At 52.9% G+C, this 461,373-nt stretch carries 430 protein-coding genes, 7 tRNA genes, 6 rRNA genes, 2 other RNA genes, 7 pseudogenes and 1 riboswitch (1 of these 453 running past the window's edge); of the genes and pseudogenes, 255 read left to right on the plus strand and 197 right to left on the minus strand.

Translation table 11 applies throughout. The features are described from left to right. Nucleotides 1-314, minus strand: a pseudogene (gene aroQ / locus REH51_RS08590) (type II 3-dehydroquinate dehydratase) (it extends 124 nt beyond the left edge of the window). 265 nt (nt 315-579) lie between these two features. Here aroQ and REH51_RS08595 point away from each other — a divergent pair. Together REH51_RS08595 and REH51_RS08600 are read left to right on the plus strand one after the other, a co-directional pair. Then, nucleotides 580-1,434 (plus strand): DUF72 domain-containing protein, encoded by an 855-nt coding sequence (locus REH51_RS08595; protein WP_498937590.1) that lies wholly within the window; start codon nt 580-582, stop codon nt 1,432-1,434. 153 nt (nt 1,435-1,587) lie between these two features. Continuing rightward, a complete protein-coding gene (locus tag REH51_RS08600; RefSeq protein ID WP_498937592.1) occupies nt 1,588-2,931 on the plus strand; it encodes a sodium-dependent transporter in 1,344 nt (447 codons plus the stop codon). Between the two features lie 115 nt (nt 2,932-3,046). Here the strand turns inward: REH51_RS08600 and REH51_RS08605 are convergent, their stop codons facing one another. Further along, nucleotides 3,047-3,265, minus strand: coding sequence for a PA3496 family putative envelope integrity protein (locus REH51_RS08605; protein WP_009723259.1), 219 nt, complete (start codon nt 3,263-3,265; stop codon nt 3,047-3,049). A gap of 279 nt (nt 3,266-3,544) precedes the next feature. Between REH51_RS08605 and hexR the strand changes: the two genes are divergently transcribed. The 3 genes from hexR to REH51_RS08620 all read left to right on the plus strand — a co-directional run bounded on the left by hexR (nt 3,545) and on the right by REH51_RS08620 (nt 7,901). Then, nucleotides 3,545-4,399, plus strand: a complete 855-nt coding sequence (gene hexR, locus REH51_RS08610) for a transcriptional regulator HexR (RefSeq protein WP_009723260.1) — start codon at nt 3,545-3,547, stop codon at nt 4,397-4,399. 80 nt (nt 4,400-4,479) lie between these two features. After that, entirely contained in the window at nt 4,480-6,678 is a 2,199-nt protein-coding gene (gene uvrD / locus REH51_RS08615; RefSeq protein ID WP_009723261.1) for a DNA helicase II, read from the plus strand. Nucleotides 6,679-6,812: 134 nt separating this feature from the next. Next, complete coding sequence (locus tag REH51_RS08620) at nt 6,813-7,901, plus strand: TRAP transporter substrate-binding protein (protein WP_498937594.1); 1,089 nt, start codon at nt 6,813-6,815, stop codon at nt 7,899-7,901. Between the two features lie 79 nt (nt 7,902-7,980). Here REH51_RS08620 and REH51_RS08625 read toward each other — a convergent pair whose 3' ends face one another. After that, nucleotides 7,981-8,394, minus strand: a complete 414-nt coding sequence (locus REH51_RS08625; RefSeq protein ID WP_009723263.1) for an acyl-CoA thioesterase — start codon at nt 8,392-8,394, stop codon at nt 7,981-7,983. Between the two features lie 84 nt (nt 8,395-8,478). On the opposite strand from REH51_RS08625, the gene REH51_RS08630 reads away from it, so the two are divergent. The 7 genes from REH51_RS08630 (at nt 8,479) to REH51_RS08660 (ending at nt 15,045) form a co-directional block, all read left to right on the plus strand. Beyond that, a complete protein-coding gene (locus REH51_RS08630) occupies nt 8,479-9,432 on the plus strand; it encodes a PstS family phosphate ABC transporter substrate-binding protein (protein ID WP_498937596.1) in 954 nt (317 codons plus the stop codon). Between the two features lie 96 nt (nt 9,433-9,528). Further along, on the plus strand, nt 9,529-10,647 hold the full coding sequence (locus REH51_RS08635) for an ABC transporter permease subunit (protein WP_498937598.1): 1,119 nt from the start codon (nt 9,529-9,531) through the stop codon (nt 10,645-10,647). Continuing rightward, nucleotides 10,647-12,071 carry a phosphate ABC transporter permease PstA gene (gene pstA / locus REH51_RS08640; protein WP_498937600.1) on the plus strand — a complete coding sequence of 475 codons (1,425 nt, stop codon included), beginning with the start codon at nt 10,647-10,649 and terminating at the stop codon, nt 12,069-12,071. The genes REH51_RS08635 and pstA overlap by 1 nt, the downstream gene beginning before the upstream one ends. After that, entirely contained in the window at nt 12,065-12,880 is an 816-nt protein-coding gene (pstB, locus tag REH51_RS08645; RefSeq protein WP_498937602.1) for a phosphate ABC transporter ATP-binding protein PstB, read from the plus strand. Before pstA ends, pstB begins: the two co-directional genes overlap by 7 nt. 30 nt (nt 12,881-12,910) lie before the next feature. Beyond that, nucleotides 12,911-13,636 (plus strand): phosphate signaling complex protein PhoU, encoded by a 726-nt coding sequence (phoU, locus tag REH51_RS08650; RefSeq protein WP_498937604.1) that lies wholly within the window; start codon nt 12,911-12,913, stop codon nt 13,634-13,636. 68 nt (nt 13,637-13,704) lie between these two features. After that, nucleotides 13,705-14,439, plus strand: coding sequence for a sulfate transporter CysZ (cysZ, locus tag REH51_RS08655; protein ID WP_009723269.1), 735 nt, complete (start codon nt 13,705-13,707; stop codon nt 14,437-14,439). 126 nt (nt 14,440-14,565) lie between these two features. Then, nucleotides 14,566-15,045: a copper chaperone PCu(A)C gene (locus tag REH51_RS08660; RefSeq protein ID WP_009723270.1), complete on the plus strand. Its 480-nt coding sequence runs from the start codon at nt 14,566-14,568 to the stop codon at nt 15,043-15,045. A 102-nt stretch (nt 15,046-15,147) separates the two neighbouring features. Here the strand turns inward: REH51_RS08660 and REH51_RS08665 are convergent, their stop codons facing one another. The 6 genes from REH51_RS08665 to REH51_RS08690 all read right to left on the minus strand — a co-directional run bounded on the left by REH51_RS08665 (nt 15,148) and on the right by REH51_RS08690 (nt 20,201). Next, complete coding sequence (locus REH51_RS08665; protein ID WP_498937606.1) at nt 15,148-15,468, minus strand: hypothetical protein; 321 nt, start codon at nt 15,466-15,468, stop codon at nt 15,148-15,150. Between the two features lie 528 nt (nt 15,469-15,996). After that, nucleotides 15,997-16,299, minus strand: a complete 303-nt coding sequence (locus REH51_RS08670; RefSeq protein WP_498937608.1) for a hypothetical protein — start codon at nt 16,297-16,299, stop codon at nt 15,997-15,999. Between the two features lie 299 nt (nt 16,300-16,598). Beyond that, nucleotides 16,599-17,906 carry a phosphate regulon sensor histidine kinase PhoR gene (phoR, locus tag REH51_RS08675; RefSeq protein WP_498937610.1) on the minus strand — a complete coding sequence of 436 codons (1,308 nt, stop codon included), beginning with the start codon at nt 17,904-17,906 and terminating at the stop codon, nt 16,599-16,601. Nucleotides 17,907-17,908: 2 nt separating this feature from the next. Then, nucleotides 17,909-18,598, minus strand: coding sequence for a phosphate regulon transcriptional regulator PhoB (gene phoB / locus REH51_RS08680; protein WP_009723274.1), 690 nt, complete (start codon nt 18,596-18,598; stop codon nt 17,909-17,911). 96 nt (nt 18,599-18,694) lie between these two features. After that, nucleotides 18,695-19,585: a 4-hydroxybenzoate octaprenyltransferase gene (gene ubiA, locus REH51_RS08685; RefSeq protein ID WP_498937612.1), complete on the minus strand. Its 891-nt coding sequence runs from the start codon at nt 19,583-19,585 to the stop codon at nt 18,695-18,697. A 34-nt stretch (nt 19,586-19,619) separates the two neighbouring features. Next, nucleotides 19,620-20,201, minus strand: coding sequence for a chorismate--pyruvate lyase family protein (locus REH51_RS08690; RefSeq protein WP_498937614.1), 582 nt, complete (start codon nt 20,199-20,201; stop codon nt 19,620-19,622). An 87-nt stretch (nt 20,202-20,288) separates the two neighbouring features. On the opposite strand from REH51_RS08690, the gene REH51_RS08695 reads away from it, so the two are divergent. From REH51_RS08695 to yccS, 4 genes are all read left to right on the plus strand, one after another. Next, nucleotides 20,289-21,482 (plus strand): NAD(P)/FAD-dependent oxidoreductase, encoded by a 1,194-nt coding sequence (locus tag REH51_RS08695; RefSeq protein WP_498937616.1) that lies wholly within the window; start codon nt 20,289-20,291, stop codon nt 21,480-21,482. 92 nt (nt 21,483-21,574) lie between these two features. After that, nucleotides 21,575-21,847: an HU family DNA-binding protein gene (locus tag REH51_RS08700; protein WP_498937618.1), complete on the plus strand. Its 273-nt coding sequence runs from the start codon at nt 21,575-21,577 to the stop codon at nt 21,845-21,847. Continuing rightward, on the plus strand, nt 21,847-22,203 hold the full coding sequence (locus tag REH51_RS08705) for a hypothetical protein (RefSeq protein ID WP_009723280.1): 357 nt from the start codon (nt 21,847-21,849) through the stop codon (nt 22,201-22,203). The genes REH51_RS08700 and REH51_RS08705 overlap by 1 nt, the downstream gene beginning before the upstream one ends. A 243-nt stretch (nt 22,204-22,446) precedes the next feature. Then, nucleotides 22,447-24,678 carry a YccS family putative transporter gene (gene yccS, locus REH51_RS08710; RefSeq protein ID WP_498937620.1) on the plus strand — a complete coding sequence of 744 codons (2,232 nt, stop codon included), beginning with the start codon at nt 22,447-22,449 and terminating at the stop codon, nt 24,676-24,678. A 15-nt stretch (nt 24,679-24,693) separates the two neighbouring features. On the opposite strand, the gene recG is transcribed toward yccS, so the two are convergent. Further along, on the minus strand, nt 24,694-26,772 hold the full coding sequence (gene recG, locus REH51_RS08715; protein WP_498937622.1) for an ATP-dependent DNA helicase RecG: 2,079 nt from the start codon (nt 26,770-26,772) through the stop codon (nt 24,694-24,696). Then, nucleotides 26,769-27,698, minus strand: a complete 930-nt coding sequence (locus REH51_RS08720) for a hydrogen peroxide-inducible genes activator (protein WP_498937624.1) — start codon at nt 27,696-27,698, stop codon at nt 26,769-26,771. The genes recG and REH51_RS08720 overlap by 4 nt, the downstream gene beginning before the upstream one ends. Nucleotides 27,699-27,847: 149 nt before the next feature. On the opposite strand from REH51_RS08720, the gene REH51_RS08725 reads away from it, so the two are divergent. After that, complete coding sequence (locus REH51_RS08725; protein ID WP_498937626.1) at nt 27,848-28,729, plus strand: SDR family oxidoreductase; 882 nt, start codon at nt 27,848-27,850, stop codon at nt 28,727-28,729. 171 nt (nt 28,730-28,900) lie between these two features. Here the strand turns inward: REH51_RS08725 and REH51_RS08730 are convergent, their stop codons facing one another. From REH51_RS08730 to gmk, 4 genes and pseudogenes are all read right to left on the minus strand, one after another. After that, nucleotides 28,901-29,290 carry a RidA family protein gene (locus REH51_RS08730; protein WP_498937628.1) on the minus strand — a complete coding sequence of 130 codons (390 nt, stop codon included), beginning with the start codon at nt 29,288-29,290 and terminating at the stop codon, nt 28,901-28,903. Between the two features lie 135 nt (nt 29,291-29,425). Then, nucleotides 29,426-31,558 (minus strand): annotated as a pseudogene (locus REH51_RS08735) (RelA/SpoT family protein). A gap of 42 nt (nt 31,559-31,600) precedes the next feature. Further along, the gene (gene rpoZ / locus REH51_RS08740; RefSeq protein ID WP_498937630.1) at nt 31,601-31,861 is read right to left on the minus strand and encodes a DNA-directed RNA polymerase subunit omega; all 261 of its coding nucleotides are present in this window, start codon (nt 31,859-31,861) and stop codon (nt 31,601-31,603) included. 89 nt (nt 31,862-31,950) lie between these two features. Next, nucleotides 31,951-32,583 carry a guanylate kinase gene (gmk, locus tag REH51_RS08745; RefSeq protein ID WP_009723288.1) on the minus strand — a complete coding sequence of 211 codons (633 nt, stop codon included), beginning with the start codon at nt 32,581-32,583 and terminating at the stop codon, nt 31,951-31,953. Nucleotides 32,584-32,757: 174 nt separating this feature from the next. Between gmk and REH51_RS08750 the strand changes: the two genes are divergently transcribed. Next, nucleotides 32,758-33,453, plus strand: coding sequence for an extensin-like domain-containing protein (locus REH51_RS08750; protein ID WP_009723289.1), 696 nt, complete (start codon nt 32,758-32,760; stop codon nt 33,451-33,453). 7 nt (nt 33,454-33,460) lie between these two features. Here the strand turns inward: REH51_RS08750 and REH51_RS08755 are convergent, their stop codons facing one another. Then, nucleotides 33,461-34,660 (minus strand): MFS transporter, encoded by a 1,200-nt coding sequence (locus REH51_RS08755; protein WP_009723290.1) that lies wholly within the window; start codon nt 34,658-34,660, stop codon nt 33,461-33,463. A gap of 199 nt (nt 34,661-34,859) precedes the next feature. On the opposite strand from REH51_RS08755, the gene REH51_RS08760 reads away from it, so the two are divergent. Continuing rightward, a complete protein-coding gene (locus REH51_RS08760; RefSeq protein ID WP_009723291.1) occupies nt 34,860-35,471 on the plus strand; it encodes a DNA-3-methyladenine glycosylase family protein in 612 nt (203 codons plus the stop codon). On the opposite strand, the gene aqpZ is transcribed toward REH51_RS08760, so the two are convergent. The 3 genes and pseudogenes from aqpZ to REH51_RS08775 form a co-directional block, all read right to left on the minus strand. Then, nucleotides 35,468-36,217 (minus strand): aquaporin Z, encoded by a 750-nt coding sequence (aqpZ, locus tag REH51_RS08765; protein WP_009723292.1) that lies wholly within the window; start codon nt 36,215-36,217, stop codon nt 35,468-35,470. The two genes, REH51_RS08760 and aqpZ, sit on opposite strands and share 4 nt — an antisense overlap. A gap of 456 nt (nt 36,218-36,673) precedes the next feature. After that, a complete protein-coding gene (locus tag REH51_RS08770) occupies nt 36,674-37,120 on the minus strand; it encodes a histidine phosphatase family protein (RefSeq protein ID WP_009723293.1) in 447 nt (148 codons plus the stop codon). A gap of 277 nt (nt 37,121-37,397) precedes the next feature. Further along, a pseudogene (locus REH51_RS08775) lies at nt 37,398-37,655 on the minus strand (alcohol dehydrogenase); the annotation flags it as partial. 5 nt (nt 37,656-37,660) lie between these two features. Between REH51_RS08775 and REH51_RS08780 the strand changes: the two are divergent. After that, complete coding sequence (locus tag REH51_RS08780; protein WP_498937739.1) at nt 37,661-37,972, plus strand: DUF1016 N-terminal domain-containing protein; 312 nt, start codon at nt 37,661-37,663, stop codon at nt 37,970-37,972. Between the two features lie 169 nt (nt 37,973-38,141). Here the strand turns inward: REH51_RS08780 and REH51_RS08785 are convergent, their stop codons facing one another. Next, nucleotides 38,142-39,020 (minus strand): YicC/YloC family endoribonuclease, encoded by an 879-nt coding sequence (locus REH51_RS08785; RefSeq protein ID WP_009723296.1) that lies wholly within the window; start codon nt 39,018-39,020, stop codon nt 38,142-38,144. Between the two features lie 143 nt (nt 39,021-39,163). Between REH51_RS08785 and rph the strand changes: the two genes are divergently transcribed. Then, nucleotides 39,164-39,901 (plus strand): ribonuclease PH, encoded by a 738-nt coding sequence (gene rph / locus REH51_RS08790; RefSeq protein WP_498937632.1) that lies wholly within the window; start codon nt 39,164-39,166, stop codon nt 39,899-39,901. A 99-nt stretch (nt 39,902-40,000) separates the two neighbouring features. On the opposite strand, the gene REH51_RS08795 is transcribed toward rph, so the two are convergent. Next, nucleotides 40,001-40,768, minus strand: a complete 768-nt coding sequence (locus tag REH51_RS08795) for an exodeoxyribonuclease III (RefSeq protein ID WP_009723298.1) — start codon at nt 40,766-40,768, stop codon at nt 40,001-40,003. Between the two features lie 137 nt (nt 40,769-40,905). Here REH51_RS08795 and pyrE point away from each other — a divergent pair, with 137 nt between their 5' ends. Next, nucleotides 40,906-41,571, plus strand: coding sequence for an orotate phosphoribosyltransferase (gene pyrE / locus REH51_RS08800; protein ID WP_009723299.1), 666 nt, complete (start codon nt 40,906-40,908; stop codon nt 41,569-41,571). Nucleotides 41,572-41,583: 12 nt separating this feature from the next. Here the strand turns inward: pyrE and REH51_RS08805 are convergent, their stop codons facing one another. Next, complete coding sequence (locus REH51_RS08805) at nt 41,584-42,057, minus strand: tRNA (cytidine(34)-2'-O)-methyltransferase (RefSeq protein ID WP_009723300.1); 474 nt, start codon at nt 42,055-42,057, stop codon at nt 41,584-41,586. Nucleotides 42,058-42,153: 96 nt separating this feature from the next. On the opposite strand from REH51_RS08805, the gene rep reads away from it, so the two are divergent. After that, nucleotides 42,154-44,223, plus strand: coding sequence for a DNA helicase Rep (gene rep, locus REH51_RS08810; protein ID WP_498937634.1), 2,070 nt, complete (start codon nt 42,154-42,156; stop codon nt 44,221-44,223). A gap of 96 nt (nt 44,224-44,319) precedes the next feature. On the opposite strand, the gene REH51_RS08815 is transcribed toward rep, so the two are convergent. Then, nucleotides 44,320-45,168 carry a c-type cytochrome gene (locus REH51_RS08815; protein ID WP_498937636.1) on the minus strand — a complete coding sequence of 283 codons (849 nt, stop codon included), beginning with the start codon at nt 45,166-45,168 and terminating at the stop codon, nt 44,320-44,322. A gap of 223 nt (nt 45,169-45,391) precedes the next feature. Beyond that, nucleotides 45,392-46,306 (minus strand): GNAT family N-acetyltransferase, encoded by a 915-nt coding sequence (locus REH51_RS08820; RefSeq protein ID WP_009723303.1) that lies wholly within the window; start codon nt 46,304-46,306, stop codon nt 45,392-45,394. A 49-nt stretch (nt 46,307-46,355) separates the two neighbouring features. Between REH51_RS08820 and REH51_RS08825 the strand changes: the two genes are divergently transcribed. The 3 genes from REH51_RS08825 to REH51_RS08835 all read left to right on the plus strand — a co-directional run bounded on the left by REH51_RS08825 (nt 46,356) and on the right by REH51_RS08835 (nt 49,173). Continuing rightward, on the plus strand, nt 46,356-47,015 hold the full coding sequence (locus tag REH51_RS08825; RefSeq protein WP_009723304.1) for a response regulator transcription factor: 660 nt from the start codon (nt 46,356-46,358) through the stop codon (nt 47,013-47,015). A gap of 25 nt (nt 47,016-47,040) precedes the next feature. Beyond that, entirely contained in the window at nt 47,041-48,453 is a 1,413-nt protein-coding gene (locus REH51_RS08830) for an ATP-binding protein (RefSeq protein ID WP_498937638.1), read from the plus strand. Between the two features lie 102 nt (nt 48,454-48,555). After that, entirely contained in the window at nt 48,556-49,173 is a 618-nt protein-coding gene (locus REH51_RS08835; RefSeq protein WP_009723306.1) for a CBS domain-containing protein, read from the plus strand. A gap of 103 nt (nt 49,174-49,276) precedes the next feature. Here the strand turns inward: REH51_RS08835 and nhaD (REH51_RS08840) are convergent, their stop codons facing one another. The 4 genes from nhaD (REH51_RS08840) to REH51_RS08855 form a co-directional block, all read right to left on the minus strand. After that, nucleotides 49,277-50,743, minus strand: a complete 1,467-nt coding sequence (gene nhaD / locus REH51_RS08840) for a sodium:proton antiporter NhaD (protein ID WP_498937640.1) — start codon at nt 50,741-50,743, stop codon at nt 49,277-49,279. A 283-nt stretch (nt 50,744-51,026) separates the two neighbouring features. Beyond that, on the minus strand, nt 51,027-52,394 hold the full coding sequence (gene glmU, locus REH51_RS08845; RefSeq protein WP_009723308.1) for a bifunctional UDP-N-acetylglucosamine diphosphorylase/glucosamine-1-phosphate N-acetyltransferase GlmU: 1,368 nt from the start codon (nt 52,392-52,394) through the stop codon (nt 51,027-51,029). Between the two features lie 19 nt (nt 52,395-52,413). Then, a complete protein-coding gene (locus REH51_RS08850) occupies nt 52,414-53,514 on the minus strand; it encodes an FAD:protein FMN transferase (protein WP_498937642.1) in 1,101 nt (366 codons plus the stop codon). A gap of 73 nt (nt 53,515-53,587) precedes the next feature. Further along, the gene (locus REH51_RS08855) at nt 53,588-54,388 is read right to left on the minus strand and encodes an undecaprenyl-diphosphate phosphatase (protein WP_498937644.1); all 801 of its coding nucleotides are present in this window, start codon (nt 54,386-54,388) and stop codon (nt 53,588-53,590) included. Nucleotides 54,389-54,591: 203 nt separating this feature from the next. Here REH51_RS08855 and REH51_RS08860 point away from each other — a divergent pair, with 203 nt between their 5' ends. Then, nucleotides 54,592-55,785: a cation diffusion facilitator family transporter gene (locus tag REH51_RS08860; protein WP_498937646.1), complete on the plus strand. Its 1,194-nt coding sequence runs from the start codon at nt 54,592-54,594 to the stop codon at nt 55,783-55,785. Between the two features lie 5 nt (nt 55,786-55,790). Here the strand turns inward: REH51_RS08860 and mgtE are convergent, their stop codons facing one another. The 19 genes from mgtE to argC all read right to left on the minus strand — a co-directional run bounded on the left by mgtE (nt 55,791) and on the right by argC (nt 73,406). Next, the gene (gene mgtE / locus REH51_RS08865) at nt 55,791-57,173 is read right to left on the minus strand and encodes a magnesium transporter (RefSeq protein ID WP_498937648.1); all 1,383 of its coding nucleotides are present in this window, start codon (nt 57,171-57,173) and stop codon (nt 55,791-55,793) included. A gap of 156 nt (nt 57,174-57,329) precedes the next feature. Further along, complete coding sequence (locus REH51_RS08870; RefSeq protein ID WP_009723313.1) at nt 57,330-57,758, minus strand: F0F1 ATP synthase subunit epsilon; 429 nt, start codon at nt 57,756-57,758, stop codon at nt 57,330-57,332. Between the two features lie 24 nt (nt 57,759-57,782). Next, nucleotides 57,783-59,162: a F0F1 ATP synthase subunit beta gene (gene atpD / locus REH51_RS08875; protein WP_009723314.1), complete on the minus strand. Its 1,380-nt coding sequence runs from the start codon at nt 59,160-59,162 to the stop codon at nt 57,783-57,785. A 76-nt stretch (nt 59,163-59,238) separates the two neighbouring features. Then, complete coding sequence (atpG, locus tag REH51_RS08880; RefSeq protein ID WP_498937650.1) at nt 59,239-60,126, minus strand: F0F1 ATP synthase subunit gamma; 888 nt, start codon at nt 60,124-60,126, stop codon at nt 59,239-59,241. Between the two features lie 65 nt (nt 60,127-60,191). Beyond that, on the minus strand, nt 60,192-61,736 hold the full coding sequence (gene atpA / locus REH51_RS08885; protein WP_498937652.1) for a F0F1 ATP synthase subunit alpha: 1,545 nt from the start codon (nt 61,734-61,736) through the stop codon (nt 60,192-60,194). A 16-nt stretch (nt 61,737-61,752) separates the two neighbouring features. Further along, nucleotides 61,753-62,286, minus strand: a complete 534-nt coding sequence (locus REH51_RS08890; protein ID WP_009723317.1) for a F0F1 ATP synthase subunit delta — start codon at nt 62,284-62,286, stop codon at nt 61,753-61,755. An 11-nt stretch (nt 62,287-62,297) separates the two neighbouring features. Further along, on the minus strand, nt 62,298-62,768 hold the full coding sequence (locus REH51_RS08895; protein ID WP_009723318.1) for a F0F1 ATP synthase subunit B: 471 nt from the start codon (nt 62,766-62,768) through the stop codon (nt 62,298-62,300). Nucleotides 62,769-62,846: 78 nt separating this feature from the next. Beyond that, on the minus strand, nt 62,847-63,074 hold the full coding sequence (atpE, locus tag REH51_RS08900; RefSeq protein ID WP_007112217.1) for a F0F1 ATP synthase subunit C: 228 nt from the start codon (nt 63,072-63,074) through the stop codon (nt 62,847-62,849). A gap of 65 nt (nt 63,075-63,139) precedes the next feature. Next, nucleotides 63,140-63,967, minus strand: coding sequence for a F0F1 ATP synthase subunit A (atpB, locus tag REH51_RS08905; protein ID WP_009723319.1), 828 nt, complete (start codon nt 63,965-63,967; stop codon nt 63,140-63,142). Nucleotides 63,968-63,974: 7 nt separating this feature from the next. Further along, nucleotides 63,975-64,376: an ATP synthase subunit I gene (locus tag REH51_RS08910; RefSeq protein WP_009723320.1), complete on the minus strand. Its 402-nt coding sequence runs from the start codon at nt 64,374-64,376 to the stop codon at nt 63,975-63,977. Nucleotides 64,377-64,599: 223 nt separating this feature from the next. Next, nucleotides 64,600-65,532, minus strand: coding sequence for a ParB/RepB/Spo0J family partition protein (locus REH51_RS08915; protein WP_009723321.1), 933 nt, complete (start codon nt 65,530-65,532; stop codon nt 64,600-64,602). A 24-nt stretch (nt 65,533-65,556) separates the two neighbouring features. Continuing rightward, on the minus strand, nt 65,557-66,324 hold the full coding sequence (locus REH51_RS08920; protein ID WP_498937654.1) for a ParA family protein: 768 nt from the start codon (nt 66,322-66,324) through the stop codon (nt 65,557-65,559). Then, nucleotides 66,324-66,989, minus strand: coding sequence for a 16S rRNA (guanine(527)-N(7))-methyltransferase RsmG (gene rsmG, locus REH51_RS08925; RefSeq protein WP_009723323.1), 666 nt, complete (start codon nt 66,987-66,989; stop codon nt 66,324-66,326). Before rsmG ends, REH51_RS08920 begins: the two co-directional genes overlap by 1 nt. Beyond that, nucleotides 66,986-68,890, minus strand: coding sequence for a tRNA uridine-5-carboxymethylaminomethyl(34) synthesis enzyme MnmG (gene mnmG / locus REH51_RS08930; RefSeq protein WP_009723324.1), 1,905 nt, complete (start codon nt 68,888-68,890; stop codon nt 66,986-66,988). The genes rsmG and mnmG overlap by 4 nt, the downstream gene beginning before the upstream one ends. A 565-nt stretch (nt 68,891-69,455) precedes the next feature. Then, nucleotides 69,456-70,214: an amino acid ABC transporter ATP-binding protein gene (locus tag REH51_RS08935; RefSeq protein WP_498937656.1), complete on the minus strand. Its 759-nt coding sequence runs from the start codon at nt 70,212-70,214 to the stop codon at nt 69,456-69,458. Between the two features lie 11 nt (nt 70,215-70,225). Next, nucleotides 70,226-70,897 (minus strand): amino acid ABC transporter permease, encoded by a 672-nt coding sequence (locus REH51_RS08940; protein WP_009723326.1) that lies wholly within the window; start codon nt 70,895-70,897, stop codon nt 70,226-70,228. A gap of 98 nt (nt 70,898-70,995) precedes the next feature. Then, on the minus strand, nt 70,996-71,766 hold the full coding sequence (locus REH51_RS08945; protein ID WP_009723327.1) for a transporter substrate-binding domain-containing protein: 771 nt from the start codon (nt 71,764-71,766) through the stop codon (nt 70,996-70,998). Nucleotides 71,767-71,915: 149 nt separating this feature from the next. Then, nucleotides 71,916-72,269 (minus strand): iron-sulfur cluster insertion protein ErpA, encoded by a 354-nt coding sequence (erpA, locus tag REH51_RS08950; RefSeq protein WP_498937658.1) that lies wholly within the window; start codon nt 72,267-72,269, stop codon nt 71,916-71,918. A 102-nt stretch (nt 72,270-72,371) separates the two neighbouring features. Further along, a complete protein-coding gene (gene argC, locus REH51_RS08955; RefSeq protein WP_009723329.1) occupies nt 72,372-73,406 on the minus strand; it encodes an N-acetyl-gamma-glutamyl-phosphate reductase in 1,035 nt (344 codons plus the stop codon). A gap of 198 nt (nt 73,407-73,604) precedes the next feature. On the opposite strand from argC, the pseudogene REH51_RS08960 reads away from it, so the two are divergent. The 5 genes and pseudogenes from REH51_RS08960 to REH51_RS08980 all read left to right on the plus strand — a co-directional run bounded on the left by REH51_RS08960 (nt 73,605) and on the right by REH51_RS08980 (nt 78,422). Beyond that, nucleotides 73,605-75,389 (plus strand): annotated as a pseudogene (locus REH51_RS08960) (chloride channel protein). Between the two features lie 9 nt (nt 75,390-75,398). Continuing rightward, a complete protein-coding gene (gene hemJ, locus REH51_RS08965) occupies nt 75,399-75,830 on the plus strand; it encodes a protoporphyrinogen oxidase HemJ (RefSeq protein ID WP_009723331.1) in 432 nt (143 codons plus the stop codon). Then, on the plus strand, nt 75,830-76,639 hold the full coding sequence (gene thiD / locus REH51_RS08970) for a bifunctional hydroxymethylpyrimidine kinase/phosphomethylpyrimidine kinase (RefSeq protein ID WP_498937660.1): 810 nt from the start codon (nt 75,830-75,832) through the stop codon (nt 76,637-76,639). Before hemJ ends, thiD begins: the two co-directional genes overlap by 1 nt. 36 nt (nt 76,640-76,675) lie before the next feature. Then, complete coding sequence (gene hemL / locus REH51_RS08975; RefSeq protein WP_498937662.1) at nt 76,676-77,956, plus strand: glutamate-1-semialdehyde 2,1-aminomutase; 1,281 nt, start codon at nt 76,676-76,678, stop codon at nt 77,954-77,956. Nucleotides 77,957-78,044: 88 nt separating this feature from the next. Next, entirely contained in the window at nt 78,045-78,422 is a 378-nt protein-coding gene (locus REH51_RS08980) for a hypothetical protein (RefSeq protein ID WP_498937664.1), read from the plus strand. 54 nt (nt 78,423-78,476) lie between these two features. On the opposite strand, the gene REH51_RS08985 is transcribed toward REH51_RS08980, so the two are convergent. The 6 genes from REH51_RS08985 to REH51_RS09010 form a co-directional block, all read right to left on the minus strand. Next, a complete protein-coding gene (locus tag REH51_RS08985; protein WP_009723335.1) occupies nt 78,477-79,760 on the minus strand; it encodes a hypothetical protein in 1,284 nt (427 codons plus the stop codon). A 60-nt stretch (nt 79,761-79,820) separates the two neighbouring features. Beyond that, nucleotides 79,821-80,369 carry a hypothetical protein gene (locus REH51_RS08990; RefSeq protein ID WP_009723336.1) on the minus strand — a complete coding sequence of 183 codons (549 nt, stop codon included), beginning with the start codon at nt 80,367-80,369 and terminating at the stop codon, nt 79,821-79,823. Between the two features lie 257 nt (nt 80,370-80,626). Then, the gene (locus REH51_RS08995) at nt 80,627-81,457 is read right to left on the minus strand and encodes a CsgG/HfaB family protein (protein ID WP_498937666.1); all 831 of its coding nucleotides are present in this window, start codon (nt 81,455-81,457) and stop codon (nt 80,627-80,629) included. 72 nt (nt 81,458-81,529) lie between these two features. Continuing rightward, complete coding sequence (locus REH51_RS09000; RefSeq protein ID WP_009723338.1) at nt 81,530-81,946, minus strand: curli assembly protein CsgF; 417 nt, start codon at nt 81,944-81,946, stop codon at nt 81,530-81,532. After that, nucleotides 81,946-82,425: a CsgE family curli-type amyloid fiber assembly protein gene (locus REH51_RS09005; protein WP_009723339.1), complete on the minus strand. Its 480-nt coding sequence runs from the start codon at nt 82,423-82,425 to the stop codon at nt 81,946-81,948. Before REH51_RS09005 ends, REH51_RS09000 begins: the two co-directional genes overlap by 1 nt. 23 nt (nt 82,426-82,448) lie before the next feature. Further along, a complete protein-coding gene (locus REH51_RS09010) occupies nt 82,449-83,141 on the minus strand; it encodes a response regulator transcription factor (protein WP_009723340.1) in 693 nt (230 codons plus the stop codon). 284 nt (nt 83,142-83,425) lie between these two features. Between REH51_RS09010 and rdgB the strand changes: the two genes are divergently transcribed. The 4 genes and pseudogenes from rdgB to REH51_RS09030 all read left to right on the plus strand — a co-directional run bounded on the left by rdgB (nt 83,426) and on the right by REH51_RS09030 (nt 86,860). Further along, nucleotides 83,426-84,034: an RdgB/HAM1 family non-canonical purine NTP pyrophosphatase gene (gene rdgB, locus REH51_RS09015; RefSeq protein ID WP_009723341.1), complete on the plus strand. Its 609-nt coding sequence runs from the start codon at nt 83,426-83,428 to the stop codon at nt 84,032-84,034. After that, nucleotides 84,027-85,196: a radical SAM family heme chaperone HemW gene (gene hemW, locus REH51_RS09020; RefSeq protein WP_498937668.1), complete on the plus strand. Its 1,170-nt coding sequence runs from the start codon at nt 84,027-84,029 to the stop codon at nt 85,194-85,196. The genes rdgB and hemW overlap by 8 nt, the downstream gene beginning before the upstream one ends. A 48-nt stretch (nt 85,197-85,244) precedes the next feature. Next, the gene (locus tag REH51_RS09025) at nt 85,245-85,919 is read left to right on the plus strand and encodes a YiaD family glycine zipper/OmpA-like lipoprotein (RefSeq protein WP_498937670.1); all 675 of its coding nucleotides are present in this window, start codon (nt 85,245-85,247) and stop codon (nt 85,917-85,919) included. A gap of 95 nt (nt 85,920-86,014) precedes the next feature. Further along, nucleotides 86,015-86,860, plus strand: a pseudogene (locus tag REH51_RS09030) (23S rRNA (adenine(2030)-N(6))-methyltransferase RlmJ). A gap of 37 nt (nt 86,861-86,897) precedes the next feature. Here REH51_RS09030 and mnmE read toward each other — a convergent pair. The 4 genes from mnmE to rpmH all read right to left on the minus strand — a co-directional run bounded on the left by mnmE (nt 86,898) and on the right by rpmH (nt 90,734). Next, nucleotides 86,898-88,268 carry a tRNA uridine-5-carboxymethylaminomethyl(34) synthesis GTPase MnmE gene (gene mnmE / locus REH51_RS09035; RefSeq protein WP_498937672.1) on the minus strand — a complete coding sequence of 457 codons (1,371 nt, stop codon included), beginning with the start codon at nt 88,266-88,268 and terminating at the stop codon, nt 86,898-86,900. Between the two features lie 101 nt (nt 88,269-88,369). Next, the gene (gene yidC / locus REH51_RS09040) at nt 88,370-90,055 is read right to left on the minus strand and encodes a membrane protein insertase YidC (RefSeq protein WP_498937674.1); all 1,686 of its coding nucleotides are present in this window, start codon (nt 90,053-90,055) and stop codon (nt 88,370-88,372) included. Nucleotides 90,056-90,184: 129 nt separating this feature from the next. After that, on the minus strand, nt 90,185-90,586 hold the full coding sequence (gene rnpA, locus REH51_RS09045; protein ID WP_498937676.1) for a ribonuclease P protein component: 402 nt from the start codon (nt 90,584-90,586) through the stop codon (nt 90,185-90,187). A gap of 13 nt (nt 90,587-90,599) precedes the next feature. Further along, nucleotides 90,600-90,734 carry a 50S ribosomal protein L34 gene (rpmH, locus tag REH51_RS09050; RefSeq protein ID WP_009723348.1) on the minus strand — a complete coding sequence of 45 codons (135 nt, stop codon included), beginning with the start codon at nt 90,732-90,734 and terminating at the stop codon, nt 90,600-90,602. Nucleotides 90,735-91,268: 534 nt separating this feature from the next. Between rpmH and dnaA the strand changes: the two genes are divergently transcribed. The 4 genes from dnaA (at nt 91,269) to gyrB (ending at nt 97,564) form a co-directional block, all read left to right on the plus strand. Beyond that, complete coding sequence (gene dnaA, locus REH51_RS09055; RefSeq protein WP_009723349.1) at nt 91,269-92,735, plus strand: chromosomal replication initiator protein DnaA; 1,467 nt, start codon at nt 91,269-91,271, stop codon at nt 92,733-92,735. 55 nt (nt 92,736-92,790) lie between these two features. After that, the gene (gene dnaN / locus REH51_RS09060; RefSeq protein WP_498937677.1) at nt 92,791-93,894 is read left to right on the plus strand and encodes a DNA polymerase III subunit beta; all 1,104 of its coding nucleotides are present in this window, start codon (nt 92,791-92,793) and stop codon (nt 93,892-93,894) included. Nucleotides 93,895-94,000: 106 nt separating this feature from the next. Further along, nucleotides 94,001-95,104: a DNA replication/repair protein RecF gene (recF, locus tag REH51_RS09065; RefSeq protein ID WP_039868943.1), complete on the plus strand. Its 1,104-nt coding sequence runs from the start codon at nt 94,001-94,003 to the stop codon at nt 95,102-95,104. 39 nt (nt 95,105-95,143) lie between these two features. Continuing rightward, nucleotides 95,144-97,564 carry a DNA topoisomerase (ATP-hydrolyzing) subunit B gene (gene gyrB / locus REH51_RS09070; RefSeq protein WP_498937679.1) on the plus strand — a complete coding sequence of 807 codons (2,421 nt, stop codon included), beginning with the start codon at nt 95,144-95,146 and terminating at the stop codon, nt 97,562-97,564. Between the two features lie 162 nt (nt 97,565-97,726). On the opposite strand, the gene gmhB is transcribed toward gyrB, so the two are convergent. From gmhB to glyQ, 4 genes are all read right to left on the minus strand, one after another. Continuing rightward, nucleotides 97,727-98,305: a D-glycero-beta-D-manno-heptose 1,7-bisphosphate 7-phosphatase gene (gene gmhB / locus REH51_RS09075; RefSeq protein WP_009723353.1), complete on the minus strand. Its 579-nt coding sequence runs from the start codon at nt 98,303-98,305 to the stop codon at nt 97,727-97,729. 9 nt (nt 98,306-98,314) lie between these two features. Continuing rightward, entirely contained in the window at nt 98,315-99,112 is a 798-nt protein-coding gene (locus REH51_RS09080; protein WP_498937681.1) for a BUD32 family EKC/KEOPS complex subunit, read from the minus strand. 239 nt (nt 99,113-99,351) lie between these two features. Beyond that, complete coding sequence (gene glyS, locus REH51_RS09085; RefSeq protein WP_498937683.1) at nt 99,352-101,418, minus strand: glycine--tRNA ligase subunit beta; 2,067 nt, start codon at nt 101,416-101,418, stop codon at nt 99,352-99,354. Continuing rightward, complete coding sequence (gene glyQ, locus REH51_RS09090) at nt 101,418-102,377, minus strand: glycine--tRNA ligase subunit alpha (protein ID WP_009723356.1); 960 nt, start codon at nt 102,375-102,377, stop codon at nt 101,418-101,420. Before glyQ ends, glyS begins: the two co-directional genes overlap by 1 nt. 110 nt (nt 102,378-102,487) lie before the next feature. Here glyQ and rfaD point away from each other — a divergent pair, with 110 nt between their 5' ends. Next, on the plus strand, nt 102,488-103,444 hold the full coding sequence (gene rfaD, locus REH51_RS09095; RefSeq protein ID WP_498937685.1) for an ADP-glyceromanno-heptose 6-epimerase: 957 nt from the start codon (nt 102,488-102,490) through the stop codon (nt 103,442-103,444). Further along, complete coding sequence (gene waaF, locus REH51_RS09100; RefSeq protein ID WP_009723358.1) at nt 103,437-104,483, plus strand: lipopolysaccharide heptosyltransferase II; 1,047 nt, start codon at nt 103,437-103,439, stop codon at nt 104,481-104,483. The genes rfaD and waaF overlap by 8 nt, the downstream gene beginning before the upstream one ends. Here waaF and REH51_RS09105 read toward each other — a convergent pair. Genes REH51_RS09105 through REH51_RS09120 form a run of 4 tightly spaced genes read right to left on the minus strand, consistent with a single transcriptional unit; the run spans nt 104,473 to nt 108,794 of the window. Next, nucleotides 104,473-106,113 carry a sulfatase-like hydrolase/transferase gene (locus REH51_RS09105; RefSeq protein WP_498937687.1) on the minus strand — a complete coding sequence of 547 codons (1,641 nt, stop codon included), beginning with the start codon at nt 106,111-106,113 and terminating at the stop codon, nt 104,473-104,475. The genes waaF and REH51_RS09105 overlap by 11 nt on opposite strands. A gap of 53 nt (nt 106,114-106,166) precedes the next feature. Beyond that, nucleotides 106,167-106,871, minus strand: coding sequence for a YrbL family protein (locus REH51_RS09110; protein WP_083817058.1), 705 nt, complete (start codon nt 106,869-106,871; stop codon nt 106,167-106,169). Nucleotides 106,872-106,891: 20 nt separating this feature from the next. Further along, entirely contained in the window at nt 106,892-108,010 is a 1,119-nt protein-coding gene (locus REH51_RS09115; protein ID WP_009723361.1) for a glycosyltransferase, read from the minus strand. 25 nt (nt 108,011-108,035) lie between these two features. Further along, nucleotides 108,036-108,794: a glycosyltransferase family 2 protein gene (locus tag REH51_RS09120; RefSeq protein ID WP_498937689.1), complete on the minus strand. Its 759-nt coding sequence runs from the start codon at nt 108,792-108,794 to the stop codon at nt 108,036-108,038. Nucleotides 108,795-108,868: 74 nt separating this feature from the next. On the opposite strand from REH51_RS09120, the gene REH51_RS09125 reads away from it, so the two are divergent. Then, nucleotides 108,869-109,897 carry a glycosyltransferase family 4 protein gene (locus REH51_RS09125; protein WP_498937691.1) on the plus strand — a complete coding sequence of 343 codons (1,029 nt, stop codon included), beginning with the start codon at nt 108,869-108,871 and terminating at the stop codon, nt 109,895-109,897. A gap of 42 nt (nt 109,898-109,939) precedes the next feature. Here the strand turns inward: REH51_RS09125 and REH51_RS09130 are convergent, their stop codons facing one another. Further along, nucleotides 109,940-110,683 carry a 3-deoxy-D-manno-octulosonic acid kinase gene (locus REH51_RS09130; protein WP_009723364.1) on the minus strand — a complete coding sequence of 248 codons (744 nt, stop codon included), beginning with the start codon at nt 110,681-110,683 and terminating at the stop codon, nt 109,940-109,942. Between REH51_RS09130 and REH51_RS09135 the strand changes: the two genes are divergently transcribed. From REH51_RS09135 to waaA, 3 genes are read left to right on the plus strand one after another with little or no spacing between them, the layout of a single operon-like run. Continuing rightward, nucleotides 110,682-111,779: a glycosyltransferase family 9 protein gene (locus REH51_RS09135; protein ID WP_009723365.1), complete on the plus strand. Its 1,098-nt coding sequence runs from the start codon at nt 110,682-110,684 to the stop codon at nt 111,777-111,779. The two genes, REH51_RS09130 and REH51_RS09135, sit on opposite strands and share 2 nt — an antisense overlap. Beyond that, entirely contained in the window at nt 111,769-113,199 is a 1,431-nt protein-coding gene (hldE, locus tag REH51_RS09140; RefSeq protein WP_498935474.1) for a bifunctional D-glycero-beta-D-manno-heptose-7-phosphate kinase/D-glycero-beta-D-manno-heptose 1-phosphate adenylyltransferase HldE, read from the plus strand. The genes REH51_RS09135 and hldE overlap by 11 nt, the downstream gene beginning before the upstream one ends. Beyond that, nucleotides 113,199-114,488: a lipid IV(A) 3-deoxy-D-manno-octulosonic acid transferase gene (waaA, locus tag REH51_RS09145; RefSeq protein WP_498935476.1), complete on the plus strand. Its 1,290-nt coding sequence runs from the start codon at nt 113,199-113,201 to the stop codon at nt 114,486-114,488. Before hldE ends, waaA begins: the two co-directional genes overlap by 1 nt. Here waaA and rpiA read toward each other — a convergent pair. Beyond that, entirely contained in the window at nt 114,480-115,154 is a 675-nt protein-coding gene (rpiA, locus tag REH51_RS09150; protein ID WP_498935478.1) for a ribose-5-phosphate isomerase RpiA, read from the minus strand. The two genes, waaA and rpiA, sit on opposite strands and share 9 nt — an antisense overlap. A gap of 160 nt (nt 115,155-115,314) precedes the next feature. On the opposite strand from rpiA, the gene ilvA reads away from it, so the two are divergent. Continuing rightward, the gene (gene ilvA / locus REH51_RS09155) at nt 115,315-116,829 is read left to right on the plus strand and encodes a threonine ammonia-lyase, biosynthetic (RefSeq protein WP_009723369.1); all 1,515 of its coding nucleotides are present in this window, start codon (nt 115,315-115,317) and stop codon (nt 116,827-116,829) included. A 406-nt stretch (nt 116,830-117,235) separates the two neighbouring features. On the opposite strand, the gene REH51_RS09160 is transcribed toward ilvA, so the two are convergent. From REH51_RS09160 to REH51_RS09170, 3 genes are all read right to left on the minus strand, one after another. Further along, complete coding sequence (locus tag REH51_RS09160) at nt 117,236-117,868, minus strand: 5-formyltetrahydrofolate cyclo-ligase (RefSeq protein ID WP_009723370.1); 633 nt, start codon at nt 117,866-117,868, stop codon at nt 117,236-117,238. A gap of 34 nt (nt 117,869-117,902) precedes the next feature. Further along, nucleotides 117,903-118,085: non-coding RNA, 6S RNA (gene ssrS, locus REH51_RS09165), on the minus strand. 51 nt (nt 118,086-118,136) lie between these two features. Then, nucleotides 118,137-118,445, minus strand: a complete 309-nt coding sequence (locus REH51_RS09170; protein ID WP_009723371.1) for a cell division protein ZapA — start codon at nt 118,443-118,445, stop codon at nt 118,137-118,139. Nucleotides 118,446-118,651: 206 nt separating this feature from the next. On the opposite strand from REH51_RS09170, the gene REH51_RS09175 reads away from it, so the two are divergent. The 4 genes from REH51_RS09175 to REH51_RS09190 all read left to right on the plus strand — a co-directional run bounded on the left by REH51_RS09175 (nt 118,652) and on the right by REH51_RS09190 (nt 123,234). Then, a complete protein-coding gene (locus REH51_RS09175) occupies nt 118,652-119,230 on the plus strand; it encodes a UPF0149 family protein (protein WP_009723372.1) in 579 nt (192 codons plus the stop codon). A 14-nt stretch (nt 119,231-119,244) separates the two neighbouring features. Beyond that, entirely contained in the window at nt 119,245-120,585 is a 1,341-nt protein-coding gene (gene pepP / locus REH51_RS09180) for a Xaa-Pro aminopeptidase (RefSeq protein ID WP_498935480.1), read from the plus strand. 86 nt (nt 120,586-120,671) lie between these two features. Then, nucleotides 120,672-121,913, plus strand: coding sequence for a 2-octaprenyl-6-methoxyphenyl hydroxylase (gene ubiH / locus REH51_RS09185; RefSeq protein WP_498935482.1), 1,242 nt, complete (start codon nt 120,672-120,674; stop codon nt 121,911-121,913). 64 nt (nt 121,914-121,977) lie between these two features. Further along, entirely contained in the window at nt 121,978-123,234 is a 1,257-nt protein-coding gene (locus tag REH51_RS09190; protein ID WP_009723375.1) for a UbiH/UbiF/VisC/COQ6 family ubiquinone biosynthesis hydroxylase, read from the plus strand. Here REH51_RS09190 and REH51_RS09195 read toward each other — a convergent pair. The 3 genes from REH51_RS09195 to gpmI form a co-directional block, all read right to left on the minus strand. After that, complete coding sequence (locus tag REH51_RS09195; RefSeq protein ID WP_498935484.1) at nt 123,231-124,532, minus strand: S41 family peptidase; 1,302 nt, start codon at nt 124,530-124,532, stop codon at nt 123,231-123,233. The two genes, REH51_RS09190 and REH51_RS09195, sit on opposite strands and share 4 nt — an antisense overlap. 87 nt (nt 124,533-124,619) lie before the next feature. After that, nucleotides 124,620-125,756, minus strand: a complete 1,137-nt coding sequence (locus tag REH51_RS09200; RefSeq protein ID WP_039869076.1) for a murein hydrolase activator EnvC family protein — start codon at nt 125,754-125,756, stop codon at nt 124,620-124,622. A 5-nt stretch (nt 125,757-125,761) separates the two neighbouring features. After that, nucleotides 125,762-127,324 carry a 2,3-bisphosphoglycerate-independent phosphoglycerate mutase gene (gene gpmI / locus REH51_RS09205; protein ID WP_009723378.1) on the minus strand — a complete coding sequence of 521 codons (1,563 nt, stop codon included), beginning with the start codon at nt 127,322-127,324 and terminating at the stop codon, nt 125,762-125,764. A gap of 252 nt (nt 127,325-127,576) precedes the next feature. Between gpmI and REH51_RS09210 the strand changes: the two genes are divergently transcribed. From REH51_RS09210 to ruvX, 7 genes are all read left to right on the plus strand, one after another. Further along, nucleotides 127,577-127,999, plus strand: coding sequence for a rhodanese-like domain-containing protein (locus REH51_RS09210; RefSeq protein ID WP_498935486.1), 423 nt, complete (start codon nt 127,577-127,579; stop codon nt 127,997-127,999). Between the two features lie 73 nt (nt 128,000-128,072). Continuing rightward, nucleotides 128,073-128,582, plus strand: coding sequence for a protein-export chaperone SecB (gene secB, locus REH51_RS09215; protein ID WP_498935488.1), 510 nt, complete (start codon nt 128,073-128,075; stop codon nt 128,580-128,582). A gap of 2 nt (nt 128,583-128,584) precedes the next feature. Next, nucleotides 128,585-129,340: a 16S rRNA (uracil(1498)-N(3))-methyltransferase gene (locus tag REH51_RS09220; protein WP_498935489.1), complete on the plus strand. Its 756-nt coding sequence runs from the start codon at nt 128,585-128,587 to the stop codon at nt 129,338-129,340. A 298-nt stretch (nt 129,341-129,638) separates the two neighbouring features. Next, nucleotides 129,639-130,343, plus strand: coding sequence for a CvfB family protein (locus REH51_RS09225; protein WP_498935491.1), 705 nt, complete (start codon nt 129,639-129,641; stop codon nt 130,341-130,343). Nucleotides 130,344-130,419: 76 nt separating this feature from the next. Next, nucleotides 130,420-131,376, plus strand: a complete 957-nt coding sequence (gshB, locus tag REH51_RS09230; protein ID WP_498935493.1) for a glutathione synthase — start codon at nt 130,420-130,422, stop codon at nt 131,374-131,376. Between the two features lie 73 nt (nt 131,377-131,449). Further along, entirely contained in the window at nt 131,450-132,007 is a 558-nt protein-coding gene (locus REH51_RS09235) for a YqgE/AlgH family protein (RefSeq protein ID WP_009723384.1), read from the plus strand. Nucleotides 132,008-132,019: 12 nt separating this feature from the next. Further along, a complete protein-coding gene (gene ruvX / locus REH51_RS09240) occupies nt 132,020-132,475 on the plus strand; it encodes a Holliday junction resolvase RuvX (protein ID WP_009723385.1) in 456 nt (151 codons plus the stop codon). A 15-nt stretch (nt 132,476-132,490) separates the two neighbouring features. Here ruvX and pyrB read toward each other — a convergent pair whose 3' ends face one another. After that, entirely contained in the window at nt 132,491-133,516 is a 1,026-nt protein-coding gene (pyrB, locus tag REH51_RS09245; RefSeq protein ID WP_498935495.1) for an aspartate carbamoyltransferase, read from the minus strand. A gap of 629 nt (nt 133,517-134,145) precedes the next feature. Here pyrB and REH51_RS09250 point away from each other — a divergent pair. The 5 genes from REH51_RS09250 (at nt 134,146) to REH51_RS09270 (ending at nt 142,569) form a co-directional block, all read left to right on the plus strand. Next, nucleotides 134,146-135,678: ribosomal RNA gene (locus tag REH51_RS09250) — 16S ribosomal RNA — on the plus strand. Between the two features lie 320 nt (nt 135,679-135,998). After that, nucleotides 135,999-138,891 (plus strand): 23S ribosomal RNA (locus REH51_RS09255). 144 nt (nt 138,892-139,035) lie between these two features. Beyond that, a 5S ribosomal RNA gene (gene rrf / locus REH51_RS09260) occupies nt 139,036-139,151 on the plus strand. Together the 16S, 23S and 5S rRNA genes form the textbook arrangement of a ribosomal RNA operon. A 410-nt stretch (nt 139,152-139,561) precedes the next feature. After that, entirely contained in the window at nt 139,562-141,097 is a 1,536-nt protein-coding gene (locus REH51_RS09265) for a methyltransferase regulatory domain-containing protein (RefSeq protein WP_498935497.1), read from the plus strand. 128 nt (nt 141,098-141,225) lie between these two features. Next, complete coding sequence (locus REH51_RS09270) at nt 141,226-142,569, plus strand: deoxyguanosinetriphosphate triphosphohydrolase (protein WP_009725021.1); 1,344 nt, start codon at nt 141,226-141,228, stop codon at nt 142,567-142,569. 4 nt (nt 142,570-142,573) lie between these two features. On the opposite strand, the gene REH51_RS09275 is transcribed toward REH51_RS09270, so the two are convergent. From REH51_RS09275 to REH51_RS09285, 3 genes are read right to left on the minus strand one after another with little or no spacing between them, the layout of a single operon-like run. Next, complete coding sequence (locus REH51_RS09275) at nt 142,574-143,482, minus strand: nuclease-related domain-containing protein (protein ID WP_009725020.1); 909 nt, start codon at nt 143,480-143,482, stop codon at nt 142,574-142,576. 58 nt (nt 143,483-143,540) lie between these two features. Next, nucleotides 143,541-143,915, minus strand: coding sequence for a translation initiation factor Sui1 (locus REH51_RS09280; protein WP_009725019.1), 375 nt, complete (start codon nt 143,913-143,915; stop codon nt 143,541-143,543). 2 nt (nt 143,916-143,917) lie between these two features. Then, nucleotides 143,918-144,616 carry an HAD family hydrolase gene (locus REH51_RS09285; RefSeq protein ID WP_009725018.1) on the minus strand — a complete coding sequence of 233 codons (699 nt, stop codon included), beginning with the start codon at nt 144,614-144,616 and terminating at the stop codon, nt 143,918-143,920. A gap of 249 nt (nt 144,617-144,865) precedes the next feature. Between REH51_RS09285 and REH51_RS09290 the strand changes: the two genes are divergently transcribed. Further along, the gene (locus REH51_RS09290) at nt 144,866-145,189 is read left to right on the plus strand and encodes a hypothetical protein (RefSeq protein WP_009725017.1); all 324 of its coding nucleotides are present in this window, start codon (nt 144,866-144,868) and stop codon (nt 145,187-145,189) included. A 5-nt stretch (nt 145,190-145,194) separates the two neighbouring features. Here the strand turns inward: REH51_RS09290 and REH51_RS09295 are convergent, their stop codons facing one another. The 7 genes from REH51_RS09295 to tkt all read right to left on the minus strand — a co-directional run bounded on the left by REH51_RS09295 (nt 145,195) and on the right by tkt (nt 152,192). Continuing rightward, on the minus strand, nt 145,195-145,533 hold the full coding sequence (locus tag REH51_RS09295) for a hypothetical protein (protein ID WP_498935499.1): 339 nt from the start codon (nt 145,531-145,533) through the stop codon (nt 145,195-145,197). A 118-nt stretch (nt 145,534-145,651) separates the two neighbouring features. Continuing rightward, nucleotides 145,652-146,716, minus strand: a complete 1,065-nt coding sequence (gene fba, locus REH51_RS09300; RefSeq protein ID WP_498935500.1) for a class II fructose-bisphosphate aldolase — start codon at nt 146,714-146,716, stop codon at nt 145,652-145,654. A 65-nt stretch (nt 146,717-146,781) separates the two neighbouring features. Continuing rightward, nucleotides 146,782-147,951, minus strand: a complete 1,170-nt coding sequence (locus REH51_RS09305) for a phosphoglycerate kinase (protein ID WP_009725014.1) — start codon at nt 147,949-147,951, stop codon at nt 146,782-146,784. 48 nt (nt 147,952-147,999) lie between these two features. After that, nucleotides 148,000-149,043, minus strand: coding sequence for a type I glyceraldehyde-3-phosphate dehydrogenase (locus REH51_RS09310; RefSeq protein ID WP_498935502.1), 1,044 nt, complete (start codon nt 149,041-149,043; stop codon nt 148,000-148,002). 61 nt (nt 149,044-149,104) lie between these two features. Continuing rightward, complete coding sequence (locus tag REH51_RS09315) at nt 149,105-149,824, minus strand: LrgB family protein (protein WP_498935504.1); 720 nt, start codon at nt 149,822-149,824, stop codon at nt 149,105-149,107. Next, a complete protein-coding gene (locus tag REH51_RS09320; protein WP_009725011.1) occupies nt 149,814-150,167 on the minus strand; it encodes a CidA/LrgA family protein in 354 nt (117 codons plus the stop codon). The genes REH51_RS09315 and REH51_RS09320 overlap by 11 nt, the downstream gene beginning before the upstream one ends. Before the next feature lie 33 nt (nt 150,168-150,200). Further along, entirely contained in the window at nt 150,201-152,192 is a 1,992-nt protein-coding gene (gene tkt, locus REH51_RS09325) for a transketolase (RefSeq protein ID WP_498935506.1), read from the minus strand. Nucleotides 152,193-152,439: 247 nt separating this feature from the next. On the opposite strand from tkt, the gene metK reads away from it, so the two are divergent. Beyond that, on the plus strand, nt 152,440-153,660 hold the full coding sequence (gene metK / locus REH51_RS09330) for a methionine adenosyltransferase (RefSeq protein ID WP_498935507.1): 1,221 nt from the start codon (nt 152,440-152,442) through the stop codon (nt 153,658-153,660). Nucleotides 153,661-153,844: 184 nt separating this feature from the next. Next, nucleotides 153,845-155,590, plus strand: a complete 1,746-nt coding sequence (ligB, locus tag REH51_RS09335; protein WP_009725008.1) for an NAD-dependent DNA ligase LigB — start codon at nt 153,845-153,847, stop codon at nt 155,588-155,590. On the opposite strand, the gene REH51_RS09340 is transcribed toward ligB, so the two are convergent. Then, nucleotides 155,587-156,522 carry an AEC family transporter gene (locus REH51_RS09340; protein ID WP_009725007.1) on the minus strand — a complete coding sequence of 312 codons (936 nt, stop codon included), beginning with the start codon at nt 156,520-156,522 and terminating at the stop codon, nt 155,587-155,589. The two genes, ligB and REH51_RS09340, sit on opposite strands and share 4 nt — an antisense overlap. Nucleotides 156,523-156,719: 197 nt before the next feature. Between REH51_RS09340 and metF the strand changes: the two genes are divergently transcribed. Next, nucleotides 156,720-157,562: a methylenetetrahydrofolate reductase [NAD(P)H] gene (metF, locus tag REH51_RS09345; RefSeq protein WP_009725006.1), complete on the plus strand. Its 843-nt coding sequence runs from the start codon at nt 156,720-156,722 to the stop codon at nt 157,560-157,562. Between the two features lie 118 nt (nt 157,563-157,680). Here metF and REH51_RS09350 read toward each other — a convergent pair whose 3' ends face one another. The 4 genes from REH51_RS09350 to prlC all read right to left on the minus strand — a co-directional run bounded on the left by REH51_RS09350 (nt 157,681) and on the right by prlC (nt 163,692). Then, a complete protein-coding gene (locus REH51_RS09350; protein ID WP_009725005.1) occupies nt 157,681-159,879 on the minus strand; it encodes a TRAP transporter permease in 2,199 nt (732 codons plus the stop codon). Nucleotides 159,880-159,976: 97 nt separating this feature from the next. Next, nucleotides 159,977-160,957 carry a TAXI family TRAP transporter solute-binding subunit gene (locus tag REH51_RS09355; RefSeq protein WP_009725004.1) on the minus strand — a complete coding sequence of 327 codons (981 nt, stop codon included), beginning with the start codon at nt 160,955-160,957 and terminating at the stop codon, nt 159,977-159,979. 372 nt (nt 160,958-161,329) lie between these two features. After that, complete coding sequence (locus REH51_RS09360; RefSeq protein WP_009725002.1) at nt 161,330-161,581, minus strand: YheV family putative zinc ribbon protein; 252 nt, start codon at nt 161,579-161,581, stop codon at nt 161,330-161,332. 62 nt (nt 161,582-161,643) lie between these two features. Continuing rightward, nucleotides 161,644-163,692, minus strand: a complete 2,049-nt coding sequence (prlC, locus tag REH51_RS09365; RefSeq protein WP_009725001.1) for an oligopeptidase A — start codon at nt 163,690-163,692, stop codon at nt 161,644-161,646. A 224-nt stretch (nt 163,693-163,916) separates the two neighbouring features. Here prlC and REH51_RS09370 point away from each other — a divergent pair, with 224 nt between their 5' ends. The 3 genes from REH51_RS09370 to REH51_RS09380 all read left to right on the plus strand — a co-directional run bounded on the left by REH51_RS09370 (nt 163,917) and on the right by REH51_RS09380 (nt 166,621). Then, a complete protein-coding gene (locus REH51_RS09370; RefSeq protein WP_498935510.1) occupies nt 163,917-165,257 on the plus strand; it encodes a sodium-dependent transporter in 1,341 nt (446 codons plus the stop codon). Between the two features lie 43 nt (nt 165,258-165,300). Beyond that, nucleotides 165,301-165,837, plus strand: a complete 537-nt coding sequence (locus REH51_RS09375; protein ID WP_009724999.1) for a gamma carbonic anhydrase family protein — start codon at nt 165,301-165,303, stop codon at nt 165,835-165,837. A gap of 112 nt (nt 165,838-165,949) precedes the next feature. Then, entirely contained in the window at nt 165,950-166,621 is a 672-nt protein-coding gene (locus REH51_RS09380; protein ID WP_009724998.1) for a metal-dependent hydrolase, read from the plus strand. On the opposite strand, the gene REH51_RS09385 is transcribed toward REH51_RS09380, so the two are convergent. From REH51_RS09385 to REH51_RS09395, 3 genes are read right to left on the minus strand one after another with little or no spacing between them, the layout of a single operon-like run. Continuing rightward, entirely contained in the window at nt 166,597-167,979 is a 1,383-nt protein-coding gene (locus REH51_RS09385) for a sigma-54-dependent transcriptional regulator (protein WP_009724997.1), read from the minus strand. The two genes, REH51_RS09380 and REH51_RS09385, sit on opposite strands and share 25 nt — an antisense overlap. Beyond that, nucleotides 167,972-169,891, minus strand: coding sequence for a sensor histidine kinase (locus REH51_RS09390; RefSeq protein WP_498935511.1), 1,920 nt, complete (start codon nt 169,889-169,891; stop codon nt 167,972-167,974). The genes REH51_RS09385 and REH51_RS09390 overlap by 8 nt, the downstream gene beginning before the upstream one ends. Further along, the gene (locus REH51_RS09395) at nt 169,888-170,661 is read right to left on the minus strand and encodes a GntR family transcriptional regulator (RefSeq protein WP_498935513.1); all 774 of its coding nucleotides are present in this window, start codon (nt 170,659-170,661) and stop codon (nt 169,888-169,890) included. Before REH51_RS09395 ends, REH51_RS09390 begins: the two co-directional genes overlap by 4 nt. Before the next feature lie 309 nt (nt 170,662-170,970). Between REH51_RS09395 and lldD the strand changes: the two genes are divergently transcribed. The 4 genes from lldD (at nt 170,971) to rrf (REH51_RS09415) (ending at nt 177,695) form a co-directional block, all read left to right on the plus strand. Continuing rightward, on the plus strand, nt 170,971-172,125 hold the full coding sequence (lldD, locus tag REH51_RS09400; protein WP_498935515.1) for an FMN-dependent L-lactate dehydrogenase LldD: 1,155 nt from the start codon (nt 170,971-170,973) through the stop codon (nt 172,123-172,125). 564 nt (nt 172,126-172,689) lie between these two features. Next, nucleotides 172,690-174,222 (plus strand): 16S ribosomal RNA (locus REH51_RS09405). Nucleotides 174,223-174,542: 320 nt separating this feature from the next. Then, nucleotides 174,543-177,435, plus strand: a 23S ribosomal RNA gene (locus REH51_RS09410). 144 nt (nt 177,436-177,579) lie between these two features. Further along, nucleotides 177,580-177,695 (plus strand): 5S ribosomal RNA (gene rrf / locus REH51_RS09415). A gap of 123 nt (nt 177,696-177,818) precedes the next feature. On the opposite strand, the gene REH51_RS09420 is transcribed toward rrf (REH51_RS09415), so the two are convergent. From REH51_RS09420 to flgA, 4 genes are all read right to left on the minus strand, one after another. Next, complete coding sequence (locus tag REH51_RS09420; protein WP_498935517.1) at nt 177,819-178,574, minus strand: SDR family NAD(P)-dependent oxidoreductase; 756 nt, start codon at nt 178,572-178,574, stop codon at nt 177,819-177,821. A gap of 78 nt (nt 178,575-178,652) precedes the next feature. Further along, nucleotides 178,653-179,102: a flagella synthesis protein FlgN gene (locus REH51_RS09425; RefSeq protein WP_498935519.1), complete on the minus strand. Its 450-nt coding sequence runs from the start codon at nt 179,100-179,102 to the stop codon at nt 178,653-178,655. A 10-nt stretch (nt 179,103-179,112) separates the two neighbouring features. Beyond that, complete coding sequence (gene flgM, locus REH51_RS09430; RefSeq protein WP_009724006.1) at nt 179,113-179,379, minus strand: flagellar biosynthesis anti-sigma factor FlgM; 267 nt, start codon at nt 179,377-179,379, stop codon at nt 179,113-179,115. 86 nt (nt 179,380-179,465) lie between these two features. Next, a complete protein-coding gene (gene flgA, locus REH51_RS09435) occupies nt 179,466-180,182 on the minus strand; it encodes a flagellar basal body P-ring formation chaperone FlgA (protein ID WP_009724005.1) in 717 nt (238 codons plus the stop codon). 194 nt (nt 180,183-180,376) lie between these two features. Between flgA and flgB the strand changes: the two genes are divergently transcribed. The 11 genes from flgB (at nt 180,377) to flgL (ending at nt 190,860) form a co-directional block, all read left to right on the plus strand. Then, nucleotides 180,377-180,808: a flagellar basal body rod protein FlgB gene (gene flgB, locus REH51_RS09440; protein WP_498935523.1), complete on the plus strand. Its 432-nt coding sequence runs from the start codon at nt 180,377-180,379 to the stop codon at nt 180,806-180,808. 24 nt (nt 180,809-180,832) lie between these two features. Next, on the plus strand, nt 180,833-181,243 hold the full coding sequence (gene flgC / locus REH51_RS09445) for a flagellar basal body rod protein FlgC (protein ID WP_009724003.1): 411 nt from the start codon (nt 180,833-180,835) through the stop codon (nt 181,241-181,243). Between the two features lie 2 nt (nt 181,244-181,245). After that, nucleotides 181,246-181,941 carry a flagellar hook assembly protein FlgD gene (gene flgD / locus REH51_RS09450; RefSeq protein ID WP_009724002.1) on the plus strand — a complete coding sequence of 232 codons (696 nt, stop codon included), beginning with the start codon at nt 181,246-181,248 and terminating at the stop codon, nt 181,939-181,941. 75 nt (nt 181,942-182,016) lie between these two features. Further along, entirely contained in the window at nt 182,017-183,288 is a 1,272-nt protein-coding gene (gene flgE / locus REH51_RS09455; protein ID WP_498935525.1) for a flagellar hook protein FlgE, read from the plus strand. 42 nt (nt 183,289-183,330) lie between these two features. Continuing rightward, on the plus strand, nt 183,331-184,089 hold the full coding sequence (locus tag REH51_RS09460; RefSeq protein ID WP_498935527.1) for a flagellar basal body rod protein FlgF: 759 nt from the start codon (nt 183,331-183,333) through the stop codon (nt 184,087-184,089). Nucleotides 184,090-184,119: 30 nt separating this feature from the next. Continuing rightward, nucleotides 184,120-184,902, plus strand: coding sequence for a flagellar basal-body rod protein FlgG (gene flgG / locus REH51_RS09465; protein ID WP_498935529.1), 783 nt, complete (start codon nt 184,120-184,122; stop codon nt 184,900-184,902). A gap of 37 nt (nt 184,903-184,939) precedes the next feature. Further along, entirely contained in the window at nt 184,940-185,629 is a 690-nt protein-coding gene (locus REH51_RS09470) for a flagellar basal body L-ring protein FlgH (protein WP_009723998.1), read from the plus strand. A 30-nt stretch (nt 185,630-185,659) separates the two neighbouring features. Beyond that, nucleotides 185,660-186,808 (plus strand): flagellar basal body P-ring protein FlgI, encoded by a 1,149-nt coding sequence (locus REH51_RS09475; RefSeq protein WP_498935531.1) that lies wholly within the window; start codon nt 185,660-185,662, stop codon nt 186,806-186,808. Then, nucleotides 186,809-187,870, plus strand: a complete 1,062-nt coding sequence (gene flgJ / locus REH51_RS09480) for a flagellar assembly peptidoglycan hydrolase FlgJ (RefSeq protein ID WP_498935533.1) — start codon at nt 186,809-186,811, stop codon at nt 187,868-187,870. 62 nt (nt 187,871-187,932) lie between these two features. After that, a complete protein-coding gene (flgK, locus tag REH51_RS09485) occupies nt 187,933-189,591 on the plus strand; it encodes a flagellar hook-associated protein FlgK (protein ID WP_009723995.1) in 1,659 nt (552 codons plus the stop codon). A 15-nt stretch (nt 189,592-189,606) separates the two neighbouring features. Further along, nucleotides 189,607-190,860, plus strand: a complete 1,254-nt coding sequence (flgL, locus tag REH51_RS09490; RefSeq protein WP_498935534.1) for a flagellar hook-associated protein FlgL — start codon at nt 189,607-189,609, stop codon at nt 190,858-190,860. 164 nt (nt 190,861-191,024) lie between these two features. Here flgL and fliR read toward each other — a convergent pair whose 3' ends face one another. From fliR to fliF, 13 genes are all read right to left on the minus strand, one after another. Next, entirely contained in the window at nt 191,025-191,816 is a 792-nt protein-coding gene (gene fliR / locus REH51_RS09495; RefSeq protein ID WP_009723993.1) for a flagellar biosynthetic protein FliR, read from the minus strand. Nucleotides 191,817-191,820: 4 nt separating this feature from the next. Next, nucleotides 191,821-192,090 carry a flagellar biosynthesis protein FliQ gene (gene fliQ / locus REH51_RS09500; RefSeq protein ID WP_009723992.1) on the minus strand — a complete coding sequence of 90 codons (270 nt, stop codon included), beginning with the start codon at nt 192,088-192,090 and terminating at the stop codon, nt 191,821-191,823. 28 nt (nt 192,091-192,118) lie between these two features. Continuing rightward, entirely contained in the window at nt 192,119-192,886 is a 768-nt protein-coding gene (gene fliP / locus REH51_RS09505) for a flagellar type III secretion system pore protein FliP (protein ID WP_498935536.1), read from the minus strand. An 8-nt stretch (nt 192,887-192,894) separates the two neighbouring features. Beyond that, nucleotides 192,895-193,347, minus strand: coding sequence for a flagellar biosynthetic protein FliO (gene fliO / locus REH51_RS09510; RefSeq protein ID WP_498935538.1), 453 nt, complete (start codon nt 193,345-193,347; stop codon nt 192,895-192,897). Then, nucleotides 193,344-193,862, minus strand: a complete 519-nt coding sequence (gene fliN, locus REH51_RS09515) for a flagellar motor switch protein FliN (RefSeq protein WP_009723989.1) — start codon at nt 193,860-193,862, stop codon at nt 193,344-193,346. The genes fliO and fliN overlap by 4 nt, the downstream gene beginning before the upstream one ends. Beyond that, entirely contained in the window at nt 193,859-194,914 is a 1,056-nt protein-coding gene (fliM, locus tag REH51_RS09520) for a flagellar motor switch protein FliM (RefSeq protein ID WP_009723988.1), read from the minus strand. Before fliM ends, fliN begins: the two co-directional genes overlap by 4 nt. A gap of 21 nt (nt 194,915-194,935) precedes the next feature. Then, a complete protein-coding gene (gene fliL / locus REH51_RS09525) occupies nt 194,936-195,412 on the minus strand; it encodes a flagellar basal body-associated protein FliL (RefSeq protein WP_498935539.1) in 477 nt (158 codons plus the stop codon). A gap of 161 nt (nt 195,413-195,573) precedes the next feature. Then, nucleotides 195,574-198,798: a flagellar hook-length control protein FliK gene (locus REH51_RS09530; protein WP_498935541.1), complete on the minus strand. Its 3,225-nt coding sequence runs from the start codon at nt 198,796-198,798 to the stop codon at nt 195,574-195,576. A 23-nt stretch (nt 198,799-198,821) separates the two neighbouring features. Further along, the gene (gene fliJ, locus REH51_RS09535) at nt 198,822-199,274 is read right to left on the minus strand and encodes a flagellar export protein FliJ (protein WP_009723985.1); all 453 of its coding nucleotides are present in this window, start codon (nt 199,272-199,274) and stop codon (nt 198,822-198,824) included. 2 nt (nt 199,275-199,276) lie between these two features. Beyond that, the gene (gene fliI, locus REH51_RS09540; protein WP_498935543.1) at nt 199,277-200,665 is read right to left on the minus strand and encodes a flagellar protein export ATPase FliI; all 1,389 of its coding nucleotides are present in this window, start codon (nt 200,663-200,665) and stop codon (nt 199,277-199,279) included. A 40-nt stretch (nt 200,666-200,705) separates the two neighbouring features. Beyond that, nucleotides 200,706-201,473 carry a flagellar assembly protein FliH gene (locus REH51_RS09545; RefSeq protein WP_498935545.1) on the minus strand — a complete coding sequence of 256 codons (768 nt, stop codon included), beginning with the start codon at nt 201,471-201,473 and terminating at the stop codon, nt 200,706-200,708. Next, a complete protein-coding gene (gene fliG, locus REH51_RS09550) occupies nt 201,466-202,473 on the minus strand; it encodes a flagellar motor switch protein FliG (RefSeq protein WP_498935546.1) in 1,008 nt (335 codons plus the stop codon). The genes REH51_RS09545 and fliG overlap by 8 nt, the downstream gene beginning before the upstream one ends. Next, on the minus strand, nt 202,466-204,223 hold the full coding sequence (fliF, locus tag REH51_RS09555) for a flagellar basal-body MS-ring/collar protein FliF (protein ID WP_009723981.1): 1,758 nt from the start codon (nt 204,221-204,223) through the stop codon (nt 202,466-202,468). Before fliF ends, fliG begins: the two co-directional genes overlap by 8 nt. Before the next feature lie 257 nt (nt 204,224-204,480). Here fliF and fliE point away from each other — a divergent pair, with 257 nt between their 5' ends. Then, complete coding sequence (fliE, locus tag REH51_RS09560) at nt 204,481-204,807, plus strand: flagellar hook-basal body complex protein FliE (protein ID WP_009723980.1); 327 nt, start codon at nt 204,481-204,483, stop codon at nt 204,805-204,807. Between the two features lie 132 nt (nt 204,808-204,939). Here the strand turns inward: fliE and REH51_RS09565 are convergent, their stop codons facing one another. Next, the gene (locus REH51_RS09565) at nt 204,940-205,311 is read right to left on the minus strand and encodes a flagellar protein FlaG (protein ID WP_009723979.1); all 372 of its coding nucleotides are present in this window, start codon (nt 205,309-205,311) and stop codon (nt 204,940-204,942) included. Next, nucleotides 205,292-205,540, minus strand: coding sequence for a hypothetical protein (locus REH51_RS09570; RefSeq protein ID WP_009723978.1), 249 nt, complete (start codon nt 205,538-205,540; stop codon nt 205,292-205,294). The genes REH51_RS09565 and REH51_RS09570 overlap by 20 nt, the downstream gene beginning before the upstream one ends. A gap of 94 nt (nt 205,541-205,634) precedes the next feature. Here REH51_RS09570 and REH51_RS09575 point away from each other — a divergent pair, with 94 nt between their 5' ends. From REH51_RS09575 to REH51_RS09705, 27 genes are all read left to right on the plus strand, one after another. Beyond that, nucleotides 205,635-207,326: an HD domain-containing phosphohydrolase gene (locus REH51_RS09575; RefSeq protein ID WP_498935548.1), complete on the plus strand. Its 1,692-nt coding sequence runs from the start codon at nt 205,635-205,637 to the stop codon at nt 207,324-207,326. 196 nt (nt 207,327-207,522) lie between these two features. After that, the gene (gene fliS, locus REH51_RS09580; RefSeq protein ID WP_009723976.1) at nt 207,523-207,939 is read left to right on the plus strand and encodes a flagellar export chaperone FliS; all 417 of its coding nucleotides are present in this window, start codon (nt 207,523-207,525) and stop codon (nt 207,937-207,939) included. Nucleotides 207,940-207,947: 8 nt separating this feature from the next. Further along, nucleotides 207,948-208,355 (plus strand): flagellar protein FliT, encoded by a 408-nt coding sequence (gene fliT / locus REH51_RS09585; RefSeq protein WP_009723975.1) that lies wholly within the window; start codon nt 207,948-207,950, stop codon nt 208,353-208,355. After that, a complete protein-coding gene (gene fliK, locus REH51_RS09590; protein WP_009723974.1) occupies nt 208,352-209,581 on the plus strand; it encodes a flagellar hook-length control protein FliK in 1,230 nt (409 codons plus the stop codon). The genes fliT and fliK overlap by 4 nt, the downstream gene beginning before the upstream one ends. Beyond that, nucleotides 209,565-209,858: an EscU/YscU/HrcU family type III secretion system export apparatus switch protein gene (locus REH51_RS09595; protein ID WP_009723973.1), complete on the plus strand. Its 294-nt coding sequence runs from the start codon at nt 209,565-209,567 to the stop codon at nt 209,856-209,858. Before fliK ends, REH51_RS09595 begins: the two co-directional genes overlap by 17 nt. Before the next feature lie 104 nt (nt 209,859-209,962). After that, nucleotides 209,963-210,295, plus strand: a complete 333-nt coding sequence (gene flhD, locus REH51_RS09600; RefSeq protein WP_009723972.1) for a flagellar transcriptional regulator FlhD — start codon at nt 209,963-209,965, stop codon at nt 210,293-210,295. After that, a complete protein-coding gene (gene flhC, locus REH51_RS09605; protein ID WP_009723971.1) occupies nt 210,292-210,816 on the plus strand; it encodes a flagellar transcriptional regulator FlhC in 525 nt (174 codons plus the stop codon). The genes flhD and flhC overlap by 4 nt, the downstream gene beginning before the upstream one ends. Before the next feature lie 228 nt (nt 210,817-211,044). Beyond that, nucleotides 211,045-211,914, plus strand: coding sequence for a flagellar motor stator protein MotA (motA, locus tag REH51_RS09610; protein ID WP_498935550.1), 870 nt, complete (start codon nt 211,045-211,047; stop codon nt 211,912-211,914). Next, entirely contained in the window at nt 211,911-212,831 is a 921-nt protein-coding gene (motB, locus tag REH51_RS09615; RefSeq protein ID WP_009723969.1) for a flagellar motor protein MotB, read from the plus strand. The genes motA and motB overlap by 4 nt, the downstream gene beginning before the upstream one ends. A 43-nt stretch (nt 212,832-212,874) precedes the next feature. Continuing rightward, nucleotides 212,875-214,968: a chemotaxis protein CheA gene (gene cheA / locus REH51_RS09620; RefSeq protein ID WP_009723968.1), complete on the plus strand. Its 2,094-nt coding sequence runs from the start codon at nt 212,875-212,877 to the stop codon at nt 214,966-214,968. Beyond that, nucleotides 214,965-215,465, plus strand: a complete 501-nt coding sequence (cheW, locus tag REH51_RS09625; protein WP_009723967.1) for a chemotaxis protein CheW — start codon at nt 214,965-214,967, stop codon at nt 215,463-215,465. The genes cheA and cheW overlap by 4 nt, the downstream gene beginning before the upstream one ends. A 102-nt stretch (nt 215,466-215,567) precedes the next feature. Then, nucleotides 215,568-216,893, plus strand: a complete 1,326-nt coding sequence (locus REH51_RS09630) for a methyl-accepting chemotaxis protein (protein WP_009723966.1) — start codon at nt 215,568-215,570, stop codon at nt 216,891-216,893. 58 nt (nt 216,894-216,951) lie between these two features. Next, complete coding sequence (locus tag REH51_RS09635; protein ID WP_498935552.1) at nt 216,952-219,114, plus strand: methyl-accepting chemotaxis protein; 2,163 nt, start codon at nt 216,952-216,954, stop codon at nt 219,112-219,114. Further along, nucleotides 219,111-219,983 carry a CheR family methyltransferase gene (locus tag REH51_RS09640; RefSeq protein WP_498935554.1) on the plus strand — a complete coding sequence of 291 codons (873 nt, stop codon included), beginning with the start codon at nt 219,111-219,113 and terminating at the stop codon, nt 219,981-219,983. The genes REH51_RS09635 and REH51_RS09640 overlap by 4 nt, the downstream gene beginning before the upstream one ends. 88 nt (nt 219,984-220,071) lie before the next feature. Further along, a complete protein-coding gene (locus tag REH51_RS09645; protein WP_498935556.1) occupies nt 220,072-221,133 on the plus strand; it encodes a protein-glutamate methylesterase/protein-glutamine glutaminase in 1,062 nt (353 codons plus the stop codon). Between the two features lie 37 nt (nt 221,134-221,170). Further along, nucleotides 221,171-222,880 (plus strand): methyl-accepting chemotaxis protein, encoded by a 1,710-nt coding sequence (locus REH51_RS09650; protein ID WP_498935557.1) that lies wholly within the window; start codon nt 221,171-221,173, stop codon nt 222,878-222,880. A gap of 48 nt (nt 222,881-222,928) precedes the next feature. Next, on the plus strand, nt 222,929-223,318 hold the full coding sequence (gene cheY, locus REH51_RS09655; RefSeq protein WP_009097747.1) for a chemotaxis response regulator CheY: 390 nt from the start codon (nt 222,929-222,931) through the stop codon (nt 223,316-223,318). Between the two features lie 42 nt (nt 223,319-223,360). Beyond that, on the plus strand, nt 223,361-224,056 hold the full coding sequence (gene cheZ / locus REH51_RS09660) for a protein phosphatase CheZ (protein WP_009723960.1): 696 nt from the start codon (nt 223,361-223,363) through the stop codon (nt 224,054-224,056). Between the two features lie 117 nt (nt 224,057-224,173). Beyond that, on the plus strand, nt 224,174-225,340 hold the full coding sequence (gene flhB, locus REH51_RS09665; protein WP_009723959.1) for a flagellar biosynthesis protein FlhB: 1,167 nt from the start codon (nt 224,174-224,176) through the stop codon (nt 225,338-225,340). Continuing rightward, complete coding sequence (flhA, locus tag REH51_RS09670; protein WP_009723958.1) at nt 225,337-227,421, plus strand: flagellar biosynthesis protein FlhA; 2,085 nt, start codon at nt 225,337-225,339, stop codon at nt 227,419-227,421. Before flhB ends, flhA begins: the two co-directional genes overlap by 4 nt. A gap of 52 nt (nt 227,422-227,473) precedes the next feature. After that, nucleotides 227,474-229,693, plus strand: coding sequence for a flagellar biosynthesis GTPase FlhF (gene flhF / locus REH51_RS09675; protein ID WP_498935559.1), 2,220 nt, complete (start codon nt 227,474-227,476; stop codon nt 229,691-229,693). Beyond that, entirely contained in the window at nt 229,690-230,268 is a 579-nt protein-coding gene (locus REH51_RS09680) for a hypothetical protein (protein WP_009723956.1), read from the plus strand. Before flhF ends, REH51_RS09680 begins: the two co-directional genes overlap by 4 nt. Nucleotides 230,269-230,402: 134 nt before the next feature. Next, entirely contained in the window at nt 230,403-230,816 is a 414-nt protein-coding gene (locus REH51_RS09685; RefSeq protein WP_143759763.1) for a flagellar protein FlhE, read from the plus strand. A gap of 26 nt (nt 230,817-230,842) precedes the next feature. Then, nucleotides 230,843-231,544: an RNA polymerase sigma factor FliA gene (locus tag REH51_RS09690; RefSeq protein ID WP_009723954.1), complete on the plus strand. Its 702-nt coding sequence runs from the start codon at nt 230,843-230,845 to the stop codon at nt 231,542-231,544. Nucleotides 231,545-231,583: 39 nt separating this feature from the next. Then, nucleotides 231,584-232,399 (plus strand): motility protein A, encoded by an 816-nt coding sequence (locus REH51_RS09695; RefSeq protein WP_009723953.1) that lies wholly within the window; start codon nt 231,584-231,586, stop codon nt 232,397-232,399. A 4-nt stretch (nt 232,400-232,403) separates the two neighbouring features. Further along, nucleotides 232,404-233,075 (plus strand): OmpA/MotB family protein, encoded by a 672-nt coding sequence (locus tag REH51_RS09700; RefSeq protein ID WP_498935561.1) that lies wholly within the window; start codon nt 232,404-232,406, stop codon nt 233,073-233,075. Nucleotides 233,076-233,098: 23 nt separating this feature from the next. Beyond that, complete coding sequence (locus REH51_RS09705) at nt 233,099-235,138, plus strand: sensor domain-containing diguanylate cyclase (protein ID WP_498935563.1); 2,040 nt, start codon at nt 233,099-233,101, stop codon at nt 235,136-235,138. A gap of 12 nt (nt 235,139-235,150) precedes the next feature. On the opposite strand, the gene REH51_RS09710 is transcribed toward REH51_RS09705, so the two are convergent. Further along, the gene (locus tag REH51_RS09710) at nt 235,151-235,705 is read right to left on the minus strand and encodes a hypothetical protein (RefSeq protein ID WP_009723950.1); all 555 of its coding nucleotides are present in this window, start codon (nt 235,703-235,705) and stop codon (nt 235,151-235,153) included. Between the two features lie 208 nt (nt 235,706-235,913). On the opposite strand from REH51_RS09710, the gene REH51_RS09715 reads away from it, so the two are divergent. Continuing rightward, nucleotides 235,914-238,025, plus strand: a complete 2,112-nt coding sequence (locus REH51_RS09715) for an adenosylcobalamin-dependent ribonucleoside-diphosphate reductase (protein WP_498935565.1) — start codon at nt 235,914-235,916, stop codon at nt 238,023-238,025. 59 nt (nt 238,026-238,084) lie between these two features. Beyond that, the gene (locus REH51_RS09720) at nt 238,085-238,879 is read left to right on the plus strand and encodes a hypothetical protein (RefSeq protein WP_009723948.1); all 795 of its coding nucleotides are present in this window, start codon (nt 238,085-238,087) and stop codon (nt 238,877-238,879) included. 106 nt (nt 238,880-238,985) lie between these two features. On the opposite strand, the gene REH51_RS09725 is transcribed toward REH51_RS09720, so the two are convergent. Next, nucleotides 238,986-239,726 (minus strand): Crp/Fnr family transcriptional regulator, encoded by a 741-nt coding sequence (locus tag REH51_RS09725; protein WP_009723947.1) that lies wholly within the window; start codon nt 239,724-239,726, stop codon nt 238,986-238,988. 179 nt (nt 239,727-239,905) lie between these two features. Further along, nucleotides 239,906-242,755 (minus strand): excinuclease ABC subunit UvrA, encoded by a 2,850-nt coding sequence (uvrA, locus tag REH51_RS09730; protein ID WP_009723946.1) that lies wholly within the window; start codon nt 242,753-242,755, stop codon nt 239,906-239,908. A 172-nt stretch (nt 242,756-242,927) separates the two neighbouring features. Between uvrA and REH51_RS09735 the strand changes: the two genes are divergently transcribed. Together REH51_RS09735 and REH51_RS09740 are read left to right on the plus strand one after the other, a co-directional pair. Further along, the gene (locus REH51_RS09735; RefSeq protein ID WP_498937741.1) at nt 242,928-244,307 is read left to right on the plus strand and encodes an MFS transporter; all 1,380 of its coding nucleotides are present in this window, start codon (nt 242,928-242,930) and stop codon (nt 244,305-244,307) included. Between the two features lie 177 nt (nt 244,308-244,484). Then, entirely contained in the window at nt 244,485-245,129 is a 645-nt protein-coding gene (locus REH51_RS09740; RefSeq protein WP_009723944.1) for a single-stranded DNA-binding protein, read from the plus strand. 126 nt (nt 245,130-245,255) lie between these two features. On the opposite strand, the gene REH51_RS09745 is transcribed toward REH51_RS09740, so the two are convergent. Next, a complete protein-coding gene (locus REH51_RS09745) occupies nt 245,256-245,639 on the minus strand; it encodes a DUF4168 domain-containing protein (protein WP_009723943.1) in 384 nt (127 codons plus the stop codon). A 271-nt stretch (nt 245,640-245,910) separates the two neighbouring features. On the opposite strand from REH51_RS09745, the gene REH51_RS09750 reads away from it, so the two are divergent. After that, the gene (locus REH51_RS09750; protein WP_009723942.1) at nt 245,911-246,801 is read left to right on the plus strand and encodes a sugar nucleotide-binding protein; all 891 of its coding nucleotides are present in this window, start codon (nt 245,911-245,913) and stop codon (nt 246,799-246,801) included. Beyond that, on the plus strand, nt 246,798-247,538 hold the full coding sequence (locus tag REH51_RS09755) for a lysophospholipid acyltransferase family protein (protein WP_009723941.1): 741 nt from the start codon (nt 246,798-246,800) through the stop codon (nt 247,536-247,538). Before REH51_RS09750 ends, REH51_RS09755 begins: the two co-directional genes overlap by 4 nt. Nucleotides 247,539-247,599: 61 nt before the next feature. Here the strand turns inward: REH51_RS09755 and fabB are convergent, their stop codons facing one another. Continuing rightward, entirely contained in the window at nt 247,600-248,817 is a 1,218-nt protein-coding gene (gene fabB, locus REH51_RS09760; protein WP_498935567.1) for a beta-ketoacyl-ACP synthase I, read from the minus strand. A gap of 12 nt (nt 248,818-248,829) precedes the next feature. After that, nucleotides 248,830-249,345 (minus strand): 3-hydroxyacyl-[acyl-carrier-protein] dehydratase FabA, encoded by a 516-nt coding sequence (gene fabA / locus REH51_RS09765; protein WP_009723939.1) that lies wholly within the window; start codon nt 249,343-249,345, stop codon nt 248,830-248,832. 274 nt (nt 249,346-249,619) lie between these two features. Between fabA and REH51_RS09770 the strand changes: the two genes are divergently transcribed. Beyond that, nucleotides 249,620-251,458 (plus strand): putative bifunctional diguanylate cyclase/phosphodiesterase, encoded by a 1,839-nt coding sequence (locus REH51_RS09770; protein WP_009723938.1) that lies wholly within the window; start codon nt 249,620-249,622, stop codon nt 251,456-251,458. Here the strand turns inward: REH51_RS09770 and REH51_RS09775 are convergent. The 9 genes from REH51_RS09775 to REH51_RS09815 form a co-directional block, all read right to left on the minus strand. Then, nucleotides 251,455-251,973, minus strand: a complete 519-nt coding sequence (locus REH51_RS09775; protein WP_009723937.1) for a DUF2878 family protein — start codon at nt 251,971-251,973, stop codon at nt 251,455-251,457. The genes REH51_RS09770 and REH51_RS09775 overlap by 4 nt on opposite strands. Beyond that, complete coding sequence (locus tag REH51_RS09780) at nt 251,974-253,242, minus strand: class I SAM-dependent methyltransferase (protein ID WP_498935569.1); 1,269 nt, start codon at nt 253,240-253,242, stop codon at nt 251,974-251,976. It lies immediately after the preceding gene. Then, nucleotides 253,239-254,003 carry a DUF1365 domain-containing protein gene (locus REH51_RS09785; protein ID WP_498935571.1) on the minus strand — a complete coding sequence of 255 codons (765 nt, stop codon included), beginning with the start codon at nt 254,001-254,003 and terminating at the stop codon, nt 253,239-253,241. The genes REH51_RS09780 and REH51_RS09785 overlap by 4 nt, the downstream gene beginning before the upstream one ends. Continuing rightward, nucleotides 254,000-255,355: an NAD(P)/FAD-dependent oxidoreductase gene (locus REH51_RS09790; protein WP_009723934.1), complete on the minus strand. Its 1,356-nt coding sequence runs from the start codon at nt 255,353-255,355 to the stop codon at nt 254,000-254,002. Before REH51_RS09790 ends, REH51_RS09785 begins: the two co-directional genes overlap by 4 nt. Further along, the gene (locus tag REH51_RS09795; RefSeq protein ID WP_009723933.1) at nt 255,352-256,137 is read right to left on the minus strand and encodes an SDR family NAD(P)-dependent oxidoreductase; all 786 of its coding nucleotides are present in this window, start codon (nt 256,135-256,137) and stop codon (nt 255,352-255,354) included. The genes REH51_RS09790 and REH51_RS09795 overlap by 4 nt, the downstream gene beginning before the upstream one ends. A 60-nt stretch (nt 256,138-256,197) precedes the next feature. Next, nucleotides 256,198-256,629: a nuclear transport factor 2 family protein gene (locus tag REH51_RS09800; RefSeq protein WP_009723932.1), complete on the minus strand. Its 432-nt coding sequence runs from the start codon at nt 256,627-256,629 to the stop codon at nt 256,198-256,200. A gap of 107 nt (nt 256,630-256,736) precedes the next feature. Next, entirely contained in the window at nt 256,737-258,149 is a 1,413-nt protein-coding gene (phrB, locus tag REH51_RS09805) for a deoxyribodipyrimidine photo-lyase (protein WP_009723931.1), read from the minus strand. Between the two features lie 43 nt (nt 258,150-258,192). Then, complete coding sequence (locus tag REH51_RS09810) at nt 258,193-259,113, minus strand: MerR family transcriptional regulator (RefSeq protein WP_186004654.1); 921 nt, start codon at nt 259,111-259,113, stop codon at nt 258,193-258,195. A gap of 219 nt (nt 259,114-259,332) precedes the next feature. Next, nucleotides 259,333-260,397 carry an NAD(P)/FAD-dependent oxidoreductase gene (locus REH51_RS09815; RefSeq protein WP_009723929.1) on the minus strand — a complete coding sequence of 355 codons (1,065 nt, stop codon included), beginning with the start codon at nt 260,395-260,397 and terminating at the stop codon, nt 259,333-259,335. A gap of 176 nt (nt 260,398-260,573) precedes the next feature. On the opposite strand from REH51_RS09815, the gene REH51_RS09820 reads away from it, so the two are divergent. Beyond that, nucleotides 260,574-261,476 (plus strand): TIGR01777 family oxidoreductase, encoded by a 903-nt coding sequence (locus tag REH51_RS09820; RefSeq protein WP_498935573.1) that lies wholly within the window; start codon nt 260,574-260,576, stop codon nt 261,474-261,476. A 10-nt stretch (nt 261,477-261,486) separates the two neighbouring features. On the opposite strand, the gene rapA is transcribed toward REH51_RS09820, so the two are convergent. Further along, a complete protein-coding gene (gene rapA, locus REH51_RS09825) occupies nt 261,487-264,432 on the minus strand; it encodes an RNA polymerase-associated protein RapA (protein ID WP_498935575.1) in 2,946 nt (981 codons plus the stop codon). A 114-nt stretch (nt 264,433-264,546) separates the two neighbouring features. Further along, complete coding sequence (locus tag REH51_RS09830; protein ID WP_009723926.1) at nt 264,547-265,350, minus strand: TlpA family protein disulfide reductase; 804 nt, start codon at nt 265,348-265,350, stop codon at nt 264,547-264,549. 66 nt (nt 265,351-265,416) lie between these two features. Here REH51_RS09830 and REH51_RS09835 point away from each other — a divergent pair, with 66 nt between their 5' ends. The 3 genes from REH51_RS09835 (at nt 265,417) to REH51_RS09845 (ending at nt 268,538) form a co-directional block, all read left to right on the plus strand. Next, the gene (locus REH51_RS09835) at nt 265,417-265,650 is read left to right on the plus strand and encodes a hypothetical protein (protein ID WP_009723925.1); all 234 of its coding nucleotides are present in this window, start codon (nt 265,417-265,419) and stop codon (nt 265,648-265,650) included. Between the two features lie 41 nt (nt 265,651-265,691). Then, the gene (locus REH51_RS09840; RefSeq protein WP_009723924.1) at nt 265,692-267,167 is read left to right on the plus strand and encodes an SLC13 family permease; all 1,476 of its coding nucleotides are present in this window, start codon (nt 265,692-265,694) and stop codon (nt 267,165-267,167) included. 162 nt (nt 267,168-267,329) lie between these two features. Beyond that, nucleotides 267,330-268,538 carry an ABC transporter substrate-binding protein gene (locus REH51_RS09845; protein WP_498935577.1) on the plus strand — a complete coding sequence of 403 codons (1,209 nt, stop codon included), beginning with the start codon at nt 267,330-267,332 and terminating at the stop codon, nt 268,536-268,538. Nucleotides 268,539-268,618: 80 nt separating this feature from the next. Here REH51_RS09845 and REH51_RS09850 read toward each other — a convergent pair whose 3' ends face one another. The 6 genes from REH51_RS09850 to typA all read right to left on the minus strand — a co-directional run bounded on the left by REH51_RS09850 (nt 268,619) and on the right by typA (nt 276,176). Beyond that, nucleotides 268,619-269,944, minus strand: a complete 1,326-nt coding sequence (locus tag REH51_RS09850; RefSeq protein WP_009723922.1) for a branched-chain amino acid ABC transporter permease — start codon at nt 269,942-269,944, stop codon at nt 268,619-268,621. Further along, on the minus strand, nt 269,944-270,948 hold the full coding sequence (locus REH51_RS09855; protein WP_009723921.1) for a branched-chain amino acid ABC transporter permease: 1,005 nt from the start codon (nt 270,946-270,948) through the stop codon (nt 269,944-269,946). Before REH51_RS09855 ends, REH51_RS09850 begins: the two co-directional genes overlap by 1 nt. 16 nt (nt 270,949-270,964) lie before the next feature. Next, nucleotides 270,965-271,693 carry an ABC transporter ATP-binding protein gene (locus REH51_RS09860; RefSeq protein ID WP_498935579.1) on the minus strand — a complete coding sequence of 243 codons (729 nt, stop codon included), beginning with the start codon at nt 271,691-271,693 and terminating at the stop codon, nt 270,965-270,967. A gap of 85 nt (nt 271,694-271,778) precedes the next feature. After that, complete coding sequence (locus REH51_RS09865; protein ID WP_498935581.1) at nt 271,779-272,549, minus strand: ABC transporter ATP-binding protein; 771 nt, start codon at nt 272,547-272,549, stop codon at nt 271,779-271,781. A gap of 53 nt (nt 272,550-272,602) precedes the next feature. After that, complete coding sequence (locus REH51_RS09870) at nt 272,603-274,039, minus strand: sodium-dependent transporter (RefSeq protein ID WP_009723917.1); 1,437 nt, start codon at nt 274,037-274,039, stop codon at nt 272,603-272,605. Nucleotides 274,040-274,349: 310 nt separating this feature from the next. Next, a complete protein-coding gene (gene typA / locus REH51_RS09875; RefSeq protein WP_498935583.1) occupies nt 274,350-276,176 on the minus strand; it encodes a translational GTPase TypA in 1,827 nt (608 codons plus the stop codon). Between the two features lie 163 nt (nt 276,177-276,339). Here typA and REH51_RS09880 point away from each other — a divergent pair, with 163 nt between their 5' ends. The 49 genes from REH51_RS09880 (at nt 276,340) to trhP (ending at nt 313,811) form a co-directional block, all read left to right on the plus strand. Then, nucleotides 276,340-277,323, plus strand: coding sequence for a biotin--[acetyl-CoA-carboxylase] ligase (locus REH51_RS09880; RefSeq protein WP_009723915.1), 984 nt, complete (start codon nt 276,340-276,342; stop codon nt 277,321-277,323). Continuing rightward, on the plus strand, nt 277,320-278,159 hold the full coding sequence (locus tag REH51_RS09885) for a type III pantothenate kinase (protein WP_498935585.1): 840 nt from the start codon (nt 277,320-277,322) through the stop codon (nt 278,157-278,159). Before REH51_RS09880 ends, REH51_RS09885 begins: the two co-directional genes overlap by 4 nt. Before the next feature lie 138 nt (nt 278,160-278,297). Further along, nucleotides 278,298-278,381: transfer RNA gene (locus REH51_RS09890), tRNA-Tyr, on the plus strand. A gap of 105 nt (nt 278,382-278,486) precedes the next feature. After that, nucleotides 278,487-278,560 (plus strand) — tRNA-Gly (locus REH51_RS09895). A 15-nt stretch (nt 278,561-278,575) separates the two neighbouring features. Next, nucleotides 278,576-278,650, plus strand: a tRNA-Thr gene (locus REH51_RS09900). Nucleotides 278,651-278,793: 143 nt separating this feature from the next. Then, nucleotides 278,794-278,869 (plus strand) — tRNA-Trp (locus tag REH51_RS09905). 73 nt (nt 278,870-278,942) lie between these two features. Beyond that, nucleotides 278,943-279,326, plus strand: coding sequence for a preprotein translocase subunit SecE (gene secE / locus REH51_RS09910; protein ID WP_009723913.1), 384 nt, complete (start codon nt 278,943-278,945; stop codon nt 279,324-279,326). Nucleotides 279,327-279,334: 8 nt separating this feature from the next. Next, nucleotides 279,335-279,868, plus strand: a complete 534-nt coding sequence (gene nusG, locus REH51_RS09915) for a transcription termination/antitermination protein NusG (protein WP_009723912.1) — start codon at nt 279,335-279,337, stop codon at nt 279,866-279,868. A 123-nt stretch (nt 279,869-279,991) separates the two neighbouring features. After that, nucleotides 279,992-280,423, plus strand: a complete 432-nt coding sequence (gene rplK, locus REH51_RS09920) for a 50S ribosomal protein L11 (RefSeq protein WP_009098963.1) — start codon at nt 279,992-279,994, stop codon at nt 280,421-280,423. A gap of 2 nt (nt 280,424-280,425) precedes the next feature. After that, complete coding sequence (gene rplA / locus REH51_RS09925) at nt 280,426-281,118, plus strand: 50S ribosomal protein L1 (RefSeq protein ID WP_009723911.1); 693 nt, start codon at nt 280,426-280,428, stop codon at nt 281,116-281,118. Nucleotides 281,119-281,416: 298 nt separating this feature from the next. Continuing rightward, nucleotides 281,417-281,920, plus strand: coding sequence for a 50S ribosomal protein L10 (gene rplJ / locus REH51_RS09930; RefSeq protein WP_009723910.1), 504 nt, complete (start codon nt 281,417-281,419; stop codon nt 281,918-281,920). 112 nt (nt 281,921-282,032) lie between these two features. Further along, nucleotides 282,033-282,404 (plus strand): 50S ribosomal protein L7/L12, encoded by a 372-nt coding sequence (gene rplL, locus REH51_RS09935; RefSeq protein WP_009723909.1) that lies wholly within the window; start codon nt 282,033-282,035, stop codon nt 282,402-282,404. Between the two features lie 351 nt (nt 282,405-282,755). Next, complete coding sequence (gene rpoB / locus REH51_RS09940) at nt 282,756-286,832, plus strand: DNA-directed RNA polymerase subunit beta (protein ID WP_498935587.1); 4,077 nt, start codon at nt 282,756-282,758, stop codon at nt 286,830-286,832. A 10-nt stretch (nt 286,833-286,842) separates the two neighbouring features. After that, nucleotides 286,843-291,057, plus strand: coding sequence for a DNA-directed RNA polymerase subunit beta' (gene rpoC / locus REH51_RS09945; protein WP_498935589.1), 4,215 nt, complete (start codon nt 286,843-286,845; stop codon nt 291,055-291,057). A gap of 199 nt (nt 291,058-291,256) precedes the next feature. Next, nucleotides 291,257-291,631, plus strand: coding sequence for a 30S ribosomal protein S12 (gene rpsL, locus REH51_RS09950; RefSeq protein ID WP_009098973.1), 375 nt, complete (start codon nt 291,257-291,259; stop codon nt 291,629-291,631). A 141-nt stretch (nt 291,632-291,772) separates the two neighbouring features. After that, a complete protein-coding gene (gene rpsG / locus REH51_RS09955) occupies nt 291,773-292,243 on the plus strand; it encodes a 30S ribosomal protein S7 (RefSeq protein ID WP_498935591.1) in 471 nt (156 codons plus the stop codon). A 167-nt stretch (nt 292,244-292,410) separates the two neighbouring features. Beyond that, complete coding sequence (fusA, locus tag REH51_RS09960; RefSeq protein ID WP_498935593.1) at nt 292,411-294,534, plus strand: elongation factor G; 2,124 nt, start codon at nt 292,411-292,413, stop codon at nt 294,532-294,534. A 29-nt stretch (nt 294,535-294,563) separates the two neighbouring features. Next, nucleotides 294,564-295,757, plus strand: coding sequence for an elongation factor Tu (gene tuf, locus REH51_RS09965; protein ID WP_498935595.1), 1,194 nt, complete (start codon nt 294,564-294,566; stop codon nt 295,755-295,757). A gap of 160 nt (nt 295,758-295,917) precedes the next feature. Next, nucleotides 295,918-296,229: a 30S ribosomal protein S10 gene (gene rpsJ, locus REH51_RS09970; RefSeq protein WP_009098983.1), complete on the plus strand. Its 312-nt coding sequence runs from the start codon at nt 295,918-295,920 to the stop codon at nt 296,227-296,229. 152 nt (nt 296,230-296,381) lie between these two features. Further along, nucleotides 296,382-297,020 (plus strand): 50S ribosomal protein L3, encoded by a 639-nt coding sequence (gene rplC, locus REH51_RS09975; protein ID WP_009723904.1) that lies wholly within the window; start codon nt 296,382-296,384, stop codon nt 297,018-297,020. Nucleotides 297,021-297,035: 15 nt separating this feature from the next. Further along, the gene (gene rplD / locus REH51_RS09980; RefSeq protein WP_009723903.1) at nt 297,036-297,641 is read left to right on the plus strand and encodes a 50S ribosomal protein L4; all 606 of its coding nucleotides are present in this window, start codon (nt 297,036-297,038) and stop codon (nt 297,639-297,641) included. Further along, on the plus strand, nt 297,638-297,934 hold the full coding sequence (rplW, locus tag REH51_RS09985; RefSeq protein WP_009723902.1) for a 50S ribosomal protein L23: 297 nt from the start codon (nt 297,638-297,640) through the stop codon (nt 297,932-297,934). Before rplD ends, rplW begins: the two co-directional genes overlap by 4 nt. 17 nt (nt 297,935-297,951) lie before the next feature. Then, the gene (rplB, locus tag REH51_RS09990; protein ID WP_498935597.1) at nt 297,952-298,782 is read left to right on the plus strand and encodes a 50S ribosomal protein L2; all 831 of its coding nucleotides are present in this window, start codon (nt 297,952-297,954) and stop codon (nt 298,780-298,782) included. A gap of 33 nt (nt 298,783-298,815) precedes the next feature. Beyond that, complete coding sequence (rpsS, locus tag REH51_RS09995) at nt 298,816-299,091, plus strand: 30S ribosomal protein S19 (protein WP_009098993.1); 276 nt, start codon at nt 298,816-298,818, stop codon at nt 299,089-299,091. Nucleotides 299,092-299,109: 18 nt separating this feature from the next. Continuing rightward, nucleotides 299,110-299,442: a 50S ribosomal protein L22 gene (rplV, locus tag REH51_RS10000; protein ID WP_009723900.1), complete on the plus strand. Its 333-nt coding sequence runs from the start codon at nt 299,110-299,112 to the stop codon at nt 299,440-299,442. Nucleotides 299,443-299,453: 11 nt separating this feature from the next. Further along, nucleotides 299,454-300,155: a 30S ribosomal protein S3 gene (rpsC, locus tag REH51_RS10005; protein ID WP_009723899.1), complete on the plus strand. Its 702-nt coding sequence runs from the start codon at nt 299,454-299,456 to the stop codon at nt 300,153-300,155. Nucleotides 300,156-300,170: 15 nt separating this feature from the next. Beyond that, nucleotides 300,171-300,584: a 50S ribosomal protein L16 gene (gene rplP, locus REH51_RS10010; RefSeq protein WP_007112000.1), complete on the plus strand. Its 414-nt coding sequence runs from the start codon at nt 300,171-300,173 to the stop codon at nt 300,582-300,584. After that, nucleotides 300,584-300,775, plus strand: coding sequence for a 50S ribosomal protein L29 (gene rpmC / locus REH51_RS10015; RefSeq protein ID WP_009723898.1), 192 nt, complete (start codon nt 300,584-300,586; stop codon nt 300,773-300,775). Before rplP ends, rpmC begins: the two co-directional genes overlap by 1 nt. A gap of 1 nt (nt 300,776) precedes the next feature. Next, entirely contained in the window at nt 300,777-301,037 is a 261-nt protein-coding gene (rpsQ, locus tag REH51_RS10020; RefSeq protein ID WP_009723897.1) for a 30S ribosomal protein S17, read from the plus strand. Nucleotides 301,038-301,087: 50 nt separating this feature from the next. Then, on the plus strand, nt 301,088-301,459 hold the full coding sequence (gene rplN / locus REH51_RS10025) for a 50S ribosomal protein L14 (protein ID WP_009723896.1): 372 nt from the start codon (nt 301,088-301,090) through the stop codon (nt 301,457-301,459). Between the two features lie 14 nt (nt 301,460-301,473). Further along, nucleotides 301,474-301,788, plus strand: coding sequence for a 50S ribosomal protein L24 (gene rplX / locus REH51_RS10030; RefSeq protein WP_009723895.1), 315 nt, complete (start codon nt 301,474-301,476; stop codon nt 301,786-301,788). A gap of 18 nt (nt 301,789-301,806) precedes the next feature. Next, complete coding sequence (rplE, locus tag REH51_RS10035; protein WP_009723894.1) at nt 301,807-302,346, plus strand: 50S ribosomal protein L5; 540 nt, start codon at nt 301,807-301,809, stop codon at nt 302,344-302,346. A 10-nt stretch (nt 302,347-302,356) separates the two neighbouring features. Continuing rightward, nucleotides 302,357-302,662: a 30S ribosomal protein S14 gene (rpsN, locus tag REH51_RS10040; RefSeq protein ID WP_009723893.1), complete on the plus strand. Its 306-nt coding sequence runs from the start codon at nt 302,357-302,359 to the stop codon at nt 302,660-302,662. A 32-nt stretch (nt 302,663-302,694) separates the two neighbouring features. Continuing rightward, nucleotides 302,695-303,087: a 30S ribosomal protein S8 gene (rpsH, locus tag REH51_RS10045; RefSeq protein ID WP_498935599.1), complete on the plus strand. Its 393-nt coding sequence runs from the start codon at nt 302,695-302,697 to the stop codon at nt 303,085-303,087. Nucleotides 303,088-303,096: 9 nt separating this feature from the next. After that, nucleotides 303,097-303,627, plus strand: a complete 531-nt coding sequence (rplF, locus tag REH51_RS10050) for a 50S ribosomal protein L6 (protein WP_009723891.1) — start codon at nt 303,097-303,099, stop codon at nt 303,625-303,627. 9 nt (nt 303,628-303,636) lie between these two features. Beyond that, a complete protein-coding gene (gene rplR / locus REH51_RS10055) occupies nt 303,637-303,987 on the plus strand; it encodes a 50S ribosomal protein L18 (protein WP_009723890.1) in 351 nt (116 codons plus the stop codon). 11 nt (nt 303,988-303,998) lie between these two features. Continuing rightward, the gene (gene rpsE, locus REH51_RS10060) at nt 303,999-304,499 is read left to right on the plus strand and encodes a 30S ribosomal protein S5 (protein ID WP_009723889.1); all 501 of its coding nucleotides are present in this window, start codon (nt 303,999-304,001) and stop codon (nt 304,497-304,499) included. 6 nt (nt 304,500-304,505) lie between these two features. Continuing rightward, a complete protein-coding gene (rpmD, locus tag REH51_RS10065; RefSeq protein WP_498935601.1) occupies nt 304,506-304,688 on the plus strand; it encodes a 50S ribosomal protein L30 in 183 nt (60 codons plus the stop codon). Between the two features lie 3 nt (nt 304,689-304,691). Then, nucleotides 304,692-305,126 (plus strand): 50S ribosomal protein L15, encoded by a 435-nt coding sequence (rplO, locus tag REH51_RS10070; RefSeq protein ID WP_009723887.1) that lies wholly within the window; start codon nt 304,692-304,694, stop codon nt 305,124-305,126. Beyond that, entirely contained in the window at nt 305,127-306,458 is a 1,332-nt protein-coding gene (gene secY / locus REH51_RS10075; RefSeq protein WP_009723886.1) for a preprotein translocase subunit SecY, read from the plus strand. Nucleotides 306,459-306,486: 28 nt separating this feature from the next. Beyond that, nucleotides 306,487-306,600, plus strand: coding sequence for a 50S ribosomal protein L36 (gene rpmJ, locus REH51_RS10080; RefSeq protein ID WP_009099023.1), 114 nt, complete (start codon nt 306,487-306,489; stop codon nt 306,598-306,600). Nucleotides 306,601-306,723: 123 nt separating this feature from the next. Next, on the plus strand, nt 306,724-307,080 hold the full coding sequence (rpsM, locus tag REH51_RS10085) for a 30S ribosomal protein S13 (protein ID WP_009723884.1): 357 nt from the start codon (nt 306,724-306,726) through the stop codon (nt 307,078-307,080). A gap of 39 nt (nt 307,081-307,119) precedes the next feature. Further along, nucleotides 307,120-307,506, plus strand: a complete 387-nt coding sequence (rpsK, locus tag REH51_RS10090) for a 30S ribosomal protein S11 (protein ID WP_498935603.1) — start codon at nt 307,120-307,122, stop codon at nt 307,504-307,506. A 12-nt stretch (nt 307,507-307,518) separates the two neighbouring features. Then, the gene (gene rpsD, locus REH51_RS10095) at nt 307,519-308,139 is read left to right on the plus strand and encodes a 30S ribosomal protein S4 (RefSeq protein WP_009723882.1); all 621 of its coding nucleotides are present in this window, start codon (nt 307,519-307,521) and stop codon (nt 308,137-308,139) included. A gap of 125 nt (nt 308,140-308,264) precedes the next feature. Beyond that, nucleotides 308,265-309,260, plus strand: coding sequence for a DNA-directed RNA polymerase subunit alpha (locus REH51_RS10100; protein WP_009723881.1), 996 nt, complete (start codon nt 308,265-308,267; stop codon nt 309,258-309,260). A 39-nt stretch (nt 309,261-309,299) separates the two neighbouring features. Continuing rightward, nucleotides 309,300-309,686 carry a 50S ribosomal protein L17 gene (gene rplQ / locus REH51_RS10105; protein WP_009723880.1) on the plus strand — a complete coding sequence of 129 codons (387 nt, stop codon included), beginning with the start codon at nt 309,300-309,302 and terminating at the stop codon, nt 309,684-309,686. 203 nt (nt 309,687-309,889) lie between these two features. Next, nucleotides 309,890-311,290, plus strand: coding sequence for a D-alanyl-D-alanine carboxypeptidase (locus REH51_RS10110; RefSeq protein WP_498935604.1), 1,401 nt, complete (start codon nt 309,890-309,892; stop codon nt 311,288-311,290). Between the two features lie 103 nt (nt 311,291-311,393). Then, nucleotides 311,394-312,269 (plus strand): DMT family transporter, encoded by an 876-nt coding sequence (locus REH51_RS10115; protein WP_039869309.1) that lies wholly within the window; start codon nt 311,394-311,396, stop codon nt 312,267-312,269. A gap of 171 nt (nt 312,270-312,440) precedes the next feature. Continuing rightward, entirely contained in the window at nt 312,441-313,811 is a 1,371-nt protein-coding gene (gene trhP, locus REH51_RS10120; RefSeq protein WP_009723877.1) for a prephenate-dependent tRNA uridine(34) hydroxylase TrhP, read from the plus strand. On the opposite strand, the gene REH51_RS10125 is transcribed toward trhP, so the two are convergent. The 7 genes from REH51_RS10125 to REH51_RS10155 form a co-directional block, all read right to left on the minus strand. Beyond that, nucleotides 313,804-314,541, minus strand: a complete 738-nt coding sequence (locus REH51_RS10125) for a DODA-type extradiol aromatic ring-opening family dioxygenase (protein ID WP_009723876.1) — start codon at nt 314,539-314,541, stop codon at nt 313,804-313,806. The genes trhP and REH51_RS10125 overlap by 8 nt on opposite strands. Before the next feature lie 71 nt (nt 314,542-314,612). After that, a complete protein-coding gene (locus REH51_RS10130) occupies nt 314,613-315,020 on the minus strand; it encodes a DoxX family protein (protein ID WP_009723875.1) in 408 nt (135 codons plus the stop codon). 91 nt (nt 315,021-315,111) lie between these two features. Further along, nucleotides 315,112-316,032 (minus strand): LysR family transcriptional regulator, encoded by a 921-nt coding sequence (locus tag REH51_RS10135; RefSeq protein WP_009723874.1) that lies wholly within the window; start codon nt 316,030-316,032, stop codon nt 315,112-315,114. Further along, on the minus strand, nt 316,029-316,643 hold the full coding sequence (thiE, locus tag REH51_RS10140) for a thiamine phosphate synthase (protein WP_009723873.1): 615 nt from the start codon (nt 316,641-316,643) through the stop codon (nt 316,029-316,031). Before thiE ends, REH51_RS10135 begins: the two co-directional genes overlap by 4 nt. Continuing rightward, nucleotides 316,633-317,442, minus strand: coding sequence for a hydroxyethylthiazole kinase (thiM, locus tag REH51_RS10145; RefSeq protein ID WP_498935606.1), 810 nt, complete (start codon nt 317,440-317,442; stop codon nt 316,633-316,635). Before thiM ends, thiE begins: the two co-directional genes overlap by 11 nt. A 24-nt stretch (nt 317,443-317,466) precedes the next feature. Beyond that, nucleotides 317,467-317,562: riboswitch (TPP riboswitch) on the minus strand. A 55-nt stretch (nt 317,563-317,617) separates the two neighbouring features. Beyond that, nucleotides 317,618-317,962, minus strand: coding sequence for a hypothetical protein (locus REH51_RS10150; protein ID WP_009723871.1), 345 nt, complete (start codon nt 317,960-317,962; stop codon nt 317,618-317,620). Between the two features lie 157 nt (nt 317,963-318,119). Next, nucleotides 318,120-318,494, minus strand: a complete 375-nt coding sequence (locus REH51_RS10155) for a DUF2237 family protein (RefSeq protein ID WP_009723870.1) — start codon at nt 318,492-318,494, stop codon at nt 318,120-318,122. A gap of 241 nt (nt 318,495-318,735) precedes the next feature. Between REH51_RS10155 and gloA the strand changes: the two genes are divergently transcribed. Next, the gene (gloA, locus tag REH51_RS10160; RefSeq protein ID WP_498935608.1) at nt 318,736-319,269 is read left to right on the plus strand and encodes a lactoylglutathione lyase; all 534 of its coding nucleotides are present in this window, start codon (nt 318,736-318,738) and stop codon (nt 319,267-319,269) included. A 2-nt stretch (nt 319,270-319,271) separates the two neighbouring features. After that, nucleotides 319,272-319,637 carry a DUF6164 family protein gene (locus tag REH51_RS10165; protein ID WP_009723868.1) on the plus strand — a complete coding sequence of 122 codons (366 nt, stop codon included), beginning with the start codon at nt 319,272-319,274 and terminating at the stop codon, nt 319,635-319,637. A gap of 21 nt (nt 319,638-319,658) precedes the next feature. Here the strand turns inward: REH51_RS10165 and REH51_RS10170 are convergent, their stop codons facing one another. From REH51_RS10170 to REH51_RS10190, 5 genes are all read right to left on the minus strand, one after another. Beyond that, on the minus strand, nt 319,659-320,351 hold the full coding sequence (locus tag REH51_RS10170) for a cupin domain-containing protein (protein ID WP_009723867.1): 693 nt from the start codon (nt 320,349-320,351) through the stop codon (nt 319,659-319,661). Between the two features lie 120 nt (nt 320,352-320,471). After that, entirely contained in the window at nt 320,472-321,530 is a 1,059-nt protein-coding gene (locus tag REH51_RS10175; protein WP_498935610.1) for a metal ABC transporter solute-binding protein, Zn/Mn family, read from the minus strand. Nucleotides 321,531-321,558: 28 nt separating this feature from the next. Next, a complete protein-coding gene (locus tag REH51_RS10180; protein ID WP_498935612.1) occupies nt 321,559-322,449 on the minus strand; it encodes a metal ABC transporter permease in 891 nt (296 codons plus the stop codon). Further along, nucleotides 322,433-323,167, minus strand: coding sequence for a metal ABC transporter ATP-binding protein (locus REH51_RS10185; RefSeq protein ID WP_039869388.1), 735 nt, complete (start codon nt 323,165-323,167; stop codon nt 322,433-322,435). Before REH51_RS10185 ends, REH51_RS10180 begins: the two co-directional genes overlap by 17 nt. A gap of 340 nt (nt 323,168-323,507) precedes the next feature. Continuing rightward, complete coding sequence (locus REH51_RS10190) at nt 323,508-324,188, minus strand: hypothetical protein (protein WP_009723863.1); 681 nt, start codon at nt 324,186-324,188, stop codon at nt 323,508-323,510. Between the two features lie 160 nt (nt 324,189-324,348). Here REH51_RS10190 and REH51_RS10195 point away from each other — a divergent pair, with 160 nt between their 5' ends. Then, a complete protein-coding gene (locus tag REH51_RS10195; RefSeq protein WP_083817076.1) occupies nt 324,349-324,546 on the plus strand; it encodes an HD domain-containing protein in 198 nt (65 codons plus the stop codon). A gap of 235 nt (nt 324,547-324,781) precedes the next feature. On the opposite strand, the gene REH51_RS10200 is transcribed toward REH51_RS10195, so the two are convergent. Together REH51_RS10200 and REH51_RS10205 are read right to left on the minus strand one after the other, a co-directional pair. After that, nucleotides 324,782-325,096: a hypothetical protein gene (locus REH51_RS10200; RefSeq protein ID WP_009723861.1), complete on the minus strand. Its 315-nt coding sequence runs from the start codon at nt 325,094-325,096 to the stop codon at nt 324,782-324,784. Between the two features lie 307 nt (nt 325,097-325,403). Then, nucleotides 325,404-326,339, minus strand: coding sequence for an alpha/beta hydrolase (locus tag REH51_RS10205; RefSeq protein ID WP_498935614.1), 936 nt, complete (start codon nt 326,337-326,339; stop codon nt 325,404-325,406). 117 nt (nt 326,340-326,456) lie between these two features. Between REH51_RS10205 and REH51_RS10210 the strand changes: the two genes are divergently transcribed. Further along, nucleotides 326,457-327,482, plus strand: coding sequence for an acyltransferase family protein (locus tag REH51_RS10210; protein ID WP_498935616.1), 1,026 nt, complete (start codon nt 326,457-326,459; stop codon nt 327,480-327,482). A gap of 30 nt (nt 327,483-327,512) precedes the next feature. Here the strand turns inward: REH51_RS10210 and REH51_RS10215 are convergent, their stop codons facing one another. After that, a complete protein-coding gene (locus tag REH51_RS10215) occupies nt 327,513-328,136 on the minus strand; it encodes a hypothetical protein (protein WP_498935618.1) in 624 nt (207 codons plus the stop codon). 473 nt (nt 328,137-328,609) lie between these two features. On the opposite strand from REH51_RS10215, the gene glnA reads away from it, so the two are divergent. From glnA to glnG, 4 genes are all read left to right on the plus strand, one after another. Then, nucleotides 328,610-330,016 (plus strand): glutamate--ammonia ligase, encoded by a 1,407-nt coding sequence (gene glnA / locus REH51_RS10220; RefSeq protein ID WP_009723856.1) that lies wholly within the window; start codon nt 328,610-328,612, stop codon nt 330,014-330,016. A gap of 111 nt (nt 330,017-330,127) precedes the next feature. After that, complete coding sequence (locus tag REH51_RS10225; RefSeq protein WP_009723855.1) at nt 330,128-330,655, plus strand: DUF4124 domain-containing protein; 528 nt, start codon at nt 330,128-330,130, stop codon at nt 330,653-330,655. 192 nt (nt 330,656-330,847) lie between these two features. After that, nucleotides 330,848-331,906, plus strand: a complete 1,059-nt coding sequence (gene glnL / locus REH51_RS10230) for a nitrogen regulation protein NR(II) (protein ID WP_498935619.1) — start codon at nt 330,848-330,850, stop codon at nt 331,904-331,906. Beyond that, nucleotides 331,903-333,333: a nitrogen regulation protein NR(I) gene (gene glnG, locus REH51_RS10235; RefSeq protein ID WP_498935621.1), complete on the plus strand. Its 1,431-nt coding sequence runs from the start codon at nt 331,903-331,905 to the stop codon at nt 333,331-333,333. Before glnL ends, glnG begins: the two co-directional genes overlap by 4 nt. A gap of 49 nt (nt 333,334-333,382) precedes the next feature. Here the strand turns inward: glnG and REH51_RS10240 are convergent, their stop codons facing one another. The 4 genes from REH51_RS10240 to REH51_RS10255 all read right to left on the minus strand — a co-directional run bounded on the left by REH51_RS10240 (nt 333,383) and on the right by REH51_RS10255 (nt 335,234). Further along, a complete protein-coding gene (locus REH51_RS10240) occupies nt 333,383-334,228 on the minus strand; it encodes a ChaN family lipoprotein (protein WP_498935623.1) in 846 nt (281 codons plus the stop codon). A gap of 12 nt (nt 334,229-334,240) precedes the next feature. Then, complete coding sequence (locus REH51_RS10245; RefSeq protein WP_009723851.1) at nt 334,241-334,417, minus strand: DUF6435 family protein; 177 nt, start codon at nt 334,415-334,417, stop codon at nt 334,241-334,243. Nucleotides 334,418-334,584: 167 nt separating this feature from the next. After that, complete coding sequence (locus REH51_RS10250) at nt 334,585-335,094, minus strand: YqiA/YcfP family alpha/beta fold hydrolase (protein ID WP_039869380.1); 510 nt, start codon at nt 335,092-335,094, stop codon at nt 334,585-334,587. A 5-nt stretch (nt 335,095-335,099) separates the two neighbouring features. After that, nucleotides 335,100-335,234, minus strand: coding sequence for an entericidin A/B family lipoprotein (locus tag REH51_RS10255; protein ID WP_009723849.1), 135 nt, complete (start codon nt 335,232-335,234; stop codon nt 335,100-335,102). 1,044 nt (nt 335,235-336,278) lie between these two features. On the opposite strand from REH51_RS10255, the gene REH51_RS10260 reads away from it, so the two are divergent. Next, entirely contained in the window at nt 336,279-338,549 is a 2,271-nt protein-coding gene (locus tag REH51_RS10260; RefSeq protein WP_498935625.1) for an acetate--CoA ligase family protein, read from the plus strand. Here the strand turns inward: REH51_RS10260 and REH51_RS10265 are convergent. Beyond that, complete coding sequence (locus REH51_RS10265; RefSeq protein WP_498935627.1) at nt 338,534-339,073, minus strand: phosphatase PAP2 family protein; 540 nt, start codon at nt 339,071-339,073, stop codon at nt 338,534-338,536. The two genes, REH51_RS10260 and REH51_RS10265, sit on opposite strands and share 16 nt — an antisense overlap. After that, nucleotides 339,036-340,241, minus strand: a complete 1,206-nt coding sequence (locus tag REH51_RS10270; protein WP_498935629.1) for a glycosyltransferase family 4 protein — start codon at nt 340,239-340,241, stop codon at nt 339,036-339,038. Before REH51_RS10270 ends, REH51_RS10265 begins: the two co-directional genes overlap by 38 nt. A gap of 449 nt (nt 340,242-340,690) precedes the next feature. Between REH51_RS10270 and REH51_RS10275 the strand changes: the two genes are divergently transcribed. After that, the gene (locus REH51_RS10275) at nt 340,691-341,692 is read left to right on the plus strand and encodes a porin (RefSeq protein ID WP_009723844.1); all 1,002 of its coding nucleotides are present in this window, start codon (nt 340,691-340,693) and stop codon (nt 341,690-341,692) included. 152 nt (nt 341,693-341,844) lie between these two features. Here REH51_RS10275 and REH51_RS10280 read toward each other — a convergent pair whose 3' ends face one another. After that, complete coding sequence (locus REH51_RS10280) at nt 341,845-341,985, minus strand: hypothetical protein (RefSeq protein ID WP_009723843.1); 141 nt, start codon at nt 341,983-341,985, stop codon at nt 341,845-341,847. Between the two features lie 76 nt (nt 341,986-342,061). On the opposite strand from REH51_RS10280, the gene REH51_RS10285 reads away from it, so the two are divergent. After that, entirely contained in the window at nt 342,062-343,684 is a 1,623-nt protein-coding gene (locus REH51_RS10285) for a bifunctional metallophosphatase/5'-nucleotidase (protein ID WP_234667949.1), read from the plus strand. An 81-nt stretch (nt 343,685-343,765) separates the two neighbouring features. Here the strand turns inward: REH51_RS10285 and REH51_RS10290 are convergent, their stop codons facing one another. From REH51_RS10290 to ugpB, 8 genes and pseudogenes are all read right to left on the minus strand, one after another. Further along, on the minus strand, nt 343,766-344,134 hold the full coding sequence (locus REH51_RS10290) for a DUF1428 domain-containing protein (protein WP_009723840.1): 369 nt from the start codon (nt 344,132-344,134) through the stop codon (nt 343,766-343,768). Continuing rightward, complete coding sequence (locus REH51_RS10295; RefSeq protein WP_009723839.1) at nt 344,131-344,508, minus strand: YciI family protein; 378 nt, start codon at nt 344,506-344,508, stop codon at nt 344,131-344,133. Before REH51_RS10295 ends, REH51_RS10290 begins: the two co-directional genes overlap by 4 nt. Beyond that, nucleotides 344,505-345,350, minus strand: a complete 846-nt coding sequence (locus tag REH51_RS10300) for a VOC family protein (protein WP_009723838.1) — start codon at nt 345,348-345,350, stop codon at nt 344,505-344,507. Before REH51_RS10300 ends, REH51_RS10295 begins: the two co-directional genes overlap by 4 nt. 82 nt (nt 345,351-345,432) lie before the next feature. Continuing rightward, nucleotides 345,433-346,662, minus strand: a pseudogene (locus REH51_RS10305) (RNA polymerase sigma factor). Nucleotides 346,663-346,790: 128 nt separating this feature from the next. Beyond that, complete coding sequence (locus REH51_RS10310; RefSeq protein WP_498935631.1) at nt 346,791-347,843, minus strand: sn-glycerol-3-phosphate import ATP-binding protein UgpC; 1,053 nt, start codon at nt 347,841-347,843, stop codon at nt 346,791-346,793. A 2-nt stretch (nt 347,844-347,845) separates the two neighbouring features. Continuing rightward, nucleotides 347,846-348,688, minus strand: a complete 843-nt coding sequence (ugpE, locus tag REH51_RS10315; RefSeq protein WP_498935633.1) for a sn-glycerol-3-phosphate ABC transporter permease UgpE — start codon at nt 348,686-348,688, stop codon at nt 347,846-347,848. A gap of 43 nt (nt 348,689-348,731) precedes the next feature. Further along, on the minus strand, nt 348,732-349,616 hold the full coding sequence (gene ugpA / locus REH51_RS10320) for a sn-glycerol-3-phosphate ABC transporter permease UgpA (protein ID WP_009723834.1): 885 nt from the start codon (nt 349,614-349,616) through the stop codon (nt 348,732-348,734). 98 nt (nt 349,617-349,714) lie between these two features. Next, the gene (ugpB, locus tag REH51_RS10325; RefSeq protein ID WP_009723833.1) at nt 349,715-351,040 is read right to left on the minus strand and encodes a sn-glycerol-3-phosphate ABC transporter substrate-binding protein UgpB; all 1,326 of its coding nucleotides are present in this window, start codon (nt 351,038-351,040) and stop codon (nt 349,715-349,717) included. A 246-nt stretch (nt 351,041-351,286) separates the two neighbouring features. Between ugpB and argE the strand changes: the two genes are divergently transcribed. Beyond that, nucleotides 351,287-352,456 (plus strand): acetylornithine deacetylase, encoded by a 1,170-nt coding sequence (argE, locus tag REH51_RS10330; protein WP_009723832.1) that lies wholly within the window; start codon nt 351,287-351,289, stop codon nt 352,454-352,456. Nucleotides 352,457-352,562: 106 nt separating this feature from the next. On the opposite strand, the gene REH51_RS10335 is transcribed toward argE, so the two are convergent. Beyond that, a complete protein-coding gene (locus tag REH51_RS10335; protein ID WP_009723831.1) occupies nt 352,563-352,874 on the minus strand; it encodes a hypothetical protein in 312 nt (103 codons plus the stop codon). A gap of 154 nt (nt 352,875-353,028) precedes the next feature. Between REH51_RS10335 and REH51_RS10340 the strand changes: the two genes are divergently transcribed. The 3 genes from REH51_RS10340 to REH51_RS10350 all read left to right on the plus strand — a co-directional run bounded on the left by REH51_RS10340 (nt 353,029) and on the right by REH51_RS10350 (nt 354,339). After that, the gene (locus REH51_RS10340; protein ID WP_498935635.1) at nt 353,029-353,502 is read left to right on the plus strand and encodes a YchJ family protein; all 474 of its coding nucleotides are present in this window, start codon (nt 353,029-353,031) and stop codon (nt 353,500-353,502) included. Continuing rightward, on the plus strand, nt 353,495-353,785 hold the full coding sequence (locus REH51_RS10345; RefSeq protein WP_009723829.1) for a GIY-YIG nuclease family protein: 291 nt from the start codon (nt 353,495-353,497) through the stop codon (nt 353,783-353,785). Before REH51_RS10340 ends, REH51_RS10345 begins: the two co-directional genes overlap by 8 nt. Nucleotides 353,786-353,949: 164 nt before the next feature. Then, nucleotides 353,950-354,339 carry a VanZ family protein gene (locus REH51_RS10350; RefSeq protein ID WP_498935636.1) on the plus strand — a complete coding sequence of 130 codons (390 nt, stop codon included), beginning with the start codon at nt 353,950-353,952 and terminating at the stop codon, nt 354,337-354,339. A gap of 143 nt (nt 354,340-354,482) precedes the next feature. On the opposite strand, the gene REH51_RS10355 is transcribed toward REH51_RS10350, so the two are convergent. From REH51_RS10355 to REH51_RS10410, 12 genes are all read right to left on the minus strand, one after another. Next, complete coding sequence (locus tag REH51_RS10355) at nt 354,483-354,980, minus strand: hypothetical protein (protein ID WP_498935638.1); 498 nt, start codon at nt 354,978-354,980, stop codon at nt 354,483-354,485. Further along, on the minus strand, nt 354,973-355,569 hold the full coding sequence (locus REH51_RS10360) for a hypothetical protein (protein ID WP_009723826.1): 597 nt from the start codon (nt 355,567-355,569) through the stop codon (nt 354,973-354,975). The genes REH51_RS10355 and REH51_RS10360 overlap by 8 nt, the downstream gene beginning before the upstream one ends. 67 nt (nt 355,570-355,636) lie before the next feature. Further along, a complete protein-coding gene (locus REH51_RS10365) occupies nt 355,637-356,218 on the minus strand; it encodes a hypothetical protein (RefSeq protein ID WP_009723825.1) in 582 nt (193 codons plus the stop codon). Then, entirely contained in the window at nt 356,218-357,069 is an 852-nt protein-coding gene (locus REH51_RS10370; protein WP_009723824.1) for a polymorphic toxin type 44 domain-containing protein, read from the minus strand. Before REH51_RS10370 ends, REH51_RS10365 begins: the two co-directional genes overlap by 1 nt. A gap of 1 nt (nt 357,070) precedes the next feature. Continuing rightward, a complete protein-coding gene (locus REH51_RS10375) occupies nt 357,071-357,556 on the minus strand; it encodes a PAAR domain-containing protein (protein WP_498935640.1) in 486 nt (161 codons plus the stop codon). Between the two features lie 301 nt (nt 357,557-357,857). Next, nucleotides 357,858-358,262 carry a universal stress protein gene (locus REH51_RS10380; RefSeq protein ID WP_009723821.1) on the minus strand — a complete coding sequence of 135 codons (405 nt, stop codon included), beginning with the start codon at nt 358,260-358,262 and terminating at the stop codon, nt 357,858-357,860. An 85-nt stretch (nt 358,263-358,347) separates the two neighbouring features. Next, complete coding sequence (nhaC, locus tag REH51_RS10385; RefSeq protein WP_498935642.1) at nt 358,348-359,826, minus strand: Na+/H+ antiporter NhaC; 1,479 nt, start codon at nt 359,824-359,826, stop codon at nt 358,348-358,350. A 62-nt stretch (nt 359,827-359,888) separates the two neighbouring features. Next, nucleotides 359,889-361,076: an acetyl-CoA C-acyltransferase gene (locus tag REH51_RS10390; RefSeq protein WP_498935644.1), complete on the minus strand. Its 1,188-nt coding sequence runs from the start codon at nt 361,074-361,076 to the stop codon at nt 359,889-359,891. Beyond that, nucleotides 361,073-362,356, minus strand: a complete 1,284-nt coding sequence (locus tag REH51_RS10395; RefSeq protein ID WP_009723818.1) for an ArgE/DapE family deacylase — start codon at nt 362,354-362,356, stop codon at nt 361,073-361,075. The genes REH51_RS10390 and REH51_RS10395 overlap by 4 nt, the downstream gene beginning before the upstream one ends. Continuing rightward, a complete protein-coding gene (locus REH51_RS10400) occupies nt 362,356-363,009 on the minus strand; it encodes a 3-oxoacid CoA-transferase subunit B (protein ID WP_009723817.1) in 654 nt (217 codons plus the stop codon). The genes REH51_RS10395 and REH51_RS10400 overlap by 1 nt, the downstream gene beginning before the upstream one ends. After that, the gene (locus REH51_RS10405; RefSeq protein WP_498935645.1) at nt 362,999-363,700 is read right to left on the minus strand and encodes a CoA transferase subunit A; all 702 of its coding nucleotides are present in this window, start codon (nt 363,698-363,700) and stop codon (nt 362,999-363,001) included. The genes REH51_RS10400 and REH51_RS10405 overlap by 11 nt, the downstream gene beginning before the upstream one ends. 5 nt (nt 363,701-363,705) lie before the next feature. Beyond that, the gene (locus REH51_RS10410) at nt 363,706-365,070 is read right to left on the minus strand and encodes an aminotransferase family protein (RefSeq protein WP_009723815.1); all 1,365 of its coding nucleotides are present in this window, start codon (nt 365,068-365,070) and stop codon (nt 363,706-363,708) included. 110 nt (nt 365,071-365,180) lie between these two features. Here REH51_RS10410 and REH51_RS10415 point away from each other — a divergent pair, with 110 nt between their 5' ends. From REH51_RS10415 to REH51_RS10480, 14 genes and pseudogenes are all read left to right on the plus strand, one after another. Next, nucleotides 365,181-366,086 carry a LysR family transcriptional regulator gene (locus REH51_RS10415; RefSeq protein WP_009723814.1) on the plus strand — a complete coding sequence of 302 codons (906 nt, stop codon included), beginning with the start codon at nt 365,181-365,183 and terminating at the stop codon, nt 366,084-366,086. Between the two features lie 196 nt (nt 366,087-366,282). Further along, complete coding sequence (locus REH51_RS10420; RefSeq protein WP_009723813.1) at nt 366,283-366,630, plus strand: hypothetical protein; 348 nt, start codon at nt 366,283-366,285, stop codon at nt 366,628-366,630. 32 nt (nt 366,631-366,662) lie between these two features. After that, nucleotides 366,663-368,405, plus strand: coding sequence for a VRR-NUC domain-containing protein (locus REH51_RS10425; protein ID WP_498935647.1), 1,743 nt, complete (start codon nt 366,663-366,665; stop codon nt 368,403-368,405). Further along, on the plus strand, nt 368,402-370,720 hold the full coding sequence (locus REH51_RS10430) for an ATP-dependent DNA helicase (protein ID WP_498935648.1): 2,319 nt from the start codon (nt 368,402-368,404) through the stop codon (nt 370,718-370,720). Before REH51_RS10425 ends, REH51_RS10430 begins: the two co-directional genes overlap by 4 nt. A gap of 16 nt (nt 370,721-370,736) precedes the next feature. After that, nucleotides 370,737-371,519: pseudogene (locus REH51_RS10435) on the plus strand (TSUP family transporter). 277 nt (nt 371,520-371,796) lie between these two features. Next, complete coding sequence (locus REH51_RS10440; RefSeq protein WP_498935650.1) at nt 371,797-373,134, plus strand: site-specific integrase; 1,338 nt, start codon at nt 371,797-371,799, stop codon at nt 373,132-373,134. A gap of 359 nt (nt 373,135-373,493) precedes the next feature. Further along, nucleotides 373,494-374,495, plus strand: a complete 1,002-nt coding sequence (locus tag REH51_RS10445) for a restriction endonuclease (RefSeq protein WP_009723809.1) — start codon at nt 373,494-373,496, stop codon at nt 374,493-374,495. 46 nt (nt 374,496-374,541) lie between these two features. Beyond that, nucleotides 374,542-375,462 carry an HNH endonuclease gene (locus REH51_RS10450; protein WP_498935652.1) on the plus strand — a complete coding sequence of 307 codons (921 nt, stop codon included), beginning with the start codon at nt 374,542-374,544 and terminating at the stop codon, nt 375,460-375,462. A 94-nt stretch (nt 375,463-375,556) separates the two neighbouring features. Continuing rightward, nucleotides 375,557-376,576 carry a helix-hairpin-helix domain-containing protein gene (locus REH51_RS10455; RefSeq protein WP_498937743.1) on the plus strand — a complete coding sequence of 340 codons (1,020 nt, stop codon included), beginning with the start codon at nt 375,557-375,559 and terminating at the stop codon, nt 376,574-376,576. A gap of 17 nt (nt 376,577-376,593) precedes the next feature. Next, nucleotides 376,594-377,280: a hypothetical protein gene (locus tag REH51_RS10460; protein WP_009723806.1), complete on the plus strand. Its 687-nt coding sequence runs from the start codon at nt 376,594-376,596 to the stop codon at nt 377,278-377,280. 73 nt (nt 377,281-377,353) lie between these two features. Then, nucleotides 377,354-377,800, plus strand: coding sequence for a LexA family protein (locus REH51_RS10465; protein ID WP_498935654.1), 447 nt, complete (start codon nt 377,354-377,356; stop codon nt 377,798-377,800). Further along, nucleotides 377,797-378,408: a Y-family DNA polymerase gene (locus tag REH51_RS10470; protein WP_498935656.1), complete on the plus strand. Its 612-nt coding sequence runs from the start codon at nt 377,797-377,799 to the stop codon at nt 378,406-378,408. The genes REH51_RS10465 and REH51_RS10470 overlap by 4 nt, the downstream gene beginning before the upstream one ends. A 40-nt stretch (nt 378,409-378,448) precedes the next feature. Then, nucleotides 378,449-379,602 (plus strand): IS3 family transposase gene (locus REH51_RS10475; protein WP_143759676.1). Its coding sequence is split into 2 segments (ribosomal slippage): nt 378,449-378,692 and nt 378,692-379,602, totalling 1,155 coding nucleotides; the frame shifts between segments, so codons are not numbered across the junction. 92 nt (nt 379,603-379,694) lie between these two features. Then, nucleotides 379,695-380,597: an FRG domain-containing protein gene (locus tag REH51_RS10480; protein WP_009723803.1), complete on the plus strand. Its 903-nt coding sequence runs from the start codon at nt 379,695-379,697 to the stop codon at nt 380,595-380,597. Nucleotides 380,598-380,893: 296 nt separating this feature from the next. On the opposite strand, the gene REH51_RS10485 is transcribed toward REH51_RS10480, so the two are convergent. Beyond that, a tRNA-Pro gene (locus REH51_RS10485) sits at nt 380,894-380,970 on the minus strand. Between the two features lie 126 nt (nt 380,971-381,096). Continuing rightward, nucleotides 381,097-382,101: an octaprenyl diphosphate synthase gene (ispB, locus tag REH51_RS10490; RefSeq protein WP_498935658.1), complete on the minus strand. Its 1,005-nt coding sequence runs from the start codon at nt 382,099-382,101 to the stop codon at nt 381,097-381,099. A 285-nt stretch (nt 382,102-382,386) separates the two neighbouring features. Here ispB and rplU point away from each other — a divergent pair, with 285 nt between their 5' ends. The 4 genes from rplU to proB all read left to right on the plus strand — a co-directional run bounded on the left by rplU (nt 382,387) and on the right by proB (nt 385,543). Further along, the gene (gene rplU, locus REH51_RS10495) at nt 382,387-382,698 is read left to right on the plus strand and encodes a 50S ribosomal protein L21 (protein ID WP_009723801.1); all 312 of its coding nucleotides are present in this window, start codon (nt 382,387-382,389) and stop codon (nt 382,696-382,698) included. Between the two features lie 30 nt (nt 382,699-382,728). Further along, a complete protein-coding gene (rpmA, locus tag REH51_RS10500) occupies nt 382,729-382,986 on the plus strand; it encodes a 50S ribosomal protein L27 (protein WP_009097313.1) in 258 nt (85 codons plus the stop codon). A gap of 141 nt (nt 382,987-383,127) precedes the next feature. Next, nucleotides 383,128-384,321, plus strand: coding sequence for an Obg family GTPase CgtA (gene cgtA / locus REH51_RS10505; RefSeq protein ID WP_009723800.1), 1,194 nt, complete (start codon nt 383,128-383,130; stop codon nt 384,319-384,321). A gap of 61 nt (nt 384,322-384,382) precedes the next feature. Continuing rightward, nucleotides 384,383-385,543 carry a glutamate 5-kinase gene (gene proB / locus REH51_RS10510; protein ID WP_232318764.1) on the plus strand — a complete coding sequence of 387 codons (1,161 nt, stop codon included), beginning with the start codon at nt 384,383-384,385 and terminating at the stop codon, nt 385,541-385,543. Here proB and REH51_RS10515 read toward each other — a convergent pair. After that, nucleotides 385,540-386,538 (minus strand): DUF1853 family protein, encoded by a 999-nt coding sequence (locus tag REH51_RS10515; protein ID WP_498935660.1) that lies wholly within the window; start codon nt 386,536-386,538, stop codon nt 385,540-385,542. The two genes, proB and REH51_RS10515, sit on opposite strands and share 4 nt — an antisense overlap. A gap of 208 nt (nt 386,539-386,746) precedes the next feature. Then, nucleotides 386,747-387,223, minus strand: a complete 477-nt coding sequence (locus tag REH51_RS10520; protein WP_009723797.1) for a PepSY domain-containing protein — start codon at nt 387,221-387,223, stop codon at nt 386,747-386,749. 186 nt (nt 387,224-387,409) lie between these two features. Here REH51_RS10520 and REH51_RS10525 point away from each other — a divergent pair, with 186 nt between their 5' ends. The 11 genes from REH51_RS10525 to REH51_RS10575 all read left to right on the plus strand — a co-directional run bounded on the left by REH51_RS10525 (nt 387,410) and on the right by REH51_RS10575 (nt 398,740). Next, complete coding sequence (locus tag REH51_RS10525) at nt 387,410-387,784, plus strand: PepSY domain-containing protein (protein WP_009723796.1); 375 nt, start codon at nt 387,410-387,412, stop codon at nt 387,782-387,784. Between the two features lie 11 nt (nt 387,785-387,795). Beyond that, nucleotides 387,796-388,470 (plus strand): winged helix-turn-helix domain-containing protein, encoded by a 675-nt coding sequence (locus tag REH51_RS10530; RefSeq protein WP_498935662.1) that lies wholly within the window; start codon nt 387,796-387,798, stop codon nt 388,468-388,470. Continuing rightward, nucleotides 388,467-389,831 carry a sensor histidine kinase gene (locus REH51_RS10535; RefSeq protein WP_498935663.1) on the plus strand — a complete coding sequence of 455 codons (1,365 nt, stop codon included), beginning with the start codon at nt 388,467-388,469 and terminating at the stop codon, nt 389,829-389,831. Before REH51_RS10530 ends, REH51_RS10535 begins: the two co-directional genes overlap by 4 nt. A gap of 33 nt (nt 389,832-389,864) precedes the next feature. Next, complete coding sequence (locus tag REH51_RS10540; RefSeq protein WP_009723793.1) at nt 389,865-391,784, plus strand: metallophosphoesterase family protein; 1,920 nt, start codon at nt 389,865-389,867, stop codon at nt 391,782-391,784. A 143-nt stretch (nt 391,785-391,927) separates the two neighbouring features. Next, nucleotides 391,928-393,694: a bifunctional diguanylate cyclase/phosphodiesterase gene (locus REH51_RS10545; RefSeq protein WP_498935665.1), complete on the plus strand. Its 1,767-nt coding sequence runs from the start codon at nt 391,928-391,930 to the stop codon at nt 393,692-393,694. Between the two features lie 158 nt (nt 393,695-393,852). Next, a complete protein-coding gene (gene phnD, locus REH51_RS10550) occupies nt 393,853-394,818 on the plus strand; it encodes a phosphate/phosphite/phosphonate ABC transporter substrate-binding protein (protein ID WP_009723791.1) in 966 nt (321 codons plus the stop codon). Nucleotides 394,819-394,909: 91 nt separating this feature from the next. Then, entirely contained in the window at nt 394,910-395,791 is an 882-nt protein-coding gene (phnC, locus tag REH51_RS10555; protein ID WP_009723790.1) for a phosphonate ABC transporter ATP-binding protein, read from the plus strand. Then, nucleotides 395,788-396,615 carry a phosphonate ABC transporter, permease protein PhnE gene (phnE, locus tag REH51_RS10560; protein ID WP_498935668.1) on the plus strand — a complete coding sequence of 276 codons (828 nt, stop codon included), beginning with the start codon at nt 395,788-395,790 and terminating at the stop codon, nt 396,613-396,615. The genes phnC and phnE (REH51_RS10560) overlap by 4 nt, the downstream gene beginning before the upstream one ends. A 31-nt stretch (nt 396,616-396,646) precedes the next feature. Further along, on the plus strand, nt 396,647-397,462 hold the full coding sequence (gene phnE, locus REH51_RS10565) for a phosphonate ABC transporter, permease protein PhnE (protein ID WP_498935670.1): 816 nt from the start codon (nt 396,647-396,649) through the stop codon (nt 397,460-397,462). Nucleotides 397,463-397,486: 24 nt separating this feature from the next. Next, nucleotides 397,487-398,122, plus strand: a complete 636-nt coding sequence (locus tag REH51_RS10570; protein WP_498935672.1) for a histidine phosphatase family protein — start codon at nt 397,487-397,489, stop codon at nt 398,120-398,122. 138 nt (nt 398,123-398,260) lie between these two features. Then, nucleotides 398,261-398,740, plus strand: a complete 480-nt coding sequence (locus REH51_RS10575) for a C40 family peptidase (protein ID WP_498935673.1) — start codon at nt 398,261-398,263, stop codon at nt 398,738-398,740. 36 nt (nt 398,741-398,776) lie between these two features. Here REH51_RS10575 and REH51_RS10580 read toward each other — a convergent pair whose 3' ends face one another. Then, nucleotides 398,777-399,397, minus strand: a complete 621-nt coding sequence (locus tag REH51_RS10580; RefSeq protein WP_498935675.1) for a putative metalloprotease CJM1_0395 family protein — start codon at nt 399,395-399,397, stop codon at nt 398,777-398,779. A 116-nt stretch (nt 399,398-399,513) separates the two neighbouring features. On the opposite strand from REH51_RS10580, the gene REH51_RS10585 reads away from it, so the two are divergent. The 5 genes from REH51_RS10585 (at nt 399,514) to REH51_RS10605 (ending at nt 404,370) form a co-directional block, all read left to right on the plus strand. Next, nucleotides 399,514-399,741 carry a DUF2835 family protein gene (locus REH51_RS10585; RefSeq protein WP_009723784.1) on the plus strand — a complete coding sequence of 76 codons (228 nt, stop codon included), beginning with the start codon at nt 399,514-399,516 and terminating at the stop codon, nt 399,739-399,741. A gap of 8 nt (nt 399,742-399,749) precedes the next feature. Further along, complete coding sequence (locus REH51_RS10590) at nt 399,750-400,133, plus strand: hypothetical protein (protein ID WP_009723783.1); 384 nt, start codon at nt 399,750-399,752, stop codon at nt 400,131-400,133. 141 nt (nt 400,134-400,274) lie between these two features. Next, complete coding sequence (locus REH51_RS10595) at nt 400,275-400,853, plus strand: putative antibiotic biosynthesis monooxygenase (protein WP_009723782.1); 579 nt, start codon at nt 400,275-400,277, stop codon at nt 400,851-400,853. A 233-nt stretch (nt 400,854-401,086) separates the two neighbouring features. Further along, a complete protein-coding gene (locus tag REH51_RS10600; RefSeq protein WP_498935677.1) occupies nt 401,087-401,758 on the plus strand; it encodes a glutathione S-transferase in 672 nt (223 codons plus the stop codon). 86 nt (nt 401,759-401,844) lie between these two features. Further along, entirely contained in the window at nt 401,845-404,370 is a 2,526-nt protein-coding gene (locus REH51_RS10605) for an EAL domain-containing protein (RefSeq protein ID WP_498935679.1), read from the plus strand. A gap of 58 nt (nt 404,371-404,428) precedes the next feature. On the opposite strand, the gene nhaD (REH51_RS10610) is transcribed toward REH51_RS10605, so the two are convergent. Further along, nucleotides 404,429-405,907 carry a sodium:proton antiporter NhaD gene (gene nhaD, locus REH51_RS10610; protein ID WP_498935681.1) on the minus strand — a complete coding sequence of 493 codons (1,479 nt, stop codon included), beginning with the start codon at nt 405,905-405,907 and terminating at the stop codon, nt 404,429-404,431. Nucleotides 405,908-406,220: 313 nt separating this feature from the next. On the opposite strand from nhaD (REH51_RS10610), the gene REH51_RS10615 reads away from it, so the two are divergent. Both REH51_RS10615 and REH51_RS10620 read left to right on the plus strand, forming a co-directional pair. Further along, the gene (locus tag REH51_RS10615; RefSeq protein WP_234667941.1) at nt 406,221-407,198 is read left to right on the plus strand and encodes a TAXI family TRAP transporter solute-binding subunit; all 978 of its coding nucleotides are present in this window, start codon (nt 406,221-406,223) and stop codon (nt 407,196-407,198) included. A gap of 87 nt (nt 407,199-407,285) precedes the next feature. After that, complete coding sequence (locus tag REH51_RS10620) at nt 407,286-409,088, plus strand: TRAP transporter permease (protein WP_498935683.1); 1,803 nt, start codon at nt 407,286-407,288, stop codon at nt 409,086-409,088. Here the strand turns inward: REH51_RS10620 and REH51_RS10625 are convergent. From REH51_RS10625 to REH51_RS10635, 3 genes are all read right to left on the minus strand, one after another. Continuing rightward, the gene (locus tag REH51_RS10625) at nt 409,050-409,643 is read right to left on the minus strand and encodes a hypothetical protein (protein ID WP_009723775.1); all 594 of its coding nucleotides are present in this window, start codon (nt 409,641-409,643) and stop codon (nt 409,050-409,052) included. The two genes, REH51_RS10620 and REH51_RS10625, sit on opposite strands and share 39 nt — an antisense overlap. Nucleotides 409,644-409,653: 10 nt before the next feature. Continuing rightward, entirely contained in the window at nt 409,654-410,610 is a 957-nt protein-coding gene (locus tag REH51_RS10630) for a calcium/sodium antiporter (RefSeq protein WP_234667940.1), read from the minus strand. Between the two features lie 100 nt (nt 410,611-410,710). Then, nucleotides 410,711-411,679: a LysR family transcriptional regulator gene (locus REH51_RS10635; protein WP_498935685.1), complete on the minus strand. Its 969-nt coding sequence runs from the start codon at nt 411,677-411,679 to the stop codon at nt 410,711-410,713. A gap of 272 nt (nt 411,680-411,951) precedes the next feature. On the opposite strand from REH51_RS10635, the gene ggt reads away from it, so the two are divergent. The 4 genes from ggt (at nt 411,952) to REH51_RS10655 (ending at nt 418,381) form a co-directional block, all read left to right on the plus strand. Further along, complete coding sequence (gene ggt, locus REH51_RS10640) at nt 411,952-413,691, plus strand: gamma-glutamyltransferase (RefSeq protein ID WP_498935686.1); 1,740 nt, start codon at nt 411,952-411,954, stop codon at nt 413,689-413,691. Nucleotides 413,692-413,920: 229 nt separating this feature from the next. Beyond that, nucleotides 413,921-414,862: a sodium-dependent bicarbonate transport family permease gene (locus tag REH51_RS10645; protein WP_009723770.1), complete on the plus strand. Its 942-nt coding sequence runs from the start codon at nt 413,921-413,923 to the stop codon at nt 414,860-414,862. Between the two features lie 551 nt (nt 414,863-415,413). Next, nucleotides 415,414-416,946, plus strand: a complete 1,533-nt coding sequence (gene nhaC / locus REH51_RS10650) for a Na+/H+ antiporter NhaC (RefSeq protein WP_498935687.1) — start codon at nt 415,414-415,416, stop codon at nt 416,944-416,946. Nucleotides 416,947-417,118: 172 nt separating this feature from the next. Next, a complete protein-coding gene (locus REH51_RS10655; RefSeq protein ID WP_009723768.1) occupies nt 417,119-418,381 on the plus strand; it encodes an NAD(P)/FAD-dependent oxidoreductase in 1,263 nt (420 codons plus the stop codon). A 78-nt stretch (nt 418,382-418,459) separates the two neighbouring features. On the opposite strand, the gene REH51_RS10660 is transcribed toward REH51_RS10655, so the two are convergent. From REH51_RS10660 to smpB, 3 genes are all read right to left on the minus strand, one after another. Beyond that, entirely contained in the window at nt 418,460-419,776 is a 1,317-nt protein-coding gene (locus REH51_RS10660) for an outer membrane beta-barrel protein (protein WP_498935689.1), read from the minus strand. Between the two features lie 192 nt (nt 419,777-419,968). Further along, nucleotides 419,969-420,347: a transfer-messenger RNA gene (ssrA, locus tag REH51_RS10665) on the minus strand. 45 nt (nt 420,348-420,392) lie between these two features. Next, complete coding sequence (gene smpB, locus REH51_RS10670) at nt 420,393-420,884, minus strand: SsrA-binding protein SmpB (RefSeq protein ID WP_009723766.1); 492 nt, start codon at nt 420,882-420,884, stop codon at nt 420,393-420,395. A gap of 126 nt (nt 420,885-421,010) precedes the next feature. Here smpB and REH51_RS10675 point away from each other — a divergent pair, with 126 nt between their 5' ends. Together REH51_RS10675 and REH51_RS10680 are read left to right on the plus strand one after the other, a co-directional pair. Continuing rightward, on the plus strand, nt 421,011-421,445 hold the full coding sequence (locus REH51_RS10675) for a type II toxin-antitoxin system RatA family toxin (protein ID WP_498935691.1): 435 nt from the start codon (nt 421,011-421,013) through the stop codon (nt 421,443-421,445). Next, complete coding sequence (locus tag REH51_RS10680; RefSeq protein ID WP_009723764.1) at nt 421,435-421,746, plus strand: RnfH family protein; 312 nt, start codon at nt 421,435-421,437, stop codon at nt 421,744-421,746. Before REH51_RS10675 ends, REH51_RS10680 begins: the two co-directional genes overlap by 11 nt. Before the next feature lies 1 nt (nt 421,747). Here the strand turns inward: REH51_RS10680 and REH51_RS10685 are convergent, their stop codons facing one another. Beyond that, the gene (locus tag REH51_RS10685; protein ID WP_009723763.1) at nt 421,748-422,218 is read right to left on the minus strand and encodes an outer membrane protein assembly factor BamE; all 471 of its coding nucleotides are present in this window, start codon (nt 422,216-422,218) and stop codon (nt 421,748-421,750) included. 72 nt (nt 422,219-422,290) lie between these two features. On the opposite strand from REH51_RS10685, the gene fur reads away from it, so the two are divergent. Further along, nucleotides 422,291-422,743 carry a ferric iron uptake transcriptional regulator gene (gene fur, locus REH51_RS10690; RefSeq protein ID WP_009723762.1) on the plus strand — a complete coding sequence of 151 codons (453 nt, stop codon included), beginning with the start codon at nt 422,291-422,293 and terminating at the stop codon, nt 422,741-422,743. Nucleotides 422,744-422,850: 107 nt separating this feature from the next. Here the strand turns inward: fur and recN are convergent, their stop codons facing one another. Then, a complete protein-coding gene (gene recN / locus REH51_RS10695; protein WP_498935692.1) occupies nt 422,851-424,524 on the minus strand; it encodes a DNA repair protein RecN in 1,674 nt (557 codons plus the stop codon). A 202-nt stretch (nt 424,525-424,726) separates the two neighbouring features. Between recN and grpE the strand changes: the two genes are divergently transcribed. The 6 genes from grpE to dapB all read left to right on the plus strand — a co-directional run bounded on the left by grpE (nt 424,727) and on the right by dapB (nt 431,162). Continuing rightward, nucleotides 424,727-425,356, plus strand: a complete 630-nt coding sequence (gene grpE, locus REH51_RS10700; RefSeq protein WP_039869357.1) for a nucleotide exchange factor GrpE — start codon at nt 424,727-424,729, stop codon at nt 425,354-425,356. Between the two features lie 171 nt (nt 425,357-425,527). After that, nucleotides 425,528-427,462: a molecular chaperone DnaK gene (gene dnaK, locus REH51_RS10705; protein ID WP_498935693.1), complete on the plus strand. Its 1,935-nt coding sequence runs from the start codon at nt 425,528-425,530 to the stop codon at nt 427,460-427,462. Between the two features lie 110 nt (nt 427,463-427,572). Continuing rightward, nucleotides 427,573-428,727 carry a molecular chaperone DnaJ gene (gene dnaJ, locus REH51_RS10710; protein WP_498935695.1) on the plus strand — a complete coding sequence of 385 codons (1,155 nt, stop codon included), beginning with the start codon at nt 427,573-427,575 and terminating at the stop codon, nt 428,725-428,727. 187 nt (nt 428,728-428,914) lie between these two features. Beyond that, on the plus strand, nt 428,915-429,817 hold the full coding sequence (locus REH51_RS10715) for a DMT family transporter (RefSeq protein WP_009723757.1): 903 nt from the start codon (nt 428,915-428,917) through the stop codon (nt 429,815-429,817). 117 nt (nt 429,818-429,934) lie between these two features. Beyond that, the gene (locus REH51_RS10720) at nt 429,935-430,216 is read left to right on the plus strand and encodes a DUF2218 domain-containing protein (RefSeq protein ID WP_009723756.1); all 282 of its coding nucleotides are present in this window, start codon (nt 429,935-429,937) and stop codon (nt 430,214-430,216) included. Nucleotides 430,217-430,355: 139 nt separating this feature from the next. Next, the gene (gene dapB, locus REH51_RS10725; protein WP_498935697.1) at nt 430,356-431,162 is read left to right on the plus strand and encodes a 4-hydroxy-tetrahydrodipicolinate reductase; all 807 of its coding nucleotides are present in this window, start codon (nt 430,356-430,358) and stop codon (nt 431,160-431,162) included. 136 nt (nt 431,163-431,298) lie between these two features. Here the strand turns inward: dapB and guaD are convergent, their stop codons facing one another. The 4 genes from guaD to REH51_RS10745 form a co-directional block, all read right to left on the minus strand. Beyond that, nucleotides 431,299-432,648, minus strand: a complete 1,350-nt coding sequence (guaD, locus tag REH51_RS10730) for a guanine deaminase (RefSeq protein ID WP_498935698.1) — start codon at nt 432,646-432,648, stop codon at nt 431,299-431,301. Between the two features lie 35 nt (nt 432,649-432,683). Next, nucleotides 432,684-435,095, minus strand: a complete 2,412-nt coding sequence (xdhB, locus tag REH51_RS10735) for a xanthine dehydrogenase molybdopterin binding subunit (RefSeq protein WP_234667935.1) — start codon at nt 435,093-435,095, stop codon at nt 432,684-432,686. Then, nucleotides 435,079-436,563: a xanthine dehydrogenase small subunit gene (gene xdhA / locus REH51_RS10740; protein ID WP_498935700.1), complete on the minus strand. Its 1,485-nt coding sequence runs from the start codon at nt 436,561-436,563 to the stop codon at nt 435,079-435,081. The genes xdhB and xdhA overlap by 17 nt, the downstream gene beginning before the upstream one ends. Nucleotides 436,564-436,673: 110 nt before the next feature. Beyond that, complete coding sequence (locus tag REH51_RS10745; protein WP_009723751.1) at nt 436,674-438,032, minus strand: NCS2 family permease; 1,359 nt, start codon at nt 438,030-438,032, stop codon at nt 436,674-436,676. A 596-nt stretch (nt 438,033-438,628) separates the two neighbouring features. Between REH51_RS10745 and carA the strand changes: the two genes are divergently transcribed. From carA to greA, 3 genes are all read left to right on the plus strand, one after another. Further along, nucleotides 438,629-439,774, plus strand: a complete 1,146-nt coding sequence (carA, locus tag REH51_RS10750; protein ID WP_009723750.1) for a glutamine-hydrolyzing carbamoyl-phosphate synthase small subunit — start codon at nt 438,629-438,631, stop codon at nt 439,772-439,774. A 71-nt stretch (nt 439,775-439,845) separates the two neighbouring features. Then, entirely contained in the window at nt 439,846-443,076 is a 3,231-nt protein-coding gene (carB, locus tag REH51_RS10755; protein WP_498935701.1) for a carbamoyl-phosphate synthase large subunit, read from the plus strand. Continuing rightward, the gene (greA, locus tag REH51_RS10760) at nt 443,073-443,549 is read left to right on the plus strand and encodes a transcription elongation factor GreA (RefSeq protein WP_009723748.1); all 477 of its coding nucleotides are present in this window, start codon (nt 443,073-443,075) and stop codon (nt 443,547-443,549) included. The genes carB and greA overlap by 4 nt, the downstream gene beginning before the upstream one ends. A 129-nt stretch (nt 443,550-443,678) precedes the next feature. Here greA and yhbY read toward each other — a convergent pair whose 3' ends face one another. After that, entirely contained in the window at nt 443,679-444,005 is a 327-nt protein-coding gene (yhbY, locus tag REH51_RS10765; RefSeq protein WP_009723747.1) for a ribosome assembly RNA-binding protein YhbY, read from the minus strand. A 114-nt stretch (nt 444,006-444,119) separates the two neighbouring features. Between yhbY and rlmE the strand changes: the two genes are divergently transcribed. The 15 genes from rlmE (at nt 444,120) to REH51_RS10840 (ending at nt 459,951) form a co-directional block, all read left to right on the plus strand. Continuing rightward, complete coding sequence (gene rlmE / locus REH51_RS10770) at nt 444,120-444,767, plus strand: 23S rRNA (uridine(2552)-2'-O)-methyltransferase RlmE (RefSeq protein ID WP_498937745.1); 648 nt, start codon at nt 444,120-444,122, stop codon at nt 444,765-444,767. Nucleotides 444,768-444,998: 231 nt separating this feature from the next. Then, entirely contained in the window at nt 444,999-447,014 is a 2,016-nt protein-coding gene (gene ftsH / locus REH51_RS10775; protein WP_498935703.1) for an ATP-dependent zinc metalloprotease FtsH, read from the plus strand. 106 nt (nt 447,015-447,120) lie between these two features. Beyond that, a complete protein-coding gene (folP, locus tag REH51_RS10780) occupies nt 447,121-448,038 on the plus strand; it encodes a dihydropteroate synthase (RefSeq protein WP_009723744.1) in 918 nt (305 codons plus the stop codon). Between the two features lie 218 nt (nt 448,039-448,256). After that, a complete protein-coding gene (gene tpiA, locus REH51_RS10785) occupies nt 448,257-449,006 on the plus strand; it encodes a triose-phosphate isomerase (RefSeq protein WP_009723742.1) in 750 nt (249 codons plus the stop codon). 4 nt (nt 449,007-449,010) lie between these two features. Next, complete coding sequence (gene secG / locus REH51_RS10790; protein ID WP_009723741.1) at nt 449,011-449,370, plus strand: preprotein translocase subunit SecG; 360 nt, start codon at nt 449,011-449,013, stop codon at nt 449,368-449,370. 34 nt (nt 449,371-449,404) lie between these two features. Then, nucleotides 449,405-449,491 (plus strand) — tRNA-Leu (locus REH51_RS10795). A 166-nt stretch (nt 449,492-449,657) separates the two neighbouring features. Then, nucleotides 449,658-449,734: transfer RNA gene (locus REH51_RS10800), tRNA-Met, on the plus strand. Nucleotides 449,735-450,031: 297 nt separating this feature from the next. Then, on the plus strand, nt 450,032-450,493 hold the full coding sequence (gene rimP / locus REH51_RS10805) for a ribosome maturation factor RimP (RefSeq protein ID WP_498935705.1): 462 nt from the start codon (nt 450,032-450,034) through the stop codon (nt 450,491-450,493). A 70-nt stretch (nt 450,494-450,563) separates the two neighbouring features. Next, the gene (gene nusA, locus REH51_RS10810) at nt 450,564-452,078 is read left to right on the plus strand and encodes a transcription termination factor NusA (protein ID WP_009723738.1); all 1,515 of its coding nucleotides are present in this window, start codon (nt 450,564-450,566) and stop codon (nt 452,076-452,078) included. Between the two features lie 26 nt (nt 452,079-452,104). Next, a complete protein-coding gene (gene infB / locus REH51_RS10815) occupies nt 452,105-454,648 on the plus strand; it encodes a translation initiation factor IF-2 (RefSeq protein ID WP_009723737.1) in 2,544 nt (847 codons plus the stop codon). Between the two features lie 17 nt (nt 454,649-454,665). Continuing rightward, nucleotides 454,666-455,082, plus strand: coding sequence for a 30S ribosome-binding factor RbfA (rbfA, locus tag REH51_RS10820; protein WP_009723736.1), 417 nt, complete (start codon nt 454,666-454,668; stop codon nt 455,080-455,082). Further along, nucleotides 455,082-456,002: a tRNA pseudouridine(55) synthase TruB gene (gene truB, locus REH51_RS10825; RefSeq protein ID WP_009723735.1), complete on the plus strand. Its 921-nt coding sequence runs from the start codon at nt 455,082-455,084 to the stop codon at nt 456,000-456,002. The genes rbfA and truB overlap by 1 nt, the downstream gene beginning before the upstream one ends. A gap of 120 nt (nt 456,003-456,122) precedes the next feature. Further along, the gene (gene rpsO / locus REH51_RS10830; protein ID WP_009723734.1) at nt 456,123-456,392 is read left to right on the plus strand and encodes a 30S ribosomal protein S15; all 270 of its coding nucleotides are present in this window, start codon (nt 456,123-456,125) and stop codon (nt 456,390-456,392) included. A 138-nt stretch (nt 456,393-456,530) separates the two neighbouring features. Beyond that, nucleotides 456,531-458,693, plus strand: a complete 2,163-nt coding sequence (gene pnp / locus REH51_RS10835) for a polyribonucleotide nucleotidyltransferase (RefSeq protein WP_498935707.1) — start codon at nt 456,531-456,533, stop codon at nt 458,691-458,693. Nucleotides 458,694-458,781: 88 nt separating this feature from the next. Beyond that, on the plus strand, nt 458,782-459,951 hold the full coding sequence (locus REH51_RS10840) for an MFS transporter (RefSeq protein ID WP_009723732.1): 1,170 nt from the start codon (nt 458,782-458,784) through the stop codon (nt 459,949-459,951). Between the two features lie 83 nt (nt 459,952-460,034). Here REH51_RS10840 and REH51_RS10845 read toward each other — a convergent pair whose 3' ends face one another. Continuing rightward, nucleotides 460,035-461,213: an acetyl-CoA C-acetyltransferase gene (locus REH51_RS10845; RefSeq protein WP_498935708.1), complete on the minus strand. Its 1,179-nt coding sequence runs from the start codon at nt 461,211-461,213 to the stop codon at nt 460,035-460,037. Nucleotides 461,214-461,373: the final 160 nt, after the last annotated feature.

The following is a 461,373-nucleotide window of genomic DNA, read 5'->3' on the forward strand; positions in this document are numbered from 1 at the left end:
GATAGATGCACTTCAATCACTTTGCCATCAAACGCATTCAACGCATCAAGTATCGCAATGGATGTGTGGGTATAGGCCGCCGGATTAATAATAATCGCTTGGGTACCATCAAGACGTGCTGCGTGAATAGCGTCGATCAGCTCACCTTCGTGATTACTTTGCTGACAGGTAATATCCCCCCCTGCCATCACCGCTTTCTCCCGTAGAAGGTTATTCACATCTTCTAAGGTGTCTTAGCCGTATATCTCGGGCTGGCGGCTACCCAGCAGGTTGAGATTAGGGCCATGTAAAACCAAGACTTTTCCCTGACTCATAACGTTCTCCTGAACGGTTAGGCCTAACTTAAACCGCTAAAATAGCGGCATGGCCCCGTTCTATCACCTTCCTCCCAACACTGCCAGCGCCTGAGCAGTGTGGGTAACTGACACCAATGCTAATCGATACTTAAAAGAGTGTACTGGTATCGTGCAAAGCTTCATTTCTTGTCTGTTTAATCGCCATAACTATGTCCTAGAAAAGCACCTAAACACTCCCGTGAAGCGATTACACTAATATAAAATCACCACCAAAGGCCTCGACATGACGCTCCCTCTTTATTTGGGCCTACCTATGTGGGCTAACCAGGATTGGCTTGGTACTCTCTACCCACGGCATGCCAAGACAGACCTGTTAAGCGATTATGCAGCGGTCTTTTCAAGCGTTGAGGGCAACACGACGTTTTATAGCGGCGCACCAAAGCCGGAAACGGTGGCCGCGTGGGCGCGCCAAACACCGCCCCATTTTCGTTTCTGCTTTAAACTGCCCGCCACGGTTACCCATGACCAGCGTTTAACCCAGCCAGAAAATGCCTGGGCATTTCTAGATGCACTCTCGCCCCTGCATGATCGTCTTGGTCCCACCATGGTTCAGTTACCACGCGATTTTGGCCCTTCAGAGCTGCCCCAGCTAGAAACACTCCTTGCGCAATGGCCTGCTCACTTGCCTTGCACAGTGGAGGTACGTCACCCCGCTTTTTTCCTCAAAGGAGACGCAGAACAAGCCCTTAACCGCTTGTTAATAACTTATTCAGCTAACCGCGTGATGCTCGATGTTCGTCCGCTGTTTTCACCCCCTGCCACTGACTATCCTGGCTTAGCGCATGCTCAGCAAGAAAAGCCGAAACTCCCACTACACGTGCTTTCCACAGCGAATTATCCGGTCATTCGCTTCATTGGCCATATTGACAAAACAATTAATACAGGCTATTTCACGCCCTGGATTGACCGCCTCAGCCTGTGGATAAGTCAGGGGAAAACCCCTTTCTTATTTGTGCATACTGCCGATAATCGAGCGTCACCAGAAATGGCGCGCTACTTGTACCATGAAGTTCAACGCCGCATCAGTTTGCCAGCACTTTCGTCGTTCGCCGGTGAGAAGCAGAGCCAACTGTTTTGACCGATCTTTTTAGGCTAACTGACTGGCAACCCCTACCATGATCGGATAAATTGCGCGTACTTTCGGGAAATAACGCTGGAACCTCTCTATTTTCCGAAAATCGGCACATTAGGCTAATAACGCCTTATTACAATTAACGAAACAGGTGATTTCATGGCAAAACTTGCACATGCACAGTGGTCATCGCGCATGGGATTTGTGCTGGCGGCCGCTGGTTCAGCCGTTGGCCTTGGCAACATTTGGCGCTTTTCTTACATGGTGGGCGACAGCGGTGGTGCCGCTTTCGTACTCGTCTACCTTGCTTGCGTAGCGTTGGTGGGCCTGCCCATTTTGGTGGCTGAATGGATGATTGGTCGTCGTGGCCAGAAAAATCCAATTAACACCATGGCGGACCTAGCAGCCGATCATGGTAAATCCAAGGCGTGGGCATTAATCGGGGTGAGCGGCGTATTAGCGGCGTTCCTGATTCTGTCTTTTTACAGCGTCATTGGGGGCTGGTCGCTGAACTACACCCTCAGTTCAGTCATTGGTACGTTTAACGGCCAAGATGCTGATGCGATTAGTGGCCTTTTTGGCGGCATGCTGGCTAGCCCGATTACCCTGCTGCTTTGGCATACTGCCTTTATGGTCCTCGTCATTGGTATCGTCGCACGTGGCGTAACCAAGGGCCTTGAGAGCGCAGCACGGTTGCTGATGCCTGCTCTGGTTGTATTAATGCTAATACTGGTGGGCTACGGCGTGGCCAGCGGCTATTTTGGCGAAGCACTAGCGTTTATGTTCCGCCCTGATTGGAGTGCCCTGAACGGTGGCGTCGTTCTAGCTGCCATGGGCCAAGCCTTCTTCACCTTATCACTGGGTATGGGCATCATGATGGCTTACGGCTCTTACCTAGGCGAAGACGTTAACCTCATCAGCACGGCACGCACGGTGATCATTCTTGATACGGTGATTGCACTGCTGGCGGGACTGGCGATCTTCCCCATTGTGTTTGCTAATGGTCTCAGTGCTGGAGAAGGTCCAGGCTTGATCTTTGTCACGTTGCCATTGGCTTTCGGTAATATGGCAGGCGGTACTATTCTGGGCTTGATGTTTTTCTTGCTGCTGACCTTTGCTGCCTTAACGTCAGCGATTTCACTGTTGGAACCGACGGTAGAAATGCTTGAAGAGCGCACTGCAATGTCTCGCGTTACCGCCACGTTAGCAAGCGGGATTGGCGTATGGTTGCTTGGCGTTGCCGCATTGTTGTCGTTTAACGTGTGGTCTGAGGTGCTCTTCTTCGGCCTTAATATTTTCGATCTACTCGATACGTTTACCAGCAAGATCTTCCTGCCATTAACAGGCCTAGGGGCAATTGTATTTGTCGCGTGGTGCTTGAAGCGTGACAGTGTAGAGGCCGAGCTGGGGCTTTCGTCCACTGGCGTTAGCGTATGGAACGTCATCGCGCGCTTTGTAGCGCCCGCGGGCGTTATCGCTGTGTTCGTCACAGGGCTACTTTAAGTTTAAGCCCTCGCTGGCAACCAGCACTGTTGGCTAAGATGCCGCCCTGTGAATGAACGGGGCGGACTTACTCAACCGCCCTACTATCTTAAAGTGCACTCTTTAGTGCACTTTTTTAATGCAATTCACTCTCTTGCTGCTCGTCATCGTCTGGCAAGGGGGCGATATCCCGTGATAATTTCTGAAACTCCCGATGCAGCTCAATTCCCCGACGCGCCCTTAGGCTGCGCTGGGCGGCACTGCGTCGACGCTGAACATGCTCATCCACTTCCATACTCATAAAAATGTCGAGCAGTTCGCTTTTTACCGAGGTGATTCGTTCGATGTTTCTCATAATCGACGTTCCTCCAGGTGAATATGCCTACGTCCACCTGCATCCGTGACGACTGTTTTTTAAATGATGCAGTGCGGCACTTCACTTCTTACTATAACCTACTTGACAAAATGATGACGAATCCTGGTGAAATGTCTTAACGACATTTAAACGCATGCGTAAATCGCATTTATACTGTTTTTGCATCGCGCGCTCTGCAATGTACGCTGCAGAGCGCGCTCAGGCATACTGTAGTGAGCATGTCTGCATAAGCACTAAAGAGAATTTAAGGAGCTGAACGTGAGCCGCGCCCTGTTCGATGAAATGAGACGCCGCATGGAGCATTTTCGTCGCTCCGAGCAAAAGGTTGCGCGGTTCGTACTGCGCAATCCCGACGAGGTCATCCATATGCGGATTGTCGACCTCGCAACAGAGGCTAAGGTCAGCGAGCCAACCGTTGTGCGTTTCTGTCGCGCACTCGGCTGCAACGGGTTCCAAGACTTTAAACTCCAGCTTGCCCAGATGCTGGCCAGTGGTAGTCAGTTTGCCCAGTTCTCTATGAACGATAGCGACTCGGTTGCCGAATTTTCCCACAGCATTTTCGATTCCACCGTGGGCACGCTTTTATCGGTTCGCGACCGGCTTGATAATGATGCCCTCGGGCGTGCGGTCAACGCTCTCGCCATGGCCAACCGAGTTGAGTTCTATGGCTTTGGGGCCTCCGGTGCCGTGGCTTTCGATGCCCAACATAAGTTCTTCCGCCTACAGATATCGACCTCCGCTTATGCCGACCCTCATATGCAAAATATGTCGGCGGTCACGCTAAAAGAAGGCGATGTGGTGGTGGCTATCTCACAAACAGGCCGTACCAAAGCTCTGGTCGCTAGCGTTCGCTTAGCGCGCGAGGCAGGCGCTACCGTTATAGGCCTTTGCCCGAGTGACTCACCACTGGCCAGCGAAGTGAGCCTGCCGTTATATATCGATGTGCATGAAGATACCGAGATCTACACACCGCTTAGCTCACGTATCGCCCATCTGGTGCTCATCGATGTTCTCGCCGTTGGCGTTGCCAAAACTCGCGGTCCGAAGCTTGCTGAGCAGCTAAAAGCAGTCAAGAAGAGCCTGAATACCCTGCGTTACCCAGAAGAGTCGTAGCTGCCTATCGACTGTATACACAGCCAGTTCACTGGCTGTGCTAAACTAGCTGCCTATTTTTCGAACCGGCAGCGGCTTATATGGACGACGTCACGGCGATACTTGATCAGCTTAACCCTGCCCAGCGCGAGGCAGTGAGCGCACCCCAGGGTAACTTATTGGTACTGGCGGGTGCCGGCTCCGGTAAAACCCGCGTGCTGGTTCATCGCATTGCTTGGCTAATGCAGGCCGAAGGGCTTTCTCCCTATGCCCTGCTGGCCGTTACGTTTACCAATAAGGCTGCGCGGGAAATGCGTACCCGCCTGGAAGCGCTGCTGAGCATCTCCATGCGACATGTGTGGGTCGGCACGTTTCACTCTATCGCTCATCGCCTGCTGCGCACCCACTGGCAGGATGCTCGGCTACCTCAGCACTTCCAAATCATTGACTCCGATGACCAGTTGCGGCTGGTAAAGCGAATGCTCAAAGATTACTCCATCGATGATGAGCGCTTCCCGCCCCGCCAAGTACAAGGCTTTATCTCTGGCTGCAAAGAGGAAGGACTTCGCCCCCACCAAGTGAACGTGGACGGCGATGGTTATCTTGGCCAGATGGTAGAGCTTTATGAGCGCTACCAATTTATCTGCGAACGCGGCGGCCTAGTGGACTTCGGTGAACTGCTACTGCGCAGCCTAGAACTGTTACGTGACAACCCGCCTTTGCTAAATCATTACCGCGAGCGCTTTGGTCATGTATTAGTCGATGAGTTTCAGGACACCAATACGCTGCAATACGCGTGGTTAAAACTACTCACGGGTCTGCAAACACCCATGACCGCCGTCGGTGACGATGACCAGTCAATTTACGGTTGGCGTGGCGCCAAAGTGGAGAATATTCGCCGCTTTGAGGAGGAGTTTCCTAACACTCATACCGTACGCCTAGAGCAGAACTACCGCTCCACAAGCGCGATTCTGGAGGCCGCTAATACGCTGATCAGTCATAACAGCGAGCGGCTGGGGAAAAATCTGTGGACTGACGGTGTCGAAGGCGACCCTATTTCTGTCTACGCCGGGTTTAACGATTTAGAAGAAGCCCGCTATATCGTCGATACCATCAAAGAAAAGGTCGATGAAGGGTTTAATCGCCGCGATGTTGCCATTCTTTACCGCTCAAATGCTCAATCGCGTTTGCTGGAAGAGACGCTGATCCGCCAAGGCATGCCCTACCGTATTTACGGGGGGCATCGCTTCTATGAGCGCTTAGAAATCAAAAATGCCCTAGCCTACCTGCGCCTACTGCTAAATCGTGATGACGATGCTTCCCTGGAGCGCGTGATTAACGTACCCACCCGTGGCATTGGCACCCGCACAGTAGAAATTGTGCGCCATCGCGCTCGGGAACAAAGCATTTCACTATGGCAGGCGCTGCACGATGCCATTCAAGACGGCACGCTAAAAGGCCGTGCGGCCAACGCCGTGCAGACATTTGCCAATCTCATTGAGCAATTAGACAACGATGCGTCTGGCCTGCCGCTGCATGAAATTATCGACCACATCACCACTCATACCGGCCTTATCGAACATCACAAGAGCGAGCGCGGCGAAAAAGGTCAAGCACGTGTGGAAAACCTGGAAGAACTGGTGACCGCTGCTCGCGCCTTTACGCATGGCGATGTTTTTGAAACCCCAGAGGCAGGTGAAGGCATGGCGGCTTTGGAAGCGTTTCTTTCCGAGGCGGCGCTTAATGCAGGCGACCATGAAGCCGATGAGTTTGAAGACAGTGTGCAACTGATGACCCTGCACTCTGCCAAAGGCTTGGAGTTTCCCGTGGTGTTTATTGCCGGCGTTGAAGAGGGCCTGTTTCCTCATAAAATGTCGATCGAAGAGCCAGGGCGGCTCGAAGAGGAAAGGCGGCTTTGCTATGTCGGCGTTACCCGAGCGATGCAGAAACTCTACCTGACGCATGCTGAAACCCGCCGCCTGCACGGCAAAGAAGTGTTTCCCAGACCATCGCGCTTTCTACGTGAACTTCCGCCCCACCTATTGGAAGAAGTCCGCCTACGTGGCCATATTTCCCGCCCCGTTACCGCCTCGCGCTCTAGCTTTGCGCAACAGCGTATTGAAAGCGACGGCGACTTACCGGCACTGCATGTAGGCCAGCGGGTAATGCATCCAGTGTTTGGCGAAGGCATCATTCTTAATGCGGAAGGCGAAGGTGCCCGCGCCCGAGTACAGGTCAGCTTTGAAGGTGAAGGGGTGAAATGGCTCGTACTAGGGTTTGCCAAACTAGCACCACTTTGAGCGGTGTTAACGTAAGCGTAAAGCAGTAGGCGAGTACTTGCCCATTAAAACCTGCTTGGCGCATACTGGCTAATGGACACAGCGCTCACTGCGCGCTGATAACAACATCTTATAATTTCGGAGTTATGCCCGCCATGCAACGCCGCCAATTTCTGAAAACCGCCGGCTTCGGTGCCGCCGGTGTCGCTGCTGCGCCTTTTGTTTCTACTGCTAGCGCCAACGAAACCTACACCTGGGATATGGTGACCTCCTGGCCGAAAAACTTCCCGGCCCTGGGCACAGGTGCCAATGACTTCGCACGCCGGGTCGAGCAACTCTCCAATGGCCGCATGCGCATACGCGTACATGGCGCTGGTGAGCTTGTTCCAGCGCTTGAAGTGTTCGATGCGGTCGCTGCGGGTACCGCAGAGATGGGCCATTCCGCGTCCTACTACTGGCGTGGCAAAGTCGCGGCCTCACAGTTTTTCACCGCTGTACCGTTCGGTATGAACACAACTGAAATGAACGCGTGGCTATATCACGGCGGCGGCCAGGAACTGTGGGATGAAATCTACGCCAACCACAACCTGAAGCCTTTCGCTGTCGGCAACACCGGCACGCAAATGGGCGGCTGGTTCAAAAAAGAGATCAATTCCCTAGATGACATGCAGGGCCTGAAACTTCGCCTGCCAGGACTTGCCGGCGAAGCGATGAACGGCATTGGCGTTAGTACCGTCAATATGGCGGGCTCAGAAATTTTCACCTCGCTGCAAACCGGTGCGCTCGATGCAGCAGACTGGGTCGGGCCTTACAATGACATGGCGTTTGGCCTTCACCAAGTGGCGGATTACTACTACCCCTCCGCGTGGAACGAGCCGACAGCCGTGCTGGAAGGCACTGTTAATTTAGACGCCTGGAATGCCCTGCCAGAAGATCTTCAAGATGTCATTCGCGAAGCCGCACGGGCATCCAATCTCGCTATGATCAGCGAATTTGCCTACCGTAATGCTCAGGCGCTTGAAACACTGGTCGATGAACACGGTGTTCAACTACGCACCTTCCCGGAAGATGTGATGGCAGCGCTGTATGAATCCTCAAAAGAGGCTATCCAGCGCCAAGTAGACAATGACGAAGAGTCTCGCCGGGTTTATGAATCTTACTCGGCCTTCCAGAAATTGGTGCGTCCGTTCAGCGATGTCGGCGAATACGCCTATCTAAAAAACCGCGACAACGTCGGTGCCTAGGCATTCCGCCAACTTCTAGTCGCGACACACAAAAGGGCGCCAAGGCGCCCTTTTTCGATGCTGATGATCAGCAGATTTCTCAGCTGTGTACCGCGCGGATACGCCCATTATCATCCAACGCCACCATCACAAAGCGCGCTTCGGTCACTTTCTGTCGCTCTTCCAAATGGCGGCCTTGAGGTGGACGTACCCATACTTCGACATCAATCTTAATCGAGCTATGGCCTATTTCCCGCACGCTAGTATAGACACTCACCATAGAACCCACGCGCACCGGACTTAAAAAATCCATCGCCTCAATAGCCACGGTCGCTGTGCGTCCGCCTGCTTCTCGGCCCGCAGCCAGTTCGGCGGCTTGGTCCATCTGGTTAACTAGCCAGCCACCCGGAATATCACCATAGAGATTGGTATCTTGCCGAGAAGCCAGTAACTTTAAGGTGAGCTGCCCCTGCGGAGCAGGCACATCGTCCAAATCGGTATCCAGCGGTGTCATAAGGTGGTCGCTTCAAAAGGTTATTGTTGTGATGTTGCTGCATCGCAATAGGCTGGTAATAGTTAATCACAAGAGGGGTGTCGTTTGAAGCGTTACAATTTACGACGTGTGAGGAAACATCGACTGCTACTGCTTCTGACTGGCTGGCTTCTGATGGCAGGCAATCTTGCCTGGGGTCAGACAGCTTCGGTGAGCGGCACGTTAGGTGCCGTCGGCTCTGACACCATGGCGGGCCTGGTACTGCGCTGGGGGGAAGCCTTAAACGCCCGCTATCCAGAGATCAATCTGCAGTTTCAGGCCGGAGGCTCAGCTAGCGCACCGACCGCCTTAGTGGCTGGCACCACCCGCCTAGGGCCAATGTCGCGCCCCATGACCAATGGAGAACGCCTGCAGTTTATTGACCGTTATGGTTATCCACCGCTTGAACTTCGTGTTGCTCGGGACGCATTAGTAGTCGTGGTGCATCGCCATAACCCATTGGATACCCTGACACTCCAACAAGTCGATGCGATTTTTTCAACTAGTCTCGCTTGCGGTGCTCCCCATCCCATCCGGCGCTGGAGCACGCTTATTCCGACAACGGATTGGCCCTATGGCCAAATAGCTCTGCATGGCCGTAATCTGGCGTCAGGTACTCATGGCCTCTTTCAGGCAAGAGCCCTTTGCGATGGCGAGTTTCGCCTTGATATTAGCGAGCACCCCGGTTCATCGGCGGTCATTGCTGCAGTGGGAGAGTCTTTCAATGCGATGGGCTATGCAGGCTATAACCATTTAAATCCGATGGTGCGTGCTCTGCGCCTCGTGAATGAACACGGGCCTGCCGTTGCGCCCAATGAACGCTCGATTCAGCAGGGAAATTATCCATTATCACGCGATCTCTATCTTTACGTTAACCTGCCGCCCAGCGAGTCATTACCCCCCGTGGAACAAGCATTTCTGGCACTTATCTTTTCCGACGAGGGTCAGCAAATTGTCAAAGCAGCGGGCTTTGTGCCGCTTCCTGATCACTTACGCGATGCCCAACGCCAAGACCCGTAAGCTGTCATTTAATTGTCATAAATAAACGATAGGGTAAGGAGACTCGACCATGCATGCTTATTTTTGTGATGGCTATCGCTTTTCTATGATGTCGACATGACTCTTCCTCGGCTACCTTTTTCGCGTCAGCCGCTGCGCCCCGTACAAGACCGTATTGCCACCGGACTGATTACCGCCGGTGGTATCGGTGTTTTGTTGGCCATTTTAGCAATTGGCGTCTTCCTCGTTTGGGAAACGCTACCGCTGCTCGCGTTTAGCGACACGCTCCCCCTTGCCAAACTCTCGCCCCTTGCCTGGGGCACGTTAAAAGCTGCACTGGCTGCAATGCTATTCGCAACGCCCATTGCCCTGGGTGCGGCAATGTACTCTGCGCTATTTATGTCCGCGCGACTCCGTAGCCGTTTGAAGCCAACGCTTGAGTTGATGGAGGCCGTGCCTGGCGTTGTCGTCGGTTTTATTGCCGGTTTACTACTCGCCCCCTGGGTGGAACGAAACCTGGCCAGTACCTTGATGATTATTATTTGGTTACCACTTAGCGCAGCCCTAGCGGGATATCTGTGGTATCGAACGGCCACCTGGGTTCGCCGACGACTACCGCTTTCTTGGGCGGGCTTATGGCTTATTCCCTGGCTGGCAGGCATGGCCTTACTGGCAATGTGGCTTGCCCCCATCATTGAGCAGCACTGGTTTGGTGGCGACCTGCGTCGCTTGCTGGATCAACGTTACGGCCTTGATTACGCCACGCGAAATGCATTGATTGTGGGTATTGCCATGGGGTTTGCGGTGATTCCCAGTATTTATTCACTCGCAGAAGATGCGCTTGCCGATGTGCCTTCCACATTAATGGAAGGCGCCCCAGCATTGGGTGCTAGTCGCTGGCAAGCACTTTGGAAAGTTGCTTTACCCACAGCTGCTCCCGGGGGTTTTTCAGCGGTGATGATTGGCGCTGGCCGTGCTGTTGGCGAAACCATGATTGTCTTAATGGCCAGCGGCAACACAGCGCTCTTCAGCGCCAGTCCGTTTGAAGGGCTGCGTTCACTATCAGCCTCTATCGCCATTGAGCTTCCCGAGGCCTCACCGGGCGGACTAACCTATCACTTACTGATACTGGCAGCCCTGGCCTTGTTCATTTTTACCTTTGTGGTAAACACGCTAGCTGAAATTGTCAGGCAGCGCCTGCGCCGACGCTATCAACGCTTAGGGAGCACACTCTAATGCATTGGCAGCGTGCTGGTTTTTCAAAAGTTGGTTTTTTAAAAATGAGCGGCAGCGGACTCTGGCCGTGGCTGTGCGCTGCCTGCGTGGCGCTTTCGTTATTAATGTTGGCATCATTATTAACGCTACTGGCGATTCGCGGGTTAGGCCATTTTTGGCCAGCGTCATTAGAGGAAATTACCCTGAAGTCAGGTGACATCGTTATTGGACAGTCGGTTCGTGAAACGACGCTGCCCAAAGGGGCAGGGACAGAACGGCTCTATTTCACCGGAAATCAGGAGGTTACGGGAAGCAACTGGCAGTGGATTTCCATTGATGAGATTAACCAGCAGGCTGAGCCAGCAGACCTTATCCGCATAACGCGCGCCCCATGGGGTGATTTTATTGGCCGCTTAATCGCTGTGGAGAATGGCGATCAACGGCTAACAGAACAAGCTGCCTGGGCCTTCATCCGTGATGCGCTTGCCTTTCCCGTCAACCAGCGCCCCCCCGGAGAGTTACTGTTAGCCACCGCTGACGGCCAACCCCTTCGCCAGCCGCTGGCGAGTGTTAGCCATTTTCAGACACCGAATGCTATGTCATGGGGGCAAAAAACCATCGCCTGGGGACAGCGCATCTGGCAATTTCTAAGCGAGGGGCCGCGCGCCGCGAATACTGGCGGAGGTGTGTGGCCAGCCATTTTTGGCACCGTGTTAATGGTTATTTTGATGTCAGTAATCGTTACCCCGTTTGGGGTTCTCGCCGCTATTTATCTTAACGAAATCGCCCACCAAAACCGCTTAACACGTTTAGTACGCATTGGCGTACGCAACCTTGCGGGCGTGCCCTCGATTGTTTATGGCGTGTTTGGCCTTGGGGTATTTGTATATGGAATAGGCGGCTCTATCGACAGCTGGTTTTTTAGTGATGAACTGCCCTCTCCCACCTTTGGAACCGGTGGCCTTCTGTGGGCATCGCTAACGCTCGCCTTACTCACCTTACCCGTGGTGATTGTCGCTACCGAAGAAGGGCTAGCACGCATACCCGATGCCCAACGGGAAGGCGCCGTTGCGCTGGGCGCCACACGTTTAGAAATGCTGACGCGGGTGGTATTGCCCATGGCAATGCCCGCCATGCTAACGGGGGTGATTTTAGCCATTGCCAGAGCCGCTGGTGAAGTAGCGCCGCTAATGCTGGTCGGCGTCGCCAAACTAGCGCCGCAAATGCCAGTGGATGGGGAGTTTCCCTACCTTCACCTAGAGCGCAAGTTTATGCACCTCGGCTATCATTTATTTGATACGGCCTTTCATGGTGAAGATGTGCAGGCCGCGATTCCATTAGTTTTTGCCACCGCGCTACTGCTGGTATTAATTGTACTCGTGCTTAATCTACCTGCCATATTTCTGCGTCATTATCTGAGGCGTCAGCGAGGAAACGAATGTTAGCGTCATTATCGTCCGACAATGCGGCTCTAGCACCCGTGACGCGTTTTTCTGCCGAACAGCGTTGTTTGAGCATTGCACAGTTTCACCTCGCTTATGCGGGGAAAATGGCGTTGCGAGACCTAACGTTAGACCTACCGCGCCACCGTGTAACGGCCTTTATTGGCCCTTCAGGCTGTGGCAAGTCGACGCTGCTACGCGCAATTAATCGACTGCACGACCTTAATGAATCGGTAACACACAGTGGCCATATTCAGCTTGAAGGCCAGGATATTCATGCTCCGGACATGAATGTTACCGAATTACGACGGCGCGTTGGGATGGTGTTTCAAACACCCAACCCTTTCCCTATGTCGATTTATGAAAACGTGGCCTTTGGCCTGCGTTTACAGCAACGCTTACCCAAGCGAAAACGAGACGACATTATCGAATGGGCGCTTACATCGGCAGCGCTGTGGGATGAGGGTAAAGACCGGCTGCATCGCTCGGCGTGGCAGCTATCTGGCGGCCAGCAGCAGCGCTTAGTCATTGCTCGTACACTTGCCGTACAGCCGGATGTACTGCTACTCGATGAACCAGCGTCAGCGTTAGACCCTATCTCAACGCTAAAAATTGAAGAGCTGATTCGTAACCTTAAATCACAGCTAACGCTAGTGCTGGTTACCCACAATATGCAGCAAGCCGCGCGGGTTTCTGACTACACGGCTTTTTTGCAGCACGGTGAACTCGTTGAGTACGGGCCAACGGATCAAGTGTTCACCAACCCGCGTTTACAACGCACCGAAAACTACATCACCGGCCGCATGACCTAGGCCCCAAAGACATCACGTCAGGAGAGCTCAATGGATATTACGAGCGATACCCACAGCCAGCATATCTCTCGCCAGTTCAATCAAGAGCTGGAAGAGCTAAAAACCCACCTGATGGCCATGGGCGGTCTGGTGGAAAAACAAGTGCAAGATGCTGTTTTTGCGCTACTTGAAGGCGACAGCCGCCTTGCCGAGAAAGTGCGCGACAACGACCGCCAAGTAAACGACCTGCAACTGCAAATTGACGACGAATGTACGCGAGTACTGGCGCGTCGTCAGCCGGCTGCTTCCGATTTGCGCTTGGTGTTGGCGGTTATTCGTGCAACGTCTGACCTTGAGCGTATTGGCGATGAAGCCAGCAAAATTGCTCGAAATGCGCTGCTGTTAAGCGAAAATAGTGGCAACATTCGTGGCTTAGTGGAAGTACGCCATATCAGCGAGCATGTACGTAAAATGCTTCGCGACGCGCTGACCGCCTTTGCGCGTTTTGATACCGACCTTGCAATGCAAGTTGTGCGCGAAGATGAGTTCGTTGACGACGAGTATGGTAGCGCCATGCGCTCGCTGATGACCTTTATGATGGAAGATTCACGTTCGATTAGCTCCGTACTTAGCATTATGTGGGTGCTACGTGCCTTAGAACGCGTGGGTGATCATGCCAACAACTTGGCGGAGTACGTCGTCTACTTGGTAAAAGGGTTAGATACCCGCCATAGCGATCCCGACACTATCGACCCCCAGGTACTTAAAAAATCTTGACCTAGCACGTGATTCCTCCTGCAATACGCCCAGATATCCCATCTGGGCGTTTTTTATAAGGAGCAAGCATGTTGAATGCGATGACAGCACTGAGTCGAGGCACTCGCTTGGTGTACCAGAAAGGTCTGCGGCGCTATATTTTCCTACCCATTCTGGTCAATATCATCGTTTATGCCAGCATGCTTAGCGTCGTGGTCAATCGCTTTTCTGGCTGGCTGGACAGTGCCATGGCGATGGTGCCAAGCTGGCTAGAGTGGCTCTCATGGCTAATCTGGCCACTGTTCTTTATCAGCCTGCTGCTGGTGATCTTTTTTACCTTCACCCTGGTCACCCATTTAATCGCCGCGCCTTTCTATGGTTTTTTAGCGGCAAAGGTAGAGCGTCAAGCGACAGGGCGTGAACCCCTCGATGACCGCGGGCTAGCCAAAACTGCCGTCGATGCCTTAGGCCGCGAGCTAGTTAAACTCGGCTATATTCTGCCACGCATGGTGATACTGTTTATCATTAGCTGGATACCCGGCCTAAACCTGATAGCTCCTATCTTGTGGATTCTCTTTTCCGCCTGGATCATGGCAATAACTTATTTAGATTATCCCATGGATAACAATAAGATAACGTTTCGCGATATGCGGACACGACTATCGCAACGGTGGTGGCCAAGTCTCACCTACGGCGGGTTGATTATGCTAGTGACCTGGATCCCTCTCGCCAACTTGTTCTTGATTCCCGGCGCAGTGGCAGGGGCTGTATTGATGTGGGACGACCATTACCGCGGAACACGCGACATTTCGCCTCATCGCTAATGGCTGAGTCGCTATAACGCTGACACAACCTATTTGTTACCTTAAGGTTGTTTGGCTTTCCCTATTATTCTCAAGATCAAGAATACGCCTTGTTAAGAAAATAAGGCTCCTACAAGGAATACGATCATGCTAACCCGTGCGCTCTGGTTGACGGCTCTCCTCACTGGCTCAATCTCTTTTGCGTCGGCTCACGACGTTCAAACTGACCAGTTAAGAGTCGCTCATCCTTTTGCTACGCCAACGCCTCCCAGCGTGACAAATGGCGCTGCTTACCTGGATATTACGGCGCATACAGAGTCCGTCACACTGGTTAGTGCGCAGACACCTGTGAGTGAAAGTGTTGAACTACATGATATGCAGATGGAAGGCGATATGATGAAAATGCGCCACGTCAGTGCCATCGAAATCGCTAAGGATGAAACGCTGACAATGCGCCCGGGTGGAGGCTATCACTTAATGCTAATGGGCCTACACCAACCACTGGTAGAGGGTGACCGCTTTCCAATTACGCTCGAATTTGCCCAGCAAGACGATATTGAAATAGAGGTTTGGGTACAAAGTGCCCAAGAAGGCAGTACAGCGGCTGATCGCCATCACCAGCATTAACTGAATCAACCGAAAATAGCCCTTAATCGCAAAAGCCCTGCCGAAGCAGGGCTTTTTTACTAAACAAGCTGTTTCATCATACACATTTAGCCATAGCGCCACTTACCAGCGTGTACTGCTACCCTCTTCACGGTTTAGTTCTTCAGCGCGATAACCTGCTCTATCTTTTGAGCTGTCATCAGTTTTACTGGCTCCGCTTGAAGGAGTGTATATCAGAGTATTCTCGTTATCGTTGATCAAATCCTTAGCGGAATAGGTCGCAGGTCCCGATGTGTTACGAGATTCAGGCTGAATAATCTCTTGGTTATCAGCACGTTCTTGATTCAGCTCAATAGAAGAGTGCGCAAACGCCATTGGGCTTGCGATAAGCCCCAGCGACATGCCCACAACGGCAGTGTTTTTAACAAATGATTTCAACAACATAAATAAAAACTCCTTATGCATGGAGCAACCGACAGTGTAATGATACAAGGTACCTTCTTTTGTCAGTCGCTAAACGTTTCATCAGAATAATTACATTTTTAACACCGAGAAAACCACAAAATAATAAAATCCAACTATTCCAAATAGATATGAAAAAATATGCACAAAACAAAGCACTGCTTCATAAATTTTACATGTGTTTTTTCTTGGCGATATTTGATTCAGCTACCGAACGATCAGTCGTCACAGCCCCGTCTAGTGACACTGATAATACTATACACAAAAAAGTAGGCCCCACCGAAGTGGGGCCTTGAGCACTCTTAGTATCGCGATGCGTAACACTAGCTTCCCATCCATTTGAGGGGCTCCAACCTTGGAATTAACCCTGACTAGCGTGTTGATCGTCGAAAGATTCAATCCTTGAATCTATGAGCATCCCTGCAATTTGACATCCGTGCCTCTGAATAGCTCATCCGTGAGCGTAAGAGTTTTAATACCTTTTGAAAAGATATGTAACTAAAGTTAATGTTACATGCCGCTGTTTTCTTCAGGCAACTCATCTGTGCTGTCAAAGCCTGCCTCTGAATCGCCATGATTCGTTGAGGCTGGATCCATGTCGCTGACATTATCGCCTTCGTCATGGGTCAAATCTTGGCTGGCGTAGTTACCTGCACCGGTTGTGCTTTCGGTTTGGGACTCGACGGGCTGCTCATCTGGGGAAATATTGTTCGCTGGGTCTGCTGGCTCTTGAGCGAATGCCGCGGGGCTAGCAACTAGACCAAACGCTACACTTAAAATACCAGCTTTCTTGAGTAGTTCCTTGGACATCATATTCCGTCTCCTCGATCGCTGTTCAATACTGCCTAAATGGTAAGAAAGATTGCCTTTCGGCTTACCAATTCCTGTGGTTTTTCTCTCTTACCCATACTCTTGCAGACACTATGCCAAAAGGCATAGATAAAATAAAAATTATTAAAAAACATGAATTTAATGAAAAAAATAAATAGGAAAAGCGATTTAAGCCTTTCAAATTAAGAGGGTAAAGTGGTTAAAAATGGCACATGAGCATTATTTGACCATTCTTATATGACAACATGGCACACTTGTACAATATATGTATTCAAACAGTATTAAGCGAGGTGGGGTTCGCTTTCGACAACGCGGGATGACGGAAAAACACAGCGAAAGAGGGCCCCTTCGCCAGGGAGAGATTCAATTTGTAGCAGCGCATCATGTCTCAGCAACACGTGTTTCACAATCGCTAGGCCAAGGCCCGTACCACCAGTTGCCGTGCTACGTCCTTTATCAACACGATAAAAGCGTTCGGTTAAGCGTGGGATATGAACAGGATCTACCCCCTCGCCGTCATCATCGACTTCAATGCAAGCACCGCCATTCGGTAGGGTTTTCCAGCGAAGCGTTATCTGACTACCCTCCGGGGTATATCGCACGGCATTAAAGACAAGGTTAGAAATAGCGCTATGCAGCTCCTGCTCACTACCAACTAATCGCGCATCGTTCTCAAGCACGACTTGAACATTGTGCTGTCGATTAGACAGCGCTAGCGCATCGCGGCGGATACTCTCGAGCATTGGCCCCAGCGCCAGCGCGTGATGATCTTCTCCACCTTGGTCAATTTCTAACCGAGAGAGCAATAGCAAATCGTTGACTAAGTTTTGCATCCGCTTCGTCTGCTCTTCCATTTGAGCAATACCTCGGCCCAAACGTGGTGGAAGTTGCTCTTTCAAGTCGCCGTAGGTTTCCAAATACCCCGTTAGTACCGTTAGTGGAGTGCGCAGTTCATGGGAAACGTTGGCGACAAAATCACGACGCATCTGCTCTAAACGATGCAAGCGGGTAATATCCCGCGCCATGACCAAGCGTTCATCATCACCATAGAGGGTAATTTGATATTGAAGGATACGCCGTTCATCGATGGGCGACGTTAAGGTCAGCGGCTCACCGTATTTACGCGCATTAAAGTAGCTGATAAATCGCGGGTCACGAAGTAGGTTGGTAATGTGCTGGCCACGGTCATGGGCTGTTTGCAGGCCCAGCATTTCTGTCGCGGCGCTGTTCCACCACTCAAGGTCTCCGTGCCGATCAAGCATGACGACACTATCACGCATTGCTTCGGATGATTCCTGAATACGTGCAAGGGTGGCACGTAAACGGTTCTGAGTAATTCGCTGGCTCTTTTGGTAGCGATACAAGCGATCGAACAGCTCGCCCCACATACCGCTCGCAGCAGGTGGCTCATCATGGGGATGAAGCGTTAACCACTTAAAGAGCGCACGCAGTTGACGCAGTTGATAAACCAAGCAAACGGCTAAGCCCGCAGCAAATCCTAGACCAGGCAGCCCCAGCAGCCACCCCAGGCACGCGCCTAGGGCAGCCAACCACGCAACCCGCCATAACTCTCGGCTCCACAGGCGCACCGTTACACCCGCGCGGAAAAACGGTACCCAGTGCCTCTCACCGTTTGAATGAGACTCTGGTGAGCTTCCCCTAAGGCCTTACGTAGACGTCGGATGTGAACATCTACCGTCCGTTCTTCAACATATACGTTACCGCCCCACACCTGGTCGAGCAGTTGGCTACGGGTATAAGCACGCTCTTGGTGGGTCATGAAAAACTGCAGCAATCGGTATTCCGTAGGCCCCATTTCCAAGGCCTTACCGTAAGCACTCACACGGTGGCTCACCGGGTCTAATAGCAAGCCGTTAATTTCGATAGGATCTTCGACACCACGGGGGGTGGTACGTCGCAATACCGCTTTCAAGCGCGCCACCAGTTCGCGGGGAGAGAAAGGCTTGGTGATATAATCGTCTGCCCCGGCCTCTAGACCTTGAATCTTGTTATCTTCTTCGCCTTTAGCAGTCAGCATAATGATAGGCACTTCGGCAGTGGCTTCTTCACGCTTTAAACGCCTTGCAAGCTCAATACCGCTGGTGCCCGGCATCATCCAGTCCAGCAAAAGTAGATCTGGCTGGTGGTCAACCATCATTGCGTGGGCATCCTGGGCGTTATCCGCTTCAAGCACGCGATAGTCAGCCATTTCCAGCGCCACAGCGATCATCTCGCGGATAGGCGCCTCATCATCGACAATCAAAACGGTCTTGGCGGTCATTCCAGGGCCTCACGGTGTTCAATGAAAGGTAACTCAAAGACATGTCAGTGACGATAACACCATGACTTGATGACAATTCTATGACATAGAGGATATTTAGCCAGTTATTGGCCACCAACTTAGTGCAATACCTGCAAAAATTAACAATCCAGACCAATGATTATTAAGGAATGCCTGGAAGCAGCGATCACGCTCACGGTCAGCAATTAACCGCTGTTGGTGGGCAAACGTAGCGGCCATACCTGCTAGCCCAAGCCAGAAAAAACCACCTAAACCAACACGCCATCCTACCCAGGCAAGTAATCCCAGTGTCATCACTTGCAGCACACCAATTATCAAACGGTCAGCGCTACCAAACAGCACCGCGGTAGATTTAATGCCAATTTTAAGGTCATCGTCGCGGTCGACCATGGCATATTGGGTATCGTAGGCAACGGTCCACAACACATTCGCGCTAAACAATAGCCATGCTTCAAACGGTACATGGCCCAATACCGCACCAAATGCCATGGGTATCGCCCAAGAGAACGCAGCCCCCAAGACCACCTGGGGAAAGTGGGTATAGCGTTTCATAAACGGGTAGATAAACGCTAAGACAACACCGCCTATCGAAAGCAGCACCGTAAACCAGTTGGTCAATAGCACTAAAACGAAAGCAGTGGCTACCAGCGCGATAAACAGCAGCTGAGCCTCGGTTTCACTGATACGGCCAGTGGCTAGCGGACGATGCTTAGTGCGCTTTACATGACCATCGAAATGGCGGTCAGCGTAATCATTGACCACGCAACCCGCGGCGCGCATAACGTACACGCCGGCAATAAAGATCAGCAGCACATTTCGCCCAGGCACGCCCTCTGCCGCTAGCCACAGTGCCCATAAGGTGGGCCACATCAATAGCCAAGTACCAATCGGGCGGTCCAACCGCATTAAATGTAAGAAACCTGCCACTCGGGCCCATCCCGTTGGCCGCAACAGAGAACGATCCATGCTTACCTCTCAAAAAGAAAACGCTGGCGATAGCCTAGCGCGAAGGCAGGCCAAGATCATCAGCCATGGTCGATAAAAAGTACTCCTGCACCAAGAGTGACAACCCACTATGCTGAAACACTGAGCGTCGCCCCCATACGCTGTCTAAAAGTGAAGCTGACTGTTCGGCGACAAAGCGTGGCTGATGGCAGGGGGCATAGAGCGGCCCACGCACCAAATCAGGCTGTTGAAATAACCAACTGCCTAATGAGCGCTCGCCAAGTCCTTCTAATCCCTTCCCTTGCAATTGGCTGAGTGGTGCTACTGAGCGCGCGACTACCCACGGCATATCATCCAAACACAGCGCCACTTCTCTCAGCCATGCATAGCGGCGTGGTTCAATTCCCAGTGCTAGCGCTTCATCCCGCAAGGGTAAACCAATCGTTTGACGAAGCAATTGCACCCGAAACGCTTTTGTACCGCCTGCAACGGTTAGCCGCGATGTTAAGGAATCCGTCGATGCTACCCACTGCCACCACGAAGCGCTCATCGCAGGACGAGCCGCAGCAACGGGGAGCCAGTGAGGAAATAGCAGGTGAGGAAATAGAGAGGCTTGCCGAACAGTAGGGGCGATCACCAGGGTCTCCAAGGCGGTCAATACAGAGAAAGCTAGTGTAACATGGTGACCTCACTGGCTTTTGTTCCACCGACTTTTGGTGACTGCATGCCCGCACACGAGACACCGTTATCTCCCCGTTCGCGTTCAGCGCTGATTATTATTGGCACCGGTATGGCGGGGGTTGGCCTTGCCCGCGCCCTACGACGACATGGCGATACACGTACCATTACCCTTATCAGTGCTGATAGTGGCGATGATTATAGTAAACCATTGCTCTCCACTGGCTTTGCGAAACGCTTAACGCCAGACCAACTCGCCCAACGTGACGCCCGCGACGTCGCAAAGGAACTCAATGCCGAGTTGATTACCCACACCCAGGTCGTGCAACTGCATGTGGATAACCAACGCGTAGAACTCAGTAATGGCCACCAGCTCCACTATGACGATCTAGTGCTAGCCACTGGTGCGGCGCCCCGTACGCCTTTCAGCGTGCCCGAAAGTGTCGCCAAACGATGTTTCACGGTGAACGACTTAGACGAGTACCGCCGCTTTTATGCCGCGTTAGGACCAGCACCGGCACGTGTAGCAATTGTCGGTGCCGGTCTGGTGGGCTGCGAGTTTGCCAATGATCTTTATGCAGGTGGCCATCAAGTCACCCTCATTGCGCCAGAAAGCACGCCGCTGCAACGTCTGCTCCCCGAACCGCTAGGCCGGGCGCTGGCTAATGCATTCCAAGAAGCAGGCATCCAACTTGCGTTAGGGCATAACCTGCAAACACTGGCGCTTGAAACAGATAACACCCTCTCACTTCGCCTTGAGAATGGCGACCGTTATGCTGCCGACATCGCGCTACTCGCCACCGGCTTAGCCCCGCGCACTCAGCTTGCTGAAGCAGCCGGACTGGCGGTTACTCACCGAGGTATCGTCGTTGATCGCCAATTACGCACCTCTCAACCGAACATATTTGCGTTGGGCGATGTGGCTAGCGTTGAGGGAATTAACGCTATGTATGTGCAGCCTTTGCAAGCGAGCGTAAAAGCGCTGGCGTCAACACTCGTTGGAAACCCAACCAGCGTCAGCTTCGGTGCGTGGCCAGTCATTGTAAAAACAGCATTGCTACCCGTGGTTGCCTACCCACCGGCAACCACGCCGGCACAGTGGCGAATCGAGGGAAAAGAGGGTGAAATGACAGCGATTGCTGAAAATAAAGACGGACGTTTGATTGGATTTGCGTTGACAGGCGGCTGCGTGAGAAGGAAAGTGGAGCTTTCCAGAGTAGCACCTGCGCTGCTAGGCTAATTCTCGCCGCATTCACGGCTAGGCTAAGCTAGGCAGTGCTTCTAACAACACTGATGAGCTTACGCTTGATTTTCACATAGGGAGATACCTTTATGCGCAAACCTGACCTCGCCGCCGCAATTGCTGAAAGCGCAGATCTATCCAAAGACAAAGCAGGCCAAGTCCTGAACGTTATTTTGGACGAAATCACTAACAGCGTTGCCAAAGGCGAAGATGTCGCTCTCATTGGTTTTGGAACGTTTACCGTGCGCCAGCGTGCCGCACGTACCGGCAAAAACCCACAAACTGGCGCGCCCCTGCAGATCCCCGCCAGCAAAAACGTTGCGTTCAAGCCAGGCAAAGCGCTTAAGGACGCCGTTTCCTAATGAAACTCAAGCTGACGCTGTGGCTACTGAGCTTACTGCTTAAAAGAGCCCTGCGACGCAAGCCGCGCTTTCGTGAACAACTTGAGCGTATGCGCGGCCTGGACTGGGGTGTTGCCACGGAAGACCTTAGTATTGCTCGGTATTATCGAATGACCTCGAAAGGCATTGATACCGGCAAAGGACTACCCGTTGACCTAGACCTTGAGCTTCGTTTTCGCGATCAGGATGCCGCGTTGAAAATCCTTAAAAAGCCGACGCAACAGGCATTTCTGGACGGCATGGTAGCTGGCGAAGTCCGCCTAGTGGGCGACTCCGCCGATATGAACAAGCTTCAAAAGCTACTGAAAAATATGTAATAACTAACCCGCCACCTCAAGGTGGTGGGTTCCTTCCTAAGATTTCTCTTATTGCCCCTGCTATCTTTCAGACTAGGCTCTCACTGACCAGCCCCTCGCTGCCAAGCATCACGCTTGCTCGGTTACGTTTTGTATAGCCATTGAGCACGGCCGTTGAAAACAGCGGGTAAAGACAAGCACACACTCTTCCCTCTATACTAAGCATTAAACTAAAGTCTAAAAAAGCGACCCATTAGAGACTCTATGCCTATTTCATTGCCCCTGCGGCGTCTATGGACCCTAGACAAGTTCGCCTACAGCCTGCGCGTGTTTATCGCGTTCAGCGGGGCGCTGCTGTTTAGCGGTTTGGCAGGAGACATCGCGCTGGGGATTCCGCTGTTCTTAGGCATTATTGCGAGCGCTCTTTCTGAAACTGATGACAGCTGGCAGGGACGCCTGCAGGCGCTAGTAGTCACGCTTGCCTGCTTTGCATCGGCGTCGTTTGTCGTGCAGTGGCTTTTCCCCTGGCCGTGGCTGTTTGCAGTTGGGCTGGCAGTTTCTACCTTCACCTTAATTATGCTGGGCGCTATTGGTCAGCGGTACGCGACCATTGCGTCGGGCACGTTAATCCTATCGATCTATTCAATGATCAACATTGAGCAGCACGGTGGCGTGGATGAAGACGTAGCTTCTCGGCAGTTGCTGTTGCTTGCAGGCGCAGCGTGGTACGGGGTTATCTCGATCCTTTGGTGCGCCCTTTTTTCGCGGCAGCCAGTTAAACAAAGCATGGCGCGGGTATATAAAGCGCTAGGTGAGTTTTTAATATTGAAGTCTGCGCTGTTTGAGCCTGTCCGTGGGGTAGATCTAGAGGCGCGTCGCGTGGCGCTAGCCAGGCAAAACGGCAAGGTAGTCGATGCCCTCAACCAAGCAAAAGAAATGATTTTCCGCCGATTAGAAGGGCAACGTGCCAGCCGTAAGCTAAATCGCTATTTACAGATTTACTTTATCGCCCAGGATATTCATGAGCGGGCAAGCTCTACCCACTACCCCTATAGCGCGCTCACTGAAGCGTTTTTTCACCATGACGTCCTCTTTCGTTGCCAGCGACTCTTAGACCAGCAAGGCCGCGCCTGCCGCCAGCTGGCCAAATCGCTATTGCTTAATCGCCCCTTCGGGCATGAACAGAGCGAGCAGGCACTGGCCGACCTACGCGCCTCTATCGACAACCTAAGCGAACGCGGTAAGCCAGAATGGCGTCCGCTCATGCACCCGCTCAATGCACTTGCCGATAACCTGTCTATCTTGGAAGCTCAGATTGCCAGTGCCCACAATCCAGATACCGACGATGACCGTCGTGATAGTTCACTTTACGACCGCTCCCCCTCTAGCGTGCTAGAAGCGTGGAAACGCGTTCAGCTAAATTTGACGCTGGGTTCACCCACATTTCGTCATGCGGTGCGCTTATCTACCGCGCTTTTAGTGGGCTATGGGCTGCTTCAGTGGCTCGACCCTGAACAGGGCTTTTGGATTTTGCTGACCACACTGTTTGTCTGCCGCCCCAATTTTGCCACTACGCGGCGTTTTCTCTCACAGCGCATTTTAGGCACTGTACTCGGCCTAATTGCCGGCTGGGCATCCATCAGTTTGTTTCCCCAGGCCAGCATTCAAAGCATGATTGCGGTGGCCGCGGGCGTTTGCTTTTTTGCCAACCGCGAGCGTCATTATGTTATCGCCACCGCCTCAATCACACTGCTGGTACTGTGCAGCTTTAACCAGGTCGGCGACGGCTTTAATCTGATCTTACCCAGGCTATTGGATACCTTGGTGGGTTCACTGATTGCAGGGCTAGCAGTATTTTTTATTCTGCCTGACTGGCAGGGGCGCCGACTATATCGGGAAGCCGCGAAAGTTCTCAACAACCACCGCCGTTATTTAGATGAAATCGTTCACCAGTACGAAGAAGGAAAGCAGGACGATTTAGCTTACCGTTTAGCCCGCCGCAATGCCCACAATGCAGATGCAGCGTTCTCAACACTGCTCACCAATATGCTCCACGAGCCGGGGCACTATCGCAAACAGGACGCAGACAGCGGCCTACGCTTTCTAGTGCTTTCTAATACGCTGCTAAGCCATTTATCTGCCCTAGGCGCTCATCGCCATCAGTTGGCTGAAGATGAGGATGACGCTGCCTTGGTACCCCTGGCCAAGCGCATCAGCGAGCTGCTGGAGCAGTTGGCAGAGCAGCTCAACAAGCGCCAGCCCGTCACGCCCTTGGCTGATCAGGTTGACGATTTATTAGCGCAGCTGGAGCAGAATGCCTCAGATTCTCTCGAAAAGAAGGGCTCAGATGAAGACGAAAAAGCCATTACCCTTTACCGTCCCATTCAAAGCCAGCTACGCCTGATTGCCACACAACTAGGGCCCCTTGGTGAAGCCGCCAACCGTTTAACTGACGTTCCGGTAGAGAGCCACCAAGAAGAGAGCACCACTGCTTAAATGCTCCATCACGCCCTAACCCTGCCCGTAGCGCCCGGCGGCTTCGCCTAGCCAGCGCCGCACTAATACGGCGGTGACCTCAGTGTTGCCTTGAAGCGCCTGGGCCAGGGCGGTGACGCGCTCTATCTGGTCGGCGTCACGCTCAAGATCAGCAATTTTCATCTGGGCCAGACCGGTTTGGCGAGTGCCGAGCACTTCGCCGGGGCCACGAATTTCCAAGTCCTTTTCAGCAATACGGAATCCGTCGGTGGTTTCGCGCATTACGCCCAGGCGCTCACGAGAGCTTTTCGATAACGGCGGATGGGAAAGCAACACACAGAAGCTTTCCGTGCTGCCGCGCCCTCCCCTGCCGCGCAGCTGATGCAGCTGAGAAAGCCCCAGACGCTCGGGGTTTTCGATAATCATCAGACTGGCATTCGGTACATCCACGCCAACCTCAATCACCGTGGTGGCCACGAGAAGGTCGAGCTCGCCGGTCTTGAAGGCCTCCATGACCTCGACTTTTTCGCTGGCCTTCATACGCCCGTGAATCAGACCAATGGCAAGCTCAGGCAGCGCCTGGGTCAGCTCATCTCGGGTGACTTCGGCGGCCTGACACTGCAGTACCTCTGACTCTTCAATCAACGTACACACCCAATAGGCTTGGCGCCCATCACTGCAGGCGTTGCGAATGCGTTCGACCACTTCAGGCCGCCGCTCATCAGACACCACCACGGTTTTAACCGGTGTACGCCCTGGCGGCAGCTCATCAATCACCGATACATCCAAATCAGCGTAAGCACTCATAGCCAGCGTGCGGGGAATCGGCGTCGCGGTCATGATCAGTTGATGCGGTGTTAGCCCACCCGCCTCGCCTTTCTCGCGCAGCGCCAAGCGTTGATGAACGCCAAAGCGGTGCTGCTCATCAATAATCGCCAGTCCTAGACACTGGAAGTGTACGTCGCTCTGAAATAGCGCGTGGGTACCCACCACCATACGGGCACGGCCATCGGCAATCGCGGCTTTGGCATCTAACCGCGCTTTACCTTTTAGCTTGCCTGCCAACAAAGCCACTTCGATGCCAAGCGGTTCAAACCAGGCTTTAAACGCCCGATAGTGTTGCTCAGCAAGGATTTCCGTTGGGGCCATCATCGCCGCTTGGCAGTTGCCCGCCAGCGCCGAGAGTGCCGCCATCGCGGCAACAACGGTTTTCCCCGAGCCGACGTCGCCCTGCACTAACCGTAGCATCGGGGCGGGCCGCGCAAGGTCTAGGGTAATCTCTTCCAGCACGCGACGTTGGGCTCCCGTAAGAGCAAACGGCAGTTGGGCTAAAAAGCGGGTTTGCAGGCTGCGACCCGACGGCAGCGACGGCGCACCATCGGCCTGAATACGTAACCGTACTTCACGCAGACTGAGTTGGTGAGCCAGTAGCTCTTCCAGTGCCAGCCTACGTGTAGCGGGGTGATGGCCATGGGCAAGCTGCTCTATATCCACATCCGGTGGCGGCTGATGCAGCAATTGTAGGCTAGCGTGTAACGCAGGTAGATTGAAGCGCTGGCGTAGGGCATCGGGAATCACCTCCGGCAGCGTCTCAGGGGAGCCCTGCAATAGCGCTAGCGCTTGTTGGGTAAGTGCGCGCAGTCGTGTTTGGTGCAGGCCTTCCGTAGTGGGGTAAATCGGCGTGTAATACTCCTCTACCGGCGTTTCGCTTCCGCCGCTTAGCCGATACTCCGGATGATAAATTTCCAGGCCTGTTGCCCCTGCGCGCGCCTCACCAAATGCGCGCACTGTCACGCCAGGGCGCATCTGTTGCTGCTGGGCGGGTGAAAAATGAAAAAAACGCAGACTTAAAATACCGCTGCCATCTCGCACTCTGACTAACAAACTACGCCTGCGCCCCTTCACAACGTCGCAAGCGGTGACTTCCCCTTCTATCACCGCCTCACTTCCTGCGCGCAGCAAACCAATAGGCGTTAGCCGTGTACGATCCTGGTAGCGCAACGGCAGATGAAATAGCAGATCGCTCACGCAGTCTATTCCCAATCGCGCCAACTTTAGCGCGAGCGCCTCACCAACCCCTTTCAGCGACGAAACCGGTGCAGAAAGGTCACTCATGAGGACGGGCTTGCATGGTGTACAGGTTGCTGGCATTGGCTAATCGCCTTGGCTAGGGCATCAATTGCTTTTGGCCGAGGAAAGCTTGCCCGCCACGCAATGGCAACGGTGCGCGAAGGCGCGGGCTCAACAAAGGGTCGGCTCACCAGCATGGCATTTTCATACTGATCAGTGCCCAGCGCCGACTGTGGCAGTACCGTAATTCCTAATTTAGATGCCACCATATGGCGAATGGTTTCCAATGATCCCCCCTCTGCAATCAGCGTATTATTGGGGCTATTAAGCTTTTGGGTAATCGCCGGACAGGCTTCTAAAATCTGGTCGCGGAAGCAGTGTCCTTCGCCAAGCAACAGCAGTCGCTCTTCCAACAAATCTTCTTTGTGGATCGCGTTGCGGCTTACCCAGCGATGGCTAGCGGGCATCAATACTTCAAAATGTTCATCGTAAATCGGCTTAGTGACCACGTCGGTTTCTGTGAAAGGAAGGGCCACGATAATCACGTCCAGCTCGCCACTGCGCAGTTTCGCCCGCAAAGAACCAGTCATGCCTTCTTCAATATATAGCGGCATTTGCGGTGCGGCACTCGCCAGTGCTGGCACTAAATGGGGAAATAAGTAGGGACCTATCGTATAGATAGCGCCTATGCGCAGCGGGTTAGCCAACTGGTCTTTTCCAGCATTCGCCATTTCGTAGATAAGTCGGCTCTGTTCCAACACGCGCTGAGCCTGAGCAACGATCTTCTCCCCCCACGGGGTGACTTGCACAGTTGATTTGGAACGTTCAAACAACGGCGTATCAAGCTCGTCCTCAAGCTTTTTCACCGCCACCGAGAGCGTTGGCTGTGAAACATGGCAGCGTTCAGCGGCGCGCCCGAAGTGGCGCTCTTGGGCAAGGGTTACGATGTAGCGTAGTTCTGTTAAAGTCATAGTGGTGCCAGTGGCATCCTCTCGTTGCAGCTCGTTACAGTTCATCGTGATAGCGAGATGGAAAAGGACAAACAAACCCTATTGAAGATGGCACATCTCATAGGGACTTTGTATCTGATAGGGAATATTAATCAAGAGGAGTGACCAAGGTGAAGCTAACGGTACTGATTATTGGCTGCGGAGATATCGGCATAACACTCGGACGCGAGCTCCTCAGTGAAGGACATCACGTTATCGGCGTACGCCGTCAGGTCGAGGTATTAAAAGACACCGGCATTGAGCCATTAGCGCTTGATCTTAACGATCTTGAAGGTGCCGGTGCTAACGCACTGCCTCGCGCTGACTACGTTATTTATACCGTCAGCGCTGATCGTTTCGAGGAAAGTGCTTACCAAAGCGCCTATCCGGATGGCCTCAATCGTGTGCTTGGCGTGCTGGAACAACATAAGCCCCCGCCGAAACGCATCTTTTTTGTGTCGTCGACCAGCGTCTATGGCCAGCAGGAAGGCGAGGTCGTTAGCGAAGACAGCCCAACCGGATCAACAAGCTTTTCTGGCAAGCTGATGTGTGATGCCGAACAAGCGCTGATTAACCATACGATTCCCGGCACGGTGGTGCGCTTTTCCGGGATTTATGGCCCTGGCCGTGATCGTTTGATTCATCAGGTCGCGGAAGGCCGCATCGCTGCAGTCACGCCGGTCAGCTATTCCAACCGTATTCACCGTGATGACTGCACCGGTATTTTGGCGCACTTAATTCGCTGTCAGGAAAAAGGCGCTCCACTAGCTGACCTTTACCTAGGCAGCGACTGCGAGCCCGTCACCCTGCATAACGTGATGGCGTGGTTAGCCAAACAGCTCAAGGTTGAATCTACCGAGACCATGCAGTCGCCGCTGCGCCGTCGAACCAGTAAACGCTGCGATAATAGCCGTATCCGTGAAACGGGCTATGAATTTCGCTATCCGACCTACAAAGAAGGCTACGCGCAGGTGCTAAAAGAAGGCGGCTTCTTAGCACCACAGAAAGCCTAATCTGTTCGGCATTAATTTTGCTTCGCACTGATTTTTTGTGCTTATTTATCAGTACTTATCTATTAGTACTTGTTTGCTAGTACTTGTTTGCTAGTACTACCCTCAAAAAAAGAGCGAGCACTTGATAATAGAGTGCTCGCTCGTTTTGCTGGAAACAGTGGACCCAGTGGCTTAGTCGCCAATGACCATCACGGCTTTTGCTTCCACTTGGCTGCCTTTAGGCAGCGCTTTGACACCGACCGCTGCACGGGCAGGGAAAGGCGACGAGAAGAACTCTTCCATCACCTTGTTCACGATTGCAAAGTTATCCAGATCAACAAGGTATAAGTTGAGCTTAACGATATCACCAAGCGTGCCGGCCGCTTCTTCACAGACCGCCTGCAGGTTGGTAAATACCTGACGTGCTTGCGCCTCAAAGTCGTCAGAGACAATTTCCATCGTCGCCGGGTTCAGTGGGATCTGACCCGAAAGATACACCGTGTTGCCAGCCTTAATTGCTTGAGAATAAGGGCCGATTGCAGCGGGGGCTTTATCAGTGTTAATAACCGCTTTGTTGCTCATGAGATAGCATGCTCCTGTCGTGATAGATGTCGTTATAAATATGATATCGTTATAGATATAGTGGTAGATATTAATTCTTATGGCCCGCCATAGCGGTCGCTGCCAGCCCACAGCTAGCAGCACACTAACGGGTAATTAATTGGTCATTCTGGTTATTTTGCCGACATTAGAAAGGTTGCGAATACGCTTAATAATGCGCGCAAGATGCACCCGGCCTTTTACGGATAAGGTTAAATTAACGATTGAAAGCCGTGCATCACGCTCTTCAATGCCGATACGCTCGATATTGGCGTCAGCATCGGTTACTACGCCAGCCAGCTCAGCCACCAGCCCACGACGGCTCTCAATTTCAATGCGCAGAGCAACCGGGAAGTCTTCATCTATGCTGTCCGACCACTCAAGTGCAAACAGCTTCTCTGGGTCGTTTTTACGATCACCTAGGTTTTTGCATTCACTGCGATGTACCACCAACCCTTTGCCAACTGACAAGTGGCCAACAACGGGGTCGCCCGGCAACGGATGGCAGCAGCGAGCAAAATTAATCACCATACCTTCGCTACCGCTGATAACGACAGCTTTTTCACTATCCGCACTGAGAACGTAGTCAGCATTCCCGCCATTGGAGACATCAACCAAGCGACGCGCCACTACATGGGCCATACGATTGCCCAAGCCAAGCGACTCTAACAAAGCATCTAGAGAAACGACGTCCAGCTCTTTAAATGCTTTCGCAAAAACACCTTCATCCAGTTCTTCAAGGCTGGTTTCAAACGGCGCCAGTGCTTTATTCAACAGCCGTCGCCCTAAGATAATCGCTTCTGCCTGCTGCTGGTGCTTCAATGCATGGCGTATCGCGGAACGCGCTTTTGCCGTCGTGACGAAGTTGAGCCATGCCAAGTTAGGCCGTGCCCCTGGGGCAGTAATGATTTCCAGCGTTTGGCCACTTTCAAGACGCGTTGAGAGCGGTGCTAAATGGCGATCAATACGGCAAGCAATGCAGTTATTGCCAATATCGGTGTGTACGCTATAAGCAAAGTCGATCACCGTCGCGCCCTGGGGCAGCTCCATTATGTCGCCTTTGGGGGTAAATACGTAGATATCGTCTGGGAACAAGTCGTTTTTGACGTGCTCAATAAACTCCAGCGAGTCACCCGCATGGCGCTGCATTTCTAGCAGCCCTTTTACCCAAGCACGGGCACGGGCATGGCTGCCTTCAGCAATAGGATGGGTTGTTTGCCCGGCTTTATAGAGCCAGTGGGCCGCGATGCCGTTATTAGCCATCGCCTCCATCTCACGGGTGCGGATCTGCACTTCAATTGGCATCCCGCCCTGACCAAACAGCGTGGTGTGAAGACTTTGTTAGCCGTTGGCTTTTGGGATAGCGATATAATCTTTAAATCGCCCTGGTACGGGCTTATAGAGATTATGCACCACGCCTAAGATGCGATAGCAGCTAGCGACATCTTCAGTAATGATGCGAAATCCGAAGACATCCATAATTTCTGCGAACGGCTTACGCTGGTCGCGCATTTTCTTATAAATCGACAGTAGATGTTTCTGCCTGCCGATCACGGTGCCTTTAAGTCCTTCATCGTCCAGACTCTGCTGTAGCGATGACTGAATTTCCCGCATTGCGCTACGGCGGTTCCCCCGCGCGCTGGCCACCGCGCGCTTGATGCGTTCTGCACGCATGGGGTGAATCGCCTGGAAAGAGAGGTCTTCAAGCTCAACGCGAATCGTATTGATACCTAAACGCCCCGCGATACGGGCATAGATTTCCAGCGTTTCTCGGGCAATACGGCGCTTCTTATCCGGCCGCAGTGCTCCCAGCGTGCGCATGTTATGCAGACGGTCAGCCAATTTTACGATAATGACGCGGATATCCCGCGACATCGCTAACACCATCTTCTGGAAATTTTCCGCTTGGGCGACGGCTTTGTCTTCAAAGGTGATCTGGGTCAGCTTGGAAACACCATCCACCAATTCGGCGACAGGCTTACCAAATTGAACGGACAGCGCCTTTTTCGAGACACCGGTATCTTCGATGACATCATGCAGCATGGCAGCCATCAAACTTTGATGGTCCATGTGCATATTAGCCAATATATTAGCAACCGCTAAAGGGTGGGTCACATAGGGTTCACCAGACCGACGGCGTTGGCCGTCGTGGGCTTGCTCGGCATAATAGAAGGCGCGTTTGACCTGCTGTATTTCGTCTGGAGGTAAATAGCCGCCAAGTCGATCGGCCAGGTCATCAATGGTGAACATTTACCGCGCCCCTAGTCGCTTCTTAGCCCAGTCTTTCAAACACTAGTCGTCGATATGTGTGGTAGGTGCCATCGCTGGACGTGCACGAACCGGGGCTTCAACCGGCTCATCTAGCACGGTGTGGTTTACAAGGCCGGCGGCAATTTCACGCAGCGCCATAACGGTAGGGTTATCGTTCTCCCAGGGCAGTTGCGCTTCACGAGAGCCACGGGCAAGCTGGCGCGCGCGCTGGGTAGAAATCATTACCAGCTTGAAGCGGTTCTCAACATTTTCCAGACAATCTTCAACGGTTACGCGAGCCATGGGGGCCTTCCTGTAATGACAACGCTGGGCCAGCGTTGTGGTTAAACGCCGCTGGCCCAGCAAAAAAAGTGGTAATGGAACCTGCTAGATTACTCGACGCTAGGCGCCTGTGACAAGAGCGCATCGAGCAGTGGCGCATGACGCACCTGCATCGCCTCACGTGTTAAGCGGCGACTGATCACTAGCGACTGTAACTCTTGCAGCGCTGTGGTGAAATCATCGTTGATCACTAAGTAGTCGTATTCATCAAAATGGGACATTTCGCTAACGGCATCACGCATGCGCCGAGCAATCACTGCGTGTTCATCGGTACCGCGGCTAGAAAGACGACGCTCCAGCTCGCTACGCGAGGGCGGCAAGATAAAAATCGATACTGCCGAAGGCATTTGTTCACGTACCTGCTGGGCGCCTTGCCAGTCGATCTCTAAAATAACATCTTGCCCCGCGTCCAGCACGGTTTGCGCCGCACAGCGAGACGTACCGTAGTAATTATCAAAGACCTTGGCATACTCAAAGAATTCACCGCGCCCAATCATCGCTTCAAAGTCGGCTACGTGAGTAAAGTGGTAGTTCACGCCATCCACTTCTCCCTCGCGCTTAGCTCGCGTGGTATGAGATACCGATACCTGAATACCATCCAAGCTCTCGATCAGCTCGCGGACCAAGCTGGTTTTACCAGCACCCGACGGGGCAGAAATAATAAAAAGCGTACCCTGGGACATGAAGCGCTTCCCTAATTAGCAAAAGATAGATAGCGAAATGATAGTCAGCGAAAGATCGTTGGCGAAGATAAACAAGACAACGGCTATGCGTTGTACTGTGTATAAAGTAGCGCGCAGTATCGCACACCTGTGCCATGGACTGTAGCGTTTCAGCGCAGTCACAGGGAGGTCATTATGCGCAGTACGATCTTTATTTTATGTTTAATTACCCTGGGAGTAGCGTTCCAAAAAGGGCTGATTGAGATCCCCCGCCACTGGGCACCTTGGGCGCCGCTCTATATCGATGACCCAATAACGCCCATCACTCAGCTAAAGCTCAAACGTCTAAACGATGATCGGGGAGCCTGTTTAGCCGCACTGGACACCGTGCCAGAAAGCGATCTTCGATACACACCATTAGCCGATTATTCCCCAACCGAAAGCTGTCCACTGACTAATATCGTGCGTATGCAGTCCAGTAGCGTTCGTTTTAATCAAAGCTTTGTCGCTACCTGCCCGATGGCGCTGGCCTGGGTAATGTACGAACGCCATGCCCTGCAACCCGCCGCCCAGGAAATCATGGGCAGCCGAGTGGCCCAGATCAACCACGTTGGCAGCTTTGCCTGCCGTAACGTCTATGGCCGAGAAACAGGCAGGCGCAGCGAACATGCTACCGCTGAAGCATTGGATGTGGTGGGGTTTCAGTTTGAAAATGGTCAGCGCATTACGCTAATCAATCACTGGGATGACGAAGGCGAAACAGGGGAATTTTTAAGAGCAGCGAGAGATGGCGCCTGCGACACTTTTGGTAACGTGTTGGGGCCAGACTATAACGCCGCACATGCTGATCACTTTCACCTAGGCATGCGCGGCTTTCGGTTATGTCGTTAGTAAACACTCATTGATAACGTTCAGCCGTAGCGAAAGTGCGTTTCTCAAGCCAGCGCCCCCAAGCAAAAATCACTAGCCCGCAAAGCGCTAAACCGGTACCGACTAACCCCGTGCTTGACCAACTGAAGCCTGCGCTAATCACCAATCCCGCTAACCACGCACCTAATGCATTCGCCCCATTAAAAGCGGCATGGTTAAGCGAAGCCGCCATCGTTTGAGCATCTTCTGCTACATCCATTAAACGGGTTTGCAACGCAGGTGCTAACGCCATGCTAGTGCCTACTAATCCTACAAATAACAGCCCCGTCCAAACGTTGTTAGCGGCAAAATAGAACAACCCCTGAATCACCGCGCACCACACCAAGGTAGCGGGAATCGCGCGCATCAGGTTCTTGTCCGCTGCACGGCCGCCAATTAAATTCCCAGCAATAGAACCAAGGCCAAAAATCACCAGCACAAGTGGCCCCAGCGCTTCACTCATACCCGCCTGCTGAGTAAGCGTGGGCATCACATAACTAAAAATAGCAAACATACCGCCACAGCCAATACAGGCAATGGCCACCGTCACCAGCACACGCTGCTTTATCAATGCCGACAGTTCACGCAGCGGGCTTGCTAAAGCATCGAACGGCTGCACAGGTACCCACAGACGAATCAATAGCGCGGTCAACAGCGCAATAATGCCCACCGCTGCAAAGGCGATTTGCCAGCCAAACAGATTGCCTGTCCACGTGCCTAACGGCGCGCCAATCAGAATCGCCAACGTTAAGCCCATCATTACCCGTGAAATAGCCCGTGCTCGCTGATCAACGGGCACTGCGCCCGCGGCCACCAGGGCGGCTACACCAAAGTAAGCACCATGCGGTAATCCGGCGATAAAGCGCAGCCCTACAAATGACCAAAACCCCGGCGCCATGGCACTGGCGATATTGCCGACGGCAAACACCAGCATCAGTACAATGAGCAACGCCCGCTTTGGCGCCCGCGCGGCAAAGGCAGAAATCAGTGGCGCACCGACCACCACGCCAAGGGCATAGCTGCTGATGGCGTAGCCCACCTGGGGCACCGTCACGGCAAGATCCTCCGCGACACGGTTCATTAACCCCATAATGACGAATTCGCTGGTGCCAATACCAAACCCACCTAACGCCAACACGACTTCTGCCAACCGCGGGTTACGTGCCAATCCCGATGACGACGCCTGCATACTTTTCTCCCCAAGCGCATTCAACGCCTGATCAACAAAACGGTCTTTTATAGCGGCAAATGATCGCAGGATTAGACAAAAGTAGAAATATGCGACGCCAAAAAAGTTAGCGGGCGAATAAGATAATTCCAAAGGGGTTACAACGCTAATGGCCTATTTTGTTAGTGTGTTTTTAAATTTATAAGCAGGTGGAATATTCATGACACTTGAGACTATCGAACGCGCCATGGCCGCACTCGCTAAGGTCGACCCAGATATCGCCCGTGCCTATCCACTCGTTGGCGCACCCGAGCCGCGCCAACGCGACCAAGGCTTCGCAACGTTTTTTAGCACGATTGTTAGCCAGCAGATTTCGACGGAAGCAGCTCGCGCCATTATGAGCCGTGTGAAGGCACTGCTGCCCGAATTGAGCGCAAAGGCGGTGATGGACGTTGAAGACCAAGCGCTGAGAGATGCAGGGCTTTCCTGGCGCAAAGTGGCGTATGCCAAAGGGCTGGCGGAGGCAGAGCTTGCAGGCACGTTCAGCGCCGATGGGCTGGCATTGCTGAGCGATGACGAGGCGATTGCCGCCATCACTCAACTGCGTGGCTTTGGACGCTGGAGCGCCGAAATTTACCTGATGTTTTCGCTCCAGCGCATGGATATATTTCCCGCCGACGACCTTGCTTTACGTGTAGCGCTTGGCCGTCTAAAAAAACGGGAAGGCAAACCCACGCCTAAACAGGCTCGCCAGTTAGTCGAACACTGGGGGCCCTGGCGTAGCGTGGGGTCGCTATTTTTATGGCACTACTATCGTGGAGAACCGCTTTAAGGAACGATCTTACCCGTCAGATCATCATCGTGATCAGAAGGCGATGGCGGGGCTATGAGTGCCTCAGGCTGAGCAATAAAGCGATACGCTAATGCCCCTAACGCCGCACCGATCATTGGCGCTACCCAGAACAACCACAGCTGAGCCGTCGCCCAATCACCCACATACAGCGCAACGCCCGTACTGCGCGCTGGATTCACCGAGGTATTGGTCACCGGAATGCTGATCAGGTGAATAAGCGTTAAGCCCAAGCCAATCGCCAAAGGCGCAAAGCCTGCCGGTGCACGACCATCGGTTGCCCCCATAATGATGAAGATAAACATCATGGTCATCACGACTTCAATGAGTAGTGCTGCCATCATGCTGTAACCGCCGGGTGAATGCTCTCCATACCCATTGGATGCAAATCCAGCCGACACATCAAAACCCGCCTGACCACTCGCAATAAGATACAGCACACCGCCGGCAACAATAGCACCCAGCACTTGCGCGCCAATATAGTAAGGCAACTCTTTTGCAGGGAAGCGCCCGCCCACCCAAAGCCCTATCGATACCGCAGGGTTTAAATGGCAGCCCGAAATATGCCCAATCGCATACGCCATCGTGACAACCGTTAAACCAAAGGCCAGCGATACCCCTAATAGGCCAATACCTACGTCTGGGAAAGCCGCCGCTAGCACCGCGCTGCCACAACCACCCAACACTAACCAAAACGTACCGATTAACTCCGCTGCGTACTTTTTCATATCCCTACTCCTCTAATGTCCAAGCACCATTGGGAACACCGCGCCAGCTAATTAAGCACCGACAAGGCACTTATTCATGTGTACGCAGTAATGCGCGCACTCAGTGCACGACTCTTGTTTAATTAATCAAAAGTAAGAAACTAGTTCTTAAAAACTAACCACATTGTTAAATTCTGTCATAGCGACTCAGTGTAAAAACTCATTCAACTAATCGCCTACAACAAAGACAAGCTTTTATATACCAGCCTTTAAAACCGGGCAACTAAATATCACCCAAGGCTTTAAATTAAACAATAAGAAACAATTATCGCATTAATAATTAACGCTAAAAATCATGAATTAATTAAACTGCTAAAAAGTGTTTCTTTAACACTTTGATTTTTAATTGACTAATAAAAACCATTAAGGAAGCACTAATGCTACTTAAAACGCCCGCTAGCGATTAGCGGTCATCGCCTACTCATCGTTCAACCGGCCCACCATCTGAAACGAATCGCCCGTTGGGCGCACGACGATCATTTCGCCTGAGCTCACTCCACCGCCTGTGAGCGCCGTAATATTGACCTGATGGGTCACCAGCAGCAAATTACCTGGGCCATGCCAAGCAGCTATGTGCTCACGCGCCGTTTGCGTGCGTGCACCTCGCTCACTGCGCTGACGAAAAAACGAATCTAACCATGGGGTTGGCTCCACGCGGCTCAACGCCATTAGCTCAGCAGTTTCCAGCGCCCGGCACCAGCGAGACGAATACACCGAGGCAATAGGCACATCCCGCTCACGAAATGAACGACCAATCGCCTCAGCCTGAGCGCGCCCCTGGGCTGAAAGGTTACGCTGTGTATCGCACTGAGAAAGCTCAAACCCAGCCGGATCACCAATGCCTGGAGCCAGTGCGTGACGCATCAGAATCACCAAGCCGCCTTCCTGCAGCGCCTGCCAAGTTGATTCGTTTGCGTAAGCGTTGATGGGCAGTATGCCGAGAATAACGACCAGAAGCGTGAAAGTGACAGTGCGCAAGGTGAGCATGAGGGTGTCCAATCAGGTTGGAAGCAATTAGTGAGCCTACCGCACACCACACATCGTGAGTAGATGCTAATTCAACGCCCTCGATGCTATTAGCGTCAGTCTTACCTAAGCCTTTCAATTTAGAACGGGCAGTGATGCTGAAGCCCGTTATCTCAAAACTCGGTCCCACCGTTACGCCCGCCCCTTCGAACTTATCCATGCTCATCAGCGCATCAATCGACTGCTCCAGAGTGATCCGCTTGCCGATAAGCTTTTCAGGTGCCAGCTTGCCAGACTGTATCATCGCCAGCATGGCGTCATAACGGTGGGCCTGCATGCCATGACTGCCCAGAATTTCAAGTTCGTGGGCAATAACTTTACTCATGGGAATGGCAGGCGTGCTGTTCTCAGCCAACATCAGCCCAACCTGAACTGCGGATAGAACAAGCACGCGGTCAAGTGCGCCAAGCCGTGAATACGGCCATGGTACAAAGCTACTGGGAAATAGGTCGTTTAATTGTCGAGCACGAACAGCAGGACAATAATCGTGCTGAGTATGGTAAGCACCCGCTACAGCAGCTCTCACAACAGCTTACCGAGCAGCTGGGCAAAGGCTTTGATGTCCGCAACCTACGCAATATGCGCCAGTTTTATCAAAGCTTTCCAAAACGGAACGCAGTGCGTACCGAATTGAGCTGGACTCACTATCGAACCCTGCTGCGAGTGGAAAACGCCCAAGCTCGCGATTAGTATTTGCACGAAGCGATCACCCAAAGCTGGAACGCTAGGGCACTGGAGCTCGAAATTAGCACTCCCTACTACGAGCGCCCGCTTAGCTCCGCCACCAGCATCTGTCGGTAGGTGAGGACAGTCGCCTCTACCTCGATTGCGCTCCAGGGTGTCGCTTGGCTCATAATTTTCACTCAATATTCTGAATCTGTTCCCGCATCTGCTCAATTAGCACCTTTAACTCCACTGCGCAGCGGGTTGTCTCAGCCACAACCGATTTTGACGATAGCGTGTTAGCTTCGCGGTTGAGTTCCTGCATTAGGAAATCCAGGCGGCGGCCTTTGGGGCCTTTTTGGGCCAGCTGGCGGCTGACTTCTTGCACATGCGCTGTTAGGCGGTCCAGTTCTTCGTCTACGTCGGCTTTCTGTGCCACCAGTACCAGCTCGGCTTCCAAACGTTGAGGGTCGAGTTCGGTTTTGGCGACTTCCAGGCGCTCTAGCAGTTGGGCGCGCTGGCGCTCTAAAATTTGCGGCAGCAAGCTGCGCACGGTGGCGACTTGTTCACTCACAGCCGATAGGCGAGTGGTGATCATCTCAGCGAGTTTTTCGCCTTCTCGGGCGCGGGCGTCGATCAACTCGTCTAGCGCTTGGTCAAACAGGTTTTTGGCGGCGGCTTTAATGACGTCTTGATCGAGGTGCTGGGTTTCCATAACGCCGGGTTGGTTAAGCAACGCCAGCGTGGTGGGCGGCACGGCACTGGGCACCTGTTGCTGAATGGCGGCCAGGGCATCGGCTATTTCTTTTAAGCGCTGGGCGTTAACTGCAGGGGCTTGGTTGGCTTCAGCGGCTTCAAAACGCAGACTGCACTCTACTTTCCCCCGCGCTAGGCGTGTGCGTAAGGCGTCGCGCAGCACCGGTTCTAGCTCGCGTAGAGCGTCGGGCAGGCGAAAGTGCGGTTCCAGATAACGCTGATTCACCGAGCGGATTTCTACCTGCAGGGTGCCAAACGGGGCGGCCTGCTCGGTGCGGGCAAAGGCGGTCATGCTGTGTACGTGGCGTAGGTTGGCCATTAAAGTTTCCTGTTCATCGCGCATTTAGGTCAGTCTAACCGATCTTGTGCTGGTAGATACGTCTGCCTTGAATAGGCCCATCAGCGGTGGCGTTGACGTGTACAATAGAGGGCTTTCCCACTGTTAAATTGATGTGAGGTGCTATGCGTCCTGATGTTGTTCGCCCTAGCGGTCGTGAAGCCGACCAGCTCCGTGAAATTCGCATACCCCGCGATTACACCCGCCATGCAGAAGGTTCGGTACTGGTGGAGTTTGGCGATACCAAGGTGCTGTGTAATGCGAGCGTAGAAGCGGGCGTACCACGCTGGCTGCGTGGCAAAAATCAGGGTTGGATTACCGCTGAGTACGGCATGTTGCCCCGTGCCACTCACACCCGCAGTGGCCGTGAAGCGACGCGTGGCAAACAAGGTGGCCGGACGCTGGAAATTCAGCGTTTGATAGGCCGTAGCCTGCGCGCAGCGATTAACTTGAAGAAGTTGGGCGAATTCACCATTACCGTGGATTGCGATGTGATCCAGGCCGACGGCGGCACCCGTACCGCGTCGATTACTGGCGGCTGTGTGGCGCTGGTAGATGCCATTCGTTATCTGCAGCGTGAGAAGAAGATCAAAGGTGATCCCTTTAAACAGCTGGTTAGCGCAATTTCGGTGGGTATTTATAAAGGCGTGCCGGTACTGGACTTGGATTATCCGGAAGATAGCAAAGCTGACACCGATCTGAACGTAGTGATGACTGAAAGTGGCGAGCTGATTGAAGTGCAGGGCACCGCGGAAGCAGGCGCGTTTAACCGTACCGAGCTGAATGCGATGCTTGATCTCGCTGAGAAAGCGGGCTCCGAGCTGCGCGAAAAACAGCGCGAAGCACTGGGTATTCGCGGCTAAGCCATTATTTAGCAAGTACTCAACGCACTTACGCAAACAGGCCAGCTTTTAAGCTGGCCTGTTGCTGAGACGGGTAATGCGACGCGGGAAAGTGAGCGCTTACAGCGCTAAGTCATACTCAACGATCAGCGGTGCGAACTCAGAGAAGGTCGCATCGTAATCAATCCACGCGTCGACCACATGGCGACGGAAGTTGGGCCCGACCAGCTGGTAGTCGATCCGCCAGCCTTCTTGGCGCTCACGGGGCACGTCTTGGTCGAGCTTTGGCCACCAGGTATATTCGCCAGCATCGCGATTAATTTCGCGGAAAGTGTCGATAAAGCCGGTTGGGCCAAGCACCTGATCCATCCAGGCACGCTCTTCCGGGCGAAAACCAGAGGTAAGCTGATTATCCGACCAGTTGGCCAAATCGATGGTTTTATGGGCAACGTGCCAGGTACCACAGATGATGTATTCGCGACGTTTGCGCGACATCTTCGTTAGGTACTCTTGGTACTGCTCCATAAACGCCTGTTTGGCTTTTTGATCACTTCCATCAGGCATCAAGAAGGTGGCGATGCTGAAGCGGTCATAATCCGCCTGCAGAAAGCGCCCTTCGTGATCACACTGAGGGAACCCAAGGCCGTACATAATCGCCTTGGGAATTTTGCGGCAATAGAGTGCCACACCGGAGAAACCATCTTCTTCTGCATCCAGGAAATAGCCTTCGTAGCCTTCCGGATAGAGAATATGGTCGTCCAGTTCAAAACTTTTTGCCTTGATGTTCTGCACGCAGATCACGTCGGCATCCTGCTGAGCCAGCCAGTCCAGGAAGCCACGATCGACGGCATCACGTATACCATTGACATTGATGCTGGCAATTTTCATAAATCGTCCCTTTTGCGTCGCTGCTGTATGATACCCGACGTTTAGACGTTTGGGTAAATAGACAAACCAAATCTTGCTATTTAACCCCGTTTTATTGTTGCGTTTACTTACATTCCTATCGACAAGAGAAGCCCGCCGTGGCCACCACTCTACAACCCTATCAGCGCGATTTCATTGCCTTCGCTATTGAGCAGGGCGTGCTCAAGTTTGGCGAGTTCACGCTTAAGTCGGGGCGAGTAAGCCCTTACTTTTTCAATGCAGGCCTGTTTCAAACCGGTCGTGCCTTGGCCAAGCTGGGCCGGTTTTATGCCCAAGCGATTGTCGATAGTGGCCTGCAGGCAGATGTGTTGTTTGGCCCAGCCTATAAAGGCATTCCCTTGGCGGCGGTCACCGCTGCGGCCTTAGCTGACCACCATGACCGCGATATGCCCTACGCGTTTAACCGTAAAGAGGCCAAAACCCATGGCGAAGGTGGCAATATTGTTGGCGCACCACTGACCGGCGATATTTTGATCATTGATGACGTGATTACTGCCGGGACTGCTATCCGTGAAGTGATGAGCCTAATTGAGCAAAGCGGTGCCCGCGCGGGTGGCGTGATTATTGCGCTAGATCGCCAAGAGCGCGGCCAGGGCGAACAAAGTGCTATCCAGGAAGTTCAGGCTCAGTACGGCATGCCGGTTGTCAGTATTGTCACCTTAGAGCAAGTGCTTACTTACCTTGAAGAGCATGCTGGCGGCGAAATGCTTGCTTACGCTGAGGCCGTACGCGCTTATCGCGACCGCTACGGCATCACCGGCTAGTCGCTCCATCTATCACTCACTGCCTAATGCGCCAGCATAATCTTGCTGGCGCCACGCCTCATAGCTGACGATGGCAACGGCGTTGGAAAGGTTCAAGCTGCGGTTATTGGGCTGCATGGGGATGCGCAGCTTCTGTTCTGCGGGTAGCGCAGCATGGACCTGGGGCGACAGCCCTGCGGTTTCCGAACCGAACAGCAGTACATCGCCCGGCACGAAAGCCGCGTCGCTGTGAGCGCGGGTGCCTTTGGTGGTAATCGCCCATATCGTGCGCTCCTGCATCGCCGCTTGAAACGCCGTAAAATCAGCATGGCGGGTAACATTGGCTAGGTCGCGGTAATCTAACCCGGCGCGGCGCAGCTTTTTCTCTTCGAGATCAAAGCCCAGCGGTTCAATTAAATGTAATCGGCAGCCATTGTTAGCCACCAGGCGCATAATGTTACCCGTGTTGGGTGCCATACGCGGTTCAAATAGCGCTACTTCAAACATTACCACCTGCCTATTATTAACTCATTGTGCGTTCGCCCAGCGCCGCTGATTGTAATGGAATTTGCCAAGAAACACTTGTAGAGGTCACCCTTCACCATGACGCCCCAACCGCCAAAGAGCATTCTTAGCCGCATTAAAGGGCTAAACCCGCGCCAGCAAGAAGCGGTGCGCTATATTGACGGCCCCTGCTTGGTCCTGGCGGGTGCGGGTTCAGGTAAAACCAGTGTTATTACCACTAAAATCGCCTATCTGGTGCAAGAGTGCGGCATGAGCGCGCGCAAAATAGCGGCGGTTACCTTTACCAATAAAGCCGCCAGAGAGATGAAAGAGCGCGTTGGGCAAATGCTGAAGGGTAAAGAGGGCCACGGGCTAACGGTGTCGACGTTTCACAATTTAGGCCTAAATATTATTCGCGGCGAGCTAAAAACCCTGGGCTACAAGCCGGGCTTTTCATTGTTTGACCCAGAAGATGCCAAAGCACTGCTGCGCGATTTGATGAACAAAGACGCTCAGGTAGACGCCGAGCAGATCAACGCAGTGCAGAGCAAAATATCCACGTGGAAGAACGACTTAGTGCTACCCAGTGACGCGCTTTCTTTTGCCGCGGATGATGACGAGCACTTTGCCGCACGGGTTTATGAAGCTTACGTGCGCCACTTAAAAGCCTATAACGCGGTGGATTTTGACGACCTGATTCTACTGCCGGTGGTTCTGCTACAACGTGACCCAGAGGCACTGGCCCGCTGGCGGAACAAAATCCACTACATGCTAGTGGATGAGTATCAGGACACTAATGTTTCCCAGTACCTGTTGGTGAAACTGCTGATGGCGGAGCGGGCTACCTTTACCGTGGTTGGCGACGACGATCAGTCGATCTACGCGTGGCGCGGGGCAAGGCCTGAAAACTTGGTGACCCTTGGCGAAGACTTCCCACGCCTGAACGTTATCAAGCTGGAGCAGAACTACCGCTCGACCGGCACCATTTTGCGCGCGGCCAACACGTTAATTGCCAACAACCCCCACGTTTACGATAAAACGCTATGGTCAGATATGGGCGACGGCGCGCCTATCCGAGTCATCGTCAACCGCCATGAAGAGGCGGAGTCAGAGCGGGTAGCCAGCGAAATGCTAACCCGGCGCATCAAAGAGAAAGCAGAATGGCGAGATTTTGCGGTGCTCTATCGGGGTAATTTTCAGGCACGTTTATTAGAGCTCAAGCTGCAGCACTACCAAATTCCCTACAAGCTTTCCGGCGGTACGTCGTTTTTCTCTCGCAACGAGATCAAGGACACCATGGCCTATCTGCGGTTGTTAATTAATCCCGCCGATGACAATGCCTTTTTACGCATTGTGAACGTCCCCCGCCGTGAAATAGGCCCCGGCACGCTGGAAAAGCTGGCCAACTATGCAACTGAACGCTCTATTTCGCTGTTTGCTGCCTGCCACGAGCTGGGGTTAGAGCAAACGCTGCCGACTCGGGCCGTGGAGCGGCTTTCACGCTTTACGCACTTTATTGATGGCGTGCGCAAACGCATGGATCAAGACGATGCCATCGCAGCCATTCGCGACATGCTGCGCGATATGGATTACGAGGCGTGGTTATACCAAAACGCCAGCGCCCCAACCGTCGCTGAGCGGCGCATGGCCAACGTATGGATTTTGATTGATCAGCTAGAAAAGTCGCTCAACCGTGACCCGGAAGATGCTGATGATTCCACTGCGACGGAAACCGATGGCGTAGAGGCTGGTATTTCCCGCCTTGTGCTGCGGGATATTCTTGAGCAGCAGGCTGAAGAAGACGACTCCGACCGTGTGCAGCTACTTACCATGCACGCCTCGAAAGGGCTGGAGTTTCCCCATGTGTATTTGATGGGTTTAGAAGAAGATTTGTTGCCCCACCGCAACGCCATTGAGATGGGCACTGTGGAAGAGGAGCGCCGCTTGGCTTACGTTGGCATTACACGGGCAAGGCGCACGCTAACGCTGACGCTAGCCCGCCAGCGTAAAGCGTATGGTGAACTGATGGACTGCCAGCCCAGCCGTTTTTTAGACGAACTGCCCGCTGATGATTTGGAGTGGGAGGGCCGTGCCGATAAAGAAGACCCCGAGAAAAAGCAGGCACGCGGGCAAGACGCGATTGCCGGGCTGCGTTCTTTGTTGGGTTAACGACAAGTAAGAATAAAATAAAACACAAAAAAATATCCACAGGGAGTTTCAAAACCCACCTGTGGATAGATTACACATCGATTATCGCAAAACTGCTTATTGCACTTCTGACACCATGTAGTCTACACCGGCCATAATCTCTTCGTCAGAAGCACTGCTACCACCACGCGGTGGCATCACGCCTTTACCGTTAAACACGCTTTGGTAAAGTGCATCGACACCCTGCTCAAGGCGTGGCGCCCAAGCGTCAGCATCGCCAATCAAAGGGGCACCGGCAACGCCTGCTGCGTGGCAAGCCACACAACCAGCACTGGCATAAAGCGCTTCGCCATCTAACCCGTTGCCACCGCTGGAAGCTTCTTCTTCACTGGCGACCGCTTCTTCTTCGCTGGCCGCAGCATCTGCGGTGGCTTCGTCAGCACTGGCATCATCTGCCGCGGCCATATCGTCGCTAGCGCTCTCTTCAGTTGCCTCCGCAGCCGCTTCTTCGCCACCGCCCAGTTCTGGCACTTCCATCACTGGTTCTACTAAATACGCTGTCGCCGCTTCCATCTCTTCATCTGACAGGTTGGGGTTGCCGCCACGAGCAGGCATCGCACCAATACCGTTAATCGAGTGGTCTAGCAATGTCGCGAAGCCTTGCTCGGTACGCTCAGACCAAGCGGCTTCGTCGCCACGAACCGGAGCGCCAGCAGCGCCGGTTTCGTGGCACGCCATACAGATATTGTTATAGATACCCGCGCCATCAATCTCACCGCCGCCGCCGCTACTAGCGGCGGCCGGTGCTGCTGCGGTACCACAGTCTTGGCCTTGCAAACAGAGTTGACCTACCGGCGCTAGGCGCTCAGCGATTGCGTCACGTGCTGCGTCTTGGGCATAAGCACCGGATGTGCCTGCCATGACGCCTAGGGCCGCCAGCCCGCTCATGATCAGCTTAGATTTCACTCTCACCACCTCTTGAGTTTTGTCATAAAACGTTTTGTGCTTAACCCCTGCGCGCGGCAGCGACATCATCAACCTTCGGCAACCGAGACGCCAAGACGTGCATATCGCATTAGTATACCGAGAACGCCAAGCGTAAGAAAATGCTACTAAGCGCGGCAATTCAACCTATGCCGTACTCTGTGCTTTATTCAGCGGTTTAAAAACGGTGCCAACGATCGCCTGATTAACACCAAGCCAGTAAACGCTGCTGAGCATAACGCGTAAACCCTGCCTGAGCATATACACGCTTTGCGGGGATATTTTGCGTATCGACGGTGAGCGTGATGTCACGGGCTCCCGCCTTGCTAACCAACGACTGCGCTTGTTGAATAATATCCTTGCCCCTTCCCTCGCCGCGCCACTCAGGCAACAGCCCCATCAACTGCAATGACCAGCGCTGAGTAACATGGTTAGGAGCAAGCAATAGTACACCGACTACTTCCCCCTGATGCTGTAGCTGATACCAATGGTCTGGCGCATTCGGTGCTTGGTCATAAAAACCGGCCAGCAACGCGTCAATGGTGAGCACTTCGCGAAGCCCAGGGCAATCTAACGAGCCTTCGCTTACCTTCGCCACCAGCGTCCGCTGCTGGGTGGGAGCCAGCTCAGCGAAGGAACGTAGCGTTAGCGGGTTAGCGTGCGATTGTCCGACTTGGCACTGCCACACAAGGTGCTCCAGGGAGGCAAGTGCTCGCATGCCGTGGGCCACTAACGTCGTTTCCCAGTTGCCTGCATCGTCGTGTAGCGCCACATGGCATAGCGCAATCGGCTGCTTACTTACCCAGCCCTGTAAGGCTTTCAACAGCGCATCGGCTGCTGAATTATGTTGCCTGGGTAGCCAAAGCTGTGCCATTTGATTAGCCAATGGCTGTACCCAGGCGGCAGCTTCGATATGGCCCGCTTGGGTTGCTATCCAAAGGCCCTGCCAAACAGTGTCAGGGCCAGCTTTTACCGTTGACAAAGCATGCTGCAATGCAGGTTGTTGCGCAGGGTCATGCACGGCAGCCAAATGGAGTAATGCTTCACGCCGTTGTTCAGGTGGGCACTGCATTACTGTGTAGGCTAAGGAGCGGTGGCCGAAAGAAGAATGACGTGTCATGTTACGTTCCTGAGTAGCCCGCCGTGAATGAAAGGAGTCATCCGTCGATATGCGCATTTTACTGGTTGAAGACGACCCAAGCTTGGCATCGGGGATTCGTATGGCGCTGAAACCAGAGCACTATACGGTAGATCATTTAGCCGATGGTGATAACGCTCTTCATGCGCTTAAAAATGAACCTTTTGATGCGGTCATCCTGGATCTTGGCTTGCCAACGATCGATGGAATGGAAGTACTTCGCGCTATTCGTCGGCATGGCAGCCAACTGCCTATTTTGGTTCTGACCGCCCGCGATGCGGTGGATAACCGTATTGAAGGATTGGATGCGGGTGCCGACGACTACCTAACCAAACCCTTCGAAGTAGCAGAATTAAAAGCGCGTCTGCGTGCTTTATTGCGCCGCAGCCAAGGGCAAACCAGCGGCTTGCTCACCTGCCGGGGGATTAGCCTGGACCCTCAGACATTACAGGTGAGTTATCAACATCAAGTGATCACGCTTTCGCGCCGTGAGCTAACGTTACTGCAGGAATTTATGAGCCACCCAGGCCGTGTGTTCACCCGCGATACCTTAACGCGATTAGTGTACGGCTGGGAGGAAGATGTCGAAAGTAACGCTATCGAAGTGCACATCCATCATTTGCGGCGAAAGCTATTTCCTGAGGTTATCCGAACCGTGAGAGGGATTGGCTATGTAATGGATAAATCGTAATGATTAAGTTGCACAAGGCAAACCTATGAGTTCTATTCGCCAGCGCACCCTGGGGCTTGCGTTGCTTGTGTTTGGTGCGAGCATGCTAGTGATTGGCTTTATTAGCTATCGCTATGCCGCCCATGAAATTGAAGAGCTTCATGACGCTAGCCTGGCACAAAATGCCCGTTTGCTAGAAGGTCTACTACAGGCACCACTGCCTGATAGCGACCGTGCACTTTTATTAAATAGCGTGGAAGGTGCTCTGCTACGTGCCGAGCAATCCGATAACCGCTTGGCAGGCCATCGCTATGAAAGCAAGCTGGCATTTCAGCTTTGGGAAGGCGATCGCCTTCTGCTGCGCTCCGCCAGCGCCCCCGAAACGCCGCTGAACCAGCAACCACCGGGTTATTCAACGCTTACGGTGAATCAACATGACTGGCGCGTTTACGTCCTGGAAATAACAAGCACAGACAAACGCGTAGTGGTGGGCGAACGAGAGGACGTTCGTGGTGAACTGATCAGCGCAGTGGCACTGCGCACCTTATTACCTGATCTTATTGGCCTACCGTTACTGACACTATTACTGTGGTGGTCGATTGGCTGGGGGGTCGCCCCCTTATCGCGGATGGCAGAGCAAATCCGTGCCCGCGACCCCCATCACCTAAAGCCTCTGACACTTCATCCGCTTCCCCAGGAACTGGAGACCATTTCTGGCGCCATAAACCGGTTGCTGGAACGGCTCCGCCAACTGCGTATTCGCGAAAAGCGTTTCATTGCCGATGCGGCCCACGAGCTACGCACCCCTTTGGCGGTACTTGATTTGCATGCGCAAAATGCACTTACTGCTGATAACACCGATGACCGAGAGGAAGCACTGCACCACTTACGCAGCGGAGTGGCCCGATCAACGCGTCTAGTCTCTCAGCTATTAACGCTGGCACGCCTAGACCCCGAAGAAGAACCGTTACCAGAGTATCGGCGCTCCAATCTATTGCATGAAACCCGCGAAACCTTGGCAAAACTTGCGCCACTTGCCGCAGAACAACGCCAGCAGTTGTTATTAGAGGCAGACGACTCGGCTAATTGGCAAATAGAAGAGGAACCCGGTGCGATTGAGGCACTAGTGCAAAATCTAGTGGGTAACGCCATTCAACACTCACCTGCGCAAGGCACCATCACGGTCACGCTTGAGACCTCGGCGAAAGGCGTCATCGTCACTGTTGATGATCAAGGGCCAGGTATTCCCGCGGCGCAACGCAGTCGGGTGATGGAACGCTTCCAGCGTGCAGGGCCGGGTGCTGGCGCGGGGTTGGGGCTATCCATCGTCGAACGCTTGGTTAAACGCCATCAAGGCGCCTTACAACTTGATGATGCCCCCAGCGGTGGGCTTCGCGTGCGAGCAACGTTTACCAGGAACGCCCTATCACAACCCCAGCCACAAAATAATCGGTCATAAGGAGTCTGTTAAGATTCCCATAAGAATTCCGTGCAAGTGTGAAGGTACAAGACAGGCAAAGCCGTTAACGACCTGTCTATTCACATAACGGAGATTCCCTGAATGAATATGCTCGTCCACTCCCCCAAACCACTTATCCAGTTTGGTGAAACACCACTGCTCATTACGCCAACAGCAAAACAGTTAACACCTGAAAGCTCCGCGTTATCGGTGCTGACGGATTTTACCCAGGTCATGCCTCAGTCGGTAGCCGCTGATACGCCCATCGACGATGCCCATTTAAAAATGCGCCACAGTGGCATTCGCCTATTGTTTGTTCTCGACAAGGCAAACCACTGCATTGGCGTACTCACCGCCAAAGAAGTTATCGGAACACGGCGCATCAACTTGGCGATGCAGCAGCGAAGCCTTGGCCGAACAGAAATCACAGCCGACATGATTATGACGCCCTGGCAAAAACTCAGTGCGATGCCATTTGAGCAACTTAATTCATTAACGATTGAAGACCTTGTACTTTCCATGGAGCGTTTTACAGAACAGCACTTGTTAATTACTGAACATAAACAAAATCAACCATTAAGCGTACGCGGTATTATTTCTGCCACCGATATACAACATGCCATGGGCAATAAAACCACGATGAAAGTCGCCTCGTCAGCCGTGCCTACCGCCAGTAGCTTTGCAGATATTTGCAAAGTCATTACCGGGCACGATTTATAATCTTGAAGAAAAACTAGCCAACTCTACCGTTAGCATTTACCAAAACGCCCCTTATCAATTGATAAGGGGCGTTTTGTTTTGCCTATCTGAATTGGCAGCTCATTTAAAACAGCGCTGCGTTAATCCACAGATGAGCCATAATGCTGGCGGCATAGCCCAGTAAAATAGCAGGTGCCCAGCGTAAGTGGCCCGCAAAGGTATAAATTCCCCGTGCTTGACCCATTAAGGCACCCCCCGCCGCAGACCCCATCGAAAGCAAGCTACCACCGACACCAGCGGTCAATGTAATCAGCAGCCAATTGCCTTGCGACATATCTGGCGCCATGGAAAGCACCGCAAACATGACCGGAATGTTATCGACCACCGCCGAAATCAGCCCCAAGACGACATTGGCCCACACAGGGTTCCAGCTACCATAAAGGGTTTCTGACAATAGACTTAAATAGCCCATGAAACCCAGGCCGCCAACACACATCACGACCCCGTAGAAGAATAACAGCGTATCCCACTCTGAGCGGGCAATACGGCTGAAGATATCAAAAGGCACGACGCTTCCCAGTTGTTCAAGCTTCTTCCAGTCGCCACGACGAGAGTAACGCTCACGCTTGCGCTCCAACGAGCGCGGTAGACTGCGGCGCAGGTAATAGCCAAAGAACTGCAGCAGGCCAAGGCCAAACATCATCCCCATCGCAGGCGGTAGATAAAGCACAGAGTGGCACAATACTGAAATAGCGACAGTCACCAAAAACAGCGCGATAATGCGGCGCGAACCACGCTTTAACCAGACGTTTTCGGTAAGCGCTGCAGGCTGTCTATTGACGATGAAGAAATTCATAATCACCGACGGCACGATAAAATTGACAATGGCAGGTACCAATAGCGCAAAGAAGCCGCCAAACGGCACCTGACCTGCCTGCCACACCATCAACGTGGTGATATCGCCAAACGGGCTGAACGCGCCGCCTGCGTTTGATGCTACCACCACGTTGACACAGCACAGACTAATAAACTTTTTATCGCCTTCGGCCACTTTCAACACAACTGCGCACATTAGCATCGCCGTAGTCATGTTGTTGGCAATGGCAGAAATACCGAAGGCGAGACAGCCAGTGATCCAAAACAGGCTGCGATAACTAAAGCCTTTACGCACAAGCCATGCCCGCAGGGCATCAAAGATGCGGCGCTCTTCCATAGCGTTGATGTAGGTCATTGCCACCAGTAAGAACAGTAACAACTCGGTGTACTCAAGCAGCGTTTCTTTAAACGCCGCTTCCGCTTCTTGCGGCATGCCCGCCTGTACATAGACCCACGCCACTAGCGCCCAGATAAGCCCAGCAGCCACCAGTACAGGTTTGGATTTGCGCATGTGAATCAGCTCTTCGCTCATTACCAAGGCATAGGCAAGAACGAAGATGACAACAGAAGCGATACCAGCAAACGAAGCGGTAAGATCTAAAGGGCCAGAAGCGGCATAGGAGAGAGAGGGAAAAGCAAACAGACAAAGCGCGATCAACAACCAAGCAAACCGGCAAGTAGACTGCCGCATTGCAAGGACGTTAGGTGGTTTCATAGTGAAGTGATCCTGGCAGGGTTGGGAAAGACCGCCACGATGATAAGCACACTAATTAAGTGCTGCAACGCAGTGATCGCGCTAAAGATGCGGCCATTTGCCGCATCTTGTAAAGCCGTTTTATAGCGCCAGGAAAATTTATTTCAGTCGAAGGATTTCTCAGCCATAACGCGCTTAGCCAAGAGACGAGGCAGATCTACATCAGTGCCGTTTTAGACCCCACATAACAATTTCTCATTAGGGTTTAAATCGCTGTTAGAACCTAACAACAATGAATCTCAACTTACTTAGCTTTTTTAACGGGGCGCGGCCAACCTAACTTTTCTAGCTGACTGCTGCGAGTAACCGCCAACGCGTGTTCTGCCACGTCTTTCGCAATGGTAGAACCTGCACCAATCGTGGCACCTTTACCTATCGTCACTGGTGCTACTAGCGCACTATTCGAACCAATAAACGCATTGTCACCAATTTCTGTACGGTGTTTATTCGCGCCATCATAGTTACAGGTAATTGTACCCGCACCAACATTCACATCACGACCTAAGCGCGCATCGCCTACATAGCTTAAGTGGTTGATTTTACTTCCTTCACCGACATCAGCATTTTTGGTTTCAACAAAATTACCTACCTTAGCTTTAACTGCCAGACGTGTGCCGGGGCGAAGTCGTGCAAAGGGGCCAACTTGGTTCAATCCAGCAGCAACGGTTGTGTCGATCACACTGTGGCTGTCGATAACGCTCTCAGCGCCAATCGTACTATTTTTAATCACGCAGTAAGGGCCGACTCGTACCCCTTCACCCAGCTCTACATCGCCTTCAAATACACAGCCCACGTCGATAAACACATCATGGCCACAGGTGAGCTTACCGCGTATATCAATTCTTGCCGGGTCGGCCAATGCAACGCCTTGAGCCATTAAAGCCTCAGCTTGCTGCAGTTGATAAGCGCGTTCTAAACGGGCCATTTGTGAACGGTTATTCACTCCTTCGACTTCTACCGCGCTGGCTGGTTGGGCAGTACACACTTTGATGCCTTCGTTTGCCGCCATCGCAATCACATCAGTTAAATAATACTCGCCCTGGGCATTTTCAGCAGAAAGCTGCGGCAGCCAACGTTTAAGCTGAGCGCTGGTCATCGCCATAATGCCGGTATTGCACTCAGTAATGGCAAGCTGGTCGGCGCTGGCGTCTTTTTGTTCAATAATAGCCACTGCCTCACCTTCATCATTGCGAACAATACGCCCGTAACCAGAAGGGTCCTCCAACGTAACGGTTAGCAGGCCCATGTGCTGCTCATCAACCTGGCTGAGTAGTGCTGTCAGTGACTCCCGGCGAATCATAGGAACATCGCCGTACAGCACCAATACGTTACCGTTACCTAACTGAGGCTGCGCTTGAGCAACCGCATGACCAGTACCCTTCTGCTCTTCCTGAACAGCAAACGATACCGCGCTCTCTGCCAGCGCTTCACGCAGTTGATCTGCACCATGGCCAATCACAACATGCATACGAGTAGGAGTAAGCCCACTAGCAGTATCTAACACATGCTGCACCATGGATTTTCCTGCCAGCGTATGCAGCACTTTTGGTGTTTGTGAGCGCATACGGGTGCCTTTTCCAGCGGCAAGGATAACGACATCAAGGTCTTGCATATTATTCACCTGTAACGGTTTAGCGGTTGGCGGCGGGAGCTTCCCAGGCTTCAATACCCAGCTCATCAATGAGCGCTTCATCGAAGTATTCCATGAAGGCGGGACTGGCTAAGCTTCGCCAATGATCATTCTCTTTAACTAACATCAACACATTGAGGTTATTTTCAATTGCCATCAGCATCCCTTCTTCGCTACCCGCTACCGAAATAGCCGTAGACCAAGCGTCTGCCCATGCATTAGAGGGGTGAAAAACTGATACGGACGCTAACTGATGCTTAACCGGTCGACCAGTGCGAGGATCGATAGTATGAGAGAAGCGCTCGCCATCTACTTCAAAATAGTTGCGATAATCCCCTGACGTCGCGACCGACATATTTTCAAGAGGAATAACGTGCTGCGCCTCTGGCACACCGTTATGTGGCACCTCAATCCCAACACGCCACAGGGTTTGCTCTTCCAGCTCACGGTATCCACGGGCAATTAATTCACCACCAATATTGACGAGGTAGTTTTCAATCCCCTGCTGATCAAGATATGCCCCAACACGGTCAGTGCCGTCCCCCTTAGCCACACCCGACAAATCAGCAAACACATCGCGAGAGCGCCGCGCTTGCATAAGCTGAGTATCAATATCAACTGCATCATAGCCAATCGTAGCCATGCGTTCGCTTAGTTCAGCGTCTGAAGGCACTTCTTCAGGGCGCGCTTCGGGGCCAAAACTCCATAAATTAACCACATCGCCAACGGTAATATCAAACGCGCCGTTACTTGCTTCTGATACCGAATGGCTAATCGCAAGCACTTCAATTAGCGCATTAGAAAGCGGTTGCCATTCATTAAGAGGGGCATCATTAAAGGCCACAAGCTCAGCATCATCGCGGTACGTCGACATTGCTTGATCAACGTCGTTTAGCTCCGCTAGAAAACCTTCTTCCAGCGCATTTGCCTCACCTTGAGTTAGCGGGTCCGCAATGGTGACTTGATAAAATGTCCCAAAAATACCGCCCTCAAAGCGAACAGGGGAATCCAACGGCCGATCATTTTCTGAACACCCTAGTAAAGCCCCAGCAGCAATGAGCAATAATCCCGAACATTTTAACAACCGAGAATTAACCTTCATTTTATTTTTCCTTGAATAAAACGCGCTGGGTTAAAAATGGAAAACCCCTAAAAATAAAATAACCTAGAAAAATCTAGTAGTAAAAAACCCAAAGCAACCAAGCCCCAAACAGCACCCGATATACCACAAATGGCTGCATGCCTAGCTTTTTAATCACAACCAGGAAGTAGTGGATACACACATAGGCGCTAATGCCTGAGAGTAGGGGACCTACTAGCATGGCCGGTATATCGATAAGCTGAGGGTCTTTCAGTAAGTTTATTGCCTCAAGGCCACCCGCCAAAACAATGACGGGAATTGACAGTAGAAATGAAAACCGTGCTGCGCCTTCTCTACTCATACCCACCATTAATGCCGCCGTAATGGTGATACCTGAGCGCGATGTGCCAGGAATGAGTGCCAATACTTGAGCGCCACCGATGATGAGCACATCTTTTAACGTCATCTGGTATTCGCTACGAGCGCCACGTTTTTTCCAGTCTGCGTAACCAAGTAGCAGACCAAAAACAATCAAACTGATACCAATGATCAGCGTAGAACGCATATAACCTGAGATCACATCGTGAAGCAAAAAACCGACGATACACACTGGCAACGTGGCAATAACGACCCAAAACGCCAACATGGCATCATCGTTAACCTCTTGGCCCCGAAGTGCGGTCAAGCTGCTAGCGATCATTCTGCCTATTTCGTAACGAAAATAGATCACAACAGCGCTTAAACTGCCAAGATGCAGAGCCACGTCAAAGGCAAGGCCCTGATCTTCCCAGGCGGTCAAAACAGGTACCAATATAAGGTGGGCCGAGCTCGATATAGGTAAAAATTCTGTAAGCCCTTGACCTACCGCTAACACAACTACCTGTAACCAATCCATGGGTTATCCTGTGTTTAACTATTATTAACGACATTCATGTGCTTGGTGACATTCATGCGCCTGCAATGGCGCTAAGGATACACATCCCTTAATTCATTGTCCGCACCCAGCATACGAGCAAATTCACAAGAAGGTATAGAGCTAGGGTCACTGTGCGCTACAATAGCCATCTATTGGAAGTGTGTGCCCCAGTAAGGTCCCTCATGACTCAGACCGTAGAATCGCCAGTGGTTCCCAAGCATGAGCTAGATAGCCGAGAGGCCAAGCGCGTTACTTACGTTGGCGCCTGGCTAGATGGCTTGTTGAGCACTGTTAAAGTCGTGGTTGGCTTTTGGGTGGGCTCTGCGGCGCTGATTGCCGATGGTATCCATTCACTTTCAGATCTTGTGACTGATGGTTTTGTGTTAGCCGCTATTCACTACGGCCGCCAGGAACCAGACGATGATCATCATTATGGTCATGGCCGAATCGAAACCTTAACCACGTTACTGCTAGGTAGTGTCCTGATCTTTGTGGCGGGTGGTATCGCCTGGTCTAGCCTAGATCGATTGTTTAGTGGTGCTGAAGTCAACGCTCCTGGCATGGTCGCTATTGTTATTACAATCATCGCCCTATTCAGTAAAGAGTGGATTTTTCGCTATACCATGCGCGTTGCTAAACGCGTTAAATCTAAGCTATTAGAAGCAAACGCTTGGCATTCCCGCAGCGATGCACTTTCCACCGCGGTGGTACTGGTCGCATTAATTGGCGCGCAGTTTGGTTTTGGCTGGCTAGACGCTGTTGCCGCTATCATCGTTGGTTTATTGGTTGGCAAAGTAGGTTGGGATTTACTTTGGGAGTCAGCGAGGGAACTCGTCGATACCGCGCTACCTGAAAGCGTTCAACAGCAAATGTACGATGTTGCTCGAAGCGTTCCAGGGGTAGACAGTGTCCATGACTTACGTACTCGCCAGTCTGCAGGCTGGGTCATGGTCGATTTACATGTGGTGGTTGGGCCAAAAATCACCGTGTCAGAAGCTCATGAAATCGGTAACGAAGTGAGCCGGCGTTTGCGACATGAGTTTCCGTTGCTCACTGATGTTATTTTTCACGTTGATCCTGAAGATGATGCTGGAGAAGGCGCCCCTAGCCGCCTCCCCGGCCTTCCACTGCGACCCGAAGTAGAAGCCACGCTAAATGAACGCTGGTATATGCATCCGGTTTGGCGCACGTTAACCGAGCTGCAACTGCACTATCTAGACGATAAAGTATCGGTATCGCTTATTATTGGCGATTCAGTACACCAGCCACCTCAGTGCTTAGCCAGCCAATTAAAAGCGCTGGCCAGTGATATTGAGTGGCTGGGCCACGTGGAAGTGATGTTTATTACCCGCGCAGCCAGCAGTGCGATGCGTTAACCGCGTTACACGCTGCCGAGTACAACAGTCGCAATGCTGAAATAAATTAATACCCCTGTCGCATCAATTAACGTTGTTACCAACGGGGCAGAGGCAGTGGCAGGGGCAACCTTAAAGCGCTCTAGTACAAACGGTAGGCACATACCGATCATGCTACCAAACAGAACAATAGTCACCATGCTTAACGCCACGATGATGGCGACTGCTTCTCCGCCACGAAAAATCCCTATAGGTGCTACTGCAATTGCCATAGTGATGCCAAGCGAGCCCGCTACCAGAAGTTCACGGCCTAGCATCTTACTCCAGTCTTTCACACCAATATCGCCAGTCGCCATACCGCGTACCATCAACGTAGCTGCCTGAGCTCCCGCATTACCTCCACTACCGATTAACAATGGCAGGAAAAACACAAGCGCGACTTGGGCGGCAATCGTGTCCTCAAAGTAGGCAATTCCAGCGCCTGAAAAAAGATTGGCAAATACCAACAGCACTAGCCAGGTAACACGCTTGCGGTAGAGGCTCCACAGCGGCACTCGGCTAACGCCATCTTCCAACTGACCGATAGACATCCCCTTGTGGATATCCTCGGTAGCTTCCGACTCGGCAACGTCCATAGCGTCATCGTGGGTGACGATCCCTACCATACGGCCATCAGCGTCCAGTACAGGCAATGCCAGCAAGTCGTAGCGGGCCACAATTCGCGCCACCTCTTCCTGCTCTTTATCGACCGGTGTGCTGATAACATCTTTAATCATGATGTCATCAACTAACGCCCCAGGGCGGGCCACCATCAGTTGGCGCAGCGACATAGTCCCTATTAACTGGCCATCACTGTCTAACACATAAAGCTGATACACCGTTTCCGCATCTGGGGCCGTTTGGCGAACCCGCATCATGGCTTTAGACACCGTCATGCCACTGGCTATGGCGACATAGTCAGAGGTCATGATGGCGCCTGCTGTACCTTCTTCGTAGCTTGCTAGGCGTTTAAGATCTTCACGCTCTTGGTGAGCCATACGACGCAACAACGCTTCACGGCGGTCCTCACCAAGCAGATTAAACAAATCCGCACGTTCATCAGACCCCATCTCTTCTAGGAGCTTAAGCACCTGGGTATCAGACAGGTCTCCGACGACTTCAAGCTGACTCTCTCTTGGCAAATAGCCCAGAACGTTGGCGGCGCGCTCAGTCGAAAGAATATCGAGTATCGCAAGCGCTGCCGGAAGCTCTTCGTGGTCTTCGATTAGCTCTTCAATTACCTCACCAATATCTGCCGAGCGAATTTCGGCTAAACGCTCTGCCAATAGGGTTTTGTTCGGTTCCTCTTTGTTCAGCTCGCCAAGCAGCTCAGACTTTAGTTCCTGCAAGGTTTCATCGTTCAATGACATCGCTATCTCCCTTTGTGCAGACGCATATTGTGCAGGTGAGGTGTTACAGAAGAGCGTCCAGGCGCTGAATACGTTTTCTCATAGTACCAGACAAAAAAAACGCTCCTTAAACCCTGTCGGGTTCAAGGAGCGTTTTATTCACGCTAGCGCGTGTTTTTAGCCTTTACCCGCCTTTTTGCGCAGCTGCTGAATCGTTCGTAGCTGTGCAACGGCTTCGGCAAGTTCAGCGGCAGCACGGGTATAATCCAGCTCCGCTGACTTCTCATTAAAGGCTTTCAACGCCTGCTGACGCGCTTCTTCAGCAGCGGCCTCATCGAGGTCGCTAGCACGCGCAGCGGCGTCAGCCAGGATTGTCACGACATCTGGCTGAACTTCCATGAAGCCACCAGAGACAAAGAAGTTCTCTTCCTGGCCACCATCGTGGATCACGCGGATCGGGCCCGGCTGAAGCTCAGTCAGCAACGGGGCGTGACCCGGCAAAATGCCGAGGTCACCCATAATCCCGGAAGCCACTACCTGCTCAACACTGCCTGAGAAGATAGATGCTTCAGCGCTGACGATATTGCAAGTGAAGCTATTCGCCATAGCGAATCCCCCTAATGGACGGGATTACTTCTTCATCTGGTTGGCTTTTTCGACAGCTTCGTCGATGGAGCCGACCATGTAGAAGGCCTGTTCCGGCAACTCGTCATACTCCCCCGCGAGGATGCCCTGGAAGCCACTAATCGTATCTTTCAAAGAAACATACTTACCGGGCGAACCAGTGAACACCTCTGCAACGAAGAACGGCTGCGACAAGAAGCGTTGGATTTTACGCGCACGAGATACAGCCAGCTTATCTTCATCAGATAGCTCGTCCATACCCAAAATCGCGATGATATCCTTCAGTTCTTTATAACGCTGCAGAACGTTCTGTACGCCACGGGCTACATCGTAGTGCTCTTCACCCACGACCAGCGGATCTAGCTGGCGTGAGGTAGAGTCCAGCGGATCAATCGCAGGATAAATACCAAGCTCCGCGATAGAACGTGCCAGTACAACGGTGGCGTCCAAGTGCGAGAAGGTCGTTGCTGGAGATGGGTCAGTCAAGTCATCCGCAGGTACGTAAACGGCCTGTACAGACGTGATAGAGCCCGTTTTAGTAGAGGTGATACGTTCCTGCAGAACGCCCATCTCTTCAGCCAACGTTGGCTGATAACCTACCGCAGACGGCATACGACCCAGCAGTGCAGATACTTCCGTACCGGCCAGGGTGTAGCGATAGATGTTATCGACGAACAGCAGAACGTCGCGGCCTTCATCACGGAATTTCTCAGCGATGGTTAGACCGGTCAGCGCAACACGTAAACGGTTGCCGGGCGGCTCATTCATCTGACCATAAACCAGCGATACCTTGTCGATAACGTTGGATTCAGTCATTTCGTGATAGAAGTCGTTACCCTCACGCGTACGCTCACCTACACCGGCGAATACAGAGTAGCCGCTGTGTTCGGTGGCGATGTTGCGGATAAGCTCCATCATGTTAACGGTTTTACCAACACCCGCACCGCCGAATAGACCAACTTTACCGCCCTTAGCGAACGGGCAAACGAGGTCGATAACCTTGATACCGGTTTCCAACAGCTCATTTGAAGCTGCTTGGTCAGCGTAGCTTGGTGCTTTACGGTGGATTGGCATGCGTTCTTGCTCGCCAATCGGGCCAGCTTCATCAATCGGCTCACCGAGCACGTTCATGATGCGACCTAGCGTTTCCTTACCGACGGGTACGGAAATCGCGGTACCTGTGTTGGTCACGTCCAAGCCACGTTTCAAGCCCTCAGTAGAGCCCATGGCAATGGTGCGCACCACGCCGTCGCCCAGCTGTTGCTGGACTTCGAGGATGGTCTCAGCATTAGAGACCTTCAGCGCGTCGTAGACCTTGGGCACAGAGTCCCGCGGAAACTCTACGTCAATCACCGCGCCGATGATTTGTACGATACGTCCGCTCATCTTGGTTCCTCTCAAAAACCTGCAAATGAAACCTGTCTGCCGGGAGCTATCTTTGCGATAGCTAGCTCCCTAGGCGTTATACGGCAGAAGCGCCGCCGACGATCTCGGAAATTTCCTGGGTGATGGCGGCCTGACGGGCCTTGTTGTACACCATCTCCAGATCGTCGATCAGGTTGCCCGCGTTATCAGTGGCACTCTTCATAGCGATCATTCGGGCGGCCTGTTCGCACGCACCGTTTTCGACTACCGCCTGATACACCTGTGATTCGATGAATCGAACCAACAGGCTGTCTAGCAACGCCTTGGCATCCGGTTCATACAGGTAGTCCCAGCTTCCGGGACGGGCGTTTTCTTCGTCATGCTTCGCGTCTGCGCCCATATCGGACGATAGCGGAAGAAGCTGACGTACAACTGGCCGTTGCGTCATGGTGTTAACAAATTCGTTATACACCACAAATAAACGGTCAAGGCGTCCTTCGTCGTACGCTTCTAACATGACCTTGACACTACCGATCAGTCCCTCAACAGACGGCGATTCTCCCAATCCGCTCTTGGCAGCAACCAGGTTGCCTCCATAGTTGCGGAAAAAGGCGCCGGCTTTAGAGCCGAGGGCACAGAAGTCTAGCTCGGCGTCTTGCTGTTTCCAGACAATGGCATCTTTCACCACTGCCTTAAACAGGTTGACGTTTAAGCCGCCACACAGACCGCGGTCAGTAGATACCACAATATAACCAACGCGCTTCACCTCGTTACGCTCGACCATGTAGTCGTGCTTGTATTCGGGGTTTGCGTCAGCAATGTGACCTACCACGTTACGAATCTGCTTGGCATACGGCTGGCCAGCCTTCATCAGATCTTGTGCTTTACGCATTTTAGATGCAGCCACCATTTCCATGGCGCTGGTAATCTTCTGCGTATTTTTAATGCTCCCGATCTGGGTGCGTATCTCTTTTGCACCTGCCATAGCGATCTACCCTTCGTTCGTGGCTCTCAGAAAGCATGCAAGCCCGCCCGCAGGCGGGCCGAACATTACCAGCTCTGAGTCGCCTTGAACTTCTCGAGACCTGACTTCAAGCCGTCCTGAATCTCGCCGTTGTAGTCGCCGGTCTGGTTGATCTTATCGAGCAGATCGTTGTGCTCAGACTTCATGTAATCGTGCAGAGCACGTTCGAAGTCCAGCACTTTATCGACGCTCACATCATCCAGGTGACCTTCGTTAGCGGCGTACAGAGACAGCGCCATTTCCGCCACTGACATCGGCGAGTACTGCTTTTGCTTCATCAGTTCGGTAACGCGTTGGCCATGTTCAAGCTGCTTACGGGTAGCTTCATCAAGGTCAGAAGCAAACTGCGAGAACGCCGCCAGCTCACGGTACTGAGCCAAGGCCAAACGAACACCGCCACCCAGCTTCTTGATGATCTTGGTCTGCGCTGCACCACCAACACGAGAAACCGATAGACCTGCGTTAATCGCCGGACGAATACCGGAGTTAAACAGGTTGGTTTCCAAGAAAATCTGACCATCGGTGATCGAGATTACGTTAGTCGGAACGAACGCAGAAACGTCACCACCTTGGGTTTCAATAATCGGCAGTGCGGTCAAAGAACCGGTTTTGCCTTTTACTTCACCGTCAGTAAACTTCTCAACGTAATCAGCATTAACGCGCGCAGCGCGCTCTAGCAGACGTGAGTGGAGATAGAAAACGTCACCAGGATACGCTTCACGACCAGGCGGACGACGCAGCAGTAGCGATCCCTGACGGTAAGCCACAGCCTGCTTGGAAAGATCGTCATAAACGATCAGTGCGTCTTCACCACGGTCACGGAAGTACTCACCCATGGTGCAGCCAGAATAAGCGGCCAAGAACTGCATCGGTGCCGGATCGGCAGCGCCAGCAGCCACAACGATGGTGTGTTCCATCGCGCCATGCTCTTCTAACTTGCGTACCACGTTAGCAATGGTCGACTGCTTCTGACCAATTGCTACGTAAACACAGGTAACGCCTTTGCCTTTCTGGTTGATGATCGCATCGATAGCAATGGCAGACTTACCAATCTGACGGTCACCGATGATCAGCTCACGCTGACCACGACCGATTGGCACCATGGCGTCGATAGACTTCAAACCTGTTTGGATCGGCTCGTCAACGGACTGACGGGTAATAACGCCAGGCGCTACTTTTTCTACCGCATCGGTCATTTTGGCGTTGATATCGCCTTTGCCGTCGATGGCATTACCTAATGCATCGACCACACGACCTACCAGCTCAGGGCCTACCGGCACTTCTAAGATACGACCCGTACACTGAGCGGTCATACCTTCTTGAAGTTGCAGATAGTCACCCAGGACAACGGCACCAACGGAGTCACGCTCCAGGTTCAGTACCATGCCAAAGATGCTGTTAGGGAATTCGATCATTTCACCGAACATCGCGTCTTCGAGGCCGTGAATTTTCACGATACCGTCGGAAACGCTGACGATGGTGCCCTGATTACGGGCTTCGGATGCGACGTCAAGCTTCTCAATTCGCTGCTTGATGATGTCGCTGATCTCGGAAGGATTCAGTTGCTGCATGCCATGTCCCTCAGACTCAAGCGGTCAGCGCTTCGGAAAGGCGATTCAATCGACCACGCACCGAACCGTCAATGACGGTATCGCCGGCACGCAGGATGACACCGCCAATAAGCGTCTTGTCCACCTGAGTAGTAATGGAGATTTCGCGATTCAGACGTTTCTTGAGTGCGTTCGCTAGCTTGGTCTGCTGTGCGGCAGTCAGCTTGTAAGCTGACGTTACTGTCACTTCAACGCGCTGTTCATGTTCGGCACGCAAGTACTCGAACTGTTCAGCAATGAAGGGCAGTGCCAACAAGCGTCCTTGGTCAGCTAAGGTATCCAAAAACCGCGACAGGCCTTCTTGCTTTTCCGACAACATATCGGAAAGCAACGCTACCTTTTTGTCGTTCTCAAGTTTTGGACTACCCAGCAGACGGCGAACGTCGCTGTTAGCAACCGCAGCGCTTAAAAAACCAAGCGCTTGGGACCAGCTATCAAACGCCTCATGATCACGCGCGTATTCAAACGCCGCCTTAGCGTAAGGACGAGCGACGGTAAGTAATTCCGCCATGGGTCACCTCCTTACAGTTCAGCAGCAAGCTCATCAAGTAACTTGCGATGTGCTTTCTCGTCGACCGAAGCTTCTAGTACACGCTCAGCACCAATGATGGCGAGGTGAGAAACCTGGGCACGAAGCTCGTCTTTTGCTCGATTCACTTCTTGCTCAATTTCTGAACGTGCACTTGCCATTAGGCGTTCGCCTTCAGCGCGGGCCTGTTCACGTGCTTCTTCGATCATCTGAGCAGAGCGCTTGTTGGCTTGCTCGAGAATTTGAGAAGCCTGCTCCTTGCTTTCACGCAGCGTTTGTTCTGCACGCTCTTGAGCTAGCTCAAGATCGCGAGTAGCACGGCTGGCTGCGTCTAAGCCATCAGCAATTTTCTTCTGACGCTCGTGAAGAGCGTTGCTGATCGGAGGCCACACATACTTTATGCAAAACCAGACAAAGATCGCGAAGGCGATCGTCTGCCCGATAAGCGTCATGTTGATATTCACAGGGATGTACCTCTGACAAGTTCGTGGCGACCGGAGTGAAACAAAACCGAGCGGGTTATCCGCTCGGCTAAGCTGTCATTAACCGGCGACAACGAAGATCAGGTACATCGCGATACCAACACCGATCATCGGAACGGCGTCAAGCAGACCGGCCATGATGAAGGTTTTGGTTTGCAGCTGGTCGCCCAGTTCAGGTTGACGCGCAGTAGATTCAAGCAACTTGCCGCCTAACAAGGCAAAGCCAATGCCAGTAGCCAGTGCGCCCAGACCGATGATGATGGCAGCTGAGAGATAAACCATTTCCATGATGTTGCTCCTGAGTTTAAGTTTTGGTTAAGGGTTGAGGGTTAATGAAAGCGTTGTTGCTTGGTTTAGTGGTGTTCGTGCGCCGCGCTCAAGTATACGACCGAGAGCGTGGTGAAAATAAAGGCCTGCAGCGTTACCACAAGAATGTGGAAGATGGCCCATGGCACGTCCAACAGCCAGATAGCCCAGAACGGCAGTAGGGCGATCAGGATAAAGATAACCTCACCGGCAAACATGTTGCCGAACAGACGCAGGCCAAGGCCTAGCGGCTTCACGAGCAAACCAATCACTTCAAGCACTAAATTGAAAGGAATGAGTGCCCAGTGATTGAATGGCGTCAGTGAAAGCTCTTTAGCGAAGCCACCTGCCCCTTTCACTTTGATGCTGTAATAAATAATTAAACAGAACACACCTAACGCCATACCTAGGGTGGCGTTGGGATCAGTCGTCGGTACAATTTTCATGTACTCAACGCCTAACTTATTGAACAGCACAGGGAAGTAATCAACTGGGATAATCTTCAGCGTATTCATGAGGAGAATCCACACGAACAGCGTCAACGCCAAAGGTGCAATAATGGGGTTACGTCCGTGGAAAGTGGCGCGGGTCAGGTTCTCAATGAACTCAACCACCATCTCTACGGCGTTTTGTAAGCCACCGGGCACGCCGGTAGTGGCTAGTTTACCTGCCTTACGGAAGAGCCAAATGAACAGCAAGCCCATGGCGATTGACCAACCCATGGTATCCAGGTGGATAGCCCAAAAGCCCATTTCACGCGCTTCTTCGGCGGAATGAGCCAGCGACCAACCATTCTCTGGGTGATTACCAAAGGTTAGGTTCTGCAAGTGGTGCTGGATATAGTAAGTCGATGAGACTTCGTTTCCTGCGGCCATAGACATGTCACCTCAATAAGTTGTGCGATTTCCTGGGCATTAACCAAGGTGCTAGCCAATGCGTCAAAATAACCGCGACATAAGCACTAAAAAAGAAAGCGGGGTTTGAAGGGGGCGCTACAACAAACACCAGTGAAAAAAGTGCCACCGTCAAACCAAACTTACCTGCTTCGGCGCGAAATAAATCCATCGCGCCAGATAAACGACGCTTTGCGCGAAAAATACCCATTCGCTGTATAAAAAAAGCGTGTGGTAGTAGCGCTACCAGCGCTCCTTTCAACACCGATAACACGCCTGCCAAATGAGCTATCGAAAACGCGAGCAATATACCCAAGAGCGTAACGACAAGTTGCGCCAACATTAGTCGAACAAAATATGTTTTTTGTCGCTGGGTTTCCAAACGTCGCATAATTCCCCAGCACGTTAGGTTGGATAGTTTTTACAACCATCGTTTTTACAACCGTCGTTTTTAAAATCTGTTGCTCATCGTCATAACAGACGACCTGCACAAATCTTGCGCGATTATAGGGAAGCGCTATCACACCTTCAACCGAAGTTGCACGGATTTCGCGCGTTTCGGCACCTACTTGCGACCAAAGGGCTAAAAAAACGCCGTAACTTTCATAAGCCTGCTATTTAATATGCGCTAAAATCCCGTCGAGCTCTTCAAGGCTGGTATAGCGAATAGTTACTTTTCCCTTCCCTTTTTGCCCGTGATCAATAGAGACGGGAGCACCTAGCAATTCCCCTAGGTGTGTTTCAAGCCGTGCGACATCCGGTGTTTTGGCGGTACGCGGCGGAGTCTGGGCAGGTGCCTGGTTAGCTTGTACTTTTTTAACCAGTGCTTCGGTGTCACGAACGGTTAAATCATTATTGACCACTTCATGGGCAATTTGGCGCTGCTGGGTACTGTTAAGCGAGAGCAGGGCTCGCGCATGCCCCATGTCTAAATCACCGCGTTCCAGCAGCGTTTGTACTTCAGGGTCTAACGCTAACAAGCGCAATAAGTTGGCGACTTGTGTGCGTGATTTGCCGACCGCATCGGCAATTTGCTGCTGGGTGAGTTCAAACTCTTCCCCTAAACGTTTTAGAGCAAGCGCTTCTTCGATGGCATTTAAATTTTCGCGCTGAATATTTTCAATCAACGCCAGTGCAAGTGCTACCTCATCACTGACATCGCGAATAACGGCAGGGATAACATCTAATTCGGCTAACTGTGCAGCACGCCAGCGACGTTCACCCGCGATAATTTCATAGCGGTTCTCACCCACTGGGCGAACCACAATAGGCTGCATCACCCCTTGTGCACGAATAGAATCAGCAAGCTCTTCCAATGCTTCTGGCTGAATATCCCGACGTGGCTGATATTTACCACGGGTAAGCTGGCCAAGAGGTAAGCGTTCTAGCCGTTCAGCCGCCGCTTCTTCCATTGGTGCTGCAGGCAACTGTGACGTGTCTGCACTATCCAGCGTCACGCCACCGGTAAGATCTAAACTGTCACGACGACGGGCGCCCGCACCAATCAGGGCATCCAGGCCACGTCCTAGCGCGCGTTTACGCGTCATTCGCTTCCCCTCGTACTTTTTATGTTACAGCGATAGCCGCCGAATCATCTCTTTAGCAAGCACACGATAAGCTTGGCTACCCCGCGAAAAGCGCGCGTATTGAGTAACGGGCAAGCCATGGCTTTGTGCTTCAGCAACCTTCACATTGCGCGGAATGGTTGTTTTTAACAGCGCATCGCCAAAAAAGTCTCTCAGTTGTTTGTCGACTTCGCGAGTCAAACTGGTGCGCTTATCGTACATAGTACGCAGAATGCCAGAAACGGCTAAATCAGGATTGATGCTCTGTTTAATCTGCTCAACAGTATCCAGCAGCGCTGATAATCCTTCCAATGCGTAGAATTCACACTGTAATGGAATAAGTACGCCATTAGCAGCGGTCAACGCATTCACGGTAAGCATATTCAGCGACGGTGGGCAGTCAATGAGCACGACATCATAGTCATCTGCCACGGTCTGCAGTGCTAACGACAAACGACTTTGCCGCTGGTCACTATCGAGCAGCTCTACTTCAGCGGCAGTTAAGTCGCCATTGCCAGGTAGGACATCGTATTTTACTGGAAGACCGCGAACAATCGCATCGCTTGCGGATGTTTCTCCCAGCAGTACGTCAAGTACGCTTTTTTCTAGCGCGTACTTATCAATGCCGCTGCCCATGCTGGCGTGCCCCTGTGGGTCTAAGTCTACCAGCAGGATCCGACGATCAAGTGCTGCCAAACTGGCGGCGAGATTAACGGCTGAAGTGGACTTGCCCACACCGCCTTTTTGGTTGGTCAGGGCAATGATCTGGCTCACTACTCAACTCCTTTTGGGGTCAGAATCAACAGCTGCCGCTCGGCCGTCTCGAAGGGTACACTCAGTAGGTGACGCGCCTGGAGCTCAACATAGGCGGGCAACTTACGCAGTTCATCATCAGCGCCAGGGCCTTTCATAGCAAGCCACTGCCCGTGAGCTGCCGGTAGCGCTCGGGTTAGCGAAATAAAGTCTACCAAGCTGGCAAAGGCTCGGGAAATAACCTGATCAAACGCCTGACCATTGAATTGCTCGACACGAGCTTGGGTTGGCGTGACGTTAGTCAACGCTAATTCCATCACTGCTTGGCGCTGAAAGCGAACTTTCTTGCCATTGCTATCGAGCAGCGTTACCTGTAATTCAGGCTTCATAATAGCAAGCACAAGGCCTGGTAAGCCGGGGCCAGCACCTACATCAAGTACCTGAGGCCCATGAACATAAGGCGCAACAGCAGCACTATCCAGCACGTGTCGTGAAACCATTTCTTCAACATCGCGCACAGCGGTGAGGTTATAAGCCTGATTCCACTTGTGCAATAGAGCGAGCAAACCGAGTAGTTGTTCGCGCTGTTTGGCAGTCACAGTGGCACCTAGCTCAGCTAATCCTTCATCTAACCGGGGTGCAACCGTTTTAGGCAAACTGTTGATCAATGGCGTTAATTGACTCATCCGTTAACTACCTCGGTATTGCTGACTAACCGACGTTTTTTCAAATGTATTAGCAAAATAGACACCGCTGCAGGGGTCACGCCTGAGATTCTAGCCGCTTGAGCCAGGGTTTCAGGACGCGTTTCGCTAAGCTTTTGACGGATCTCATTAGACAGACCTTCGACCCGCTGATAATCCAACTCGGCAGGTAGCGGTGTTGCTTCATGGCGTTTGAGTTTATCGATCTCATCCTGCTGACGGTCAATATACCCCTGATATTTCGCTTGAATTTGTACCTGTTCGGCAACTGTTTCATCGTCAACATCGCCGCTTTCGATACCTGGCAGCGATGTAATATCTGCATAGGTAAGCTCGGGGCGCTTTAACAAATCGCTCAAGCAGTATTCGCGAGGAAGCGGTCTACCGGTTTTTTCAGCAATTTTAGCGGCGGCAGGTGTATTGGGCTGCACCCAAACGGTTGCCAAACGAGCTGTTTCACGTTCGATGGCTTCGCGTTTTTGGCTAAACGCCGCCCAACGCTTGTCATCGACTAAACCGAGCTCGCGACCTTTCTCAGTTAAACGCAGATCAGCATTGTCTTCGCGTAGCAGGAGACGATATTCCGCACGTGAGGTAAACATGCGGTAGGGCTCTTTGGTACCCATGGTAATCAGATCATCCACCAACACACCGAGATAAGCTTCATCACGGCGGGGATGCCACGCCTCTAATTGTTTGGCGCGACGAGCGGCATTCAAGCCTGCCAGCAACCCTTGAGCACCCGCCTCTTCGTAGCCGGTAGTACCGTTTATTTGTCCAGCAAAAAACAGGTTGTGGATAAATTTAGTTTCCAGCGAGTGTTTTAAATCTCGCGGGTCAAAAAAGTCGTACTCAATGGCGTAGCCAGGCCGTGTGATATGAGCGTTTTCTAAACCTTTAATCGAGCGAACCACCTGTAACTGAACATCGAAAGGCAACGACGTTGAGATTCCGTTGGGATAGAGCTCATGTGTGTCCAAGCCTTCAGGTTCAATAAATACCTGATGGCTTGATTTGTCGGCAAAACGGTGAACTTTGTCTTCAATCGACGGGCAGTATCGCGGACCAATGCCTTCGATGACACCAGAATACATGGGTGAGCGGTCTAGGTTCGCCATGATGATTTCATGGGTGCGCTCATTGGTGTGCGCAATGTGGCAGCTCACCTGCTGAGGATGCATTTCCCGTGAACCAAGGTATGACATGACCGGCGTTGGCGTATCACCTGGCTGCTCTTCCAATGATGTGAAGTCGACGGTTTTGGCATCAATACGTGGAGGCGTCCCGGTTTTTAATCGATCAACGCGAAACGGTAATGCTCGTAAGCGTTCAGCCAAAGCATTGGACGGCGGATCCCCGGCGCGACCCCCGCGGCTTTGATCCAACCCAATGTGGATAACTCCCCCTAAAAACGTCCCCGTTGATAGAACGACGGACTCCGCGTGGAAGCGGATGCCTGTTTCGGTTACGACACCTCGAACGGTGTGGTTATCCACAATCAGATCGCCAGCGGCTTGCTGAAAAATCGTTAAATTCGGCTGGTTTTCCAGCATTCCGCGAATAGCGGCTTTGTAGCGAATTCGGTCTGCTTGAGCACGTGTCGCTCGAACGGCTGGGCCTTTACGAGCGTTCAATACCCGAAACTGGATGCCGCCTAAGTCCGTGGCTAGCCCCATTGCACCACCGAGTGCATCAATTTCTTTTACTAGGTGGCTTTTGCCAATCCCACCAATCGCTGGGTTGCACGACATTTGGCCGAGCGTTTCGAAATTGTGAGTTAGCAATAGGGTTTGACAACCCATACGAGCAGAGGCCAATGCGGCTTCAGTTCCCGCATGGCCACCGCCGATGACAATCACGTCAAAGCGGTCGGGATAGTTCAAGAGGCACCTCGTCTTGCGCCGTTTGGCACGGATGATGTGAGTCAGTGTGTGTTCACTGATTGAGTAAGCCCGCCAGTATAAACCTCCTGTGGGTAACCGTCAGGTTTTTCCACACCCAAAACTAAGTATCCATCTATTATTAATAACAAAATAAAAATATATAAGAGAAGTTCTATTGATGTTGTAACTACTGGTGTGGACAAAATCTGTTGATAACCGAAATTAAACAATTAATTTCAACGACTTAAATTGTTAGCTTTTACATGATTAAACGGCGGAGTACCTGAGTAGAAGCGGTGCTACTCCTGTGGATGAAAGTGCGACTTACACACAAGCATGACAAACAACGGGTTATCCACCGGCTCATACCGAGTTTGTTACCGCACCTGTGAACAAGTGAGATTGGTGTCTTATAAAGTGCTTATTTGCGCTCATGGTAGGTGTCGTAGCGCGATATAACAAAGCGTGTAAAAAATAGTATCCACAGGCAAAAAAAATGGCCTGTCGTGGTGACAGGCCATTTAACGGGGTAAAAATTGGCAAAAAAGTCAGATTAATTCCGACATTAGTGCTTCAAAACGCGTGCAAGGAAGGATTGTGTTCGCTCATGTTGTGGCGTATCGAACAGTTGCTCGGGGGGGGCTTGTTCGGCAATTTCGCCTTTATGGATGAAAATAACGCGGTCTGCCACCTCACGGGCAAAGCCCATTTCATGGGTAACAATCACCATGGTCATGCCTTCTTTGGCAAGCTCTCGCATGGCGTCCAGCACTTCACCAATCATTTCAGGGTCAAGCGCTGACGTAGGCTCGTCAAACAGCATAAGGCGGGGGTCCATGGCTAATGCTCGGGCTAACGCCACACGTTGCTGTTGCCCGCCCGATAGCTGGCTTGGGTACTTATCTGCTTGGTCTGCAATACCAACGCGCTCTAGCAGTCTTTCAGCAGTATCTTCGGCATCTTGTCGGCTCCACCCCCGCACTTTCATGGGCGCAAGGGTGACGTTGTCGCGCACGCTTAAGTGGGGAAAAAGGTTGAACTGCTGAAACACCATGCCGACTTCAGTACGGATAGTTTGCAGCGCTTTACTGCTTTTACCATTGGGCAGTAATTGGTTGCCATCAACATCAAGAGAGCCGGATTGAAACTCTTCTAAGCCGTTGATACAGCGGATGAGTGTTGATTTACCAGAGCCACTGGCACCGATGATAACGACGACTTCACCAGGGATAATTTCAAGATCAATATTATTGAGTACGTGCAGGCTGCCAAAATGCTTATTGAGCTGCTGCATACGCACAATTGGCGATTGGGTAGAGGTCATTGCACGTTCCTTTATTGTCCTGCGAGGCCTCTGCGCTCAATTTGGCGCAGAATCAAAGAGAGAGTCCAGGTGATGGCAAGGTACATCAGCGCCACCATGAAATAGACCTCAAGTGCGGTAAAGGTAGTCGCAATATAAATTTGCCCTTGGCGAACCAATTCACCGACCCCAATCACTGAAAATAGCGAGGTATCTTTGATACTGATGATGCCCTGGTTGCCCAGCGGAGGAATCATGCGCCGTAGGGCTTGGGGCCAAATCACGTAACGAAAAGCTTGGGTTCGAGACAAGCCTAATGAGAGAGAGGCTTCTCGCTGACCACGCTCGATAGACTGCACGCCGCCCCGCACTATTTCAGAGATATAAGCCCCTGAATTAATGGCGATAGCGGCGATACCGGCGACTAATGCGTTGATTGGGCTGCCCAGTAGTTGGGGTAAGCCATAAAAGATAAACAGAACCTGCACTAAAATGGGCGTGCCGCGAAAAACTTCGACGTAAAAAATCGCTGGCCAGCGTAGCCAACGCACTGGACTAATGCGCAATAAACCAAAGAAAATGCCAATAAAGAAGCCGATAGCTAAGCCGCCAAACGATATAAGCAGTGTCCAAGGAATACCTGGTAACAGATAAGGGATCGACCCAAATGCGGCCGACCAATCAAACTGAAAGTTAACGTCCACGCGTTATCTCCAGAAAAATTAACAACGACACAGGGCCGGGGGAATAGCCGCCCGGCCCTGAGATGAAAAGCACTTGTTAGTGATAGCGAACAGCGGCGTTACTCAGCGCTGGGGGCTTCACCAAACCACTTCGTGTAGATTTCATCGTAGGTGCCGTCTTCACGCATAGCGGCAAGCGCTTCGTTGGTAGGCTCTACCCACTCGCTGCCTTTATGGAAAACAATGCCGTACTGCTGGCCTTCATATAGTGGGCCAACCACCTTGGTACGGCCTTCACCACGGGTTTGTGAGAAGTAGGCGACGTTAGGGGCGTCGTACAGCACTGCGTCGACGTTGCGCCCTAAGAGCGCCATGTACATATCAGCCGTGCCAGGATAGGGAGTAATGTCGGCATCTTCGCCGAGTTCCTGCTGAAGGAAGTCGTAGCTAGTAGAGCCGATTTTGGTGGCAATGGTGAGACCTGCTAGGTCTTCAATCGAAGAGACATCTTCGTTGTCAGCGCGCACGATGATTTGCAGACCTGAGTCATAGTAGGGGTCGGAGAAATCGACGACCTGGGCACGCTCTTCAGTAATGGTGGTGCCCGCGATGGCGATTTCCTGGCTGCCAGTTTGGACGGCGGGAATGATGCCAGAGAATTCCATCGTGGTGAGGTTAACTTCAAAGCCAGCGCGCTCGGCGACGGCGTTGATGATATCCATATCAAAACCGATCATTTCACCGGTTTCAGGATCCATCATTTCGAACGGTACAAAGCTTGGGTCAGTGGCCACATTCACAGAAGGCGTTTGTGCAAACGCGATAGTGGTACTGCCTAAACCCAGAGCAAGAGCGGTAGCAATGACAGATTTTTTTAGTAGGTAATTCATTAGTTTCCCCGTGTATTATTTGGTTAGTGACGTCATTTAAAGAAGATTTTCTCTTATAAATTACGTCTGCAACCGTTATTGACCTTTTAACCTTGGCGAGAAACCACCAAGGCGTCAAGTCACGGGGAGGGGGTTGTTACCAACGTTGGTTAGACCATGAAGGAAGCACCACAGCCGCAGGTGGCCGTAGCGTTGGGGGTTTGAACACGAAAGCGGGCACCTGCTAACCCTTCTTCATAGTCGATGGTTGAACCCACCAAGTATTGGTAGGAGAGAGGATCGACCACGAGGATGGCATCGCCAAATTCAATCAACGTGTCGTCTTCGGCCACGTTTTCAGCAAAATCAAACCCATACTGGACCCCCGAGCAGCCACCACCGGTGACATAAACGCGTAGTTTCAGCGCAGGGTTGGCCTCTTCTGCCATGAGTGCTTGGATGCGTTTCCGAGCACTGTCAGACAATAGTAGAGGCGTTGGAATAAAAGCTTCTGCACCGCTCATGGGTACCTCCCGCGAGCTTTAAGAACGAATAATCGACATTGGAGTGTGATTATGGGTAATTCCCAGCAAAATGGTCAACTATTGCTGGGAATTAGTCGTGCCTTAAGGCATCAACGCTGGGGCGTTGAGGCCCATATTTTCGTCAAAGCCAAACATGAGATTCAGGTTTTGAATCGCTTGGCCTGATGCGCCTTTAACAAGGTTATCAATTATCGAAAGTACGACCACGGTATTGCCATTGCCAGGACGGTGAACAGCGATACGGCAGGTATTGTTGCCTTTGACGCTGCGAGTTTCCGGGTGGCTGCCTGCAGGCATGACGTCAACAAACGGCTCGTGGGCGTAACGCTGCTCAAAGAGTGCCTGTAAATCGCCTGGCTCTTCAGTCAGCGTACTATAGAGCGTGGCATGAATGCCGCGGATCATAGGCGTTAAGTGAGGCACAAAGGTAAGCCCCACGGCGTTTGGCTGCATATCGCTTAAGCCTTGACGAATTTCAGGCAAATGGCGATGTCCGGACGCACCGTAGGCTTTCATCGATTCGCTGGCTTCGGCTAGCAGCGAGGCAACTTTGGCACCACGGCCTGCGCCGGTAACGCCAGATTTACAGTCTGCGATTAACTGGCCTGGGTCGATTAAACCAGCTTCTAAAAGCGGCAGGTAGCCGAGTTGAACAGCCGTTGGGTAACATCCTGGCACGGCAATTAAGCGAGCCTTTTTGATCTGTTCACGATGCATTTCTGGCAGGCCATACACGGCTTCTTTTAGCAGTTCTGGGGCGCCATGGGGCTGGTCGTACCACTGGCTCCATTCGTCGGCATCGCGTAGCCGAAAGTCAGCAGATAAGTCGATTACCCGAGTGCCATTGTCGAGCAGTTCGCCTGCTAGCGCGTGGGCGACCCCGTGGGGTGTCGCAAAAAACACCGCGTCCATTGCACCCAGCGCCTTGGCGTCTGGCTCGCTAAACGTAAGCGCGTCATAGTGGCCGCGCAGGTTGGGATACATGTCGCATACCTTCACGCCGGCTTCCGAGCGCGAGGTAATGGCTTCTACGTTTACCTGTGGATGCAGGGCAAGCAACCGCAACAGCTCAACGCCGGTATAGCCGGTACCACCTATAATGCCAACCTTAATCACAAACCACTCCTTGCGCATTACGCACAGTCAGACCCAACAATAATTAGCAGCCTAATGAGATACCACAGGCTGTTGAACTGTAGCTAGCTATGATACACAAGAGAGTAGGCGCATAAGAGCGCTATGGGGAAACAGGCATGTGTTCATTAAAGCGAACATGATGCGTAGAAACGAACAATAAGCGCAAGGACGGACGTTGTGGCACGTTTTTCCCGGTCGGATTTCACCTTAGAAAGTTTTCGTCGCCAGTTGGCGAACGTTGATGCCCTGCCTCAGCTGTGTGTGCTGGGGCTAGTATCTGGGGTGATCACAGGCGCGGTGATGGTGGCTTTTCGCTTATTGCTAGAGGTAGGCGCTGCACTTTATATGCCTGAAGGCAATCCTGAGGCCTTTGAAGGGCTAGCGCCATGGCTACGTGCACTGCTGCCGATTATTGCCGTAACGCTGATTGGCACGCTGCTTTATCGCCAAAAGGCGGCCGCCCGTAAGTTAGGGGTTGGCCATGTTATAGAGCGTCTCACCTATCATCAGGGACGTTTCCCTATGCGCAACTGGCTTAATCAGTGGTGGGTAGGCGTTGTGTCTGTACTGGGTGGCCTCTCAGCGGGACGTGAAGGCCCTGCCATTCATCTGGGCGCAGCGGCATCTAGTGGTTTAGGTCTCAAGCTTCGCTTGCCCAATAACAGTTTACGGGTGTTGGTTGCTTGCGGTACGGCGGCAGGGATATCAGCATCATTTAATACGCCAATCGCAGGGGTGATTTTCGCCATGGAAGTGGTGATGATGGAGTACACCCTAATGAGCTTTATGCCGGTAATACTTGCCTCTACCATGGGGGCACTGGTCGCTCAGTTAGTGTATGGCAACGAACCGGCGTTTCGCATTCCTGAAGTTGCCCTAGGTTCGTTAATGAATGTGCCTTGGGTGGTTATTATTGGTTTGGTGATTGGCCTATTAGCGGGCGGATTTATTCATATTTCGCGTAGTCAGCACTTACATCAGTTGCCGCTATGGCTTAGGTTAGGCGCCGTCGGGGGGATAACGGGCGCTGTTGCGTGGTGGTTTCCTGAAGTACAAGGTATTGGTTACGACAGCGTTGCGGCTATGTTGAATAATCAGCTGACCATTACTGTGTTGCTGGCACTGATGATCGCTAAGCTCTTGATTACTGCCATCACCGTGGCAGGTGGTGTGCCTATCGGCATTATTGGCCCTGTCTTGGTGGTAGGTGCTGCCACGGGTGCCCTAGGGGGGATGCTGGGCGGCTGGGTATGGCCAGATAAAGCGGCAGACCCCGGCATTTATGCCATGCTGGGCATGGCGGCGATGATGGGCGCTGTATTGCAAGCCCCGCTTGCCGCATTGATGGCGTTGCTTGAACTAACCCATTCGCCTCATATCATGCTGCCTGGCATGCTTGTCGTCGTGGTTGCCTGCCTGACATCTCGTCAGCTTACTGGTTGTGAAGGCTTTTTTATTAGCTCGGTACGCTATGGGTTGCATCCGTTACAGCAGCCTTTAATGCAGGCGCTTTCGCGGGTGTCGGTGCCGGCGGGAATGGAGCGCCATTTAGTACGCACAGATCGCATGATCACGCCTGACCAAGCTCGTCGTTTGTTGGAAACGAATCCTGTGTGGCTAGTCATTGAGCGCTCTAGCGCAGAAAAACCCGTGCTGGCGCTTAAGGCCGCTGAGCTTGCGCGTTGGCTGCTGGAACATGATGAAGCGCTGCACGGCGAAGCTCCTCCCGATGACGAACGAATTGACTTACTTGAGATCCCCGGTCAGCGGCTTTAAATGGCACCTATCGGATTACAAGCAACGCTATCAGAAGCGTTTCTAAAACTTCAGGACAATGCGCTAGGCGCGCTCTATGTCGTGCACGGTTATCGACCAAAGCAGCAGCGAATTTCAGGTATCATTACGCGTGGCGCTATCGAACGTTATTATCACTACACTGACCCCCGCGAGCCCAACGCCTAAGGAGAGACCATGTATTTATGGGTAAAGGCCATTCATTTGATGGCTGTTGTTACCTGGTTTGCCGCACTGTTTTATTTACCGCGGCTGTATGTGTACCACGCCATGGCGCGGGACACAGGCGATGAGCAAGCAATCACTTACTTTAAAACCATGGAGCGTAAGCTTTACCGTGGGATTATGACGCCGTCGATGATTATTGTACTGATCTTTGGTGGCTGGATGCTTTATCTCGTGCCTGGCTGGTTTAGCCAAGGCTGGATGCACGCTAAGTTAGCGCTTGTCGCACTACTAATCGCTTACCATCATGTTTGCTTAATTTATTTGAAGCAATTTGATCAAGCCCGCTGCACCAAAAGCCATGTGTTTTTCCGCTGGTTTAACGAAGCGCCTGTGATTGCGTTAATCGCGATTATTATCCTGGCGGTGGTGAAGCCCTTTTGATGCGCCAACCTCTTCCTCCCGTTGTTTTAGTGTTAGCTGGCCACGACCCCACCGGGGGAGCTGGGTTAGTGGCTGATAGCAAAGCGATAGCCGCCTGTGGTGGCTGGGCAGTCACCATTCCAACCGCGCTGACCGTTCAAAATTGCCATAACGTGATACGTATTCTGCCTGCAGATCCTGCTGCAATGAGGCAAATGGCAGAAGCGTTAGGTGATATGCAAATTGCGGCTATTAAGCTGGGGCTGTTGGCTGATGAGGCGACACTGCGGGCAGCGGAACAAATTATCCGCCGTTTCCCTGGAATTCCCGTCGTCGCAGACCCGGTATTAAAAGCAGGTGGAGGAGCTAAGTTATCCACACCCGCCTTGCAGCAACTTTATATTGATCGTTTGCTACCGCTTGTGGATATAGTAACGCCCAATCGGTTTGAGCTTGCTGCACTGACGCCTGAGATAACCGACCCTCTCGATGACACGGCCCGCGCCGTTGAACTACTGTCGCAGGGTTGCCAAGGTGTACTTGTGACCGCGACTGACGATCCACTGCCGGGTAATACGCAACAGGTTGTGCATACGCTGCACTCTCCTGACACCACGCGCCAATGGCAGTGGCCACGTTTGCCTGAAGTATTTCACGGATCAGGCTGTACATTAGCCTCAGCACTTGCGGCTCGTTTAGCTGTTGGTGAGCGCTTACCAACCGCCTGTGAGCAAGCCCAGCACTTTACCTGGGAGAGTTTGTCTCATGGTTATCAGCCCCCTAGCGGCCAGTGTTTACCGAAACGCTTGCCACGCCCCGTACGCTTTTGATCTCATTGGCAGTAAGCCATTAATGTTGAGGATGCCATGACCACATCTGCAGAACTGTTTGACCTCGCCAGTCGCCACATTCGGGGGGGGGTTAACTCCCCTGTTCGTGCTTTTAAAGGCCTCCATCGTCCACCTGTTTTTATGGAGCGTGCTCAGGGTGCCTACTTATTCGATGTGGAAGGTAACCGCTACGTAGACTATATCGGTTCATGGGGCCCGATGATCACCGGGCACGCCGATCAGGATGTACTCGCTGCCGTGCGTGCACGGTTAGATAACGGCCTCTCTTTCGGCACGCCGACCGCTGTTGAAACCACCATGGCCGATCTAATCTGTGAAATGATTCCTTCCATGGAAATGGTGCGCATGACCAGCTCTGGCACCGAAGCAACGATGTCGGCCATTCGCCTTGCGCGCGGGACAACGGGGCGCGACAAAATCGTCAAGTTTGAAGGTAACTACCACGGCCATTCGGATTCATTGCTCGTCAAAGCGGGTTCAGGCGCGTTAACCCACGGTGAACCTAGCTCTCCAGGCGTACCCGCATCACTTGCTGAGCACACCATTACGCTTTCCTATAACGATCCTGAAGGGGTGGAAGCGTGCTTCGCAGAGATCGGAGAGCAGATTGCCTGCATTATCGTGGAGCCGGTTGCGGGTAATATGAACTGCATTCCTCCCCAGCCGGGTTTCTTAGAAACGTTGCGCCGGGTATGCAATGAATCTGGCAGTATTTTGATTTTTGATGAAGTTATGACCGGTTTCCGCGTCGCTTTAGGCGGTGCTCAGGCACATTACGGTGTAACGCCCGACCTTACTTGCTTAGGTAAAATTGTTGGCGGCGGCATGCCCGTCGGGGCGTTCGGCGGTAAACGAGAGATCATGCAAAATATCTCGCCTTTGGGGCCGGTTTATCAAGCGGGTACACTTTCCGGTAATCCGCTAGCCATGGCCGCTGGGGTTGCCCTGCTAACCAAACTGCAGGTGCCTGGTTTCCATGACGCGCTGACCCAGCGGGTGCAAACCCTGTGTACCGGCTTGCAAGAGCGTGCTAACGCTGCCCGCGTACCGATGATGACCCAGTCTGCAGGCGGCATGTTTGGCGTTTTCTTTACGTCGCAATCCCGTGTGGATAACTTTGCCCAAGCCACCGCTTGCAACCCCGATGCTTTCCGTCGTTTCTTTGGTGCCATGCTCGATCACGGTGTTTATCTCGCACCTTCCGCCTATGAAGCAGGCTTTATGTCTAGCGCCCACACGCCGGAAGATATTCAGCTAACGTTGGATGCGGCAGAAAAAGCCTTTGCCGTTATGTAACGCTAGGTAACAAGCCTGTCAGCTGACTGCTACACTGCAAGAGCCGCTCCTATTGAGCGGCTCTTGTGGTTAGTGAGGTAACCAAATCATGAAACGGCAACCGGCTTGGCACTCTTCACGTTTTAACGGCATATTGTTAACCGCTGTTCTCCCCCTTGGCCTACCGTTAACGGGGATGGCCGCACAGGAGCAGGATATGACTCAGATCCACATCACCATGGGCGGCACACCCGGCGCGGAATTTTCAGCCCAGTGGCGTATCACTCATAACGATGAAACTATCGAACACCCCGAAACACGTGGCACCGTACCCGCTGAATTTACCTTTGAAGGCACCACCTTAGAAGGCACAGTAAAACTGCTAAGCGAGGATGAGCGGTTAGACGTGAATATCTTGAAAGGTAATAACCGCTCGCGCTCCTCTACCCAAGGTAAAGGTGGCACGCTATCGGTAGTGGTGCGTTAAGCATAAAAAAACCGCCCCAAAAGGGGCGGTTTGAGAGCATTGGTCAACCAAGAATTAGTACTGAATGGTAGAGGCGCGGTTGCCACTGCCCACTTGAGTTACGCTGGCATTGGCGTTTACCGTACTACTTATCTGAGTGATGGTGGAGATGTTGTTCCAGCCATTTGCTGGGTTATGAGTTTGGCTTACAGTTGCAGTATGCATGCCGGCGCCAGTTTGCAGGATGAAAGACTCGTTGAATTCAGCTCCTGCAATACCAACACCATCCTGGAGAACGGTAGCTGTTTTACCATTACCATTTTGGATAATGAAAGAAACGTCACCTTCACCGAACTGGCCTACTAATGCAGTATTGCCGCTACCATTTTGGAAGATATCAGACTCACCATCTGTACCTAACTGGGCCACTCCAGCAAAGTTGTTGTCTCCATTTAACTGAGAGACATAAGAATCATTGTCCATTCCGCTCTGACCAACTAAGGCGGTATTGGTATCTCCCGTACCTGCTGCGCCCTGCAGAATGTAAGAGCTGTTGAACGAGCCATCATCGGCTAAAACGGCTAAGTTACTGCTGCCTGCTTGTTTGATATGACTAATACCGTCATTTCCCACTTGAACCGCTAAGGCTTGGTTGGTATCCCATTGCTGACGAATATAGCTTTGGTTAGCTGAGCCAAACTGAATGGCAACGGCGTCGTTATTATCCGCACCACCGCCGACGACTCCTTGATTCACAATGGATTTGTGACCAACACCCACTTGGGTGACACTAGCGCCGTTGGCATCGCCACCGAACTGATCAACGCGAGATTGGTTTTCGTTGCCGGCCTGAATAACGTTGGCAACCCCGCCAGTACTCAGATCCTGAGTAATATCGGAACGGTTAAGCGTACCGTTTTGTATTACATCAGCTTTCAAAGCATCGCCTGTACCGCTTTGGTTTTGTGTGATGTTGGATTCGTTTTGATCTCCACCACCCTGTAGCACACTGGCCGAGTTGCCTGTGGTGCCAGTCGCAGTTTGGGTGATAGTACTGTCGTTGTCCCCTACTGCTGCCGTACTGCCGGGCATATTATCAAGGCCATTTGGGCCAGTCTGGTAGTTGTTGAAAGCGGAATCTGGTTGGAAGTTAGTTGGGAAGCCTACACCACCACCTACAGTTGGCCCCCACGCTGTGTCGTCAATAGGCGTATTGTCGTTATCTACGCCATAGCCACCGCCTTGTCCGCCACCAGCGCTGGTATAAGTTAGGTTATTGGTAGAAACAATCGTTGTTGCCATGGCCATGCTGCTGGAAAGTGCTAGTGCGGCAGCAATTGCGGTTAGTTGCAGTTTCATGGTGTTTCCCCTTTTTTCGATCAACTTGCTTTGGTTGTTTACTGAGAAGCAGGTGGCAACTCAGTAGGTATCGATAGTGACCGGTCGTGCGCTGCCCGAGTAGTTTTGTTGCTGGACACTTACACCGCGTTGGCCACTGCCCGATTGTGAAATTGATACATCTCCACTAAAACCTAACTGGTAAATATCAGCCCTAAAAGAAAGGCTATTACCTTGTTGGGAAATATTAGCGTTATGGTTATTACCCACTTGCCAAATTACACCGATATTATTTCCATTGTTTTGGGTAATGTTTGCATGGTTATTATTACCACGCTGGTATATATGAGAGAAGTTGGCAGATTGGTAACTTGTAGAGCGCGACTGAAAAGTACTGGCTTGGTTTTGGTTTCCTCTCTGCTCTATAATGCTCACATTTTCTTGCATTAATGTAATGTCTATTTGATGAGCGTATTGAGCAACTCTAGTACTTTCTTCTATTGAAAAGTTATCACTATTAGCTTTTGCTGAAACAATATTGTTTATCAGCAAGCCAGCCACTATCAGCGAAGCGTAATAGCGCTTAACGCTTACTTTGCTTGTTGCTGAGTGAAGGCTTGATGATTTCATTGTTATTACCTTTTGAAACTTTGTGTGTCTTTTTGTTTCATGCATTGAGTGTGGACCATTTAAAAAATGGCACCATAAGAATATTTGTTAATGTTTCGATTATTTTTTTAATACTTTTTTATATTTATGGATTAAAATAGTAATAACGCATTGATTACATTATCGCCTTTTGAGATTTAATGTACTTAGATATTAAAAAAGCCACTCAAAGAGTGGCTTTTAATTTTTTTTTGTAATGATGTTCCCTTGTAAGAAAGCTACAGCATGGGGATTGGAGCATTTAAGTAGTCATTTAAAATGGATTCTTGAAGGCTAACCCCTGGCGCAAGATTCCATAGTCGATTTTCAATGCCTCTGGCAATAAGATGAATAACGGCAGACTCTATTGCTGACATTACTGCGAGCTGGACAGGTTCATTAGCCGTAATGCCAGCCTCAGCTTCTAGTAAGCGGCTAAAATCAATAAAGCGATACACGCCTGCTCGTAGTTCTTTTGAATAAATGGTCTTGGTCGTGGTGACGTTGGCTAATATTTCACCGGTTGATATTTCTACCGCGCGTAAATTAACCGTCACCTGATCGACCTGATACTGGCCTGATGCCCCAATGCCAAAATATTCAGCACCTGCTCCCCCAGTTCGTATGTTCGATTCATAAGCAATAATGCCGCCTTCTAGCATGACTGACGCTGCTCTTAACGATGGCAGCGTATCGGGCTGTCCAAAGCGTTCGAACTCTGCGCGAATAATGCGGCGTTCAGTTAACAAGTTTTGAAGCCCGACGCGCTCAAGTGGAATAAACCAGCCCGAGTCAGATAGCGAACCGGTAAGCATCGCTGCTGCCCCCTGTGTTACCGCCGTTGAGAATGTGCTGGCAGGGGCTGGCCGGGATTGTCCTGTTTGATCGCGGAAATCATAAACAGAGACAAAAATCTTTCCTGATGGTGGCGGGAGCGATACAAGATCCTGATACGTAGCCCCTCTAGGTGTGAGTGTTGCTTCAGCACCTTCTAAATTTTCAGACGTTGCCACCATTCCTGCACAGCCACTCAGCAGGCTAGCGATGACAATTGAGGCGATAATTTTCATAATGATCCCCTGACAAAGCAGATAGCGTTAGTCGGTATTACTTGTTTTTAGCGGTTGGCATTGTTTTTAGTGTTAAGGATTAAATAAACCGCCAACGCTAATTTCTGTAACGTCTCCAGTGACTTTATCAACCACCCTAACAACTAACTGACCACTGTTATCGCTTACAACAACGCCAAATTCATCGCTATCAAAGCTCCCCTCACTGACTTCGCCTCGGCTTACATCGGAAATTAGCTGCGATATTAATCGGCTTTCTAAGCTTTGTAATAAGCGTTGAGTAGAAGAAAGTGTTTGACCACTTCGCACATTTGGGTCGGTGTTGGTATCTTGTGCTTGTGCTTTACCCAGTAGGTAACTGCCTACAAATGGATCGCCGCCAAAAGAAGGGTTAATAGGTTGATAAATTAACTCTCCCGAATGTGCGTTCATTCCTATTCCGATTGTTGCTATAAAGGTCGCACAGCTAATTTTTATACGGTTTTTCATTAGAATAACTCCTCTTTTCCCAAGTCTTTATCTGAGGTAAGGGCAGATGCCAGCTGCTGCTGGAGGAGTGCCTCCTCAACGATTTCTACAGCGTCTCCTGCTACGCGGTCTGCTTCGCTAATCCTTGGAGAAAGCTGTGCTCTGAAGTACATCCGGTTGCCTTCCACGATGGCAATTTGGCTACCCCAGCGGGCATCGGGACGCTCTTGAATGGTAATCGTGGCATTACCGATGATGAGGTTATCCATTGCCCGCTGGCTGAAAGCGCGATAGAAGGTCTTGCCAGCCATGGTGACGGTACGGTCGACCATGACGCCGGTTAATTCGCTACTTCTATTTTGGCGTTCTTGTATTTCTGGGCCGTCTGGGCTTGATAGTTGGTTTATTGCTTCGACTTCTTCCTGTTCGTTTGCTAATCCACTCGTTGTTAACGTAAAACTGCTAATAAAAACAATCAGTAAATAGCGAAGTTTACTCATGGCTATATTACCTTTGAAGGAGGCTATCGATGGCGCTGTAAACTACGCGCAGTTTCAATATTCGGCAGAATCGGCCCGAGATTTTGATGAATCCAGTTAAGCGCTTGAATTCGGTTATGCACGTTTATTTTGCGGAAGATATTATAAAGGTGAGACTTAACAGTATGTTCGCTAACACATAGTTTGTCGGCAATTTGATGATTAGAAGAACCTATGCTTAATAAAGAAATGATTTCCATTTCTCGGCTGGTTAAACCACAGGTGGGGCGAAATGCGTTGCTTTGGTATTTACGGTAAAAAAGAACTAGTTTTGCCATTAAGTCCCGAGACATCCACAGCTCATCATTGAGTAACGCGTGGATACCTTTGCAAAATACCTCTAAGCTCTCATTACGATAAAATATTCCTTTTAACTGAGTACAAGCGAGAGCTTCCAGTGCATGATCCATATCGCGAATATTGAAGGCGGCGAGAGGGGTTTTTGCCAGCGTTTCTGGCAGCTTCTCTTGCCAGTCTGGCAATGCTTCTACACTAATATGATCACTGTCGATTAAGATGAGCAGCTGTTCGACAGGTGAAGACGGTATGGTGCTGTCTGGCGAGTAAATGCTAATTGAGCAATGAGTATGATCGAGCAAATAGTCTGCAAACAGCTGTGACTGCGGACTTTGTTCGGTAATGAGATACACCAAACCTATGGTCTTTTCCTGTGACATCGGGAAGTCCTCGTGGAAAGAAAGAGTGAGCAGGTGTTCTTTGAAGTGTTGCTTATAAGATACATTCCGTAAAGTTTTGTTATTAGAAAACTGGTAAATCCAATTTGAATATATATATAGTTTTTTGGAATAAATCATATAAGACCATGTTTAAAAAGTACTTATTATTAATATAAGTGGTATATAAATTAGTTTTTGATAATTACATTTGGTAACAAATAGTCTGCTTTAGAAGCAATTTTGTTCTATGTAAACTCATTACTCTTCCTTTTGGAGATATCTCTATGGCCTCGTCCAGTACCTTAGTTTTAGCCAGTGGAAATGCAGGAAAACTAAAAGAATTCAACCAATTACTAGCACCTCTTGGGTTCGATGTTTGTCCGCAATCCGAGTTCGGTGTACGAGATGTGGAAGAAACGGGGCTTACATTTGTAGAAAACGCACTATTGAAAGCTCGTGAAGCAAGTAAAATCAGTGGGTTACCTGCATTAGCAGATGATTCTGGCCTTGAAGTGGATGCACTTCACGGTGCGCCAGGTATCTATTCAGCACGTTATGCCGGTGAGCCTAAAAGTGATGAGCGAAATAATGAAAAGTTATTAACTTCGCTCAGTAACTATGCTGAAGGCCAGCGTAGTGGGCGTTATTGGTGTGTATTGGTGTATTTGCGCCATGCAGAAGATCCTGTGCCAGTTATTGTGCAACGTAGCTGGGAAGGCGAAATTCTGGCCCACCCTCGCGGTAACAGTGGTTTTGGCTATGACCCTCTTTTCTGGCTACCGGATCAAGGAATGAGTGTTGCCGAGCTATCTAGCGAAACCAAAAACCGTCTCAGTCATCGTGGCCGGGCATTACAGGGCTTAGTTGAGCTTTTGAAGGTGGCGCATGGCTGAGCCATTGCCACCTTTATCCCTCTATATCCATACACCATGGTGTGTACGTAAGTGCCCGTACTGTGACTTTAATTCTCACGAGCCAAGCTCTCGTGAGCTGCCTGAAGCCGCTTATCTGAATGCCCTGTTGAATGATTTGGACGGTGATTTACACCTGGCCAGCGGGCGAGAAATTCAAACGATATTTATTGGCGGTGGCACGCCAAGCCTGTTATCGCCAAACTTTTATGATCAATTATTCAAAGAGATACGCCTCCGATTGCCGTTCTCTTCTGCTATTGAAATTACTCTAGAAGCGAATCCTGGCACGACCGAGCAGCAGCGTTTTGTTGGTTATCGAGAAGCTGGGATCAATCGGTTGTCTTTGGGAGTTCAGAGCTTTCGTCCTGAACAGCTTAGCGCCTTGGGGCGTATTCATAGCGGCCAAGAAGCAGTCAATGCTGTTCGCCAGGCGCGCGAGGCGGGGTTTGATAATCTCAATATTGATCTAATGCATGGATTACCCAAGCAAACCCCAGCTCAAGCGATGGAGGATATTGATCAAGCATTAGCCTTGGAACCAGAGCATCTCTCCTGGTACCAGTTAACGCTTGAACCCAATACGGCATTTTTCTCTCCCCCGCCGGTGTTACCAGAAGAAGAGGCACTCTGGGATATTCAGGAAGCGGGGCATCAACGTCTCGAACAAGCCGGTTTGCGGCGCTATGAAATCTCCGCCTACGCGCAGCCAGGACAGCAAAGCCGCCACAACATCAACTATTGGCAGTTTGGCGATTATTTGGGTATCGGGGCGGGTGCCCATGGAAAGCTGACGACGGTCGATAGTCAGGGGAAGCGGCATATTGAAAGGCGTTGGAAAACACGTCAGCCAGAGGCGTATTTACGCCGTTCAAATGATCCGCGTGGCTTTGTGGCCGGCAAGCAGCCGATAGCAACGCAAGAACTGCCCCTTGAATTCGCGATGAACGCGTTACGTTTAACGGATGGAGTGACAATGGAGGTCTGGGCCGCCCACACAGGTCTTCCCCACTCCGTGTTACTTGCTCGGTTACAAAGCGCGTACGAAAAAGGACTTTTAATGGAAATGCCCGAAAAGCTGCGTGCATCGCCTCAAGGTCTATTATTCTTGAACGAATTGCTGACATTAATAAGCGATGAGTGATCAGCGATATATAAAGCAATTACCCTGTAGATTATCAAGGAGTGAGTGATGCGTATTTCTCGACTACTGCCCCCACTGGCAGCAGCCATTTTATTAGCTGGCTGTGCTACCTCGGACCCTTATGGCGGTCAGACGCAGCGCTCTAGCACTGCGATGGGATCGGGCATTGGCGCGGCCATTGGTGCAGCTGCCGGGGCGCTATCTGGCGATGGCAGCACTAGCCGTCGTGACCGCGCATTGATTGGTGCAGCGGTAGGTGCTGCAGCGGGTGCCGGTGTAGGTGTTTACATGGATCGTCAGGAGCAACAGCTGCGCCAAAATCTCCAGGGCTCACGTATTGAGATTGATCGTCGTGGTGACGATATTGTGCTTAATATGCCCAGTGGCGTTACTTTTGGTTTCGACTCTGCCGACCTTACCAGTGAGGCACGCAACTCCCTTAACCAAGTTGCCAATGTACTGACTCAGTACCAGGATACCCGCGTCAACATTGCTGGCCACACTGATAGCACCGGAGATGCAAACTATAACCAGCGTCTGTCTGAGCGCCGTGCTCAGTCCGTGGGTAATTACCTTAGCCAAAACGGCGTATCCTCTGCTCGATTAAACACGATGGGATATGGGGCAAATCAGCCGGTTGCTAGCAATAATTCTGAACAAGGCCGTGCGCAAACCCGCCGTGTTGAGATCACCTTAACCCCCACGGGAAATGGCCAGGGTTAACGCTAACGATTTATGAGCTAACCTCAGCATTGCCGATGAATGCCCGCTATGATCACATAGCGGGCATTTTTTCGATTCATTGTTAGCGAGCGACTATGCTGTCCTACCAACACGCTTACCATGCCGGTAACTTTGCCGATGTGCAGAAACATTTAACGCTTTACGCGGTGGTTGATTATTTATTACGTAAAAAATCAGCCATTACATATATAGATACTCATGCGGGGCGAGGTCTCTATCCCCTTGGTACTAAAGAGACTCAGCGGCTTTAAGAGTACCGTGAGGGCATCTGGCCTCTATGGCAAGCAAGTGGACAGCTAACGGATCCTTTACTAAACGGTTGGCTAGCCACGCTAGGGTCTGCCCAGCCCCATGCTTCCGAGCTTACCCATTATCCTGGCTCGCCTTGGTGGCTCTCTCAGCCGCTTCGTGAGCAAGACCGCCTTACGCTATTTGAGCTTCATCCTGGTGAGCATGAGCACTTAAGCACCCAATCGCTTCCCCCGCAGGCGCAGAGAATTTATGGAGATGGCCTAGCAGGCTTAAGCGAGCTGGTGCCTGTTACAACGCCTCGTTTGTGTGTGTTGATTGACCCTAGCTACGAACGTAAAGCGGAATATCAGGAGGTGGTCGACGCGGTGACATATAGCCTTGCAAAAGTACGTCATGCGGTGCTACTGGTATGGTATCCACTGCTACCGGCAGGCAACCATCACACTCTGTTAAACGGCTTGAGAGAGAGTGGCATACGTAAAATTTGGCGCAGTGAACTTCATCGTCATACGCCCAACGAACAAAGCCATGGCATGTACGGTAGTGGAATGCTGGTGATTAACCCGCCCTGGGGCTTAGATGAGCGTCTAGCGGCGGCGATGGCAAACATAACGCCGCTGCTAGGCTCGGAAAGTGACTATCGTTCAGAGTGGCTGGTAGGCGAATAGCTGGTTGGCCACCACCGTTATCTATCAAAGCAAATGATTATTTACCAATACAGAAGCTGCCGAAAATTTCGCCGAGCAAATCGTCAGCGCTAAATTCACCGGTAATTTCGCCTAATGCCTGCTGGGCGTCGCGCAAGTCTTCGGCCAGCAGTTCTCCGGCACCGTAGCCATCTAGTTGGGCGCGACCGGTTTCTAGTGCAGCCATGGCGCGATCTAAGGCGTCTAAATGGCGACGACGGGCTGAGAATCGTCCTTCGGTAGTCGCAGAAAACCCCATGATGTCTTTTAAATGAGCTTTTAAGTTATCCACACCCACACCAGTTTTCGCGGATAGTCTTATCGTTGGTGTGGTTGTGGATAAATCAATACCAGCTTGTTCGGCGCTGGTATCAATTTTATTTCGCACCAGTGTTAGACGCGTTTGATCGGGGAGTCTGGCGACAAATTCCGGCCAAATAGTCATAGGATCGGTCGCATCAGTGGTGGAAGCATCTACCAATAGCAGCACGCGGTCGGCTTTTTCGATCTCTTCCCAAGCGCGGGCAACGCCGATTTTCTCTACGGCGTCGGGGGTGTCGCGCAGCCCAGCGGTGTCGATAATATGCAGTGGCATGCCATCAATGTGGATATATTCCCGCAGCACGTCACGGGTGGTGCCGGCAATGTCCGTGACAATGGCGGGATCTTGTTCGGTCAGTGCGTTGAGCAAGCTAGACTTACCGGCATTAGGTCGTCCAGCAATCACCACGCTCATTCCTTCGCGTAACAGTGCCCCTTGGCCTGCGGCTTTGCGACCCGCCGTCAGCGCTTGCTGAACGTTCTCTAAACGGTTGGCGACGTGACCATCGGCTAAAAAATCGATTTCCTCCTCTGGGAAATCAATCGCCGCTTCGACGTATACCCGCAGCTCGATGAGTCGCTCCACTAACGCCGAGATGCGCTGAGAAAACTCCCCCTGCAACGAGCGTACGGCATTTTCTGCAGCAGAACGGGAGGTAGCGTCTATTAGGTCGGCAATGGCTTCGGCCTGAGCTAGATCTAATTTGTCGTTTAGAAAGGCACGCTCTGAAAACTCACCTGGGCGGGCTAGTCGTGCGCCAAGCTGTAGGCAGCGTTCAAGCAGCATATCCATAATAATTGGCCCGCCATGTCCTTGCAGTTCAAGCACGTCCTCACCGGTAAATGAGTAGGGCCCGTTGAACAGCAGGGCAATGCCTTCATCAATAACGCTTTCAGCGGCATAAAACGGGCCGTAGTGAGCGTAACGAGGGGAAGGGCAGTGGCCCAGTACAGCGGCAGCGATATCGCGGCAGGCAGGCCCTGACACGCGAATAATGCCAACACCGCCGCGGCCAGGAGGGGTTGCCAGGGCGGTAATGGTGTCTTGGGTGTAAAGTCGATCGGCCATGGCGCTTCTCGTTGGTGTATGGCGAAGATTGTCGCGTTGTTCATCCTAAAACGCCAGACCCCCGCTAGGGCGGGGGTCTGGTGGTAGGAGAAGGGAGCGTATTACTTGGTTCGCAACCCTTTGCCGACGTTTGGATCATTCTCAATATTACGCGTAATTAAATACTGCTGCGCCACCGAGATGATGTTGTTGACGACCCAGTAGATAACCAGACCCGCTGGGAACCACAGGAAGAAGAAGGTGAAGATAATCGGCAGCATCTTCATAATCTTCGCCTGCATGGGATCGGGCGGTGTCGGGGTCAGCATTTGCTGAACGAACATCGAGATCCCCATCAGAATTGGCAAGATAAAGTACGGATCTTTCACCGACAAATCTTGAATCCAGAATATGAACGGCGCATGGCGAAGCTCAACAGACTCAAGCAGCATCCAATACAGCGCTATAAAGACCGGCATTTGCACCAGAATTGGTAAACAGCCGCCCAGAGGATTGATCTTTTCCTTCTGGTAGAACTTCATCATCTCTTGAGACATTTTCTGGCGGTCATCGCCATACATCTCTTTGAGACGCTGCATTTCCGGGCCAAGCTTACGCATACGCGCCATTGACTTGTAGGCTTTGGCGGATAGCGGGAACAGCACCAATTTCACTAGTACGGTCAGCAGTACAATTGACCAACCCCAGTTGCCAACGATGTCGTGGATCTTATCTAGTAACCAGAACAGTGGGTTGGCGATAAACCACAGCCAACCATAATCTACAGTTAGGCGTAGGTTGGGAGCGACTTGCTCAAGATAGTCTTGAACCTTGGGCCCCATATACAGCGTTGCGCTTAGAGTTGCTTCGCCGTCAGCGGCCACACTGCTAGTGGGGCCAGCAAACGCTACGACATTACGATCACGTGAATCGGTAGTGACATAGTAGAGATTCTGCTGATTTTGCGCCGGTGCCCAGGCTGAGACGAAGTAGTGCTGAATAATCGCAACCCAGCCGCCCTGCGCTTCACGATTTTCAAAGTTATGGCTCTGAATGTCGTCAAAGTCGATTTTTTCGTAGCGCGTGTCTGGCGTTGAGTAAGCCGCTCCCAGGTAGGAGTTCATACCCATCGCAACACCGCTTGAAGGGTCAGGGCTATTATCGCGAGCTAGCTGACCGATAAAGCGTGCGCTAATCGGTGATTCGGTGTTGTTGGCTAAGTAGTAACTAACGTTGACAGCGTAATTGCCACGCTCAAACGTCAATCGCTTAATAACTTCAACGCCGTTAACTTCCGCTGTTAAATCAACACTTAGCTGCTCTTCATTATTGCCTAAGCGGTACTCGGTACGCTCGGGCGTGAAGGCAATGCGGCTAGCCTGGCCGTCGAGTTGCAGACCTGAACGAGCGACGTAGCTACGCGTTGAGTTATCAGAAAGCAACACGTAGTTACGATCTGAATCCAGCGTTAGCTTATGCTGCGGTAGGGCTGCGTACACAATATCGCCACCATGTGGGTCAATGCGTACGTCGAGAACGTCGGTAGTAACAGCAATAAAGTCTCGGCTTGACGAGTCACTTTCCGCTTCCCCGGGCATGCCTTCACTGATGGCATTTTGGGGAGCTGACGAACTAGGAACCGATAAATCATCACTGCCAACATTATTGGCGGATGGGCCGTTGCTGCTTTGGGTAATTTCAGGCGTCGATTCGACGCTTGTTTGCCCATAATCCTGATTCCACTGTACAACCAATAAGTAGGCAAGTACTGCCAGTGGAATCAGTAATAAAAGTCGTTTTACGTCCATGAGGGTTCTGCCCGATGGGTGGTGAACATGCTAATGGCGCAGTGTCATTTACTCGACCTCATTTACTCGACCCATGACACACGAAAGCCTGCCAGGCGGCAGGCCGAGGTCGAGCGGCGAGGTGTGTCGTCAAGCGTCACGTGTTACGCCATTAGGCGGGGGAGATACAGACACCGCCTGTGCGTCGCGCTGAAGTCGTTTCCACATGCCATTTAGCTGGCGAGTAAGCGTTTCGTTATCAATATCTTGTACACCACGCTTTGCCAATATCACGATGTCCACAGAGGGCAGGTGATCCTGGCGGAGGCGAACAGACTCTCTAACGAGTCGCTTGAAGCGGTTGCGATCAACAGCGAGCTTCACATTTTTTTTGCTGACCACCAGTCCAACGCGGGGATGTCCCCCGGTACTCAAACGCGCTAGCGCCATCATACCTTTGCCATGAACCTTCAGGTCTGCTTGTTCAAACACGTGACTAAAATCCCCAGCGTTTAGCAAACGTAAGCACCGGGGAAAGCCTTGATGCGGCACACGCAATCCGAGATCAGGCGCTCAGACGCTTGCGGCCTTTGGCGCGGCGGCGTGCGATAACGGCACGGCCGTTTTTGGTTGCCATACGAGCACGGAAGCCATGCGCGCGCTTGCGCTTGAGAACGCTTGGTTGAAAAGTGCGTTTCATAACTCGTTATTCCCACGTGGTTTAGGACGGAAAGTGAATTCCAAAAGACCCGGTCCAGTGAGGAACCAGCCGGGGAGTTTCAATTCAAGACCGGAAATTGTAGAGACTTCCCGCGTCAGGTGCAATTTTTCCTTGCATAAAAAGCATGAAAAAGGCAATGGGAGCCTTTTGTGCATCGCTATCGTGGCTCTTTGTCGTGACACTACTATTACTAATGAAGTTATTTAAAGATTACTGTTATTAATAGTGGGGATACTTATTGTGGATAAGCCATTTTAGCTGATTTTTATCAACATCTTAAAATCATAAAAAATCTGTGCATAACCTTCGGATAAGCTTTAAATAAGCTGTTAATTTGATGTGTTCAACAGGTTATAAAACACCTCAGATCAGTTTTGTCCTTGATCCATTACCAGTTTTTCCTTATCTCTTATGAATAGTTGTCCACAGGTCAAAAAGAGGCTTGAGTGCGTGTGGATAACCGCTTCGTTGGGCGCTACAATGGTCGGCCGTTTTCAACCGATGGTGAGATGAGTGTCACTCGCGCTTTGGCAACAGTGCCTGGACTACCTGCAGGACGAACTGAATTCACAGCAGTTCAATACCTGGATACGTCCGCTGCAGGCAGAAGAAGGAGAGACCAATGAGCTACGCTTGTTGGCGCCGAATCGCTTTGTGCGCGACTGGGTGAGTGATAAGTATTCAAAGCGTATCAGCGAGCTGATGCGCGAGCTTGCACCATCCAAGCCTCCCAAAGTCAGTTTGACGGTAGGTAGCCGCCGTGTGGCAGCACCTGCTCCACAGCCGAGAGATTTAGGTAACCCGGTCTCAGCGTCTCCCTCAAGGCAAACATCGCCCGCGGTTCATACACCGCCAAGGGGAGACCTTGCTGATGAACGTGAAATTGATCAACTGCGGGAGGAGTCATCGGGTCGGCGCGTTAATGAGCGACAGGTGCAGGTTGAAGGCAGCCTTAAACATGGTAGTGGTCTTAATCCTAATTTTACCTTTGATACATTTGTTGAGGGTAAATCGAACCAGCTTGCCCGTGCTGCATCCCGTCAGGTATCTGAAAATCCTGGCGGCGCCTATAACCCGCTATTTTTATATGGTGGCGTTGGTTTAGGTAAAACACACTTGATGCATGCGGTTGGTAACGCTTTGGCTGGCCGCCGTGAGAATGCCCGAGTGGTATACCTACACTCTGAGCGCTTTGTCGCAGATATGGTGAAAGCACTTCAGTTAAATGCGATCAACGACTTCAAACGCTTTTATCGCAGTGTTGATGCGCTACTTATTGATGATATTCAATTTTTTGCTGGTAAAGAGCGTTCCCAGGAAGAGTTTTTCCACACCTTTAATGCGTTATTAGAGGGTGGCCAGCAAATGATTCTTACGTCTGACCGCTACCCAAAAGAAATTAGCGGTGTGGAAGAGCGTCTGAAATCACGCTTTGGCTGGGGCCTGACAGTGGCTATTGAGCCACCAGAGCTTGAAACCCGCGTAGCAATTTTGATGAAAAAAGCAGATCAGGCGAAAGTTGATCTCCCACACGACGCTGCCTTCTTTATTGCCCAAAAGATTCGCTCAAACGTTCGCGAGCTTGAAGGCGCACTGAAAAAAGTTATTGCAGACTCGCATTTCATGGGTAAAACCATTACCCAGGACTTTATTCGCGAATCGCTTAAAGACCTATTGGCGTTACAAGATAAGCAGGTAGGGGTTGATAATATTCAGCGAACGGTTGCTGAATATTACAAAATTAAAGTCGCTGACCTGCTTTCTAAACGCCGCTCTCGTTCCGTTGCGCGGCCAAGGCAAGTTGCTATGGCGCTAGCAAAAGAGCTGACGAATCATAGCTTGCCGGAAATAGGCGATGCCTTTGGCGGCCGTGATCACACGACCGTGTTGCACGCTTGTCGTAAGGTAAAAGCGCTGCAAGAAGAAAATGCGGATATTCGTGAAGATTATAAGAATCTCCTTCGCCTGCTAACTAGTTAACCGTTATCGTTTGGGCCTGCACTGCGGGCCTTTCAGGATAGAAACCGGAGTACCGATGAAATTTACTATTTCCCGAGAGGCACTGCTTCGCCCGCTGACTCTGGTGGCGGGCGTAGTCGAACGGCGCCAAACGCTACCAGTGCTTTCTAACGTACTGATCCAAGTAGAAGGGGATCAGGTAGCATTAACCGGTACCGACCTAGAAGTAGAGCTAGTAGGTCGTACTGTGGCTAACCAAGTCGATCAAGAGGGCGCTGCCACGGTTCCTGCTCGTAAGCTGATGGACATCTGTAAATCGTTGCCTGATCAATCAGAGATCCAGTTGGCGGTAGAAGAGGGGCGTGCCGTGCTGCGTAGTGGCCGTTCGCGCTTTACGTTATCGACGCTGCCCGTGGCAGAGTTTCCGAATATTGAAGATGCTGATGGCAGTCAGGAACTTAGTGTGCCTCGTGGTACATTGAAGCACTTGATTGAGTCAACGTCTTTTGCAATGGCTCAGCAGGACGTACGTTATTATCTAAACGGCATGCTGCTTGAAATTCAAAGTAACTTATTGCGCACCGTTGCGACTGACGGGCACCGCTTAGCCATGTGCTCACGGCCTATCGATATTGTTGTTGACCAAGCGCAAAAGCTTATTGTGCCGCGTAAAGGCATCCTAGAGCTTTCCCGCTTGTTGGATGACAGCGATGAGCCGGTAAGTCTTACCTTGGGTTCAACCCACGTTCGCGCTCATACCGGCGACTTTACGTTTACCTCTAAGCTGATTGATGGCAAGTTCCCTGACTATGAGCGTGTGGTGCCTCGTAATGGTGACAAAGTACTGATTGCTGAGCGTGCTGAACTGCGTCAAGTGCTTTCTCGTACCGCTATTCTTTCTAATGAGAAATATCGTGGTGTGCGGCTATATCTTGAGGAAAACAACCTTAAGGTAATGGCCAACACCCCTGAACAGGAAGAAGCCGAAGAGAATGTGGCCGTTGAGTATAATGGCGGTGCCATGGAAGTTGGCTTTAACGTTGGCTACTTGGTAGATGTACTGTCGGTTCTGGACGAGGATCGAGTGCAGATGACGCTGGCGGATCCCAATAGTAGTGCGCTGTTAGAAGAGCCCGGTGGCGGTGATGCGCTTTACGTTGTTATGCCGATGCGGTTATAACCGTAATAGGTGGCTAACTGAGGGCGGCGCTTCTGATGGCAGAAGCGCCGTTTTCGCGTTTTACAAGGATGGTAGATTTTATGGTCTTATTCACCGGCAATCGTTAATGAGTGTGACTCGGTTAAATCTTCAGGGATTGCGTAATTTAGCGCCAGTTGAGATGTGTCCTTCATCCCGTATTAATTTGATATACGGCGTTAATGGCAGTGGTAAAACCAGCCTATTGGAAGGGATTCACATCTTGGGAATGGGGCGCTCTTTCCGCACCCGTCAGCTGAAACATGCAATACAGGCGGAAGCGCCCTATATGACGCTCTACGGCCGTTTGGCGGGAGACCCTGAGGTTACGCTTGGCGTAAGGAGAATGCGTGCACAGCGCGAGCTGGAGCTGCGTCTGCGGGGAGAGAAAGGTGTTCGCTTAGCAGAATTGGTTGAGGCTATGCCATTGCAGCTAATAAATCCAGATGCCTTTCGTCTCCTTGAAGGGTCGCCCGCAGGGCGAAGAGAGTTTTTAGATTGGGGAGTGTTTCACGTGAAACACTCCTTTCTCGACGCATGGAAGCGAACGCGTCGCGCGGTGAAACATCGGAATGCGCTCCTTAGGCGTGGTAGAATAGTGCCTAGCGAAATAGCGGTATGGGAGCAGGAGTTGGCGATCTGGGGTGAACAGATGGATACGCTCAGGCAGACATGGTTCAGTGAGTTCTTGCCGGTATTCGATGAAACCCTGAAAGAGCTGATCTCTTTACCTGGTTTAACGCTACGTTATGCAAGAGGTTGGGATAAGCAACGCGCTCTTGTAGATGTGTTACAGGATAGTCGCCAAGCGGATCAGCAAATGGGCTTTACCCAGCAGGGCCCGCAGCGTGCGGACTTACGAATCAGATTAAACAAGCAGCCCGCTGTTGAAGTCCTTTCCAGAGGCCAGCAAAAGCTGGTGGTTAGTGCGTTAAAGCTTGCCCAGGGGCGGCTTCTGGAAAGTACCACACAACGACACTGCATTTACTTGATCGACGATTTGCCAGCGGAGCTAGATAGCACGCACCAAGGTCGGTTTTGCAATTTACTTGAAAAGATGCAGTGTCAGGCATTTATTACTAGCGTCGAACCCTCCGCGCTTCGTGGTATATGGGAACCCTCAACAGATGTCGGGATGTTTCACGTGAAACAGTCCGACCAAGGGTTAAGCCAATTACTGCCGGACGGGTAGGCGACACGGAACGAGACAGACTTCACGACGGAGTGGTCAATGAGCGAGCAGGCTTACGATTCATCAAGCATCAAGGTGCTCAAAGGGCTAGACGCAGTGCGCAAGCGCCCAGGCATGTATATCGGCGATACCGACGACGGCACCGGGCTGCACCATATGGTTTTCGAGCTGGTGGATAACTCCATCGATGAAGCTCTGGCAGGTTACTGCAGTGAAATTCGCGTGGTTATCCACCCGGATGAGTCGGTGACTGTAAGCGATGATGGCCGTGGGGTTCCTACCGAGTTACATGAGGGTGAGGGCATCTCAGCAGCAGAAGTTATCATGACAGTGCTGCATGCTGGCGGTAAGTTCGATGATAATTCATATAAAGTATCAGGCGGCCTACACGGTGTAGGTGTGTCAGTTGTTAACGCACTTTCAGAAGAGCTGCGATTAACAATTTGGCGCCAGGGTGAAGTGTTTGAGCAGGTCTATCGTCACGGTGTGCCTCAAGCGCCGTTGGGTGTTGTAGGTAAAACCGAAAAAAGCGGCACCCGCGTGCACTTTCGCCCATCACCTGACACTTTCGCGAATATTGAATTTCACTTTGATATTCTTGCTAAACGCCTACGCGAACTCTCATTCCTGAATTCCGGCGTTGCCATTCGCTTGTTGGACGAACGCAATGGAAAAGAGGAGTTGTTCCATTATGAAGGTGGTTTGAAAGCATTTGTTGACCACTTGAATAAGAACAAAACAGCGCTTAATCCAGTCTTTCACTTCAATGCTGTGCGTGAAGATGGCGTTGAGGTGGAAGTGGCTATGCAGTGGTGCGACTCTTTCACGGAAAGCATTTTCTGCTATACCAATAACATTCCTCAGCGGGATGGTGGAACCCACTTAGCTGGCTTCCGCGCAGCACTAACGCGAACGTTGAATCATTACATCGAAACGCAGGGGCTGCTGAAAAAATCTAAGGTTAATACGTCGGGTGATGATGCTCGTGAAGGCTTGCCCGCCATTATCTCTGTTAAAGTCCCTGATCCGAAATTCTCGTCTCAAACCAAAGATAAGCTGGTTTCCAGTGAAGTGAAAACGGCGGGTGAACAGGAAATGGGTCGGCTATTTGCCGACTATTTGATCGAGAAGCCTAACGAAGCTAAATCGATTGTTAATAAGATGCTAGATGCTGCACGTGCACGAGAAGCCGCACGTAAAGCGCGGGATATGACTCGCCGTAAGGGGGCGCTTGATATCGCTGGGCTACCTGGCAAGCTTGCCGACTGCCAAGAGAAAGATCCAAGCCAATCTGAACTGTATCTGGTGGAGGGTGACTCGGCTGGGGGTAGTGCTAAGCAGGGGCGTGATCGTCGTACCCAGGCGATTCTGCCGCTGAAAGGTAAAATACTAAACGTTGAGAAAGCACGCTTCGATAAGATGCTGTCATCTGCAGAAGTCGGCACTCTGATAACTGCGCTAGGCTGTGGTATCGGCCGCGAGGAGTTTAACCCCGATAAGCTACGTTATCATTCGGTCATTATCATGACTGACGCCGACGTTGACGGTTCGCACATCCGCACATTGTTGCTAACGTTCTTTTTCCGTCAGATGCCTGAATTGATTGAACGCGGTCACATCTTTATTGCTCAGCCTCCGCTTTATAAAATTAAGCGGGGTAAGCAAGAGCTCTATCTGAAAGATGAGCAAGCAATGACCGACTACCTGACCACCACGGCTCTGGATGGGGCAGGGTTATATGTAAATGCTGATGCGCCAGGGATTGCCGGTTCACAACTAGAAGCGTTGGTTACTCAGTACCGAAATGTGATGAAACGGATTGATCGCCTTGCTCGGGTCTACCCCATTGCGGTACTCAAGGAGGCTGTACATGTAACTGCGCTTCAAGGTGAAGTAAGTCTTAAAGACCGCATCACCATGGAAAATTGGATTGCTGAGCTACAGAAAGCAATGGATGACATGGTGGCGTATGAAGGTGGTCCGCGTTACCAGTTCTTCCTGCAGGAAGATAGCGAGCGTGGTTTGCATTTACCAGCAGTGTCATTAATTGCCCACGGCGTGACTACTGAGTATGTGTGGGGCCTGGACTTCTTTGAAAGCACTGACTACCGCGCCATTACGGGCCTTGGCGAGACGTTAAACGGGTTGCTTGAAGAAGGTGCTTACATCGCCCGTGGCGAGCGTCAGAAGCCGGTTTCGCACTTCTCCGAAGTGCTGGCTTGGTTAATGCAAGAGGGGCAGCGTGGCCTCTCTTTCCAGCGCTACAAGGGGCTTGGGGGAATGAACCCTGATCAGCTATGGGAAACCACCATGGATCCCGACAGCCGTCGTATGCTGCGAGTAACCATTGAAGATGCGGTAGCAGCCGATATGATGTTTAACACGTTGATGGGTGATGAAGTTGAGCCTCGTCGTGAATTTATCGAAACCAATGCGCTAGTTGCTAATCTTGATATCTGATGCGTTCGTCACCACGTGTTTCACGTGAAACAGTGCGATAAGCACTAACAAACGCAGTCAGATGAAAAACAAAACGCCGCTTCTAATTAAATGGAAGCGGCGTTTTTTCTTGCGTGCCAAGCTAGTAGAGAGAGGCGGGTAAGTCGGAAGGAAGAAACCCCGTTACTGCTGTTGGCATAGCCAATCTGAAAACGCGGCTAGATCTGAATAAACCAGCGTGTTCTCAAGGTCAGTATGATTAGCTAATGTCTTTTCTCCTTTGCCTGTTCTGACCAGCACTGAGCGGCACCCTACTGCTTCGCCAGCCTGCAGATCTCGCAGACTGTCACCGACCATCCAACTGCCCGTAAGGCTCTCCATCCCCAATTGATGCTGAATTTGCAAAAGTAACCCTGGTAGGGGTTTTCGACAACAGCATTGATCATCGGGGCCGTGAGGGCAGTAAGCAATATGGGCAATACGCCCACCTTTCGCTTCAACCATCGCCGTTAGGCGACTGTGCATCGAGTGAAGCGTTGCCTCGTCGTAATAGCCTCGTGCAATACCCGACTGATTGGTAGCCACCGCGACGGTGTACCCTGCCTGAGTCAGTTGGGCAATAGCATCAATCGCTGAAGGGTAGGGGACCCACTCCTCAAGTGACTTTATATAAGCATCAGAATCGTGATTGATGACACCGTCACGATCAAGAATGACAAGACATGTTGATGAGAGCCCTGATGAGTCTAATGTAGTGGACATCGCGTCCTTCTATTGGCTGCGTAGCTGTTGGGCTAGGAGGGACAGCGCGTGGAGAGTGACTGAAATTTTCTTTCCATCGCTACCCAAAAGGTGAAAAGGAAATCGCCCTAAACGCTTAAATCGTGAAAGTGTGCTAAGAAAGCGTTCCCGCACTTCAGGTTGCGTTTGCCTCAACCCGTTAAGTAGTGCTGGCGTTAAACACTCAATATGAGGGTTACGGGTACTTAGTTTGCCATAAAGAGAGAAAATAAAGCAGTGCCAGTCGCGGACCATACAGTCTGTCAACTTATGATATTTACCTGGATCGGTCTCAAAATCGATAAATACAATACCTTCTTTATTAACCAATATGTTTCGGGCAAAGGCCTCACTTAAGTAACACTGTTTTGCGTGAACATCATTCAGCGCCTGAGTGCTCATCTGAAGATAATGATTAATTTCATTGACACTTTCGGCAGCCAGTAGTTTATCCAGAAGCGTTAGAGAAGGCTCTTCCGAGCCTCCTGCGTCAGCAAGAAGTAGTGCTTGAGGAGATTCGGCTAATATAGTCGGTACCGCTACTCCCGCCTTAGTAAGGGACTTAATTCGGGCTGCTTCTAGGGCAACGCTCTGTTTTCCCCCTAAGTTAGGGACTGGTTTAAGTGCTTCAATACTCAGCCATTTAGCTAATAGTGTTAGCGGCAGGGAAGCAAGTCGTGAATTTCGCTTCGTTGCCTTTTTCAGCCATACACGTTGTCTATTTAGGGTGTAAGACGCAATGTTAGCCTGTTGCTGAGGAAGGGTATCAAGTAAGAATAAGTCGTACATAAGCCGTTTCCATGGCGATTAGAGCAGTTATTACCATTTACCTTCTACGAGGAAATGGCACTGTGGTTACGCTTCTAATTTTACCTTGGTGTTTCACGTGAAACAATTAGCTGGCAGTACTACTGAGTCTAGTCTGGAGAAAAGAGACAATACAGTTGTGACATGCAAAAAAAGCCCGGCTTGCGAGAGCCGGGCTTGCTATTGCCATTAGCGTGAACTGAAAAAAACGGCGCGGTGTCTTATTGTGGCAGCTGGGAAATATCCGCTACTTCAAGGAACAGCGCTTGCAGACTGGCAAGCAGCGCTAGACGATTATGACGAACGGCACTGTCATCGGCCATCACCATTACCTGATCGAAGAAAGCATCGACAGGCTCACGTAGTGTTGCCAGTGCGTCTAGTGCTTGCTGGTAATCGCCCGCTGAAAATAACGGAGTTACTTGCTGTTGGCTGGCCGTTACTGCATTGAATAGCGTCTTCTCGGCTTCTTCCTGCAGCAGGCTCTGATCTACCTGAATACTACCGTTGTGTTCCTGCTTGCTCAGGATATTAGAAACCCGCTTGTTCGCGGCAGCCAAAGCAGCGGCTTCTTCCCGCTGTGCAAAGGCCTTAACGGCACGTAAGCGACGAGCAAAATCCAGCGGTTTGGTTACTGGACGAGCGCGTACCGCTAAGTACATTTCAGCACTAATACCTTCTTCTTGCCCCCAGGCGCGGAAGCGGTCCAGCATGTAGGTCAATACATCTTCCACCAAGCCTTCTGCTTTGGGAAGGCCTTGGTGCTGTTCTGCGGCTAAGCTGAGTAGCTCGCGAAGATCTAAATTAAGCTGACCTTTGACCAGGATGTTTAACACACCAATAGAGGCTCGGCGTAGGGCAAAGGGATCCTTTGCGCCGGTTGGGCGCTGGCCAATACCAAAGATGCCAACAAGAGTATCTAGACGGTCAGCCAATGCTAGCGCTTGGCCTGCAAGGCTTTGAGGAATGTCGTCACTGGCAAAGCGGGGCAGGTACTGCTCTTCTAATGCCTGAGCAACCTCAGCAGGTTCGCCATCTTGTTCGGCATAATAGCGGCCCATAATGCCCTGAAGCTCTGGGAATTCGAGCACCATCTCGGTGACCAAGTCGCACTTGGCTAGCGCTACTGCGCGCTGGGCGTGGTTCACATCTGCGTGAATGTGCTCGGCAATATACGTTGCTATCGCTGTGCTGCGGCGTGCTTTGTCAGCCAGCGTGCCCAGCTGTTGCTGGAATACCACGCTTTCCAGCTGGGGGATGCGAGAGGCCAGAGTTTGCTTGCGATCCATATCGTAGAAGAATGCAGCATCCGCTAAGCGCGGTCGTATCACTTTCTCGTTGCCGGAAATCACTTGCTGAGGGTCGGCGCTGTCGATGTTTGAAATGGTAATAAACAGCGGTTTCAGCTTGCCTTGGTCATCCAGCAAGTGGAAGTATTTTTGGTTGGCCTTCATGGAGGAGATTAAGCACTCCGCAGGCACCTCCAGAAATCGCTCATCGAAGCTGCCGGTTAATGCGACCGGCCATTCGACTAACCCGCTTACTTCTACTAATAACTCTTCATCGATAACGGCATTGGCTTCTTGAACTTCGGCTTCGGCCAATACCTGCTCACGGATGCGTTCGCGGCGCCGCTGGCGGTCTGCTAACACGTAGGCATTTTCGAGTGCGGCTAGGTAGTCATCAGCGTGTTCAAGCTGTATAGCATCTGGCGCATGGAAGCGGTGACCGTAGGTAGTACGGCTAGCTTCCAGGCCAAGCGCTTCCGCGGCAATGACGTTGCTGCCATACAGGGCAACTAGCCAGTGAACCGGGCGGGAGAACTCAACGCGAGACGAACCCCAGCGCATATTCTTAGGCACCGGTAGCGACTGTAGCGTTTTGCGAACCATCTCTGGCAGCAGCGTTTGTACACTTTCGCCCTGCTGCTGTTCGCGGTAGCCAAGCCAAGTGCCTTTATCGGTTTCTAGGTGAATTAGCTCATCCACGCTGACGCCGCAAGAACGCGCAAAACCTTCCGCTGCTTTGGTAGGTGAGCCGTCCTTGAAGGCGGCTGCTAGGGCAGGGCCACGGCGTTCCACTTCACGGTCAGGCTGCTTGTCTGCAAGCCCGGTAACCTGCACAGCTAAACGGCGCGGGGTGGCGTAAGCGGCGACGCTTTGGAAGGGAATCTCTGCTTCTTGCAGGCCTTTTTCAATGCCGGCTGCAAACGCATCAGAAAGCGTATCCAGCGCTGTCGGTGGAAGTTCTTCAGCGCCTAGTTCTAATAAAAGCGTATCACCAGCCATTATGCGTCTCCCTGGTCAGCTAGTAGTTCGCGGCGCAGGGCCTCGGGCGCCATGGGGAATCCTTCTGCTTTACGAGACTCGAAGTAGGCGGTGGCTACATCACGTGCCATGGTACGCACGCGGAGAATAAAGCGCTGGCGTTCGGTCACGGAAATCGCATGGCGAGCATCCAGCAGGTTGAACGTGTGGGATGCTTTGAGTACCTGCTCGTAGGCAGGCAGCGGCAGGTTAGCCACTAAGAGCTTGCTGCACTCTTTTTCCTGGTGGTCAAAGGCGGCGAATAGCTGATCAACGTCAGCATGCTCAAAGTTATACGCTGACTGCTCACGTTCATTTTGAAGATAGACATCGCCGTAGCTGACTTTGCTGCCATCAGGCGCGATGGCCCATACCAGGTCATATACGCTATCGACGTTTTGTAGGTACATGGCAATACGCTCAAGCCCGTAGGTGAGCTCACCAGTAACGGGATAGCACTCAATGCCGCCCGCCTGCTGGAAATAGGTAAACTGAGTGACTTCCATGCCGTTGAGCCACACTTCCCAACCAAGACCCCAGGCACCCAGGGTGGGGGATTCCCAGTTATCTTCAACGAAGCGCACGTCATGGATAAGCGGGTCGAGACCCAGGCGCTTTAATGAGCCTAGGTACAGGTCTTGCAGATTACTGGGTGATGGCTTCATTACCACCTGGAACTGGTAATAGTGCTGCAGGCGGTTGGGGTTTTCGCCGTAGCGGCCGTCTGTTGGACGGCGGGAGGGCTGCACGTAGGCAGCGTTCCAGGTTTCTGGACCAATTGCCCGTAGGAAGGTGGCAGGGTGGAAGGTGCCCGCGCCGACTTCCATATCGAGAGGTTGGAGAATGACACAGCCTTGTTCTGCCCAGTACTGCTGCAAAGCAAGGATCAAGCCTTGAAAGGTCGACACATCGGGTGTCGATTGGTTTGTCGAGACACTCATCGCGGAAAGCACCGTTGGCCATGAATTCATAAGCCGTCAAGTATACAATCACAGAGAGATGGGTTATAGGCACGTTAGCCAACAGAGCTGCTTTTGGTAAGGAGAACGAGATGATCGTTGTAACAGGCGGGGCTGGGTTTATCGGTGCCAATATTGTCAAAGCGCTGAACGCTCGTGGCCGTGATGATGTGATGGTGGTTGATGATTTGCGGGATGGCACTAAGTTCGTCAACTTAGCCGACTGCACGCTGGCAGATTATCTGGATAAAGATGATTTTCTAGCGCGGATCAAAGCCGCGCTACGAGGTGAGTCGGTGGATTTACCAACTATCGATGCTATTTTTCATGAAGGTGCGTGCTCCGATACGACGGAGTGGGATGGGCACTACATGATGGAGAATAACTTCGAGTACTCAAAAGTACTGCTTAACTACTGTGAGGCGTTAGGCATTCCATTTCTATACGCATCATCGGCGGGTACCTACGGCGGTAGTGAGGTGTTTAAAGAAGCGCCTGAGCACGAAAAGCCGCTCAACGTCTATGGCTACTCGAAACTGCTGTTTGACCAGCACGTGCGTTCGCGCTGGGATGAGTTGACGACACAAGTAGTGGGGTTTCGCTACTTCAATGTCTATGGCCCCCGTGAGCAGCATAAGGGCAAGATGGCGAGTGTGGCCTACCATAACCATTTACAAATCCGGAATGGGGAAACGTTAAAGCTGTTCGGAGCTTACGGCGGGTATGAGGCAGGAATGCAGAGTCGCGACTTTGTTTTCGTTGGCGATGTGGTCGACGTCAACCTGTGGTTTTTAGATAACCCTCATGCGTCCGGTATTTTTAATTTGGGCACCGGACGGGCAGAGCCATTCAAGGCCATTGGCGAGGCTGTAATCGGCTTTTATGGTCAGGGTGAAATTGACTACATTCCATTTCCTGAAGAACTAAAAGGCCGCTATCAAAGTTACACTCGTGCAGATATCAGCAATCTGCGCTCTTCGGGGTGTGATGTTGAGTTCAAAACCGTTGCCCAAGGCGTAAAAGCCTACTTGGAGTGGCTAAATGGCTAATTCTGCCAAGCGCATATTGGTGGTCGGCCCTTCCTGGGTCGGCGATATGGTGATGGCGCAAAGCCTATTTATCACCCTAAAAGCTCGCAATCCAGGGGCAACCCTGGGGGTGGTGGCTCCCGCCTGGTCGAAACCTATCCTTGAGCGTATGCCTGAGGTAGACGACGTGCTTCCATTGGCAGTAGGGCATGGTGAATTTGGCCTTGCCAGCCGCCGTGAGCTGGCTGCTCGTCTACGAGGACGCTTTGACCGTGCCATTGTTCTGCCGCGTTCGTGGAAAGCAGCGCTGGTTCCATTTATGGCGCGTATTCCCGAGCGTATCGGTTTTTTGGGCGAACACCGTTACGGTTTATTGAAAGAGCGTCGCAAGTTAGATAAGCAGGTGTTGGATCAAACGGTTAAGCGGTTTGTTTCTCTGGGGCTGCCCTTGGAAGAAGTAATGCAGGGGGAATTTGAGATCCCGACTCCGCGCTTAACGATTGATCGAAATAACTTGGTCAACTTACGCCTGACTCACGCGCTGTCGTCGCGTCCAGCTATTGGTATGATGCCCGGGGCGGAGTACGGGCCTGCTAAGCAGTGGCCGCTAGGGTATTTTCATGCATTAGCAGCGCGGCTGATTAAGGATGGATTTGAGGTGCGTGTGTTTGGCGGGCCGAAAGATCATGCAGCAGGTGAAAGCATTGTAAACGGGTTGCCCCATGCCCATAACTTATGCGGCAAAACCCAATTGGCGGATGCGGTAGACCTGTTGGCAGACTGTCGCCAGGTGGTTACCAATGATTCAGGCTTAATGCACGTTGCCGCCGCAGTAGGCGTGCGCATTCACGCTCTATACGGTTCATCATCTCCTGCTTACACACCACCCCTTACCGATAATGCTGTTATTCACTATCTAGCGCTTTCCTGCTCACCTTGCTTTAAGCGTACCTGCCCGCTGGGGCATACCAACTGTCTGAATGACTTAGGGGTGGAACAAGTGTACCAAGCGATGAGTGTCGACAGTCAGCGCGCTAACGGCGTTAACGTTAGCGCATAATCTCGACTTCATCGGCCTGATCAGCAGGGGGTTCTATGACTTGTTGGTCGGCGCTTTCTTGCGACCCGCGTCGTTGAGGGGCCAGCCCTTCCCAAAGGCGCTGCTGCAATGCGGTCTCTTCCCTGAGACGCTCGTTAAGTACCTCAAGCCCATGAGTTTCAACCAGCGTTGGTTGGCTGCTAAGTAAAGACGCCCCAAGCCCGGCACGGTTATCATCAAGCGGTAGACCCATGGCGTCTAGAATAGTGGGGAACACGTCTAGCATTGTCGCCCCTCGGCGCACCGTCAGTGGGGTGATGCCTTCGCCCAGCATGATCAGCGTATTGTCACGATCAAGTGTTGTTAGTTGATCCCAAACGGACACCCGCATGGTGAGATGGTCGCTGAGTATGACAACCAAGGTGTTTTCGAGGAGGCCTTCTTGTTCAAGACGCTCAACAAGATCGCGCGCCTGACTAGCCGAGCATTTCACTGAATATAAGATATCTTGGCCATCGAACTCACCCTGGCGGTCTTGGCACGTTTGGGAGGGAAAACCGCTAGGGGCGTGTCCGGCAATGCTTAGATTAACCACTGCCCAGGGGCCGTTATCCTCTTTACTCAAACGACGAATCTCATTCACAGTAAAATCGTAAAGCGTGTCGTCATAGAGCCCCCAGCTATTTACGTACTCTGGGTCATCAAGCTCCGTTGAAAGCTCCTCCTTACCCTTTACCGTATTAAACTGATGGCCACGATAGAAAAGTCCTTTACCGGCAAACTGAGTACTGGCTCCTCCCAAATAGCTAAGCCGATAGCCTTGAGCTGCCAACACATCGCCTAGGCAGTCGACGCCGGGAACTACTTTGGAAAGCGGGTCGAACTGGCTGTCGTGCAAAAGTCCTGCAGGCATCAGCGGCACGCCACACTGGCTAGCAATCATGCCTGCCATGGTCCAGCCGGTGTTTTCCATTTGCTGGATACCTTCAAAGACCAGCCCGCGTTCGCCTAGCGCGGTTAAATCAGCATAAGCATCACCAAATAGCTCATTACTATACGTACGCTCAATGCTTTCCAGGTACATGACCAGAAGGTTCGGCGCATTGGCTTGATCTTCCGTGAGCGGTGGCACGTAACGGCGATCTAGCCAGGCACCATCGTCTGTTACAATGGCCGCGCTGCGCTGTCCTAAACCGTATAGCATCGGGTTTGCCGCTAACAAGGTAAGCGCAACAAAGCGTTCAGTTATCCGCCATCGCTGATCATGCCGAGTGAGCCAGGTAACCGATGCCAGCAATGCGAGCATACTCGTCGTGTAAATAACGGCAGTGATCATTTTTCCTGCCCCGCCATGTTCGGCCATGCCTGCTTGAAGGTGGAAAAACACCGCGCCCAAATCGACATTACCAAAGCTATCAGCTAGATAGATATAAATGCCTAGCAAGCTGAGTGGTATCAGTGACCAAGGCCACACAGGGCGGTAGCGAGCGTTTGGCGGTGCACCCCAGCGTAGCTTGATGCCAAAGCCGATCCACACGGCGGCTGTGAAAAATAGTGTCCACCAAGGTAGTCGAGTAAGCACGGTGATGGCATAGCCAATGCATAAACCGATGACAGTCACTGCTATTTTTCGGATAACACTAGGATCCATATATAACCTATGCTTTCAGTCGTGCCGCGTCTGGCTAGCGGACAAGAAGTACGTTAGCCACACGAATTATCAGAAGACGCTTTCGAAGTCGCATGCAAAGGTGGCGCCGCTGCGTAGCAATAATTACCCGCATAAACCTCTTGAGCACATTTAGTAAATTGCGATTTTGCCTGTTGCCATTTTCGATGAGTATAAAAGCCTGACAACCGTCTGCTTTTTAATAGGAGGTATGTCTTGAAATCTAGTTTCTTAGGTGAAAAACCATCTACCATAATAAGTTTATAATCATGGTGGTTACCATCTAAGATAAAATTATCAATATTAAAGTCAGACGCTGGAATGCCAAGAGGAGAAAAGCTTTTAATAACGTCCTCGATTAATATCAAAGCGCTACCAACTGTAAGTTCTTTTTTGAACAAGAGCTTTCTTAGTGTCAACGATTTACCATTGTCATCAAAAATTTTGTCCACTACTAAGCCTGGCCCCCTATTAGTGGTAACCCAGGTGTGGCAAAGACTTATATGGCTGTCTTTACCTGTTTTTTTTATTTTTTTTGACACATACCACTCAGACAAACTTTGTCTGTGACCTCTTTTCCAGTGTGTTGAATCCCGTGAAATTTTGATTATCTTTGAAGGGTGTTCTTTATAGAGATAACAAATACGATTACTACCATAGGATAAGATTTCATCGTCATGTAATATGACTTTATCACTATTCTTAATTTCTTTGGCTATTTTTTGATATGAAAAACACATGGATCATCCTTGATCTTTATTTAAAGGAATTGCGAGAGTAGCGTTTTGAGTGCCTTATACTGGTACTCATAAGTGAACTGACTGGCTCTGTTAGCAATCTGTTCGGAAAGTAACGTATTGTTTTTAATTAATATTTCTTCGGCTGCCTGCGCCCATTGGCGAGAATCATAGCCGGGTACAATGAGCTTTCTATGATCTCCCTCCAATAATTCTCCAGCACCGACACGCTCCGATATTAGAGGCAGTATAGAACAGGCCATCGCTTCTAGCACTACACATCCAAATTCCTCGATATGTGCGGGTAACATAAATAGGTCTAAAGCAGCATAATACTGTTCCACGTTAGGCACCGTTTTTTTCCAAATAAACTGGCGCTCGATGTTAAGTTTTTCAGTTTTTTCTTTATAGGCGTCTGTATTCCCCTGACCAATTATCAGGAATCGATAATTTAAAGTCGATTTTTTAATGAGTTGGTCAGCAATGTCAATAAATAAAGATACATTTCTCTTTTTGAAATCTCCAGAGGTAACTAATCCAATCAGTTTCTCTTGCTTTTTAACGCCGAGTTCATCTCGACGAGCCTCTCTATACTTCATTTTAACGGAGGCGTTAAATTGCTTAGAATTATATCCAGGATAGGAGACTTCAATTTTATCTTCGGGTAGGTTGTATCGGCTTATCAAGTCGTTTGCCATTAGTTGAGAGTTGGCAACCACTTTTTTAAAGACTCCTTGCAACAAAATCTTGCGATGCATTTTTGAGACATCGCTTTGGAGATGGGCGGCGTCCGGATAGATAAGTTTTTGGGCAAGATCGACGCAGTTGTGCATAAAAACAATATCGGCATTGTCTGAGTCGCCATGGCTGATAACGAGGTCAGGCTTATGGCGTAAGCACCATGCATTGGCGCGGGCACTAAACCAGCGTCGCCGCACTAATCCTTTAAAAGGAAATTTTGAGATCTTATGTAATGTGCCACCGTAGGAGTGGATATTGGCAACATCCGCTTTTTCACATAAGACGGTGACCTTGTAGCCCATCGCACTTAAAATCGAGATTTGTTGCAATGCAATTCTTGCAGCCCCCGTCATTTTGTTAAGTTTACGTATAGCAACAACAGCGGTAGGCGTTTTCTGCATTGTCAAACCTATAGAATTCTGAAGTTTAGCGATTAGTTTTTAAATAGTTTTTCATATACTTCCAAAAGACGCCGTTAGCATTAGATACTGCAATGACGAGACCTCTCCAGCCATCTAAACATCCGCGCTGTAATAGGTAAGTGCGAATGAAGGCAAATAACGCTTTTATAAAAATAACGGGCACAGGGTATGACTTGAGCTTGCCGGAGTCGGCACGAATACTCGAGTAACGATTAATTTTTTCTAAAAACTGAGATAAATCAGTGCCCGCCGTATGCGCAATGGTGCCTGTCAAACGTTGCACACGACTATGTTGGCCAAGCGCAATCGATTCATGAACCATGGCATCGTTGAAATTATGGCATTGGCGGTTAAATAAGCGAATCAGCCAGTCATTACCCCATCCAGAGTGGCGAACGGGGCGGCCCATCATCCAGTTTTCGCGCAACATCTGACCAAGGTCGTTTGGCGAGGCGTTGTCCACCCAGGCAAGAATAGCGTCAACCAGTGCCGGGGACAGCGCTTCATCAGCATCTAACGACACAATCCAGTCATGTTTTGCTAGCGAAACAGCATGACGTTTGGTCGGGCCAAAACCTAGGAAATCACCTTCATATAGCGATACGTTGGAGTAGTCTGCTGCAATTCTTAGCGTATCGTCGCTTGAGCCGTTATCGTAAATAACGACATCATCAAAGCCCAGTACAGAGTCCAGGGTTTGCCGCAGTGTGGCGGCAGCATTTCGAGTGATGATAACAACGCTTACGCTAGCGGGTATGGGCATGACTGTCCTGTTAGGATGAGCGACGGATGCTATTATATCTGCTTTTATATCCAAAATATTCAAGTGAGGCGCTTTTGCAAATTATTCACGTTAATCTGGCTAAGGGTTTTCGAGGAGGAGAGCGTCAAACGGTACTACTAATACAAGCCCTCGCTAAACGTAAAGCTGTAAAACAGCAAACCCTGGTTTGCCAGCCCTTGTCGCCTTTACGCGACGAGTTATCTGATACGCCTAACGTGCGGTTTGTTAATGCGACCTCTCAGTTGGCAGGGCACTGGCGTGCCGGAAAAGCAGATATTGTTCATGCTCATGAGGCAAAGGCTGTTCATTGGGCATGGCTGCATAAAAAACTATTTCGAACGCCTTATATTCTTCCCCGCCGCGTCGACACGCCCATCAAACGGAAGTGGAGCAACGTGGTTTTTTATCGTAATGCCCACCGTTGTGTCGCTATTTCCAGTGCAATAGCCAATGAAATTGGCTCCCTGAGTCCTCAACCCATACCTTTAATCCCAAGTGCCTTTTCTCCCTCGACGCCCAATCTAACGGTTGCAAAAACGTTGCAAGATACTTACAGCGGGCGCTTTATTGTGGGCCATGTGGGCGCGTTGGTAGACCGTCACAAAGGGCAGCGTGTGCTATTGGAGGCAGCTCGGCAGTTAGCGCATACGCATCCAGAAATACTGTTTCTCTTTTTTGGTCGAGGGGAGGATGCTTCATTACTTCATAAAGAGAGCGCTGAACTAGGTAACGTTGTTTGGATGGGTTTTAAACCTGATGTTAACGATTATTTACCAGCGTTTGATCTATTTGCATTCCCTTCCCGTAACGAAGGCTTGGGGTCAGTACTGCTGGATGTGATGAATACAAATGTGCCGGTCATTGCCAGTGATGTGGGCGGTATCCCAGATATCGTCAAGCATCTCGAAACCGGCTTTTTGGTTCCACCCAACAATGCTGAGAGATTAGCCGAAGGCATTGTGGCACTTAGGCAGGATGATTCGTTAAGAAATAGATTAGTGACGACAGCGCTTTCTACGCTTAGCAACTACTCGTCTGAGGCGATGGCGAGTGCTTATTTATCACTTTATCGCGTTTTGTAGTGCCCCAGCGTCTCTAGTCATTTGTGTCTTAAGCGCGCTTTTTTATGCGTCGTACCCTCGGCGTATGGCAGGTAGGTTCGCGTGTTGAGTGAATTTATTAATCGAGCGCTCAAGGCGGGCAAGGTTCCCTTCCTGCCAAGTGCCAGGTGGCCGCAAGCGGCAGCGATCTAAATCAATCAGCCAGGGCTCGCCATGCGGGTCGACCAATATATTGCGCGCATTAAGGTCAACATGGTCAAGGCCTGCTTGATGGAAGCGCTTTATCATTGTGCCCACGCGCTGAAGCAAAGCGTCATTAGCTTCCCCTGCCGCCAATAAGTCAGCAAGTGCTCGAGCGCCTGGGATCCTGACGGTTATGAGCGCTGCTTCATACGTAGGGCCATAACGGTGAACACAGCAGGCAATGGGGCGCGGAACTGGCAGCCCCAGGTTGTACAACGCGGCGGTTAAGCGCAGCTCGCGAAACGCACGGGTGCGCTCTTCACCCAGCCACAGGTAGCGTTTCTTACTCAGCTTGGCAATGAGTCCACCGCGGCGATAAGGCCGCAATACCCACTGTTCTGAATCACTGGCCTTTAAGAAGAAACTGCTACCCCTTCCTGGTGCTTCCCCAACGATTAAATTACGCTCACGCCAATAGGCCTGATGGAATAGATCGGGTTGAAGTGGGTGTAACCGTATTCGTATCAGTGGTTGCGACAGTTGGTGTGACGTGGCAGCGTCACTTAAACTGTCTGCATCATGTAAAATCAGCCAATTTCTTTGCCGGAGTGCCGCTAAGCGCATGAAGCCCTCTCTGCCTGCTCAACCTAACCATATTGCCATTTTGCGCCTCTCCGCATTGGGAGATGTGTGCAATCTCGTGCCCACGGTGCGCGCGTTACAGCGCCAATGGCCGCACGCTCGCATTACCTGGATAATCGGCAAGGGGGAGCACAGTTTACTGGCGGGGCTTTCTGGGGTCGAGTTTGTTGTCTATGACAAGTCCACCGGTCTTGCGGGCATGCGCGCCCTGTGGAAAGCGCTTTCCGACACTCGCTTTGATGTGCTGCTGCACATGCAGCAGGCGATACGCGCCAGTGTGCTTTCGCTTGGTCTCAAGGCTAATGTACGGGTGGGCTATGATAAGCCCCGCGCCAAAGATGCTCAGCACTGGTTTACCCAGCATCAACTTGCGCCGCATTCCAACGCCCATGTGTTGGAATCGTTTATGGACTTCGCTCGCTTGCTAGGCGTAGAAGATGATCGCCTGGAATGGAATTTGGCCGTACCTCCGGCGGCCTATGAGGAAGCCCATGGGGTCAGCAGAGATGCTCCGTATCTCGTCATTAATCCTTGTAGCAACGCGCGGTTGCGCAACTTTCGCAATTGGTCAGTGGAAGGCTATGCCAGCGTGATTGAACATGCCTGGGTACAGCATGGTCTGAAGAGCGTGTTGACCGGTGGCGGTAGCTCATTAGAGCGAGAAATCGGTGACCAAATTGAGGCGCTGTGTCAGCCGGGTAGCGTGATTAATGCTATCGGCGGGACGTCGCTCAAAGGAGTACTGGCGCTAATCGATAACGCCCGCGCGGTTATCGCGCCTGATACGGGGCCAGCGCATATGGGTAATGCCATGGGTACACCCACGCTTGGCCTCTACGCGACCACTAATCCCCAACGCGCAGCGCCTTATTGTTGGCGAGATTTTGCGGTAAACGCCTACCCAGAAGCAGTTCGCACGTATCTGAATAAATCGGTAGATGACGTTAGTTGGGGGCAGCGAGTACGCCACGCGGATGCCATGGATTTAATCAAGGCCGACGACGTGATTGCTAAGTTAGACGCGCTGCTGGCATATACCGCAGCGCAGCCAACAACAGGACCTTCGGATGAAAGTTGATTTAACCGCCCTGGAACACGCTCGCGTACTGGTGGTAGGGGATGTGATGCTCGACCGCTATTGGCATGGTGGAACGTCGCGTATTTCGCCCGAAGCGCCTGTACCAGTGGTGCGTGTAGAGGATGCCGATGACCGCCCAGGTGGCGCGGCGAACGTGGCGCTGAATGTGGCCTCTCTCGGTGGCCATGCTGCCCTGGCTGGGGTCGTGGGTGAGGACGAAAATGCTGAGTTGCTAACGTCGCGTTTGGCGGCTTCAAATGTAAGTACTTACTTTCAGCGAAGCCCGCAGATACCAACGATTACGAAGCTGCGAGTGATGAGTCGTAACCAACAGTTACTGCGGTTGGATTTTGAGCAACGCCTCGATGGCGTCGATACCACAGCACTGCTGGAACAGGTCGAAAAAGCGTTGCCTGATTGCGATGTGATGATTCTTTCCGACTACGGTAAAGGAACGCTTAACCAGGTCGAGACACTGGTTCAGATGGCTCGTGCTTTCGGCAAGCGAGTGCTGGTCGACCCGAAAGGACAAGATTTTAGTAAGTATCGTGGGGCGAGTTTGATTACGCCTAATTTAACCGAATTTGAGGCGGTGGTTGGTCACTGCGTCAATGATGATGTCCTTGCCCAGCGCGGAGAAGCGCTCCGCGCTGAGCTTGAGTTAGAAGCGCTGTTAATCACCCGCAGCGAAAAAGGCATGACCTTGATCCGAGAAGGCCATGCGCCGCTACATTTACCCACCCGAGCCCAGGAAGTGTTCGACGTAACCGGTGCCGGTGATACCGTGATTGGCCTGATGGGGCTAGCGCTGGCATCAGGCCATGCATTGCCGGAAGCGATGATGTTGGCCAACCTGGGGGCAGGCTTGGTGGTCGCTAAGCCGGGAACGGCGACGCTCTCGATAGCCGAACTCTACACCGCGCTACATGGCGACAAACTAGCTGAGTTCGGGGTGATTGACCAAGTTCCGCTGGTCGATGCCGTGCGTGCTGCCCAGCTGCGCGGCGAGCGCGTGGTGATGACTAATGGCTGGTTTGATATTCTCCATGCAGGACACGTGGCCTACTTAGAACAAGCCAAACGCCTGGGTGACCGTCTCATCGTTGCGGTGAATGACGATGCCTCTATTGGGCGTTTGAAAGGTCCCAAACGGCCAATAAATCCGCTTAACCGTCGTATGCAAGTGTTGGCAGGGTTAGGCGCTGTCGATTGGGTCGTACCCTTTAGTGATGATACTCCCCAGGCGCTGATTGAAGCCGTTTTGCCGGATATCTTGGTGAAAGGTGGTGATTACCGCCCTGAAGATATTGCCGGTGGTGAAGCCGTTATCGCCAACGGTGGTGACGTTAAAGTATTGGGCTTTGAAGATGGTGTATCGACTACCGCAATGATCAGCTCGATTTTGGATCGTGAGGGTTAATGGCGTCGCCAGTTTGGCCGCGTCTGGTCTATTCAGCGGCGCTCTATGTCTTGTCTCCGCTTATTTTATGGCGTATTTGGCGGGAGCAAGTACTTACTTACTCCCGCTTGCAGCGTTTTGGTATGCGCCTGGGTGCGCTTCCTCAAGCGCCACGAATTTGGTTGCACTGCGCCTCGGTGGGGGAAGTGCGCGCTGCGCGTCCGCTGATAGAAGGTTTGCTGGCGCGCTACCCTCATCACAGCCTGCTGCTTACCACCATGACCGCGACTGGAGCTCAGCAAGCTCAGGCGCTAATTGATGAACAAGCTGCACCTGACCAAGTAAGGCTCGCGCACTGCTTTCTACCCTTGGATTTCCCAGGTGCAGCCAAGCGCTTTATTGCCCGCGTGCAGCCCACCCTTGCCATTTTGTTTGAAACCGAGCTATGGCCCAATTTGCTGCACGCTTGCCACCAACAAGCGGTACCTGTTGCGGTTGTGAACGGGCGGCTATCGCCGCGAGCCTTTGCACGTTATCAGCGCCTGCGCTCGTTGATGGCGGGTGCATTAGTTAATGTCACATGGCTGGCTGCTAAATCTGTGCAAGATGCCGAGCGCTTTCAAGCCTTAGGATGTCGTGCAGAAGTAACCCGTGTCGTGGGCTCGTTAAAATTTGAAGTACCTTCTCAGGAAAAGGCTTTAAAAGAGAGTGAATGCTTACTTCAAGCGTGGGGCGTGCGCCCAGTGTGGGTGGCAGGCTCTACCCGTGAAGGAGAGGAAGCACTGCTCTTGGAGGCTCACCGCCAACTATTAAAGCGCTTTCCAACAGCGTTATTGGTACTGGTGCCACGGCACCCTCAGCGTTTTGACGAGGTGGCTAGCCTGTGTGCCCAGGGCGGCTGGACACTCAGCCGTCGCAGCCAGCAGCAGGCCGTCACGCCACAAATGCAGATATACCTGGGTGACACGCTAGGGGAGCTAGCAACGCTTTATGCAGCAGGCCATGTGGCTTATGTCGGTGGTAGTTTGGTGCCGTTGGGCGGCCACAACGTGCTGGAGCCTGCGGCGTTGGGTAAGCCGGTGCTCTGCGGCCCTTCGCTTGAGAACTTTAGCGATGTGGCTGAGCCGCTATTGTCGTCAGGCGCATTAAGCGTGGTGGATCCCCCCGACGCCTTGGCCGACGCACTGGCCGAGCTACTGGTAAGTCCACCTTTCGCCCAGCACATTGGGCATGCTGGGCGAAAGGTGGTTGAAGACAACCGAGGAGCGCTAGCGCGCACTCTCGATGGGCTTAGCCAGTGGCTAACGTAACGCGGGTCGTTCCACGCCGTTCTCTGTACCCAGCAGCAGCACATCAGCACCGCGTTGAGCGAATAACCCGTTTGTTACCACGCCCACAATGGCATTAATCCGTGCCTCCATGGACGCTGGGTCGTCGATCATAAAATCAAAGCAGTCGATAATCTGGTTGCCATTATCGGTGACGACACCTTGTCGATAGACAGGGTCTGCGCCTAGCTTGACCAATTCCCGAGCGACGTAGGAGCGCGCCATGGGAATTACTTCTACCGGCAGTGGGAAGTTGCCTAATTGAGCAACGTATTTCGAACCATCGGCAATGCAAATAAATCGCTTGGCGCAGGCGGCGACGATTTTTTCCCGGGTCAGTGCTGCGCCTCCCCCCTTAATCATTTGTAAGTTAGCGTTTACTTCGTCTGCACCATCGATGTAAAAAGGTACATCGCCAACATTGTTGAGCTCGAATATCTCGATACCTAGCGCCTGTAGGCGTTTAGCACTGGCTTCTGAGCTGGCAACAGCGCCTTTGAAACGATCTCTTAGCGGGCCTAAACGGTCAATAAACAGGTTCGCTGTTGAGCCTGTGCCAATACCTAGCACGGTGTCTTTTTCGAGATGAGGCTCAATCTCTTTAATCGCAGCGTCCGCTACGGCCGCTTTCAATTCATCTTGGGTCATCACATTTTCCTGCGTCAGGGTTAGGCAGTGCTCCCTAGTATAACGGCCTTAGCGCCCACTGCCGATGGAAACGCCGCTAGACGACGCTAGGCGTAATCTGCTACCAATAAAGGCTTTGCTCGCACCCGTCAGGGTCACGTTATTTTTCTGGGATTCCCGCATGCTCGAAGCAACCGTCAAAAAGATTCTCCAAGCCCGCGTTTATGAAGCCGCTTGTGAGACCCCTATTTCCCCCGCTCCCTTTTTGTCGCGTCGTTTCAATAACCAAATTTTGATCAAGCGCGAAGATCTGCAGCCCGTGTTTTCATTCAAGATTCGTGGTGCCTACAACAAAATGGCCCAGCTATCTGAAGAGCAGAAGGCCAAGGGAGTGATCGCAGCATCGGCGGGGAACCACGCTCAGGGGCTGGCCATGGCAGCTAAGCTAATGGGCGTGAAAGCGGTTATTGTGATGCCGCGGATTACGCCCGATATCAAGGTTCAGGCAGTGCGCGCCCGCGGTGCGAAAGTTATTTTAAAAGGTGACGCATTTGCCGCTGCTGCTGAACATGCTCAAGAATTGATTAAAGAGCACGGCTATACCTATATCCCGCCGTTTGACGATATCGATGTAGTCGCAGGTCAGGGCACTATCGGTGTAGAAATTCTTCGTCAGCACAGCGGCCGTTTAGACGCTATTTTTATTCCTGTTGGTGGCGGCGGCTTAATTGCGGGGGTGGCGGCATATGTGAAATATCTGCGCCCAGATATCAAAATCATCGCCGTAGAAGCCGAAGATAGCGCCTGTTTAAAAGCAGCACTGGAAGCTGGGGAGCGTGTTGTACTGGATCAGGTTGGCGTGTTTGCGGAAGGCGTAGCCGTCGCGCAAATCGGCGAGGTGCCCTTTTCATTAGTGCGCGATTTAATCGACGATGTCATCACGGTGAATACCGATGAAATGTGCGCTGCCGTGAAGGATATATTTGAGGATACCCGCGCCGTCGCAGAAACATCAGGCGCGCTTTCGTTGGCCGGCCTGAAGAAATATGTGCAGCAAACCGGCGCTGAAGGCGAGACGCTGCTGTGTATCAACTCTGGCGCGAACACTAATTTTGATCGTTTGCAGCATATTGCAGAGCGCACCGAGCTGGGTGAGCAGCGCGAAGCGATCTTGGCAGTAACCATTGCGGAAAAACCAGGCAGTTTTAAAAAGTTCTGCCGTACACTGGGTAAGCGGATGGTGACCGAGTTCAGCTATCGCTATGCGGATAATAGCGAGGCTCATATCTTTGTTGGTGTTCAAGTTAAACCGGGTGGGGAAGATCGTCAGGCGGTGATTGATAAGCTTCGTGAAGGTGGCTATCAAGTTGAAGATTTAACCGATAATGAGCTGGCGAAGTTGCATATTCGTCATCTTAGCGGTGGTCGGCCTAGTGAACGCTTTGAAGAAGAGCTTTATCGTTTTGAGTTTCCTGAGCGGCCTGGTGCGTTGATGAACTTTTTAACCCAGCTGCCCCATGACTGGAATATTTCACTGTTCCATTATCGAAATCATGGGGCTGCCTATGGTCGTGTGCTAGTCGGTATGCAAGTGCCGAGTAGTGATCAAACACATGTCGCAGAGTACTTAGATGCGATTGGCTACCGTTATTGGCGGGAGAGTGATAATCCAGCGTATCGGCTTTTTATGGCGTAAACAATTGTAAGTGCTCACTAACCCCAGGATACAGAGCTGCTAAGAAATATGAACTTTTAGAAACGTTTAATGGCGCGTTAAAAATAGCGCTGAAAGCAGTTGTCAGTCTTCCTCTATGGCCCTATAGTCGTGGGCGAAATTAATGAGGTGTGTCATCTTTTGATAAGCATTGCCTAGATGACGCACTAAGGGCATTTGGCAACTGTGAAAGACGTTGGAGATGAGGCATGCGGCGGAGAAAGCCTGATATGGTGATGGCGCTAACGGTGGTGTTTTTACTTGGGGTACTCGCCACTGGATATGCGCAAGCGCTGTCGGGGAGTTAACTTACTAGGTTAATCACAGCGCTTTCAGCGTAAACGCTGCACCTAGCTAGTGGATGTTTAAAACGGGGTGATCTTTAAGATCAGCCCGTTTTTGTTGGTCGAATAACCATCGTGTCGCTGGCTACCACGTCCAGCGGTATGTCCCAAGGCTCGATGGGTAGCGCATCCACCTGTTGGCAGGCGTGAGCAACGCCTATTAGTGTTGGCGCTGGCCCTTGGTGGCGCATAAAAGCAAGACTTCGATCATAGAAACCGCCTCCCATGCCCATGCGGTTTGCTTGCTTATCAAACCCAACCAGCGGAACAATAAGTGTATCTAGCGCCCAGGCAGGCAGGCGATTACGTCGCTCGGCAGCAAACCGTGTGCAGGGTTCCGCGATGCCAAAGCGATTTTTAACCATAGGGGTGGTTTCGCGGTAAGCAACAAACCAAAGGCGATTAGCCGAAAATGGGCGCAATACAGGTAAGTAAATGCTTACTTTCCGCTGGCGAAGCCAAGGGAGCAGTTGTGTCGGGTCTATCTCGCCATTAACCGGTAAATAAAGACTAATGCGTCTCGCGCGACGAATTTCAGGCAGCCGTTTAAGGCGCTGGCAAAGAGAGGCAGCGGCTTGTTTTTGCTGATTCGGGGAAAGGGTGCGACGTCTACGTCTAAGCTCACGGCGAAGCGCAGTTTTATCGCCGAGTGTACTGCGGTCAGCAGTGTCGTTCATAACGAGCTACTCGTGACGAGCTAACTAAGACTAAGTGTTCCCCAGAATGCCGCTGTCGTTCTGGCCCTGAACCTACTGGTTCAGGTGGGTGGCCGCAGCCAAACCGTCAGGCTTTCCGACGCACGGACATGCACACGGGTTTGGCTAGCATTTGGCCCCCTGGGTACTTCGCATAGGCTCGAGGGACTATAACGACTGGCGTACACCCCAGAGAACACCACTATCCTAACAGAGCCAGTGATAATGCCAAAGAGTCAACAGCAGGTTCTTATGGTTCTTTTTGTTGGCGTGTGTCAGCCAGTGCCCGTTCAAGGCGGTCGTTTAGGCGGCTAAGGTTTGCTTCGCTCGCGCGGTGCTCATCCATAATCTCAAGTAACTCATGGGTGATATTCAGGGCTGCCATCACCGCAACCCGCTCACTGCCAAGGGCGTTGCTTTGGGCATGAATGCCATTCATCGCGCGATCTAAATAGCGAGCAGCGCGTTCCAGCTTGGCTTCTTCGCCGGTGTCGCAAGCAATCATGTAGCTGCGACCCAGTAGGGTGATTTCTTTGGTTGGCCGCTTCGCGTTACTCATCAAAAACTCCAGCACCGGTCATTTTATTGACCAATGCGTTAACATCGCTGCATAGGAAGGATAGTTGGCGTTCACTATAAGAGAGCGGCTTATGTGGGGTCAACGCACAGGCGCGCGCGTCGTGAGATTCCTTCCGCGGTTAAACACCCTTTTAGACACGTTGTTACGACGACTTCATTCCCTATTTTGTACAGCGAGCAATACCTATGTCCCTAATCAATGAGCGCCAGGATTTTTCTGACGTCGCCGATGTTTTTCTACTTCATGGAAGTATGCAGTCGCCCGCATTTTTAGATGGCCGCCTTAGTGGTCTACTAGCGCTACGCGACGTGACAGCTGAAGCATGGCTAGAAGAGGTATGCCTAAGCTTAGGTGTCGAACAGCCGCGAGACGCGGCTAGCGCTGAACGTTTACTGGGCTGGCGGCGTCAAACGCTGGAAGCATTGAGCGCCAGCGATTTGAATTACACGCCGCTGCTGCCCGATGAGCTTTTTTCACTCGCCGAGCAAGCCCAGGGCCTGAAAGAGTGGACGTTGGGTTTTATGGAAGTCGTCGAGGACGTGGCTGATGAGGCGCTACGCGAACGCTGGTCTAAGACGCTACAAGAGGCCATCGATGATCTTGCAGGACTGGTACAGATCGAAACAGACATCGATGATAGCCCTGAGAACGAAAATGATTTATTTGCGCTGACGGAACATGCGCGTATGGCGGCCATGCTGCTCTACACCGAGCAGCACCCAGGGATGCCCCAGGTGGAGCAGACCGACGCCCCCGTTCATTAATACAGGAGTTATCTATGTTGCTTGAGTCACTGCCTCGGCCCGCCGCTATTACGCCTGAAGAATACCGCCAGCGCCGAGAAACGCTCATCGCCCAACTCCCTGCCAATGCTGCGCTGGTGGTGCCAAGTGCTTCCTTGGTAACGCGCTCTCACGATAGCGAATACACGTTCCGTCAGCAGAGTGATTTTTACTACCTAACCGGCATTCAAGAGCCCGACGCATTGCTGGTGTTGTTGCCTGGCCGAGAGGCAGGCCAAAGCGTGGGGTTTTGCCAAGACCGCGATGCGACCATGGAAGCCTGGACGGGTAGGCGTCTTGGTGCCCAGGGCATTGAGGCTCAACACGGTATTGATCAAGCGATTGAAAATGTCCAGCGGGAAGAGCAGTTGCCAGGTCTATTAGCAGGCCGCGCAATGCTCTATCTGCCGTTAGATAACCCCGAGGCGTTAAGTATTGCAGAAGAGGCGTTGGCCTTCGCTCAGGCTGGTCTGCGCCGGGGCAAGCCAGCATTGAAAGGGTGGTTGGATAGCCGGCCACTTATTCATGAGATGCGCCTTATTAAAAGCCCTGCTGAAACTGCCCTACTGCGCCATGCGGCAGCTATTTCAGCCAGGGCGCATACGCGTGCGATGCGTACCTGCCGTCCAGGGTTAAGCGAGTATCAGTTGCAGGCAGAGTTAGAGCACGAATTCGTTTGGCAGGGGGCTAGCGGGCCAGCGTATAGCACCATTGTTGGTGGTGGCGTTAACGCTTGCGTGCTGCACTATATTGAGAACAGCGATACGTTGCAGGCCGATACACTTGTGCTGATTGACGCAGGGGCCGAGTTCGACCTCTACGCGGGGGATATTACCCGTACGTTCCCGGTTAACGGTCGGTTCAACGACGCTCAGCGGGCGCTTTATCAAGTGGTGCTAGATGCACAAGAGCGTGCTGTGCACGCCGTCAAGCCGGGAGCCACGCTGGCGGGGATTCACCAAGGGGTCGTGAGTGATTTAACCGCTGGGCTGATCGATCTCGGATTGTTAGAGGGCGATGTGCAGGCGCGCATTGACGATGAGAGTTATCGGCGCTTCTACCTGCACTCTACATCACATTGGCTGGGGTTAGACGTGCATGACGTAGGCGCTTATCGGCTGGATGAAGAGACACCGCGACTTCTAGCCGAAGGAATGGTCGTCACAATTGAGCCTGGTTTATACATTCCCTGCGATGACGACATTCCTGCGGCTTACCGCGGTATTGGAATTCGTATTGAAGACGATGTCGTGGTGACCCGGGATGGGCAAGAGGTGCTTACGTCAGCAGTGCCAAAAAAAATTGCTGATATAGAGCAATTAATGGCTAATAAATAAGCAGTAAAATTTTACTGTTATTTGATTATGTAATTTACATTACGAAATTACGTTTGCTGGGTTTGGTTTATCCGTAGGAGATGTCAATGCATGGGACTAAGCAGGTAAGACAACACCAGCAGGAAGCAACGCTCACCCACGATATTGTTATTGTGGGGGGCGGGCTGGTCGGTGCCAGCTTAGGCTGTGCGTTAGCGCCATTAATTGAACGTTATGGCTGGCGCGTGGCAATTATTGAAGCGGCGGCCCTGCCTGATAACGTTGATAATTCAGCGTGGCAGCCGAGCTTTGATGCTAGGGCCAGCGCTATCGCTGAAGGCTCCGCTCAGCGCTTTCGCCAACTGGGCGTTTGGGAGGCGATGCGTAGTGAAGCAACCCCGATCAAGCGTATACATATCAGCGAGCGAGGTCGCTTAGGTGCCGCGAGGCTTAGTGCCAAGGAGTTAGGTGTGTCGGCATTGGGGCATGTTATTCCTAATGCTTGGATGGGGCGTGTGTTGCATCACCAGCTTCAGCAACTGTCGATTGAGTGGCACTGCCCTGCAACGGTGGCGCAACTGACGCCACAAGCTAACGGTCACCGCCTTATACTTTCCGACGGTAGTGAGCTAACGGCGGCGCTGACTATTCTCGCTGATGGCGGCCGATCTGGGCTGAAAGAGCAACTGGGTATTAGTAGTCGTCATCGCTCTTATGAGCAGACCGCCGTCATTGCCCACGTGGGCATTAGCCAACCTCATCAAGGGGTGGCTTACGAGCGCTTTACGGCAGAGGGGCCGATTGCGTTACTGCCATTACCAGGCCAGGCCATGGAGCTGGTCTGGACGCATGCCAGCGGCACTGAGCAGGCGCGGTTAGCGCTTTCTGATTCGGCGTTTTTGCGCCAGCTACAAGCTGTCTTTGGTGATCGAGTAGGGCGTTTTACTCGGGTGGGGCAGCGTTTCAGCTACCCGCTTTCACTGATTACTGCTGAAGAGCCGGTTCGACCCGGGTTGGCAGTGCTGGGAAATGCTGCCCATGCGCTGCATCCGGTGGCGGGTCAGGGGGTCAACTTGGCGCTACGCTCAGTGATGGATCTGGTCGAGGAGTTGGCGCAGGGTGCCCAAAATCAGCGTGCCCTGAGCGATATGGAAACGCTACTGGCGTTTGAGCGACGTCGTGCTCATGACCGCTCTAATGTGATTCGGTTTAGCGATGGATTAGTACGTCTATTTGGCTATTCGCTGCCTCTACTGCCGCACGCCCGAGCAGCCGGGCTGGTGGGGCTTAATTTAGTGGGCCCGCTTCGCCGCAGCTTGGCACGCCGAGCAATGGGCCTAGAGCGCTGACGCAAAAAGTAGCTGCTGACTCAGCAACGTCACTATGATCCAGCAAAGCAACTAAAGGAACGTTATGAAAACGCAAACAGCGGCAATAGATGTGCCGGTTGAACGTTTTGACGCGGTGATCGTAGGAGCCGGGATGGTCGGCACGGCGCTAACAGGGCTGCTGGCTAGCGCTGGGATGCAAGTGGCGTTGGTAGAAACCAAAGCAGAGCCGCTTCGCTTAGATGCTTTTGGCGACCACTCGCCTGCCCCCAGGGTGAGTGCACTAACGCCGGTTTCTCAACGCTTGCTCTCGCACTTGAAGGCGTGGCCCGCGATGGCCGCTACGCGCATAACGCCTTATCGCTATATGCAGGTGTGGGATGCGGAGGGGAGCGGTAGCATCCATTTTTCCGCCGATGAAGCAGGTGCACCCGTACTTGGTCATATTGTTGAAAACGATGTGACATTGGCCGCTTTGAATGAGCAGATACGAATGTTGCCTACGGTTAGCACTTTCTTTGGGGTTGGCGTGGAGGCTTTGCAAACCTCAGATAACGGGCGCTGGCTAGTATTGGATGATGGCCGCCAACTGAACACACCGTTATTAATTGCTGCCGACGGTGCACGTTCCACCATGCGTGAACTGGCAGGAATCTCGGTGGCCGAAGAGTCTATGCAGCAAGAGGCCGTCGTTACCACCGTAAGGTGTGAGAAATCCCATGGAGGCACGGCTCGCCAGGCTTTTATCGCCGGGCGCCCGCTGGCCTTTTTGCCGTTAACGGTAAACGGTGATGATCGCTACTGCTCAATTGTCTGGTCGACCACGCCTGAGCATGCACATCAACTTACTGAACTCTCTAGTGATGCGTTGGGACAGGCGCTAAGTGATGCCTTTGACTACCGTTTAGGTCAGGTGAGCGCCGTCGATGCGGCCTATCGCTTTCCGCTTATCCAGCGCCACGCCGCTCACTACGTACAGCCTAATTTTGCACTGGTGGGCGATGCTGCCCATAGCATTCACCCGCTAGCGGGGCAGGGCGTTAACCTAGGATTTATGGATGCAGCAGTGCTGGCTGAGGAAGTGGTTAATGCATGGCAGCGAGGAGCACCCTGGGGGGCGCTGACCACGCTCAGTCGCTATGAGCGGCGTAGGCGCTTAGACAACAGCGCCATGCTAGGGCTGATGAAAGGATTTAAAGTGCTTTTCGGTAGCCAGCTGCCCGCACTGACGCTGGCGCGTAATATGGGGATGAGTGGTATGAATCAGTTGGTGCCGTTAAAACGACTGGTGATGCGGCAGGCTATCGGAGAACGAGGACGCCTGCCGCAATCGTGTCGTTAACGGCGCCGGCGATCCACCACGTTTAGCGCTTTGAGTAGGTTCAGCGCTTCACTTAGCTGATAATCCTCGCGCAGGCGCTGAGACATTTCTGCACGTTCCCGGGGCATGGCGTCTTGGCCGCTTAGGTGACCATCAAGATCGGCTTCGCGGATTTGGCGTTGTCCCTCAGCCACTTCTAGGCGGCCGCGCACCACTTCCACATCAGGCTCGATACCTTGCGCTTGGATTGAGCGCCCATGGGGGGTGTAGTAAAGAGCAGTTGTCAGCTTAAGTCCTTCACCATTGCCAAGCGGCATGATCTGCTGCACCGAGCCTTTGCCAAAGCTTTCGGTGCCCATAATCACCCCGCGACGTTGGTCTTGAAGCGCCCCTGCGACAATTTCAGCTGCTGAGGCGCTACCGCTGTTTATCAGCACCACCAGCGGCACGTCACCGGCGGGTGTCTCCTGCGATGCTGAAAACGACATTTCGGTGTCGGAAAGCCGCCCTTCGGTGTACACAATTAGCCCTTCATCCAGAAATAGGTCGGCAACGCCGACGGCGGCTTGCAAAACCCCACCTGGGTTATTGCGTAAGTCGAGAATGAGACCCTCAAGCGGCTGCTCTCGAGCCATGCGTTCTAACGATCTACGTGCCTGCTCTGGGGTGCGCGACTGAAACTGGCTAATTCGCAAGTAGCCATAGCCTGTCTCCAACACCTCATGTTTAACGCTTTCGCTGCGAATTACTTCGCGCGTCAGTGTGAACTCTCTCGGTGACTCTTCACCCGCTCGCAAAACGGAAATACGCAGCTGGCTACCTGGTTCACCGCGCATCTGGTTTACCGCCTCTTGAAGCGAGAGGCTGTCGGTTGGCGTTCCATCGATGGCCACAATTACATCGCGAGACAACAGTCCCGCTCGTGAAGCCGGTGTGTCATCGATGGGAGTGATGACCATTAGCTGCCCGTTTTCAGTTCCTACTTCAATGCCAATACCGCCAAACTCACCCTGGGTGGATTCGCGCAGGCTTTGGTACTCTTCTTCGTCTAAATAGGCTGAATGAGGATCTAGTTCGCTGAGCATGCCGCGCATGGCATTGCGCAATAGCGTGCGGTCGTCAACCTCTTCGACGTAGCCACGTTTAATACGCTCAAACACTTCAGCAAAGGTTTGAATCTCTTCAAGCGGCAGGTCATCAGCAACGCTATTAGCCGGCTGGGCCACTAAGGGGAGCGGAACCGACAGCAGCACAAGCGGAAGTAGGTTAGCCAAAAAGCGCTTGGCAGGGGCCGATACCTTGGTAACAGATAGCGTCATGCGAGCTCCGCTAGGCGAAAGGCAGCGCCAGAAGGCGCTGCATAAGTTAAGACGTGATGGTTAATTCATATGAGCCAGCTTATCCCGTCAGCGGCGCGCAATCCAACGTTGTGGATTAATTGGCTCACCGCTACGCCGTACTTCGAAGTAAAGCGCGGGGTGGGTCTGCCCGCCGCTGTTGCCAACACGTCCAATTTCAGTGCCACGGCTTACCTGTTGGCCGGGCCGCGCACTAAATTGTTGCAGGTGGGCATAGAGCGTCATAATTTGATCTCCGTGATCAATAATCAGCAGATTACCAAAGCCACGCATCCAGTCGGCGAATACCACGCGGCCCGTATGAACGGCTGCTACGGTACTGCCCGAATCTGCTCGGATCACAATACCGTTATAGTGCACGCCGTCTCTGCGCTGGAAGGTTGCCGTAATGGATCCTTGAACAGGCCAGGGTAAATCGCCCTGAGTGCGGGTGATATGGGTGGTTGGTGTTGGCTCAGCTAAACGGGCCAGCTCCGCTTGTATCGCTCTCAGCTGCTGTTCGGCTTGTTCACGGCTTTGGTTGAGGTCGGCTAAGCGGTCTTCTTCGCTGCCATAGCGATCATCAAGGGTTGCTACGACGCCACGCCGCTCTTCGGTTCGCTGAGCAAGTAAAGCGCTTTGCTCCTCTAGCTCGTCAGCTAACGCATCAAGGCGCGTTTGACGCTCACTGAGCGCTTGCTCGGTATCTGCCAGTGCGTGGTCGAGGCGGCTTATATCCGTAAGGCGTTGCTGGCGCGCCTGAGTCAGGCGATTTAGATACGCCTGCATTCGATCCAGCTCGGCTGGATCGCTTTGGTTAAGGAGCAGTTTTAACTGGGGCGTTGGCCCCAGTCGATAAAGGGCTGCCAGCTGTTGGCTCAGCGCAGCGTATTGTGCTTCACGCTCACCTTCCAAGCGCTCTCGGTGCTGGCGAAGTTGGGTCGTTTCGTCGGCCAGCTGACGCCGCTCGGCCTGAAGTTGATCCAGGCGCTGATGAGTCTCGGCAAGCTCCGTTTCCACATGGCGCAGCTCGCGCTCGGCGCTATCCCGTGCTTGCTCGGTGGCACTGAGGCGCTGGGCAGCAGCTTCAATCTCCTGGCCAATCGCATCCAACTGCTGGCGTGCTGCATTTTCATTTGGCTGGGCTAAACTTGCTGGCGCATAACCTAACGCCAGCATGAGCGCGACAGCTAACGTCCATCGCATCAGCATCAATCAAAATGAATCAGTGGTTTGCCTGTCATTGCTTCGGGCTGTGACTGGTTCATCATGGACAATAGCGTCGGTGCTAAATCGCACAGCCGGCCATCTTCCAGCTTGCCATCCCGCTCGCCCACGTAAATCAACGGCACCATAAAGGTGGTGTGGGCCGTTTGCGGTGCGCCGGTCTCTGGATGCACCATCTGCTCGGCATTGCCATGGTCAGCTGTAATCAGGCAAGCGCCCCCGTTACGTTCAATGGCTTCCACTACCCGGCCGACGCAGGTGTCGACGGTTTCAATAGCCTTTACTGCGGCGTTAAAGTCACCGGTGTGGCCAACCATATCGCCGTTGGCATAATTGCACACCATTAAGTCAAAGCGACCACTGTCGATGGCCTCTACCAGCTTATCGGTGATTTCAACGGCGCTCATCTCAGGTTTTTCGTCGTAGGTTTTAACGTCACGGGGTGAGGGCACCAAGATACGCTCTTCGCCTTCGTATTCGGCTTCATTACCGCCGGAGAAGAAAAACGTGACGTGGGGATACTTCTCTGTTTCAGCAATGCGCAGTTGAGTCAGGCCTCGCTTAGCAACCACTTCACCCAGGGTGTCGGTGAGATCCGAAGGGGGGAAGGCCGCTGGTGCCGGAATGTTAGCGGCGTACTGGGTCATCATAACTAAGCCGTCGCCGGCCAGTGTCGGGCGTACTCGACGCTCAAAACCGTCAAAATCAGGTTCAGTGAGTGCGCGAGTTAATTCGCGGGCGCGGTCGGAGCGAAAATTGAGGAAGATCGCCGCATCGCCGTCTTGTAGCGTAATGGCGGTATTATTTAGCGGAATACTGCTAGAAGCGACAAATTCGTCGGTTTCGCCGCGCTGGTAAGCGTCGCGCAGGGCGGTTTCAGCGCTGGAAGCAATAAAGTCAGCGTGGCCGTCGGTCAGCAGGCGGTAGGCTTGCTCAACGCGCTCCCAGCGGTTGTCACGATCCATTGCATAAAAACGGCCAATGATTGAGGCAACAAAGCCGTTGTCAGCACCCACCAGCTCCGACAAACGCGCATTAGCACGCTCGATCGAGCGGAGTGCACTTTGCGGCGGCATATCGCGCCCGTCTAAAAACGCATGAACAAAAATACGCTGTGCGCCGCGTCGGGCGGCGAGCTCCGCCATGGCAATAAAGTGATCTTCGTGGCTGTGCACGCCGCCGGGAGAAAGCAGCCCAAGCAAGTGGACAGCCCGGCCATTGGCAACGGCTTCGTCGATGGGCTTGGTCAGCACCTCATTGGTATCTAGGTCGCCGTCTTCAATTGCTTTGGTGATGCGGGTGAAGTCCTGGTACACAATGCGCCCGGCACCTATGTTCATATGGCCTACTTCGGAATTACCCATCTGCCCGTCAGGGAGACCCACATGGCGACCATCGGTGTGTACAAAGGCATGAGGGCGGTTGGCCCATAGTTTGTCCATGTTGGGCGTATTGGCAGCGGCCACTGCGTTGTGGGCGCTATCGGGGTTGTGGCCGTAGCCATCTAAAATGATTAGCGCCACGGGGCGCGGTGCAGTTGTAGCCATGAAAAACCTCGTTATGTTGGTCAGCCAAGCGACGTGAGGTGCTGTTTGAAACGTTGGTGAAGGTTGCTCAAACAGTTTTCAGACAACACCTTATAATCAGGGTCGCGACAGGCGCGCGCTTGGGGCATCATAACGCAGGCAGCCGTTGGGCGTCATGGCCTGCGCGGAATGCCGTGTGACGTGTATACTTGTTGCGTTTCTGGAGGCGGCTAGGCCGCTTTTTTCTGCATAGACCAAGAGATTGTGTTCGCGATGATCGATCAGCTGTTCGAATTCGTAATGAACCACCCCCTACTTGTCGGGGCGTTTTTGCTGGTATTAATAGCATGGGTGGCGTACGAAGCGCGCAGCCCCGCCACTAATGCTGTGTCCTCCACCCAAGCTACTCAGCTTATTAACCGTGAAGACGCGGTGGTGTTGGATATCCGTGAAAGTAAAGACTTTAAAGCGGGGCATATTGCAGGTGCACGCAATATTCCCCAAAGCAGTCTCGACAGCCGCATGAGTGAACTGGAGAAAGTGAAAACCCAGCCGATCATCGTGGTATGTAAGCATGGCCAGAGCTCTGGTGCTGCCCAGGCAAAACTTGCTAAAGCAGGTTTTGAACGTGCTAACAAGCTAAAAGGCGGCATGGTGCAGTGGCAGGCCGATGGTCTCCCGGTGGTGAAAAAGTAATTAAGTAGAAAGTAATTAAACCGTATGCGCTGTCGCGCATCTTTTTATCAGATGAGTAATTAGGAGTATCCCAATGGCGGAAGATAACAATACCCCGCAGGCAGGCGCCACAGAAGGCGAAAAGCCCCAATTGAAGTTCTCTTTACAGCGTATCTATGTAAAAGATATTTCGTTTGAAGCGCCGAATTCTCCTTCCGTATTCAAGCAGGCGTTTAAGCCCAAGGTGAATCTGGACCTGAACACTACTAGTCAGAAAATAGCCGATGACCAGTACGAAGTGGTTGTGAAGGTGACTGCCCAGGTTAATGATAGCGAAACGGGCACTACGTCGTTCCTTGCCGAAGTAGAGCAAGCAGGCCTGTTCCGTATTTCCGGTATCGAAGGCGCGCAGCTGGAGCAAACCCTGGGCGCGTTCTGCCCCAACCTGCTGTTCCCTTATGCCCGTGAATGCGTTGACAACCTCGTCAATCGTGGTGGTTCCCCGCCGCTGATGCTGGCGCCGGTGAACTTTGAAGCCATGTACGCCCAGCGCAAGCAGCGTGAAGCGCAAGAGGCTCAGCAAGCAGCCGAGAACACTCACTAAGTATGCATGCTGCTGACTGGGTTGCCTCACATGGCAAAATGCCCCGGCTTTATGTGCCCGCTGAGTTTGCAGTGGGCGCAACGTTAACGCTGCCTGACGGCCCTGCGCGACACGTGACGCGAGTGCTAAGGATGGGCGTGGGTGCGCCGCTGGTGCTGTTTGATGGCAACGGCCAGGAAGCTGGCGTGCGCTTAGCCGATGTTGGTCGCAAGCAAACGACAGTGACCATCGAGGCTGTCTGGCCGGGTAGTGGCGAATCGCCATTGGCGGTACATCTTGGCCAGGCCATCTCGAAAGGCGATCGAATGGATTATGCCATTCAAAAAGCCGTAGAACTGGGCGTTGCAGCGATTACCCCGCTCTACACCGAGCGGGGCGATGTACGTCTCAAGGGCGATCGCGAAGAGAAAAAACTGGCTCATTGGCAGGCGGGTGCGGCTAGCGCTTGTGAGCAGAGTGGGCGTGCGGTGGTGCCGCCCATCTATCTACCAAAAGCGCTGGATGAGTGGCTGGCCGAGCGGCAAGAGCCGCTGCGCTTGATGCTTCACCTAGCGACGGGCAATGTATTTTCGCAACAGCCATGCCCCTCCTCAGTTGCGCTCTTAATCGGCCCAGAGGGCGGCTTAAGTGATGCAGATATTAACGCAGCCACTGTCGCTGGCTTTACACCGCTGACACTCGGGCCAAGAGTATTACGCACTGAAACGGCGCCAGTTGTTGCGCTAACGCTGCTGCAGCACCATTTCGGTGATGTGTAAGCACTCACTTTTTTGTGCCCGCTTTCCAGTACTCGCTTTTAAAAGCTCACTTTAAGAGCTTATTCATAAGAACTTATTCATAAGAACCTATTCTTAAAAACCTATTTGTAGGGGCTGATTTTTAAAGTGTGGTTTTTCAGGGGGCTTTTGTAAGTAAGTGCTTACTGACTTTCTGCTGCCATTTTAAGCGGTAGTAGCCGCTATTTATGCGCTGCCAAATTGACTGATACCGGCTGCGCTTTGCCTTGCGTTCGCAAGGCACCATAATGAAGATCTACTTTCTGTAAGGACGGTACCCATGGTCCGTGAGTCACACTCTTCTCCCCGCTCCGCTAGCGATGCCGCTGCCCAACTGGGTGACGTAGCCTATTTAACCGTGACGGCGGTTAATAGCACGGGGGCGTTTCTGCAATGGGGGCAGCCCAAAGATGTACTGCTGCCTTATAGCGAGCAGCGCTTTCGCCCCGATCCCGGTAAGCGGGTGCTGGTAATGCTGTATAGCGATGACCAGGGGCGGCCTGTGGCTACCATGCGTCTGGATCGTTTTTTGACAGACGACGCCTGGGCGCTGGAAAAAGGTGATGAAGTGGCCGTGGTGGTGGCCGACCGCACCGACCTTGGAATGAAAGTCGTGGTTAATCACCGCTATGGGGGGTTGATCTATCAAGATGATATTACCCAACCGCTGCGCCGCGGACAGTCACTGAAAGGCTATGTAAAGCAGCGCCGTGAAGATGGTCGGGTCGATATCTGTCTGCTGCCCCCAGGCGTGGCTCGCTTGGATGTGGTGGGCGATAAAGTGTTGCAGGCGCTGCGTGAGAGCGGGGGATATCTAGCGTTGGGTGATAAAAGCTCCGCGCATGATATTAAAACGCGACTAGGTGTTAGCAAGAGTGCTTACAAGCAAGCCATAGGGCGACTTTATAAGCAGCAGTTAATAACGCTAGAGCCTGGCGCTATCCGACTTGTGCCTGGTGCGTTAACGGATGGACAAGGCGAGTAGCCACTAGCAGCGGTTGGAGCTGTGCAGGCAGTACGGCATACTGCTTTCCTATTGTTTATGTATGGATGTTACCCCGATGAGCCAATCAACGTTGCATCTCGGTGTGGTGATGGATCCCATCAGCGACATCGCTTACAAGAAAGATACCACCATGGCGATGCTGTGGGCGGCGCAGGAGCGCGGCTACACGCTGCACTACATGGAGCAAGAAGATCTTTTCTTGAACGCCGGGCAGGCGTATGCGCGCATGCGCCCGTTAACGGTGCATCGCGATCCTAACCATTGGTACGACCTGGGTGAAGCAGCTCAACGCCCACTGGTGGAACTGGATATTGTGCTAATGCGCAAAGCCCCGCCTGTAGATGCCGACTTTACCAATGCGGTTCATCTGCTGGGGTTTGCTGAGCGGGAAGGCGTTTTGGTGGTTAATCCAACCGCTGCGTTATTGCAATGTAATGAAAAATTGTTTGCCCAGCAGTTCCCCCAGTGCTGTGCCCCCACCATTGTCGCCAGCCGTGATGACATCCTGCGTGCTTTTCACGCGGAGCACGGTGATGTGATCTTCAAACCCCTTGATGGCATGGGCGGCACTGGCATTTTTCATATCGGCCCCGATGGCCGCAACATTGGTGCAGTTATTGAGCAATTAACCCTGCGCGGCCAGCGGCAAATTATGGCGCAACGCTACCTAGCCGAAATTAAAGATGGCGACACGCGCATCTTGTTAGTTGATGGTGAACCCGTGCCCTATGGGCTGGCGCGGATTCCCTCGGCGGGTGAAACTCGGGGTAACCTCGCCGCTGGTGGACGTGGTGTTAGCCGTGAGCTGACCGAGCGTGACCACTGGTTGATTCAACAGGTGCAGCCCATGATTCGTGAAAAAGGGCTAATGTTTGTTGGCTTAGATGTGATTGGTGACTACATAACTGAAATTAACGTCACCAGTCCCACCTGTGTACGTGAAATTGATGATCAGCGCGGCACGAACATTGCCGGAATGCTGCTGGATGCCATTGAACGTCGCCTTAACTAACCGATGCCGTTAAACGTTCTATTCGCCTAATAACGCGAGGCTCGCTGAGTGTTCAGGGAGCCGTAGGAGACGCATGCAAAGCTTTAAGCATCATTTTTTGATGGCTATGCCTCACTTGGAAGACCCTAATTTCGCCGGTAGCCTGATCTACCTTTGCGACCATGATCACAATGGCTGCATGGGTGTCATCGCCAATCGGCCGCTTGAAATCACCCTTGATGCCCTCTTTGAACAGCTATCGCTGGGGGGCGATGACAGTCCACACCGTAACGCCCCCGTCTATTACGGCGGCCCTATGCATAAGGATCGTGGCTTCATTTTGCATATCGGTGATAGCCAAGAGTGGGACTCCAGTGTTCAGGTAGAGGACGGTATTGCGTTAACCACCTCGATGGATATTCTTCAGGCGCTTGCCGACGATACCGGCCCCGAGGATTTTCTGGTGTGCCTAGGTTGCGCTGGCTGGGACGTTGGGCAATTAGAAGACGAGCTAAAAGAGAATGCGTGGTTGACCGTCGAAGGCCAAGGCAGCGTACTGTTTAACACTCCTCCTGCCGAGCGTCTAACCGCTGCCGCTGGCATACTTGGCGTTGATCTAAACTTGATGACCCGCAACGCGGGGCATGCATGATGGTTGAGTTTCATGGCTGATAATGGGCAACGGCTAATACTCGCATTTGATTTTGGTACTCGGCGTATTGGCGTCGCGGTAGGTAACGAGTTGCTGAATAGTGCACGCGAGCTAACGCCGCTAACCGCTCGCGACGGCATTCCTGACTGGAACGTTGTTACACGGTTAGTAGAGGAGTGGCAGCCTGACTTGTTTGTGGTTGGCCTGCCGCTGAATATGGATGGTACTGAATCGGCGATGAGCGCGAGGTCACGCAAGTTCGGTAATCGCCTGCACGGGCGCTATGGCAAGCCCTGTGAAATGGTTGACGAGCGTGGCTCTACTCGCGAAGCGAAGCAGATCGCTCATGCTGCAGGCCATCGTGGTAACTATCGAGAAGAAAGTGTCGATGGCATAGCTGCTGTGCTTATCCTAGAAGGTTGGTTTGCCCACCAAGAAGGACTTCCTGGTGGGCGGATCGCCCATTAAACCCGATGTAATGACTTAACGGTCTAGAGTGCCGGTTTGAGATGGCACAAACCAGCGCACTGGTCTCAGGTCTTTCTCAATCAGTTCATCTACCTTTAATAGCGTGGCAAAAATGGCCATACGCATCGGTATCCCGTTATCAGTTTGGCGGAAAATCGCCAAACGTGGGTCACCGTTAAGATTCACGTTTAGGTCATTAGCGCCTGGGCGGCTATCACGGGGCAGTGGGTGCATGACAATTGTGCTCTGGCTGCAGCGCTGATCCAGAAAGTCACGATTAACCATAAAGTCATCAGAAAGCCCCTGAAAGCTCTCGTTCATTTCATCGGTAAAGCGCTCTTTCTGGATACGTGTGGTGTAAACCACGTCTAGATCTGAGAAGTCGCTGGCCAGTGAGTCGCGTTGTTCGACGCGGTGGCCGCGAGACGTTACTAGGTCAACTAGTGTGGTTGGCATTTCCAGCCCCGGTGGTGATACTAGGGTGATGCGCAGCGGATCATAGAGAGACAGTAACTTGATCAGTGAATGCACGGTGCGGCCATATTTCAAATCACCGGTCAGCAGAATATGCGCGCCGCGGAGCGATTTACCTAATCGCTGAAACTCTTTATCAATCGTATAGAGATCAAGCAGTGCTTGGCTTGGATGTTCACCAGGACCATCCCCGCCGTTAATTACCGGCACGTTAGTGGCGGGTGCGAACTCGGCTACTGATCCTTGATCCGGATGGCGCATGACAATCGCATCGCAATAACCACTCATCACTCGGCTGGTATCGTACAGCGACTCACCCTTGGCCATAGAAGAGAAGGTAAAGCCGGTGGTGTCACACACGCTTCCTCCTAAGCGGCAAAACGCGGCATTGAAGCTCACGCGTGTGCGTGTACTTGCTTCAAAGAATAAATTACCAAGCACAGCACCTTCCAGCACCCGAGTAACTTGGCGGCGACTGGCGATGGGTTCCATACGCGCCGCAACGCGTAGAAGGTGGTCAACGCTTTCGCGCTGTAATGAATCGACAGTTAATAGGTGCTGGCTCATCACGGACCTCAAAATGAAGTGGGCGTTGGGTGCTATAAAGCTTGAGTAAGTGTAACCGTCAATGGAGTGCCGTCGAAGCGCTTTCAAACACAAATCGGTTTGCCTTAAAACTTTTTTGCATTTATCTATAAATAGCCCTTGCCAAGACGGCAGCGAATCCGTAAAGTACGCATCCGCTGCCGGGGACGCACAGCGTTACCAGCGGTGATTGAAGGTGAAAACCTTCGGTTTGTCAGAGAGTTAGAAGAACTCAGCAGCAACATGCTTCGATGTCTTCCACCCCTTTTTGAAACGAGCCACGCCAGAAAGCATCGTTATCTCGCTTTCTTCGCTCACTCGCTTCACTCACTCAAAACAGTGATTGACAAACACCAGGAAATGCGTAGAATACGCCTTCCTCGCTGAGGCAAACCAGTTCAACGGTTAGCCAGTTTTATCCAGCGAAAACAGCTCTTTAACAATTTGATCAGGTAATTCATGTGGGCGCTTGCCGATGAGGGTGATAAATCACCAAATATCAAGGCAAGCGGTCATGACAATGTAAATTGAAATGAATTCGTTTGAACCTTGAGCCAAGTTTGATGCACTTATGTGACTTTCGAGTGACATGTAAGCATCACAATGATTTTAAACTGAAGAGTTTGATCATGGCTCAGATTGAACGCTGGCGGCAGGCCTAACACATGCAAGTCGAGCGGTAACAGGGGTAGCTTGCTACCCGCTGACGAGCGGCGGACGGGTGAGTAATGCATAGGAATCTGCCCGGTAGTGGGGGATAACCTGGGGAAACCCAGGCTAATACCGCATACGTCCTACGGGAGAAAGGGGGCTCCGGCTCCCGCTATTGGATGAGCCTATGTCGGATTAGCTAGTTGGTGAGGTAATGGCTCACCAAGGCAACGATCCGTAGCTGGTCTGAGAGGATGATCAGCCACATCGGGACTGAGACACGGCCCGAACTCCTACGGGAGGCAGCAGTGGGGAATATTGGACAATGGGGGCAACCCTGATCCAGCCATGCCGCGTGTGTGAAGAAGGCCTTCGGGTTGTAAAGCACTTTCAGCGAGGAAGAACGCCTAGTGGTTAATACCCATTAGGAAAGACATCACTCGCAGAAGAAGCACCGGCTAACTCCGTGCCAGCAGCCGCGGTAATACGGAGGGTGCAAGCGTTAATCGGAATTACTGGGCGTAAAGCGCGCGTAGGTGGCTTGATAAGCCGGTTGTGAAAGCCCCGGGCTCAACCTGGGAACGGCATCCGGAACTGTCAAGCTAGAGTGCAGGAGAGGAAGGTAGAATTCCCGGTGTAGCGGTGAAATGCGTAGAGATCGGGAGGAATACCAGTGGCGAAGGCGGCCTTCTGGACTGACACTGACACTGAGGTGCGAAAGCGTGGGTAGCAAACAGGATTAGATACCCTGGTAGTCCACGCCGTAAACGATGTCGACCAGCCGTTGGGTGCCTAGCGCACTTTGTGGCGAAGTTAACGCGATAAGTCGACCGCCTGGGGAGTACGGCCGCAAGGTTAAAACTCAAATGAATTGACGGGGGCCCGCACAAGCGGTGGAGCATGTGGTTTAATTCGATGCAACGCGAAGAACCTTACCTACTCTTGACATCCTGCGAACTTGTGAGAGATCACTTGGTGCCTTCGGGAACGCAGAGACAGGTGCTGCATGGCTGTCGTCAGCTCGTGTTGTGAAATGTTGGGTTAAGTCCCGTAACGAGCGCAACCCTTGTCCTTATTTGCCAGCGGGTAATGCCGGGAACTCTAAGGAGACTGCCGGTGACAAACCGGAGGAAGGTGGGGACGACGTCAAGTCATCATGGCCCTTACGAGTAGGGCTACACACGTGCTACAATGGCCGGTACAAAGGGTTGCGAGCTCGCGAGAGTCAGCTAATCCCGAAAAGCCGGTCTCAGTCCGGATCGGAGTCTGCAACTCGACTCCGTGAAGTCGGAATCGCTAGTAATCGTGAATCAGAATGTCACGGTGAATACGTTCCCGGGCCTTGTACACACCGCCCGTCACACCATGGGAGTGGACTGCACCAGAAGTGGTTAGCCTAACGCAAGAGGGCGATCACCACGGTGTGGTTCATGACTGGGGTGAAGTCGTAACAAGGTAGCCGTAGGGGAACCTGCGGCTGGATCACCTCCTTAAACGATGCATCATCCTCGCGGTAAGCGCTCACAATGAATTACCTGATCAGAATGCTGTTGATACGCAGTGATAAGCGTTTTCTTCATAGTGAAAAAGAGAAAAGAGCTTTTTTAAGATCTTCTTTAAAGACCTTTCTTTTCCTTTTAATGTGAAAAAAGCAACCGCTTATCACTGCGCATAGCAGTCGCTCTTTAACAATGTATATCATGCTGACATAAACGCTTCTTTGAAGTGTTTATACGTAATTGTTTTGTGATACGTCTCAAGCGTATCCGGCAATCGTTATCATTGCGAGACACCAGACTCCTTCGGGTTATAGGGTCAAGCAATGAAGCGCACACGGTGGATGCCTAGGCAGCCAGAGGCGATGAAAGACGTGGAAGCCTGCGATAAGGCTCGGCGAGGTGGCAAACAACCTGTGACCCGGGCATTTCTGAATGGGGAAACCCACTCATCATAAGATGAGTATCTTGCGCTGAATATATAGGCGTAAGAGGCGAACCAGGGGAACTGAAACATCTAAGTACCCTGAGGAAAAGAAATCAACCGAGATTCCCCTAGTAGCGGCGAGCGAACGGGGACCAGCCCTTAAGCATGTGACTGATTAGGCGAATGAGCTGGGAAGCTCAGCCGTAGCGGGTGATAGCCCCGTAGTCGAAAATCTGATCATGTGAAATCGAGTAGGTCGGGGCACGAGAAACCTTGACTGAAGACGGGGGGACCATCCTCCAAGGCTAAATACTCCTGGCTGACCGATAGTGAACCAGTACCGTGAGGGAAAGGCGAAAAGAACCCCGGAGAGGGGAGTGAAATAGATCCTGAAACCGTGTGCGTACAAGCAGTAGGAGCAGACTTGTTCTGTGACTGCGTACCTTTTGTATAATGGGTCAGCGACTTATATTCAGTGGCGAGGTTAACCGTTTAGGGGAGCCGTAGGGAAACCGAGTCTTAACTGGGCGACACAGTCGCTGGATATAGACCCGAAACCGAGCGATCTATCCATGAGCAGGGTGAAGGTTGAGTAACATCAACTGGAGGCCCGAACCAGGATCTGTTGAAAAAGATTTGGATGACTTGTGGATCGGAGTGAAAGGCTAATCAAGCTCGGAGATAGCTGGTTCTCCTCGAAAGCTATTTAGGTAGCGCCTCACGTATCACCGCCGGGGGTAGAGCACTGTTTCGGCTAGGGGGTCATCCCGACTTACCAACCCGAGGCAAACTCCGAATACCGGTGAGTGCGAGCGTGGGAGACACACGGCGGGTGCTAACGTCCGTCGTGAAAAGGGAAACAACCCAGACCGTCAGCTAAGGTCCCGAAATCCTGGTTAAGTGGGAAACGATGTGGGAAGGCTCAGACAGCTAGGAGGTTGGCTTAGAAGCAGCCATCCTTTAAAGAAAGCGTAATAGCTCACTAGTCGAGTCGGCCTGCGCGGAAGATGTAACGGGGCTAAACCAGGTACCGAAGCTACGGGTTCACACTTAGGTGTGAGCGGTAGAGGAGCGTCGTGTAAGCCGATGAAGGTGAATTGAGAAGTTCGCTGGAGGTATCACGAGTGCGAATGCTGACATGAGTAACGATAAAGGGAGTGAAAAACTCCCTCGCCGGAAGACCAAGGGTTTCTGTTCGACGCTAATCGGAGCAGAGTGAGTCGGCCCCTAAGGCGAGGCCGAAAGGCGTAGTCGATGGGAAACAGGTCAATATTCCTGTACCGGACATGATTGCGATGGGGGACGGAGAAGGCTAGGTGAGCCAGGCGTTGGTTGTCCTGGTGAAAGTGAGTAGGCTTGCATCTTAGGTAAATCCGGGATGCTCTAAGGCCGAGACACGAAACGAACTGACCACGGTCAGGAAGTCATTGATGCCACGCTTCCAGGAAAAGCCTCTAAGCTTCAGATCATGTGCGACCGTACCCCAAACCGACACAGGTGGTCAGGGTGAGAATCCCAAGGCGCTTGAGAGAACTCGGGTGAAGGAACTAGGCAAAATGGTGCCGTAACTTCGGGAGAAGGCACGCCGGCGTAGGGTGACGAGACTTGCTCTCAGAGCCCGAACCGGTCGAAGATACCAGGTGGCTGCAACTGTTTAGTAAAAACACAGCACTCTGCTAACGCGCAAGCGGACGTATAGGGTGTGACGCCTGCCCGGTGCCGGAAGGTTAAATGATGGTGTTAGCCGCAAGGCGAAGCTCTTGATTGAAGCCCCGGTAAACGGCGGCCGTAACTATAACGGTCCTAAGGTAGCGAAATTCCTTGTCGGGTAAGTTCCGACCTGCACGAATGGCGTAATGATGGCCACGCTGTCTCCACCCGAGACTCAGTGAAATTGAAATCGCCGTGAAGATGCGGTGTACCCGCGGCTAGACGGAAAGACCCCGTGAACCTTTACTATAGCTTCACACTGGACGCTGATGTTGCCTGTGTAGGATAGCTGGGAGGCTTTGAATCTCGGACGCTAGTTCGAGGGGAGCCAACCTTGAAATACCAGCCTGGCATCATTGGCGTTCTCACTCAGGTCCGTTATCCGGATCGAGGACAGTGTGTGGTGGGTAGTTTGACTGGGGCGGTCTCCTCCCAAAGAGTAACGGAGGAGCACGAAGGTACCCTCAGCACGGTCGGACATCGTGCAGTGAGTGCAAGAGCATAAGGGTGCTTGACTGCGAGACAGACACGTCGAGCAGGTGCGAAAGCAGGTTCTAGTGATCCGGTGGTTCTGTATGGAAGGGCCATCGCTCAACGGATAAAAGGTACTCCGGGGATAACAGGCTGATACCGCCCAAGAGTTCACATCGACGGCGGTGTTTGGCACCTCGATGTCGGCTCATCACATCCTGGGGCTGAAGTCGGTCCCAAGGGTATGGCTGTTCGCCATTTAAAGTGGTACGCGAGCTGGGTTTAGAACGTCGTGAGACAGTTCGGTCCCTATCTGCCGTGGGCGTTGGATGTTTGAGAAGGGCTGCTCCTAGTACGAGAGGACCGGAGTGGACGCACCTCTGGTGTTCCGGTTGTCACGCCAGTGGCATTGCCGGGTAGCTATGTGCGGACGGGATAACCGCTGAAAGCATCTAAGCGGGAAGCCCCCTTCAAGATGAGACATCCCTGAGGCCTAGAGCCTCCTGAAGGGCCCAGCGAGACCAGCTGGTTGATAGGCACGGTGTGGAAGCGCTGCAAGGCGTTGAGCTAACGTGTACTAATGGCCCGTGAGGCTTGACCCTATAACACCCAAGGGGTCTGGTCGCAGTGATAACGAAAACCGGATACGCGACTCAAGCCCAACGTGACACACGGAGGGCGTGAGACGAAAGAGACGCCACAAAACATCAGTGACATGTTCAGCATGATATGCATTAAAAGTTACGCCTGACGACCATAGCACGCGTGAACCACCTGATCCCTTGCCGAACTCAGAAGTGAAACCGCTTAGCGCCGATGGTAGTGTGGGGTCTCCCCATGCGAGAGTAGGTCATCGTCAGGCACTTATTAAGAAAACCCCCAGCTTCCAATGAAGCTGGGGTTTTTTGTTGTTGAGCTATTGGTTATGAACTGTTTGCAAAATCCCCCAGGGCTTGCGCCTTTGGGGATTTTTTTATGCGTGGAAGAAAGTCACTTAACAGGTAGCAAAACGTTTACGAACTTATTCAATGATATAGATAGTGATTGCGTAACAATCCTTCAAACTTCCCGCTATCTCTTCAGTAGACCCAATGGAACAAATACTTCACTATCAAGATTCTAACAACAGCGCTTGTCTCAGGGTTTATGTCACTGAGTATAGGTCAGAGATAGAAGGGCGATACTCGTATTTTCTATCTGTTTCTCAGGCTCTGGTGGTAGGTGACTTCGCTTAAAAATTGAATAATACGCCATCGCTTAGGAGCAGGTGTTATGTCGGATTGGACGTCTGGATACGTAGCGGATATTAGTTATACTTATGGATATTACGCTGAGCTTAATCCTTTGCGAATTGCGCTAGGGTTTATTAATGCCGGTATTCGGCCGCCAAACGTTATTAATGCCTGTGAGCTGGGGTTTGGTCAGGGCATCAGCACTAACATTCATGCGGCTGCCTCACAAATAAACTGGTACGGGACTGATTTTAACCCCCATCAAGCGGCATTCGCTCAGGAGTTAACATCTATAAGCGGTGCTAATGCAAAGCTATATGACGATGCGTTTGATGAATTTTGCCAGCGTGATGATCTACCTGAGTTCGACTATATCGGCCTTCACGGGATTTGGAGTTGGATTTCGGATGAAAACCGTGCAGTAATCGTTGATTTCATCCGGAGAAAATTGAAAGTGGGAGGTGTGTTATATATCAGCTATAACACTCAGCCGGGTTGGGCAGCGATGGTGCCAATGCGCGACTTGCTAGCAGAGTATGCTGATAGCATGAGCGCGCAAGGTGCAGGCACTATTTCACGTATCGATGATGCCATTGCTTTTGCTGAAGAGTTGGTTGCGGTGAATCCAGAGTACTGCAACGCTAATCCTCAGATTAAGAATCGCTTAGCGAAAATTAAACAAGATAATAAAAATTACGTGGCCCATGAATACTTTACCCGCGACTGGGAGCCGATGGCATTTGCTAAAATGGCCCGCTGGTTAGAGCCTGCAAAGATGGACTGGGCTTGCAGTGCGCGATACGCAGATGCCATTGAAAGTATTCAGCTAACTAATGAGCAACAGACCCTAATTAATAATATTCCCAACCCTCTATTTCGCCAATCGGTGCGTGATTTTTGTGAGAATCGCCAATTTCGCACCGACTACTGGGTGAAAGGGGCGCGACGCCTGAGTAGGCTTGATCAAGATGAAATGTTAGATGGCCTCCGTGTGATTATGGGAGTGCCACATAAAGATGTGCAGCTGAAAATTGCAGGGCGACTGGGTAACTTTGACTTGCCTAGTAAAATTTATACGCCGCTGCTTGATGTGCTTTCATCCTACCAACCTGTCTTTGTATCAGAGCTTTGGAAAGTTGCAAAAGAGAGTGGGGTGGAGCGCTCTGCAATGAACAGTGCGATCGCTATACTTGCAGCCAAGGGCATTATTTTGCCTGCCCAATCCGACGATGATATTTCCAAAGCAGCGCCCAAGACTGATCGACTCAATCGCTTTTTAATGAGTCAGTCAAGAAGTACGACTGAGTTGAGTTATCTCGCAAGCCCCGTAACGGGAGGTGGCATGGCCGTCTCGCTCTTCCATCAGTTTTTCCTTCTTGCCACCTTAGAGGGAGAAAATGATGCTAAAGCGTTAGCCGCTTTCGCGTGGCGTATTTTGGCGTCTCAAAACAAATGCTTACTGAAAGATGGTAAGCCGATTTCAGACGAAAATGAAAACCTAGCTGAGCTTGAACGCCAGGCTAGCGTCTTTACAGACGAGCGGTTGCCACTCTACCGAGCGTTAAAAATTATCTAATCAGTGGAACGTATCACTGTTATTTAACATGTGTGCAGCGAAGGTGGCCGCTGCACACATGTCTTCTGGTTGAAGACGGTTATCTTGCTTAGATTTATGTCAAAATGTTGCTCTCACGGAGGAACGCTATGACACAGATGCAATGGGACCAGTTATTATCCCCTCAACGTCTTCACGATAAACGCCCTGGCAGTGTGCGTGAAGCAACTCATGAAATAGGGCGAAGCCCTTTTCATAAAGATCATGATCGTATCGTTTTTTCGGGCTCCTTCCGGCGCTTGGGTCGGAAAACGCAGGTTCATCCGCTGACTGAAAATGATCATATCCATACACGTTTGACCCATTCACTGGAAGTCGGCTGCGTTGGTCGCTCGTTAGGTATGATTGTGGGCGAGTTACTAAAAGATCGCCTGCCTAGTTGGATCACACCCGCTGATTTAGGGGTGATTGTCCAGACGGCATGCTTAGGACATGATATTGGCAACCCCCCCTTTGGCCATGCCGGTGAATATGCGATTCGCGATTGGTTTCGGCGTGCTCAAAAAAGTGGTTTGCTAGATGGCTTGTCTGATGCAGAACGTGATGACTTACTAACGTACGAAGGTAATGCCCAAGGCTTTCGTGTTATTACACAAATTGAGTATAACCAGTTTAATGGTGGCATGCGGTTATCTGCCGCTACGTTAGGCACCTTGCTTAAATACCCCTGGACAGTACGATACAGCGGGCGCGCTGGTAAGTTTGGTTGCTACCAGTCTGAACAGGCGCTGTTGCAAGAAGTAGCTGATGCTGTTGGGCTACTTCCCCAAGGAGAGCAGCGCTGGTGCCGTCACCCACTTGCTTGGCTTGTCGAAGCGGCTGACGATATCTGCTATGCCCTGCTCGATTTAGAAGATGGCTTGGAGATGGGCATTCTTCGCTATGAGGAGGTAGTTGAGATACTGCGTCAGATAGCGGGTGAATTCCCTCCAGAGTACGCTGAGATGGAGAGGCGGAAAGTGTCTCAGCGACGCCGAATTGCGTTACTGCGCGGTGCCGCTATGGAACGCGCGGTTAATGATGTGGGGGCTGTCTTTGTGCAGCATGAGCAAGCGTTGCTCAGCGGCACGTTAGGCCAGGACTTGTTAGAGTTGTGTCATCCTGACCTGGGATGGGGTGTTCAAGCGGCAAAGCAGTTAGCCCGTGAGCGCATTTTCCAAAATGAGCGCAAAGCCAAACTGGAAATTGGTGCCTATACAACGCTGGGGATTTTATTAGAAGCATTTATTGGTGCTGCCAACGAATTGCACCACACAGGACATAGCTCATTTAAGCACCAGCGCGTACTAGCGTTGATCGGTGAAAATACGCCATTGCAGTCCTGGACGCTCTACGATAGTTATCGGCGTATGCTGGATTTTATTGGTGGAATGACCGATCACTACGCTGTCGATCTTGCGCAAGAAATGGGCGGGCGCTTGCGAGGTAATTAGCCTTTTATACGGAGGGCTGACGGAGGTGCTTAAGTTCCATAAGTCGTGCACGCTCAATGAGTATATGGATCACTTTATCGTGAATAGCATCGCTCATCTGGCCGGGGGTGAGCTCGGTTAACTGACGTGCGAGTTGTTCACCGCTAACGACTAATATATCGGGAGCCGCTTCGCTAGTATCAACTTTCCACCCCGGTAAAACCAATACGCCTCGCACAGGTACAGGGATGCCGCAGCGACGCTCAAGCCATTGAGTCAACCAACTGACACCCTGACGTGTTTTATGAAGAGGGCGGCGCTCCTGCCAGTGAGGAAAACGCAGCCGCTCACGTTCAACGGCTACGTTATTAAGCTCTTTCCCATCGCTTCCAATCGCTAATGCTCGTGCACGCGTTTCCACCACAAAGACACCGTGTGGTGTGACGACCACATGGTCAATCGTAAAGCTATCGGTGGGAACGTCGTGAAACACATAATAGGGGTGGGCTTCTGGCCTCACCATGCGTTCCAGTTCTTGACCTACGGCTAGCTCGCAAGCTAAACCAAGTTTAAGTCGGCGGATACGCTGATAATCGCGGACAAGTAGCAGTGAAAAAGCAAGCACTAACAGCGTGCTGAGTAGGCCATATAGTGCCCACTCCACCCAGTCTTGCTTTTCCACAAACAACATACGCCCCATGCCGTACACGAGTGGGGCAAGGCTAATAATGGGGCCGAGCGCACCGTTTAAAAACAGGCTAGAAAACGCTTGGTCGAGACGATGACGCAGGGCTTGACCTGGTTCACGTAAAGGAGCGTTAAAGGGAGACTGAACGCGCGCATCGTGGAGGCTACGCAGTGCCAAGACAATGCCACCCATGGCCGCCATGGGAAACAGGAAAATGAGTGGTAGCAGGTATTCTAACCAATTCATTGCAATGCCTTGCCCTTTAGCGCTTTGCCTCCAGGCAGAGCGCTATCACAGAGGTGTGTCAGCCACCTGCTAATTTAACTTGGTAGCCTAACGATGTTAATGCTTGCTGCAGCGTTTCCCGGTGATCTCCCTGAATCTCGATAATGCCATCCTTTACTGCACCACCGGTGCCACAGCGTTTCTTCAATGATTTAGCAAGCGTTTTCAACTCCGCATTGGGAATCGGTATACCGCTAATGGTGGTAACTCCTTTCCCCTTGCGGCCACTTGTTTCACGCCGGATCCGTACAATTCCGTCTAAATCAGCGATACGTGCTTGCTCGCTGGTATCTTCGCAGCGGCAGTGGTCGATAGACTCGCGGCAGCTTGGGCAAGTCTTGCCTTGTTCTGTTGAATACACTAGGCCGCCGAGCTGGTCACGTAATGAAGCCATACTTATTTCTCTATTGAATGTTGAGGCACTGGCATCTGCCACTTTTCATGGGTAAGGCGCTCAACGACTGGGGGCAGCTGGTACATGTTGCTGATCATAATAGCGCCTTCAGGCGTAGTTTCAGCATCTGGATAGCGGTTCAAGTGAATGACGGTCATACCTGCTTGCAGAGCTGCTCTAACGCCAACGAGTGCGTCATCGATGGCAATACAGTCACTTGCTGCAAACCCCATGATACTAGCTGCATGAAGATGAAGACAGGGCTCTGGTTTCCAGCAGTTAGCGGTATAGCCGCTGAACAAACGCTTACCAAAGTAAGCGGCTAGGCCAGTCGCTTGTAAAGCTGTATGAATTTTACTTTCTGGGCCATTGGATACAACCGCGCTTGGATAATTCTGCAGTACTTCAAGAGATTCATGCGCACCAGGAATCGCCTTCAGCTCGCTTGTTAACCGATTTGCTAGGCTGGTTCGCATCGTGTGTTCCATGCTAGCTAATTGATCTTCATCAACATTACCATAGCGCTGCTGTAATTCTGCCACAATTCGTCGAAAGCGGGCGCCCCGAAACTCTCCGAGATAATCAGTGGATTTAAAAGGTAAGCCCACCGAATTTAGACCGACAGCCATTTCTTCAGCCAGAAGTGGCTCGCTATCGACGAGGGTGCCATCACAGTCAAACAGCAAAAGTGGAAGCGGCATTGTCATTCCTTGCAGCGTCTTACACGCTGCCCGTGTTAGTTTAAGCCGACCATACTGCTATTGAACGAGATTTTTTGCTCTTTGTGAACACTGTTTGATAATTTTTTATGGGTTTCTATCAAGTTGCCCTGATGAATGACTGAGTGATGATCCCATTGTTGAGGGTAGGAATGGCTTTTTAAAGCAACAGCACTGATGCCGGGACGTGTTTAGACTAAGCTGTGATAATCACAAAAAAGGAGAGCCTCGATGCGATTTATACCCTGGGTGTTTTCAATTGCTTTTTGTACATCCCTGCTGATGGCAGGACAAACGCTAGCCGAAACGTCCGATTCAGATGATACGCAACATGACGCATTAGACGATGCGGCACTAGAAGAGAAATACGGTATCAAGGCTGGAGCACTTCAGCGGGATGAGTCTGCTTCCAACGGCGCGGAGGAAACCAGCGACGCTGAAAGTAACAATAGTGATAATGAAAAAGACACTGAGGGAGGCACGGGGGGGACCGGTAGTGCCGAAGATGCAGTCGAAAGCGGTGAGGATGAGCAGAGCAACGACGATAACGAGTAGTGCTTTTAGCGTGATAAGCGTCGCGAATTAGCGCTACTACGACGATGATAGGGTTTCATGGTCTTTTGGCTGGTGATCCACCAGGGAGCATAGTGACCGTTCATCGCGTTCAATAACGTTTTCTGCATAACAAGGCCAGCCTCAATGCTGGCCTCCATTTTTTCGGTCACCATACGCTGGTTTTCGCGCATCATGGAGGGACTGAAAAACGGCTGTGTTTGCCACATCTGTTGGCGCATAGCGATGGTGGACAGCGATGAGCTCCACAGTTCGAGCGCCATAACCCCCGCTTTCCACATATCAAACATGGCCAACGGCGCTGCCGATGTAGAAGAGTACTTCATAGGGGCTACCTGTTGAGAGAATAATGAATGCACCCGTTAGTATTAGCATATATATGCTGCGTTGCAATAAAATAAGGCGACCATTAGGTCGCCTTACGGGAACGCTGCTGTAAGAAGATTACTTCACTTTCGGTGCCAGCTCGCCGCGCTCGTAGCGCTGGAACATTACTTCTAGGTTGACGGGTTTGATTTTGCTCGCATTACCAGCAGTGCCGAAGGCTTCATAGCGTGCGATACACAGATCACGCATGGCGGGTACGGTTTCTTTAAGGAATTTACGCGGGTCGAACTCGGAAGGGTTCTGGGCCATAAAGCGGCGGACTGCACCAGTAGAAGCGAGGCGTAAATCGGTGTCGATGTTCACTTTACGGACACCGTGTTTGATGCCTTCGATGATCTCTTCGACTGGCACTCCGTAAGTTTCCGGGATTTGACCGCCATACTGGTTAATCACTTCCAGCCACTCCTGTGGCACGGATGATGAACCGTGCATCACCAAATGAGTGTCGGGAATGCGTGCGTGGATCTCTTTAATGCGTTGGATCGATAGTGTGTCGCCAGTGGGTGGCTTCGTAAATTTATAAGCCCCGTGGCTGGTACCAATGGCGATAGCCAGCGCATCTACATGGGTCGCTTTGACAAATTCAGCGGCTTCTTCAGGGTCGGTGAGCATCTGTTCCATATCCAGCTTGCCCTCGGCACCGATGCCGTCTTCTTCGCCAGCCATTCCCGTCTCTAAGCTGCCCAGACAGCCGAGTTCGCCTTCCACGGAAACACCGCAGGCATGAGCCATTTCTACTGCACGACGAGTGACATTGACGTTGTAGTCATAGTCCATCGGTGTTTTGCCGTCTTCACCCAAAGAGCCGTCCATCATTACCGAGGAGAAGCCGAGTTGGATGGAGCGTTGGCAAACGGCAGGGCTAGTGCCGTGATCCTGATGCATCACGACTGGAATATGTGGGAATTCTTCCACTGCGGCCAAGATCAGGTGGCGCAGGAAGGGGGCACCGGCGTATTTACGCGCGCCAGCAGAGGCTTGCACGATAACCGGAGAGTCGGTGGCGTCAGCAGCTTCCATGATGGCGCGCATCTGCTCAAGGTTATTAACGTTGAATGCCGGGATACCGTAGCCATATTCGGCCGCGTGGTCGAGCATTTGGCGCATGCTGATCAAAGCCATGGGGTCACCTTATTTGGGTTGTCTGTGTGTACGGATGCAGTAAGCGTGCCGTTTCGATTTAAGATTTAACCGCGCTGTGCGGCAGCTTCGAGTGCGGCGACGGCAGGCAGCTGCTTGCCCTCAACGTACTCAAGAAATGCGCCACCGCCGGTGGAAATATAGGAAACGCGGTCAGCAATGGCGTATTTATCAATCGCTGCTAACGTATCACCACCCCCAGCAATTGAGAAAGCGCTGCTGTCGGCAATAGCTTGGGAAAGTACTTCAGTTCCTTTGCCAAACTGATCAATTTCAAATACGCCAACAGGGCCGTTCCACAAAATAGTGCCCGCACTTTTCAGCAAGCTGGCTAAGTGGCTAGCCGTGTCTGGGCCGATATCCAAAATCATTTCGTTATCAGCGACTTGATCAACCGGCTTGACGACAGCTTCAGCGGATTCAGAAAACTCAGTGGCGACGACGACGTCAGTTGGTAGCGGAATGGCAACTTTCTCCATGAGTGCTTTTGCTTGGCCGATTAAATCTGCTTCGTAAAGCGATTTGCCAACATTATAGCCTGCCGCCGCGATAAACGTGTTGGCGATGCCTCCACCAACAATCAGTTGGTCGCACCTGTCGGAAAGGGCAGTGAGTACGTCTAACTTGGTGGATACTTTAGAACCGCCTACAATCGCCGTCATAGGCCGCGCCGGGTTTGCCAACGCTTTTTCAAGCGCATCAAGCTCTTGAGCAAGCAGCGGACCCGCACACGCCTGCGCTGCAAAGCGCGCTACACCGTGAGTAGAGGCTTGTGCGCGGTGAGCGGTGCCAAAGGCATCCATTACAAACACGTCGCATAGGGCTGCATATTGCTTGGAAAGCTGTTCGTCGTCTTTTTTCTCGCCGATGTTAAAGCGCACGTTTTCTAACAGTACAACATCGCCGTTAGCCAACGTTGGCGCTGTATCGAGATAGTTGCTGACAAGTGTGACAGGGCGGTCAAGCAACTCGCCTAAGCGTTCTGCGACGGGCGCGAGTGAAAATTCTTCAGCAGGTTCACCCTCAGTAGGACGACCTAAGTGGCTCATTAGCATCACTTTCGCACCTGCTTGAGCTGCTGCCTGAATGGTTGGCAGCGCCGCGCGAAGACGAGCGTCACTGGAAACACGGCCATGTTTGATCGGTACGTTAAGATCTTCACGAATCAGCACGCGCTGCCCTTCCAGGGGCAGGTCGGTCATTTTTTGCACGTTCATGTGAGCGGTTTCCTCGTGTTCAAGCAGATGAAAAGACATGGTGCAGGCCTAGCGAGCGTTGCTTGTAGAAAGCGATGCCAGCCGTTGAGTGATATCCAGCATACGATTGGCAAAGCCCCATTCATTGTCAAACCAACACAGCAGCTTAATTAAGCGTGTCCCTGCGACCCGTGTTTGCGTGGCGTCTAGGATGCCAGAGCGTGGATCATGATTAAAATCTATCGATGCCATGGGAGCTTCGGTATAGCCTAATACGCTGGCTAAGCGCTGCTGGCTGGCACCTCGTAGTAATTCGTTAACCTGCTCGGCGCTGGTATCACGGCGCACAGTCAATGCGGCATCCATTGCAGAGACATTAATGGTTGGTACGCGCACGTGCAGGCATTCAAAACGACCGGCTAGGCTAGGCATCAAGCGGCTGATTCCGACGGCCAGCCCCGTATCTACGGGGACAATTGACTGCATGGCAGAGCGTGTCAGACGTAGATCTGTTTGATGATAGGCATCAATGACTGGCTGGGCGTTCATTGCCGAGTGGATGGTGGTGGTAACGCCGTGCTCAAGCCCCAGTGCTTCGTCCAGTACGGTGAGTAATGGGACGAGGCAGTTGGTGGTGCATGAGGCTGCTGAGAGAATGCGGTGGGAGAGGGTGAGCTCATGCTCGTTGATGCCCCACACAATGGTCTTATCCACATCGCTTTCAGCGGGCTGAGAAAACAGTAGCCGCTTAGCGCCAGCGGTTAAATGCTGCTCAGCCGTCACACGGTCCTTGAAACTACCAGAGCACTCCAGAACTAAATCAATGTCCAGTGCCGCCCAGGGCAGGGCCTGCGGGTCAGGCTCGCAAAGAACCTGAATACGCTGACCATTGATAAGGAGACGTTCACCGTCATTGTCTACCTCGCCAGGAAAACGGCCATGGGTCGTATCGTAGCGAGTAAGGTAGGTAATCGTCGCAAGATCAGACAGCTCATTGATGGCGACCACTTCAATTTCTGGGTGGTTGCGTTCAACTAGCGCTCTTAACACGCATTGGCCAATGCGCCCGTAACCATTAATGGCAATTCGATATGTCGAGTTTGCGTTAGCCATGTCGCGAAGCGGCTCTCAAAAAAGTTGCTCGATGATAGCGTATTTCAGCTGAGAATGTTTTTCAGTTGCCCATGCCGGTTAGTCGCCAAGCGAGAGGCAGCAGCAGCGCGGTAAAAATACCGGTTAAGCTCATGCCCAGCGAGGCAAACGCGCCAGCCGTTGGGCTCAGTTCAAATGCTCGCACAGTGCCGATGGCATGGCCATTTAGACCCAGTGCAAAACCGACAATGCGCTCATCGTTAATCTTCAGTAGTCGAGCAGCGACACTCACGAAGGGAATGGCAACCACACCTGTTACTAGCAGTGCCCCCATCAGTAACGCAACGTTGCCGCCGAGCTGTTCGGTAATACCGATGGCGATAGGCGCGGTAACCGACTTGGCGGCAAGCGACGCTAAAATAGTAGGGCTAGTGCCCATCAACCAGGCGATGCCCAGTGCGTAACAGGCAGCCAGTGTGGCGGCGATCGGCAGACAAAGTGTCAGCGGCTGCCACAGCTCACGAATGCGCGGCAGCTGTTGATAGAGTGGCATGCCTAAGGCAACAGTAGCCGGACCTAACAAAATGGTGAGCCACGAAGCCCCTTGGTGGTAGGTCGCATAAGGTAACCCTATCGCGACGAGCGTCGCTGCTAATAGCAATGCAGCGATTAAAATAGCGGGTAGCCAAGACGGGTTGCTCAAGCGCTTAAAGAGCAAGCTGCCAAGCAAATAGGCCGCAAGCGTCAGTCCTACGGCAAACAGCGGTGTGGCTGGTAGGGTGGATAATACGTCAGTGGGCATCTGAGCGCCCAATTAGCCGTTGTAATAACCATAACGTGGTAATCACGCTTAATAACGTCCCTAGCAATAGCGCAGTGAGTATAGCGAACCACTGACCCGCAAGCTCATCCAGAATAAAAAACACACCGACGACGCCTGGCATAATGAGCATGGCCAGAAGCGCGATCAACGGCTGGGCTGCGGCCGCTAAACTTGCAGGCACGCGCCCTAGAACAGCAAGGGTGGCACATAGCAACAGCATGCCAACCACCCCCGAAGAAAAAGGCAGGCCGGAGAAGTGGATCACCACTTCTCCGATTAACCAATAGCTAATTAGCCATAGCAGGCCATTTAGCGCGGGCATGGAATATCCCGGGCTAGATCAGCCTGCGTGGCGTTAGCCCAGTAGCTCATTAGCCTGTTTAACAATATTTTCAACCGTAAAGCCGAAATGTTTGAACAGTTCGCCAGCCGGTGCAGATTCGCCATACGTGGTCATGCCAATAACGCGACCATCTAGGCCAACGTACTTGTACCAGTAGTCGGCATGACCCGCTTCGATCGCAATCCGTTTAGTGACTGCCTTAGGCAGTACGCTTTCACGATATTCCGCGTCCTGGCCATTAAAACGGTAGGTCGATGGCATGGAGACCACGCGCACCGCTTTACCCTGCTGTTCCAATTCTGCTGCTGCGTCCATGGCAAGCGACACTTCAGAGCCGGTAGCAATCAAGATCAGCTCCGGCGTGCCGTCGCTGTCTTTCAAAATGTAACCACCGCACTGAATGGCAGCTAATTGTGCCTTGGTGCGTTGCTGGTGAGGTAGGTTCTGGCGCGAGAGTACTAGCGCTGTGGGGCCGGAGTGGCGTTTCACAGCGGCATCCCAGGAAGCTGCTGTTTCAACTGCATCACAAGGGCGCCATGTGTTCAGGTTAGGCGTTGTGCGTAGGCTGGTAAGTTGCTCAATCGGCTGGTGAGTGGGGCCATCTTCGCCCAGACCGATAGAGTCATGGGTAAACACGTAAATGGCTTGCTGTCCCATCAGCGCTGCCATACGCACGGCGTTACGCATATATTCCATGAAAATCAGGAAGGTTGCCCCATAAGGAACAAAGCCGCCGTGTAAGGCAATACCATTCATCACCGCGCCCATGCCGAACTCACGTACCCCATAGTGCAGGTAGTTGCCGCTAGCATCTTCTGGTGTGATCGCTTTGGCGCCCTTCCAGAAGGTCAAGTTGGATGGCGCGAGATCAGCGCTACCGCCGAGCAGCTCGGGCATTTGCGGACCGATAACATTCAACGCTTCAAAAGAGGCCTTGCGAGAGGCAATGCTTTCACCTTTCTCTTGGGCCTGCTCAATGAGAGCGGCAGTTGAAAGTTCTGCCGGTAGCTGGGCCTTCATGCGGCGCTCAAACTCTTTGGCTTCGGCTGGGAATGCTTCGGCATAACGGGCGAAGCGGGCATTCCACTCCTGCTGGCGGGTTTTGCCAGCGTTACGAGCATCCCAAGCAGAATAAACGGGCTCGGGGATATGGAACGGTGCGTGCTCCCAGCCGAGCTGCTTACGGGCGAGGGCCACTTCGTCGTCACCTAATGGTGCGCCGTGAGCCTCTTCTTTGCCCTGTTTGTTAGGTGCGCCAAAGCCAATGATCGTTTTGCAGATAATCAGACTAGGCTTATCGTCGTGGCTCTTGGCTAATTCAATGGCTGCTTTGATCTCTTCCGGCTTATGGCCGTCGACGTTCGGCACCACGTGCCAGCCGTACGCTTCAAAGCGCTTGGCGGTGTCGTCGGTAAACCATCCTTCAACCTCACCATCAATAGAGATGCCGTTGTCGTCATACAGGGCAATCAGCTTGCCTAGTTGCTGAGTACCCGCCAGCGACGCGGCTTCATGGGAGATGCCTTCCATTAAGCAGCCGTCACCCAGGAAACACCACGTATGGTGATCAACAATGGTGTGGCCAGGGCGATTAAACTGCGCTGCCAGCGTTTTTTCAGCAATTGCAAAGCCAACAGCGTTGGCGAAACCTTGGCCTAACGGGCCAGTGGTGGTTTCGATGCCCGGGGCGTAGCCAAATTCCGGGTGGCCAGCCGTGGGTGAATGCAGCTGGCGGAAGTTCTGCAGCTGTTCCAGGCTTAATTCATAGCCGCTAAGGTGCAGCAGTGAATAGAGCAGCATTGAGCCGTGGCCATTAGACAACACGAACCGATCTCGATCGGCCCACTTGGGGTCTTCGGGGTTGTGCTTGAGGTAGTCATTCCACAGCACCTCGGCAATATCAGCCATGCCCATGGGGGCGCCAGGGTGACCAGATTTGGCCTTCTGAACAGCATCCATGGAAAGGGCGCGAATGGCATTGGCCAGCTCAAAACGGGACGGCATGGGGGTGCTCCTCGCCTGAAAACAGAAATAATAAAGGCGCTATTGTCGCTGACTTCCCCGGCGGCGGCAAATTCTAGAGCCACGTTCTGGGAAGAACCCCCAACAGCGTGTAGACTCTGCCTCCCGAAGTGGTAGCGAAAATAGTCGTGCCGCTTCTATATATGGGCAGGGAACTGAACTCCCTGCCATGATTTCCTGCTGATGCTGCGGTCACTCTGCAGCCGTCATACAGAGGGTCGAGAGCGCGATGAGCGAATATTCCCTGTTTACCTCCGAGTCTGTCTCAGAAGGGCATCCTGATAAGATTGCCGACCAGATTTCCGACGCGGTACTAGATGCCATTATCGCCCGAGATAAACAGGCCCGCGTTGCCTGTGAAACCATGGTGAAAACAGGCGTTGCCATTATTGCCGGTGAGATCACCACGTCTGCGTGGGTTGATCTGGAAGCACTGGTGCGTGATGTGATTACCGATATTGGTTACACCTCATCTCGTGTGGGTTTTGATGGCGCAACCTGTGGGGTAATCAACCTGATCGGCAAGCAGAGCGTTGATATCGCTCAGGGCGTCGACCGCACTAAACCTGAAGACCAGGGTGCTGGCGATCAGGGTTTGATGTTTGGCTACGCGACTAACGAAACCGATTCGTTTATGCCGGCGCCGATCCATTACTCGCACCGTTTGGTTGAACGTCAGGCGGAGCTGCGCAAAAACGGCCTGTTGCCGTGGCTGCGCCCAGATGCCAAAAGCCAGGTAACCTTCCGTTATAACGCTGAAGGCAAGCCTTGTGGTGTCGACGCAGTGGTCTTGTCTACTCAGCACGACCCGGAAATCGGCCAAGATGACCTGCGTAAAATGGTGAAGCGCGAAATCGTCGAGCAGGTGATTCCCGCTGAGTGGTTGGATGAGAATACCCAGTACCACATCAACCCAACCGGTCAGTTTGTCATTGGTGGCCCGGTGGGCGACTGCGGCTTAACAGGGCGTAAAATCATCGTCGATACCTACGGCGGCATGGCGCGGCATGGCGGGGGAGCCTTCTCTGGTAAGGATCCGTCTAAAGTTGACCGCAGCGCTGCTTATGCGGGCCGTTACGTGGCTAAAAACGTGGTTGCCGCTGGTCTTGCTGATAAGTGCGAAATTCAGGTTTCCTACGCTATGGGCGTTGCCGAGCCGACGTCGGTTTCCATCGATACCTTCGGCACCGGTAAAATCGACGATGTTAAAATTGTCGAGCTAGTGCGTGAGCACTTTGATCTGCGCCCTTACGCGATTACCAAAATGCTTGCCCTGCTACATCCGATGTACCGCCTAACGTCTGCTTATGGTCACTTTGGGCGTGAGCCGTTTGAGCACAGCTATAGCTGGGTGGACGACAAAGGCCAAGTACATACAGAAACCTTTACCGCCTTCCCATGGGAAAAAACCGATAAAGCCGACACTCTGCGTCAGGCTGCCGGTTTGTAACAAGACGTGTGACGGCAATATAAGCAGGTCTATAGCGTGCCCCTTGGCTGATGCCAAGGGGCTTTTTTATTGCGTTGAATGTTTGTTTTTCGCCATGCGCTAAGGTCACTCTTCTCATCTGGCGTTTTATTAGACGCTGCTAGTAAAAAGGGAAGCGCCGCGACAGGGTGCCGAGAGAGAGCGTATGGATACCAACAGAAAAGCATGCAAGCGATGGCTGCTGATCACCGCTTTATTGAGACCACTATTGGGGAGAGCAAAGCTATTAAGCACAGTGTTGTTAAGTGCGTGCTTACCGAGTGTCACCTTATCCGCACAGGCCAACGTGTGCCCTGATTGGCCCCGTGAACGGCTGGCGCAAGAGAGCCAAACACTGGCAGAGCATGTTGCCCGCTGGGACAGTGCCTACCATGATCAGGGCGAATCACTGATTAACGATGAACTTTACGATCAAGCAGTCGCTCGGCTAGCAAACTGGCAAGCCTGCTTGGGTGAAGTGGCTCGGCACCGCCCGCTGACTAGGGTGACCCGTAGCGATGGCACCTTAGATCACCCTGTGGCGCAAACGGGTTTGAATAAAGCCGACGATAATGGTGTGCGACGCTTTATGAGTCGCCGAGATGACCTCTGGATTCAGCCTAAGGTCGATGGTGTCGCGATAACGCTGCGCTACGAGGAGGGCGTGTTGGTCGAAGCGGTTAGCCGTGGCGACGGCGAACGCGGGCAGAACTGGACGGCTCGTGTGCAGCAATTACCTGCTGTGCCAAACACGCTACCAACGCCGCTATCCGCCGTACTCCAAGGCGAACTCTACTGGACATTGGATGGCCATATTCAGTCGCAGCGCCGAGCATCTAGCGCACGAGGCGCTGTTGCCGGGGCCATGGCCCAGGAATCGCCTACGCGCCAAACCCGTGAGCGGATCGGACTGTTTATCTGGGACTGGCCAGATGGTCCTGCTGCGATGAATGAAAGGCTCGGTCAACTGACCGCATTAGGGTTTGATACCGCCGATTACACCCATCCTATCAATACCCGGCATGACGCTGCCGCTTGGCGGGATACGTGGTTTAACGGCCCTCTGCCGTTTGCCACCGATGGGGTGGTACTGAAACAGGCCGAGCGCCCTGGGGTTCAGCGCTGGTCATCGTCGCCACCGGAGTGGGCGGTTGCATGGAAATATCCCGCTCAGCAGGCGTTAGTACAGGTGCGCGGTGTCGAGTTTCGCGTTGGCCGAACAGGACGTGTGACCCCGTTACTGTGGCTCTACCCAGTGACGCTAGAAGGACGGCGCATCAGTCGTGTTTCGCTGGGGTCTCTGGAACGCTGGGAAGCATGGGACGTGCGCCCAGGCGATCATATCGCCATAACATTGGCAGGCCTCACTATTCCCCAGGTAACGGAAGTCGTTTGGCAAGCCGACGAGCGAGTGGCTCTTGGCGTGCCCTCCCCTGAGCGTTATCACCTATTAAGTTGCTTTACGCTCACCACGGGCTGCGATGCGCAGTTGCTGGCGAGGCTTACCTTTTTAAGCGACCAGTTACACATGCAGGGTGTTGGGGAAGGTACCTGGCAAGCGCTCATGGAGGCAGGGGTTGTGACTGAACTGCTGGGCTGGCTGGCAGCAACGCCGGAACAGCTTCAGCGAGCACACGGCGTGGGCGACGTTCGTTCAGCAGCCCTGGTCGCTCAGTTCCAGGCCGCACAAGCGGCCTCCTATTCTCAGTGGTTAATGGCGTTAGGGATGCCACCAGGTGGCAGCGCCCAGCTAGGGGATTGGGATACCTTGGCAGGCTACACACACACAGATTGGCAGGCAGAGCCCGGGGTTGGCCCGGTACGTGCTGACGCGCTGATAGCATTTTTCAGCCATCCAGACGTGCAGCGTATGGCCGCTCAGCTAAAGCTGGCGGGGGTTGAAGGCTTTTAACTTAGCCCGGTAATACGCAGCATGAGGTGCAGATAGAGAGGAATCAGTAATGGCGCTAATAGCGTGGTGGTAAGCACCGCCAATGCTCCTTTTTGCGGTTGAATCCCTAGCTCCATGGCGACGACGACTACGTTAGAGGCCATGGGCACGACGCCTAGCAACAGCAATGCCATACCGAGCTCTGGCGCAAGTGGGCCCAGAGCTTGAAGTAATAAAACAACGATTAGCATCACCAGCGGCCAAAGCAGATAACGTAAGCCCACGCAGGTGGCAACAAAGCGGGAGTCCCAAGCATCAAGCGTAACCTGGCTAAGGGTCATGCCAATAATCATCATGCCTAGCAAGGTGTAGGTGGCGGGGAAAACGTCAAGCGAGTTCATCAGTGCGCTGGGAAGCGTCACGTTGAGGGCGCTCAGTAGCAGCGCAGACAAAAACGCATAAATCAGCGGCAGTCGAACAATTTTGATCAGACTTTGGCGCATTGAAAAGTGGCCGCGGGCACTTAAGTAAAATCCCACCGTAAACTCATATAGATTAATCCCTAGCATGCAGAAGAGATAAAGCGTGACACCTTCTGGCGGCAGTAAAATTAGCGCCACGGGCAGACCAAAGTAACCGGTATTGCCAGTGCCAGAAGAGAACGCTAAAAGCGCCCCCTCCTGAGGCCCGAAGCGGTGTTGGGTAAACCAGCGTACGGTCAGTGCCATGATGCTCACCAGGATGAATAGCGCCAGCGTTAATAGCAGATACTCCGCTGTTGGGCCGCCGTTCATTAATGCGCGGAAAATGGTGAGTGGTGCAATCAGGTATACCAGTAGTGTGGCGATGGGGCGTGGGTCGATTTTTAAGCGCTGTGCAGCAATCCACCCCAATCCTACAAACCCCAATAACATCAACAGTGGCCCCATTAGGGCACTTGGCGCTAAATCCATTTCTGCATCCTAGTCGTTAGATGACAACGCTGTTGTTTAAATAGCTCAGTAGTTGCCTATGTAACTCAGTAGTTGTGTAAATAGCTAACATGAGCCGAATTAAAGGCCGACTGTGGAATCTTTCATTAGCTCCAGCGCGGCGGAAAGAGGAGAATAACCTAAATTATCACGATGTTAACGCTTTGCGAGGAAGTCCCATGAGCAGTCAAGAGCACCCGTTAGGTATTAGCTTTGAATTCTTTCCGCCCAATACCGATGCGGGAAGAGAGAAGTTAATGCACGTGCGCGATGAACTGGCCGCTCGGCATCCACGCTTTTTCTCAGTCACTTATGGTGCCGGTGGGTCTACCCAGGCACGTACACGCGATATTGTGCGCACAGTTAGCCAAAGCGGTATTACGACCGCGCCACACCTTTCCTGCATTGGCAGCGAAAAAGCGCAACTGCGCGACTTGTTAGCGCAGTATCGCGAAGAGGGTGTCGACAGCTTAGTGGCGCTACGCGGTGACATGCCATCGGGCATGGGAAGCATTGGTGAGCTGCGCTACGCCAACGAACTGGTCGAGTTTATCCGTGCAGAAACCGGTGACCATTTTGAGATTGCGGTGGCTGCCTATCCTGAATCTCATCCACAGGCACCCAATCTCGACAAAGATGTGGAAAACTTTGCCCGTAAAATGAAGGCTGGCGCCAACATGGCCATCACCCAGTACTTTTTTACCGCGGATGCCTACTTCCATTTTGTTGAAAAAGCTCGGGCATTAGGCGTCGAGCAGCCGATTATTCCTGGCATTATGCCGATCACTAACTACACCAAATTGGCGCGTTTTTCAGACGCCTGTGGCGCAGAAATTCCCCGCTGGATTCGCAAGCAGTTGGAAGCTTATGGTGATGATAGTGACGCTATTGCCGCTTTTGGCACCGATGTTGTTAGCCGTTTGTGTGAGCGCTTACTCGATGGCGGTGCGCCTGGTCTACACTTCTACACACTTAATCAGGCAGCTCCCGTACTGAAAATTGTTGATAACCTGAGAGGCTAGTGAGTTCTTAAAGAACCTAGCTTAGTGATCAATAAGAACGCCCGCTCGATAGCATTCGAGCGGGCGTTTTCGTTGGGCGGTTAACTGCTAATGATTAAGTGAATAGCAGATTGCACCGTCACGTGGTGCTGGGTGTTGCCTTATTGCCATGCTGCTTACGCTGCATAATGAACAGCGCTGCGCCAATGGCTAGGCCAGCAATATCGCTGTAAATGCCGCCGTAAATCATAAACATCGCACCGACCAGCATGACAACACGCTGTAAGGTGTTTACCGGCCCAAAGAACCATGCTTGCACCATGCCTGAAAGCAAGATGATACCCAGTGTTGCGGTCACACCGACACGAAGTATCTGCATCGCAGAGCCTTCCATCAGCATGGCTGGGCTGTAGAAGAACATAAACGGCACGATAAACGCAGCAAGCCCAATTTTGAACGAAGCGACCGATGTGCCCATGGGGTTATCCCCAGAAATACCGGCGGCGGCGTAAGATGCTAACGCCACTGGCGGCGTAATGGCCGACACGACCGCAAAGTAGAACACGAAAAAGTGTGCGACGAGCGGCTCGATACCAATATTGATCAGGCCGGGGGCCACCACCGATGCCGCTACCGCGTAGGCTGCTGTCGTAGGCATGCCCATGCCGAGCAGGATACTGATCAGCATCGCAAAGACCAACGCTAATAGCTGGCTAACTCCGGCAAGGCCTAACAGTAGTGATGAGAAGCGTGCGCCGACGCCCGTCAGTGATATAACGCCAACAATAAGACCTGCACAAGCACACACCGCGATGATCTGAATCGACATGGTGCCCGCTAGTTGGAGGGCTCTCAAAATAGCCCGAATACCCATTTTATTGGGAGAGATCCAACTAACAACTGCCGCTGATGCTGTTGCTAGGGTACCGGCACGAATGACGGAGTAGCCCATAAAGAGAGCGACAATAAGAATGATAATGGGCGCGAATAGATAGACTTGTTTAACCAGCTTGGAGAATAGCGGGATTTCATCTTTACGCATGCCACGCATGCCTTTACGCGCCGCTTCAAAATCCACCATAAAGTAGATAGAGGCGAAGTAAAGAATGGCTGGAATGACCGCCGCAATCGCAATTTCTGTATAAGGAATGCCGGTGACTTCCGCCATGATAAAGGCGCCCGCCCCCATGATGGGCGGCATAATCTGACCACCCGTAGAGGCCGCTGCTTCAATGGCACCAGCACTGCGCGCCGGATAGCCGACTTTTTTCATCAGTGGGATGGTAAGCGAGCCAGTCGATACCACGTTGCCCGCTGATGTGCCGTTGATCATGCCCATTAAACCGGAAGCAAAAATAGATACTTTCGCCGGGCCGCCACGGGCACGGCCAGCGGCTGCAAACGCGAAATTGACGAAGTAATCACCTACTTTCGAGGCCTGTAAAAACGCCGCGAAAATAATAAACAATATGATGTAAGTCGATGACACCGCCGTCGTTGGGCCAAGAATGCCCGCATCGGTATAGACCTGACTGAAGAAGCGCTGCACGGACAAGCCTGGGTAGCCTAGGAAACCGGGTAGATACTGGCCAGCAAAGACATAGACCAGGAAAACCGCTGAAATCACCACCAATGCTAAACCAGCCACCCGACGAGTAAGCTCTAGAATCAACAATGAGCCTGCAATGGCCGCCCAGGAGATGCCGGGAGGTGCAAACGAGGTGCCTGTCGACATGCGCATATTGGTATTAAAGGCCATCAACAAGTAAGCAGCGCTGGCGATGGCACACACCATTAAAACGAGGTCGGCGGGATTAAAGCGGTGGCGTGCCTGCCGATAGAACCAAGACAGGGCAATGGCTGCTGCCGTGGTGGCTATGAGTGGATAGCCGTAATGCAGTGTCTCAATGCTTGGATCAATGCGCATCGCACCGCCATTGAGTGTTTGCTGCATCAAAAAGACTTGTATAAGTGAATAGATCGCAGGCGCTAGCAGTGCATAGCTGGCCCATTTGAGCCAAGCGGGGGAGGCCTGCTGATCATCTTCTGCAAAGCGCGCACCGGCAAACAGCCCGTACCCTAAAACCAGTGCACCGGCAATATGTACAATGCGAAACGACCAGGTTTCCATTGGATACACATTGAGCGAAAACAGGTGGAAGCTTGAATAGCCAATGGCCAGTGCCGCAAATAAAAAGAATTGCCAACCAACAAACACGCGACGGTTGGACTCGACAACCTCCTCATCGACACCCTCGGCGATTGACTCGGGTATCGATGAAGCAGTTTGGGCATCATCCTTGAGGCCGTTGGGGTCTTGATCGGTATTGTGACTCATCAGAGGTCACCCTCACAGCAAAAGCAGAAAAAGAGGCGGTAGCGAACGCTGCCTCGTCCGGCCAGCGGAAAACGAGGCAGCGTGAGGAGGTTCTGGCTTAGTTGATCATGTCATCAGCGATGTCGTAGCCATTCTCTTCGTACCAGCGCGCAGCGCCCGGATGGAAAGGTAGCACGGTGTTATGGACGATGTTTTCCGGAATAGTGGTTTCTGCGCTGCGGTGTACTGAGCGCATGCGGTCATTATTTTCCATCGTGGCTTTGGTAACTTCGTAGACAAAGTCTTCCGGCAAATCACAGCCAGCAATCGCGAAGTTCCACATAGACACAGCGCGAGCGTCTTCTTCCAGTGTGGTGTAAGTACTAGCGGGGATAGTGAACTCAGCAACCGGGAAGTTTTCTAGCACGGTGACTAGCTCATCTTCATTGAATTCAATGATGTTCACATCGGTCTGTACTTCAAGCTGGCTAACGGCAGGAATCGGGATACCCGCTGCAAATGCGATCACATCCAACAGGCCATCCTGAAGCTGACCACCTAAATCAGACCACCCGCCGTTACGGCGATCAAACTCTACGCCCAGCGTTTCGAGAATAGCGGGGAAATAAGTGTCTGACGTGGACGCTGCCGGACCGAAACCGATGCGTGCGCCATCAGGAATATCAGAGATAGACTCAATGCCTGAGCTTGAAAGTGCAGCAATAGAGAATGGTGTTTCATACATCGGGAACAGCGCACAAACATTGTCCATTGCCAGGCCAGGCGCTAGCGGGCTTTCACCTTTAACAGCGTCCGACGCTGGGCCCATCGTGGTCAGGCCAAAGGCCATATCACCGCTGTGCACCAGTGCTAAGTTCTGAGTTGGGCCACCAGTGACTTCGCCGCCGCCAGACACACCCAGTTCGTCTGAAATAAAGTTGGCCCAACCGGAGCCGTAAACAAAGTAGGTGCCGCCTTGGCTTGCAGTACCGACGGTGAAGTTATCGGGCCATTCTGAGCGGTCTGCGTGGGCTGTGCCTGCTGCTAGCAAGGCGCTACCGGCAAGAAGGGCGACGGTTTTAGGCATCATATTGCGCATGGCGAGGTTTCCTAAACTGTTATTGGGATTATCGTCTGGCGTGTGTTGGCACTGCCAGTGGCTTTATCTTAAGCAATTTACATAGAGCGATAGTCATGCCAATAGACAGCCTGATTATTAAAATCAGTGACTTAATGATTTCTTATTCAACTTTGGTTGAAATGAAAAAACCGCTAAGTGTCTGGGGTTTCGCACACCATGTGCTATTTAGTGTGTGGTTTTTCGCACACTTCCATGAGTGAGGAGTGAGGAGTGAGGAGTGAGGAGTGAGGAGTGAGGAGTGAGGAGTGAGGAGTGAGGAGTGAGGAGTGAGGAGTGCCTGGAATGGCCCCAGCGCCGTAAGGGCTTAAATTAAAAAGCGCGGGGGGGCAGTTAACGTTTGGGTTTGCCGGGGTCGAGAATACGTACGGGCTGTACATCTTGCGTTTTTTGCTCTTCGCGTACCTGGTTAACGCGGGTAGTCAGCTCTGGCGCAGCCTCATCTTCAATCGGCAGCTGCTCGAAAAAATCGCAGTTAACGCATTCCCGGTAGCGAATGTTGTTTTGCTCCCAGGCGCGAATTCGGTCCATGGCCGCGCAGCGCGGGCAGGTTACCCCAGCAATAAAGCGTTTCACACTCGACATAACAGGCTCCAAGGGTGCGGTAACAAGGCAGGTACCGCACCCAGTAATAGTGAAAGTAAACGTCAGGCTGCGCGGATACCGCTATGGCGTAGTAATGGCTCTACACTTGGCTCGCGGCCTCGGAAGGCGTGAAATAGCTCGGCTGCATCTCTCACGCCGCCTGGTTCCAGAATTTCCTGGCGGAAGCGTTGGCCTGTGGTAGGGTCAAAAATACCCGCCTCCTCGAACGCGCTCCAAGCGTCGGCAGAGAGCACTTCCGCCCATTTGTAGCTGTAATAGCCAGCCGCATAGCCGCCTGAAAAAATATGGCTAAAGCTATTCTGGAAGCGGTTAAAGTCGACGGTAGGCACGACAGAGGTGTGGCTACGTACGTCGTCCAATAGCGTTTGAACGTCGCTGGCGCTTGGCGCTTCCAACTCGTGGTGCAGGCGCAAGTCGAACAGTGAAAACTCTATTTGGCGCACCATCCCCATTGCTGACTGGAAGTTCTTGGCTGCCTGTAAACGCCCTAACAGTTCAGCGGGCAGTGGCTCTCCAGTATCGACATGCTTGGCGAGTAGGTCTAATCCTTCGCGTTCCCAGCAGTAGTTCTCCATAAATTGGCTGGGCAGTTCAACCGCATCCCAAGCAACGCCGTTAATGCCAGAGATATCGGCGATATCCTGTTTTGTCAGCATGTGATGCAAGCCATGGCCGAACTCATGAAACAGCGTGGTGACTTCATCATGAGTGAGCAGAGCGGGTTTGTCGCCCACTGGGGCGGTGAAGTTACAGGTCAGAAATGCCACTGGCAGCTGTAGGCCGTTTTCAGTTTGGCGGCGTACTCGGCAATCGGCCATCCATGCTCCGCCGCGCTTGCTTTCGCGAGCGTACAAATCCAAATAGAAACCGGCGATCGGCTTTCCTTGTTCCGTAATGCGGAAGTACTGAACATCGCTGTGATAACTCGGCGCATCAGGGGCTGCTTCCACGCGAACGCCGTAAAGACGTTCTACTACTTGGAACAGTCCATCCACCACCCTGGGCGCAGGGAAGTAAGGACGAAGCTGCTCTTGTGAGATGGAGTGACGAGCCTCGCGCAGTTTTTCGCTGGCATAGGGCACATCCCACGGCTCAAGCGTCTCAATCCCTAATGCTTCACGGGCATAGTCGCTGAGCTCGGCGACTTCTTCCTTGGCCTGGGGAACGGCGCGGCGAGCTAGGTCATTCAAAAATTCCAGCACCTGCTCGGGAGAATCGGCCATCTTAGTGGTGAGTGAGTAATCGGCGTAGGTGTTAAAGCCAAGCAGGTGAGCAAGCTCTTGGCGAAGTGCCAAAATCTCTTCAAGAACGGGGGCGTTATCGAACTTGCCTGTGTCTGGGCCTTGATCGGAAGCGCGAGTGACAAATGCGGTATATACCTCGCGCCGCAATTCGCGGTTGTCAGCGTAACTGATAATGGGGAAAAAGCTGGGGAAATCAAGGGTAATGCGGTAACCATCGACGCCTTTTGCCTGGGCGGTTGCTTTCAACGTATCAAGCGCGCTTTCGGGAACGCCAGCAAGTTCATCAAGGTGGCTAATATCCTTATGCCACGCTTGGGTGGCGTCCAGCACGTTGTTAGAAAACTGGTTGGATAAGGTGGAGAGGCGCGCTTGAATCTCGCCATAGCGGGCTTTTTTATCAGCGGGTAAATCAACACCTGCCAAGCGGAAGTCGCGTAAAGCGTTTTCCACCGTGCGCTGCTGAGCAGGCGTTAACTGTGCCCATACGTCACCCTGCTTAAGCGCTTGCCAGCCCTTAAAGAGTCCTTCGTGTTGCCCCATCCAGGTGCTAAACGCTGACAGCTGTTCCAAGCATGCCTGATAAGCTTCCCGCAGCTCGGGTGTGTTCATTGTGCCGTTGAGATGTGAGATGGGCGACCACGCTTGGGTAAGCCGGTCATTGACGGCCTCTAGCGGTGCAGCAAAGCTATCCCAACTCGGTGGCGCTGTAGCGGCCTGCTGAGCGAGTCGATCAATGGCTTCACGGCTCTCATTGAGCAGCGTTTCCACCGCGGGCACGACGTGTTCGGCGCGAATGTCAGCGAAAGGGGGAAGCTCATGCGGCTCTAGCAACGGATTGCGGGACATAGGCACCTCGTAGGCATTAATTTTTTAACTCGTTACGTTTTAAAACACGTTTGGGGCGCATAAAAAACGCGATAATAATGACACAGTGCGGGCGGTCGGGGTGTGTTTCAATGTCTGGAGTTAATACTGAGGCTTACGCCAGGGTTTGGCCTGGGCGTAAGCGCCTGCTAGTCTTGCCGCCTTTTAGTGTTGCCAACTAGTGCCACCAATGGCAGGAGCAAGTGATGAGTGAAACGCTGGAGCGCTGGGGGTCAAAGCGGGCCTTTATCTTAGCGGTAACGGGAGCTGCGGTTGGATTGGGGAATATTTGGCGCTTCCCGTACGTTGCAGGCGAGAACGGTGGCGCGGCATTTTTACTGATCTATGTGGCGTTTGTACTGCTGTTAGGTATTCCTGTGATGATGGCCGAGATTTTAATTGGTCGGGCAGGGCGTCGTGGGCCTATGCAAGCGCTTAGTAGGCTGGCCGCTGAAGCCGGTGCTTCTCGACACTGGCGCTGGTTAGGGGTGTTTGGTGCATTCACCGTTTTCTGTATTTTGTCGTTTTACTCGGTGGTGTCAGGATGGTCGATTGAGTTTTTAGTCGCTTCGATAAACGGGAATTTCGATGGCGCAAGTGCCGCAGAAATAGGCGCGGGTTTCGAGGCGTTTCTGGCAAACCCAGGCCTGCTGATTTTTAACCACTCACTGTTTCTATTTATGACCATGACGGTGGTGGCAGCAGGCGTTGCCAAAGGCCTAGAAAGGCTGAACAATCTATTGATGCCGCTGCTGTACGGGTTATTGCTGCTACTAGCCGGTTATGCCACGACTACAGACGGGTTTGGTACGGCGCTTTCTTGGCTGGTTTTACCGTCGTTTGGCGACGTAACGACCTCTGTGGTGTTGCACGCCATGGGGCATGCATTTTTTACCCTTGCGGTAGGGGCCTGCGCGCTAATGGCTTATGGGGCTTATATGCCTGATGAGCAGAGCCTTCCGAAGGCAGCGTTTGCGGTTGCAATGCTGGATATCAGCGTGGCTTTGTTAGCCGGGATTGCAATCTTTTCGGTGGTATTTGCCCAAGGTATGGACCCCGCTGATGGCCCTGGGCTGATGTTTGTGACGTTGCCTATCGCTTTTTCTGAGCTGCCCTGGGGAGCATTTTGGTTAAGTGTGTTCTTTTTGCTGCTCTTATTGGCTAACTGGACCTCGGCGATTAACCTCGCTGAGCCAATGGTGGCGACGTTGCAAGGGCTTGGCTGGCGGCGCAGTGTGTCAACGGCCGTCGTGGCGCTGAGTGTATGGCTGTTAGGGCTGCTTTCGGCGTTTTCGTTTTCCACCCTTGCCGACTTCAGACCGTTGTTTGGACGCAATGTGTTTGAGCTAGTCAGCAGTATTCCACCTGATATTTTCTTGCCTATGGGTGGGTTATTAATTGCTATCTTTGCGGCATGGGTGATGCCCCGAACGCAGGTTGTGCAGGCATTGGGTGTTGGGGAGAGTGGCTATGTGCTCTGGCGTAATATTGTACGCTGGGTGTCGATTCCGCTGACGTTTATTGTATTGCTCGGCGGGTTGCTATAGTCCTTGAATATTTAAATCCAATAGCGTTAAGCAGGAGAGTGCAATGAGCAATGCCCTACGGCCCTTTCAAGGTGTTTTGCCCCGCCTGGGTGAGCGGGTTTATATCGACCCCGCCAGCGTAGTGATTGGTGATGTAGAGCTGGGCGATGACTGCTCGGTCTGGCCGATGACCGTGATCCGGGGTGATATGCATCAGATCCGCATTGGTGCTCGCACTAGCGTGCAGGATGGCAGCGTGCTGCATATTACCCATGCCAGCGATTTCAATCCTGATGGCTTTCCACTGACGATTGGTGATGATGTCACCATTGGCCATAAAGCGATTTTGCATGGCTGTACGCTGGGTAGCCGCATTCTGGTGGGTATGGGGGCGATTGTAATGGATGGGGCGGTTGTCGAGGATGAGGTGATTATTGCTGCTGGCGCGGTAGTAACGCCAGGCAAGCGTTTGGAAAGTGGCCATGTATATGCCGGCAATCCGGCTAAAGCGTTGCGTCCACTTAAAGATAAAGAGCGCGCTTTCTTTCCTTACACGGCAGGTAACTACGTTAAGTTAAAAGATCAGTTCCTCGCTCAGTAAATTTCTTCATGCAGGCGCTAAGCAGTTGGCCTAACACTCTTTTTTCTTAAATAGACATGTTGCGGCAGGCAAAAGTCTGGTAATTTATCCAGTTTTCCAGGATGCCGCGCTAATGGCGAATTTTCGCACGCACATTACGGTAGCAGCAGCAGGCGGCGTACTCATGGCTTATGCTGGCTGGCAGGCTGAGTGGTGGCCAGCGACTCAGGCGCTATTAATTATTGCCCTGGTAGCCTTTGGCGGTATTTTGCCTGACATAGATGCTGATCGATCACGATCTATCCGTTTGATTTTTAATCTTTTATCGGTACCTTCGCTGGTGCTTGGTGTGCTGTTGCTGCAGCCCTGGTTAACACCAGGTTTGTTGCTAGTGGCGTGTGGCGGGATTTACGTTAGCGTGCGTTATTTTGCGGCGGTGGTGTTCTCGCGGCTAACGGTTCATCGAGGTATTTGGCACTCGCTGATGGCGGCTGTGCTGTGCGCGTTGGTGACCGCAGCGTTCAGTTTTCACTTGCTAGCACAGCCAGCTTGGTTGGCGTGGTGCCATAGTGCAGCGGTACTGCTAGGATTTATCATTCATTTGAGCCTCGATGAGCTCTTCAGCGTGGACCTAGAAGGTGCGCGGTTAAAACGTTCTTTCGGAACCGCACTAAAGCTGGGCGATGGCCGCCGCCCGCTATCGAACGTCTTTATGCTGATTGCGCTGTTTACCTTGGTGCCCTGGGTACCACCGTGGGACGTGTTGATTGAGTTGTTTCATCAAGGTTCGCTGCTATGGCGATAATCGTCAGCGCTTAAACTGTGTTTTTTGAGTTTGTCGTAGAAGGTTTTGCGGGGTATTCCCAGATGACGGCATACGTCGGTTACACGCCCATGGTGACGGGCAAGTGATTGGCTAATCAGGCTCTTTTCAAATAGCTCTACTTGGCGCGGCAACGTTGGCTCTTCGGTGTCGGCGTTGGCCCCTTCCAGTAGCGCATCCAGACGGTAGTCAAAGGCTGCTCCCAATAGCACATAACGCTCTGCAAGGTTACGCAGCTCGCGAACATTACCAGGCCAGTCGTGAGCCAGCAGGGCGGCAATCGAGTGGCTATCCAGGGTAGGGGCTTCTAAGCCACTGCGGTTGGCAGCGACCACGGCGAAATGCTGGAACAGCAGCGGAATGTCCTCACGCCGTTCGCGCAGCGCGGGCAGCGGTAGGGTAACCACGTTGAGCCGATAGTAAAGATCTTCACGGAAGCTACCCTCTTCAGCAGCGACCTTGAGATCCACTTTGGTGGCAGCAATCACCCGGATGTTGAGCGGTACCGTTTCGTTTGCCCCAAGGCGCTCGACACTACGCTCTTGCAATACGCGCAATAGCTTAACCTGGAGTGCCAACGGCATTGATTCGATTTCATCCAGGAACACAGTGCCACCATTGGCATGCTCAAACTTACCAATTCGCCGTTCTACAGCGCCGGTAAAGGCACCTTTCTCATGGCCAAACAGCTCTGATTCAATGGTGTTTTCTGGCACTGCGCCGCAGTTGATGGCCATAAACGGGCTGTTGCGACGGGCGCTGCGCTCATGAATGGCGCGAGCGACAAGATCTTTTCCGGTGCCGGTTTCACCAAATAGCAGCACATCGGCCTCTACTTGGCTGATACGCTGAATCATTGCCGCCAAACGAGAAATTACCGCTGTACGACCCACAAGGCGTGGTCCAAGGGCAGCCTGCTGAACCTCCAGCTCGGCTTTTAAGCGCAAATTTTCCAGGCTCAGCTGGCGTTTTTCGATGCCTCGCCTCACAACATCGAGTAGCTGATCGCCAGCGAAAGGCTTTTCTAAAAAGTCCCAAGCGCCTGCTCGCATCGCTTCCACCGCGGTCGAGATGTCGCCATGACCAGTGATTAAGATAATCGGCAGTGTAGCATCGCGGCTATGTAGCTCATGCAATAGCGCCATACCGTCCATTCCAGGCATGCGAATGTCACTCACGATAACGCCGGGAAAGTTTGCTGGTAGTGCTTCAAGCGCTTGTTCTGCTGACTCAAAGCAGTGAGGCGTATAGCCAGCAAGTTCGAGTGTTTGGCTGGCGGTGATGCGCAGGTGCGGTTCGTCGTCGATCACCATGACCGGCAGCGTCGACGGCTCATGCATGGTTGTTACTCTCCTTGACTGAAGGTGGCGGCAGTACGTTAGGCGTTGCTGAACAGGGGAGCGTAATGGTGAATCGTGCCCCGCCAGTGGGCTGATTCGTTACCTGCAGCTTGCCGCCCAGATCCTCCATAATACGTGAGGAAATCGAAAGTCCTAGCCCTAATCCGCTGCCGGGTGCTTTCGTGGTGAAGAAAGGTTCGAAGATCTGGCCCAAGTGTTGTTCTGGGATGCCTGGGCCATTATCGGCAACGCTGATCATCACTTGCTGTTGTGCTATTTCTACGCTTAGCGTCAGCATGGGTGACGCTACCTCTTTCATTGCCTGTAACGCGTTACTGATCAAGTTCACCAGTACTTGCTCTAGGCGGACTAAATCACCCTCAACCCAAAGCGTCTCCTCTGGCCATTGTTGGACCACCCTGATGCCATCATCACGTAAGCGGCTGTGGAATAAACGCAGGGCGTACTCAATACAGGCTTGTACGGAAATTGTCTCCTGACGCTCGCTGCTCTTACGAGAAAACTGGCGCAGCTGGGCGCTAATATCGGCCATGCGCTGGGTAAGCTCGACAATTTGCGCTAGGTTGGCATCTGCTTTGTCCACCCGCGACAGTTCAATAAACCGTCGACCATTTTCAGCGTAGGCACGAATAGCCGCTAATGGTTGATTTAACTCGTGATTAATACCGGCAGCCAATTGACCTAATACCGCAAGCTTTGCCGCTTGGATCAACTCATCTTGGGTTTGGCGTAGATTAGCTTCTGCTCGCCGCCGCTCTTCTATTTCACCAGAAAGCCGCTGATTACTGGCGACTAAATCACGTGTTCTTCGCTCAACGCTGACTTCTAGTTCATCGCGTACTCTCGCTAAGGTTTGTCGTTCGCGTTCCGCAAACGCTTCTCTCTCTCGGCGTAAACGCAAGCGTTGCCAACCAATGCCTCCGCCCAAGGCCACCACGCCATATAAGCCTCCCGCCATCAGCGCCGCGATCCACTGGGCGTTCACCACAGGAGTCAGTGGTTTTAAAATATGCATTTGCCAGCCAAACTCTGGGATGGGGCGCGTAAGGCTTAAATAGTGCCCACCACTTAGTGGCCCGCTAGCAAAGCTAACAAGATAGCTATCGGACCCGTAAGGGGCTTCAAGCTCAATGCCGGAAGGCGTTAAAGGCTCCATTGCATAGCGACGAGTTGCCCGTAGGCTGTCGCGTTGGCCGTCGGTAAGAGGGGGGAGGGCATTCATGCGCAGCTCAGGGTGGCTGGCCATAAAAATAATATTGTCGCTATCGGTGACAAACAGTTCAGCGTCCTGCTCAGCCCAGCTCTCTTCAACATCATCGAGCAGTACTTTGACGACGATAACACCGTCGGGTTTTGCATCGGGCGAGGTGTCATCAAGCCACACTGGCGCTGAGAAATAGTAACCACGCTCAAGCGACTGTACACCTAAGCCATAAAAACGCCCCTGTCCTCCAGTAATGGCATCGGTGTAATAGCTGCGAAACGCGTAGTTTTGACCAATGAATGTATTAGGGCGGTGCCAGTTGCTGGCGGCGATGGTATCGGCGTCACGGTTAAGCAAATAAACATCGGAGACCCCAGAGGTAAAGCGAAAACGGTCAAGCAGTAAGTTGAGCGGCATGGGGTCTTGGCTGTCTGGGGAATCTAAAAAACGTTGTACGCCTTCCCTGGTTGCCAGCATTTGTGGCAAATAATCATAGCGCAGCAGATAACCATTTAAGTTGGCGGCCGACAGCCGCAGCTCGTTTTCAGCGTCGTCTTGTAAGTTTGATAGCGCCTGCTCGCGGGCCAGTTGAGCGGCCTGCCACATGCATAGCATCAGTCCTAGCGGAATCGCGATTAGCCAGAGTAGCCGCCAGCGATGGTCTGAAAGGAGAGGTAAGCGACTCATGCTGGTGTGCTGCTGGTACCTTGGGCACGACGCAGTGCTCGCTGGGCGCGGGTTTCCGCTCTGGCCATCTCGAGAAGTCCTTCCTCAACGTACACTAAGTGCTCGTGCGCGCGGCTGCGGGCATCTTCAGCACGCCCTTCTAAAATCGCATCTAGTAGGGCTCTGTGTTGCTTCATTAGCTGCGAACGCGAGTCGGGCTTTGCAAAAAGATGGGCGAGGTTATCAACGATGCTCTGCTCTAATAAATGGAAAATGCCTCGAATAGTGTGAAGTAACAGTACGTTATGAGCGGCTTCTGCAATGGCGAGGGGGAAGGCGGCATCCAACTTTGCTTCTTGGGCGGGGTTGGCGCCCACAAATCCACCGTCAAGTTCTTCAAAGCGCTGGATTAATACGGCTTTGTCCGCTGGCGTTGAACGTAACGCGGCGTAATAAGCCGAAATGCCTTCCATCGCATCGCGAAATTCAAGCAAATCCAAATGAAATTCGTTGTGTCGGGAAAGCATCTCCAACAAAGGGTCGGTGTAGCCGCTGTTTAGCGTTTCATTCACGAAGGTACCACCGCCTTGGCGGCTGGGAAGCAAGCCTCGTGCGGCAAGCTTTTGAATGGCTTCACGCAGAGAGGGGCGTGACACGCCAAAACGTTCAGCAAGCTCTCTTTCTGGGGGCAGGCGCTGGCCAGGCTTGAGGCTACCTTCAAGAATCATTGCTTCAAGGCGCTCGGTAATCACATCAGCCAAGCGCTGCTGGCGGAGCGGAGGATAAGTCATTAGTGCAGGTCCTCATAATTGGTAAGACCAATAATAAGGGCTTTAATGATTTGTCTCAACAGTAAAAGGCTAGCAAATTGATAGCTATTGGCACCGTTTATTTGACTTATAACTAAAGTATATGACCGAAACATGCCATGGTGGGCGATGCGTGTTTGACACGACTGCAGCGCCTCATTACTGTTGATGCTAATTGTTTGTAAATTGGTAAAACCAATTTTTATCTGAGGCGCCTAATACTGACGCTTCGATGACCGTTTATAGATAGTACTTATAGATAGTGCATCTATTTATTGCATAGGGCCTGCCATGATCATTTCATCACCTACGGACTACCGCCAAGCTGCCAAGCGTCGTATCCCTCCGTTTCTGTTTCACTATGCTGATGGCGGGTCATACGCAGAGCATACGTTGCGGAGCAATGTTGAAGACCTAGCGGGTGTCGCGTTGCGGCAGCGGGGGTTGAAGGATATGTCGTCGCTATCGCTGGAAACCGAACTGTTTGGTGAAAAGATGGCAATGCCTCTTGCCTTGGCGCCGGTGGGGCTAACAGGCATGTACGCTAGGCGTGGTGAAGTCCAGGCAGCACGGGCAGCGACCAAGAAGGGCATACCGTTTACGTTATCGACGGTCTCCGTATGCCCAATTGCAGAAGTGGCAGCGGCAGTGGAGCGGCCCATATGGTTTCAGCTTTATGTATTGAAGGATCGCGGCTTTATGAAGCACGTGCTTGAGCGTGCTAAGGCGGCAGGGGTTAAAACATTAGTCTTCACCGTTGATATGCCTGTGCCAGGGGCGCGTTATCGCGATGCTCATTCAGGCATGAGCGGCAAAAGCGGGCCTATGAAACGTATGCTTCAAGCTGCGTTGCATCCTCTTTGGGCTTGGGATGTCGGTGTGCATGGTCGCCCGCATGATCTAGGCAACGTGTCTGATTATCGTGGTCAGCCGACGGAGCTTGAAGATTATATTGCCTGGCTTGGCGATAACTTTGATCCCTCTATTTCCTGGAAAGATCTGGATTGGATTCGTGAGCAGTGGGATGGCCCAATGGTTATTAAGGGCATACTGGATGCTGATGATGCCCGTGATGCAGTCCGCTTTGGGGCGGATGGTATTGTAGTTTCAAATCACGGTGGCCGTCAGTTGGATGGCGTGCCTTCTACCGCGCGTGCCCTGCCTGCTATTGCAGATGCAGTTAAGGGTGATCTGGCCATCCTGGCTGATTCTGGTGTGCGTAATGGGTTAGATGTAGTGAGAATGATTGCCATGGGTGCAGATACAGTATTGATAGGTCGCGCCTTTATCTATGCGCTTGCAGCAGCAGGTGAGTCGGGGGTTGCTAACCTGCTTGAGCTTTTCGAAAAAGAGATGAAGGTGGCGATGACGCTCACCGGTGCGCGAACAATTGCTGATCTCAGCACCGAATCATTAGTTCCTGACGCGATTCCTGCACTTAAATAACGCTCAAATAGAGGGGGTGATGCTGCCGACATTAGAGTAACAGATGAATGTTGGAGTTTTTTTACAAAAGCCCTTGCCAAGTCGGCAGCGAATCCGTAAAGTACGCATCCGCTGCCGGGGACGCACAGCGTTACCAGCGGTGATTGAAGTTGAAAAACTTCGGTTTGTCAGAAGGTTAGCGAAAATATTGCAGAGAAAGTTTGCGGTGTCTTCAGTCGCCTTGTGAGACGAGTTAAAAGGAAAGCAGCGTAATCTCGCTTTCTTCGCTCACTCGCTTCACTCACTCAAAACAGTGATTGACAAACACCAGGAAATGCGTAGAATACGCCTTCCTCGCTGAGGCAAACCAGTTCAACGGTTAGCCAGTTTTATCCAGCGAAAACAGCTCTTTAACAATTTGATCAGGTAATTCATGTGGGCGCTTGCCGATGAGGGTGATAAATCACCAAATATCAAGGCAAGCGGTCATGACAATGTAAATTGAAATGAATTCGTTTGAACCTTGAGCCAAGTTTGATGCACTTATGTGACTTTCGAGTGACATGTAAGCATCACAATGATTTTAAACTGAAGAGTTTGATCATGGCTCAGATTGAACGCTGGCGGCAGGCCTAACACATGCAAGTCGAGCGGTAACAGGGGTAGCTTGCTACCCGCTGACGAGCGGCGGACGGGTGAGTAATGCATAGGAATCTGCCCGGTAGTGGGGGATAACCTGGGGAAACCCAGGCTAATACCGCATACGTCCTACGGGAGAAAGGGGGCTCCGGCTCCCGCTATTGGATGAGCCTATGTCGGATTAGCTAGTTGGTGAGGTAATGGCTCACCAAGGCAACGATCCGTAGCTGGTCTGAGAGGATGATCAGCCACATCGGGACTGAGACACGGCCCGAACTCCTACGGGAGGCAGCAGTGGGGAATATTGGACAATGGGGGCAACCCTGATCCAGCCATGCCGCGTGTGTGAAGAAGGCCTTCGGGTTGTAAAGCACTTTCAGCGAGGAAGAACGCCTAGTGGTTAATACCCATTAGGAAAGACATCACTCGCAGAAGAAGCACCGGCTAACTCCGTGCCAGCAGCCGCGGTAATACGGAGGGTGCAAGCGTTAATCGGAATTACTGGGCGTAAAGCGCGCGTAGGTGGCTTGATAAGCCGGTTGTGAAAGCCCCGGGCTCAACCTGGGAACGGCATCCGGAACTGTCAAGCTAGAGTGCAGGAGAGGAAGGTAGAATTCCCGGTGTAGCGGTGAAATGCGTAGAGATCGGGAGGAATACCAGTGGCGAAGGCGGCCTTCTGGACTGACACTGACACTGAGGTGCGAAAGCGTGGGTAGCAAACAGGATTAGATACCCTGGTAGTCCACGCCGTAAACGATGTCGACCAGCCGTTGGGTGCCTAGCGCACTTTGTGGCGAAGTTAACGCGATAAGTCGACCGCCTGGGGAGTACGGCCGCAAGGTTAAAACTCAAATGAATTGACGGGGGCCCGCACAAGCGGTGGAGCATGTGGTTTAATTCGATGCAACGCGAAGAACCTTACCTACTCTTGACATCCTGCGAACTTGTGAGAGATCACTTGGTGCCTTCGGGAACGCAGAGACAGGTGCTGCATGGCTGTCGTCAGCTCGTGTTGTGAAATGTTGGGTTAAGTCCCGTAACGAGCGCAACCCTTGTCCTTATTTGCCAGCGGGTAATGCCGGGAACTCTAAGGAGACTGCCGGTGACAAACCGGAGGAAGGTGGGGACGACGTCAAGTCATCATGGCCCTTACGAGTAGGGCTACACACGTGCTACAATGGCCGGTACAAAGGGTTGCGAGCTCGCGAGAGTCAGCTAATCCCGAAAAGCCGGTCTCAGTCCGGATCGGAGTCTGCAACTCGACTCCGTGAAGTCGGAATCGCTAGTAATCGTGAATCAGAATGTCACGGTGAATACGTTCCCGGGCCTTGTACACACCGCCCGTCACACCATGGGAGTGGACTGCACCAGAAGTGGTTAGCCTAACGCAAGAGGGCGATCACCACGGTGTGGTTCATGACTGGGGTGAAGTCGTAACAAGGTAGCCGTAGGGGAACCTGCGGCTGGATCACCTCCTTAAACGATGCATCATCCTCGCGGTAAGCGCTCACAATGAATTACCTGATCAGAATGCTGTTGATACGCAGTGATAAGCGTTTTCTTCATAGTGAAAAAGAGAAAAGAGCTTTTTTAAGATCTTCTTTAAAGACCTTTCTTTTCCTTTTAATGTGAAAAAAGCAACCGCTTATCACTGCGCATAGCAGTCGCTCTTTAACAATGTATATCATGCTGACATAAACGCTTCTTTGAAGTGTTTATACGTAATTGTTTTGTGATACGTCTCAAGCGTATCCGGCAATCGTTATCATTGCGAGACACCAGACTCCTTCGGGTTATAGGGTCAAGCAATGAAGCGCACACGGTGGATGCCTAGGCAGCCAGAGGCGATGAAAGACGTGGAAGCCTGCGATAAGGCTCGGCGAGGTGGCAAACAACCTGTGACCCGGGCATTTCTGAATGGGGAAACCCACTCATCATAAGATGAGTATCTTGCGCTGAATATATAGGCGTAAGAGGCGAACCAGGGGAACTGAAACATCTAAGTACCCTGAGGAAAAGAAATCAACCGAGATTCCCCTAGTAGCGGCGAGCGAACGGGGACCAGCCCTTAAGCATGTGACTGATTAGGCGAATGAGCTGGGAAGCTCAGCCGTAGCGGGTGATAGCCCCGTAGTCGAAAATCTGATCATGTGAAATCGAGTAGGTCGGGGCACGAGAAACCTTGACTGAAGACGGGGGGACCATCCTCCAAGGCTAAATACTCCTGGCTGACCGATAGTGAACCAGTACCGTGAGGGAAAGGCGAAAAGAACCCCGGAGAGGGGAGTGAAATAGATCCTGAAACCGTGTGCGTACAAGCAGTAGGAGCAGACTTGTTCTGTGACTGCGTACCTTTTGTATAATGGGTCAGCGACTTATATTCAGTGGCGAGGTTAACCGTTTAGGGGAGCCGTAGGGAAACCGAGTCTTAACTGGGCGACACAGTCGCTGGATATAGACCCGAAACCGAGCGATCTATCCATGAGCAGGGTGAAGGTTGAGTAACATCAACTGGAGGCCCGAACCAGGATCTGTTGAAAAAGATTTGGATGACTTGTGGATCGGAGTGAAAGGCTAATCAAGCTCGGAGATAGCTGGTTCTCCTCGAAAGCTATTTAGGTAGCGCCTCACGTATCACCGCCGGGGGTAGAGCACTGTTTCGGCTAGGGGGTCATCCCGACTTACCAACCCGAGGCAAACTCCGAATACCGGTGAGTGCGAGCGTGGGAGACACACGGCGGGTGCTAACGTCCGTCGTGAAAAGGGAAACAACCCAGACCGTCAGCTAAGGTCCCGAAATCCTGGTTAAGTGGGAAACGATGTGGGAAGGCTCAGACAGCTAGGAGGTTGGCTTAGAAGCAGCCATCCTTTAAAGAAAGCGTAATAGCTCACTAGTCGAGTCGGCCTGCGCGGAAGATGTAACGGGGCTAAACCAGGTACCGAAGCTACGGGTTCACACTTAGGTGTGAGCGGTAGAGGAGCGTCGTGTAAGCCGATGAAGGTGAATTGAGAAGTTCGCTGGAGGTATCACGAGTGCGAATGCTGACATGAGTAACGATAAAGGGAGTGAAAAACTCCCTCGCCGGAAGACCAAGGGTTTCTGTTCGACGCTAATCGGAGCAGAGTGAGTCGGCCCCTAAGGCGAGGCCGAAAGGCGTAGTCGATGGGAAACAGGTCAATATTCCTGTACCGGACATGATTGCGATGGGGGACGGAGAAGGCTAGGTGAGCCAGGCGTTGGTTGTCCTGGTGAAAGTGAGTAGGCTTGCATCTTAGGTAAATCCGGGATGCTCTAAGGCCGAGACACGAAACGAACTGACCACGGTCAGGAAGTCATTGATGCCACGCTTCCAGGAAAAGCCTCTAAGCTTCAGATCATGTGCGACCGTACCCCAAACCGACACAGGTGGTCAGGGTGAGAATCCCAAGGCGCTTGAGAGAACTCGGGTGAAGGAACTAGGCAAAATGGTGCCGTAACTTCGGGAGAAGGCACGCCGGCGTAGGGTGACGAGACTTGCTCTCAGAGCCCGAACCGGTCGAAGATACCAGGTGGCTGCAACTGTTTAGTAAAAACACAGCACTCTGCTAACGCGCAAGCGGACGTATAGGGTGTGACGCCTGCCCGGTGCCGGAAGGTTAAATGATGGTGTTAGCCGCAAGGCGAAGCTCTTGATTGAAGCCCCGGTAAACGGCGGCCGTAACTATAACGGTCCTAAGGTAGCGAAATTCCTTGTCGGGTAAGTTCCGACCTGCACGAATGGCGTAATGATGGCCACGCTGTCTCCACCCGAGACTCAGTGAAATTGAAATCGCCGTGAAGATGCGGTGTACCCGCGGCTAGACGGAAAGACCCCGTGAACCTTTACTATAGCTTCACACTGGACGCTGATGTTGCCTGTGTAGGATAGCTGGGAGGCTTTGAATCTCGGACGCTAGTTCGAGGGGAGCCAACCTTGAAATACCAGCCTGGCATCATTGGCGTTCTCACTCAGGTCCGTTATCCGGATCGAGGACAGTGTGTGGTGGGTAGTTTGACTGGGGCGGTCTCCTCCCAAAGAGTAACGGAGGAGCACGAAGGTACCCTCAGCACGGTCGGACATCGTGCAGTGAGTGCAAGAGCATAAGGGTGCTTGACTGCGAGACAGACACGTCGAGCAGGTGCGAAAGCAGGTTCTAGTGATCCGGTGGTTCTGTATGGAAGGGCCATCGCTCAACGGATAAAAGGTACTCCGGGGATAACAGGCTGATACCGCCCAAGAGTTCACATCGACGGCGGTGTTTGGCACCTCGATGTCGGCTCATCACATCCTGGGGCTGAAGTCGGTCCCAAGGGTATGGCTGTTCGCCATTTAAAGTGGTACGCGAGCTGGGTTTAGAACGTCGTGAGACAGTTCGGTCCCTATCTGCCGTGGGCGTTGGATGTTTGAGAAGGGCTGCTCCTAGTACGAGAGGACCGGAGTGGACGCACCTCTGGTGTTCCGGTTGTCACGCCAGTGGCATTGCCGGGTAGCTATGTGCGGACGGGATAACCGCTGAAAGCATCTAAGCGGGAAGCCCCCTTCAAGATGAGACATCCCTGAGGCCTAGAGCCTCCTGAAGGGCCCAGCGAGACCAGCTGGTTGATAGGCACGGTGTGGAAGCGCTGCAAGGCGTTGAGCTAACGTGTACTAATGGCCCGTGAGGCTTGACCCTATAACACCCAAGGGGTCTGGTCGCAGTGATAACGAAAACCGGATACGCGACTCAAGCCCAACGTGACACACGGAGGGCGTGAGACGAAAGAGACGCCACAAAACATCAGTGACATGTTCAGCATGATATGCATTAAAAGTTACGCCTGACGACCATAGCACGCGTGAACCACCTGATCCCTTGCCGAACTCAGAAGTGAAACCGCTTAGCGCCGATGGTAGTGTGGGGTCTCCCCATGCGAGAGTAGGTCATCGTCAGGCACTTATTAAGAAAAACCCCAGCTTCATTGGAAGCTGGGGGTTTTTGTTGTTGAGCTATTGGTTATGAACTGTTTGCAAAATCCCCCAGGGCTTGCGCCCTGGGGGATTTTTTTTGCCTAACATTTACCATTCGATAGGCTTGCCAGCCCAATCCCAGAAGCTGCCGGTATCTTCGGGGGGGCGTTGAGACATTACTTTCAATAATTGTTCAGCGACGAAATCAGGTGTAAATAGCTTTTCGCTGGGTACACGAGCCTGGAAAGGTTTCGACAGCGATGTATCTGTGGTGCCTGGGTGCAGGCACAACACAATAGACTGCTTGTTCAGTCGTTTGAGTTCGATGGAGATGGTCTTCATTAACATGTTGTGCGCTGCTTTACTGGCACGGTAGCTGTACCAGCCGCCATGCCCATTATCGCCAATAGATCCAACGCGTGCCGATAAGCTGGCGATGGTAACCGGGTGCTTGCCCTGCAACGATGATTTAAGTGCGCTAATCAATAGGGCAGGTGTGGCTGGATTAACATGCATAACATGAGCGAATGATGCTTCATCTAACTGCTCTAAGCGTTTCTCAGGCTGCACATTACGCGCATCATCATGTAGCGTACCAATAGCATTGAATAGCAGGTGTACCGGGCGACCGTTTAACTGTTGGCAAAGAGTCTCACGGCCTGATTGTGTGGTGATATCGACGTTCACCACCTCAACGGGTGCGCCTTGAAAAGATGGGTCTTGAGAAGCAATAGGTGAACGGCTTACGGCAACGACATTACCCACATGGGTATCGGCAAGCAGCCTCTTAATAATAGCGTTACCTATGCCGCCATTGGCACCGATGACAACAGCGGTAAAGTTTTCTGGAAGGTGGGAAAGCATTCTTCGGCTCCAATTGTGAATATCATTGTTCACATTGAAGCTTCTTGTACAGGTTTTGTCTATGAATGTGCGGAAATACTAGGCAGATGCGTTAAAGCGACCTGGTTGGGCATTGTTGCGCCCATTTGGCTTATAGAGGGTTTTTTCAGCAATTTGGCGAATGTAATCCAGCATTTCCTGGTTATGCTTCATTCTAAGCGATAGCATTTGCCCAGTTAATTCGTTCATGCGTGATACGCGTTCGCTTTTTTCGAGCAAGCTTTCCCAGGTAGCCAAGCAGCCAGCATCGTTAGCGGCTTTCTTGGCGCCAAGGGCACCGTCTGCATAGCCAAGCTTTGTTTGCACGCTTCGGCGCAGTGTTTCGATGCGTTCTAGCTCAACTAACAGCGCCTGCTTTTTCAGGGCTAAGGCAGAGAGGGCGTCACCGTCAATGCTGCCTTTAGTGAGCTGTGCTTGTTCATCTGAAAGCAGCAGCACTAATTCATCAAGGCGTTGCAATTGATCTGAGAGCAGTCGTGAAAGACCCATAATAGTTCGCTTATAAATCTTTTAAATTGGCAATTAAGCCATCAGCGATACGATCGGCACGAATCTCGAGCTTCCCTTCACGAATAGCTTCGCGAATTTCCTCAACTTTTGCCGTATCGATATCTTGTGAACTATCAGTATGCGTTTGGCTAAGTTGTGTTGCTGACCGTGTCGCGCTATCTGCTTCGGCTGGCTTATTTCCGCCTATTTTCTGTGCTTCATCACGCTGCTGCGCCTGATTAGAACGTAGCAACGGATTAATGTTATCAATTTTCACGTTGTTTGCCTCATCGTCAACGTTGGTGCGGCATGCGCTGTATTACCTAGTATCGGCCTGGGTAGTAAGGACTTTAGGCGTTTAGATTAAAAATCTATCACCAACGTTCCCTGGCCGATGACGCGTGCGGTAACTAATTCGCGAGTATCAAAACGCACACGAATACGCTCGCCTTGAGCACCATCAGACAGTGCCTCTCCTTCGCGTGATACTCGGAAACCAGCGCCTTCTGCTATGACAGTGACGCGCTGCCCTCGTTTCACCACTTGAGGCGCTTGAAGGTAGTGAGTCTGGAAGGTGCTGCCGCTTCGAATAGGGCGCTGTGCGACCATGCCGATAATGTCGTCTTGGTCGGTAAGCGCTTGGGCGGCTAGATCTCCAAGGTTGCCTTCTCGTAATGTCAGCATATCACTCGTGATGAGCGTGCCCCTATCGATATCCTGGCCAGCCACGGCGTAGCTACCAATGATATCAATTTGCGCCTGTATATACCGCACTTGACGACGATCTTCGCCACAGCGCACACCGACAGAAATGCGTCCGAGCGGGGATTGATTAGCATTCGGGAAGAATGGTTCGGGTGCAACGCACTCAGGTAAATGAGGAGATGGAGGTGATATATCAATCATCACTTCCTGCCCAAGTGATTGAGATTCTTGATAAAGAAACTGCTGAACGGTATCCATCAACACTTGGTTGCTAGCATGCGCGTGTAATGAAAAGCCAAGGCTGATCAGCGATAGGCAAAGTACTTGCTTAAGGATCGCCAGGCAGTAACGCGCTGGGCGTAGCGGGTGTGGCATGGGAGAGTCGCTCAATCGAAAGGAAGCAGATGATAATCATCAACCGTGCAGTGTAGTGCAAAAGTAGTCCGTGCATCATATGAAATGCTGGTGTAAACGGCAGCTGTTCCATGCTTTAGGCTGACGAGGCGAAGCCTATTATTCATCGTCAATAATATCCGTTTTATTTTGCCTCTCAGCGAACGAGGATTGGCATGATTGATCAGCTTGAATCTGCCTTTAACTATCACCAGCAGGCACTGGGCTTGCGCCAAGCGCGTCACGACGTGTTGGCAGCCAATATTGCCAATGCCGATACGCCTAACTATAAAGCGCGCGATCTCGACTTTGCCAGTGAGTTAAAGAAGGCCGTTGCGGGCAGCCAGCCACAGCAGCAGCAAAATGGCGCGCTGACGCTTGCACGAACGTCAGAGCGTCATCTGCAAGGTGAGGGCCCTGCATGGCGTGGCGTAGGCAGTGCCGAGCTGCTTTATCGTATACCCGATCAACCTAGCTTGGATGGCAACACGGTCGATATGGATCGTGAGCGGACACAGTTTGCAGACAATGCTGTTCGTTACAAAGCCGCCCTAACCATTATGAATCGCCGAATTCAGGGCCTGAAAAACGCGATGCAGCCGGAATAAACGAGCGGTAGGAGAAAGTAATCTATGTCGATGTTTTCAGCCTTTGATATTGCTAGTTCCGCAATGAGCGCCCAGGCGCAGCGTATGAATGTTACTGCTAGCAATATGGCCAATGCCGACAGTATTGCAGGCCCTGATGGCGAGACCTATCGGGCCAAACAAGTAATGTTTGAAACCCAAGCACATAACAATCGGTACGGCGTTGGCGGTGTACGTGTCACCGACGTGGTTGAAGACGACTCTCCGCTGCGTCTGCAATATATGCCAAACCACCCTGCTGCCGACGAAGAAGGCTATGTCGCTAAGCCCAATGTTGAACCCGTGCATGAAATGGTCAACATGATCTCGGCATCGCGCTCCTATCAAGCCAACGTAGAAGTGTTCAACACAACGAAGCAGATGATGGTGCAGACGCTATCTCTGGGTGAGGGTTAATTATGAGCACAATCGACCCGACAACACTTTCGGCGATTAATGGTGGCGGCAGTGGTTCCCAGTTAAAGCAGAGCGCATCAGATGAGTTGCGCAGCAGCTTTCTAACGCTACTGATTACTCAGCTACAGAATCAAGATCCGCTGAATCCAATGGAAAATGCGGAAATGACCTCCCAGATTGCGCAAATTAATACGGTAAGTGGGATTGAACAGCTGAATACCACCTTGCAAAGCATTACTAGCCAAATGGATGCCAACCAAGCACTGCAAGCGAGTGGCTTGATTGGTCAAGGCGTGATGGTGCCTGGTGACAAGGTCATGCTAGAGCAAGATAGTGAAGGAAAATCCTATACGACACCGTTTGGTATCGAGCTTGCCAAACCCGCTGACAAGCTTACGGCGGTGATTGTTGGCCAAGGTGGTGAGGTGATCAGACGCTATAACTTGGGTGCGGTAGAGGCCGGTGTGCAGTCTTTCCAGTGGGACGGTAAAAACGAGCAGGGTGAAGCAGCTGCCAGTGGTCGTTATACGGTTCAGCTAGAGGCTCAAGATGCTGAGGGTGAAACGCTAGACTCAACCGCATTGAACTATGCCGTTGTTAATAGTGTGACCCCTAACGATGGCAGCGGAAATGTTCGGCTGGATTTAGGGGCTATTTACGGACAGGTTCAGCTGAATCAGGTCAAACAGATTCTTTAAGCAACTTGTAAGTAAAACAACATTTTTACAGCAAGAACGTCTTAATGAAAAAGACGTTTTGATGAGGAAAGTATTATGTCATTTACAACGGCAGTAGCTGGTCTTAACGCACAATCAGAGAAGCTAAACTCTGCGGGCAACAACATCGCTAACTCGCAAACCGTTGGCTACAAGCGCTCTGACGTGCTGTTCTCTGATGTGTTTGCAGCCTCGCGGGGCATTGGTGTGCAGGTATCAGATGTGCGCCAGAACTTTACCCAGGGCAGTATCGAGAGCACGGGGCGTAACCTGGATTTGGCGATTTCCGGTGAAGGCTTTTACCGCCTAGAGCGCCCCACTGGAGAAGTCGGTTATTCGCGTAACGGTGAGTTCGGCATTACCGCCGCCGGCGATATTGTTAATGCCCAGGGTGACCGTTTAATGGGTTACGGCATGGATCGCGGCGTTACCGCAGATACCGATGACCAGCAGGCATTCCCTTTCTCAAACGTGTTGGTGGGCGGCGCTCCGCAGGCATTAAATGTGCCCGTTGATGATATTCCGGCTAAAGCAACCACCGAAGTAAATGCGCTATTAAACCTGGATGCCAGGGCAGTAAGTGGCCAAGACTTAAACACGCTTGAATTGGCAAATGGGGATGAGTTGGAGTACCACTTCTCCAATAACTTTACTGCCTATGACTCTTTGGGCAATGCCATCAATGTTGCTACTTACTTTGAAAGGGTAGGTAACAGCAATCAATGGGACGTGCCCGCCGTTACTGACGGGGTAGCTAGAGGCAGCTTTACATTAGATTTTACTCAAAGCGGTAGACTAGAAACGGACGAAAACGGTGTGGTCACTGGTGTTAACGGCGGGGCAGCGAGTGCTACTATCGCAGCTATCCCCGGCGGCGTAGATGCTGAAAATCTTACTTTAGAGCTTAAGTTTGATGGCACTACCCAGTTTGCTGCTGACTCATTGCAAAAAGAGTTGAGTCAGGATGGCTTCACCTCTGGTGCACTGGCCGGTATTACCGTCACTGAAACAGGCGTTATCCAGCGTAACTTCACCAACGGTGAAACCCGTGCTGCGGGCCAAATTGCGCTAGCCAGCTTCCGTAATGAAGAGGGTCTTCAGCCACTGGGCAACAACCTGTGGGCGGCGACGAACACCTCTGGTTTGGAAAACCTAGGGGCGCCGGGCACCGGTCGTCTGGGGCAGATCCAAGCAGAAGCGGTAGAAGCGTCTAACGTCGACTTAGCCAGTGAGCTGGTAGATACCATTGTGGCGCAGCGCTCTTACCAGGCTAACTCCAATACCATCAGCACCCAGGACGAGCTCCTGCAGACCATTATTAACCTGTAGTCACTCGTGATAATGGCGTAATACTGCGCTAAGGAGTCAGTTGTGGATCGTATGCTATACCCCGCCATGAGCGGCGCCAAACACACGATGGACCAGCAGGCAGTGGTTAGCAATAACCTGTCGAATGTGTCCACCGCGGGGTTTCGCGCTCAGTTGCAAGCTGCACGTTCAGTTCCGGTGGAGGGCGCCGGGCTACTCGACACGCGGGTATCGGCGGTGACGACCACCCCAGGCACCGATTTTTCGCAAGGTCCTATTGAACGCACGGGTCGCACGCTAGATATCGCGATGCAGGATGACGCCTGGATGGCGGTGCTGGGAGAGGACGGCACTGAGGCGTACACCCGGCGAGGCGATCTGCAGCTGGATAATGATGGCGTACTGCTCAGTGTTGGGCGTCCGGTAATGGGGGAAGGTGGCCCCATTGCCTTGCCCCAAGGCGCGCAAGTATCCATTGGTGCGGACGGCACCATCAGCGCTATTCCCCAGGGTGAGGGGCCTGCGGCACTGGTTGATGTCGGCCGCATCAAGCTAGTAACGCCCGATGAACAGGCGTTGACGCGCGGTGAAGATGGCCTGTTTCGCGGGCCTCTGAATGAGGAAGGCGTTGCCGCCGTGCTTCCCGGTGATGAAGATGCCCGAATTGTCAGTGGTGCACTAGAGGGCAGTAACGTCAGTGCCGTAGATGCCATGGTGTCTATGATTGATGTTGCCCGCCGTTACGACATGCAAATGAAAATGCTCAGCACGGCGGACGAGAACGCTCAGCGCGCTAACAGCATTTTATCTATTCAGGGCTGATAGCAGCCACTCAGCCAAGGGAACACGCTTATGATTAAGTCCTTGTGGACGGCCAAGACGGGACTGGAGTCTCAGCAAACTAAGCTAGATGTTATTTCTAATAACCTAGCGAACGTAAGCACAAACGGGTTTAAACGTTCCCGCCCTGTGTTTGAAGATCTGCTCTATCAAAATATGCGCCAGCCCGGTGCGCAAAATAATATCCAGGATCGCCTGCCTTCTGGCATGCAAATAGGTACCGGTGTGCGTGCGGTGGCGACTGAACGCCTGCATACCCAAGGCGGCCTTGAAGAAACCAGCAACTCCCGAGACCTGGCGATCAACGGAGAAGGCTTTTTCCAAGTGTTATTGCCTGATGGCACCGTTGGCTACACCCGCGACGGCAGCTTTCAGCTCAATGAAAACGGCCAAATGGTGCCCGCCAATGGTTATCCACTAGAGCCTGCCATTTTTGTTCCTGCTAACGCGTTGTCGGTCACGATTGGTGAAGATGGTACGGTCAGCGTACGCCAACCCGGTATCGCTCAAGATGCCGATATTGGCCAGATCAATGTGGCGTCGTTTATTAATCCAGCAGGCCTGGAGAGCGTTGGCGGTAACTTGTACTTGGAAACCGGTGCCTCGGGCGCGCCCAACCAAAATGTCCCCGGTAATAACGGTGCTGGCAGGTTATTCCAGGGCTATGTAGAAACCTCTAACGTGAACGTGGTTGAGGAGATGGTCAATATGATCCAAACCCAACGCGCCTACGAAATTAATAGCAAGGCTGTATCGACTAGCGACGAAATGTTAGCGCGCTTGAGTCAGCTCTAACGTTATTGATGAATAGGGCTTACTAACAGGTCGCATTATGTTGGATTTACACGCTGCTTCACGTCGTTTTTTGTTAGTTGGCCTTGCGCTGTTTATTTTATTTGCGGCCGGTTGCGCGCAAATTCCGCGGGCCTCGGTGGTAGGCGAACAAGAGCAGATTAACATTGTGGATCGGCCCCCGCCGATCGCTAATGGCTCCATTTATCAGGCGCGCCGCGGTTATCAGCCGCTATTTGAAGATCGTCGCCCACGGTCCATTGGCGATATTTTGACCATTGTGCTCGATGAAGAAGTGAGTGCTAGCAAAAATGCTCGATCCAATGCAGATCGTTCGGGTAATGCCAGCTTAGAGCTTGCGCAACTGCCCGATGTGCTGGACACGCTGGCCGAGTATGGTTTCGATGTGTCGGGAGCCAGTGACTTTGCGGGTGGCGGCGGGTCCCAGGCCAACAATACCTTCACGGGCACGATTACTGTTTCGGTATTGGAAGTGATGAATAACGGCAACTTGCGGGTACGCGGCGAAAAGCAGATCGCGATTAATCAGGGAACGGAGTTCATTCGTTTTTCTGGTGTGGTTAACCCACGCACGATTACCGCGCAAAACACAGTGCCTTCAACCCAAGTGGCAGACGCAAGAATTGAGTATGTCGGCGATGGCTATATCAATGAAGCGCAGCACATGGGCTGGTTACAGCGCTTTTTCTTAAATGTATCGCCGTTTTAAGTCAGTCACTCGGCCCGCTAACAGAGACCTATGGCTATGCAGTTAAACCGTTATCGTGGTGTTAAACACTGGCTACGTTGTATCGCTATGTTTACAACACTCTTTGCCGTTAGTTGTTTACTGGCGATGCCAGCTGCGGCGGAACGGGTGCGTGAATTATCAAGCTTTGCCGGGGTGCGCGATAACCAGTTGGTTGGCTACGGTTTGGTCGTGGGGCTGGATAGCACCGGCGACCAAACCACGCAGGCGCCGTTTACCAGCCAAAGCTTGACGAACATGCTCTCGCAGCTAGGGGTAACGGTGCCGCCTGGCACTAACTTGCAGCTGCGCAACGTCGCCGCTGTCATGGTCACCGCTGATTTACCGCCGTTTTCACGCCCGGGTCAGCGCTTGGATATCGTGGTGTCTTCGATTGCCAACGCCCGTAGCTTACGTGGCGGAACGCTGTTAATGACGCCGCTGAAAGGTGCCGATGGTGATACTTATGCCATCGCTCAGGGCAATATGCTGGTGGGTGGCGCAGGCGCTCAAGCAGGCGGCAGCAGTGTCCAGATCAATCAGCAAGCATCCGGACGCATTCCTAATGGGGCGTTAGTGGAGCGGGAAGTGCCATTAAACCTTGGCGGTAACGGCGGACGATTAGAGTTACAGCTTAATGAATCAGATTTTGGCACGGTTCAGCGCGTGGTAACGGCCATTAATAACGAATTTGGTCAATCGGTGGCGTATGCGCGCAACGGGCGGGTAATTGCGCTTGATGGCCCAATGGATGAAAACGCACGCGTTAACTTTATGGCACGTGTAGAAAATGTTCAGGTGACGCCCATGGAGGCTCCCGCGCGGGTTGTGCTCAATGCGCGCACCGGTTCAGTCGTCATGAATAGCGCTGTCCCCCTGCGCCAAGCAGCCGTCGCCCACGGCAATCTATCCATTATGATTGATACCCAGTTTGGGGTTAGCCAGCCAGCCCCCTTTGGTGAAGGCGAAACGGTTGTTGTGCCTAATACAGATATTGAAATTGAGCAGCAGGAAGCGTTTCTGCAAATCGTAGAAGGCGCCCAATTGAATGAAGTGGTCAATGCACTTAATGCATTAGGAGCCACGCCCCAAGACTTAATGTCGATTCTTGAAGCGTTGAAGGCCTCCGGATCGCTTCGCGCAGAGCTTGAGGTTATTTAAATGAGCATTGGCGATATGCCCAGCCAGTTCGCGCTGGACATGAACGGCTTTCAGCGCTTGCAGCACAACGCCCGGGTAGATCCTGATGCCGGTGTGCACGGCGCTGCGCAGCAGTTTGAAGCCCTGTTTGTGCAGATGATGATGAAAAGCATGCGCGATGCTACTCCTTCTTCAGGCCTGTTGAGCAGTTCGACAACCGATACCTATCAACAAATGCTGGATCAGCAGTGGTCGCAAGTGATCTCGTCTAAGGGCATGGGATTGGCGGATATGCTGGTTGAACAGCTGCAGCGCCAAGGGGCGGTCAATCATAAGGCGGATAGTGCCGATCAAGAACTGCAGGCGCTGATCGCAGGCATACCTCGCGGCACCCCCAGAGTATTGGATGAACCGCTGCAGCCGAATAGCGGTGGTTATGGGCCTGAACAGGGTGATGGGCGGTTCTTATCTGAACTAGACGCGATTAGCCAACGGCCAGCCGCTGAGGCGAGCAATGCTAGCACAGTATCTACCGCTGCCTCCTCTGCTGCGCCCACTTCTGCCGCAACACCTGCTAGCTTCAGCCAGGCGCCTGATCACGTTCAGCGCTTCTTGACCACGTTAGCGGCTCCGGCCCAGGCAGCCAGTAATGCCACTGGGGTACCCGCTGAGCTTATTTTGGCACAAGCAGCGCTGGAAACAGGCTGGGGACGTCATGAAATTGCCACGCAACATGGCGGTAATAGTCACAATTTGTTTGGTATTAAGGCGGGCAGCCACTGGCAAGGCAAGACGACCGATATTGTCACTCATGAGTATATTAATGGCCGTCGAACCCAAGTCGTGGACTCTTTCCGCGTCTATGACTCGTTTGAGCATGCCTTCACCGACTATGCCAATTTGATTGGCAATAATCCGCGCTACGCGGGCGTTGTAGAGGCCGCTGATGCGCATCAAGCCGCTCGTGAATTACAGCGGGGTGGCTATGCAACGGACCCGCAGTATGCCAATAAACTAGTCGCCGTCATGAATACCATGGGGCCGATAGCAACGGGTCGCGATTTTCTCGCAGATTCCCGTTAACGCGTGATTCAAGTTTTTCTGCGCACTGCCGATAGACATCTTATCGGCCTAAGGAATTGACCATGAGCATGTTTTCAATCGGCTTAAGCGGCCTTAATGCGGCGCAGAATGCCCTCAGCACCACCAGTAACAATATCAGTAACGTTTATACGCCTGGGTATAATCGTGAGCTGGCTCAGCTTGGCCAAGGGTCTGTTGGCGGCGGCGTTAAAGTTAACAGTATCGAGCGCCAATTCAATACGTATGTCTCGAACCAGCTTAACAACGCCAAGACCCAATCAAGCGCACTGGCCACCTACAGCAGCCAAGTCACCCAAATTGATAACTTGCTTGCGGATCGAGAAGCGGGCTTATCGCCGTTAATGCAGTCGTTTTTCTCCTCTTTGGAAGATTTGGCCAGTTCGCCAGCGGATTCTGCCGCCCGTCAAGGCGTGGTTGGTTCGGCCGATACTCTTAGCGCCCAATTTCGCTCCTTTGATGGTTATCTGCAAGATATGCAGAGCAACATTAATAGCCAGATCAAAGATGAAGTTATTCAGATAAATAACACGACCGAACAAATTGCCGGCCTGAACCGCGAAATTGCGCTGGCCCGTGCGCGTAGTGGAGAAGCGCCCAATAGTCTGTTGAACCAGCGCGATCATTTGATTTCTGAACTCAATGAACGCATGGATATACGCTTAAATATCCAGGATGGGAAAAGCTATAACCTCAGTTTGCCGAACGGCCAGCCGTTAGTGACGGGTACCAGCGCGTTTAAGCTTGAAGCTATACAGTCACAAGCTGATCCACAGCGTACGGTGGTGGCCTATCGTGATGGCGAAGGTGGCTTGACCCAGCTGGGAGAGTCAGCGATTAAAGGTGGCGCGTTGGGCGGTTTGATGACATTCCGTTCAGAAACGCTGGATAAAACTCAAAACCAAATTGGCCAACTGGCGGTTTCGCTTTCTGTGGCGTTTAACGAACAGCATAAGCAGGGTGTCGACCTGGATGGTGAGCAAGGTGGCGATTTTTTTGCCGTGCGCGCTCCCCAAACGTTTAGTCATGAGAACAACAATGGCACGGCCACTATTGAGTCTGCCGGGTTCGATATCGACACGATTGATCAGCTTCGTGCGACGGATTACACCGTTCGCTTTGAAGGAGGTGCTCCAACCGTTACGCGTAACGATAACGGAGCGACAGTAGACGATGTTGACTGGGATGCAGGAACAGGTGCGCTGACGTTTGGTGGCGTAGCACTCACGATTAGCGGTACGCCTGATGATGGCGACCGTTTTGAAGTGCAGCCTGTACGACGTGGCGCAAGCGATATGGATGTCACCATCAATGAGCTAGATCGTATCGCCGCCGGAAAGCCGGTAAATCCTGAAGATGACCCAGCCGACTGGGTTGCGACTGGTGCTGGCGACAACCGCAATGCCTTGGCGTTACAGGACTTACAGCAAAAAGCTATCGTGGGTGGTAGCGCATCGTTGAGCGGCGCGTATGGCGTGATTGTCAGCGATGTGGGTAACCGTACCAATATTACCCAGGTGAATTTAGATGCTCGCCAAGGATTAACCGATCAACTGAAAGCGGTGCAGCAATCTGAGTCGGGCGTCAATCTTGATGAAGAAGCGGCTAACCTGATTCGCTATCAGCAGTATTACCAAGCGAATGCGCGTGTGATTGATACCGCGGGTGCCATTATGGACACCATCTTGAATCTACGGAACTAATAAGGAGCTTAGGCGATGCGTATTAGTACGGTCACCATGTTTGAGCAGAGCACGGCTTCTATTAACCGTCAGCAAAGCGATTTCTTGAAAGTTAGTCAGCAAATTGCCAGTGGCCGTCGCGTGGTTAATCCTTCCGATGATCCGCAGGCAGCCTCACGTGCTGTCGGCGTTGATCAATCCAAAGCGATGAACCAGCAGTTTTCGGATTCGCGGGTCTCGGCACGAAATTCGCTGTCGCAAACTGAGAGTATTCTTAACAGTGTCAGTGATGCGGTCATCAGTTCTAAAACGCTACTGATCAAAGCCTCTAGCGACACGCTGAGTGATGTTGACCGTGAGTCCATTGCCAGTGAGCTAAAAGGCGTCTATGAAACGATGCTGGGGCAGGCGAATGCCACCGATGGCAATGGCCGCTACTTGTTCGGTGGCTATAAAGATAACGCCCCGCCGTTTGTTAAATCGGCAGACGGCAATGTGGAATATAACGGCGATAACAGTTCGCGTCAGCAGCGTGTCGATGCTTCCCGTTTAATGCCTGTTGCTGAAAATGGCGCCACGGTTTTTCAGGGGGTTCCCAGCGGTGCGGGCTATATTGCTGAAGCCAACACAGAGAACCAGGGGAACGTTACCTTCAGCGGCCCTCAGCTTACGGATGTTAACGACCCAGGCTATGGCGACAGCTACCGTGTCGTATTCAATGAAGATGCAACGCTAGATAGCGGCATCAGCTATCAAGTGCAGCGTTTTAGTGAAGGCGCGTGGCAGGAAGACGCTGCTGATTTAGTGGCCAGTGGCGAATATGTCGGCGAAGGCCAGCAGCTTAGTTTTGGTGGGATTAATGTCACACTCACTGGCAGCGCCGAGCCTGATGATGAGATATTAATTGCCCAGGCAGGCAGCGAGCAGCGTGGTGCTGATCTGTTTCGCACCATGGAAGCGGCAATTCGCGTATTAGAAATGCCTGCCCAAAGTACTGCAGAAAAAGCGGCGTTGCGTAATACGCTTAATACGTCGATGCGTGATCTTGATAATGCGCTCGATAACGTGCTGACCGTTCGTGCTTCGGCGGGCGCTCGACTGAATGAGCTGGATGTGATTGATGCGGTTGGCAGCAACCGAAAGCTTAACTATGAGCAAACCCTATCTGACTTGGTCGATTTGGATTACGCCGAAGCGATTTCTGAATATAGTCTGCGGCAAGTAGGCCTTCAGGCAGCTCAGAAGGCATTCGTTGATATTAGAGGCATGTCGCTGTTCGACTATATGTAAACACGGCCAGCTTCGAGTAAAACATGACGCTTCGTCAAAAAAGGCCCCAACCTAAAGCGGTAAGCTTAGGGTTGGGGCCTTTTTGCAGATGCGTTTCACAGCTCTTTTTTTTAAAAAGCCCAGAATTTAAAAAAACAGCATTTAAAAAATTAGTACTTTGAACACTAGCCTAGCGGTGCCATGGTTTCGATCAAGCTCTGCATAAAGGCCAGCCCCTGGCTAAAGAGCTGCTGTAAAAAGCGGCCAATGTCGGTCATTAATACCATTAACAGGGTAAGCCCTACGGTTAGCGAGGCGGGGAAGCCGATATTGAATACCGTCAGCTGCGGCGCAGAACGGTTAAGAATGCCGAGTGCTAAGTTAATGATCAACAGTGAGCCAACTAGCGGCAGCGCAAGCAGCATTCCGGAAGCAAAAATAGTTCCCGCATAGCGCGCCAGTAGCTCAAACGCATTCGGGTTTAAGGCACCAATGCCAATGGGTAACGTTTCAAAGCTCATTATTAACGTTTCTAACACCATCAGGTGGCCGTTCAAAGCAAGAAACATCAATAGCGTAATCATATAAAGAATACGTGATAGCACCATGATATTGGTGCCGCTCGACGTATCGAAAAAACTGGCAAACGCCAAGCCCATCTGCAAACCGATAAACTCCCCGGCCGCCTGTACCACGGCGAAAATAATATGCATGACCAAGCCAATCGCAATACCTATCAATAGCTGCTCAATCATGATGCCCAGGCTAGCCCATGACATGATGGGTACGTTAGGCATGGCAGGCAATATAGGGGCAATCACAATAGCAATGATAGCCGCCAGTCCCACCTTAGCCTGATTCGGAACGCTGGAATGGCCCCATAGAGGCGAGGCCGCCATAAAGGCAGTAATGCGTGTAAATGGCCAAAGGAAGGCCACTAACCACGCCTGTAGCTGGGCAAACGTCACCTCCACCATGGCGTTACATCACCATGCTGGGGATATTGGTGAAGAGACGATGCGTGAAGTCGGTGATCAAACCAATTAGCCAAGGTCCGGCAAGTACCAGGACGGCAAATACGGCTAATATTTTGGGAATGAAAGTCAGCGTCATTTCATTTATTTGAGTCGCTGCCTGGAACAAGCTAATGATAAGGCCAGTGAAAAGGGCGGCCAGCAGCATAGGGCCTGCAAGAAAAAGCGTTACCCGCATGCCTTGGTAAGCAATGCTCATCACCATTTCCGGGGTCATGGATACTCCTGGTCGCTGAACGCGACGCTCAAATCATGTAAAAGCTTTCTGCTAGCGAGCCAATAATCAACTGCCAGCCATCGACCAATACAAACAGCATGAGCTTAAAGGGCAGTGAAATCGTAATCGGTGGCACCATCATCATGCCTAGCGCCATCAGCGTACTAGCAACCACTAAGTCGATAATCAGAAAGGGAATAAAAATAGTAAAACCAATCTGAAACGCGGTTTTAAGCTCACTGGTGACAAAAGCAGGCAGTAAGACTCGCATAGGCAGCTCTTCTGGGCCTTGCATCGGGCCTACATCCGCTAGGCGAACGAACAGCGCTAAATCAGGCTCGCGGGGTTGGGCGAGCATGAATTCACGAAACGGTTGCTGAGCCCGCAGTAAGAACTCTTCAAAATTGATCGCTTCATTAGTGAGCGGCATCCAAGCGGTGTCGTACACTTGGTTTAAGACAGGCGACATAATAAAAAACGTCAAGAATAGCGCGATACCTAATAAAACCTGGTTCGGCGGTGTTGCCTGTGTACCCATGGCTGTCCTGAGCAAGCTAAGTACAATAATGATGCGCGTAAAGCTGGTCATCATTAGTAGCATTGCTGGCAGAAAAGCCAGAGAGCTTAAAAATAGCAGCGTTTGTAACGACAGCGACCACTGCTGACCACCATTGTCTAAAGGCTGAGAAACCAGCCCAGGAAGCTGCTGTGCGTGAGCAGGTAGAATAAATAAGCAGCAGGCGATAGCGGCAAGGATCAGCCACCAACGCCGCCCATAAGGCCAAGCGAAGTGCATCTCGAATCTCATGGTGTGTGGTTTGAATCAGAGGCGGTAGGGGGCTGGTGATCGTGCTTGCCCCGGCTGGGGGCAATTGCCTGGGCTAAACGCTGAGGAAAACGCGAAGGAGCCTCGGGGGGGGACGAAGTGGGGCGATCCGTCGGCGCTGGACGCTCATGTAGTTTCGTTATCCGCCCATTGCTAACGCCGACGACCAGCCAGGTGTCCTCTATCTCAACCACGACAATACGCTCGCGATTGCCTACCGCGGTGTTGCCCACAATTTTTAAGTGGGCACCGTGTTGATGGCGTGCGGTTTGCCAGCGTTTCAGTACCGCTGTGCATAGCAGAATAATGGCAATGACCAGTGCTAGTGCTGCTGCTGTTTTGCCTAGTGCTGCCATGCCTATTAAGGCATCACCGCTGCCGCTTATGGCATCAAGTGACGTGCTTGATGAAGGAGAGGAAGCGACGCTCATCGGTTCAGTTTATGAATACGCTCAGAGGGGGTAATAATCTCTGTGATTCGAATGCCGTATTTATCATCCACCACGACCACTTCCCCCTGGGCGATTAAATAGCCATTGATCAAAATGTCCATGGGCTCGCCAGCGAGACCTTCCAACTCAATCACCGACCCCTGGGCAAGCTCAAGTAGTTGCTTGATGGTCAGCTTCGTACGGCCTAGCTCCACCGTTAGCTTGACCGGGATGTCCATGATCATTTCCAAGTCGCGAGACTCGGCATGGCCGCTTTCAGCACTTAAAGGGCGAAATACTTCATCACTCGCCGGTTTAGCAACAGGCGCTTCTGGTTCCGGCTCACTGCTGGAAGTATCTGCTTCTTCAGCGGCCTCTTGCTCGGCCATGGCCGCTGCCCATGGGTCTTCCTCGCCTGCGGCATCGGCACTTGAACTGGGTTCTTCTTGCTCAGACATGGCGTCCGCCCAATCATCATCAGAGACTTTTTGATCGGGTTTATTTGGATCAGTCATGCTTTGGGTTCCTTGGCTTTCTGTCGCGTTGAACCTTTAATAAAGTCCTTGGACGATAGGTTATTCATAGCGGCATGGTCGATCATACGCAGTACGCGTAGTGCGCGTTGCTGCTGTTGGCTCCCGTACTCGCACTCCATCACCGGGACACCGTCGACACGAGCGGTGATCGTGTTGGGAATATCCATGGGCAATACATCGCCCTTTTTAAGCCCCATTACGTGGGCGATGCGGCTGGGTATTTGGGCAAATTCAGCAACTAGCTCAACTTCTGATTGGCGAAGCTCGTTCGCCATGCGCCGTGACCATGTACCGTCGTGGTCATGGTTGCTGTCATTAATCGGATTGGCGAGCAAATCCCTAAGCGGTTCGATCATGGCGTAGGGCATGCAAATCTGGAAGTTGCTCGACAGGTTGCCCACTTCGATATTGAACTTGGTGTTCACCACAATCTCGTTGGGCGAGTTGGTGATGTTGGCAAACTTGGATTGCACTTCGGAGCGTAGAAAAAACACCTCTAACGGATAAACAACCTTCCACGCCTCTTGGTAGGCATCAATAGCCAAATTGAGCAGGCGTTGGATAATACGCTGCTCAGTATTAGTGAATTCACGGCCATCCGATTTCGTCACAAAACGACCGTCGCCACCAAACAAGTTATCCACCACCATAAATACCAGATTAGGTGGAAAGACCACGAGTGCCGACCCGCGCAGCGGCTTCATTGACACTAGATTCAAGTTAGTGGGTACCGGAACATTGCGCGAAAAGTCGCTAAAGCTCTGGTAACGCACCGATTCAACGGTGATATCGGCACTACGCCGTATCAAGTTGAATAGACCATTGCGGAAGTAGCGTGCAAAACGCTCATTAATAAAGTCTAACGCGTGTAAGCGCTCACGAATCACTCGATGTTGTGTCGAGGGATCGTAGGGGCGAACGCGCACTTCCTCTTGTGTGGACGATGACGGAGCAGCAGGCTCATCATCTCCACTGACGCCCTTTAGTAAGGCATCAATTTCTTCCTGGGACAGTAGATCGTCCTGCGACATGAACGGCTCCAGTTCCCGGGGTTATTGCACAATGAATTCGGTAAACAGCACTTCCCGTAAGTCTAGGGGAGGCTGGTTTTCGGTAAGAGGAACGTTCAAGCGGCTAATGATTGCTTGGGCCAGCTCTTCTTTACCCTCAGTGGACGTTAATTCATTGGCCTGTTTGCCTGATAATAAAATAAGCAAGCGGCTACGCACCTGGGGCATGTGTTCTTCAATAATCGCCTTACTTTGCTCGTTGCCAACCCGAAGCGTAATGCCGGTATAAAGCAAACGGGAGCCATAACGGTCATCTGCCAAATTGACAGTAAACGGGTCAATACGTGTGAAAACAGGTGGAACATGCTCAACTTTCTGCTGTGTTTCACCGTTTTCAGCATTTCCGCCGCGCTGATCCAGCACTAAATAAATACCTGCCGCTGCACCCGCTGACGAAAGCAGTACCAACACAATCATTATCCAAAGCAGTTTTTTAGATCCGCCGCTTGCTTCTGCCATTTGCTGTTCCCATAAATTTCACCCGTAACACTAGCCAAGCATTATGCCTAACGCTGTTACAGGTGATGAAATGAACAAGCTCATTGGATGAGCCTATCTTTTGGTTTAGTTACGTGATGTCGTGAGCATCAGTGTTGTCATACTCAACGCTAATCTTGGAATTAAGCATAGAGATCTACACGACCATCTTGGCTACCGTGGTCATCCGCCTCGATAGGCGAAGGGACACTATCATCGTTACCTAGCTCACCGCCTCGGCTGCCGGCTGCTTTTCCTGGCGTTTGCTGGGCAAAGGCCTGTTCGTTGGGGTTCTGCTGCTCGCCTACGGAGGTTTCGCCTAATGAGATGCCCTGTTCAGCAAGTGCTTCACGCAGTTGAGGAATGGCTTGCTCGATGGCCTGACGAACTGGGGCGTGTGACGATAAAAAGTGTGCTTGTGTGCCCTGTTCGGTCACCTTAAGAGTGATCGATAATGGCCCTAGCTCGGCAGGGTGCAACTGCATTTTAACCTGATGCTCTCCGCCTCGCTGAGCAAACTGAATTAACTGTTGCCCTAACTGGGAAGGCCAAGCGGGACTGGTGAGCGGTGTGTTTAAGGTCGCTGTCGCTGGGCTGTTGGGCATTGCTTGGTTTTGAGAGGTCAGCGATGCAGGCAACACTTGCTCACTGCCTTTGCTCGCACTGCTGGTTGCGCTCGCCGTCTCTGCTTCGGCAAGTAAGCCAGCCATCATCGCGTCAGCGTTCATAGTCGGCGTTGACGCTAGTGCAGTATTGAGCGGAGACAGCGCATGCATACCTGGCTGCATGGTCGTAAACGGCTGGGCTGGGATGGTTTCTAGCGATGCCGGGAGTGCCGAGACATTAGCTGGTTTGGTGGCTGCTTCCGTCGGCAATGCGTTAACGCTTGACGGGGTTGGGCGCGAGGCGCCAGTGACGCCAACTGCTTGTGCTGTAGCTGCCAGAGCACTGGTTAGCGAGGAGCCAGCTGCAGATTGAGCCAGTTCAGCCGTGTTAGTGGGCAGTGCGGTGGCTGAACTATTGACAGGCAGCGGCGGCATTACTGACGCAGAAGCGCTGCTTGGCGTAGGTGTCGTTGCCGTCGTCGCCCGTGGTGCTTCAGCCGCTGCTCTTTCGCCGGTTTGTGCTACCTGCCCATCACGTTGAGCAACGCTAGCGGGGGTGTCTTGCAATGTGGCCGCTGGAGCATTAGCCGGTAACGGAGGTGTTACTGGCATAGAGCTAGTGCTGGGCGCCGGTGCAAGGCCTTGTGGCGTTCCACTGTTTGTTGTGGAAGACGCTGGTTGTGCGGTTGCTTGTGTCGTTGACCGTAGTGCTTCTGCAACGGCTTTTTCGTCGGTTTGGGCTACCTGCCCATCACGCGGAGTAGCGCTAGCGGGTGTATCTTGCAACGTGGCCGCTGGAGCATTAGCCGGTAACGGAGGTGTTACTGGTGCTGAACCAGTGCTGGGCGCCGGTGAAAGACCCTGTGCCGCTCCACTGCTTGCCGTGGAAGACGCTGGCTGTGCGGTTGCTTGTGTCGTTGACCGTAGTGCTTCTGCAACGGCTTTTTCGCCGGTTTGGGCTACCTGCCCATCACGCGGAGCAGCGCTAGCGGGGGGGGCTTGCAACGCAGCCGCTGGAGCATTAGCCGGTAACGGAGGTGTTACTGGCGCTGAACCAGTGCTGGGCGCCGGTGAAAGACCCTGTGCCGCTCCACTGTTTGTCGTGGAAGACGCTGGTTGCGCGGTTGCTTGTGTCGTTGGCCGTGGTGCTTCAGCAACGGCTCTTTCGCCGGTTTGGGCTACCTGCCCATCACGTGGAGTAGCGCTAGCGGGGGGGTCTTGCAACGCAGCCGCTGGAGCATTAGCAGGTAACGGAGGTGTTACTGGCGCTGAACCAGTGCTGGGCGCCGGTGAAAGACCCTGTGGCGCCCCACTGTTTGTCGTGGAAGACGCTGGCTGCGCGGTCGCTTGTGTCGTTGGCCGTGGTGCTTCTGCAACGGCTCTTTCGCCGGTTTGGGCAATCTGCACATCACGTGGAGTAGCGCTAGCGGGAGTGTTTTGCAACGCGGCCGCTGGAGCATTAGCCGGTAACGGAGGTGTTACTGGCGCCGAACCTGCGCTGGGCGCCGGTGAAAGACCCTGTGGCGACGCACTGGCTGGCGAGAGAGACGCTGGCTGTACAGTTGCTTGTGACGTTGGTTGTGGCGCTGTTAATTGTGTCGTTGTCCGTGGTGCTTCTGCAACGGCTCTTTCGCCGGTTTGGGCGATCTGCCCATCACGTGGAGCAGCGCCGCGGGCGGGAGTGCCTTGCAACGCGGCCGCTGGAGCATTAGCAGGGGACGACGACATCACTGATGCTGAGCCAGCGCTGGATGCAGGTGACATACCCTGTGGCGACGCACTGGCTGGCGCGAGAGACGCTGCCTGTGCAGTTGCTTGCGGCGCTATTGGTTGTGACGTTGCCCGCGGTGCTTCAGCAACGGCTCTTTCGCCGGTTAGCGCTACCTGCACATCACGCGGGGCAGCGCTAGCGGGGGTGTCTTGCGACGTAGCGGCCGTGCCATTAGCAGGCAGCGGCGCTACGGATGAGGCACCGCTATTGGTGGCCACTGTAGAAGATGTTTGCAGCGTCGCAGGCTGGTTGGAGGCCAGTGTTTGAGTATGACCTTGACCTTGTGTCCGTGCGAGGGGGGTAGGCTCAGCGGCTAACGCGCGATCAGACAACGCTGCGGGCATCGCGAGTGTTGTGCGATCAAGGAAAGAGGCGGCGGAAGGTGAAGCGTTGGCAGGCTTAGGGCTATCCGATGATGCTTGAGCCGTAGCCGTAGCCGTAGCCGTAGCTAAGCTTGACGCTGCGCTGTGAGAAGACTGTGCACTGGAACCCGCATGGTTGGTTGCGGTTGGTGGCGTAGAATATGACGCGATGAGGGCTAAGCGCGAGGCGACTTCTTCGATAGTAATCCGCGTGGTTGTCTCAGCGCCTTCGCTGGCAAGCGATGGGGAGACGTGTTCTGGTGTCCTCGCTTGTTCTCGCGCAGCAGATGCCGTTTCTAGCGTTTGGGCAGGCGCAACGGTATCGACACCAGAAGAGAAGGTATCGCCAGCCTGCCCCTGAGCGCTTACAGAGGCCACTATGGTTGAAAGTGTTTTCTCATCCAGCTCACTATCGAGTGATGCTAATTGTTCAACGATATCGCTCAGTGGAACGGTAGGCGTGTTTTCCGCTTGGGCATTAGTGAGCAGCGTGCGTGCCTGAAGGCTTGCAGCCTGTGTAAACGCCTGAAGGAACATGCCTTGCGCCGCACGCGGAGAGCCTGGGGCTGAGGAGTTGGATGACGAATTAGCCCCCTGGCCCTGCATTGATAGCAATAGCTCAATAGTCATAGATACAGCTCCTCGGCGCGGCGCTAATGCGCCTGATCATTCGGCTTACGGGCTAAACGGTTGGTCACAAAGTCATCACTTGATTTCTGCTCATGACGTTCTTGACGGCGATGCTCTTCTGATAGGCGTCGTGATGTCAGCGTATCGTAGGAGGAGAGCTTGCGCTGTTCTTGCTGCCAGTGCTGTTGGCTTTGCTGGACACGTTTTTGCTGGGCCACAAGCGCTTGCCGTGCTCGGCTGAGTGCGGCATCCAATGACGCCAGGAATTGCTGATAATTGTACATAGTGGCAGGGTCGATGCCGTTGCGCATCGCCTGCTGTAAACGCTCGGCGTATTCAGCGCGATAACGGTTAAGCGATTGAAGCTGTGCTTCTGTTTGTTGCTGCGTTTGCCGCTCTTCAGCCAGTAATTTCCCGGCTTTATCACGAGCATCACGGGCTAAGCCTGTCAGCATGTCGAGCTGTGAATGACTCATCGCTAACCTCCCACTACCGCGTGCAGAGCTTGGCGTGATGCTTCCAGCGGTGCACACTCATCAATGTTTTGCTGAAGAAATCGTTCCAATGACGGAAAGCGGTTCACCGCCTCGTCCAGTCTTGGGTCGTGCCCTGGGCTGTAAGCCCCTACGCTGATCAAGTCACGATTGCGCTGATAGCGTGAAAAAAGTTGTTTAAAGATGCGAGCTTCTTGAAGCTGTTCAGGGGAGCTAATGGCGGTCATCGCACGGCTGATCGAGGCTTCAATATCAATCGCCGGATAGTGCCCAGCTTCCGCCAGCGTTCGAGAGAGCACGATATGGCCATCAAGAATTGCCCTAGCGGAATCGGCAATAGGGTCTTGCTGATCATCACCTTCGGTCAGCACTGTATAAAAAGCGGTGATCGAACCGCCACCGCGCTCAGCATTTCCGGCTCGCTCGACAAGCCCGGGTAACTTAGCGAACACCGAAGGCGGATAGCCCTTGGTGGCAGGCGGCTCGCCAATAGCGAGCGCAATCTCGCGCTGTGCCATGGCGTAGCGGGTCAGTGAATCCATAATCAGCAGAACGTTTCGCCCCGCATCTCGAAATCCTTCGGCCAGCCGCGTTGCGTAAGCGGCCCCTTGTAAGCGCTGGAGCGGTGAGGTATCCGCGGGCGCCGCCACGACCACCGCACGTCGGCGGCCTTCAGGCCCCAAAATGTTGTCAATGAAATCCTGTACTTCTCGACCACGCTCGCCGATGAGTCCGACCACGATGACACCCGCCTGTGTATAGCGGGCCATCATGCCCAGCAGTACAGACTTACCCACCCCTGAGCCAGCAAAGAGCCCCATACGCTGGCCACGGCCAACGCTTAGTAACGCATTGATAGCACGAATGCCGACGTCAATTTGTGCATCGATAGGTGCGCGGGAAAGCGGGTTAAGTGGCGTCGCCTTAAGGGTTGCCCGAGGCGTATCCTCAAAATTTTCACGGTCGTCCAATGGGTTGCCGTTGCCGTCGAGCACTCGCCCCAGCAAGTCATCGCCAATCGGAAAACGTCGAGCGCTGTGACCACTGCCATCACTAAGCGGAGACACTCTGGCCCCCGGCATAAGGCCAGAAATCTCTTCTAGCGGCATAAGAAACAGCTTGTCGCCAGAAAAGCCGACGACCTCTGCTTCTGCATGTTTATCGCTATCGTTCAATCGACCATCTGCGCCAGGTAACTCAATGCGACAAGCACTTCCCACCGCCACGCGCAACCCTACTACCTCAATGACCATGCCGGTGGCACGTATCACTCGGCCACTGGTGCGGTAGTGAGGTAACTGACTAACGCGCTGCGTTGTTCGGTGCAGTGCTTTGCGCCAGCGGTAGAGGTGGGGGCAAGTCGCCTCGCTCATTGCATTACCTGTGTCATCAACGTTTGCGTCAACCCTTGTATTAACTAGAGGATGGGGAATCACTGTTGTGATGGCGTTTGCGTAACTGGGCAACCACAGACTGCCAGCGGCTTTCAAACGTAGCGTCCAGCTCACCTTGGGCACTGGTGATTCGGCCCCCACCACGAGCGAGTAGATCATCTGGCTGAAGCGACCAACTGGCTGCTTGAAGCTCGCTACCGAGATGCTCTTTCACTAGCGCATGATCTTGCGGGTTAAGCCAAAGACGTTGCTGGCCTACGAGCGGTGGTTCGGTGTGGAGCAGTTCACGAACGATCTCAAGAATTTGCTCAGGGCTCTCTTGCAGCGCGTCTGCGGCTAATTGTTTGCCGGTTGCCAGGGCAAGCTCGGCGAGGTCGTGTGCCACCGTCTCATCAATACGCTCTAGCGCATCAGAAAACTGCTTTGCGAGTGACCGAAGGGGCGCCACGGTTTTGTGTATGTGTTGTTCAAGCTCTGTCTCTGCTTGGGCTCGCCCTTCGCTAAGGCCTTGTTCAAGACCTTCTTGATGACCTCGCGCTAAGCCATCTTGATAACCCACTTCCTCTGCTTCCTGACGAATGCGTTCGTAAAGCGCCTGGCGTTCCTGCTCTTCACGTTGGCGTGCCTGCTCGGCTGCTTTCTTCGCCGCCTCTACTTTGCGCTGCTGGGCGGAAGGCGCTGGCATGCCACCTTGTTGTGCGCTTGCCGGCTGCTCGGCCAGCTCATCCATCTGCCAGCGACGCCAACTGCCGTGGCGGTCAAATTCAGGCGTTTTGGTGTTAGACATACTCATCGTCCCCGCCCGCTAAGACGATCTCACCGGAATCAGCCAATCGGCGCACTACCTGCAGAATAGCTTTCTGTTCGGTTTCTACCTGTGAAACGCGGATAGGGCCTCGGGCTTCCATATCCTCGCGAACAAGATCCGCAGCCCGCTGCGACATATTGCGCAGGAACTTGTCGACCAACGCTTCCTGGGCACCCTTGAGGGCCACCACCAAGGAGTTGGTTTCGACTTCTTGAAGCACCATCTGAATCGCACGATTGTCGAGGTCGAGAAGGTTCTCGAACAGGAACATTTCGTCGATAATTTTTTGAGCCAAATCTTCGCTGTGGGAGCGAACTGTTTCGATGGCCACTTCTTCCTGAGAGGAGTTCATCAGGTTGAGAATCTCGCCCGCCGTTCTCACGCCACCCATCTTGCTGCGCTTGAGGTTTTGACCATCCAGCATGCTGGTTAAAACTTCTGTCAGTTCTTGCAGCGCGGCAGGCTGAACGCCGCTGAAGGTCGCAATCCGCAATACCACATCGTTACGCAGCTTCTCTTCAAACAGCTCAAGAATATCGGCCGCCTGGTGCCGATCCAGATGAACCAGAATAGTGGCGATAATCTGCGGATGTTCGTCGCGGATCAGCTCAGACACCATGGAGGCTTCCATGAGATTCAGCGCATCAATGCCCGAGTTTCCGCCCGTGGTCTCGAGAATATCTTCGATGAGGCTGGTGGCACGTTCGCTACCCAATGCTTTGGTGAGTACCGAACGAATATGCTCACTGGAGTTGAGGTTTAACGCCACAAACTCTTCGGTTTCTTTATGGAAGGCTTCGAGCACTGCTTTCATGTCTTCGTGTGAGACTTGATGCAAGCGGGCCATTTCCATACTGATGTCTTGTACTTCGCTGGCGCTGAGGAACTTGAAAACCTCCGCCGCGCTATCTTCGTCCAGCGCAAGCAAGAGAATGGCGCTTTTGCGTGCGCCGGTCATCTCGGCAATCGGGCTACTCATGAGTGTTCATCCAGCTGCGGATAATCATTGCGACCATGCGGGGGTCTTCCTGGGCCATTTCACGCAGGTCGTTAAGATTGTGTTCGTACAGCGAGGTTTTGCGTCGCCGTTTGGGCTTGCTGCTGTAGGTATCTTCGCCCTCACCAGATTCAGACGCCTCGCCCTCTTGCTCGTCCTCTTCGCCCCCAACGCTGGCGCTAAACGTAGTGCCAGGCATGGCGGCAGCCATAACGGGCGGCTGGGTATAGCGCTTGATTAGTGGCCGTAGGATCAGCAGATAGAGCAACAGGATTGCCAGGGCGACAAGCAGATAGCGGCCCAGGGTTGAGGCGATGGACAGTGTTTCCGGCTGTTGCCACCAAACGACATCAGACGCGCTGTCATCGACACTGGCGAAAGGCGTGTTGACGACTTCCACCTGATCACCACGCGCTTGCGAAAAGCCCATTGCCTGTTGAACCAAACGTTCAAGCTGGGCAACTTCTTCTGGGCTGAGAGCAACTTGCTCTACTTCGCCCTCGTCATTAACAACCTGACGGAAATTGACGACGACCGCGGCTGACAGACGTTCTACCTGGCCAAGGCGGTGCTGAATGTGTTCAATGCTGCGGTCAACTTCATAGTTCACGACATCTTCTTGACGCAGGTTTTGTAAAGCGTTTTCAGGCACCTCAGCGCCTTCTTCATCAGCATCGGGCTGATTAATGAGCGCTGGCGCTACACCTGGAGGGGTGTTGCTGAGTGCACCAGGGATGCCAGTTGCTAGCGGATCTTCACCATCGAAAGACAGGCTAAGCTGGCGGCTACGGACCGCAGACTCATTGGGGGCCTGGTTGGGCGCATAGCGCTCGGAGGTCTGCTCGCGGCGAGAAAAGTCGATCTGTGCCGCTACCTGGGCTCGTACGTTGTCATTCCCAAGAATGGGGGACAAGATGTTTTCGATACGGCGCTGATAGGAGCGTTCGACTTCTGCGATGTAAGCAAGCTGAGAGCCATCCAGGTCGTTTCCTTGTGACGCTGTAGACGAAAGCAGGCGGCCATTCTGGTCCACAATGGTAACGTCTTCTGGTGCCAGCTCAGGAACACTGCTAGATACCATATGAACGATGGCGCTGACTTGGCCCTCACCTAGAACGCGTCCAGGTAACAGTGTCAGTACAACCGAAGCCTTGGCTGGCTCGCGGTCACGAATAAAGACCGAAGGCTTGGCCATCGAAAGGTGTACGCGAACCTTATCAACGGGCCCCAGTGATTCAATGGAGCGAGACAGCTCACCTTCAAGGCCTCGTTGAAAGTTAACTTGTTCAGCAAACTGGCTGATACCAAAGGCTTGATTCTCCATCAGCTCAAAGCCCAAGTTGCCGCCACGGGGGAGCCCTTGCTCAGCAAGTTGTAGCCTTAGCGTATGCACCTGATCGCTTGGGATTAACAGCGCCTGGCCGCCCTCGCTAAACTGATAGGGAACGCCGCGGCTGTCCAGCTCCGCAATAATGCGACCGCCATCGGCTTCATTCAGGTTGCTATACAGAACCCGATACTCTGGGCTGCTGGCCCACATGAAAAGCGCGGCAATAATCGCAATAGAAGCCGCAGCAGCGACCAACAGCACAACCAACGGGTTGCCGCGCAGCTGTTTTAACGTGCGCTCAACCGTTGAGGGGCTTTTGGTGTCATTTTCTGCCGTTCCGCTGCGGGGTGCATGTTGTGTCGTACTATTCTGACGGCCTGCCGTAGCACCAGTTTCGCTCATGCGTGCCTCCACGAGGGCAGGCAAAACTGATGACGGCTCAGGCGCATCACCAAAGAAGGCATAGGCTAATATCCGTCAATCGCGGTTATCCGCTAAAAAGATGAAGCGGAATTGTGATGGACGCCATTATCCTGGGGCAGGTCGAGCATAAATGAACGAACAGGTTGGCTTTTAAGGCGTATTTGTACGTATGAGTGTTCTGCTACCAGTGGTAGGCTTTTGTTATTACTTCACCTTCCTTCGGATGAGGCGTGCTTATGAGTTCCCCTGCCATACAATCAGCGCTGCAGCAAATGCAAGGTTTAGCCACTCAGGCAGCCCAGCCTATTAAGGGTGAACATATTGCCACCGCGGTGGGGCAGGGCAGTTTTGGCAGCGAGCTGCAGGCGTCTATTCAACGTATCAATCGGTTACAGCAGGCCGCTAACACGAAGGCGACGGCTTTTCAGGCAGGCGAGCCGAATGTTGAGTTGAGTGACGTGATGGTTGATATGCAGAAAGCGAGCGTTGCTTTTCAGATGGGGCTACAGGTTCGTAATCGTTTGGTAACGGCCTATCGCGACGTGATGAATATGCAGGTTTAGATAGCGCCTGTTCGTTGGCGTCGAAAAAAGCCGATGACAAGTGTTAATGAAAAAGACGAGTAGTGTAATCGGCTGGGGACATAGGGAAGAGAGATCACTGGCTGTGGCGGAGTAATCTCTCCTATCGCTAGGTCAGGCTTCTAGAGAAATAATTCGCCCTTGTAATTCTTCCAGTCGCTCTGCGACGAGCAGCACCTCTTCGGCCGGTATTTGGCGAATAACATCACCGGTTTCGCGGTCGATGACTTTCGTGATAACGCGCCCAGATTGTTCACTCAGTGCAAACTCTAACCCTCGTGGCCGAAATGTTTCGTTTATCCGCTGAATAGGCTCCGCAAGTGATTCTTTGCTCACGCTGCGAGGCTCAGCTTGCTCCCCGCCAACGCCTGGAATACCCGGTGTCTGCTTCGACGATGTTTGTTGATTGGCTGTTGGTTGGAAATTAGCTGGTTGATATGGAGTTGTTGCTATTGAGACTAGCTCATCAATTAACAGTGGGCCCATAGGGATAATCCTTTAAAGGAAAGCCACGTGGCGGGGTGGCAAAAGGTGGCAAGGCCGTCGGATCGTAGCTATAGGCCTCTTTATTACTATCGGCAGGCGCGCTACGAACTTTATTTTTTGCATAGCGCAGGCTTTGGTTGCAGACCATCCTGGCTGCCATTGCTGGTTTATCGTTGTTGCTTATTGACGATAAATAAATGAAATAGGTCGTTAGATCTTTAATGGGCATACGGCAGCCTAGAGGGTTCTGATATGCTCTGTCGCCTTTTGGTGGGTGCGCAATAACGTGGCGTCATAACAACGTGGTAGTGAGCGAGACGAGAATGTCAGTCCAACAAGATGAATATGAAAGTGTTACCAGCCCAACGGCAGTAAGCTCTCTTTTAAATACCATGATCGAAGGGGGAGGCGTGTCGCTTTGTTTGGCTTCCGCGGAAGCACGTCCAGAGCCTATCGTGTTAATGGAGCAGTACGCTGGCAAAACGTTAGTGATGGACTTATCTTCGGTCGATCATCTGTTAAGTCGTTTACAGCAGGGGGAGTCATTTTTCCTGCGCGGCCAGTCCCAGGGCAAAGTGGTGCGCACGCCGCTACTATCGTTAACCGAAGCCCGCCATGTTGGGGGGCGTTTTTTATGCTGTAGCGACTATCCCGCTACCCTGGAAGTGCTCCAGCGCCGTGAATCGTTTCGCGCTGAACTGCGTTTAGGTATGGTTGTGGCCGCCTCTATATGTGGCGAAAGCGGTGAAGGAGTTCACGGGGAGCTGCGCGACCTTTCCCAAGATGGCTGCCAAATAGAGCTGCCGCTGACCGCCAGTGGCGTGTTAGCTGAAGCCGACCTGTCGCTAACGCTTGCTTTTACGTTTCCAGATGGCACCTATTTTGAAGTGCAGGCAGTGCCACGCCATCAAAAAACCGATCCTGAGCGACATTTATTGCGCGTAGGCTTTCGTTTTGCGAATTGCACTTCCGAGCAAGAGCGGCAAATTTGGTATTTTGTCTGCGAAATAGAGCGCGAAGCCGCTCGCTATAAAAAAGAAGCGCAAGATGATCGTCAGCCATCGCCGCTATTTGAACAACCTGGCAAGCGCACGACAGGAAATGAGCATGTCGGGCGGCGTGATATTCGACGATATGCAACGCCAATGGCGCGGCGCTTGGTGAAAATAGCGGCTTACCTGGATGCTCAACTGCTGCTGTTGCAACAAGGCAGCGATATCGATTCTCGCCAGCTATCACGTAATGCAGACCGTCTTTTGTTGCTCCATGAGGAAGACCGTGAGGCGCTGTTGTTTGCTACGCGCTGCCTGTCGCCTGAGCCGCTTTTAGTTCGCCATGGAATTGCAGTGGCCGTGCATTTGCTCGATCTGGTCGGCGCAAATATGCCCGGTGACGTACGCAAAGCGATCGTTGCGAGTGGTTTAGTGCACGATCTTGGTAAAGCGCTCGTTCCGCAAATACTGTTCAAGGCGCCACAGTTCGAAGCCCCCCACCGTCAAGCCATGAGTGAGCATGTGTCGTTGCTGTTAGATCGCCTTCAGCACTGCCAGTGGCTTTCTGCTGCCGTTGCCCAGGCGGTAATTGGCGGGATTAATGAACGGCTGGATGGTAGCGGCTATCCTGAAGGTCTAACCGGCAGTGATATTAACGAACTGGCGAAAGCGAGTGCTGTGGTCGATGTGGTAGAAGCAATGCGGCGCGATCGAGCAGACCGCCCTGCCAAAACAGCTCAGCAAATTTATCGTCATTTGCTGAGTCACCCTCACCAATTTGATCCTCGTTGGACCAAGCGCTATATCGAGCATTTCAAACCACTGCCGGTGGGGTCGCTGGTGCATTTTTCCAGTGAACAGATGGCTTGGATTGTTCGCCTTGATGAGCAGGGCGCACCGGCTGAAGTGACGCTGACTCGTCAGGCGGAGTCGCCCATGCGCGAGACCTTGGGCAATACGCTGCGCGGGGACGTTCTGGAAAGATTGGGTAAGCCAACGCGTGAAGTGGCGGTGTCGACGTAGCTGTTGACCGCTTGGCAAAGAGGGCGAAACTTTCTGAGCGAAAAGTAAGGTAAACATTAAAGTCTATTGGTCAGACGCCGATAACATTTATAGCCGAGTAAATAAGCTCGATTTTGAACGTTAAATAGCTAGCGAGAAACAGCGTGAGCCGTTGATTGTGTGGCTGTTGTTCACATTAATAAAGGAGAGCCCGCTTATGACATACTCTCGCGGTGGCGCCGCTTATGGCCGAGGTGCCAAGGCCTACGCCCGCGTTGGCGTGGAAAGCGGCGTTATGTCAGCTGATCCCCATCAGCTCATCGTAATGCTGTTTGATGGTGCTCAAGCGTCCATCCGTGCGGCGCGTATTCATATGCAGGCAGGCCACACGGCTGAAAAAGGAAAGTCGATTTCCAAGGCGTTGGACATTATCAATAACGGCCTGACGGCCTCGCTGGATCAAGAGAAGGGTGGTGATATTGCTGAGCGCCTTGCTTCTCTCTATGACTACATTTCCCGCTTATTGTTAGCCGCTAACCTTCGAAACGATGAAGACAGCCTCAACCAAGCAGAACGTTTGCTTGAAGATATCGCCTCTGCATGGCGTGAAATCGGTCAACAGCAAAGTGCGTGAGGCAAAGCATGTCGGCTTCTGAAACTGCTCGTGAAAACGCCCAGCAAGCGCTCATTGATGCGTATGCCAAGCTACTCACCTGTGTGACACAAATGCACGAGCTCGCGAATGCGGAGCAGTGGGCAGAGCTTATAGAGCAGCGTACCCACTACGTGATGTCGGTTGAAGCGCTGCGTAAGCGCGATAGCGAGACCGTGCTTGATGATGATGCCCGGAAGCGAAAGGCAGAGTTGCTGGAGAGCATTCTCGAGCATGATGTTGAAATTCGCCGTCGTTTGGTGGCTAGGCGGGATGAGCTAGGCAAGTTGATAGGTGTTTCTCAACGCCAGCGAAGTCTGCATCGTGCTTATGCACCTCAGCAAGGTGAAACTGCGCTCTTCGATTCCGATAGCGGCCAGGAGAAGGGGCTAACGTGAGTGGCATTACGCCACTGATCGATACGCTCATGCACCAAGTGCTTGGGCGCAAGGGCGGCGAGTTGTCCCAGCGTCCGCTTAATGCGCCCGTGCAGCCGATACCTCCGGGTGAGGGGCCGCGCGCGCTGCAAGGGGATTCAAGCCTGGATGGGCGCCCTCTCTCATCGCCACTCGATGATCTTCGGCGTCTTTCCTCCTCGCTTGATGGGCAACGGCTGCCCGCTAAGGGAGACACAGCCAACGCACCGCCAGGCTCGACACAAACTCACCTTAGCCCAGCTGCCCGTACCATCGCCGATGTATTGCTGCGTTTTCCCGCACCGCCCGCGATGATACGCCCTCAAGCGCCATTGATGGGGGGGCAGGAAATAGCCTCTGCCCCGGCGCTGGCGAATCGGTTAGAAAGCAGCATCCGTGATAGCGGTCTGTTTTACGAATCTCATTTAAAGCGATGGTTTCAAGGAGAGTCTTCACGGCAACAATTGCTACGAGAACCGCAGATGCAGCCAGGCCCACGACCTATACTGCCTGCCAGTGTTGCCACGTTTGTAATGCCTCCTTTTGCGGCAAGTGCCACATTGGGTGCGAGTAATACAAACGTTGCCATACTGCCGAACTCGCTGCTGTTACCGGTTGCAAGTGATCAAGCTGGCTTGATGCGATCTGCCGTACCTATGCCAATGGATAGCAGGCTGCCAGTGGGCGTGCAGCGTGACAGTGTGCCTGCCACTGTTTCGGTGAGCGCTTCTGCTAGTATTGATATGGCAAGTGCGCGGATAATAGAAGATAGTTCGCTAGTGCGTGCTGGCCGTGAGATTGTGCATGAAAGTTTGCAGAGCCTAGTACGTCAGCAACTTGATATGCTTGTGATGCCGACTATCCGCTGGGAAGGTGATGTTTGGGCCGGTATTTTCATGGCATTAGTCATTCATATGCCAACCCGGGAGGATGAGCGAGAAAGCACCGAGCAAGAGGCAGGCGGTGATGATGGCTGGCAGTCAGATATGCAGCTCGACGTGCCTAATCTGGGGGCGTTTAGTGCGTCGCTCAGGCTTTACCAGTCGGTGTTAAGCATCGATCTGACAACGGATACTGCTTCGACGTACCAGTCCCTGCAGCAGGGGCTTGAGCGTTTAGAAAATCGCCTGCAGGCGTTAGATTTTCGCAGTGTTCAGGTGAAAGCGCACTACGCCACTTTGGAGAGCCATGATGGCGACCTCGGGTGAGCATCGACGTCAAGCCGTCGCACTAGCCTATCAAGATAAAGATCAAGCGCCGCGGGTAATCGCTAAAGGTTACGGTGAGTTGGCGGAACGGATTATGGCAGAGGCTCAGCGCCAAGGAATTTATGTGCACGATGCACCTGAGCTTGTGGCACTGCTGATGCAGTTAGATCTCGATGCCGAGATCCCCGCAAGTTTATATCAGGTGGTTGCGGAGCTTCTTGTATGGGTATTTGAGTTATCTGAAGAAGGGTTAACTCCTCGTCAAGAGCGTCGGTAGCCAATACAAACGTTGTATGCAACCATGTGCCGAGTAAGGAAAAAACCATTTAAGGCGTCAGTATAAAGTCATAATGAAACGCCCATGTCGTTCGATGGAACACTATGAGTCAAACAAGCTTTCTCGATGAAATTCAAGAAATTAACTTAGCGTATTTACTTCTTGCGCAGCGTCTATTGGTCGAAGACCGTGAGGCGGCGATGTTTCGCTTAAAAGTAGACAGCGAGCTTGCCGACCTGCTGGTGTCTCTAAATGCCCGGCAACTGACAAAATTGGCACGCAATAACCAGCTGATATGCAGGCTTAGCCAAACGAGCGTCCACCAGCTGCGCAAAATTACCCAGAATCCTCGGGATCAAGGGCTTTCAGGGTTGCATGCCTCATTGTTGTCAGCCTGCGAAGAATTTGAGGTGTTACCAGTAGGAGAATCAGAGTGAGCCAGAAGAGCTTGGTTGATGAAATGCACCAAGTACAACTGGCCATAGAGCTAATTGAATTAGGTGCACGTTTACAAGTTTTAGAGACAGAGACAGACCTAAGTCGCACACGTTTGATTAAGTTGTACAAGGAAGTGCGTGGGATGTCGCCACCTAAGGGCATGCTGCCCTTTTCAGCGGACTGGTTCGTAACGTGGCTGCCAAACGTGCATTCGTCGCTGTTTTATAACATTTATAACAGCGTACAAAAAAATACCTGCTGCGAGCGTATTGACGCCTTTGTTAAAGCTTACCGTCTGTATGAAGAGCAGATAAATCTTGAAAGCGTTGAGCCGGTGCTGGGGCTTACTCGTGCGTGGACACTGGTACGGTTTTTTGAAAGTGATCTACTGCAGCTCAATACGTGTACACGTTGTGAAGGACACTTTGTCGCCCATGCACACAGCCCAGCCCATGATTATGTTTGCGGTATTTGCCAGCCACCCTCGCGAGCCGGGAAAACACGTAAAGCGCGGTGTTGAAAGATAAACCATTCTCACGCTCGCAGTGGGTAAGCATATAACCAATAAAATGCGCCTTTAACGCATAGATAGCACCAAAAGGGGTTGGTACTTTTTCATTAAAATTGCCTACGCCTGCGTATGCTATGGCTAAGAAACGCGTGGAGCGGGACTTTTCTGTGTCTTCTTTTTGAAACACGGGAATAGCGTTCCCTTGATATAAAAACTGATATCGCAAGGACACTGCTTGTGCTGATTCCTCTGGGTTATTTGGTCGTACTGCTATCTGTCTTTGGCGGTTATGTGATGGCAGGCGGTAGCTTGGGCCCCCTGTATCAACCCCTGGAGCTGCTGATTATTGGCGGTGCAGGCGTTGGCGCTTTCATTGCCGCAAACAACGGCAAAGCGATTAAAGCCACGTTTAAAATACTTCCCAGGCTCAAACGAACCAAAAAATATAATAAAGCCTTATACATGGAGTTAATGGCGTTGCAATACAAGATTCTCTCTAAAGTACGCCGTGAGGGAATGTTGGGAATTGAGCGCGACATTGACAACCCTCAGGAAAGCCCGCTGTTCCAAGAGCACCCCTCGGTGCTTGCAGACCCCCATATTATGGATTTTCTAACCGATTATCTTCGGCTGATGGTGAGCGGTGGCATGGAGCCAATGGAAATCGATGAGTTAATGCTTCACGAAATCGAAGTATTTGAGCAAGAAGCTCATATTCCCATTGATGCGATTGCCAAAGTAGGTGATGCAATGCCTGCGTTCGGTATCGTAGCGGCGGTAATGGGGGGTATTAAAGCGCTGACTTACGCGGACGCCAGCCCTGAACAAATGGGACAAATGATTGCGATGGCGTTAGTGGGTACCTTTCTGGGTATTTTGATGGGCTATGGATTTATTAGCCCCATCGCAAGCTATGCCGAACGGCAAGCCAAAGAAGCCGAGAAAATGTTGCAATGCATCCGTGTCACGCTGCTAGCTAGCCTGCATGGTTATGCTCCCCAGCTAGCCGTTGAATTTGGTCGTAAAGCATTACATAGCACCGAGCGTCCAAGCTTCACAGAACTTGAAGAGTATGTTCGCGACGCCAAAAAGGGCGGTAATGCATGAGTAAGGGGGGCGATAAGCGTCCGATTGTTATTCGGCGCAAAAAAGTGGTGCATGCCCACCATGGCGGTGCGTGGAAGATTGCCCTTGCCGACTTCATGACGGCCCTGATGGCGCTGTTTCTAGTGATGTGGATTTTAAGTGTTTCTGACGATGAAACCCGGCGCAGTGTTGCGGAGTACTTCAGCACGCCGTTGATAACGGCAATGACCAGTGGTGACCGATCTGGAAGCACCCAGGTGATTCCAGGTGGTGGCCCAGATCCTACCCACAGTGATGGCGAACGTGCCCGGATTGATGTGCTTCAATATAGCCGCCCCAGCGCTCAGGAGCGGCGTTTCTTTAACGATTTGCAAGAGCGCATTGAGCGAGCCATCGAGCAAGACCCAGAGCTGCGCCAACTGCGCAGTCAAATGCGCTTTGATTTAACCCGCGAAGGGCTGCGTATTCAGCTGCTCGATACGGAACAGCGTCCCATGTTTGAGTTAGGCCGCGATCAAGTAGCCCCCTACATGCGCAACCTGTTACGTACGATAGCACCACTACTCAACGAATTGCCCAATGACTTAAGCATCAGCGGCCATACCGATAGCGTGCCCTATGCAGGCGGTTATCGAGGCTACAGTAACTGGGAACTTTCCAACGACCGAGCAAGTGCCTCTCGGCGTGAATTAGTGGCTGGCGGGCTTGATCCAGATCAACTGCTACGCGTATCGGGCTTTGCCGATCGTGTCAGGTTGCCTGACACTGCGCCGACAGACCCGGTTAATCGCCGCATTGAGCTCGTCGTCTTATTGCCAGAAATCGCTGAGACGATTCGTAACCCAGGCGTTATGGGGCTTGATAACCCATTGCCCGATGAAGATGCGCCTGTAGAGGCGTTGCCACAAAGCACGCCACAGAGCGATGAAAACGAATGAGCAGGGCTTATCACAACACTAAGACGTTTATGTGGAGCGGTGCATGGATATAGCGGATTTTTTTGACACCTTTTTTGAAGAGGCTGAAGAGCTGCTGGCCGATATGGAGCAGCATCTGCTGGAACTGGATGTCGATGATCCGGATAGCGAGCAGTTAAACGCTATCTTCCGTGCCGCCCACTCAATAAAAGGCGGCGCAGGTACCTTCGGCTTTAGTGTGTTGCAGAAAACCACGCACATCTTTGAAAATCTGTTAGATCACGCACGCAAAGGTGAGTTGACGCTGCGTGCTGACCTCGTTGATACCTTTTTAGAGGCAAAAGACATCATGCATGAGCAACTCGATGCCTATCGCAACGAGGAAGAGCCCAACCAAGAAGCTTACGAGCGAATTTGCCATACACTCCAGCAGATCGCGCTAGAAGAAATTGGTCAGACGCTGGATGCGCCCGCTGTCCCTGCACCAACTGTTGAAAAAAAAGCGTCAGTCAGCGCTGAGGCTGCTGATTCCTCCTCGCTGAGCGAGCGACAACTGCTGGTTGCGCTAGTTAACGTTAGCGAAAAAGATCGCACGCTGCTGGTTGAAGAGCTGGAGCAACTGGGCGATGTCCAGTCCCACTCGGGTGATGAAAAACGTTACGAAGTAACGCTGACAGGTGACGTTAGTGCTGACGATATTGAAGCGGTGATGTGCTTCATTATTGAGCCTGAGCAGATCGAAATTAGCGTGGTCGAGGTTGTAAAAGACGAAATCACTAGCCCTGAGTTAGACGCGCCAGCGCTGGCAAAAGACGTGCCCGCAGACGTTGTTGAGTCTCCGGTGCCAGCGGCGGCTAAATCTGCTGACAAAGCACCTTCGCCAGAAAAGCCAGCGAAATCCGCCCCTAAAAAAGCGGCCGCTGAGTCAGCCTCGATCCGTGTGTCGGTAGATAAAGTCGACCAAATCATCAATTTGGTTGGCGAGCTGATTATTACTCAGTCGATGCTGGACCAAACGGTCAGTGACCTCGGAGATCAATCCGTTGGCAACAGTTCGCTACAAAACGGCATGAGCCTGCTGCAGCGTAACGCACGAGATCTTCAAGAAGCGGTGATGTCAATCCGCATGATTCCGATGGAATTTGTGTTTAGCCGATTCCCCCGCGTTGTGCGCGATACCGCCGGTAAATTGGGCAAAGAAATCGAGCTCATTACCGAAGGTAAGTCCACCGAGTTGGATAAAAGCCTGGTTGAGCGCATTACCGACCCGCTAACGCACCTAGTACGTAACAGCTTGGATCACGGCATCGAAATGCCGGATGAGCGCGAAGCGGTAGGTAAACCCCGCGTTGGCAAGTTGGTGTTATCGGCACGCCATCAGGGCGGCAACATTCTGATTGAAGTGCGTGATGACGGCGCGGGCATGGATCGTGACCGGCTGTTGGCCAAGGCGCGTGAAAACGGCCTGAACGTTTCAGACAACATGTCTGACGAAGATGTCTTCCAACTGATTTTTGCGCCGGGCTTCTCCACGGCAAAGGAAGTTACGGACGTTTCCGGCCGCGGTGTCGGCATGGATGTTGTAAAGCGAAATATTCAAGGCATGGGTGGCCGGGTTGAAATTCAATCTAAGAAAGGTGAAGGGACCAACACGCGCATTGTGTTGCCGCTGACACTTGCCATTCTCGACGGTATGTCGATCAAAGTGGGCGGCGAAACCTTTATTTTGCCGCTTTCCACGGTACTTGAGTCGTTGCAGCCAGCCAAAGGCGATATGTATGCCATGGCGGGAGATGATGTGGTGCTTAAGGTGCGTGATGAGTACCTTCCGGTCATCGCGATCCATGAAGTACTGGATGTGGAAAATGCCATTACCGACCCGACCAAAAGCATTGCCGTGATTGTTCAGGGTGAGGGGCGTCGTTATGCCATGTTGGTTGATGAGTTGATTGGCCAGCAGCAGGTGGTTGTAAAAAACTTAGAAGATAATTATCGCAAAGTGCCGGGCGTTTCGGCGGCCACTATCCTTGGTGATGGTAGCGTCGCGCTAATTTTAGACATTACAGGTTTACACCGGTTAAGCCGCGCCAAGAAAGAAGCCGGAAAACAGGTGAATTATCCACATCTCTCTTATTACCAGGAGGCCGAGCCGTCATGAGCCAGGCAAACAATGGAGCGGTTTTGTCCGCCGCAGAAGCCGATAATCGCGAATTTTTGGTGTTCTCTTTGGGAGAAGAAGAGTATGCCATTGATATCCTTAAGGTTCAGGAAATACGCGGCTATGAAAACGTCACGCGTATTGCCAATGCCCCTGACTTTATTAAAGGGGTGACCAATCTGCGCGGCGTCATTGTGCCTATTGTCGATCTGCGCATTAAGTTCCACTTGGACAGCGTGGAGTATGGTGGCCAGACCGTTGTCATCGTGGTCAACGTCGCCGACCGCGTGGTTGGTATTGTTGTGGACGGCGTTTCCGATGTCATGACATTAACTCCCGAGCAAATAAAGCCAGCGCCTGAATTTGGTGTCACGCTCTCCTCCGATTTCTTGAGCGGATTAGGCAGCCTTGAAGACCGCATGCTGGTGTTAGTTGATATCGATAAGCTGCTGACCAGCGAAGAAATGGCTTTAGTCGATAGCACCAGCACCCGCTAATCCCTTTGTGACTGGGCACAGGGAGAGTGCCTTCTTAAGCCAAAAAAACAGCCCTCTCTGGTGCTACGGATAGCATCGGCCACTACGGTTGTATTTGGAGTAATGCGTGTGACACCGCTACTGCGTCAAATGATGAGCAATATGACCGTGCGTCTTAGTTGGGGGCTGGTATTAGCCACTTTTTCGATCTTGGTCGTGGTGGCCTGCGGTATAGGTCTTTATGCGCTCCACCACGGTGCTGCTATTGTGCAGGCGTCGAGTGATTTGCAGGCGCAGCAAGCGGCGTTCAGTGAGTTTGCTACACGCATTCGCTGGGTGCTGATTGGCGTGGTCATCATGACCGGCGTAACGGTCGCGGTGGTGGTGTGGGGTGTGACCGTTAATGTGCTGCGTCCCCTGGATCGTCTGGTCGGTTACTTTGAGAAAATGGCCCAAGGCGACCTAAGCCAGCAAATTACATCGCCTGGTAATAATGAAATTGGCAGGCTGTACACAGCGATGGCGCACATGCAGTCTTCACTGTCTGAAACCGTTGGCGTGGTACGCCAAAGCGGCGCGTCAATTTTTGAGCGCTCTCAGCATATTGCCAGTGGCAATAACGACCTCTCCTCACGTACCGAGCAGCAGGCCTCTTCTCTAGAAGAGACGGCCTCGAGCATGGAGCAGTTAGCCTCTACCGTTGGGCACAACGCAGACAATGCACTACAAGCCAGTCAGCTCGCCAATGAGGTAACGCTAACCGCCAGACGCAGCGGCGAAGAAGTTGCCAATATTGTTGAAACCATGCAGGACATTAGCGCGAGTTCCCACCAAGTTGCCGACATTATTACGGTGATCGATAACATTGCTTTTCAAACCAATATTCTCGCCTTAAACGCGTCGGTAGAAGCCGCCCGTGCTGGCGAGCATGGCAAAGGGTTTGCCGTGGTAGCGCAGGAAGTTCGCAGTCTCGCTAGCCGCAGTGCTAATGCTGCCAAAGAAATTCGCACGCTGATCGATGCATCGCTTGGCAAAGTGGACGCGGGCACCCAGCGGGTGAATCATGCGGGAAAAACCATGCAGGATCTTGTCGCCGCTGTGCAGCGGGTCAACGATATTATGGATGAGATTGCGGCCGCCTCTGAAGAGCAAAGCAACGGTATCGGGCAAGTTAATCAAGCAGTTGCCCAAATGGATCAGGTTGTTCAACAAAATGCCCAACTGGTTCAACAAGCAGCACGCAGCGCCAATGAATTAGAAAGCGAAGCGGCGCGCCTTAGAGAAGCGGTTGAGCGTTTCCATGTGACGCCTGCACTGGCAGAGGGGAAGCAGGAATCTGGTTATGCCATGCGGCCCCGCGCTCTTCAGCAAGTACCTGCCGCCCAAACTCCAGCGGCCAAAAAAATACCCGCTCGTAACACGACAGTCGATGAGTGGGAAGCGTTTTAAGTCTTGCGGTTTAGGCTCATGACTTCCTCGGCTTCAATACTAAAAATAAGGTATGCGGATGCGTAATAACCAGCCAGTCACTCAGCGTGAAATTGAACTCCAGAGTGATGATTTCCTCGTTTCGCGTACGGATCTTAAAGGGCGCATTACCTATGCAAACCCTGCGTTTATCCAGATAAGTGGTTTCCAGCACGAAGAGCTGATAGGCGCGCCCCATAATTTGATTCGACACCCGGATATGCCGCCGGCGGCGTTTGAAAACCTGTGGCAGACCGTGAAAAGCGGTGAAACATGGCGAGGGCTGGTTAAAAACCGCTGTAAAAATGGTGATCACTACTGGGTAAGTGCCAGCGTAACGCCGATTATTGAGGACGACCACGTCGTTGGCTATGCCTCTGTCAGGGTGCAGGCATCCAGAGACGCGATTGCACAAGCGGAGCAGGCCTACGCTGAGATTCGCGAAGGCCGTAATAAGCACCTGTATCTAGACAAGGGTAGGTTGCGCAAGAAAGGTCTTACTCAACGTTTAAAACGGATACGGCTGGATACCCTACGCGCTAAATTGGTCGGTATGATTGTGATGGCTGGTGCACTGCTGCTGGTGAGCGGTGGCCTTGGACTGTATGGCCTTAACGTCGCGGGAGACCGGCTTGCGGCGCTCAATAATGATGGCCTGCAAGACGTTATTCGCTTACAGCAAATTGATCAGACCATTGCGCAAACACGTCAGGCCATGATTGAACCAGAGCGTATGGAGCTGATTCAACAGCGCTTTGAGATGGGTGACATGATTGCCAATAGCGCGGCGACAATTGAGTCCGCTTGGCAGCAATACTACTCCCGTGACGTCAACACGACAGCGCTTGCCACCTCCTTCAATGCTCAGCTGCAAACCTTTTTAGACAACGGCATGTTCCAAGCAGAAACCGTCTTGCAAGCAGAAGACACATATCAAGTGTTTACCGGTTTGGACGCAGTCATCAGTGTGATGAATAACGAAGGGCGCGAACTCTCGACGATGGTGAACCAACTCATCGCCCAAAAGCAGACTGCCGCTGAAGCAATGGCTGCTGATGCCGAGCAAGGTCAAGCCAGCATGCTTAGCGCTCAAGCCGCTGTTCTGGGGGGCGGCCTGCTGGCGCTTATCCTGCTTGGGGTAATGACATTACGTTCCATTGTTCGGCCGCTAAAAAGTGCGTCACGTTTTACTTTGCAAATAGCGGGCGGAAACCTAGCCGCAAAAGTGCCTCCCCATCAGCGTGACGAAGTTGGGATGCTGATGGAGTCGCTGAATACCATGCGGAAAAGTTTGAGCAGCATTATTAGCGATGTAAAAGGCGGTATTAATGTGGTCACTCCCGCCGCGCGGGATATTGCCACTGGCAACGAAGCCTTATCGTCTCGTACCGAGCAACAGGCAGCGTCGCTACAGCAAACCGCATCCAGCATGGAAGAAATGACAACGACCGTGCGTCAAAACAGCGATAACGCTCAAGAAGCGCGTCGTCTTGCCGATAACAATGCTAAGCAAGTGACGCAGACCGGAGAGCTCATGTCGCAGTTGGTCGAGAATATGCAGCGAATTACCCAAAGTTCGCAAAAAATGACTGACATTATCAATGTGATTGACTCGATTGCTTTCCAAACCAATATTCTGGCACTCAACGCATCGGTAGAAGCTGCCAGGGCAGGAGAGCATGGTCGCGGGTTTGCGGTGGTTGCTGAAGAAGTACGTAAATTGGCAGGAAGAAGCGCTAGCGCCTCTCAAGAGATTCGCGTGTTAATTGATGGTTCTAATCAAGAAGTCAATGTTGGCGCTGGGCTGGTCAAAAAAGCCGAAGTAGCGATTAGTGAAGTTGCCGATGCGGCGCGAAATGTCACGCAGATTATGCACGACATTTCGTCAGCGTCGGAAGAACAGAGTCATGGCATCGCAGAAGTTAATAAAGCCGTTGCCGAAATGGATCAAGCGACTCAACAGAACGCCGCGCGCGTTCAGGAAACGGCACGCGCCGCCGTGGCATTAGAGCAACAAGCGGGCTTATTAGCCCTGTCTGTTGAGGCGTTTCGCTTGAATCATCAGAGCTCGCCAACAACGGCACTTAGCCCCACACCTGCTGGCTATCGAGCGCGGGCTCAGCTCCCAGACAGCCCAACTAAACCGCCTACGTCGTCAACTACACGGCAGCTGGCCTCAGTAGAGGAGTGGGAAGAATTTTGATCGACCAACGCGAGCGGGGAGTTGATGTCGGCCAGTGGGCATCAGGGGGGCAGATCGAACGTGATCTTGTGCTCACCGATGCCGACTTTGCGCGTATACGGGAATTGATTTACCAGCGCGCCGGAATAGTACTTGCTGAGCATAAACGTGAAATGGTCTACAGCCGCTTAGCGAAGCGTTTGCGTCACTATGGTATTACTCGTTTTACCGACTATCTGTCGCGGCTGGAGCGACAGCCGGACGCTAAAGAGTGGGAGGCGTTTACCAATGCGTTAACCACCAACCTCACCGCTTTTTTTCGTGAGGCGCATCACTTTCCGCTATTAGCTGAGCACATCAAGAAACAGCAAAGTCCTATCACTATTTGGTGTTCGGCAGCGTCCACGGGGGAAGAGCCTTACTCGATTGCAATGACGTTGTTAGAAACGTTGGGGCCTAAAGCCACCCAGGCCAAGGTCATTGCCACCGATATTGACACCGACGCACTAAGTAAAGCGCGTGCAGGCATTTATCCGCTTGAGCAGGTGCGTAAATTAGACGAAGGGCGGGTTAAGCGGTTTTTCCAGAAAGGCACCGGTGGTCATGCAGGTTTGGCACGCATAAGGCCGGAAGTTTCATCGTTGGTAGACTTTGTGCCGCTTAATTTGCTGGCACCCCAGTGGTCGGTAAAAGGTCCTTTCGATGCCGTTTTTTGTCGCAATATTATGATTTATTTCGATAAAGATCCCCAAGCCAAGATTCTAAAACGGTTTGCTCCGCTGATGAAGCCGGACGCGTTACTGTTTGCGGGACACTCGGAAAATTTTTCGTATATCAGCGATGCATTCAAGCTGCGCGGGCAAACGGTTTATACCCTCGCAAAAAAATAAATCGGTTACGTGCGTTTACTCCTTTTGGCAATTGCCTTATTCGGAGTGGGTTGGCACACAGGTGGCTACCGTATAAAGGAGGCGTGCTTTGAGCGCAGCCAAAATCAAAGTGTTGTGCGTCGATGATTCGGCGCTGATTCGTGACTTGTTGACTGAAATAATCAACTCACAGCCAGATATGGAAGTCGTCGCCGTCGCGCCAGACCCCATTGCCGCGAGGGATCTGATCAAACAACACAATCCTGATGTGCTGACACTGGATGTGGAAATGCCGCGGATGGATGGTCTTGATTTTCTTGAGCGGTTAATGCGGCTTCGCCCCATGCCAGTACTCATGGTGTCATCGCTGACCCAGAGTGGCTCAGAGATTACCCTGCGTGCGTTAGAGTTAGGCGCATTGGATTTTGTGGCCAAGCCCAGCTTGGGTATTCGTAGCGGCATGATGGAATACGCGACTGAAATTACCGACAAGATTCGCGCCGCTGCTCGCTCACGTCCGCGCCAAGCCCGCCATAAAAATGCGCCGCCGCCCACACAGTTGAAAGCGCCCATGGTGTCTAGTGAAAAGCTGATTATCATTGGCGCTTCTACTGGCGGCACAGAAGCGATTCGGTCGGTGCTCGAGCCACTGCCGGCGAACGCGCCGGCCATCTTGATTACTCAGCACATGCCCGGTGGTTTTACGCGCTCCTTCGCCGAGCGGCTAGATCGGCTGTGCCGAATTAGCGTAAAAGAAGCCACCGATGGCGAGCGTGTACTGCCAGGCCATGCCTATATTGCCCCAGGCGACCAACACCTAGAGCTTGTCCGCAGTGGTGCCAACTACGTCGTACGCTTAAATGATGGCCCACCGGTTAATCGTCACCGTCCCTCTGTTGATGTGCTGTTTCATTCTGCTTCTAAGCATGCGGGTAAAAACGCCATTGGCGTGATTTTGACCGGCATGGGTAAGGATGGCGCCGCAGGGCTGCTAGAGATGCGCGAAGCCGGTGCGGCTAACATTGCGCAAAACGAAGAAAGCTGTGTGGTGTTCGGTATGCCAAGGGAAGCAATCGCAGTAGGGGGAGCGGTAGAGGTGGTGGCTTTAGATGATATTCCATCGCGTTTGATGGCCTTAATTGCCGCTTCAGGGCGTGCTCAGCGGGTATAACACCCCATTACGCTATAAATGAGGGGAACAGAAAAACATGACACGCTCACTACGTCATATCAGTATTCACTCTGCGGTTATTGTCGCGCTGGCTAGCTTTGTCATGCTGATATTAGTGTTAGCTGGCATTAGTTTCATGGCAGATCGTAATGCACAGGCCAACCTGTCGACCTATAGCCTTATCAGTAATGGTCAGCTCAACGAGATTAATCGCGCTGACTCGTTGCTCAATCAGGCAATGCTGGCCATGGAAACGGCATCCAACTTTTTAATGGTAGGCCAACCCCGTCAATCCAATGAGCAGGTCGATATCGCTCTGGATCGAATTGAGCGCGCCGAGCAGCGCTTTGAAAGCTTTGCTGCGACGCCACGCACGGCGCAAGGCGAAGCCCTGGGCGAGGCATTGACAGAAGACTTCCGTGAAGTGTTGGCCTTGGTCAAGCAGCAGCATGCTACGTTCGAAACCATGGACATCAATGCCTTCAATCGGCTTCGGGGAGAGTTGATTGAGCCATTGGACAGCTTATCCAATAGCGTCACGGCTTTCGTGCAGTATGGTTTTCAACGGGTAGAGAACATCCGTAATGAGACTGAGGCGCAAGGCGATGTGTTTATGTGGATTAATGCACTTGCTGTGGCAATTGCGCTGTTGGTGACAGTGTTCATTTATATGACACTACGCCGTACGGTTATCGCGCCGTTGAATGACGCGGTAAGACGGCTAGACAAAATTTCCCAGGCTGATTTAACGGAGCCTGTTCCTGCATCAGGTAAAAATGAAGTAGGACGGCTTTTTGCAGCGATGGGCATGATGCAGCAGAATCTTACGGCGATTGTGACGCGGGTTCGTGAAGGTAGCAGTGAAATTCATCACGGCACCCGAGAGATAGCGAGTGGCAATGCGGATTTGTCATCACGCACTGAGCAGCAGGCCGCATCGATTGAAGAAACGGCAGCCAGCATGGAGCAAATGACAGCCACGGTGAAACAAAATGCCGATAATGCACGTCAGGCAAGCACGCGGGCAGCAGATGCTTCCACTACTGCCGAGCAAGGTGGCCAAGTGGTCGAGCAGGTAGTGCAAACCATGCACGGTATTTCTACCAGTTCCCAAAAAGTGGCAGATATCACCAGCGTAATTGACTCTATCGCCTTTCAAACCAATATCTTGGCACTCAATGCCTCGGTAGAAGCGGCACGCGCCGGCGAGCAAGGGCGTGGTTTTGCCGTTGTGGCAGGTGAGGTTCGCAACCTAGCCAGCCGAAGTGCTGATGCGGCTAAAGAGATCAAAACGCTGATAGATGCCTCCGTTGCACAAATCAAGCAAGGCTCTACTCTGGTCGAGCAAGCGGGCAGCACCATGTCTGATGTCGTTACGGCCGTACGTCGGGTAACTGATATTATGGATGAGATTTCTGCTGCGTCTCAGGAGCAGAGCGATGGCATTGAGCAGGTAAGCCAAGCGGTAGGGCAAATGGATGAAGTGACCCAGCAGAATGCGGCACTGGTTCAGGAAGCCTCCGCGGCGGCCATGTCGCTTGAAGAGCAAGCAAATAAATTAGAAGAGGCAGTGGCTGGTTTTGCTTTGTTGAGTAGCCAAGAGGGGGCGCAACGCCAAGCATTGCCACCGAGTAGCCAAGTATCACAAGCATCAAGTGTGCCCTCTGCTAGGCCGCAGGCAGTCACTGCGACCAGCCCTCGCCGAACCCCAGAGCCAAGCCACCACGACGAGTGGGAAGCGTTCTAGTTTTTGAACCTTGTCTTTTAAGAAATAATTTGATTGAGAGGATGACCGATGGCCGATAAGAACATGAGTTTTCTGGTAGTTGACGATTTTCCCACTATGCGTCGGATCGTTCGCAGCTTGCTGAAAGAGCTAGGCTTTACCAATGTCGATGAAGCAGAAGATGGCCAGGACGCCCTGAATAAGCTGCGTGCGGGTAACTTTGAATTCGTCGTATCGGATTGGAATATGCCTAACCTAGACGGCTTAGAAATGCTTAAAGAGATCCGCCAGGATGAAGCACTGAAAGGGTTACCCGTATTGATGGTGACCGCGGAAGCCAAAAAAGAGAACATCATCGCAGCTGCCCAAGCGGGCGCTAACGGCTACGTCGTCAAGCCGTTTACTGCGGCCACGCTCGAAGAGAAGCTGAACAAAATCTTCGATAAGATGGGTAAATGAAGCGGCTGCGCCTGAGTGCTCGGTTAACGAGGAGACAACACGATGAGTCAGCATGAGCAGGATAGCGCTACCCAGCTATCCGAAGAAGCTGCTGAAGACCTGATCTTTCGCATCGGCAAACTTACCCGCATGTTGCGCGACAACATGCGAGAGCTGGGCCTGGATAAAGAGATCGAAAAAGCAGCGGAAGCAATTCCTGACGCGCGTGATCGGTTGCATTACGTCGCTACCATGACTGAGCAGGCGGCTGAGCGTGCGTTAAACGCCATTGATCGCGCTCAGCCGTTGCAAGACCAGCTCTCTGACCGTGCTGAAGCGCTCGATAAGCGCTGGGCGGAATGGTTTGAAGCGCCCAAAGAGTTGGATGATGCCAAAGCCTTGGTGAAAGAGACACGCACCTATCTAAGTGATGTGCCAACCATTGCTGCTGCGACGAACAAAGAGCTGCTCGATATTATGATGGCTCAGGATTTTCAAGATCTTACCGGCCAAGTCATCAAAAAGATGATGGATGTCATCCGAGAAATTGAACATCAGTTGGTGCAGGTGCTGATCGATAATGTGCCGGGGGCTCATGTACGAGAGTCGATGCAGCGCAAGGCTGAAGACCAGTGGAAAAATGACAACGCACGTCGCAATGAAGAGCTGTTGAACGGCCCTCAGGTTAAGGACAATGCGCCTGATATTGTTACTGGTCAGGATCAGGTAGATGACTTATTGGACGAATTGGGCTTTTAATGCGTTGTTATTAAGACATTGTGAAAAGCAGTATCTGGCACTATAAGCATTTGTTCAGCCGTCCCTAGGGGCGGCTGAATTTATGATAAGCCACGCAAGATACCGCCGGATAGCCGCATGGCAGATGACGACAGCGATCAGGAAAAGACCGAAGAGGCCACGCCCCGACGCCTAGACAAAGCGCGGGAAGAAGGCCAAGTTCCCCGGTCTCGAGAACTGGCGACTTTTTTGCTGCTATTAGGCGGTGTGATTGGGCTATGGAGCATGGGACAAATGCTCTATGACCAGTTAGGCATGGTGATGGAGCAGGCCTTTTTATTCGAGCGCCGTCACGCCATGGAAAGCACCCCGATGCTCGTCAATGCGCTGGATCTGGGACAGCGCACGCTGTTTGCCATGCTACCGCTGTTCCTACTATTGACGGTGATTGCACTGGTTGCTCCCGCGTTATTAGGAGGATGGTTAGTCTCGGCAAAATCAATGCAGCCCAAACTGTCAAAGCTAAACCCAGTAAAAGGGCTAAAGCGTATTTTTTCGTCCCAGGCATTGATTGAATTAACCAAAGCGATTGCCAAATCAATCCTGGTCGGCGGCATTGCGTCGGCGTTTCTGTATGCCAACCTTGGTAAGTTCATGGGGCTAATGAATCAGCCCATTCAACAAGCATTGGCAAGCGCATTGAATATGTCAGCGTTCGCCGCTGGCCTGATTGTTTTATCGTTAGTTGTGGTGATTCTGATTGACGTGCCTTTTCAGCTTTGGAGCAATGCGAAAAAGCTGCGTATGAGTAAGGAAGAGGTTAAGCGAGAGCATAAAGAGTCGGAAGGCGACCCCCAAGTTAAAGGCCGTATTCGTCAGCAGCAGCAAGCAATGGCCAGAGGGCGAATGATGAGTAAAGTGCCTGATGCCGACGTTATTATCACCAACCCAACCCACTATGCAGTGGCCCTGGTGTATCAGGAAGGTAGCATGGGTGCCCCGCGGCTAGTGGCCAAAGGGGCCGATGCAGTGGCCGCGCGTATCCGTGAAATAGGTTTGGAAGCTGGCGTGCCGCGATTGGAAGCAGCGCCCTTGGCGCGCGCCCTGTATCATCACGTGGATTTAGATGCTGAAGTGCCTGCGGAACTGTATACCGCGGTTGCTGAAGTGATGGCCTGGGCTTATCGCCTGAAGCAGGTTGCACAACAAGGAGGCGAGGTGCCCCCAACCCCAGACAATTTATCGGTTCCTCCCGAAATGGAACGTTCCAATCGAGATGCCGGTGGCAGTGAGGCGCAATCATGAAAGGCTTAAGCCAACTGATCAATCAGCGCGATTGGATGGGCGATGTGCGCATGAAACTGCTCGCAGGGCCGCTGCTGATCCTGATGATCTTGGGCATGATGATTCTGCCCTTGCCGCCCTTCGCGCTCGACTTGCTTTTCACTTTCAATATCGCGCTGGCCATCATGGTGCTGCTGGTCAGCATGTTTGCGGAAAAGCCTCTCGACTTTGCCGCTTTTCCCGCGGTGCTGTTATTTACCACGCTATTGCGGCTATCGCTCAATGTGGCCTCGACCCGTGTGGTGCTAATGGAAGGCCATCAAGGCGGGGATGCGGCCGGTAAAGTTATCGAAGCGTTCGGTACCTTCCTGGTTGGCGGTAACTTTGCCGTTGGTCTGGTGGTCTTTTTGATCCTTGTGATCATTAATTTCATGGTTATTACCAAAGGGGCTGGGCGTATTGCCGAAGTAGGCGCCCGCTTTATGCTGGATGCGATGCCTGGCAAGCAGATGGCGATTGATGCTGACTTAAACGCAGGCCTGATTGGTGAAGAAGACGCTAAAAAACGGCGTACTGAAGTCGCCCAGGAAGCGGATTTTTATGGCTCTATGGATGGTGCGAGCAAGTTTGTACGTGGTGACGCCATGGCTGGTTTGGTCATCATGGTGGTCAATATTATCGGTGGACTGTTGATCGGTATGATGCAGCACGATATGGGCTTTTCGGATGCTGCCCGTACGTATACGTTGCTAACCATCGGCGATGGCTTGGTGGCCCAGATCCCCGCGCTGGTGATCTCAACCGCGGCCGGTGTCACCGTGTCGCGCGTCAACACTGACCAAGATGTTGGTCAGCAAATGATCAGCCAGCTATTTATTAATCCTCAGGTCATGATCCTCTCTGCGATGGTGATGGGGCTGCTGGGCATGGTGCCTGGGATGCCAAACTTGGTATTTCTGATTTTTACAGCACTGCTGGCGGGCTTAGCGTGGTATTTGATTCGCCAAAAAGAGCAGGCGTTGGTAAAAGAGGAGATATCTGCAGCGCCACTGCCCCAACAAGAGTCACCGGAAGCCAGTTGGGAAGATGTGCAGCTGGTTGATACGCTGGGACTTGAGGTGGGGCATCGTCTTATTCCCCTAGTGGACTCCCGCCAGAAAGGGGAACTGCTGGCTCGTATTAAAAGTGTGCGCAAGAAGTTTGCTCAAGAGGTTGGGTTTTTACCGCCCGTAGTGCACATACGCGATAACCTGGAACTGCCTCCAAATACCTACGTACTCTCCATGAAGGGAGCAGAAATTGGCCGTGCTGATGCCCAGCCGGGCAAATGGCTGGCAATCGACCCAGGTCAGGTATCAGGAGAATTGCAGGGAACGCCCACCCAAGACCCTGCCTTCGGTTTGCCCGCCATCTGGATTGATGCCAATCAGCGTGAACATGCCCAGGTGTACGGTTATACCGTGGTGGATGCCAGTACGGTCATTGCTACTCACTTAAACCACCTGCTGCATCGCCACTCGCCGGAAATGCTGGGGCGGCAAGAAGTACAAAAGCTGCTCGACAAGCTGGGTGAGGATCAAAAGTCGCTAGTCGAAGAGGTTGTGCCGAAAGCAATTTCGCTCACCGTACTACAGCGTATTCTGCAAAACCTGTTGGATGAAGATGTCTCGATACGCGATATGCGCACGGTGTTGGATACCCTGGCAGAACATGCTGGGCAGCAAAAAGATGCCAATGAGCTGACCGCACTGGTGCGCATTGCCTTGGGTCGAGCGATTACCCAGCAGTGGTTTGCCGGCCAGGAAACGCTCAACGTGATGGGGCTCGATGCCCAGTTAGAGCAAGTGCTTATGCAAGCCATGAATGGTAACGGCGCGATGGAGCCAGGGCTTGCGGATACGCTCATGACGCAGGCGCAAGAGGCCCTGGAGCGCCATGAAGGTAGCGGCGAAGCACCGGTGCTGGTCGTTCAGCACTCGCTGCGTGCTGTGCTATCGCGCTTCTTACGCAGGCGTGTGCGTCATTTGGTGGTGATGTCTCAGGCAGAAATACCGGATGACCGTACGTTGCGAGTCACCACGGTAGTAGGAGGACGAGCGTGAGATTGACGCAGAACACTCGTTCCAAGCCATCAAACAGAGGCACAGGTAAAGCATGAGCGTGAGACGATTTGTTGGAGCCAACAGCCGCGATGTAATGCGCCAGGTGCGCGAAGCATTAGGCGATGACGCTTTAATTGTCGCCAATCGCCGTACCGAGGGTGGTGTTGAAATACTAGCGATGGCGGATGAAGCGGTCGATCATTTTGAGCCTTCCCCCTCATCGCCTCCGCCACCTAACCCTACTTCCCAGATTGCTTTTTCATCGCGCGATTCAGATCCGCTTCAGGCCATGAGTGAGCGCTTGCTGCGTGAAATGCAAGAGATGCGGGAGTTGCTTTCCCAGCGGCAGTCAGTTGCCGATGTGCCCACCTCAGCAGCCACTGATGATCCCTATTCCCGTTTGCGCCAGCAACTGCTTAGCGTTGGTTTCAGCGAGGAGCTAAGCGACGAAGTGTTGGCAGAACTGCCGACGTCATTGGCTCAGCCAGATGCCGATAGCACGCTTACCATGGAGTGGCTTCGTGGGCAGCTAATGGCTCGGTTACCCGTACTGAAAGAAGAAACGGGCTTTTTTGATCAAGCGGGAATTGTGGCACTGGTGGGGCCAACGGGCGTCGGTAAAACCACCACAACCGCGAAACTAGCAGCGCGTTTCGTAATGCGTCACGGTACACGCCCCGTGGCCCTTGTCACCACCGATAGCTTTCGTATCGGTGCCCACGAGCAGTTACGAATTTATGCACGGCTGCTTGATACCCCCATGTATGCTTTAGATGCTGAGCAGCCGATTGATGAGTTAGTCGGACGGTTGCAGGGTAAACAGTGGGTCATTATCGACACCGTCGGTATGAGCCAGCGTGACCAACGTGTGATTGAACAAATCGCCCATTTACAGGGCGGGCAGGCGTCCGTGCGCTTAGTGCTGCTGCTGAATGCGGCCAGTCAGCCTGAAACGTTGGAAGAGGTCGTGTTGCGCTATCGCCAAGCGGCACGGGCGGCCGGCGCTGAGTTAGATGATTGCATTATTACCAAGCAGGACGAAGCCGGCCGGTTAGCCCCCGTGCTTGATATTGTCATACGCCATGGCTTGCGTGTGTTATTTGGTTCTTACGGGCAGCGTGTTCCAGAAGATATGGCGGTTGCGGATCCCGCTGCGTTGATTGATCAAGCCCTTAGTACCTCATTGGGGAAAGGGCGTGAAGAGCGAGGTTTCCCATCAGCTGCACACCCGCCTGGGGCCCATTCGGTGAGTTTACCGCGCTGGTCCCGGGATGTGCTGGGCCAAGGGCGTCGCCTCAGCTCTGTGCTGACGCGGCTACGTGAAAGGATTGTCGGGTTTTCAGCGTTAGAGTCGGTATGGGATATCGCCTCTTTGCCGGGTGTGTTGCAAGATAAACGCCTGGATGCGCTATTGGCTAGCGAGCCTTGTGCGGATAAGGGGCTGGGCATGGCATGGTCTCCCCGCCGTAATGAGCGGGGCTGTGACTGGTCGATGCCCGATCTCGGACTAGACGCAGACGGCGGGGGGCTTGCGCTAACCAGCCTGCAGCATCGTCAGCCTGCTGGCTGGCAATCACGTTTGTTGCGCCAGGGCGAAACGATGGGGGCCGCCGTACATCTGCTGCCCGTGTTTCCTGACCCCACCACGTTAGCGTGGTTAGAAGCCCAACACCTGACCTGGATCACGCTAGTGGCGGCCAGTCAGCGGGTATACTGTCAGGGCGAGCGTTATGCCCAGCGCCAGCTGTTTACAGATAGCCCGCTCACACATCACACCGACCTGCGTTTTCGTGGCCAAACGATGCAGCTATGGAACACCCATATGGCGGTGGAAGATGCCGCCGGCACCCCTCTGTTGGCATGGGTTGGGGAGGTTCGTGACCCTGAAAGTGGCAAACGCATCGCGCGTCGTTACTGGTTAACGCCTGCCCGGTTAGGTGCCGACGTGCGTTCGCTTCTGGTTATCCAGCTTCAAAGCGAAGGGGTATCCAGCCTGACCAAACGCGCTTGGCAGCAGTTGAAAGATTCGGATGATGGCGAGGTAAGCACTGAGGTTCGCTTATTGATGGCCAGCGGTATCGCGGCGGCGGCGGGGCACTTAGATGTTGTTAATGATGACGCTGCGATAGCACTGCGTTCCGATTTGTTAAGGCTGTTGGGTACTACTCGCAAGCGGCGCGATACGGCGATGTTAGATGCGCTTGTCCACGCGTTTATGGCTCGTGACGCTATTCGCCAGCTCAGCAGCGTTAGCCGAGAGGGGCTGGTATGAGTGCCCAGGATCAGGCAGCGGGCCTACGCAAGTGGGCAGATTTACAGCGCCAACAGCGCCAAACACAGTCTGTAGAGAGCGACCCCACGGCAGACGTATTTGCGGCTGAGCCTCTGACGCCTACGACTGATCTTTTAACAGTGCCACCGGTCGCTGCCTCAAAGCAAACCGCGGCGCCGCCCCCTGTGCCGCAAAAACCGCTTATCGTGATTGGTCTGCCTAGCAGTGGCGATCAGCAGGTGGCTAAAGTAAAAGGGCGCCTAGCCCAATGGTCAGTACTGGGCCGACGGTGGGCTGGCGACCCGGATGATTGGGATATTCACATCGTTAAGGCGGATGCCGCTAATCTTGGCCAACTGAAAGAGCGCTTTCCGCGTTGGGCGTTATGGATTAATAGCGATGCCGATGCTTTCGCACAGATGTATCGCTCGCTTCGGCAAGTGCAGGAAAACGGTGGTCCTAGGCAGCTGCTGGCGCTGCACGAGCCAAACTTGCCGCGTAGAGGTCTGCTCGACAACCTGCGGGAAGCCGCCAGCTATTATTTGGATATAGAGCTTTTACTGCTGGCGCGATGACGCTAGCCTGACGCAATGTGGCCGCGCTTTAACAGAGGCTAACAAGTGCCTCTATGAGGAATAACAATGCCTATGCTCGCTGGTTTCAAAACGCGTTATTGCAGCATGACTGCTACGCAAAAAGTTTTAACATAATGGGCTATCTCAAAGTCGGTAGCTTCAAAACCGTGCTGATGGTGGCACTAAGCGCCATTACAATGAGTGCTTATGCCGCTACTGGCAGCTGGAGTACCGAGGTGCCCAGCGTGCTGGTAGCGATGAGTGACCGAGCTGTCAGCAGCCAGCCCATTCAACCACCGGCAGGAGCTCAAGTAGAGGATGCTGCGATAGGGCGTATTCATTGGCGTTATCAAATGCCGGTCAACGCGCCGGTTAATGCGTGGCTATGCCACCCTGAACAGTGTGTTCCTTTGAACGCGATGCGGGGCTCAACCTCTGCGTTAGCCGGTAAGCAGGTGAATGGGCCGCTGCACTTTCGTTTTGCGTTGACGCCGGGCCAGCGCCCGGTGCGGGTGCAGGAACTGCAAGTGATTGTGAACTACCAGTGAACAGTGTTTAGCCGTGAGGCACGAGGATGTATACAGCACAAGGCAGGATTAAACAGAGCGAGCTGTTAACCCAATACATGCCACTGGTAAGACGTCAGGCCTTAACGCTGCAGGTAAGACTACCCGCAAGTATTGAGTTAGATGATCTTATTCAAGCCGGCATGGTGGGCTTATTAGAAGCATTGGGGCGTTTTGATGCGACCCAGGGGGCGACGTTCGCCACGTTTGCAAGCCAGCGTATTCGCGGCGCCATGATGGATGAGCTGCGCACACGTGATTGGTTACCTCGTAGTGTACGCCGCTCTGCTAGAGCCGTGGATGATGCGGTGCGCCGCCTCGAACAGCAGTTAGGACGCCCGCCAGAAGAGGGCGAAATCGCGCGTGATCTGGATATACCGCTCAGTGAGTATCAGCAATTACTTAACGATACGAACAGCGGCCAGTTGTTGCCCTTTGAAGAATTGGTGGCAGAAGGGGCAGAACCCGCGAAAGAGGAAGCCAATAACCTGCCCTTTGATCAGCTGTTAGATCAACAGCAGCGCCAGTCGTTAATTGATGCGATTGATGCCTTACCCGAGCGTGAAAAGCTGCTGATGGCGCTGTATTACCAAGAAGAGCTGAACCTTAAAGAAGTCGGGGCGGTGCTTGGAGTGACCGAGTCCCGCGTGTCTCAGCTTCACAGTCAAGCGATTAGCAGGCTTCGCGCACGCTTATATGACACCACCTAACGCCACTATTAATCACTAATAACCGGCGAGGAGCCGTTGATGAACCCATCTACGCTGATCGGTATTTTTGCCAGCATGCTATTGCTGGTAAGCGTGCTGTTTTTTACTGCAGAGTCGCCAGAAAGCTTTATCAACTTGCCGGGGCTTGCCATTGTGGTAACCGGTACCTTGGCCGCTACTTTTATTAGTTATCCGCTGAAAGAAGTGTTACGCGTGGTGCGCCTTGTGGGGTTGGTTTTTCGGCGCGAGAATACCTATGTACGTGATGATATTAACGAACTGGTTTCAATGTCGCGACTATGGTTTAAAGGCGACGTCAGGGCGGTTGAAAAGGAGCTAGAGCACACCCGTAATCCCTTTTTGCGCACCGGAATTCAACTGGTGATTGCTAATACGAAAGAAGATGAAATTTTTGACATGTTGCGCTGGCGCATTGCTCGATTAAAAGCGCGGGAACATGCCGAGGCGCAGATATTTCGTACGATGGCTACCTACGCACCCGCGTTTGGCATGATTGGTACCTTGGTGGGGCTGGTCAATATGCTGGAAGTGATGGATGCCGGGGATCTTGACGTTATTGGTCCGCGCATGGCAGTGGCTCTGCTGACAACGTTTTACGGTATTCTGCTCGCCAATCTGGTGTTCAAACCGATTGCCGTCAAGCTAGAGCGGCGCACGGAGGAGCGCCTTATCACCATGAACATGGTGCTGGAAGGTATCTCATTAATTACCAAACGACGCCTGCCTTCGTTTATTGAAGAAACGCTCAATTCCTTTGTTGCTAACTATCATGACGAGATCCGCGATGCCTCTGTGAAACCGCGGCCAACGGTTAGTTCTGCGGCAAAAGGGTAGCGCCATGCTAGATCGTGATTCACGGCACGCGCTGGAATTGCCTACTGTGTCAGGCGAGGGCGATGAAGGCTGGCTAACGAGCTACTTAGACGTGTTAACGCTGCTAATCACGCTGTTTGTCCTACTGCTTGCGTTGACGCCGCCGGGAGGAGGGGAAGCCTTTGACAGCGATAGAATGCGCTCGGCAAGTGCCGTCACCTCGCTCCCGTTGGCCAGCTTGGCAACCGGTATTCATCCCCGACACAGTGGCCTGAAGCCGCGGATGGCGGAGCTTGATATCCCCGGGGGTAGTGTCTCTCAAGGAGAAGAAGGTGTTACGCTGCGCATCGACGACAGCTTGCTTTTTCCTAGCGGTGACGCCGTACTAACGCCCCAGGGGCAAGATGTGTTAGAAAGCCTTCTGGCAGTGTTAGCGTCCTTTGAAGGCCAAATTTCAGTAGAAGGGCATACGGATAATATTCCCATTGCCACCTCACGCTTCCCCTCAAATTGGGAGCTCTCGGTAGGACGCGCTATTGCGGTTGTCCGGCATCTTGAGCGCCAGGGAGTCGCTATTTCACGTATGCGGGCAGTCGGTTACGCCGATACCCAACCCATGGAAAGTAACGCAACGTCAGAAGGCAGGTCTGCCAACCGACGCGTCGAACTGCTGTTAAGGCAGCAGACTGAGGGGTAAAGAGATTTCTTGAGGCTATCTCTGTGTCGAAGCATCACTCGCTACTACAGTCGTTCGGTGCATTACTGGTGCTCGATAACGACAGTCGGCGTATACAGGCGATTAGTAGCAACTTTGCTGTACTGCTGGGGGTAAGCCTTCCAGAAGGGCGTTCCCCGACGCTATCCAGCGTTCTAGGGAAGCGCTTAAGCCAGCGCGTACGCTACGAGCTACAAGGTCAGCAGCGTTTGCCGGGGCCGCTCACCTTTAAATGTCCCGCCCGACCAAATCGCTTCCAATTGCATGCCTACCGGGCAGGTACGCACGTATTAATTGAGATAGAACCCCTTAACACGCTTGGTAAACAGCGCTTGCTTGGCACCGTGAACGAACGCCTGATGCGTCTAGCGGAAGCTACGCATCAAGAAGAGCTGCTCGATTATTTGGTAATGGCCGTGCAAGAGTTAACGGGTCATGACCGAGTGTCGGTGTGTCATTTCGATAGTGATTGGCACGGGTTAATCGTGGCCGAATCGTTAGCTACAGGCCGTGCTCAGCCAGGTGTCGAGCTGCCGGTAGGCCGTTTGCCTGCCTTATTAGGACAGCGCTTTCCCGCCAAGGACTTTCCTATTGCGCTTCGGCGCGCCTACGAGCGCCATCCGGTGCGGCTGATCCAAGATGTTGCAGCACCTGGTGAGGATTTGCTGCCGAAGGGCATGGCGGTGGATGTGAGCGACTGCTTTTTACGAGCGCCTGCCCCCGAGCGGCAGCAGTACTTGCAACGCCTTGGTGTGCGCGGTGCATTAAGCGTGGCCATGCAGGGCGATACCGGCCTTTGGGGGCTGTTATTTTGTCATTCGACATCGGCGTACCCCGTGACGCCGCCTGTGCGCGACGCGGTACGCACCTTGGTGCAAATGGCCACACAACGGCTGGTGCTGCTAAGAGCCCGCCAAGAAGCGCGCTATTTGCAGCGCGTACAAGATAGCTTGGTGCTTTCAACCAATAACCGCTTAAAGCCTCAGGGGCCTTATCAGCTGTTTACTGAGCATGCCGATACATGGAAGGCGCTCTTTCGTGCTAATGGTGTTGCGTTATGGGTGAAAGGCAGTGTCTATCAATCAGGCAATACGCCCAAGCCGGAGGTAATCAGCCAGTTGGTCACGCGGATTGAAAAAGCCCACATCCATAGTGGGCCGTGGTGTACCCAGGAGACAGCCAAAGAGCCGCTAACATCCTCCTTAGACGTGCTAGAGCAGAGTGGTGTGCTGGCCGTGCCGCTGCCTACCGACCCTGCTCAGCGTGGTTGGCTGATGTTTTTTCGTCCTGAACAAGTGGAAACGCTCTACTGGGCGATGCAGCCCTCTTCAGCACCTCTGCCGCCCATGATGATGTCGCCTTCTGACGCGTGGTGCGAGGAGGTCACTGGAAAAAGTGAAGCCTGGCAACGGGTTGAGCGGCTAGCCGCGATGGATTTGGGAGAGGATTTAACACTGGCCATTTCTGCCTATGAGATCAGTACGCTCAATATGCACCTGGAGCGCGAGCGTAAAGCGCTGGCCGAGGCAAATCAGCGGTTAGAGCAGTTGGCACATTTTGACCCGCTCACTCAGGTGTGGAACCGCTACCGCATCGAGCAGGCTATTGATGCAGAGCTGGTTGCAGCAAAGCGCTACGGAGCGGCTTTTGCGCTGTTATTATTCGACGTCGACCATTTTAAACAGATCAATGACACCCTCGGCCACAGCGTGGGTGATGATGTATTGGTTTCGCTAGCACGTATGGTGGAAAGCTCACTGCGTGGCTGTGATCATTTAGGGCGCTGGGGCGGTGAAGAGTTCGTAGTATTGGCGACTCACTCCAGTATGGAAGCCGCAGAGGGGCTCGCTGAACGCTTGCGTGGTCTAGTGGCCACGCTTCAGGTAAATGGCTTGGATCAACCCATTACGGTCAGCATCGGCGTAGCCGTATGGCAACCCGATGACAACTGTAAAACTATCATCGCCCGGGCCGATGCGGCGATGTATCGAGCTAAACGCAATGGGCGTAATCGTGTTGAAATCGCTGAAAAAACCGTGCAGTGATGCGCGGCTACGCTAGTCGTCAGCGCGGTCACATAAGCGCTGCATTCTCTCTATGGCGCTATCAGCACCATCAAGACTAAAGGTCATATACCAAGGGTCACTATCCTGTTGGTCGAAGCCGATAAACAGCTGCTCGCCCTGGCTCATTTGATCCATTAATGTTTGCAGGTCGCTCAGATAGAAGTGCGCATAAAACCCGTCATCACCACGCTCGGTAATAAACTCGGCCATCGTGTCGATGATAGGCGTGTCATCCACCCGGATCCTGGTAGGCACTAGGTTAACCGCACGGCTTTCGCCTTGCTGCTCAGTCAACGTGACCCGCATTTCCAGCCACGGTAAGTCGCAAACACCCTGAGTCGCGTTCAAACTCAAGGTGGCATCCGAATAACTGTGGGTTTCCACGGCGCGAAAGTGTCGCTCGTTGCCCAGCGTCAGCGCCATTGACTGCCAATGATCGTGAGGCTGTGTGGCATCAATATTGAATGTTGCTGCCCAGCTAGGTAGCGCGGTGCAGGACAGTACGGCGCTGAAGGCCGCCAACGATAAAGGCTTTAAAGTAGGCATAAGGATGGCATCGCACAGGAAAACCAATAGCCTATCGTTTGTTTAAGATAAGCAAAAGGTAACGCGCTGATTTTTCTATATGTAGTAGTCTTTAACAATAAAAATGCCGCATATAGTGTGAAGTCAAGTCTATACTTCATAACCGCAAGACGTATAATCGCAGCGTTTTGAGCGCTATATTCACCCCGTTGTGAAGGAGTTTCGCGACATGAGCACCGCAGCAAAGGCTATGAAGACTTCGAATGACGTCCCGTTACAGGTTCCATCAAAAGATATCTGGGATGCCAAATATCGGTTAAAAGATCGCCATAGCCAACCTGTTGATCAGGATGTGGGTGCCACCTTTGAACGCGTCGCGCGCGCGTTAGCGGCGGTTGAAGGCGACAACGCTAACGAATGGTTGCCAAAATTCCGTTGGGCATTAGAAAACGGCGCCATTCCTGCCGGACGAATCCTTTCCAACGCGGGCGCTGAAGCGTATAAACCCGCGGTTAGTCTGATTAACTGCACGGTGTCCCGCACTATCCGCGACTCTATGCGCGATATTCTCGACTCAGTCGTTGATGCAGGCATGACGCTGAAGTCGGGTGCGGGTATTGGCTACGATTTTTCGACGCTGCGCCATAAAGGCGCGTTTGTGTTTGGCGCTGGCGCGGGCACTAACGGGCCGCTGGCGTTTATGGATATCTACGACAAAATGTGCTTCACCGTGGCATCCGCAGGCGGGCGCCGAGGCGCCCCGATGGGTACCTTCGACGTTGGCCATCCGGATGTTCGCGAGTTTATCCAGGCTAAGCGGGAAGCCGGTCGCCTGCGCCAGTTCAACCTGAGCCTGTTGATTACCGACGAATTTATGGAAGCAGTGAAACATAACGCCGATTGGCCGCTGGCGTTTCCATTGCACCCTGGTGAAAAAGACGATGTAAAAGCGGGCGATTTGATTTACCGCGACTGGCCCGTCATTGAAGAGGGTTATACGGTAGATGACCAAGGCCGCGTGGCTTGCCGTGTCGTTGAAGTTATTAAAGCTCGCGAGCTATGGGACACCATTATGTCCTCGACTTACGACTACGCCGAACCTGGGTTTATTCTGATTGATCAGGTCAATCGCATGAACAATAACTGGTTCTGCGAAGATATCCGCGCGACCAACCCGTGTGGTGAGCAGCCGCTGCCGCCGGAAGGTGCCTGTCTGCTCGGATCGGTCAACCTGACCAAGTTTGTGATTGAGCCGTTCAGCGACAAGCCGCGCTTTGATTGGGAGCGCTATCGCAAGGTTGTGGCAATCTTCACCCGCATGCTGGATAACGTCGTGGAAATTGCTGGCCTGCCACTGCCGCAGCAACAGCGCGAGATTGAGGCCAAGCGCCGCCACGGCATGGGCTTTTTGGGCCTTGGTTCAACGATGACCATGCTTAAAATCCCTTATGGCTCCCCAGCGTCGCTGGCCTTTACCGAAGAGGTCAGCCGCCACCTCGCTCTGGAAGGCTGGAAGCAAGCGTTAGAACTGTCTAAAGAGAAAGGCATGGCGCCTGTGCTTGAGCAAGAGCACACGATTACGCCTAAAATGATGCGCGAGCGTCCCCAGCTAGCGGCTGATGGCTATGAAGTGGGCGATAAAGTGCCTGGACGTATTCTGCATGCCCGCTATAGCCAGTACATGGCGAAAGTTGCTGAACTCGACCCCGAGCTGGTAACGCAGCTGGCGGAGCATGGCGCACGCTTTACCCACCACAGCTCTATTGCACCCACCGGTACGATTTCGCTGTCGATGGGTAATAATGCGTCTAACGGCATTGAGCCATCGTTCTCGCACCGTTATTTCCGCAACATTATTCAATCGGGCAAGAAAACCAAAGAGCAAGTTGAGGTTGTCTCGTTCGAGTTAGCCGCTTATCGTCACTTTATTGCCGCCGATGCGGTGGAAAGCGATTTGCCCGACTACTTTATTACCGCAGACTCGGTGACGCCCGAACAGCACGTGGCCGTTCAGGCGGCCGCGCAGCAGTGGATCGACTCGGCAATCTCTAAAACAGTTAACGTGCCGACAGAGTTCCCGTTCGAGAAATTCCAGGATCTCTACCTACAGGCTTACGAGAGCCGCTTGAAAGGTTGCACCACGTTCCGCTTCAATCCAGAAGCGTTCCAGGGCGTACTGGTACGTGAAGATGATTTGAAAAACACCACCTATGTGTTTGAACTGGAAAATGGCGAAACCTTAGAGCTGACTGGCGATGAAACGGTGGTTTACGACGGTGAAGAGCATAACGCCGCCAACCTGTTTGATGCCTTAAAAGAGGGCACCTACGGCAAATGGTAAGGGCGGGCTACGCCTTGCTAAGAACATCGCCCGACACCCTTTGCTAAGTGGAGAACACCATGGCTGTAGAAATTACCTCAAAAATCGTTGGTTATCGTATCAAGCAGCAGGAGCAGGCCGCGCCTGCCCCTGAGCTTCCGGAAGAAGATCCGCTGACGGTCAGGATTCCCTCGCGTCCAGAAGGAACGCTAGAAGCGGTATCCGAAAAGATCTCTTACGTTGGTGCGGAAGGTCGCAAAAAGGTTTACCTGCTGGTCTCTTTTATGCCCGTGGAAGGCGTGGTGGGTGGCCGACGTGTGGTTATTGAGCGACCGGTTGAGTTCTTTTTTCCTTCAGGGCAACTCTCCAGCGAGCATCAGTGGATTACGGCGACGATGCGCAGTCTTTCCCTTGCTGCGCGTGGGGGCTATGTCACCCAAGCAGTGGCTGACCTGCGCAAAGTTGCGTGGGATAAAGGGTTAGTGCGCTGTGGTATGAACCGCTGGAACAAACCAATGTTCCACGATTCTGAAGTGGCAGCGATTGCCTGGTCGATCCAGCAAATTCTCTATCGGCGCGGTTTCTTGGACCAAGATGGCAATCAAGTACCGGTAGAAATGCTGGTAGAGCGTTATGCGCACCGCATGCAGCATGGCCATGCTTGGCAACCACCGGTCGACGAGCCAGACACTAGCCCGGCTGCCGGCGCTGTAGAGCCGATTGGCGGTGCTGCCGAGCAAGAAAACGCCGCAAAAAAGCCTGAAGGCAGTGGCCCGGCAACCGTGGGTAACTGTCCTGAATGTCGCGGTGAGCTCATCATGATGGATGGCTGCCCAACCTGCTATGCAGGCTGCGGCTGGTCTAAGTGCGGCTAAATTAGGCAGAACTAGCCAACAAACAACGCCGCGTGGCCTAGATAGCCACGCGGCGTTGGGCGTTTTGGGGAAACAAAAAATGAGCCTTTGATTCAGGCGCTAAGGCTCAGGCGCTAATAAGTAGCGGCCTGACGTTATCGGTTAAATAGCAGTCGTCGAATTCCCCTTCGGTAGCCAGTGCCTTTAAATCGGGAATAGTGACGTTATGGCGGTCACGGAACACCAAGCCATCTTCACTCAGTGCACTAAAGGTTCGGCTCACATGAACCGGGCTTAAACCTAGAATATCGGCTAATTGTTCCTGAGAAAGTGGCAAGCGGAACTGTCCGCTGATGTCACGGTTGGTTTGGCGTAAGCGCAGGTACATTTCATGGAGAAAGTGGGCCATTTTTTGCCTAGCGCTGCGTCGCGCTAAGTTAACCAGCCGCTCCGTTAGTAGTGCCTGGTGGCGGCTGCCAATAGCGAACATTACCGAGGTGAGCGTCAGTGACTGACGAAACAGGTCTAGCATGCGCTTATGGGGGAAATGGCAGACGACTCCATCAGTGATCATGCGCACATTTTCCAGCCGTTTGGAAAACGCAAACTCCCGTAAACCAATAATATCGCCAGGTAAAAACACTTCCAGAATCTGCCGGTCACCGTTTTCTAAATGGCGATAGGAGTAAGCCCAGCCACTGCGTAGGGTGCAGAACTCATTCGCGGGTGAGTCCACCTCCCACAGCAGTGCCCCTGCTTTGATATCGGTAGGGCTCTCTTCCAATGCGTTCAGTAACGCTTTTTCTTCTTCGGTTAGTGAGCAGTAGTGACTGAAGTGGCTAATAATGCAGCTTTTATCCTGATCCACAGCGTCCTTCTCCTAAAGATTAGCAACGGTTAACAGGCCGCGTTGTTGATTACTATAAACAGAGCCCGCCAATGTTGCTTGCTCTTTTCGTGACACCGGTTTGCCCGCTTGTTGTACGTTAGCGTTTGCTGGCTTTGTACCATTCCCAGGGCGAGCGAAGGCTCTCCCTGGGAGCCGCGTCAGGACGTTTTTTTGGCACGATTACCGCGTTTTAACAGCGGTGCCAGGAAGTGTCCGGTGTGGGAAATGCTCTGCTTGGCAATCTGTTCAGGGGTGCCTTCGGCAATAATCTGCCCACCGCCAGAGCCACCCTCCGGGCCAAGATCAATAATCCAGTCAGCCGTTTTGATGACGTCCAGGTTGTGCTCGATCACCACAATGGTATTGCCGTGGTCACGCAGGCGGTGGAGTACCGTGAGTAGCTGGCGAATATCTTCGAAATGCAGGCCGGTGGTGGGTTCATCCAAGATATAAAGCGTTTTGCCGGTGTCCCGCTTGGCTAGCTCACGGGCTAATTTGACACGCTGCGCTTCGCCGCCAGAGAGGGTAGTGGCACTTTGCCCTAGGCGAATATAGGAGAGGCCCACATCCAACAGGGTCTGCAAACGGCGAGCGATAGCAGGCACTGGACTAAAGAATTCCAGAGCGTCCTCTACCGTCATGGCTAGCACTTCGTGGATCGTTTTGCCTTTATAGTGAATATCCAGCGTTTCGCGGTTGTAGCGTTTGCCTTTACACACATCGCATGGCACATAAATATCCGGCAGAAAGTGCATCTCTACCTTGATCATGCCTTCGCCTTGGCACGCTTCGCAGCGGCCGCCTTTAACGTTAAAGCTGAAGCGGCCTGGCTTGTAGCCCCGCGAACGTGCTTCCTGGGTGCCCGCAAACAGCTCGCGAATCGGTGTGAAAATACCGGTGTAGGTGGCTGGATTTGAGCGCGGCGTACGGCCGATGGGGCTCTGATCGATATCGATCACTTTATCAAGCTGATCCAGCCCTTCTATTTTTCGATAAGGAGCGGGAGTGAGCGTGGTGGCACGGTTTAGCTCACGGGCGGCGATGGGCATCAGAGTGCCGTTAATCAGCGTTGATTTACCTGAGCCTGAGACGCCGGTGATAGCGATAAATAGCCCTAGCGGCAGGCTGATGGTGACGTCCTGCAAGTTGTTGCCAGTCGCGCCGCTTACCACCAACTGTTTTTCAGGGTTACCAGGAATACGGTAGGGAGGGACAGCAATTTCCCGTGTCCCCGACAAGTACTGGCCCGTCAGCGAATTGGGGTTGTCCATCACATCTTGAGGGGTGCCCTGAGCGACGATTTCACCGCCATGGACACCTGCACCTGGGCCGATATCTAGAACATGGTCAGCCGCGCGAATTGCGTCTTCGTCATGCTCGACGACAATCACCGTGTTGCCTAAATCTCGCAGGCGCTCCAAAGTTTTCAACAAGCGGTCGTTATCTCGCTGGTGAAGGCCGATAGAGGGCTCGTCAAGAATATACATGACGCCCACTAGTCCCGCGCCGATTTGACTGGCGAGGCGAATTCGCTGGGCTTCACCACCTGAAAGCGTGTCAGCACTGCGCTCAAGGTTCAGATAGTCCAGCCCTACATTGACCAAAAACTCCAGACGGGCATGAATTTCGTTAACAATCTTATCGGCAATTTCACCTTTGCGGCCTGGTAGGGAAAGCTCGGCAAAGTAGCGCCACGCTTCACCGATAGGCAAATGCACGATATCGGCAATGTTATGGTCATCGACAAATACATGACGTGACTCTTTGCGCAACCGCGAGCCGCCACAGGTGGCGCAGGGCTGCACAGCGATATACTTGGCTAGATCGTCACGCACCATGTTGGACTCGGTTTCCCGATAGCGACGCTGCATATTGGGCAGTACGCCTTCAAAGGCGTGCTCGCGGGTCACCTTGCGGCCACGGTCACCCACATACACAAAGGGAATCTGTTCGCTGCCACTACCGTTTAAAATAATCTCACGCTCATGACTGGCCAGCTCAACCCACGGCGTTTCAAGCTCAAACTGGTAATGCTTGGCGAGCGCCTGCAGTTGGGTGAAGTAATATATGTTGCGACGATCCCAGCCTTTAATCACGCCTTCCGCTAGCGATAGCTCAGGATGGCTAATCAGCTTATCGGGATCAAAATACTGCTGAACGCCTAGGCCATCACAGGTGGGGCAGGCACCTGCCGGATTGTTGAACGAAAACATCCGCGGCTCAAGCTCAGAAAGCGAATAGCCGCAGACCGGACAGGCAAAGCGTGATGAAAAGGCGAGGTCTTCCTGATCGCCATCCATAAAGTGGACCATCGCCGTACCGTCGGCGAGGTTGATCGCGGTTTCAAACGATTCTGCCAGACGCTGGGCAATATCATCGCGCACTTTAAAACGGTCAACGACCACGCTGATATCGTGCTTTTTGCGCTTGTCCAGGGGGGCAATGTCGTCAAGTTCTAGCACTTGGCCGTCAATCTGTACCCTGACGAAGCCTTGAGCCCGCAGCTCTGCGAGTAGCTGCAGATGCTCCCCTTTGCGACCTTTCACCACCGGCGCCAGCAGCATTAACTTGGTGCCCTCGGCCAGGTTCATAACTTGGTCGACCATCTGTGAAATGGTTTGCGCTTCCAGTTCTTCCCCGTGCTCAGGGCAACGAGGCGTGCCTGCCCGAGCGAACAGTAGGCGCAGGTAATCATAAATTTCGGTAATCGTGCCGACGGTAGAGCGGGGGTTGTGGGAAGTGGATTTCTGCTCAATAGAGATCGCAGGCGAAAGCCCTTCGATGTGATCCACATCGGGCTTTTCCATCATCGAAAGGAACTGACGCGCATAGGTGGAAAGCGATTCCACATAGCGGCGTTGTCCCTCAGCGTAGAGCGTATCGAACGCCAGCGACGATTTACCTGAACCAGAAAGGCCGGTAATCACGATAAGTTTGTCGCGGGGCAGCTCCACATCGATCTGCTTGAGGTTGTGGGTGCGTGCACCCCTGACCAGAATGCTGTCCATCAACACCTCGAATCGCGTGGCAAAAGCGTAATTATACGTTTGCTGTACCCTTCCCGGCAAAACCCCATTATTGATATGGGGGCAGCGCTTGGCGTTTCCAGCGTGGATACAAAGCGCTAGAATGGACGGTTATCTCTGGCTGTTCAGCCTCTTTATTGACCACAAGGGTATTATGCGCAAGGTTTCCGCACTGCTGCTGGCCACTGAACGCCGTGCAATCAGCGGCTTAGCCGGGCTTTATGCGTCTCGTATGCTGGGGTTGTTTATGGTGCTGCCGGTGTTGGCGCTTTACGCTGACACCTTAAGCGGTGCTACCCCCCTGCTAATTGGTGTCGCACTGGGTATCTATGGGCTCACTCAGGCAACGTTACAGATACCCTTTGGCCTGCTGTCAGATCGTATTGGTCGTAAACGCGTCATTGCTATGGGCTTACTGATTTTCGCAGCAGGTAGCGTGGTCGCTGCCATGGCAGATTCCATTGGTGGGGTTATTTTGGGCCGTGCGTTGCAGGGCTGTGGGGCAGTTGCCGCAGCGATTATGGCGCTACTGGCAGACCAAACCCGTGAGCAGGTGCGCACGGCGGCAATGGCCACGATTGGGCTTTCTATAGGCGTGTCGTTTGCCATTGCCATGGTTCTTGGCCCTTGGCTGGCGGCCTGGGCAGGGCTGGCGGGGGTTTTCTGGTTTACCGCGCTGCTAACGCTTGTCGGTTTAGTCGTGCTGTGGCGGTGGGTGCCACCCGCGCCACGCCGTTTGCACCACCGCGATGTGGGAATGGATCGCCAGCAGTTTAAAAGCGTTATTACGCGGCCTGATTTATGGCGGGTAGACCTGTCAATTTTTTCGCTGCATTTGGTGCTAATGGCGATTTTTGTCGCTGTCCCGTTTCGGCTATTAAATGCAGGGGTCGCCATTGAGTATCACGGACTGGCTTACCTAGCGATTATGGCGCTGTCGTTTATTGCCATGGTGCCGTTGGTGATCGTGGCGGAGAAACGCCAGCGCATGAAATTAATGTGCCTGCTGGCAATCGGCGCCATCGTGATTAGTTTGAGCAGCCTTGGGCTGCCATTCTCCCAAGAGGGCTGGCTGTTCGCATGGCTATTTGTTTTTTTTACAGGATTTAACTTGCTCGAAGCCACGCTGCCATCAATGCTCAGTAAGTTGGCACCCGCGGGTGCCAAAGGCACTGCGATGGGCGTGTACTCTACCAGCCAATTTTTGGGCGCTTTTTTAGGGGGTACGCTGGGTGGTTTGTTGTCGAATATGTGGGGGCTCGACGCGGTGTTTATCGGCTGTGCAGGGCTGGCGCTGCTGTGGTGGCTGGCGATGTGGCGTATGCCGTCACCACCGCCTCTTTCCAGCGAAGTAGTGGCACTGCACGATACTCAGCCCGATGCATTAAATCTGTTGATGGAACATCTTGCTGATGTGGTGGGTGTAGAGGACGGGATGGTGGTGCCGGAAGAGCGTTTGATGTACCTAAAAGTGAATCGCAAAGAGCTCGACCAGGCAGCGCTGACGAGGTTGTTATCACCACCTAAGACTTAATACGTCAGGGGCGTTTCTGAGCCGGAACACAGCAAGCGTTCAAACACCTACGTTTAAATACATTATCGAAGCGTTAACACACATTCGCTGCATGGCATTCAGGCCTTGCAGCCGTATCAGTGATACCCTTGGCGGCACTGATATCGATATATGACCGATTATTGAAAGGAGCGACCTATGGCGCGCGGTATTAACAAAGTCATCTTGATTGGTAACCTGGGCCAAGACCCAGAAGTACGCTTTACGCCCTCGGGAACGGCGGTAGCCAACCTGAACTTGGCGACGTCTGACACCTGGATGGATCGTCAGAGCGGGCAGCGCCAAGAGCGTACCGAGTGGCACCGCATTGTGCTGTTTAATAAAACCGCCGAGATTGCCCAGCAGTACCTGAAAAAGGGTTCTAAGGTGTACATTGAGGGTCGTCTGCAAACTCGTAAATGGCAAGACCAAAACGGTCAGGATCGCTACAGCACCGAAATTGTCGCTAACGACATGCAGATGTTAGATAGCCGTGGCGGCGACTTCCAGGGTGGAGGAGCTCCCCAAGGGGGTTATGCGCAAAACAATCCTGCGCAAGGCGCCCCTGCCCAGCAGCAGCCTGCGCCACAGCAACCGGCCCCCCAAAACCATCAGGGCGGCGGTATGCCTCAGCAGGGTGGCTACCCTCCCCAAGGCGGTGCTCCACAGGGTAACTACGGCGGAGCGCCTCAGCCTGCTCGTGGACCACAACAAAACCAACCAGCCCCTGCCAATCAAAACAGCAATTATGGTGCTCCTGATCCTGGCAATTTCGATGATTTTGACGACGAAATTCCGTTCTAACCAACACCTTTTTAATTGGGCGGGTGACCACTAAAAGTCCCGTTTTAGGGCAGTGCTGCCGAGACGTGACACTAAGAGGTGGTGCATGATGCACCACCTCTTTGGCCACTTGAACGTGATAACGGTTTAGGAGCCAACCATTTCCTGCACACGCTGCATTAACTCAGGGTTTGCCTGAATGGCTTGGCCAATGATATTGAACGTATCTACGTCCAGACCATTATCTTCAACAGCATCAATCATTTTATCATTTGCTTCCGCTTGAATTGCCTGCTGAGCGGCTTCGTCTTCGGTTGAGTTTAACTGTTGGGTATATTCTTGTGACAACGTAACGACTTCTTCTGATGCGTTAGCGAATTGTTGAAGTTGTTGATTAGAAATTTCAATAGTGGGCACGGTAGCTTGAGTTGCTGCATTCGTCGCAGTTTCTTGTTGAGCGTTGGCGCTGGCGGATGCCATAAGACCTAGGCTTAACAAAGCGGCGGCAATAATAGTTGTCTTAGTTTTCATCGATAACTCCAATAGTAGATGTCAAGGTCGCTTAATCTGCGCACCCCCTGTGACGGCGGCAAAGATCTACCGTTCACTGTGAAATATGATCAAGTGTTAACTGGGGTTTGGGGTTGGACTGTACCGATGCCAGGGGGAATATATTTGTCCAATAAGGCTTATTGTCTTCTCCGCGGCATGTGCCGATTCGTCCGTTAACGTTTAGAATGGTCAGCTGGGGACGATCAAAATCGTAAGCGTGGCGACGACACGCCAAAGGAGAGAAGCCTTCGTGAAGTTGCTGATACTAGATGCAGGGCACTGTTTAAGCTTGGCGTTAGCCCAAGAAGCCAGTCGCCGAACGGATACTGAGCTTGTTATTGAGCAGGGTAGTACGATTACCTCAGCTCAGCTCCAGGCGATAACACCTGATGCGGTGATTATTCCGCCGTTGGCGCACCCACTTAGCATGGCACCTGCCGATGTAACGGCTCATGCCGATGCCGTTGATGCTTGTATGGATGCTTGCCAAGCACAGGGCATTGCGTTGGTGTGGTGTGTTTCAGACCAGCTTTACGAAGACGGTTTTGAGATCCCTATTGATGAACATGTGGTACCTGCCCCACGGGATGAGAGCCTGCGCCGCTTGGTGCAAGCGGGTGATCGTATCCGTGCTGAGTATCACCGGCACCTAATCGTTCGTTTGGGCCCCCTGTTTGCGCTGGAAGGCAGCCATGCGTGGCTAAACGAAATAATCGATAGTTTGATGATAGGGCAACCTGCGCGTGCCGCTGAAGATGTCATTTTTTGCCCTACGTCTGCCGATGCCGTCGCCATGGCGTTGATAGGCATGCTGCAGCAGCAAGTCTGTGGGGCCGATGCTTGGGGGGCTTACCACTTAGCGGGTACAGAGCCAGTTAGCGCGTTTACGTTTACCTCAATGGTGCGCACTCAGTTGGCAACCCATTTGGAAGGACGCGGTGAAAACGTGGCACTTGGCGATGTGCAAGCACTTAATCATCACCATGATGCCAAGCTACGGCGAGTATTAAATTGCCGGCGTGTGCTCGATGTGTTTGGTGTACATCAAAAGCCGTGGCGGTTGGAGGTAGGGCGTATGCTGGATGCTTGGTGTTTGACGCGGGAACAACAGCAGGGCGAAGGGACAGGAGAGTTGGCTTGATCAATCTGGTTCGCAGCTTGGTTTTTTACGCGGGGTATTTTTCGGCCATGCTGTTGATTGGCATGCTATTTTTGCCAATTGCGCCGTTCCTGCCGTTGGCTGCCCGTTATCGCTTGTTGAATCTCTATAACCATTTTTTGATGGTGTGGTTCAAAGTGGCGTGTGGCGTTCGTTATGACATTCAGGGGCGAGAAAATATTCCGGCTGGCCCCTGTGTAATTCAGGCAAACCACCAATGCGAGTGGGAAACGGTGTTTCTGCAGGTGATGAAGCCGCCAGTGTGCACGGTTCTAAAGCAAGAGTTACTGCGACTCCCTATTTTTGGTTGGGGGTTACGTCTGTTGCGGCCGATTAGTCTGGATCGCTCTAAGCCTGCCCGCGCTATGAAGCAGGTGTTGACGCAAGGCGTCGCGCGACTGGGAACTGGGCTTTCAGTGCTCATTTTTCCAGAGGGAACGCGTGTCGACCCGGGCATCCGTAAGCGCTACAACAAGAGTGGTAGCGTGGTGGCTTGCCGAGCAGGTGTGCCGGTGCTGCCAGTGGCGCACAATGCTGGTGAGCGCTGGCCTGGGCGTCATTGGGTAAAGCGCCCAGGTGTGCTAAGGGTTCGTATCGGTGCGCCTATAGAAACTGCAGGCCGTACACCTGACGAAGTGCTGGTAGATGTTGAAGCCTGGATTGAAGGGCAGTTGCAAGAGATTTCAGATGTGCCTCGGCCAACCTCTCGTTCAACATAAAAACGGCGCCTTAAGGCGCCGTTTTTACATCGTGTTGCGACGTACATCGCATTACCAGGAATCAGCCATCAAAGCGCTGAAAAACCAAACAAGCGTTAGTACCGCCAAACCCAAAGCTGTTGGAAAGCACCCGGTCGATGGTAACGCCGTCACGCCGTTCTCTAACGATGTCGAACCCATCCGCCTGCTCATCGAGTTGCTCGATATTAGCTGAGGCAGCGACGAAGTCGTGTTGCATCATTAGCAGTGAATAAATCGCCTCTTGAACGCCGGTTGCGCCTAACGAATGGCCGGTAAGCGACTTGGTTGAGCTCATGGCAGGTGTTGTATTGCCAAAGACCTCACGAATCGCCTTCAACTCTGCAACATCGCCCACTGGCGTAGACGTTCCGTGGGTGTTGATGTAATCAATATCGCCCTGAACCGTCGCCATGGCCTGACGCATGCAGCGCGTGGCACCTTCACCGGAAGGGCCAACCATATCGTGGCCGTCGGAGGTAGCACCATAGCCAACCAATTCGCCATATATCTTGGCACCACGAGCTTTAGCGTGCTCCAGTTCTTCAAGCACTAACATGCCGCCACCGCCAGCGATGACAAACCCATCGCGGGCCTGATCGTAGGGGCGAGAGGCCTTTTCTGGCGTATCGTTGTAATGCGTTGAAAGGGCTCCCATCGCATCGAATAAGCAAGACAGGGTCCAGTGCTCTTCTTCGCCACCACCGGCAAACACGACATCCTGTTTGCCTAGCTGGATTTGCTCCATCGCACTACCAATGCAGTGAGCAGAGGTTGCGCAGGCAGACGAGATAGAAAAGTTTACGCCTTTGATCTTGAACGGCGTTGCCAAGCATGCCGACACGGTGCTACCCATTGTGCGGGTAACTCGGTACGGCCCCACACGGCGTAGGCCTTTTTCGCGCATGACATCTGCTGCTTCTACCTGATTTGCACTGGATGCCCCGCCAGACCCGGCAATAAGCCCAGTCCGTTCGTTGGACACCTGCTCTTCAGAGAGCCCTGCATCTTCAATCGCTTGTGCCATAGACACATACGCATAAGCTGCAGCATCGCCCATAAATCGGCGAAGTTTGCGGTCAATGAGGGAATCAAGGTCGATGTCGACGCTACCCGCTACATGGCTACGGAAGCCGCGTTCGGCGTACTCTTCCTTAAAACGAATACCGCTGCGCCCGTTTTTGAGCGCGTCTAAGACCTGTTGCTGGTCGTTGCCTAAGCACGACACGATGCCAAGGCCGGTGACTACCACTCGTCGCATGGGAGCCTCCTGTCAGAAATTCGCAGTGGAGGTGAATAGGCCAACGCGCAGATCATTAGCCTGGTATATATCGCGTCCGTCGACGGACACAGTGCCGTCGGCGATGCCTAGAATAAGCCGACGGGTAATAATGCGCTTCACATTAATGTGATACGTCACTTTTTTCGCGTCGGGTAGAATTTGGCCGCTGAATTTAACGTCGCCACAGCCGAGTGCACGTCCACGCCCAGGGTGGCCAAGCCAACCCAGGTAGAAGCCCACAAGCTGCCACATGGCATCTAGCCCCAAACAGCCTGGCATGACTGGGTCTCCGGGGAAGTGGCAATCAAAAAACCACAGGTCCGGGGTGATGTCCAGTTCGGCGATTAGCTCGCCTTTGCCATGCTCACCACCTTCTTCGTGAATGTGCATGATGCGATCAAGCATCAGCATGTTGGGAGCCGGAAGCTGTGCGTTTCCGGGGCCAAATAGCTCGCCGCGCGAGCAGGCCAGCAGTTCTTCGCGATCAAAGGAATGTTGCTTGGTCACTGAATCGTTCCGAGTATCAAGATGGTAGTTGGGTCTAGTCTACTTCCCGAAACCTCTGAATGCACGTCGTCGGACACTTATCGTGTTTTTCTACAGCTTTTTACCTATGTGCCGATAACAATTGTTAGCACTCTGTTATTTCAAATGTGCGATTTTGCACAATAAACGCCCTATTGACGTAATATGGTGTATCCATGTTTTTTGTTAAGCGGCATGATGCCATATCTGTTAACCATGCCCTATTTGGCTCATTTATAGGACACACTAACCCGCCATGTGGCTGCCTGTTTCTCTTAATCGTCCGCTGGTGTGGATGGCGTTAATAGCGCTGCCTGCTTGTGTGTGGGTGCCTGACACGGCGCTACGTATGGTGTCGGCCAGTTTGGTTGCATTTGGCCTGTGGGATGCTTGGAACCAAATACGTCAACAAGCTCTGCGGCTACGTCTTTCGCAAGATGCAATAGGGTTGGCGAGCGACGCCATTGTTATCAGCGATGTGCATAATCGCGTCTTGACGGTTAATCCCGCGTTTACCCAAATCACCGGCTACGAAAGCCAGGAAATGATTGGCCGTAAGCTAGAGACGTTAGCGGCTCCGCGTCACGATAAAGCGTTTTATCAGACGTTTTGGAGCACGTTAAAGGCGACTGGCCGTTGGGAAGGCGAGATGTGGAATCGCCGCAAGCATGGTGATGAGTACCCCGAGTGGCTAAAGGTTCGTGCGGTTACTGACAAGCGCGGCAAAATCACTCATTTCATCAATCTATTTACTGATATCTCCTCCCAAAAAACGCGCGAGCGTGATTTGCGTCGCATTGGCTATGAAGACCCGCTAACGGGATTGCCAAATCGGCGACGCTTACACGATCTGATGTCCTCTCGGCTGCGCCATCTTCGTGCAGGTGAAAGTTTGGATATGGCGTTGATTGATATTGATGGGCTTAAATCGGTTAACGATAGCCTAGGGGTAGAGCAGGGTGACCGTTTGCTGGCGCGCTTTGCTCAACGGTTAACGGGTTATATGGCTGGCAGTGAAGTGGGCAGACTCGGTGGCGATGAATTCATGGTGATTCGCACGACCACCTTCGACGATCATGATAGATGGGTGGCGACCCTTCGTGAGCACATGAGCCGTCCATTCGAAATAAAAGATCAATCGCTACGCTTGGGGTTAACGATTGGTAGCAGCCGTGCCCCAGAAGATGGAAATGAATCCGGCGTGCTTTTTCAGCGGCTGGAATCTGCCTTATATAGCGCTAAGCGCTTAGGGCGTAACCACAGCCAGCGGTTTCGCCCCGCGCTGGATAAACAAGATAACCCCCAGCTCGCCCTGGTGAGCGATTTGCGGGCAGCATTGATATCCGGTGACCAGCTTGAGCTGCACTACCAAACGCAGCATCATCCGGGGACTGGTGATTTGGTGGGCATGGAAGCGTTGCTGCGCTGGCGCCACCCTCAGGACGGTATGATTTCGCCGGGCGATTTTATTCCGCTAGCTGAACGTCATGGACTGATGTCCGAACTCGGTAGCTGGGTCATCGAAAAAGCCTGTGCCCAACAGGCTCATTGGCAGTACAGCGGTATGCCAAAAGTGGCTGTGTGGATCAATATTTCCGCGCTGCAGCTTTTTCAGGGAGACCTCGAAACTCAGCTGTCTAGTTGTTTAGAACGTTACCAGCTAAAGCCATCTCAAATTGGCCTAGAATTGACGGAATCTGTTTTGCTGGACGAGCGAGCCGGAGATATGGGACCACGCCTGCAGGCGCTGCGTAACCAAGGCTATGCGATTGCAATCGATGATTTTGGTACGGGCTATTCCTCGCTTGGTTATTTGAAGCGTTTGCCGGTGGATAAAATTAAGTTAGATCGTGCATTTATTCGCGAGCTGCCTCACGACCAAGCAGATGCGGCTATTGTAACGGCTGTGCTGGCGATGGCAGAGGGTATGGGGCTGGAGGTGGTAGCCGAAGGCGTAGAAACGCAAGCGCAATGTCAGTTTCTGATTGATGCTGGCTGCACGCTAGTGCAGGGGTTCTATTTTGCTAGACCGTTACCTGCTGATGAGCTTGAACAACGTTGGGCGCCGCAAATATTGGCTGAAGAAGTGTCCTAGCGAACGCCAGAAACAGTGGTCTTGTGGTTGACGTAACGACTGATGCCAAAACATAGCACTGCCCAAATAAGGGCCTGTGCAGGCAGTAGCCAGGGAGCCAAACTAACGCCGGTGAGCGTAGCACCGCCAACATAGGACAGCGGCCCGCTGACCGCACCGCAAACCGCCGCAATAACTGGATATCGCCACAGCCAGGCAAGCGAGTGGAATACCAGCGTGGCAAACAGAGGCCAAAGCATCCAAAGCCACAGCGGCAGCAAACCAGCCACCAAGGCCTGTTCACCGAAGTCGAAACCTCCCGCCATATGAAGGCCGCCATCCAGTGCCAACCCGAGTAGCGCTAACACACCAATAAAGCGCCATTCGCCGGGCTTAGCGCAGCGCCAAAAATGCCAGCCGAGCAGTACACTCCCTGTCATAGCAGCCACCCACGAGCCGCCCAGGACGCACAGCAACCAGCCTGCTTCGAAGCGTAGTGCATTGAACAGCAAACTTTGCCAGCGTGGGCTAGCCATTTATAGTGCGCCCGTTAACGGTTCGGGTTTTGCGGCTGGTTTCGCCAACAATAAGTGGCACGTACCAATAGAGCGCTCAATAAAGCCGCCTTCGCAGTAGCACAAATAGTAACGCCACATGCGAATAAACCGCTCGTCGTAACCCTGCTGCCTTATCTGCTCGAGGCTGGCTTCAAAGCGGTGCCGCCACTCGCGTAAGGTGCGTGCGTAGTGCTGGCCAATTTCGTCAAGCGCTACCACGTTCAGTGACGTTTTGCGCATGACGCTGGTTAGCATGGCGTGATGAGAAGGCAAAAAACCGCCCGGGAAAATATAACGTTTAATAAAGTCCATATCCCGTTTAGCTTCTTCAAACCGTTGGTCACGGATAGTGATGGCTTGCAGCATAGCCTGCCCATCATCAGTGAGCAGGCTGTCGACCTTTTTAAGGTAGGTGTTCAAATACTGATGGCCGACGGCTTCAATCATCTCAACCGAAATCAGTCGATCATAGCGGCCGGGTAGCTCGCGATAATCCTGCTTTAGCAGGTTGATTCTATCGCCGAGCCCCTCTTCTTGAATGCGGCGGGCGGTGTGCGCGTACTGCTCTTCAGAAATAGTAGTGGTGGTGACACGACAGCCACGGGTTTTAGCGGCGTGTACCGCAAGCCCACCCCAGCCGGTACCAATTTCCAGCAGGTGGTGTTCTGGCCGCACATCTAGCTTTTCGAGCATGATGTCGAGTTTATAGGTAGACGCTTCTTCTAGACTGGCTTCCGGATAGGGGAAAACAGCGCTGGAGTACATCCAGTGGCGTTGATCAAGAAATGTAGCAAACAGGTCATTGCCAATATCGTAGTGCGCGGAGATATTGCGCTTTGAACCGGAAAGGCTGTTACGTTGGAAACGATAGGCAGCGCCAAGTAACCAACGGGTAAAGCGGGCACTCCCGTTCTCCATGTTACCGTTTACGTGGTCAAGATTGGACGCAAACAAACGCACCAGAGCCACTAAGTCATCAGCGTCCCAGTCGCCATCCATATAGGATTCAGCCGCGCCCACTGTGCCGCCAAACGCGAGCCTTTTCCAGGCACGGGAGTGACGAATCACGACGCTCACTTGAAGCGCACCTTCCTGGCCGAGATGATGGCACTGATCGCCTTCAATTAAGGTAATACGACCACCCTGAAAGGCATCTAACTGAGCCATCAGGCGTGGTTTTAACCAGCGGGTGAAACGATCCTGGTTAACCGGTTGTATTTCAGGGGGTGTAGAACGCAGGGTCGTCATTTTGAAGTCTCCTTGCGCTTAGGGTGGTTATAAACGGGGTTACGCTTAAGCCAAAGCCGAAACGCTTCAAAATGAATTCCCGCGACTGTTTTCAGACTCATCCAGGGCTGGCGTGCCAGCGTCGCTAGCAGAACGCCGCGTGTCGCTGGGGCAGCCTCAAGCGTCAGTGTGGCGTCGAAATGGCGCTGCCCGCTCTGCCAGTTTTCCATGTGAAGATAGAGCTGATCGCCGGGTGAGTTGAATTTCCAGCGATAAGTCATTTCCATGGGGTTAAAAGGCGACACATGCATGGCCTTATCAAAGCTTGCATGATGGCTGTGGCGAGCCGTATCGACCTGGCAGGCATAGCAGGTACGCTCCTTCCAGGGCATATTGGTGACTTCACCAACGACAGCCGCCAGCCTGCCTAAATGGTCATAGGCGTAGTACATCGAAACAGGATTGAAGACGGTGCCAAAGGTGCGTAACTGGGTCAGTACGTAAATCTTGCCATTGGGGGCGCTGCCCAACTGACGAATTAGTTCCTCGCGTACCGCTGTACGTAATGGCTTATCGGTAGGGCTGAGATAATCTTCGCGACGAAAGCGTGCTAGTGCCGGTCTTCGGGCGCTAAAGCCAGGCACGTTGTCAAATAGTGTCGGCAACTCATCCAGGTGGAGCCACGCCATCCATACGCGGTAACTAAAGGCGTGCTCTTTAGGTGTGAAGCGACGATGACGCAAAGTACCGCGGTAAATACGCGAGCGAGGCGCGACAATCATCCAAGCCCCTCCCCAACGCTGTTGGTAGGCATAAGGTCATGGGCCGGTAGCGCCGTAGGCGTTGTTGGTGGCGCGGCTGCCTCATCACAACCTAGTGCTTGAGCAACCCGTAGCGCGCTCCATACTCCATCTTCGTGAAAGCCATTGCGCCAATAAGCGCCGCAGAAGTGGGTGCGCCGAGCAACCGAGGATATCTCGTCATGGCGCATTTGCGCAGCCTGCCCTTCCAAGGTGAACTGGGGATGGGCATAGGTATAACGTCCGAGCACCTTCGCGGGGTCAATGCTGTTTGAGTCGTTAAGCGTGACGCAAAAGGTAGTGTCAGCCTCTTCCAATCGCTGCAGAATATTCATGTTGTAGGTAACAGACACCCGCTCGTCTGCTCCTCTGCCATCTAAACGGTAGTTCCAGCTAGCCCAGGCGCGCTGCCGCCGAGGCAGCAGCGATGTGTCGGTATGCAGCACTACTTCGTTATCTTGATAAGGCATGGCAGCAAGAATGTCTTGCTCAGCGGGTGTCGGGTCGCCGAGCATCGCTAATGCCTGATCGGCGTGGCAGGCCAGCACGACATGATCAAATCGTTGCGTACCCAGAGCGGTCGTGACCATCACGCCTGTAGCGTTTCGCTCAATGCGCGTCACGGGAGTATTCAAGTGAATGCGCGCCGCGTAAGGCGCTGTCATGCTGGGAATGTAGCGTTTCGAACCGCCGACTAAGGTATGCCATTGAGGGCGGTGGTTAACCGACAGCAAGCCATGATTGCGGAAAAAGCGGACGAAGAATGTCAGCGGAAAGGCGCGTAGGTCGCCAATGCTCGCTGACCAAATGGCTGCTCCCATGGGCAGCAGGTAACGTCGCTGAAAAGCTTCACCATAGCCATGTTGGTCAAGGTATTCGCCTAGCGTCATGTTGCTGGGAAGGCGCTTGCACTCTAGGTCAGCCGTTGCTTGTTTGTTAAAGCGCAAGATGTCGCGTAAAAGACGATAAAAAGCGGGGCTGAGCAAATTGCGCCGCTGGGCAAACAGAGAACCTAGCGTATGGCCGTTATATTCAAAATCAATATTGGTTTCATGCACCGAAAAACTCATTTCGGTGGCCTGGCTAGGCACTTCAAGTGTTTCTAGTAAGCGCTGGAAATGGGGATAGGTCCAATCATTGAAAACAATAAAGCCTGTGTCGATAGCGTAAGACTCCCCCCCGACCTCTACGTCCATCGTAGCCGTATGCCCGCCAAGACGATCGTCTGCTTCAAAAAGCGTTACTTCATGCCGGGAGGATAAGTACCAACCCGCTGCCATGCCGCTAATGCCACTGCCAATAATTGCGATGCGCTGTGAAGCCATGCCACTCATTGTTGCTCCTCTTGACGTCTTGTCATGCGTAGGCCGATATGACGACGCAGCGCAGGCGGTAAAATTCCTAAAAATTTCACGAGATAGGTGAAGCGACGCGGAAAGTGGATATCCAGCCTTCCTTTAAAAAGACCGGCAATGATGGCATCGGCGGCTTGGTCTGCGGTGACTTGCATGGGCATTGGGAAATCGTTGCGATCGGTCAGGGGTGTTTTAACAAACCCCGGATGGATCAAGCTGACATCAATGCCCTCTTGGTCGAGGTCGAGGCGTAATGATTCCAGAAAGTAGCTGATAGCCACTTTTGAGGCACCGTAGGCTTCGGCTCGGGGCAGCGGCAAATAAGCAGAAGCACTGGAGGTGGCGGCAAGGCACGCAGGTTTGCCCTCTTTACGGGCAGCTCGTAATAGTGGCAGGGCTGCTTCCACGCCATACAGGGTGCCAAACAAGTTAGGTGTAAAAACCCGCTCAATAAGCGCCATATCAAAGTGCTGGGCATCGAGATATTCGCAGGTGCCTGCATTGAATAAGGCAATATCCAGTGCGCCCAACCATGTACTGATTTGCTCGCCAGCCGCAATCACTGCCTGGCGATCGCTGATATCAAGAGGGAGTGAATAAGCATTGGAATGGCCGGCGCACAAAACATCGAGTGCCTCTTGGTTACGGGCACTGAGCACGACATGATGACCTTGGGTGATGAGTTTTTTGGCAAGCGCTTCACCAATGCCTGACGTTGCACCCGTAAGCCAAATGCGCTGGGGCGTTTTCCATGTGCTCATCATGTTCTCCTGTGGCGGCCTGTTAGCATGCAACCTGCATGTGAATAAACGGGTCAGATCTCAGCTAATGCGCTGTTTCAACCAACGTATGACGCGTCCCATTATTGGCAAGTGTTCGTATAACATGGCCCCTGCATCGAAATAGTCGCGGTGCTTTGAAACCCGGCCATCTTCTTCAAACGTTAGCGCACTGCACCCCGCGACACGGATGGGTTTGCCATGGGCCAAACGTGGATGAATAAATTCCATTGTCCACGTTACAAATGCTTGATTAGCCAACTGTTGTTGCGTGTGATAAGTAAATTGGCAACGTTCAACGTTCTCGTACATGGTGTCGAAATAGCGCTCTAGCGCCGCGCGCCCTTCAATGTGGTGTAGCGGATCGTTGAAGACAACTTCCTCAGTATATACCTCGTATAGTTTTTCTGTACAGGTATTGTCTAGTTTATTAAAAAAGGCGCAAAAATTCGCCAAAGCTTGGTCGTTAGGCATCATGCGGTCCTGTAATGGTTAAGAAAAATAAGAAAGCGATGAGGCGAGGAGGAGGCAATAGATCGATTTGCATCGCCTCAGCATAGGCGATGCAAAAGAGAGGGCTGTTATTTAGAGAGCGCTTTAAAAGCATCCAGGGCGCGCTGGCGCGCTGCTTTATGATCAACGATGGGGGCTGGGTAGTCCGTCGAGTTCAGCATGTCCTGGGGCGGTGCATGGCGAGCTTTTGCAGGCAGTGGTTTTAGTGCGGGCAGCCACTGGGCAATGAATTCGCCATCTGGATCAAAGCGCGTTGACTGGGTAGTGGGGTTAAAAATACGAAAATAGGGCGCTGCATCCGTGCCGGTTGATGCCGCCCACTGCCAACCGCCGTTATTTGCGCAAAACTCACCGTCGATTAAATGGCGCATAAAAAACGCCTCCCCACGCCGCCAGTCAATCAGCAGATGCTTACTTAAAAACATGGCAGTAATCATGCGCAGGCGGTTGTGCATCCAGCCGGTTGACACCAACTGGCGCATGGCCGCATCGACGATCGGATAGCCGGTGCGGCCTTCACACCATGCTTGGAAGCCTTCGTCGTCGTCACGCCAGTTGAGCTGCTTGGTATGTTCTTGAAAAGGTTGGTAGCGGCAGACCTTGGGAAAGCCTACCGCTACGTGCTGATAAAATTCACGCCAAATAAGCTCATTCACCCAGGTGGTCAGTCCTGCATCACCATCGGCCAGGTGGCCACCATTTTCGCTCATCACTGCTTGAAGGCATTGACGATAGGAGATCATGCCTAGCGCTAGGTAGGGCGAAAGTTCGCTGGTGCCGCGCACCTTCGGGAAGTCTCGCTGCTGCTTGTAGTGCCGTCCACGAAAACGTAAAAAACGTTCGAGGTTGTCACTAGCAGCGTCTTCCCCAGCAGGCCACAGGCGTTCATCAACCAGTTCGCTATCAAGAGATGGAAGCGCGGGGAGTGGGTCGCTTTCGACTTCTAGCGGGGCTTGCACGCCTGGGGTGTCTCGTAAGGCAAGCTGCTCGGTCGTGACCTGTTTATGCCAAGCTTTCGAAAACGGTGTAAAGACGCCGTAATAATCGCCTTTTCCGGTCAACAAGCTGCCGGGGGCGAAGGCAACTGCGTCATGGTGGCCCTGGGCGGTTATCCCTTCTCGTTTAAAAGCATTGAGTACGGACTGATCGCGATGTTGCTCGTTCAGCGCATATTCATAGTTAAAGTGGAGCTGGGTAATCTGGTGCTCAAGGGCGATATCAAGCAATACCTGAGCCGCTTCATCATAGTGATCAATATCGCGGTGCAAAAGTGGAATATTCAGCCCGTTTAGCGACGTTTTAATCGCGGCAACGCCTCGTGCCCAGAAATCGAGCTTGGTAGCCCCGTGCCCATGATCTTGCCACTGAGCCACACTGCGCAAAAATACGGCCAAGACGGGGCCTTTGGCAGCCGCGGCGGCAAGCGCGGAGTTATCGTGAATGCGTAAGTCGCTACGCAGCCAAACGAGCTGCAAATTCATGCGATGTCCTTACCAGCGGTAATGTTAAATGGCACCCGATATTTCAGAGAATTCCCGATTCGCGTAGCAGAGGGCGAAGTCGTGCAATGGCTTGGGGGAGGTCGTCGCCTAACATATGCACAGGGCCGTCACGTAGCTCATTTTCTCTTAATCGTGCCACTTCACCACAGACCCCAATAGGGACATTTAACGCTTCTGCTGCCTGGGGAAGTGCGCGACCAATATAGTCGTCGCTTTCCCGCTGGCCGCTGGAAAGCAATACCATCGACGAGTGCAGTCGGGATACGGCCTGAGGAAGGTCCTCCAGCGCCAACGAACGGTCAAACATTTGTACGCGGTAGCCTTGCTCGCTGGCCATAAGTGCACACATCAACACCCACAGCGGGCCGGGGTCATCAGGCATCGCACTTAACAGGATTAACGGGCCGCGCGTTGCTTGGTTGGCATAGTGTAGGCGAATGCCTACCTGGCTACGCAGGAAGGCTTCGAAGGTACGGCGCACAAGGTCATCAGGCTGATCTGCCCATTTGGCTTCCAGCGTTAGAATAACGGGCTGCCAGAGCTCGTTAATCGCGACGCTTAGTGGATATAGCGCCAGACTCTGGTGGTACAGTGCTTCCAGTTTGGGGAGGTCAACCGCTTCTATAGTGGCCTGCAGTAACTGCTGCTGACTTGACCAGTCGCCAGCATTCGGTGATGGTGTTTCCACCGTTTCAGGTTGGTCAATTAAATCAGCTACTTGGCTAACCGGAACGCCGCGGTTCAGCCATTGCAAAATGCGCTCAATGCGAGTGATATCGTCTTGCGCGTATAAACGATGACCTTTTGGGGTGCGCTGTGGACGAATTAAACCGTAGCGACGCTCCCAGGCACGAAGAGTGACCGAGTTCACACCCGTTAAACGGGAAACTTCCCTAATCGGATAAAGCGGGGTATCGGGTGGGTGGGTCGCCTTGATGCTCATGGGCGCCATTGCCTCTTGGTTGCCTGCAAATAAGAGTGCAGGGATCTGTCAATAATTGTCGTGGCGGAGCTTCAACGCCTGACAGGCGTTTTGCCACATAATCGGGTCATCATTAATCGTCTAGATAGCTTTGCGCTATTATAGCCACCTTTGTACAACTTGTGGCTTCTGGGTACAACCTTTCCAATATGTTCGAAAAGTGAAGATTTCTTTCTTTTTTTAGACCGACCGGCCTAATAAGGCCTTGCCTAGCTCATCACCTGACAGCCAAGCATCTTCGACACGACTACCTTTGAAGCTGTCGCCGCAGAGTGCTAACCCACTCGTGCTGTATAAGTACGCCTGTTGACCTGCCTGCGCTGGTTGCGCATAGCGCCAGCGGTGCGCACCGAGTTCAATGACGTTCGGAAGCTTTGTGTTATTGGGCAGCAGCGACACAAATGCTTCCAGCAACTGTTGGGCAACGCTTTCGCCGTCACTCTCAATATGTAGGTCGCTCCAGTCCAGTTGAGCAAGCAAACTAATACTTTCTGGCTGATGTTCACGTCCAGGCTTAGTGTGATTGCGTGACGCTAGACGAAGCACTGAATGTTGTGTGTGAACGGTGTGCCACGCTGGCGCCACCTGCGTTATTGGCGGTAGCGGTTTCTCGAAAATAACCCAACCTGCCCAACATCCTCGTTGAGGCTTTGCTTCACAGGCAGCTGACAGTGTTGGCTCCCACTCTGCTAATAATGCTTTAGCCTGGGGCGGCGGGGCGCTGATAACTACCACATCGAAAGGCCCGTGTATTGATCCGTTGGTATCGTGAAGCTGCCAGCCAGCCGCCGTTTTATCAAACGCCGTAATGTGGGTTTCAAGCGTAATGGCGGCATTGGGTAGGGCGTTAAGCGTGTCGGCTAGATGACGGGTTACTGCACTCATGCGTGGCGCGCCGGTGTAACGCAACTGATCGTCATTGTGTGTTTGCCAGCCGGATGCGCTAGCCTGATAACGAGACGTTGGCCAAATAGCAACACAGCCAGCGGTTTGCCACTCGGCTACTTTATTAGCGAATCGTTCATTGCGCACGGTAAATGCCTGCGCGCCTAGGTCCAGTGCCGCTGATGGGCGTCGCTTGCTTGACATGCGGCCACCGGGGCCACGCGCTTTATCAAATAGCGCCACCTTAACTCCCTGACTGGCAAGCTGATGTCCGCAGGCAAGGCCAGACAGACCAGCGCCGATAATTGCCACTGAGTGGGCGTCAGAAAGTGTTGAAGACACAGGCAATTGTTCAGGCATAGGAGCTCGCGACGGCTAATTAAATGTGTAATGATCAATGTGTAGCGTTTGTGTATAGATATCGTACAATAAAATACGATGCAACGATCATTTAAATCGCTGCTAATCCCAGCTTTGCAGTTCAGCGTCTATGTGGGCATACGCTACCCACCTTATCAGGCCATAGGAGTGACACCATGCGGGTATTAATCACCGGAGGTAGCGGCTTTGTTGGTCAGCGACTCTGCCAACAACTCCTCACTCAAGGGCACGAGGTGCAGGTGGTTTCCCGAGCGCCGCACCAAGTGCGTGGCCGGTTGCCGAAAGCCTGCGATATTCGTGATAGCGCCCAGGCATTTATGGATACCCCCCCCGAGGTGTTGGTGAACCTTGCTGGTGAGTCGATTGCTGCAAAGCGCTGGAGTGATAGCCAAAAAGAGACGCTGATTCGCTCTCGAATCGACAGCACCCAGCAATTGATAACGCTTTGTGAGCAGCTCGAAGCCAATGGGCAAGCGTTACCCAAAGTGATGATCAGTGGCTCCGCTATGGGGTATTACGGTAATCAAGGCAATACGGTGGTGGATGAAACAACGTCGCCTAACGATGAGTTTGCTCATCGGCTTTGTGCTCAGTGGGAAGCGGCCGCCAAGGCGATTGAAGCGATGGGCGTTCGTTTAGCGATACTGCGTATAGGTTTGGTGCTTGAGGCGGGTGGCGGCACGCTGCAGAAGATGCTGCCGCCGTTTAAACTTGGGCTAGGGGGACGTTTTGGCAGTGGCGAACAGTTTATGCCCTGGATCCATCGCGATGATCTCGTGGCAGCGATTATGTTTTTGATGGACGAGTCGACGCTTTCAGGTGTGTTTAATGGCAGTGCTCCGCATCCGGTGACGAATGCTGAGTTTACGAAAACGTTGGCTAAGCAGCTTCACCGACCAGCGGTTTTCCCGGTGCCCGCTTTCGTACTAAAAGCGGGCTTCGGAGAAATGTCACAATTATTGCTGACGGGGGCCGATATGCGCCCTGCACGCCTGATAGAGGCCGGGTTCCCCTTTCAGTACCCGACGCTCGATAAGGCGTTAGAGGCCATTCTCTAGCTTTTCAGCGTTAGGCGTTGGGGTCGACAGTGATAATCACCCGTACGGAATCAAGCCGTAAGCGGGTGTTTTCTATCGCGTCGCTGAGCGCTTGGCGCTCTTGCCTCAGGGCCTCAAGTTCTTCACTACGAACGGCTGGGGTGTGTTCTGCCAGGGCGGTTAAGCGTGCGAGTTCTGCATCCAGTTGGGCTCGCATACGTGTTTCAGCGCTTTCCACGATGCTGGGCAGCTCACGTTCGGCTTCACCTTCACCCTGAATGAGGAGTGCACGCAGCTGGTCATGACGGCTTTTAATCAAGTCTCGTGCCAATGACTTGTTCACTTTCTGCAGGTTTTTGCCAAGACCGGTGAAGGAAATCTTACTGGTTAGGTTTGCGCCTGACTCATCAAGCAGGACGCGCACCGCCGTGGGCGGCAAGAAGCGGTTAAGGTGTAGTGATTTAGGCGCAGGGCAGTGGGTACGGAAGACCAGCTCAGCCATCAAGCGGCCGCTGGGAATGGCAGGGGGCCGCAACAGCGCCAATGCGGTGTTACCCATAGTGCCATCTAAGATGCGCTCCATCATTTCGCGTAGCAGCGGGTGCTCCCAAGAGAGTCGCTGAATGTCGTCTCGTGCAAGCGCCAGCGAACGGCTGTAAGTGGCTGAAAAGCCCTCTTCACCTTTCACTAACCCAGGTAGGCCGTCCAGCATGTGCTGGCTAGGCTGCAAATAAAGCAAGCCATTGCCAATCTCTTGGCTATCTACGCCAAAAATATCCAGTGCGCGTTCTACAAAGCGCGGCAACGCTGGGTCTTCATCCAGCTCACGCACCGCATCAATTACCTGCTGAGCACGGGCGGGGCGGCAGGCGTTTAGCTCTAGCAGGCGGTTACGGCCAGCGTCCCGTTCAGTCAATTTGGCGGTGAACATTTCGCGGGTTTCGTCGATGATTTCATTGAGCATTTCATCGTCAAGTAACGCATCGGCCAGGGCATCGCCAAAGGCGTCATATAGGTCGCTGCCAATGCCATGGGGTGCGCTGAAGGCATCCATGCCTTCGTGGTACCAGCGCAGCAGGCGCTCACCGGGGCTGCCGGTAAAGGTAGGCACGTGAAGTTCAATGGCATGGCGCTGGCCAATCCGGTCTAGGCGGCCAATGCGCTGCTCCAACTGGTCGGGATGCTGGGGCATATCAAACATCACCAGATGGCGGCAGAACTGGAAGTTGCGGCCTTCTGAACCGATTTCAGAGCACACCAGCACTTGGCAGCCATCTTCTTCATCGGCAAATGCTGCGGCGGCACGGTCACGCTCGACGAGTGAGAGCCCTTCATGGAATACCGGCGCGTGATAGCCACCTAGTACGCGAAGCCCTTCGGCAAGCCCTTCTGCGGTTTCTCTATGGTGGGCAATAATCAGTACTTTGTCGTTGGCGAAGCCGCTGTCGCTATCGTCGCTAAGTTTTTCCAGCAGCCAATTTACCCGTGGGTCGATATGCCACCAGGATTCGGTGTTAAGTGGGTCGTTGCTTAGCTCGCGGTACATAGTGTCTGGATAGATCAGTACGTCCGGGTGATCCATGCCCGTTTCAATCAGCAACTCGTCCAGGTAATCATCATCGCGTTCCAAGCGACGCAGCACGCGTCGGTAGGCCGATGGCAGTTCCAACTGGGCGAGGTGCAGGCGACGCTCCGGAAAACCGCCCACATGCCGGCGACTGTTGCGGAACATGACGCGCCCAGTACCGTGACGATCAAGCAGCGCATCGCGCAACTGAGCGCGAGCAGCATTCTGCTGTTCAGTACTCGCCTCAGGGTTGCATAACGTTGCTAGCAACGCTTGGCTGTCGCGGTCATCCGCTACATTATCGACCCGTTCACGCGCCTCGGCGGGATTGGGTAGCTCATCCAAGGCATCAATGGCTTGGGCAACAGCGATGTAATGATGCTCTTCGTCTTTGAAGCGTTCGATGTCGTGATAACGCTCGGCATCTAGCAAGCGCAGGCGAGCGAAATGGCTCTCAACCCCCATCTGTTCTGGCGTGGCAGTCAGCAGTAATAAACCAGGAATATCAGCGGAAAGCTGTTCGACGCACTGATACCCTGGGCCGCTGCCGTCAGGACTCCAGTCGAGATGATGGGCTTCATCGACGATGAGCAGGTCAAAGTGGCTCGCCAGGGCCTGCTCTTGCCGGTGCGTGTTGGCGAACAGCCAACCTTGACTAGCCAATACTATTTGGGCGCTTTCAAATGGATTAGCGCTACCGTGGGCGAGACTTTGCTGCTCATCCAGCAGGCTAACGTTGAGTGAGAAACGGCGTAAAAGCTCTACTAGCCATTGGTGAGTAAGGCTGTCTGGCACCAAAATCAACGCGCGTTCTACTCGGCCAGCCAGTAGCAGGCGGTGGAGAATCAGCCCTGCCTCAATCGTTTTACCAAGCCCAACTTCGTCCGCTAGCAAAACGCGAGGGGCATGGCGACCGGCCACTTCGTCAGCGATATAAAGCTGGTGAGGAATCAGGTCGATGCGCGGCCCAGCAAAGCCTAGGGCGCTATGCTGCTCGATGCGCTGATAGTGGTGCAGCGTGCGAAAACGCAGATCAAACCAGTCATTGCGATCAACTTGGCCAGTCACCAGCCGATCGCGCGCTTGGTCAAACTGCATGGTGTCGGCAAGCTTTGCCTCGGATAGCTCACGAGGGTTGCCGTCGCTATCTTCGCCAATATAAGTGATTAAGCCACTGGTCTCTTTGCTATCGTCTACGATCATCTGCCAGCCATCAGCAGAAATCACGCGGTCGCCGCTGCCGAACATGACGCGAGTCAAGGGGGCTTGGCGGGTGTTGTACGTACGGGTTTCCTGGCTGGCACTGAACAAAATGGTAACGCTACGGGCGTCGCAGTTAAGCACGGTGCCGAGTCCAAGCTCAGCCTCGCCGTCGCTAATCCAACGCTGGCCGGGAGAAAAATCGCTCATGATGCCTCGAGGAAGTCTACAGAAACAGGTTGTACGCCACCGGGGCAGGTCTCCGGTGGCAACAGGGCGGGGGATTCTAACGCAAAGCAGCGGGGGGATTAAGGTCTATCGTGGTCAATCTTTTAACCAGCGTTCCAGGTGGGCGCGGGTTAACTCGCCAACGTGTACATCCAGCGTGTTGCCCTGACGATCAAAAAGCACGGTGGTGGGCAGGCCAGGGGCTTGAAATTGCGCCATTAGCGTTTGGTTCGGATCACGCAGTGCGTAGCGAAAATCCAGTGTTTGCTCGTCTAGATAGCGCACGACCGGCAGTAAGTCTTCGCCTTGGTTGGCGACTACCACACTGACACCCTCACGCTTTGCAGCGTCTTCAAGCAGCGGCATCTCCCGCAGGCAAGGCGGACACCAGGTCGCCCATAGATTAACAATAATAAGGTCGCCGCTTTCGGCCAGCGAAGGCAGATGCACTGGATTGCCGTCCACATCGTCTAAGGTAACCTCTGGCAACGCGTCAATAGCAAATTCATTGCCTAAGGGGGCAAGCGTTACCAAGACCAGCCACAGGCTTGTCGTGCCGATCAGCATGGCGAGGCCGCCAATGAGCGCCAGCAGCCGCTCGCGCAGCACCCAGGCTGTCCAAATCAACCCCGCAATCAATCCCCCCAGCGCGTTGTAGCCGGGCTGCCATACCTTGAGCGCCTCTAGCGGTTCTGCGCCGTAGCTTTCCCAGTTGAGCGCTACAAACACAATCCGGGCCGCCAGCAGCCATACCACCAATAGCCCATTGAACCATCGCCCGTGCTGTGAGGACGTTAGTCCCAGCAGGTAGCGGCTAGTCAATAACAATAGTAGCGCGCAGCCTAAAGCGTACAGTCTGGGGGTGGAGATAAGCAGTGGGCCAATGGCAATCGCATTCATGATTTTTCCGTTAAGCAGGTACACTGGTGAACCATACCATGCACGTTAAAAATTACGGAGATGTCTATGCCTCAACCCGCTTTCGACATACTGCGGGCGCTGGCCATTGGGTCGCAGGCGCTGGGTTTAATGCTGATTATTACGTTGGAAACCGTGATGGGCGATGCTGCCCGCCCCTGGCAGGGAGTTGTGCTCGCTCTCATGGTGGCCGCCGCCCTGACAATCGCGTTGATAAGGCTTTACCGCCGTAATCGCCTGCGTAAGCAGCAGGCGCAGCGGGTCGCTGATGAGGATAATTAGCAAGCACTTATGTGGGCCGCTTTATTAAGGAGGTAGTGACCATGGAAGCGTCTACTAACGCCTTGCGCTGGCAGCGACGCAAAATCACCTTGGGACTGTTGGGCGGCCCCCTGGTTGCGATGGCGTTGTTGTTATCAGGCGCGCCCGACGACATGCCCGTCGCTGCATGGCGTGTTCTCGCTCTTACTGCGTGGATGGCTATCTGGTGGATTTTAGAGCCAGTGCCGATGCCGGTAACCGCGCTGTTGCCAATAGCACTATTACCGCTGTTAGGTGTGGTCGACGTGAATGCAGCGGCTGCTCCTTATGCTAACCCACTGATTTTTCTATTTTTGGGTGGTTTTATGCTGGCGGAGGCCATACAGCGCTGGAACCTTCACCGACGGATTGCCTTGGGTGTGTTGACCGTGGCGGGCAAGCGGCCAGACCACCTGGTCGCGGGCTTTATGGGGGCAACAGCGTTCCTCAGCATGTGGGTGAGCAATACCGCGACGGCGGCGTTGATGGTGCCGATAGGTTTGTCGGTTCTTACGCTACTTGAACGCAAGGGCAGCGCTTTGGACCAGCGCCCCATGGAACTTTGTTTACTGTTGGGTATCGCTCTGGCTGCCAATATTGGCGGAATGGGGACGCTGATTGGTACACCTCCTAACGCTTTACTGGCCGGCTTTATGGCGGATAACTACGGCATCGAGATCGGTTTTGCGCAGTGGATGCTCGTAGGAGTGCCGCCTGCGGCGCTGCTATTGCTGATCGGCTGGTGGCTGCTGACCCGCTGGATTTATCCTGTACCTCGTTCACCGCTGGAGGGCATTAGTACAGTGTTATCCCAGCAGGCGGAAGACCTCGGCCGAATGAGTCGCCCCGAGCAACGCGTTGCCGCTGTATTTACGTTGGTGGCGTTGGCCTGGATGGGGCGCCCAGTGCTGGAAAACCTAACTGGCCTGACACTTAGCGATGGCGGTATTGCCGTGCTGGGCGCGCTACTGCTGTTTGTGATTCCTGCTCGTTGGGGACAACGCCAGTTTTTACTCGACTGTAAGAGTGCGCAGAACCTCCCCTGGAATGTGTTATTGCTGGTGGGCGGCGGGCTTAGTTTAGGCAGTGCCATCGAAAGCTCAGGGTTGGCCGAGGTAGTGGCAAGCGTGATGGCCGTGTTTGTAAACTGGCCTATCTGGGCGATGGTTTTCATGGTGGTCGTCACGGTCATGCTAATGAGCCACGTGACCAGTAATACTGCTACGGCGGCGGCTATTGTACCGCTGGCGGCCGCGCTAACCGTAAGCATGGAGCAAAGTCCGCTACTGCTTACTGTGCCGGTCGCCATGGCTGCCTCTTGCGCCTTTATGTTACCCGTCGCTACGCCACCCAATGCCGTTGTGTTCGGCAGTGGTAAAGTTCAGGTGAGCGATATGCTGCGCGCCGGGGCGGTTATGAGTTTGGTCGCCGTCGCCGTCATCTGTGTGGCGGTGTTTGCGCTTGCCATGCCGGTGTTAGGGTTTGGCTGGTGGGAATAGTAGTTGGAGATAGTTGTTAGAGATAGTTGTTAGAGATAGTGACTTTCCGTCCCACGTTGCGTTAGAAAGCGTTGCTTGTGTTTTTGGCGTTACAGTTCCAAATTAAGAGAAGTCCCGCGCTGGACAGTCGGGGCACTTAACAGACTCGGAGCGACCAATAATATGATTAATAAGCGCACATTAGCCACCGCCGTTGCGGCCTCATCACTCGCGTTAGCGGGCATGGCCCAGGCGGAGGTCAAAGTTGGCTTCTTGGGCGGCTTTACCGGGGGAATTGAAAGCCTGACACCACCCATTTTTGCGGGTGCTCAGCTTGCCGTGACGCAGATAAATGAGCAGGGCGGCATCTTGGGGGGGCAAACGTTGGAAATGCCGTCAGGGGATACGACCTGTTCGGATGCCTCTGCTGCATCTAACGCCGCAGATCGCATGGTGAATTCTGAGCAAGTCACCGCGATTGTCGGCGCTTTGTGTACTGGGGCGACGATTGCCGCTGCCAATAACGCAGCGATTCCAGGTGGTGTGTTGATGGTCTCGCCTGCGTCAACGGCTCCCGCGGTTTCTGAGTTGGATGACAACGACTTAGTTTTCCGTACCGTGCCGTCGGATGCCTTCCAAGGCGAAATGCTTGCCAAGCTACTGCTTGATAAAGGCATCGATTTTGTCGCAGTGACCTACGTTAACAACGACTATGGCCGTGGCTTGTCGGGTGCCTTCAGTGACGCCTTTGAAGCGGGCGGTGGCGAAATAGCAGAAAACCTCGCACATGAAGATAACCGTGCCGATTACCGTTCTGAGCTTGGCTCGCTGTCTTCGAGTGGTGCAGACACGCTGGTCGTACTGGCCTATGCCGATCCCTCCGGCCAGACGGTACTGCGCCAAGCCTACGAAAGCGGCATGTTCACCCAGTATGTGGGTGCCGATGGCATGGTCGGTGATAGCTTAGTAGAAGCGATTGGCGCTGACATACTGGACGGCATGATCGCGACGCGTCCCGGTAGCCCTGACCTTCCCGGAACGGATATTTTCAATGAAGCGGCTGAAGCGGCGGGCATCGACCCTAGCGCCGTATTCGCTGCCCAGGCTTATGATGCGGCCTTCCTAGTGGCGTTGGCTATTGAGCAAAATGGCAGCGCTGAGCGTGAAGGGCTTTCTGAAGCGCTACGCAGTGTTTCCAGCGCGCCAGGCGAAGTAATACTGCCGGGCGAGTGGGAAAAAGCGGTCGAGCTGATTGCAGCAGGTACAGAGATCAACTACGAAGGCGCTTCTGGCTCCCATGAATTTGACGAAAATGGCGACGTGCCCGGCGTTGTTGTGGAAATGGTGGTAGAAGAGGGCTCGTTCACTAGCAAAGGTTTGGTTGAACTCTAGTCAAATGGAGGTAATTGAGAAGTAACCAAAACGCCCCAGGCAGCGAGCTTGGGGCGTTTTTGTTAGGGTCGATGGAGCATTTAGCCGTGAGTTTTGATTTTCTCTGGCAGTAGGCCTTTCGGGGCAAAGCGCAGTACCAGGGTAATCAGCATGCCAATAACCAGAACCCTCGCTTGTAGTGCCCGGCTATCCATATTGCTAGGCGCTTCCCAGCCGAAGGCGTTTTCACCCAACGCGACCGCCAGTTGCATTAAAAACAGTGCCAGCGGTTCTGACATAATCCAAATGATATAAACCGCGACCGCCCCAAAAATGGTGCCCAAATTATTACCTGGGCCACCCAAAATAACCATGACCAGCACCAGGAAGGTGTGGTTTAGAGGCAAGTAGCCTTGAGGGTCAAATAGGCTGTTAAAGGTGCCTAGCATGCCGCCGCCGAGGCCCATTAAGATGCAACCTAATACGAAAATCTCCAGGCGGCGTTTGTTGATATCTTTACCCATGGCCGCTGACGAGATTTCGTTATCGCGAATCGCACGAATCATTCTTCCCCAGGGGGCGTGGTAAGCCCGATGGAGTAAAAAGAAAATCACTGCGATCACGACAGCCGTCACCGAGAGATAAATCGCTCGGGAAAGCGTAAAGCCGAGTTCCGCCGGACCGGGGGTAGGCCAAGGAAGAGGCGATACTGTGGCAGTACCACGTGTCAGCCAGTCGGAATTTTTCAGAAACGCTTTGATGATTTCTGCGATACCCAGCGTGGCGATGGCGAGGTAGTCACTGCGCAGACCAAGGCAAACGTGGCCAATAAAGTAGCCAACACCACCAGCCAACGCGCCACCCACAATCCAGCCGACCCAGGCAGGTAAGCCAAAACCGCCAATAAAGCCCGCTTGAGACTGTATTTGGCTGGTCACATCGCGAAGCAGGCTGATGACAACCAAATAGAGCACGACGCCGATCACGATGGCGAGCACGGTGCGTAGTTTTTTCGGCACACCGAACCGGTCAAGTTTCGTGGCGCCCACGACGATCAGGGTTGCCGCAATGCCATAAAGCAGAACTTGGCCAAGTTCACCCGGCAGCTCAGTCCCCCAGAACGCCTCATTCACCGGGACGCTAAACAGCATGGCGCAAAAGCCACCTAGCGCGACGAAGCCCATGACGCCAGCGTTGAACTGGCCGGCATAGCCCCACTGAATCGTTAGACCCAGGGCAAGAATGGCGTAACAAGCAGCCTCGACCAGCATACGCGTGCTGTACGCTGCGCCCATAGTGGCGTAAACCGCTAGCACAGCAGCTAAAAGCGCGCCGAATAGCACCAGCTCACGCAATGGAAAGCGCCGTTCAGGAGTGGCATCTTTGGGCGTGTAAGCAGGATTACGGTTTTTTGTGGAATGGCTCATTAGATCACCTTGCCTTTAAACAGGCCGGTAGGACGCCACACTAAGATGGCTACCAAAATAAAGAACGGCACCACAATTTTGTACTCAGTGCCTACAAAGGCGAGATTGGAGGGAAGCTCCAGCCAGGTAGGTAGACTGTCGCGGAAAGGGCGCAGGAGAACATTCCAATTAAATACTGCCAGGGTTTCTGCAAAGCCGACGACGAACCCTCCTGCAATCGCGCCGTAAGGATGGCCTACGCCACCGACAATGGCTGCAGCGAAAATAGGCAGTAGCAGGAAGAAGCTCAGATCGGGTTTAAACGTTACGTCTAGTGACAACAGGGTGCCAGCAATTGCCGCCAGGGCACCTGCAATCACCCAGGTAACGGCCACTATGGTGTTGGTGTTAATGCCAGATGCCTGGGCAAGTTCGGGGTTATCTGACATGGCGCGCATGGCTTTGCCTAACCGCGAGCGATTTAGAAACAGGTGTAGGGCGACCACGGCCATTAGCGTAATCACAAACAGATAAATCTGTGGTTCGGTAATCACGATAGGGGCCCGAACACCTTCGAAAGGCAGCGCTATACGGAAGATTTCTTTGCGGTCATCGACGTATAAGCTCTGACCGCCGGTGCCGGAGAATAACCGGATAAGCCCTTGAAGCATGAGTGTCACGCCCAGCGAGCCAATGACCATCACGATAGGCTTGACGCCGTGGGCGCGTAGCGGCTTATAAAACGCTTTATCAATACCTACTGCCAGCGCTGCAGTAAGCAGCATCGCTAACGGCAGCATGATGAGCGCCGTCGGCACCCCGATACTGGCGCCCACCGCTGGGAAAGCGGTAGTAAGGAGCAGCACCATGAAGGCACCAAACGTCATTATGTCGGCATGGGCAAAGTGGGCAAAGCGCATAATGCTAAAAATCAACGTGACGCCAATGGCACCAATGGCATAAATAGAGCCAGTGACGCTACCTGCAATCACCACGTTATTGATAAAAAAGACCAGTTCGTTCACGCGTTTCTCCCCCGGGCTAGCCGCCCAAAAAGCTTTTGGCGACGTCAGGGTCAGCCAGTAACGCAGCCCCCGTGTCAGTAAAACGGTTTTGTCCCGCCGCCAGCACAAAGCCTTTATCGGCAATGGCTAAGGCCTGTTTAGCATTCTGTTCCACCATCAAAATGCCCACGCCTGCGGCGTTAATTTTTTTAACCCGGTCAAAAATTTCATTCATGTAAAGGGGAGACAAGCCAGCGGTTGGCTCATCCAGCAGCAACAGGCTAGGTTCAGCCATTAGCGCACGGCCCATGGCGACCATTTGGCGCTGACCGCCGGAAAGCTCACCAGCAGGCTGGTGGCGCTTCTCAACAAGTGGCGGGAAGAAGTCGTAGACCTGCTCCAGCATGCGTTTTACGTTTTGGGGTTTAAGGTAGGCGCCCATCTCCAGGTTTTCTTTAACAGACAGGCTGGGGGAAACGTTTTTTTCTTGGGGCACAAAGCCCATGCCACGCTCAACCAACTGGTTGGGTGGCAGGTTATGAATCGGCTGACCGTTAAGCAAAATCTCGCCCTGGTTAACGTTCAACAGCCCAAACACCGCTTTTAGCATAGTGGATTTGCCAGCGCCGTTAGGGCCAACAATGACACCGACTTCATCGGCATACAGGGTCATATTGACCCCGTTAAGGATATTCATACTGCCATAGCCGCCGTGCACATCGCGTGCCTCGAGCAGTGGCTGGGGGGATGACGGTGTGGATGGCATAAACGCGTCTCAGCTGGGCCGCACTGGGGTGACCAATGGCGGCCATGTTGTTGTGGCTATCTTTTTGGTGGCAAGCTCTGCGTTATCAGGCGGCATCGGTGCCGAAATAGGCTTCAATAACGGCCGGGGTGTTTTGTATTTCTTCTATTGAGCCCTCAACCATGACACTGCCTTGGGCCAGCACAATCACTGGATCGCATAGCCGCGAAATCATATCCATATCGTGCTCAATCACCAGAAAGGTATAGCCCATTTCGCGATTTAAACGCTCGATGTTGCCCATTAAGTCGTCGAGTAGCGTGCGGTTCACACCGGCGGCAATTTCGTCTAGTAGCACGACTTTGGCATCGGTCATCATGGTGCGGCCAAGTTCGAGCAGTTTTTTCTGACCACCCGATAAGTTACCCGCAAGCTCGTTACGTACATGATGTAAACCAACAAACTCAATGACTTCCAGTGCGCGGCGTCGTACTTCGGCTTCTTGGCTGCGCACCAGGGCAGGCTTAAACCAAGTGTTGAACAGACGTTCCCCTGCTTGATTGGGTGGCACCATCATCAAGTTTTCCAGTGCGCTCATCTGGCTGAACTCGTGAGCGATTTGAAAGGTGCGCAGCAATCCTTTGTGAAAGCGTTGATCAGCGCTTAGCGACGTGATGTCTTCACCGTCCAATAGAATGCGGCCACTGTCTGGCGTAAGTGCGCCCGCAATTAAGTTGAAAAGCGTCGACTTACCTGCCCCGTTGGGGCCAATCATGCCGGTAATAGAACCCTTTTCAACGCGGATTGAGCAGTCGTTGATAACATGGAGTCCGCCGAAGGCTTTGTTGACGTGTTGTACCTCGATAAGGGGAGTCATCGTATCCTCGCGCCGCAGGCGGTTTAGATGCCGCCTGCGTTATTAGAATTATATTAGGCAGCAGGTTTACGCAGCCGCTGGCTCAAGGCAAATGCACCCACAATGAGCAGTGCACCGAGGGTTGGGATTACGTAGCCTTCCACCTGTGGAATGGTGCGTAAAAATACAAACGACACGGCGGCAGGGCCAACAAAGCGCACTAGGAACCGCCAGGTTTTAAACCACGTAAGGTTAGTGCCAAGCTCTTTCATGACTTCGCTTTGGGTCAGTGCCCAGCCGGCAAACAGGGCAATTAGCAGGCCACCCAACGGCATAAATATATTGGTTAAGAGTTCAATAAAGTCAAAGGCACTGCGTCCAAACAGCGTATGGAAAATCGTACCTTCAGCCCATATATTGAAGCTCACCACCGTGAGTAAGCCCATCGCCCAGGCAGCGACAACCATAATAGTGACAGCCTGAGGGCGCGTCATATCAAAACGCTCAACCAGGAAGGCCGCAACCGGCTCTATCAACGAAATAGACGAGCTAACCGCAGCCCCTAGCACCAGAATAAAGAAGACCCCGCCTACCAGAGCACCAAACGGCATGTCAGCAAATGCTAGCGGCAGAGTGACAAACATCAGTCCCGGGCCTTGGCCGGTTTCGAGCCCCGCACCAAATACCAGTGAGAAAATCGCCAGCCCTGCCACCATGGCTACAGCGGTATCAACAAACGCCACGGCAATAGCGGTACGGGTTAGAGAGGCTTCGCTGGACATATAGGCGCCGTAGGCCATGATGGCACCCATCCCAAGGCTCAGGGTGAAGAAGGATTGCCCCATCGCCTGTAACCAACCTTCCAGGCTGAGATCGGCAATATTGAAAGTAAATAGGAAGCTTGCTGCCGCTCTCACGTCGCCATTAATGATGCCGTAGATAAGCACCACGATCAGAATAACAAACAGCGCTGGCATCATAATGCGCAGCCCTGACTCGATCCCTTTGTGAATCCCCATGCCGACAATTAGTGCGGAGAAGGCGATAAACAGCGTGTGATAAAGCGTCATCAGGCCCGGAGACGCCAGCAACGCATCAAAGCCAGCACTAATCGTTGCTGCATCGGCACCGACTAATGAGCCGGTTAGCATCAGCCACGTGTAGTGCAGTGCCCAGCCGGCAATGACCGAATAAAAACTCAAAATTAAAAAAGCGGAAACAGCGCCCAGCCAACCAATGGATTCCCAAGCACGGGAGGTTTTATGCGTTTTGGTTAAGTGTCGCATCCCCATAATAGGACTTTGACGACTGGTTCGCCCTAGCATTGTTTCAGCAATCAAAATGGGAATGCCGACGGCGAAAATAGTCAGTGCGTAAATTAAAATAAACGCGCCACCACCATTTTCCCCGGTGAGATAGGGAAATCGCCAGAGGTTGCCCAAGCCGACGGCTGAGCCAACCGCCGCCAGCAAAAATGTGCCTTTATGAGTCCAGACGTTATGACCGCTCATGTGGAGGAGTGTCCGTGTAGTGGTGGAAGGATGGGGTAAATATCCAAACACCTGTATGAATTGTAGGCTGCCAGCGGCCCAGGGGCGCACTGAGGTTAGCGCTACTTTGCGATAGAACGCCTACGCTTTCCAGCCTGCTAGCGTTAAGGCTGCGTTTATGAAGCCACTTGGCGTAGGGCTCGGGGCGTGAGGGGGAGTGCGGGCGCTGGAAATGAGCTAGGGAAGATCGTTGTTAAAAGCCGTAAAAAAGAAGCCCGCACAATGGCGGGCTTCTCTGGGGACTTGCTATCGAGCATTGACTGGCGAGTGGTTACTTCTTGCTAGAACGCTTGCGCTCGTTCTCAGTTAGGTGCTTCTTGCGCAGGCGAATATGGCTAGGAGTAACTTCTACCAGCTCATCGGAATCCAAGAATTCGATGGCCTGCTCAAGAGTGAACTTGATCGGCGGCGTCAACACGATGTTTTCATCGTTACCCGTTGAACGCATGTTATCGAGTTTTTTGCCTTTGGTCGGGTTAACGACCATGTCATTGGCACGATTATTAATACCAATCAGCATACCTTCGTATACTTCAGTGGCGTGATCAATAATCAGTTTGCCACGTTCTTGCAGGGCATAGAGCGCATAAGCAAGCGCTTTGCCGCCAACCATTGAGACCAATACGCCATTGCGACGCTCGATAGAAGCATCGGGCTTTAGCGGGCCGTAGTGGTCAAAGCGGCTGGTCAGGATGCCGGTGCCGGAGGTCAAGGTTAAGAATTGACCACGGAAACCAATCAAGCCACGCGCTGGGATGATAAAGTCGAGACGAACACGACCTTTGCCATCGGGGTTCATGTTGGTCATTTCACCCTTGCGGTAGCCAAGCTCTTCCATGATGGAGCCTTGATGCTGCTCTTCACAGTCGATGATGACTTCTTCGTAGGGTTCTTGCTTAACGCCGTCGATCTCTTTAATGATAACTTCCGGGCGGCCAACCGCCAGCTCGAAGCCTTCACGACGCATGGTTTCAATCAATACCGACAGGTGCAGCTCACCGCGGCCAGAAACTTTGAATTTCTCAGGGGTTTCGCCCTGTTCAACGCGTAGCGCCACGTTGTGGATCAGTTCTTGTTCCAAACGATCTTTAATATTACGACTGGTGACGAACTTGCCTTCTTTACCGGCGAATGGGGAGTCATTGACCTGGAACGTCATCGAAACGGTCGGTTCGTCAACTGACAGCGGCGGCAGTGCTTCAATGGCGCTCGGGTCGCACAGCGTGTCAGAGATCGATAGATCTTCAATGCCGGTAACGCAGACGATATCCCCTGCCGTCGCTTCCGTCGTTTGGACGCGCTCAAGACCCATATGAGTCATGACCTGACCGATCTTACCTTTACGGGTAGAGCCATCAACGCTGATGACCGAGATTTGCTGGTTAGGCTTCCCCGAGCCACGCTTGATGCGGCCAAGGCCGATAACCCCGACGTAGCTATTGTAATCCAGTGCGGAAATTTGCATCTGGAACGGACCATCGATCTCAACCGCGGGCGGTTCAACGATATCGACAATTGCCTGGAACATGGGGTCCATGTTGTCAGCCAGCTCTTCCGGATCCATACCGGCAATGCCGTTTAGCGCCGAGCAGTAGATAATCGGGAAATCAAGCTGGTCGTCGGAAGCGCCCAGGTTGTCAAACAGATCAAAGATCTGATCAATAACCCAGTCCGGGCGAGCGCCAGGACGGTCAATTTTATTGACGACGACAATCGGCTTCAGGCCCTGGGCAAATGCTTTCTGGGTAACGAAGCGCGTTTGTGGCATAGGGCCATCAACGGCGTCTACCAGAAGCAGTACCGAGTCCACCATGGACATAACCCGCTCGACTTCACCACCGAAATCGGCGTGTCCAGGGGTGTCCACGATGTTGATGTGGTAATCCTTACCATTGCCATCTTGCCACTGAATAGCAGTGTTTTTGGCCAGGATGGTAATACCACGCTCTTTTTCCTGGTCATTGGAGTCCATGATGCGCTCTTGGCCTTCGGCCTTGCGGTCGAGCGTTCCAGACTGGCTTAACAGCTTGTCTACCAAGGTGGTTTTACCATGGTCAACGTGGGCGATGATGGCAATGTTGCGAAGATTCTCGATCACGACGCGATCCTGCTAGAAAAATAGGGCGGCATTATAGGGTCTGGGTGCGGTTCACTACCAGTGCTGTCTTAAATAAAGGTGCAAGTCAATAACCTAAACGCTGCAGTTTTCGCTCCTGCGGTGCTTCCGTTAAGATAGGTGTTTTCCCAGTTGGGGCAAGCACATGACCATCGGTAACCTGATGCGTTTGTTAAGCGATGGCGAGGTTCATTCCGGTGAACAATTAGGTGAAGCGCTGGGCGTTTCCCGAGCCGCCGTATGGAAACAGCTAAAAAAATTAGACGCACTGGGCGTTGAACTGGTGGCTGTGAAAGGTCGAGGTTATCGACTTGCTTATCCGCTAGAGCCTCTTGATGGGGCAAAAATTGTTGAGTGTTTGCCAGCAAGTGCTCGCCATCTCTTAACCAGGCTGTTCATCGAAGACCAGTTGCCTTCTAGCAATGAGTATGTGCGCGAGCGCTTTGTTCAAGGGGCAGGGCACGGTGAGGTATGTTTTGCCGAGCTACAAACCGCAGGTCGTGGCCGTCGCGGGCGCGTATGGTCTACGCCGTGGGGGCAAAGCTTGATGCTTTCGCTTGGCTGGCGTTTTGAGTCTGGTGTAAACGCCCTTGAAGGACTGAGTCTTGCAGTAGGCGTGGTAGTGGCTCAAGTGCTGGAGCAGTATGGGGTTTCACCAAAATTAAAATGGCCGAACGATATTTTGCTGGCCGAGAAAGGCAGTGAGCTTGGTAAGTTGGCTGGTATTCTGATTGAAGTCACTGGGGATGCTGCAGGCCCTTGTGAGGTGGTGGTCGGAATTGGTATGAACCTGTCGCTACCCGATAGTCTGCGTGCCACTATTGATCAGCCTGTGGCAGCGCTGTTTGATGCTAAAGCGGGTATCTCGCGCAATCAGCTAGCCGCGGATATGGTATCTGGTTTGCTGGATATGCTGGCGGGCTTCGAAAGCGAGGGGTTTACCCCCTGGCGAGACGAGTGGAACAACCGCCATGCCTACGCCGGGCTGCCGATCCGTATTATTCAGGGTGAGCGCTCAAGTGATGCGGTGGCTGGAGAGGTAGATGAGAGTGGTAATCTTTGGGTTACCGAAAATGATCACTCGCGACGCCTGTCGGGCGGTGAGATCAGTGTACGCAGGCGCCTATGATTTTGGATTTGGATATCGGCAATACGCTATCGAAATGGCGGTTAAAAGATGCCGACAGTAGTGAAATACGTTCACGAGGTGCTGTGTGGACACGGGAGGAGTGGCGGCCAGGGGCAGATATTCCGAATCTTGACGTGGTAGAGGCGGTGCGCATTTCCAGTGTCGCTAGGGCTGCCGTGCTGGAGGAGACCGTTGCCTTACTGCGCCGCCAAGTACGTCATGTTTATGTGGCGCGTTCTACGGTCGAAGCGTTAGGTGTCGTTAATGGTTATGAAGAGCCTGGGCGATTGGGCGTAGACCGCTGGATGGGTGCGCTGGCAGGCTATCAGTTGGCAGGCGGCTGCTGCGCGGTCGATTGCGGTAGTGCGATTACCATTGATTTTGTATTGCCTGGAGGTGTTCATCTCGGAGGATTTATCGTACCAGGGTTACGATTAATGAAAGAGAGTCTTAAATTAGGCACCCGAAACGTAGCGATTGATCCAGAGAGTGAAGCTGATGCTTTATTGGAGCCGGGGCGGCGAACGGTAGATGCGGTCAATCACGGTATCTATATGGCGGCGGTGAGTGCGATTAACCGAATCTACAGCGAAGTATGCGATCAGCAGGGGATCGCGTTGCCGGTGTTGTTGACCGGTGGCGATGCCAGGGGGATTTCGCGCGGCGTTCAAGTTCCACATGCGGTATGGCCGGACATGGTATACGGAGGGTTGGAGGCCAGTTTTCCGCTAACCTTTGCCGAGCGTGCTGGAAAAATGTCAGGCGCACCTGGAGTGCCTGAGCCTGTTTCGTTAGAAAAAATTCGCGCAGGTCTTGCATTCTCAATGCTGCTTTGACAGAATGCAGCGCGTTCCAAGGCGTAAGTCACGCTAAGTGACACAGCGCAAGCGTCGACAAGTACACAAGCTTTGATAAATAAAGAGTTTGTAAGCTTGACACCGCTTTGGAGGCTGGCATAATGTGCCGCCACAGCTGGAGAGGTCCCCGAGTGGCCAAAGGGAGCAGACTGTAAATCTGCCGCGAAAGCTTCGAAGGTTCGAATCCTTCCCTCTCCACCAGTTTTATTGAGCAGTGACTTGGTCATTGCTTGGGAATGAAAGGCCGGTAAGCGGGCTTAGCTACTGTATCTCGTGCAACGGATTGTCATTCTGTAGGCAAGTTCGGCGGGCGTAGTTCAATGGTAGAACCTCAGCCTTCCAAGCTGATGGTGCGGGTTCGATTCCCGCCGCCCGCTCCAGTTTGATGTGATTTGGCTCATGTAGCTCAGGGGTAGAGCACACCCTTGGTAAGGGTGAGGTCGACGGTTCAATTCCGTCCATGAGCTCCATATTTCAAAAAAAGCGAGCTAAGCTCGCTTTTTTTGTTTTCACTTGTCGGTTTCGATGAGTGTTAAGGGTTGTCAGGTGGAAAATTATCCGCTATTATGGCGCCCGCTGTTGCGCAGGCATTTGTTTGTGCGCATGACGATACAGGCCAGTAGCTCAATTGGCAGAGCAGCGGTCTCCAAAACCGCAGGTTGGGGGTTCGATTCCCTCCTGGCCTGCCAGCCTTCCCCAGGTTGGTATGTCTTTTTCTAGAATTCCTTTGTCGCTCGCTGCACCCTTGGGAGTCTCGTTTTTATGAAGCCTAGTTCCGTAAAACATGGCGAAGAGGTGCAACAGTCGCGCCATGACGGGCTCAAGTGGGCGGCGGTTGTGGCGCTGCTTGTTGTTGCAGTCGTTGGTAATACCTATTTCGCTAATATTGGCCTGCTCTACCGCGTATTAGGTGTGGTGGTGTTGTGTGCGATTGCGGGTTTGATCGCGCTGACCACTGCTAAAGGTCGCGATTTAGTAGAGCTTGCCGTAAGCGCCAAGAAAGAGATACAGCGCGTTGTATGGCCGACTCGCCCCGAAACCATTCAGACCACAGCCATTGTGCTGGCGGCAGTTGTGGTGGTGGGTTTGATGCTGTGGTTGATCGATACTCTTCTTGGCTGGGCGATGTCCGGCGTCATTGGTTAGGAGCTTTCATGTCCAAACGTTGGTATGTCGTCCACGCTTATTCCGGCTTTGAAAAGCATGTCATGCGTTCGCTTATTGAGCGCGTGAAGATGTATGGCATGGAAGATCGCTTTGGCGAAATTCTAGTGCCGACGGAAGAAGTAGTTGAAGTGCGTGACGGTAAGCGCCGTAAGAGTGAGCGCAAGTTCTACCCAGGCTACGTGCTGGTCGAGATGGAAATGGCCGATGAAACTTGGCATCTCGTCAATGAAACGCCTCGTGTGATGGGGTTCATTGGTGGCACGAAAGAGAAGCCTGCACCTATTACATCGCGCGAGGCAGACGCTATCTTGCGTCGCGTTAAAGATGGTACTGATAAGCCGCGGCCTAAAACCATGTTTGAGCCGGGTCAATCAGTTCGCGTCGTTGATGGTCCGTTTGCTGACTTTAACGGTGTTGTTGAAGAAGTAAATTACGACAAGAGCCGCTTGCAGGTCAGTGTGTTGATTTTCGGGCGTGCAACGCCTGTGGAGCTTGAGTTCTCCCAGGTAGAGAAAGAGTAAGTTTAATTAAGTGGCGGGGGGGTGTGCATAGCATGCCATCCCTGCGTTATGTGAAGCAGCTAAACGCTGCTTTATGTGTACCGGGGAGCCGTAAGGCGCTATCACCCAATTGGAGTATTTAGCATGGCCAAGAAAGTACAGGCTTATATCAAACTGCAGGTTGCTGCAGGTAAAGCCAATCCTAGTCCGCCCGTCGGCCCTGCGCTGGGTCAGCACGGCGTGAACATCATGGAATTCTGTAAGGCGTTCAACGCAGCTACTCAAGAGATTGAGCCTGGTCTGCCGACGCCTGTCGTGATCACTGTCTACTCTGACCGTAGCTTCACGTTCGTCACCAAAACGCCGCCTGCTGCCGTTCTGCTGAAAAAAGCAGCCGGTATCAAGTCCGGTTCTGGTGAGCCGAACAAGAAGAAGGTTGGTACCGTGACGCGTGAGCAGCTCGAAGAGATCGCTAAAACCAAAGAGCCAGATATGACGGCTTCTGATCTCGATGCCGCGGTGCGCACCATCGCCGGCAGCGCTCGTAGCATGGGCCTAAACGTGGAGGGTCTCTGATCATGGCTAAACTAACTAAGCGCGCGAAAGTTATTCGCGAGAAAGTAGACCCGAACAAAGCTTACTCTCTTGAAGAAGCGGTTGCGCTGCTCGCTGAGCTGTCTACCGTTAAATTCAAAGAGTCCTTGGATGTGGCGATCAATCTTGGTGTTGATCCGCGTAAATCTGACCAAGTTGTACGTGGTGCTACTGTTATGCCTAACGGTACTGGCAAAGACGTACGCGTTGCGGTCTTCACCCAAGGTGCTAACGCCGATGCTGCAAAAGAAGCAGGCGCTGACATCGTGGGTATGGAAGATTTGGCTGAGCAGGTCAAGAAAGGCGTGATGGATTTTGACGTCGTGATCGCCTCGCCGGACGCTATGCGCGTTGTCGGTCAGCTGGGTCAGATCCTTGGTCCGCGTGGCCTGATGCCGAACCCGAAAGTTGGCACCGTTACACCTGATGTTGCTACTGCAGTTAAAAATGCTAAAGCAGGTCAGGTACGCTTTCGTACCGACAAAAACGGCATTATCCACACAACTCTGGGTAAAGCTGATTTTGAAGCATCCGCTGTTCTGGGTAACCTGGAAGCGCTGGTTGCTGACCTTAAGAGGCTCAAGCCGAGCTCTTCTAAAGGTATCTACTTTAAGAAAGTCACCCTGTCCACTACTATGGGCCCAGGTTTGACTATCGACCATTCTGCGTTTGTATAAGCAGGTAGTCGTAAGTTTTAAGTAAGAACCGAGCAAGAACTTTGCGGTCCCCTGTTAATGCGTAAGCCAAACAGGGCATCGTCAAAGACCGCAGGTGCCGCATCTTTTAAAGGTGCGGCTTAATCGCCCTAAAAGCGCCTGCGCAGATGGTGTGGCCGCCAGTTGGTTGAGGTTTTTAGCCAAACCGCTTTCTGGTGAGCACCATCCCCCAAGGCTTCCAGCGTTATTTATTTATCGTCTGGAAGAGATGGTAACCACCGGAGCCTGTTGTGGGTTCCGGCACGAAGGAGTGATCACTGTGCCACTAGCACTTGAAGGCAAGAAAGCGATTGTTGCCGAGGTCAGTGAAGCGGCCAAGGGCGCACTCTCCGTCGTAGTTGCCGATTCTCGCGGCGTTACAGTCGGTAAAATGACCGACCTGCGTAAGCAAGCGCGTGAGAATGGCGTCCAGTTGCGTGTTGTTCGCAACACTCTGGCACGCCGCGCCCTCGAAGGTACTCAGTGGGAGTGCCTGAACGAGAGCTTTGTTGGTCCTACTCTGCTGGCTTTCTCTACCGAACACCCGGGCGCTGCTGCTCGTTTGTTTAAAGAGTTCGCAAAGCAAGATCAGAACTTCGAAGTGAAGGCGCTGGCCTACGAAGGTGAGCTGATTCCGGCTGCTGACATCGATCGTCTGGCAACCCTACCGACTTACGACGAAGCAATTGCTAAGTTGATGTCGGTAATGAAAGAAGCCTCCGCTGGCAAGCTGGTTCGTACTCTGGCCGCCCTGCGCGACCAGAAGCAAGAAGAAGCTGCATAAGCAGGCCTTTTTGCAAGCAGTCTGCGCTGCATAAGCAGAGCGCTGCTTGAACCATGCAATGAATCCTGAGCACTCGGTGAACCGAGGCTCCCGCAAAGTTAGGAATGAGACAATGGCACTGACCAAAGACGATATCATCAATGCTGTAGCCGACATGTCCGTAATGGAAGTTGTCGAGCTGATCGAAGCAATGGAAGAGAAGTTCGGCGTATCTGCAGCAGCAGCCGTAATGGCTGGGCCGGCTGCAGGCGGCGAAGCAGCTGCTGAAGAACAGACTGAATTTGATCTGGTACTGACTGCCGCTGGTGACAAGAAAGTTAACGTCATCAAAGCAGTTCGCGAAATCACTGGTCTTGGCCTGAAAGAAGCCAAAGGTGCAGTTGATGGCGCGCCGGCTACCATCAAAGAAGCAATGTCTAAAGAAGACGCTGAAGCAGCTAAGACCAAGCTGGAAGAAGCGGGCGCAAGCGTCGAGCTCAAGTAATTCTTGTGCTGACGGCTTTACGCGCTGCGTAAGCTTCCACGGCTGGCGGCGGGCTTATCCCGCTGCCGGCCTTTTTCTGTTGTATCATGTTGCTCGGCAGCATTACAGCAGGAAGGCTGCGGTAAGAAGCAGCAAAACAGTAAGACCGTTGTTGTGAAGCGTAAGTTGTGAAGCGTAAGTTGTGAAGCGCGAGTGATAGCGAAGCGCTAGCAGCACTACTGTAACACTGTTATCTATCAAGATTTTTGACGGCGAGCTACCGATTTAGGAGCTTGCTGTCTGCGTCTGAAACGCCCGCGGGGCAGATGACCACGCATCGGTCACCCATGGTGAACAAGCTGGGGAATACAGATGGCTTACTCATATACTGAGAAAAAACGCATCCGCAAGGATTTCGGCAAACTGCCCCAAGTGATGGATGTGCCTTACTTGCTGGCCATCCAGCTTGATTCCTACTACGACTTTCTCCAGCAGGATCGTTCGCCCGACGAGCGCCACGAGATTGGTCTGCACGCGGCGTTTAAGTCCGTGTTTCCGATTGAAAGCTTCTCTGGGAATGCGGCGCTGGAGTATGTCAGCTACCGTTTCGGCACGCCGGCGTTCGATGTAAAGGAGTGTCAGCTGCGTGGCGTGACCTATTCCGCCCCGCTGCGTGTCAAGGTTCGCTTGATCATCTATGATCGCGACTCCTCGAACAAGGCAATCAAGGATATTAAAGAGCAGGAAGTCTACATGGGGGAAATCCCCCTGATGACCGAGAATGGTACCTTTGTCATCAATGGTACTGAGCGGGTTATCGTTTCTCAGCTCCACCGTTCGCCCGGTGTGTTCTTCGATCACGATAAAGGCAAGAGTCACTCCTCTGGTAAGCTGCTCTATTCTGCCCGAGTGATTCCTTATCGTGGTTCCTGGCTGGACTTCGAGTTCGACCCTAAAGACAACGTCTTCGTACGTATTGACCGTCGCCGGAAACTGCCTGCGTCGGTATTAATGCGTGCCTTGGGAATGAGCACCGAAGAGATCCTTGAAGAGTTTTTCGAAACCAGCAAGTTTAGCATTGAAAAAACTGGCTTCTTCGTGGAGCTGGTACCTTCACGTCTACGCGGTGAAACCGCTACCTTCGATATTAAAGATGGCGAAGGTAATGTCATTGTCGAAGAAGGGCGTCGTATTACCCAGAAGCACATCCGTCAGCTTGAGAAAGCTGGCCTGGAGCGTCTGGAAGTGCCGATGGAGTACCTGTTTGGTAAAACGTTGGCCAAAGATCAGATCGATTCCAAAACTGGCGAGCTGATCTGTCCGTGTAATACCGAAATTACGCCAGAAGTACTTGAGCGTATGGCGCAGGGTGGCATTACCCATATTGAGACGCTCTACACGAACGATCTCGACTGTGGCTCGTTCATTTCCGATACGCTGAAGCTGGATGCCACAGGCTCTGCGCTCGAAGCGTTGGTCGAAATTTACCGCATGATGCGTCCTGGTGAGCCGCCCACAAAAGAAGCCGCCGAGACGCTGTTTAATAACCTGTTCTTCAGCGAAGACCGCTACGACCTGTCTGGCGTTGGTCGTATGAAGTTTAACCGCCGTCTGCGTCGTGATACCGACACGGGCTCTGGCGTGCTGGATCGTAAAGACATCCTCGATGTTCTGCGTGAGCTGATCAACATCCGTAACGGCTTCGGTGACGTTGACGATATCGATCACTTGGGTAACCGCCGTATTCGTTGTGTTGGCGAAATGGCTGAAAACCAGTTCCGCGTTGGCTTGGTGCGCGTAGAGCGCGCGGTGAAAGAGCGTCTTTCCATGGCGGAAAGCGAAGGCCTGATGCCGCAAGATTTGATCAACGCTAAGCCGGTAGCGGCAGCGGTGAAAGAGTTCTTCGGTTCTAGCCAGCTGTCCCAGTTCATGGACCAGAATAACCCGCTTTCCGAGGTTACCCACAAGCGTCGTGTGTCTGCACTCGGCCCAGGTGGGTTGACCCGTGAGCGTGCCGGCTTCGAAGTGCGTGACGTACACGCCACGCACTACGGACGTCTGTGTCCGATCGAAACGCCGGAAGGTCCGAACATCGGTCTGATCAACTCTCTGGCGACCTATAGCCATACCAACAGCTATGGCTTCCTCGAAACGCCATATCGTAAGGTCAACGCCGGTCAGGTAACTGACGATATCGTTCACCTGTCAGCGATCGAAGAGGGCGATTTCGTTATCGCCCAGGCATCTGCCGCGGTGGATGAGACCAACAAACTGAGCGATGACTTGGTTCAGGTGCGTCACCGTGGTGAAACCACGTTTATGCGCCCTGAGCAGGTCACGCTAATGGATGTGTCGCCGCGTCAGGTTGTTTCGGTAGCGGCTGCATTGATTCCGTTCCTAGAGCACGATGATGCTAACCGCGCCTTGATGGGTGCGAACATGCAGCGTCAGGCCGTGCCAACTTTGCGTGCTGACAAACCGCTCGTTGGTACCGGTATGGAGCGATTCGTTGCGCGTGACTCCGGCGTTTGTGCCGTTGCACATCGTGGTGGCGTAATCGATTCTGTTGACGCGCGTCGTGTTGTGGTGCGGGTGAATGAAGATGAGATCATCGGCGGCGAAGCCGGGGTTGATATCTACAATCTGACCAAGTATACCCGTTCAAACCAGAACACCTGTATGAACCAGCGTCCTATCGTGCGGCCTGGTGACAACGTAGCCCGTGGCGATATTCTTGCCGACGGCCCGTCTGTTGATATGGGTGATCTGGCGCTGGGCCAGAACATGCGCATCGCGTTCATGCCCTGGAATGGTTACAACTTCGAGGACTCCATCCTGCTGTCTGAGCGGGTGGTACAAGAAGACCGCTTTACCACGATTCATATTCAGGAACTGACCTGTGTCTCTCGCGATACCAAGTTAGGGCCGGAAGAGATCACTGCCGATATCCCCAACGTTGGCGAGTCTGCGCTAGGTAAGCTGGACGAAGCAGGTGTTGTTTACATCGGTGCCGAAGTTGGCCCTGGCGATATCTTGGTCGGTAAGGTAACACCCAAGGGTGAAACCCAGCTGACGCCGGAAGAGAAGCTGCTACGCGCTATCTTCGGTGAAAAAGCTTCTGACGTTAAAGATACCTCGCTGCGTGCGCCGACCGGTATGAAAGGTACCGTCATCGACGTCCAGGTATTTACCCGTGACGGCGTTGAAAAAGACACTCGTGCGCTTGCCATCGAGCGGATGCAGTTGGACGAGGTGCGTAAAGATCTTCAGGAAACTTATCGTATTGCTGAAGACGCTACCTTTGAGCGCCTAAAGCGTACCTTGGAAGGCCAAGAAGTTAACGGTGGGCCGAACCTCAAGAAGGGCGATGTACTGGACGAGGCTTACCTCGACGAGTTACCGCGTCAGCAGTGGTTCAAACTGCGCATGCAGGATGAGGCATACAACGAACTGTTAGCCCAGGCCGATGAGCAGCTTGAAAACCGTCGTAAAGAGATGGACGAGCGCTTTGAAGACAAGAAGCGCAAGCTGACCCAGGGCGATGATCTCGCACCGGGCGTGCTTAAAATCGTCAAGGTTTACATGGCGGTTAAACGTCGCATTCAGCCTGGCGACAAGATGGCAGGCCGTCACGGTAACAAAGGTGTTATCTCGGCGATCATGCCCATCGAAGATATGCCGTTCGATGAGAAAGGCGAGCCGGTTGATGTGGTGCTAAACCCGTTGGGCGTACCTTCGCGGATGAACGTTGGTCAGATCCTGGAAACCCACTTGGGTATGGCTGGCCGCGGTTTGGGTGTCAAGATCGACGCCATGCTTCGTGATGCCCGTGGTCAGCAAGTTGCTGAAATCCGTGACTTCCTAGGCCAAATATACAACACGCCAGGAACCCGTGTTGAGGATATCGATTCGTTAAGCGATGAAGAAATCATTGCGCTAGCGAAAAACCTCAAAGGCGGTGTACCTATGGCGACGCCGGTGTTTGACGGTGCTAAAGAGCATGAGATCAAGCATCTGCTGAAGCTTGCTGACATTCCTGAGTCTGGCCAAATGACCCTGTACGATGGTCGTACTGGTGATGCGTTTGACCGCTCGGTGACCGTTGGCTACATGTACATGCTCAAGCTGAACCACCTGGTAGACGACAAGATGCACGCGCGTTCTACCGGCTCTTACTCGCTAGTGACTCAGCAGCCGCTGGGTGGTAAGGCGCAGTTCGGTGGTCAGCGCTTTGGTGAGATGGAAGTGTGGGCGCTGGAAGCTTACGGTGCCGCGTATACGCTGCAAGAGATGCTCACCGTCAAGTCGGATGACGTCGAAGGCCGCACCAAGATGTATAAAAACATCGTGGATGGCGACCACACCATGCAGGCAGGCATGCCGGAATCCTTCAACGTACTCGTGAAGGAAATCCGCTCGCTGGGCATCGATATCGAGTTAGAGAGCTAGGAGCCGTCCCATGAAAGATTTGGTGAAAGTACTCAAATCGCAATCTCAGTCCGAAGAGTTTGACGCGATCAAGATTACCCTGGCGTCGCCGGACATGATTCGCTCCTGGTCGTTCGGCGAGGTGAAGAAGCCTGAGACCATCAACTACCGCACCTTTAAGCCGGAGCGGGATGGTCTGTTCTGCGCCAAGATTTTTGGCCCGGTCAAAGACTATGAGTGCTTGTGCGGCAAGTATAAGCGCATGAAGCACCGCGGCATCATTTGTGAGAAGTGTGGCGTTGAAGTCACCAAGGCTGCCGTGCGCCGTGAGCGCATGGGCCATATCGAGCTGGCGTCGCCGGTTGCTCACATTTGGTTTTTGAAGTCGCTGCCGTCGCGTATCGGCATGTTCCTCGATATGACCCTGCGTGATATCGAACGCGTGCTGTACTTCGAAAGCTTTGTCGTTATCGATCCCGGCATGACCACGCTTGAGCGTGGTCAGTTACTCAACGATGAGCAGTACTTTGAAGCGCTAGAAGAGTTCGGCGATGACTTCGATGCCCGCATGGGTGCCGAAGCCGTTCAAGAGCTGCTGAAAGACATCGATCTGGAAGAAGAAATTAATCATCTGCGTGAAGAAATTCCGCAGACCAACTCTGAAACCAAGATTAAGAAGCTTTCTAAACGCTTGAAGCTGCTCGAAGCCTTCTATCACTCCGGCAATGCGCCGGCGTGGATGGTTATGGAAGTGCTGCCCGTGCTGCCGCCGGATCTTCGTCCGCTGGTGCCGCTGGACGGCGGCCGCTTCGCGACCTCAGATCTAAACGACCTTTATCGTCGCGTCATTAACCGTAACAACCGCCTGAAGCGTCTGCTGGATCTCAATGCGCCGGATATTATCGTGCGCAACGAGAAGCGTATGCTGCAAGAAGCGGTTGATGCGTTGTTAGATAATGGTCGTCGTGGCCGTGCAATTACAGGCTCTAACAAGCGTCCTCTGAAATCCCTTGCCGATATGATCAAGGGTAAGCAAGGTCGTTTCCGTCAGAACTTGCTAGGTAAGCGCGTTGATTACTCAGGCCGTTCGGTTATCACCGTTGGTCCGCCCCTGCGTCTGCACCAGTGTGGTCTGCCGAAGAAAATGGCGCTTGAGCTGTTCAAGCCGTTTATCTACTCCAAGCTACAGTCACTGGGCTACGCCTCAACGATTAAAGCTGCCAAGAAGATGGTTGAGCGCGAATTGCCTGAGGTGTGGGACATCCTTGCCGATGTTATCCGTGAACACCCGGTACTGCTTAACCGTGCGCCGACGCTCCACCGCCTTGGTATCCAAGCGTTTGAGCCGCTGTTGATCGAAGGTAAAGCGATCCAGCTGCACCCGTTGGTCTGTGCCGCCTACAACGCCGACTTCGACGGTGACCAGATGGCGGTACACGTACCGCTGACCCTGGAAGCCCAGCTTGAAGCGCGCGCGCTGATGATGGCCACCAACAACGTGCTGTCGCCAGCCAACGGCGAGCCGATTATCGTACCCTCGCAAGACGTTGTTCTGGGTCTGTATTACATGACCCGCGAAAAGATCAACGCCAAAGGCGAAGGCATGGTGTTCTCTGACCTTAATGAGGTAGAGCGCGCGTTTGGAACTCAGTCGGTATCGCTGCACGCCCGCGTAAAAGTTCGTTTGGACGAAGTAGATGTCGAAGAAGAGACCGGTGTGCGTAGTTTCCACCGTCGCATCTACGACACGACGGTTGGTCGTGCGCTGCTGTTCCGCATTTTGCCGGAAGGCGTGCCGTTCTCGCTGATTGATCAGCCGATGAAGAAGAAAGCGATCTCCAGCTTGATCAACGAGGTATACCGTCGTGCGGGCTTGAAGCCGACGGTTATCTTTGCTGACCAACTGATGTACACCGGTTTCCGTTTGGCAACGTGGTCGGGCGCTTCTATCGGTGTTAACGACTTCGTTATCCCTGATGCGAAAACTGAGATTGTCGACGCTGCAGAAGCAGAAGTTAAAGAGATCGAAGACCAGTTCTCTTCTGGCCTGGTAACTGCCGGCGAGAAGTACAACAAGGTTATCGATATCTGGTCAAAGGCCAACGATAAAGTCGCTAAGGCGATGATGGTGGGTATCTCTAAAGAGACCGTCATCGACCGTGAAGGTAACGAAGTTGAGCAAGACTCGTTCAACAGCGTCTTCATCATGGCTGACTCTGGTGCGCGTGGTTCTGCCGCCCAGATCCGTCAGTTGGCGGGTATGCGTGGTCTGATGGCCAAGCCGGATGGCTCGATTATTGAAACGCCGATCGTCGCCAACTTCCGGGAAGGTTTGAACGTACTGCAGTACTTCATCTCGACCCACGGTGCACGTAAAGGTCTTGCGGATACGGCCCTGAAAACAGCCAACTCCGGTTACCTGACCCGCCGTTTGGTGGATGTTGCTCAGGACTTGGTCATCACCGAGACCGATTGCGGCACCGATAAAGGTCTGACGCTGCACCCGATCATCGAAGGCGGTGACATCATTGTACCGCTGTCTCAGCGTGTACTCGGTCGCGTGGTCGCAATTGATGTTATCGATCCGAGCACCGATGAAGTGCTTATCGCTCGCGGCACGTTGCTTGATGAGAAATGGTGTGCATCGCTAGATACCATGGGTGTCGACGAAATTATTGTTCGCTCTACCATTACCTGTGACACGCCACACGGTGTGTGTGCATCCTGTTACGGCCGTGACTTGGCGCGTGGTCATCAGGTGAATATTGGTGAGTCTGTTGGCGTTATCGCCGCGCAGTCCATCGGTGAGCCGGGTACCCAGCTAACCATGCGTACGTTCCACATTGGTGGTGCGGCGTCGCGTTCATCAGCAGTAGACAGCGTTCAGGTTAAGCATGGCGGTAAGGTACGTCTACACAACATCAAGCACGTAGAGCGTGCTGACGGTAAGCTGGTCGTTGTTTCTCGTTCCAGTGCACTTGCGGTCGCTGATGACCACGGTCGTGAGCGTGAGTACTACAAGCTACCTTACGGTGCAGAACTGTCGGTTCGTGACGGTGATGTGGTTGATGGGGGGGCGGTTGTCGCGAAGTGGGATCCGCACACTCATCCGATCATTGCCGAAGTAGAGGGTAAGGCGCAGTTTATTGATCTCGACGAAGGTGTCACCATGCACCGCAGTGTCGACGAGATGACTGGCCTATCGTCTATTGAAGTTATCGAGTCGGCTGCCCGTCCGATGGCCGGTCGCGACAAGCGCCCGATGGTGATGTTGCAAGATGCGGCTGGTGAGTATGTTTCGGTGTCTGGCTCGAATACACCGGTACAGTACCTGTTGCCAGGCAACTCTATTATCTCCGTCGATGATGGTTCTACCATTGGCGTGGGTGAAGTCGTCGCGCGTATCCCGGTAGAAGCATCTGGTAACAAAGATATTACCGGTGGTCTGCCACGGGTTGCTGACTTGTTTGAAGCGCGTAAGCCGAAAGAGTCTGCGATCTTGGCCGAAATCAGTGGTGTCATCAGCTTTGGTAAAGAGACCAAGGGTAAGCGTCGTTTGACGATTACTCCAGAATCTGGCGACCCGTTTGAAGCGCTGATCCCGAAATGGCGCCAAATCGCTGTCTTCGAAGGCGAAAAGGTCGAGAAGGGCGAAGTGATTTCGGATGGTCCGAGCAATCCCCACGATATCCTGCGCTTATTGGGCGTGGCGGAACTGGCCAAATACATTACCGCCGAAGTTCAAGACGTTTATCGTCTGCAGGGTGTAGGCATCAACGATAAGCACATCGAAGTTATTGTGCGTCAGATGCTGCGTAAGGTAGAGATCACAGATTCTGGTGACTCTGACTTTATCACCGGTGATCAAGCAGAGCTTGTGCGCGTACTTGAGCAAAATGCGCGACTTGAGAAAGAAGACAAATTCCCAGCCAAGTACCAACGCTTGCTGTTGGGTATTACTAAGGCCAGCTTGGCAACTGAATCGTTCATTTCAGCGGCGTCGTTCCAGGAAACGACACGCGTATTGACCGAAGCAGCGGTAACCGGCAAGCGCGATTATCTGCGCGGCCTGAAAGAAAACGTGGTGGTTGGGCGTCTGATTCCGGCAGGTACCGGTCTGACTCACCACGCAGAGCGTCGTCGCAAGCGCGAAGACGTTGAGCGTCTGTTCAACCCATCAGCTACTGAAGTTGAGCAGGAGCTTGGTGCTCAGTTAACCGCCCTTGATTCAGACGACGAGCTGTAATCAACGGTAAGGGAAAACGAGTAACAACGAGTCGCTGGCCCTTATGACGCCGTCTTGCTGGTTAAACCGCCAGCAAGACTTGACGTCACCTAGGGTCAGCCTTTAGAATGCGCAGCCTTTAACAGTGGGGTGGGTGCGCCCGCATCCGCTGCACGTATTTGTTAAAAGGCCAGGCAACCATTGGAGTCAGCTAAACACCATGGCAACGATTAATCAGCTAGTGCGCAAGCCGCGCAAGCGCCCCGTCACTAAGAGTGACGTACCTGCGCTTCAGGCATGCCCGCAAAAGCGCGGCGTTTGTACGCGCGTTTATACTACTACCCCTAAGAAGCCGAACTCGGCCCTGCGTAAGGTTTGCCGTGTGCGCCTTACCAACGGCTTCGAAGTGTCTTCTTACATCGGTGGGGAAGGGCACAACCTGCAAGAGCACTCTGTTGTTCTGATTCGCGGCGGTCGTGTAAAGGATTTGCCAGGTGTGCGTTATCACACCGTTCGTGGCGCCCTTGACACCTCTGGCGTACAGAACCGTAAGCAGGGTCGTTCTAAGTACGGTACCAAGCGTCCGAAGTCCTAAGGCGTCTTGTTGCAGCGTCTTAAGGCGCTTGCGTTGTTACCTTAATACGAATATGACGGTCTGATAAGAGTAAGGTCGGGCGGCGCTACTAGCGCAATTGGTCCCGGGTTTACCTGAAGGATCCTTAATTGAGGGCTTATCATGCCTAGAAGAAGAGTTGTAGCTAAACGCGAAATCCTGCCGGATCCTAAGTTCGGAAGTGAGCGTCTGGCGAAGTTCATGAACCACTTGATGGTCAGCGGCAAGAAGTCCATAGCTGAGCGCATCGTCTACGGTGCGTTGGACAAGGTTGCCGAGCGTAGTAATGAAGAGCCGCTGGAAATCTTCGACAAAGCGCTGGAAACTATCCAGCCGATGGTCGAAGTAAAGTCGCGCCGCGTTGGTGGTGCGACCTATCAGGTGCCGGTCGAAGTTCGTCCTTCGCGTCGCCAAGCCCTAGCAATGCGCTGGTTGGTAGACGCTGCGCGTCGCCGCGGTGAGAAAACGATGGTTCAGCGCCTGGCAGGTGAAATGCTGGATGCCGCTGAAGGCAAAGGCTCGGCTGGTAAGAAGCGTGAAGATGTGCACCGTATGGCAGAAGCCAACAAGGCCTTCTCTCACTATCGTTTCTAAACTCGGCGTTTCTAAGTTTGTGTTTCTTTTTGCTGGTTGTGCTGCGTTAAAGAATTTTTTCGCCATGCTGCAACACGCCGCCGCTATCGTTGTCGATGGCGGCAGTGGCATACGCAAAATGAACACTGCTGAATTAACGAGCATCGCCAACTAACGGGAGCTTCACCGTGGCACGCAAGACTCCACTTAATCGTTATCGCAATATCGGTATCGTCGCTCACGTTGACGCGGGTAAAACCACGACAACTGAACGCGTACTGTTCTACACCGGTCTTTCCCATAAAGTGGGTGAAGTACACGACGGTGCGGCGACCATGGACTGGATGGAGCAGGAGCAGGAGCGTGGGATTACTATCACCTCAGCTGCAACTACCTGTTTCTGGCAGGGTATGGACAAGCAGTTTCCTGAGCACCGTATCAATATCATTGATACGCCTGGGCACGTTGACTTCACTATCGAAGTTGAACGTTCTCTGCGTGTTCTGGATGGTGCTGTCGTTGTACTGTGTGGTTCTTCCGGCGTTCAGCCGCAGACCGAAACCGTCTGGCGTCAGGCTAATAAGTACGAAGTTCCGCGTATGGTTTTCGTCAATAAGATGGACCGTACTGGCGCTGACTTCTTTATGGTCGTTGACCAGCTTAAAGAGCGCTTAGGAGCTAATGCTGTGCCGATCCAGATCAACTGGGGCACAGAGGAAGATTTCAAAGGCGTTATCGACCTGATTCAGATGAAGGCTATCCTGTGGGACGAGGAAAGCCTGGGTATGAATTACGAGCTTGTTGATATTCCGGCTGAGCTGCAAGAGACTGCCGAAACGTATCGCGAGCAAATGGTTAAAGCCGCTGCCGAAGGCTCTGAAGAGCTGATGGATAAGTACTTGGAAGGCGGCGAGCTGTCGATTGAAGAGATCAAGGCTGGTCTTCGTGCGCGTACGTTAGCCAACGACATTGTTCTGGTGACCTGTGGTTCTGCATTTAAGAACAAAGGTGTTCAGGCAGTGCTTGACGGCGTTATCGAATACATGCCTTCGCCGACTGAAGTTAAGGCGATCGAAGGTGAGCTAGACGATAAAGACGGTACCGTCGATACGCGCGAAGCGGATGACAGTGCACCGTTTGCGGCGTTGGCGTTTAAAATCGCTACCGACCCCTTCGTTGGTACTTTGACCTTTATCCGCGTCTACTCGGGCGTTCTGAAGTCTGGTGACGGTGTTTATAACTCCGTTAAGCAGAAGAAAGAGCGTGTTGGTCGTATCGTTCAGATGCATGCCAATTCGCGTGAAGAGATCAAAGAAGTATTGGCTGGGGACATCGCAGCGTGTATCGGCCTGAAAGACGTCACTACGGGTGACACCCTGTGCGACATCGATAACAAAATTGTTCTCGAGCGCATGGAGTTCCCGGATCCGGTTATCTCGTTAGCCGTTGAGCCGAAGTCGAAGGCTGATCAGGAAAAGATGGGTGTTGCTCTGGGTAAACTGGCCCAGGAAGATCCCTCTTTCCAAGTGAAAACCGACGAAGAAACCGGCCAGACGATCATTTCTGGTATGGGTGAGCTGCACCTCGATATCCTTGTTGACCGTATGCGTCGCGAGTTCAAGGTTAAAGCCAATATCGGTAAGCCTCAGGTTGCCTATCGCGAAACCATTCGTGGCAACATTGAGCAAGAAGGCAAGTTCGTGCGTCAGTCAGGTGGTCGTGGTCAGTATGGTCACGTTTGGCTGCGTATTGAGCCGCTGACTGCTGCAGAAAAGGGTGAAGGCGAAGAAGAAATTTTCTTCAAATTCAACTCTGAAATCGTGGGTGGTGCGGTTCCCAAGGAATACGTGCCTGCGGTTGAGAAGGGTGCCTACGAACAGCTCAAAAACGGTGTCATCGCGGGTTACCCGATGATCGACGTTAAAGTAACGCTGTTTGATGGTTCCTTCCATGACGTGGACTCTAACGAGACTGCGTTCAAGATTGCTTCTTCTATGGCAGTGAAAGAAGGTGCCAGGAAGGCCAAGGCCGTGCTGCTGGAGCCGGTGATGAAGGTCGAAATCGTGACCCCCGAAGAGTTTATGGGTGACGTCATGGGCGACCTGAGCCGTCGTCGCGGTCTGGTGCAGGGCATGGATGACTCCTCTTCTGGTAAAGTCATTCGTGCAACGGTGCCACTGGGTGAGATGTTCGGTTACGCAACCGATCTGCGCTCACAACCCCAGGGCCGCGGGAGCTACTCTATGGAGTTCGCGAAGTACGAGGAGGCGCCCTCCAGCGTCGTTGAAGCCGTCATCAATCAAAACGGTTAACCGTTAGCTAACGTAAAGAGGTTATAGCAGTGGCTAAGGAAAAATTTGAACGTTCCAAACCGCACGTCAACGTCGGCACCATCGGTCACGTCGACCACGGTAAAACGACTCTGACAGCGGCCCTGACCCGCGTGTCTGCTGAGGTTTTCGGCGGTGACTGGCGTGAGTTTGATACCATCGATAACGCTCCTGAAGAGCGTGAGCGCGGTATCACCATCGCTACGTCTCACGTTGAGTATCAGTCTGAAGAGCGCCACTACGCGCACGTTGACTGCCCAGGACACGCTGACTACGTCAAGAACATGATCACCGGTGCTGCGCAGATGGATGGCGCGATCCTGGTATGTTCTGCCGCTGACGGCCCGATGCCGCAGACGCGTGAGCACATCCTGCTGTCTCGTCAGGTTGGCGTTCCGTACATCGTTGTGTTCCTGAACAAAGCGGACATGGTCGATGACGAAGAGCTACTTGAGCTAGTTGAGATGGAAGTTCGCGAACTCCTCGACGAGTACGACTTCCCGGGCGATGACACGCCGATCATCACTGGTTCTGCGCTGATGGCGCTGAACGGTGAAGATGAGAACGGCATGGGTACTCCCGCCGTTGCAAATCTGATCAAAGCTCTGGATGAGTACATTCCTGAGCCGGAGCGTGCTATCGCCCAGCCGTTCCTGATGCCGATCGAAGACGTATTCTCTATCTCTGGCCGCGGTACTGTTGTTACCGGTCGTGTAGAGCGCGGTATCGTTAAAGCGGGCGAAGAAGTGGAAATCGTGGGTATCCGCGACACCACTAAAACCATCGTCACCGGTGTTGAAATGTTCCGTAAGCTGCTCGACGAAGGTCGTGCAGGTGAGAACGTTGGCGCCCTGCTGCGTGGTACTAAGCGTGATGACGTCGAGCGTGGCCAGGTTCTGGCTAAGCCGGGCACCATCAATCCGCACACTACCTTCGAAGCTGAAGTTTACGTGCTGTCCAAAGAAGAAGGTGGTCGTCACACGCCTTTCTTCAAGGGCTACCGTCCCCAGTTCTACTTCCGTACCACTGATGTAACTGGTACTTGTGAACTGCCGGAAGGCGTTGAAATGGTAATGCCGGGCGACAACGTGAAAATGGTTGTTACCCTGATCGCTCCGATCGCTATGGACGACGGTCTGCGCTTCGCAATTCGCGAAGGTGGTCGTACCGTTGGTGCTGGCGTTGTTGCAAAAATCATCAAGTAAGCTTACTTGATTGATTGATCAAGGGGGCTCTCGCGAGCCCCCTTTTCTGCGCACCAATAGCAAATGTTTGACATGGGCTTTTGGCGTGCCTATAATGCGCATCCTTTGAATGCGTGGGTAGACGGCTCGCGCCGTCGACATCCATTGGAGTTTAGGGCAAATGCAGAACCAAAAGATTCGCATTCGGTTGAAAGCGTTCGACCATCGCCTGATCGATCAGTCCACAGCGGAGATCGTTGAAACCGCTAAGCGTACTGGTGCTCAGGTTCGTGGTCCGATCCCGCTGCCGACCAACCGCGAGCGTTACACCATTCTGATTTCACCGCACGTCAACAAAGATGCGCGTGACCAGTATGAGATTCGTACGCACAAGCGTGTGCTCGATATTGTTGAGCCAACCGAGAAAACTGTTGATGCGCTGATGAAGCTCGATCTCGCCGCTGGCGTAGACGTGCAAATCAAGCTCGACTAATTACACTAGACACTTCGCGGCCCAGCGCTCATTAATTTTTTAGGATGAGCAGCAGCCGCCGCGCCGTGAGGCGCCACACAATGTGCTAGTGGAATGCTCTGGAAAGGGCAGCCATAGCGGGTGATAGCCCCGTACACTATAGGAGACTGAGTATGACTATCGGTTTAGTCGGTAAAAAGGCCGGGATGACCCGTGTCTTTACCGAAGATGGCGCTTCCGTGCCCGTGACCGTTATTGAAGTTGATCCTAACCGTGTAACGCGCGTTAAGACTCTTGAGTCTGACGGTTACGCAGCGGTTCAGGTCACCACAGGTTCTCGTAAAGCCAAGCACCTCACCAAAGCGCAAGCTGGTCAGTTTGCCAAGGCGGGTGTTGAGGCTGGTCGTTCACTAATGGAGTTTCGTCTTGCAGAAGGCGAAGAATCTCCAGAAGTGGGTGGCGAACTCACCGTATCCCTCTTCGAAGCTGGTCAAATGATTGACGTGACCGGCACCTCTAAGGGTAAAGGCTTCCAGGGTGCTGTTAAGCGCTGGAATTTCCGTACCCAAGACAACACGCATGGTAACTCCCTGTCGCACCGCGCGCCGGGTTCTATCGGCATGTGTCAGACTCCGGGTCGCGTATTTAAAGGCAAGAAAATGGCCGGTCAAATGGGTAATGCCCGTTGCACCGTACAGAGCCTTGAAATCGTCCGTGTCGACGCCGAGCGTAACCTGCTGCTGATCAAAGGTGCTGTTCCGGGCGCGACCGGTAGCGATGTTATCGTTCGCAGCGCCGTGAAAGCTCGCTGAAGGGGATAATTACCAATGAATCTGAATCTTGCTGCAGGCACGGGTACCGTTGAAGTAGCCGATGCCACTTTTGGCAAAGAATTCAACGAAGCGCTGGTTCACCAGGTGGTAACCGCCTATTTGGCTGGTGGCCGTCAAGGTACTCGCGCTCAAAAGAACCGTTCCGACGTACGTGGTGGTGGTAAGAAGCCGTGGCGTCAGAAGGGTACCGGTCGTGCACGTGCCGGTACTATCCGCTCTCCGCTATGGCGCAGCGGCGGCGTAACTTTCGCGGCGCGTCCTCAGGACCATAGCCAGAAAGTAAACCGCAAAATGTACCGTGCGGCGATGCGTTCCATCCTGTCTGAACTCGTACGTCAAGAGCGTCTTATCGCTGTTGAAGAGTTCAGCGTTGAAGCGCCGAAGACCAAGCAGGTAGCTGCCAAGCTGAAAGAGCTCAACCTTGAGAAAGTGTTGATCGTCACTGAAGAAATTGACGAGAAGCTCTATCTGGCCGCACGCAACCTTCCCCACGTTGACGTGGTGGATGTCGCTGCAGCTGATCCGGTGAGCCTAGTGGCCTTTGATAAGGTTCTGGTCACCGTCTCCGCCCTGCGTAAATTCGAGGAGAAGCTGGCATGAACCAGGAGCGCGTATTTAAGGTTCTGCTTGGACCGCACGTGACCGAAAAGGCCGCGATGGCAGCCGAGCGCAACCAGTACGTTTTCAAAGTGGCATCTGATGCTACTAAGCCCGAGATCAAGAAAGCCGTTGAAGCACTATTCGGCAAGAAGGTCGGCAGCGTTCAAGTATTGAACGTGAAGGGTAAAACTAAGCGTACTGCTCACGGCGTTGGCCTGCGTAAGGGTTACCGCAAAGCGTATGTGACCCTGGCTGCGGGTGAAACGCTCGAAGACTTCTCTGGCGCCGAATAAGGGCAGGAGTACGGATAATGGCAATCGTCAAGACCAACCCCACACCCGCCGGTCGTCGCCACGTCGTTAAGATCGTTGGTGAGGAACTGTACAAAGGCCGTGCTTATGCACCGCTTTTGGAGAAACAGTCCAAGTCCGGTGGCCGTAACAACTACGGTCGCATCACCACCCGCCACGTGGGCGGTGGTCACCGTCAGCACTATCGGTTGATCGACTTCAAGCGCACCAAAGATGGCATTCCTGCCACTGTTGAGCGTCTGGAGCACGACCCGAACCGTAGTGCGCATATTGCACTATTGAAATATGCAGATGGTGAGCGTCGTTACATCATTGCACCGAAAGGTGTCAGCGCGGGTGACGTGCTGGAATCTGGTGTTAACGCGCCCATCAAAAAAGGCAATGCTTTGCCGCTGCGCAATATTCCGCTTGGTTCTACCGTTCACGGTATCGAACTGAAGCCGGGTAAAGGCGCGCAGATTGCTCGCAGTGCCGGTACTAGCGCTCAGCTAGTTGCTCGTGAAGGTAACTACGCCACCTTACGTCTTCGCTCTGGCGAAATGCGTAAAGTGCTGGCTGAGTGCCGCGCAACTCTGGGTGAAGTGAGCAACTCCGAGCACAGCCTGCGTCAACTTGGCAAGGCCGGTGCGAAGCGCTGGAGAGGCGTGCGTCCGACTGTTCGCGGTGTCGCGATGAACCCGGTGGATCACCCGCACGGTGGTGGTGAAGGCCGCACCAGTGGTGGTCGTCACCCGGTATCCCCATGGGGTGTGCCGACTAAGGGTCACAAGACGCGTAAGAACAAGCGCACCGACAAGCTGATTATCCGTCGTCGTAACAAGACGCGTTAATCGAAATTGCCAAGAACTTAAGAGGTAACGGCTGTGCCACGTTCACTAAAGAAAGGTCCCTTCATTGACCTTCATCTTTTGAAGAAGGTAGAGGCTGCAGTGGAGAAGAACGATCGCAAACCAATCAAGACTTGGTCGCGTCGTTCGATGATCCTGCCCAACATGGTAGGTCTGACTATTGCGGTCCATAACGGACGCCAGCATGTCCCGGTGCACGTCTCCGAGGAAATGGTGGGTCATAAACTTGGCGAATTCGCTGCTACTCGCACATATCGCGGGCATGCGGCGGACAAGAAAGCCAAACGGTAAGCCAGAGAGGATTAAGAGATGGAAGTCACAGCTAAGCTGAGTGGCGCTGCTTTATCCGCACAGAAGGCCCGTTTGGTGGCTGACCAGGTGCGCGGTAAACCGGTCGCCGAAGCTATTGACCTGCTGACCTTCTCACCGAAGAAGGCTGCCAAACTGGTCAAGAAAGTGCTTCAGTCCGCCATCGCGAATGCGGAAGAAAATAACGGCATGGACATCGACGAGCTGCGTGTCTCGACCATCTGCGTCGATGAGGGCATGACGCTCAAGCGTATCAAGCCGCGCGCCAAAGGCCGTGCGGATCGTATCTTGAAGCGCACCTGCCACATCACCGTCAAGGTAGCCGAGAAGTAGGAGTCGACCAGATGGGTCAGAAAGTCAATCCAACAGGCATTCGACTGGGCATCGTCAAAGACCATGCTTCTGTCTGGTATGCCGAGCGCGGCGCCTATGCCGATAAGCTCAATAACGATCTCGAAGTGCGCAGCTTTCTGGATCAGCGTTTAAAGAACGCTTCCGTAAGCCGCATTCACATCGAGCGTCCGGCTAACAATGCCCGCATCACCATTCACACTGCCCGTCCGGGTATCGTGATTGGCAAAAAAGGTGAAGATGTCGACCGTTTGCGTCGCGATCTGACCGAGATGATGGGTGTTCCGGTTCATGTGAACATCGAAGAAGTTCGCAAGCCGGAGCTGGATGCCAAGCTAGTCGCTGCTAACGTAGCGGGTCAGCTTGAGCGTCGCGTCATGTTCCGTCGTGCTATGAAGCGCGCGGTACAGAACGCAATGCGTCTTGGCGCTGGCGGCATTAAGATTCAGCTGTCAGGTCGTCTGGGTGGTGCCGAAATCGCACGTACCGAATGGTACCGCGAAGGTCGCGTTCCGTTGCACACGTTGCGTGCGGATATCGACTACGCCACTTACGAAGCTCACACCACCTACGGCGTCATCGGCGTCAAAGTGTGGATCTTCAAGGGCGAAATCCTCGGTGGTATCGAGGAAGTACGTGCCAAGGCTAAGCAACAGCCTGCCGGCAACGCGCCCAAGAAGAAAGGTTCCAGGTAAGGGGAGAGCGAGTCGATGTTACAGCCCAAGCGTATGAAATTCCGTAAGATGATGAAAGGCCGCAACCGTGGCCTGGCGCATCGCGGAAGCAAGATCAGCTTCGGGGAGTACGGTCTCAAAGCAACTGGTCGTGGCCGCATCACTGCGCGCCAGATCGAAGCAGGCCGTCGTGCGATCACACGTCACGTTAAACGTGGCGGTAAAATTTGGATCCGCGTCTTCCCTGATAAGCCGATCTCCAAGAAGCCGCTCGAAGTTCGTATGGGTAAAGGTAAAGGTTCCGTTGAGTACTGGGTAGCCCAGATCCAACCGGGTCGGGTCCTGTACGAAATTGAAGGTGTATCCGAAGAGCTGGCCCGTGAAGCATTTGAATTGGCCGCACAGAAGATGCCCTTGTCCACCACCTTTGCGAAACGGACGGTGATGTGATGAAAGCCCAGGAAATTCGTGAAAAGTCCGTAGGAGAGCTGCAAGAGCAACTCCTCGAGCTACTCCGCGAGCAGTTTAACCTGCGCATGCAGAAGGCCACTGGCCAACTGAGCCAGACTCATCTGCTCAAGCAGGTCCGCCGGGATATCGCCCGTGTGAAGACTATGCTCAACGAGAAGGCAGGTGAATAAGATGGCCGAAGAGAAAAAAACACGTACGCTCACCGGCAAGGTGGTGAGCGATAAGATGGATAAATCCATCGTCGTAATGATCGAGCGTCGTGAGCGTCACCCGATCTACGGAAAATACGTCAAGCGCTCCACCAAGCTGCACGCCCATGATGAGGCGAACCAGGCTAAGGCAGGCGATACGGTTTCCATTCAGGAGTGCCGTCCGCTTTCCAAGAAGAAAGCTTGGACGCTGGTCGAGGTGGTTGAGCAGGCTAAGGGTTAATACCTAAAGTCTGCCGATCAGTGCAGTCAGATTAGGTTTGGAGAAAACCGATGATTCAGACTCAGACAATGCTGGATGTCGCCGACAACAGCGGAGCGCGCCGGGTGCAATGCATCAAGGTGTTAGGCGGTTCACACCGTCGCTACGCTCGCGTTGGTGACGTCATTAAGGTAACGGTGAAGGAAGCGATTCCGCGCGGTAAGGTCAAAAAAGGCCAAGTGCTGAAAGCGGTAGTCGTTCGCACCCGTAGTGGCGTCCGTCGTAGTGACGGTTCGCTGATCCGTTTCGATGGAAATGCGGCAGTTTTGTTGAATAACACCAACGAACAGCCGATCGGCACGCGTATCTTCGGGCCGGTAACTCGTGAACTTCGTAATGAGAAGTTCATGAAGATCATTTCCCTAGCGCCTGAAGTGCTGTAAGGAGCGAGGCGGATATGCAAAAGATCAAACGTGACGATGAAGTCATCGTCATCGCCGGGAAGGATAAAGGCAAGCGTGGCACCGTTAAGCGGGTACTAGAAAACCGCTTCGTGGTGTCCGGTGTGAACATGATTAAACGTCACACCAAGCCAAATCCCATGGCGGGAAATCAGGGCGGTATCGTCGAGCGTGAGGCTCCGATTCACGCGTCCAACGTAGCCATCTTCAATTCGGAGACCGGTAAGGCGGATCGCGTCGGCTTCCAAGTTAAGGAAGACGGTACCAAGGTACGTATCTACAAGTCGACGCAGACGCAGATCGACGCCTAACGCGAGTCGGGTAGCAAAATGGCGAACTTGAAAGAACGTTATCAAAACGAGGTCGTGGCACAGCTCAAAGAGCAGTTCAGCTACGCCAACGTAATGCAGGTACCCCGGATCACGAAAGTGACTCTGAACATGGGTATCGGCGAAGCGGTCAGCGATAAAAAGTTGATCGACAATGCCATCGGCGACTTGGAGAAACTCTCCGGTCAAAAACCGTTGGTGACCAAGGCACGCAAGTCCATCGCGGGCTTCAAGGTGCGCGAAGGTTGGCCTATCGGTGTCAAAGTTACACTGCGCTCAGCGCGTATGTGGGACTTCCTGGACCGCTTGGTGAACATTGCGATTCCCCGCGTGCGTGACTTCCGTGGTCTCAATCCGAAGTCTTTTGACGGTCGCGGCAATTACTCAATGGGTGTGCGTGAGCAGATCATCTTCCCAGAGATCGAGTATGATAAGATCGATCGTATCCGGGGGCTGGACGTCACTATCACTACTACCGCCAACACCGACGAGGAAGGTCGTGCGCTATTAGCGGCACTGAACTTCCCGTTTAAGAAATAAGGGTTGGATCATGGCTAAGAAAAGTATGATAGAGCGCGAGCTCAAGCGTACTCAGCTAGTCGAGAAGTATGCGGCTAAGCGCGCAGAGCTCAAGAAAATCATCTCGGACGTGAACGCTTCTGAAGAAGAACGTTTCGAGGCGACGCTGAAGCTGCAGCAACTGCCGCGCGACTCAAGCCCGGTGCGTCAGCGTAACCGCTGCCGCGTGACTGGCCGTCCGCACGGTTTTTACAACAAGTTCGGCCTTGGCCGTAACAAGCTGCGTGAAGCCGCCATGCGTGGCGACGTCCCTGGTCTGAAGAAGTCCAGTTGGTAACGTCACGTCGAATCATCAGGAGCGCACATTAAATGAGCATGCAAGACACTCTAGCGGATATGTTTCCCCGTATCCGCAATGCGCAGATGGCCACCAAGGAGACGGCTACCATGCCGTCCTCCAAGCTGAAAGTGGAAGTGGCCCGCGTGTTAAAGGAAGAAGGCTACATTACCGACTTTACGGTGGCTGAAGGCGTTAAACCCGAGCTGACCGTTACTCTCAAGTACTTTGAGGGTAAGCCGGTTATTGAGCACATTCAGCGGGTTTCCAAGCCGTCTCTGCGCCAGTATAAGGGCAAGGACAACCTGCCTAAGGTCGCCGATGGTCTGGGTATCGCGATTGTCACCACCTCTAATGGTGTCATGACCGATCGTGCCGCGCGCCAAGCAGGCGTCGGTGGCGAAGTCATCTGCACCGTATTCTAGGAGGCTGGAATGTCCCGCATAGCGAAATATCCGGTTAAAGTGCCTGCTGGTGTCGAGATTAAAATCGACGCTGGCCAGCTGACCGCCAAAGGCGGCCAGGGCACGCTATCTATGACCATTCACCAGGATGTGGTGATTGGACAAGAAGATGGCCAGCTGACCTTCGCCCCGAGTGAGTCTGCCAAGAGCTGGGCAATGGCCGGTACTACCCGCGCCTTGGTTCAGAACCTGGTAACGGGCGTATCCGAGGGTTTCACAAAAACTCTCGAAATTGTAGGCGTCGGTTATCGTGCCCAAGCTAAGGGCCAGACGCTCAATCTTTCACTGGGCTTCTCGCACCCGGTCGACTATGAACTGCCTAAGGGTGTCTCAGCGGAAACGCCGAAGAACACCGTGATCGTGCTGAAAAGCGCGGACAAGCAGATGCTCGGCCAGTGCGCCGCGGAAATCCGCGCCTTCCGTCCCCCTGAGCCGTATAAAGGCAAGGGTGTTCGGTACGCCGACGAGCAGGTGCGTCGCAAAGAAGCCAAGAAGAAGTAAGGCAGGGTTATGAACGCGAAGAAAGAATCTCGTCTCCGTCGTGCCCGCCGCGCTCGCGCAAAGATCCGCGAGCTGGGCGTGTATCGCCTGTGCGTCAATCGTACCCCGCGTCACATCTATGCGCAGATTATCTCGCCGGATGGTGGCAAAGTGCTAGCCAGTGCTTCTACGCTGGACAAAGCACTGCGCGAGGGTGCGACAGGCAACGCAGAAGCAGCCTCTAAGGTTGGTGCTCTGATTGCTGAACGCGCTAAAGAAGCAGGCATCACCCAGGTGGCCTTCGATCGTGCTGGCTTTAAGTATCACGGTCGCGTTAAGGCTCTGGCCGACGCCGCTCGTGAAGGCGGCCTGGAATTCTAAAGGGTTTTACGATGGCGAAGAACGAACAGCAAAGCGGTGATCTGCAAGAGAAGTTAGTGCAGGTCAACCGCGTCGCCAAGGTGGTCAAAGGTGGTCGTATTTTCGGCTTCACCGCGCTGACCGTCGTTGGTGATGGTAAAGGTCGTGTCGGTTTTGGTCGTGGCAAGGCGCGTGAAGTGCCGGTTGCGATTCAGAAAGCGATGGATCAAGCTCGTCGCAACATGGTCAAGGTTAACCTTGCAGGCCATACGCTTCAGTACCCGATAAAAGCCCGTCACGGTGCTTCTAAGGTGTACATGCAGCCGGCCTCTGAAGGTACCGGTATCATCGCTGGCGGTGCCATGCGCTCTGTACTAGAGCTCGCTGGTGTCCATGATGTACTGGCCAAGTGCTACGGTTCCACCAACCCGGTTAACGTGGTACGAGCGACTGTTAAAGGTCTCTCCTCCATGCAAGCACCGGAAGACATTGCCGCTAAGCGCGGTCTGTCTGTCGAAGCGATCACGGGGTAAGGCACCATGGCAGCAACGATCAAGGTTACCCAGATCCGCAGCACCATCGGCGTTTTGCCCAAGCACAAGGCTACTATGAAGGGCCTGGGTCTGCGTCGCATCGGTCATACGGTTGAGCTGGAAGACCCCCCTGCCGTACGCGGCATGATCCACAAGGTTAATTACCTTGTGCGCGTTGAGGGAGAGTAATCCATGAAACTCAATACCCTGAGCCCTGCACCGGGCTCCAAACACGCTGAAAAGCGCGTTGGACGTGGTATCGGTTCCGGTCTTGGTAAGACCGGCGGCCGTGGCCACAAAGGTCAGAAATCTCGCAGTGGCGGCAGCGTCAAGCCTGGTTTCGAAGGCGGTCAGATGCCACTACAGCGTCGTTTGCCGAAGTTTGGCTTTACGTCTGCTAAGTCGCTGGTATCTGAAGAAGTACGTCTGGCTGAACTTGCTAAGGTTACCGGTGACGAAGTCACTATGGAAACCCTGAAGCAAGCCAACGTGCTAAAGGATGCGACGCTTCACGCGAAGATCATCCTTTCTGGCGAACTGAACAAGGCGGTTACCGTTCGTGGTATCAAGGTCACCAAAGGTGCCCGTGAAGCGATCGAAGCCGCCGGCGGCAAGGTAGAGGACTAAATGGCCAAGTCAGGAAATATGCCGGCGATGGGCAGCGGTCTGAGTGAACTGTGGGCGCGTTTGCGCTTCGTGCTCCTCGCCATCGTGGTGTACCGTATTGGTGCCCACATTCCCGTTCCCGGTATCAATCCTGACCAGCTTGCTGCCTTGTTTAGGGAGCAACAGGGTACCATCCTAGGCATGTTCAACATGTTCTCGGGTGGCGCCCTGGAGCGCATGAGCGTCCTCGCCCTGGGCATAATGCCCTATATCTCGGCGTCGATTATCATGCAGCTTATGACTGCGGTCTCCCCTCATCTTGAACAGCTCAAGAAAGAGGGCGAGGCTGGCCGCCGCAAGATTAGCCAGTACACCCGCTACGGCACGGTGCTACTGGCTTTTGTCCAGGCTACCGGTATGTCCGTCGGTCTGGCTAGCCAAGGTATCGCATACAGCGCTGACTTTAGCTTCTTTTTCACCGCCGTGATTACGTTTGTATCAGGTGCGGTGTTTATGATGTGGCTAGGTGAGCAGATCACCGAGAAGGGTATCGGCAACGGTATTTCGCTGCTGATTTTCGCGGGGATCGTCGCTGGGCTGCCCAGTGCCGTTGGGCAAGCGTTCGAGCTTGCTCGTAATGAAGGTGCCTGGAATGTTCTTCCGCTGTTAGCGCTGTCAGTGCTAGGTATTGCTACCGTTGCGTTTGTGGTGTTCATTGAGCGCGGCCAACGCCGCTTGAAAGTGAACTACCCCAGGCGACAGGTCGGCAATAAGATGTATGCAGGCCAAAGCAGCTACCTACCTTTGAAAGTGAATATGGCTGGTGTTATTCCAGCGATCTTCGCCTCCAGTATTTTGCTCTTCCCGGCCTCTATTGGTCAGTGGGTAGGTGCTGGCGAAGGAATGGAGTGGTTACAGCGTGCATCACAAGCGTTAGGCCCTGGCCAACCGCTTTACATCTTGCTTTTCGCGGCGGCAGTGGTATTCTTCTGCTTCTTTTACACAGCGCTGGTCTTCAACCCCAAGGATGTGGCTGACAATCTTAAAAAGTCAGGCGCCTTCCTGCCGGGCATTCGCCCCGGCGAGCAGACCGCTCGCTATATCGATAAAGTAATGACTCGTCTTACTTTGTTCGGTGCCTTGTATATCACTGCGGTTTCCTTGATGCCCCAGTTCCTGATTGTTGCGTGGAACGTGCCGTTTTTCTTCGGTGGTACCTCGCTTCTGATCGTGGTGGTGGTCATCATGGACTTCATGGCCCAGGTGCAGTCGCATCTCATGTCGCATCAATATGACTCGGTGATGAAGAAGTCCAACCTGAAAGGCTACGGTAGCGGCGGCATCATGCGCTGAGGCGCGCCGTTGCGATTTGGAGAGAACGATGAAAGTTCGAGCTTCCGTAAAGAAGATGTGCCGTAACTGTAAGATCATTCGTCGCAATGGCGCTGTCCGCGTCATTTGCATCGAACCACGGCACAAGCAGCGCCAGGGTTAATTCCTGGGTTGTTTTTAAGCGGGTGCCGGCATACCCCTTGCCATAAGGCTTATAAAGGGGTATGCTGTTGCGCCTTTTGTAGATGAATAAACGAGAAAGCCGCTCAAATTTCGGAGTAAGCTGATGGCCCGTATTGCAGGCGTCAATATCCCGGACAACAAGCATGCGGCGATCTCGCTGACCTATATCTTCGGGATTGGCCGTACCCGCGCTCAGCACGTTTGTGCTGCTGCCGGTATCGCGCCTACTACCAAGATCCAGGATCTATCTAGCGATGAGCTGGATACCCTGCGTTCTGAAGTTGGTAAGTACACCGTAGAAGGCGACCTTCGTCGTGATGTTACGCTTAACATTAAGCGTCTCATGGACTTAGGCTGCTACCGTGGTCTGCGTCATCGTCGTAGTCTTCCGCTGCGTGGTCAGCGGACTAAGACTAACGCGCGTACCCGTAAGGGCCCGCGTAAGCCGATCCGCAAATAACACGCACGTTCTGGCGTAAAGACAGGAATAGACATCAACATGGCTAACCCGCGTAGTAACCGTAAAAAGGTTAAAAAGCAGGTAGTGGACGCCGTAGCGCATATCCACGCCTCTTTTAACAACACGATCGTGACGATCACAGACCGCCAGGGCAATGCTCTTTCTTGGGCACCAGCCGGTGGTTCGGGTTTTCGTGGTTCTCGTAAGAGCACCCCGTTCGCTGCTCAAGTGGCAAGCGAACGTGCAGCAACTGCTGCAGCCGAGTATGGTGTGAAAAACGTAGACGTGCTGGTCAAAGGCCCCGGTCCCGGCCGTGAATCCGCCGTGCGCGCTCTCAATGCCGCCGGCTTCCGCGTGCAAAGCATCACTGACGCGACGCCCATTCCCCATAATGGCTGGCGTCCGCCTAAGAAACGCCGCGTTTAAGGAGACAGATTCATGGCTCGTTATATTGGACCGAAGTGCAAACTGTCTCGTCGTGAAGGCACCGACCTCTTTTTAAAGAGCGGTGTTACTCCCTTCGAGAAAAAGTGTAAATCCGAGCAAATCCCGGGTGTACACGGCCAGCGTCGTCAGCGTCTTTCCGACTACGGCTTGCAGCTTCGCGAGAAGCAAAAAGTACGCCGTATGTATGGCGTACTCGAAAAGCAGTTCCGCAACTACTACAAAGAAGCCGCTCGCCTGAAAGGCGCGACTGGTGAGGTATTGTTGCAGTTGCTTGAATCCCGACTGGATAACGTCGTCTACCGCATGGGCTTTGGCTCGACTCGCTCTGAAGCGCGTCAGCTGGTCAGCCACAAGGCGATTTCCGTGAACGGCCGCACCGTTAACGTTGCTTCCTACCAAGTGAAGCCCGGTGACGTTGTTTCTGTTCGCGAAAAGGCGAAGAACCAAGCGCGTATTCAACACTCGTTGACCATTGCGGCCAACCGTGGCGACATCGCTTGGATCGAAATCGACGCCAAGAAGATGGAAGGCACTTTCAAGGCTCTGCCTGAACGCGGTGACCTGACTGCCGACATCAACGAAAACCTGATCGTCGAGCTGTACTCCAAGTAAGCAGTTTGATTTACATTTCTGCTTCTTGAGACCTGGGCGGGGTAGCAAAGCTAACCGCCCAGATGCTCTTGAGTATTGTTCTCTAGAGTACTCAGTATCCGTTTGGCAGCCTGAAAGGTGTTCATATGCAGCGTTCAGTGACAGAGTTTCTTCGCCCTCGCGACATCAAGGTCGAAGAAATCAGCGCACATCATGCCAAAATCGTTCTCGAACCGTTCGAGCGCGGATTTGGCCACACCCTGGGGAATGCACTTCGTCGCATTCTGCTTTCGTCCATGCCCGGCGCTGCCGTGGTAGAGGCTGAAATTGCCGGTGTAGAGCACGAATACAGTGCACTCGAAGGGGTGCAGGAAGATGTCATCGAAATCCTCCTGAACTTGAAAGATGTTGCGATCAAGATGCACAGCCGCGATGAGGCGGTGCTCTCGCTGAACAAGCAGGGCCCAGCTGTCGTCACCGCTGGCGACATTGCGCTTGATCATAGCGTCGAAATCGTCAACCCGGATCACGTCATTGCTCATGTCAATGAAGGTGCCGAGCTGAAAATTCAGCTTAAGGTAGCGCTGGGTCGTGGTTACGAACCGGCTGACGCTCGTGGCTCAGATGAAGAGACACGTGCTATTGGCCGCCTGCAGCTGGATGCCACCTTCAGCCCTGTTCGCCGTGTTTCCTACTCGGTTGAGGCCGCTCGTGTTGAGCAGCGCACCGACCTCGATAAGTTAATTATCGATCTGGAAACCGACGGTACACTGGATCCGGAAGAGGCTATCCGTCGCAGTGCGACCATTCTGCAAGAGCAGCTGGCCGCCTTCGTCGACCTGGAAGCTGATAAAGAACAGGAAGTCGAAGAGGAAGAGGATCTTGTTGATCCTATCCTATTGCGCCCCGTAGACGATCTTGAGTTGACAGTTCGCAGCGCTAACTGCCTAAAAGCCGAGAATATTTACTACATTGGTGATCTTATTCAGCGCACTGAAGTTGAGCTGCTGAAGACACCGAATCTTGGTAAAAAGTCTTTGAATGAAATCAAAGACGTATTGGCAGCGCGTGGCTTGTCCCTCGGCATGCGGTTGGAAAATTGGCCACCCGCTAGCCTGAAGGACGACAAGGCCTCCGCGTGAGTGTCGACTTGAGTCCCAGTTTGGTAAGGAATTACAACCATGCGTCATCGTAAGAGTGGTCGTCATCTGAATCGTACCAGCTCGCATCGTCAGGCCATGTTTAAGAACATGTCTGTCTCGCTGGTCGAACATGAAGTCATTAAGACAACCCTGCCTAAGGCCAAGGAACTGCGTCGCGTTATCGAGCCGCTGATTACCCTAGCCAAGCAGGATAGCGTTGCAAACCGCCGTTTGGCATTTGCCCGCACGCGCTCCAAAGAAGCCGTCGGCAAACTGTTCAACGAGCTAGGTCCGCGTTATGCCGAGCGTCCGGGTGGTTACATCCGTATTCTCAAGTGCGGTTACCGCACAGGCGACAACGCGCCCATGGCGTTCGTTGAGCTAGTTGACCGTCCGGTTGTTGAAGAAGCAGCTGCAGAAGAGTAAGTTTCTGTACTGTTGCTCAACAAAAATGAAAGCCGACCCCTTAGGGTCGGTTTTTTTTGGTCTATTCATAGTATTTTCAGTCTATATATACTGCTTTATTAATTCACTTGCTGGATTACCGTGCTAGTCTTAGATTTCTTAATACGGTATGTAGGTTAATTTTTGGTAGTGTGATACCACCGCAAAACAAGAAAGGGGCATGTATGGCAACAAGGGGAATGTGCGCAACGATAGTTGTGCGTTGGTGGCTTCCGCTGTCTTTAATGGTATTGCTGCTGGGTGCAATATCGAGTGCTCATGCAAATCCGCGTTATGCAGGCATTGTTGTGGATTTGGAAAATGGAGAGGTGCTGTACGCCGAAAATGCCGATGAGCGTCGCTACCCCGCATCGTTAACCAAGATGATGACGCTTTACCTTACGTTTGAAGCATTGGAAAATGGCCGGCTTAGCCTTAACCAGCCACTTCCTGTGTCTGCTCAAGCTGCGGCTATGCCTGCTGTAAAACTATGGCTCTCTGCGGGCAGTACTATTCCTGTTGATTCCGCTATTCGTGCATTGGCAGTGCGCTCTGCTAATGATGTTGCCGTCGTGGTTGCTGAAGCTTTAGGTGGCAGTGAGCAACGTTTTGCACAGCTAATGACCGCTAAGGCTCGCGAGCTAGGGATGAATGCCACCACATTCCGTAATGCTTCTGGTTTGCCTGATAACCAGCAGATTACGACGGCACGGGATATGGTGACGCTCTCTGTGAGAGTGATGCAGGACTTCCCCCAGTACTACCATTACTTTGGGCTACAAGAATTCACCTATCGCGGTACGCGGCACCCCAGCCATAACCGTTTAGTGAAAAACTACCCCGGTGCGGATGGTCTTAAAACAGGTTTTATTCGCGCATCTGGTTTCAATGTGGCGACAACGGCTGTTCATGGCGATCGTCGTTTGGTAGGGATTGTAATGGGCGGCTTCAGTGGGGCGTCTCGTGATACTCATATGGCGAATCTGTTGGATCGCAGCTTTGCTCGTGCGGCACTGCGTGACCAGCAGACATGGCTGGCGAATACTAATTTTTCTAGCGAGTTTATGGCTTTTTCTGGCACGCCTAGCCAACGTCCCGTGCCGGCACCGTCAGCCTCTAATCGTCCTGTCATGGCGAGTAACGCAGCGGCCGCAAACAATGTAATGGCGACAACGCTTTCTCCTTCATCTGCTGCTGCGCCAGCTGTTGAAATTGAAGATCGTCTTGCGCGCTCCATGGAGGCATCCTCAGAGGCTCCCGTCGCAAACGCTCCAGACCCGCTGAATGCTTTTCTTGAGCGTGAGCGTCAGTTGGCGGCTACGCCCCGGGGAGCTGTTTCTGCAGGCAGCTGGGGGATACAGGTAGGCGCTTTTAGCCAAGCGGCACGAGCTGAGCAGTTGGCACGTCAGGCAGCCCAGCGACTCCCCCATGAAGTAGGCGGTCGGGTTGCTATTGATACGTTAGGTGGACAAACGCCGGTGTTCCGAGCCCGTGTTGTAGCCCTGGACGAAGCTCGCGCCAGGCGCGCTTGTAGGACGCTCCAGGCGCAGGGGATGGAATGCATGGTGGTCAACGCAAGTTTGTAAATCCACGTTAGACCCACGACCCCGCCAGTGACACATTGGCGGGGTTTTTTATTAGTTGTTTTATCCCGGCTGATAAAGTGTCCGGAGGGCAAAGGAGAGCGTCGTGACTACGTCGTTAAAAGGTATCCTCTGTATGTGCTTAGGGGTTCTGTTCTTAGCGCTTGGTGACGCGGTATCGAAGTGGCTGGGTGAAGTACACTCGCCACTGCAGATTATTTTTTTTCGTACGCTGGTGTCATTGCCGCTAATTGCGCTGTTGGCGCATTTTGCGGGAGGATTGCGCAAGTTGCGTACCAAGCGCCCCCGTGTACACCTTTTAAGGGGGCTGATTTATACCGCCACGATGGTGTGTTTTGTCTGGGGGCTTACCCTACTGCCGCTTGCAGAAGCCACGGCTATCGCTTTTGTGGCGCCTTTGTTTGTGACGCTGCTGTCGGTGCCGTTGCTCGGTGAGCGGATCGATCCACCCGTATTAATCGCGTCGCTAGTTGGCTTTGCCGGCGTGCTGATTGTGGTTCGCCCCGGTGGAGATGCATTCCAGCTTGGCACGCTAACGCTTTTAGGAGCGGCCTTTTTTTATGCCCTGATGATGATTACCGCGCGGCGCTATGGTGCTCGGGAGCACCTATGGGCAATGGTGTTCTATATGACGTTAGTGCCATTTGTTGTCACTACTCTGAGTTTGCCCTGGGTTTGGCAAACTCCAGAGCCTTGGCACTGGCTTGGTTTTTTGGCCGCGGGTGTTTTAGGTATTGGAGCGACCGCGTTTATTACCCTGGCATTCCGCTTTGCCCCTGCCGCAATTGCCGCACCGTTTGATTACACGGCGATGCTCTGGGCGGTGCTGCTCGGCTGGTGGTTCTGGGGAGAGCTGCCCGATTTGTGGGTATGGGTGGGCAGTGTGCTGATTATGGGTAGCGGATTAGCGATTGCCTACCATGACCGCCGCACGACGCTAAAACCCCGCCCAACGGCATAAAACACCGCTGTTATTAATCGTCGTAAGTGTCAAAAGAGGCTTTTGACCATTACTTTTTTATCTGGATCAGCAAAGTAGATAGCTGAGCAAGACAGGCTGTGTGAGCTGGTTATAATCCGGCACTTTCAACACTGCGCACTTGCGCCATCGTCCTGATAACGGTGACTGTCTATGCAAGCTCCCGAATTACTCTCGCCTGCGGGTACCTTTAAAAATATGCGTTACGCGTTTGCCTATGGGGCAGACGCGGTTTACGCGGGTCAGCCTCGCTATTCACTTCGAGTGCGTAACAACGATTTTAAAATCGATAATTTGCACCGTGGTATTGAGTACGCTCATGCGCGAGGTAAGAAGTTCTATGTTGCTTCCAACATTGCCCCGCACAACAGCAAGTTGAAAACCTATCTTCGGGATATGGAACCGGTGATTGAGGCCGGGCCTGATGCGCTGATTATGTCAGACCCCGGTTTGATTATGATGATTCGTGATCGATGGCCAGATCAAGAGATCCATCTGTCGGTGCAGTCCAATGTAGTGAATTGGGCCGCCGCGCAGTTCTGGCAGCGCCAGGGCATCAGCCGTATCATTTTGTCTCGAGAGCTATCCCTTGATGAGATTGGCGAAATACGTGCCGAGTGCCCCAGTTTAGAGATCGAAACCTTCGTTCATGGTGCGCTATGTATTGCCTACTCTGGGCGCTGCTTGTTATCGGGCTATTTCAACCACCGCGACCCCAACCAAGGCACCTGCACCAATGCATGCCGTTGGAAATACAACACCATAGCAGCTACCCAGGATGATACGGGCGACCTGATGCCAGCTCAGCATGGCGGTAGAATGGTGGGGGCTGATCAGAGCGAACTTTCGGCGCTGATTGAAGACGTCACTCGCCCCGGCAAGCTGATGCCTGTGTATGAAGATGAACACGGCACCTACATTATGAACTCCAAGGATTTGCGTGCAGTACAGCACGTGGCTCGCCTGACAAAAATGGGGGTAGCATCGCTCAAGATCGAAGGGCGGACAAAATCCCATTACTACGTCGCACGGACCACGCAGGTTTACCGCCGCGCAATCGATGACGCCGTTGCAGGCCGCCCCTTTAATATGGGGTTAATGGACGAGCTAGAGAACTTAGCGAACAGAGGGTATACCGAAGGCTTCTATCGCCGTCATGTGCACGATGAGTTTCAAAGTTATGAGCAGGGTAGCTCCATCGGTGTGCACCAACAGTTTGTCGGTGAAGTGCTGGGCTACGACCCCATTCGTGGCTGGTTGGACATTGAGGTTAAAAATCGCTTTGAAGTGGGCGATAGCATGGAGCTCATGCTGCCAAGTGGCAATCACCGCTTTGTGCTTGAACGCATGGAAAACGTGCGCGGCGAAGCCCAACACGCTGCACCTGGCTCGGGGCATCGGGTACGCCTCCCCGTGCCAGGTGTCAGCATTAGCCCTGAGCAGATTGAGTTTGCGCTTTTAATGCGTGATCTTAGCTCTGCCCGAAAAGCCCAACCTGTATCTTTAGGTATTGCTGTTAGCTAAACGCGTAAACATCCATCGCCAGCACGCCATGCTCTACGCTGTGGTGTAGCTGAGTCGCAGCGCCACCTGACCCCATGGCCACCAGCAAGGGTTGGAAGTGTTCAGGGGTCGGGTGGTTTTCAAGCGCTTTTGGAGCGTGCTCCCAACTGAGTAGCGCTTGGCGATCATTGACTTCAATATGTTCGCTAACCCAATGGGAAAACTCATGTACCCATGCGGGGGCGAGGCTGCCCTGGGGCAGGATTTCATATAAATTATGGGTCAGGCTGCCGGAGCCAATGATCAGAACTCCTTCTTCTCGCAGGGTGGATAGGCGCTCGCCTAGCGTCACTAGTGCGTCATTTCCCCAGCGCACAGGTAGCGACAGGGAAACGACCGGCACATTCGCTTCTGGAAACATCAATGAAAGCGGCACCCAGACGCCGTGATCAAAGCCTCGCTCTACGCATTCGGCTCCCAGCATCATCGCAATTCGTTTAGCCAGTTCTGGGTCGCCAGGAGCCGGATACTGGCACTCGAAGAGGGCTTGTGGGAACCCGCCAAAATCATGAATTGTCTCTGGGTGTGCGCTAGTGCTGACATTAAGCGTAAGGCTCTCCCAGTGGGCTGATACGACGACCACCGCGCGAGGGGAAAGGCGCTTCCCCAGTTCGCGTAAAAAGGTGTGGGCTGGCGTTGTATTCAGCGCCAGCATGGGTGAGCCATGGGAAATAAACAGACTGGGTAGCATCTTAGTACCTCCGTTAGCCTATAGGGGGCTAATGATGCCCGCACAAGCCGAAGCCAATGCGGGCGGAGCGGTTAAGCGAATTTGCGGCTGACAACAGCGCTACCGCCGCCCAGGCCTGCCTGTACCAGAAGGGCAATCGTCCAAAAAATAGGGAATTCCCAGCCGCCGCCAGCGTTAGAGAACAGCCAGCCATTACCCAGGTGGACCGAAGCAGCGCCTAGCAGCACCGGCACGAGGGCAAGACTCACCCAGCGAGTATAGATGCCCAGTAAAAGCGCTAAGCCTCCGCCTATTTCGGCAGTAATGGTTAAGTACGCCAGAACGCCCGGTAATCCCAAGGACTCAAAATAGCCGACGGTGCCTGGCAGGGTGAAGACAAATACCTTAAGCAAGCCGTGAGCTAAGGCCATCACGCCCAAGCTGATGCGCAGCAAGGCGGTGGCGTGGAGGGTGAGTGGTGTAGTGTTAGCCGTGGTCATAGTCATCTCTCTTAGTTGCGGGCATCACGCTGGATGCGATAACGCTACTTTACGGATGAAAGACACTGAGATAATCCACTATTACTGCACTTCACTGTTGCGGAATAGGCGACAATCCGAGCTCGATTTCCCATACCGGTGGATCCCCCCACGCCGCTGCCAATAGCTCAATAAAGCGCTCTACCTTGGCAGGTAAGTAGCGGCGGGCCGGGTAGAGGGCATTAATTTCCAGCAAAGCAGGCGGTAAATTCTGCAAAATGGGTACTAGACGCCCACTAACAAGGCTATCGGTGACTAAAAAGCTGGGCTGCTGTGCTATCCCTAAGCCTGCTTCCGCCGCATGCGTCAGCATATCGCCGTTATTGCTTTCTAGTGGCCCAGAAACACTAAGGAGTTGATGGCCAATCCGCCAGTCACCATTGTTTTGGCCGCTTCGGTAGCGCAGGCAGCGGTGAGAGGACAGCTCTTCAATATCCATAGGCGTGCCATGCTGAGCGAGGTAGTCAGGCGAGGCGCAGAACAGCATCTGACACCGGGTGAGTCGTCGCGCCACCAGGCTAGAATCTGGCAAGTTGCCAATGCGAATGGCGACGTCGTAGCCCTCTTCCAGCAAATCAACGCGGCGATCATTGAGATCCAAACGCACCTCAAGCTCTGGGTGCGTTTGCATAAACTGCGCAACCAGTGGCGAAAGATAACGTGTGCCGAAGCTCATCGGGCCGTTGATGCGTAGCCGCCCGCTCACCGTACTGGTGCCACTGCCTATTTCTGCCGCTGCCTCGTCTAAAGCGAGCAAAATGCTTTGCGCACGAACGAGATAGCGTTCGCCTGCTTCAGTGAGGTGCAGCCGCCGAGTAGTGCGCTGAATAAGCCGAGCCCCTAATGCCTCTTCAAGCGCCATCACTTGGCGAGACACCCGTGTGCGGGAAAGGTCTAGCGCCTCGGCCGCGCGGGTATAACTACCCAGCTCCGCGACTTTCACAAACGCAGCGATATGATCGAGCTGGTTCATTGCGCGAGGAAAGCCTGTGCTGCCAGGCGCGGGTCTGGCTGGCCGCAGATGGCAGAAATAACCGCGATACCGTTAGCCCCAGCGGCTTTCACCTTGGCAATGTGTTCAGCCTTTAGTCCGCCGATCGCGACGCTGGGAAGTTGGCAAGCATTGGCAAGCTGTGCCAACCCGTCAAAACCAATTGGCTGGGCATGGTCTTGCTTGCTGACGGTGGCAAACACGGGCCCTAAACCGACGTAATCAAGCAGCTCGATGGGGGCGCCCTGGAGTTGGGCTAGAGTGTTAATCGAAAGCCCGATAATGGCGTGTTGGCCAAGCGTGTTTCGAGCTTCTTGAACGGCCATGTCGCTTTGGCCAACATGTAAGCCATCGGCCTGACTGGCTACTGCCACGTTCAGACGATCGTTAATCATCAGCGGCACGCCACTACCTGCCAGCATCGCTTTGAGACGTTTTGCCTGGACGATCATTTGCTCGTCGCTAGCGTATTTATCACGTAGCTGCACCATGGTAACGCCGCCTTGCACAGCGGCTTCAACCGTTTTTTCAAGGCCAATGTCGGCACACAGCCCAGCATCGGTGACTAAATAGAGGGAGAGATCAAACGGCATGTACCGCCTCCAATTGAGCAAGGGTAGAGAGGTCGTCGGGCGTCAACTGATACAATGCGTCCAATAGCGCCACCTGGAAACTACCAGGGCCTTGAGCCTGCTCTCCTGCAAGGCTTCCAGCGATGCTAAAACACGCCAAGGCAGCTAGGCTGGCCTCCAGCGGCTGCTCGCGGGTTGCGGCTACAAAGCTTGCCACCAGTGCACTCAGGCCACAGCCCAAGGTCGTCACGCGGGGCATTAGCGGGTGCCCGCCTTTAAGCTGATAATGGTTAGTGCCGTCAGTGATGAAATCGGTCTCGCCAGTTACCGCCACCACGCAGCGATGTTGCTGGGCTAGTGCAATCGCTGTCGTTGTGGCTTCTTGGGTGCTAGCAGTCGCATCAACTCCGCGACCTTGGCTGGTCAATCCGTTGAGTGTTTGAATTTCTGAGGCGTTGCCACGAATAACGCAGGGTTGATAGGCCAGCAATGTCTCGCAAAGGCGCTGGCGAAATGCCGTGGCGCCAACAGCGACTGGATCAAGCACCCATGGAATATGGTTTTCCTGGGCAGTGCGCGCGGCAATGACCATGGCGTCAGCCCAAGGGGAAGAGAGGGTGCCAATATTGATAGAAAGCGCGCCAGAAATAGCTGTGAACTCCGCTACTTCTTCCTGAGCATGCAGCATAGCGGGGGACGCACCTGTCGCCAAGAGCAGGTTAGCGGTGCTATTCATCGCCACATAGTTAGTAATGCAATGTACCAACGGTGTGGTAGCGCGTAGAGCGCTGAGGTAATCGCCGAGCGGGCGTGAAGGCATAATGTCCTCCCGGCCGGGAGGTGGTGCTGCGGCACCACGACTCCCTACGCCGGTGTTATCCGGTTCAGGTTCAAAGGGTGCTTCTCAGCCCACTAAGCGCAGGCGCCCCTGTCGTGATGGTACTATCCTTGGCTTAGGTCAATCTGTAAAGCCTGGGAAACTCTACTCGCAAATATCAGCGAAACGAAATGCGCGTTCCGTAGGTGAGCATTTCATCGGGCGTAATTGCTTTACCCTCGACACCAATCATTTCATCGCCACACTGGTCGGCGAAAGTAAGCACCCCGTGGGTAAGACCCAGCTGGCCAAGGGTGTCGCGAATTTCACCGGTGCCCAAAAACGTGCTGACATGGCCCTGGGCATTGGTTAAATCAGAAACACCATTAGCGTGATGGAAGCGAACCTTATAGATACCGTCCATTGATTCAACTTCCACAATCGGTGAAAAGCCATTGTTTATGGCATGGGCTAACTGCTTTAACGTTAGGTGGTCGCCGAGGGTCATATCAATTGCGGTCATGACAAACTCCGGGTGGCTGCCTTCAGTGGGGCATCACATTGTTTTTTATAGAAATGCTACAGATGACGAAAGTGGCTATGATCTAGTGTTGTAAAGATGATGAAATATCAGTGTAGAAGGTTTGCATAGAAATTCCAGAGGTTCATAACGGATGCGCTTAATGCACGGCGTCTAATGCATGCTGTCGCAGCGTAATGAGTGGGATGATCTCTAGCGTTTTCTCATGGGTACCAGACAGTACAATCGGTGGGGCCAAGCCAACCTGGGCAGCTTCTTGCCAGCGACTGGCACAGATGCACCAACGGTCACCGGGTTGCAGGCCTGGAAATCCATACTCTGGGCGTGGAGTCACTAGGTCGTTGCCTTGGGCTCTTGAAAACGTTAGAAATTCTGCGGTTACCATCGCGCATACTGAGTGTCTGCCAGCATCATCAGGCCCCGTGCGGCAAAAGCCGTCACGATAGAAACCGGTCTTAGGGTCATGGCAGCATGGGGTTAACGGTTCACCCAGCACGTTGCGGTCACGAGACATGTTGGCTCCTCTCTCATAGACGCTCATAGGCTCTCATGGGGTGGGCTAGAAATATCTAAATAGTGCCCACAGTTACGGTATTAATACCGCATGTTGATGTAAGGTGTTCGAATCAGGAATTGATAAGCTGCATACTGCAAAGCTGATTGAATATTACAGGTGGTTAAAGTTTTGTACAGGTTTTAAGGTTCGTCAACGTATTTGTGTGCAAACAGTTTTTTAGAAAGAAATAGGAGAGCTTATGTCGTTTCAAGGCGAGCAGCATCCCGGTGTCGCATCCGCTGCGCCGCAAACCCAAGGGTTTCGCTTAAATCACACCATGCTGCGGGTGAAAGATCCCGAACGCGCACTAGCGTTCTACTCCAAGGTATTTGGAATGCAGGTACTACGCCGGTTGGATTTTGAAGAGATGCAGTTTTCGCTCTACTTCCTAGCCAATGTGGAAGACAGCGATAACGTGCCGGAAGATACTCAAACACGCACTGCCTGGACTTTCAGTCAGAAAGGCTTGCTGGAGTTGACGCATAATTGGGGTACAGAAGATCAGCAGGATTTTGCCTATCACGACGGTAACGCTGAACCCCAAGGGTTTGGTCATATATGCTTCTGCGTACCTGACTTAGAAGCTGCTCAAGCATGGTTTGATAAGCACGAAGCGACGTTCATCAAGCGTGCGGATCAGGGCAAGATGAAAGACGTTATCTTTGTCAAAGATGCAGATGGCTACTGGATCGAAGTGATTCAGGCAGACCGTATGGCGGGCATGGGCGACTAAATATGGCCCACTTGCTGTTTCGGCTGCGCCACGTAACGGATGAAGAGGCGCTGGAAGTACGCCAGCTGCTAGACGAGCAAGGCTTTGATGTGTATGAAACCCAAGCGGGTTTTTTTCGCCTGGGTGTCGATGCAATTTGGCTGCGTGACACCGCTCAGCGCGAGGCTGCTGAAGCGGCTCTGGCGGCGTATCAGGAAAACCGCCAAGCCAAAGCACGGCGAGAGCACGAAGAAGCGGTTGCCAGTGGCAATGCACCAACATTATGGCGGCGCTTCCTCGCCCACCCCGTGCAAGTCGTACTGGTAATAGTTGCCGTGGTGCTGATCGCCCTATTAACGCTGCTGCCGTTTATTGGCTTGGTAGGCTAGATTTGTAAACAGTTTTGTAGATTAGCTGGGTAGCTTAACAGCGGCTAAGTGCCCGCGTTTTAAATAAAGCTGCACGCCTTCGCTACCCGCGCGTAACTGAGGTGCCGCACCTACTGGGTAGCGGCACCAACTGCCGGTAGAGTACTCCTGCCCGTCACTGAGTAGCGAGCCCTCCAGCACAAAAAGCTCTAAACCACCGGCAAGCGGCGGATAAGACACCAGTGTATTGGCTTCCCAACGCTCTAGGCTGACCCGCTCTGGACCATACTGTTCTGAACTATAAGTGTGCAGCATTTTGTAAGTAATGCCGGGCCGCCGGTCGGGCTGCCAGGGTAAGCGGTGGGCAGGCACTGCCAACTGAAGAATGTCATTTTCATCAAACTGGTGCAGCTTCACCAAAATTAGTGCCCCCTCTTCGCCTATTTGCGGGGTATGGCCAGTGCCAATCGGGTTGCGCAAATAACTGCCTGCCGGATAGCGGCCGTGTTCATCGGCAAAGACCCCATCCAGCACCAAAATCTCTTCACCACCGCCGTGAGTATGGCGGCTGAACTGGCTATTCGGCGCGTAGCGTACCAGGCTAGTGGCTCTGGCTACTTCGTCGCCAATGCGGTCTAGCATCATGCGCTCCACACCAGCACTGGGGGAGTCCACCCAACGATACTGATCCGGCGTGACACAGGCAAAGTGGCTAAAATCGGCGTTCAGGCGCATGGTGTTGGCTCTTTGCAGGGGTGAATTCGCAGCAGTGGTGCAAGTCTCCCCATCCTCGGGGAAAAATGCAACGCAAAAAAATACCGCCAAGCGGCGGTATTCAATAGTTAACTTTTTCGCTTAATGATCATGACCATGATGGTCGTGTTCATGAGCATGATCGTCATGACCCGGCTGAGCCAATGCTGAGTGCAGCACGTTCGCATTATGACGCATCATGCCTAGGTAAGTGCCGGCATCGCCTTCACTGGCCAGTGCATCGGCATACAGCGTGCCAGCAATCGGTAGGCCGGGTTCTTCGGCGAGCTGATTGATGATCGCCTGGTTGGTCATGTTTTCATGGAACAGGGCCTGCACGTTTTCCTGTTCGATGACATCCACAAGTGCGGCCATGCTGGCGCCGCTGGGGTCAGCTTCGGTAGAAAGGCCGACCGGTGAAAGGAAGTTGACCCCATAAGCGTTAGAGAAGTAACCAAACGAGTCATGGCCAGTAATCACACTGGCGGAAGCGGGAATGTCACTCAACACGTCACGAATTTCACGATCAGCCTCGTCAATCTCCGCTAAATAACGCTCGGCGTTGGCCTGGTAGCTTTCAGCATTGGCGCTGTCGGCTTCGATTAAACCATCGCGAATATTGGTAACGTAGACCTTTGCTTGCTGCATATCTTGCCAAGCGTGCGGATCATCATCGCCGTGGTCATGCTCGTCGTGGCTGAGATCATCATGCCCGTGGTCGTCATGCCCGTGGTCGTCATGCCCGTGGTCGTCATGCCCATGGTCGTCATGCCCATGGTCGTCATGCCCATGGTCGTCATGGTCGTGCTCGGCAAAGGCGCGGGGCTGAATGCCGTTCGTTGCGGTGACCAGTGCGCCCGTATAGTCGCTCGACTCAATCAAGCGCTCCATCCAGCCCTCAAACAGCAATCCGTTAAAGACCACCACATCAGCGCCGGCCAACGCACGGGCGTCGCCTGGGCTTGGCGAATAGACATGAGCATCGCCGTCAGGGCCGACAAGCGATGTCACCTCAACATGCTCGCCGCCCACGTTTTCGACCATATCGGCCAAAATAGAGAAGCTGGTAACCACCTGAACGCGGTCGTTAGCCATTGCTGCAGGCAGTGCCAACATGGCAGAAACACCCACCCACCAGCGCGACGAAGAGAAAAGCGACATACAATGCTCCTTTAAAGATAACAAAGAGTTATGACGACTGTTCAAGTGCTAACGGCGTTGTCTTACGCCGCAGCTTAGCGGCTAAGCTGTGATAGCGGCCGAACAGTGCCGACAGTAGATAGCCCACCCCAGCCAGCAAAATAATGCTCGGCCCTGACGGGGTATCAAGATGAAACGAAATCAATAACCCGCCGGTACTAGCGATCATGGCTAATACCACGGCAATACCTATCAAACCTTCCAGCCGCTTACTCCAAAACCGCGCCGCAGTGGCAGGCAGCATCATTAAGCCCACGGCCATTAACGTGCCCAAGGTTTGGAAACCCGCGGTTAAATTCAGCACCAATAGCCCTAGAAAAACGCTATGTACCCAGCTGCTACGGCGGCTTTGCCCGCGTAAAAACAGTGGGTCTAAGCACTCCACGACCAGCGCGCGGAAAATAATCGCCAGAATAATCACTATCAGCGTGCTGATAGAGGCAATGAGCAGTAACGCTGTGGAGTTAATCGCCAAAATCGAGCCGAACAGCACATGGGTTAAGTCCACGCTACTGCCGCCCATGGATATGAGTAATCCCCCGGCCGCCAGCGAGATAATAAAAAAACTCGCCATAGCTGCATCTTCCCGCTGACCGCCCATTTTCGACACGGCCCCGGCAAGTAACGCCACCATCACGCCGAACAGAACGCCGCCAGCGCTCATCACCGGCAGAGAGAACCCGGCTAGCAAAAAGCCTAGTGCCACCCCAGGCAAAATAGCGTGGGCCATTGCATCGCCAATCAGGCTCATACCCCTTAACACCAGAAACACGCCCAGCGGCGGGGCAGCCAGCGAAAGTGCCAAGCCACCCACGACCGCACGACGCATAAAGCCATAATCGAAAGGGGCAACAAACCATGCATCAAGCAGTGCCAGCATGACGCCCTCCCAAAGCAAACGGCACGACTTTGGCCGATGCATGTTGGTGATTAAGCGCGCTAGGCGCGACCCAGCGACCATGGCCACCATTCAGCATCAAAACTTCATCGGCTAAGCGGCTCAGATGATCCATATCGTGCAGCACAATAATGATTGTCACGCCTTCATCGGCCATTTGGCGCAAAATACGGATCAAGATATCCACCGTATCGCTATCCACGTTGGCAAACGGCTCATCCAGTAACAAAAGCTCCGCTTCCTGCATCAACGTGCGGCCAATCAGTGCCCGCTGGCGCTGGCCACCGGAAAGCTCACCCAAAGGGCGGTGGGCCAAATGAGAAATACCCAAGCGCGCCATGATGTCGCGACCCTTGCGATAATGCGCCGCACAGTAGCCCTTCAACGCCCCGTGGCTTGGCCAACTGCCGGTCATCACCAACTCTTCCACGCTCATTGGAAAGGTAAGGTCCAGAGCTAGCTGCTGTGGCAACCATGCACGGCGTGCTTTATCAACGGTGCAAATCACGTTGCCGCTAATAGGCCGCAATTCTCCCATAACCGCCTGAATCAACGTGCTCTTGCCCGCCCCGTTGGCGCCGATAAGCGCCGTAATAGCACCGGGCTTTATGTCACCATCTACATGCTCAAGCACCGTGCGCCCGCCTTGGGCAAGGTGCAGGTCATGCAGCTGCAGGCGTGAAAGTGAACGCTCACTCATAGCGGCCACCCACTTGCCCATACCACTAAACCCCACAACGCCAACAGCGGCAGTGCCACCAAGCCCAACCGCTTCGTGGCGGATAACGACATCAGCGAAAAATGACAAGGACCTTCCTTGTTATGGCGATGCATATGCTCACTCATTGAGTGTCCTCGCTAACCAATAAATAAGTTATAACATAACAATTGGTGAAACCAAAAAAGAGGCCGATATTTTACGCGCTCCTGGTGTGCTGACAATCCTATTGCACTGACAATGTTAAATCGTGCTGACAGTACCAAGCGGGCGAATAAACGTGCCTCTTACATGGCCATGATATGCGGCTAGCAATAAGCGGCTAATAGCGCCAAGCAGCGCCAATTTGCTGGGGAGAGACTAGCAACGCATATTCGCCGTGCAAGGTAACAGGCCCAACCGATAGGCGAGCAGGCTGAAAACGGTTAATGGCACTGGAAGCTTGGTTAGGTTGCGTCCAAATTTGCAGCTCACTTACCAACATGCCGGTGGCAAAGTTCACTGCGCCATCCCGTGCACGGCCGTCGGCGGCAATCACGGCCCCGGCTAGGCTATTGACCACCAGTGAACTAATGCGCGTCTCAAGCCCACGGCGCTCTTGCTCCGCCTGGGCAAGTTCCAAGCCGAGTGCCTGTACGCCACTTAACTCACCACGTGCCTTCAACCGCTCGTACTCAACCAATGCCGCCTGATGCGGCTGTCGATCGATCAGCATGCCACCCAATGCCAACGCCGACTTCACTACACCCACGCGCGCATCAAAGCGGTCATCGCGGTTACTTGCTTCGCTCGATTGGTAAGCATTCAGCGCAAAACTTGCCGCATAAATCCCCGTCCAGCCTGCCCCCCACAACGCTGCATGGTTCGCCCCACGCTCAAACACGTCATCGTAAGCCGCCCAGTCAGTAGACGTTGGGGCTTGTGCCTGAGCCTGTGTTGACAAGGCAAACAGCGCCAGTGCGAAAGCCACCAGCGCAGAGCGTGAAAGACGAATACACCGCATGAGAAAACACCTGATCGTAGGAGAAATAGCGCTAAGCGTAGCACGCTATCAGTGAAGGTTAGTGTGGAATAGGGGTGGCCTAAGTATGACGAAGATCAATGGAGTTGCAGAGGGAAGGGTGGTTAGATGGAGTTCTTAGAAAAACGGTGGAGGGGAAGCGGTGGCTTACTATCACTACTGGGGCAAAGCGCAAGCTAAGGGAGGCGCTGTCGAGTGCCATCTTCTGCCATATCACAGCCTAGATGTAGCTGCCGTGGGTTGGTTATTGCTTTCTCCCGATAGGCCGCTGACGCAACGTCTTGCTGCCCAACTAAGCCTTGAGCGGTTCATCCCCGCACCCGCGGGGATGAACCGCTGATAGTTGTAAAGTCGGGCCACCGACGCCCGACCCCCGCACAGGCGACTAAGCTATATTAAACGCTCCAACGGATAGAGCCGCCACAGTGCGCTGCGCCCAGGCAGTTTTGAAGATGCACCGTTGCGCGGTGCTTTCGCGGGTGCGCCTGAGGCTTACCACGCGCTACTCGAAACGTGGTAGTGGGCGTGCTTTAGGCGTGCCGCGCACAGTGGTGGGGCATTTCCTTTGTGGATAGTTACTCTTTGTCGTCCTCGTCGTCTTCCCAGCGTTCCATGGCGCGCTTGTCATCGGGAAGTCGGACGATATCGCCTACCTTCAGCTTGTGGTGTGTGTCGTGGTGGTGCCCTTGACGGTCAAGTATGGCGGCGACGCTGCCAATGCTGACGGCATCTTCATCGCGATAGACTTCTACTTTTACTCGCACAATGCGGCCTTGGTAACGGGCAGAGAGCATGGCGCCTGGGTAGGGTGGTTTATGGTCTGGGTCATTTTTAAAAAACTCTGCGACGCTTGCGCTGCCTGGTTCATCCCATTCGATATGCTGATGCATTGTCAGTGTCCTTTTGCTGAGCGGTATCACGTAGCGTGAGGTTTAAGTGTAGTGTGCGTTGATGCAATTGAGCCAATGCGCACGGACACTGGTGGGGTGAGCGCTTAAAGTGACCGTCAGGGGATCTTGGACGACCCCTTGTCATGCGCTATTTGAACCGTCGGTGACGCCGTTTTGTCGTTGAGCGTTTAATACCCCGCTCGTCTGGTGTGCAGGGCAATGCGGCCTTTCGGCGTGTCGTTGATTGGTTGTCGGAAGAGAGCGAAGCGGCGCTGGGCCGCTGTTTTTCATTTAACCAAGCGGTGCTTTATTCAGTGGAATCAACGGCAGGGTGATCGATATGCTGAAACATAAAGTTTAAGGCGGCAGGAAGGCTGGCTCGCCATACGCGCCAGGTGTGGCCACCGGGGGAAAGATCAAGTCTCACGTCGCCCGGCTGAATGCGTTCCATCGTTTGGCGTAACAGGCGGGCGTGAAATTCTGCATCGTAAACATCGCTCCGCCCCGCACTGATATAAAGCGGCACTGGTGATATGTCGCGCGCTCCGGTTGTTCGTGGTGTGACTTGTAGCCGGTAATCCTCTAGGTGAGCCGTGTAATTAAGAGCTTCCCAGCGTTCGCGGTCAAATTGGCCTTGTTCGTTTAAAAATGCTGGGTGGCGGCGTGCCGATGAATTAGCAGGCGGCGTTGGCGCGTAACTGGCCGGGCTTAGGGCGGCAACAGCTGCGAACAGATCGGGTCGCTCTAGGGCAAAATTAAGCGCGCCGTAACCTCCGGCAGATAATCCCGCAACGCCTCGCAAGTGGCGTTCACTCCCGACATGATAGGTGCTTTCAATATGCGGCAGTAAGTCGTCAAAGAAAGCGCTGCGTGCTGCCTCGTTGTATCCATCTACCCACCAACTGCGGCTGCCGGGCATGATAAATACCGCCGGTGGCAGGTGGCCAGCTGCGATTAAGCGGTCAGCTGTTTGGGGGAGTTTGCCCCGTGCCACCCAGTCTCTCTCGTTTCCAAACGATCCATGAAGTAAATAAACCACTGGGTAAGGCGTAGACGCTTCCGTGTCATAGTTATCAGGTAAATACACGGTATAAGGGTAGTCATGGCCTAAGGTAGGCGAGAAGAACTGTTGGTAGGAAACATCGCCTGCTAAGGCGTGAGTGCTTAATAAAAGCCAACTCACTAGGCCCGTAATATGTCGTGCTAGCAGGGTAACGGGTCTTTTTTTCGATGTTCCAAACACGAAGCCTCCCGGAATTTAATGGCGTTATCGAAGTCGGACAACGCAGAGTGAGTCCCTGTTCAATTTACTGAAGGTAGCAGCCAACGGACTGATGCCAAGGAATCAGAGAGGGAGCGGATGCAAAAAATCGAGGAGATTTATTGGCTGCGTGCTTACGGGTGTATCGCGGTATTCCTGTTTCATTGGTTGGATCACTTGAATCAGCGCGTTGATAATGTAGTCACCGACCTAATGCGACTTCCTCTGGTGCTGGGTACGCCCATATTTTTGTTTATCTCGGTGTTTGTTTTTGCCGTTCGATACGATAAACAGGTACCTCCTGGTTTTCTTCTTCAGCGCGTTAAATACGTCATCCTGCCATATTTTGTGTACGGCTTTATTTACTCGACGGCAGAGTGGGTGCGGTTAGCGAATAGCGATAACCCTGTCGATTTTATAAACAATGCTAAAGAGTATTTTATTTATGCGGGATGGCATGGCTATTTTTTGATTATTGCCATGCAGTTTTACGCGGCGTATTGGTGCTATACCCACTTTCGGTTGTGGCGCTTTAATCCTGTGCCGTGGCTCTGGGGTGGGTGCTTAGTTAGCATGGCATACTGGGGGGTGGCGTATTGGTTGGACGTTGAGCCGCCTGGATATCTGTTATGGATTGCGCCGCTGGGATGGATATATCTGTTTTTTCTGGCGTTGGTGTTAGTTCGCTATTACCCGCTGGCCCCTCAGGCCGATCCGTTCGAGCAACCTAAATGGATGCAAAGGCTATCGCGTCCCTTTTGGTTACTTGGGTTTGTGGCGCTGATCATTGCACTCACGTTCGCAGGTTGGATAGCTTTCTCTTCAAAAGAGGTGTGGGTAATACCTTTCTTTGTGCTGTTTACACTTTGGTTAATGCATTATTTAAAAGGTCGCAAAGCGCCATGCTGGGTGCGTTATATCAATGCGTACTCGTTTGGTATTTATTTGGCCCACCCTATGTTTTTCGCGTTAACCGATACCGTCGTGGGGCCTTTTACATTGCCGCTCCTAGCCTATGCTGTGCTGTTAATTCTTGTCGGCGGTATTGGCTCTATCGTATTGAATAACATGGTTAATACCACGACGACGGGGGCAATGCTATTTGGCAAGCGTTTGAACGTCTAACCAGCGTGCCACTCATGCATAAAGATGGCATTAAGTGTCTGTGTGCGAGGAGGGAGGAGGTCGGTAGGGCTTGCTACTTATTGATGGTGAGTCGCGGTTAAGACCTGATGCTTCCAGGCTGAACGTTTGTAAACGGGTAGAGCATGCATAAAGGCGCTGTAGTAAATCGGTAAGCGCTGTTTCATCTAGTTCTGGGTCTAGGCCTCCTAACCGTTCTAACCACGTGCGCTTGATGGCTATGTAAGGAGGAACGGCAACGCCTGTGCCTAAGAAACGTTGGAATAGCCGCTCAGATAGACGGGGGGGGTCGCTGCCTATCAGAAATGCATCCAGCGTGTACGTGTCTAACTGGGGATAAAGTAAACACCACAGTTTGGCTTCTAGCGTCTGTTGCTGCATCGCAATCAGCAGCCAATCCGCTTGGCTGAGATACGCTGCTTGGTTGATCCTTTCGCCTAATGGCTGGGGAGGCGTAATAAGAAAATGAACACGGTAGCGCTGCTCAAAGTGTGAAATGCGCGGATCAGCGGTGGGGCCTGTCACGATAATGGGAAAGATGTGGTCTGCTAAGCCTGTTTGGCGAATAGCGCGCAGGTGACGTGGTAAAAGGACACCTGTGACTGACGCATCAACAATAAAGCAGACCGTGCCCATGTGAGTGGCTTCCTGTGTTATGAAACCTGTTTGTTATGAAATCTATCCATTTGTAAGTAATTGTAGGTGTGAGTTTCTTTTAGTATCAAGCTAAAGTTTGCGGGAATGTGTAAAAATAGTAGATGTTATTCATGCACCATTTTAGTGCTGATGGGTTTTAGGTTGATCGTTATTGGTGCGATTTTCTAGGTTGTGTGGCTATTTTGAGCTGAATCCGTTTTAGTGCACAGCGTTATGCCACATGAAGAAGCATGGCATTTTATTTTTTAGTATTTATAAAACAATAGCTTGTTATTTTTTTATGCCATATTGGTGCAGTGTTGGCATGCTCTGTGCTTAGTATTAGGCAGCGGCTAGCGGGGCGTAGGCAGATGCCTTTCGGCGTGCTACAACAATAGCCGGTTTGTTTAATAACTCTTTTATCGGTAGCTTACTGTCATAAGCTTTAAGCCACGTTCATACCGGAGGACACTATGTCAGCCAAGACTCTCGCGCTAATCGAAGAACATGATGTTAAATGGGTAGACCTGCGTTTCACCGACACGCGCGGTAAAGAGCAGCACGTCACCGTACCGGCACGGGACGTGGACGAAGAGTTTTTCGAGAACGGTCAAATGTTCGATGGTTCCTCTATTGAGGGCTGGAAAGGCATTAACGAATCCGACATGATTCTTCGCCCTGAAGATGGTACCGGTTTCCTCGACCCCTTCACTGAAGACGCTACCCTGATCCTGCGTTGTGACATCATCGAGCCTGCCACCATGCAGGGCTATGACCGCGACCCGCGTTCCATTGCTAAGCGCGCAGAAGCTTATCTGCAGTCCACTGGCCTGGGCGATACCGCTTTCTTTGGCCCTGAGCCTGAGTTCTTCATTTTTGACGAAGTACATTGGAAATCTGACATTCAGGGTTCTATGTACAAAATCACATCTGACGAAGGCGCCTGGGCGACCAATAATCAGGTAGAAGGCGGCAACTTGGGACACCGTCCGCGCGTTAAAGGCGGCTACTTCCCGGTTCCCCCGGTTGATAGTTTCCACGATATCCGTGGTGCAATGTGTAACACCCTGGAAGCGATTGGCCAGACCGTTGAGGTTCACCACCACGAGGTTGCTAACGCGGGTCAGAACGAAATCGGCGTTAAATTCAACACGCTGGTGAAGAAGGCTGACGAAGTTCAGGAAATGAAATACGTGATCCACAACGTGGCCCACGCTTACGGCAAAACCGCTACCTTCATGCCGAAGCCGCTAGTAGGCGATAACGGTTCTGGTATGCACGTACACCAGTCGTTCTGGAAAGATGGCCAGAACCAGTTCGCGGGTGACGAGTACGCGGGTCTTTCTGAAATGGCGCTTTACTACATTGGCGGGGTTATCAAGCACGCCCGTGCTCTGAACGCCTTCACTAACGCGTCTACTAACTCGTATAAGCGTTTGGTACCAGGCTTTGAAGCGCCGGTAATGCTGGCCTACAGCGCTCGTAACCGTTCTGCTTCTATCCGTATTCCGTACACGGCTAGCCCGAAAGGCAAGCGTGTAGAAACGCGCTTCCCTGATCCGACGGCCAACCCGTACCTGGCGTTCTCTGCCTTGTTGATGGCCGGTATCGACGGTATTAAAAACAAGATTCATCCTGGCGATGCCATGGATAAAAACTTGTACGATTTGCCGCCAGAAGAAGGTAAGTCAGTACCAACCGTTGCTAACAGCCTAGACCAAGCGCTGGAAGCACTCGATGCAGACCGCGCGTTCTTGACAGAAGGTGGCGTGTTCACTGATGAAATGATCGATGCATACATCGACCTCAAGATGGAAGAAGTAGAGCGCATTCGCATGACTACTCACCCCATTGAGTTCGATATGTACTACAGCTGCTAAGAACGGTTGTTAAGAACCGCTGCTAAAATCACCTTTGCGGTGTGATTAGCCTGAAAACCCCGCTTCCGGCGGGGGTTTTTTATGGTAGCAAACTGAGAAGGTGTACCAGTAATGATGAGTGGTCTACGTTTGCAACACAAAATGTGTTTATCCACAGGGGCTGCGCTACTGCTGTGCCTGTGGGTAAGCGCTGCGCAGTCACAAACGGTGTACCGTGTGGTGGATGAGCAGGGTAACGTGACCTTTACCGATAACCCTGATCGCGGCGGTGAAACGATGACGCTGGCACCGTTGCCTAGCGTTTCCACGTCTCCAGTCGCGGCGTCACCGCGTCGCCAGGGTCATCCAGGGCAGCCGTTTATGCCCTATGACCATTTTGCAATAGAGGTTCCTCAGGCAGAGGCATCGCTTCGAAAAGACCACACCGCGGTGGTCGTAGACGTTGTTCCACCGCTTCGAGAAGATCATCGAATTCAATTGTTGGTGAACGGTGAGATAAGCCAGTCGGCGCTGCACAGCGACGCTTTTTGGCTTGCTGGCCTAACGACTGGCCAGCATCAGCTGCAAGCCGAGCTGCTAGACAGTGGAGGGCGTGTTCAGCACCGCACTGATCCGGTGAGTATTTTTATTGTTGATTAACTGCGTGCACTATAATGGTGCGTTAAGTGATGAGATGATCGCGCGGGCTGCGCTATAACGGCTCGCTACGCCCCCGCCCACTGCTCATTAGCCGTGCATATGGCCGTTTATGCTTAATTGGCGCGCTTTTTGCAGTTTCTCTTCTGAATGTTAACAACACTATCTTTTTAGAGCATCGTTTCAGGACACGCCATGTACCAGCGCTTACTTGAACATCTCACCACCGCAGTCTTGCTGCTAGACGGTGAACTCCGTGTTCGCTGGATGAACCCAGCAGCGGAAGCGTTGCTGGCAGTGAGTTTTAGCCGTGTGCAGGGCATTAGTTTAGATACGCTGTTAGGCGGTGATGAGAGTATTGATGATGTCCTCGCCAAAGCGCGAGATGCCTTTCATCCCTATACCCAGCGCGAAGCACGCATTACGCCGCTGAACAGCGAGGCATTAACGGTGGACTACACCGTAACGCCGCTCTCAGCCGATGAGCTGTTGTTAGAAGTAGAGCCCCGTGATCGGCTGATGCAGATTTCCCGCGAAGAAGCGCTAACCACCCGGCAAGAGACCATCAAAGTGCTGGCACGGGGGTTGGCCCATGAAGTTAAAAATCCTCTGGGGGGAATTCGTGGCGCCGCCCAGTTATTGGAGCGCGACCTGGATGACCCGGCACTGCGTGAGTTCACCCATATTATTGTGGAAGAGGTGGATCGGCTCAGAGATTTGGTTGACTCCATGTTAGGCCCTAATCGCATTGTCAAACATGAGCCAGTCAATATTCATAAGGTGTTGGAGCGGGTGCGAGCGCTGCTGATTGCCGAGCATCCGCATGTTGAGATTCGTCGTGATTATGACCCGAGTTTGCCGGACCTTTCTGGCGATGAATCTCAAATGATCCAAGCGTTGTTGAACGTGGCACGAAACGCGGTGCAGGCCATGAGTGATGCAGGTACACCCTCGCCGGAGCTGACACTTCGCACCCGCGCGCGCCGCCAATTTACGCTGGGTGCTGAACGTCACCGATTAGTTAGCGAGGGGGGGGTGATTGATAACGGCCCTGGCATACCTGAAACGTTACGTGAAACGCTTTTCTATCCCATGGTTTCTGGGCGCGCTGAAGGTAGCGGCCTAGGGCTATCGATTGCTCAATCGATTTTGCACCAACATCAAGGATTGATCGAATGCGACTCACGCCCTGGACATACCGAATTTCGTTTACTGATTCCATTGGTTGTTAATTTCACCGGAGAAGCGTCATGACTGAGGCGACACAAACCGATGTAGCACGAGTGGTTATTGTCGATGATGACCGCGCCATCCGTTGGGTATTAGAGCGGGCTTTAGCGCAGCCAGACCTGGATGTAGAGTGTATTGAACGTGCCGATACTGCGCTGGAGCGATTATTAGAAAATCCACCGGATGTACTGGTGACTGACATTCGTATGCCCGGTATTGATGGGCTGGATTTAATGTCGCGGGTACGTGACGCGCCCCCTGCCCTGCCTGTGATTGTGATGACCGCGCATTCGGACCTCGACAGCGCCGTGGCATCCTATCAAGGCGGTGCATTTGAATACTTGCCTAAACCCTTTGATGTGGACGAAGCGTTGGCGTTGGTACGCCGTGCGGTAGCACATGCCAGGGAGCGTCAACGCCCTGTCAGCGTGCCGGAAGGGTTGAGCGCAGAGATTATTGGTGAAGCGCCTGCCATGCAGGAAGTGTTTCGCGCCATCGGGCGGCTTTCCCACTCCCACATCACCGTGTTGATTAACGGTGAGTCTGGGACCGGTAAAGAGCGTGTTGCTCAGGCGCTGCATCAGCATAGCCCGCGGGCAGGTAAGCCGTTTATTGCGCTGAATATGGCGGCTATTCCCCGAGACTTGATTGAGTCCGAGCTGTTCGGCCATGAGAAAGGCGCGTTTACTGGGGCGGCACAACAGCGCCAAGGGCGCTTTGAGCAGGCTAACGGCGGGACGCTGTTTCTAGATGAAATTGGTGATATGCCCGCCGAAACGCAAACGCGCTTGCTACGCGTGTTAGCCGACGGTGAGTTCTATCGTGTGGGCGGCCATACTCCGGTAAAAGTCGATGTGCGTATTATTGCCGCTACCCACCAGAACCTTGAATCGTTAGTCGATGATGGGCGATTTCGGGAGGATTTGTTCCACCGTTTAAACGTAATTCGCGTTCATTTGCCGCGCCTGTCCGAGCGCCGGGAAGATATTCCGCGTTTAACGCGTCATTTCTTAGCGGAAGCAGCCAAAGAGTTGACCACAGATATCAAAGTGTTAACGCCCGAGGCAGAAGCGCACCTTACTCGTTTGCCCTGGCCGGGTAATGTTCGCCAATTAGAAAATATTTGCCGTTGGTTAACGGTAATGGCCTCCGGTCGCGAAATTCTCATTGAGGACTTACCCCCGGAACTGCGCTCTGTAGATGCTTCTGAAAGCAGCGTTCATGGCGACTGGCGTTCCGCTTTCAGGGATTGGGCGGACCACGCCCTGGCGGAAGGCCATACCCACTTATTGGAGGAAGCCGTGCCGGATTTTGAGCGTATTTTGATTGAAACTGCGCTGAAACATACCGGTGGCCGCAAAGGGAAAGCCGCAGAATTACTCGGTTGGGGGCGTAATACGCTGACCCGTAAATTAAAAACGCTGCTGCCTGCGCTGGCAGATGATGCCTAACCGGTCATTCTTTGAGCAAACAGCTTGGTAGCGACCAATCTGTTAGTGGTCACTCTGCTGGCAGCACAAAGACGGCATCGGCTAGTGCGGGATCGGGTGGTTCACAGGCTTCTGCTGACCAGGGAAGTAAGCTAAAAGTGTGTTCCACCCCCAGCCCATCAAGTTGATGTGGCACACCGTCGTGGTAAATCACATGGCCCAAGCCCATTAAGCCAACGGCCAATGAGCCCTGTGCGGCGGCGTTAGCAAGCCCTTCGGCCATGGCAACATCCCAGCTAAGTTGAGCCTGTAGAAAGCGTCTCAGCATGGCGGGGGCGTCGTCACCCATTGCATGCTGGTCAAAGATTTCTTTTAAACGCATTTCATAGCCAGCGCTTGGTGGTAACGGTGCAGGTATATGATGCCGCTGTTCGGCAGGCACGCTGGTGAAGTCTTCACGCGCTAAGCGCTGACGCAGTTCGGGAGTAATGTTCAGGGCGATCAGAGGAATCTGTTGAACACGAGCAAAATGGAAAATGGGTAAATAAAGGTCAGCATCAAATCCCCAGGTCTCTTCCCAGCGGGATTGTTCCAACAGCTCTTCTTCGGATAGCAAACCCGCAACCCAATCATCGAGTACTGATTGCGCTTCCCGGGGCAGCATTTCTAACCCGATGACCATATCGTCACGCAGCGCGTAAAGCCCCGCCAGGGTGTGCAGCTGCCAGCGGTGGTGATCAACGGCATCATGCTGTTCGCCCAGGAGGACAACCTGATGCTGCGTTGCTTGGGCTAAAATAGCGCTGTTAGAAACAGCATGTTGCGACTGCCACCACTGGCCGGGGAGGGGGCAACTAGCGTGGGCTGCCAAGGGGAGCCAGCTAAGTGCCACAGCAGCGATGAAGTGATGGCGCATGGGCGTTGTGTCCTAGCCTTCTTCTGCTTTAAGGCGGTTGATCTCAGCAAGAATAGCTTCTGCTTCTTCCGTCAGCGTGGCATTGGCCCTCATGTCACCATTGCGTGAAGCTTCCATTGCTGCCTGTAATTTACGTTCGTAATCCTGCTGGAGCTTTTTCTTGGGATCTCGTTTAAATAGTCCAAACATGAGCGCTCTCCTGTGTTTTGTACACTATTTGTATAGCTTTGTTTGGCGGATGTCGACTATTTGTTGTAACACTTTGTTAGCTGGAGGGCGTGTGCGATTCACGTTGTTCTAAAAATGCGGTTTTAAAAATACAGTTCTAAAAGATGTAACTTTTAAAGACACCGCTTTTAAAGACACCGCTCTAAAAATTGCTCGAAATCGGAAAGTATTGTATCGAGGCTGTTGTGAAGGCGATGGTCATCGTCAATCATGCGTAGCGAAAGCCGTTGACGGCGGGCATGTTCAATCACTGGACCGGGTGGCACGACATCGTCTCGCCATCCATGAATGATATGCGTGTGTTGCGCTTGCAGTGTGATAGAGGTTTGCGGGTAATCTGGTAGGCCAAGGGCAGGGGCTAATAAAAAGCAGCCTAGCACGGGTTCATGAGCACTCACCGCTGCACTTAACCATCCGCCGAGGCTGGAGCCCGCCATAACGCAGTTAGCAAGCGTGTCGTTTCGCTCGGCAATCACGGCAAGCAAATGCTCTAAACGCTCCTGGGGCTCCTTCATACCACGGTAATCCATGACCACGGGTTCGCAGTTATCTAGCTGCTCAGCAACCCCTTTTAACGCTTGTACTTTCAAAGCGCCAGGTCCGCTTTCCAGGCCGTGTGAAAGGTATACGGTCATCATAGCCATTAACTACCTGCGGAGCGCTGAATAGCTTCGCCACCGCGCTCAATGTCTTCGCCTGCGCCGCGGATAGTATTGCAGCCGCTTATTACTAGAAGTGTCACCATCATCAATAAACTGATAGCCATTACACGTTTCATCGAATGATCCCTCATCAGCTGAGTGCCCGTAGATAGGTTCTAGGTGCGCTGTCATTAAAAATAATCGTTGCAGGCGGTTGGGGCCATCGATTTTCTACCGATTGAACGCTAGCTGACCGTGCGATTTTGTCGCATGTGTCAGTTTTAGCCATGAAATAACTGCTTTTATGGCTATAGTTGGCATTAATGTTGTTTTTTAAGATATTGTTTTTAATGTTTTTTTTTGTTTTTGGCGGTATTTGGCCTGTTGTCTGCAATGACTTAGGTACATGCGTAATGTTGTAAACCTTAAATTTTAAGTGACATTGATACCATCAACGTTTAGCAGCCCAGTAAACAGCGTGAGCAGGCTAATAGGTAATTAGGGAAGGCACGGAGCCATATTAGCAGAAGGACGTGAAAGGACACTTAGCCTGCTCACCCTTATCAGTGTAAGGAAACGCTGATCATCACCGCCATGGAGCGGCAGCGATGCAAAATCACCATCTCGTGAAAGCGAGGTGGGTTTTTTGCGTTAATTTATTTTCTATAACGTTTTGATTTATTGGAATATTTAACTTTACCTGACTTCCTGAACAGCTTTTGTATCAATGGTCGTGACATTTTGGTCTATCCTCTGGTGTAAACCAAAACTCAGCGGTTAGAAGACGTCAACGTAGCAGCCGCATACTTCCAGGGACAAGCGCTATGGCGATGGTATTGATGTTATGCATGTTTGTGCTGTTTCTAGGGTTTTCGGGGGTCGGCCTTTATATGATGTTCAAGACATCATTTATGACCACAGTAGAGGATCGTGACGACATGCCTCCGGATATGTGAACCATCGACCATTGGTATCAATTTCTTTCTAAAAAGCCCGCTATCGCGGGCATTTTTGTTTGATGATGGCGGTGTTTCTTTGTTTTTTAACCTCTCATACAACGTCAAAAATTAAACAAAGTAAACTTGGCTTTGCTTCGCTGTATACCTCAAGACGCTATGTTATAAGAGTGGCCCACATCACTACGCTGCTGTGTTCGCTCGTTGATCTTTAGGTAAGCATTTATGTCTCAGAATCTATCTGCCAATCCTTCCTCAGCACCCAAGGCTTCGTTCTGTAATTTGCGTTTGGATCTTAGCGAGTTGCGCGCCACGATGGGAGCAAGAGGGCGGTTGGTGGAGCCTACGCTTACCTGTAGGGTCAAAATAAGCGGTAACATGGTGCGCGCTAAGGTACTGCATCAACGGTTACGTCTTTTGGTGCCGTCACTTTGGCCCAGCCAGCCGATTCTGGAAGCGCCGCCTGAGGTTTGGCCGCAGCACTTCATCGTTGCTGGCCAGCGGGCCGGGTTGGTTCAGGCATCACCAAGTGACGTAGTCATGTATGACACCCTTCGAGCACTGGGTGAGTGGCTAGTCGCCTTGACGGTTGCTCTGCAGCGTACTGCTTACGAGTCTACCTATCAGGGGCAGGTACTGGCCGTTGAAAAAAATACGGTTTTGATTGGGTTGCCGTGGACGCGTTTGGCAACGGCTAAAGGGGCTTTGCGTTGGGCGGCACAGCACTTGATTGCTTGGTCAGCCAATGGTGAATCTGCGGATAGCGAGCCATGGCACGATGACTTTCAAAAGTGGTTAAGAAACGCCCAACAAAGTGGCAATAATATCATTACCCAAGGTTTTATCATGGCGGGGCGGCGGCGCGAGCTGCCGGTCACTCGATTGTCGCCCGATGCTTTTCAGCTAGGCTGGGGGAGTGCTCAGGTGCACTGGGAGAGCTCTTGCTTCCGGGATTCAATGGTGGCCGGACGAATGGCCAATTATAAACACTTATCAACCCGGCGGCTTGAACAGGTCAGTATTCCTGTGCCGAAAACCCATGTGGTCACTACGCAAGAGGCTGCCGCACAAGCCGCTGAAATCTTGGGATACCCGGTTGTGGTTAAGCCCCTGAATAATGATCGTGGCGAGGGCGTCTTTTCCAACCTGCATAGCCAGGCTGAACTGATTAGTGCTTTTAAAAAGGCGGCAGAGTTTAGTTCGAATATTATTGTTCAGCGCCATGTGCAGGGTGAAGATTACCGTCTGCTCGTCGTCAACGGAAAATGCTTGGTTGTTACACGTCGTGACCCGGCAGCGGTGGTCGGGGATGGAAAGCATACTATTAAAGAACTGGTAGATATCGCCAACCAGGATCCTCGACGAGGTGATTCAACTCGCAGCTATCTGATTAAGTTGGCGTTGGACGATATCTCTCTTGAGGTGTTAGCACAGCAAGGTATCGAGGCAGATACCATTCCTGCAAGCGGTGAGAAAGTTCTCTTGCGCCAAATAGCTAATTTTTCTACCGGTGGCACGGTAGAAGATGTGACCGACCGAGTGCACCCTGATAATGCTCTGCTGGCCGTTCGTGCTGCTCGTGCCATTGGCTTAAGTATCGCGGGCGTGGATCTACTAATTTCTGACATTGAGCGTTCATGGCGCGAGGTGAACGGGCATATTATTGAAGTCAACGGTGGCCCAGGGCTTCGTTTGCATTGGCTGGGTAACCCGACGCGGGACCTTAACGGCGAAATTCTTGATCAAAGTCTCGGCAAACATCAGCTGAGAATTCCTACTGCCGCAGTGCTGGGCTTGGCCCGCAATGGTTGCGAAAATCCCGCCGCGCGAATTTGTCGAATGTTGCATCATTTACTTGTTGCTAACGATGGCAGCCCAGGGACTACTACATCACAAGGTGTTTTCATCAACAGTGAGCAAATCAGCACTCAAAGCTCTGTCTCTTCCGGAACAGTGCCTGCGGCGTTGTGTGATGCCAGCGTTGATGCTGCTTTCTTCGAGCTATGGCCTACTCTATTGGAGGCATACGGCCACTTCTGTGATCGCTATGAGGTGCTGGCGCTGTACGAGGCGGATGAATCGCTTAGCAATAACGTGTCTGATTGTTTGGCCCGTGTTGGCCATTCAGTGGTGATTAATGCCGACTCAGAGAGTGTGCGGGCACTGCGTAAAGAGATATCGGCAGGCTGTCAATCAGTGTTGGTTTCTATCACCGCGGATAACCCTGACCTAGTCGCTCATCGTACACAGGGTGGAGAAGGGCTCACCATTGCGTTTCACCAGGGAGCGCGCTGGATAGTGGCATGCCAAGGTAACGACGAGAAGCCACTGTTGTCAGTCAATGTCTTAAGCTACTTACATGATGCCTTGGGAGACGCTGGTTTACGCGAGGCGATGGTTGCGTTAGCGATTGCCCATGCTCATGGAATGCGCTGGGAAAATTTGATTATGCCGATGGTTTCTTTCCCCTTGAAACAGCATTACCCCATCCAATAAAGACTCAGTAGCGCAAAACCATAGCCCATGGCTGCACCGGCAATGACATCACTGACATAGTGAAGCCCGAGCCCCACCCGTGAAACGGCGATCAGTAAGCTAAGGGGAATCACAATAGGTAGCAGCCAGGGGGTATGAGCGGCTACCAACACGCTAAACATTACCGCATGCATGGTGTGACCACTGGGGAAGCTGTATTTGTCACGGGCAGGCTCGCCACAGTGGACGCCACCTAAGTAGGTGATAAACGGGCGTTCGCGACAGAGTCGCGTTTTTACCAACTTATAAATAGCGACCGCGAACAGTGCGATAGTGCTGTACTGCATGATGCGCCAAGCCCCGTTAGGCTGTAACCAGGGCTGTGCGGCGATTAATAATCCCCAGACAGGCCAGTCTCCCAGCTTACTCGCCGTTTGTAGCGTTAGCCGCCAGGGGCGATAAAGCGTTAGGTGTGTTACCCGCTGGCAAAGCTGCCATTCCAGCACATCAAGACGATCGAATACGACAAGCGGACGCGGACGCATGGTGGGTCTCCTGGGCGTTTTGTAAATAGCGTAAAAACTGCTCTGCGATTCCCGACCAGCTTTGCTCTAGTGCGCGTAGGCGGGCAATTCTACCTAGGCGGGCATAGTCAGCAGGGTGCTGGCATAGATCGACGGCAGCCTGTTGAAAGGCAAGCGTATCGCCAGGGGAAACGGTGGTGCCGTTGTATCCACTTTGAATCAGTTCAGCGCTGGCGGCATGGTGATAAGCCACGACTGCCAGCCCGCTGGCCATGGCTTCGGTCACCACATTTCCCCATGTTTCCGACTGAGAAGGGAAAATAAATATATCGGCACTGGCATAGTGGCGCGCTAATGCCTGTTTATTCACAAATCCGGTGAAATGGGCGTCTGGTAGCGCTTTTTGTAACTGAGCGCGGCCTGGGCCATCGCCGACAATGACGTGTGCCATATCGGGACGCACGTCACTCATGGCCTGCAGCGTTTCTTGCAACAACGCTAGGTTCTTTTCTGGGGCTAAGCGGCCCACGTACAACGCAACCGGTTGATGTTCGCTAACCCCCCACTGCTCGCGGAGTGTGTCGTCGCGGTGGGCCGGGGAAAAGTTATCGCCATCGATGCCGCGCGAGAGCACCTTTACATCGTGGATATCTTGAGCACGCAGTGCTTCGGCCTGTTGTTGAGTGGGCACAAGCGTAAGGTCGCAACCGTTATGGAAGTAGCGTAAATAACGCCGCGTGGCGGCAGCTAGCCAGGAAAACCCGTAATCATGGCAGTAGTGATCGAAATTAGTATGCCAGCCAGCCACCAGTGGTATGTTCAGTTGGCGCGCCGCCTGACGAGCTGCCCAGCCCAGCGGGCCTTGGGTGGCCAAGTAAACCACATCGGGACGCTGCTTCTGCCAGAAACGGCGCAGTTTGCCGGGGCTGGCAAGACCAATCTGTACTTCGTTATAACCGGGTAAGGCTACCCGCCGTACCAGAAGCTCTTGAGAAGGCCCTTGAGACGGTTCTTGATAAGGCCCTTGAGCAACATTGGTATTGGTGGTGCTATCAGCCATCTTGGGTTTAGGGCGAATAACATCCACTGTTACCCCTAACCGAGTAAGTTCACGACATAGCCTATTCAAGGTATGCGCAACACCGTTTATTTCTGGTGACCATGTTTCGCTAACGATACAGAGCCGCATGGGCGATTCATCCCTTTATCACGTTTTTACTCACTACTTAATTCACTATGCGCAGCGACAGTGACACTGCCAAGACAGCCTAGTGAACATGGGATGACAGTCCGCCATTTTTAATGGTGATACCGTTAGCGAATGATGATGGATTAGCAGATCAAGATGTCGGGCAGGTTGCATTTTCATAGTTATCAAAAAAAGCGCTAAAAAATAAAACTTTAAGAAGAATGAAATATATCGCCTTTAAGGTAGCCAACGACGAGGTAAACATATCCTCGATTGTGCCTTCGCAATGCGCAATAAAATGCTAAGTATAAATATTTAATAATAAGGTTTTTTGGATTTTTCTAAAGAGCTAAAGATTAATAAAATTAAGTTAGAGTTCTTCGTAACTGAAAGTCTATTGAAACTAAAAGTGCTGATAACAAGCGCTAACTACTTTTATGGGATCAATCATGTTTAAAAAGACGACACTTGCTCTGGCTGTTAGTGGTTTGTTGGGTGCTTCGGCAGCCCAAGCGGCAGTGGTATATGATCAAGACGGCACGACGCTAGATATTTACGGCCGCATCGCTATGGGGTTTGAAGGGGGCGGTGAAAAAGATGGCGTTGATAACGGTGAAGAATTCCGTAATTTCGGTTCTCGTTTGCGCTTTACGGCAGGCCATCAAATCAACGCTGATCTGCGTGCGTTTGCTCGAGTAGAATGGCGCTTTACCGGGGATGAGCGCAGTCGTCCAGGCTTTGACGAAGTACGTAATAGCTACCTTGGCCTCGAAAGTAAGCAGTACGGTACGTTTATGGCCGGTAACTATAATAGTTACTACGATAACTACGTCATGACACCGTTCGATGTTTACGTAGAGCGTGGTTATGAATTCGCCGGTGGTGGTCTGCAGGCGCGTGGCGACTCGATTGGCTATAAAACACCTGAAATCAATGGTTTTCAGGCCGTTTTCTCAGCGAAACACTTTTCTGAGCGTGGGCTTACTGAAGCGCAGCAGTCTAGTGAAGGCAGCGTCATCGCCACACAAGGGGGTGTTGTTTACGCGACTGGCCCCGTACGTTTAGCGCTTGGTTATGTAGAGGATACCGTTCGTGGCGGTGGCAACGGTGAAACACGTTTTGGTACTACGGCCACGTACGACATCAATGACGCTTTCTCTGCGCGTTTAGGTTACGAAACCCGTGGCGACAACGATACGCGAGGCGGCGGTTTTGACACGGTAGGGTTAGGTGGTACTTTTGCCACCGGCGCTTGGACCTTCTATCTCGATTATTACAACATTGATCCCGATAATGCGGATAATGATCGTGACGCTTGGGCCGCTGCGGCGCATTACGATATTTCTAATAATCTTGATGTGTTTGTCGAGCTAAATGATGCCAATCAAGATGCTATTAATGACTTCGAAGATGATCTGTATTACGCAGTAGGTGCACGCTATCACTTTTAAATGATAGATAGCTTCCTTAGCGTTTAATTGACTTATTAAGATCGTTTTGCCGATGTGCTAAAAGTGCATCGGCTTTTTGCGTTATGCTGGCTATCATAATGGCTAAATAGTTTTAGGGGTCATGATGTGACATCAGTCTTGGTAAGGTGTGGTCAGTCTAAGGGTTTTTTTGCCGCTGGCGCTTGGCGCTTTTTCTCGCGACGACGCTGTTTGGCTAACGCGTTGCCGTTGGCTAGTTCCACTAAGTAGGCGATTTCTTCATCGCTAAGTGGTTTGTGCGGTTGGTTTGCCATTGATGTCACCACTTTGTCAGGCCTTTATGGCACGCTAACGATGAACGATGACATCAATATGAAAGGAGCCACTAAGATGCGTTTTAGCCGCTATAGGATTGCGCTAGGGACAGCGTTATTGGCCACCATTACGCCCGCCCTTGCCGACAATTACACCCTCACGCTGTTTCACACCAACGACTTACATGGTCGCACCGATCAGTACCCACAGCTGATCACCACGCTAAACGAAGCGCGTGAGGCGTATGGCGAAGGGTTACTGTTGGACGCGGGCGATATTTTTTCTGGCACGCTCTACTTCACTGAGTTTGCTGGCCAGGATGCCCTCGAATTTATGAACTTAATGGGCTATGACGCTTTTGTCCCTGGCAATCACGAATTTGATTTGGGTGATCCTGAAGCGGGGCACCAAGCGCTAGCCGCGTTTTTTGCGGATGCAGCGTTTCCTATTTTAGGCGCCAATCTGGATTTTTCGGCCGCGCCTGAATTTGCTGGCATGCTCGATGGGTCTATCAGCGTAGACCCGCAGTCAGGGGTGCTCTATGACGGTATTATTGTTGAGCACAATGGCGAGCCTATCGGTATCTTTGGGTTAAGTACCCAGGATAGCGAGACGATCTCAAGCCCCGGCCCAATCACTATCAGTGATTACCGTGAAGCAGCCGAAGACATGGTGGCGCGCTTTGAAGCGCAGGGGGTGAATAAGGTGATCGCACTTACCCACCTGGGGTACGACAGTGACCCCAGCGTGGGTAACGACCTTCTGCTGGCTCAGCACGTGGCGGGTATCGATATTATTATTGGCGGCCACAGCCATACCCGCGTGTCTCCCCCTATGCTTGTTTCTGAAAACCACGCGGGAAAACCACAAACGCCTACGGTGATCGGGCAGGCGGGTGAGTATGGCCAGTATTTAGGTGTGATGCAGGTGACGTTTGATGCCGATGGTGTGGTGGTGGAGGTAAATGGTGAGCTATTAGCTGCCGATGAACGCGCAGCAGACCCTGATGCTGCTGAGCGTCTGGAGCCTTACACGGCAGCGATCGAAGAGTTACGCGATACTCAGGTTGGTGCCACCGTGACCGCAGCGCTGCCCAATCCACGTCATGGCAGCGGCGACTCGCGAAGCGTGCGTGCTAACGAAACCGCGCTGGGCAATTTGATCACCGATGCCCAGCTGTATGCCGCACGCAAAGTAGCGCCGGATACGATGCTGGCCATCCAAAACAGCGGCGGTATCCGTGAACCGGTCGAGACCGGCGATGTCTCTGTGGGCGATTTGATCGCCGTACAGCCGTTTGGTAACCGTTTGACGCTACTGGATGTTACTGGCGCTGAGCTACTCGAAACGTTCGAAATTGCCCTAACCAATGTGCCCGATGAGAATGGCGGATTTTTACAAGTGTCGGCAGGTGTTGAGCTGGTGTACGACAGCCGAGAGCCGGTAGGCGAGCGTGTGGTTAGCCTGACAATAACGCAGCAGGCTATTGACCCAGAACGCACTTACACCATCGCGACGAACAACTTTACTGCCGCTGGCGGCGATAGCCACGCAGTATTAGGGGCTGCTTACGAGGATGGCCGCAACACTATTGTTGGTAACACTGATTGGCAAATGCTGCGTGATTACCTAGTGTCGCTTGGGGAAGTAACTTACCGAGTGGAAGGGCGGATAGTAGATATTGCTGAAAGGGATTAGGTGAAAACAAGTCCCTGCAAAGAAGTCTCTGCAAAGAAGGGCTTTCGGGCCGTTTCTATTGAATGAAACGGCCCAGCGTTCTCACACAGTAATGATGCTTTTAAAGCCCCCATAAATAAGACGCTTACCATCAAAGGGCATGGGATTAACGTCCATTTGTAAACGTGAATCTTCCATGACTTTTGGCATAGCGACATCGCGTACCGCTTTGGAAGGCCATTCTATCCATGAAAAAATAACGCTTTCGTCGTTTTGGCGTTTAACCGCCATGGTGAACGAGGTGACCTCTCCTTCGGGAACATCGTCTTCCCAGCACTCCACCACTCGCAGTGCGCCGTACTCTTTGAACACGACGGCGGCAGCCCGGGCATGCTCAATAAATTCAGATTTATTATTGGTTGGCACGGCAGCGATGAAGCCATCGACATAGGGCGTGGCGGAAGTGTTCATGCTGTTTCTCCAGCGTTTGATTTCGGTGGGAGTTCTCGAGCGGGGCGTATTTCGATACTGCCGAATCGGGCAGGCGGGATGCGGCTAGCTAGCTGCAGTGCCTCATTCAAGTCGTGGGCTTCCAGCAGGTAGAAGCCAGCCAACTGCTCTTTGGTTTCGGCAAAGGGGCCGTCGGATACCAGTGTCTCGCCATCACGTACCCGCACGGTGGTTGCAGTCTCCGTTGGTTGTAATGGCTGCCCAGCGAGATAATTGCCGCTGGCGTTCAGGCGCTCGACCCCCGCGATACACTCCTGGTTGAGGTCGTGCCACTCCTGTTCACTCATGGAATTGATGATTTGCTCTTGGTAATACACTAGCGCAACGTACTTCATGGGACGTCTCCTTCGGTGGCTAAAGGACAGTTTTCTGACGAAACGTTAACCATCCAGTGAATGCCAAAGCGGTCGGTTGCCATGCCGAACCCAGGCGACCAGAAGGTGGCTTCGAAGGGCATAGTGATCTCGCCACCGTCCGCTAGGCGTGCGAACGTATTCGAGGCCTGTTCCTTATCTTGATACTCCAGCTGTACATGAACCCCTTGGGGAGCCATGTATTTCTCTGGGTCCATGTCGGCGCCCATTAAGCGTCGGCCACGCAGATTTAAAGAGGCATGGATAATGTGGTCATGGAGAGCAGGCGGGGTGTGTTCAGCGGCAGGCGTTTCAGCGTAAGTCATTAGGCATTCCAAATGACCACCAGTGACGTCGGCATAAAACTGCATGGCTTCACGGCAGGTGCCGGGAAAGGCAACATACACGTTCATTTCGTCCGGAATGCGGGCGTGGTGGCGGTGTTGTTCCAGGCCACCGCCCGGCTCGAAATCTTCCAGCGAAAAGTAACGCCGTAACTCTAGAGTCACGTTGCCATCGGCATCCTGAGTGGGCCACTGCTGAGCCCAATGAATGGCCTCTTCAAGTGTTGGCGCTTCTAGTACGCTGTAGCCTGCCATTCGTTCACTTGGCGGCGATAACGGGCCGGGGATGATGGTAGGCGAGCCATTCTCGAAACGGATTAGGCAGCCATCACTGGTTGGGCGTAGGCCGTTGCCGCTGACCAGTACCCCGGCCTTAATCATGCGTTCGTTATAGGCGGCCATGGCCGCTAGCATGTCCTGAGAGGGTAAGGTGCCATTTTCGGTAGTGGTATCGGCACGGCGAATTAGCATGAATTTCATTGAGAGACTCCTGGGTGATCAGGGGTGTTACTCTCACTAGTCGTTTGGCGGGTCTTCAAATCGACACGGCTTGTTTATTTTTTTATGCAGATTGCTCTAGTTCGTTTAATCGCTTTAGCAGAAAGCGTTTTTCGGGATCCAGCGTGGCTAATAGCAGCGCCTGTTGGTAGGCGCTGCAAGCAGCATCTTGTCTACCCAGGCGGCGCAGTAAATCCGCTTGTGCTGCATAAAATAGATGGTAGCGGCTCATTTGCGGGTGATGGGCCAATTCATCAAGATGCTGCAAGCCGATTGCCAGCGCACCATTCATGGCAATGGCCACTGCGCGATTCAGTGCCAGAATTGGTGAAGCGTTGCGGTGGCATAGGGCATCGTAGAGCCTCACGATTCTGCCCCAGTCGGTTTGCTCGGCGCTGCTAGCCTGGGAGTGTTCGGCGGCAATTGATGCTTGAAGGGTGTAGTAGCCTGTTGGTGTGAGGGCCAGCGCCTGCTAAAGCCACTCAATGCCGCTACGAATGTCCTCTTGGTGCCACAAATCTCTGTTTTGTTCGTCCAGGGTGACTAAATCACCAGCCTTGTCTTGGCGTGCATCGCGGCGCGCATCATTAAGCCGCATCAGTGCCATTAATCCAAACACCTCGCCACTGGGTAGCAGCCTTGCTAACGCCTCACCTAGGCGCATGGCTTCCTTCGTCAAACTGACATCGACGACATGGCTGCCCCTGCTGCGTGAGTAGCCTTCGTTGAACACTAAATAGATAACCTGGAGTACATCCGGCAAGCGCTCGGGAAGCGCTTCGCTGTCAGGCACAGCGTAGGGGATGCGTGCATCGCGAATTTTGCGTTTAGCGCGCACGATGCGTTGCGCCAGCGTGGCGGGGTTCATGAGTAACACACTCGCCACCTGCTCGGTGGTGAGGCCACACATTTCCCGCAGGGTTAGTGCAACGCGTGCTTCCATGTTCAGGCTTGGGTGACAACACGTGAATAGCAGTCGCAGTGCATCGTCTTGGATCGTCGCGGGTTCGAGATCCAGTGTCTCTTCGGGGGGTAACAGCAAATGAGCTCGTCGTCGTGCTGCGCTACGCTGGCGAACCTGATTGATCCCACAGTGGTAGCCGGTACGAATTAACCAGGCTTGAGGATTGTCGGGCGTTCCGTTCAACGGCCATTGCTGAACCGCTGCCACAAACGCATCCTGCGTTGCTTCTTCGGCAAGCTCGAAATCCCCTAGTAAGCGAATCAGTGTCGCCTTTACGCGCCGGGAGTGATCACGGTATAGGGTGTCGAGGCAATAACATGCTGTCTTCATAGACCAGTATTCATCGCAGAGATCCATACGCTACCTGCACAAAAAACGAGTTGGGCAGCGAGTCGTTGTTATTAGCTCAAACGTAGCGCATGAAGTCTCCGATGACGTACTTTTCTTAAGAAACGATGTTAACTACCGGTGCGCTTTCGGGTGGTGCTGTTAAAAGGATGAAGTGCATCGCGGGTTACATAGAAGCGCAATGTTTCCCCTTCACGAACGGCTGGCTGGGCCGTGGTGCGAATCACCGTGGGTTGTTCGCTGTCGACGAGATTAACGTAAAGATGGCTTTCCGCGCCTGCCGCTTCAAAGAGCATTAGTGTCGCGTCGATCGCTAGATGGGGTGCCTCGGGTGCGGTGAGGTGCATGTCGTCTGGGCGAATGCCGAGGGTGTCGGTGCCTTCGGGAAGGTGTTCAAGCACGCTGCTGCTTTGAGTACGCAGATAATCCAACGGCAACATGTTCATTGCGGGGGAGCCAATAAATTCCGCAACGAACATCGTGGCCGGACGGGCGTAGATCTCCATCGGTGTGCCTACCTGCTCAATTTGCCCGGCATTCAGCACCACCAAACGGTCGCCCAGGGTCATTGCTTCCAGTTGATCATGGGTTACGTACAAGCTGGTGGTTTTTAGGCGACGTTGCAGCTGTTTAATCTCTACTCGCATTTGTACGCGCAGCTTGGCGTCCAGGTTGGAAAGCGGTTCATCGAATAAGAACGCTGAAGGCTCGCGGACCAGTGCTCGGCCCATCGCTACCCGCTGGCGCTGGCCGCCGGAAAGCTTGCGGGGTTTGCGCTCCAGGAAGTCTTCAATTTCCAGCATCTTGGCCGCTAAACGTACGCGTTTATCAATGTCGTCTTTTTTGAACCCTCGGTTCTTTAAGCCATAAGCGAGGTTGTTGTAGACAGTCATGTGCGGATAAAGCGCGTAGTTTTGGAACACCATGGCAATATCGCGCTCGGCGGGCTCTAGCTTATTCACTACTCGATCGCCAATTTTTAGCGTGCCTTCGGTGATGGTTTCAAGCCCGGCGACCATCCGCAGCAAGGTCGACTTACCGCAACCGGATGGTCCGACAAGTACGACAAATTCACCGTCTTCAATCTGTAGGTCGATCCCTTTGACCGCAGCGACGTTGCCCGCATAGGTTTTTTTTAGCCCTTCCAGGGTAATGCTGGCCATCGTTATTTCTCCGTCTCGGTCAGGCCTTTTACAAAGAGGCGTTGCATAAACAGAATCACCAGTACCGGGGGCAGGGCGGCCATTACTACGGCAGGCATAATCAAGTGCCACTGGGGATTTTCTTCTGAGGTCATGCGCTGAATGCCCATCACAATGGTGTAATAGTCAGGGTCGGTGGTGATCAGCAGTGGCCACAGGTATTGGTTCCAGCCATAGATGAACATGATCACAAACAGCGCCGCGATATTAGTAACGGATAGCGGCATAAGGATGTCTTTAAAGAACTTGAGTGGACCAGCACCATCGACTCGGGCCGCTTCCAGCATCTCTTCCGGAATCGTCATAAAGAACTGACGAAATAGGAACGTCGCCGTTGCCGAGGCAATCAGTGGGATTGAGAGACCCGCGAAGCTGTTCAACATATTGAGATCTGCGACGACCTGAAACGTCGGAATAATGCGTACTTCGACGGGCAGCATCAGCGTGATGAAAATTAGCCAGAAGAAGAACATCCGAAAACGAAAGCGGAAGTAAACAATCGCAAACGCCGACAGTAGCGAGATCGACAGTTTTCCTACGGTAATTGCCATGGCCATAACAAAACTGTTCCACAACATCATGCCTGCTGGTGGGGCACCTGCGTTGGAAACGCCGGACTGCCACATACGGGTAAAGTTTTCGATGCCATGGGCGCCGGGCAGCATCGGCAGCGTGCCGCGTAGCAAATCGCCTGGTGCCTGGGTAGATGCCACTAGCGCAACGTACACGGGGAACACCACCACTGCGACGCCAAGCATTAATGTGAGGTGGGCAAAAAAATTCGCCCAGGGTCGGTTCTCAACCATCACAAGGCTCTTTTGTTAGTAAGTAGTTGGTAGACAAACGGCATTAGTAATTCACCCGTCGTTCAATAAAGCGGAACTGCACCACCGTAAGGGCGACTACAATGGCCATTAAAGTCACCGACTGAGCGGCCGATGAGCCTAAGTTCAAGCCTACGAAGCCATCGGCGTAGACCTTATAGACCAGCGTGTTGGTCGCTTGGGCAGGGCCGCCCTGAGTGGTGGCGTGGATAATGCCGAACGTATCGAACATGGCGTAAACCACGTTGACCACCATCAAAAAGAAGGTGGTGGGTGTTAGCAGTGGGAAAACGATGGTCCAGAACCGTTTTATGGGGCTTGCGCCATCAATAGCTGCCGCTTCAATGAGCGACTGGGGTATCGACTGTAAGCCTGCGAGGAAGAACAGAAAGTTATAAGAAATCTGCTTCCAGGCGGCGGCAAAAATCACCAGCATCATGGCATCTGCGCCAGAGGTGCGGTGGTTCCACTGGTAGCCGACCATGTCCAGTATGTAAGGCACAATGCCAATTGAAGGGTTGAAGATAAACCACCACAGCACACCGGCAATGGCGGGGGCAATCGCGTAGGGCCACACCAGCAGCGTGGTGTAGGTGCTGCGTGATCGGATCATGCGATTAACCGTGCTAGCTAACAGCAGTGCAACGGACATGGAAAGCAGCGTGGTACCTACCGCAAACACCACCGTGACAGAGAGCGAGTTGAGATAAGCGCCATCGCGAAAGAGTCGCGCAAAGTTTTCTAAGCCCACAAAGGTGGTGCGTAGCCCAAAGGCATCTTCCCGCAGCAGTGACTGGTAAAGCGCTTGACCGGCAGGCCAAATAAAGAAAATCAGCGTGACAATGACCTGAGGAGCCAGCAGGGCGTAGGGCAAAAAGCGCCCAGGAAAGGTCATGCGTTTGGTTTGCATAGGCGACGTATCCTGCGTCTATAAACGGCACCAATAAGTGGGGCACTTAAAAAAAGGCTCGCCGCCTGCCAGGGGCAGGCGGCGGAGCGGGTGCTTACTTACTGGTTGGCTGATTGAAAGTCGCGCAGCAATCGATTACCACGTTCAACCGCAGAATCGGCAGCTTCTTGGCCAGATTTAGCACCGGTCATCACGGCCTCCATCTCTTCGGAGATGATGTCGCGGATCTGTACAAAGTTACCAAATCGCAGGCCCTTCGAGTTTTCAGTCGGCTCGTTTAGCGTCATCTGCTTCAGAGAGATATCGGCGCCCGGGTTCTCATCGTAGTAGCCCTGCTCTTCGCTCAAGTCCCACGCCGCTTGGGTGATTGGCAAGTAACCGGTTTGCTGGTGCCACTCGGCTTGTACTTCAGGTTGTGAGAGGTACTCAAAGAAGGCAGCAACGGCTTCATATTCGTCATCGGTGTGGCCTTGCAGTGCCCACAGGGTGGCACCGCCAATGATGGAGTTCTGTGGCGCACCATCAACGTCGTCATAGTAGGGCTGCATACCGAAACCGACTTCAAAGTCGGAATTAGCAGCGACATCTGCGCGGGATGCAGAAGAGCCAAAGAAAATCGCACACTCTTGTGAGTAAAACAGCGGTTCAGAGTCTGGCCCGGAACCAGGGCCGCCCCAGTTAAAGGCGTTTGCATCTTGCCACGTCTTCAAATTATCCCAGTGGCGGGCCACCAGTTCATTGTTGAAGTTGAACTCTGTTTCTATCCCGCCAAAACCGTTTTCTAACGTCCCTAGCGGCGAGTTATGCATGGCAGAGAAGTTTTCCAGCATCACCCAGCTCGGCCATGAGGTGGTGAAACCACAGTTGGCAGCACCCGATTCGGTAATTTGAGTTGCGTACTCCGCCACTTCGTTCCAGGTTTGCGGCGGCTGCTCAGGGTCTAAACCTGCCTCCTCAAACACGTCACGGTTGTAATACATAATCGGCGTAGAGGAGTTGAACGGGAACGACAGCATGTTGCCGTTTGTGTCGGTGTAGTAACCGACTACCGCAGGAAGGAAAGCGTCGCGATCAAACGCCCGGCCATGATCTTCCATTAGCTGATACACCGGATAAATGGCGCCATCAGCATTCATCATAGTGCCTGTGCCGACTTCGAATACTTGGAGAATATGGGGCTGTTCGCCTGCACGGAACGCCGCAATGGCACCGGTCATCGTTTCGGTATAATTGCCGCGATAGCTAGGCGTTACACGGTAATCATCCTGAGAGGCGTTAAACTCCTCCGTCATTTCTTCAAGGATTTCACCAAGCTGGCCTCCCATGGCGTGCCACCAAGTGACTTCGGTCGCGGAATGGGCAGAAAGGCTAAACGTGGCGGTAGCCACCCCTAGGGCAAGCGCGTGCAGTGTGAAACGAGACATAACGGCTCCTTGTGGGTCGTTCGCAGTACGTTTATTAAGTTTTTGGGTGCACTGAACAGTAGAAAGTGTAGATGACGTTTTCATGAATGCACGATGAACTCGACGTGACAGTCAACGTTTAGCTGGCCGCCGACCTGCTGAATAGGAAAAGGTGAATGGCGGGGATAGGGTGATTTGAGATAGGGTGATTTGAGATAGGGTGATGTGAGACAAAGTGATATGAAGAGCCTAACTAACGAGAGCAGCATGACTGACGCGACCACATTACTAGCGAAGCTGGTATCATTCGATACCACCTCAAGTGGATCAAATTTAGCCTTAATTGAATTCGTTGAGCACTATTTAGCAGATTATGGTGTTGCTTCAGAGCGGGTGATGAGCCCGTGTGGAACCAAAGCCAACCTGATTGCCCGCGTAGGTCCGGACGTCCCTGGCGGCGTGATGCTTTCTGGGCATACCGACGTGGTGCCGGTGGCAGGTCAGCCATGGTCTAGCGACCCGTTTACTTTACGTGATGGCGGCGATGGCCGTCTTTACGGGCGTGGCACCTGTGATATGAAAGGCTTTATTGCCTGTGCGTTAGCCATGGTGCCTACCTGGGTCAATGCGTCGCTGAAGCAGCCTATCTTTTTCGGGTTTTCTTATGACGAAGAAATCGGCTGTGTGGGCGCACCTAGTCTTATTCAACGCTTTTACGAGCACTACTCCACCACCGCCCACGTAATTGTTGGTGAACCTACCAGCATGCAGCCTGTGGTCGCTCAAAAAGGCGCAACTAATCTGCGCACCACCGTGATTGGTCGGGAGGCCCACAGTAGCCAAGTGAATCAAGGCACGTCAGCTATCCATGTTGCGGCAAGGCTCGTCACGTTTATTGAAGACACGATGGCGGCATTGGTGGAAGAGGGGCGCGTCGACGAGGCCTTTAACGTGCCGCACACCAGTCTGCATGTGGGCAAAATAAAGGGTGGCACGGCAATCAATATTATGGCGCGGGAGTGCCAATTCGAGTGGGAAATTCGCCACCTACCCACGGACACCTTCGACGAAATATATGCACGCTTTGAGGCATATTGCGAACAGCTTAGCGAGGAGCTAACTGCAAAAGGTAAAACGGTAGAGATGACCACAGAGCCGTTAAACGTGACAGTGCCGGGGCTGGCCGACCGAGATAACGATCAGGTACTACGCTTGGCTAAAGACCATTTGCCTAGCAGTTGCTGTCAGCATGCGGTGGCATACGCCACCGAGGCTGGGCAGTTCCAGGGTCAGGGATTGCAAACCATTATTTTAGGGCCGGGCAGCATCGCCCAGGCGCATCAACCCGATGAGTATATTGAGACGGCCCAGTTGTATGAATGCACGGCGTTTATGCAGCGATTAGGGCAGGCGTTAGAAACATCCTATTCGGGATGATGGCTGCTAATGAGTCCGTAATATAAATAGCGCACAATAAAAAACACCCGCCAATGGTTAAACGGGCGGGTGTTTTTCTGAAACATTTCTATGATGCTTATTACAACTAGTGCTGATGTTGCTCTTCATAAAGCTCTGCTTTCGCATGGCGCATCACATCTTCGCAGGCCTGTTGGCGGGCAAGCTGAGTCAGCAGCCGCTGAGTCACTTCAAACCCTTTTTCCAAACAGGTATCGACTTCGTCTCGGCTAACGTGCGGAGAGACGTTGTAGTCGATTTTTACCGTACGGCCACCGCCTTCTAGTCGATCGGCGATTTGTCTAAGCCGCCACGCGATTCGCTCTTTCCAGGTTGCTGATTCTACCGCGCCTTCGTTTACGCTAAACGTGCACTGCCATTCGGGTTTGTAAACCTTCATAGGAGAACCTCCACTGCGTTTGGAAAGAATGATCGATCGTGTGTCGTACTCCGTCTGTCTGATGATGTAGCTCTGGTACTATACCTAACTCTGTGCCAATACCGAAACAAAACGTATACCAAATCAATAAACCAAAGAATACAGAGCTTTCAATATGACGCTTTCAACGCCAGTCTCAACGTCAGGCAACTGCCCGTGTGGCAGTGGTGCTGCATTCACGGCGTGTTGCCAGCCTTATCATCAAGGTGCAACGGTACCTACGCCGGAAGCGCTAATGCGTTCGCGTTATACAGCATTTGCGTTGAATAGCCGTGATTACCTACTTGCCACTTGGCATGCATCAACGCGGCCAGGGCAGCTAGCGTCCGCCCCAGACACTCAGTGGAAAGCGCTCACGATTGTTGCGGCACCGCCAGCAAAAGATGGGCAGGGCACGGTACATTTTTTAGCCTATTTTCGTGAACAAAACCGCTGGCATGTGCTGGAAGAAAGCTCACGCTTTGTGTTTGAAGATGGGCGCTGGTGGTATGTGGATGGCGTGCCGACCATCGAGCGCCTTAAACCACGGCGAAACGAACGCTGCCTATGTGGCAGCGGTCGAAAAATAAAGAGTTGTTGCGGTGAATAGCCAAACCGCTAATTCCACAACGACTAATTCCCAATGGTACCTCTACTTACTTGAGTGCAAGCGTGGCACCTATGTGGGGATTACCAATAACCTAGCGAAACGTTACCAAGCGCACTGCGATGGTAAAGGCGCCCGCTATACCCGCGCCAACCCTCCGCTGGCACTGCTCGGCGCGCAGCCGTTTACAGATCGCGCAGCGGCCAGCCGCGCTGAATATGCGCTCAAGCGTCAAACGCCAAGTCGAAAACGTGAATGGGCCACTCAGTGGCCTTACACGTTATAAGTTAGTAACCATAGTGCGGACGCTTTTCTCAGGAGGTAACCGCCTGCGGCAGGCGGGTAGTGGTAATATCACTGCCAAGCATCAAGAAAACTCCATCCGCGTGCGCCAACCAGTGTCGGAGCATTCGGGAATAAGAACCAATAGTTAAGTTTAAGGCGTGATGTGTGTATAAATTAATATCAGCAAGCGCTGTGTGCTTTTTTGTTTTTATATTATGGATCCTCTATTTAGCTAACACTGGCGGAAATAGCCTATTTTTCGATTTTATTCGGAGCATCCCGTATGGCGATAAGCTGGGGCATATGGGATTGTTTGGCTTTCTTACACTAGCAGCCGTGGTTGGTTCGAAGTTTCGAGCGTTTCAGTGTGGAAAGTTGAACATTTATTATGGTGCGGTACTTGTCGCATTGTTCACCATTGGTGAAGAGTTCAGCCAACTATTTATTCCGTCTCGCACATTTGACCTTCTTGACTTGGCCGCAAATTTTGTCGGTATAGCACTGGCGGGGAGTATTGCCTATCTGACAAATAAATATGTAATTAAGAGGCTGTGAGGTTAGGCTATTTTTCACAGACGTTGGGTTTCAGGCTGAGCAACCTCGTTATATTATCACAACTCTTTGCCAGCGCTGGTCACGAAAGTTAAAGTGTTCTCTCGTCTCAGATTTACCATGACTGAGAGTGTCCTTCTATTAATTCATGATTTTAATTTAATCTTAAAATTTGAAATAGGTAATGATAATTTATTTTTATAATCAATGTTATGTATAGCAATATGCCAAGTGCCTTTGCGATAGGAGCTTACAAACAGTCCATAGTGATCAGGGTAAAACATTATCCCGACAAACATTGCCAGAGCCGAGTAAATGCTACGCTTTCCATTCCCCCATAACCAATATTGCATAGCTATCTCTTGGGCCGTATTGGTAGAGTAACCCGTCAAAATATGAAAAATATCATGATTTTCGCAATGCGGTTGAGGTTCAAATTCGTGCTGTGATAAAAAACACCCCAAACTAAATCCCAAGCTATCAGTCGGGTATGCAAGTAGTTGCTCTACGCGAATATTCCACGCTGGTCCAGTTTTAAATAATATGTATAAGTGGCTAAACAGTTTAAATCCAAAGCCTATTAACGCCTCTCGTATTGTATAAATAAAATTTAGTTTTGAAGCTTTATGATAAATGTTAGTCATACTCACCGCGGCAAAAATGCCAGTGCTCTTGCTCTAAAGGCTCACAAAATGTATAAACATACCCCACGTCTTCTTTTAGAGCTTCAGCGATAGAAGGAACGAACTCCTCACTCCAGTCAGCCCAGTTATACTGCCTGAACTCAGTAAGTCGAGATTTTGCTGTATGACTTGGCGTGTATTCTTGAAAGCCGTTGGGATTATACTGAATGTATCGGTAAGTGATGGGAACAAACTCTTTTACTATGTCAAAATAAAAATAAGCAGTAAAAGAACATTTAGGTTCGCATCGGTAAGAAAATGATACATGCTCGATCTTGCTATTCACGTCCGTTATGTCGGAGGGAAGTTTGTCGATGAAAGAATCACCTCGTAGTGACTCTGGCAATAAAATCTCATTTGTTACTCCAATGCCTCTTAAGTTTTTTTGTTGCATAAAGGCGTGAACTTGATCAGCAATAGTAGTTAGAGCCTGTGTTTGCTTTATTCCAGGCCGATAGCGCTCAACTGCCAGTAAATAACTTAGCCAGGCAAGAAAAATGCTGATGATCACCAACGAGATGATGATGGCTTTACGGCGATAGAAATGCATTTTTAAATTATTATACTCTGTATTGGTTGATGATTTTTAATAAGGTTGAGCACAGCATAGCCAATTGCTAGAGATGCTTACCTGTGCAGAGATACCAATGTGCCAACTCTGTAGTCTCGCAGAATAAATAACCATTTTTTAAGGGGCTGGCTTCTTCGGTGTTTTCGAGGGCATCTACTAACGATGGAATTACCCCCTCCTCAAAATATGCCCCACTAGGAGAGTATCTTAAATACCACCAAGGTGCGTATAATGGAAAGCCGCTTACTTCAAAAGGTCTTTTAATTCTAAAGAAAGCCTCGAAGTAGCAGTCTTGAAAATGACCGCAAACTTTCGTAAAGCTTGCGTTTTTGATATTAAGGGTTGAGTCTTCTATACTTTTTATTGCAGAGCTTGGGATTTGATTTTCTAGTATTGTCGGTTTAGCACGAAATCTACCATCACGTATATACGCCTCGGCATTTCCATTCTCTATGATGATTTTTAATATATCGTTTTTATCTATAAAGTCGAAGATTTTTTCGGCGCTCTTAGTAAGTTTGGGATCAGGGTGGTAGGTCATAACACCATAGATGTAACGCTGCCAGGCAAAAAAAGCAACGCCAACAATTAGGGGTATTATAAAAATCTTACGTCTATAGAATGACATTATTGTGCTGCTCCCTGGCTGTTTTTCAATTTAACTTCTTCCAGCCGCCGTCTGACCCCTTGGCAAGTATGGGGTATTTTGGAGCCCTTTTCCTCTGGATACTCTACTTGAGTGATTTCATTCATTAGTAGAGAGCCCGTTAACTGCTGAGGGGTAAAACGCTCATACAACGATATGCCTAAGTGGACTGAAAGGTAGTCGGTTACATCATCAAAGCGACGAAACCCCTCACCGTTAATATCACTGCGGTCAGTTGGCGATCTACCAAATTTTCTAAAATCATCGAGATACTGCGCCAGACCGGCGCCGTCTAATAGGCTGTCTTCAGAAAAGCCGATGTAGCGGCCAACATAACCGTAGTGAATGTTGGACCAGATATCGTAATAATATTCGTAGCCTTGGTATTTATGGTGATACGGTTCAGTCGTGATACCTAAGGTTGCAAACTGCCTTCCCCTCTCAGGATTCACCCTTGGGTCAAAGTATTGTTTGTGATCCCATACGCCGCCTGGCCTCACCAGTAAAGCCCAGCGGCCAAGTGCCGCTGCTTTTAGTTGCATTTCGATCTGCATAAAATTAGGCCTTGTGACTTCACGAGCAAGGCGCTGAACGATATTGAGTGACTCGCCTTCTCGCTGCCAGCGCTCTATGGCTTCAAGCCCGCTATAGGCGTTCTGCTGCTTTATACGCTGGGCGTCGTCGGATTCAACGTTGGTCTGAATTTCCTCAACGATCCAGGCAGCAACTTCCAGCGCCTGATCTCTATGTGGGCAGGGAACCGTGACGATAAAAGGGTCATCCAGCGTGGCGGGGGTGGTGGTGGTTTGTGCTATATGCTGCCACTGGGCCATTTCAACTGCTCCTGATCAAAACGTCGACGACCTTGGCAGCAAGCTCTGAATCCATCAGGTCTGCTTCCCCTTCGGCGTTGGTTTTCCCCTCGTTTGTTTCTCCACTTTTCAGAACTAACCGATAGAGTTGATTAGCAAGCGGGGAGCCGTATTCATCACGCAAAACAACGCGTCGGTTGTAGCGAGGTGGTTGAATGCCGGGGAGTGACGAGGCGCTTGCCCCGCCTGAAGGTTGGCCAGTGACAGCACTGGAGGCTGCGATTACCGTTCCGCCACATGAAGTTTGACTGCCGTGAATGGCGGGCGCAGCACCTTCAATGGTGTACCAGTCCAAGCCGGTAACGATACTGGCACCACAAGAGCTGCGGTCGCCAACGCGGGCGGCGGGAACGCCGTCAACAAAGGTGGTCGAGGCCGCACTGACAATGCGGTGAGGGCCTCCCTTGCAGGGGCAGGCAACTTGGTCGCCAAGCTTCGCTTGTTCCATGGCAGTATTATCTTCCTGATAAAGCCACTAAAGAATGCTTAAAGTGACTGCTCGTCTGAAGTTTTTAAATGGTTAGAGTGATTTGAGCTGGCTAAATTATCAAGCTAGCATTGGCTGGGAAATACTAAAAAATGTGTAATATTGATACTCTTAGCGTGTGATTAATTATCCATAATAAATAGTAGTTAAGTTTCAAAAGCATAAAAAAAAGGCAATTAATTGCCTGGCTTAAATATTCTTTATGTTTGGTAATAAAGCGCGATGCAACGCACCGCGCTTTTGGCTTTACTTTAGGGGATGTTTACCGAACTACCGTGACAGTACACGCTGCCTGGCGCACAACATTTAAGGCGGTGGAGCCCATAAAGTGGTCAGGGAAGCCGGGGCGGTTAGAGGAAATAATGATGCAGTCGACGCCGTTGCGTTTGGCAAACTTGACCACCTGATGGGCGGCGTTGCCTTCCACAACATGAATCTCGTAGCTTTCGTCGCCAATTTTCTTACGAATACCGTCCTTAATGCGCTGCGCAGTGGTTTCGCGGTAATCACTAGGCAGTGATGGAGCGATATAAGGGGGAATACGCTCCATCACCGAAATGATCTGTATGGTGCTGTCCGCGTCTGCCAGCTTGCGTGCCACGTCGATTTTTTGCAGCACATTGGAGTTATTGTCTGCCGCCGTGGTGATTAGAATATTCTTATACATATTGCGTGCCCTCAGGTTGATAGGCGGTGGTGCGAGGCGACAAAGCGGCCGCCTCTGGCCACGTGTTGGTCTGATAGGTGGCGATCTACTTCGCTAGCTCGGCTTGCGGCTGACTGTCAGTGGGCGACTGGTTATAGGTGTTGACGTCGTTACGCTCGCCTTCACGCCAAATGCAGATATTGAACAGGCCATACAGAATGGCAATCACGGGGGTGATAATGGCGAGGAAGGTCCAACCCATGTAATCCCACGCGGACACACCGAGCACGCCCATGTAGTAAGCACCGCCCAGCCCCCAAGGAACCAGTGGCGACGTGACCGTGGCCGAGTCCTCGCAGGTGCGTGAGCATACTGATGGCAGGATTTTGAGTTTGCGGTAGGCGGGCACGAACATGCGCCCTGGAATAATGATGGCAATATACTGGCTGGGCGAGAACAGGTTGGTGGCTAATGATGAGACAACGTGAGTAACGATTAGCCCGCGTGAATTACTGACCAGTTTGCCCATCTTTTCCAATAACACTTCGAGCATGCGGGTTTTCTCTAGTAGGCCACCCAGGCTAAGCCCGATAAAGCCCAGCGAGATTGTCCACATCATGCCTTGCAGGCCGCCACGGCTGAGTAAGCTATCGACGGCTTCAACACCGGTTTCCGAGACATAGCCGTAGTTCATGTAATTCATCATGCTGCCCAGCCCGACGCCTTGAGTGGCAACGGCGAGTCCCGCCCCTAACAGGCTACCAATCACCATCACCGCAAGGGCATTGATGCGCCGGTAGGCCAAAACAACCACCACCAGTGGCGGCAAGAAGGCGAGCAGCCCCACTGAGAAATTATCGCTGATGCCTGCTAGCAGTTCAGCGGTGCGGGAAATATCAGCCCCTTCGCCGTCAAAGCGCATACCAATAAAAAAGAACAGAATAATGGTAATGATTAGTGCAGGGCCGGTGGTGTAGAACATCGAACGGATGTGGTCGAACAGGTTGGCCTCGGCAACCCCTGCAGCGAGGTTGGTGGAGTCTGATACCGGTGAAATCTTGTCACCAAAGATAGCACCGGAAATAACTGCGCCTGCGGTCATTGCTGGTGAAATGCCTAGCCCGCTGCCGATGCCGATAAAGGCAACGCCGAAGGTGGCGGCAGTGGTCCATGAGCTGCCGGTGACCAGTGATGCAACAGCACACACGATGACGGCCGTGACCAGAAAATAGGAGGGGTTGATCAGTTGAAGACCATAATAAATCAGAGAGGGTATCGTGCCGGAGGCAATCCAGCTGGCAACTAGCACACCGACCATCATCAAGATCAGCATGGGTAGCATGGCGATTTCGCAGCCATACAAGATGCCTTTCTGAACATCCTGCCAGCTGAAGCCGGAATACAGCGCGATGATGGCGCAGACCACAATGGCAAAGATCAGCGAGATATGGGTGACCCAATCTTCGCCGAGGATAAATATCTGCGCAAACATCATGAAGCATAAGAAACCGATGCCAATGATGGCGCCCCAAAACGAGGGTCGTTTGTTTTCGTCGTTCGTTGTTGTTGACGTTGTCGTCGACATTATTGTTCTCCTTATAAGGAGTTAGTGTTATTTGCCGTTTGGTTAAACGGCGTCCAGTTGTCTTAGCGTTCTAAAATGATGGCGATGCCTTGTCCGCCGCCAATACAGGCCGCCGCGCAGCCGTAGCGCTGCTGGCGGGGTTGAAGAAGTCGGCCAAGGGTGCCTGCGAGGCGAATGCCGGTTGCGCCTAACGGGTGCCCCAGCGCCATAGCGCCGCCCCAGATATTGACGTTTTCAGGATCAATCGAAAGCTCACCCATGGCATGCAGCGGCACTGCGGCGAAGGCTTCATTGATTTCCCATACGCCGATATCCTGTGGTGTCAGCTGGGCCTGTTTCAGTGCGCGTCGAATAGCGGCGGCGGCTCCGGCCCCCATCTCCTCTGGCTTGACGCCGCAGTCGGCGATGGCCACAACACGCGCCAAGGGACTAATGCCGTGTTGGCGTAGGGCAGATTCAGACATCAGTAGCGTGGCAGCAGCACCCGAGGTTAGCGGCGAGCTGTTGCCTGCGGTCACTACGCCGCCTTGCATAAATACCGGGTCCAGCCCTGCCAAGCGCTCAGCGCTGGTATCCGCGCGGATATTGCTGTCCGCGCTGATCGGTTCGCCCGCCGCGTTGTTCAGGGTCAAACGCTCAGCGTCGAAGTGACCTGCTGCGTTGGCCTTGGCGGCACGCTGGTGGGAACTGAGGGCGAGGGTATCCATCGCCTCGCGCGAAATGCCGGCTGCTTTGGCCAGCCGTTCGGCGGTCAGCCCCATATTGAGCACCACATCCAGCGCCAGCCAGTCGGCTTTTTGCAGTGCTTGAGGGCTGGTCAGCACGCCTTCCTTAAACAGTGCCGGGCCCATGGGCACACGGGTCATGTTTTCCACGCCACCGGCCATGCCAACCTCAACCGCGCCCGACTGAATCTCCCGTGCGGTGCTGCGCAGAGCGGCAAGGCCAGAGCCACATTGCTGATCAATTTGGCGGGTTGCGCAGCCCTGGCCATGTGCTCCCAGCCGCTGGGCAAGCCACAGGGGGTAACGCCCACCAAAGCTCCACTGCTCTTTTACTGGCAGGGCGCAGCCAATGCTCAGGTCTTCCACCACCGCGCCGTCAACGCCGCTACGTGCTAATAAGCCATCGAGCACGCTGGCCAACAGGGCATCGCTGCGGGTATCGGCCCAGGCATCGACCTCGGGTTTGCGGGGGTGTGCGCGGCTGAAGGCGCTGCGCGCATAGTCGGCGAGATACACGTCTCTCATGAAGGAGTCTCCTGGTTGTCTGCCATGCGCGCCCAGCGATGGATGAACAGGGCATAGGTGGTCAGCACGTGGCGGATCGAGTCGATGTTGACGCACTCATCTACGCCGTGAATGCGCTGGGCAATCGGGCCATAGCAGGTGCCGTTGATCTCACCGGAAACGTGGAAGGCCCTCAGGTCAGTGGTGCAGGTGGATAGATAGTGGGCAGGTGGTTCGCCGAGCAGTGCTTCGTGGCACTCCGAGAGAAGCCGGATGCCCGGGGTATCGAGATCGACCACATGCCCTTCGGAACGAAAGCCGTGGAAGCTGATCGTGGGTGGCGGTGTGGCGTCGTCAAGCTCGGCGTGGCGGGTCATCAGGGTGTCGCTGACCCGTTGCATGGCCTCCTCTGGTGACATGCCGGGCGGGAAGCCAACGCGGCCTTCCAGAATGGCGTGGGCCGGTACGCTGGAGGCCCAGTTGCCCGCATCCACGCGGCCAACGCTCAGGTTGAACGGGTGAGGGTGGTCGACGTACAGCGCAGGCCGGGGAAGCTCATTCATTTCCGCTTCCAGCGCCTTCAGCGCGGGCAGGTATTCCTGCAGGGATTCAATCGCATTGCGCCCGGCGCTGGGGTCAAGCACATGGGCGGGTACGCCATCCAGGCGCATCCGGAACCACAGCACACCCACTTGGCCAGCGTAGATCTGAGCGCCGAAAGGTTCCGGTATCAGTACGAAATCACCGCTAAAACCTTGATGCAGGCAGGCCAGCGCACCGTTGCCGGTGCACTCTTCTTCAATCACGGTTTGTAGGGTGAGCGGAAAGTTGATCTCTACCCCCGCCTGACGCACGGCCTCAACTGCCATTACCATGGCAGCAATACCGGCTTTCATGTCGCCCGCGCCACGGCCATACAGCCAGCCATCTTTTTGCCAAGGCTCCCAGGGGGGGCGGGTCCACATATCGACAGGCTCGGCAGGTACTACATCGAGGTGACCGTTGAACACTAAATGTGGTCCTGGCGCGCCGGGGTTAAGGTCTGAAATGACATTGTAGCGGCCAGTACTGGGCCATTCGGTGGGAGCACGATGGGGGTGCTCCTCAAAGCCCGGGGCATCCAATGGCACGCGGGTCACTGGCAGGCCCAGGCGTTCAAGGTGGCGCTCCATGGTGTCCAGCGCGCTCCGTTCCTGGCCGATGACGCTGTAGCCCCGCACCAGATCACTGGTGAGCTCTATCGTGTCGTCCATCAAGGCATTGCAGCAGGCGATAATGCGTTGTTCGGTGGCGTTGAGCATCAGAATCTCCCTAAACGTGATTCATCGATCAGCAGGGTGGCGTCAGTCGCCTCACGCAGCGCTTCAACGCTCAGCCCTTCGGCGATTTCCACGACTTCAAGCCCTTCTGGCGTCACATCCATCACCGCTTTCTCGGTGATAATGCGGGAAATACAGCGGCTGGCGGTCAGGGGGAGTTGGCAGCGGGTCAGCACCTTGGGGTTGCCGTGCTTGTCGTTATGCGAACACAGCACTACCAGCCGGGCCACTTTCTGGGCCAGCTCCATGGCACCGCCAATGCCGGGTGAGAACTTGCCGGGAATTTTCCAGTTGGCCAGGTTGCCCTCCTGGTCCACCTCAAAAGCGCCCATGAAGGTCACGTCCACGCGGCTGCGGCGGATCATGGCGAACGAGGTGGCGCTATCGAACACGCTGGCCCCTGGGCGGGTGGTGATATAGGCGCCGCCGGAATCAATCATGTCGATATCGGGTGCTTCGCCTTCTTGGCGGGGGCGACAGCCCAGCACGCCATTTTCGGAATGCATCAGCACATTGATGTCGTCGGGCAGATAGTGGAACAACCGCGTTGGCAGACCGATGCCCAGATTAACGATCTGGCCGTCGATGACTTCACGGGCGGCGCGGGTCAGCATGCGCTGCTGATCAGAGATCATGGGGGCGAACTCCTTGCTGGCTGGACGAGCGGTCGACCTGCACCACATGACCGACAAAAGCACAGGGCGTATGAATGGTGTCGATAGGCAGGGCGCCGGGGTGGTCGATACGGTAGGGTTGGGCAATCACCCGCTCGGCAGCCATGGCCATTAAGGGATTGAAATTGCTGGCCGTGGCGCGATAGATCAGGTTGCCGTAGCGGTCGGCTCGCTCAGCGTGAATGAGAGCAACATCAGCCTGTAAAGCAGGTTCAATGGCCCAGGTACAACCTTCGATATTGATTTCCTGACGGCCTTCGGCGATTTCCGTACCGATGCCGATATCGGTAAGAAAGCCGCCGTGGCCAACGCCTGCACAGCGGATTTTTTCAGCCAACAGCCCCTGAGGATGAAAAATGACCTCCATCTCGCCAGCATTCATGGCGTCAATGGCTGTTCGGTTGAGGCCTAAGTGAGAGGTGATCAAGCGCTTTACACGGCCTGCCTCAATTAGCTTGCCGATACCGATACCGGGTTCATTGGCATCGTTTTTGATCAGCGTCAGGGTGCGTTGGGCGCTGGCGGGAAGGGGGTCAAGCAACGCAAACGGCGTGCCGGGCGAGCCAAAGCCGCCGACCATGATGGTCGCGCCATCAGGAATATCGGCGATGGCCACGTCAATATCACAGACTTTGTGGTTCAGCAGCGTCATGGCGTTTAGCTCTCACTGATGGGGTGTGTATGTAGTGCAGAAGGCGGCGTGGTAAGCGCTTGATCAAAACGCGCCATGGCGCGTGCTAAACGTTCCAGCAGAACGTCGACTTCTTGGGCCTGAATGGTTAACGGCGGGCAAACCAGGAAGTGATCACCCGCGATACCATCCAGAGTGCGGCGGGGATAGATCAGAAGACCTTCCTGTTTGGCCAATGCGGTGATCTGGGCAAAGCGGTTTTGCTCAGCAGGGAAAGGCTGGCGCGACGCGCCATCGGCGACGAGCTCGATGCCCCATAACAGGCCAGCGCCGCGCACATGGCCGATCCAGTCGTAGCGCTCGGCAAGCCTGCGAAGCCCAGCTTCCAGCTGAGCGCCGCGCTGGCGGGTGTTGTTCAGTAAATCTTCGCGCACAATGGCCTCAAGCACGGCTAGGCCGGTGGCACAGGCTAACGGGTTGCCAGCATAGGTGTGACCGTGTTGGAACCCTCCGCTGGCCATGACCGTTTCGACGATAGCGCTGCGGGCGAGCATCGCGCCAATCGGGTAGTAGCCCGCGCCCAGCCCCTTGGCGGTGACCAGAATGTCCGGCACCACATCGTAATGCTGGCAGGCAAACCAAGTGCCAGTTCGGCCCACGCCGGTGAGCACTTCATCGGCAATCAGCAGGCAACCGAACTCATCGCACAGGGCGCGAATGCCTTGTAGGTAGCGTTTGCCTAACAGCCGTGCACCGGTGCTGGCACCGCCGATGGGCTCCAGTACAAAACCAATCAGTGATTCAGGACCAGCGGCTTCCATGGCGGCGCGGGTCTCTGCCAGGATGCGTTCAACGTGGGTGTCATCATCACACTCTTGATGGCGATAGAAATCCGGCCCCGGCACTTTGATAGACGCATGGGTCATGCTGGTGAACGGCGCTTCCAGCGGCTGATAGCCGGTCATGCCCAGTGCCCCCATGGTGCTGCCATGATAAGACGGACGCAGCGATACAAAGCGCTGGCGCTGAGGCTGGCCAAGGGCGAAAAAGTATTGCCTCGCCAGCTTGAGAGCCGACTCCACCGCCTCGGAGCCGCTGGAGATGAAAAACACCTTGCCGAGTTCACCCTCAAATAGCTCGACCAGCCGATGACCAAGCGCAACGGCGGGGGCGCTTTCAAACTGGGTGCGGTAGGTGAAGGCCACCTTATCCATCTGGGCGAGCATGGCGTCACGAATATCCTGTCGACCATGACCAAGGTTGCAGGAGATAGCCCCAGAGCAGCCATCCAGATAATCCTTGCCCTGGGTATCCCAAAGCATAACGCCATCAGCGTGGCTGACTTCCGGCAGGGCAGGGCCTGCCTGGTAGAACAGCGGAGAGTCGGTCATCACGTTTTCCGTTTTTTATGGTGTGGTGAAAAATCTCCCTTGCAGTCTAGGTAGGCTTGTTACTATATTTCAATATATGATCGTTTTTCGAATATCGATGAGTAAAAGTCATGCCTGAAGTCACCATTAACTCGTTGAAAGCATTAGCAACTTTCAAGACGCTGTATGAAGTAGGTAGCGCTTCAGGGACGGCACGCCTTCTTGGCATGACGCAATCGGGAGTGAGTCGTTCGCTGGCGCAGCTGGAAGAGAACCTGGGGATTCAGCTCTTTCTACGTGAAAAAAACCGCTTGCTAGCAACGCCTGAAGCACGAGAGCTGTACGATGAAATTCTCAGGCTGATGGGCAATATTGAAGAGCTGCGTCATAGCGTGCTGGCGCTAAAGGAGTTTGGTACATCACGCTTGAGAATTGCCGCTATTCCCGGGCTATGTTTTGGCTTTGTGCCTCAGGTAGTGGCTGCGTTACTGGCTGAAAACAGCCGGATCAGTATTAGTCTGGATATGATGTCGAGCCACGATGTACAAACGGCGGTGGAATCAAGCCATGCGGATATCGGCTTTATCACATTGCCAGCGACGTCTCCTCAGCTCTTAACAGAAACACTGTTGGTGACAGAAGCCGTGGCGCTGGTGCCTGACAAGCTTGAACTAGCTACGCGTGAGGTGGTTGAAGTCAGTGATTTACGTGGTCAACATTTAGTGATCAGCAACCAGCCAAGTGTGAGTACGAACCCGCTACTGGAACTTGTCGCTGAGCACGGGGTTAAAATTTCAGGTAAAACGGAAGCTAATATCGGTACCATTAGTGCGTTGGTGGCTAACGAGGTGGGTGTCACGGTGATGAACCCGATTACCGCGAAAGATCAACTGTCGCGCCACGACCATGTCAAGGTGCTGCCTTTTATGCCTGCGTTATCGTTTGGTTTTGGCATTGTTTATCGCCCAGAATGGCATGAGTCTAAAGTGCTGGCGTCGCTTAAACACAAAGCGAAAAAGACGCTAATGAATTACTAACGTTAAAAAATCATTTCGATCGATTAGCAGGTATAGTAGAGGCATAGGACGTTACGTTTTGGATTAGCCAGTAAACGGCGACGATAGCAGTAAGATGACAGTTATCTCAAAATCGGGCAATCTAACGGCCCTTTTTAGCAAGTTCTAATGGGCAAAGCCCATTAAATTTCAATCACCATTCAGCATGGAGTGCAGTGTGGCAGTTTACGGCGGTATTCAGGCGCATGAATTGGAGCGTTGGTTAAATGCATTAACCAACGCAGCCTATGATCGACGCTGCCCACTTTCCAAAGTGCACGGCGGCAACGCCCGTGCCCGCACTGCTCGCCAGGACTTGCTGCATCTCGCCCACGCTTTTCGTAGCGGCGAACGTATTCGCGATGATGTGGCCGCGGGCTTAAGTCGCTGGTGCCAGCATTATCTGACAGAAGCGGAATGGTATGTGCTGGTGGGGGGCCGCAAGCCCGTTGCCCAATCAAAGGCGTCATCTCCTGCTGCCGATGACGATGCGCTGGACGTACTTTATCAACACCGGGTGGGTTAACCTGCTCCATCAAGCACTGTTACAATGGATAAATGAACAGTGCTCCTGTCGCGTCAGCGACCGCCTCCTTAGATGACCCTTTCTATTACCTGACGAATTTTCGTTATGTACTGGCGTGGGTAGAAGCCCGCCACTACGACCTATTAAGTGCTTCCGAACGCGACGCTATTAGTCATTTTGAAACGTTACCCCAAGCCTCCCAGGCGCTATTGGTGCGCATGGTGATGCGCAAAGGGGAGTTGTTTCGCCTGGACAAACTGACCTATGCGGAAATCGGTGATGCCGAGCAGGCCTTGGAACCATTGGTTGCGCTTGGTTGGGTAGATAACGCACCGCAGTTAACCAGCCGCGAACTATTCCGCCTCTTGCGGCTGAGTGAGCTGCGTCAGGCATTGGTAGGTGAAATCACCAATGCAGGCCTAGCGCGCAACAGCACTAAAGGTGCGCTTCAAACGGCATTGGAAGCGTCGCTACAGGCGTCCGCCCCCCTTCAGCAGTGGTGGCCAACGGCGACGACACAAATTGTGCGGCTCACGGTAATGGCGCTTTGCGACCGCCTACGGCTGATGTTTTTCGGCAACCTACGTCAGGACTGGGCAGAGTTTGTGCTGACGGAGCTGGGCCTGCAGCGCTTTGAGCAGGTACCGCTTACTGTGGAGTCGCGCGCGTTCCAAAGCCGCTCTGACGTGACTACTTACTTAACGCTTCACCGCTTGCGCGAACGCTTGGACGACGGCGAGCTGCCGCAAGCGCTTTCCACACAGGTGCCACCTGCTTCCAGCAACCGTTGGTTAGCCTCTCGGCGGGGGCGGCTATTGCTTGCCATTGGCCGCGTGGCCGAGCGTGGCGGTGACGCAGAGTTAGCGTTAACACTTTACGCCGACGCCAATAACAGCGATGCGCGTATTCGCAGGTTGCGCGTGTTAGAGCGTTTGGGCCGTTATTCAGATGCTTATGAACTCACAATCAGCGCGCTGGACGCGCAGCCAAACGAAGCCGAAATCCAAGCGCTCATGCGGCTGTTACCACGCTTGGCACGCAAATTATCCCAACAGGTTGAGGGCTTGGCACGGTCTGATCAACAAGTTGCCCAAGCGCCTACCTATGTGCTTCATTTACCTGGCCCTCAGCCAGTTGAGCGTGCCGTTGCTGACTACATGGCGACCCCTAACGCGCCGGTGTATTACGTTGAAAATGGCCTGCTGACGGGGCTATTTGGCTTACTGCTCTGGCCGGCCATTTTTAAACCGCTGCCAGGGGCGTTTTTTCACCCGTTTCACAGCGGGCCTGCGGATTTATACCGCGAGGATTTTGTCCCTCAGCGCCAGGCCGATATCGACGCCTGCCTGGCCCAGCTGGATGACGGCCGCTATCAGGACACGATCCTTCGCACGTGGCACGCCAAACAGGGCATCGCATCGCCCTTTGTTCACTGGGGAATTGTCAGTGAAGAGCTGCTAACGCTTGCTCTCAGGTGTTTGCCACCTGCCCATTTGCGTGCCTGTTTTATGCGGCTATTAGATGATCTTAAACATAACCGTGCAGGTCTACCTGACCTGATTCAGTTGATGCCGGATGCACCGCCCGGCGAACCACGCTATAAAATGATAGAAGTGAAAGGGCCGGGTGACCGTCTGCAAGATAACCAGTGCCGTTGGATCGACTTTTTTTGCCGCCATGGCATGCCCATTGAGGTGTGCCATGTACGCTGGCAGCCAGCATCTGAAGCACAAGGGCCTGAACCAGAAGGGTCTGAGCGAGAAGATGCCGAATGAGCCGTTACCGGGTAGCGGTGCGCACGCTGTGTGATTTCACTGCACGGGTGGGCGATCTTGACCACCGCTTTACGCCAGCACCCAGCGCTCAGGAAGGCATTGAAGGGCATGTGCTAGTGGCTAGCCGCCGGGGCGAGGATTACCTGGCCGAACTGCCGCTTTCCGGCGAGTATCAGGGGCTTCGCGTGGCGGGCCGCGCTGACGGCTTTGACCCCAGCGCTAACCGTTTGGAAGAGGTCAAAACCTATCGTGGCAATCTAGATCGCATGGCGGCCAATCAGCGTGCGTTGCACTGGGCCCAGGTGAAGATATACGGCGCGCTGCTTTGCGCCGAGCGCCGCCTTGAACGGGTCACGCTGGTGTTAGTGTATCTGGAGATTGCCAGCGGTCAGGAAACGTTGCTTACCCACGAAGCTAGCGCCACCGAGCTGCTGGCGTTCTTTACCGATCAATGCCAGCGCTTTTTGGCCTGGGCAGAGCAGGAGTCTGCTCATCGGCAGGGCCGCGATGAGTGGCTGGCGACGCTGACGTTTCCCTACCCTGACTTTCGCCCTGGGCAGCGCCCGCTGGCGGAAGATGTCTATAAGGCCGCCAGCACCGGGCGCTGCCTACTGGCCCAAGCCCCTACTGGCATTGGCAAAACCCTTGGCACGCTATTTCCGATGCTGACTGCAATGCCCCGTCAGCAGTTGGATAGGGTGGCCTTTCTGACTATGAAACCCCCGGGCCGCCGTGTGGCACTGGATGCGCTGGCGCGTCTCTCTGCCCCCAGTTCATCACCGCCTACTTCATCTTCCCCCACATCGTCTGCGTTTGCTTCGCCGCTGCGCGTGTTGGAGCTGGTGGCTAGGCAAAAAGCCTGCGAATACCCAGGTACCGCTTGCCAAGGCGATGCTTGCCCGTTGGCAGCGGGGTTTTATGACCGCTTGCCTGCCGCTCGTCAAGCCGCGGTGGCACGTCGCTGGCTAGATCGTGACGGACTGCGAGAGGTGGCGCTTGCCCACAGTGTGTGCCCGTATTATCTAGGCCAGGAGCTAGCCCGCTGGGCCGACGTGGTGGTGGGCGATGTGAATCACTGGTTTGATAGTCATGCGCTGCTGCATGGATTGGCTCATGCCAACGACTGGCGAGTTGGTTTATTAGTAGATGAAGCGCACAACTTAGTTGAACGAGCGCGGGGCATGTACAGTGCCGAGCTTTCCCAGCAGCGCTTGAGTCGTCTGCGTCGCCACTCACCTCCCTCGCTTGCTAAACCGCTAGCCCGTGTCGGTAGGCAGTGGCAGGCGCTAACGAAGGCTGTGACCACCGATGCAGCGGCGTCACAGCGTTACCATTTACTTGATGCGCTGCCCAACAAGCTGGTGGCCGCGATGCAAACCTTGGCTGGCGCGATCACCGATTATTTGGTTGAACACCCCGACGCCGCAAGCGTTGAGCTTCAAGAGCTACTGTTTGAAGCGCTAGCCTTCTGTCGTTTGGCGGAGCGGTTTGGTGACCACTCGCTGTGCGACCTTGCCAGTTATGGCCGAGGCGATGCGGTACTTGGGCTGCGCAATGTTATTCCGGCGGATTTTCTGGCGGCACGCTTCAAGGCTGCCAGCAGCGCAGTGTTGTTTTCGGCCACGCTGACCCCTTTTAACTACTACCGCGATTTACTAGGGTTACCGGAAAACAGCGTGTGGCGGGAAGTGGCCTCACCGTTTGCCGCACGCCAGCTGGAAGTACGTATTCGAGCCGATATTTCTACTCGCTATCATCACCGTGAGGCCTCTGTAGCGCCTATTGTGGAAGCCCTGGCCGATCAGTATCAGCGTCAACCTGGCCACTATCTGGCGTTTTTTAGTAGCTTCGCTTATTTGGAGCAGGTGATAACGCAGTTTCAGCACGCACACCCCGCCGTGCCGATGTTTGCCCAAACCCGTGGAATGCAGGAAGCCGAGCGCGACGCCTTTCTGGCGCGCTTTACCCCAGGTGGTAAGGGAGTCGGCTTTGCAGTGCTAGGCGGTGCTTTCGCTGAAGGGATCGACCTTCCTGGCAAGCGTTTAATTGGCGCGTTTATTGCCACCTTAGGCCTGCCGCCGTTTAACGACTTTAACGAAGCGCTGAAAGCGCGCATGAACACCCGTTTCGGCCAGGGCGACGATTATACCTACCGCATACCCGGTATGATCAAAGTGGTACAAGCCGCTGGAAGGGTGATTCGCAGCCCCGAGGATGAAGGGGTTGTGATATTAATGGACGACCGTTTTGCCCAGGCCAAGGTGCGCGCATTGCTGCCACGCTGGGGGGGGCTAACCAACCACGCATCTTCTTAAAGGCCCTGCACGAGCAATGACAGATTTACTCTGGTACCAGTACCTTCTCATCGGACTTATTTTTGCTTGGAGCGGTTTTGTTCGCACTAGCCTTGGTTTTGGCGGCGCCGTGCTGGCGCTGCCTTTTCTGCTGCTGGTGGTAAACGAGCCGCTGGTCTTCCTGCCGATTGTAGCCATTCATCTGCTGATTTTTTCCAGCTAGATTGCCTGGAACGGCCATCGCCAAGTGCAGAAAGCGGGCGTGGGAAGTACGTCGCCGGAAAGTAATATCGATTGGGGCTATTTAACCAAAGCCCTGAAAATCATGATTGTGCCTAAGTTGATCGGGGTGGTGGGGCTGTTAACGCTGCCCACACAGATCATGACCAACATCATTTTCGGCATTGTGATCATTTATGCCATTGGCTATGTGCTGAATAAACCGTTTAGAAGTAACAACAAATACGTCGATATCGTGCTGCTTGCCCTCGGTGGCTATGTCAGTGGCACCTCATTGATTGGCGCGCCGCTGATTGTCGCGGTGTTCGCCACCCACGTTGCTAAAGAGCAGTTGCGCGACACCATGTTTGTGCTGTGGTTTATCCTGGTGGTGATCAAAATGGCGTCGTTCATCATCGCCGGCGTCGACCTCCAGCTGATTCATCAACTATGGCTACTGCCCTGCGCATTTATCGGCCATTTGCTAGGCGAAAAAGCCCACCGCTACATGCTAAAAGCAGACACCGGGCTGTTCTTCCGCGTGCTGGGAGCCGTGCTGATTTTGGTCAGCGTGGTGGGGCTGATTCACCCGCCAGGGTAGGGAGAGAAGCAAACAAAAAACGGCCACTTGCTGTATTAGCTAAGTGGCCGTTTTTCATAGAATTTTTGGTCGGAATAGCAGGATTCGAACCTACGACCTCTGCCTCCCGAAGGATACTTTGGGCCTATTTTGGCGACAGGCCATATCGCCTAAATAGTTGGATAGTTTAAATATTTCATAGGCTTATTCATATACCGCTTCATCACCTTTTTGCTGAGCAATGTGGGTATTTTCCAACGTCTGGAACCTATTTGGAACCTAGAAAAAGGTGACTGCAATGGCTAAAACAACCGCCAGCCTAACCACCCGCACCTTAGATCGTTTGGCCAAGCAGCTGCCTGATGGTAACGAGGTGTGGGATACCGCCTTAGGGGGCTACCACATCCGCTCAGGTAAACGTGGCCTTACCTGTCGACTATCTTATTACAACACCCTTGGTCAGCGTCGTGTACTGACACTTGGCCGTTATGGTGAGATAACCGCTGAAGAAGCACGACAGCTGGCAAAGGAAGCATTGGCTGACATTGCACAGGGTAAAGATCCTCGTGCTATTGCTGAACAAACGAGGCTTGATCATCAGCTCCAAGAACAGCAAACGTTGCGTTCCTACCTAAAAGCCCCCTATGCCGCTTATCAAGGCCGAAAGAAGGGTGGCCAAGCTACCTTAAACCGACTTCATAAGGCTTTTGCAGACTGGCTTTATAGGCCTATGGGTAGCATTACACGTGCGGATATTGAGCGGTGGCAGGCTGACCAAGAGGCCATTAAACCAGTGAACTCCACTAGCAAAGCACCTACCAAACCACGCGCCTTCTCTACCATGAAGCGTGACTTCGGGGCGCTCCATACATTGCTGGCTCACGCCGCTGACCGGAAAGTCATTCCTTTCAATCCAGTAGCGGGCATAAAGCTGCAGAAGCCCGCGCTAACAGAGCAAGAGCTAGCAGATGCCGGTGTTGAGCGGCGCTATCTGGAGCCAGAAGAAGTAGAAGCACTCTTTCTGGGGCTAGAGCGTTATCAGGAAGAAAAGCGTAAGCAGAGGCGTAGCAGCCGGGCACATGGCAAAGCCTACCTGCCTGACCTGGATAAGGTAGCGTACGCAGATCATGTGAAGCCCTGGATACTCTTCATGTATTACACAGGCTTTCGACCAGGTGACATAGCGGGCTTACGTTGGGAGCACGTCAACCTGCCTTTCAAGACAGTTAGAAAAACGATAGAGAAAACAGCGCACCAACGTCCAGAGCCACAGACTTTCCCGCTCTCTACGCCAGTTATTGAGGTGCTTGCAACATGGCACCAACAACAAGGCAAGCCCAAAACAGGGTGGGTATTCCCTAACCCGATTACGGGTAAGCGGTTTGATAGAACGGCGATGCAAAAACCATGGGCTAAGGTCAGGGCATTTGCCAAGCTACCCAGCGGCTTGGTGCTCTACACCTTGCGTCACAACTTTGCGTCTCAGTTGGTGATGGCAGGGGCTGACCTGCTAGCAGTCTCTAAGCTGATGGCTCACAGTGATATTCAGACCACGATTAAGCACTATGCACACCTCAGGCCAGACCATACCCGTAACATTGTAGAAGCGTTTGCCACTAGGTACTTCGCAACATAGAACCCTGAATAATATTGCCTCTGATACGGCTTTAAAAGCCCCTATTTATTTTAGCGCGCATAACGGTGGCCATGTGTAGGGAGCTTGGTTTCAAGTGTAGGGAGTTAGTGTGGTTGTGTAGGGAGCTAGCACAGTTGTGTAGGGAGCTAACTAGCTAGCTTTTTAAGAATGCTTTAAATTGATCAAAGAGCAAGTCAAGCTGAATAGCTGGTCAGAATGGTTTTATGCTGCGATACGCAAAATTGACCCTTTCTAGGCCAAAAATCAAAAATATAGAGCGGCAGTCTCTGAATAAGCCTTAACCTTCTTGGGCAGGCTTGTGATCGTTACGTATACTCCCAAAATTTAAGGTTCTAACTATGCCCCAGGGTTGGATGATTCGTGCAGGTGAAGGTGGTCGGCTGTTTGATTTATTTGAGTCACGCAGCTGTGTTGCCGTTGGGTGGAATGCCCTTGGCCACCTAAGCCAATACCATTCGAATCAAGAGTTACGTCACGCCTATATTGAACATCATGGAAATGCTAAGCCAGGTAGAACAGCTAATGCTGTGGCCATGATTCGTAAGTTCTTTGATGCAATCAAACCAGGTGACATAGTCGTCACTTACAGTCCAGAGCTAAGAGAGTACTTGGTCGGTATAGACCAAGGGCAGTATGAGTTCCTAAGCAGCGATTATCAGGTAGAAGACTATGCCCATGTTCGTTGGGTGAAGTGGGAAGGGAAGGTATCTCGTGATGTTCTGACCCAGTCCACACGCAACTCGCTTGGTTCTACCCTTGCCTTATTCAGCTTATCAGATGCGATTATCAATGAAATGCGTGCTGCCCTAGAGGGCAAGCAACCTGCACTTTCTCAGGAACCAGAAGAAGTAGAGGCAGACTTTGTTCAGCTTAGTGAACATATCCGTGCCCAAAGCCATGAGCTAATCAAAGACCGGATCTTGCAGCTTACTCCTGAAGATATGGAGCACTTTGTTGCTGCTATCCTGCGAGCGATGGGTTATCGCACCAAGGTATCACCTCGTGGCCCTGATAGAGGTGTAGATGTGGAAGCATCTCCTGATGGGCTAGGACTTACAAAGCCGCATATTAAAGTTGAGATCAAGCACCGTAGTGGAAGCATGGGTTCAACATTGCTTCGCAGCTTTATCACTGTGGTCAGAAGCGGTCAGAACGGTATCTTTGTAAGTACGGGTGGCTTTACCCGCGAAGCCAGGTATGAAGCTGAGAGAGCGCCTAACCCGATCACACTGGTAGACCTTGATGACTTAGCCAACTTGGCAGTCGACAACTACCAAAATTTTGATACTGAAGGTCGTGCTTTGTTGCCGCTGATGCATGTCTATTGGCCAGCTGATTAGCTGCATCATTAACCCATGTTGTGCTGGTGCCTATGGAGATGATCCTGTGAAATATTGGGTTGGAGTCACTGACAATCGATGGTTTTCTAACCTTCAGGATAAAGGACTTGATGAAGTTAATTTTTGGCAGCCAAGTGCAACGCCATTATTTAAACGGCCCCCAGCCGGAATGCCGTTTCTGTTTAAATTGAAGCGGCCCTATAACCATATCGCGGGTGGAGGCTTTTATGTCACAACATCAGTCCTTCCTCTGCACCTAGCGTGGGAGGTGTTTGGTGAGAAGAACGGAGCCAGTTCACTAGCTGAGTTCAGCAAGATGGTTGGGGCGTTAAGAGGACATGACCTGTCTAGGGATGTTGGATGTACCGTGCTCGCCAATCCCTTTTTCTTTCCTCAAAATCAATGGCTGGAGAAGCCGCCAGAGTGGTCACCTAATATCGTGCGTGGTAAGCACTACGATACAGGTGAATTTAGCGGCGCTTTCATTTGGCGACACTTTCGTGAAGTTATGGAGACCCAGGCCAAAGAGGATAGCCCCCCGGGGGATGCTGAAATTCTTGGTGGCTATGGAGAAGAAAAGACATATCAACCACGCATCGGCCAGTCTTCTTTTCGTGTAATGGTCACCGATGCCTACCGACGGCGTTGCGCGATGACGGGTGAAAATACCTTAGTGACACTAGAGGCAGCGCACATTAAGCCATTTGCCCAAGAAAAAAAGCACGACGTGCGGAATGGTCTACTACTCCGAGCCGATTTTCATCGCCTCTTTGATACGGGGTTAGTAGGCATAGATCCTGACTACAAAATTCGCATCAGCCCTAAAATCCACGAGCTGTATTTTAACGGCAAAGCCTACTATCGACTGGATGGTAAAGAGCTGACCGTACTTCCACATGAGGCTGAACTGAAGCCAGATCGTGAAAAGCTGGATTGGCATATGCAGCACTGCTTCCAGGCTTCATAGCTCTACTATTCATCAAATCAAGTGATGAACCAAGCATTTATAAATTTAGGGATAGCTTGTGAGATTTTTATTCTGTGCCCTCGCCGTAGCCCTGATGCTTCCTTCAGCAGCATTCGCAAACATAATTATTGGTAGTTGGAATATCCAGAACCTTGGCTGGGACAACAACAAACGCTATGACAAGGTCGCTCATATAGCCAATCACTTTGACGTACTAGCGATCCAGGAATTAATGAACGAGGAAGCTTTGGAGCGTCTTGAGGCTGAATTAGAAGCTGCTAGTGATGAAAGCTGGTCGAGCATGGCCAGCCACGCGCTTGGTCGCTCCACTTATAGAGAACACTATGGGTTTGTGTGGCGTGACTCTGCCGTATCCTATGACTCCGGTGCAGTAGTGTATATCGACAGTCGAGATGTGTTTGCTCGGGAGCCGTTTTCTGCCAAATTCCGCAGTGATAGAACAGGCCAGCAGTTTGCCCTTGCTAACGTACATATTACCTACGGTCGAAGCATTGGTGACCGTTTACCGGAAATTGAAGCACTTGCAAGCTATTGGCAGTGGTTGGAAGAGGGATACCCAGATACGCCGCGCTTACTTGTTGGTGATTTCAATCTCAGGCCTTCCCACAATGGCTGGGAGCCGCTGAAGACACTTGGTGCTATACCTGCGATTACTGCCGGAGCCACAACACTGGGTACATCCGAAGGTGTGTGGAGCAACCTCTATGACAACTTTTGGAAATCCCCAGGACAGTTAAATATTACGAGTCGTGGAATTGTTCAGTTTCCTGAGTTGCTAGAAGCAGATCATGTGACGGCCCGAAGCATTGTGTCGGATCACGCTCCTGTCTGGTTGGCATTGGGCACAGCTGAATTACTGCTATCCTCTTTCGTTGGTGGGGCTTATGAAGCAGCTAATGACCCTATCTATTGCATTGACCTTAACGAAGCCACTGCTGAACAACTAACCGAGCTACCGAATGTTGGCCCGGTTAGAGCCGAACAGATTATTGAAATGCGGCCTTGGACAAATGCAGATGAGCTTTCGCAGGTAAGTGGGCTAGGTGTGGCTAGCGTAGAAACTATTAAAAACAGCGGGCTGGTTTGCCCCTAAAAGAAAGGAGCAAGGGAATGAAGTGCTGGATCACCACTGCAGCGTTAGCAAGTGCTTCGCTTATTGCCGTGCCGATAGCGGTGGCCAATGATGATACTCGTCTATTCCAGGACTGGCATTACGGCCAGCATATCGATGAGTTTCCTCGGAGCCAGGGGTACTACGACTGTACGTCTGATCTAGGGGAGTATGCGTTATGCCACGATGACATTACCTTTCTGCAGCGCTCCTTTCAGGGGCAGCTCATGTTTAATGACGACGACACGCTGATGTACACCAGCGTTGTGGCAGATTATAGCGATGACTTGTATGCCACACTTATAGGTGCGCTTGTACGTAGTTTTGGGTTGGTATTCGCTGAGGGTAACACCGGTACGTTCGACATGGTGGCACATGCTAGGAATGGTACTTACCAGGATGAAGCCAGCTTATTATCAGATATTGCGGCTTTCGAAAGGGAGCAGCTGAGGTCGGGATACTTTGGTGCGTCATTAGTCGAGCAAGAATATCTTGATAGTATGCGGGACTACTCTGATGCCGAAGAGTTTTTAGTAGGCATGCCATCAGATGCACGTGCAGTTGATGTATATGTGTACGAGGATGAATATTGGGGGCCTACCCTGTCAGCCTCTTTTTTCCTTCCAGGTCAGCATCTTAATCGGCTTAAAGATAAAGCAGGCCAAGCGCCGATAGAAGACTTCTAACGACAAGCCTTGCACATTTGGCTCTCTATAAAGATACTGTTTTTCTATACAGTAATTATGGAGGGCCATACTCATGTCACTTACTGCTTCATTTGTCGGAAAAGCCGATCCTCTGGCTGGATCCCAGCCACTTCCTATGTTCACGAGCGCTGTTAGGGCTGGCTTTCCTTCACCTGCTGATGATCACCTCGATACAGAGCTAGACCTGCACAGCTATGTAGTGAAGCGCCCAGCAGCTACTTACTTCGTGCGTGCCGAGGGCGACTCTATGATTGGTGACGGTATTCATCATGGTGATTTGCTTGTCGTGGATAGAAGTCTGGAAGCCCTGCCAGGTCGTATTATCGTCATCGCTGTAGATGGTGAACTCACCGTCAAAAAGCTAGATCGAATTGGCCAACGCACCTACCTCAAAGCCAGTAATCCTGCCTACAAGCCTATTCCCTTGGATGGTCGTGAATCTCATGTATGGGGCGTCGTTACAGATGTAATTCATAACGTGTTGAGGTCATTACCGTGATAGCGCTGGTGGACTGCAATAACTTCTACGTTAGCTGTGAAAGGGCTTTCAATCCTCGATTAGAAGCCCAGCCAGTCGGTGTGCTATCGAATAATGATGGATGTGTTGTCGCTCGCTCTAATGAGCTAAAAGCCCTGGGAGTTAAAATGGGCACGCCTATGCACCTGTTGCCTCCCCATGTACGTCGGCAAACAGTTCTGCTCTCTAGTAACTATGCCCTTTACGGCGATATGTCCCGACGCATCACAGAGGTATTGGCTGAGTTCTCACTTCATGTAGAGGTGTACTCAATCGATGAGTGTTTTGTCGGTTTCCAGGGCTTTGAACTAGACACTCTAGAAGAAAGAGGGCAACGTCTACGCAAGACTGTGCGGCAGTGGACAGGGATACCCGTGTCGGTTGGTTTTGCCCCCACACGAGTGCTGGCCAAAATAGCGAACCATGCTGCTAAGAAAAACGCTGCTTTCAAAGGTGTCTGCAAGCTTAAAGCCAATAGCCCCATGACCAAAGCAATCCTAACGCAGTTGCCGGTAACAGAGTTATGGGGGATAGCACACCGGACAGGGGAGCGCTTAAAAGTGATGGGTGAATCGCCCCAGGTTTCATAGACACCTCCAGGCCCTATACTAAAGGTATCTAGGAGGAACCATGAGCCATCCCCGCTACACTGAAGAATTCAAAATCGAAGCCGTCAAACAAGTGGTAGAGCGCGGCCATCGCGTGGCCGAGGTCGCTGAGCGGCTAGGCGTGTCAGGTCACAGCCTGTACAACTGGATTAAGCGATACGATAAGCCGGTAGAACAACGGCAAGAGGATGATGATCTCCAAGCTGAAAACCGTCGTTTGAAGGCCGAACTCAAACGCGTATTAGAAGAGCGAGACATATTAAAAAAGGCCACCGCGTACTTCGCCAGGGAGTCCGACTGAGGTACGCGTTTATTCAAAATTATTCGAGCCAATATTCGGTACGTCGCTTGTGTCAGATGATGGCAGTGCACCCCAGCGGTTACTACGCATGGTGTAAAAAAGCGCTCTCTAATCGAGCGCGGGAAGATGAGCGCTTGCTGGGATTGATCAAGCACTCCTGGCTTGAAAGCGGCGGTGTATATGGCTATCGCAAGGTCTACCAGGACTTGCGTGAAGCTGGCGAAGCTTGTGGGAAGCACCGTGTGGCGCGTCTTATGAATAGGGAAGGTTTACGCTCTCAGACGGGCTATCGACGACGCCCTGGCGGCTATGGCGATGGGAAACCGACTGCCGTATCCCCTAACCATTTAGACCGTCAGTTTGAAGTAACAGCGCCAAATATTGCTTGGGTGACGGACATCACGTACATCCGCACTTACGAAGGCTGGCTTTACCTATCGGTAGTTATCGACCTGTTTTCCCGTCAAGTGATTGGCTGGTCGATGAAGTCTCGCATGACTACGGAGTTGGCACTGGATGCTTTGTTATCAGCAGTCTGGCGACGCAAGCCACAAGGAACGGTGATGGTGCATTCGGATCAAGGGAGCCAGTTTAGCAGTGGAGACTGGCAAAGCTTTCTGAAAGCGAATTGCTTGGTAGGCAGTATGAGCCGACGTGGTAACTGTCATGACAACGCCGTTGCTGAAAGCTTCTTTCAACTTCTCAAGCGGGAGCGAATCAAGCGACAGATTTATTCAACACGCGAAGCGGCTAGACGTGACGTGTTCAATTACATTGAAATGTTTTACAACCCAAAGCGCCGACACGGCACAAGTGATAACTTGTCACCGGTTGATTATGAAAGGCGTTACTTTAAGAGCCTAACGGGTGTCTAAAATATCCGGGGCGATTCAGTGTCCAGGTTCAGCTAGGGCGTGGCAGCGAAGTCAACTGGGTTGTCCTGGCCCTGACATGTAGGAGTAACAGAGTGTCCCGCGATTATACTTCCGGCTTTCAAGAATATACCTTCACGACTGCACGAAAGTTTTTGGATTATCTCAACCCTCTCGAGACAGATCGTTGGAATCCAGATATACACATCTTCCGTGGCCAGCCCGACGTAAATTTTAATCTTGTGCCTTCTGCGCATCGGCTTGAGGGAGATATCACCGCATCAAATTTTTATGGCGATCATGATATTAATCCTGACCAACAGCTGACTTTCGAGAGGACGGTTCTCCTAGCTTTTCTTGAATCCTGTGATAAGGCTGGGCTGCAAGTGCCAGGCGATTCTGTTTCCGTGCGTAGACTCCTAAGCCAGCAAACTCTTGCTGCAACTCGAGATTGGCCGCCTACAGAAGTGTATCAAGTCCTTGCTTTTGCGCAGCATCACGGAGTGCCTACCTGCCTTCTGGACTGGACACGGAGCCCTTATGTAGCAGCTTACTTCGCTGCCTCATCAGCGTTATCCAACCTTAAGGAAGAACTCGAGGGCTACCTCGCGGTATGGGCGCTTAGTTCCCGCTGTAGAGAAGTGGAAGTGATCAAGACACCTGGGGGCGTGAGCCCTTACCTAGCGGCACAGTCAGGCCTATTCACAGTTTCGCGTATTACCGGTTCGGGTACGGGGAATGACGTGTTCATGGCAAGTACCCTGGATGGAAGTGCAGATCGGTTAACCGGGCCTGACGCTCCATTTCATCTACAGCGCCTGAGGCTACCTAAATCAGAAGCACCACAGCTACTATCAGGATGCGCTCTATTAGGCGTCACAGGGTCTGTTCTCTTCCCAGGGTATGAGGGCATTGCTAAGGGAGTAACAGACTGGGCGAGAGTTCAGCACAAACATCCTGGGCCCGTTCAAGATTCGTTGCGATCGCTTCTTGGATGAGCCAGTACCAATCATCAAGCCAAATGTGAAATGTCCCATGAGGCTTTTTCTGTGCCAATTCTAGCGCGAGCTTACACACTCAAAATTAGATAAGATTTAATTACACCAAATAATGGTCGCATAGATAGATTAGTTTAGTGCTATGGCCAACGGGAACTTATATGCTGGGAGAGCTCAGCAAAAATCTGATGAAACCGTAAATTATGACACTTGGAACCTATATGGAACCTAGCAGCCACCCAACCAAAAACGGCCACTAGCTGTATTAGCTAAGTGGCCGTTTTTACTGAATTCTTTGGTCGGAATAGCAGGATTCGAACCTACGACCTCTGCCTCCCGAAGGCAGCGCTCTACCAAGCTGAGCTATATTCCGAACGTTGTTGCAACAATGTTGCTGAAAGCGTGCTGAGCAGTGCTTAACAACGGAGCGAATCATACGCAGGCGAAGGGGTTTTTTCAAGTCCCTTTTTACGCGTTGGGCTGCTTTGTTGCGCAGACTTTATGCTTTGCGATCAACCGCTAACCGAGCGATGTTAGCCATGCTATCGCGGTAGGGGCTGGGTGGCAGGGGATCAAGTTCGGCCAGGGCTTTATCGGCCATCTCAACGGCGCGCGCGCGGGTGTATTCTAGCGCGCCAGTGGCGTTGATGATCTCAAGCACGTCGTCGAGCTGTTCTAGCCCGCCTTTGCGAATTACTTGGCGGATTAGCTTGGCTTGTTCAGGGGTGCCGCGTTCCATGGCGTGAATCAGTGGCAGGGTCGGTTTACCTTCTGCCAAGTCGTCGCCAACATTTTTACCCATGGCCTCGGCGTCGCCTTGGTAATCCAGCAGGTCGTCGATGAGCTGGAAAGCGAGGCCTAAGTAGCGGCCGTAGTACTGCAGGGCGCGCTCTTGCTCAGCGGTGGCGTCGCCAAGCACGGCACCGCTGTGGGAGGCGGCTTCAAACAGCATCGCTGTTTTACCTTGAATGGTTTCAAAGTAATCCGCTTCAGAAATGCTGGGGTTACCGATATTGGTGAGCTGCAGTACTTCGCCTTCGGCAATGACGCAGGTCGCGCCGGATAGAATCGCCATAATGCGCATCGATCCTACGTCCACCATCATTTGAAACGAGCGCGAATAGAGGAAGTCTCCCACCAGCACGGATGGTGCGTTGCCCCAGGCATCGTTGGCGGGTTTTTTGCCACGCCGCATGTGCGATTCATCGACCACATCGTCATGCAGCAACGTGGAGGTGTGCATAAATTCGATCAGCGTGGCCAGGGTGATGTGTTTGTCGCCCTCATAGCCCAGTGCTCGGGCAGCCAGCAGTACGAGTAAAGGGCGCAGGCGCTTGCCGCCGCTTTCAATAATATATTGGCCGATGGTTTCTACCAGCGGCACCTTGGAATTCAGCTGCGCGACAATGGTGCGGTTTACGGCGTCAAAGTCATCGGCCACCACGGCGTGCAGCGGTGAAGGCGTTGGGCTGGCAGGCGGGGTTTGAGAGACGTTGGCTGTCATGGGTTCCGTTCATCGCGGGGGGGAGATAATTGGAGCCATGCTATGGGGCTGTCTGTGAGGCGTCAAGGTAGCGATAGACGTTCGTGGTACGGTACGTGATTGACAATGCCCCGTAGTCTTGTGGTAAACCGCGATAGTCGCTATAATTCGCGACCCACTCATCATGCTCCCTGTCAGATGGCTGCCAAAAGGGGCGCCACTCGCAGCAGGTCGATAAGAGCGGAAGGCGATGAGCGTTGGTTACGCGGGGCGTAATCGGCATTAACGACAAGTCCGGAGAGCGACATGTACGCAGTTATTAAAAGCGGTGGCAAACAGTACCGCGTTCAAGAAGGTCAAACCCTCAAGCTCGAAAAAATCGAAGTCGCTACCGGCGAAACGATTGAGTTTGATGAAGTGCTGTTGGTTGCAGACGGCGATGACGTCAACGTTGGCGCGCCTTTAGTAAGCGGTGCCAAAGTGTCTGCTGAAATCGTTTCCCACGGCCGTGGCGATAAAGTAACGATCATCAAGTTCCGTCGCCGGAAGCACAGCATGAAGCGTCAGGGCCACCGTCAGTGGTTCACTGAAGTCAAAATTACCGGAATTTCTGCGTAAGCAGTCGATTCCCTTAAGGAGGATTTTGCAATGGCACATAAAAAGGCAGCCGGCTCCACGCGTAACGGTCGCGATTCCGAGTCCAAACGCTTAGGTGTGAAACTCTTCGGTGGCCAAGCAGCCAGCGCGGGTAGCATCATTGTTCGTCAGCGTGGTACTCGTTTCCACGCAGGCACTGGCGTTGGCCTGGGTCGTGATCACACGCTGTTCGCTCTGAACGACGGCTTCGTGAAGTTCGAGACTAAAGGTCCGAACAACCGTAAATTCGTTAGCATCGTTTCTGCCTAAGCAACAGCTGTTGCGCAGAACGAAGATGACGAAATAAAAGCCCCGCCATGGCGGGGCTTTTTTGTCTTTTCGATCCCTTTTGCTCGTTGTTAACGGGCGGGATATTGCAGTTAGGGCGGCGGAAGCGGCCGGGAGAATCCAATGCAGTTCGTCGATGAAGCCTCGATTATTGTTGAGGCAGGTAAAGGCGGCAATGGCTGTCTGAGCTTTCGCCGCGAAAAATATGTGCCCAAAGGTGGCCCTGATGGTGGCGATGGTGGCCATGGTGGCAGCGTCTACCTGATTGGTGACGACTCGCTGAACACCTTGATCGATTTCAAGTTTCAGCGTTTTTACAAAGCGGAAAACGGCCAGGGCGGTATGGGCCGCCAGATGAGCGGTAAAGCCGGTGAAGACCTGCACGTAAAAGTGCCGGTGGGCACCACGGTGATCGATGAAGATACCCTTGAGGTCATCGCCGATGTCACCGATATCGGTCAGGTGGTACTGGTGGGCGAAGGTGGTCGTCGTGGGTTGGGGAATATTCACTTTAAATCCTCGACCAACCGTGCGCCACGCCGTACCACGCCGGGCACCGAAGGCGACCGACGCAACCTGCGCCTGGAAATGAAGGTAATGGCTGATGTCGGCCTGCTGGGCATGCCGAATGCGGGTAAGTCTACACTGATCCGTTCGGTATCTGCGGCCAAACCCAAAGTGGCAAACTATCCGTTCACTACCCTGGTGCCTAACCTGGGTGTTGTGAAGCTGGGTATGCACGAGCACTTTGTGATGGCCGATGTGCCAGGGCTGATTGAAGGTGCCTCTGATGGCGCGGGCCTGGGGTTACGTTTCTTGAAGCACCTGACCCGTACACGTCTGCTGTTCCACGTGGTGGATGTAGCACCGTTTGACGAGTCTGACCCCGTGGAAGCGGCCCAGGCGATTATTCACGAGCTAGGCCAGTTCTCGCCGGCGCTTTCTGAGCGGCCGCGTTGGCTAGTGCTGAATAAGTTTGATCTGTTGCCGGAAGATGAGCGCGAAGCCCGCGCCCAGGCGATTATCCAAGCGCTGAACTGGGATGGCCCGGTATTCCGCATCTCGGCCATCAGCAGCGACGGCACTGACAAGTTGGTACAGGCGGCGTATCGCTGGCTAACGGAGCAGCAGCGCCTGGAAAATGAAGATGAAGAAGCTCATGCCCGCGAGCAGGAAATGCGTCGCCGCATGGAAGAAGAATCAGTGGCCCGAACGGAAGCGCGTCTTGGCCGTCGCCGTAAACGCGACGACGATGAAGGTGACGACGACGACTTTGACGATGATGATTACGATGTCGAGGTAGAGTACGCCCCGTAACCGACCCGTCGGTCGAGTGGGAAGCGTCAGCAGGGTTAGCGGAATTAATCGCGTGAGCGGAATGGCTTGGGAGAGTCGCGACGTGGAAAGCAATGAGCAGTTGCCTGGCCGTGAGGCGTTAAGCAGCGCCCGTCGGGTGGTGGTTAAAATTGGTAGCGCGCTGCTCACCAATGATGGTCGAGGCTTAGATGAGCCGGCCATTGGTGGCTGGGTCGACCAGATTGCCATGCTGCATCAGCAGGGCAAAGAAGTTGTGCTGGTATCCTCGGGTGCCGTAGCGGCTGGCATGGTGCGTCTGGGGTGGCAAGCGCGCCCCAGTGCCGTTCATGAGCTGCAGGCGGCCGCAGCGGTAGGCCAGAACGGCCTTACCCAGTGCTACGAGCAGCATTTCGCTCGCCACGGCATGTTAACGGCTCAGATTCTGCTCACCCACGATGACCTTTCCAACCGCAAGCGCTATCTCAACGCGCTGTCAGCGCTGCGTACCTTGGTTGAGATGCGCGTGGTGCCGGTCATCAACGAAAACGATACCGTGGTCACCGACGAGATTCGTTTTGGCGATAACGATACGCTTGGCGCGCTGGTGGCTAACCTGTTAGAAGCCGATGCATTGCTGCTGCTTACTGATCAGGAAGGGCTGTTTGACGCCGATCCACGCCACGACCCCAATGCTCAGATGATTGCTGAAGGCCGTGCCGACGATCCGCGCTTAGCCGCTGTCGCTGGCAGTGGAGGTGCTTTGGGGCGCGGTGGTATGAGCACCAAAATTCGTGCTGCACAGTTGGCTGCTCGTTCCGGCGCGGTCACGGTGATTGCGAGTGGCCGCCAGCCGGACGTTATTTCCCGCGTCATGGCAGGTGAGGCACTGGGCACCCTACTGCGCCCAGATCAAGCGCCCATTGCTGCTCGCAAGCGCTGGCTGGCAGGCCAATTGCAGGTGCGTGGCACCTTAGTACTGGATGCTGGGGCTGTGAACGTACTGCGTGGCAAAGGCTCTAGCCTGTTGGCGGTGGGCGTGCGCGAAGTGCAGGGCAGCTTTAAGCGCGGTGATATGGTGCTGTGCGTGGATGAGCAGGGCGCACGCGTGGCCAAAGGGTTAGTCAACTACGGCGCGGATGAAGCCCGTCAGTTAGCGGGCCAGCCAAGCCACCAGATTGAAGCAATCCTGGGTTACGTGGAGGCTCACGAGCTGATCCATCGCGATAACTTGGTCGTTGTTTAATCGCGAGCGCGAGGCGGTAGCGGTACTTGGCGCGGCCAGTCATCGGGTACGATGACTAGCCGCTCAAGCGGCTTTTCCTCAGCTAATTCTCTTTCCTGCGGGTCATAAAGCATCACTTGCTGGGGCCCGTAGCGATGGATAAGTGGCGTTACGTCTGCCATATAATCCTTGGCAGAGGAAAATGTATCTAATGGCGGCGGGGCTAGCCAGTGAGGCTTCTTTAGCCATGCCATTTTCAGTGTTTCACTTCGCTGGGCTGCGAACCGCGGCCAATCCCCTAAATAACACCATTTACCACGTCGATGATCGACCGTCGCACCGCTGGGCGGCGGTAATGTTGTGTGCCAGGGATAAAACAGTACACCGGGCATCGCTAGGCGCTGTGTCAGCGGATAACAGGGTGGTGCATGGCCGAGATCTCTAGGGGATAGCCATTGGGCGATGATCGCTTGCGCGATGGCAGTGCTCGAAATAGGCAACTGATGATGGCGCAGGTGGCTACATTTCAGCGCTAGGCTGTCTAGCCCGCCAGGGCCAATCCAGCGGCTTTGGCAGGTGGCATCACCAGGCCCTTCTGGTAGGCCAAGATAGAACTTTATCGCCACTTCCAGGTGGATGGGGGCGGGGTTGTCTCGCGTTCGATAGAGCATATCCAACTCGCCCAGGGTATTGCGCCGCTGGGTAATACGCAGGTTCTTGGCGAGCAGTCGTGTGTTGGGCGCGTTATCTAACATCAGGTGCCACAGCCGTTCATGGTAGTGTCCCATGCGCGTCGCCAGCTTGCCATCAAGCGCATTTACCAGTGACGAAAGATTTGCCAACCAGTCGTCGACTGAATCTACTAAGCCGAGTTCCTGGCGTGTTGGTCTGCCTGGATAGGCATTAGGGCCCGGTAGTTCAATCAAATCAGGCGTGACCAGCAACCATGCAAGATCGCGGAGTACCGCGTGTTCTAAACGGTTGCTTACGCCTTCGGCGGTGGTAGTTAGCGTCAAAGGCAACTCCCTTGGTTACATGCGTCCCTGCTGAGAGTACGCATTGGGTGGTTAATGGCTATGTTAAGCACATTACAATGCGACGTTAACAGCGACCTTTACAAGAAATCCTTTGTAGCGCTGAGTTCGTTGAGCGACAACACAAAAAGCGGGCCTAAGTGGCCCGCATGATGTTTTGCGTTAGTTAATGCTGGATTGTGCTAGCCAGTTAATCGCGGTCAATTTCGCTTACTTGGAAGGAGCCTTGGCGTAGACTGATTTCTAGTTCACGACCATTTTCGTCACGGCCTTCAACATCGATCATGCCGCTTTTATCAATGTCGATATCTTCAAATTCGACCATGCCTTCTTGGCTTGCTACTTCTAGTGCCTGGCGAATATCATCTTCGCTCATGCCCCAGGCTCCGGTAATAAGTCGCTCACGCTGTTCTTGCAATGTTTCGCCACTATCGATGGAGAATTCAATGTCAGCGTACCATTCGTCGTCAAGCCAGCCTTCCACCTCGGCACGGCCGCGGCTTTTAATGCTGATTTCTTCGTAATGGGTAAACCCATAGTCAGTGGCATGGGTTAGCACACTATCAATCTGATCAACGGGCAATGTATCAGCTTGCACGCTGCCTGCAGCCGCAGTGAGCAGCAAAGCGGAGGTCGGGATCAGCAGCATTTTTTTCATAGCGTTCATGTCAAATTCCTTCTTGGTTTCTTGAATGACTTGGTTTGTTAAATGACTTGGTCTGTTGAATGAGACAGCATTCGTCATAAGGCAAAACAGTTATAACACCGCGGTTCTTTCCGTAAGCTGACAAAGCCATTCATCTAACGTTCATGTTGCTTTTGGCATTCTAGTACGATGAATAAGATGCCCCTCATGCTAACCCTTTTACGTTATTGGCAGCGTCTGCTATGTATGCGCTTGCGCAAGGCGTTGCCCGTAAACGTCGTTGCAGCGGTGTTTGCCATTGCGCTGGCCGGTAGTGCCATTGGCGACCAGCACTGGGAAGCGTTGCACAGTGAAGTGCGGCGGGGCGACGTCGTGCCTTTAGAGTCCATTCTTGACTGGCTGGAAGCTAATTATATCGGCGAGGTAATAGAAGTAGAGATAGAGCGTGAGGATGGCCACGTGGAGTATGAGATCAAGCTGCTGGGTGCTCAGAATCAAGTGGTTGAGTTTGAGTTTGATGGCCATAGCGGGCAGTTAATGAAAATAGAAGGTGTGCGCATTAATGAGATGCGCCGCCAATAAGGTAGCTATTCATGAAGTGTTTACTGGTAGAGGATGACCAGGCGCTCGCCCGCGAGCTTATTCAAGCGCTACGGGAGGGCGACTGGCTGGTAGAGCATGCTGAAAATGGCCAGGAAGCAGATTTCCTGGTGCGCACAGAAGCCTATGACACGGTCATCCTCGATGTGGGCCTACCCGATGGTGAAGGCACCCGCTGGCTCTCTGCGTGGCGAGAAGACGGTATTGATCTACCGGTACTGATTTTAACGGCACGCGAGCGCTGGGCCGATAAAGCGGCGGGCTTTACCGCAGGGGCCGATGACTATGTGACGAAACCCTTTGACCCCGCCGAAGTAATGTTTCGGCTGCGTGCTCTGGTGCGCCGTAGTCATGGTCATGCTCATCCCGTCCTGAAGGTAGGTGAGTTAAGCCTGGATACCCATACCCAGCATGTCACGTTGGCGGGCAGGCCGGTTAGCATAACTGCCCAGGAAACGCGTCTGCTCAGCTACTTAATGCATGCTGCCCCCCGCGTGGTTAGCCGCAGTGAACTTTCTGAGCATGTTTATGACCGTGACCATGAACCCGACTCTAACGTGATTGACGTTCAAGTGAGCCGGTTGCGGCGTAAATTAGGCGCGTGGCGGATTGCCACGCTGCGTGGCCAGGGATATCGCTTACTTGCTGAAGAGCCCTCCGACGCATGAGGCCAGCGATTACCCGCTGGGCGCAGCGTTGGTCGACCCGTTCGATTACGTTGCGTCTTCTACTGGCAGCACTGTTAATGGTGTTGCTAGCGTTGCCAATAGCGGGTTGGCTGCTCACCCACCATTATCGTACGTCAGCAATTCATGCCTTTGATGAACGCTTGGAGACAACGCTTAATGTGATCATTGCGGGTGTTACCTTTGACCCTATCGGCCAGCAGATAAGTTATGATCGATCACTGGGTGACCCGCGTTTCGATCAGGTTTATTCCGGTTGGTATTGGCAAATTACCGACCATGATCACCTTACGACAACGTCGCGCTCGCTGTGGGATCAGCGCCTACCGGTTATCGATAACAAAAACGTATCGGCTCCCACGATGAGCGGCCCGCGAGGCCAGCAGTTGCGCATTGTTGAGCGAGATATTTACCTTGCCCCGTTGGAAACACCGCTGCATGTTAGCGTGGCTGCCCGAGATGATGCGCTGCGAGAAGATATCCAGCAGTTTCAACAAGCATTATGGCTGGGGCTGGTGGGCTTGGGTGCGCTGCTGTTAGGGGTGCTAGCACTGCAAGTGCGCTGGGGGCTGGCACCACTGCGACGCATGAATGCCAATCTCCGGGACGTTGAGCAAGGACAGGCTGAGCAGCTCGACACCCGTCTGCCAGATGAACTGGCCATGCTAGCAGAGTCAATGAATGCCGTGCTTGCCCGTGACCAGCGATTAATTGAGCGAAGTCGCCATACCGCAGGCAATCTTGCCCATGCGTTAAAAACTCCGCTGAGTGTTATGCGGCTACTGGTTAAGCAATTGCCCGACGAAAGCCGTGCTCATTGGGAGGTTGAGCTTTCGCGCATCGACAACGCGGTGCGCCACCACTTAGCGCGTGCGTCTGCTGCTGGCGAAGGTGCTCGCTTCGCCCCCATTGCCGTGCAGGATACGCTGGCGGCGCTGATTGCTGGGCTTACGCGTCTGGCGCAGCGTCGTCATATTAGCCTCCAGCAAAACGTAGACAGCCGAGCGCGAGTCCATATGGATGGGCAGGATCTTCAAGAAATCGTCGGCAACCTGTTGGATAACGCACTTCGCTGGGCGACAGCCGAAGTAAACATTAGCTTGCAAGCCGATGGCCAAAGGCTGTTGCTGCGAGTGAGCGATGATGGCCCAGGTATGTCTGCACAGGAGTGCCAAGCCGCCGTGCAGCGAGGAAAGCGTCTAGATGAACAGCGTTCTGGGAGTGGGCTTGGTTTAGCCATCGTGACGGATCTTGTCGCGCTTTATCAGGGCCATATGCACCTGCAGCGTGCCCAGGCGGGTGGATTAGAAGTGATTGTTGAGCTGCCTGTGGTTGCTGGATAGTCACAATGCATGACCCAACAAAGAGACGGTGACATGACGCAAATCGCCAAGACATTGCCGGACGTACTGGTGGGGCCTCTGCTGCGCCGCCTTTCGCCTTCGCGCCTAGTTCTGTGGCTAGTCGCGACCCGGCCGCTAACAATGCAACTGGTGCTTCACCCTGAGCAAATGGAAGTCCAGACGCATCCACTGGATAAGTCGCATCAATGTGTGGCGATTGGCCAACACGCCTATATCCATTTTATTGACCTTAGCTTACCGACCGCGCTGCCCACCGATGTGCGAATTGCCTACGATTTGCGGGTTCAGTGTACCTGGGGCGAATGGCAACGCCTGCCGGATTGGGCGCCCTGGTTATGCCATGAAGACGAGATGTACCCAGGTTTTGTGCTGGCCTCTCGGCATCACCGGCTAATGCACGGTTCGTGCCGTAAGCCCCATCATGACAGTGCCGATGGCTTGGTGCGGGCAGATATGTGGTTAGCCGAGCGCCAATCAACCCCCGAAGAGTGGCCAGCCTGGCTGCTGATGACTGGAGACCAGGTCTACGTTGATGACGTTGCCGGCCCGATGCTGCGCGCCGTACACGCACTGATTGAGCGTTTGGGATTGGTGGATGAAAAGTTGGAAGGTGCCACGGTAGATGACAGTCAAGCGCTTTACGCCGCCCCTGAAAGCTATTATCACCGTGAAGCGCTGCTACCGGATGTGACCAGCAATGCTGCGCTGCGTGAACGTTTTTTTGGCGGCGTTAAAAAACCTGTGTTTACCTCTGCAAATGCGCAGAACCACTTAGTGACGCTGTCGGAAATGCTCGCCATGTACTGCTTGGTATGGTCTCCAACGCCCTGGCAACTCATTGCCGTTGAACCACCTGTTCAGGGTAATAAAGAAACCGATGCTTACCAGCAAGAGCAGGCGGTGATTGATGACTTTGTTGCTGGGCTGCCCCAGTGCGCACGGCTAATGGCTCACGTTCCCAGCCTGATGATCTTTGATGACCACGATGTCACCGACGACTGGAACTTGACCGCAGACTGGGAGCGCTGTGCCTACGGCCATCCGTTTTCAAAGCGAATTATCGGTAATGCGTTAGTGGCCTATTTACTATGCCAGGGATGGGGCAACGCCCCGGATAAGCTCAATCCGTTGCTGCTTCAAGCCTCGACGCTATTTGAAAGAGATAGCCCGCTTAACGCTAGCGCCCAGGATAGTTTTATCGAACAACTACTGCGTTTTCAGGGCTGGGAGTACCAAGTGCCAGGTACGCCTGCTTTAATCGTGCTGGATACACGCACCCGCCGTTGGCGTAGCGAACGTAGCCCCAACCGCCCTTCGGGCTTAATGGACTGGGAAGCGCTGATGGAAATGCAGCAGGCGCTACTGGGTACCAAAAGCGCGGTTATCGTTTCCCCAGCCCCGATGTTCGGGGTCAAGCTGATAGAGATCATTCAAAAGCTATTTACCCTGGCGGGTAAGCCGTTGGTGGTGGACGCTGAAAACTGGATGGCGCACCGGGGAGCCGCTAACGTGCTGCTGCATATTTGGCGGCACTCGAAAACGCCGGGTAACTTCGTGATTTTATCAGGCGATGTTCACTACTCGTTTGCCTACGATATTGTTGTTCGCCGTCAAAAAGAGTCGCCGCACCTTTGGCAAATTACCTCCAGTGGGATCAAAAATACGTTTCCCAAACAGCTGCTGAATACCTTTGACCGCTTAAACCGTTGGCTCTATGCGCCGTTATCACCACTTAACTGGTTCACCAAGCGCCGTAAGCTGAGCATTCACCCGCGCGACCCAGATCGGGCTAGCGCCGGTGAGCGGCTATGGAATGCAAGTGGGATTGGGCTAGTAAGCCTGGATGAGCAGGGCCGCCCAACGGACATTCGCCAGCTAGATGTCGATGGAGGCGATGTGGTGTTTCCACCACCAGATCTCCCGCGTTCTTAGTAGGTTGTTTCGGTTGTACTGTCATACAAGCGACATGAAAATGTCGCACGATTGCTGCCCGAGTACTTTTCTGATGGGGCTTTAAAATCAGATAGAGCTTTAAAATCAAAGGCACAGGCGATGTTTGATAGGGCAGCAGTTATATGACCGCACAAGAAGCGCAGTGGTTGAACCAGATTATCGCAACAGAAGAGCTACATGTGTTGTTTCAGCCCATTGTGGACGCTAATCAGCAGGCTATTTATGGCTATGAAGCTCTTATTCGTGGCCCGAAAACATCGCCGCTGCACTCGCCATTACGCCTGTTTGATGTGGCCACTCAGGCGGGGGTGTTAGTCGAACTGGATTTACTGTGTCGACGATTAGCGATTCGTCGTTTTGCAGAACTGGAATTGCCTGGGTTGCTGTTTCTGAACGTAATGCCGCTGACGATTGTTGAACGTGACTTCCGTGAAGGCTTAACGCTGAGTTTTATTCAAGAGAGCGGCCTGCCTGCTGAACGGGTGGTGATTGAGCTCACTGAACATGTGCCAATTCACGATTATGACCTGATGCGTCAGGCAGTGGCCCACTATCGAGACATGGGCTTTCAAGTAGCGTTGGATGATTTAGGAGCTGGCCATTCCAGCTTGCGGCATTGGTCTGAACTACGTCCTGATTTCGTCAAACTAGATCGCCACTTTATTTCGGGCATTGATCAAGAGCCGGCTAAACGTGAGTTCTTACGCTCGATTTTAGATGTGGCGCGCAGCTTAGACTGCCAACTGATTGCTGAGGGGGTTGAGACCGCCGCTGAGCATCTTTGCCTGTGGGAGCTAGACCGAGGGCTGGCGCTGCTACAGGGGTTTTACTTTGCACGACCAAGCCTTCACCCACCCTTGCAGCTACATATGCTGTTGCCTGCCACGACACAGCTGAAAAGCCCAGCGGGGCGCACTGCCCACTCTATTTTACGTCCCATCAGCGCCATCACACCGGCGTGCTCTGTTCCAGAGCTTGCTGAACGATTTCGTGAAGTGACAAATCTACGTTGCGTCGCGGTGGTAGAAGATGGCGTGCCAATAGCCGTGGTTCGCCGCAATGCGTTTTTAACTCTATTTACTAACCCCTACAGCCACGCGTTATATGCAAAGCGTCGCGTGTTGGAGATAGCGGACCCTAAAATGCTAGTGGCCGAAGCAGATTTGTCTCTTGAAGCGCTGAGCCAGCAGTTAACCGATAGCCGCGATATCGAGCAAGAAGATTTCGTGATTGTGGATAGTCACGGTCGCTATCTGGGAATGGGGACTATTGTGGATCTGTTGCGCGAAATTACTGCCATTCAGGTGCGTCAGGCCCGTCATGCCAATCCTCTCACCGGTTTGCCGGGTAATATTCTGATAAACGAAACGCTGGTCACTTATCTTGATCAGCGCGAAGGGTTCGCGGCCGCCTACGTCGATTTAGATAATTTCAAAGCGTTTAACGATGCTTATGGCTATGCACGCGGCGACCACGTGATTATTTCCTTGTCACGGCTGCTTCAGGCACAGGTAGAAAGCGCTGGCGGGTTTATCGGCCATATTGGCGGTGATGACTTTATGATGCTGCTTCCCCTTGAACAGTGGGAGAGTGTTTGCCAGCAAATATTGCACTCTTTTGGAGTGATGGCGCCTGGATTTTATGAAAATGCGGATCGTAAGCAGGGGGGGATTCATATAGAAAACCGCCAGGGTGCGGTCACGTTTATTCCCTTTGTGAGCGTGTCTATTGCCGTTAAGCCTGTCACAGATACCGCCAGCTGCAAAGCACTGGACATTGCCGCCCAACTTTCCGAGTTAAAGCACCAAGCAAAAAAAATAGCGGGTAACAGTTTATTCGTAGAGCGCCGAGGATGCTGTGTGGAGCCGGCAGGGAATAAACGACACTGAATCTTCAATCGCTAAGTCTTCAATCGTTCAGTCTTCAACCACAGGGCTGTCACTGAGCTGTCACCGAGAGGTCATCGCCTTGTCATTTTAGTGTCCCTTCGCTGTCATGGTTGGGCATCACCATAGCGGCATTGTTAAACAACCCGCTTAGGTGATGTATGCAACCACTGACTCTTACACGTACGTTGATTAGCGCTGCTGTGGTTAGCACGTTTGCGCTGGCAGCTGTTAGCGCCTCTGCTGATCTCTCTTCGCGCTATGTTGATAATGACGGCGACATGGTTGCCGACGTGCCCAGCGACGAGTCCCAATGGGTCGACCCGGACACCTTGGTCTTTGCTTACACGCCGGTTGAAGACCCCGCCGTATACGCCGATGTTTGGGCTGATTTTCTCGAACACCTAAGCGATGCCACCGGCAAGCGGGTGCAGTTCTTCCCAGTTCAGTCAAACGCGGCCCAGCAGGAAGCACTGCGTGCAGGTCGCCTGCATGTGGCTGGCTTTAATACGGGCGGCGTACCGGTTGCCGTTAACTGTGGTGGTTTCCGCCCCTTTGCCATGATGGCCGCTGAAGATGGCAGCTTTGGCTATGAGATGGAGATCATCACTTATCCTGGCAGCGGCATTGAATCGGTTGAAGATTTGGAAGGGCGCCAGATGGCGTTTACCTCTGAAACGTCTAACTCTGGCTTCCGTGCCCCCTCAGCGCTGCTGCGTTCCGAATACGGGCTAGAAGCAGGCGAGGATTTCGAAACCGCGTTCTCCGGTTCCCACGACAACTCCATTTTAGGGGTGGTGAACAAAGACTACGAAGCCGCTGCCATTGCCAACTCTGTTGGTACGCGGATGATTTCTCGTGGCGTTGTTAACGAAGGTGATTACGAGATTATCTACACCTCAGAAACGTTTCCCACCACCGCCTATGGGCTGGCCAATAATTTGAATCCTGAGCTAGCCGAGAAAATTCAAGATGCTTTCTTCAGCTATGACTGGGAAGGCACCGCTCTTGAAGCCGAGTTTACTAATTCCGGCGAAGCGCAGTTTATCCCGATTACCTACCAGGAAAACTGGTCGGTCATTCGCACCATCGCCGATGCCAATGGTGTGACCTACGACTGCGATTAATACGCTGGCAGTTTTGAAATCCTATCGGCCAGGAAGGCAACTTTCTGGCCGTATTGCTATGTACCCGAATATTCGTAAATGAGGCACTCTCATGTTGACTCTTACCGGTGTTGGCAAACGTTACCCAACTGGGGATCGTGCGCTAACCGATATTCAACTGACGCTACCCAAAGGACAAGTGATGGCGCTGATCGGGCCATCCGGTGCAGGGAAAAGCACGCTGATTCGTTGCGTGAACCGTTTGGTAGAACCCACCCAAGGCAGCATTCGCCTGGAAGATGTAGAACTGACCAAACTTTCGGGCAATCGTCTGCGCCATGCACGCCGCTCCATGGGTATGATTTTTCAGGAGTATGCGCTAGTTGATCGATTAACTGTGATGGAGAACGTGCTTTCTGGCCAGCTGGGTTATGTGGGGTTTTGGCGTAGTTTCTTGCGCCGTTACCCACAAGAAGCCGTGGCTGAAGCCTTTCGCTTGCTGGAACGGGTTGGCTTGCCCCATGCCATTGATAAGCGTGCCGATGCGCTTTCCGGTGGGCAGCGCCAGCGGGTTGGTATTGCCCGTGCGTTGTTGCAAAGCCCTAAGCTACTGCTGGTCGACGAACCCACTGCCAGCCTCGACCCGAAAACATCGCGGCAGATCATGCGGCTGATTCGTGAGCTATGTGCCGAGCGTGAGCTGGCCGCGATTATCAACATTCACGATGTCGCGTTGGCGAAGCAGTTTGCTGACCGTATTGTCGGGTTGCGAGCTGGTGAAATCGTATTTGACGGACAGCCTAGCGAGCTAACCGGTGAGATTCTCACCACCATCTATGGTGAAGAGGATTGGGATACCACCCCAGAACCCGCCGAAGATGATGAAACTGAAGATAAAGCGCAAATGAAAGCGAAAGAGAGCGAAGTACATCGCTCTCATGCTGGCCGTGACCTGCGTCCGTTAGCAAGCCTGGCGAGTGGGGGCGCGCGATGAGCAGTACCAATTCGCTGGCGCGCCAACAGGCTGCGCGTGAAGGCCACTGGCGGCGCTTACCATTGATTGATAACCCGCGAGTGCGCTGGGGGTTGGTGGTAGGCGCGATTGTTTATCTGGTACTTGCACTCGCTTCTGTGGAAGTGAACTGGGCTCGCGTCGCTGAAGGTGCCGGACGTGCACTCAATTTTCTTGGCGCGTTTCTACAGCCGGACTTCGTTAGCCGCCAGAGCGATATTGTCGCGGGTCTGCTGGAAAGTCTGACCATGACGTTAACCTCTACAGTGATTGGCGTGTTGCTGGCAATTCCGGTGGGGCGGGGGGCGGCGCGCAATATCTCGCCATTACCGATTTATGCCGTTTGCCGCGCGATTATTGCCGTTTCGCGTACCTTCCAGGAAATTATCATCGCCATTCTGTTTGTAGTGATGTTCGGCTTTGGACCGTTTGCTGGCATGCTGACCCTGGCGTTTGCCACCATTGGCTTTATGGCCAAACTGCTGGCAGAAGATATTGAAGATCTCGACTGGCGACAGGTGGAGGCCGTACGCGCCACTGGGGCGAGCTGGTGGCAAACCATGAACCATGCCATTCAGCCTCAGGTGATGCCGCGCTTAATTGGCCTTTCGATGTACCGGCTGGATATCAATTTCCGTGAGTCGTCGGTGATTGGCATTGTTGGAGCGGGGGGGATCGGTGCCACCCTGAACACCTCATTGAGCCGCTACGAGTACGGCACATCTGCTGCCATCCTTCTGATTATCATCGCTATTGTACTGATGAGTGAGTATGCCTCCAGCTACGTTCGCCGCTGGACACAGTAACGGCGCGCTGCTTGTCATAAGAGGAAACGTTATGCCTGTTTCAACATCTCCCCAAGGGGCGCCACTTTGGCAGCGGCGCACCACCCGAGCCCAGTGGCTGCAGTTCGCTGCCTGGCTGTTAGGTGTCAGCCTGTTTCTGCTGTGCTGGAAAGCGATTTCTGACAACACCATGTGGGTGTTTGTTGAAGATGCTGGCCGCCAGGGCAGTGACTTAATTAGCCGTATGATGCCGCCACGTTGGGAGTACGCTAACGTGCTGTGGAAACCTATGTGGGACACCCTGAACATTGCCACATTAGGCACGGCACTGGGCATTGTTATGGCGTTCCCTGTGGCGTTTTTAGCAGCGCGTAACACAACGCCACACCCGCTGATACGTAGCCTGGCTCTCACCATTATCGTCTCATCGCGCTCTATCAACTCGCTGATTTGGGCCATGCTGCTGGTCACCATTCTTGGCCCTGGCGTCTTGGCAGGCATTATTGCCATTGCGCTGCGTTCCATTGGCTTTGTGGGCAAGCTGCTTTATGAAGCCATTGAAGAGATTCATCCAACGCCCGTTGAAGCGATTAGTGCCACCGGCGCCAGCCGCCTGCAGGTGATGAACTATGGTGTGCTGCCTCAGGTCATGCCTGCTTTTGCGGGTATCAGCGTATATCGCTGGGACATCAACATTCGTGAATCGACGGTGCTGGGCTTAGTGGGCGCTGGTGGTATTGGCTTTCAGCTCAATGCTTCAATTAACAGCCTCGCTTGGAACCAGGTTAGTGTTATCTTTTTGATGATTTTTGCCACGGTGCTGGTATCCGAGTGGGTTTCTGCTCGCGTGCGCCATGCGATCATCTAGTCAGCCTGTCGAGGAACAGAAAACATGCGTTTTCCAAATGCAGATATCACCACTATCGATATTATGCGCCATGGTGAGCCAGTAGGCGGGCGCATGTTACGTGGCAGCACCGACCATCCGCTTAGTGAAACGGGCTGGAAACAAGTGAGTGACGCTGTCATGCGTCACACTATGGATGGAAGACCACCCTACGATGCTATTGTCAGTTCACCTCTGCTTCGATGCCGCGAATTTGCGCTGTGGCTAGGCGAGGAGTTTGATGTGCCTGTTGAAATTGATGACGACTTGGCTGAACTTCATCTGGGGCGTTGGGAAGGCAAAACCCATGCCCAGGTATTTGCTGATGAGGGCAGTGAGCAAATGAGTGCGTTTTGGTTCACCCCCTGCCAAGCCGCGCCTCCAGAAGGAGAAACGCTGTCAGCGCTGGATGCGCGGGTTAGCGAATCCTGGCAGCGGCTACTGGCCAATCCGCCCGGTAAGCACGTGTTGGTGGTGGCGCATCTATTTGTCTGCAATGCGCTGCTGCGCCAAGTGTTGGAGCAGCCGCTTAGTAACGGCTTAGTGATGGACTTGCCCTACGCTGCGATGAGCCGCCTGCGCCATGAGCGCCATGCGCTGGGAGAAACCACCTTTGTTGAGTGGATAGGGTGTCAGTCATAATCGACTGTAATAGCAATAGTCCGTTGGAATAGTTCTTTGGGATAGTTCTTTGGTAATAACAACAGACGAATTAGTAGCGGGTAAGCCAGGCATAGGCCATGATAAAAGCATTGCTAACGTGCTGAGCCGGAGCGATTTATGCCGTTTATCCGCCTGTCCCCACTGTTAACGTTATTCATGCTTCTGCTATTAGCAGGGTGTGCCAGCAAAGAGACAACTACCGTCCCTGCATCGAACGCTCAAGCGGGTATTTCGATGGAGCGCGCGCTGATTCTCTCCCATGCGCAGCAGGCGATCGGCACACCGTATCGTTTTGGCGGTAATTCACCGAAGGGGTTGGATTGTTCGGGGCTTGTTGAAATGACCTATCGCGCTGCAGGTATACGCGTACCGCGCACCGCTGATGCTCAGTGCCGCGCGCTGCCACAGATAGATGCACCTCGCCCAGGTGATTTACTGTTCTTTGGTGATGGTGCCAAAGCCACACATGTAGGTATTTATGGCGGTAACCGGCAGATGATTCATGCACCTGGCAGCGGTCGAGCCGTTGTCAGTGTGCCGCTGGATATCGATTACTGGAACCAGCGCTTTTTAGGTGCTGCTTCGCCAGCACCCTAAGCGTCATCAATAGGACGAGTAATGGGTGCCAATGAATCAGGCTGCCTGCCCATCAGGCGTTGTGGTCACTTCTCCCGTAGTGGTTTCCCCAGCGCGACGAGCAGTATTCATCTTGCTCTGCTCCAGAGCAGCTTCCAACTTAGCTTCCAATAAATACTGCCTAGCTTGAGCGGCTACCTGTAAATCTTTAGACGAGGGTTCTGCAGGTGCTAAAGCTGCCGCAATGACCGTTTGCATTTTTTCGATGGTAGCCGTGGGGTCGCCCGGCACAGGGCCGTAATCGATAGGCACTTCACCGGCGACCGCATAACGTTTGCCGTCTGGTCCCACTTCGTCCTCGTAGCTAGCCCCGCCGGTGTAAGGGCCGCCTGCCGTTTGGTGGGCCATTTCATGTTGGCGAACTTCCCGGTCAGTTTGCTTAAGCTGCTCTAAGTGCTGAATCTCTTCAGGGGCTAGCGGCGTACCGTCAGGGCGGGTGGGCCCAGCCGTTTCGCTACTGGCTGATGTATCCGTCTCTTCACTTGCTTGTGCAGTAGCCTCAGAGGAACGAGCTTTTTGCCCCGCTGTGCCCGCCTGAGTCGCATCTGCTTTACTTACGATGGGTTGTTGCCAAGGTGATGAAGAAGCAGAAAAAAGATTTAGTTTGGAGAGATCCATAAGCAGTTACCGAAGGATAAGCTATTTACGTTAGCATAGATCATCTATGGGTGAATCGCAGCACGCAATAGTCGTGCATAAACGACCGCTTAGCTATCTTTTGGTTAATCATTACCATGCCCACTATCGATGTTGTCATCCATCTTTCGAAAAATGAGTGCCTGGCGCATTACGAAGGGCGCTACACGAACGTGCGCACGCGCAGCGTGGATGGTCGCTGGGTCATTTTTCCTGCTGAAGCGCTGCGCCGCGTAGTAGGACAAGAGGGGGTTCATGGTGTTTATCGATTGGAGTTTTCTGACCAGGGCCGCTTTATCAACATTCAGCCTCTGCCAAGGAGTTGATCTGGCATATGCACCATAGTGACGCAAATATAACGCTCCATGAACTCATTTATTCCGTTATACCCAATTTAAATAGAGCAGAAAAATTAGTACTCAATACTCTGGAAAGTCTGATTGAAGCGGCAGAAACCCCGTTGGATGTATTTAAACGTAACGAGCAAAAAAACGCTTTCTCACTAGAAGTGCATCGTGTACGCATCAATCTCGAACACCTTTTAGAGCGCTATCGTGCTGATGTAGATAGTGTTTTACGCGCAAGTGGGGAAGTGAAAGGGCCTATCGTTGTGCCCGATGCTCAAGAGGCCGATGCGATTCGCAGCGCCATTGATATTTACTTGCACGTTAGGTCTTTTCAGCGCGGCGAACGTCGCCAGCCAATGCCAAGCCGCTAGTGATCACCTTGTCACATTCCTTATCACCACATGGCATCATCATTGCTTGTATAATGTGAACGCCGCTTTTGGGTTTCCCCACCTAAAAGCAAACAGCTTGCTTACCCGGCAATTCGCTGTGACCACATTAGGAGATATATCATGTCTGCTTCACCTGTCACGCTAATGGTAGCCCGTCGAGTGGCGAGCGGCCGTTATCATGATTTTAACCGTTGGTTAAACGAAGGCCGCGACTTGGCGGCTGACTTTCCTGGTTATTTGGGTTCCGGTGTTTTGGCACCACCCAACAGCGATGACGAATATCAGATCATTTTCCGCTTTAGTAGCAGTGATACGTTAAGCGCCTGGGAGCATTCGGCCTCAAGGAATGCATGGTTACAGCGGGGAAAGGGGCTATATAACGCGCCCCATGAGCACCGCGCCACCGGTTTAGATGCTTGGTTTCAGTCTAGTTCGGGCACAACGCCCCCGCGTTGGAAACAAGCTGTCGCCGTCTGGCTAGCTTTTTTCCCAGTTTCACTGTTGTTTAACTGGATATTTGGCAGTGCCTTAGCTGACTGGTCGATGGTGCCCCGAGTGCTCGCAAGTACGATGATGCTGACGCCTGTCATGGTGTTTTTGTTTATTCCGCTTTCAACGCGCTTACTTGCCCCATGGTTAGAAGGAAAATGGTCGCCATTAGATCTATTGTCACGTTGGCGTCATGAACATAGAACGTAATAAAAAAAGGGGTAAGTACACGACTATATGGTTAAAATTCATTTAAAACATGAGTTTAATTTTTATCTGGCAGGGTTTTAAGTCGTGTTCTTAGGGCTTCTTTAATAAGACAAATAATTGCTAAGCTTCGTGGGGTTCAACGCTGCAATAGTGCTAAGCTAAGTATGCTTGCAGTAAAAGGATAGCTGACGTTGGCGCAATGCTAGCGTACCAAGTCGCCCCATGGAGTAGTTATGATCCGCGTTCACCATCTCGAAAAATCCCGCTCGCACCGTATTTTGTGGCTTCTGGAAACACTTGGCCTTGATTATGACATTGAGGTTTACCAGCGTGATCCTAAGACTCAGCTAGCCCCGGAATCACTTAAAAAAATCCATCCGCTGGGTAAGTCACCGGTTATCACCGACGGTGAGCTGACCGTCGCCGAATCAGGGGCAATTATTGATTACCTGATTAGCTGCTATGGTAAAAGTAAAGAGAAAGCCTCTGAAGAGAGTCGTAGTGAGTGGGTAAACTATCGCTACTGGCTTCACTATGCAGAAGGCTCGTTAATGCCGCTCTTAGTGATGGGGCTGGTATTTAGCCAAATACCTAAACAATCTCCATGGTTGATTAAGCCGTTGGCAAAAGGCATTAGCTCAACGGTGCAGCAGCGGTTTATCCATCCCCAATTAAAACAACATCTCACGATTATCGAATCACACTTAGACAAAAGAAGTAATTTTGCGGGTGACTGGCCGAGTGGTGCCGATATACAAATGAGTTTTCCGCTACAGGCTATTGCCGCGTCACAGTCGTTGGAATCTTATCCCGCTATCGCGGCGTTTGTGGCGCGTATCGAAAATGATCCTGCTTGGCAACGGGTTGTTGAGCGTGCAGGCCCTCTTACTATGCCTGGTAAGTAGGTTTATCTATGTTCCAGACGTTGAACTGTTTCGGACCTCACTCATCTACTTCTCAAAAGGGAGCGTGGTGCGTTCTAGCCCAATTTATGTCAGGAACATTACTGCTAGGTGGGTGTTTAGTAGCAACTCCCTCATCGGCTGAGACCCTGACCGTTGGGGTATATCACAATCCGCCAAAGCTTTTCGCCGACGACGAAGGTCGTCCGCGAGGCGTACTAGGTGACCTTTTGCAAGCGATTGCCAAAGAAGAAAAGTGGCAGCTAGAAAGCCTGCAGTGCGACTTTCAGCACTGTCTTACGCTGTTAGAGCAAGGAGACATCGACTTACTTCCTGATGTTGCCTGGAGTGAAGAGCGTGCTCAGCGCATGACGTTTCATGAAGAGCCGGTGATGTATAGTTGGTCACAGCTTTACCAGGGTGAAGGTACTGAGATCGACGCTATTTTTGATCTTGAGCAGCAACGTGTTGCCGTGGTTTCAGGGTCTGTTCAGCAAAGCTATCTGGCGGCGGTAACCGAGCGTTTTGATATCAACGTCACTTGGCTGCCCGTGAATAGTTTCGCTAGAGGATTTCAGGCAGTTGCCGATGGTGAGGCAGATTTAGTGGCTGCCAATCACCTATTCGGCGACTGGCGGGCTCACGATTATGGGTTGAGTGATACGCCTGTTATTTTTCAACCAGCAAGGCTGTTCTATGCGGCATCCCCCCAACTTTCTGATGAAATACTTAATCGTATCGATGATGTTCTACGTCGTTGGAAGCAGGATAACGGTTCCGTTTATTATGAAACCTTAGGTGCATGGCGAGCTAAGCCAGGCCCATCTCAATTAATTCCCACGTGGGTATGGTGGGGGGCTAGCCTACTTATTTTACTGCTTGCTTCAGCACTTTTAGGCAACATACTGCTTAAGCGCCGTATGAAACTTAATCGAGAGCAGTTAAATGCTCATGAAAAACTATTAGCAACTATTTTAGATAGCGTAGATACGTATATCTATATTAAATCACCCTCACTAAAGTACCGTTACGTAAATCGTCGAATAAGTGAACTTTTTAATCGACCTACAGAAGATATTATTGGAAAGCGCGACGGTGATTTTTTTGATGCTGCAAGCGCCGAAGCAACGAAAAAAGTCGATCAACATGTTTTAGACTCTGGCAAGAAAGTGACGATTGAAGAGCATAATATGCTGCAAGGTGAGGAGCATGTGCGCACTTTTCTTTCAATTAAGATGCCGCTAACCATGGCGTCAGGTGAAGCACCCTGTTTATGTGGTATTTCTACGGAGCTTACTGAGTACCTGGAAATGCAATCTAAAACGCATCGCCTAGCGTTTTATGATGCATTAACAGGTCTTCCAAATCGTCGACTTCTCATGGAATCATTAGCCGACGTTACCAATCAAGACAGTTGCACTGCAACGTTTAGCGCTATCTTTATCGTTGATTTAGATAATTTTAGGTTGGTGAATGATATACAGGGCCATGAGAGTGGTGATCAATTACTGATCAATGTCGCTGACAGATTACAAAGACACTTGCCCCAGGAAGCAACCGTTGCCCGCTTCAGTAGCGATGAGTTTGTGGTGCTCTTAAATACATTAGGCGAGGAGCAAGGCCAAGCAACACACAAGGCTGAACGTCTTGCACGACAGTTTTTAGAGACGATTACTCAGCTGCGTAACGATCGGGCTTTGCCTATCACTGCCAGTATTGGTATTTCGCTGTTTAAATGTTCAGGGTTAAGTGTGAACAGTGTCTTGCAACAAGCAGATATGGCGTTACAACAAGCTAAAGCGGCTGGCGGGAATACGTTGCGCTTTTTTAATATGGAGATGCAAACCAGCGTGCTGGAGCGGGCTAGGCTCGAGGGTGATCTGCACCAAGCTTTAGGGCGTAATGAGCTTTCGCTACATTACCAAGTGCAGGTCGACCATCAAGGCGTCACTACTGGTGTTGAGGTTTTGTTGCGCTGGTATCACCCACAACGTGGTTGGGTATCTCCAGCTACCTTTATTCCCCTTGCGGAAGAGAACGGGTTGATCCTGCCTATTGGTTACTGGGTATTGAAATCAGCCTGTGAGCAATTAGCAAAATGGGCGCAGCAACCTTCCTACGCAGCACTCACCATCTCAGTTAACGTGAGTTCGGTGCAGTTCCAGCAGCCTGAATTCGTGCGTGATGTAGAAGGCTTGTTAGCTCAGACCCAAGCGCCGCCAAGCCGTTTGGTGTTGGAGGTGACGGAGAGTTTGCTGATGAATGAGCCCACGCGAGTTCGCAACACCATGTTAAAGCTTCGTTCCCAAGGAGTTCGATTCGCGCTGGATGATTTTGGTACAGGCTATTCGTCGTTGAGCTACCTAAAACGCTTACCGTTGGACGAGTTAAAGATTGATCAGTCGTTTATTCGTGAATTGTTAACGGATAAAACTGATGCAGCGATTGTGGATACCACTATTCTGTTAGCGGTTAGCCTTGGCTTAACGGTGATCGCTGAAGGCGTCGAGAGAAAAGAGCAGCTTGATTGGCTAAAAGGTCATGGCTGGTACCGCTATCAGGGCTATTTATTTGGCCGTCCGACGCCACTTGAATATTTATTTGAGGCGTACTAAAAGCCCGCGCAGCACTTGTTAGCACTTGACGCGGGCTTGAGCTGATTACAGCTGTTCGTTAACCAAAGATGGCAAAACTGTCGGCGTTAAGCCACAGATGCACAATGATACTGGCGACGTAGCCGAGAAAAATAACGGGAGCCCAACGCAGGTGACCCATAAAGGTATAAGCGCCACGTGCTTGGCCCATCACCGCAACCCCCGCTGCCGAGCCGATTGAGAGCAAGCTACCCCCCACACCGGCAGTCAACGTAATCAGAAGCCAATGCCCGTGGGACATATCTGGTTCCATGGTCAGTACCGCGAACATTACCGGAATGTTATCAACTACCGCTGAAACTACCCCCAAGACTATATTGGCCCAGGTGGCGTTCCAACCGGTGTAAAGCGCTTCGGAAAGCAGTCCTAGGTAGCCCATAAAGCCAAGGCCGCCCACGCACATAACAACCCCGTAGAAGAACAGCAGTGTGTCCCACTCGGCACGGGCGACACGGTTGAAAACATCAAACGGTACCACGCCACCTAACTGCTCAAGCTTCTTATTGTCGCCTCGGCGGCTGTAGCGTTCACGTTTGCGCTCCAGCGAGCGAGGTAGGCTGCGACGCAGGTAATAGCCGAAAAACTGTAGGTAGCCAAGGCCAGTCATCATGCCGAGTACAGGCGGCAAGTGCAGTAGCGTATGGCACATAACAGCGGTGGCGATAGTGATCAAAAACAGCGCAATAATTCGCCGTGCACCGCGTTTGAGCCATACATCTTCATAAACACTGCTTGGCTTCTGATCCTTAATAAATATGCTCATGATGACAGCAGGAATCAGGAAGTTAACCAAGGAGGGCAGGAACAGGATGAAAAACTCCTGAAACTGGATAATACCCGCTTGCCAGACCATCAGCGTGGTGATGTCGCCGAAGGGGCTAAAGGCACCGCCGGCGTTAGCGGCCACCACAACGTTGATACAGGCAAGGTTAATAAAGCGCTTATCACCTTCAGCAACCTTGGTGATGACAGCGCACATTAGCAACGCCGTGGTTAAGTTATCGGCAATCGGAGATAGCACAAAAGCGAGGCCACCGGTTAACCAGAACAGTTGGCGGTAGCTGAAGCCTTTACGTAGCATCCATGAGCGCAGAGCATCAAATACACGGCGCTCCTCCATGGCGTTGATATACGTCATGGCAACCAACAGGAACAGCATTAGCTCGGTGAACTCCAAAAGCGTCACACGAAACGCATACTCTGACGTTTCGGACATGCCGTTTTGGACGTACCCCCAGCCAATGAGTCCCCAAATAATACCGGCGGCAACCAATACCGGCTTAGACTTGCGCATATGGATTTTTTCTTCTGCCATGACCAGTGCATAGGCCAGTACGAACACGGCAACCGCGAAGAAACCAATGGCAGAAGTGGTGAGGTCAATATCACCCACGACGGCATATGCAGGCGTGCACAGCAAAGGTAGTAAGGCTGCTAATAAAAAAAGCCAGCGACGATAAGATCGTGGCTGGCTAGAGTCATGATGCAAGGGATGCATGCGACGTTATTCCCCATGGTCAAATGAATGAAAGTGATGTAAAAGCCGCGATATTGTAGCAGCCTGTATTGCAACGCAATATGTAATAAAAGCGAATGAACCAGCCATATAAGAAGGTAAGAGAGACTTTTTTTGTAAATTATTCGTTTAGCTAATAGCAATGTTCTGAAATCAGTGTAAAGAGAAATAGTGATAAATTGGTCGTTGACTTACATCAACGATGTCAGTGGTTGATATTTATCGTTAGATTAATATTTTTTACCAATAAAAATGAGGCCGCGCAGTTGGCCACTGGACACGTAAAGGAACTTATATGCATTGCTCAATTCGCTCTCTTCATCGCACGTTAGGCGTAACGGCCACTGCGCTCGCCCTTGCCGCTGCTGCAATGACAGCACAAGCAGAAACACGGGTGACCTATAAATCAGCATCGGCGGGAACCGCCTATTACCAAATGGGTGTTGAGCTCTCTGAGGCAGTACGCCAGGGCACTAACGATGCCATTATCCTGACGTTAGAAGAGAGTCAGGGCTCGGTGCAGAATGTTATGGAGGTAATGGCCCGGCAAGGTAATTATGTATTCACTACGCCGCCTGCCTTAGTCGAGCAAGCAATGGCAGGGGAAGGGCCTTTTGCCGAGCGTCAGCATCCTCGCTTCCAAGAAATTCGCGGCCTATTCCCTATTCCCTCAATCACCATGCATTTTGTGATCGCAGGCGATGGCGGCGTGACTGATATGACTGGGTTGGAAGATAAGCACATCTTAATCGGTCGCGGCACCTTTGGTGCTCGGGAAGCCACTCGGTATCTGGAACTGTTTGGGCTGGAAGAGAAAGTGCGTATTGCCGATGCTTCCATTGGGAGTGGGCCGGATGCGCTAAAAAACGGCCAAATTGATGCCTTCGTGACGGCTAGCTCTTTCCCAACACCTAACGTTATTGAAACGGCTGCCAGCATGCCAATTACCCTGGTCAGCTTTAGCGATGAGCAGATAGCGCAAACAGGCGCTGCTCGCCAGACGATTCCTGGCGGCACGTACCCAGGCGTGGATCAGGATGTACAGACTACGTCACTGCCTGTTATCGCTTACACAACCACACAAATGGCTGAAGATACCGCGTATACCTTAACCAAAACCTTCTGGGAGCGCCGCGATACCATGGCGGCAGAAACGGCTTGGTGGAGCAGCATCTCGCCCGACATGCTGAGTAATATGACGGGTACGCTACACCCTGGTGCGCTGCGTTATTATGACGAAACGGGAGTCGATGTGCCCGACGACCTTCGATAAAGGCTGCCTTAGCTGCGATTTTTTGGCATTGATGATACGCAACGGCCTGCAGGCCGTTGTGCTGTTTTATAGGGATAGGCACTCGGCATGCATGCTCTTTCTTCGTCTCAGACGGCTGATAATGCGACACCTAATGCGGCAGTATCTCCTGGTTGGATTGCGTTAGGTGTCGTTAGCGTTGGGTTTCATTTAGGGCTTATTTTTTATGGTTTAACGCCCGCTCTGGTGAGCAGGCCATTGCATATGGCGCTACTGCTGCCTTGGGTGTTGATTTATATAGCCAAAACCCCTTTTCAGCGTATTAGCGGTTGGGGGCTAACGCTGCTGGGGGTCGCGGCTTGCGCCTACATCGCGCTTAACGAAGCAGCACTTGCGAATCAGTATGGCTTTATTGATACCCATCTACAGATGGCGATTGGGCTTTTCCTAATCATGCTTGCCCTGGAGGCAGCAAGACGTGCGATAGGTTGGCCACTGCCATTGGTTGCGCTACTGGCGCTTCTTTATGGGGCTTTCGGGCAGTATGTGCCGGGCGCGTTTGGTCACCCAGGTTTGCCGCTGCAAAGCATGGTGGGGTCATTGACGATTGCGGAAGGGGGGCTATGGGGCTCGCTGACCGGGGTCAGCGTTGGTGTCGTGGCTATCTTTGTTATCTTTGGTGCGGTGCTCAATGCTGGCGAAGCTGGCCAAGGTTTCATGAATTTGGCCAGCGCGGTTGCCGGGCGTTTAACCGGTGGTGCGGCTAAAGTGTCGGTGATTTCGTCGGCGCTGATGGGATCCATTTCAGGTTCCGCCTCGGCGAACGTTGCCTCTACCGGGGCAATTACGATTCCCTCTATGGTGCGTTTGCGCTACCCACGCTCCTTTGCGGGCGCGGTAGAAGCGGTGGCGTCTTCAGGCGGGCAAATAATGCCGCCGCTGATGGGGGCCGGGGCGTTTGTCATGGTTGAGCTGACTGGTACGCCCTACACCCAGATCATGGCAGGAGCGACGCTGCCCGCCGTGCTCTATTTTTTAACGGTATGGGTGGGGATTAACGCTTATGCGACCCGTCATGATCTACAGCCGATTGATGCCAGCGAGCAGCCAGCCGCCAAAGAAGTGCTCATCACATCACTGTTTTTTGCGGTGCCGTTTGTACTGCTGTTAGAGCGTATTTTTAACGGCGGATATACACCCCAATATGCCGCCAGTATTGCGATATTTGCTGGGGCGGCGCTGCTGCTGTTTGACGTCACGCTGCGCTTCTCATTACCGGGGTTTGCAACACGCTTAGCAGATGCGGTGGTTACGGCAGGGCGTCAAATTGGCACTATTGGGGCGATTATTCTTTGTGCCTCACTGGTGATTGGTGTGCTCTCGTTAACGGGCCTTGGCGTAAAGATCACGTCGGGTATCTTATCTCTCTCAAATGATCTGCTATGGCCAGCGCTGCTGTTAACGGCACTTGCCTGCCTGATTTTGGGAATGGAAGTACCGACGACAGCAGCCTATGTGATTTGTGTGTCGGTGGCGGGACCTGCGCTAATATCACTCGGGCTAGAGCCGTTGCTGGCGCATCTGTTTGTGTTTTGGTACGCGCTGCTTTCAACGATTACGCCGCCTGTCTGTGGCGGGGTGTTTATCGCGGCTGGAATGGTGGGGGAAAATTGGCTGAAGGTAGCGCTTAAAGCCATGGCCCTGGGGATAGGACTGTACATTATACCGCTGGCGATGGTCGCAAACCCAGAGGTTATCCGGCTTGCTTTTAATCCAACCGGCGCTCTGCTCGATGGATTAAAAATAGCCGCTGGATTAACGGCTATTTCGTTTGGCGTCATCGCCCGTAAAGCTATTTGGCTTCGCGTAATATTAGTGGTGGCGGGCGCGGCTGTTATCTTTCTCGTTTAATGGCGCATGGTTTAAAAACAACGTCGACGTGGCCGGTAACGGGGTGGTGGCATACACCACCCAGGTATCTAGCGCAGGCCCCAGTGGCTGCATCAGCTTAAGCTGCTCCGGTGCTTGTTTCACGATTTCTTCAGCACAGATACCTGCCTCAAAGGTACCCGCTAGCAAGCCTTCTGCCACGGCAACCGTCGTGGGTGCCTCAATAATATCGCCAAAGCTGTTTAAGTCTGTGTAGTAGCGGGTAGCTGGCTGAATAGCCACATGGCGGGGGGTGGCAATACTGCGCTGGGCAATTAACGCAAGAGGCTTACTGCCTGCAATAAAGACATCGACCGGATAGGCTCGGTGCATATAGCGGCCTACGCAATCGCTGTGGGAAAAGTGGGCGGTGCACTGGAGCACGTGGCTCACTTGGCCCTCAATCAGCGCTTCAAACGCCTCTTCAAACTGTTCGAAAAGCTGAAGGTTCGTGGATGGATGACCATGCTTCGCTAAATAGCGCAGGGTGATTAATTCATGATTGTTGCCGCTAGGACCGAGGGTGGCAATCTGCACAGCTAATTCCTCAGAAGATTGTAAAACTTAACGCAAGGTAGGCTGCATAGCCACTTAGTAAGGCCGCCCCCTCCCAGCGAGAAAGTCGCATGCCCGTGTAGAGAAACAGTAGTAATACGCCTGCTGCACCCAGCATTACCCATTGGTCAAACTGACTTACTCGCTCGGCAATAGGCAGGGGCTGTAGAAAAGCTGATATGCCCAGAATGCCTAAAAGGTTGAAAATGTTGCTGCCCAGAATATTTCCGACAGCAACATCGGCGTGGCGGCGAAGCGCCGCAATCACTGAAACCGCCATTTCGGGTAACGAAGTGCCCACCGCGACAATCGTTAGGCCAATCACTGCTTCGGAAATACCCATGGCTTGGGCTAAGCCAATGGCGCCATAAAGTAACAGCTGTGAGCCACCGATCAACATGGCAAGCCCCCCCACAAGCGCCATAACTGTGATGGCTGTTGAGCTTGGGATGGCAGTGAGCTCCTCTGCTTCTGCACTGTGCATTTCCGTCGCGGGAAGAGGTTGGCTGCGTTCAGTGCGATACGCCCAAATAAGATAAGCCGTCAACGCGGCTAGCAATATTGCCGCATCCCAGCGGCCTAGGGCGCCACTCCAGGCCAGAACAATAAATAGCAGACTAGCACTGACGACCACAACACCGTCTCGTCTTAGCGCTAGAGGCTGTACGGACATGGGGCAAATGACCGCGCAAAGGCCAAGAATTAGCAGTATGTTGCCAATGTTGCTACCCACAATATTGCCAATGGCTATATCTGGCTGCTGGTGAATGGCCGCATCAATGGAAACCACCAGTTCGGGGGAAGATGTACCAAAGCCAACGACCACGAGGCCTGTTAACAGCGGAGATATCCCCATTCGTTTAGCACCGGCGACAGCGCCACGGATGAGAGCTTCGCCCCCCAGCGTTAATAGTACGATACCAACGAGTAAACTTATTCCATACAGCATGCTATCTACTCTCTTCTTGTGTTCACTTGGGCGTTATCCCAACCGTAAGCTACAAACATTAGTTGTGAATGCCGTGTCTGCAAGTCAATTTATTGAAGCGCTATCCACGTAAGGGAAATGTTGGGTAAGCGTTCAATAGAGTATCTAATTCATTGCATGCAAAGCGCGGCTCAATCCACTGTGTTAGGTGGTCGTGAACGTAGTGAAGAAAGCGCTGAGCCGACTGCGGGAGGCGCTGGTCATTGCGCACAATAAATTGCCAGTGGCTTTCAATAGGCAGTCCCTGAACGGGTAAAACCACTAGATCAGGATGCTCATTAGGCAAAACATGCTCGGATAACACAGCAACGCCCATATTGGCCGCAACACTTACTCGTATGGCCTCGTTACTGGCCATCTGTAATGTTTTTTGCATTGTCAGGCCGTGCTCTTGCAGCCAACTGTCTAATAGCATGCGTGTGGCAGAGCCCGGCTCACGCAGCAGTAAGCGCTCACTTAGTAGTTGCTCCATCGTAACGGTTGCCTGTTGGGCAAGTGAGTGGTCGGCGGCGGCAATGGCAACTAAGGGGTTACGCATAAAGCGTGACGCGACTGCGTGAGCAAGCGCTGGAGGATGGCTAAAGACATAAAGGTCGTCTTCTTGGCGCTCAAAGCGTGCCAATACCTGTCGACGATTGCCGATATGAACGGTGACATCGACATCAGGGAACGCTTGGCTAAAAGGCCCGAGTAGGCGTGGCAAGACGTACTGAGCGGTATTCACGAGGGCAATACTAAAGCGGCCCTTACTGCCATGCTGTAAATCACTTAGCTGGTCAGCAAAGTCATCAAAGCGTCCCAAAACATCACGACTTGCCTGATAAAGGGCTTGCCCTGTGGCGGGCATCGTTAGTCGCTGGGGATGCTGTTCTAACAACGGGCTGCCTACTGCTTCTCTGAGACGTTTCAACTGCTGTGACACGGTTGGCTGGGTAAGGTGAAGCTGCCTTGCGGCTTCGCTGATGGAACCACACCTAACGACGGTTACGTATACCTGCAGCAGCCTAAAGGTCAGATGGCGAATATTCATAGCAACCGAAACTCCTGGGGCATTACTTAATGCGTCAGTATTGGGTAGTTGCGGAGATCAGCTTTATCAATGAATCCCTGGCAAGCCACCATCGAAAAGCTAGACTTATCCCTTACCGTTAACGGGCAGGCGAAGGTAAGTGAGTTTAAACCACGTTTCACTAAGGTGGCGAACGTTGGGCTGCTCCTCAAGACCAAGAGCATGGCTTGACAGCAAAGTATTCTTTGGTATTCTCGATATTTGTAAGCTAATAACTATAAGGAATTCCACTCATGATGATCCCCTTTTTAACTTCGCGTCCGCTTAAAACGCTGACGGCCAGTCTATGTATTGGAGGGTTGTTGGTCTCTCCACAGGCATTCACTCAAGAAGCTATCTTGGAAGGTGAACGCTTTCATCCTCAAGAGAGTAGCCGTGGCATGGTCGCTACCAGCCATTTTCTTGCCTCGGAAGTTGCCCGCGATGTTCTTGCTAAAGGAGGCAACGCCGTTGATGCTGCCGTAGTGGCCGGCTTTGCGCTAGCGGTGACCCAGCCACGTTCCGGCAATATCGGTGGCGGCGGCTTTATGCTCATCTCGGATGAAGAAAGCGATGAAGTCATTGCCATCGACTACCGCGAGATGGCCCCTTCAGCCGCCTTTGAAGCTATGTTCCAAGATGAAAACGGCGATGCAGTGACTGAGCGTTCCCGTTTCACTCATTTGGCCGCGGGCGTACCCGGCACCGTTGCGGGGCTGGCTTTGGCTCTGGAAGAGTACGGTACGTTGAGCCTTGCTGAAGCGTTGGACCCCGCCATTCGTCTTGCTGAAGATGGCTTCGCCGTGCCTCCACGCTTTGTTCAAGGGCTACAAGAGACCAGGGAACGTTTTGAGCCCTGGGAGGCGAGCATGGCTAAGTTCTTTAAGGAGGACGGTAGTGCCTATGAGGTTGGCGATATTTTCAAGCAACCTGATCTAGCCGCGACACTTAGGCGCATTTCTGAGCAAGGGGCCCGTGAGTTTTACGAAGGAGAAACGGCAGAACTGATCGTTGCTGAAATGGAACGTCACGATGGGTTGATTACCATGGAAGACATGGCCAACTACACCCCCATCATCCGTGAGCCCAGCCACGGTACTTATCGCGGTTACGATATTTATGCCATGAGCCCTCCTTCTTCCGGCGGTGCCCATATTGTTCAGATGCTGAACATTCTCGAAGAATATCCTATTGGTGAAATGGGCTTCGGCGCTGCTGAAAGCATGCATTTAATGGCTGAAGCCATGAAGCGTGCGTACGCTGACCGCTCGGAGTTCCTGGGCGATACTGACTTTGTCGATGTGCCTTTGGCCGGGATTACGTCGAAAGAGTACGCAGCCGAACTACGTGGCCAGATTGGTGACAAAGCCACACCTAGTGCTGACATTGCTCCTGGCAATCCGCACGACTACGAATCTAATGAAACCACTCACTTTTCCATCGTAGATGACGGTGGTCTGGCAGTTTCAAACACGTACACCATCAACTTCAGTTATGGTTCTGGAATCGTAGTAGATGGCGCAGGCTTCTTGCTCAACAACGAGATGGATGACTTCTCCGCCAAGCCCGGTGTGCCCAACGCCTATGGTTTGATTGGAGGCGAAGCCAATAAAGTAGAGCCAGGCAAACGGATGCTTTCATCTATGACGCCCACTATCGTCAAGCAAGACGGCAAAAACTTCCTGGTCACCGGCAGCCCCGGTGGGTCACGCATCATCACCACGACCCTGCAAGTGTTAATGAACGTCATTGATCACGATATGAATATACAGTCAGCGGTTAGCGCACCGCGCATGCACCACCAGTGGGTGCCTGATGAAATTCGCGTTGAGGCAGGCTTTAGTCCAGATACGCTTAATCTGCTTGAAGAGCGAGGCCATACAATCAGTCAGCAGCCCGCCATGGGCGCAGCTCAATCAATCATGATTAAAGAAGGTATGTTCTTCGGTGGCGCCGACCCGCGCCGTTCTACCTCATCTGCTATTGGCCTTTAATGTTTCGTTAGTCTCCTTCTACTCCGCCCTGATCTCACAGGGCGGGGTTCGCGCTTAGCTACCCTTTAATGTCCTAGTTGTACCTGCCATTACTGCTAATCAGTCAATACCGGTAGGGGGACGATAGTGATATAGGTAATTATCTATGGTTTTCTTTCAATATATTATTAGTTATCTAGTCTCATCGCTCGCAAAATGCAGCCTCTTTTGACCCTAAGGAGCAATGGTGATGCCAGATATTGTGGTGATGTTTTTTTTATTGGGGCTAGTCGCTGGGGCGGTGAAGTCGGATCTTCAGGTTCCTAAAGCCACTTACGACACCCTAAGCCTGTTATTAATGCTCACCATTGGCTTAAAGGGAGGGATGGCGCTGCATGGCAATATTCATTGGGGGTTGGTGCCAGAACTTACCGGTGTAGCGCTGCTGTCAGCGTTTATACCGCTGATGCTGATGCCAGTGTTGCGCCGCTGGGTGCGCCTTTCCGCCGCCGACAGCGCTAGCATTGCTGCCCACTATGGCTCGGTCAGTGCTGGTACATTTGCGGTTGCGCTGGCGTATGTAGAAGCACGCCAGTTAGTGGTGGGTAGTGAAGTAACGCTCTACTTGGTCGCTATGGAGCTGCCCGCGATTATGGTGGCGATTGCCCTGTTTAGACGCTATCAAGGGGCTGCTGTTAAAGAGAGCACCAGCAAGCTATGGCATGAAACCCTGACCAATCGAGGCGTTATCCTGTTAGCTGGAGGGGTCGTGATTGGTACGCTATACGGGCCGTTTCAAGGGGAGGAAGTCACCGCACTGTTTACTGGGGCCTTCAAAGGTGTGCTGGCGTTGTTCCTGCTAGAAATGGGGTTAACCGCCGCGCAAACGCTGCGCCCAATGCCGTGGCATCATTGGCGCTTAGTGACCTTTGCTCTGGTGACGCCATTGTTGTTGTCGCTGCTGGGGATTTTAGTAGGCACGCTAGTTGGATTGCCGGTGGGCTCTGTGGTAATTCTTGCCGCGTTGGCCGCTAGTGCCTCCTATATTGCGGCGCCCGCTGCGATGCGTGCCGCTATCCCGCAAGCGAACATTGGCCTCGCCATGCTCGCATCACTTGGGATTACTTTCCCTCTCAATGTAATGCTTGGGATTCCGCTTTACCATATGCTGATTGAGCGCTTAATTAGCTAATAAATTAATTATGTTATCGCACCAATTGGATTCGCTCGTTTTGGAATAATTTGTTAATTAATTGGAATTTAACGCCAGTTGCTCGCTCATGAGGCTGGCGTTTTTTAGTTTATATTGTGGTTTATATAATGATTTTCGTGTTATTTGAACTGCTTTTCGTAACGATATAGTTAAAAAAGATAGCTGTTTAGGCGGTTTTATAGATAAGCAAGAATGGGTTTTTAACGTATTAGTCCAAAAGGATTATTCGCTTGCCCATGCTTATTTCCCCTGGATGCAGCACGAAAAGCCGTGGAATAGACACGTTAAGTCATCGTTACCCTCGTATTCTTTTGTTACACGGACGTGATCGCAATACCGTCGAAGTGTTGAAAACACGATGACGCATTGTGATTAATTAGCTGATATAGATAAAAGGGCAGGGCAGTATACCTCTAGAACGTATGCCTATTGCCAATGCCTTAGATGATAAATCTAAGAAACTCTTGTTGAACGAAAATAATCGCTGCTGATAACCCTATCAAAAGCTCAATAATAACGAGGTCTATAAGATGGAAGAAAAACCAAAAAGGGTTCGTCAAAAACCCAGTCTCGGGCTTGCCCTTGTGCCCGTTGTGCTGACACTAATCGCCATCGGGGTGCAGATTTTCTATTTTGGCGACTTTACACCACATATCCCGCTGGCCATTGGCTTTGCGATAACCTCGCTAGTAGGGGTCAAACTCGGCTTCCGTTGGAAGCGTATTGAAGATGGGGCGTTTCACGTTATCAACGTGTCTCTGCCATCGGTTTCGGTGTTGATCTTAGTGGGCATGATTATTGGCGTTTGGATTGCCAGCGGTACCGTGCCCAGTCTGATCTATTACGGCCTGCTTCTATTGTCCCCTGCCTTTTTCCTTGCCGCGGCGATGCTGATCTGTGCGGTGGTCTCCGTTTCTTTGGGGACTTCCTGGGGTACCGTTGGTACGGTAGGTTTGGCGCTTGTTGGTATCGGTGCTGGGTTTGAAATTCCGATTTACTGGACCGCTGGTGCGGTTGTTTCCGGTGCCTTCTTTGGCGACAAAGTTTCACCGCTTTCTGATACCACTAACTTGGCGGCGGCGGTTACCGGCAACGATGTGTTCTCGCATATCAAAAATATGATGCCAACGACGATACCGGCCATGTTGATCGCGTTAGCTATCTATCTGGTGGTGGGCTTCACCATGATTGATGATCAAGCGGCATCCTTTGAGCGCATTGATGCCATCACTGCGTCACTAGATGAACACTTTACGATTTCTATCTGGCTGTTGTTGCCAGCGGTGCTGGTTATTGGTCTAGCCGTCAAGAAAATGCCGCCGATTCCCTCCCTGTTTGCTGGCGTAATGGCGGGTGCGGTAACCGCCATGGCGGTTCAGGGGGTAGGCCTGCACGATATCGTTACTTACGCTAACTATGGTTACTCCATTGAAACGGGCGTGGAAGCTATGGACAGCCTGTTAAACCGTGGCGGTATCCAGTCAATGATGTGGACTATCTCATTGATCCTAATTGCCTTGGCCTTTGGCGGTGCGTTGGAGAAAACGGGCTGCCTGGAGACCATCATCAAGGCCATTATGGCCAAGGTGCGCTCTTTCAAAGGTGTTCAAACCTCGGCAATTGCTACCTCCTTTGCAACTAACTTGGTGGCAGGCGACCCCTACCTATCCGTTGCGCTACCGGGCCGTATGTATGCGCCGACTTACCGTGGTCTGGGCTACTCGACACTGAACCTGTCGCGTGGTGTTGAGGAAGGTGGAACGTTGATGTCGCCACTCATTCCCTGGAACGCAGGGGGGGCCTTTGTCATTAGCGTATTAGGGCTTGGTATTGGTGAAGGTAACGTTGAGAACCTTCTGTATATTCCGCTGGCCTTTGCCTGCTGGTTGTCGCCTTTGATCGGTATTATTTATGCGCAGACGGGCTTGTTCTCGCCCAAAGCAACCGATGAAGAGCGCGCGCTGTGGGACAAGCAGGGAGAAGCGATTGCATCTTCGGAAGCATTGGGTGCTGCTGCTGATGCAGCCGTCACTAGCCCGACGCCTGCTTCCAGCTCGAGCTGATCGTCACTATCCGTTACGTGCTTTCCCGATGAGACAGCACCCCGACCTGCTAAAGGCGGGGTGTTTGTCTTTATTGAGCTAGGTATTTTTTAAAGCTTTGCTGCCGGCAGCTGAATCACTAGCGCCTTGGGTTTGCTTGCAGGCATGCCTGAATAGAACCAGGAGGATAATAATGACGACAACGCATCCAACCGTGGTAATCGGTGGCGGAATCGTTGGTATTTGCTGTGCCCTATATCTGCAAAAAGAAGGGCTTAACGTAATGCTCATAGAGCCTGCTATGGCTGGGGATAGTACCGCTAAATGGAGCTGCGGGCAGATAGCGGTTAGCGAAATTATTCCCCAATCCAAGCCAGGTATTATTAAAAAAGTGCCAGGGTGGTTGCTGGATCAAAAGGGGCCGCTGGCACTGCGGCCATCGGCATTACCAGGACTGCTGCCTTGGATGCTGCGTTTTATGACCCATGCGCGGCGTTCGCGTATCGACACTATTGCCCATGAGTTAGCGTCCTTAACGCGCTGCGCCTTTCAGGATTATGAACCCTTATTAGCGAAGTGCCGCCGTGACGATCTGATTGGCCACCATCCAACCCTTGAACTGTTTGACGATGCGGCTGGGCTGGCCCATGAGCAAACTTATGTAGAGCTACGCCGCGCGCTAGGGTTTGTTTCCGAAACGCTAAATGCCGAACAGATTGCCGCCATGGAGCCGGCGTTAGCGGGACGTTTTTCTCACGGTTTGTTGCTGTCGGATTGGCGTACGGTGTGCGATACCGAAACCTTCCTCACCGAACTCACCCATAGCTTTGTAGAGCAGGGTGGCACACTTGTTCAGGGGAGTGTGGCGCGCATCGAGAGCCAGGGGAGTCGTGCCGTTGGTGTGACATTGGCTAGCGGTGAGATGCAGCCAGCTGAGCAGGTGGTGGTCGCCGCTGGCAACGGAAGTTCGGCGTTTTTTGAAACACTGGGCATTAAGGTGCCGTTGATTAAGGTCGGCGGCTATCAGGTATTGCTACCCAACCCTGGTGTCGACTTAACCCACGCCACTTTTTATGCTGACGGCGGCTTTGGTCTGATTCCTATGGAGCGAGGACTACAGATCGGCGGCACGATTGAATTCGCTGGCAATCATGCTGAACCGAACTTCAAACGCGCGGAGATCATTCTTGAAAAAGCCAAGACGATACTGCCATCGCTGAATACGGCAGGTATGGAGTTTGGCGCTGGCTGGCGTCCTTTCTTGCCAGACACCAAGCCTGTGATTGATAAGTCGCCATTGCTTGAAAACGTGGCGATGGCTTTTGGTCATGGGCAATTGGGGCTAACAATAGGCGCCACGACGGGGCGCTTGGTAGCCGACATGCTGCAAGGTCGTGATAGTCAGTTGAATATTAGTCCTTTCAGCGCATCGCGGTTCACGTTGGCTGGTGGTTAATTGACGTCATGCAGTGGTGCAAGCAAGGGGGCGCCCGTCTCATAAATATGAGACGGGCTCTTTATCATCGCCATTTAGCTAGTGATTATGTCCTGCATGACTGCCAAACGTTGCGTTGAACTGAACCATTCCTACCCACTGTTCATCATGCCCTGCAAAGTCTTCGCGAGTCAGTTGCGTGCGCACGAACATGTTATCGCGCACATGCCAAGTAAGCTGCGCGCTTTGTCGCCACGAAGTTTCCTCTGAAACGATCGCGGTAGGATGAGTGCCCATCACCTTATTGGTTAACCCTAATGCCTCTGCGCGAAGACCGACTTCCCAGCGTGGAGCAAGACCGTAAATAGCGTCGATGTAAGCACCATCTTGTTGCTCAGTGTAGTGATCGTGTGCATGGAAGTGATCATGGTGTTGCACATGCTCCTGCAAGTCACGTTCGCTATAGAAGTATTCCGCACCTAGTTGCCAGTTGCCCTGGTAGCCGGGCTGCTCCGCATCGTAGTTAAACCGTGCATCTAAGCCTGCAAACCAGTTGTCGCCTTCAGCAGTATGGGCGTGGTGGCCATGATCATCGACACGCACATACTGACGGTTCATGCCCGCAGACGTTCCCAGCGTTAGCTGTTTATTCGCACCGAGATCTGGGCGGTATTTAGCGAAGAGCGTGCCCACGCGAGGGCCACTGGTGCGATCTTCATAGCCCCCTTCATCAAAGCGGCTGAAGCCTTCTCCCTCGCCTTGAAACAGCTCGCTACCCAACGTCCAGGTGCTGTTGGGTGACCAGGTTAGTTGTAGGCCTGTATCGAGCAGACCATGCTCTCCAAACAAATACTCATTGACCAGTGGGCGCTCAACAAAATCCCAAGCGTGAGGGTGTCGGCTGTTGATGTAGCCTATATCAGAAAGAAATTTACCGGCTTGTAAGCGCAGCCCGTTAGGCAGCGTACGCGTCGCAATAAAAGCCTCTTCCAGCGTGATATCGTCTTCTGTTAGCGAAACAACGGCCTTGCCCTCAATGTGGGCGGTTTGCCCTTCGATGGCAACTTCAGAGTGTCCCAGGTTAAATCCATTGTCGAGATCATGGCTATGGCTGGTGTGGTCGTGTTCTTCTTCATGATCGTGACCGCTTTCGTGCCCATGGCTAAAACCTGCAGGCGAGTTTGCATCTCCTGAAAAACGATTGTGGTAGATGCCTTCCACAACTAAGGAAACGTTGATGCTGTTTTCAGCGTCGCTATGTTCATAATTGCTATGTTCATAGGCGTCGTGCTCATGAGCATGACCAGAATGATCATGGCCGTGGTCGTGCCCATGATGATGATCATCTGCATAGGCAGAGGAGCTAATAAACAGAGCAGTGGCAAGCGGTGTAAGCAGAAATAAGGAGCGTGACACAGGTGTATTCCCTTAAGCGTTAGAATTAATCGCAGTTAATGATATGTTATATTATAACAATAAATCAATTGCTCAAGAACCTAGCGCTACAACGTGGTTAGCTCCGGGGAAAGTGCGGCGTTTGGAGAGCGGGGCTAACCAACTTACAGAAACAAAAAAAGCACCCGTAGGTGCTTGATTTGTAGGGGTGTCTGGTGGAGGCGGCGGGAATTGAACCCGCGTCCGCCAGCACGCGCCTATTGGCTCTACATGCTTAGATTTCGTCATTTGCTTTAACGCAACTGACTCCGACGATCAGGATTCAGCCACGCGAGCCTTCTAAGTTTAACGATTGATGAGAAGACACCACCAACCGCGGTCCTATCAGCTTTAGCTCGTATCCCATCAGTGATGAATAGGCACATCACCTTTGGGCCAGACAAGAAGCTAACAGTGTTTAAGCTGCTAGCGCGCCTTGAGCGTAGTTTTCGTCATTTGCGACTATTTTTCGTGATGTGGGATTTACGAGATACATCACGCTCTCGGCATGCACCGCAAGGGTTGTCACCGGCGTCGAAACCATGTCGCCCCCTAACTACAGGTGAGCATTCTAACGTGCTCACAGCCAATTGACCAGTTATGCCTTGTTATGTTCCCGCATTATCCGACCTTTCTGACGGCTCCAGTCGCGATCCTTTTCGGTGGCGCGCTTGTCATGTAGCTGTTTGCCGGTCACCAGCGCAAGCTCACACTTCACCTTATTGCGTTTCCAATAGAGTTTGAGCGGAACGCAAGTGTGGCCTTTGTCCTGAGTCACCGAGAAAATTTTGGCAATTTCCTTACGGTGCAGAAGCAACTTACGCGTGCGCGTCGGGTCAGCAATTTCGTGAGTGCTTGCCGTATTAAGCGGCATGATATGGCTACCTAGTAAAAAAGCCTCGCCGTTACGAACCAAAATATAGGTGTCGGTAAGCTGTGCTTTACCAGCGCGAAGGCTTTTAACTTCCCAGCCCGCGAGTACCAAACCTGCTTCTAAGGTTTCGTTGATATGGTACTCAAACCGAGCTTTCTTGTTTTGGGCAATAACGCTGCTGCTAGGGCCCTTACTGTTACCTTTCTTAGTGGCCATGGAACCTCATCGTTGATCTGTCAGTAGCCCCCCCTTCGTTATGTGGGGAGGCGTGATACCATTCTAGGTCTACAAAAATGTTTCCCATGATACGCTTTGGGCACTGTGAAGTCAGCGGAGAGGTCAATGCCAACCGTTAATCGTACCGCCTTGGTGCGGCACACCCCCCAACAAATGTTCGATCTGGTTAATGACTTCGAACGCTATCCCGAGTTCCTGCGGGGGTGTCGCCGTGCGCGCCTGCTAGAGCATGACGAGGAACATCTGATCGGCGAGATGACCCTTGGACGTGCGGGTGTGGAACAAACAATCACTACTCGAAATGATTTATATGCACCTGAGCGGATTGAGCTGTCGTTAGTAAAAGGGCCGTTCAAGCAGCTTAAAGGGCGTTGGCTGTTTATCCCCATGGGGGGGGACGCCTGCAAAGTCAGCTTGGAAATGGAGTTTGTGTTTGCCAATCGCTTGCTTAGCATGGCGTTTGGCAAATTATTCCAGCAAATTGCAGGGCAGCTTGTCGATGCCTTCACTAAACGCGCTGACGAGCGTTATGGCCGCTGATACGTTTGCGGTGGAGGTAGCCTTTGCTTTGCCGCACAAACAGCGCCTAGTGGCCTTAGAGGCGCATCAAGGTACGACTGCGCGTCAAGCCGTCATGATGGCAGACCTTCCAAGTCTGTTTCCCGAGATCCCCAGTGACACCTTTGAGCAGGCACCGCTAGGGATTTTTGGTAAAGCGCTACGCCAGCCTGAAAAAGAGGTACTGCGTCCAGGCGACCGCGTTGAGGTATATCGCCCATTAGAGATAGACCCCAAAGCTGCCCGCCTGGAGCGGGCAAAGCGTCAAGCCAAAGGCGAGTAAATTACTCGGAAGACATCACTGGCTGAGGCGCTGGCGCATTTGCTGGCGTCGGTGCTCGCTGACTAGGAGTAGCGATGCCGGTGATTGGGTCTGCTGTTTCTGTTGCAGGGCCTGCACCGGTATCTCTGCTGATCGGCAGATCACCAGAGAAATCACCTTGTTGTTCAACGTTTACTAAACGCCCTGCGTTGTCGAACGTGAGGGTCACACGTCGCTGTTCGACACCCGCGTATGCTTTATCAAGACGATAAACGTAATCCCACTCCCGTGTGTCAAAGGGGGCTTCCAGCAGCGGGCGACCCATTACATAAGTAACTTGTTCTTGGGTCATTCCTGGCTGTAATTGGCTGACCATTTCTTCGGTCACCAAGTTGCCCTGGGGGATGTCACGCTTGTAAACGCCAACGTAGCTGCAGCCGCTAACAACGGTTAGGGCAACGGAAAGAGTAATGATACGAGTCAATTTTTGCATTTGAGCCTATTCTTCACTATCGTGGTTTCGGTCGATCATACCCGACCTAACCTGTTACTGCGAAGAGCAACCATGGCCGATCAGAACCATGAACTGCGCAAAGCCGGGCTGAAAGTGACCCTGCCGCGCGTCAAGATCCTGCAGATTCTCGAAAATGCTTCGGGTCAACACCACCTTAGCGCAGAAGAAGTGTACAAAACACTGATTGATGCGGGTGAGGATGTTGGCTTGGCTACCGTGTACCGCGTGCTGACTCAGTTTGAGTCAGCAGGATTGGTGATCCGTCATAATTTTGATGGTGGCCATGCGGTGTTCGAGATGACTCAAGAAGACCACCACGACCATATGGTGTGTTTAGAAAGTGGTGAAATCATTGAGTTCGTCGATGAAATCATCGAGCGTCGTCAGCAAGAGATCGCCGAAGAGCACGGCTATGAACTTGTGGACCATGCCCTGGTGCTTTACGTACGCCCCCGTGGGTCGGACGTAACGCGACAGGACAGCGGCCCCACAAACAAAAAATAGTCGCGCTAAATAAAACGTCCCCAGGGTGCGAGTGATGATTCATTCGCGCCCTGGGGGCGTTTTTTATGGTTTTGGTGTTTGCTAACGTTTGGCGATTGAAAAAGTGCTTAGTGCGGAGGTCGCTGGCTAGCGTGAAGCATTTCTCTGGCGTGGGCGAGTGTTTGATCAGACAGGGTTACACCGCCTAGCATGCGGGCGAGTTCACTAATCCGACCGTGCTCATCCAGCAGCGCCATATGAGTCAGCGTGCTATCCCGTTTGGCGCGTTTTTCAATATGCAGGTGCTGATGCGCCTGTGCAGCCACCTGGGGCAGGTGGGTGACGGTCATTACTTGACCGTTTTCGCCGAGCTTACGTAGCAATTGACCAACAATTTCGGCCGTCGCTCCCGAGATACCCACGTCCACTTCATCGAAGACTAGGCTGGGAATAGTGGAGTGGGAGGCGGCCACCACCTGAATGGCAAGACTGATGCGCGATAACTCACCGCCCGACGCCACTTTGGTTAACGGCCTGGCGGGCTGACCTGGGTTCGCGCTAATCAGGAAGTGGACGTGGTCCAGGCCTTCCGGTGTAGGCGTTTCACGCGGAGTAACGTCGACTTCAAAGCGTGCTTTACCCATGGCCAGGAAACCCAGCTGTTGTTGCACTTCTTTGCCTAAGCGAACGGCAGCCTTTTGTCGCGCTTCGCTTAGTTGTTTGGCATCACTGCGATAGCGCTCGCGGTATTCGGCGACTTGGTTGCTTAGCGACTCCAAGTCGTCGTCGCTGGCCTCTAGAAGTTCGACTTCCTGGCTGAGCTGGGCATGCAGTGCGCAAATCTCTTCTGGAGCAACGTGGTGTTTGCGGGCAATACGATGGACGTCGCCCAAACGTTCCTCTACCCAGGCCAAGCGCTCTGGATCAAGCTCGGTAGTGCTGGCGAGACGACTAAGTTCGCTGGAGGCTTCCTCCACTTGAATGCGCGCATCGCTGAGCATGGCCAAAGTATTGGCCAGTGTGCCTTTGTCACTACCGGGTAGGGCGCTTAAATGAGTATAAGCTTGGTTCAGTAACAAAAGGGCGCCGCCCTCATCGCTAGCGCAGCAGTCGGCTGCAAACTGGGTTTCACGCAGTGTCTCTTCCGCATGGGCCAGAGTGTGCTGCTCTTCTTCTAGCGTTTGCAGCTCTCCCTCTGCTAATCCCAGTTGATCTAGCTCCTCTACTTGATAGCGCAACAGCTGGCGTTTTGCCTCAACTTCGCTACCTTCTTCGCTGAGCTTTTTTAATCGCCGACGGGCGCTGCGCCACTCGCGGAACGTTTCAGCCAATTGCTGGCTGCGCTCGCGTAGCCCGGCATAATCATCTAGCAAGGCAAGGTGAGTTTCTTCACGCATTAGTGCCTGATGAGCATGCTGGCCGTGGATTTGAATCAGCTGTTCGCCCAGCGATTTTAGGTCAGCGATGGTGGCAGGGGGGCCATTGATCCATGCTTTAGAGCGACCGCTGGCTGTGACCACACGACGCAGCAAGCACTCTTCAGCAGGCAGCTCACGAGCAGTCAACCACTCAGTGGCAGCGGGCAGGTGTTGAATATCAAAACGAGCGGAAAGGTCGGTGCGTTCACGTCCGTGACGTACACTGCCGGCGTCGGCACGCTCACCTAAACATAGGCCAAGAGCACCGAGTAGAATCGATTTGCCTGCCCCAGTTTCCCCGGTGATCGCCGTCATACCGCGGGTTAGGTCGAGTTCAAGGCGGTCGACAATAGCGTAATCTTGGATTGCTAGCTGCGTAAGCATTAAGGCCTCCTGAGGCAGTGCGGCACAGAAGCTGGATACTTATCCAATAATTGTTGTTTTATACAGTAGTCTATAACTCACTTCAATGCCCCTCTTGAGATGGCTTTTATGGCCCCCATATAGCGTTCATACGTGGTTAATACTCGTTACTTAACCGAGGTGGCCGTCAATGCCACCGCTGCATATTTTTCAGGAGCTAGGCATGGCAAAAGAACCGCAAACCCCATTAGAAGATGAGCTGGCCCGCCAAGAGCAAGAGGCAGAAGTCACCGAGCAAGCGGCTGAAGAGCGCCTGGTCGAGGGCGAACTGGAAGGGTTAATCGAGGAAGATGCCGCGCTAGAAGGCGAAGTGGGAAACCCAGAAGCCGATATGCTGGCCGCTCAGGTGGAGGAGCTTGAGCAGAGCTTGGCGGAAGCTAAAGACCAAGCGCTACGTGCCGCTGCTGAAGCTCAAAACGTGCGTCGCCGGGCTGAGCAAGAAGCTGAAAAAGCGCGCAAATTTGCTTTAGAAAAATTTGTTAAAGAGCTATTGCCCGTTGTTGATAGTCTGGAAAAAGCCTTAGAGAGCATGGAAGACGGAGCCTCTGACGTACATCGTGAGGGCGTTTCCATGACCCTCAAAATGCAGTTAGGCGTATTGAATAAATTTGGCGTGGAAAGCGTTGAACCTCAGGGTGAACCCTTCGACCCGCAGGTTCACGAAGCGATGGCGATGGTGCCGAATCCCGAGCTTGAACCCAATACCGTCATGGAAGTGATGCAGAAGGGTTATTTGCTTAACGGACGCCTTGTTCGCCCGGCGATGGTGGTGGTCAGCCAAAAAGCCAATTAAGCACTGGCTGACGCAAAGCAAAAAAAAGCCCCTTGAAATGCTGCAAGCGGCCCCCAAATAAAGGGCAACCCGCGGGAAAACCCGCAGACGCTTTAAGTTTCAAAAAAGCAGATTTTTTGACATCAGCTTTCAAACATCAGTTTTGTAACAACCGAATTCGAGGTTTTTGCTATGGGACGCATTATTGGTATCGATCTGGGCACCACCAACTCTTGTGTGGCAGTGCTCGATGGTGACAGCGCTAAAGTCATTGAAAATGCCGAAGGTGGTCGTACTACGCCTTCCATTATTGCTTACACCGACGATGGTGAGACGCTGGTAGGTCAGGCGGCAAAACGTCAGGCTGTCACCAACCCTGAGAACACCCTTTACGCGATCAAGCGCCTGATTGGCCGTCGCTTCAAAGATGATGTCGTACAAAAAGACATCAAAATGGTGCCTTACAAAATCACTGAAGCAGACAACGGTGATGCTTGGGTTGAAGTAAAAGGCAAGAAAATGGCGCCGCCGCAGGTAAGCGCGGAAGTGCTGAAGAAAATGAAGAAAACCGCCGAAGACTATCTCGGTGAAGCGGTCACAGAAGCCGTCATCACCGTACCGGCTTATTTTAATGACAGCCAGCGCCAAGCCACTAAAGATGCGGGCCGTATCGCCGGTCTAGATGTTAAACGCATCATTAACGAGCCAACCGCAGCAGCATTGGCCTACGGTATGGACAAATCCCGTGGTGATAAAACCATCGCGGTATACGACCTGGGTGGCGGTACTTTCGATATTTCTATTATCGAAGTGGCAGACGTTGACGGCGAAACCCAGTTTGAAGTGTTGGCCACCAATGGTGACACCTTCCTGGGCGGCGAAGACTTCGACTTAGCGCTGATCAACTACCTAGTTGACCAGTTTAAAGCGGATAGCGGTATGGATCTGTCTGGCGACAACCTCGCTATGCAGCGCCTGAAAGAAGCGGCCGAGAAAGCCAAAATTGAGCTTTCCAGTGCCCAGCAGACAGACGTTAATCTGCCGTACATCACCGCTGACAACACTGGCCCGAAACACCTTAATGTGAAGGTGACGCGTGCCAAGCTGGAATCGCTGGTTGAAGATCTGGTACAGCGTTCGCTCGACCCGTGCAAAATGGCGCTGAAAGATGCTGGCTTTTCTGCGTCTGAAATCGACGAAGTGATTCTGGTCGGTGGTCAGACACGCATGCCGATGGTGCAGAAGAAAGCAGCTGATTTCTTTGGCAAAGAAGCACGTAAAGATGTAAACCCAGATGAAGCGGTTGCTGTTGGTGCGGCGATTCAGGGCGGTGTTCTTGGTGGCGACGTTAAAGACGTCCTACTGCTAGACGTGACGCCGCTGACCCTGGGTATTGAAACTCTGGGTGGCGTAATGACGCCGCTGATCGACAAAAACACCACCATCCCCACGAAGAAGACGCAAACCTTCTCCACGGCGGATGACAACCAAACGGCAGTGACGATTCACGTCGTTCAGGGTGAGCGTAAGCAAGTTGCGCAGAATAAATCGCTGGGTCGTTTTGACCTTGCAGATATTCCGACAGCGCCGCGCGGTGTGCCGCAAATTGAAGTGGCCTTCGATCTGGATGCTAACGGCATTCTGAACGTATCGGCCAAAGATAAGGCAACCGGTAAAGAGCAGTCTATCGTCATTAAAGCGTCCAGCGGTCTCACGGATGAAGAGATCGAGCAAATGGTTCGCGATGCGGAAGCTCACGCCGACGAAGACAAAAAGTTCGAAGCGCTTGTGCAACTGCGTAACCAAGCAGATGGCATGATTCACGCTACTCGCAAAACCGTGCAGGAAGCGGGCGATAAAGCGACCGATGACGAGAAACAAGCCATCGAGACTGCGATCAGCGAGCTGGAAGAAGCGGTGAAGACTGACGAGCAGGATAACATCCAGCAGAAACTGGACGCGCTGACCGAAGTGTCTGGCCAGTTAGCGCAGAAAATGTACGCCGAGCAGGCAGAAGCTGCTCAGCAGGCGGATGGCGAAAGTGCTGAAAATGCTAGCACCAAGCCAGAGGATGACGTGGTTGACGCTGAGTACGAAGAAGTCAACGACGACAAGAAGAAGCAGTAAATCACCTCTATCTGCTAAGGAATGCGGTGACGCGGGAGACAACTCCCGCGTTGCTGTTTCCGCAGCAGACGCCTAATTAAGTGCGTAGCTAACCAGGAGGCGTAGGACCCATGTCCAAACGCGATTATTACGAAGTCCTGGGTGTCGAAAAAGGGGCCGATCAGAAAGAGATCAAAAAGGCCTCCCGCCGCTTGGCGCAAAAATTCCACCCTGATCGAAACCCGGACGATAACACTGCAGCGGAAAAATTCCGTGAGGTGTCAGAAGCGTACGAAGTCTTAAGCGATGGCGAAAAGCGCGCGGCGTATGACCAGTTTGGTCACGCTGGTGTTGACGGCCAAGGTGGCGGCTTTGGCGGTGGCGGGTTCGGCGGTGGTGGTGCTGGCGACTTCAGCGACATCTTCGGCGATGTGTTTGGCGATATCTTTGGTGGCGGTGGTGGCCGTCGTCGTGGCCCTAACGCCCCCGCGCGTGGCAGTGATCTGCGCTACAACTTAGAGCTGGATCTGGAAAACGCCGTTTCCGGCACGACCGTTGATATCCGTGTGCCACGCCATATCGAATGTGACCGCTGCGATGGTGAAGGCGCCGAGCCAGGTTCTAGTAAAGAGACCTGCCCCACGTGCCATGGCCACGGCCAAGTGCGTATGCAGCAAGGTTTCTTCGCGGTTCAGCAAACCTGCCCAACCTGTCACGGCAGTGGCCAGCACATCAAAGTGCCGTGCCACAAATGTAACGGCGAAGGCCGTGTGCGGGAAACACGCACGTTGTCAGTGAAGATTCCGCCGGGTGTAGATACTGGAGATCGCATTCGTCTAAATGGCGAAGGTGAAAGTGGTATCAACGGTGGCCCGCCTGGTGACCTGTATGTTCAGGTGTCGATCAAGCCACACCACATCTTCCAGCGCGATGGCAAACACCTACAATGTGACGTGCCGATCAACTTTGTTGACGCTGCATTAGGTGGGGAGCTAGAAGTACCCACGCTAGACGGCCGTGTGAAGCTGAAGATTCCACCGGAAACTCAAACCGGCAAACTCTTCAGGCTGCGCGGTAAAGGTGTGAAACCGGTACGTGGTGGCGCTCCTGGCGACTTGCTTTGCAAAGTGGTGCTGGAGACGCCGGTCAATCTCAATGACGAGCAGAAAGACCTGCTTCGTCAGTTGCAAGAGAGCTTTGACGGCAGCAATAGCCACAGCCACTCGCCGAAGAAAACAGGTTTCTTCGACAGCGTGAAGAAGTTTTTTGAAGAGATAAAGCCGTAACGGCGATTCACTTCACCGCATGATCAGCGCCCCGGCACCCCAAAGTGCCGGGGCGTTTTTTGTTGGTTGCTACTCCTCAGCCATTGTGTTGCTTAGTGTAAAATAGCCTGCCTGATGGGCTTATCGTTTGATTGTTAACCGGTACCCTTTTAAAGCGTGGATTATTTGCACATAAGGACGAGGGCAAATGCTGGCGGATCAAGAGTCTCGCCCTGGGTTGGGCATTGGGCTGCGGGTGCTTTCCGGCGTGCTGTTTACCGGTATGTTGGTGTGTATTAAAGCGGTGAGTGATGAGGTGCCGGTAGGGCAGTCGGTGTTTTTCCGCTCGCTATTTGCGCTGTTGCCGATTGTTGTTTTTTTGATGCTTCGTCGCGAGTTTCCGCAGGGATTGGCGACGCGCCGTCCACTGGGTCATGCGTTGCGCTCTGGGCTTGGGGCGGCGGCAATGTTCGCGTCGTTCGCGGCGGTGGCGTTGTTACCTGTTGCTGAAACAACGCTGCTAGCCCAGCTAACGCCCGTGTTTATGGCGTTGGGTGGTGTCTTGTTGCTGGGGGAGCGCTTCTCGCTTTATCGGGCGGGTGCTATTGCGTTGGCGTTAGCTGGGGTGGCGGTGCTGGTGCTGCCTGGGCTTGAAGCCAGTCGCGAGCAAGGGCAGCTGGCTGGCTATGTGCTAGGGGCACTAAGTGCGTTATTAACCGCTGGGGCACTGCTGACCGTTCGGCGCATTTCACGCACTGAAACGGCGGGTTCCATTGCCTTCTATTTTATTCTGGTCTCTGCGTTAGCAGGGTTGGCAACGCTGCCCTTGGGCTGGGCACCGCTTAAGGGGGATGTGGTGTGGTTGTTAGTGCTTTCTGGTTTGTTTGGCGGCTCGGCCCATATAGCGATGACGCTGGCGCTACGTTACGCCGAAGCGTCACGCCTAGCGCCATTCGAATACATCGCGCTGGTGTGGCCTGTGTTGGCAGATTGGCTGTTGTTTGGCCTGCCGGTTTCAAGTGGCTTTTTGTTGGCACTGCCGCTGCTGCTGAGTGGGGTGGGGCTAGCTACGCTAGAAGGTCGCCGGATTAAACGGCTTGTTCGACAATAAGCGTTTCCCTGAACAGAAACATGCTGTTGCAAGGGATTCTCATTTCTTGCTTTGCGATTTCTATTGTGAGGATTACGCTAGTAAGAGCTAACTCACTATCTTTGTGGAGAAAACACGATGCCTTTATCCCGTGCCGAAATCGTAACGCCTTCTGGCGAGCGCTTGATAAACCGCTTGTGCAAGCATTGGGCGCATAAGCTTGAGGTCGAACATAACGAGCAAGATGCCAAAATCATATTTGCCAGCGGCACCTGCCTAATGCATGTCGAGGCAGATCGCTTGATTGTTTCCCTTGAAACCTTGGAAGAAGAGCATCTTGATCAGCTAGAGGGGGTGGTGGAAAGTCACCTCATGCGCATGGCAAAAGACGAGCCGCTGGAAATTGTTTGGGAGAACTAGTCGGCTTGAAGCAGCGTGTGCACTGCCTTAAGCAAGCGCCGCATCATTAAGAGGGGTCTGTTATAATTTCGACCACTTTTTTATCCTTGTTTTTCTCATATCAAGCTTGGTGCCGAACGGCGCTCGCGCAGGAGTTCTCATGACCCGAATTGCCATTGTAGGCGTCGCTGGCCGTATGGGCCGCACGTTAGTAAATGCGGTAGAACAGCAGGCAGATACCTCGCTAGCAGGCGGCATTGTTGAGCCAGGTAGTTCCTTAGCGGGTGCGGACATTGGTGAGCTGGCAGGCGTTGGCAAACGCGGCGTGGTAGCAGTCGATTCTCTCGATGCGATTGTGGACGACTTCGATGTTCTAATCGATTTCACCGCGCCGCAGGTAACCCTGGCAAATTTGGCATTCTGCGCCGAGCACGGCAAGGGCATTGTGATTGGCACTACTGGCATGAGCGATGACGAACTGGCCGAGCTGGACAGCTATCGCGATAAAGTGGCCATGGTGTTCGCGCCTAATATGAGTGTCGGCGTTAACCTGACCCTCAAGCTGCTTGAGACTGCTGCAAAAGCCCTCGGTGATGAAGGCTACGATATTGAAGTCATTGAAGCGCACCATCGTCATAAAGTGGATGCACCTTCTGGCACGGCGATTAAGATGGGTGAAGTGGTCGCGGAGAGTATTGGCCGCACGTTAAAAGAGCACGGGGTCTATGAACGGGTAGGTCAGTGTGGCCCGCGCACCGACAAAGAGATCGGTTTTGCCACCGTGCGCGCTGGCGACATTGTTGGCGAACACACGGTGATGTTTGCTACTGAAGGCGAGCGTATCGAAATTCCCCATAAAGCCTCCAGCCGTATGACCTTTGCTAAAGGCGCGGTTCGCGCTGCACGCTGGGTCGCTGATAAAGCGCATGGCCGTTACGATATGCAGGATGTATTAGGTTTAGAGTAATGTTTTAGTACAACAGAGCACCTCTCAATATGCATTCTGTTGGCCGCTGAACATGGCTTTTTGGATGGCCTCCGAACCTGCTAGCAGGGTGAGGGGGCTTCGCTGCTTTTTAGCCCCCTCCTAGTTGATTTTCTCCTCAATTTTGACGTCGGTGCTGTAGACGTCCTCCAGCCCAGGTTTCGAAGATAGCGCGGTCGTCGCCTAGCATCATTAAAGTGAATAACTCCTCTGCCAAACTTTCGCATCGTGCCATACGTCGTGCCATCAGCGGTGAGGCGGACAGGTCGATAACTACAAAATCGGCATCCATGCCTGGTGCGAAACGGCCGATACGGTCATCTAGCGATAGGGATACGGCATTGCCTCTGGTCAGGGCGTAAAAGCCTGCCAAAGCCGTCAGCGGCTGGCCGAGCAGTTGTCCTACTTGATAGCCTGCCTTGAGAGTCGCTAACCCGGAAAGATCGGTGCCAGCACCAATATCGCTGGCCAGGGTTAGATTTAACCCGCTTTCATGGGCGGCGTGGCGGTCGAACAAGCCGCTACCAAGGAAGAGGTTAGAGCTGGGGCAAAAAGCAATATTGGCACTGCGTTCAGCAAGCCGCTTGCGCATGCCATTGTCCAGATGAATGCCATGGGCAAAGGTGCTGCGTGGCCCAACCAGGCCGGACTGCTCGTAAACCTCAAGATAGTCACGGCTTTCTGGAAACAGCTCGGCTACCCAGTCCAGCTCGCCGAGGTTTTCCGATAAGTGAGTTTGCAGCCATAGGCTTTCATCGTTGCGCAGCAGGCCGCCGGCGGCATCAAGCTGGGCGCGAGTGGATGTGGGAGCAAAGCGCGGCGTAACACTGTAGCCAAGGCGGTCGGTACCATGCCAATCGCTGATCAGGCGCTCGGTATCACGAATGCCGCCGAGGGTCTTATCGGTAAGTGCTTCGGGGGCGTGGCGATCCATCAGCACCTTGCCAGCGAGCATACATAGGCCACGGCGTTGGGCGGCGCTGAAGAAAGCATCTACCGAGTTGGGATGGCTTGAGCAGAACACTTGGGCTGTGGTGGTCCCGACTCGCATCAACTCTTTGAGAAAAGCGTCGGCCATGTTGTCGGCATGCGCCCGCTGGGCGAAACGGCACTCTTCAGGAAAGGTATAGTCATTCAACCAATCCAGCAATTGGCGGCCATAAGAGGCCATGATATCGAGCTGAACGTAGTGAACATGGCTGTCAATAAAGCCTGGCATGACCAGCTTGTCACGCTGGTCGATGACGCTAATATCGGCGGGCAGTTGAGGGGCCAGGGCGTGATAGTCGCTGACGCCCTGAATGCGACCGTCGGCCCACCACAGGGCACCGTCTTGGTGATAGACAATGCTACCCTCTCGTGGTGTGTCGCCATCGCCGGGGTCGGCATCGAAACTCAAGACCCGTGCACGTATTAACCAAGCTTGCCCCTGCTCTTTTTTCAGGCATTGTCCTTGCTCTTCATTCATGATGTTGCTCCTGAAGATAATTAGAGGGAGAAGGCTTAACGGCCATTGCTGTGTCGTTTGTCAGTGGTAGGGTCAAGTTTGGCGCGTGCGGCTTCGGCGGCAGCCATGACTCGCTCCGGTGTGGCTGGCGTGTCCAGAGGCACCGCCTGGGTGTATCCGTTTAGGCTGGCCAAGCCGTCGCGCAGGGCTGCCCATACCGACATACCAAGCATAAAAGGGGGTTCACCCACGGCCTTAGAACGATAGATGCTGGCCATGGAATTGGGGTGGCCTTCCATTAAGGAGGTGTTGAAAGTAGCCGGTAGGTCACCATAAGTGGGGATTTTGTAGGTCGCGGGGCCATTCGAGATCAGTTGGCCTTTACCATTCCATTTCAGCTCTTCACTGGTTAACCAGCCCATGCCTTGGATGAAGCCACCTTCGACCTGGCCGATATCGATAGCCGGATTCAGGGAGTCACCCACGTCGTGGAGGATGTCGACACGATCTACCAAGTATTCGCCGCTCAGGGTATCTATTGAAACTTCGGCCACCGCCGCACCAAAGGCATAGTAGTAGAAGGGGCGGCCATTGCCGCTGGCACGGTCATAATGGATCAATGGTGTGGCGTAGAAGCCTTTTTCCGATAGCGAGATGCGCGATAGATAGGCGGCCTGAACCAGCTCTCCCCAAGCGATGCGGCGTTCACTTTCGCCAAAGCCTGCTATTAGATAACCCTCTTTGATGTGGATGGTTTCTCGATCGAGATGGTAGTGCTCGGCAGCAAAGTCATAAAGCCGTGTTTTTAGTTTGAGCGCGGCATCGCGAGCTGCCTGGCCATTGAGGTCGGCGCCGCTGGAGGCGGCAGTGGGAGAGGTATTGGGCACCTTGTCGGTACGCGTGGCGGTGATGCGCACGCTATCAAGATCCAGGCCCAACTCACGCGCGACCACTTGGCAAATCTTCGTGTGCAGCCCCTGGCCCATCTCGGTGCCGCCGTGATTGATCATTACGCTGCCGTCGGTATAGACGTGCAGTAGCGCGCCTGCTTGGTTGAGGTGCTGGGCGGTGAAGGAAATGCCGAATTTTACCGGAGTCAACGCCAAGCCTTTGCGAATGACGGGGCTCTTGGTGTTGAACTCTCGGATTGCTCGGCGCCGCTGCCAGTAGTCGCTAGAGGTTTCGAGTTGCTCAACCAGTTCATGCAGGAGAACGGTCTGATCCACCGTCTGGCCGTAATGTGTCGTGTTGCGTCCATCGCGATAAAAGTTGCGCTTACGTATCGTCAGCGGATCTTCGCCTATACGGCGAGCGATATCCTCCATTGCCGCCTCAATCACCATCATGCCTTGGGGGCCGCCGAAGCCGCGGAAGGCTGTGTTAGAGGCCGTATGGGTGCGCGCTCGATATCCTGTAACGCGGACGTCGCCAAGCGAATAGGCGTTATCCGAGTGAAACATAGCGCGGTCAACAATGGCGTCGGAAAGGTCTGGTGAATAGCCACAGTCGCCGATCACATTGATATCGCCACCCAGAATCACGCCATGGGTATCGACGCCAAGGCGATAGTCGTTATGAAAAGGGTGGCGCTTTCCGGTTGCCCGCATGTCATCGACCCGTGGTAAGCGAAAGCGACAGCTGCGCCCGGTTCGCCTAGCAATTAAGGCGGCCAGGCAGGCCCAGGGAGAAGCCTGTGTTTCCTTGCCTCCGAATCCACCTCCCATGCGGCGTGTCTCGACGGTGACGGCATGAAAGGGAATGCCGAGTACCTCGGCAACCAGTTTCTGCGTCTCGCTGGGATGCTGGTTGGAGGTGTGAATCATGACGCCTTCGTCTTCGCTGGGATGGGCGACGCAGGCTTGCCCTTCCAAGTAGAAGTGTTCCTGGCCACCGACAAACTGTTTTCCAGCAACAACAATGGCGGCGTCGGCAAAGGCTTTTTCCCAGTCTCCACTGATCTGTTGATGGGTGGGGCGTACCAAGTCGCCCGCGTTGGCGGCGGCAACGGGGTCGAGGTTAGCAGGGCGCTCTTCGATCTCGATGATTGCCTTTTCGACTGCTTGGCGAGCAGCACGGTGGCTGTCGGCTGCCACGGCGAACAGCACTTGTCCCGCGTAGAGCACTTCGCCATCAGCCATGATGGGATCCCCTGGGAAAACGGGGCCAATATCGGTATGGCCTGGCACGTCTGCCACGCTAATAACATCGACCACACCAGGAGCAGACCTTACCGCGTCCAGGTCCATGCGAGTGATGCGACCATGGGCGACAGATGAAAGTCCTGCCGCTAGGTGGAGGGCATTGGCCGGAAGGGCTAGGTCATCGATATAAGCCGCGCGCCCGGTGACATGCTTGATAGCGCTCTCGTGGTTAGCTGACGAACCAGAAAAAATGCTGCCGACATGTTGTGCTGGCTGAAATGTTTTCTGCTCAGGCTGTGTTGCTGGCAGATCAGTGAGCGTACGCATGGAGCATCACCTCCTGAGTGTGTGTTTGGGTGTGGGTAGATGATTCGATGACCAGGCGCAGGCGTTCAAGTAGCGCGCTTGCTGACCGCGTGCGGTAATCGGCACTGCCGCGGACATCACTCATCGGTGAAAAGTCATTCCTGAGTGCTTTACGTGCAGCCTCGAATACGGTTGGTGATGGTGGGAGTCCTTCGAGAGCAGCTTCGGCCCCACGGGCTCGGGCAGGAATGCCGGCCATGCCGCCGAAGGCCAGGCGTACATCGCGTAGGCATCCATCCTCCATATGCCAGGCAAAGGCACCCAGCACGGCAGAAATATCATCTTCGCGCCGCTTCGAGAGCTTCCATACTTTCAGCTGGCGGCCTGCTTGCGGGGCCGGGATGAAGACCGCGCTTAACACTTCATCTTCTGTCAGGTTGGTCTTTTTGTAGTCGATGAAGAAGTTGCTGGCGGCAATCTCGCGAAAGCCGTTAGGGCCTGCAAGGCGAAGCTGTGCATCAAGGGCCAGCAGCACAGGTGGGGTGTCGCCGATGGGGGATGCGTTGGCGACGTTACCGCCTAAGGTGCCGCGGTTGCGTACCTGAGCCGAGCCGAGGCGGTGTAGAAGATGGGCAAAGGCTGGGTATTCACTCTCGAGCAAAGGCTCCAAGCGTGCATAGGTGACGGCTGCACCGATCCACCAGCCAGGACGCCCGCTCACATCCTGGCCTTGCTCAATTTGCTGAAGCTCACTTACGCGAGTGGTATCGATAAGCCGTGGTAAGTCCTTGAGTTGCTGGGTGACTTCAAGCCAAAGGTCAGTGGCACCTGCAACCAAGCGTGCTTCTGGGTGGGCAGCGCGTAGGCGCACTAGGTCATTCAACTGACGGGGCTGGTGGAAGCGGCTGCTAGCTTCGTCCAGGCTGGCCCCGTGTTGGTTATCTTGCGCATCATCCAGCGTTGCGTCTAACCATGTAGGGCGGTGACCATCGATATTGTTCATTGCCAGCGCTGCATCACGAATGGGGCGATAGCCGGTGCAGCGACACAGGTTGCCGCCAAGTGCGGCTTCAAGGCGTTCGGGGATAAAGGGAGCGGCTGGGGGGGTAGTGCGTTGTTCTTCGTGCAGTGTGAACAATGACATCACAATGCCCGGAGTGCAGAAGCCGCATTGGCTAACATGGCATTCGACCATGGCTGCCTGGGCGGGATGCAAGTATTGCTGGTCATCAGCAAGACCTTCGACGGTGACTAAGTGACGGCCTTGGAGCTGGTGAGCTGGCATGATGCACGCGTTGGCGCTGTGGTAGCATAGTTCGCCATTGGCATCGGGTGCGCCGATAGCCACGGTGCAGGCACCGCAATCACCTGACGCGCAACCTTCCTTGGTGCCGGTTAGGTGTAGCTGTTCTCTTAGCAGTTCCAGAACGCTAAGGTGAGCATCCGCCGTAAGGCGGTGCGGTTGCCCATTGAGGTGAAAAGTAATCATAGTCCTACCCGTTATGTTGTTATTGGTTGTTTAGTGGTGATTGACCAGTCGGTTAATTCATTCGGGAGCAATGGATTTGCGGCTAAGGTGCTAGTGGTCGCGAAAGCTGGCTACTGTGCTGTCAGCAACATAACTACCGCTAGCAGGGCTGAGACCCACATGGCAGGCTTAATCTCGTCCAACTTGCCGGTGGCAAGCCGGATCAGCACAAAGCTGATAAAACCAAAGGCGATGCCCAGGGTGATGGAGTAAGTCAGCGGCATTAATATGATGGCCAGGAATGCGGGGAAGGCCTCTTCGAGGCGGCTCCAATCGATCTTTCCAATCGGCGCCATCATGAACAGCCCCACCAGAACAAGAGCTGGGGCGGTCGCGATGCTGGGGACTAGGGACAGCAACGGCGAGAGAAACAAGAAAGGCAGGAACAACACGCCAATAACGACTGCCGTGAGTCCTGTGCGGCCACCCTGGGCGACACCGGCACCGGATTCGATAAAGGTTTGTGCAGCGCTGGTGCCGAGTGGAGCGGCAATCATCGATGCGAAAGCATCCACTGTCATTGAGCGTTTAAGGTTGCGTGGATTGCCGTTGGCATCTTTGAGGTCAGCAGACTCGGACAGGGCCATAAAGCAAGACAGTGAGTCGAAGAAGTTAGTGAACAGCATCACGAAAATGAACGGTAGGTAAGCCACCTTGAGGGCACCTAGAATGTCCACCTTCATCACTGCCGAGAAATCTGGCCATGCGGCTAGGCCTTGCCAGGCTACTAATACTTCGTCGCTCCACAGCCGTCCCATAGGAGCTGCCAGCAGAGTGGTTAGGGCGATGCCTAAGATTAGGGCGCCATTAAAACCGCGAATGACCAATATCGCTGTGACCATCAGGCCGATAAAGAAGGTTATTAGACTGGCATCTAGATCACCGAGGCTAATAAGGGTTGCGGGGTTGGCAACGATAAACCCAGCATTCTTGAGCCCAATAAAAGTGATAAATAGGCCTATCCCACAGGTGATGGCATAGCGCAATGAGGCTGGAATGGCCTCGATGATGGCTTCGCGAACGTTGAACAGCGCAAGAACGGCGAACAGTACTCCTGACCAGAATACACATCCCAGAGCAACTTCCCACGACAACCCTGCACCAAGCACCAGGGTGTAGGTGAAAAGCGCATTCATGCCCATGCCGGGGGCAACTAAAATCGGGTTGCGAGCATACAGGCCCATGGCCAAGCTGCTAAAAAAGCTGATGACCACAGTGGCGGAGAGTGCCGCAGAGAAGGGAATGCCAGCATCGGATAGAATGGCTGGGTTGACCACGATGATATACATCCCGGCAAGAAAAGTAGCGATGCCTGCGAGAACTTCGGTTTTCACCGAGGAGCCGCGGCGACTGACATTGAAGTAATGATCCAAGGCGTTTGTTGCCTGGGTGGGAGGAGAGCCGGAATACGGCGTTGGGCTTTGTGGCATGACGATATTCTCTTTGTATTTATTGGGTGAGCTATCGAAAAAACAGAGTTGACCATTTGGTCAACTCGAACAAGCGTAGACAAAAAAACACCAAAAAGGCAACCAAATATATTAATTATGTATACAGAAAAGTTGTCGGGCGACAGTCGTCGTCTGCGCTTATCGATGGGCTGGAGGGAGTGGCATGCTGGCTGCGCAAGTAAAATGTTATGTATAAGGTCATCGGTAGTTTTAGGGCTAGCCTAAGGTCGATAAATCCTGTAACATTCCAAAAATTTTGGCCCAGTGGCTGCAAAAAGCAGCAACATATCTGCATTAAACACACGCCTGTAGGTGTGGAATATGTGGATGTAGAGAAAGCACCGCGCTTGTTGCACTGGCCTTAGGTTAGAGAAAATAGTCAGCTAAAATGCTGCGCCATGGCCATTAGCCACGGAAGAGAACAACAAGCGGGATGAAACCGATTTTTTACTATCGGCTTCGTCCCGCTTTTTTACGACCCGACGTTTGCACGCAAACGCCGACAAACCGGATCGCCGAGCCTGCGCCCACAGGCTCCCACCAGCATGGGAGAACTTGTCTTGAATAACCCCGCATTGAGCAAACCCGCGATATTGGCCCTGGAAGATGGCAGTGTGTTTCATGGAATTGCCATTGGCGCGGAAGGAGCCACAAGCGGTGAGGTGGTGTTCAATACAGCCATGACCGGCTACCAGGAAATCCTCACTGACCCTTCTTACACCCGCCAAATCGTCACGCTGACTTATCCTCATATCGGCAATACCGGCATTAATTCCGAAGATGTGGAATCCGCATCAATTGCCGCAGCGGGCTTGGTAATTCGTGATCTACCCCTGTTAGCCAGCAGTTTCCGTTCTGAGCAAAGCCTTTCTGATTATCTGAAAAGCCAAAATGTGCTGGGCATTGCGGATATCGATACTCGCCGTTTAACGCGCATTCTGCGTGATAAAGGCGCGCAAAACGGCGCGATTCTGGCGGGTGCAGAAGCAGAAGGCGATGATGCGGTAGAGCGGGCATTGGCGGCAGCGAAGGCATTTCCTGGGTTGAAGGGCATGGATCTGGCCAAGGAAGTCTCGTGCAAAGAGGCTTACGAATGGACCCAAGGCGAGTGGACGTTGGGCGAGGGCTACGCTGATACTACCAAAAATGAGCGTCCTTACCACGTGGTGGCGTATGACTTCGGTGTGAAATTTAACATCCTGCGTATGCTGGCCGCGCGCGGCTGCCGGTTGACGGTTGTGCCGGCACAAACGCCTGCTGCTGAGGTATTGGCAATGAATCCGGATGGCGTCTTTTTGGCTAACGGCCCAGGTGACCCCGAGCCTTGTGACTACGCCATCAAGGCGATTCAAGAAGTACTGGAAACCAATACGCCGATATTTGGCATTTGTCTTGGCCACCAGTTGCTGGCGCTGGCCTCGGGTGCCAAAACCGTCAAAATGGGCCACGGCCACCACGGTGCCAACCATCCGGTGCAAGATTTAGCGTCCGGCACGGTAATGATCACCAGCCAAAACCATGGCTTTGCTGCCGATGAAGCGACCTTGCCGGCTAACGTGCGCGCTACGCATCGTTCGTTGTTCGATGGCACACTGCAAGGGATTGAGCGCACCGACCGACCGGCGTTTAGCTTCCAGGGGCACCCGGAAGCTAGCCCTGGCCCGCGTGATGTGGCACCGCTGTTTGATCGCTTTATTGCCATGATGCAGGCGCGTCGCTAACGCTGCCCTTGATGGCAGCTATGTAACGCCGTTTTTTGTCGCTCATCGTCACTTATTTTGCGGGAACCGTTATGCCTAAGCGTACCGATATCAACAGCATTCTTATCATTGGCGCTGGCCCGATTGTCATCGGCCAGGCCTGCGAATTTGACTACTCTGGCGCCCAGGCGTGTAAAGCGCTGCGTGAAGAAGGCTTCCGGGTTATTTTGGTGAACTCCACCCCGGCTACTATCATGACCGATCCGGCCATGGCCGATGCCACCTACATCGAGCCGATTACTTGGCAAGCGGTTGAGAAGATTATTGAAGTCGAGCGTCCCGACGCGATTTTACCCACCATGGGCGGTCAGACGGCGCTGAATTGCGCGCTTGACCTTGAAAAGCATGGCGTGCTGGAAAAGTACGGCGTCGAGATGATTGGTGCCAACGCCGATGCGATTAACATGGCTGAAGATCGCGATCTGTTCGATCAAGCCATGAAGCGTATTGGTTTGGAGTGCCCGAAAGCCAAGGTGGCGCACACCATGGATGAAGCCTGGGAGATTCAGGCGGAACTCGGCTTCCCGACCATTATTCGTCCTTCTTACACCATGGGCGGCTCCGGCGGCGGTGTGGCGTATAACAAAGAAGAGTTCGAAGAGATCTGCACCCGCGGTTTCGAGCTTTCCAACAACCACGAGCTGTTGATTGATGAGTCGCTGCTGGGTTGGAAAGAGTACGAGATGGAAGTGGTGCGGGATAAGAATGACAACTGCATCATTGTCTGTGCGATTGAAAACTTCGATCCGATGGGCGTCCACACCGGTGACTCGATTACCGTCGCGCCAGCGCAAACGCTGACCGACAAAGAGTACCAGATCATGCGTGACGCTAGCCTGGCGGTACTGCGCGAGATTGGTGTAGAAACCGGCGGCTCCAACGTACAGTTTGGTATGGACCCAAAAACTGGTCGCCTAGTGGTTATCGAGATGAACCCGCGGGTATCGCGCTCGTCGGCGCTGGCATCTAAGGCCACTGGCTTCCCGATTGCTAAAATCGCTGCCAAGCTGGCAGTAGGTTATACCCTGGATGAGCTGCAAAACGATATTACCGGTGGCCGCACGCCCGCGTCGTTTGAGCCATCAATCGATTATGTCGTCACTAAGATTCCGCGCTTTACCTTCGAGAAATTCCCCCAGGCAAACGACCGCCTGACTACCCAGATGAAGTCGGTTGGCGAAGTGATGGCGATTGGCCGTACGTTCCAAGAGTCGCTGCAGAAAGCGCTGCGCGGTCTGGAAACCGGTAACGATGGCCTTGATCCGATCATCACCGATTTCACGCCAGACAACATGGCGATCATTCAGGGTGAGCTGCAGGCCGCCGGTGCCGAGCGTATTTTCTATGTGGCTGACGCCATGCGCTCAGGAATGAGTGTTGATGAGGTATTTGCGCTCACTAATATTGATCCTTGGTTCCTGGTGCAGTTGGAAGATCTGGTGCTGACTGAAAATGCCGTCGCCAAGCGCGCCCTGGCCGATTTCTCTGCTCGCGAGCTTTACCAACTTAAACGCAAAGGCTTTGGTGATGCGCGTTTGGCTAAGCTGCTGGGCGTGTCTGAAAAAGAGTTCCGTAAAACGCGTCAGGCGGCGGGCATTCGTCCGGTTTATAAACGTGTCGACACCTGTGCTGCGGAATTTGCCTCAGATACCGCTTATATGTACTCCACCTATGAAGAGGAGTGCGAAGCGGATGTCTCGGATCGCCAGAAAATTATGGTATTGGGTGGCGGTCCTAACCGTATCGGTCAAGGTATCGAATTCGATTACTGCTGTGTTCACGCTGCCTTCGCCATGCGCGATGACGGCTATGAAACCATCATGGTCAACTGCAACCCGGAAACCGTTTCTACCGACTACGACACCTCTGATCGCCTCTACTTCGAGCCGGTGACGCTTGAAGATGTGTTGGAAATTGCCGACAAAGAGAAGCCGGTAGGCGTGATTGTTCAGTTCGGTGGTCAAACGCCGTTGAAGCTTGCTCGTGAGCTAGAGGCAGCAGGCGTGCCGATTATCGGCACCACGCCGGATGCCATTGACCGCGCTGAAGACCGCGAGCGCTTCCAGGTGATGATCGACAAGCTAGGCTTGAAGCAGCCGCCCAACGCCACCGCCCGCAGCTTTGAAGAGGCGTTTTCCAAGGCGGAGGCCATTGGCTACCCGCTGGTGGTGCGTCCTAGTTACGTGCTAGGTGGACGGGCGATGGAGATCGTTTATGACGCCTCCGAGCTTGAAAACTACATGACCAATGCGGTGAAGGTATCTAACGACTCCCCTGTCCTGCTTGATCACTTCTTGAGTGCAGCAATCGAGATTGATATCGACGCCGTATCTGATGGTCAGCAGGTGGTGATTGGCGGCATTATGCAGCACGTTGAGCAAGCGGGGGTTCACTCTGGTGATTCCGCCTGTGCATTGCCGCCTTACTCGTTGCCTGCCGATGTGCAGGATGAAATGCGCGAGCAGGTCAAGAAAATGGCCGTTGAGCTGGGCGTTAAAGGTCTGATGAACGTGCAGCTAGCGTGGCAGGATGGCGAAATTTATGTCATCGAGGTTAACCCTCGTGCATCGCGTACCGTACCGTTTGTGTCTAAGTGCATTGGCACCTCGCTGGCGCAGATTGCGGCGCGCTGCATGGCGGGGAAAACACTGGCCGAGCAGGGCTTTGAGCGCGAAATTATCCCGCACTTCTATAGCGTGAAAGAGGCGGTCTTCCCGTTCAACAAGTTCCAGGGCGTTGACCCGATTCTGTCGCCCGAGATGAAGTCGACGGGTGAAGTGATGGGCTCTGGCGAGACCTTTGCAGAAGCCTTCTTTAAAGCGCAGTTAGGCGCTGGCGAAGCCATCCCTGCGTTGAGTGGCGACCGCAAAGCGTTCCTTTCGGTGCGTGAGCCAGACAAGCAGGGGATTATCGAAGTGGCACGTTCTCTGCTAACATTGGGCTTCACACTATGTGCAACGCGCGGTACGGCAGAGGCACTTGAAGCTGCTGGACTGGAAGTGGAGCACGTCAATAAAGTCTACGAAGGCCGTCCCCATATCGTCGATCTGTTGAAGAACGACGAAATCGCCTACATCGTGAACACGACTGAAGGTCGTCAGGCTATTAACGACTCTTCAATTATTCGCCGTACTGCTCTCGCGCGCAAGGTGCCCTATGCGACCACCTTGGCGGGCGCTAATGCTGTTTGCATGGCGCTTGAGTACGGTAGGGAGATTACGGTGCGGCGCCTTCAGGATCTGCATGCAGGAGCAAGTCAATGAACAAGGTCCCGATGACGGTAGCGGGAGAAAAAAGTCTTCGCGAAGAGCTTAATCATTTGAAGGGCGAAGCCCGTCCCCAGGTGATTGCTGCTATCGCTGAAGCGCGTGAGCATGGCGATCTCAAAGAGAACGCCGAATACCACGCCGCTCGCGAGCAGCAGGGTTTTATTGAAGGCCGTATCCAGGAAATTGAAAGCAAGCTTTCAGGTGCGCAGGTAATTGACGTTACTAAGCTACCGAAAACCGGCAAGGTGATCTTTGGGGTTACCGTGTCTTTGCTGAACCTGGATAGCGACGCCAGCGTTACCTATCGCATTGTTGGTGAAGATGAAGCCAATATTAAAGAGGGGCGCATTTCCGTGACCTCGCCTATCGCTCGCGCGATGATTGGGAAAGAAGAGGGCGATGTGGTGGTGGTGAAAACACCTGGCGGTGATGTTGAGTACGAAATTGAGAGTGTTGAGCATCTCTGATTTATCGCTGTGAAGCGGGTGGGCGTCTTTATGGCGCCCGAAACCTGCTATCCAGCACACTAAAAGACCCGCGATGGGTTGCATCGCGGGCCTTTTAGATTCACGTATATTTAACATGCCACGCTTGGATTAATGCCGCCCGTGGTGGTTTTCAAAACGCGTGATGTTGGAAAGCTTTGGATTTACCTTTGGGTTGCGGCGATAGAGTAGCGCCATTTTGCCAATGGTTTGTACTAGCTCAGCGTTACTGTCGGCGACCAGCTCATTGAGCATTGCGACGCGGTCTTCACGCTCTGGAATAGCGAGCTTCACTTTGATGAGCTCGTGATCGTTGAGCGCGCGGCTGAGTTCTGCGAGCAAATTTTCGGAGACGCCGTTCTCAGAAACGGTGACCACTGGATTAAGGTGGTGGCCAATGCTACGAAATGCTTTCTTTTGTGCCTGTGACAAGCTCATGGTATCTTGCGGTATCCCGGTTAGCGCTTAACGCTCCATCTTACGGTGAAATGCCGTTAAGTGAAAGCAATCGCTTGAATGCGCCCATCTCTTATTCCAGTGTTAGATTCCCACATGCAGCAAAAGCCCCAAAGCCGTAAACATTCAGTGAGCAAGACCAGCAACAACTGGAAGAAAGAACATTTCGACGATCAGTATGTAAAGCAGCGCTGGCAAGATGGCTATCGCTCCCGCGCAAGCTACAAGCTGCTTGAACTTGATGATAAGGATAAGCTGTTTCGCCCAGGCATGACGGTGATTGATCTCGGTGCTGCACCCGGCGGGTGGAGTCAAATTGCCGCAGAAAAGGTGGGGCCTGACGGTGTCGTGATAGCGTCAGACATATTAGAGATGGATGCTCTAGCCGGCGTTGACTTTATCCAGGGCGATTTTACTGAAGAGAGCGTGCTTAACGCGATTCTTGAGCGTCTAGGAAATCGTCAGGTAGACCTTGTGATGTCCGACATGGCCCCCAATATGAGTGGTATGGCGGCGATTGATCAGCCACAGGCAATGTACCTTGTCGAACTCGCTTTGGAGCTTGCGCGAGAAACGCTACCGCCTGGTGGGCGTTTTCTGGCTAAGGTATTCCAAGGCGAAGGATTTGATACCTATTTGAAAGAGCTCCGAAGTAGCTTTGATCGTGTTGTGACTCGCAAGCCGGATGCTTCGAGGGCGCGCTCGCGGGAAGTCTATTTTTTGGCGGAAGGGTTTCGTGGCTAAGAGACGTGGCCCTGTGCTAGCCAATAGGCGTGCTAGCGGGTAATAGCAAAGATTTATCACCACGATTGCCAGACAGGCAGGCGTAAATTGTGTCACATTATGCACATTGGACGAACGTGACACAGATGGCCCAAAGCGAAATGTGCTTTGGCAATGGTTGAACGTTAAGCTCTAGTGTAAGGTCTGAGTATTAGCGGTTAACTGACGGATTCTTGTAATGAGGGTAGCCCCTTGAACGATATGGCGAAGAACCTGATTCTGTGGTTGGTCATCGCGGCCGTTCTACTGACAGTGTTCAACAATTTCAGTACGGAAAGCGCACCGCAAACCACCAACTACTCTCAGTTTGTGCAGCAGGTGCAAAATCAGCAGGTACGTAGTGTCACGATTGATGGCTATACCATCACTGGTGAGCGTACGGACGGTTCTCAGTTCCAGACCATTCGCCCATCGGCGGAAGATCCTAAACTGATGGATGATCTGCTAAGTAACAATGTGACCGTTGTCGGTAAAGAGCCTGAGCAGCAAAGCATCTGGACGCGTTTGCTGATTGCGAGCTTCCCGATTTTGCTTATCCTGGCCATTTTTATGTTTTTCATGCGCCAGATGCAGGGTGGTGCTGGTGGCGGCAAAGGCGGCCCGATGAGCTTCGGTAAGTCGAAAGCTAAGCTGCTTTCCCAGGATCAGATTAAGACAACATTTGCCGATGTGGCAGGTTGCGATGAGGCAAAAGAAGAAGTTGAAGAACTTGTAGACTTCTTGCGCGACCCTACTAAATTCCAGCGCCTGGGTGGCACAATCCCCCGTGGTGTATTGATGGTAGGCCCGCCAGGAACGGGTAAAACGCTGCTGGCTAAGTCCATCGCGGGCGAAGCTAAAGTGCCGTTTTTCTCTATCTCAGGTTCCGACTTCGTCGAAATGTTTGTGGGCGTTGGTGCTTCTCGTGTTCGTGACATGTTTGAGCAAGCCAAGAAGCAAGCGCCTTGCATTATCTTTATTGATGAAATTGATGCGGTTGGCCGTTCACGTGGTGCTGGTATGGGCGGCGGCAACGATGAGCGTGAGCAGACACTCAACCAGTTGCTGGTAGAGATGGATGGCTTCGAAGCTAATGAAGGTGTCATCGTCATCGCGGCCACTAACCGCCCCGATGTTCTTGATCCTGCGCTGCTGCGTCCAGGTCGTTTCGACCGTCAAGTAACGGTTGGCCTGCCGGACATTCGTGGTCGTGAACACATTTTGGGTGTTCACCTTCGCAAAGTGCCGCTGGCTGATGATGTTAAGCCGCAGCTGATTGCGCGCGGTACGCCAGGCTTCTCTGGTGCGGACCTTGCGAACTTGGTCAACGAGGCCGCACTGTTTGCAGCCCGTCGTAACAAACGCCTGGTTGCCATGGAAGAGCTGGAACTCGCTAAAGACAAGATCATGATGGGCGCTGAGCGCAAATCGATGGTCATGACCGATAAAGAGAAGCTCAACACGGCATATCATGAATCAGGTCATGCCATTATTGGCTTTGTAGCGCCTGAGCATGATCCTGTTTACAAAGTGACGATCATCCCGCGCGGTCGTGCGCTGGGTGTCACGATGTTCTTGCCGGAAGAAGATCGTTATAGTTTGTCGCGTCAGCAAATTCTCAGCCAAATCTGCTCGCTGTTCGGTGGCCGTATTGCCGAAGAGATGACGCTGGGTGCTAACGGTGTGACCACTGGTGCTTCAAACGATATCAAGCGTGCCACCGAGCTCGCCCATAACATGGTCGCTAAGTGGGGGCTGTCAAATGAAATGGGCCCGATTATGTATGACGAGGATGAGTCTCATCAATTCCTCGGAGGCCCTGGTCAGAGTGGCGGGAAGCTGAAGTCTGGCGAAACCACTTCTCGTCTCGATAAAGAAGTGCGCAAGATTATCGATGAGTGTTACGAGCAAGCGCGTCAGATTTTGGAAGATAACCGCGATAAGCTAGACGCTATGGCCGAAGCGCTGATGAAGTACGAAACCATCGATGCCGATCAGTTGAAAGATATTATGGAAGGGCGCGATCCGCGTCCGCCAGAGGGCTGGAACGACGGTGATTCATCAGGTGGCGGCACGCGTGTTAGCGATGACAAGCCTGACGAAAAGGTCGGAGAAAAAGCCGATGATGCCGGCACCCCTCCTGGTGCGTCTGGCGATGATGGCGAAGAAGATGACGGCGAGCCACGCCGCCGTCCTTCTGACCCGCTAGGCGGCCCCGCAGGCCCTTAAGAAGTGTGAGTGCTAGTGATGTTAGTAAAGGCGTCCCATCATGGGGCGCCTTTTTGTTATGCTGTGAAGCAATTGCAGACACGTTTTTCTTTTAGCAGGCCGCAGCATGAAACCGATAGTTGACTCTTCATCGCCTTCTCGGGTAGCGGATAGCGCATATCACTTGCGCTGTGGGCGCCATTCGCTAGATCTTTCGTTCCCACGGGTAATGGGTATTCTGAATGTTACTCCGGACTCCTTCTCTGATGGTGGGCAGCACGTTGGATTGGATAGTGCACTGCACCATGCTGAGCGAATGCTGGCGGAAGGTGCGGCGATGATTGACGTGGGTGGGGAGTCGACACGCCCCGGGGCTAGCCCTGTATCAGAGCAAGAAGAATTAGACCGCGTGGCACCTGTGGTTGAAGCGTTGGTGCGCGAGCTAGATGCGCTGGTGTCAGTGGATACCAGCAGTCCCGCCGTCATGCGCGAAGTAAGCGCGCTTGGCGCTGGTATGATTAACGATGTGCGAGCGCTAGAGCGTGAGGGTGCGCTGGGCGCTGCGGCAAGTACTGGTCTGCCGGTTTGCTTAATGCATCGCCAGGGCGAGCCTCAGGATATGCAGCAGTCGCCGTATTACGGTCAGCCAGTTGAGCGAGTGGTTGCCGACTATCTTGCTGAGCGTATAGCGGCGTGTGAGGCTGCTGGAATTCGTCGTAGCCGTCTGCTGGTGGATCCTGGCTTTGGTTTTGGCAAAACCATTGAGCATAACTTACGTCTGCTGAAATACATGGATGAACTTCAGACACTGGAGTTACCGCTGTTAGTGGGCATGTCGAGGAAAAGCATGATTGGCAAAGTATTGGGCCGTCCAGTGGAAGAACGCTTGGCCGGTGGTCTTGCGTTAGCGGCCATGGCGGTCGAACGTGGCGCCAATATTTTGCGTGTACATGATGTGGGGCCCACGGTAGATGCCGTTAATATGGCATGGGCGGTGCTTCAGGAAGGCTGCGAGCCGCCGCTAAATAAGGAGATGACTTCGTGACGGTACAGCCTTACAAGAAGTGGTTGCTGCACTTGAAAATGGGCTTGGGTGCCCAGGTTGCGAGCGCTGCTTCGGCTGTCGGGCGCTGAGCCGCTAATTCGTGTGATGGTAGATGGGCGGGCTTGCCAGCGCCTCTAACTAACTAACCTGTATATCAGCGGTTGTCTTGACAAGGCCGCTCCTATACCATTTCGCTCCACCTTGAGTGAGGATAATCGATGCGTACGCCATTAATTGCCGGTAACTGGAAAATGAACGGTTCCACGGCGTTGATTCAAGCGTTTGGAGACGCCTTCACCGCGGCTAAGCTGCCTACTGATATCGACGTTGTTGTTATTCCGCCGTTTCCCTATTTGGAAGCAGCGCGCAGTGCTTTCCAAAATACGCCGTTACAGTTAGGAGCGCAGACGCTCAATCCTCAACACTCGGGTGCGCATACGGGTGAAATCAGTGGGCGTATGCTTAAAGAGTTTGATGTGGGCTATGTGCTGGTCGGGCACTCTGAGCGTCGCCAGCTTTATAAAGAAGGCGACGAGCAGGTGTTTGACCGCTTGGTAGCCGCACTTGATGTCGGCCTAACGCCGATTCTTTGTGTTGGTGAAACCTTAGAGGAACGCGATGCCGGTAGCACTATGGATGTTGTGTTGCGGCAAGTTGGCTATGCAATGGCGCGTTTAGAGCCAGCTCAGCGGCTTAAGATTGTCATTGCCTATGAGCCCGTATGGGCAATTGGGACTGGGCGCACAGCAACGCCCGAGCAGGCTCAGGAAGTGATGGCTGGGATTCGTACCTACCAAGCTGGGTTTGATAAAACGCTAGCCGAGCAGCTTAAGTTGCTTTACGGCGGCAGCATGAATGCAAACAATGCGGCTGAGCTGCTCGCTCAGCCGGATATCGACGGCGGTTTAGTGGGCGGCGCTTCGCTCAAAACCGACGATTTCTACGCCATTTGTCAGTCAGCAGGATAATCCCATGCAAGTTGCAATTCTTATGGTTCACGTGGTGATTGCGATCGCCTTGGTTGTGCTCATCCTGCTTCAGCAGGGTAAAGGTGCTGAAGCTGGTGCTGCCTTTGGTGGCGGTGCATCGCAAACTGTGTTTGGTTCGCGGGGTAGCGGTAACTTTTTGTCCCGCGCAACGGGGCTTTTAGCCGCCGGCTTTTTTGTTACCTCAATGGCGTTGGCTTATTTTGCGACCCAGGCAGGACAAGCGCCCGAGGCTGGTATCCCCGATTCTCGGCTAATTGAGCAGCAGCGCAATATTCCAACGCTTGACGATGGCCCTGCAAGTATGGATAATACCGCGCCAGTGCTAGAGGAAAGCAGCGAGTAACATATTGATACTGCTTTTTTTAGCCTCCCCTGTTGCCGAAGTGGTGGAATTGGTAGACACGCTATCTTGAGGGGGTAGTGACCGTATGGTCGTGCGGGTTCAAGTCCCGCCTTCGGCACCATCTGTTTTGCTGGTTTACCAGCTTCCCAGAGTTATTTTGTCAAATAAGCTTCATTAAATGAGCTTTTGTCAAAAAAGTAGGGATTGGCACCTAAGACGAAAAACGCACTTGAAAAGAAAGGTTGACGAAAGTGATTCAAGTGTCTATTATCGTCGACCTAGATTGATGCGGGGTGGAGCAGTCTGGTAGCTCGTCGGGCTCATAACCCGAAGGTCATCGGTTCAAATCCGGTCCCCGCTACCATTTACTAGTAGCATGATTAATTGTCCAAATAAGTCTTGATATTAGTTAATCTCGATGATGATTGGACGGCGGCGAAAGCCGAAGCATGTTATTAGGTGGTATTACAGGTTTCTTTCGAAAAGCCCCTTCCTGTGAAGGGGCTTTTTGTTAGTAGCTTTTCGAGAGCCAAGAGTGTCTCCAGAGCGGATGTCTTCCGAATTGCCAGAGACACATTTCCGGGTAACGCCAATCAGCCACCTAGCTTTTCATTCAACTCCTGGCCAGGTGCCTGATGCAACGGCTATAGGAGCTTTGTCTGTGGCCACAAAACACGCTGCGCTTCACGCGCTGATCGAACCTGTCGTAGCCGCTATGGGTTTTGAGCTATGGGGTATCGACCATCTTTCCCAGGGCAAGCATTCGCGGCTGGGGATTTATATCGAACGCGAAAGCGGCGTCAGCGTGGAAGACTGCGCTGATATTAGTCGCCAAGTCAGTGCCGTTATGGATGTGGAAGACCCTATTCCTGGCGAATACCGCTTGGAAGTCTCGTCGCCCGGTATGGCACGTCCCTTATATACCCTGGATCAATTTATTCGTTATCAAGGCCACCACGTAGCGCTCAAATTGCGCGTGGCTTTTGATGGACGGCGTAAATATCAAGGCCTTCTCGCTGGTGTCGAAGGCGATGAGGTACTGCTACAGCTGGATGGCGAAGAGTTCTGTTTTCCAATCGAAAGCATCGATTCTGCGCACGTCGTCCCGCAATTCGACGAATAAACGGGTGGCGGCTTCCGGCAGGCTGCCGGGGTGATGCACAAAAGGACAGGTTTTCTGGCGAGGCAAACGCATGAGTAAAGAAATTTTAATGGTCGTGGACGCGATCTCTAACGAAAAAGGCGTCCCCCGCGATGTTATTTTTGAAGCGGTTGAAGCCGCGCTAGCCAGCGCGTCACGCAAGCGTTTTGATCAAGAAGAAGCCAATGTGCGTGTGCATATCGATCGCCGCACGGGCGACTACGATACGTTCCGCTACTGGACCGTTGTCGAAGATGACGAATTTGAAACACCTGATTATGAAATCAAAGAAACCATCGCCGAGCAGCGTGATCCGCCGCTTAAACTAGGCGATGTGGTTGAGAAAAAGATTGAAAATGCCGTGTTTGGCCGTATCGCTGCGCAAACAGCAAAGCAGGTCATCGTTCAAAAGGTACGTGAAGCCGAACGCGCTGAAGTTGTTCGTCAGTACGCCGACCGCGAAGGCGAGTTGGTGGCGGGGATTGTCAAGAAAACCACCCGTGACGGGTTGATCATTGACCTGGGCGAAAACGCAGAGGCGTTCTTGCCGCGTAACGAAATGATCCACGGTGAGCGCTACCGCATGAATGAGCGGGTACGCGCGTTGTTAGTGAAAGTGGATCCAGAGGCGCGTGGTGCGCAGCTACAACTGTCACGTACCTGTCCTGAGTTCATTATTGAGCTGTTCAAAATTGAAGTGCCAGAAATCGCTGAACAGCTGATTGAAATTAAAGGCGCGGCGCGCGATCCAGGATCGCGGGCCAAAATCGCCGTTAAAACTAACGACCGTCGTATCGATCCTGTTGGTGCGTGTGTTGGTATGCGCGGTTCTCGCGTACAGGCAGTGTCGTCAGAGCTGCAAAATGAGCGTGTCGATATTGTGCTGTGGGACGACAATCCGGCGCAGTTGGTGATAAATGCCATGGCACCCGCCGATGTGGCGTCTATCCTGGTTGACGAAGATGCTCACGCCATGGATGTGGCCGTTGCTCAAGACAATCTGGCTCAGGCCATTGGTCGTAGCGGCCAGAACGTGCGCTTAGCCTCTGAGCTAACCGGCTGGCGCATTAACGTGATGACCGAAGATGAAGCTGAGTCAAAGCGTGAGCAGGAAATTGATAGCCTGGTGGACTCCTTTGTTCAGCACCTGGAAGTGGACGAAGATGTTGCCCGCCTATTGGTAGAAGAAGGGTTTACCACCCTGGAAGAAGTTGCCTACGTGCCGCTTGAAGAGATGCTCGAAATCGAAGAGTTCGATGAAGATTTGGTGGAAGAGCTGCGCGCACGAGCGAAAGACGAGCTGCTGACGATGGCGATTGCCTCGGAGGAAGCGCTAGACGGTGCCCAACCAGCAGACGATTTGCTGGACATGGACGGCATGGAGCGCCACCTGGCCTTCATTCTGGCTAGTCGAGGCATCGTCACCATGGAAGATCTCGCCGAGCAGTCTGTCGACGATCTGGTCGATATCGAGGAGTTGGACGAAGCGCGCGCAGCGGCACTGATCATGACTGCCCGTGCGCCCTGGTTTGAAGACGATGGCGTATCGGATTCGAACACACAGTAAAAGGTCACGGGCTGAGGAGGGTCACTATGTCAGATATGACAGTTAAAGATTTTGCAGTAAAGGTGGGCCGTGATGTGCCCCGCCTATTGGAACAGATGAAAGAAGCAGGTTTAAAGCATGCGTCAGAAGGCGACGCTGTGTCTGAAGACGATAAGCAAACGCTGCTAAGCTTTTTGAAGAAAAGTCATGGCGGCGGTGACAGCGATGCTAGCAAAAACCGCATTACGCTGACGCGCAAAACCCGCAGCCGTATTAAAACTGGCGAGCGTGGCAAAACGATCGAAGTGCAGGTACGTAAGAAGAAAACGTACGTTAAAAGCGCTGAAGACGATAAGCCGAAAGCTCCCGAGCCTAAGCATTCTGGCCCGCGTCAGTTGGTAGGTGATATGGCAGAAGCGGAAGCCGAGCGTAAAGCTCGCGATGTTCGCGAAGCTGAAGAGAAGGCCGCGTCTGCTAAAGCGAAAGCAGCAGAAGATGCCGCACGTAAAGCTGAGGAAGAAAAAGCCAAGGCAAAAGCGGCTGAAGTGCCCAATATCGCTGTGCCTGAGCTTCAAATCGATGACACGCCGGCACCTGATGATCTACCGCCTGCGCCGCCTAAAGAGGGACGCACAGATCGTCGTACAGCGCCTCCTAAAAAGGCAGCGGCGAAGAAAAAAGGCCGTGATGACGAGGATGATCGTGGTGATCGCGAAGAGCGTAAGCGCGGTGGCGGCGGCAAGAAAGTAAAGCGTGCCGAGCGCCGCGGCGGTCGCCGTGGTGGTGCCAGCCAGAGCGGCAACGGCAAGCATGCTTTCCAAAAGCCGACCCAGCCGATCGTGCGCGAAGTCTCGATCCCTGAGTCGATCAGCGTTGCTGAGCTGGCCGACAAAATGTCGATCAAAGCCAATGAAGTGATCAAGGCCATGTTCAACATGGGCGCGGCCGTGACCATCAACCAAACGATTGACCAGGATACTGCGGCCATCGTTGTGGAAGAGATGGGCCACAAGGTCAAATTGGTGAAAGACGATGCGCTGGAAACGGAAATGCTGGAAGGCATCTCCTACGAAGGCGAAGAGATCACCCGTTCACCGGTAGTCACCGTGATGGGCCACGTTGACCACGGTAAAACATCACTGCTGGATTATATCCGTCGCGCGAAAGTCGCCACTGGCGAAGCGGGTGGTATTACTCAGCACATCGGTGCTTACCATGTGGAAGACAACCACGGCGGCGTTACCTTCCTGGATACCCCCGGCCACGCAGCGTTTACCGCAATGCGTGCCCGCGGTGCTAAAGCGACTGACGTCGTTATCCTGGTTGTTGCTGCTGACGACGGCGTGATGCCTCAGACGATTGAAGCGATCGAGCACTCCAAAGCTGCTGAAGTACCTATGGTGGTGGCGGTGAACAAGATCGACAAGCAAGGCATCGATCTGGATCGCATTAAGAATGAGCTTTCACAGCATGGTGTGATCTCCGAAGAGTGGGGCGGCGATACTCAGTTTGTGCATGTCTCCGCACATACCGGCGAAGGTATCGAAGAGCTGCTGGAAGCTATTCAGCTAGTGTCTGAAGTACTCGAACTGACGGCTGTGCCTTCTGCGCCTGGTAAAGGTGTTGTTGTCGAATCGCGTCTTGATAAAGGTCGCGGTCCGGTAGCCACCGTTCTGGTGCAAAACGGAACGTTGAAGAAAGGCGATATCGTTCTTGCAGGCCTGCATTACGGTCGCGTTCGTGCGCTTACCAACGAACTGGGCAAGCAAGTTGATACCGCTGGTCCTGCTATGCCGGTTGAAATCCAAGGTTTGGATGGTACACCGGATGCGGGTGATGACTTCATGGTCGTTGCCGATGAAAAGAAAGCCCGTGAAGTGGCTAACTTCCGTCAAGGCAAATACCGCGAAGTGCGCCTGGCGCGTCAGCAGAAGGCCAAGCTGGAGAACATGTTTAGCCAGATGGGCCAAGACGAAGTGGCCAAGGTCAACATCGTTCTGAAAGCCGACGTTCAAGGCTCGCTGGAAGCGATTAAGGGTGCCCTAGAAGAGCTCTCCACGGGTGAAGTTGAAGTTGCCGTGGTCTCCTCGGGTGTTGGCGGTATCACCGGTACCGATGCCAACTTGGCGCTTGCTTCTGAAGCTATCGTTGTCGGCTTCAACGTCCGTGCTGACGCTGCTGCTCGTGAAATCATCGAACGTGAAGGTCTGGATCTGCGCTACTACAGCGTCATCTACCAGCTGATCGATGAGGTCAAGCAGGCGATGAGCGGTATGCTTGCTCCCGAGTGGAAAGAAGAGATCGTGGGCGTGGCCGAAGTACGCGACGTGTTCCGCGCGCCGAAAATTGGTGCGGTGGCTGGCTGTATGGTTGTCGAAGGCACCGTATCGCGCAGCAAGCGTATCCGCGTACTGCGTGATAACGTTGTGATTTACGAAGGTGAGCTCGAGTCGCTACGCCGCTTCAAAGATGACGTTCAAGAAGTGCGTAACGGTATGGAGTGTGGCATCGGCGTGAAGAACTACAACGATGTTCAGGTCAACGACAAGATCGAAGTCTTCGACCAAGTTAAGGTCGAGCGCAGCCTGTAAGGCCGCGAGGAGCAATCATGCGCGAATTTAAGCGTACCGACCGAGTAGCTGACCAGCTCCAAAAGGAGCTGGCGGTACTGATCCAACGCGAAGTAAAAGACCCGCGTTTGGGGATGATTACGGTAAGCGGTGCAACCGTCAGCCGTGATCTTGGCTACGCCGATATCTATGTCACTTTATTGGGTGAGCAAGATCCCGCGCGTATCAAAGAAAACCTGCAGGTGCTAAAGCGCGCTGGAGGCTTTCTAAGAAGCCAAATTGCCAAACGTATTAAGCTGCGTCACGTACCTGAACTGCGCTTTCATTACGATGAAAGCGTAGTGCGTGGCCAGCACCTCTCATCACTGATCGACGAAGCAGTGTCAACTGACCGTGCACGTCAGCATGATGATGAAGAGGGTAGCGACAATGACAATGGTGAGGAGACGCGCTAATGGCACGTCGCCGTCGCGGATTACCGGTTAACGGTGTACTGCTGCTGGATAAGCCTAAGGGCATTTCCAGCAACCATGCGCTGCAGCGTGTGCGCCGTCTGTTTGAGGCGCAGAAAGCCGGTCATACTGGCACGTTGGACCCTATGGCAACAGGCTTGTTACCTATTTGCCTTGGGGAGGCCACTAAGTTTTCCGCGCACCTGTTAGAAGCCGACAAGATGTATCGCACCCGCGTAGAGCTGGGGGTGATCACCGACACCGGCGATGCCGAAGGCACGGTCATTGAACGGCGCGAGATTCCCAGCTTAACGGCTGAAGATGTCGAGTCAGTCCTAGCTCGCTTTCACGGCGAGATTGACCAAGTGCCGCCGATGTATTCGGCATTGAAGCATCAAGGCAAAAAGCTTTATGAGCTGGCCCGCGAGGGTAAGCACGTTGAGCGTGCAGCGCGGCGAGTAAGCGTGTATGATGCGCGGCTGCTTGCGTTCGAGGGCACGGCCTTCGAACTTGAAGTCAGCTGTAGCAAAGGCACGTACATTCGCACCTTGGCTGAAGATATTGGTCATGCGCTGGGCTGTGGTGCCCATATTAGTCAGTTGAGAAGGCTCAAAACGGGTCCCTTTACCGGCGATGCAATGTGGACACTGGAAGACCTTGAAGCGCTGGCAGACCAAGCCACCCGCGAGGCTGAACTGATGCCTGCAGATGTGCTGGTGGATCATTTTCCGTCGCTGACGGTAGATGAAACGGCTTTCGGGCGTCTTGCACATGGCCAGTCGGCTAGTTTAGCCATTGGTGCGCTTGAGCCTGACGCGCTGGCAAGACTTTATTACGCTGAGACGTTTATCGGCCTCGGCGTTGTAAAAGGGGCTCAGGAAGTAGCTCCCAAGCGACTGTTAAGTACCGTCGCTATCTCGTAAAACGTTGCAAGGATGTAGCGATTTACGCGAAAATTGTACGTGAAGATAGTCGCCTGAGACTGCAAATATGCGTGGTCTCAACCATTCATTTTTTAGGCATATTGCTTACTGGAGAGACAGATGGCATTAACCGCTGAGAAGAAGGCCGAGATCGTCAACGAATACGGCCGCGGCGATAACGATACCGGTTCCCCTGAAGTTCAGGTTGCACTGCTGAGCGCCAACATTAATGGCCTGCAGGACCACTTCAAAACCAACAAGCAGGATCACCACTCTCGTCGTGGTCTGATTCGCATGGTAAACCAGCGTCGTAAGCTGCTGGATTACCTGAAGCGTAAAGATTTTGAACGCTATCAGTCTCTGATTCAGCGTTTAGGTCTGCGTCGTTAAGCGTTAACGGCAACGATTAAAAACGGGCAGCCCCCTTGTGGGCTGCCCTTTTTTTTTTTTCTGGTAGCCGTATGGCGCCACAGCGCCTAGAATGGTGGCGAGTCAAAACGACCCAAGCAAAAAGACAAGTAGATATTAATGTTAAAGGAAGTCGCCGTGAATCCGGTAAAAAAAACGTTTCAATACGGTCGTAGCACCGTCACCCTAGAAACTGGGCGTATCGCTCGCCAAGCCACGGGCGCCGTTATGGTGACCATGGATGAAACTGTCGTACTGTGTACGGTTGTGGCTAAAAAAGAAGCGAATCCTAATCAGCCCTTCTTCCCACTCTCGGTACACTACCAAGAAAAAACTTACGCAGTAGGCAAGATCCCCGGCGGCTTCTTCAAGCGTGAAGGGCGTCCTACTGAGAAAGAAACCCTCACTTCGCGTCTGATTGATCGTCCGATCCGTCCGCTGTTTCCTAAAGGGTTTATGAACGAAGTGCAGGTCATCTGTACCGTTCTGTCGACTGACCGTAATCATGACCCGGATATCGCGGCACTGCTGGGCACCTCAGCGGCGCTGAGTATTGCTGGCGTGCCATTCAACGGCCCGATTGGTGCGGCACGCGTGGGCTTTAACGAAGAGCAAGGTTACTTCCTAAACCCAACGGTCGAAGAGCTGAAAACCTCTGAGCTGGACATGGTTGTTGCCGGTACCGAAAACGCCGTATTGATGGTGGAGTCGGAAGCTCAGGAACTGCTTGAAGACGAAATGCTGGGTGCCGTGCTGTTTGGTCACCAGGAAATGCAGGTAGCTGTTAGTGCGATTAAAGAGCTGGTCGCAGAAGCAGGCAAGCCGCGTTGGGATTGGCAGCCAACTGAAGAAAATGTAGCGCTGAAAACGGCCATGGCCAATGCCTTTGAAGCTAAAGTGGGTGATGCCTACCGCATCACTGACAAAATGGCTCCTCAAGATGCATTGTCAGCATTGAAAGATGAAGCGGTCGCACAGCTAGTCGCCGCTGAAGGCGAAGAAACAGAAGGCAAATTCAGCAAAGATGACGTGAAGGGTGCCTTTGCTGGCCTTGAGAAGCGCGTTGTACGCTCTCGTGTCGTAAAAGGTGAACCACGCATTGATGGCCGTGACAACACCACCGTGCGTCCGCTGGCGATTGAAGTAGGTGTTTTGCCTAAGACCCACGGTTCGGCGGTATTTACCCGTGGTGAGACCCAGGCAATCGCGATCGCTACCTTGGGCACCCTGCGTGACTCACAGCTGATCGAATCCCTGGAAGGGGAGCGTAAAGACCGCTTTATGCTGCACTACAACTTCCCTCCTTACTGTGTCGGTGAAGCCGGCTTTTTTGGCGGGCCAAAGCGTCGTGAAATTGGCCATGGCCGCTTAGCACGCCGCGGCGTTCAAGCGATGCTGCCGTCAGAAGACGTTTTTCCCTACACGATCCGTGTGGTGTCGGAAATCACCGAATCTAATGGCTCAAGCTCTATGGCGTCGGTGTGTGGTACCTCACTTGCGCTGATGGATGCTGGTGTGCCGTTAAAAGCGCCGGTGGCAGGTATTGCCATGGGCTTGGTGAAAGATGAAGACGGCTATGCGGTATTGACCGATATCCTGGGTGACGAAGATCACCTGGGTGATATGGACTTCAAAGTTGCCGGTTCTGAAGAGGGTGTGACCGCCCTGCAAATGGACATTAAGATTGAAGGCATCAACGAAGAGATCATGGAGAAGGCGCTGCAGCAGGCTTACGACGCTCGCATCAGTATCCTTGCTCAGATGAATGACGTGATCAGCCAGAGCCGTACCGATGTGTCGGAAAATGCGCCGTCCATGGCGACAATCAAAATTGATCCGGATAAGATTCGTGATGTGATTGGTAAAGGCGGCGCGACGATTCGCAAAATTTGTGAAGATACCGGCGCCTCCATTGATCTGGATGATGATGGCACCGTACGCATCTACGCTGAAGATAAAGCGGCGGCCAAAAAAGCCATTGATACCGTGCTAGCAATTACCGCGGAAGCGGAAATTGGTAAGCTTTACAACGGTAAAGTAGTTCGCATTGCGGACTTCGGCGCTTTCGTCAACATCATGCCGGGTACCGACGGCTTGGTTCACATATCGCAAATTGTTGCCGAGCGCGTTAACAACGTGCGCGACTTCTTAAATGAAGGCGATGATGTGATTGTGAAAGTATTGGATATCGACAACCGCAACCGGGTGAAACTCTCAATCAAAGAGATCACCGAGGAAGAGAAAGCGGCTTTTGCCGCTGCCGAGGCGGACGTCGCTAACTAAAGCGATGCAGACGTAACGACCGCCCCCGCAGCTTTCAGTTGCGGGGGCGGTGTCGTTTTATAGGCTGTATAGGAAAAGAGAAAAAGCCATGGAGCAGGAGCAAGCGCCGCGTTGGTGGGCGGTAGTGGCCGTGATGATCGGCATTTTTTTATTGGTGACGGCTGAGCAACTACCTATTGGGTTGCTGTCCCAGGTAGCGTCATCAATGGGCGTCACGCCTGGTATGGCAGGTCTTATGGTCACCGTGCCGGGGGTGGTTGCCGCTTTCTCAGCGCCGCTGTTACCGGTAGCGGTAGGCCGGCTAGATAGACGCATCATGCTCACGTTGATGATGATTGTGATGGTGATTGGCAGCGCGCTTTCAGCGGTGGCCAGCAACTTTGGGTTACTACTGGCAGCTCGTGTGCTGGTGGGGATCAGCATCGGTGGCTTTTGGGCTATTGCGGGCAGTATTGCCCCAAGGCTGGTGCCCAGCGATCAGGTTGCCAAGGCCATGACGATTATTTTCGGAGGTGTGGCCGCTGCGTCCGTGTTGGGGGTGCCGCTAGGCACGCTGCTGGGAGACCTGAGCAACTGGCGGGTGGCATTTGGCGCACTTGGTGGGCTGAGTCTGTTAACTGCTATTGCGCTGTGGTGTTGGCTACCGCCATTGCCGCCAAGAGAGCCGGTACGACTGCGAGTGTTAGCGCAACAGTTTAGCAATCGTGGTGTGCGCGTCGCGGTGTTAACCACTGGTTTTGTCGTCGTGGGGCACTTTGCTGCTTATACCTTTATTAGCCCCATTCTGCAGGACATTAGCGGCGTGGCTCAGCGCCATGTCGGTAGCTTGCTGCTGCTCTACGGTGCGGCGGGCATTATGGGCAATATAGCAGCAGGCATCTTTGCTGGGCGTCACCCTTATCGGGCCGTGTTGGCTATTCCTAGCCTTTTACTGCTCGTGGTAGCTATATTCCCGCTGCTGGGTGTTCAGCCTACTAGCGGCGTGCTGCTGCTAATGGTATGGGGTGCTGTTTTTGGCAGTGTGTCAGTGAGTATTCAAACCTGGATACTGCGCACCGCGCCGAATACCGAGGCCGCCACCGCGCTGATGGCATTTACGTTTAATATGTCGATTGGCTTAGGGGCCATGTTTGGTGGGCGTATCGTCGATGGCACTAGCCTGCCCATTGCCATGTGGGCGGCATCGGGGCTATTTCTGCTGGGCGCACTATTGGTGCTACGCACGCCAGCCAGCGTGGTCGGCGAGAAACGTCGTTAGGCAAAATAAGCGAACAAAAAAGCCCCCATTCATTAGTGGGGGCTTTCATTCGCTTCAGCTAATCAAGCGTTGGGTAGGGCCGTTTAAGGGCGCTCAATCGCCAGTGCAACGCCTTGGCCGCCGCCGATACACAGGGTAGCGAGACCTTTCTTGGCATCACGTGCGATCATTTCATGCAACAGGCTGACCAAGATACGACAGCCAGAAGCACCAATCGGGTGGCCAAGAGCAATAGCACCGCCGTTAACATTCACTTTGCTGACATCCCAGCCCAGCTCTTTATTGACGGAAAGCGCTTGAGCAGCAAATGCTTCGTTAGCTTCTACTAGGTCAAGGTCATCCAGGCTCCAACCAGCTTTTTCGAGGCAGCGGCGGGTGGCCGGGGCTGGGCCAATGCCCATGATGGCTGGGTCAACGCCAGCGTTAGAGTAAGCGGCAATACGCGCCAGTGGCTCTAAGCCAAGTTCTTTGGCTTTTTCTGCTGAACAGAGCATTACCACGGCGGCGCCATCGTTTAAGGATGAAGCGTTACCGGCGGTAACGGTGCCGTCTTTCTTGAACGCGGGGCGCATGCCACCCAGCTTTTCAGCGGTAACTTCCCGTGGGTTTTCATCAGTATCAAACACGACTGGGTCGCCTTTGCGCTGCGGAATTTCCACAGGAACGATCTGACCTTTGAATTTACCATCTCTAATAGCTTGAGCGGCTTTCTGCTGAGAGGCCGCGGCGAACTCGTCCATCGCTTCGCGAGTGATGCTGTATTTTTCCGCCAGATTTTCAGCGGTAATGCCCATGTGATAGTTATTGAACGCATCCCACAGGCCATCGTGAACCATGGAATCAATTGCTTTCCAGTCACCCATGCGCTGGCCGTTACGCGAGTTAGGCAGGATATGGGGGGAAGCAGACATGTTTTCCTGACCACCGGCCAGAATAATCTCTGCGTCGCCACAACGAATGGCTTGAGTCGCTAAATGCAGTGCTTTAAGGCCAGAGCCACACACTTTGTTGATGGTCATAGCGGGTACAGATTCTGGTAAGCCAGCTTTAATAACCGCCTGGCGGGCGGGGGTTTGGCCGACGCCCGCTGTCAGTACTTGGCCGAGCAACACTTCATCAATTTGCTCTGGGGCAACGCCGGTAGAGGCGAGAATGTCTTTAATAACCAATGCACCTAAATCGCTTGCCGGAATGCCAGCGAGTGATCCACCAAAGCTTCCTACGGCGGTGCGGCGAGCAGCGACAATAACCACGTCTTGCATATGATGACTCCTTGGGTAAGTAACGCAACGTTCCTAGTGAGGATAGAAGCTCCAGAAGGGAGTTGCCCTATCCATTATTATTAGCATGTTGTGTCAAACTTACCTATCAGCATAGGGGAAGGTTGTGCGTTGCGGCAATACGCTTTTTTAGGCAAATAAA

The organism is Halomonas bluephagenesis (assembly GCF_054790765.1).

Excerpts from the sequence above, each read along its gene's own strand:
- rpsQ (WP_009723897.1), top strand. The coding sequence starts at position 300,777 with ATGGCCGAAGAGAAAAAAACACGTACGCTCACCGGCAAGGTGGTGAGC.
- REH51_RS08795 (WP_009723298.1), bottom strand. The coding sequence starts at position 40,768 with ATGAAAATTGCCAGCATCAATGTCAATGGTATACGTGATGCCGTCGAT.
- REH51_RS09680 (WP_009723956.1), top strand. The coding sequence starts at position 229,690 with ATGAGTGCCCAGGATCAGGCAGCGGGCCTACGCAAGTGGGCAGATTTA.
- carB (WP_498935701.1), top strand. The coding sequence starts at position 439,846 with ATGCCTAAGCGTACCGATATCAACAGCATTCTTATCATTGGCGCTGGC.
- REH51_RS09285 (WP_009725018.1), bottom strand. The coding sequence starts at position 144,616 with ATGCCGCTTCCACTTTTGCTGTTTGACTGTGATGGCACCCTCGTCGAT.
- mnmE (WP_498937672.1), bottom strand. The coding sequence starts at position 88,268 with ATGGCCGATCGACTTTACACCCAAGACACCATTACCGCCCTGGCAACC.
- nhaC (WP_498935687.1), top strand. The coding sequence starts at position 415,414 with ATGGAAGAAAAACCAAAAAGGGTTCGTCAAAAACCCAGTCTCGGGCTT.
- REH51_RS10675 (WP_498935691.1), top strand. The coding sequence starts at position 421,011 with ATGCCAACCGTTAATCGTACCGCCTTGGTGCGGCACACCCCCCAACAA.
- REH51_RS10620 (WP_498935683.1), top strand. The coding sequence starts at position 407,286 with ATGCATGCTCTTTCTTCGTCTCAGACGGCTGATAATGCGACACCTAAT.
- REH51_RS08660 (WP_009723270.1), top strand. The coding sequence starts at position 14,566 with ATGCTAACCCGTGCGCTCTGGTTGACGGCTCTCCTCACTGGCTCAATC.
- REH51_RS10215 (WP_498935618.1), bottom strand. The coding sequence starts at position 328,136 with ATGGGCACGGTCTGCTTTATTGTTGATGCGTCAGTCACAGGTGTCCTT.
- REH51_RS09280 (WP_009725019.1), bottom strand. The coding sequence starts at position 143,915 with ATGGCTTCATTACGTGACCAGCTCGGCGGCCTAGTGTATTCAACAGAA.
- gmk (WP_009723288.1), bottom strand. The coding sequence starts at position 32,583 with ATGTCCCAGGGTACGCTTTTTATTATTTCTGCCCCGTCGGGTGCTGGT.
- rpsH (WP_498935599.1), top strand. The coding sequence starts at position 302,695 with ATGAGCATGCAAGACACTCTAGCGGATATGTTTCCCCGTATCCGCAAT.
- REH51_RS10245 (WP_009723851.1), bottom strand. The coding sequence starts at position 334,417 with ATGTTTGGACTATTTAAACGAGATCCCAAGAAAAAGCTCCAGCAGGAT.
- REH51_RS10300 (WP_009723838.1), bottom strand. The coding sequence starts at position 345,350 with ATGAAATTCATGCTAATTCGCCGTGCCGATACCACTACCGAAAATGGC.
- REH51_RS09865 (WP_498935581.1), bottom strand. The coding sequence starts at position 272,549 with ATGACTCCCCTTATCGAGGTACAACACGTCAACAAAGCCTTCGGCGGA.
- REH51_RS10170 (WP_009723867.1), bottom strand. The coding sequence starts at position 320,351 with ATGCGCCTGAACGCCGATTTTAGCCACTTTGCCTGTGTCACGCCGGAT.
- mgtE (WP_498937648.1), bottom strand. The coding sequence starts at position 57,173 with ATGTCATTGAACGATGAAACCTTGCAGGAACTAAAGTCTGAGCTGCTT.
- REH51_RS08635 (WP_498937598.1), top strand. The coding sequence starts at position 9,529 with ATGACTCTTCCTCGGCTACCTTTTTCGCGTCAGCCGCTGCGCCCCGTA.
- REH51_RS09790 (WP_009723934.1), bottom strand. The coding sequence starts at position 255,355 with ATGAGTGGCATGGCTTCACAGCGCATCGCAATTATTGGCAGTGGCATT.
- hemJ (WP_009723331.1), top strand. The coding sequence starts at position 75,399 with ATGTATTTATGGGTAAAGGCCATTCATTTGATGGCTGTTGTTACCTGG.
- secB (WP_498935488.1), top strand. The coding sequence starts at position 128,073 with ATGGCGGAAGATAACAATACCCCGCAGGCAGGCGCCACAGAAGGCGAA.
- rpmC (WP_009723898.1), top strand. The coding sequence starts at position 300,584 with ATGAAAGCCCAGGAAATTCGTGAAAAGTCCGTAGGAGAGCTGCAAGAG.
- REH51_RS10185 (WP_039869388.1), bottom strand. The coding sequence starts at position 323,167 with ATGAGTGAGCGTTCACTTTCACGCCTGCAGCTGCATGACCTGCACCTT.
- REH51_RS10720 (WP_009723756.1), top strand. The coding sequence starts at position 429,935 with ATGCCTTTATCCCGTGCCGAAATCGTAACGCCTTCTGGCGAGCGCTTG.
- REH51_RS09310 (WP_498935502.1), bottom strand. The coding sequence starts at position 149,043 with ATGGCTAACGCAAACTCGACATATCGAATTGCCATTAATGGTTACGGG.
- REH51_RS10680 (WP_009723764.1), top strand. The coding sequence starts at position 421,435 with ATGGCCGCTGATACGTTTGCGGTGGAGGTAGCCTTTGCTTTGCCGCAC.
- REH51_RS09830 (WP_009723926.1), bottom strand. The coding sequence starts at position 265,350 with ATGAATGCGATTGCCATTGGCCCACTGCTTATCTCCACCCCCAGACTG.
- REH51_RS10600 (WP_498935677.1), top strand. The coding sequence starts at position 401,087 with ATGATCCGCGTTCACCATCTCGAAAAATCCCGCTCGCACCGTATTTTG.
- uvrA (WP_009723946.1), bottom strand. The coding sequence starts at position 242,755 with ATGGACAGCATTCTGGTCAGGGGTGCACGCACCCACAACCTCAAGCAG.
- rplU (WP_009723801.1), top strand. The coding sequence starts at position 382,387 with ATGTACGCAGTTATTAAAAGCGGTGGCAAACAGTACCGCGTTCAAGAA.
- ruvX (WP_009723385.1), top strand. The coding sequence starts at position 132,020 with ATGGCTGATAATGGGCAACGGCTAATACTCGCATTTGATTTTGGTACT.
- rpsL (WP_009098973.1), top strand. The coding sequence starts at position 291,257 with ATGGCAACGATTAATCAGCTAGTGCGCAAGCCGCGCAAGCGCCCCGTC.
- REH51_RS09470 (WP_009723998.1), top strand. The coding sequence starts at position 184,940 with ATGTTGGATTTACACGCTGCTTCACGTCGTTTTTTGTTAGTTGGCCTT.
- flhF (WP_498935559.1), top strand. The coding sequence starts at position 227,474 with ATGAGCGTGAGACGATTTGTTGGAGCCAACAGCCGCGATGTAATGCGC.
- hemW (WP_498937668.1), top strand. The coding sequence starts at position 84,027 with ATGGCTGAGCCATTGCCACCTTTATCCCTCTATATCCATACACCATGG.
- REH51_RS10200 (WP_009723861.1), bottom strand. The coding sequence starts at position 325,096 with ATGCATCAGCATATCGAATGGGATGAACCAGGCAGCGCAAGCGTCGCA.
- REH51_RS08835 (WP_009723306.1), top strand. The coding sequence starts at position 48,556 with ATGAATATGCTCGTCCACTCCCCCAAACCACTTATCCAGTTTGGTGAA.
- phrB (WP_009723931.1), bottom strand. The coding sequence starts at position 258,149 with ATGAATTTGCAGCTCGTTTGGCTGCGTAGCGACTTACGCATTCACGAT.
- glnA (WP_009723856.1), top strand. The coding sequence starts at position 328,610 with ATGTCAGCCAAGACTCTCGCGCTAATCGAAGAACATGATGTTAAATGG.
- rplX (WP_009723895.1), top strand. The coding sequence starts at position 301,474 with ATGCAAAAGATCAAACGTGACGATGAAGTCATCGTCATCGCCGGGAAG.
- secY (WP_009723886.1), top strand. The coding sequence starts at position 305,127 with ATGGCCAAGTCAGGAAATATGCCGGCGATGGGCAGCGGTCTGAGTGAA.
- REH51_RS09740 (WP_009723944.1), top strand. The coding sequence starts at position 244,485 with ATGGCGCGCGGTATTAACAAAGTCATCTTGATTGGTAACCTGGGCCAA.
- REH51_RS10155 (WP_009723870.1), bottom strand. The coding sequence starts at position 318,494 with ATGTCTCGTGACCGCAACGTGCTGGGTGAACCGTTAACCCCATGCTGC.
- REH51_RS08850 (WP_498937642.1), bottom strand. The coding sequence starts at position 53,514 with ATGAAGGTTAATTCTCGGTTGTTAAAATGTTCGGGATTATTGCTCATT.
- REH51_RS09635 (WP_498935552.1), top strand. The coding sequence starts at position 216,952 with ATGCGTAATAACCAGCCAGTCACTCAGCGTGAAATTGAACTCCAGAGT.
- REH51_RS10370 (WP_009723824.1), bottom strand. The coding sequence starts at position 357,069 with ATGGCCCAGTGGCAGCATATAGCACAAACCACCACCACCCCCGCCACG.
- REH51_RS09745 (WP_009723943.1), bottom strand. The coding sequence starts at position 245,639 with ATGAAAACTAAGACAACTATTATTGCCGCCGCTTTGTTAAGCCTAGGT.
- rpsO (WP_009723734.1), top strand. The coding sequence starts at position 456,123 with ATGGCATTAACCGCTGAGAAGAAGGCCGAGATCGTCAACGAATACGGC.
- rpsD (WP_009723882.1), top strand. The coding sequence starts at position 307,519 with ATGGCTCGTTATATTGGACCGAAGTGCAAACTGTCTCGTCGTGAAGGC.
- REH51_RS09815 (WP_009723929.1), bottom strand. The coding sequence starts at position 260,397 with ATGCCTGAACAATTGCCTGTGTCTTCAACACTTTCTGACGCCCACTCA.
- phnC (WP_009723790.1), top strand. The coding sequence starts at position 394,910 with ATGTTGACTCTTACCGGTGTTGGCAAACGTTACCCAACTGGGGATCGT.
- rpmA (WP_009097313.1), top strand. The coding sequence starts at position 382,729 with ATGGCACATAAAAAGGCAGCCGGCTCCACGCGTAACGGTCGCGATTCC.
- REH51_RS09350 (WP_009725005.1), bottom strand. The coding sequence starts at position 159,879 with ATGAGTCACAATACCGATCAAGACCCCAACGGCCTCAAGGATGATGCC.
- recF (WP_039868943.1), top strand. The coding sequence starts at position 94,001 with ATGAGTGTGACTCGGTTAAATCTTCAGGGATTGCGTAATTTAGCGCCA.
- waaF (WP_009723358.1), top strand. The coding sequence starts at position 103,437 with ATGGCTAATTCTGCCAAGCGCATATTGGTGGTCGGCCCTTCCTGGGTC.
- REH51_RS10590 (WP_009723783.1), top strand. The coding sequence starts at position 399,750 with ATGCACCATAGTGACGCAAATATAACGCTCCATGAACTCATTTATTCC.
- REH51_RS08820 (WP_009723303.1), bottom strand. The coding sequence starts at position 46,306 with ATGACACGTCATTCTTCTTTCGGCCACCGCTCCTTAGCCTACACAGTA.
- REH51_RS10580 (WP_498935675.1), bottom strand. The coding sequence starts at position 399,397 with ATGGATCTCTCCAAACTAAATCTTTTTTCTGCTTCTTCATCACCTTGG.
- atpD (WP_009723314.1), bottom strand. The coding sequence starts at position 59,162 with ATGAGCGGACGTATCGTACAAATCATCGGCGCGGTGATTGACGTAGAG.
- REH51_RS08600 (WP_498937592.1), top strand. The coding sequence starts at position 1,588 with ATGGCAAAACTTGCACATGCACAGTGGTCATCGCGCATGGGATTTGTG.
- REH51_RS09340 (WP_009725007.1), bottom strand. The coding sequence starts at position 156,522 with ATGGATTTAGCGCCAAGTGCCCTAATGGGGCCACTGTTGATGTTATTG.
- rplL (WP_009723909.1), top strand. The coding sequence starts at position 282,033 with ATGGCACTGACCAAAGACGATATCATCAATGCTGTAGCCGACATGTCC.
- REH51_RS09870 (WP_009723917.1), bottom strand. The coding sequence starts at position 274,039 with ATGAGCGGTCATAACGTCTGGACTCATAAAGGCACATTTTTGCTGGCG.
- REH51_RS09780 (WP_498935569.1), bottom strand. The coding sequence starts at position 253,242 with ATGACGACCCTGCGTTCTACACCCCCTGAAATACAACCGGTTAACCAG.
- REH51_RS10335 (WP_009723831.1), bottom strand. The coding sequence starts at position 352,874 with ATGAAGGTTTACAAACCCGAATGGCAGTGCACGTTTAGCGTAAACGAA.
- rpmJ (WP_009099023.1), top strand. The coding sequence starts at position 306,487 with ATGAAAGTTCGAGCTTCCGTAAAGAAGATGTGCCGTAACTGTAAGATC.
- rplV (WP_009723900.1), top strand. The coding sequence starts at position 299,110 with ATGGAAGTCACAGCTAAGCTGAGTGGCGCTGCTTTATCCGCACAGAAG.
- nhaC (WP_498935642.1), bottom strand. The coding sequence starts at position 359,826 with ATGTCGACGACAACGTCAACAACAACGAACGACGAAAACAAACGACCC.
- REH51_RS09860 (WP_498935579.1), bottom strand. The coding sequence starts at position 271,693 with ATGCCATCCACACCGTCATCCCCCCAGCCACTGCTCGAGGCACGCGAT.
- dnaN (WP_498937677.1), top strand. The coding sequence starts at position 92,791 with ATGAAATTTACTATTTCCCGAGAGGCACTGCTTCGCCCGCTGACTCTG.
- greA (WP_009723748.1), top strand. The coding sequence starts at position 443,073 with ATGAACAAGGTCCCGATGACGGTAGCGGGAGAAAAAAGTCTTCGCGAA.
- REH51_RS10240 (WP_498935623.1), bottom strand. The coding sequence starts at position 334,228 with ATGCGCCATCACTTCATCGCTGCTGTGGCACTTAGCTGGCTCCCCTTG.
- fliE (WP_009723980.1), top strand. The coding sequence starts at position 204,481 with ATGAGTTCCCCTGCCATACAATCAGCGCTGCAGCAAATGCAAGGTTTA.
- rsmG (WP_009723323.1), bottom strand. The coding sequence starts at position 66,989 with ATGAGTCAATTAACGCCATTGATCAACAGTTTGCCTAAAACGGTTGCA.
- nhaD (WP_498937640.1), bottom strand. The coding sequence starts at position 50,743 with ATGAAACCACCTAACGTCCTTGCAATGCGGCAGTCTACTTGCCGGTTT.
- rpsC (WP_009723899.1), top strand. The coding sequence starts at position 299,454 with ATGGGTCAGAAAGTCAATCCAACAGGCATTCGACTGGGCATCGTCAAA.
- rpoB (WP_498935587.1), top strand. The coding sequence starts at position 282,756 with ATGGCTTACTCATATACTGAGAAAAAACGCATCCGCAAGGATTTCGGC.
- REH51_RS10260 (WP_498935625.1), top strand. The coding sequence starts at position 336,279 with ATGTCTCAGAATCTATCTGCCAATCCTTCCTCAGCACCCAAGGCTTCG.
- REH51_RS09840 (WP_009723924.1), top strand. The coding sequence starts at position 265,692 with ATGGAAGCGTCTACTAACGCCTTGCGCTGGCAGCGACGCAAAATCACC.
- erpA (WP_498937658.1), bottom strand. The coding sequence starts at position 72,269 with ATGAGCGGTGCAGAAGCTTTTATTCCAACGCCTCTACTATTGTCTGAC.
- gmhB (WP_009723353.1), bottom strand. The coding sequence starts at position 98,305 with ATGTCCACTACATTAGACTCATCAGGGCTCTCATCAACATGTCTTGTC.
- ligB (WP_009725008.1), top strand. The coding sequence starts at position 153,845 with ATGGATACCAACAGAAAAGCATGCAAGCGATGGCTGCTGATCACCGCT.
- phnE (WP_498935670.1), top strand. The coding sequence starts at position 396,647 with ATGCCTGTTTCAACATCTCCCCAAGGGGCGCCACTTTGGCAGCGGCGC.
- REH51_RS08870 (WP_009723313.1), bottom strand. The coding sequence starts at position 57,758 with ATGGCGAATAGCTTCACTTGCAATATCGTCAGCGCTGAAGCATCTATC.
- glnG (WP_498935621.1), top strand. The coding sequence starts at position 331,903 with ATGACTGAGGCGACACAAACCGATGTAGCACGAGTGGTTATTGTCGAT.
- REH51_RS10400 (WP_009723817.1), bottom strand. The coding sequence starts at position 363,009 with ATGATCTCTGATCAGCAGCGCATGCTGACCCGCGCCGCCCGTGAAGTC.
- REH51_RS09005 (WP_009723339.1), bottom strand. The coding sequence starts at position 82,425 with ATGAGTAAACTTCGCTATTTACTGATTGTTTTTATTAGCAGTTTTACG.
- REH51_RS09710 (WP_009723950.1), bottom strand. The coding sequence starts at position 235,705 with ATGCCTACTTTAAAGCCTTTATCGTTGGCGGCCTTCAGCGCCGTACTG.
- metK (WP_498935507.1), top strand. The coding sequence starts at position 152,440 with ATGAGCGAATATTCCCTGTTTACCTCCGAGTCTGTCTCAGAAGGGCAT.
- rpiA (WP_498935478.1), bottom strand. The coding sequence starts at position 115,154 with ATGACCCAAGATGAATTGAAAGCGGCCGTAGCGGACGCTGCGATTAAA.
- thiE (WP_009723873.1), bottom strand. The coding sequence starts at position 316,643 with ATGCCGTTTGATCTCTCCCTCTATTTAGTCACCGATGCTGGGCTGTGT.
- REH51_RS09200 (WP_039869076.1), bottom strand. The coding sequence starts at position 125,756 with ATGCGATGGACGTTAGCTGTCGCGCTCATGCTGGCGTTAGGTTATGCG.
- rdgB (WP_009723341.1), top strand. The coding sequence starts at position 83,426 with ATGGCCTCGTCCAGTACCTTAGTTTTAGCCAGTGGAAATGCAGGAAAA.
- REH51_RS10100 (WP_009723881.1), top strand. The coding sequence starts at position 308,265 with ATGCAGCGTTCAGTGACAGAGTTTCTTCGCCCTCGCGACATCAAGGTC.
- flhB (WP_009723959.1), top strand. The coding sequence starts at position 224,174 with ATGGCAGATGACGACAGCGATCAGGAAAAGACCGAAGAGGCCACGCCC.
- REH51_RS08860 (WP_498937646.1), top strand. The coding sequence starts at position 54,592 with ATGACTCAGACCGTAGAATCGCCAGTGGTTCCCAAGCATGAGCTAGAT.
- REH51_RS08935 (WP_498937656.1), bottom strand. The coding sequence starts at position 70,214 with ATGACCTCTACCCAATCGCCAATTGTGCGTATGCAGCAGCTCAATAAG.
- REH51_RS08620 (WP_498937594.1), top strand. The coding sequence starts at position 6,813 with ATGCAACGCCGCCAATTTCTGAAAACCGCCGGCTTCGGTGCCGCCGGT.
- REH51_RS09120 (WP_498937689.1), bottom strand. The coding sequence starts at position 108,794 with ATGCCCATACCCGCTAGCGTAAGCGTTGTTATCATCACTCGAAATGCT.
- REH51_RS09265 (WP_498935497.1), top strand. The coding sequence starts at position 139,562 with ATGTCGGATTGGACGTCTGGATACGTAGCGGATATTAGTTATACTTAT.
- pepP (WP_498935480.1), top strand. The coding sequence starts at position 119,245 with ATGTTGCTTGAGTCACTGCCTCGGCCCGCCGCTATTACGCCTGAAGAA.
- REH51_RS08915 (WP_009723321.1), bottom strand. The coding sequence starts at position 65,532 with ATGACGCGTAAACGCGCGCTAGGACGTGGCCTGGATGCCCTGATTGGT.
- pyrB (WP_498935495.1), bottom strand. The coding sequence starts at position 133,516 with ATGAGCCAGCACCTATTAACTGTCGATTCATTACAGCGCGAAAGCGTT.
- rplN (WP_009723896.1), top strand. The coding sequence starts at position 301,088 with ATGATTCAGACTCAGACAATGCTGGATGTCGCCGACAACAGCGGAGCG.
- REH51_RS09785 (WP_498935571.1), bottom strand. The coding sequence starts at position 254,003 with ATGATTGTCGCGCCTCGCTCGCGTATTTACCGCGGTACTTTGCGTCAT.
- REH51_RS10130 (WP_009723875.1), bottom strand. The coding sequence starts at position 315,020 with ATGACCACGGCTAACACTACACCACTCACCCTCCACGCCACCGCCTTG.
- REH51_RS09715 (WP_498935565.1), top strand. The coding sequence starts at position 235,914 with ATGAGCACCGCAGCAAAGGCTATGAAGACTTCGAATGACGTCCCGTTA.
- nusG (WP_009723912.1), top strand. The coding sequence starts at position 279,335 with ATGTCCAAACGTTGGTATGTCGTCCACGCTTATTCCGGCTTTGAAAAG.
- flhA (WP_009723958.1), top strand. The coding sequence starts at position 225,337 with ATGAAAGGCTTAAGCCAACTGATCAATCAGCGCGATTGGATGGGCGAT.
- cgtA (WP_009723800.1), top strand. The coding sequence starts at position 383,128 with ATGCAGTTCGTCGATGAAGCCTCGATTATTGTTGAGGCAGGTAAAGGC.
- rpsJ (WP_009098983.1), top strand. The coding sequence starts at position 295,918 with ATGCAGAACCAAAAGATTCGCATTCGGTTGAAAGCGTTCGACCATCGC.
- pstB (WP_498937602.1), top strand. The coding sequence starts at position 12,065 with ATGTTAGCGTCATTATCGTCCGACAATGCGGCTCTAGCACCCGTGACG.
- REH51_RS09530 (WP_498935541.1), bottom strand. The coding sequence starts at position 198,798 with ATGACTATTGAGCTATTGCTATCAATGCAGGGCCAGGGGGCTAATTCG.
- REH51_RS10595 (WP_009723782.1), top strand. The coding sequence starts at position 400,275 with ATGTCTGCTTCACCTGTCACGCTAATGGTAGCCCGTCGAGTGGCGAGC.
- rfaD (WP_498937685.1), top strand. The coding sequence starts at position 102,488 with ATGATCGTTGTAACAGGCGGGGCTGGGTTTATCGGTGCCAATATTGTC.
- secE (WP_009723913.1), top strand. The coding sequence starts at position 278,943 with ATGAAGCCTAGTTCCGTAAAACATGGCGAAGAGGTGCAACAGTCGCGC.
- thiM (WP_498935606.1), bottom strand. The coding sequence starts at position 317,442 with ATGCCTTCACGCCCGCTCGGCGATTACCTCAGCGCTCTACGCGCTACC.
- REH51_RS08670 (WP_498937608.1), bottom strand. The coding sequence starts at position 16,299 with ATGATGTCCAAGGAACTACTCAAGAAAGCTGGTATTTTAAGTGTAGCG.
- REH51_RS09135 (WP_009723365.1), top strand. The coding sequence starts at position 110,682 with ATGAAGCCCTCTCTGCCTGCTCAACCTAACCATATTGCCATTTTGCGC.
- REH51_RS09770 (WP_009723938.1), top strand. The coding sequence starts at position 249,620 with ATGTGGCTGCCTGTTTCTCTTAATCGTCCGCTGGTGTGGATGGCGTTA.
- rlmE (WP_498937745.1), top strand. The coding sequence starts at position 444,120 with ATGCAGCAAAAGCCCCAAAGCCGTAAACATTCAGTGAGCAAGACCAGC.
- REH51_RS09375 (WP_009724999.1), top strand. The coding sequence starts at position 165,301 with ATGAGCAATGCCCTACGGCCCTTTCAAGGTGTTTTGCCCCGCCTGGGT.
- REH51_RS10655 (WP_009723768.1), top strand. The coding sequence starts at position 417,119 with ATGACGACAACGCATCCAACCGTGGTAATCGGTGGCGGAATCGTTGGT.
- REH51_RS10175 (WP_498935610.1), bottom strand. The coding sequence starts at position 321,530 with ATGTCGCTTTTCTCTTCGTCGCGCTGGTGGGTGGGTGTTTCTGCCATG.
- gyrB (WP_498937679.1), top strand. The coding sequence starts at position 95,144 with ATGAGCGAGCAGGCTTACGATTCATCAAGCATCAAGGTGCTCAAAGGG.
- REH51_RS09390 (WP_498935511.1), bottom strand. The coding sequence starts at position 169,891 with ATGAGTCGCTTACCTCTCCTTTCAGACCATCGCTGGCGGCTACTCTGG.
- phnD (WP_009723791.1), top strand. The coding sequence starts at position 393,853 with ATGCAACCACTGACTCTTACACGTACGTTGATTAGCGCTGCTGTGGTT.
- REH51_RS09195 (WP_498935484.1), bottom strand. The coding sequence starts at position 124,532 with ATGACGCTATCTGTTACCAAGGTATCGGCCCCTGCCAAGCGCTTTTTG.
- REH51_RS09320 (WP_009725011.1), bottom strand. The coding sequence starts at position 150,167 with ATGCCCGCGCTAAATGGCCTGCTATGGCTAATTAGCTATTGGTTAATC.
- REH51_RS10445 (WP_009723809.1), top strand. The coding sequence starts at position 373,494 with ATGCCCCAGGGTTGGATGATTCGTGCAGGTGAAGGTGGTCGGCTGTTT.
- grpE (WP_039869357.1), top strand. The coding sequence starts at position 424,727 with ATGGCAAAAGAACCGCAAACCCCATTAGAAGATGAGCTGGCCCGCCAA.
- REH51_RS10365 (WP_009723825.1), bottom strand. The coding sequence starts at position 356,218 with ATGTCATTCTATAGACGTAAGATTTTTATAATACCCCTAATTGTTGGC.
- rapA (WP_498935575.1), bottom strand. The coding sequence starts at position 264,432 with ATGAGCGATTTTTCTCCCGGCCAGCGTTGGATTAGCGACGGCGAGGCT.
- REH51_RS10255 (WP_009723849.1), bottom strand. The coding sequence starts at position 335,234 with ATGAAACGTGTAATGGCTATCAGTTTATTGATGATGGTGACACTTCTA.
- REH51_RS10840 (WP_009723732.1), top strand. The coding sequence starts at position 458,782 with ATGGAGCAGGAGCAAGCGCCGCGTTGGTGGGCGGTAGTGGCCGTGATG.
- rplP (WP_007112000.1), top strand. The coding sequence starts at position 300,171 with ATGTTACAGCCCAAGCGTATGAAATTCCGTAAGATGATGAAAGGCCGC.
- rplO (WP_009723887.1), top strand. The coding sequence starts at position 304,692 with ATGAAACTCAATACCCTGAGCCCTGCACCGGGCTCCAAACACGCTGAA.
- REH51_RS08995 (WP_498937666.1), bottom strand. The coding sequence starts at position 81,457 with ATGAAAATTATCGCCTCAATTGTCATCGCTAGCCTGCTGAGTGGCTGT.
- REH51_RS09595 (WP_009723973.1), top strand. The coding sequence starts at position 209,565 with ATGGCGACCTCGGGTGAGCATCGACGTCAAGCCGTCGCACTAGCCTAT.
- REH51_RS10405 (WP_498935645.1), bottom strand. The coding sequence starts at position 363,700 with ATGACGCTGCTGAACCACAAAGTCTGTGATATTGACGTGGCCATCGCC.
- gshB (WP_498935493.1), top strand. The coding sequence starts at position 130,420 with ATGAGCCAATCAACGTTGCATCTCGGTGTGGTGATGGATCCCATCAGC.
- REH51_RS09690 (WP_009723954.1), top strand. The coding sequence starts at position 230,843 with ATGTATACAGCACAAGGCAGGATTAAACAGAGCGAGCTGTTAACCCAA.
- REH51_RS09420 (WP_498935517.1), bottom strand. The coding sequence starts at position 178,574 with ATGCTTTCCCACCTTCCAGAAAACTTTACCGCTGTTGTCATCGGTGCC.
- nhaD (WP_498935681.1), bottom strand. The coding sequence starts at position 405,907 with ATGCATCCCTTGCATCATGACTCTAGCCAGCCACGATCTTATCGTCGC.
- REH51_RS10375 (WP_498935640.1), bottom strand. The coding sequence starts at position 357,556 with ATGGAACAAGCGAAGCTTGGCGACCAAGTTGCCTGCCCCTGCAAGGGA.
- glyS (WP_498937683.1), bottom strand. The coding sequence starts at position 101,418 with ATGGCTGGTGATACGCTTTTATTAGAACTAGGCGCTGAAGAACTTCCA.
- REH51_RS09115 (WP_009723361.1), bottom strand. The coding sequence starts at position 108,010 with ATGCAGAAAACGCCTACCGCTGTTGTTGCTATACGTAAACTTAACAAA.
- REH51_RS10390 (WP_498935644.1), bottom strand. The coding sequence starts at position 361,076 with ATGAGAGACGTGTATCTCGCCGACTATGCGCGCAGCGCCTTCAGCCGC.
- REH51_RS09315 (WP_498935504.1), bottom strand. The coding sequence starts at position 149,824 with ATGCCCACTGACGTATTATCCACCCTACCAGCCACACCGCTGTTTGCC.
- REH51_RS08665 (WP_498937606.1), bottom strand. The coding sequence starts at position 15,468 with ATGTTGTTGAAATCATTTGTTAAAAACACTGCCGTTGTGGGCATGTCG.
- REH51_RS09305 (WP_009725014.1), bottom strand. The coding sequence starts at position 147,951 with ATGAACGTGCAAAAAATGACCGACCTGCCCCTGGAAGGGCAGCGCGTG.
- REH51_RS10290 (WP_009723840.1), bottom strand. The coding sequence starts at position 344,134 with ATGAACACTTCCGCCACGCCCTATGTCGATGGCTTCATCGCTGCCGTG.
- waaA (WP_498935476.1), top strand. The coding sequence starts at position 113,199 with ATGGCGTCGCCAGTTTGGCCGCGTCTGGTCTATTCAGCGGCGCTCTAT.
- REH51_RS08945 (WP_009723327.1), bottom strand. The coding sequence starts at position 71,766 with ATGAATTACCTACTAAAAAAATCTGTCATTGCTACCGCTCTTGCTCTG.
- gloA (WP_498935608.1), top strand. The coding sequence starts at position 318,736 with ATGTCGTTTCAAGGCGAGCAGCATCCCGGTGTCGCATCCGCTGCGCCG.
- REH51_RS08695 (WP_498937616.1), top strand. The coding sequence starts at position 20,289 with ATGCCCGCACACGAGACACCGTTATCTCCCCGTTCGCGTTCAGCGCTG.
- fabB (WP_498935567.1), bottom strand. The coding sequence starts at position 248,817 with ATGCGACGAGTGGTAGTCACCGGCCTTGGCATCGTGTCGTGCTTAGGC.
- REH51_RS08755 (WP_009723290.1), bottom strand. The coding sequence starts at position 34,660 with ATGCAGGCGTCGTCATCGGGATTGGCACGTAACCCGCGGTTGGCAGAA.
- xdhA (WP_498935700.1), bottom strand. The coding sequence starts at position 436,563 with ATGATTACTTTTCACCTCAATGGGCAACCGCACCGCCTTACGGCGGAT.
- REH51_RS09000 (WP_009723338.1), bottom strand. The coding sequence starts at position 81,946 with ATGAAAAACCGTATAAAAATTAGCTGTGCGACCTTTATAGCAACAATC.
- REH51_RS09880 (WP_009723915.1), top strand. The coding sequence starts at position 276,340 with ATGACCATCGGTAACCTGATGCGTTTGTTAAGCGATGGCGAGGTTCAT.
- REH51_RS09220 (WP_498935489.1), top strand. The coding sequence starts at position 128,585 with ATGCATGCTGCTGACTGGGTTGCCTCACATGGCAAAATGCCCCGGCTT.
- REH51_RS10545 (WP_498935665.1), top strand. The coding sequence starts at position 391,928 with ATGACCGCACAAGAAGCGCAGTGGTTGAACCAGATTATCGCAACAGAA.
- REH51_RS10180 (WP_498935612.1), bottom strand. The coding sequence starts at position 322,449 with ATGCTGGCACTGCTTGATGCATGGTTTGTTGCCCCTTTCGATTATGGC.
- phoU (WP_498937604.1), top strand. The coding sequence starts at position 12,911 with ATGGATATTACGAGCGATACCCACAGCCAGCATATCTCTCGCCAGTTC.
- REH51_RS08750 (WP_009723289.1), top strand. The coding sequence starts at position 32,758 with ATGCGCAGTACGATCTTTATTTTATGTTTAATTACCCTGGGAGTAGCG.
- REH51_RS09775 (WP_009723937.1), bottom strand. The coding sequence starts at position 251,973 with ATGGCTAGCCCACGCTGGCAAAGTTTGCTGTTCAATGCACTACGCTTC.
- recG (WP_498937622.1), bottom strand. The coding sequence starts at position 26,772 with ATGAGTGACCTTTCTGCACCGGTTTCGTCGCTGAAAGGGGTTGGTGAG.
- REH51_RS10605 (WP_498935679.1), top strand. The coding sequence starts at position 401,845 with ATGTCAGGAACATTACTGCTAGGTGGGTGTTTAGTAGCAACTCCCTCA.
- trhP (WP_009723877.1), top strand. The coding sequence starts at position 312,441 with ATGCAAGCTCCCGAATTACTCTCGCCTGCGGGTACCTTTAAAAATATG.
- rplF (WP_009723891.1), top strand. The coding sequence starts at position 303,097 with ATGTCCCGCATAGCGAAATATCCGGTTAAAGTGCCTGCTGGTGTCGAG.
- REH51_RS10275 (WP_009723844.1), top strand. The coding sequence starts at position 340,691 with ATGTTTAAAAAGACGACACTTGCTCTGGCTGTTAGTGGTTTGTTGGGT.
- dapB (WP_498935697.1), top strand. The coding sequence starts at position 430,356 with ATGACCCGAATTGCCATTGTAGGCGTCGCTGGCCGTATGGGCCGCACG.
- REH51_RS09700 (WP_498935561.1), top strand. The coding sequence starts at position 232,404 with ATGCTAGATCGTGATTCACGGCACGCGCTGGAATTGCCTACTGTGTCA.
- fliJ (WP_009723985.1), bottom strand. The coding sequence starts at position 199,274 with ATGAGTCATTCACAGCTCGACATGCTGACAGGCTTAGCCCGTGATGCT.
- REH51_RS08705 (WP_009723280.1), top strand. The coding sequence starts at position 21,847 with ATGAAACTCAAGCTGACGCTGTGGCTACTGAGCTTACTGCTTAAAAGA.
- atpA (WP_498937652.1), bottom strand. The coding sequence starts at position 61,736 with ATGCAGCAACTGAATCCTTCCGAGATCAGCGACATCATCAAGCAGCGA.
- pnp (WP_498935707.1), top strand. The coding sequence starts at position 456,531 with ATGTTAAAGGAAGTCGCCGTGAATCCGGTAAAAAAAACGTTTCAATAC.
- REH51_RS09105 (WP_498937687.1), bottom strand. The coding sequence starts at position 106,113 with ATGGATCCTAGTGTTATCCGAAAAATAGCAGTGACTGTCATCGGTTTA.
- REH51_RS10520 (WP_009723797.1), bottom strand. The coding sequence starts at position 387,223 with ATGAACGCTATGAAAAAAATGCTGCTGATCCCGACCTCCGCTTTGCTG.
- rpsM (WP_009723884.1), top strand. The coding sequence starts at position 306,724 with ATGGCCCGTATTGCAGGCGTCAATATCCCGGACAACAAGCATGCGGCG.
- ispB (WP_498935658.1), bottom strand. The coding sequence starts at position 382,101 with ATGACAGCCAACGTCTCTCAAACCCCGCCTGCCAGCCCAACGCCTTCA.
- glmU (WP_009723308.1), bottom strand. The coding sequence starts at position 52,394 with ATGCAAGACCTTGATGTCGTTATCCTTGCCGCTGGAAAAGGCACCCGT.
- hemL (WP_498937662.1), top strand. The coding sequence starts at position 76,676 with ATGACCACATCTGCAGAACTGTTTGACCTCGCCAGTCGCCACATTCGG.
- REH51_RS09385 (WP_009724997.1), bottom strand. The coding sequence starts at position 167,979 with ATGCATGAGCCGTCGACGCTGCCGGTCATGGTGATCGACGACGAACCG.
- REH51_RS09800 (WP_009723932.1), bottom strand. The coding sequence starts at position 256,629 with ATGCCTAACGACCAAGCTTTGGCGAATTTTTGCGCCTTTTTTAATAAA.
- hldE (WP_498935474.1), top strand. The coding sequence starts at position 111,769 with ATGAAAGTTGATTTAACCGCCCTGGAACACGCTCGCGTACTGGTGGTA.
- REH51_RS09225 (WP_498935491.1), top strand. The coding sequence starts at position 129,639 with ATGGTCCGTGAGTCACACTCTTCTCCCCGCTCCGCTAGCGATGCCGCT.
- fliG (WP_498935546.1), bottom strand. The coding sequence starts at position 202,473 with ATGAGTAGCCCGATTGCCGAGATGACCGGCGCACGCAAAAGCGCCATT.
- cheY (WP_009097747.1), top strand. The coding sequence starts at position 222,929 with ATGGCCGATAAGAACATGAGTTTTCTGGTAGTTGACGATTTTCCCACT.
- yidC (WP_498937674.1), bottom strand. The coding sequence starts at position 90,055 with ATGGACGTAAAACGACTTTTATTACTGATTCCACTGGCAGTACTTGCC.
- REH51_RS09235 (WP_009723384.1), top strand. The coding sequence starts at position 131,450 with ATGCAAAGCTTTAAGCATCATTTTTTGATGGCTATGCCTCACTTGGAA.
- rplE (WP_009723894.1), top strand. The coding sequence starts at position 301,807 with ATGGCGAACTTGAAAGAACGTTATCAAAACGAGGTCGTGGCACAGCTC.
- prlC (WP_009725001.1), bottom strand. The coding sequence starts at position 163,692 with ATGTCCCGCAATCCGTTGCTAGAGCCGCATGAGCTTCCCCCTTTCGCT.
- cheW (WP_009723967.1), top strand. The coding sequence starts at position 214,965 with ATGAGCCAGGCAAACAATGGAGCGGTTTTGTCCGCCGCAGAAGCCGAT.
- secG (WP_009723741.1), top strand. The coding sequence starts at position 449,011 with ATGCAAGTTGCAATTCTTATGGTTCACGTGGTGATTGCGATCGCCTTG.
- flgC (WP_009724003.1), top strand. The coding sequence starts at position 180,833 with ATGTCGATGTTTTCAGCCTTTGATATTGCTAGTTCCGCAATGAGCGCC.
- REH51_RS08805 (WP_009723300.1), bottom strand. The coding sequence starts at position 42,057 with ATGTTTGAAGTAGCGCTATTTGAACCGCGTATGGCACCCAACACGGGT.
- REH51_RS10270 (WP_498935629.1), bottom strand. The coding sequence starts at position 340,241 with ATGCGGCTCTGTATCGTTAGCGAAACATGGTCACCAGAAATAAACGGT.
- REH51_RS08990 (WP_009723336.1), bottom strand. The coding sequence starts at position 80,369 with ATGAAATCATCAAGCCTTCACTCAGCAACAAGCAAAGTAAGCGTTAAG.
- REH51_RS09630 (WP_009723966.1), top strand. The coding sequence starts at position 215,568 with ATGCGTGTGACACCGCTACTGCGTCAAATGATGAGCAATATGACCGTG.
- flgE (WP_498935525.1), top strand. The coding sequence starts at position 182,017 with ATGTCATTTACAACGGCAGTAGCTGGTCTTAACGCACAATCAGAGAAG.
- fliN (WP_009723989.1), bottom strand. The coding sequence starts at position 193,862 with ATGACTGATCCAAATAAACCCGATCAAAAAGTCTCTGATGATGATTGG.
- REH51_RS08760 (WP_009723291.1), top strand. The coding sequence starts at position 34,860 with ATGACACTTGAGACTATCGAACGCGCCATGGCCGCACTCGCTAAGGTC.
- REH51_RS09010 (WP_009723340.1), bottom strand. The coding sequence starts at position 83,141 with ATGTCACAGGAAAAGACCATAGGTTTGGTGTATCTCATTACCGAACAA.
- smpB (WP_009723766.1), bottom strand. The coding sequence starts at position 420,884 with ATGGCCACTAAGAAAGGTAACAGTAAGGGCCCTAGCAGCAGCGTTATT.
- fba (WP_498935500.1), bottom strand. The coding sequence starts at position 146,716 with ATGGCTTTGATCAGCATGCGCCAAATGCTCGACCACGCGGCCGAATAT.
- flhD (WP_009723972.1), top strand. The coding sequence starts at position 209,963 with ATGAGTCAAACAAGCTTTCTCGATGAAATTCAAGAAATTAACTTAGCG.
- REH51_RS09735 (WP_498937741.1), top strand. The coding sequence starts at position 242,928 with ATGCGCAAGGTTTCCGCACTGCTGCTGGCCACTGAACGCCGTGCAATC.
- REH51_RS10685 (WP_009723763.1), bottom strand. The coding sequence starts at position 422,218 with ATGCAAAAATTGACTCGTATCATTACTCTTTCCGTTGCCCTAACCGTT.
- REH51_RS10535 (WP_498935663.1), top strand. The coding sequence starts at position 388,467 with ATGAGGCCAGCGATTACCCGCTGGGCGCAGCGTTGGTCGACCCGTTCG.
- ugpE (WP_498935633.1), bottom strand. The coding sequence starts at position 348,688 with ATGGTTGAGAACCGACCCTGGGCGAATTTTTTTGCCCACCTCACATTA.
- glyQ (WP_009723356.1), bottom strand. The coding sequence starts at position 102,377 with ATGAGTGTCTCGACAAACCAATCGACACCCGATGTGTCGACCTTTCAA.
- motB (WP_009723969.1), top strand. The coding sequence starts at position 211,911 with ATGAGTAAGGGGGGCGATAAGCGTCCGATTGTTATTCGGCGCAAAAAA.
- REH51_RS10585 (WP_009723784.1), top strand. The coding sequence starts at position 399,514 with ATGCCCACTATCGATGTTGTCATCCATCTTTCGAAAAATGAGTGCCTG.
- REH51_RS09025 (WP_498937670.1), top strand. The coding sequence starts at position 85,245 with ATGCGTATTTCTCGACTACTGCCCCCACTGGCAGCAGCCATTTTATTA.
- rplC (WP_009723904.1), top strand. The coding sequence starts at position 296,382 with ATGACTATCGGTTTAGTCGGTAAAAAGGCCGGGATGACCCGTGTCTTT.
- flgA (WP_009724005.1), bottom strand. The coding sequence starts at position 180,182 with ATGCCACACCCGCTACGCCCAGCGCGTTACTGCCTGGCGATCCTTAAG.
- flgL (WP_498935534.1), top strand. The coding sequence starts at position 189,607 with ATGCGTATTAGTACGGTCACCATGTTTGAGCAGAGCACGGCTTCTATT.
- REH51_RS08830 (WP_498937638.1), top strand. The coding sequence starts at position 47,041 with ATGAGTTCTATTCGCCAGCGCACCCTGGGGCTTGCGTTGCTTGTGTTT.
- rplW (WP_009723902.1), top strand. The coding sequence starts at position 297,638 with ATGAACCAGGAGCGCGTATTTAAGGTTCTGCTTGGACCGCACGTGACC.
- REH51_RS10265 (WP_498935627.1), bottom strand. The coding sequence starts at position 339,073 with ATGCGTCCGCGTCCGCTTGTCGTATTCGATCGTCTTGATGTGCTGGAA.
- REH51_RS10395 (WP_009723818.1), bottom strand. The coding sequence starts at position 362,356 with ATGCTCAACGCCACCGAACAACGCATTATCGCCTGCTGCAATGCCTTG.
- xdhB (WP_234667935.1), bottom strand. The coding sequence starts at position 435,095 with ATGCGTACGCTCACTGATCTGCCAGCAACACAGCCTGAGCAGAAAACA.
- REH51_RS08595 (WP_498937590.1), top strand. The coding sequence starts at position 580 with ATGACGCTCCCTCTTTATTTGGGCCTACCTATGTGGGCTAACCAGGAT.
- REH51_RS10310 (WP_498935631.1), bottom strand. The coding sequence starts at position 347,843 with ATGGCCAGCATTACCCTGGAAGGGCTAAAAAAAACCTATGCGGGCAAC.
- atpB (WP_009723319.1), bottom strand. The coding sequence starts at position 63,967 with ATGGCCGCAGGAAACGAAGTCTCATCGACTTACTATATCCAGCACCAC.
- REH51_RS09845 (WP_498935577.1), top strand. The coding sequence starts at position 267,330 with ATGATTAATAAGCGCACATTAGCCACCGCCGTTGCGGCCTCATCACTC.
- REH51_RS09360 (WP_009725002.1), bottom strand. The coding sequence starts at position 161,581 with ATGTCGAGTGTGAAACGCTTTATTGCTGGGGTAACCTGCCCGCGCTGC.
- REH51_RS10615 (WP_234667941.1), top strand. The coding sequence starts at position 406,221 with ATGCATTGCTCAATTCGCTCTCTTCATCGCACGTTAGGCGTAACGGCC.
- REH51_RS10570 (WP_498935672.1), top strand. The coding sequence starts at position 397,487 with ATGCGTTTTCCAAATGCAGATATCACCACTATCGATATTATGCGCCAT.
- flgJ (WP_498935533.1), top strand. The coding sequence starts at position 186,809 with ATGAGCATTGGCGATATGCCCAGCCAGTTCGCGCTGGACATGAACGGC.
- REH51_RS10645 (WP_009723770.1), top strand. The coding sequence starts at position 413,921 with ATGCCAGATATTGTGGTGATGTTTTTTTTATTGGGGCTAGTCGCTGGG.
- rep (WP_498937634.1), top strand. The coding sequence starts at position 42,154 with ATGACGCCCCAACCGCCAAAGAGCATTCTTAGCCGCATTAAAGGGCTA.
- rpoZ (WP_498937630.1), bottom strand. The coding sequence starts at position 31,861 with ATGGCTCGCGTAACCGTTGAAGATTGTCTGGAAAATGTTGAGAACCGC.
- REH51_RS09290 (WP_009725017.1), top strand. The coding sequence starts at position 144,866 with ATGCGATTTATACCCTGGGTGTTTTCAATTGCTTTTTGTACATCCCTG.
- REH51_RS09835 (WP_009723925.1), top strand. The coding sequence starts at position 265,417 with ATGCCTCAACCCGCTTTCGACATACTGCGGGCGCTGGCCATTGGGTCG.
- rpmH (WP_009723348.1), bottom strand. The coding sequence starts at position 90,734 with ATGAAACGCACTTTTCAACCAAGCGTTCTCAAGCGCAAGCGCGCGCAT.
- aqpZ (WP_009723292.1), bottom strand. The coding sequence starts at position 36,217 with ATGAAAAAGTACGCAGCGGAGTTAATCGGTACGTTTTGGTTAGTGTTG.
- REH51_RS10530 (WP_498935662.1), top strand. The coding sequence starts at position 387,796 with ATGAAGTGTTTACTGGTAGAGGATGACCAGGCGCTCGCCCGCGAGCTT.
- flgK (WP_009723995.1), top strand. The coding sequence starts at position 187,933 with ATGAGCATGTTTTCAATCGGCTTAAGCGGCCTTAATGCGGCGCAGAAT.
- fliO (WP_498935538.1), bottom strand. The coding sequence starts at position 193,347 with ATGAGCGTCGCTTCCTCTCCTTCATCAAGCACGTCACTTGATGCCATA.
- thiD (WP_498937660.1), top strand. The coding sequence starts at position 75,830 with ATGCGCCAACCTCTTCCTCCCGTTGTTTTAGTGTTAGCTGGCCACGAC.
- REH51_RS10460 (WP_009723806.1), top strand. The coding sequence starts at position 376,594 with ATGAAGTGCTGGATCACCACTGCAGCGTTAGCAAGTGCTTCGCTTATT.
- truB (WP_009723735.1), top strand. The coding sequence starts at position 455,082 with ATGGCACGTCGCCGTCGCGGATTACCGGTTAACGGTGTACTGCTGCTG.
- REH51_RS09810 (WP_186004654.1), bottom strand. The coding sequence starts at position 259,113 with ATGAGCATCAAGGCGACCCACCCACCCGATACCCCGCTTTATCCGATT.
- lldD (WP_498935515.1), top strand. The coding sequence starts at position 170,971 with ATGATCATTTCATCACCTACGGACTACCGCCAAGCTGCCAAGCGTCGT.
- REH51_RS09380 (WP_009724998.1), top strand. The coding sequence starts at position 165,950 with ATGGCGAATTTTCGCACGCACATTACGGTAGCAGCAGCAGGCGGCGTA.
- REH51_RS09395 (WP_498935513.1), bottom strand. The coding sequence starts at position 170,661 with ATGACTTATCCTCCGCTCCGCCAGCAGCGCTTGGCTGATGTGATTACC.
- fliF (WP_009723981.1), bottom strand. The coding sequence starts at position 204,223 with ATGAGCGAAACTGGTGCTACGGCAGGCCGTCAGAATAGTACGACACAA.
- rbfA (WP_009723736.1), top strand. The coding sequence starts at position 454,666 with ATGCGCGAATTTAAGCGTACCGACCGAGTAGCTGACCAGCTCCAAAAG.
- REH51_RS10165 (WP_009723868.1), top strand. The coding sequence starts at position 319,272 with ATGGCCCACTTGCTGTTTCGGCTGCGCCACGTAACGGATGAAGAGGCG.
- REH51_RS09270 (WP_009725021.1), top strand. The coding sequence starts at position 141,226 with ATGACACAGATGCAATGGGACCAGTTATTATCCCCTCAACGTCTTCAC.
- fliI (WP_498935543.1), bottom strand. The coding sequence starts at position 200,665 with ATGAGCGAGGCGACTTGCCCCCACCTCTACCGCTGGCGCAAAGCACTG.
- REH51_RS09190 (WP_009723375.1), top strand. The coding sequence starts at position 121,978 with ATGAAAACGCAAACAGCGGCAATAGATGTGCCGGTTGAACGTTTTGAC.
- ugpB (WP_009723833.1), bottom strand. The coding sequence starts at position 351,040 with ATGTCTCGTTTCACACTGCACGCGCTTGCCCTAGGGGTGGCTACCGCC.
- REH51_RS10455 (WP_498937743.1), top strand. The coding sequence starts at position 375,557 with ATGCTTCCTTCAGCAGCATTCGCAAACATAATTATTGGTAGTTGGAAT.
- REH51_RS08980 (WP_498937664.1), top strand. The coding sequence starts at position 78,045 with ATGAAACGGCAACCGGCTTGGCACTCTTCACGTTTTAACGGCATATTG.
- REH51_RS10415 (WP_009723814.1), top strand. The coding sequence starts at position 365,181 with ATGCCTGAAGTCACCATTAACTCGTTGAAAGCATTAGCAACTTTCAAG.
- REH51_RS09425 (WP_498935519.1), bottom strand. The coding sequence starts at position 179,102 with ATGGGTCTTTCACGACTGCTCTCAGATCAATTGCAACGCCTTGATGAA.
- REH51_RS10715 (WP_009723757.1), top strand. The coding sequence starts at position 428,915 with ATGCTGGCGGATCAAGAGTCTCGCCCTGGGTTGGGCATTGGGCTGCGG.
- REH51_RS09175 (WP_009723372.1), top strand. The coding sequence starts at position 118,652 with ATGTCCCTAATCAATGAGCGCCAGGATTTTTCTGACGTCGCCGATGTT.
- infB (WP_009723737.1), top strand. The coding sequence starts at position 452,105 with ATGTCAGATATGACAGTTAAAGATTTTGCAGTAAAGGTGGGCCGTGAT.
- REH51_RS10540 (WP_009723793.1), top strand. The coding sequence starts at position 389,865 with ATGACGCAAATCGCCAAGACATTGCCGGACGTACTGGTGGGGCCTCTG.
- REH51_RS08770 (WP_009723293.1), bottom strand. The coding sequence starts at position 37,120 with ATGCGTCACGCACTGGCTCCAGGCATTGGTGATCCGGCTGGGTTTGAG.
- REH51_RS08700 (WP_498937618.1), top strand. The coding sequence starts at position 21,575 with ATGCGCAAACCTGACCTCGCCGCCGCAATTGCTGAAAGCGCAGATCTA.
- yccS (WP_498937620.1), top strand. The coding sequence starts at position 22,447 with ATGCCTATTTCATTGCCCCTGCGGCGTCTATGGACCCTAGACAAGTTC.
- rplB (WP_498935597.1), top strand. The coding sequence starts at position 297,952 with ATGGCAATCGTCAAGACCAACCCCACACCCGCCGGTCGTCGCCACGTC.
- REH51_RS10430 (WP_498935648.1), top strand. The coding sequence starts at position 368,402 with ATGAGCCGTTACCGGGTAGCGGTGCGCACGCTGTGTGATTTCACTGCA.
- REH51_RS09820 (WP_498935573.1), top strand. The coding sequence starts at position 260,574 with ATGCGGGTATTAATCACCGGAGGTAGCGGCTTTGTTGGTCAGCGACTC.
- REH51_RS10250 (WP_039869380.1), bottom strand. The coding sequence starts at position 335,094 with ATGATGACCGTATACCTTTCACACGGCCTGGAAAGCGGACCTGGCGCT.
- REH51_RS10125 (WP_009723876.1), bottom strand. The coding sequence starts at position 314,541 with ATGCTACCCAGTCTGTTTATTTCCCATGGCTCACCCATGCTGGCGCTG.
- flgD (WP_009724002.1), top strand. The coding sequence starts at position 181,246 with ATGAGCACAATCGACCCGACAACACTTTCGGCGATTAATGGTGGCGGC.
- atpG (WP_498937650.1), bottom strand. The coding sequence starts at position 60,126 with ATGGCAGGTGCAAAAGAGATACGCACCCAGATCGGGAGCATTAAAAAT.
- cysZ (WP_009723269.1), top strand. The coding sequence starts at position 13,705 with ATGTTGAATGCGATGACAGCACTGAGTCGAGGCACTCGCTTGGTGTAC.
- REH51_RS10635 (WP_498935685.1), bottom strand. The coding sequence starts at position 411,679 with ATGAATATTCGCCATCTGACCTTTAGGCTGCTGCAGGTATACGTAACC.
- fur (WP_009723762.1), top strand. The coding sequence starts at position 422,291 with ATGGCCGATCAGAACCATGAACTGCGCAAAGCCGGGCTGAAAGTGACC.
- REH51_RS10340 (WP_498935635.1), top strand. The coding sequence starts at position 353,029 with ATGACGCTTTCAACGCCAGTCTCAACGTCAGGCAACTGCCCGTGTGGC.
- REH51_RS10425 (WP_498935647.1), top strand. The coding sequence starts at position 366,663 with ATGAACAGTGCTCCTGTCGCGTCAGCGACCGCCTCCTTAGATGACCCT.
- fliP (WP_498935536.1), bottom strand. The coding sequence starts at position 192,886 with ATGCACTTCGCTTGGCCTTATGGGCGGCGTTGGTGGCTGATCCTTGCC.
- REH51_RS09080 (WP_498937681.1), bottom strand. The coding sequence starts at position 99,112 with ATGTACGACTTATTCTTACTTGATACCCTTCCTCAGCAACAGGCTAAC.
- REH51_RS09130 (WP_009723364.1), bottom strand. The coding sequence starts at position 110,683 with ATGCGCTTAGCGGCACTCCGGCAAAGAAATTGGCTGATTTTACATGAT.
- REH51_RS10295 (WP_009723839.1), bottom strand. The coding sequence starts at position 344,508 with ATGAAGTACGTTGCGCTAGTGTATTACCAAGAGCAAATCATCAATTCC.
- flgG (WP_498935529.1), top strand. The coding sequence starts at position 184,120 with ATGATTAAGTCCTTGTGGACGGCCAAGACGGGACTGGAGTCTCAGCAA.
- rplK (WP_009098963.1), top strand. The coding sequence starts at position 279,992 with ATGGCCAAGAAAGTACAGGCTTATATCAAACTGCAGGTTGCTGCAGGT.
- REH51_RS09720 (WP_009723948.1), top strand. The coding sequence starts at position 238,085 with ATGGCTGTAGAAATTACCTCAAAAATCGTTGGTTATCGTATCAAGCAG.
- REH51_RS09565 (WP_009723979.1), bottom strand. The coding sequence starts at position 205,311 with ATGGGCCCACTGTTAATTGATGAGCTAGTCTCAATAGCAACAACTCCA.
- metF (WP_009725006.1), top strand. The coding sequence starts at position 156,720 with ATGAGCAGTCAAGAGCACCCGTTAGGTATTAGCTTTGAATTCTTTCCG.
- REH51_RS10410 (WP_009723815.1), bottom strand. The coding sequence starts at position 365,070 with ATGACCGACTCTCCGCTGTTCTACCAGGCAGGCCCTGCCCTGCCGGAA.
- rph (WP_498937632.1), top strand. The coding sequence starts at position 39,164 with ATGCGTCCTGATGTTGTTCGCCCTAGCGGTCGTGAAGCCGACCAGCTC.
- REH51_RS10150 (WP_009723871.1), bottom strand. The coding sequence starts at position 317,962 with ATGACCGCAATTGATATGACCCTCGGCGACCACCTAACGTTAAAGCAG.
- REH51_RS10225 (WP_009723855.1), top strand. The coding sequence starts at position 330,128 with ATGATGAGTGGTCTACGTTTGCAACACAAAATGTGTTTATCCACAGGG.
- argE (WP_009723832.1), top strand. The coding sequence starts at position 351,287 with ATGACTGACGCGACCACATTACTAGCGAAGCTGGTATCATTCGATACC.
- REH51_RS09575 (WP_498935548.1), top strand. The coding sequence starts at position 205,635 with ATGTCAGTCCAACAAGATGAATATGAAAGTGTTACCAGCCCAACGGCA.
- proB (WP_232318764.1), top strand. The coding sequence starts at position 384,383 with ATGGCTTGGGAGAGTCGCGACGTGGAAAGCAATGAGCAGTTGCCTGGC.
- guaD (WP_498935698.1), bottom strand. The coding sequence starts at position 432,648 with ATGAATGAAGAGCAAGGACAATGCCTGAAAAAAGAGCAGGGGCAAGCT.
- REH51_RS08890 (WP_009723317.1), bottom strand. The coding sequence starts at position 62,286 with ATGGCGGAATTACTTACCGTCGCTCGTCCTTACGCTAAGGCGGCGTTT.
- flgB (WP_498935523.1), top strand. The coding sequence starts at position 180,377 with ATGATTGATCAGCTTGAATCTGCCTTTAACTATCACCAGCAGGCACTG.
- dnaK (WP_498935693.1), top strand. The coding sequence starts at position 425,528 with ATGGGACGCATTATTGGTATCGATCTGGGCACCACCAACTCTTGTGTG.
- REH51_RS08625 (WP_009723263.1), bottom strand. The coding sequence starts at position 8,394 with ATGACACCGCTGGATACCGATTTGGACGATGTGCCTGCTCCGCAGGGG.
- rplQ (WP_009723880.1), top strand. The coding sequence starts at position 309,300 with ATGCGTCATCGTAAGAGTGGTCGTCATCTGAATCGTACCAGCTCGCAT.
- REH51_RS10525 (WP_009723796.1), top strand. The coding sequence starts at position 387,410 with ATGCTAACCCTTTTACGTTATTGGCAGCGTCTGCTATGTATGCGCTTG.
- fliM (WP_009723988.1), bottom strand. The coding sequence starts at position 194,914 with ATGTCGCAGGACGATCTACTGTCCCAGGAAGAAATTGATGCCTTACTA.
- REH51_RS09850 (WP_009723922.1), bottom strand. The coding sequence starts at position 269,944 with ATGAGCCATTCCACAAAAAACCGTAATCCTGCTTACACGCCCAAAGAT.
- REH51_RS09160 (WP_009723370.1), bottom strand. The coding sequence starts at position 117,868 with ATGAACGACACTGCTGACCGCAGTACACTCGGCGATAAAACTGCGCTT.
- REH51_RS10190 (WP_009723863.1), bottom strand. The coding sequence starts at position 324,188 with ATGCGGTGTATTCGTCTTTCACGCTCTGCGCTGGTGGCTTTCGCACTG.
- atpE (WP_007112217.1), bottom strand. The coding sequence starts at position 63,074 with ATGGAAATGGTTTATCTCTCAGCTGCCATCATCATCGGTCTGGGCGCA.
- rpsK (WP_498935603.1), top strand. The coding sequence starts at position 307,120 with ATGGCTAACCCGCGTAGTAACCGTAAAAAGGTTAAAAAGCAGGTAGTG.
- ubiA (WP_498937612.1), bottom strand. The coding sequence starts at position 19,585 with ATGGATCGTTCTCTGTTGCGGCCAACGGGATGGGCCCGAGTGGCAGGT.
- REH51_RS10845 (WP_498935708.1), bottom strand. The coding sequence starts at position 461,213 with ATGCAAGACGTGGTTATTGTCGCTGCTCGCCGCACCGCCGTAGGAAGC.
- REH51_RS09110 (WP_083817058.1), bottom strand. The coding sequence starts at position 106,871 with ATGTGTTTTTCATATCAAAAAATAGCCAAAGAAATTAAGAATAGTGAT.
- REH51_RS09355 (WP_009725004.1), bottom strand. The coding sequence starts at position 160,957 with ATGCGCAATATGATGCCTAAAACCGTCGCCCTTCTTGCCGGTAGCGCC.
- rplA (WP_009723911.1), top strand. The coding sequence starts at position 280,426 with ATGGCTAAACTAACTAAGCGCGCGAAAGTTATTCGCGAGAAAGTAGAC.
- ubiH (WP_498935482.1), top strand. The coding sequence starts at position 120,672 with ATGCATGGGACTAAGCAGGTAAGACAACACCAGCAGGAAGCAACGCTC.
- REH51_RS08910 (WP_009723320.1), bottom strand. The coding sequence starts at position 64,376 with ATGCGACGTTTGGAAACCCAGCGACAAAAAACATATTTTGTTCGACTA.
- fliQ (WP_009723992.1), bottom strand. The coding sequence starts at position 192,090 with ATGACCCCGGAAATGGTGATGAGCATTGCTTACCAAGGCATGCGGGTA.
- cheA (WP_009723968.1), top strand. The coding sequence starts at position 212,875 with ATGGATATAGCGGATTTTTTTGACACCTTTTTTGAAGAGGCTGAAGAG.
- REH51_RS10440 (WP_498935650.1), top strand. The coding sequence starts at position 371,797 with ATGGCTAAAACAACCGCCAGCCTAACCACCCGCACCTTAGATCGTTTG.
- REH51_RS10360 (WP_009723826.1), bottom strand. The coding sequence starts at position 355,569 with ATGCATTTCTATCGCCGTAAAGCCATCATCATCTCGTTGGTGATCATC.
- REH51_RS09170 (WP_009723371.1), bottom strand. The coding sequence starts at position 118,445 with ATGAGTAACGCGAAGCGGCCAACCAAAGAAATCACCCTACTGGGTCGC.
- fliR (WP_009723993.1), bottom strand. The coding sequence starts at position 191,816 with ATGGTGGAGGTGACGTTTGCCCAGCTACAGGCGTGGTTAGTGGCCTTC.
- REH51_RS09685 (WP_143759763.1), top strand. The coding sequence starts at position 230,403 with ATGGGCTATCTCAAAGTCGGTAGCTTCAAAACCGTGCTGATGGTGGCA.
- REH51_RS08720 (WP_498937624.1), bottom strand. The coding sequence starts at position 27,698 with ATGACTTTAACAGAACTACGCTACATCGTAACCCTTGCCCAAGAGCGC.
- REH51_RS10630 (WP_234667940.1), bottom strand. The coding sequence starts at position 410,610 with ATGCTGTATGGAATAAGTTTACTCGTTGGTATCGTACTATTAACGCTG.
- rpmD (WP_498935601.1), top strand. The coding sequence starts at position 304,506 with ATGGCAGCAACGATCAAGGTTACCCAGATCCGCAGCACCATCGGCGTT.
- ugpA (WP_009723834.1), bottom strand. The coding sequence starts at position 349,616 with ATGCAAACCAAACGCATGACCTTTCCTGGGCGCTTTTTGCCCTACGCC.
- gpmI (WP_009723378.1), bottom strand. The coding sequence starts at position 127,324 with ATGGCTACAACTGCACCGCGCCCCGTGGCGCTAATCATTTTAGATGGC.
- phoB (WP_009723274.1), bottom strand. The coding sequence starts at position 18,598 with ATGACCGCCAAGACCGTTTTGATTGTCGATGATGAGGCGCCTATCCGC.
- REH51_RS09275 (WP_009725020.1), bottom strand. The coding sequence starts at position 143,482 with ATGAATTGGTTAGAATACCTGCTACCACTCATTTTCCTGTTTCCCATG.
- REH51_RS08785 (WP_009723296.1), bottom strand. The coding sequence starts at position 39,020 with ATGGCCAACCTACGCCACGTACACAGCATGACCGCCTTTGCCCGCACC.
- REH51_RS10380 (WP_009723821.1), bottom strand. The coding sequence starts at position 358,262 with ATGTATAAGAATATTCTAATCACCACGGCGGCAGACAATAACTCCAAT.
- nusA (WP_009723738.1), top strand. The coding sequence starts at position 450,564 with ATGAGTAAAGAAATTTTAATGGTCGTGGACGCGATCTCTAACGAAAAA.
- REH51_RS10280 (WP_009723843.1), bottom strand. The coding sequence starts at position 341,985 with ATGGCAAACCAACCGCACAAACCACTTAGCGATGAAGAAATCGCCTAC.
- rplD (WP_009723903.1), top strand. The coding sequence starts at position 297,036 with ATGAATCTGAATCTTGCTGCAGGCACGGGTACCGTTGAAGTAGCCGAT.
- REH51_RS09570 (WP_009723978.1), bottom strand. The coding sequence starts at position 205,540 with ATGCCCATTAAAGATCTAACGACCTATTTCATTTATTTATCGTCAATA.
- REH51_RS09370 (WP_498935510.1), top strand. The coding sequence starts at position 163,917 with ATGAGTGAAACGCTGGAGCGCTGGGGGTCAAAGCGGGCCTTTATCTTA.
- dnaJ (WP_498935695.1), top strand. The coding sequence starts at position 427,573 with ATGTCCAAACGCGATTATTACGAAGTCCTGGGTGTCGAAAAAGGGGCC.
- REH51_RS08985 (WP_009723335.1), bottom strand. The coding sequence starts at position 79,760 with ATGAAACTGCAACTAACCGCAATTGCTGCCGCACTAGCACTTTCCAGC.
- rpsN (WP_009723893.1), top strand. The coding sequence starts at position 302,357 with ATGGCTAAGAAAAGTATGATAGAGCGCGAGCTCAAGCGTACTCAGCTA.
- rpoC (WP_498935589.1), top strand. The coding sequence starts at position 286,843 with ATGAAAGATTTGGTGAAAGTACTCAAATCGCAATCTCAGTCCGAAGAG.
- REH51_RS08855 (WP_498937644.1), bottom strand. The coding sequence starts at position 54,388 with ATGGATTGGTTACAGGTAGTTGTGTTAGCGGTAGGTCAAGGGCTTACA.
- rpsE (WP_009723889.1), top strand. The coding sequence starts at position 303,999 with ATGGCGAAGAACGAACAGCAAAGCGGTGATCTGCAAGAGAAGTTAGTG.
- REH51_RS10575 (WP_498935673.1), top strand. The coding sequence starts at position 398,261 with ATGCCGTTTATCCGCCTGTCCCCACTGTTAACGTTATTCATGCTTCTG.
- REH51_RS10355 (WP_498935638.1), bottom strand. The coding sequence starts at position 354,980 with ATGACTAACATTTATCATAAAGCTTCAAAACTAAATTTTATTTATACA.
- fliS (WP_009723976.1), top strand. The coding sequence starts at position 207,523 with ATGACATACTCTCGCGGTGGCGCCGCTTATGGCCGAGGTGCCAAGGCC.
- yhbY (WP_009723747.1), bottom strand. The coding sequence starts at position 444,005 with ATGAGCTTGTCACAGGCACAAAAGAAAGCATTTCGTAGCATTGGCCAC.
- fliT (WP_009723975.1), top strand. The coding sequence starts at position 207,948 with ATGTCGGCTTCTGAAACTGCTCGTGAAAACGCCCAGCAAGCGCTCATT.
- folP (WP_009723744.1), top strand. The coding sequence starts at position 447,121 with ATGAAACCGATAGTTGACTCTTCATCGCCTTCTCGGGTAGCGGATAGC.
- fliL (WP_498935539.1), bottom strand. The coding sequence starts at position 195,412 with ATGGCAGAAGCAAGCGGCGGATCTAAAAAACTGCTTTGGATAATGATT.
- REH51_RS09210 (WP_498935486.1), top strand. The coding sequence starts at position 127,577 with ATGATCGATCAGCTGTTCGAATTCGTAATGAACCACCCCCTACTTGTC.
- rpsG (WP_498935591.1), top strand. The coding sequence starts at position 291,773 with ATGCCTAGAAGAAGAGTTGTAGCTAAACGCGAAATCCTGCCGGATCCT.
- rplR (WP_009723890.1), top strand. The coding sequence starts at position 303,637 with ATGAACGCGAAGAAAGAATCTCGTCTCCGTCGTGCCCGCCGCGCTCGC.
- REH51_RS08730 (WP_498937628.1), bottom strand. The coding sequence starts at position 29,290 with ATGAGCAACAAAGCGGTTATTAACACTGATAAAGCCCCCGCTGCAATC.
- tkt (WP_498935506.1), bottom strand. The coding sequence starts at position 152,192 with ATGCCGTCCCGTTTTGAGCTGGCCAATGCCATTCGCGCCCTTTCCATG.
- REH51_RS10210 (WP_498935616.1), top strand. The coding sequence starts at position 326,457 with ATGCAAAAAATCGAGGAGATTTATTGGCTGCGTGCTTACGGGTGTATC.
- REH51_RS09695 (WP_009723953.1), top strand. The coding sequence starts at position 231,584 with ATGAACCCATCTACGCTGATCGGTATTTTTGCCAGCATGCTATTGCTG.
- cheZ (WP_009723960.1), top strand. The coding sequence starts at position 223,361 with ATGAGTCAGCATGAGCAGGATAGCGCTACCCAGCTATCCGAAGAAGCT.
- REH51_RS09795 (WP_009723933.1), bottom strand. The coding sequence starts at position 256,137 with ATGAGCACATGGAAAACGCCCCAGCGCATTTGGCTTACGGGTGCAACG.
- REH51_RS10110 (WP_498935604.1), top strand. The coding sequence starts at position 309,890 with ATGGCAACAAGGGGAATGTGCGCAACGATAGTTGTGCGTTGGTGGCTT.
- REH51_RS09650 (WP_498935557.1), top strand. The coding sequence starts at position 221,171 with ATGACACGCTCACTACGTCATATCAGTATTCACTCTGCGGTTATTGTC.
- uvrD (WP_009723261.1), top strand. The coding sequence starts at position 4,480 with ATGGACGACGTCACGGCGATACTTGATCAGCTTAACCCTGCCCAGCGC.
- glnL (WP_498935619.1), top strand. The coding sequence starts at position 330,848 with ATGTACCAGCGCTTACTTGAACATCTCACCACCGCAGTCTTGCTGCTA.
- REH51_RS09475 (WP_498935531.1), top strand. The coding sequence starts at position 185,660 with ATGGCTATGCAGTTAAACCGTTATCGTGGTGTTAAACACTGGCTACGT.
- REH51_RS10285 (WP_234667949.1), top strand. The coding sequence starts at position 342,062 with ATGCGTTTTAGCCGCTATAGGATTGCGCTAGGGACAGCGTTATTGGCC.
- REH51_RS10465 (WP_498935654.1), top strand. The coding sequence starts at position 377,354 with ATGTCACTTACTGCTTCATTTGTCGGAAAAGCCGATCCTCTGGCTGGA.
- phnE (WP_498935668.1), top strand. The coding sequence starts at position 395,788 with ATGAGCAGTACCAATTCGCTGGCGCGCCAACAGGCTGCGCGTGAAGGC.
- ggt (WP_498935686.1), top strand. The coding sequence starts at position 411,952 with ATGATGATCCCCTTTTTAACTTCGCGTCCGCTTAAAACGCTGACGGCC.
- tpiA (WP_009723742.1), top strand. The coding sequence starts at position 448,257 with ATGCGTACGCCATTAATTGCCGGTAACTGGAAAATGAACGGTTCCACG.
- ilvA (WP_009723369.1), top strand. The coding sequence starts at position 115,315 with ATGCTCGAAGCAACCGTCAAAAAGATTCTCCAAGCCCGCGTTTATGAA.
- pstA (WP_498937600.1), top strand. The coding sequence starts at position 10,647 with ATGCATTGGCAGCGTGCTGGTTTTTCAAAAGTTGGTTTTTTAAAAATG.
- REH51_RS10745 (WP_009723751.1), bottom strand. The coding sequence starts at position 438,032 with ATGCCACAAAGCCCAACGCCGTATTCCGGCTCTCCTCCCACCCAGGCA.
- REH51_RS09295 (WP_498935499.1), bottom strand. The coding sequence starts at position 145,533 with ATGAAGTACTCTTCTACATCGGCAGCGCCGTTGGCCATGTTTGATATG.
- REH51_RS09545 (WP_498935545.1), bottom strand. The coding sequence starts at position 201,473 with ATGTCTAACACCAAAACGCCTGAATTTGACCGCCACGGCAGTTGGCGT.
- REH51_RS08605 (WP_009723259.1), bottom strand. The coding sequence starts at position 3,265 with ATGAGAAACATCGAACGAATCACCTCGGTAAAAAGCGAACTGCTCGAC.
- REH51_RS09885 (WP_498935585.1), top strand. The coding sequence starts at position 277,320 with ATGATTTTGGATTTGGATATCGGCAATACGCTATCGAAATGGCGGTTA.
- REH51_RS08825 (WP_009723304.1), top strand. The coding sequence starts at position 46,356 with ATGCGCATTTTACTGGTTGAAGACGACCCAAGCTTGGCATCGGGGATT.
- recN (WP_498935692.1), bottom strand. The coding sequence starts at position 424,524 with ATGCTTACGCAGCTAGCAATCCAAGATTACGCTATTGTCGACCGCCTT.
- REH51_RS10135 (WP_009723874.1), bottom strand. The coding sequence starts at position 316,032 with ATGAACCAGCTCGATCATATCGCTGCGTTTGTGAAAGTCGCGGAGCTG.